376 protein-coding genes, 4 tRNA genes, 7 pseudogenes and 1 riboswitch (2 of these 388 only partly in view) are annotated in these 461,373 nt (G+C 41.5%); of the genes and pseudogenes, 164 read left to right on the top strand and 223 right to left on the bottom strand.

Going from position 1 to position 461,373, the window contains the following annotated elements:
• From ACN222_RS18520 to ACN222_RS18510, 3 genes are all read right to left on the bottom strand, one after another.
• A protein-coding gene (locus ACN222_RS18520) for an Eco57I restriction-modification methylase domain-containing protein (RefSeq protein ID WP_231865478.1) crosses the window boundary here: on the bottom strand, positions 1-65 show its 5' end (the start). Its footprint begins 526 nt before the window's first position; only the first 65 of its 591 coding nucleotides appear in the window; the start codon lies at positions 63-65; its stop codon lies beyond the left edge, outside the window.
• A 220-nt stretch (positions 66-285) separates the two neighbouring features.
• Positions 286-1,434, bottom strand: a complete 1,149-nt coding sequence (locus ACN222_RS18515) for a glycosyltransferase (protein WP_010997842.1) — start codon at positions 1,432-1,434, stop codon at positions 286-288.
• Positions 1,435-1,495: 61 nt separating this feature from the next.
• Positions 1,496-2,665 (bottom strand): glycosyltransferase family 4 protein, encoded by a 1,170-nt coding sequence (locus tag ACN222_RS18510; protein ID WP_010997841.1) that lies wholly within the window; start codon positions 2,663-2,665, stop codon positions 1,496-1,498.
• A 913-nt stretch (positions 2,666-3,578) separates the two neighbouring features.
• Here ACN222_RS18510 and ACN222_RS18505 point away from each other — a divergent pair.
• A pseudogene (locus ACN222_RS18505) lies at positions 3,579-5,559 on the top strand (SMP-30/gluconolactonase/LRE family protein).
• 126 nt (positions 5,560-5,685) lie between these two features.
• On the top strand, positions 5,686-6,852 hold the full coding sequence (locus ACN222_RS18500; protein WP_010997838.1) for an AGE family epimerase/isomerase: 1,167 nt from the start codon (positions 5,686-5,688) through the stop codon (positions 6,850-6,852).
• Positions 6,853-6,894: 42 nt separating this feature from the next.
• Here ACN222_RS18500 and ACN222_RS18495 read toward each other — a convergent pair.
• Positions 6,895-7,263, bottom strand: a pseudogene (locus tag ACN222_RS18495) (ATP-binding protein); the annotation flags it as partial.
• Between the two features lie 63 nt (positions 7,264-7,326).
• Here ACN222_RS18495 and ACN222_RS18490 point away from each other — a divergent pair.
• Positions 7,327-7,530: a cation-transporting P-type ATPase gene (locus ACN222_RS18490; protein ID WP_044521898.1), complete on the top strand. Its 204-nt coding sequence runs from the start codon at positions 7,327-7,329 to the stop codon at positions 7,528-7,530.
• 223 nt (positions 7,531-7,753) lie between these two features.
• On the opposite strand, the gene ACN222_RS18485 is transcribed toward ACN222_RS18490, so the two are convergent.
• Both ACN222_RS18485 and ACN222_RS18480 read right to left on the bottom strand, forming a co-directional pair.
• On the bottom strand, positions 7,754-8,614 hold the full coding sequence (locus ACN222_RS18485) for a mechanosensitive ion channel family protein (RefSeq protein ID WP_010997836.1): 861 nt from the start codon (positions 8,612-8,614) through the stop codon (positions 7,754-7,756).
• A gap of 420 nt (positions 8,615-9,034) precedes the next feature.
• The gene (locus ACN222_RS18480; protein ID WP_010997835.1) at positions 9,035-9,889 is read right to left on the bottom strand and encodes a mechanosensitive ion channel family protein; all 855 of its coding nucleotides are present in this window, start codon (positions 9,887-9,889) and stop codon (positions 9,035-9,037) included.
• 565 nt (positions 9,890-10,454) lie between these two features.
• Between ACN222_RS18480 and ACN222_RS18475 the strand changes: the two genes are divergently transcribed.
• Positions 10,455-16,505: an AAA family ATPase gene (locus ACN222_RS18475; protein WP_044521884.1), complete on the top strand. Its 6,051-nt coding sequence runs from the start codon at positions 10,455-10,457 to the stop codon at positions 16,503-16,505.
• Between the two features lie 362 nt (positions 16,506-16,867).
• On the opposite strand, the gene ACN222_RS18470 is transcribed toward ACN222_RS18475, so the two are convergent.
• Positions 16,868-18,088: an O-antigen ligase family protein gene (locus ACN222_RS18470; protein ID WP_010997833.1), complete on the bottom strand. Its 1,221-nt coding sequence runs from the start codon at positions 18,086-18,088 to the stop codon at positions 16,868-16,870.
• 230 nt (positions 18,089-18,318) lie between these two features.
• Positions 18,319-19,161, bottom strand: coding sequence for a YaaW family protein (locus tag ACN222_RS18465; protein WP_044521878.1), 843 nt, complete (start codon positions 19,159-19,161; stop codon positions 18,319-18,321).
• A 220-nt stretch (positions 19,162-19,381) separates the two neighbouring features.
• On the opposite strand from ACN222_RS18465, the gene ACN222_RS18460 reads away from it, so the two are divergent.
• Both ACN222_RS18460 and ACN222_RS18455 read left to right on the top strand, forming a co-directional pair.
• On the top strand, positions 19,382-20,422 hold the full coding sequence (locus tag ACN222_RS18460; RefSeq protein WP_010997831.1) for an NAD(P)/FAD-dependent oxidoreductase: 1,041 nt from the start codon (positions 19,382-19,384) through the stop codon (positions 20,420-20,422).
• A gap of 590 nt (positions 20,423-21,012) precedes the next feature.
• Complete coding sequence (locus ACN222_RS18455; RefSeq protein ID WP_190449806.1) at positions 21,013-21,390, top strand: hypothetical protein; 378 nt, start codon at positions 21,013-21,015, stop codon at positions 21,388-21,390.
• A 425-nt stretch (positions 21,391-21,815) separates the two neighbouring features.
• Here ACN222_RS18455 and ACN222_RS18450 read toward each other — a convergent pair whose 3' ends face one another.
• The 4 genes from ACN222_RS18450 to clpP all read right to left on the bottom strand — a co-directional run bounded on the left by ACN222_RS18450 (position 21,816) and on the right by clpP (position 25,218).
• Positions 21,816-22,049: a type II toxin-antitoxin system HicB family antitoxin gene (locus tag ACN222_RS18450; protein WP_010997829.1), complete on the bottom strand. Its 234-nt coding sequence runs from the start codon at positions 22,047-22,049 to the stop codon at positions 21,816-21,818.
• 104 nt (positions 22,050-22,153) lie between these two features.
• Positions 22,154-23,074, bottom strand: a complete 921-nt coding sequence (locus ACN222_RS18445; RefSeq protein WP_010997828.1) for an alpha/beta fold hydrolase — start codon at positions 23,072-23,074, stop codon at positions 22,154-22,156.
• 98 nt (positions 23,075-23,172) lie between these two features.
• Positions 23,173-24,510, bottom strand: coding sequence for an ATP-dependent protease ATP-binding subunit ClpX (gene clpX / locus ACN222_RS18440; protein WP_010997827.1), 1,338 nt, complete (start codon positions 24,508-24,510; stop codon positions 23,173-23,175).
• A 9-nt stretch (positions 24,511-24,519) separates the two neighbouring features.
• Positions 24,520-25,218 carry an ATP-dependent Clp endopeptidase proteolytic subunit ClpP gene (clpP, locus tag ACN222_RS18435; protein WP_010997826.1) on the bottom strand — a complete coding sequence of 233 codons (699 nt, stop codon included), beginning with the start codon at positions 25,216-25,218 and terminating at the stop codon, positions 24,520-24,522.
• 589 nt (positions 25,219-25,807) lie between these two features.
• On the opposite strand from clpP, the gene ACN222_RS18430 reads away from it, so the two are divergent.
• The gene (locus ACN222_RS18430; protein ID WP_010994426.1) at positions 25,808-26,770 is read left to right on the top strand and encodes an IS110 family transposase; all 963 of its coding nucleotides are present in this window, start codon (positions 25,808-25,810) and stop codon (positions 26,768-26,770) included.
• A 302-nt stretch (positions 26,771-27,072) separates the two neighbouring features.
• Here the strand turns inward: ACN222_RS18430 and tig are convergent, their stop codons facing one another.
• Complete coding sequence (gene tig, locus ACN222_RS18425) at positions 27,073-28,488, bottom strand: trigger factor (RefSeq protein WP_010997825.1); 1,416 nt, start codon at positions 28,486-28,488, stop codon at positions 27,073-27,075.
• Positions 28,489-29,476: 988 nt separating this feature from the next.
• On the opposite strand from tig, the gene ACN222_RS18420 reads away from it, so the two are divergent.
• From ACN222_RS18420 to ACN222_RS18410, 3 genes are all read left to right on the top strand, one after another.
• Entirely contained in the window at positions 29,477-30,520 is a 1,044-nt protein-coding gene (locus tag ACN222_RS18420) for an aspartate-semialdehyde dehydrogenase (protein ID WP_010997824.1), read from the top strand.
• Positions 30,521-30,937: 417 nt separating this feature from the next.
• Positions 30,938-31,822, top strand: a complete 885-nt coding sequence (gene dapA / locus ACN222_RS18415; protein WP_010997823.1) for a 4-hydroxy-tetrahydrodipicolinate synthase — start codon at positions 30,938-30,940, stop codon at positions 31,820-31,822.
• 315 nt (positions 31,823-32,137) lie between these two features.
• The gene (locus ACN222_RS18410) at positions 32,138-33,907 is read left to right on the top strand and encodes a ribonuclease J (RefSeq protein WP_010997822.1); all 1,770 of its coding nucleotides are present in this window, start codon (positions 32,138-32,140) and stop codon (positions 33,905-33,907) included.
• An 86-nt stretch (positions 33,908-33,993) separates the two neighbouring features.
• Here the strand turns inward: ACN222_RS18410 and ACN222_RS18405 are convergent.
• Positions 33,994-34,132, bottom strand: a pseudogene (locus ACN222_RS18405) (anion transporter); the annotation flags it as partial.
• 396 nt (positions 34,133-34,528) lie between these two features.
• On the opposite strand from ACN222_RS18405, the gene ACN222_RS18400 reads away from it, so the two are divergent.
• Positions 34,529-34,906, top strand: a complete 378-nt coding sequence (locus tag ACN222_RS18400) for a Mo-dependent nitrogenase C-terminal domain-containing protein (RefSeq protein ID WP_010997821.1) — start codon at positions 34,529-34,531, stop codon at positions 34,904-34,906.
• Between the two features lie 35 nt (positions 34,907-34,941).
• Here the strand turns inward: ACN222_RS18400 and ACN222_RS18395 are convergent, their stop codons facing one another.
• A complete protein-coding gene (locus ACN222_RS18395) occupies positions 34,942-36,891 on the bottom strand; it encodes a caspase family protein (protein ID WP_010997820.1) in 1,950 nt (649 codons plus the stop codon).
• Between the two features lie 197 nt (positions 36,892-37,088).
• On the opposite strand from ACN222_RS18395, the gene ACN222_RS18390 reads away from it, so the two are divergent.
• From ACN222_RS18390 to ACN222_RS18380, 3 genes are all read left to right on the top strand, one after another.
• Positions 37,089-37,661, top strand: a complete 573-nt coding sequence (locus tag ACN222_RS18390; RefSeq protein WP_010997819.1) for a hypothetical protein — start codon at positions 37,089-37,091, stop codon at positions 37,659-37,661.
• Positions 37,662-37,860: 199 nt separating this feature from the next.
• Positions 37,861-38,034 carry a 50S ribosomal protein L32 gene (gene rpmF / locus ACN222_RS18385; RefSeq protein ID WP_010997818.1) on the top strand — a complete coding sequence of 58 codons (174 nt, stop codon included), beginning with the start codon at positions 37,861-37,863 and terminating at the stop codon, positions 38,032-38,034.
• Positions 38,035-38,491: 457 nt separating this feature from the next.
• Complete coding sequence (locus tag ACN222_RS18380; protein ID WP_010997817.1) at positions 38,492-39,082, top strand: sulfite oxidase-like oxidoreductase; 591 nt, start codon at positions 38,492-38,494, stop codon at positions 39,080-39,082.
• 158 nt (positions 39,083-39,240) lie between these two features.
• Here ACN222_RS18380 and ACN222_RS18375 read toward each other — a convergent pair whose 3' ends face one another.
• The 3 genes from ACN222_RS18375 to ureC form a co-directional block, all read right to left on the bottom strand.
• The gene (locus ACN222_RS18375; RefSeq protein WP_010997816.1) at positions 39,241-40,623 is read right to left on the bottom strand and encodes an aldehyde dehydrogenase family protein; all 1,383 of its coding nucleotides are present in this window, start codon (positions 40,621-40,623) and stop codon (positions 39,241-39,243) included.
• 51 nt (positions 40,624-40,674) lie between these two features.
• On the bottom strand, positions 40,675-41,856 hold the full coding sequence (locus ACN222_RS18370) for a hybrid sensor histidine kinase/response regulator (RefSeq protein WP_044521872.1): 1,182 nt from the start codon (positions 41,854-41,856) through the stop codon (positions 40,675-40,677).
• Positions 41,857-41,991: 135 nt separating this feature from the next.
• On the bottom strand, positions 41,992-43,698 hold the full coding sequence (gene ureC, locus ACN222_RS18365; protein WP_010997814.1) for an urease subunit alpha: 1,707 nt from the start codon (positions 43,696-43,698) through the stop codon (positions 41,992-41,994).
• A gap of 68 nt (positions 43,699-43,766) precedes the next feature.
• On the opposite strand from ureC, the gene ACN222_RS18360 reads away from it, so the two are divergent.
• Positions 43,767-44,159: a GxxExxY protein gene (locus ACN222_RS18360; protein WP_010997813.1), complete on the top strand. Its 393-nt coding sequence runs from the start codon at positions 43,767-43,769 to the stop codon at positions 44,157-44,159.
• Positions 44,160-44,176: 17 nt separating this feature from the next.
• Here ACN222_RS18360 and ACN222_RS18355 read toward each other — a convergent pair whose 3' ends face one another.
• Genes ACN222_RS18355 through ACN222_RS18345 form a run of 3 tightly spaced genes read right to left on the bottom strand, consistent with a single transcriptional unit; the run spans position 44,177 to position 45,693 of the window.
• On the bottom strand, positions 44,177-44,503 hold the full coding sequence (locus ACN222_RS18355; protein WP_010997812.1) for an urease subunit beta: 327 nt from the start codon (positions 44,501-44,503) through the stop codon (positions 44,177-44,179).
• Positions 44,504-44,523: 20 nt separating this feature from the next.
• Positions 44,524-44,826, bottom strand: a complete 303-nt coding sequence (gene ureA / locus ACN222_RS18350; RefSeq protein ID WP_010997811.1) for an urease subunit gamma — start codon at positions 44,824-44,826, stop codon at positions 44,524-44,526.
• Positions 44,827-44,853: 27 nt separating this feature from the next.
• Positions 44,854-45,693 (bottom strand): urease accessory protein UreD, encoded by an 840-nt coding sequence (locus ACN222_RS18345; protein ID WP_010997810.1) that lies wholly within the window; start codon positions 45,691-45,693, stop codon positions 44,854-44,856.
• 63 nt (positions 45,694-45,756) lie between these two features.
• Here ACN222_RS18345 and ACN222_RS18340 point away from each other — a divergent pair, with 63 nt between their 5' ends.
• The gene (locus ACN222_RS18340) at positions 45,757-45,999 is read left to right on the top strand and encodes a hypothetical protein (RefSeq protein WP_010997809.1); all 243 of its coding nucleotides are present in this window, start codon (positions 45,757-45,759) and stop codon (positions 45,997-45,999) included.
• Positions 46,000-46,056: 57 nt separating this feature from the next.
• Positions 46,057-46,284 (top strand): hypothetical protein, encoded by a 228-nt coding sequence (locus ACN222_RS18335; protein WP_010997808.1) that lies wholly within the window; start codon positions 46,057-46,059, stop codon positions 46,282-46,284.
• A gap of 251 nt (positions 46,285-46,535) precedes the next feature.
• On the opposite strand, the gene ACN222_RS18330 is transcribed toward ACN222_RS18335, so the two are convergent.
• The 3 genes from ACN222_RS18330 to groES form a co-directional block, all read right to left on the bottom strand.
• Positions 46,536-47,585, bottom strand: coding sequence for an HNH endonuclease signature motif containing protein (locus tag ACN222_RS18330; RefSeq protein WP_010997807.1), 1,050 nt, complete (start codon positions 47,583-47,585; stop codon positions 46,536-46,538).
• Between the two features lie 104 nt (positions 47,586-47,689).
• The gene (gene groL / locus ACN222_RS18325; protein ID WP_010997806.1) at positions 47,690-49,324 is read right to left on the bottom strand and encodes a chaperonin GroEL; all 1,635 of its coding nucleotides are present in this window, start codon (positions 49,322-49,324) and stop codon (positions 47,690-47,692) included.
• 95 nt (positions 49,325-49,419) lie between these two features.
• On the bottom strand, positions 49,420-49,731 hold the full coding sequence (groES, locus tag ACN222_RS18320) for a co-chaperone GroES (protein ID WP_010997805.1): 312 nt from the start codon (positions 49,729-49,731) through the stop codon (positions 49,420-49,422).
• 939 nt (positions 49,732-50,670) lie between these two features.
• Between groES and ACN222_RS18315 the strand changes: the two genes are divergently transcribed.
• The gene (locus ACN222_RS18315; RefSeq protein WP_010997804.1) at positions 50,671-51,348 is read left to right on the top strand and encodes a response regulator transcription factor; all 678 of its coding nucleotides are present in this window, start codon (positions 50,671-50,673) and stop codon (positions 51,346-51,348) included.
• Between the two features lie 230 nt (positions 51,349-51,578).
• On the opposite strand, the gene ACN222_RS18310 is transcribed toward ACN222_RS18315, so the two are convergent.
• From ACN222_RS18310 to ACN222_RS18300, 3 genes are all read right to left on the bottom strand, one after another.
• Positions 51,579-53,348, bottom strand: a complete 1,770-nt coding sequence (locus ACN222_RS18310; protein ID WP_010997803.1) for a calcium-binding protein — start codon at positions 53,346-53,348, stop codon at positions 51,579-51,581.
• A gap of 957 nt (positions 53,349-54,305) precedes the next feature.
• Complete coding sequence (gene asnS, locus ACN222_RS18305; RefSeq protein WP_010997802.1) at positions 54,306-55,697, bottom strand: asparagine--tRNA ligase; 1,392 nt, start codon at positions 55,695-55,697, stop codon at positions 54,306-54,308.
• A gap of 2 nt (positions 55,698-55,699) precedes the next feature.
• On the bottom strand, positions 55,700-56,062 hold the full coding sequence (locus ACN222_RS18300; protein ID WP_044521867.1) for a hypothetical protein: 363 nt from the start codon (positions 56,060-56,062) through the stop codon (positions 55,700-55,702).
• 96 nt (positions 56,063-56,158) lie between these two features.
• On the opposite strand from ACN222_RS18300, the gene ACN222_RS18295 reads away from it, so the two are divergent.
• Entirely contained in the window at positions 56,159-56,455 is a 297-nt protein-coding gene (locus ACN222_RS18295) for a DUF6439 family protein (protein WP_010997800.1), read from the top strand.
• 50 nt (positions 56,456-56,505) lie between these two features.
• Here the strand turns inward: ACN222_RS18295 and ACN222_RS18290 are convergent, their stop codons facing one another.
• Together ACN222_RS18290 and rlmD are read right to left on the bottom strand one after the other, a co-directional pair.
• Positions 56,506-56,955, bottom strand: a complete 450-nt coding sequence (locus tag ACN222_RS18290) for an ATP-binding protein (RefSeq protein WP_010997799.1) — start codon at positions 56,953-56,955, stop codon at positions 56,506-56,508.
• Between the two features lie 407 nt (positions 56,956-57,362).
• On the bottom strand, positions 57,363-58,745 hold the full coding sequence (gene rlmD, locus ACN222_RS18285) for a 23S rRNA (uracil(1939)-C(5))-methyltransferase RlmD (protein ID WP_010997798.1): 1,383 nt from the start codon (positions 58,743-58,745) through the stop codon (positions 57,363-57,365).
• A 214-nt stretch (positions 58,746-58,959) separates the two neighbouring features.
• Between rlmD and ACN222_RS18280 the strand changes: the two genes are divergently transcribed.
• From ACN222_RS18280 to ACN222_RS18265, 4 genes are all read left to right on the top strand, one after another.
• On the top strand, positions 58,960-59,445 hold the full coding sequence (locus ACN222_RS18280) for an allophycocyanin subunit alpha-B (protein ID WP_010997797.1): 486 nt from the start codon (positions 58,960-58,962) through the stop codon (positions 59,443-59,445).
• Between the two features lie 677 nt (positions 59,446-60,122).
• Positions 60,123-62,471: a phosphoribosylformylglycinamidine synthase subunit PurL gene (gene purL, locus ACN222_RS18275; RefSeq protein ID WP_010997796.1), complete on the top strand. Its 2,349-nt coding sequence runs from the start codon at positions 60,123-60,125 to the stop codon at positions 62,469-62,471.
• A 239-nt stretch (positions 62,472-62,710) separates the two neighbouring features.
• Entirely contained in the window at positions 62,711-64,210 is a 1,500-nt protein-coding gene (gene purF, locus ACN222_RS18270) for an amidophosphoribosyltransferase (RefSeq protein ID WP_010997795.1), read from the top strand.
• A gap of 99 nt (positions 64,211-64,309) precedes the next feature.
• On the top strand, positions 64,310-64,876 hold the full coding sequence (locus ACN222_RS18265; protein WP_010997794.1) for a Uma2 family endonuclease: 567 nt from the start codon (positions 64,310-64,312) through the stop codon (positions 64,874-64,876).
• 106 nt (positions 64,877-64,982) lie between these two features.
• Here ACN222_RS18265 and ACN222_RS18260 read toward each other — a convergent pair whose 3' ends face one another.
• The 7 genes from ACN222_RS18260 to ACN222_RS18230 all read right to left on the bottom strand — a co-directional run bounded on the left by ACN222_RS18260 (position 64,983) and on the right by ACN222_RS18230 (position 71,904).
• Positions 64,983-65,732, bottom strand: coding sequence for a DevA family ABC transporter ATP-binding protein (locus tag ACN222_RS18260; protein WP_010997793.1), 750 nt, complete (start codon positions 65,730-65,732; stop codon positions 64,983-64,985).
• Positions 65,733-65,815: 83 nt separating this feature from the next.
• A complete protein-coding gene (gene devC, locus ACN222_RS18255) occupies positions 65,816-66,982 on the bottom strand; it encodes an ABC transporter permease DevC (RefSeq protein WP_010997792.1) in 1,167 nt (388 codons plus the stop codon).
• Between the two features lie 42 nt (positions 66,983-67,024).
• Positions 67,025-68,329, bottom strand: coding sequence for an ABC exporter membrane fusion protein (locus ACN222_RS18250; RefSeq protein ID WP_010997791.1), 1,305 nt, complete (start codon positions 68,327-68,329; stop codon positions 67,025-67,027).
• Between the two features lie 41 nt (positions 68,330-68,370).
• Complete coding sequence (locus ACN222_RS18245) at positions 68,371-68,973, bottom strand: TetR/AcrR family transcriptional regulator (protein ID WP_010997790.1); 603 nt, start codon at positions 68,971-68,973, stop codon at positions 68,371-68,373.
• Between the two features lie 432 nt (positions 68,974-69,405).
• Positions 69,406-69,750 carry a XisI protein gene (locus ACN222_RS18240; RefSeq protein WP_010997789.1) on the bottom strand — a complete coding sequence of 115 codons (345 nt, stop codon included), beginning with the start codon at positions 69,748-69,750 and terminating at the stop codon, positions 69,406-69,408.
• A complete protein-coding gene (locus ACN222_RS18235) occupies positions 69,738-69,944 on the bottom strand; it encodes an element excision factor XisH family protein (RefSeq protein ID WP_231865477.1) in 207 nt (68 codons plus the stop codon). The genes ACN222_RS18240 and ACN222_RS18235 overlap by 13 nt, the downstream gene beginning before the upstream one ends.
• A gap of 139 nt (positions 69,945-70,083) precedes the next feature.
• On the bottom strand, positions 70,084-71,904 hold the full coding sequence (locus ACN222_RS18230) for an aspartate kinase (RefSeq protein WP_010997788.1): 1,821 nt from the start codon (positions 71,902-71,904) through the stop codon (positions 70,084-70,086).
• 409 nt (positions 71,905-72,313) lie between these two features.
• On the opposite strand from ACN222_RS18230, the gene ACN222_RS18225 reads away from it, so the two are divergent.
• Both ACN222_RS18225 and ftsH2 read left to right on the top strand, forming a co-directional pair.
• Positions 72,314-72,808 carry a hypothetical protein gene (locus ACN222_RS18225; RefSeq protein ID WP_190449808.1) on the top strand — a complete coding sequence of 165 codons (495 nt, stop codon included), beginning with the start codon at positions 72,314-72,316 and terminating at the stop codon, positions 72,806-72,808.
• A gap of 334 nt (positions 72,809-73,142) precedes the next feature.
• Positions 73,143-75,029 carry an ATP-dependent zinc metalloprotease FtsH2 gene (gene ftsH2 / locus ACN222_RS18220; RefSeq protein ID WP_010997786.1) on the top strand — a complete coding sequence of 629 codons (1,887 nt, stop codon included), beginning with the start codon at positions 73,143-73,145 and terminating at the stop codon, positions 75,027-75,029.
• A 203-nt stretch (positions 75,030-75,232) separates the two neighbouring features.
• Here ftsH2 and ACN222_RS18215 read toward each other — a convergent pair whose 3' ends face one another.
• The 4 genes and pseudogenes from ACN222_RS18215 to mutS all read right to left on the bottom strand — a co-directional run.
• A complete protein-coding gene (locus tag ACN222_RS18215) occupies positions 75,233-75,712 on the bottom strand; it encodes a hypothetical protein (protein WP_199315928.1) in 480 nt (159 codons plus the stop codon).
• A gap of 45 nt (positions 75,713-75,757) precedes the next feature.
• Positions 75,758-76,297 (bottom strand): hypothetical protein, encoded by a 540-nt coding sequence (locus ACN222_RS18210; RefSeq protein WP_010997784.1) that lies wholly within the window; start codon positions 76,295-76,297, stop codon positions 75,758-75,760.
• Positions 76,294-77,067 carry a TIGR04255 family protein gene (locus ACN222_RS18205; RefSeq protein ID WP_010997783.1) on the bottom strand — a complete coding sequence of 258 codons (774 nt, stop codon included), beginning with the start codon at positions 77,065-77,067 and terminating at the stop codon, positions 76,294-76,296. The genes ACN222_RS18210 and ACN222_RS18205 overlap by 4 nt, the downstream gene beginning before the upstream one ends.
• 120 nt (positions 77,068-77,187) lie before the next feature.
• Positions 77,188-78,393: pseudogene (mutS, locus tag ACN222_RS18200) on the bottom strand (DNA mismatch repair protein MutS); the annotation flags it as partial.
• On the opposite strand from mutS, the gene ACN222_RS18195 reads away from it, so the two are divergent.
• On the top strand, positions 78,388-78,591 hold the full coding sequence (locus tag ACN222_RS18195; protein ID WP_010997781.1) for a hypothetical protein: 204 nt from the start codon (positions 78,388-78,390) through the stop codon (positions 78,589-78,591). The pseudogene mutS and the gene ACN222_RS18195 sit on opposite strands and share 6 nt — an antisense overlap.
• An 89-nt stretch (positions 78,592-78,680) precedes the next feature.
• Here the strand turns inward: ACN222_RS18195 and ACN222_RS18190 are convergent, their stop codons facing one another.
• Positions 78,681-79,643, bottom strand: a complete 963-nt coding sequence (locus ACN222_RS18190; protein WP_010994426.1) for an IS110 family transposase — start codon at positions 79,641-79,643, stop codon at positions 78,681-78,683.
• 420 nt (positions 79,644-80,063) lie between these two features.
• Between ACN222_RS18190 and ACN222_RS18185 the strand changes: the two genes are divergently transcribed.
• The 8 genes from ACN222_RS18185 to ACN222_RS18150 all read left to right on the top strand — a co-directional run bounded on the left by ACN222_RS18185 (position 80,064) and on the right by ACN222_RS18150 (position 90,079).
• A complete protein-coding gene (locus ACN222_RS18185; RefSeq protein ID WP_044521851.1) occupies positions 80,064-81,404 on the top strand; it encodes an S-layer homology domain-containing protein in 1,341 nt (446 codons plus the stop codon).
• Positions 81,405-81,770: 366 nt separating this feature from the next.
• The gene (locus tag ACN222_RS18180; RefSeq protein ID WP_010997779.1) at positions 81,771-82,829 is read left to right on the top strand and encodes an SGNH/GDSL hydrolase family protein; all 1,059 of its coding nucleotides are present in this window, start codon (positions 81,771-81,773) and stop codon (positions 82,827-82,829) included.
• Between the two features lie 169 nt (positions 82,830-82,998).
• A complete protein-coding gene (locus ACN222_RS18175; protein ID WP_010997778.1) occupies positions 82,999-84,039 on the top strand; it encodes a M42 family metallopeptidase in 1,041 nt (346 codons plus the stop codon).
• Positions 84,040-84,227: 188 nt separating this feature from the next.
• Positions 84,228-85,697, top strand: a complete 1,470-nt coding sequence (locus ACN222_RS18170; protein WP_231865476.1) for a site-specific DNA-methyltransferase — start codon at positions 84,228-84,230, stop codon at positions 85,695-85,697.
• Positions 85,697-86,644 carry a type II restriction endonuclease gene (locus ACN222_RS18165; protein WP_010997776.1) on the top strand — a complete coding sequence of 316 codons (948 nt, stop codon included), beginning with the start codon at positions 85,697-85,699 and terminating at the stop codon, positions 86,642-86,644. The genes ACN222_RS18170 and ACN222_RS18165 overlap by 1 nt, the downstream gene beginning before the upstream one ends.
• Positions 86,645-87,128: 484 nt before the next feature.
• Complete coding sequence (locus ACN222_RS18160; RefSeq protein ID WP_010997775.1) at positions 87,129-88,742, top strand: Mu transposase C-terminal domain-containing protein; 1,614 nt, start codon at positions 87,129-87,131, stop codon at positions 88,740-88,742.
• Between the two features lie 3 nt (positions 88,743-88,745).
• Positions 88,746-89,576 carry a TniB family NTP-binding protein gene (locus ACN222_RS18155; protein ID WP_010997774.1) on the top strand — a complete coding sequence of 277 codons (831 nt, stop codon included), beginning with the start codon at positions 88,746-88,748 and terminating at the stop codon, positions 89,574-89,576.
• Entirely contained in the window at positions 89,576-90,079 is a 504-nt protein-coding gene (locus ACN222_RS18150; RefSeq protein WP_044521839.1) for a TniQ family protein, read from the top strand. Before ACN222_RS18155 ends, ACN222_RS18150 begins: the two co-directional genes overlap by 1 nt.
• 3 nt (positions 90,080-90,082) lie before the next feature.
• Here ACN222_RS18150 and ACN222_RS18145 read toward each other — a convergent pair.
• A pseudogene (locus ACN222_RS18145) lies at positions 90,083-91,081 on the bottom strand (helix-turn-helix domain-containing protein); the annotation flags it as partial.
• A 217-nt stretch (positions 91,082-91,298) separates the two neighbouring features.
• On the opposite strand from ACN222_RS18145, the gene ACN222_RS18140 reads away from it, so the two are divergent.
• Positions 91,299-91,703: a hypothetical protein gene (locus tag ACN222_RS18140; RefSeq protein WP_126987735.1), complete on the top strand. Its 405-nt coding sequence runs from the start codon at positions 91,299-91,301 to the stop codon at positions 91,701-91,703.
• 40 nt (positions 91,704-91,743) lie between these two features.
• Here ACN222_RS18140 and ACN222_RS18135 read toward each other — a convergent pair whose 3' ends face one another.
• Positions 91,744-92,979 carry a restriction endonuclease subunit S gene (locus ACN222_RS18135; protein WP_269083606.1) on the bottom strand — a complete coding sequence of 412 codons (1,236 nt, stop codon included), beginning with the start codon at positions 92,977-92,979 and terminating at the stop codon, positions 91,744-91,746.
• A 130-nt stretch (positions 92,980-93,109) separates the two neighbouring features.
• On the opposite strand from ACN222_RS18135, the gene ACN222_RS18130 reads away from it, so the two are divergent.
• A complete protein-coding gene (locus ACN222_RS18130) occupies positions 93,110-94,003 on the top strand; it encodes an IS982-like element ISNsp1 family transposase (protein WP_010995738.1) in 894 nt (297 codons plus the stop codon).
• On the opposite strand, the gene ACN222_RS18125 is transcribed toward ACN222_RS18130, so the two are convergent.
• From ACN222_RS18125 to hsdR (ACN222_RS18100), 6 genes are all read right to left on the bottom strand, one after another.
• A complete protein-coding gene (locus ACN222_RS18125; protein WP_010997769.1) occupies positions 93,990-94,430 on the bottom strand; it encodes a restriction endonuclease subunit S in 441 nt (146 codons plus the stop codon). The genes ACN222_RS18130 and ACN222_RS18125 overlap by 14 nt on opposite strands.
• The gene (locus ACN222_RS18120; RefSeq protein WP_010997768.1) at positions 94,427-94,849 is read right to left on the bottom strand and encodes a PIN domain-containing protein; all 423 of its coding nucleotides are present in this window, start codon (positions 94,847-94,849) and stop codon (positions 94,427-94,429) included. The genes ACN222_RS18125 and ACN222_RS18120 overlap by 4 nt, the downstream gene beginning before the upstream one ends.
• Positions 94,833-95,057 (bottom strand): hypothetical protein, encoded by a 225-nt coding sequence (locus tag ACN222_RS18115; protein WP_010997767.1) that lies wholly within the window; start codon positions 95,055-95,057, stop codon positions 94,833-94,835. The genes ACN222_RS18120 and ACN222_RS18115 overlap by 17 nt, the downstream gene beginning before the upstream one ends.
• Before the next feature lie 42 nt (positions 95,058-95,099).
• Positions 95,100-96,554 (bottom strand): type I restriction-modification system subunit M, encoded by a 1,455-nt coding sequence (locus tag ACN222_RS18110; RefSeq protein WP_010997766.1) that lies wholly within the window; start codon positions 96,552-96,554, stop codon positions 95,100-95,102.
• Positions 96,555-96,561: 7 nt separating this feature from the next.
• A complete protein-coding gene (locus tag ACN222_RS18105) occupies positions 96,562-97,482 on the bottom strand; it encodes a hypothetical protein (RefSeq protein ID WP_231865474.1) in 921 nt (306 codons plus the stop codon).
• Positions 97,483-97,579: 97 nt separating this feature from the next.
• Positions 97,580-99,910 carry an EcoAI/FtnUII family type I restriction enzme subunit R gene (gene hsdR / locus ACN222_RS18100; protein WP_010997765.1) on the bottom strand — a complete coding sequence of 777 codons (2,331 nt, stop codon included), beginning with the start codon at positions 99,908-99,910 and terminating at the stop codon, positions 97,580-97,582.
• A 741-nt stretch (positions 99,911-100,651) separates the two neighbouring features.
• Here hsdR (ACN222_RS18100) and ACN222_RS18095 point away from each other — a divergent pair.
• Complete coding sequence (locus ACN222_RS18095) at positions 100,652-100,966, top strand: hypothetical protein (RefSeq protein WP_010997763.1); 315 nt, start codon at positions 100,652-100,654, stop codon at positions 100,964-100,966.
• A 127-nt stretch (positions 100,967-101,093) separates the two neighbouring features.
• Entirely contained in the window at positions 101,094-102,959 is a 1,866-nt protein-coding gene (locus ACN222_RS18090) for a GmrSD restriction endonuclease domain-containing protein (RefSeq protein WP_010997762.1), read from the top strand.
• 54 nt (positions 102,960-103,013) lie between these two features.
• Here ACN222_RS18090 and ACN222_RS18085 read toward each other — a convergent pair whose 3' ends face one another.
• A complete protein-coding gene (locus tag ACN222_RS18085; RefSeq protein ID WP_044523185.1) occupies positions 103,014-103,466 on the bottom strand; it encodes a MerR family transcriptional regulator in 453 nt (150 codons plus the stop codon).
• Between the two features lie 82 nt (positions 103,467-103,548).
• Between ACN222_RS18085 and cas12k the strand changes: the two genes are divergently transcribed.
• Positions 103,549-105,468: a type V CRISPR-associated protein Cas12k gene (gene cas12k, locus ACN222_RS18080; RefSeq protein ID WP_044521835.1), complete on the top strand. Its 1,920-nt coding sequence runs from the start codon at positions 103,549-103,551 to the stop codon at positions 105,466-105,468.
• 441 nt (positions 105,469-105,909) lie between these two features.
• Positions 105,910-106,056 (top strand): hypothetical protein, encoded by a 147-nt coding sequence (locus tag ACN222_RS18075; protein ID WP_416365152.1) that lies wholly within the window; start codon positions 105,910-105,912, stop codon positions 106,054-106,056.
• Positions 106,057-106,575: 519 nt separating this feature from the next.
• Here the strand turns inward: ACN222_RS18075 and ACN222_RS18070 are convergent.
• Both ACN222_RS18070 and ACN222_RS18065 read right to left on the bottom strand, forming a co-directional pair.
• A protein-coding gene (locus tag ACN222_RS18070; protein ID WP_096637171.1) for an IS5 family transposase occupies positions 106,576-107,369 on the bottom strand; the annotation gives its coding sequence in 2 pieces (ribosomal slippage) (positions 106,576-107,030 and positions 107,030-107,369; 795 coding nt in all).
• A gap of 150 nt (positions 107,370-107,519) precedes the next feature.
• Positions 107,520-107,591: transfer RNA gene (locus ACN222_RS18065), tRNA-Thr, on the bottom strand.
• A 33-nt stretch (positions 107,592-107,624) separates the two neighbouring features.
• Here ACN222_RS18065 and ACN222_RS18060 point away from each other — a divergent pair.
• Positions 107,625-107,891 (top strand): DUF3493 domain-containing protein, encoded by a 267-nt coding sequence (locus ACN222_RS18060; protein WP_010997758.1) that lies wholly within the window; start codon positions 107,625-107,627, stop codon positions 107,889-107,891.
• Positions 107,892-108,271: 380 nt separating this feature from the next.
• On the opposite strand, the gene ACN222_RS18055 is transcribed toward ACN222_RS18060, so the two are convergent.
• The 3 genes from ACN222_RS18055 to ACN222_RS18045 form a co-directional block, all read right to left on the bottom strand.
• Positions 108,272-109,930 (bottom strand): DUF1565 domain-containing protein, encoded by a 1,659-nt coding sequence (locus ACN222_RS18055; RefSeq protein ID WP_010997757.1) that lies wholly within the window; start codon positions 109,928-109,930, stop codon positions 108,272-108,274.
• Between the two features lie 248 nt (positions 109,931-110,178).
• The gene (locus ACN222_RS18050; RefSeq protein ID WP_010997756.1) at positions 110,179-110,877 is read right to left on the bottom strand and encodes a tetratricopeptide repeat protein; all 699 of its coding nucleotides are present in this window, start codon (positions 110,875-110,877) and stop codon (positions 110,179-110,181) included.
• A 113-nt stretch (positions 110,878-110,990) separates the two neighbouring features.
• Complete coding sequence (locus ACN222_RS18045) at positions 110,991-112,283, bottom strand: dihydrolipoamide acetyltransferase family protein (RefSeq protein ID WP_010997755.1); 1,293 nt, start codon at positions 112,281-112,283, stop codon at positions 110,991-110,993.
• 346 nt (positions 112,284-112,629) lie between these two features.
• Here ACN222_RS18045 and ACN222_RS18040 point away from each other — a divergent pair, with 346 nt between their 5' ends.
• Positions 112,630-113,154 (top strand): hypothetical protein, encoded by a 525-nt coding sequence (locus ACN222_RS18040; protein WP_044521832.1) that lies wholly within the window; start codon positions 112,630-112,632, stop codon positions 113,152-113,154.
• Between the two features lie 56 nt (positions 113,155-113,210).
• Here ACN222_RS18040 and ACN222_RS18035 read toward each other — a convergent pair whose 3' ends face one another.
• The 3 genes from ACN222_RS18035 to ACN222_RS18025 all read right to left on the bottom strand — a co-directional run bounded on the left by ACN222_RS18035 (position 113,211) and on the right by ACN222_RS18025 (position 117,849).
• Positions 113,211-113,663 (bottom strand): YlqD family protein, encoded by a 453-nt coding sequence (locus tag ACN222_RS18035; RefSeq protein WP_010997752.1) that lies wholly within the window; start codon positions 113,661-113,663, stop codon positions 113,211-113,213.
• A gap of 42 nt (positions 113,664-113,705) precedes the next feature.
• On the bottom strand, positions 113,706-115,682 hold the full coding sequence (locus ACN222_RS18030) for an AMP-dependent synthetase/ligase (protein WP_044523181.1): 1,977 nt from the start codon (positions 115,680-115,682) through the stop codon (positions 113,706-113,708).
• 670 nt (positions 115,683-116,352) lie between these two features.
• Positions 116,353-117,849 (bottom strand): hypothetical protein, encoded by a 1,497-nt coding sequence (locus ACN222_RS18025; protein ID WP_010997750.1) that lies wholly within the window; start codon positions 117,847-117,849, stop codon positions 116,353-116,355.
• Between the two features lie 124 nt (positions 117,850-117,973).
• Here ACN222_RS18025 and ACN222_RS18020 point away from each other — a divergent pair, with 124 nt between their 5' ends.
• Positions 117,974-119,179 carry a histidine kinase gene (locus ACN222_RS18020; RefSeq protein WP_010997749.1) on the top strand — a complete coding sequence of 402 codons (1,206 nt, stop codon included), beginning with the start codon at positions 117,974-117,976 and terminating at the stop codon, positions 119,177-119,179.
• Positions 119,180-119,230: 51 nt separating this feature from the next.
• Here ACN222_RS18020 and ACN222_RS18015 read toward each other — a convergent pair whose 3' ends face one another.
• Both ACN222_RS18015 and ACN222_RS18010 read right to left on the bottom strand, forming a co-directional pair.
• Complete coding sequence (locus tag ACN222_RS18015) at positions 119,231-120,265, bottom strand: response regulator (protein WP_010997748.1); 1,035 nt, start codon at positions 120,263-120,265, stop codon at positions 119,231-119,233.
• Positions 120,266-120,347: 82 nt separating this feature from the next.
• Positions 120,348-120,503 carry a hypothetical protein gene (locus ACN222_RS18010; protein WP_010997747.1) on the bottom strand — a complete coding sequence of 52 codons (156 nt, stop codon included), beginning with the start codon at positions 120,501-120,503 and terminating at the stop codon, positions 120,348-120,350.
• Positions 120,504-121,126: 623 nt separating this feature from the next.
• Between ACN222_RS18010 and ACN222_RS18005 the strand changes: the two genes are divergently transcribed.
• On the top strand, positions 121,127-121,387 hold the full coding sequence (locus ACN222_RS18005; RefSeq protein WP_010997746.1) for a chlororespiratory reduction protein 7: 261 nt from the start codon (positions 121,127-121,129) through the stop codon (positions 121,385-121,387).
• 12 nt (positions 121,388-121,399) lie between these two features.
• Here ACN222_RS18005 and ACN222_RS18000 read toward each other — a convergent pair whose 3' ends face one another.
• Positions 121,400-121,978, bottom strand: a complete 579-nt coding sequence (locus ACN222_RS18000) for a DUF2854 domain-containing protein (RefSeq protein ID WP_010997745.1) — start codon at positions 121,976-121,978, stop codon at positions 121,400-121,402.
• Between the two features lie 168 nt (positions 121,979-122,146).
• On the opposite strand from ACN222_RS18000, the gene ACN222_RS17995 reads away from it, so the two are divergent.
• Entirely contained in the window at positions 122,147-122,329 is a 183-nt protein-coding gene (locus ACN222_RS17995; RefSeq protein ID WP_010997744.1) for a hypothetical protein, read from the top strand.
• A 120-nt stretch (positions 122,330-122,449) separates the two neighbouring features.
• On the opposite strand, the gene ACN222_RS17990 is transcribed toward ACN222_RS17995, so the two are convergent.
• From ACN222_RS17990 to ACN222_RS17960, 7 genes are all read right to left on the bottom strand, one after another.
• Positions 122,450-122,866, bottom strand: a complete 417-nt coding sequence (locus ACN222_RS17990) for a response regulator (RefSeq protein WP_010997743.1) — start codon at positions 122,864-122,866, stop codon at positions 122,450-122,452.
• A 152-nt stretch (positions 122,867-123,018) separates the two neighbouring features.
• Positions 123,019-125,229 (bottom strand): polyphosphate kinase 1, encoded by a 2,211-nt coding sequence (gene ppk1, locus ACN222_RS17985; RefSeq protein WP_010997742.1) that lies wholly within the window; start codon positions 125,227-125,229, stop codon positions 123,019-123,021.
• 112 nt (positions 125,230-125,341) lie between these two features.
• Positions 125,342-128,443, bottom strand: a complete 3,102-nt coding sequence (locus ACN222_RS17980) for a carboxypeptidase regulatory-like domain-containing protein (RefSeq protein ID WP_010997741.1) — start codon at positions 128,441-128,443, stop codon at positions 125,342-125,344.
• Positions 128,444-128,542: 99 nt separating this feature from the next.
• Complete coding sequence (locus tag ACN222_RS17975; RefSeq protein ID WP_044521823.1) at positions 128,543-129,484, bottom strand: molecular chaperone; 942 nt, start codon at positions 129,482-129,484, stop codon at positions 128,543-128,545.
• A gap of 68 nt (positions 129,485-129,552) precedes the next feature.
• A complete protein-coding gene (locus ACN222_RS17970) occupies positions 129,553-130,116 on the bottom strand; it encodes a hypothetical protein (protein WP_010997739.1) in 564 nt (187 codons plus the stop codon).
• A 329-nt stretch (positions 130,117-130,445) separates the two neighbouring features.
• Positions 130,446-131,051, bottom strand: a complete 606-nt coding sequence (locus ACN222_RS17965) for a hypothetical protein (protein WP_010997738.1) — start codon at positions 131,049-131,051, stop codon at positions 130,446-130,448.
• Between the two features lie 174 nt (positions 131,052-131,225).
• On the bottom strand, positions 131,226-133,952 hold the full coding sequence (locus ACN222_RS17960) for a pre-peptidase C-terminal domain-containing protein (protein ID WP_010997737.1): 2,727 nt from the start codon (positions 133,950-133,952) through the stop codon (positions 131,226-131,228).
• Positions 133,953-134,928: 976 nt separating this feature from the next.
• Between ACN222_RS17960 and ACN222_RS17955 the strand changes: the two genes are divergently transcribed.
• The 3 genes from ACN222_RS17955 (at position 134,929) to ACN222_RS17945 (ending at position 138,181) form a co-directional block, all read left to right on the top strand.
• A complete protein-coding gene (locus tag ACN222_RS17955) occupies positions 134,929-136,356 on the top strand; it encodes a sensor histidine kinase (RefSeq protein WP_010997736.1) in 1,428 nt (475 codons plus the stop codon).
• A gap of 191 nt (positions 136,357-136,547) precedes the next feature.
• Complete coding sequence (locus ACN222_RS17950) at positions 136,548-137,027, top strand: DUF2267 domain-containing protein (protein WP_010997735.1); 480 nt, start codon at positions 136,548-136,550, stop codon at positions 137,025-137,027.
• Between the two features lie 317 nt (positions 137,028-137,344).
• Complete coding sequence (locus ACN222_RS17945; RefSeq protein WP_010997734.1) at positions 137,345-138,181, top strand: hypothetical protein; 837 nt, start codon at positions 137,345-137,347, stop codon at positions 138,179-138,181.
• A gap of 21 nt (positions 138,182-138,202) precedes the next feature.
• Here ACN222_RS17945 and ACN222_RS17940 read toward each other — a convergent pair whose 3' ends face one another.
• Entirely contained in the window at positions 138,203-139,276 is a 1,074-nt protein-coding gene (locus tag ACN222_RS17940) for a tetratricopeptide repeat protein (protein ID WP_096637170.1), read from the bottom strand.
• A 97-nt stretch (positions 139,277-139,373) separates the two neighbouring features.
• Positions 139,374-140,003, bottom strand: a complete 630-nt coding sequence (locus ACN222_RS17935) for a sigma-70 family RNA polymerase sigma factor (protein ID WP_190449811.1) — start codon at positions 140,001-140,003, stop codon at positions 139,374-139,376.
• A 197-nt stretch (positions 140,004-140,200) separates the two neighbouring features.
• Here ACN222_RS17935 and ACN222_RS17930 point away from each other — a divergent pair, with 197 nt between their 5' ends.
• The 5 genes from ACN222_RS17930 to ACN222_RS17910 all read left to right on the top strand — a co-directional run bounded on the left by ACN222_RS17930 (position 140,201) and on the right by ACN222_RS17910 (position 147,068).
• The gene (locus ACN222_RS17930; protein WP_010997731.1) at positions 140,201-140,794 is read left to right on the top strand and encodes a hypothetical protein; all 594 of its coding nucleotides are present in this window, start codon (positions 140,201-140,203) and stop codon (positions 140,792-140,794) included.
• 452 nt (positions 140,795-141,246) lie between these two features.
• Positions 141,247-142,422, top strand: coding sequence for a sigma-70 family RNA polymerase sigma factor (locus tag ACN222_RS17925; protein ID WP_044521815.1), 1,176 nt, complete (start codon positions 141,247-141,249; stop codon positions 142,420-142,422).
• 125 nt (positions 142,423-142,547) lie between these two features.
• Positions 142,548-143,711: a DUF1822 family protein gene (locus tag ACN222_RS17920; protein WP_010997729.1), complete on the top strand. Its 1,164-nt coding sequence runs from the start codon at positions 142,548-142,550 to the stop codon at positions 143,709-143,711.
• 71 nt (positions 143,712-143,782) lie between these two features.
• Complete coding sequence (locus tag ACN222_RS17915) at positions 143,783-144,250, top strand: DUF4870 domain-containing protein (protein WP_010997728.1); 468 nt, start codon at positions 143,783-143,785, stop codon at positions 144,248-144,250.
• Positions 144,251-144,434: 184 nt separating this feature from the next.
• Positions 144,435-147,068: a trans-splicing intein-formed DNA polymerase III subunit alpha N-terminal partner DnaE-N gene (locus ACN222_RS17910; RefSeq protein WP_010997727.1), complete on the top strand. Its 2,634-nt coding sequence runs from the start codon at positions 144,435-144,437 to the stop codon at positions 147,066-147,068.
• Between the two features lie 174 nt (positions 147,069-147,242).
• Here ACN222_RS17910 and ACN222_RS17905 read toward each other — a convergent pair whose 3' ends face one another.
• Together ACN222_RS17905 and ACN222_RS17900 are read right to left on the bottom strand one after the other, a co-directional pair.
• Positions 147,243-147,593, bottom strand: a complete 351-nt coding sequence (locus tag ACN222_RS17905; protein ID WP_010997726.1) for a hypothetical protein — start codon at positions 147,591-147,593, stop codon at positions 147,243-147,245.
• A gap of 359 nt (positions 147,594-147,952) precedes the next feature.
• Complete coding sequence (locus ACN222_RS17900; protein WP_010997725.1) at positions 147,953-148,930, bottom strand: metal ABC transporter substrate-binding protein; 978 nt, start codon at positions 148,928-148,930, stop codon at positions 147,953-147,955.
• A gap of 92 nt (positions 148,931-149,022) precedes the next feature.
• Between ACN222_RS17900 and ACN222_RS17895 the strand changes: the two genes are divergently transcribed.
• Together ACN222_RS17895 and ACN222_RS17890 are read left to right on the top strand one after the other, a co-directional pair.
• Positions 149,023-149,820: a metal ABC transporter ATP-binding protein gene (locus ACN222_RS17895; RefSeq protein ID WP_010997724.1), complete on the top strand. Its 798-nt coding sequence runs from the start codon at positions 149,023-149,025 to the stop codon at positions 149,818-149,820.
• Positions 149,821-149,891: 71 nt separating this feature from the next.
• Complete coding sequence (locus ACN222_RS17890) at positions 149,892-150,737, top strand: metal ABC transporter permease (protein ID WP_010997723.1); 846 nt, start codon at positions 149,892-149,894, stop codon at positions 150,735-150,737.
• Here ACN222_RS17890 and cofG read toward each other — a convergent pair.
• Positions 150,728-151,747: a 7,8-didemethyl-8-hydroxy-5-deazariboflavin synthase subunit CofG gene (gene cofG / locus ACN222_RS17885; RefSeq protein ID WP_010997722.1), complete on the bottom strand. Its 1,020-nt coding sequence runs from the start codon at positions 151,745-151,747 to the stop codon at positions 150,728-150,730. The genes ACN222_RS17890 and cofG overlap by 10 nt on opposite strands.
• Positions 151,748-151,973: 226 nt before the next feature.
• Between cofG and psbA the strand changes: the two genes are divergently transcribed.
• Positions 151,974-153,056, top strand: a complete 1,083-nt coding sequence (psbA, locus tag ACN222_RS17880; RefSeq protein WP_010997721.1) for a photosystem II q(b) protein — start codon at positions 151,974-151,976, stop codon at positions 153,054-153,056.
• A 374-nt stretch (positions 153,057-153,430) separates the two neighbouring features.
• Here psbA and ACN222_RS17875 read toward each other — a convergent pair whose 3' ends face one another.
• The gene (locus ACN222_RS17875) at positions 153,431-154,393 is read right to left on the bottom strand and encodes an IS110 family transposase (protein ID WP_010994426.1); all 963 of its coding nucleotides are present in this window, start codon (positions 154,391-154,393) and stop codon (positions 153,431-153,433) included.
• A gap of 973 nt (positions 154,394-155,366) precedes the next feature.
• Between ACN222_RS17875 and ACN222_RS17870 the strand changes: the two genes are divergently transcribed.
• The 6 genes from ACN222_RS17870 (at position 155,367) to mtnA (ending at position 161,153) form a co-directional block, all read left to right on the top strand.
• Positions 155,367-155,552 carry a hypothetical protein gene (locus tag ACN222_RS17870; protein WP_044521809.1) on the top strand — a complete coding sequence of 62 codons (186 nt, stop codon included), beginning with the start codon at positions 155,367-155,369 and terminating at the stop codon, positions 155,550-155,552.
• Positions 155,553-155,885: 333 nt separating this feature from the next.
• A complete protein-coding gene (locus tag ACN222_RS17865; protein ID WP_010997720.1) occupies positions 155,886-156,395 on the top strand; it encodes an inorganic diphosphatase in 510 nt (169 codons plus the stop codon).
• 162 nt (positions 156,396-156,557) lie between these two features.
• On the top strand, positions 156,558-156,941 hold the full coding sequence (gene panD, locus ACN222_RS17860; RefSeq protein ID WP_010997719.1) for an aspartate 1-decarboxylase: 384 nt from the start codon (positions 156,558-156,560) through the stop codon (positions 156,939-156,941).
• Positions 156,942-156,952: 11 nt separating this feature from the next.
• Entirely contained in the window at positions 156,953-157,852 is a 900-nt protein-coding gene (locus ACN222_RS17855; protein WP_010997718.1) for an MBL fold metallo-hydrolase, read from the top strand.
• A gap of 125 nt (positions 157,853-157,977) precedes the next feature.
• Positions 157,978-160,023 (top strand): cation:proton antiporter, encoded by a 2,046-nt coding sequence (locus tag ACN222_RS17850; RefSeq protein ID WP_010997717.1) that lies wholly within the window; start codon positions 157,978-157,980, stop codon positions 160,021-160,023.
• Positions 160,024-160,109: 86 nt separating this feature from the next.
• Complete coding sequence (mtnA, locus tag ACN222_RS17845) at positions 160,110-161,153, top strand: S-methyl-5-thioribose-1-phosphate isomerase (RefSeq protein WP_010997716.1); 1,044 nt, start codon at positions 160,110-160,112, stop codon at positions 161,151-161,153.
• A 179-nt stretch (positions 161,154-161,332) separates the two neighbouring features.
• On the opposite strand, the gene ACN222_RS17840 is transcribed toward mtnA, so the two are convergent.
• Positions 161,333-162,388, bottom strand: a complete 1,056-nt coding sequence (locus ACN222_RS17840) for an L-histidine N(alpha)-methyltransferase (protein WP_010997715.1) — start codon at positions 162,386-162,388, stop codon at positions 161,333-161,335.
• A 396-nt stretch (positions 162,389-162,784) separates the two neighbouring features.
• On the opposite strand from ACN222_RS17840, the gene ACN222_RS17835 reads away from it, so the two are divergent.
• Together ACN222_RS17835 and ACN222_RS17830 are read left to right on the top strand one after the other, a co-directional pair.
• Positions 162,785-164,158: a PAS domain-containing sensor histidine kinase gene (locus tag ACN222_RS17835; protein WP_044521807.1), complete on the top strand. Its 1,374-nt coding sequence runs from the start codon at positions 162,785-162,787 to the stop codon at positions 164,156-164,158.
• Between the two features lie 118 nt (positions 164,159-164,276).
• Positions 164,277-166,154 (top strand): PAS domain-containing sensor histidine kinase, encoded by a 1,878-nt coding sequence (locus ACN222_RS17830; RefSeq protein WP_010997713.1) that lies wholly within the window; start codon positions 164,277-164,279, stop codon positions 166,152-166,154.
• Here ACN222_RS17830 and ACN222_RS17825 read toward each other — a convergent pair.
• Together ACN222_RS17825 and mnmG are read right to left on the bottom strand one after the other, a co-directional pair.
• Positions 166,149-167,531 (bottom strand): hypothetical protein, encoded by a 1,383-nt coding sequence (locus ACN222_RS17825; protein WP_044521805.1) that lies wholly within the window; start codon positions 167,529-167,531, stop codon positions 166,149-166,151. The two genes, ACN222_RS17830 and ACN222_RS17825, sit on opposite strands and share 6 nt — an antisense overlap.
• Before the next feature lie 330 nt (positions 167,532-167,861).
• Entirely contained in the window at positions 167,862-169,784 is a 1,923-nt protein-coding gene (mnmG, locus tag ACN222_RS17820) for a tRNA uridine-5-carboxymethylaminomethyl(34) synthesis enzyme MnmG (RefSeq protein ID WP_010997711.1), read from the bottom strand.
• Between the two features lie 410 nt (positions 169,785-170,194).
• Here mnmG and ACN222_RS17815 point away from each other — a divergent pair, with 410 nt between their 5' ends.
• The 5 genes from ACN222_RS17815 (at position 170,195) to ACN222_RS17795 (ending at position 183,068) form a co-directional block, all read left to right on the top strand.
• Positions 170,195-171,037: a D-alanyl-D-alanine carboxypeptidase family protein gene (locus tag ACN222_RS17815; protein ID WP_010997709.1), complete on the top strand. Its 843-nt coding sequence runs from the start codon at positions 170,195-170,197 to the stop codon at positions 171,035-171,037.
• Between the two features lie 454 nt (positions 171,038-171,491).
• Positions 171,492-174,017, top strand: coding sequence for a cyclic nucleotide-binding domain-containing protein (locus ACN222_RS17810; protein ID WP_010997708.1), 2,526 nt, complete (start codon positions 171,492-171,494; stop codon positions 174,015-174,017).
• 413 nt (positions 174,018-174,430) lie between these two features.
• Positions 174,431-179,845 carry a trifunctional serine/threonine-protein kinase/ATP-binding protein/sensor histidine kinase gene (locus ACN222_RS17805; RefSeq protein ID WP_010997707.1) on the top strand — a complete coding sequence of 1,805 codons (5,415 nt, stop codon included), beginning with the start codon at positions 174,431-174,433 and terminating at the stop codon, positions 179,843-179,845.
• A 126-nt stretch (positions 179,846-179,971) separates the two neighbouring features.
• Complete coding sequence (locus ACN222_RS17800) at positions 179,972-181,339, top strand: NAD-dependent succinate-semialdehyde dehydrogenase (protein WP_010997706.1); 1,368 nt, start codon at positions 179,972-179,974, stop codon at positions 181,337-181,339.
• An 85-nt stretch (positions 181,340-181,424) separates the two neighbouring features.
• Complete coding sequence (locus ACN222_RS17795; protein WP_010997705.1) at positions 181,425-183,068, top strand: acetolactate synthase large subunit; 1,644 nt, start codon at positions 181,425-181,427, stop codon at positions 183,066-183,068.
• A 740-nt stretch (positions 183,069-183,808) separates the two neighbouring features.
• Here ACN222_RS17795 and ACN222_RS17790 read toward each other — a convergent pair.
• Entirely contained in the window at positions 183,809-184,411 is a 603-nt protein-coding gene (locus ACN222_RS17790; protein WP_010997704.1) for a hypothetical protein, read from the bottom strand.
• 426 nt (positions 184,412-184,837) lie between these two features.
• Positions 184,838-185,710, bottom strand: a complete 873-nt coding sequence (locus ACN222_RS17785) for a 4-hydroxybenzoate solanesyltransferase (protein ID WP_010997703.1) — start codon at positions 185,708-185,710, stop codon at positions 184,838-184,840.
• A 392-nt stretch (positions 185,711-186,102) separates the two neighbouring features.
• Between ACN222_RS17785 and ACN222_RS17780 the strand changes: the two genes are divergently transcribed.
• The 4 genes from ACN222_RS17780 (at position 186,103) to ACN222_RS17765 (ending at position 190,439) form a co-directional block, all read left to right on the top strand.
• Entirely contained in the window at positions 186,103-187,755 is a 1,653-nt protein-coding gene (locus tag ACN222_RS17780; RefSeq protein WP_010997702.1) for a Ppx/GppA phosphatase family protein, read from the top strand.
• Positions 187,756-187,959: 204 nt separating this feature from the next.
• Positions 187,960-189,030, top strand: a complete 1,071-nt coding sequence (locus tag ACN222_RS17775; protein ID WP_010997701.1) for a DMT family transporter — start codon at positions 187,960-187,962, stop codon at positions 189,028-189,030.
• A 286-nt stretch (positions 189,031-189,316) separates the two neighbouring features.
• Positions 189,317-189,895, top strand: a complete 579-nt coding sequence (locus tag ACN222_RS17770) for a peptidoglycan-binding domain-containing protein (RefSeq protein ID WP_044521802.1) — start codon at positions 189,317-189,319, stop codon at positions 189,893-189,895.
• Positions 189,783-190,439, top strand: coding sequence for a HEAT repeat domain-containing protein (locus ACN222_RS17765; RefSeq protein ID WP_231865475.1), 657 nt, complete (start codon positions 189,783-189,785; stop codon positions 190,437-190,439). The genes ACN222_RS17770 and ACN222_RS17765 overlap by 113 nt, the downstream gene beginning before the upstream one ends.
• Before the next feature lie 9 nt (positions 190,440-190,448).
• On the opposite strand, the gene ACN222_RS17760 is transcribed toward ACN222_RS17765, so the two are convergent.
• The 4 genes from ACN222_RS17760 to ACN222_RS17745 all read right to left on the bottom strand — a co-directional run bounded on the left by ACN222_RS17760 (position 190,449) and on the right by ACN222_RS17745 (position 195,297).
• Positions 190,449-190,904, bottom strand: coding sequence for a DUF2141 domain-containing protein (locus ACN222_RS17760; RefSeq protein WP_010997698.1), 456 nt, complete (start codon positions 190,902-190,904; stop codon positions 190,449-190,451).
• Between the two features lie 84 nt (positions 190,905-190,988).
• On the bottom strand, positions 190,989-192,365 hold the full coding sequence (locus tag ACN222_RS17755) for an ATP-binding protein (RefSeq protein ID WP_010997697.1): 1,377 nt from the start codon (positions 192,363-192,365) through the stop codon (positions 190,989-190,991).
• Positions 192,366-192,584: 219 nt separating this feature from the next.
• Positions 192,585-195,071, bottom strand: a complete 2,487-nt coding sequence (hetF, locus tag ACN222_RS17750; RefSeq protein WP_044521801.1) for a cell division protein HetF — start codon at positions 195,069-195,071, stop codon at positions 192,585-192,587.
• Between the two features lie 46 nt (positions 195,072-195,117).
• Positions 195,118-195,297: a hypothetical protein gene (locus tag ACN222_RS17745; protein WP_096637168.1), complete on the bottom strand. Its 180-nt coding sequence runs from the start codon at positions 195,295-195,297 to the stop codon at positions 195,118-195,120.
• 2,049 nt (positions 195,298-197,346) lie between these two features.
• Here ACN222_RS17745 and ACN222_RS17740 point away from each other — a divergent pair.
• Positions 197,347-197,664 (top strand): hypothetical protein, encoded by a 318-nt coding sequence (locus tag ACN222_RS17740; protein WP_010997695.1) that lies wholly within the window; start codon positions 197,347-197,349, stop codon positions 197,662-197,664.
• Positions 197,665-197,722: 58 nt separating this feature from the next.
• On the opposite strand, the gene ACN222_RS17735 is transcribed toward ACN222_RS17740, so the two are convergent.
• Complete coding sequence (locus ACN222_RS17735) at positions 197,723-197,956, bottom strand: hypothetical protein (protein ID WP_010997694.1); 234 nt, start codon at positions 197,954-197,956, stop codon at positions 197,723-197,725.
• 81 nt (positions 197,957-198,037) lie between these two features.
• Complete coding sequence (locus ACN222_RS17730) at positions 198,038-199,885, bottom strand: S8 family peptidase (RefSeq protein ID WP_010997693.1); 1,848 nt, start codon at positions 199,883-199,885, stop codon at positions 198,038-198,040.
• A 126-nt stretch (positions 199,886-200,011) separates the two neighbouring features.
• Here ACN222_RS17730 and ACN222_RS17725 point away from each other — a divergent pair, with 126 nt between their 5' ends.
• The 3 genes from ACN222_RS17725 (at position 200,012) to thiD (ending at position 203,093) form a co-directional block, all read left to right on the top strand.
• Positions 200,012-200,443, top strand: coding sequence for a hypothetical protein (locus ACN222_RS17725; protein WP_010997692.1), 432 nt, complete (start codon positions 200,012-200,014; stop codon positions 200,441-200,443).
• 160 nt (positions 200,444-200,603) lie between these two features.
• Positions 200,604-202,238 carry a hypothetical protein gene (locus ACN222_RS17720; RefSeq protein WP_010997691.1) on the top strand — a complete coding sequence of 545 codons (1,635 nt, stop codon included), beginning with the start codon at positions 200,604-200,606 and terminating at the stop codon, positions 202,236-202,238.
• A 9-nt stretch (positions 202,239-202,247) separates the two neighbouring features.
• The gene (thiD, locus tag ACN222_RS17715; protein WP_010997690.1) at positions 202,248-203,093 is read left to right on the top strand and encodes a bifunctional hydroxymethylpyrimidine kinase/phosphomethylpyrimidine kinase; all 846 of its coding nucleotides are present in this window, start codon (positions 202,248-202,250) and stop codon (positions 203,091-203,093) included.
• 61 nt (positions 203,094-203,154) lie between these two features.
• Here the strand turns inward: thiD and ACN222_RS17710 are convergent, their stop codons facing one another.
• On the bottom strand, positions 203,155-203,997 hold the full coding sequence (locus tag ACN222_RS17710) for a LolA family protein (protein ID WP_010997689.1): 843 nt from the start codon (positions 203,995-203,997) through the stop codon (positions 203,155-203,157).
• Between the two features lie 264 nt (positions 203,998-204,261).
• Here ACN222_RS17710 and eno point away from each other — a divergent pair, with 264 nt between their 5' ends.
• Positions 204,262-205,551, top strand: coding sequence for a phosphopyruvate hydratase (eno, locus tag ACN222_RS17705; RefSeq protein ID WP_010997688.1), 1,290 nt, complete (start codon positions 204,262-204,264; stop codon positions 205,549-205,551).
• Positions 205,552-205,658: 107 nt separating this feature from the next.
• On the opposite strand, the pseudogene argC reads toward eno, so the two are convergent.
• Positions 205,659-206,718 (bottom strand): annotated as a pseudogene (gene argC, locus ACN222_RS17700) (N-acetyl-gamma-glutamyl-phosphate reductase).
• Between the two features lie 376 nt (positions 206,719-207,094).
• Here argC and ribBA point away from each other — a divergent pair.
• On the top strand, positions 207,095-208,816 hold the full coding sequence (ribBA, locus tag ACN222_RS17695; RefSeq protein WP_269083605.1) for a bifunctional 3,4-dihydroxy-2-butanone-4-phosphate synthase/GTP cyclohydrolase II: 1,722 nt from the start codon (positions 207,095-207,097) through the stop codon (positions 208,814-208,816).
• A 182-nt stretch (positions 208,817-208,998) separates the two neighbouring features.
• On the opposite strand, the gene ACN222_RS17690 is transcribed toward ribBA, so the two are convergent.
• Entirely contained in the window at positions 208,999-209,469 is a 471-nt protein-coding gene (locus ACN222_RS17690; RefSeq protein ID WP_010997685.1) for a GNAT family N-acetyltransferase, read from the bottom strand.
• Positions 209,470-209,623: 154 nt separating this feature from the next.
• Here ACN222_RS17690 and ACN222_RS17685 point away from each other — a divergent pair, with 154 nt between their 5' ends.
• Positions 209,624-211,345 carry a cation:proton antiporter gene (locus tag ACN222_RS17685; RefSeq protein ID WP_010997684.1) on the top strand — a complete coding sequence of 574 codons (1,722 nt, stop codon included), beginning with the start codon at positions 209,624-209,626 and terminating at the stop codon, positions 211,343-211,345.
• Between the two features lie 63 nt (positions 211,346-211,408).
• Here ACN222_RS17685 and ACN222_RS17680 read toward each other — a convergent pair whose 3' ends face one another.
• Positions 211,409-211,963, bottom strand: coding sequence for an NUDIX hydrolase (locus ACN222_RS17680; protein WP_010997683.1), 555 nt, complete (start codon positions 211,961-211,963; stop codon positions 211,409-211,411).
• A 271-nt stretch (positions 211,964-212,234) separates the two neighbouring features.
• Here ACN222_RS17680 and ACN222_RS17675 point away from each other — a divergent pair, with 271 nt between their 5' ends.
• The 3 genes from ACN222_RS17675 to ACN222_RS17665 are packed head-to-tail and all read left to right on the top strand — an operon-like array spanning position 212,235 to position 215,612.
• Positions 212,235-213,287, top strand: a complete 1,053-nt coding sequence (locus tag ACN222_RS17675) for a dipeptide epimerase (protein ID WP_010997682.1) — start codon at positions 212,235-212,237, stop codon at positions 213,285-213,287.
• Positions 213,271-214,317 carry a DUF1611 domain-containing protein gene (locus tag ACN222_RS17670; RefSeq protein ID WP_010997681.1) on the top strand — a complete coding sequence of 349 codons (1,047 nt, stop codon included), beginning with the start codon at positions 213,271-213,273 and terminating at the stop codon, positions 214,315-214,317. Before ACN222_RS17675 ends, ACN222_RS17670 begins: the two co-directional genes overlap by 17 nt.
• 35 nt (positions 214,318-214,352) lie before the next feature.
• The gene (locus ACN222_RS17665) at positions 214,353-215,612 is read left to right on the top strand and encodes a GTPase family protein (protein WP_010997680.1); all 1,260 of its coding nucleotides are present in this window, start codon (positions 214,353-214,355) and stop codon (positions 215,610-215,612) included.
• 79 nt (positions 215,613-215,691) lie between these two features.
• Here ACN222_RS17665 and ACN222_RS17660 read toward each other — a convergent pair whose 3' ends face one another.
• The 4 genes from ACN222_RS17660 to ACN222_RS17645 form a co-directional block, all read right to left on the bottom strand.
• Entirely contained in the window at positions 215,692-216,267 is a 576-nt protein-coding gene (locus tag ACN222_RS17660; RefSeq protein WP_010997679.1) for a TIGR04376 family protein, read from the bottom strand.
• Positions 216,268-216,415: 148 nt separating this feature from the next.
• Positions 216,416-216,488, bottom strand: a tRNA-Ala gene (locus tag ACN222_RS17655).
• Positions 216,489-216,557: 69 nt separating this feature from the next.
• Positions 216,558-217,286 carry an HAD family hydrolase gene (locus tag ACN222_RS17650; RefSeq protein WP_010997678.1) on the bottom strand — a complete coding sequence of 243 codons (729 nt, stop codon included), beginning with the start codon at positions 217,284-217,286 and terminating at the stop codon, positions 216,558-216,560.
• Positions 217,283-218,182, bottom strand: a complete 900-nt coding sequence (locus ACN222_RS17645; RefSeq protein ID WP_010997677.1) for a class I SAM-dependent methyltransferase — start codon at positions 218,180-218,182, stop codon at positions 217,283-217,285. The genes ACN222_RS17650 and ACN222_RS17645 overlap by 4 nt, the downstream gene beginning before the upstream one ends.
• A gap of 280 nt (positions 218,183-218,462) precedes the next feature.
• On the opposite strand from ACN222_RS17645, the gene ACN222_RS17640 reads away from it, so the two are divergent.
• Complete coding sequence (locus ACN222_RS17640) at positions 218,463-219,644, top strand: RtcB family protein (protein WP_010997676.1); 1,182 nt, start codon at positions 218,463-218,465, stop codon at positions 219,642-219,644.
• A 197-nt stretch (positions 219,645-219,841) separates the two neighbouring features.
• On the opposite strand, the gene ACN222_RS17635 is transcribed toward ACN222_RS17640, so the two are convergent.
• Together ACN222_RS17635 and ACN222_RS17630 are read right to left on the bottom strand one after the other, a co-directional pair.
• Positions 219,842-220,978 carry an AIR synthase related protein gene (locus ACN222_RS17635; protein ID WP_044523173.1) on the bottom strand — a complete coding sequence of 379 codons (1,137 nt, stop codon included), beginning with the start codon at positions 220,976-220,978 and terminating at the stop codon, positions 219,842-219,844.
• A gap of 200 nt (positions 220,979-221,178) precedes the next feature.
• Positions 221,179-223,293, bottom strand: coding sequence for an NAD(P)/FAD-dependent oxidoreductase (locus ACN222_RS17630; protein WP_010997674.1), 2,115 nt, complete (start codon positions 223,291-223,293; stop codon positions 221,179-221,181).
• 161 nt (positions 223,294-223,454) lie between these two features.
• On the opposite strand from ACN222_RS17630, the gene ACN222_RS17625 reads away from it, so the two are divergent.
• Positions 223,455-223,688 (top strand): hypothetical protein, encoded by a 234-nt coding sequence (locus ACN222_RS17625; RefSeq protein WP_010997673.1) that lies wholly within the window; start codon positions 223,455-223,457, stop codon positions 223,686-223,688.
• Between the two features lie 57 nt (positions 223,689-223,745).
• Here the strand turns inward: ACN222_RS17625 and cimA are convergent, their stop codons facing one another.
• Positions 223,746-225,380 carry a citramalate synthase gene (gene cimA, locus ACN222_RS17620; protein ID WP_010997672.1) on the bottom strand — a complete coding sequence of 545 codons (1,635 nt, stop codon included), beginning with the start codon at positions 225,378-225,380 and terminating at the stop codon, positions 223,746-223,748.
• A 75-nt stretch (positions 225,381-225,455) separates the two neighbouring features.
• On the opposite strand from cimA, the gene ACN222_RS17615 reads away from it, so the two are divergent.
• The 8 genes from ACN222_RS17615 to ACN222_RS17580 all read left to right on the top strand — a co-directional run bounded on the left by ACN222_RS17615 (position 225,456) and on the right by ACN222_RS17580 (position 232,920).
• Positions 225,456-225,794: a 2Fe-2S iron-sulfur cluster-binding protein gene (locus ACN222_RS17615; protein ID WP_010997671.1), complete on the top strand. Its 339-nt coding sequence runs from the start codon at positions 225,456-225,458 to the stop codon at positions 225,792-225,794.
• A gap of 20 nt (positions 225,795-225,814) precedes the next feature.
• Positions 225,815-226,279, top strand: coding sequence for a hypothetical protein (locus ACN222_RS17610; RefSeq protein WP_010997670.1), 465 nt, complete (start codon positions 225,815-225,817; stop codon positions 226,277-226,279).
• 244 nt (positions 226,280-226,523) lie between these two features.
• Complete coding sequence (gene thiO / locus ACN222_RS17605) at positions 226,524-228,482, top strand: glycine oxidase ThiO (RefSeq protein ID WP_010997669.1); 1,959 nt, start codon at positions 226,524-226,526, stop codon at positions 228,480-228,482.
• 48 nt (positions 228,483-228,530) lie between these two features.
• Positions 228,531-228,686: a hypothetical protein gene (locus tag ACN222_RS17600; protein ID WP_010997668.1), complete on the top strand. Its 156-nt coding sequence runs from the start codon at positions 228,531-228,533 to the stop codon at positions 228,684-228,686.
• A gap of 81 nt (positions 228,687-228,767) precedes the next feature.
• Positions 228,768-228,947 (top strand): photosystem II assembly protein Psb34, encoded by a 180-nt coding sequence (gene psb34 / locus ACN222_RS17595; RefSeq protein ID WP_010997667.1) that lies wholly within the window; start codon positions 228,768-228,770, stop codon positions 228,945-228,947.
• 327 nt (positions 228,948-229,274) lie between these two features.
• On the top strand, positions 229,275-231,488 hold the full coding sequence (locus ACN222_RS17590) for a tetratricopeptide repeat protein (RefSeq protein ID WP_010997666.1): 2,214 nt from the start codon (positions 229,275-229,277) through the stop codon (positions 231,486-231,488).
• Positions 231,489-231,548: 60 nt separating this feature from the next.
• Positions 231,549-231,779, top strand: coding sequence for a GNAT family protein (locus ACN222_RS17585; protein WP_309295016.1), 231 nt, complete (start codon positions 231,549-231,551; stop codon positions 231,777-231,779).
• Between the two features lie 226 nt (positions 231,780-232,005).
• Positions 232,006-232,920, top strand: a complete 915-nt coding sequence (locus ACN222_RS17580; RefSeq protein WP_010997665.1) for an all3515 family Zur-repressed PEP-CTERM protein — start codon at positions 232,006-232,008, stop codon at positions 232,918-232,920.
• A 219-nt stretch (positions 232,921-233,139) separates the two neighbouring features.
• Here the strand turns inward: ACN222_RS17580 and ACN222_RS17575 are convergent, their stop codons facing one another.
• From ACN222_RS17575 to purD, 5 genes are all read right to left on the bottom strand, one after another.
• Entirely contained in the window at positions 233,140-234,042 is a 903-nt protein-coding gene (locus tag ACN222_RS17575) for an alpha/beta fold hydrolase (RefSeq protein ID WP_010997664.1), read from the bottom strand.
• A gap of 19 nt (positions 234,043-234,061) precedes the next feature.
• Entirely contained in the window at positions 234,062-234,496 is a 435-nt protein-coding gene (locus ACN222_RS17570) for a SufE family protein (RefSeq protein ID WP_010997663.1), read from the bottom strand.
• A 114-nt stretch (positions 234,497-234,610) separates the two neighbouring features.
• Positions 234,611-234,976 carry a dihydroneopterin aldolase gene (folB, locus tag ACN222_RS17565; protein ID WP_010997662.1) on the bottom strand — a complete coding sequence of 122 codons (366 nt, stop codon included), beginning with the start codon at positions 234,974-234,976 and terminating at the stop codon, positions 234,611-234,613.
• Positions 234,977-235,092: 116 nt separating this feature from the next.
• Positions 235,093-237,045 (bottom strand): two-component system sensor histidine kinase NblS, encoded by a 1,953-nt coding sequence (nblS, locus tag ACN222_RS17560; protein WP_044521794.1) that lies wholly within the window; start codon positions 237,043-237,045, stop codon positions 235,093-235,095.
• Between the two features lie 145 nt (positions 237,046-237,190).
• Complete coding sequence (gene purD, locus ACN222_RS17555) at positions 237,191-238,468, bottom strand: phosphoribosylamine--glycine ligase (RefSeq protein WP_010997660.1); 1,278 nt, start codon at positions 238,466-238,468, stop codon at positions 237,191-237,193.
• 458 nt (positions 238,469-238,926) lie between these two features.
• On the opposite strand from purD, the gene ACN222_RS17550 reads away from it, so the two are divergent.
• Complete coding sequence (locus ACN222_RS17550; RefSeq protein ID WP_010997659.1) at positions 238,927-239,877, top strand: NAD-dependent epimerase/dehydratase family protein; 951 nt, start codon at positions 238,927-238,929, stop codon at positions 239,875-239,877.
• 29 nt (positions 239,878-239,906) lie between these two features.
• On the opposite strand, the gene ACN222_RS17545 is transcribed toward ACN222_RS17550, so the two are convergent.
• From ACN222_RS17545 to ACN222_RS17525, 5 genes are all read right to left on the bottom strand, one after another.
• Positions 239,907-240,245, bottom strand: a complete 339-nt coding sequence (locus ACN222_RS17545; protein WP_010997658.1) for a DMT family transporter — start codon at positions 240,243-240,245, stop codon at positions 239,907-239,909.
• 78 nt (positions 240,246-240,323) lie between these two features.
• Positions 240,324-240,908, bottom strand: coding sequence for a YqeG family HAD IIIA-type phosphatase (locus ACN222_RS17540; RefSeq protein ID WP_010997657.1), 585 nt, complete (start codon positions 240,906-240,908; stop codon positions 240,324-240,326).
• Between the two features lie 43 nt (positions 240,909-240,951).
• Complete coding sequence (locus ACN222_RS17535; protein WP_044523171.1) at positions 240,952-241,890, bottom strand: decaprenyl-phosphate phosphoribosyltransferase; 939 nt, start codon at positions 241,888-241,890, stop codon at positions 240,952-240,954.
• Between the two features lie 579 nt (positions 241,891-242,469).
• A complete protein-coding gene (locus tag ACN222_RS17530; RefSeq protein ID WP_010997655.1) occupies positions 242,470-246,369 on the bottom strand; it encodes a DUF2157 domain-containing protein in 3,900 nt (1,299 codons plus the stop codon).
• 582 nt (positions 246,370-246,951) lie between these two features.
• Positions 246,952-247,875 (bottom strand): GGDEF domain-containing protein, encoded by a 924-nt coding sequence (locus ACN222_RS17525; protein ID WP_010997654.1) that lies wholly within the window; start codon positions 247,873-247,875, stop codon positions 246,952-246,954.
• 537 nt (positions 247,876-248,412) lie between these two features.
• Here ACN222_RS17525 and ACN222_RS17520 point away from each other — a divergent pair.
• The 6 genes from ACN222_RS17520 to ACN222_RS17495 all read left to right on the top strand — a co-directional run bounded on the left by ACN222_RS17520 (position 248,413) and on the right by ACN222_RS17495 (position 255,245).
• Positions 248,413-248,483: transfer RNA gene (locus ACN222_RS17520), tRNA-Gly, on the top strand.
• A gap of 178 nt (positions 248,484-248,661) precedes the next feature.
• Entirely contained in the window at positions 248,662-249,849 is a 1,188-nt protein-coding gene (locus tag ACN222_RS17515; RefSeq protein ID WP_010997653.1) for an Arm DNA-binding domain-containing protein, read from the top strand.
• Positions 249,850-250,051: 202 nt separating this feature from the next.
• Positions 250,052-250,786, top strand: coding sequence for a hypothetical protein (locus ACN222_RS17510; RefSeq protein ID WP_010997652.1), 735 nt, complete (start codon positions 250,052-250,054; stop codon positions 250,784-250,786).
• Between the two features lie 50 nt (positions 250,787-250,836).
• Positions 250,837-251,103 (top strand): excisionase family protein, encoded by a 267-nt coding sequence (locus ACN222_RS17505; protein WP_010997651.1) that lies wholly within the window; start codon positions 250,837-250,839, stop codon positions 251,101-251,103.
• Between the two features lie 328 nt (positions 251,104-251,431).
• Complete coding sequence (locus tag ACN222_RS17500) at positions 251,432-254,509, top strand: DUF3987 domain-containing protein (protein ID WP_010997650.1); 3,078 nt, start codon at positions 251,432-251,434, stop codon at positions 254,507-254,509.
• Positions 254,510-254,657: 148 nt separating this feature from the next.
• The gene (locus ACN222_RS17495) at positions 254,658-255,245 is read left to right on the top strand and encodes a hypothetical protein (RefSeq protein WP_010997649.1); all 588 of its coding nucleotides are present in this window, start codon (positions 254,658-254,660) and stop codon (positions 255,243-255,245) included.
• 249 nt (positions 255,246-255,494) lie between these two features.
• Here ACN222_RS17495 and ACN222_RS17490 read toward each other — a convergent pair whose 3' ends face one another.
• From ACN222_RS17490 to ACN222_RS17450, 9 genes are all read right to left on the bottom strand, one after another.
• Positions 255,495-255,698 carry a hypothetical protein gene (locus ACN222_RS17490; RefSeq protein ID WP_010997648.1) on the bottom strand — a complete coding sequence of 68 codons (204 nt, stop codon included), beginning with the start codon at positions 255,696-255,698 and terminating at the stop codon, positions 255,495-255,497.
• Positions 255,699-256,151: 453 nt separating this feature from the next.
• Positions 256,152-257,210, bottom strand: coding sequence for an RNA-directed DNA polymerase (locus tag ACN222_RS17485; protein ID WP_096637167.1), 1,059 nt, complete (start codon positions 257,208-257,210; stop codon positions 256,152-256,154).
• A 17-nt stretch (positions 257,211-257,227) separates the two neighbouring features.
• A complete protein-coding gene (gene avd, locus ACN222_RS17480) occupies positions 257,228-257,572 on the bottom strand; it encodes a diversity-generating retroelement protein Avd (RefSeq protein WP_010997646.1) in 345 nt (114 codons plus the stop codon).
• A gap of 209 nt (positions 257,573-257,781) precedes the next feature.
• Positions 257,782-258,621: a formylglycine-generating enzyme family protein gene (locus ACN222_RS17475; protein ID WP_010997645.1), complete on the bottom strand. Its 840-nt coding sequence runs from the start codon at positions 258,619-258,621 to the stop codon at positions 257,782-257,784.
• A 98-nt stretch (positions 258,622-258,719) separates the two neighbouring features.
• Positions 258,720-259,790, bottom strand: coding sequence for a formylglycine-generating enzyme family protein (locus ACN222_RS17470; RefSeq protein WP_126987293.1), 1,071 nt, complete (start codon positions 259,788-259,790; stop codon positions 258,720-258,722).
• Positions 259,724-260,311, bottom strand: coding sequence for a hypothetical protein (locus tag ACN222_RS17465; protein WP_126987290.1), 588 nt, complete (start codon positions 260,309-260,311; stop codon positions 259,724-259,726). Before ACN222_RS17465 ends, ACN222_RS17470 begins: the two co-directional genes overlap by 67 nt.
• A complete protein-coding gene (locus tag ACN222_RS17460) occupies positions 260,290-261,510 on the bottom strand; it encodes a hypothetical protein (RefSeq protein ID WP_044521788.1) in 1,221 nt (406 codons plus the stop codon). Before ACN222_RS17460 ends, ACN222_RS17465 begins: the two co-directional genes overlap by 22 nt.
• 38 nt (positions 261,511-261,548) lie before the next feature.
• Complete coding sequence (locus ACN222_RS17455; protein ID WP_010997641.1) at positions 261,549-262,589, bottom strand: AAA family ATPase; 1,041 nt, start codon at positions 262,587-262,589, stop codon at positions 261,549-261,551.
• On the bottom strand, positions 262,586-263,866 hold the full coding sequence (locus ACN222_RS17450; RefSeq protein ID WP_010997640.1) for a hypothetical protein: 1,281 nt from the start codon (positions 263,864-263,866) through the stop codon (positions 262,586-262,588). Before ACN222_RS17450 ends, ACN222_RS17455 begins: the two co-directional genes overlap by 4 nt.
• A 173-nt stretch (positions 263,867-264,039) precedes the next feature.
• Here ACN222_RS17450 and ACN222_RS17445 point away from each other — a divergent pair, with 173 nt between their 5' ends.
• The 3 genes from ACN222_RS17445 (at position 264,040) to ACN222_RS17435 (ending at position 266,543) form a co-directional block, all read left to right on the top strand.
• On the top strand, positions 264,040-264,339 hold the full coding sequence (locus ACN222_RS17445) for a carbohydrate-binding protein (protein WP_010997639.1): 300 nt from the start codon (positions 264,040-264,042) through the stop codon (positions 264,337-264,339).
• Between the two features lie 185 nt (positions 264,340-264,524).
• Positions 264,525-265,400, top strand: coding sequence for an esterase/lipase family protein (locus ACN222_RS17440; RefSeq protein ID WP_010997638.1), 876 nt, complete (start codon positions 264,525-264,527; stop codon positions 265,398-265,400).
• Positions 265,401-265,775: 375 nt separating this feature from the next.
• Positions 265,776-266,543, top strand: a complete 768-nt coding sequence (locus tag ACN222_RS17435; protein WP_010997637.1) for a LysM peptidoglycan-binding domain-containing protein — start codon at positions 265,776-265,778, stop codon at positions 266,541-266,543.
• A gap of 90 nt (positions 266,544-266,633) precedes the next feature.
• On the opposite strand, the gene ACN222_RS17430 is transcribed toward ACN222_RS17435, so the two are convergent.
• The 5 genes from ACN222_RS17430 to ACN222_RS17410 all read right to left on the bottom strand — a co-directional run bounded on the left by ACN222_RS17430 (position 266,634) and on the right by ACN222_RS17410 (position 269,404).
• Positions 266,634-267,017 carry an HNH endonuclease gene (locus ACN222_RS17430; protein WP_010997636.1) on the bottom strand — a complete coding sequence of 128 codons (384 nt, stop codon included), beginning with the start codon at positions 267,015-267,017 and terminating at the stop codon, positions 266,634-266,636.
• A gap of 94 nt (positions 267,018-267,111) precedes the next feature.
• Positions 267,112-267,732, bottom strand: a complete 621-nt coding sequence (locus ACN222_RS17425) for a hypothetical protein (RefSeq protein ID WP_010997635.1) — start codon at positions 267,730-267,732, stop codon at positions 267,112-267,114.
• A gap of 467 nt (positions 267,733-268,199) precedes the next feature.
• Positions 268,200-268,394, bottom strand: a complete 195-nt coding sequence (locus tag ACN222_RS17420) for a hypothetical protein (RefSeq protein WP_010997633.1) — start codon at positions 268,392-268,394, stop codon at positions 268,200-268,202.
• A gap of 123 nt (positions 268,395-268,517) precedes the next feature.
• Positions 268,518-268,850 (bottom strand): hypothetical protein, encoded by a 333-nt coding sequence (locus ACN222_RS17415; protein WP_010997632.1) that lies wholly within the window; start codon positions 268,848-268,850, stop codon positions 268,518-268,520.
• Positions 268,847-269,404 carry a hypothetical protein gene (locus tag ACN222_RS17410; protein ID WP_010997631.1) on the bottom strand — a complete coding sequence of 186 codons (558 nt, stop codon included), beginning with the start codon at positions 269,402-269,404 and terminating at the stop codon, positions 268,847-268,849. Before ACN222_RS17410 ends, ACN222_RS17415 begins: the two co-directional genes overlap by 4 nt.
• Before the next feature lie 171 nt (positions 269,405-269,575).
• On the opposite strand from ACN222_RS17410, the gene ACN222_RS17405 reads away from it, so the two are divergent.
• On the top strand, positions 269,576-269,737 hold the full coding sequence (locus tag ACN222_RS17405) for a ribbon-helix-helix domain-containing protein (RefSeq protein WP_126987287.1): 162 nt from the start codon (positions 269,576-269,578) through the stop codon (positions 269,735-269,737).
• A 211-nt stretch (positions 269,738-269,948) separates the two neighbouring features.
• Here ACN222_RS17405 and ACN222_RS17400 read toward each other — a convergent pair whose 3' ends face one another.
• The 10 genes and pseudogenes from ACN222_RS17400 to ACN222_RS17355 form a co-directional block, all read right to left on the bottom strand.
• On the bottom strand, positions 269,949-270,398 hold the full coding sequence (locus tag ACN222_RS17400; RefSeq protein WP_010997629.1) for a type II toxin-antitoxin system VapC family toxin: 450 nt from the start codon (positions 270,396-270,398) through the stop codon (positions 269,949-269,951).
• The gene (locus ACN222_RS17395; protein WP_010997628.1) at positions 270,398-270,667 is read right to left on the bottom strand and encodes a hypothetical protein; all 270 of its coding nucleotides are present in this window, start codon (positions 270,665-270,667) and stop codon (positions 270,398-270,400) included. Before ACN222_RS17395 ends, ACN222_RS17400 begins: the two co-directional genes overlap by 1 nt.
• Before the next feature lie 144 nt (positions 270,668-270,811).
• Positions 270,812-271,963, bottom strand: a complete 1,152-nt coding sequence (locus ACN222_RS17390) for a restriction endonuclease subunit S (protein ID WP_010997627.1) — start codon at positions 271,961-271,963, stop codon at positions 270,812-270,814.
• Between the two features lie 39 nt (positions 271,964-272,002).
• Positions 272,003-272,125, bottom strand: a pseudogene (locus ACN222_RS17385) (hypothetical protein); the annotation flags it as partial.
• 14 nt (positions 272,126-272,139) lie between these two features.
• The gene (locus ACN222_RS17380) at positions 272,140-272,439 is read right to left on the bottom strand and encodes a hypothetical protein (protein WP_010997626.1); all 300 of its coding nucleotides are present in this window, start codon (positions 272,437-272,439) and stop codon (positions 272,140-272,142) included.
• Positions 272,429-273,871, bottom strand: coding sequence for a type I restriction-modification system subunit M (locus tag ACN222_RS17375; RefSeq protein ID WP_010997625.1), 1,443 nt, complete (start codon positions 273,869-273,871; stop codon positions 272,429-272,431). Before ACN222_RS17375 ends, ACN222_RS17380 begins: the two co-directional genes overlap by 11 nt.
• A 7-nt stretch (positions 273,872-273,878) precedes the next feature.
• Complete coding sequence (locus tag ACN222_RS17370) at positions 273,879-274,799, bottom strand: hypothetical protein (protein WP_231865474.1); 921 nt, start codon at positions 274,797-274,799, stop codon at positions 273,879-273,881.
• A gap of 97 nt (positions 274,800-274,896) precedes the next feature.
• Positions 274,897-277,227, bottom strand: a complete 2,331-nt coding sequence (gene hsdR, locus ACN222_RS17365) for an EcoAI/FtnUII family type I restriction enzme subunit R (RefSeq protein ID WP_010997623.1) — start codon at positions 277,225-277,227, stop codon at positions 274,897-274,899.
• Between the two features lie 257 nt (positions 277,228-277,484).
• Positions 277,485-279,158, bottom strand: coding sequence for a GTPase (locus ACN222_RS17360; protein ID WP_010997622.1), 1,674 nt, complete (start codon positions 279,156-279,158; stop codon positions 277,485-277,487).
• A gap of 73 nt (positions 279,159-279,231) precedes the next feature.
• Complete coding sequence (locus ACN222_RS17355; RefSeq protein ID WP_010997621.1) at positions 279,232-281,397, bottom strand: GTPase; 2,166 nt, start codon at positions 281,395-281,397, stop codon at positions 279,232-279,234.
• A gap of 104 nt (positions 281,398-281,501) precedes the next feature.
• Between ACN222_RS17355 and ACN222_RS17350 the strand changes: the two genes are divergently transcribed.
• Complete coding sequence (locus ACN222_RS17350; protein ID WP_010997620.1) at positions 281,502-281,687, top strand: hypothetical protein; 186 nt, start codon at positions 281,502-281,504, stop codon at positions 281,685-281,687.
• Between the two features lie 68 nt (positions 281,688-281,755).
• On the opposite strand, the gene ACN222_RS17345 is transcribed toward ACN222_RS17350, so the two are convergent.
• The 4 genes from ACN222_RS17345 to ACN222_RS17330 form a co-directional block, all read right to left on the bottom strand.
• A complete protein-coding gene (locus tag ACN222_RS17345) occupies positions 281,756-282,142 on the bottom strand; it encodes a type II toxin-antitoxin system VapC family toxin (RefSeq protein WP_010997619.1) in 387 nt (128 codons plus the stop codon).
• A complete protein-coding gene (locus tag ACN222_RS17340) occupies positions 282,139-282,390 on the bottom strand; it encodes a type II toxin-antitoxin system Phd/YefM family antitoxin (protein WP_010997618.1) in 252 nt (83 codons plus the stop codon). Before ACN222_RS17340 ends, ACN222_RS17345 begins: the two co-directional genes overlap by 4 nt.
• A 196-nt stretch (positions 282,391-282,586) precedes the next feature.
• A complete protein-coding gene (locus tag ACN222_RS17335; RefSeq protein ID WP_010997617.1) occupies positions 282,587-282,850 on the bottom strand; it encodes an AbrB/MazE/SpoVT family DNA-binding domain-containing protein in 264 nt (87 codons plus the stop codon).
• 307 nt (positions 282,851-283,157) lie between these two features.
• Entirely contained in the window at positions 283,158-287,735 is a 4,578-nt protein-coding gene (locus ACN222_RS17330; protein ID WP_044521781.1) for an NACHT and WD40 repeat domain-containing protein, read from the bottom strand.
• Positions 287,736-288,651: 916 nt separating this feature from the next.
• On the opposite strand from ACN222_RS17330, the gene ACN222_RS17325 reads away from it, so the two are divergent.
• The gene (locus ACN222_RS17325; RefSeq protein WP_010997615.1) at positions 288,652-292,011 is read left to right on the top strand and encodes a HEAT repeat domain-containing protein; all 3,360 of its coding nucleotides are present in this window, start codon (positions 288,652-288,654) and stop codon (positions 292,009-292,011) included.
• Between the two features lie 157 nt (positions 292,012-292,168).
• Here the strand turns inward: ACN222_RS17325 and glmS are convergent, their stop codons facing one another.
• Both glmS and psaC read right to left on the bottom strand, forming a co-directional pair.
• Complete coding sequence (glmS, locus tag ACN222_RS17320) at positions 292,169-294,070, bottom strand: glutamine--fructose-6-phosphate transaminase (isomerizing) (RefSeq protein ID WP_044521778.1); 1,902 nt, start codon at positions 294,068-294,070, stop codon at positions 292,169-292,171.
• Between the two features lie 294 nt (positions 294,071-294,364).
• On the bottom strand, positions 294,365-294,610 hold the full coding sequence (gene psaC, locus ACN222_RS17315) for a photosystem I iron-sulfur center protein PsaC (protein WP_010997613.1): 246 nt from the start codon (positions 294,608-294,610) through the stop codon (positions 294,365-294,367).
• Between the two features lie 395 nt (positions 294,611-295,005).
• Here psaC and ACN222_RS17310 point away from each other — a divergent pair, with 395 nt between their 5' ends.
• Both ACN222_RS17310 and ACN222_RS17305 read left to right on the top strand, forming a co-directional pair.
• Entirely contained in the window at positions 295,006-295,752 is a 747-nt protein-coding gene (locus ACN222_RS17310) for a DUF6683 family protein (RefSeq protein ID WP_044521776.1), read from the top strand.
• Between the two features lie 344 nt (positions 295,753-296,096).
• Positions 296,097-296,465: a DUF6464 family protein gene (locus ACN222_RS17305; protein WP_010997611.1), complete on the top strand. Its 369-nt coding sequence runs from the start codon at positions 296,097-296,099 to the stop codon at positions 296,463-296,465.
• Here the strand turns inward: ACN222_RS17305 and fmt are convergent.
• Positions 296,448-297,476 (bottom strand): methionyl-tRNA formyltransferase, encoded by a 1,029-nt coding sequence (fmt, locus tag ACN222_RS17300; protein WP_010997610.1) that lies wholly within the window; start codon positions 297,474-297,476, stop codon positions 296,448-296,450. The two genes, ACN222_RS17305 and fmt, sit on opposite strands and share 18 nt — an antisense overlap.
• Positions 297,477-298,317: 841 nt before the next feature.
• On the opposite strand from fmt, the gene ACN222_RS17295 reads away from it, so the two are divergent.
• On the top strand, positions 298,318-299,592 hold the full coding sequence (locus tag ACN222_RS17295; protein WP_010997609.1) for a hypothetical protein: 1,275 nt from the start codon (positions 298,318-298,320) through the stop codon (positions 299,590-299,592).
• A gap of 128 nt (positions 299,593-299,720) precedes the next feature.
• The gene (locus tag ACN222_RS17290; protein WP_010997608.1) at positions 299,721-300,239 is read left to right on the top strand and encodes an MAPEG family protein; all 519 of its coding nucleotides are present in this window, start codon (positions 299,721-299,723) and stop codon (positions 300,237-300,239) included.
• Between the two features lie 91 nt (positions 300,240-300,330).
• Here the strand turns inward: ACN222_RS17290 and minE are convergent, their stop codons facing one another.
• The 10 genes from minE to ACN222_RS17240 form a co-directional block, all read right to left on the bottom strand.
• Positions 300,331-300,624 carry a cell division topological specificity factor MinE gene (gene minE / locus ACN222_RS17285; protein WP_010997607.1) on the bottom strand — a complete coding sequence of 98 codons (294 nt, stop codon included), beginning with the start codon at positions 300,622-300,624 and terminating at the stop codon, positions 300,331-300,333.
• Positions 300,625-300,656: 32 nt separating this feature from the next.
• A complete protein-coding gene (gene minD, locus ACN222_RS17280) occupies positions 300,657-301,463 on the bottom strand; it encodes a septum site-determining protein MinD (protein ID WP_010997606.1) in 807 nt (268 codons plus the stop codon).
• Between the two features lie 45 nt (positions 301,464-301,508).
• Positions 301,509-302,609 (bottom strand): septum site-determining protein MinC, encoded by a 1,101-nt coding sequence (gene minC / locus ACN222_RS17275; RefSeq protein WP_190449770.1) that lies wholly within the window; start codon positions 302,607-302,609, stop codon positions 301,509-301,511.
• An 80-nt stretch (positions 302,610-302,689) separates the two neighbouring features.
• Positions 302,690-304,015, bottom strand: coding sequence for a four-carbon acid sugar kinase family protein (locus ACN222_RS17270; protein ID WP_010997604.1), 1,326 nt, complete (start codon positions 304,013-304,015; stop codon positions 302,690-302,692).
• A gap of 109 nt (positions 304,016-304,124) precedes the next feature.
• On the bottom strand, positions 304,125-304,790 hold the full coding sequence (locus tag ACN222_RS17265; RefSeq protein ID WP_044523157.1) for a hypothetical protein: 666 nt from the start codon (positions 304,788-304,790) through the stop codon (positions 304,125-304,127).
• A 61-nt stretch (positions 304,791-304,851) separates the two neighbouring features.
• Entirely contained in the window at positions 304,852-306,099 is a 1,248-nt protein-coding gene (locus tag ACN222_RS17260) for a DNA-processing protein DprA (protein ID WP_010997602.1), read from the bottom strand.
• 6 nt (positions 306,100-306,105) lie between these two features.
• Entirely contained in the window at positions 306,106-308,202 is a 2,097-nt protein-coding gene (locus ACN222_RS17255) for a RecQ family ATP-dependent DNA helicase (RefSeq protein ID WP_010997601.1), read from the bottom strand.
• 199 nt (positions 308,203-308,401) lie between these two features.
• Positions 308,402-309,955, bottom strand: coding sequence for a uroporphyrinogen-III C-methyltransferase (gene cobA, locus ACN222_RS17250; RefSeq protein ID WP_010997600.1), 1,554 nt, complete (start codon positions 309,953-309,955; stop codon positions 308,402-308,404).
• Between the two features lie 53 nt (positions 309,956-310,008).
• Positions 310,009-310,476, bottom strand: a complete 468-nt coding sequence (locus tag ACN222_RS17245; protein ID WP_010997599.1) for a tetratricopeptide repeat protein — start codon at positions 310,474-310,476, stop codon at positions 310,009-310,011.
• Positions 310,477-310,480: 4 nt separating this feature from the next.
• Positions 310,481-311,437, bottom strand: coding sequence for a homogentisate phytyltransferase (locus ACN222_RS17240; protein ID WP_010997598.1), 957 nt, complete (start codon positions 311,435-311,437; stop codon positions 310,481-310,483).
• A 428-nt stretch (positions 311,438-311,865) separates the two neighbouring features.
• Here ACN222_RS17240 and ACN222_RS17235 point away from each other — a divergent pair, with 428 nt between their 5' ends.
• Both ACN222_RS17235 and ACN222_RS17230 read left to right on the top strand, forming a co-directional pair.
• Positions 311,866-312,453: a helix-turn-helix transcriptional regulator gene (locus ACN222_RS17235; protein WP_010997597.1), complete on the top strand. Its 588-nt coding sequence runs from the start codon at positions 311,866-311,868 to the stop codon at positions 312,451-312,453.
• Between the two features lie 141 nt (positions 312,454-312,594).
• Positions 312,595-312,978 (top strand): nuclear transport factor 2 family protein, encoded by a 384-nt coding sequence (locus tag ACN222_RS17230; RefSeq protein ID WP_010997596.1) that lies wholly within the window; start codon positions 312,595-312,597, stop codon positions 312,976-312,978.
• A gap of 141 nt (positions 312,979-313,119) precedes the next feature.
• Here the strand turns inward: ACN222_RS17230 and ACN222_RS17225 are convergent, their stop codons facing one another.
• From ACN222_RS17225 to bchB, 5 genes are all read right to left on the bottom strand, one after another.
• The gene (locus ACN222_RS17225) at positions 313,120-313,593 is read right to left on the bottom strand and encodes a DUF4168 domain-containing protein (RefSeq protein ID WP_044521771.1); all 474 of its coding nucleotides are present in this window, start codon (positions 313,591-313,593) and stop codon (positions 313,120-313,122) included.
• A gap of 100 nt (positions 313,594-313,693) precedes the next feature.
• A complete protein-coding gene (gene holA / locus ACN222_RS17220) occupies positions 313,694-314,683 on the bottom strand; it encodes a DNA polymerase III subunit delta (protein WP_010997594.1) in 990 nt (329 codons plus the stop codon).
• Between the two features lie 69 nt (positions 314,684-314,752).
• Positions 314,753-316,897, bottom strand: a complete 2,145-nt coding sequence (pabB, locus tag ACN222_RS17215; protein ID WP_010997593.1) for an aminodeoxychorismate synthase component I — start codon at positions 316,895-316,897, stop codon at positions 314,753-314,755.
• 36 nt (positions 316,898-316,933) lie between these two features.
• On the bottom strand, positions 316,934-319,531 hold the full coding sequence (locus ACN222_RS17210; RefSeq protein ID WP_010997592.1) for a PAS domain S-box protein: 2,598 nt from the start codon (positions 319,529-319,531) through the stop codon (positions 316,934-316,936).
• Between the two features lie 321 nt (positions 319,532-319,852).
• Positions 319,853-321,379, bottom strand: coding sequence for a ferredoxin:protochlorophyllide reductase (ATP-dependent) subunit B (gene bchB / locus ACN222_RS17205; RefSeq protein ID WP_010997591.1), 1,527 nt, complete (start codon positions 321,377-321,379; stop codon positions 319,853-319,855).
• Positions 321,380-321,715: 336 nt separating this feature from the next.
• Here bchB and ACN222_RS17200 point away from each other — a divergent pair, with 336 nt between their 5' ends.
• Together ACN222_RS17200 and ACN222_RS17195 are read left to right on the top strand one after the other, a co-directional pair.
• A complete protein-coding gene (locus ACN222_RS17200; RefSeq protein ID WP_010997589.1) occupies positions 321,716-322,093 on the top strand; it encodes a GIY-YIG nuclease family protein in 378 nt (125 codons plus the stop codon).
• 4 nt (positions 322,094-322,097) lie between these two features.
• Positions 322,098-322,304 carry a hypothetical protein gene (locus ACN222_RS17195; RefSeq protein ID WP_010997588.1) on the top strand — a complete coding sequence of 69 codons (207 nt, stop codon included), beginning with the start codon at positions 322,098-322,100 and terminating at the stop codon, positions 322,302-322,304.
• Between the two features lie 31 nt (positions 322,305-322,335).
• On the opposite strand, the gene ACN222_RS17190 is transcribed toward ACN222_RS17195, so the two are convergent.
• Entirely contained in the window at positions 322,336-324,711 is a 2,376-nt protein-coding gene (locus ACN222_RS17190; RefSeq protein ID WP_010997587.1) for a tetratricopeptide repeat protein, read from the bottom strand.
• Positions 324,712-324,836: 125 nt separating this feature from the next.
• Here ACN222_RS17190 and ACN222_RS17185 point away from each other — a divergent pair, with 125 nt between their 5' ends.
• The gene (locus tag ACN222_RS17185) at positions 324,837-325,166 is read left to right on the top strand and encodes a low molecular weight protein tyrosine phosphatase family protein (RefSeq protein ID WP_010997586.1); all 330 of its coding nucleotides are present in this window, start codon (positions 324,837-324,839) and stop codon (positions 325,164-325,166) included.
• 113 nt (positions 325,167-325,279) lie between these two features.
• On the top strand, positions 325,280-325,960 hold the full coding sequence (locus tag ACN222_RS17180) for a Uma2 family endonuclease (RefSeq protein ID WP_010997585.1): 681 nt from the start codon (positions 325,280-325,282) through the stop codon (positions 325,958-325,960).
• A 14-nt stretch (positions 325,961-325,974) separates the two neighbouring features.
• Here ACN222_RS17180 and ACN222_RS17175 read toward each other — a convergent pair whose 3' ends face one another.
• A complete protein-coding gene (locus tag ACN222_RS17175; protein WP_010997584.1) occupies positions 325,975-326,877 on the bottom strand; it encodes an STM4504/CBY_0614 family protein in 903 nt (300 codons plus the stop codon).
• 155 nt (positions 326,878-327,032) lie between these two features.
• Between ACN222_RS17175 and ACN222_RS17170 the strand changes: the two genes are divergently transcribed.
• Both ACN222_RS17170 and uppS read left to right on the top strand, forming a co-directional pair.
• Complete coding sequence (locus ACN222_RS17170; RefSeq protein ID WP_010997583.1) at positions 327,033-327,965, top strand: hypothetical protein; 933 nt, start codon at positions 327,033-327,035, stop codon at positions 327,963-327,965.
• Positions 327,966-328,080: 115 nt separating this feature from the next.
• A complete protein-coding gene (gene uppS, locus ACN222_RS17165; protein WP_419756867.1) occupies positions 328,081-328,767 on the top strand; it encodes a polyprenyl diphosphate synthase in 687 nt (228 codons plus the stop codon).
• Between the two features lie 71 nt (positions 328,768-328,838).
• Here uppS and ACN222_RS17160 read toward each other — a convergent pair whose 3' ends face one another.
• The 11 genes from ACN222_RS17160 to petB form a co-directional block, all read right to left on the bottom strand.
• The gene (locus ACN222_RS17160) at positions 328,839-330,821 is read right to left on the bottom strand and encodes a primary-amine oxidase (RefSeq protein WP_419756866.1); all 1,983 of its coding nucleotides are present in this window, start codon (positions 330,819-330,821) and stop codon (positions 328,839-328,841) included.
• A 119-nt stretch (positions 330,822-330,940) separates the two neighbouring features.
• The gene (locus tag ACN222_RS17155) at positions 330,941-331,465 is read right to left on the bottom strand and encodes a tetratricopeptide repeat protein (protein ID WP_010997580.1); all 525 of its coding nucleotides are present in this window, start codon (positions 331,463-331,465) and stop codon (positions 330,941-330,943) included.
• 114 nt (positions 331,466-331,579) lie between these two features.
• Positions 331,580-332,395, bottom strand: a complete 816-nt coding sequence (locus ACN222_RS17150; RefSeq protein ID WP_010997579.1) for a transporter substrate-binding domain-containing protein — start codon at positions 332,393-332,395, stop codon at positions 331,580-331,582.
• A 12-nt stretch (positions 332,396-332,407) separates the two neighbouring features.
• Positions 332,408-332,764: a 50S ribosomal protein L20 gene (gene rplT, locus ACN222_RS17145; protein WP_010997578.1), complete on the bottom strand. Its 357-nt coding sequence runs from the start codon at positions 332,762-332,764 to the stop codon at positions 332,408-332,410.
• A 26-nt stretch (positions 332,765-332,790) separates the two neighbouring features.
• The gene (gene rpmI, locus ACN222_RS17140) at positions 332,791-332,988 is read right to left on the bottom strand and encodes a 50S ribosomal protein L35 (RefSeq protein WP_010997577.1); all 198 of its coding nucleotides are present in this window, start codon (positions 332,986-332,988) and stop codon (positions 332,791-332,793) included.
• Between the two features lie 82 nt (positions 332,989-333,070).
• Entirely contained in the window at positions 333,071-333,442 is a 372-nt protein-coding gene (locus tag ACN222_RS17135) for a hypothetical protein (RefSeq protein ID WP_010997576.1), read from the bottom strand.
• Between the two features lie 76 nt (positions 333,443-333,518).
• The gene (locus tag ACN222_RS17130) at positions 333,519-334,685 is read right to left on the bottom strand and encodes a glycosyltransferase family 4 protein (RefSeq protein WP_010997575.1); all 1,167 of its coding nucleotides are present in this window, start codon (positions 334,683-334,685) and stop codon (positions 333,519-333,521) included.
• Positions 334,686-334,748: 63 nt separating this feature from the next.
• A complete protein-coding gene (locus tag ACN222_RS17125; RefSeq protein WP_010997574.1) occupies positions 334,749-335,753 on the bottom strand; it encodes a GDP-mannose 4,6-dehydratase in 1,005 nt (334 codons plus the stop codon).
• A 334-nt stretch (positions 335,754-336,087) separates the two neighbouring features.
• Positions 336,088-336,531, bottom strand: coding sequence for an ATP-binding protein (locus tag ACN222_RS17120; RefSeq protein ID WP_010997573.1), 444 nt, complete (start codon positions 336,529-336,531; stop codon positions 336,088-336,090).
• A 325-nt stretch (positions 336,532-336,856) separates the two neighbouring features.
• Positions 336,857-337,339, bottom strand: coding sequence for a cytochrome b6-f complex subunit IV (gene petD / locus ACN222_RS17115; protein ID WP_010997572.1), 483 nt, complete (start codon positions 337,337-337,339; stop codon positions 336,857-336,859).
• Positions 337,340-337,509: 170 nt separating this feature from the next.
• Positions 337,510-338,157 (bottom strand): cytochrome b6, encoded by a 648-nt coding sequence (gene petB / locus ACN222_RS17110; protein WP_010997571.1) that lies wholly within the window; start codon positions 338,155-338,157, stop codon positions 337,510-337,512.
• A gap of 368 nt (positions 338,158-338,525) precedes the next feature.
• On the opposite strand from petB, the gene ctpA reads away from it, so the two are divergent.
• Positions 338,526-339,779: a carboxyl-terminal processing protease CtpA gene (ctpA, locus tag ACN222_RS17105; RefSeq protein WP_010997570.1), complete on the top strand. Its 1,254-nt coding sequence runs from the start codon at positions 338,526-338,528 to the stop codon at positions 339,777-339,779.
• 39 nt (positions 339,780-339,818) lie between these two features.
• Here the strand turns inward: ctpA and ACN222_RS17100 are convergent, their stop codons facing one another.
• Positions 339,819-340,505 (bottom strand): MBL fold metallo-hydrolase, encoded by a 687-nt coding sequence (locus ACN222_RS17100; RefSeq protein WP_010997569.1) that lies wholly within the window; start codon positions 340,503-340,505, stop codon positions 339,819-339,821.
• 291 nt (positions 340,506-340,796) lie between these two features.
• Here ACN222_RS17100 and ACN222_RS17095 point away from each other — a divergent pair, with 291 nt between their 5' ends.
• The gene (locus tag ACN222_RS17095; RefSeq protein WP_010997568.1) at positions 340,797-342,272 is read left to right on the top strand and encodes a site-2 protease family protein; all 1,476 of its coding nucleotides are present in this window, start codon (positions 340,797-340,799) and stop codon (positions 342,270-342,272) included.
• A 123-nt stretch (positions 342,273-342,395) separates the two neighbouring features.
• Here ACN222_RS17095 and ACN222_RS17090 read toward each other — a convergent pair whose 3' ends face one another.
• The 7 genes from ACN222_RS17090 to ACN222_RS17060 form a co-directional block, all read right to left on the bottom strand.
• Positions 342,396-342,905: a YceD family protein gene (locus tag ACN222_RS17090; protein ID WP_010997567.1), complete on the bottom strand. Its 510-nt coding sequence runs from the start codon at positions 342,903-342,905 to the stop codon at positions 342,396-342,398.
• Between the two features lie 161 nt (positions 342,906-343,066).
• Positions 343,067-343,585, bottom strand: a complete 519-nt coding sequence (locus ACN222_RS17085; RefSeq protein WP_010997566.1) for a protein jag — start codon at positions 343,583-343,585, stop codon at positions 343,067-343,069.
• 3 nt (positions 343,586-343,588) lie between these two features.
• On the bottom strand, positions 343,589-344,731 hold the full coding sequence (gene yidC / locus ACN222_RS17080) for a membrane protein insertase YidC (RefSeq protein WP_010997565.1): 1,143 nt from the start codon (positions 344,729-344,731) through the stop codon (positions 343,589-343,591).
• A 214-nt stretch (positions 344,732-344,945) separates the two neighbouring features.
• Positions 344,946-345,329, bottom strand: a complete 384-nt coding sequence (locus tag ACN222_RS17075) for a PH domain-containing protein (RefSeq protein WP_010997564.1) — start codon at positions 345,327-345,329, stop codon at positions 344,946-344,948.
• Positions 345,316-345,738, bottom strand: coding sequence for a ribonuclease P protein component (gene rnpA, locus ACN222_RS17070; protein WP_010997563.1), 423 nt, complete (start codon positions 345,736-345,738; stop codon positions 345,316-345,318). Before rnpA ends, ACN222_RS17075 begins: the two co-directional genes overlap by 14 nt.
• Positions 345,739-345,763: 25 nt before the next feature.
• Positions 345,764-345,898 (bottom strand): 50S ribosomal protein L34, encoded by a 135-nt coding sequence (gene rpmH / locus ACN222_RS17065; RefSeq protein WP_010997562.1) that lies wholly within the window; start codon positions 345,896-345,898, stop codon positions 345,764-345,766.
• A gap of 146 nt (positions 345,899-346,044) precedes the next feature.
• Positions 346,045-346,557 (bottom strand): DUF2808 domain-containing protein, encoded by a 513-nt coding sequence (locus ACN222_RS17060; protein WP_044521759.1) that lies wholly within the window; start codon positions 346,555-346,557, stop codon positions 346,045-346,047.
• A gap of 732 nt (positions 346,558-347,289) precedes the next feature.
• On the opposite strand from ACN222_RS17060, the gene ACN222_RS17055 reads away from it, so the two are divergent.
• From ACN222_RS17055 to ACN222_RS17045, 3 genes are read left to right on the top strand one after another with little or no spacing between them, the layout of a single operon-like run.
• On the top strand, positions 347,290-348,459 hold the full coding sequence (locus tag ACN222_RS17055) for a Re/Si-specific NAD(P)(+) transhydrogenase subunit alpha (RefSeq protein ID WP_044521757.1): 1,170 nt from the start codon (positions 347,290-347,292) through the stop codon (positions 348,457-348,459).
• Positions 348,460-348,498: 39 nt separating this feature from the next.
• Positions 348,499-348,792: an NAD(P) transhydrogenase subunit alpha gene (locus tag ACN222_RS17050; RefSeq protein ID WP_010997559.1), complete on the top strand. Its 294-nt coding sequence runs from the start codon at positions 348,499-348,501 to the stop codon at positions 348,790-348,792.
• A complete protein-coding gene (locus ACN222_RS17045; protein WP_010997558.1) occupies positions 348,789-350,192 on the top strand; it encodes an NAD(P)(+) transhydrogenase (Re/Si-specific) subunit beta in 1,404 nt (467 codons plus the stop codon). The genes ACN222_RS17050 and ACN222_RS17045 overlap by 4 nt, the downstream gene beginning before the upstream one ends.
• Positions 350,193-350,273: 81 nt before the next feature.
• On the opposite strand, the gene ACN222_RS17040 is transcribed toward ACN222_RS17045, so the two are convergent.
• Complete coding sequence (locus tag ACN222_RS17040; protein WP_010997557.1) at positions 350,274-350,879, bottom strand: RloB family protein; 606 nt, start codon at positions 350,877-350,879, stop codon at positions 350,274-350,276.
• Positions 350,880-350,889: 10 nt separating this feature from the next.
• On the bottom strand, positions 350,890-352,281 hold the full coding sequence (locus ACN222_RS17035; RefSeq protein WP_010997556.1) for an AAA family ATPase: 1,392 nt from the start codon (positions 352,279-352,281) through the stop codon (positions 350,890-350,892).
• Between the two features lie 398 nt (positions 352,282-352,679).
• Here ACN222_RS17035 and ACN222_RS17030 point away from each other — a divergent pair, with 398 nt between their 5' ends.
• Complete coding sequence (locus ACN222_RS17030) at positions 352,680-353,114, top strand: DUF4351 domain-containing protein (RefSeq protein ID WP_231865473.1); 435 nt, start codon at positions 352,680-352,682, stop codon at positions 353,112-353,114.
• Between the two features lie 418 nt (positions 353,115-353,532).
• Positions 353,533-354,255 (top strand): TerC family protein, encoded by a 723-nt coding sequence (locus ACN222_RS17025; protein ID WP_010997553.1) that lies wholly within the window; start codon positions 353,533-353,535, stop codon positions 354,253-354,255.
• A gap of 93 nt (positions 354,256-354,348) precedes the next feature.
• On the opposite strand, the gene ndk is transcribed toward ACN222_RS17025, so the two are convergent.
• Entirely contained in the window at positions 354,349-354,798 is a 450-nt protein-coding gene (gene ndk / locus ACN222_RS17020; protein WP_011320146.1) for a nucleoside-diphosphate kinase, read from the bottom strand.
• A gap of 178 nt (positions 354,799-354,976) precedes the next feature.
• On the opposite strand from ndk, the gene speA reads away from it, so the two are divergent.
• Positions 354,977-356,992, top strand: a complete 2,016-nt coding sequence (gene speA, locus ACN222_RS17015) for a biosynthetic arginine decarboxylase (protein WP_044521749.1) — start codon at positions 354,977-354,979, stop codon at positions 356,990-356,992.
• A gap of 65 nt (positions 356,993-357,057) precedes the next feature.
• Here the strand turns inward: speA and ACN222_RS17010 are convergent, their stop codons facing one another.
• Both ACN222_RS17010 and ACN222_RS17005 read right to left on the bottom strand, forming a co-directional pair.
• Positions 357,058-358,227, bottom strand: a complete 1,170-nt coding sequence (locus tag ACN222_RS17010) for a sugar phosphate nucleotidyltransferase (RefSeq protein ID WP_010997550.1) — start codon at positions 358,225-358,227, stop codon at positions 357,058-357,060.
• A 379-nt stretch (positions 358,228-358,606) separates the two neighbouring features.
• The gene (locus ACN222_RS17005; RefSeq protein WP_010997549.1) at positions 358,607-359,431 is read right to left on the bottom strand and encodes a segregation/condensation protein A; all 825 of its coding nucleotides are present in this window, start codon (positions 359,429-359,431) and stop codon (positions 358,607-358,609) included.
• A 252-nt stretch (positions 359,432-359,683) separates the two neighbouring features.
• Between ACN222_RS17005 and ACN222_RS17000 the strand changes: the two genes are divergently transcribed.
• A complete protein-coding gene (locus ACN222_RS17000) occupies positions 359,684-360,859 on the top strand; it encodes a hypothetical protein (protein WP_010997548.1) in 1,176 nt (391 codons plus the stop codon).
• A gap of 212 nt (positions 360,860-361,071) precedes the next feature.
• Here ACN222_RS17000 and ACN222_RS16995 read toward each other — a convergent pair whose 3' ends face one another.
• The gene (locus ACN222_RS16995) at positions 361,072-363,399 is read right to left on the bottom strand and encodes a putative PEP-binding protein (protein WP_010997547.1); all 2,328 of its coding nucleotides are present in this window, start codon (positions 363,397-363,399) and stop codon (positions 361,072-361,074) included.
• 563 nt (positions 363,400-363,962) lie between these two features.
• Here ACN222_RS16995 and ACN222_RS16990 point away from each other — a divergent pair.
• On the top strand, positions 363,963-364,418 hold the full coding sequence (locus ACN222_RS16990) for an MgtC/SapB family protein (RefSeq protein ID WP_044521747.1): 456 nt from the start codon (positions 363,963-363,965) through the stop codon (positions 364,416-364,418).
• Between the two features lie 88 nt (positions 364,419-364,506).
• Here the strand turns inward: ACN222_RS16990 and purB are convergent, their stop codons facing one another.
• The 3 genes from purB to ACN222_RS16975 form a co-directional block, all read right to left on the bottom strand.
• A complete protein-coding gene (purB, locus tag ACN222_RS16985; protein WP_419756865.1) occupies positions 364,507-365,802 on the bottom strand; it encodes an adenylosuccinate lyase in 1,296 nt (431 codons plus the stop codon).
• A gap of 102 nt (positions 365,803-365,904) precedes the next feature.
• The gene (locus tag ACN222_RS16980; RefSeq protein WP_010997544.1) at positions 365,905-366,420 is read right to left on the bottom strand and encodes a DUF421 domain-containing protein; all 516 of its coding nucleotides are present in this window, start codon (positions 366,418-366,420) and stop codon (positions 365,905-365,907) included.
• A 47-nt stretch (positions 366,421-366,467) separates the two neighbouring features.
• Positions 366,468-367,376, bottom strand: a complete 909-nt coding sequence (locus ACN222_RS16975) for a YihY/virulence factor BrkB family protein (RefSeq protein WP_044521745.1) — start codon at positions 367,374-367,376, stop codon at positions 366,468-366,470.
• A gap of 235 nt (positions 367,377-367,611) precedes the next feature.
• Between ACN222_RS16975 and cobW the strand changes: the two genes are divergently transcribed.
• Together cobW and ACN222_RS16965 are read left to right on the top strand one after the other, a co-directional pair.
• On the top strand, positions 367,612-368,652 hold the full coding sequence (gene cobW, locus ACN222_RS16970) for a cobalamin biosynthesis protein CobW (protein WP_010997542.1): 1,041 nt from the start codon (positions 367,612-367,614) through the stop codon (positions 368,650-368,652).
• A 76-nt stretch (positions 368,653-368,728) separates the two neighbouring features.
• Entirely contained in the window at positions 368,729-369,199 is a 471-nt protein-coding gene (locus ACN222_RS16965) for an ABA4-like family protein (RefSeq protein WP_010997541.1), read from the top strand.
• Positions 369,200-369,277: 78 nt separating this feature from the next.
• Here ACN222_RS16965 and ACN222_RS16960 read toward each other — a convergent pair whose 3' ends face one another.
• The 7 genes from ACN222_RS16960 to ACN222_RS16930 all read right to left on the bottom strand — a co-directional run bounded on the left by ACN222_RS16960 (position 369,278) and on the right by ACN222_RS16930 (position 373,392).
• Positions 369,278-369,496: a hypothetical protein gene (locus ACN222_RS16960; protein ID WP_010997540.1), complete on the bottom strand. Its 219-nt coding sequence runs from the start codon at positions 369,494-369,496 to the stop codon at positions 369,278-369,280.
• Positions 369,497-369,535: 39 nt separating this feature from the next.
• Positions 369,536-369,754 carry a hypothetical protein gene (locus tag ACN222_RS16955; protein WP_044521742.1) on the bottom strand — a complete coding sequence of 73 codons (219 nt, stop codon included), beginning with the start codon at positions 369,752-369,754 and terminating at the stop codon, positions 369,536-369,538.
• 64 nt (positions 369,755-369,818) lie between these two features.
• Positions 369,819-370,127: a DUF3181 family protein gene (locus tag ACN222_RS16950; protein ID WP_010997538.1), complete on the bottom strand. Its 309-nt coding sequence runs from the start codon at positions 370,125-370,127 to the stop codon at positions 369,819-369,821.
• 119 nt (positions 370,128-370,246) lie between these two features.
• A complete protein-coding gene (locus ACN222_RS16945; protein WP_010997537.1) occupies positions 370,247-370,504 on the bottom strand; it encodes a hypothetical protein in 258 nt (85 codons plus the stop codon).
• 235 nt (positions 370,505-370,739) lie between these two features.
• Positions 370,740-371,123, bottom strand: a complete 384-nt coding sequence (locus ACN222_RS16940; protein ID WP_010997536.1) for a response regulator — start codon at positions 371,121-371,123, stop codon at positions 370,740-370,742.
• 6 nt (positions 371,124-371,129) lie between these two features.
• Positions 371,130-372,317 carry a sigma-54-dependent Fis family transcriptional regulator gene (locus ACN222_RS16935; protein ID WP_010997535.1) on the bottom strand — a complete coding sequence of 396 codons (1,188 nt, stop codon included), beginning with the start codon at positions 372,315-372,317 and terminating at the stop codon, positions 371,130-371,132.
• 181 nt (positions 372,318-372,498) lie between these two features.
• A complete protein-coding gene (locus ACN222_RS16930; RefSeq protein ID WP_010995738.1) occupies positions 372,499-373,392 on the bottom strand; it encodes an IS982-like element ISNsp1 family transposase in 894 nt (297 codons plus the stop codon).
• Positions 373,393-373,848: 456 nt separating this feature from the next.
• Between ACN222_RS16930 and ACN222_RS16925 the strand changes: the two genes are divergently transcribed.
• The gene (locus ACN222_RS16925) at positions 373,849-374,046 is read left to right on the top strand and encodes a DUF2795 domain-containing protein (protein ID WP_010997534.1); all 198 of its coding nucleotides are present in this window, start codon (positions 373,849-373,851) and stop codon (positions 374,044-374,046) included.
• A 1-nt stretch (position 374,047) separates the two neighbouring features.
• Here ACN222_RS16925 and moaC read toward each other — a convergent pair whose 3' ends face one another.
• Positions 374,048-374,554: a cyclic pyranopterin monophosphate synthase MoaC gene (gene moaC, locus ACN222_RS16920; RefSeq protein WP_010997533.1), complete on the bottom strand. Its 507-nt coding sequence runs from the start codon at positions 374,552-374,554 to the stop codon at positions 374,048-374,050.
• A gap of 37 nt (positions 374,555-374,591) precedes the next feature.
• Here moaC and ACN222_RS16915 point away from each other — a divergent pair.
• Positions 374,592-374,665: transfer RNA gene (locus tag ACN222_RS16915), tRNA-Arg, on the top strand.
• A gap of 52 nt (positions 374,666-374,717) precedes the next feature.
• Here ACN222_RS16915 and ACN222_RS16910 read toward each other — a convergent pair.
• The 3 genes from ACN222_RS16910 to ACN222_RS16900 form a co-directional block, all read right to left on the bottom strand.
• The gene (locus ACN222_RS16910; protein ID WP_044521740.1) at positions 374,718-375,953 is read right to left on the bottom strand and encodes an MFS transporter; all 1,236 of its coding nucleotides are present in this window, start codon (positions 375,951-375,953) and stop codon (positions 374,718-374,720) included.
• Between the two features lie 79 nt (positions 375,954-376,032).
• Complete coding sequence (locus ACN222_RS16905) at positions 376,033-377,046, bottom strand: glycosyltransferase family 2 protein (protein ID WP_010997531.1); 1,014 nt, start codon at positions 377,044-377,046, stop codon at positions 376,033-376,035.
• 14 nt (positions 377,047-377,060) lie between these two features.
• Positions 377,061-377,765: a C40 family peptidase gene (locus tag ACN222_RS16900; protein ID WP_010997530.1), complete on the bottom strand. Its 705-nt coding sequence runs from the start codon at positions 377,763-377,765 to the stop codon at positions 377,061-377,063.
• 6 nt (positions 377,766-377,771) lie between these two features.
• On the opposite strand from ACN222_RS16900, the gene ACN222_RS16895 reads away from it, so the two are divergent.
• Positions 377,772-378,710 carry a serine hydrolase gene (locus tag ACN222_RS16895; RefSeq protein ID WP_010997529.1) on the top strand — a complete coding sequence of 313 codons (939 nt, stop codon included), beginning with the start codon at positions 377,772-377,774 and terminating at the stop codon, positions 378,708-378,710.
• Positions 378,711-378,814: 104 nt separating this feature from the next.
• Here ACN222_RS16895 and ACN222_RS16890 read toward each other — a convergent pair whose 3' ends face one another.
• Both ACN222_RS16890 and ACN222_RS16885 read right to left on the bottom strand, forming a co-directional pair.
• Positions 378,815-379,462, bottom strand: coding sequence for a PEP-CTERM sorting domain-containing protein (locus tag ACN222_RS16890; protein ID WP_010997528.1), 648 nt, complete (start codon positions 379,460-379,462; stop codon positions 378,815-378,817).
• A 165-nt stretch (positions 379,463-379,627) separates the two neighbouring features.
• Positions 379,628-381,307 (bottom strand): transglutaminase domain-containing protein, encoded by a 1,680-nt coding sequence (locus ACN222_RS16885; RefSeq protein WP_010997527.1) that lies wholly within the window; start codon positions 381,305-381,307, stop codon positions 379,628-379,630.
• A gap of 357 nt (positions 381,308-381,664) precedes the next feature.
• Here ACN222_RS16885 and ACN222_RS16880 point away from each other — a divergent pair, with 357 nt between their 5' ends.
• From ACN222_RS16880 to ACN222_RS16870, 3 genes are all read left to right on the top strand, one after another.
• Entirely contained in the window at positions 381,665-384,526 is a 2,862-nt protein-coding gene (locus ACN222_RS16880) for a cation-translocating P-type ATPase (protein WP_044521735.1), read from the top strand.
• An 86-nt stretch (positions 384,527-384,612) separates the two neighbouring features.
• On the top strand, positions 384,613-385,743 hold the full coding sequence (gene recF / locus ACN222_RS16875) for a DNA replication/repair protein RecF (protein ID WP_010997525.1): 1,131 nt from the start codon (positions 384,613-384,615) through the stop codon (positions 385,741-385,743).
• Between the two features lie 93 nt (positions 385,744-385,836).
• Positions 385,837-386,250, top strand: coding sequence for a hypothetical protein (locus ACN222_RS16870; protein WP_010997524.1), 414 nt, complete (start codon positions 385,837-385,839; stop codon positions 386,248-386,250).
• A gap of 148 nt (positions 386,251-386,398) precedes the next feature.
• Here ACN222_RS16870 and ACN222_RS16865 read toward each other — a convergent pair whose 3' ends face one another.
• A complete protein-coding gene (locus tag ACN222_RS16865) occupies positions 386,399-387,523 on the bottom strand; it encodes an RNA-guided endonuclease InsQ/TnpB family protein (protein WP_010997523.1) in 1,125 nt (374 codons plus the stop codon).
• 46 nt (positions 387,524-387,569) lie between these two features.
• On the opposite strand from ACN222_RS16865, the gene tnpA reads away from it, so the two are divergent.
• Positions 387,570-387,971 carry an IS200/IS605-like element ISNsp2 family transposase gene (gene tnpA, locus ACN222_RS16860; protein WP_010997522.1) on the top strand — a complete coding sequence of 134 codons (402 nt, stop codon included), beginning with the start codon at positions 387,570-387,572 and terminating at the stop codon, positions 387,969-387,971.
• A gap of 317 nt (positions 387,972-388,288) precedes the next feature.
• On the opposite strand, the gene ACN222_RS16855 is transcribed toward tnpA, so the two are convergent.
• Together ACN222_RS16855 and ACN222_RS16850 are read right to left on the bottom strand one after the other, a co-directional pair.
• Positions 388,289-389,566, bottom strand: coding sequence for a glycosyltransferase family 4 protein (locus ACN222_RS16855; protein ID WP_044521731.1), 1,278 nt, complete (start codon positions 389,564-389,566; stop codon positions 388,289-388,291).
• A gap of 151 nt (positions 389,567-389,717) precedes the next feature.
• A riboswitch (cyclic di-AMP (ydaO/yuaA leader) is annotated at positions 389,718-389,868 on the bottom strand.
• 1,042 nt (positions 389,869-390,910) lie between these two features.
• A complete protein-coding gene (locus ACN222_RS16850) occupies positions 390,911-391,138 on the bottom strand; it encodes a hypothetical protein (RefSeq protein WP_010997519.1) in 228 nt (75 codons plus the stop codon).
• 391 nt (positions 391,139-391,529) lie between these two features.
• Between ACN222_RS16850 and ACN222_RS16845 the strand changes: the two genes are divergently transcribed.
• Positions 391,530-393,881, top strand: a complete 2,352-nt coding sequence (locus ACN222_RS16845; protein ID WP_010997518.1) for a tetratricopeptide repeat protein — start codon at positions 391,530-391,532, stop codon at positions 393,879-393,881.
• Positions 393,882-394,268: 387 nt separating this feature from the next.
• Here ACN222_RS16845 and ACN222_RS16840 read toward each other — a convergent pair whose 3' ends face one another.
• The 6 genes from ACN222_RS16840 to ACN222_RS16815 form a co-directional block, all read right to left on the bottom strand.
• Positions 394,269-394,661 carry a hypothetical protein gene (locus ACN222_RS16840; RefSeq protein WP_010997517.1) on the bottom strand — a complete coding sequence of 131 codons (393 nt, stop codon included), beginning with the start codon at positions 394,659-394,661 and terminating at the stop codon, positions 394,269-394,271.
• A gap of 66 nt (positions 394,662-394,727) precedes the next feature.
• Entirely contained in the window at positions 394,728-395,582 is an 855-nt protein-coding gene (locus ACN222_RS16835) for a hypothetical protein (protein ID WP_044521726.1), read from the bottom strand.
• Positions 395,583-395,973: 391 nt separating this feature from the next.
• Complete coding sequence (locus tag ACN222_RS16830) at positions 395,974-397,521, bottom strand: hypothetical protein (RefSeq protein WP_190449575.1); 1,548 nt, start codon at positions 397,519-397,521, stop codon at positions 395,974-395,976.
• 456 nt (positions 397,522-397,977) lie between these two features.
• Positions 397,978-399,468, bottom strand: a complete 1,491-nt coding sequence (locus ACN222_RS16825) for a hypothetical protein (RefSeq protein WP_010997514.1) — start codon at positions 399,466-399,468, stop codon at positions 397,978-397,980.
• Positions 399,469-399,517: 49 nt separating this feature from the next.
• The gene (locus ACN222_RS16820) at positions 399,518-400,276 is read right to left on the bottom strand and encodes a TIGR03943 family putative permease subunit (RefSeq protein WP_419756864.1); all 759 of its coding nucleotides are present in this window, start codon (positions 400,274-400,276) and stop codon (positions 399,518-399,520) included.
• 89 nt (positions 400,277-400,365) lie between these two features.
• A complete protein-coding gene (locus ACN222_RS16815; protein WP_010997512.1) occupies positions 400,366-401,418 on the bottom strand; it encodes a permease in 1,053 nt (350 codons plus the stop codon).
• A 745-nt stretch (positions 401,419-402,163) separates the two neighbouring features.
• On the opposite strand from ACN222_RS16815, the gene ACN222_RS16810 reads away from it, so the two are divergent.
• Positions 402,164-403,522 carry a sensor histidine kinase gene (locus ACN222_RS16810; protein WP_044521723.1) on the top strand — a complete coding sequence of 453 codons (1,359 nt, stop codon included), beginning with the start codon at positions 402,164-402,166 and terminating at the stop codon, positions 403,520-403,522.
• Positions 403,523-403,567: 45 nt separating this feature from the next.
• On the opposite strand, the gene ACN222_RS16805 is transcribed toward ACN222_RS16810, so the two are convergent.
• The 4 genes from ACN222_RS16805 to ACN222_RS16790 all read right to left on the bottom strand — a co-directional run bounded on the left by ACN222_RS16805 (position 403,568) and on the right by ACN222_RS16790 (position 408,275).
• Positions 403,568-404,446: an NAD(P)-dependent oxidoreductase gene (locus tag ACN222_RS16805; RefSeq protein ID WP_010997509.1), complete on the bottom strand. Its 879-nt coding sequence runs from the start codon at positions 404,444-404,446 to the stop codon at positions 403,568-403,570.
• Between the two features lie 351 nt (positions 404,447-404,797).
• Complete coding sequence (locus tag ACN222_RS16800; RefSeq protein ID WP_010997508.1) at positions 404,798-406,012, bottom strand: class I SAM-dependent methyltransferase; 1,215 nt, start codon at positions 406,010-406,012, stop codon at positions 404,798-404,800.
• A gap of 36 nt (positions 406,013-406,048) precedes the next feature.
• Complete coding sequence (locus ACN222_RS16795) at positions 406,049-406,588, bottom strand: GAF domain-containing protein (RefSeq protein ID WP_010997507.1); 540 nt, start codon at positions 406,586-406,588, stop codon at positions 406,049-406,051.
• A gap of 502 nt (positions 406,589-407,090) precedes the next feature.
• Positions 407,091-408,275, bottom strand: a complete 1,185-nt coding sequence (locus tag ACN222_RS16790; protein ID WP_010997506.1) for an NAD(P)H-quinone oxidoreductase subunit H — start codon at positions 408,273-408,275, stop codon at positions 407,091-407,093.
• A gap of 318 nt (positions 408,276-408,593) precedes the next feature.
• Between ACN222_RS16790 and rsmH the strand changes: the two genes are divergently transcribed.
• Positions 408,594-409,502, top strand: coding sequence for a 16S rRNA (cytosine(1402)-N(4))-methyltransferase RsmH (gene rsmH / locus ACN222_RS16785; RefSeq protein WP_010997505.1), 909 nt, complete (start codon positions 408,594-408,596; stop codon positions 409,500-409,502).
• 73 nt (positions 409,503-409,575) lie between these two features.
• Here rsmH and ACN222_RS16780 read toward each other — a convergent pair whose 3' ends face one another.
• From ACN222_RS16780 to ACN222_RS16765, 4 genes are all read right to left on the bottom strand, one after another.
• Entirely contained in the window at positions 409,576-411,882 is a 2,307-nt protein-coding gene (locus tag ACN222_RS16780; protein WP_044521720.1) for a peptidoglycan DD-metalloendopeptidase family protein, read from the bottom strand.
• A 795-nt stretch (positions 411,883-412,677) separates the two neighbouring features.
• Positions 412,678-413,139 carry a tRNA (cytidine(34)-2'-O)-methyltransferase gene (locus ACN222_RS16775; protein ID WP_010997503.1) on the bottom strand — a complete coding sequence of 154 codons (462 nt, stop codon included), beginning with the start codon at positions 413,137-413,139 and terminating at the stop codon, positions 412,678-412,680.
• Between the two features lie 187 nt (positions 413,140-413,326).
• A complete protein-coding gene (gene gshA, locus ACN222_RS16770) occupies positions 413,327-414,466 on the bottom strand; it encodes a glutamate--cysteine ligase (RefSeq protein ID WP_010997502.1) in 1,140 nt (379 codons plus the stop codon).
• 686 nt (positions 414,467-415,152) lie between these two features.
• Positions 415,153-416,070 carry a histone deacetylase gene (locus ACN222_RS16765; RefSeq protein ID WP_010997501.1) on the bottom strand — a complete coding sequence of 306 codons (918 nt, stop codon included), beginning with the start codon at positions 416,068-416,070 and terminating at the stop codon, positions 415,153-415,155.
• Between the two features lie 346 nt (positions 416,071-416,416).
• Here ACN222_RS16765 and ACN222_RS16760 point away from each other — a divergent pair, with 346 nt between their 5' ends.
• The 4 genes from ACN222_RS16760 (at position 416,417) to ACN222_RS16745 (ending at position 424,626) form a co-directional block, all read left to right on the top strand.
• Positions 416,417-417,121, top strand: coding sequence for a hypothetical protein (locus ACN222_RS16760; RefSeq protein ID WP_010997500.1), 705 nt, complete (start codon positions 416,417-416,419; stop codon positions 417,119-417,121).
• Between the two features lie 249 nt (positions 417,122-417,370).
• On the top strand, positions 417,371-418,042 hold the full coding sequence (locus ACN222_RS16755; protein ID WP_010997499.1) for a response regulator transcription factor: 672 nt from the start codon (positions 417,371-417,373) through the stop codon (positions 418,040-418,042).
• A 70-nt stretch (positions 418,043-418,112) separates the two neighbouring features.
• Positions 418,113-420,008 (top strand): CHASE2 domain-containing protein, encoded by a 1,896-nt coding sequence (locus ACN222_RS16750; RefSeq protein WP_010997498.1) that lies wholly within the window; start codon positions 418,113-418,115, stop codon positions 420,006-420,008.
• A 331-nt stretch (positions 420,009-420,339) separates the two neighbouring features.
• Positions 420,340-424,626 carry a beta strand repeat-containing protein gene (locus tag ACN222_RS16745; RefSeq protein WP_010997497.1) on the top strand — a complete coding sequence of 1,429 codons (4,287 nt, stop codon included), beginning with the start codon at positions 420,340-420,342 and terminating at the stop codon, positions 424,624-424,626.
• A 93-nt stretch (positions 424,627-424,719) separates the two neighbouring features.
• Here ACN222_RS16745 and ACN222_RS16740 read toward each other — a convergent pair whose 3' ends face one another.
• From ACN222_RS16740 to acpP, 4 genes are all read right to left on the bottom strand, one after another.
• Entirely contained in the window at positions 424,720-425,742 is a 1,023-nt protein-coding gene (locus tag ACN222_RS16740) for a CsgG/HfaB family protein (RefSeq protein ID WP_010997496.1), read from the bottom strand.
• A gap of 334 nt (positions 425,743-426,076) precedes the next feature.
• Complete coding sequence (gene tkt, locus ACN222_RS16735) at positions 426,077-428,089, bottom strand: transketolase (RefSeq protein WP_010997495.1); 2,013 nt, start codon at positions 428,087-428,089, stop codon at positions 426,077-426,079.
• 371 nt (positions 428,090-428,460) lie between these two features.
• Positions 428,461-429,711: a beta-ketoacyl-ACP synthase II gene (gene fabF, locus ACN222_RS16730; RefSeq protein WP_010997494.1), complete on the bottom strand. Its 1,251-nt coding sequence runs from the start codon at positions 429,709-429,711 to the stop codon at positions 428,461-428,463.
• Positions 429,712-429,931: 220 nt separating this feature from the next.
• Positions 429,932-430,186 carry an acyl carrier protein gene (gene acpP, locus ACN222_RS16725; protein ID WP_010997493.1) on the bottom strand — a complete coding sequence of 85 codons (255 nt, stop codon included), beginning with the start codon at positions 430,184-430,186 and terminating at the stop codon, positions 429,932-429,934.
• Positions 430,187-430,622: 436 nt separating this feature from the next.
• On the opposite strand from acpP, the gene ACN222_RS16720 reads away from it, so the two are divergent.
• Positions 430,623-431,528 (top strand): CoB--CoM heterodisulfide reductase iron-sulfur subunit B family protein, encoded by a 906-nt coding sequence (locus ACN222_RS16720; RefSeq protein WP_010997492.1) that lies wholly within the window; start codon positions 430,623-430,625, stop codon positions 431,526-431,528.
• 107 nt (positions 431,529-431,635) lie between these two features.
• Here ACN222_RS16720 and crcB read toward each other — a convergent pair whose 3' ends face one another.
• The 5 genes from crcB to ACN222_RS16695 form a co-directional block, all read right to left on the bottom strand.
• Entirely contained in the window at positions 431,636-432,109 is a 474-nt protein-coding gene (gene crcB, locus ACN222_RS16715; RefSeq protein WP_010997491.1) for a fluoride efflux transporter CrcB, read from the bottom strand.
• Between the two features lie 2 nt (positions 432,110-432,111).
• Entirely contained in the window at positions 432,112-433,419 is a 1,308-nt protein-coding gene (locus ACN222_RS16710; protein WP_010997490.1) for a dihydroorotase, read from the bottom strand.
• A gap of 49 nt (positions 433,420-433,468) precedes the next feature.
• Positions 433,469-434,818, bottom strand: coding sequence for a histidine phosphatase family protein (locus tag ACN222_RS16705; RefSeq protein WP_010997489.1), 1,350 nt, complete (start codon positions 434,816-434,818; stop codon positions 433,469-433,471).
• Between the two features lie 176 nt (positions 434,819-434,994).
• Entirely contained in the window at positions 434,995-435,342 is a 348-nt protein-coding gene (locus ACN222_RS16700) for a hypothetical protein (protein WP_010997488.1), read from the bottom strand.
• Positions 435,343-435,633: 291 nt separating this feature from the next.
• Positions 435,634-436,518 carry an SDR family oxidoreductase gene (locus ACN222_RS16695; RefSeq protein ID WP_010997487.1) on the bottom strand — a complete coding sequence of 295 codons (885 nt, stop codon included), beginning with the start codon at positions 436,516-436,518 and terminating at the stop codon, positions 435,634-435,636.
• A 113-nt stretch (positions 436,519-436,631) separates the two neighbouring features.
• On the opposite strand from ACN222_RS16695, the gene ntrB reads away from it, so the two are divergent.
• From ntrB to ACN222_RS16675, 4 genes are all read left to right on the top strand, one after another.
• On the top strand, positions 436,632-437,453 hold the full coding sequence (gene ntrB, locus ACN222_RS16690; protein ID WP_010997486.1) for a nitrate ABC transporter permease: 822 nt from the start codon (positions 436,632-436,634) through the stop codon (positions 437,451-437,453).
• Between the two features lie 67 nt (positions 437,454-437,520).
• Positions 437,521-438,312, top strand: a complete 792-nt coding sequence (locus ACN222_RS16685) for an ABC transporter ATP-binding protein (protein ID WP_010997485.1) — start codon at positions 437,521-437,523, stop codon at positions 438,310-438,312.
• An 87-nt stretch (positions 438,313-438,399) separates the two neighbouring features.
• Complete coding sequence (locus ACN222_RS16680; RefSeq protein WP_010997484.1) at positions 438,400-439,683, top strand: CmpA/NrtA family ABC transporter substrate-binding protein; 1,284 nt, start codon at positions 438,400-438,402, stop codon at positions 439,681-439,683.
• Between the two features lie 32 nt (positions 439,684-439,715).
• Entirely contained in the window at positions 439,716-440,300 is a 585-nt protein-coding gene (locus ACN222_RS16675; RefSeq protein ID WP_084789107.1) for a pentapeptide repeat-containing protein, read from the top strand.
• Between the two features lie 344 nt (positions 440,301-440,644).
• Here the strand turns inward: ACN222_RS16675 and ACN222_RS16670 are convergent, their stop codons facing one another.
• Together ACN222_RS16670 and ACN222_RS16665 are read right to left on the bottom strand one after the other, a co-directional pair.
• Complete coding sequence (locus ACN222_RS16670) at positions 440,645-442,813, bottom strand: DEAD/DEAH box helicase (protein WP_010997482.1); 2,169 nt, start codon at positions 442,811-442,813, stop codon at positions 440,645-440,647.
• A gap of 134 nt (positions 442,814-442,947) precedes the next feature.
• Positions 442,948-443,322 (bottom strand): hypothetical protein, encoded by a 375-nt coding sequence (locus ACN222_RS16665; RefSeq protein WP_010997481.1) that lies wholly within the window; start codon positions 443,320-443,322, stop codon positions 442,948-442,950.
• 704 nt (positions 443,323-444,026) lie between these two features.
• On the opposite strand from ACN222_RS16665, the gene ACN222_RS16660 reads away from it, so the two are divergent.
• The 15 genes from ACN222_RS16660 to ACN222_RS16590 all read left to right on the top strand — a co-directional run.
• Positions 444,027-445,325, top strand: a complete 1,299-nt coding sequence (locus tag ACN222_RS16660; RefSeq protein WP_010997480.1) for a type IV pilus twitching motility protein PilT — start codon at positions 444,027-444,029, stop codon at positions 445,323-445,325.
• A 160-nt stretch (positions 445,326-445,485) separates the two neighbouring features.
• Positions 445,486-446,250 (top strand): circadian clock KaiB family protein, encoded by a 765-nt coding sequence (locus tag ACN222_RS16655; RefSeq protein WP_010997479.1) that lies wholly within the window; start codon positions 445,486-445,488, stop codon positions 446,248-446,250.
• A gap of 476 nt (positions 446,251-446,726) precedes the next feature.
• A complete protein-coding gene (locus ACN222_RS16650) occupies positions 446,727-447,305 on the top strand; it encodes a DUF4255 domain-containing protein (RefSeq protein WP_010997478.1) in 579 nt (192 codons plus the stop codon).
• Between the two features lie 108 nt (positions 447,306-447,413).
• Complete coding sequence (locus ACN222_RS16645; RefSeq protein ID WP_010997477.1) at positions 447,414-448,613, top strand: hypothetical protein; 1,200 nt, start codon at positions 447,414-447,416, stop codon at positions 448,611-448,613.
• Between the two features lie 17 nt (positions 448,614-448,630).
• Positions 448,631-450,085 (top strand): phage tail sheath family protein, encoded by a 1,455-nt coding sequence (locus ACN222_RS16640; protein ID WP_010997476.1) that lies wholly within the window; start codon positions 448,631-448,633, stop codon positions 450,083-450,085.
• A 114-nt stretch (positions 450,086-450,199) separates the two neighbouring features.
• On the top strand, positions 450,200-450,631 hold the full coding sequence (locus ACN222_RS16635) for a phage tail protein (protein WP_010997475.1): 432 nt from the start codon (positions 450,200-450,202) through the stop codon (positions 450,629-450,631).
• An 11-nt stretch (positions 450,632-450,642) separates the two neighbouring features.
• Entirely contained in the window at positions 450,643-451,146 is a 504-nt protein-coding gene (locus ACN222_RS16630; protein ID WP_010997474.1) for a phage tail protein, read from the top strand.
• 48 nt (positions 451,147-451,194) lie between these two features.
• Positions 451,195-451,347, top strand: a complete 153-nt coding sequence (locus ACN222_RS16625) for a DUF5908 family protein (RefSeq protein WP_010997473.1) — start codon at positions 451,195-451,197, stop codon at positions 451,345-451,347.
• Positions 451,348-451,535: 188 nt separating this feature from the next.
• The gene (locus ACN222_RS16620) at positions 451,536-452,240 is read left to right on the top strand and encodes a CIS tube protein (protein ID WP_010997472.1); all 705 of its coding nucleotides are present in this window, start codon (positions 451,536-451,538) and stop codon (positions 452,238-452,240) included.
• The gene (gene vgrG / locus ACN222_RS16615; RefSeq protein WP_010997471.1) at positions 452,237-454,006 is read left to right on the top strand and encodes a type VI secretion system tip protein VgrG; all 1,770 of its coding nucleotides are present in this window, start codon (positions 452,237-452,239) and stop codon (positions 454,004-454,006) included. Before ACN222_RS16620 ends, vgrG begins: the two co-directional genes overlap by 4 nt.
• Positions 454,007-454,091: 85 nt before the next feature.
• Positions 454,092-454,394, top strand: a complete 303-nt coding sequence (locus ACN222_RS16610) for a PAAR domain-containing protein (RefSeq protein ID WP_010997470.1) — start codon at positions 454,092-454,094, stop codon at positions 454,392-454,394.
• A gap of 1 nt (position 454,395) precedes the next feature.
• Positions 454,396-454,845, top strand: a complete 450-nt coding sequence (locus ACN222_RS16605; RefSeq protein WP_010997469.1) for a GPW/gp25 family protein — start codon at positions 454,396-454,398, stop codon at positions 454,843-454,845.
• A 48-nt stretch (positions 454,846-454,893) separates the two neighbouring features.
• Positions 454,894-458,589: a baseplate J/gp47 family protein gene (locus tag ACN222_RS16600; RefSeq protein ID WP_010997468.1), complete on the top strand. Its 3,696-nt coding sequence runs from the start codon at positions 454,894-454,896 to the stop codon at positions 458,587-458,589.
• A 2-nt stretch (positions 458,590-458,591) separates the two neighbouring features.
• Positions 458,592-459,056, top strand: coding sequence for a hypothetical protein (locus tag ACN222_RS16595; protein ID WP_010997467.1), 465 nt, complete (start codon positions 458,592-458,594; stop codon positions 459,054-459,056).
• Between the two features lie 100 nt (positions 459,057-459,156).
• Positions 459,157-461,373 carry the 5' portion of a hypothetical protein gene (locus ACN222_RS16590; RefSeq protein WP_010997466.1) on the top strand. Its footprint extends 1,791 nt past the window's final position, so only the first 2,217 of its 4,008 coding nucleotides appear in the window; the start codon lies at positions 459,157-459,159; the stop codon falls past the right edge of the window.

Below are 461,373 nucleotides of genomic sequence, written 5' to 3'. Positions count from 1 at the left end.
CCAACCCCAGCACCAGGATCTATAAGACTAATATGACCCAATAGACTATTAAATTGTCCCACCATAAAACGGGCTAGTGGTGCAGGAGTTAAAAACTGTCCTAGTTCTCTGCGACGATGCAAATTCAGTCTTGAGGAGAAATTAATTCTATTGATGTCAGTGGAGTCTGTCAGGAAGGTTGTCATGCAATCAATTGAGTCTCAAAGATGCCATAGTTGTCCGGCTTGCGACCTAGTATATACACAGTAGTACAAAATATGCTCGCAATTAGGACTTATCATTCTATCAGCGCGTAAATCCTAAAGATGATAAAGTTTCGGCAATTTGTTGATTGATTGTTACCACATCAAAACGTTGACTAGCAATAGCCTGGGCATTACTCGCTATAGTTGCAGTCTTTTGGGTGTCTTCAATACAAGTATTAATAATATTGGCTAGTTCCTGGGATTCTCCTGGGGTAGTTAAGAACCCATTAACCCCATGTTCGACTAATTCCATTGCACCACCGGCTTTGGCGGCGACTACAGGTTTACCACAAAGCATGGCTTCAACAATCACTCTACCAAAGGGTTCTGGGGCGGTGGATGTGTGAGCAACTAAATCACAAGCCGCCATTAATTGGGGAATATCAGCCCGAAAACCTAAAAATTTAACGCGGTTTTCTAACCCTAATCTGGTAATTTGTTGATGTAGCTCTTTAACATAGTCTTGCTCACCAAATAGGGCATCACCTACCAAAATTGCTGTCACTTGTGGCGGACATTGAGCTAGTGCATCAATCAGAATATGTTGTCCCTTCCAAGGTGAAAGACGGCTGAAATGTCCAACTACAAAATTATTTGCTACGCCTAACTGTTGTCGTAATTTACTAATATCTGATGGAGAAGTTTTATATAGATTTATGTCAAAACCGTTGTAGATGACTTTTGTTAGCTCTGCGCGTCCTCCAGCTTGGATAAACGCTGTTTGACTGGCTTGGGAATTGGCGATTACCAATGAGGCGAAACGATTAGCTAAGTTAACTGCAACCCGCAGGTTGGTTTGGCTAAAGTGTTCCGGGGAAAGAATATCATGTAAATGATAAACCAAAGGACGACGAGCGATAAAGCTAGCGATCGCACCCACAACTAACGCTTTTTGCGTATTGGCGTATATTAAATCATATTCATGCGCTGTCTGCACGACTTTAGCCACCAGAGGCGCAAGCTGTCCCAAACTGCCAAATGCTTGCAATAAATTACTTTGCTTACGGACTTGAATTGGCTGATTGGTGAATACTTCAACAGGGATGTGATGTTGCTCTAGTAAAGTTTTAAATGCGCCATCTGCAAATAATCCCACCAAAGCGCGATCGCGGTAAGGTTTAGCAATATCAATTAAACACAATTCTGCACCACCTGGTTTCCCACTCTGGTCTAAAAATAATATTTTCATATAAGTAATCCAGTTTGATTCCTGTTTGCGTAGCCCTTTTATTTGCGTATACAATCAACAGTTAAGCCAAAATTACCTGTCGTACTTGTTGAGCAATTTTCTGCCAATCAAAATTAGTCACAGCATACTGGCGACATTCTTCTCTTGAAGGTTTTGGTATTTGTTCTAACAATATCTGTGCTATTTTCTCAGCAATAGCAGTAGCTTCAGGAGAGGCTGTAATTAACTGTGGTGAAAATGGTGTTAAAATTTCTGGCATTCCTCCAATGGGAGTGCATAGAACAGGAGTACCACAAGCTAAAGATTCAGTAATTGCTAACCCAAAACCTTCAAAAGATTGACTGGGCATAACAGTTAAATTAGCAGCTTGGTAAGCGATAGGTAACTGCTCATCTGGGAGAAAACCTAAAAATTTTACGTTGTTCTCTAAACCCAATTCTTGAGCTTGTTTTTCCAATGTCGTTTGGAGATGTCCCCGACCGGCGATCGCTAGCCAAATATCAGGTAGCTTTGGTTTAATTATTGCTAATGCCTGTAATAGTTTGTCTACTCCGACACGATGCACTAAACGTCTGGATGTAAATAAAATAGGACGGCTTTCAGGCCAATTTAACTGCTGGCGAGCTTGTTGGCGCGATAAATTTGGCTGAAACTTATCAATATTCACACCGCCAGGAATAATATGTATTTTGTGCCAGGGAATTTGATATTGCTGGTGTAATATATTACCAAATGCTTTACTGAGAACAATAAAGCGATCGCAATGATTATATGTGGTTTGTTCTATCAGCCGACGCTTTAAAAAAATACTGATTTTATTCTTTACTAATTCCTGTTTACTTTCTGATGCCCAAGGCCCATGAAAATTAAAAGTAATGGGTATACCTTGAGGCAAAATATCTAAAATAGGAAAGCTATATAAAGCAAAATGTAAATTTATTGCGTCTGGTTTGCCTATTCTTGTTTTCTGAAAATTATTCCGAATAGACCAAAACCTTTGCCAAATTTTACTATCTGGAGATGCTAAGTTAGTTAGTTTAATTGGCAAATGAAATTGATTATCTGGTAAACCAACTCCACATAGCTCTACTCTATCTTGATTAGCTGATAATTGATAAGTCAACTCATAAATATATCTTTCCAAACCTCCTGGATTTGTAGGAAACCAACCAGAACCTAAGGTCAGAATAGACGCGGATACTAAATTTAATTTTTCTTTTTTATATTCCACTCTTATCTCCTAGTACTGTATGGAGCTTGAGGATATTGGCTTCGATATGAAGTATCACTCCGTTTATATATTTAGCAAGATTGTCAAGACTATCAGGAAAATACAGGAGGATATAAACAAACAGGCGAGATTTTATTCATGTTTTTTACTCTATACAGTTAATGACATACTACTTATTGTTTATCTTCTCTGATTTTCGGAGTTATCAGTAAATATTGCATCTGACTCGATATAGATTTTATTTAAATTTACCTATGATTGAGCTTCTTTATTTACCAAATCTTTAAATAAATATGATGAGTATAATTTAAGATTTTATAAAGGCATTTCTCTCATGATATAGAGTGTTTCTGTAGCTAAGGTATTCTTTGTAACTCACGAAGTTGAGGACGAAATTATTTGGAGTTTGACAAATCTGTCTGTAATCACACAGGTTATAAATCTTGCTGGTGAGAAAATATATATAGAGATAGGTTGATTAGTTTTAAAAAAGAGTATGCCAATATACTAAATTCGTATTTTTATAAATGATTTAAAAAAATAGAAAGTTATATTTTTTTGATGAATATTCGATAAATACTAATTCTTTAAGTCTATTAATTTGTTATTTATGTAATATCACTTACGTAATTAAAGATAATACTAGGGCTTCCTACATCCTAAATGTGATTTTCTTCAATTTTCATCCTCTAGGGAAAACATCCTTTCCGATGAGAGAGATGTTTTTTTATGAGTATTTTTGCCCAAACAATTATATTTCAAACTATATAAAAATAGTAGGGTAATTAAAAATATATAAGGCTCACAGGTGGAATTTATCCTGTTAATTTAATATCGCTGAGTAAGATTAAAAATAACCGCTAAAAATTATTTTTCAATGACTGAATTAGCCATTAGATAACTTGTTAATGTAATGAAACACGAAATATTAGATGAATTCAAAAGGTTACAGTCTAGGGCAAAAAAACAATCTAATAAAATATTTAAATATTTAAGTTATAGACTTCTAAAATCATGGATATTTTTAATTATTGCTATAATTTCATTTCTGGCTATCACTATTATTACCGCAGATTTAACATTGAGTGAAGTTGCGGAAAATTCTGATAAAAAAGATTTGATGGGCGATATTTTTGCCGATAGTCAGAAATCTATACAAAACTATATTGAGGGAATATATGTTGCGCCTAATGGCACAGTTTATACAAATAGTCATGAGGATAAAGCAGGAGCCGAAGCATCAATATATAAAGATGGTAATGTGATTGGTGTTCTCAGTGATCTTGATGGTTGGAGTCGTCGCGGTGGTAAAGCTGTCACAGCAAATAGTAAATATATTTACATTGCTATGAGCCAAGGATTTGTCGGCAAAATAGACAAAGATTATCCACCAGAAGGGACAACTTGGTATTGTGTGAGACGTTATAACTTATCTGGTAAACCAGCGCCCTTTGCAAATGGACGTGGCTGGGATAAGAGTATGTTAATCGTCAACACCAAGAGTGAAGTGACTGGATTAGCAACGAAAGATAAGAATTTATATGTCAGTGATGCAGCGAATAATAAAATCCGCGTCTATAACACTGAGACAATGAAAGAATTACGCAACTTTAGTTTTCTTAGACCAGAGGATATAACTATTGATAAACAAGGGAATTTGTGGATTATTCAAAAGCAAGATGCAAATAACCCTGCTAAAATTTTGCGTTATTCTTCATCAGGGAAACAATTACCGCAAAAAAATAACTAATGTTGTGTTACCTGGAGCGATCGCACTCGATAATCAAGGCAGACTGTTAGTAGCAGAAAATGGGACACTCCAGCAAGTCTTGATTTATAAAATTCAGGATCAACCAGTCCAAGTTGGCACTTTTGGCCACACAGGGGGGATTTATGGAGGCGTTCCTGGTGAAGTCCAAGATTTAAAGTTTTATGGACTAACAGGAGTCGGCGCAGATGCTCAGGGGAATCTGTATATCAATAACAATGGGTTCAATAATTCCGGCACAGATTTAAGAAAATTTTCGCCATCAGGAAAACAACTATGGCGATTATTAGGATTATCCTTAGTCGAAAATGCTGACGCTGACCCTAAAACGGATGGAAGAGAAGTTTTTACCAAGTATGAACAATTTTTGATAGATAGTAGCAAGCCTAAGGGTCAGCAATTGATTTATAAAGCTTACACCTTAAACGGCTTCAAATATCCTCAAGATTCACGACTGCATATATCGCCCGATACTACCTTTGTACGTCGGATTAACGATGAAAGATTTTTGTTTCTTTTAGATCCGTACAGCAACGCCTTAGAGATTTATCGATTTAATCCTAGCAAAGATGGCAACATAGCTATTCCAGCAGGAATGTTTGTTGGTAAAAATATCAGAGGTAAATCAGCAATCTCAGGAACTTGGCCACCTGAGCAACCAGAAACAGGAAAATGGATTTGGCGCGATCGCAACGGTGACGGCGCTTTCGACAAAGAAGAATATGATCGTAGTGAAGATTCTTCCTCTGTTACAGGATGGTGGGTGGATAGTAAAGGCGATGTGTGGACAACTCTGGGCGATCGAAGAGGTATACGCCATTATCCTTTGCAAGGACTAGATACCAATGGTAATCCCATCTACACTTACAATTCCATACAACAGGAAAAAACTCCCCTCATCTTTACCGATTTACGGCGAATCAAATACTTTCCTGAAAGTGACACCATGTATTTGTCCGGCTTTACAGCAAAAAATCCACCCTTTGCTGAAGATCCTCAAGCTCCAGGTTCCGAGATCGCTTGTTTTGACAACTGGAGTAAAGATAATCGTATTCTCCGTTGGCGAATTGTGGTTCCCAAGGACACCATCCGTAAGCGTGAAATGATTACTGCATCTACGCATTAAGTTCTTCTTAAATAAGGATGATTTAGGGGGAGCTAAAACTTTTGGCTACCAACAAACAGAATACTTGTAGTCAATCCACAACAAGGCGATAATTGACCCTGATGTTTTTGAACAGGGGATTGCACTATGGGGAAAAACTTACAAGCACTGGCGCAACTTTACAAAAATGCCCTCCTCAACGACGTACTCCCGTTTTGGGAAAACCACTCCCTGGATACGGAAGGCGGTTATTTTACCTGTCTTGATCGCCAGGGTAAGGTGTATGACACAGATAAATTTATTTGGCTGCAAAACCGCCAAGTCTGGACTTTTTCCATGCTGTGTAACCAGCTAGAAAAACGGGAAAACTGGCTCAAAATTGCTAGTAACGGTGCTAAATTTCTTGCCCAACATGGCAGAGACGCAGAGGGAAACTGGTATTTTGCCCTCACCCGTGGAGGTGAACCATTAGTACAGCCTTACAATATTTTTTCTGATTGTTTTGCAGCGATGGCCTTTAGCCAATATGCTCTCGCCTCTGGTGAAGAGTGGGCAAAAGATGTGGCTATGCAAGCATATAACAATGTTTTGCGTCGCAAAGATAATCCCAAAGGCAAATATACCAAAACCTATCCCGGCACACGCCCCATGAAAGCCTTAGCTGTGCCAATGATTTTAGCTAACCTGACCTTAGAAATGGAATGGTTGCTTCCCCAGGAGACTCTAGAAAATGTCTTGAGTGCAACCGTTCAGGAAGTTATGAGTGACTTTCTCGACAAAGAACGAGGATTGATGTATGAAAATGTTGCCCCCGATGGTTCCCACATTGATTGTTTTGAAGGGCGGCTGATTAACCCTGGTCACGGTATTGAGGCGATGTGGTTTATTATGGACATCGCCCGACGGAAAAACGACAGCAAGACTATTAACCAAGCAGTTGATGTGGTGTTAAATATCCTCAATTTCGCCTGGGATAAAGAGTATGGCGGCTTGTATTACTTTATGGATGCAGCAGGTCATCCCCCACAACAATTGGAATGGGATCAAAAATTGTGGTGGGTGCATTTAGAATCTTTGGTGGCTTTGGCGATGGGTTATCGTTTGACAGGTCGTGAAGTCTGTTGGGAATGGTATCAAAAAATGCACGATTATTCTTGGCAGCATTTTGCTGACCCAGAATATGGTGAGTGGTTTGGCTACTTAAATCGCCGTGGGGAAGTGCTGTTAAATCTCAAAGGCGGTAAATGGAAGGGATGTTTTCATGTACCCCGTGCTTTGTATCTGTGTTGGCAACAATTCGAGGCCTTGAGTTAACAGTCTGCTTCATCCGGGAATCACTAACTCAATCTCTGGCGCAACCATACTTACATGAGTATGTTCTTTAATTCTTCGCCGGAATGATACTTCCCATAAACCGTTACGCTCCCAAGAGCGAAGGTGGGGGAAACTTTGCAAAATTAAGACTAAACGTTTGTCTAAATCTACCGCCATAAATTGGGGCAATTCTAACAATAGTTCAAACGCTTGCCAAATTTGTTTTTGGTTGAGGGAACGTAAAAGCTTAAGTTTAGTTTCTGGATGAAATGTAAAAAATTCCTTGGTATTTTTCTCTACCCAACTTTGGATTTTTTCTGCTTGCCAATTTTGGTTAATTGCTTCTGTGAGTAACTGCAAAAATCGCTCTCCATCTGTGGCGCGGATGCAGTCAATATCTAGCGCGATCGCTCTTCACTTCTGTCACACCCCACTGTTTGGCGTTCCTTAGAGATATCCGAAGCGATCGCCTGTTTGCAAACTGATGCAGAGATAGGTTTAAGTAGCACCCAAGCACAACACCTATTAACTAGTGGCGGTGCGAATGAACTGACTGGAAAGACAGGTAACCCTTGGTGGTTGAAGTTTCTGTTGCAATTTAACCAGCCGCTATTAATTATTTTGTTGTGTGCAGGTTTGGTCAGAAAATCAGTTATGTTCGTTGGTTTGAAGAGATGATGTTATTTTGAATATTTTGGGCTTAATAGAGTTAGTGTAACTAACCATGTAAAGTTTTGTATCATCCTTCAACATTTTTGGTCTTTATTATTTCTAGGACTTACACATGAAAACGAAAGATCAAGGTTTTGGAAAAGGTTGTAGGGGTATAAATGTTTGAAACCCTTACACCCGATCTCAACAGATAACCTGTGTGCGTAAGTCCTAATTGCATATCTAAGTTCTAGCCTCTTCCTAAAGATGTCCGTTGTACAACATTAGCTGATGTTCCATCGGGTGATTGTCCAGTAAAGGCATAACGTTGTTCGGGAATTGGATAACCGGCTTCACCAAAAGTTTCGCGTATGGCTTTATTCGTGTCAAAATACACTTGCCAGTAATGCTCATGATGACAATAAGGACGTACTGCTAATACTGTTCCTAATAAGTTAAATTCCAAAATTTCTACATCTGGTGCAGGATTATTTAACACATGAGGTATTTGGCTAATTCTCTGTTTTAATCTCCTAATTGCATCTTGATGATCAACTTCATGATGCAGTTGCGCTTCTAGGTCAACACGGCGGTAAGGGTTGGCAGAAAAATTCTGGATATTATCAGCAAATATTTTATTATTACCAATAATAGTCTTGACGTTATCAGATGTATTGATGGTGGTTGTGAACAGTCCGATTTCTTCTACTTTCCCGGTAACACCTGCTGCTTTGATGGTGTCGCCAACCGCAAATGGGCGAAAGATAACTAAAAATGCGCCAGCCGCGAAGTTTGCCAAAAGCCCACTCCAAGCCGCACCGATAGCTATACCAGCCGCCGCTAGTAATGCTGCAAAGGAAGTAGTTTCTATGCCAAAAAAGCCGAGAATTGCAACAATTAAAACAATTTTGAGGATTACATCTACTATATTTACAATATAGTTAATCAGCGTAGGTTCGACGTGTTTACTACGAAAAGCACGGCGCAGTAACTTTAAGCCAAAATTAATCAACAATTGAGCAATAATCCAAAGAGCGATCGCTCCTAAAACTCTCAGTCCAAACTGTGTTAAAAGAGCTAGAGCAACTTGACTAATCTCAGCTACATTCATAAGAATTTCTCTATTTTTTATGCTTTTTGAAAAGAACAGTAATCTACCGCTAGGTGCTGACGGAAATTGATTTAATTTTTGCAGCTTGCCATAATAGTGAGAATTAGTTCATGGCTTAACCTCTTTCCTAAGTTAGGTTTTATTTTTTACCCTAAAAAAATGTTAATAAGAAAGAAATATAAACACAAAAAAGGTAAGTCAGAGAATGACCTACCTTGTGGTTAATTCTTATTCTGCTTGAAGAAAAATACAGTAATAGGACTTACGTACCCAGGTTTTCTGTTGAGACTGGGTATAAGGGGGTAAGGGTATAGGGGTGTAAGGGTTTTAAACATCGACATCCCTACACCCTTCTCCAAACCCTTGATTTTTCGTTTTTATCCGTAAGTCCTAAGTAATTACAACTCAGTAATTACCATATTAAGAAGATAATGCCGATGAGGGAATGACGGAACTAGTACCATTTTCGGGTGGGACACTAAAACCATAGCGCTGTTCAGGGATGGGATAACCTGCTTCACCAAATGTTTCGCGTATGGCTTTATTTGTATCAAAATAAACTTGCCAGTAATGATCATTATTGCAATAGGGACGTACTGCTAATACAGGGCCTGCTAGATTAAAGGTAAGAATTTCTACATCTGGTGCAGGATTTTCTATCACATTGGGAATCTGGCTAATTCTGGCCTTTAAAAGAGCGATCGCTTGATTATGATCAACATCATGATGAAGTTGCGCTAGCAAGTCAACGCGACGGAAGGGATTAGCTGAGAAATTCTGGATATTATCAGCGAATATTTTGTTATTGGCGACTATTGTCAACACATTGTCAGGAGTAGTGATATCTGTAGTGAACAGGCCGATTTCTGAGACTGTACCGGTTATCCCTGCGGCTGTAATAAAGTCACCAACCTTAAACGGACGAAAAATAATTAAAAACGCACCTGCGGCGAAGTTCGCCAATAATCCACCCCAAGCTGCACCAATAGCCACACCTGCGGCTGCTAGCAATGCGGCAAAGGACGTAGTTTCAATGCCAAAGAAACCGAGAATTGCCACAATCAGCACAATTCTCAATGTGACAGAAACAATATTCAGTAGGTAGCTAATGAGCGTCGGCTCAATATTCTGGGTGCGTAAACCACGACGCACTAACTTGAGGGCAAACTCAATCAGCTTTTGAGCAACAATCCATAGTGCGATCGCCCCTAAAACTTTCAGCCCAAATTGAGTTAACAGTGCAAGAGCAACCTGTCCAATTTGTGGGAAATTCATAATTTCTTCTTATTTTAGTGTTTATCAAAAAACATACTAGAAATTCTGGAAAAACTGTCTATGGATACTTTTTTTTAATCTTTGGCATAAATAAGCGTCATTGAAATCAGCCATCACATCTCATAGAATAAAAAATTTATCATCTATCTTTAGCTATATAAATAAGCTCCGCCGAGAAAAAATGGTGATATGTGAAGCTGGATAACTGTACATAAATATGGGCATACTGACTCATAGACAAGGGCTTATGCCATAAAAGTCTTCGCTTGGGAGCATTGTGAAGGTGGTTACAAATTTGCCAAGCCGAGGGCTGACTGGAAGAGGCAGGGGGCAGGGGGAAATGTTGACTACTCTATAACTTTGTAATCCTACTAGGACTGACGCATCCAAGTTGCCTATTGAGACTGGGTGTAAGGGTTTTAAACATTGACACCCCTATACCCTTCCCTAAACCCTGGATTTTTCGTTTTCATGCGTAAGTCCTACCTCCTTTGTCCAAAGGCTAATTATTAGTTTTCACACGTAAGTCCGAAGAAAAATTGATATCCGCATGGAGTCAGTCAAGATGAATACGTATGTAGATTTGGCGATCGCAATTCCTGGTTATTTTATATTAGAAGAAATTTATCATGGCTCCAAAACAGTTGTTTATCGGGCAGTAAGAGAAGCAGATCAGCAACCTGTGGTGATTAAACTGCTCAAGCGCGAGTATCCTACCTTTAGTGAACTGTTACAGTTTCGCAACCAGTATGCGATCGCTAAAAACTTAAAGATTCCCGGCATTGTCAATTTATATAGCTTGGAACCATACCGCAATAGTTATGCAATGGTGATGGAAGATTTTGGCGGCATTTCTTTACGAGATTATGCCCAACAGCAATCGCTTTCCTTAACTGAAATTTTGACTATTACCATTCAACTAGCAGATATTCTGCATCATATTTACCAACAAAGGATAATTCATAAGGATATTAAACCTGCAAATATTCTCATTAATCCAGAAACTAAACAGGTTAAATTAATCGATTTTAGTATCGCCTCTCTACTACCTAGAGAAACCCAAAATATTATTAGTCCTAATATTTTAGAAGGAACTCTTGCCTATTTATCACCAGAACAGACTGGTAGAATGAACCGAGGAATTGACTATCGTAGTGATTTTTATTCTCTGGGTGTCTCGCTTTTTGAATTACTCACTGGAGAATTACCATTTACTACTGATGATCCAATGGAGTTGGTTCATTGTCATATTGCTAAACAACCTGATAAATTTACAATACCCTTCTCCTGTCAGAGACGCTACGCTAACAGGTTCTCCAATGGAGGAGAAAGCACGAAATTACCAAATGAAGAAACCATTCCCCAAGTTGTTGGTGAGATCGTGATGAAGTTAATGGCAAAAAATGCCGAAGACCGTTATCAAAATGCCTTGGGTTTGAAATATGATTTAGAAAAATGTCTGGCAGAATTACAAGAAACTGGTAAGGTTGAATACTTTACAATTGGCAGTCGGGATGTATGCGATCGCTTTATTATTCCTGACAAACTATATGGGCGAGAAGCAGAAATAGAAACCTTACTAGCAGCCTTTAATAGAGTGAGTCTTGGGGCTACAGAATTGATGCTGGTAGCTGGTTTTTCCGGAATTGGTAAAACGGCGGTAATCAACGAAGTTCATAAACCTATTGTTCGTCAACGTGGCTATTTTATTCAGGGTAAATTTGACCAATTTCAACGGAATATTCCCTTCTCAGCATTTGTGCAAGCTTTCCGTAATTTAATGGGGCAATTACTCACAGAAAGTGATACTCAGATTCAGCAATGGCGAAGCAAGATTCTAGAAGCTGTAGGTAAAAATGGACAAGTAATTATCGAAGTTATACCAGAATTAGAACTGATTATTGGTAAGCAACCAGCAGCACCAAAACTATCAGGTACGTCTTTACAAAACAGATTTAATTTATTATTTAAAAAATTCACTCAAGTCTTTACCAGTGCTGAACATCCATTAGTAATATTTCTTGACGATTTGCAATGGGCTGATTCTGGTTCGTTGAAATTAATTCAGTTGTTAATGAATGATACAGGTTATTTGCTTTTAATTGGTGCATATCGGGATAACGAAGTTAATCCAGCACATCCATTAATGTTAACGGTGAATGAAATTGGCAAAAATAATGGCACTATCAAGAAGATTGATTTAGCACCATTAAATCAATTAAAGGTGAATACATTAGTAGCGGAAACCCTTAAATGTTCAGAGGAAACAGCCCAGTCCTTGGCTTTATTAGTATTCCAAAAAACTCAGGGTAATCCTTTCTTTACTACACAATTTCTTAAGGCACTACACCAGGATAATCTAATTCAATTTAACTACGATTTAGGATGTTGGCAGTGTGATATTGCCCAAGTTAACCATCAAGCTTTGACAGATGATGTGCTTGCCTTTATGGCATCTCAACTAAAAAGACTGCCGCGAGCAACTCAAGAAGTATTACAGTTAGCTGCTTGTATTGGCAATCAATTTGATTTAGAAACTTTAGCAATTGTTTGGGAATCATCGCCGATGAAAACGGCGGCTTGTTTATGGAAGGCATTACAAGAAGGTTTGATCATCCCTCAAAGTGAAGTTTATAAGTTTTTTGTTGGGCAAGAACAAGAAATAGATCATGCACAAACTACGGAGATTGTTACATATAAGTTCCTTCATGACAGGGTGCAACAAGCTGCCTATTGTTTGATTCCAGAAGCTGAACGGGCGATCGCCCATCACCACATAGGACAATTACTACTACAAAAAATCTCACCCGCAGCTAGAGAGGAGCATATCTTTGAAATAGTCAATCAGTTAAACTACGGCATTACACTGATTACACAACAAAGCGAACGAGATGAACTCGCCCAACTCAACCTGAATGCGGCGCAAAAAGCCAGAGCTGCAACAGCTTATCAAGCCAGTCGTGAATACGCCGACACAAGCATGACACTTTTAGGTGAAACTGCTTGGCAGCGACAATATCAATTGACTCTCACCATCCATGAATTAGCGGCGGAGATTGCCTTATTGTGTGGGGATGTTGAGCAGATGAACCAGTTGATTGAGACGGTGGTTAACCATGCCAAATGCCCCTTGGATCGGGTGCAAGTTTACCAAGTCAAAATCCAAGCTCTTACCTCCCGCAATGAGTTGTTAGAGGCGATCGCCACAGGTAAATCCTTCTTGCAAGAACTAGGGGTCAGCTTGCCTGATCATCCCACTCCAGAGGATGTACAGCAGGCTAGAGAGGAAATTAACAGATTAATTGGCGATCGCCTCCTGGGGGAATTTATCAATCTGCCGAAGATGACAGACCCGGAAAAACTTGCCATCATGCAAATTTCCAGCAGTCTCATCCCTGCTTGTTACATGACAGGTTCACTGTTGTATCTGTTGATTGTTCCCTTACAGGTGAAACTTTCTCTGCAATTTGGTAACAGTCTGTTTTCTGCTCATGGTTACGTGAGTTATGCCTTTCATCTGAGTACAACATGGCAAAACATGGCATTGGCCCAGCAGTTGGGACAAATAGCTTACCAGCTAGCCTCGGAGCCAGAGGCCAAAAACATTCGCGCCGCCACTTTCATTGTTTTGGGAGGATATTTCTATCACTGCACATCTCATCTGCAAGACACACTGCCAATTATCCAAGAAGGATGTATTGCAGGATTAGAAACGGGTAATTTGGAATTTTTTGGCTACAACGTGCAGAATTTTGGGATGAACGCTTACTGGAGTGGTGAATCTTTGAGCGAATTTGCATCCCAAATGTGTACTTATCATCAGCAGTTACTCGACTTTAATTTGGTGACAAGTGCAAATCATTGTTTCGTTTATTGGGAATCAGCATTGATTTTACTAGGAAAATCAGCTGATGAGATTTCATTACGCCAAGATGCCTATGCCGAGAAAATTGTGACTGAAGCACTAGCTTCTAACGATTTGTGGCGACTATTCCAGTTTTACCTGTATCGCTTGGTGCTGAATTTTCTGCTAGCAGATCCTCGCGCCAAACAAGATGCAGAAAAAGCTAGACAGTATTTAACTGGTTGTATGGGGAGTGTAGCCGAACCAATTTTTTACTTCTACGATTCCTTAACAGCATTGGCTGAACTTCACCAATCACCAGCAGGCCGAGATAGTCAATGGCAACGAGTCCGAGAAAATCAAGCAATTCTGGACAAATGGGCAGACCATGCACCAATGAATTACCTACATAAATGGCAATTGGTGGCAGCAGAAACACATCGTCTGCTTGAACAGAAAACTGAGGCCATGGAATTTTATGAGATGGCAATTAAAGGTGCAAAAGAAAATAAATACCTCCGAGACGAAGCCCTAGCCAATGAACTTGCCGCAAAGTTTTATCTGGATTGGGGAAAAGAAAAAGTTGCCGCAGTTTATATGCAGGAGGCTTATTATTGCTATGCTCGTTGGGAAGCTAAAGCCAAAACTAACGACTTAGAAAAACGCTATCCCCAACTGCTCCAACCAATTCTGCAAGAACGACAGTTTAAATTTAACTTTCAAGAAACTATAGCTGTTCCTGGCACATCTTCATCTACCCTCAGTTCCACATTAGGTAGTACTAGTATCTCCGACACCCTAGATTTTGCCTCTATCTTAAAGGCTGCTCAAGTTATTTCCACTTCCTTAGAATTAGACGAACTCATCACCAATCTCACTGAGATTATTTTAGAAAACTCTGGGGCAAAAAAATCTGCACTGCTGCTTCCCCAGGAAGATATTTGGCAAATCAAAGCCATGACTTTGAGCAACTTCCAACCAAATTCTTCCGAATCTACCCAAACTATCCTGGAATCACAACCATTAGAAACTTGTGAAGATATCCCCAAAAACATTATTTACTATGTCAAAAATACCCAACAAACCGTTGTCATAGATAATCTACAAACAGATATTCCAGGACTGATTGGGGAATATATGTTGCAACATCAACCCCAGAGCGTATTTTGTACGCCAATGATGAATCAGGGGCATTTAGTGGGGATTCTCTATTTAGAAAATAGACTAACAAGGGGAGTCTTCACTAGCGATCGCCTGGAAGTGATCCGCCTCTTATCTGCCCAAGCCGCAGTCTCTCTAGAAAAAGCTCGTCTTTATCAAGAATCTCAAACAAAAGCTCAACAGCTAAAACAATCCCTCAAACAACAGAAAATCTTGTTTAATGTTGTTAATCAGATGCGCCAGTCTTTAGACTTGAATGCTATTTTCTGCGTAGTTACCCAAAATATTCGTCGTATTCTCGATGTTGATCGGGTGGGAATCTATCAGTTTCACCTAGATGTAAATTATGAATATGGCGAGTTTGTCGCCGAAGATGTATCACCTGCGTTTCCTTCTGCTCTAGCAGTCAAAGTTCAAGATCACTGCTTTGGTGAAAACTATGCCAACCTCTATAAACAGGGACGCATCTGTGCAATAACCGATGTACAATCATCGGAGATTTTAGATTGTCATCGGCAAATTTTGGCACAGTTCCATGTTAGAGCATCATTGGTAGTACCAATTATGCAGGAAGAAGAACTGTGGGGACTACTCTGTATTCACCAATGCGATCGCCCTCGTCAATGGGAACCATTGGAAATGCAATTTGCCCAGCAAGTCGGCGCGCAAATGGGTATTGCCCTTAAGCAAACAGACTTATTAATCCAAACGCAAAAACAAGCCACCCAACTAGAACACACACTGCAACATCTCCAGCAAACCCAACTTCAGTTAGTACAGAATGAAAAAATGTCTGCATTGGGTAATTTAGTTGCAGGGGTAGCTCATGAAATGAATAATCCATTGGGCTTTATTGCCGTCAGCTTGCAACATACTCAACCCACTTTTGCTGATATTATGGAGCATTTGAAACTATATCAAGAAAGTCTGCCCCATCCCGGAGATAAAATCCTCCATCATGCCGCACAAATTGACTTAGATTACATCTTAGAAGACTTACCCAAGTTAATTGAGGCGATGGTAATGGCGTGCGATCGCCTAAAAAATATCAGCACTAGTCTTCGCACTTTTTCACGAGCAGATAAAGATTACAAAATACCTTTTAACATTCATAAAGGTATCGATAGTACCATTTTAATTTTGAAACATCGATTGAAAGCTAACGACAAACGTCCAGCGATTGAGGTAATAACTGAGTACGGTAATTTACCCCACATTGAATGCTTTCCTGGACAATTAAATCAGGTATTTATGAATATCTTAGCAAATGCCATTGATGCTTTAGAAGACGCAAATAATGGTTTGAGTTATGCAGAAATTACAGCGAACAATAACCGCATTATAATTCGTACCACCCAAGTAAATAACCACGTCAGAATTTCTATTACTGATAATGGTATCGGTATGAGTGAAGAGTTAAAACAACATATATTTGAGCATTTATTTACGACCAAAGGTGTAGAGAAAGGTACAGGATTAGGACTAGCGATCGCTCGTCAAATTGTTGTAGAAAAGCATGGCGGAGCAATAGAGGTCAATTCTCAACTAGGTCAAGGCACTGAATTTGTGATTATCTTTCCTATAACAGCAGAAAGCGCCAATAAATATTGATAATATAAAAATACAAAAGGGCATCTAAAATAGATGCCCGTCATGCAGGGAAAACTTTTGATAGTTATCCCTACACCTTCCCAACAATCAGCAACAGTGGCTAGTTAGTGATTAGCCACACTCACAGTCACAAACGTGAATATAATTATCTTATGCACTACTAATTATAAAAGCCGCAGTGTAACCACTGAAAATTTATTTCTACTATTAATAAAGTTGTCATGACATTTACTACTAGTAAGGTAAGTTGCTAGTTATCAACTCCAAGGGAGGTAATGGGTAATAGAGAATACGTACAATTTCTTTTCCATCAGTAATTCCCAGTTTTCACAGATACCATCAGTATTCAAGGAAACTGAAGATCAATTGTCCTCTTTAACAAACTTTTTGTGTTGATTGTAATAATATATATTTCCAGCAATAGCAGCCATCACTACCCAAGAGAGAGTATTCAGCCTAAAGTCAAAGAGAGTTACATCCACTGTATTGAATAATAGCCACTCTCCAAAAACAACAAGATAGCTGAAAAATATCAATTTATCTTGCTGATTTATATTGTTGGATTTCCATAAAATTTGCGAACCTGCAAATAATATCCAACTAAGCAATCCAAAAAATAAAAAAGTACTAGGTAGTCCAGTTTCAGCCGAGAACATCAAAAACAAATTATGGGGATGTCCCAAATCAATGTTCATCTGAGCTTTGTAAAGGTCTGTAAAATTACGCAGCCCCCACCCTGTCCAAGGACGTTGCTGAGTCAAAGACCAAGCAAATTGCCATTGAGTTTTTCGCATCAAGGCCAGTGGTCTATCTGGATACATTTGGTCGTTTAATCTCGCCCAAAAGAAAGCAGGGACAATCTGGCGCAAAACTTGAGCAATAGGGGGAGGTGCAAAAGCTGACAGTAAGACTGTGGTGACTACAGCAGCAACGCCACCGACTAGTAAGCGCCAACCTTGATAAAGTGCAAAAGCTAAACAAGCAATAATAGCGATCGCCCACCCATTACGGGAATTAGTTAAAATCAACGCGGCAAAGTCAGCAATTACTGAGAGTGTTAGGAAAATGATGGGGGTTGGGAATTGGGTATTTTCCTCGCCGCTACCACTGCTTCTTGCTTGCCATTGTTCTAGGAGTAATCCTATACCTAACGTGAAGGCGATCGCTAAATAAGCTGCAAAAATATTGGCGTGCATAAAAAGAGCAGCCATGCGTCCTGGTGGACTTCCTCCAGGGGCGATCGTCCAATCTAATAAAATCCACAAAACTTGTATTTGCAGGTTCCAACCCAAAAACAACTGCCCAAAGCCCATAATCACGACTGGTACAGAACCAAGGACTAAAATCCAAGCTATGTGCCGTAATTGAGCAGTTGTCTGAATCAGGAAACCTAAACCAGTAAATAACAAAAAGAATGGCAGTAAATTAAACAACCCTACAAAAGCGGCTGTTTTGTCATTGGCAAAGCAGGCGGAAACAAACAGCAAAAAACTCAGCAGTCCAAATCCCCAGTTGATAGGACGGCGGATAATACTGCGGTATTGGCGTACCCAGGTTACTAACACCGCTAGCATTATGCTCACAAATCCGACGAAAGGAGTGAGTGGAAAGATTAATAGTCCTAATTGAAAGCAATTCCAAGAAAATTGGCAGTCAGGTTTGGGATGATAAAAAGCTATCTTCAAACTAGAAACCCAGGTTAATAATCACACAATCAGCACAAGAGAAAGGGAAGTAAACAAGGCAAGGGAGCTAGGGGAAGAAATTTTATCCTAGTCCCTAGTCCCCAATCCCCAATTCCCACTCCCTATCTTCAAGCCAATTCCCAACATTCAGCACGGGTCAGACGAATTTGGGCTAAAGCAAAAATAGTGGGGATGATCCGACCATAGTTGGTGGCAATGCTTCTCCAGCCTAAATCGGCGAAGAACCAAGCCCACATTACCGGGCCAACAAAGGCAAAGAGACTGCGAACTGTCCCATAACGGGCTGCACTCACAGTCATACCCTGACGCGCCATTTGCAATGTAACGTAGCTTTGAAACTGTGTTGTCGCTGCTTGAGAACCTTTAACTAAAGCATCTTTAGCCACTTGATAGGTAGCAAAATGAATAGCAAATTGACGGGCAATTTGTTGGAGTACAAACGGTTTAACCAGTGATGTGACAGCTAAAGCACTACCACCTTTTAACAGCAAGCCCAAGGGGTCGCTTTGCAATAACAGAGGTAAAGGTTCTTTTACCTCTGTTTTCACAAGCTGACGTTGTACCTGCATAGCCAATTTTTGTTTTTCTTTTTCTGGTAATTTTTTCCAAACTTGTCCCAGCAGATGTAAAAATACTTCCGCTTCTAAATCAATTGTTGTTAAATCTTGAGAGTAAGGAATTTTTAAATACTTACAGACTTGAATTAATGCTTGACGGTAAGTTACTTGGTTTGTCCGTCCCCGTAATACTGTCACTCCATCGGCGGCTAAAAACCGAAAGCGATTTTCTAGCGAATCTAGCCAAGCTTCTCTATTTTGGCTTTGAATTTCGATTGGTTCAGGTGTCTGAACATAATCTAGGGGATTGAACTTACGACTAAACAGAATTGCTGTTAAATCCTGTAATTCTTCATCCGTTGCCAACTCCAGCGCCGCCCTCAGTTCATCCAATTTCCCTTCCTCCCTTCCATGCAGCTTTCCTGTACCCTATTCTACTATTAGCTTTCAGCAGAAATTGGTAAGCTATTCTGCTTTTGAGTTGCACAATCTATCGTGAGGGCTGTTGACCGTTGACAGTCAACAGTTAACTGTTAACAAGTTATGCAATTTAGGCGCGCATCTCTCTCCCTAACGCCACAAGTGGCTCCTCCTACTCCCAATCCCTAAACATATGAATGACATTGTAATTATCGGTGCAGGTATCGCTGGTTTGGTTTGCGCCCAGCAGTTAAGTCAAGCTGGGTATTCGGTGTTGGTTGTGGAAAAGTCCCGTGGTTTGGGAGGACGATTGGCGACAAGGCGCTTGCACGGAACTTGGGCAGATCATGGAGCCTGTTATTTAAAGCCTAAGGGTGAATTATTCATCCGTTTTGTAGAGTTATTGTGCGATCGCCATATCTTAGAACTGTGGACAGATGAAGTTTACGAACTCCAACCCAACACCGTACCCCGTTATATTGCACCTGCGGGAATGAGTGCGATCGCTAAATTTCTCGCCCAAAATTTAAATATTTTGCTCAATCAGCGTGTTACAGAAATTAACTTAACACCCGAAAACACCTGGCGTTTAACTTTAGAATCCAGTAACGAAGAATTAACCGCTAAGGCTTTAGTTATTGCTATTCCTGCGCCCCAGGCTGCGATGTTGTTGACACCGTTGGGTGAGGATGTTTTGGGTCAAGAATTTTTGACAAATTTGAGTGCTGTAGAATTTGCTCCGTGTATTAGTGCGATCGCTGGATATCCTACTTCATCTCATCCACTGCCAAACTGGAAAGCCTTCAATTTTGTCGATGATGCTGTTTTGGGGTGGATTGGTTTAGATAGCAGTAAGCGTCACCAACCCCAACAACCAGTATTTGTTTTACAAAGTAGCGCCAGTTTCGCCCAACTTCATTTAGAGTCTTCAGATTTACAACCCATAGGACAGCAAATGTTACACCATGCAGCCCAAACTCTGGAACTCCCTTGGTTAGATGTTCCAGAGTGGTTACAAGTACATCGTTGGCGGTATGCCTTTCCTCATATTTTTTGGCACAATCAAGTTTTAGTAGCTCAATCTAAACTGCCTTTAGTTTGCTGTGGTGATTGGTGTGGTGGCAATCTGGCTGAAGGTGCTACACTCTCTGGGCTAGCCGCATCTGTGGAAATTAACAATTATTTAAACCAGCTAATTCTACCTGATGTGAACTTTCTCAAAGTTTTTACCTAATATTTCCATCTATCGTTAGACTGGTTTCGCAATGTAGTAAGCCTCATTTTTATGAATTAGTAAATTACTTTCCAAAAATGATGTTTCACGAAATACCTAGATGATGAGAAAAGCTATGCATCAGGAACACTATCTGGGAATCCGATTTGATTATTGTTGGTGTAGCCTGCGCTTGCACATAAATATCTAAGTATCTGTAAAGTGGGCATTGCCCACCGTGTCATAGTTGTGATGGGTATTACCCAGTCTACCTATGTTTTGTGTTGATCCCTGATCATATTTAATGCGTTTTGTGTAGATTTTCGTTAAAAACGCATAAATTTGAAAAAATTAAAATATAAATAGAAAAAATTAGGCTTACTAGTCTCTTGAGTCCTGTTTTTTAAAAGTTATACTGTCCATCAGACTCTATTTCAAAAAAGGTGTAAAGCCAAATTTCTGGAAACTCACCAAAATAAAAAGTTCGTTTATGGTCGGTACGTAGATACAAAGATAAATTCTAAATAGTTGCCCGGAAAAGATTGGTATTTAGAATGTTTATTCTTTGCAGAAATCGAACTAACAAATAGATAAAAAAGGAGTTAAAAATGATTAAAACAGTAGTCAATTTAACACAACAATCCGTCTTAGGGGAGATTGAAAATGTTTTAGATACATATCCATATCATCCTTATCAACAAGCATTTGCAATTCCCGATTTGCGCCAAGAGCTAATCGCTTTTGTTCTCAATCGTATTCCATGCCTTTATAGCGCCATATCTGACGAACAGTTACTCATACCAAGTTGTGAGCAAGAAAGCTGGTGGAACAACAAATTACCTCGTAGTCCTTTAGAGCAGCAACAACACCTACAACGGTTGATTCACCAAGGTATTTATTCTATATTCCAAGAAAAATCAGACTGGATCAGTCACCACCTTTGTGAATCGGTACAAGTAGGCTGCGAGCCATCTCACTGGTTTGGTTAAGTATTAGTCAGTAGTCAGTAGTCAGTAGCCATTAGTCATTGATGATTAAATAAAAATCTAAGACTGTGGACTATTAACTATTGACTACTCACAAGTGTTATACCAATTCTCCAAAATCAAGTAACACATCCAAACCTTAAAACCCAGACCAAATCTGAATTTCTTAATTTTGAATTTTGAATTTTGAATTTTGAATTGGTGTTAGATGATTGCTGATGTAGGCAGATGCGATAGACTACGCCTTAGTGGAAGCGCACATACTCCTGCAAAGAAGCAAGCTATGCGTAGCGTCTCGTAGCGTTTGTTGATTCCCCGATGTAAAAAACGCCAATTCTACATTTGAGATATCGGCAGTTGTGGAGTAGATGATATTCTACATAAAGCTACTCTACACACCCTGAGAAGTAAGATAAAGACCAAAGTCATCACCTGAGTTGGTGACGCTCTTCTTCTGATGTTAATTCAACACTTTCTTGTAGAGAACGTTCATTTTCCTCGTACTCTTGTTGAATCATCTCAAAAACATCAATAAGTTCACCACGAGCTTGATCCGGTGTTTTTCCCCAAGAGTTATAACCAGAGATTGTTGAGATGTGTGCAACAAATGAGCCATTATCGCCAGGGCGGTTCACAGTGGTGTAGCCTTGTTGAGACTGCATGAGGATAGCCTAATGGTTGAAATTACATCTTCAGTGTAAAAGCAAAATCTCAAAAGTAGGTAAATTTAGGGGTAATATTCAACTATAGTAATCTTTTGCAGCACTTAACTAGTTTGTAATTCTGGTGTCGCCACTTGTAAAAACTCCCGTACCCGCCGTAGATAAGTAGGCGCATCTTCCAACATAGGAAAATGTGCTGTATCGGGAATCAAGACAAACTCCACGTTTTCATTTAGGGAAGCGGCTTGTCGTCCCATCTTAGCTGGGATAATTTGGTCATATTCCCCAGCCACTAATAAAGTTGGTACTTGTAACTTAGCAAACTCCTGGGGCATGACTTCAGCCTGAGCTTTACTGACAGAAGTAAAGATTGTCCCTAAAGCCGTATCATAATCGGCTACTAGAAAATCTTCTAAGAAAGCCTTGCGCTCACTTTTAGGTATAGGACGATGTAAAAATCTCGCCATAAACATTCTGTCAACAAATGGTATTTTCCCTAACCACTTAGGACGGAACTTGACTACATAACCACCAAATTTATGAAAAGCAGCAAAAGCTTTTTCGTCATATTCAAAAATACCGCTACAGGTTAATATTCCCCGTTCTACTCGTTGGGGATAGCGGTTAAAAAACATTGTGGCGATAGAAGCACCCATTGAGTGAGCATTCACATAAACACGCTGAAGCTTTAATTCATCAAGCAGAACAACTAAATCCTCAGCGTATTCTTCTATCTCATAAGTTAACTCTTGAATGGCTTGAGATTTTTCCTGAGTTGAATCAGCCCCAGCTACAGACTCACTAGCCTGAGCAACAGTCGGTTTGCCGTAGGAACGTCCAAATCCCCGCAAATCATATAGTAAACAATCAAATTGGTCTGATAAAGCGTTAGCAGTGCTTCTCCAGTATCTAGCTGAACCAGCCCAACCATGAACGAAAACCATCACAGGCTTAACTAAATCGCCCGATGGTTGTTTCACCCACTCGTAATAATGATCAACGCCACGAACATTGATATAAGGCATTTGCTCAAAGTCAATAGTCAATAGTCCAAAGTCAACAGTCAACAGTCAACAGTCAACAGTCAACAGTCTATTAACTAATGACCATTGACTCATGACTACTAAGCTGATTCCGGTTTAGGCAATGAAGACGGATGAACTAGCAATTCTGCGGTTGATCGCTTCTCTACCATTTCCCTGGTGACTGTGCATCGCGTCACATCTTTACGGGATGGTAACTCGTACATCACATCTAGCATAAGTTCTTCCACAATGCCCCGTAATGCCCTCGCGCCAGTTTTCCGGCGGTAGGCTTCTTGAGCGATCGCCTTGAGTGCATCTGGTTTAAAGTCTAATTGGACATTGTCCATCTTCAGCAGTTTTTGGTACTGCTTAACTAGGGCGCTACGTGGTTGAGTCAGAATCGCCATCAAGGCTTCTTCATCTAGAGGATCTACTACGGCTACCATTGGTACCCGACCGATAAATTCGGGAATCATGCCGAATTTCACCAAGTCATCTGGTTCCAGATGGCGCAACACATCTGCTGCCCGTTTTTCTTTAGATTGCCCTTCTCCAGGTTGCACAAAGCCTATTGACTTTTTGCCCCCTCTCTGGTCTACAACCTTCTCTAAACCAACAAAGGCTCCGCCACAGATAAATAAAATATTGCTGGTATCAATTTGGATGCAATCTTGGTAAGGGTGTTTCCGTCCTCCTTGGGGTGGGACGTTGGCAACTGTGCCTTCCAGCATTTTTAACAAAGCTTGCTGTACACCTTCACCAGAAACGTCCCTAGTGATGGAGGGGTTTTCACTCTTGCGGGCAATTTTGTCAATTTCATCAATGTAGATGATGCCGCGCTGGGCTTCTTCTACATCCAAATCAGCTACTTGTAATAATCGCAGTAAGATATTTTCTACGTCTTCCCCTACATACCCTGCTTCTGTGAGTGTTGTCGCATCAGCCACAGCAAAGGGGACATCGAGAATTTTGGCTAGGGTTTGGGCTAGGAGAGTTTTGCCACAACCAGTAGGGCCAATTAAAAGAATATTAGATTTTTGCAGTTCTACTGCATCATCTCCATTTTTACCGCTACCTTTAGACTGCAAGATTGCCAACCGTTTGTAGTGGTTGTAAACGGCTACAGATAAAACTTTCTTTGCTTCATCTTGGCCGATAACGTGTTCGTCTAGGTACTTTTTAATCTCTCTAGGCTTGGGTATTTGGCTCAGGGAGAGATTAGAAGAACGGGCGCGGCGTTTTTGAGGGGGTTCTGATTTTGGTGCTGGTTGCGCCGCCGCACCGCTAGTATCTAGCAACTCCTCATCTAGTATTTCATTACACAAGTCTACACATTCATCGCAGATGTAGACTCCCGGCCCTGCGATCAATTTCCGCACCTGCTCTTGAGACTTGCCACAGAAAGAACATTTTAAATGGGAGTCGTACTTAGACATACCAGCCTCTTATTTCACGATGGTGACGTTTTCCCCTGCTGTGGGAAGATTTTGTCTGGAGATGACTTGATCGATCAAACCGTAATTTTTTGCTTCTTCTGCTGACATAAAGAAGTCGCGATCGGTATCTGCTTCAATTCTTTCTAGGGGTTGACCAGTATGATTAGCCAATAACTGGTTCAACTGAGCCTTAATGTAAAGAATTTCCCTTGCTTGGATTTCTATATCAATGGCTTGACCTTGAGCGCCACCCAGGGGTTGGTGAATCATAATGCGGGAATCAGGTAGGGACATACGTTTACCTTTAGTTCCTGCTGTTAACAAAAATGCCCCCATGCTTGCTGCTAACCCAAAACATATAGTAACAACATCGGGACGGATTTGCTGAATTGTATCATAGATTGCCATGCCTGCGTAGACAGATCCACCAGGGGAGTTGATATAGAGTTGGATATCTTTTTCCGAGTCTTCCGCGTCCAAAAACAACAACTGGGCAACAATTGTGTTGGCTACAGCATCGTCGATAGGAGTTCCTAAAAAGATAATCCGCTCTCGCAGTAGGCGGGAGTAGATGTCGAAGGCTCTTTCTCCCATACCAGATTGTTCTACGACCATTGGCACGATGTTGCCTATGCCGTTGAGGTGTGAGGACATTCCAAATCGACTTAAACTGTTGATGGAGTGATTTGCCGACTGCGATACAAGCATACAAGGACAATTGGAGATAGTTGGGACAGAGATTTTGGCAACATATAGCTGCCTTTGTGTTAATAAATGAGATTTTGATTCACCTATGTGTTAACCATTATGCCTCATCTATATTCTTCTCGTTTTACCCCAAATTAGGTGAGGGAGAGTGCAAACCATTCCATTGACTACATCTTCCACATTTACGGTGAGCCTTGAGTAATAATTTTTCATACTCATGACTCAGCATTTATAACTTAAAAATTTGAATTTGTGTGAGGGGTGATCTGGCGACAATGGCTGCTAAGAGCTAGTAGGGTGTGTTGTGGTTTGAGTCTGACGCACCAAAAATATGTGATTGGTGGCTGAATCTATGGCGGAACACACCCTTGTATATTAAAAGAAGTGGTAGACCGTCGCACCCTAGGTCATTAAAGACCGCTTTGTAGCATGGGTCACCACAACAATCTCTTTGACAGAACTCGAACAGTCGCCGGGGTCAAAGCTTTAAACTACTGACATTTAAAGTATACAGTCCGCATCGGGCAAGGATGAGTGAAATCAAGGGGATGAATTAAAAACTTCTTGACAAAATAGTTGAGATTCAAAAATGGAAAACATCTCTGTGTGGGTAGGCATTGACGTGAGCAAAGCGACCCTCGATGTTTATATCCGTCCCATCGGTAAAGCATTGAAGTTTGCTAATACAGAACTAGAAATATTTAATTTAGTTGAACAATTAAAATTTTATGATTTGAACCTCATCGTACTAGAAGCAACCGGAGGATTAGAAACAGAACTGGTCATTCAACTACAGGCAGCAATGCTACCAGTAGCATTAATCAATCCACGTCAAGGACGAAATTTTGCCAAAGCCACTGGTAAACTCGCCAAAACAGATGCTATCGATGCACAAATATTGGCACACTTTGGGGAAGCAATGAAACCTCAAGTGTTAAACATTGAGTCACAAGCATCTCGTCAATTAGGAGAATTAATTAGTCGTCGAAGACAATTAGTTGAGATGCAAACTGCTGAAAAAAATCGACGCTCACGCGCCCGTGGTAAAGCATTGGCAGATATTGAAGCACACATTGAATATCTTGACGAACGTCTCAAACAACTCAATCAAGAAATTGAGCAATTAACTCAAAACAATCAACAATGGATTGAAAAAGTTAATTTACTCAAAACTACTCCTGGTATTGGCCAAGTTATTTCGACAACTCTGGTTTCTGATTTGCCAGAACTCGGTCAACTCACTGCCAAACAAATTTCTCGCTTAGTTGGTGTTGCACCTATCAATCATGATAGTGGTCAACACAAAGGTAAGCGCATGATTAATGGCGGTCGCGCTCATGTTCGTGCCACTCTTTATATGGGTGCTGTTGTTGCTATGCGTCATAATCCGGTTATCAAGGCCTTTTATGAGCGTCTTGTCGAACGTGGTAAATCGAAAAAATTAGCTCTCACTGCTTGCGTTCATAAAATGTTAGTCATTTTAAATGCAATGGTTCGGGATAATTTACCTTGGCGTGTTACTGACAACTTACAACCCATTCCCAACGCTTAATCACAATTGACCGTTTTTATACTTGGAAATACTCTCCCTGATGATCCTATTGCCGCATTTGGGTCAATTTTTGATGCTCTTTTTTATCTTCACGGGAAATCCAGCAACTGGGGAAGATTCTGCGGCGAAGCGGAGTGGCTGGTGCGGGCTGCTACCATCTTAGCCAAGAGCCACAAGTCTTTTTGCCCGTACCAGCCACCGCAGAATCTAGCGCAGCGTTCCCCAGTTGCGTCAATGTTCAGAGTCCCGGTTTTTGTTAACGATCGCTTGACTTTCAAGACAGTCGCTACAAAATTGCCTTTTTATTCCCCTGTAGTCGATTCTGCTGCAACCTCTATGGTTTCTGCCTCAGTCTCAGGTGCAGTTATCTCTGGCTCTTGGCTAGCTAATGAGCCTTCTGGTACCAGTTCAACGGTAGAATTTGCTAATAGCCAATCAATGATTTTTTCGGATAATAGCTCGTTTTCTACGATGGTTTGCAATCTTTCTGCATCAATGTCTTCGTCTGGGTATTGTTGCACCAATTCTGTCACTCTGGCTTGAATTTCTTCTGGGGTGACGGTAATTGACTCGCGTTTAGCGACTTCTTGCAAACCCAAAGACCGTTTAAGGCGTTCTACAGCCTCAGGGCGCGATCGCTCCCGTAACTGCGGGATAATATCCTGGGTGAATAATTTTTTCACATCCAGTCCCTGTTGGGATAGGCGCATAGCTGTTTGTGTCAGCATCGCGTCTACTTCTTTCTCAATCAGGGTTTCTGGCAAATCTACTTCTATGTGCTTAACTAGTTCGCCTAACAAAGCCTCTTGCTGATTATTCTTGGTTTTGTCTTCCGCTTCTTTTTGATAACGCTCTGCCAAAGAAGCGCGCAACGCTTCTAGAGTATCGAAATCGCTGACTTCTTGGGCAAAGTCGTCATTTAATTCCGGTAGTTCTTTTTCTTTAATTTCTTTGAGAGTCACCGTAAAAATTGCCGGTTTCCCTGCCAATTCTTGGTTAACGTAAGGGTCTGGGAATTGAGCTGACACTTCTTTGGTGTCCCCTGGATTCATGCCCACGATGCCAGTCACAAAACCAGGAATAAATCTATCTTCCTGTAATTCTACCTGAAAATCGCTAGCGTCACCGCCAGGAATGGGTTCGGGTTCGGCATTTTCGTCATCACCTTCAGCTTTGGCGATTACACCTTTAAAGTCCACTACAGCCACGTCACCAATTTGGGCGGATCTTCCTTCTACGGGAATTAATGTCGCCAATTCTTGACGTTCTTTTTCTAAAACTTCATCAACCCGCGCTGGATCGTACTTGATTTCTTCGGCTTTGGCTTCTAAACCTGTGTACTGCACTAGGTTGATTTCTGGTTCTACATCCACAGCCGCAGTAAAAGTCAAGGGCTGTCCTGGTTCGTAACTATTAATTAAATCATCGAAGGATGAGCGCAGGCGTGGTTGACCAATTGCGGCAATGGATTCTTGCTTGATTGCTTGCTCTATCCCATCTTGCAGCAATTCTTCCAGGGCTGCGGCTTTGATGTGAGTTTTACCTAGACGCTGTAATAATACTTGTCTTGGTACTTTGCCTTTACGAAACCCAGGAATGTTAACGGTTCTGGATAAATTTTTAATTACCTGTTCGTAAGTTTTTTGCGTAATTTCTGGTGTAATCTCTATTTCCAGACCAATTTGGCTGGCGGGAAGTTTTTCCTGGGTAACTTTCATGCTTCGTCTCTAAATTTTGGGGGTTTGTGACTCCAAGTACATACAAGATGCGATTAACCAAAATGAGTGCCGGATTTTGAGTTCTCAATTCTGAGCAAGATTGCTTACTCAGTCATCGTTACTGGGAACTTTTCTATGAGAACTTGGCACTCGTAGCTTTGCATCGCTTCTGTGAGTTAATGTTTCTTGGTGATAATGGGAAGTGTCTACAAGGCAGATTTCTAGGCCTACAGTAGATATCCAGTTTACTGCTAATGGCAAAAAACTTGACATTTTAGTGCTATAACTTTACCGAAAGAGTCATAGTTAACCGGCCGCATCGGTTCTATGGGACTATGATCGTGATATCCTGGTTTTCACAAACAACAAACCAATAGCCTGTATCCTATAATAAAATGCCAAGTTTGTTTATTGTCCTAGCGTTAACGCCTTTACAGTAAACCAGTATTGGATTTTGAATAGACTATCTTAGATTAACTCTAGCCACGAGGATAAAGGGCTGGGAAACTTTAAATTTTTAATTTTAGATTTGTTTTGCCTACAAAAGACAGGGTATGTACCAAAAAGTCAGTGTACAATTCAAAATTGTTTGATTGTATTGACTTGGTTGACATTGAATCATAGTACATTACCGATCAATCTAACCCACATCACAGACAGGTGTGATTGTTTCCCAGAGTGAATTTTATAGATCACCTTGAAAACATACTCTTCTCTAGATTTTTCTCTGCAATAGGGATTTACTGTATAATGGGGTTAATTTTTTAATTAAGCGGTGAAATTAAGCAGAAATTCCTGTAAGAGCCTGCATTTATTAAAGTTATGTAAACTTTAAAATTAGATTACCTATTTAAGAAATATCGCTAAAAATCAGGAAAGTTTGCACTGAATATTTGATTATTCTTATTGTCAAAGACTGGATAAATTATAAATCTGTAAGAGACCACCAAAAACTTAACCATAACCTCTGAGGAAGGAGGATTTTAGTTTGTCTAAAACGTATCGTGTAGCTATTTTGGGAGCAACTGGTGCTGTCGGCACAGAGTTGCTGGAATTGTTGGAAAGCCGGAATTTTCCGGTGGCGGAACTAAAATTATTGGCATCAGAAAGGAGCGTAGGCCGATCGCTCCCCTTTCAAGGTGAAAATATAATAGTAGAGGCAGTGAGCGATCGCGCCTTTGAAAATGTTGATATAGTTTTAGCCAGCGCTGGTGGTTCCACATCCAAAGCTTGGGCATCTGTAGCGGTTGAAAAGGGTGCAGTAGTTATTGATAACTCCAGCGCCTTCCGTATGAACCCAGATGTTCCTCTGATTGTGCCAGAGGTAAACCCCCAAGCCGCCGCCGACCACAAAGGCATCATTGCCAACCCCAACTGCACCACTATTTTGATGACCTTGGCAGTATGGCCATTACATCAAGTTAGACCAGTGCAACGCATTGTAGCAGCAACTTACCAGTCTGCTAGTGGTGCAGGTGCTAAAGCAATGGCAGAAGTGAAAACCCAAAGCAGTGCCATCTTGAGAGGTGAGGAACCAGTCGCCGAAGTATTACCTTACCCCTTAGCATTTAATTTATTTCCCCATAACTCTCCCTTGACCGATTCAGGGTATTGTGAGGAAGAGTTGAAAATGGTCAACGAGACCCGCAAAATCTTTGGTACACAAGAAATTAGAATTACAGCTACTTGTGTACGGGTTCCCGTACTACGCGCCCACTCAGAAGCAATTAATCTAGAGTTCGCAGAACCATTTTCTCCAGATGAAGCTAGAGAAATTTTAAGTCAAGCACCTGGAGTAAAATTGCTAGAAGATTGGGGAAAAAATTACTTCCCCATGCCTATTGAAGCTAGTGGTCGTGATGAAGTTTTAGTCGGGAGAATCCGCCAAGATATTTCTCACCCCTGTGGTTTAGAACTCTGGCTTTGTGGCGACCAAATTCGTAAAGGCGCAGCGTTGAATGCGGTACAAATAGCCGAGTTGTTGGTAGAAAAGAATTTACTCCAACCTACAAAAGCTTATGTTGCTAGGTAGTCAGTTGTCATTGGTCGGTGGTCATTAGCCATCATGAACTGCATCAGGTATGGGGGATTAGCGCTCTTTTATGACTCTGATGAAAGAAAAAAATGTAGGTTGGGTTGAACTTGAGTGAAACCCAACAAAACCAAGGACTTTTCGTGTTGGGTTACTCTACGAGAAGGCTGCGCCTACGTTCCTCAAACCAACCTACTCGTAAATTTATCAAAGCCTTCACAATCAAGGATTATGAATTTTTATTTAACGAGAGTAATAGAAGAGCGTTAAGAACTAGGAACTCAGCACTTTTCCAAGTCAGTAGCTAGCAAGAAGCGACCGACTACTTTCGACTAATGACAGTGAACAGTTAACTGTCATCTGACACCTAAATAACTGATCAACATAATTAAAAGGAAATTGAGGAGTAACAAGAGGGTGGGAGATTTTGGCACAGTTTTAACCGCTATGATTACACCGTTCAAAGCGGACGGGAGCGTTAACTATGCTGTAGCGGCAGAACTAGCAGCGAATTTAGTTGACAATGGTACAGATACATTGGTTGTGTGTGGTACAACTGGAGAGTCACCCACCTTGAGTTGGGATGAAGAATACAATTTATTTGTAGAAGTTTTGCAGACAGTAGCAGGCAAAGCCAAGGTAATAGCTGGATGTGGTTCCAATTCCACCAAAGAAGCGATCGCAGCTACGCAAAAAGCAGCTAAAATAGGAGTACATGGTACTTTACAAGTTGTACCTTACTACAACAAACCGCCACAAGCCGGACTATACCAGCACTTTCAGGCGATAGCGCAAGCCTGTCCAGAGCTACCGCTATTGTTATATAACGTTCCTGGTCGTACTGGTCAAAATCTCAGTCCAGAGACAGTTGTGCGGTTAGCTGAAATCGACAATATTGTTGGTGTTAAAGAAGCTAGTGGCAATCTTGACCAAGCGGGTGAAATCCGTCGCTTGACACCAAAAGAATTCCAGATTTACGCTGGAGATGATTCGTTAACTTTACCCTTGTTAGCTATAGGGGCAAAAGGCGTAGTCAGTGTGGCTTCCCATCTGGTAGGGAACCAACTACAACAGATGATTCAAGCTTTTAATTCTGGGCAAGTGACAGTTGCCAGTGATATTCATCTTCGACTTTTGCCGTTGTTTAAGACTTTATTTATCACTACAAATCCGATTCCCATTAAACAAGCACTAAAACTTCAAGGTTGGGAAGTTGGCTCAACCCGTCCACCGCTAAGTGATGCTGATGCAGAAGTCAGTCAAAAACTAGAAGCAGTAATGAAACATCTCGATTTAATTTAATCACCATTATCTAAGGACTAGTTAAATTCTATTTCCCAAAACTGTATATCAATAACTAATGGGGTTTATTAGAAAAATCTGATGATTAAAGTTTTATTCCCGCCTAGCTTCTAATAGTCTGAAAATTTGTGCTAAAACCTAATAAATATACAATGAATTTTTCAACTTAAAATTCCTCTTTATTGAACCAGAAATTTGCACATTTAATCAAAATTTAGCTGCTTGTAAAAAGCAGGCTCATGTTGTCATTCCTAAAAGAAGCTGAATTTTCAAATTTACTAAGTCTAAAACAACAAACAACAATCTCAGGAGAAAATGGTTAAAAACGAAACTAATGCTGGCCTAAAAATTATTCCCTTAGGCGGTTTACATGAAATTGGTAAAAACACCTGCGTTTTTGAATACGATGATGAAATCATCCTCTTAGATGCAGGATTGGCTTTCCCCACAGAGGCGATGCACGGAGTAAATATCGTCCTGCCAGATATGACTTATCTACGGGAAAATCGCCACAAAATCAAAGGTATGGTTGTTACCCACGGCCATGAAGATCATATTGGTGGGATTGCTTTTCACCTCAAACAATTTGACATTCCAGTAATTTATGGGCCTAGACTAGCAATGGCAATGCTAGAGGGTAAATTAGAAGAAGCTGGAGTACGCGATCGCACAGAATTAAGAAAAGTTTTACCTCGTGATGTTGTACGCATTGGCAAATCCTTCTTCGTCGAGTACATCCGCAACACCCACTCCATTGCTGATAGCTTCACCCTTGCCATTCACACTCCTTTAGGTGTGGTCATTCACACCGGTGACTTCAAATTTGACCACACCCCAGTTGATGGTGAAAAATTTGACTTGCAGCGCCTTGCAGAACACGGTGAAAAAGGCGTACTTTGTCTGTTGAGCGATTCCACTAACTCCGAAGTTCCAGGATTCACCCCTTCAGAAGCATCAGTTTTTCCCAACCTAGATAGAGTTTTTAGTCAAGCGGAAGGACGGCTATTCGTCACCACCTTTGCTTCCAGCGTCCATCGCATCAACATGATTCTGCAACTGGCGAAAAAGCATAACCGCGTCGTCACAGTCGTTGGCCGTTCCATGCTGAACTTGATTGCCCACGCTCGTAATTTGGGTTACATCAAGTGTGAAGATAATCTGTTGCAGCCCTTGCATATGGTACGCAATCTACCAGATGATAATGTTTTGGTTCTCACCACGGGTTCTCAAGGTGAAACAATGGCAGCCATGACCAGGATTGCCAACAAAGAACACCCCCATATTAAAATTCGCCAAGGTGATACTGTTGTCTTCTCTGCTAACCCAATTCCAGGGAACACAATTGCTGTAGTCAACACCATCGACAAATTGATGCAGCAAGGGGCAAAAGTAGTTTATGGAAGAGACCAAGGAATTCACGTTTCGGGTCACGGCTGTCAGGAAGACCAAAAGCTGATGATTTCCTTAACTCGACCTAAGTTCTTTGTACCAGTCCACGGCGAGCATCGGATGTTGGTGAAACATTCCCAAACCGCCCAGAAGACAGGCATTCCCGCCGAGAATATGGTAATTATTCAGAATGGGGATATCATTGAACTCACTGAAGACTCAATTCGTGTCGCGGGGAAAGTTCAATCTGGTATCGAGTTGGTGGATACTACAAGCTCTGGAATGGTCAGCGCCAAAGTACTGCAAGAACGTCAACGCATGGCAGAGGAAGGCCTTGTAACTATTGCAGCTGCTATTGATTGGCAAGGTAAATTGTTGGCTAAACCAGAGATTCACCTGCGTGGTGTTGTTACTAGTGTAGAGCGATCGCTGCTACAAAAATGGGTACAACAGCGTATTGAAGAAATTTTGGGCGTGCGCTGGTCAGAGTTTACGACTTCTGAAGGTGAACAACCTGAGATTGATTGGGGTGGTTTGCAAGGAACTTTAGAGCGCGAGTTGCAACGTTCTATTCGTCGTGAGTTGCAATGTCAGCCATCAGTGACCTTGCTGATGCAAATTCCTGATGAGCCACCTGTGAAGGTGGCTGATGGTAGAAGGAGGCGGACTCGGACGGCTGCTCAAGTAGCTTCTTAGAGAGTATTCAGGGGTAAAACTCACATAGAGGCGCAAAGATGCTCAGAAAACCTGTGCGTCTTTGCGCTTTGGTGTGCGATATTATGACCCAAGACAATTAAAAAGGCAGAGCCAACTAAGGCAATGGTGGTGCAGTTCATCCGTAAGCCCGGAATGCAGCCAGCCTAAGGCTAAACCCAAATACGTCAGCCCTATTAGGCCATAAATTGCAAATTGGATGAGAATCGCTGTTTTTTATGGGTTCTTGTCAGTGCTAGCACTTAAAGATAGTTTCTACACTAGCTAGCCAACAATAAAACTATTTCCGTATAAATATTCTTTTAGTAGCAAAAATACTTGTGTTAATCTTTGTGAAGATTACTACAAATTCTACCCGAAGATAGATGTCTTCACTAAAATTTAAACTGTGTCAAGTTATGAATAAGATCGGGTGATCACACTACCACTTCCGAGAAAATTGCGATTAACTTGACGTAGTAATAAGTTGTGTTCTGGCTTCAGTACTTTTCCCAAATTAACGTTATATCGCTTTTAATGAGCGTTTTTTCCCGACAAGCTAGTTATCACACTGTATAAGTTCATCGGAAAGGTGAATACCCTCATAAAAGAAGAGGCATAACCATGAAGGTATTTGATAATACCACAAAAAAGCTTTTGGTTGCAAGCTGGGTTTGGATAAGTCACACAGAAGTTAACAATACTCGTTTAGCCCAGTTGCAGACTTCTCCGTCTCAGTCAGGTTGGGACATTCTCAGACCCTTAAGACGCTACTTAGACAGCATTGAAGTGAGCGATCGCTTATTGGCTCACCGCCTATGTCAACTAATTCCTGCTCAATGTCCTTTTGAACGCGACATCAATTTATTTGGCAAAACTCTGCTGCACATTCCGCCATTGTGTAAACTCAACCCTCTATATGAAGAAGTCGTTAGTTTGCGTTTCCGGGCGCTGTGCTATTTAGCTGATGAATGCGGCGAGGATGTATCACAGTATTGTTAGTCATTAGCGGAAAATGTGGGGTTTTGAACTAATAACTATTGACTCTTTTTTCTCGCTTCCCATTTCTGGATGGCTTCTTGAGCATCTTCGTAGACAGCTGTTCCTTCTGGGACTAAGGTAGCAGTTGCAATTGCAGCACTAAAATTTTCTTGATCGGCGCGATTTTTAGCGAGGTCAAGAATTTTTTCACTCCATTGATTAATAGATATTTGTGCCAAATCAAAGCCTGGTTGCCCTTGGGGTACTCTTTTGGCTACTTCGATGGCACGGTTATAAGTGGAAGCTTGCCCTTGTTTAATTAAGGCGTTAGCGGCATCTATCAGGGTTTGATTAGCTAGAAACTGTTTAGCTTCTGAGCGCCACTGGGAAATTGTTGTTTGAGCTTGGGGATAGAGTGCTTCGTCTTTGGGAATTAATTTAGCAGCTGCGATCGCATTGGCATATTGTCTTTGTTTGGCGCGACCTTCTGCTAAATCGAGAATCATCCGAGTCCAAATCTTAATATTTTCCTGGGCTTGTTCGTAGAGTGGTTCGCCGGGTTTAATTTTCTTAGCAGTGGCGATCGCCAAGCTGAGATCGCTAGCTTGAGTCTGTCTCAAAGACATTTTTGCTAGGTCTAATACGGCTTGATTACGTTTTTTAGATTCAGAAATAGGGGCGATTTGGGCAGTTGACTGATTCTTTGGTCGATTGAGTGGGGCTACCTTGGCTACTGGACGAGGAGTTGAGGGAGTCTGAATGATTTGTGAATCACTAGTAACAGTAGGTAGTTGCTGTCTGGCTCTTAAAACTCTGGCTTGATTACGCAGGAGAATAATAGAAATTAACGCTACAACGACCATAGTTCCACCTCCCCACAGCAAAAACTGTCTCCATAATGGAGGCTCTGGCTTATTGCTTGGTAGGCGAGAGATGTAGGGTTGGGGAGCATTGGGGATGAACCTCCCGCCTGTTTCTTCCTCGTCGGGTATAGGTGGTTGGTATAGTTGGGGGAAGTCAGTATTTATGGGAAATAGCTGTCTATCTAGGGTGACAGTGGGTGATTTGCCATTACCGTTAGTTTCAAACCTGGGAGAGTCTTCCCATTTCCCAAATTTTGGGGGCTTGGAGGTTGTTCTAGGGGATTCCCCCAAGGATGGTGCTGTTAAGGCTACAGCAAAACTTTCTTCTGAAAAAATAATAGGTTCGGCTTCCGAAGGTTCTAAGGTACTAGGTACGGCGGCGCTCAGTTCTACTTCAGGATTGCTTGTTGTTTCTACTGGGGGTAAAATTGCCTGTTCTTCAAAGGGGATAAAGGCTACAGGATTTTGTGTAGGTCGCCAGTAATGCTGAGATAGTTCGGGAGTCAAAACACCTAAGTATTTTTCTAATTCTCCTAAATTACTGCCGTAACCAGAACGCAAGGCTGATAATAATGCGCCTGTAAATATGCCGTGGCCTAGCTCTCTACTTTCCTGAGAAAACTGGTCTGGTTGACAGGAAAGAATGGTGGACAGTTGTAGTTCTTCAGCTAGTTCGATGATTTCTTTGCCCACGGGAATATCCCCAAAGCTTGCAGAAGCACGGTTGATATCAAACAGCAGCAAAACATTGAGGTTAGCTAGCTGCAAACTTTGCATCAGCGATCGCATTTCTATGCCAGTTTCTTCTACCAGCTTGGGGTCGCCTTCTGTGGGCATTAAATAGTCTCTGCCGTTGTAGTTGACTCCATAACCGCTAAAGAAGAACCATAAATGGTCTTCTGGCTGCCAACAAGCTGCGGCTAAATCTTCCAGCAACAGCAATATATTTTCTTTAGTTGGATAGGTGGATCTATCGTCAATTGGTGGCGATGTATCCGTCATGAGCAAGCAGCGTTGGTTGACAAAACCTGCTTGGTGAACCAAAAAGTCCTTTAGCGCCTCGGCATCGGCTTGGGCGCAAAGTAAAGGTTGAAATAATTGATATTGATTAACGCCTATGGCGATCGCCCAGTAGTTTGCCATCCCGCTCTTTGTAGGTTGTTGTGTGCTTGCCTAAAATTGCGGTTGGCTTTGCTGAAAAAACAAAGCTAACCTATGTCTAATAGTCTAGGAGATTCTCATTGAGTCATTAAAGATACGTATTTTTTATTACTTCCACTTTCGGGAAATTTTCTTGAGTTATTCAAATTACAGAACCTCAATTAAGGAGCTATCAGGTTATGACCAGGAGTAGTACTCACCCACTATCATCAATCATTCCCTTTAAAGTTATTAGCCAAATTGACAAAAAAATCCGGACATTTCCGTTAATCTTTTTGCTTTTATTTCCTGTTCCTGTATGGCTTGTAACAGAATTGGTTTTCCCGCAAATCGTCCGGGCTTACACAGCCAGAGTAGACTTGACTATCGACAGATTACCTGATGAAGCCTACGAAACGATATTACGCAGGGCAGAAATGAGTGCTAGGGCTGCCGCACAAAGGAGCTTTGATCAAGATATCTTGGTAACAGATATTTCCGTGATCATTTCCGTACAAAGTAATGGAGCGATCGCACCAGTGTTAGCCTTAGATGTCAGCCGTCAACAATGGCGCACCCGCCCTGATCCGCAACGTTGGGCAACTTACTTTAAAAGCGCGCGATCGCTCTTATTTTTTGAACAGCCACAAAGCGCTCCCAACCCAGCCGCCGCCGTCACTATTCCCTCACCAGATCCCAATCCAGTCCCTACAGAATCTCCAGCCGCATCCCCGCAACCAACAGTAGAACCCGCGAATCAGCCACCAAAGTGAATATTAGGGGTGGAGTCAAAGGCAAGGGAGCAGGAAGAGAAGTCGCAAGGAGGGTTTCCCTCCAGGCGAACTTCGGGAGCAGGGGAAAAGATCACTACTGACCACTGGCTATTGATGAATCTCTGAAACTTTTCCATTTGACTTAGCCAAGCGATCGCTTAGAATAGGAAGGTTGTCAAGAATTGCGATATCGGCTATCATGGCTGTTCCTAAGAAGAAAACATCTAAATCAAAACGAGATAAACGTCGAGCTACCTGGAGACACAAGGCTGCTGTGGAAGCGCAAAAAGCTCTCTCTTTGGGTAAATCAATTTTGACTGGACGTTCTACATTTGTCTATCCTACTCCGGAAGAAGAAGACGAAGAAGAATAAAAAAATAGGTAATGAGTAATTGGCAGAACCTATTACCCATTACCTTTCACCCATGACTGATGATCAAATAATGATCTAAAGCGTAAGTTATCTCTAGCTCCTAATTTTTTAGTGTTTAACAAAATTAATAATTGTAGGTATTTGTAGGGTAAATATTAATTTAGTATTGCTTTCAATAAGTGGCTCTTGCGTTGGTTTTATGGTGGAGCATTAAAATCACAGTTTTATAGAAAGGCTCAAAAACTTAAAACCCAGTCACAGCAATGAATACAGGCTATCCTTGGGTTTTATTTATTATTCTGTTCCATAAAATGAACTGAAGAGCCCAATAAGTTTGTAATATTTTTAAGCGCAGCGAAAAGTCTGAGGGGCGCAGAGCCTTAACCAATTTAATTGGCTAAGGATTAAGAAAATATAGTACTAAGCAATTTCTCTATTTTTGATTTTTACTAAGAGTATGCTAGGAAAATTTTTTCAGAAACCAGATCAGGAAAATAGCGATCGCGTTCCCCCTGGACAGCATTTAGCTAAGGGTTTTCCTGTATTAACTTATGGTGCAGCCCCTAAAGTTAGTTTGGATGGTTGGGAGTTTCGGGTTTGGGGTTTGGCAAAACCAGCCGTTTTTACTTGGTCTGATTTCATGAACTTACCTCATAATGAATTTACAGCTGACTTTCACTGTGTAACCCGTTGGTCTAAGCTGGATGTCAAGTGGACGGGGATTAAGGTAACAGATTTTATTAATCTGATTGAGGTAGACTCCAAGGCTGCTCATGTCATGGAACACTGCTATGGCGGTTACACCACGAATATCGCCATGGCAGATTTTGTCAGGGAAGAGAATTTTTTCGCTTTTAAGTTATTTGGTGAAGACCTACCCTCGGAACATGGAGGGCCGATGCGTCTAGTTGTCCCCCATCTCTACGCCTGGAAAAGTGCCAAGTGGATTAATGGATTGGAGTTTCTTGATCAGGAAGAATTGGGTTTTTGGGAACGCAACGGCTACCATCGTCGTGGTGAACCGTGGGAAGAGGAAAGATATAGTTGATGGAGGATTGGTAATAGGTAATGGGTAATGGGTAATAGTCCAATTACCCACTACCAGATTCCTCATCCACAAAGGGATGAGGAATTTTAATTCCTATTTCCTGATTTACTCATCCCCAATCCCCAATCCCCAATCCCCAATCCCTAATCCCTAATCCCCTACTTCATCATTCGTTTGAGTAAAGATAATTTATTTTTGTAGGGTGCGTAACGCCAATCTAGGTCTAGCCAGAAGGCGTTTTTCAAAACACTTTTGTAATGGGAAAAGGTGTCAAAGCTGGCTTTACCGTGATAGCTACCAATACCACTATCGCCTACACCACCAAAGGGTAGGGATGAAACACCAACGTGCATGATTGTGTCGTTAATACACACTCCACCAGATGAAGTTTCTTGCAGAACTTGTTGCTGTAGGGCTTTATTTTGGGAAAATATGTATAAAGCTAGGGGTTTTGGTTGAGAATTAATGAGGGCGATCGCATCTTTTATATCTGTGTATTCAATCATAGGTAAAATCGGCCCAAAAATTTCTTCCTGCATCACAGGATCTGCCAAAGAAACGTTATCTAGTAATGTGGGAGCAATATATTTATCTTCGTAGTTCGTTTCCCCACCAACAATAACTTGACCATTTTTGAGAAATTTAGCTAAACGCTCAAAATGTCTATGGCTAATAATCCTCCCGTAATCAGGGCTATCTATTGGGTTATCGCCATAAAATTCTTGGAGATTTTTTTGTATAGCAGCAATTAAATCTTTTTTAATTTTCTGATTAACTAAAAGATAGTCAGGCGCGATGCAAGTTTGTCCGGCGTTAATGAACTTACCCCAAGCAATGCGTTTAGCTGTATATTCTAGATGAATATTACTATCAACAATACAAGGACTTTTGCCACCCAACTCTAATGTAACTGGTGTGAGATGTTTGGCGGCGGCTTCCATAACAATTTTGCCTATGGCTGTACCACCAGTAAAAAATATATGATCGAACTTCTCGGCTAGTAACTCTTGGCTAGTTTCTGCACCACCTTCTACTACTGCCACATACTCACTGGGAAAACATTTACTAATCAGTTGTGCTGCTAAATTAGAGGTATGAGGTGCAAGTTCTGAAGGTTTGATAATGGCACAATTTCCGGCGGCGATCGCCCCTACTAGCGGTGAAATTGTTAATGCGAATGGGTAATTCCAAGGACAGATAATTAAAACGACTCCTAGCGGTTCTGGATAAATTCGGGCTGAATAAGAAAAGAAGTCTAGGGGAACATCTGCTTTTTTGGGCTTAGACCAATTTTTCAGATTTTTGATCGCATAATCAATTTCTTTAATTACACCAACCTCTGCAAAGTAAGCTTCATATTCTGATTTGTTTAAATCCGCTTTTAATGCCTTGGTTATTGCTGTTTCATTATCAGTAACTAATTTTCTCAGTTTCTTGAGTTGTTCCAGGCGAAAGTTGATATCTTTAGTTTGTCCAGCCTGAAAAAAATTACGTTGTTGTTGAATTATTTCCTTGATTTTTGAGGTTTCAATAGTAAGCATCTTTTCTAGCCCTTAATTTTCTACTTTCTCAAACTCTCAAAATATTTTCATCTAGTCTGCTTTCCCTACTATTTGAATAGGTAAACTAACGACAAAAACACTGCCTTTTCCTAACTCTGAATTAACTACTATTTTACCGTGATGAGCCTCAACAATGCGCCGAGAAAGATACAAGCCTAGACCACTACCAGAGATTTTATGACTACCTTGACGAAATCTTTCAAATAATGTGGCGTGTTCTTCTAATGGAATACCTGCGCCTGTATCTGCGATTTCAACTTGTATATAGTCGATGTTGCTAGAAGGTAAGGAAAGGTCAGAAAAATCTTGTTTAGCATTTAATATAAGGGCTTTGAGGCGGATAGTCACTGAGCCAGAGGCGGTAAATTTGATGGCGTTACCGATAAGGTTGGTAAATAAGCGATGCAATTCTAAGCGATCACCTACGGTGGGCGGAACGCCAACGCCTAGTATATTTGGTGTTGATGCGTCGCCCAAATAGCTATTAATTGCCAAGTTTTTTTCTTGAGCCAAGGGTGTCAGTTCTGCAATCACCTCATTTAATAATTGGCTAAGATCGACTGGTTGAAATGCCAAGGTTTTGCGACCAGCTTCAAAGCGATAAACCTCTAATAAAGTATTCACCATTGACAACAGGTTAATATTACTCCGCGCCATAATAGCGATTACTTCCTGCATTTGGGGTGATAAATTTCCCAAAGCACCTTGTTGAAATAGTGCCAGCATCCGATCAGCCGCTACCAAGGGAGTACGTAAATCGTGGGTGAGACGAGAGACAAAATCTTCGCGTTGGCGAGCTATTTCGTCACGTTCATCCATACTATGCTTCAAACGGAGAAGCGATCGCACTCTTGCCAGTAATTCGTCCACCGTGACAGGTTTACGAATAAAATCATCAGCACCCAAATCTAATCCATGCGCTACATTCGGGGCATCATGGGCGGTAATCAATAAAATGGGGATGTATTGCGGTAACTTCATTTCCCCCCGCACTCGCCTAGTGACTTCATAACCATCCATCCCTGGCATCATTAGATCCAATAACACCAAATCACAAGGGGATGCTTGCAATTCTGCTAATGCTGAGATGCCATTTTCGGCGGTACTAACTGTATAGCCTTCTTCCTCCAAAATGGTTTTAATCAAAAACACGTTATCTGGAGAATCATCAACAACTAGAATTTTGCCAGATTGAGAAGATTGTGAACTCATGTCATGCCGAAGGGTAATAGGGATGTTGTTATTAGCAAGCACTGAGCTAAATATCAGGCTTGACTCTTCCGTAGAGTAGGATAGCTCCCTATAAACAATCTGGCAATTGAAAATTTGATGGAATTAATCCGAATGTTAAAATAAAAAATACCTCTGCGCCATTGGTAACACTGTTGCAGGTTCACAAGTCAACAATTCCCCATCGGCTCTAACTTCATAGGATTCTGAATCTACTTCTATATGAGGTAAGGCATCATTCAGTTTCATATCCTGTTTAGTTAATTGGCGAGTTCCAGAAACTGCGACTGCTGATTTTCGTAAACCCAATTGCTGAGGAATTTCTCTTTCTAAAGCGGCTTGGGAAACAAAGGTTAAAGATGTGGCATTTCTCGCACCTGCAAAACTACCAAACATGGGACGCATATGCACAGGTTGCGGTGTGGGAATGCTGGCGTTAGCATCACCCATTTGTGACCAAGCAATCATCCCGCCTTTAATGACTATCTCTGGTTTGACACCAAAAAACGCTGGTCGCCACAAACATAAATCTGCAAGTTTACCTGCTTCTACAGAACCTACATACTGAGCGATTCCATGCGTAATTGCCGGATTGATTGTGTATTTAGCAACATATCTTTTAGCTCTTAAATTGTCTGCTTCAGCATCTCCGGTAAGGCTTCCCCGTTGCACCTTCATTTTGTGGGATGTCTGCCAAGTGCGAATTATTACTTCCCCTACTCTGCCCATAGCTTGGGAATCGGAAGCAATCATACTAAACGCGCCTAAATCATGGAGAATATCTTCGGCGGCGATGGTTTCGCGGCGGATGCGGGATTCAGCAAAAGCCACATCTTCAGCGATCGCTGGATCAAGGTGATGACATACCATCAACATATCGAGGTGTTCGTCTAAGGTGTTGACGGTGTAAGGGCGGGTAGGGTTGGTGGAAGATGGAAGAACGTTGGCTTGTCCACAGACTTTGATAATATCTGGTGCGTGTCCACCGCCTGCGCCTTCGGTGTGGTAAGTATGGATGGCGCGATTTTTAAAAGCGGCGATGGTATCTTCGACAAATCCGGCTTCGTTGAGGGTGTCGGTGTGAATGGCCACTTGTACGTCGTATTCGTCGGCTACAGTCAAGCAAGTATCAATGGTGGCGGGTGTGGTTCCCCAATCTTCGTGCAGCTTTAAACCAATTGCACCCGCAAAAATTTGTTCTACTAAGCCTTGAGGTTGACTGGCGTTACCTTTACCTAAAAATCCTAAGTTCATAGGAAACGCATCAGCCGCTTGCAGCATCCGGTACATATTCCAAGGGCCGGGGGTGCAGGTGGTGGCGTTGGTTCCTGTGGCTGGGCCTGTACCGCCGCCAATCATAGTAGTGATACCGGAGGCGATCGCTACTTCAATTTGTTGGGGACAAATAAAATGAATATGGGTATCAATACCGCCAGCCGTGAGAATCATTCCTTCCCCCGCTAAGGCTTCGGTTCCAGGGCCGATAATAATATCTACATGATCTTGAATATAGGGATTCCCGGCTTTCCCAATTTTAAATATTTTGCCATCTTTAATGCCGATATCTGCTTTGACAATCCCCCACCAATCGAGGATTAAAGCATTCGTAATGACTAAATCTACTGCACCATCGGCGTTAGCAATGGGAGATTGTCCCATCCCATCTCTAATGACTTTACCACCGCCGAATTTCACCTCATCGCCGTAGGTTGTGAAGTCTTGCTCTACTTGTATAAATAATTCTGTATCAGCAAGTCGGATGCGATCGCCTACTGTGGGGCCGTAGGTTTCAGCGTAGGCTTGGCGGGACATTCTGTAGGGCATGGTGTATTCCTTGAGGTTAAGATTGAAACGCGGAGGGGCGCGGAGGTTAGCGCGAAGGATAGAGGAGAATGGAGGAGAATGATTTGAGTGGGATGATAATTGGGTGTGGGATGAGGGTGCATACGGTGTTGGGGCCAGGGTTGTCGGAGTCGGCTTATGAGGAGTGTTTGTTTTATGAGTTGAGGCGGGAGGGACTTAGAGTGGGTAGACAAATTCCCGTACCTTTGGTGTATAAAGAAGTGGAATTAGATTGTGTTTATCGATTGGATTTAATAGTAGAAAATAAAGTAATTATTGAAATCAAATCTGTGGAATCTCTTAAACCCATTCACGCAGTACAACTTCTAACTTATTTAAAACTCACTAATTTAAAACTCACTAATTCTAAACTCGCACTCCTCCTCAACTTTAAAGTCCTCCACCTCAAAGAAGGCATCAAACGCGTAGCCAACAACCTCTAACTCCGCACCCCTCCGCGCTAACCTCCGCGCCCCTCTGCGTTAATTTCCCCATTCACCCTCCCATTAAACCCATAAACCCGACGACTCCCAACCAAAGGAACTAAACTCACTTCCTTCTCATCCCCAGGTTCAAACCTAACCGCCGTCCCCGCAGGAATATCCAGACGCATTCCTAACGCCAATTCCCTATCAAAAATTAACGCATAATTAACTTCATAAAAATGAAAATGGGAACCAACTTGAATTGGTCTATCTCCTGTATTAGCAACCAGCAATTTTACAGTATCACGACCAGCATTTAATTCAATTTCCCCGCTTGGTGTAATTATTTCCCCTGGAATCATAATTAATTAAATTTATTAAATTAACGAATAGGATTATGCACAGTTACTAACTTTGTCCCATCAGGAAAAGTTGCTTCTACCTGCACTTCATGTACCATTTCTGCTATCCCTTCCATAACATCATCTCGTGTTAAAAGAGTTGTGCCATAACTCATCAACTCTGATACTGTATTGCCATCCCTCGCACCTTCTAAAATAGCAGCAGAAATATACGCCACGGCTTCTGGATAGTTAAGTTTCAACCCCCTATTTTTGCGCCTCTCTGCTACTAAAGCGGCTGTAAAAATCAATAATTTATCTTTCTCTTGTGGCGTAAGCTGCATAATTAATTAGGAATTACAAATTACGAATTAAGTTTGCCACACTCTGGGTATACATTTACCACGACTGAAAAACTCACCTCGCAACAATTGCCAAACAGACGTAAACCAGTTTCTCACTTCAGACGTGGAAGCACCACGATATCTACATAAAAATCCATTTTCTAAGGAAGTAACGCCTGCTTCACCTTGAGTATTCCCTAAATTGCGCGCTTTTTCGATGATTTCTGTGGAAATGGGACTACCCAACCAAACTAGACTACCTACTATTGGTTGTCCAGCCAAACCATGAGGACTGTGGAAAACGGCGTCATTTCCCGGTAGCCATTGACGATCAATCCACAAAGGAACACCTTGTTGCCAAATTTCTGTATGCGATCGCCATTCTCCTTGGTAGAATTTCTCTCCTCTAGCACTACGACCAAATCGGGTAATTTCCCAGCCTAAGAAATTGGCTCCAGTGGCTAATTCTACCCGTAAATCTTGGCGATAAATTGCCCCATTAAATAAAATTGTTTCCTGCGGTAGCCATTCTAAACAAGCACCTGCATCAATTTTTATCTCGATGGTTTGTCTAGCTTGTAAGCCGTCGCTGCGATATACCTTCCCGGCGGCGGCTGTGGTAATTAAAGCTTGTGCGTTCGGTTGGAGATGGAGATTATAAGATAGGCGATCGCCTCCCACCACACCCCCGGCCGTATGTAAGATCACACTATGACAGACTTTTTCCCCTTCTGGATAAAACGGACGCTGTACCTTTAGCGGTGCTTGCTGGTGGTTGTAAATTAACTGGGTGGAATTTGAGCGATCGGCGTAGACTAAATTAAGTTTGCCATGCCAGCCTTTTACTATAGTGTCAGTTTCGCTCATTTAAGTTTCTGCAAAATTAGTAATCAATAATATTTAGAAATATAACAATAGGAGGCTACAGAAATGGCATGGATATTTAGCTTATCAGCAGAATGTGGATCTGAAGAAATCAGTGCCATAAAATTTGCTCAACATTTTATGGGTCAAATATTGATACTCTCAAATGGTAGCCCATGCCTATGTCGTGCAGATACTTTTCAAGATATCGAAAACAATTGGTGGTGTCGCGTTTATCCCAATAATATTAGTGAAATGGGAATAGATAGTCCTGAAAGTGCTTATTTAATGACAGAATTAGGTATTTGACTCTATAAACATCTACGTATTGCCCCACCATTTCGTTATGCTTTAGTAGGTGTAGAAGTGGATGAATTTAGAACCTATAGTGAACTGATTGAAGACTTACCTAATTTATCTATCCCAGGATTAGTGTTAGCCAAAAAAATTGAGCAGGAAGTTGAAACATTACAAGTTTTTAGACTTTTTAGTTCTGGTTATGTTTGGCAACCTTATGAGGGAGAAGTTTACAATCCATTAATGGTATCCCCAGACTTAAAAAATAAACTTGATGAACTTTTGGCTGCAAGTTGAACTTATGTCTTGATGAATTAAAGAATTGCACATAATATGACCCCATAAAAATTGGCGAATTAGACTATGTCCTTAATTGAGAATTTGAGATAGCAGAAATTAGCCATAGGGACTTCCCAAAATTCAATTATTCTATGGGAGTATGAAGACGATGAAGAGACTCTTTCTCGCCTAGCCTCACCAATCCTCCAGGTTGCCATAGCGAGGGAATAGTTATTTACTTGGAGGTCTCATAGCACAAAGATTGATTGCTAGTAATAAAGTATCTTAGGCAAATTAATATTTCCATTTTCAGCAAACACACTGTTAATATTTAACCCAAAGTAGTTCACAAACCTTTTGATTACTAAATCCTGCAAAAATTGTAGCTTTTCTGTTTTATTAATAACTCTACTGTATTTCAGTGTTGGTGAAGTTACTGGAGTTCCTAGTAAATAACCATTATATGTTTGTTGACCCGAATATAAGCTGATATAAGTAGTATTAGTCATCATTACTGTTAATAACATATCATTAAATGGTAAAGTTTTACTCCAGATATTTAGTATTCCTTCTATCTGGGAAATAAAACTGTTTCTCATATCGTCATATTTTAAAACATCATTAGATGAATTATCTCTACCAGTTCTCAGATATTCTAAACACATTAAGAATTCACAGTGACCGTTTCTAAAAACTTGAATTTTATGACCAAGTTTGTTTTGGACTTCGTTTGGGGATTCTTGATTAATAATTCCGTATTCATTAGGTACTGTATTATATTGATTCAAAGTATCTGAAAACATAAAATAGCCATTAAACTTAGGTAAACTCAAGCTCTTGATTAGGCTATATAACTCTGGTGTTAAAGGATCAATACTGTCTTCATAAATATGAAGAGGTGTAAGACTTGTTATAAACCAGAGTTTATTATCAGAGAAACTAATCCATGATTTTTCTCTAGATTCAATAAACTTTGAATTATCAATTGAATTAATATAAATATTGTTGTTACTCAGTTGCTTAGAAACCCAATTTTCATGTTCTGACTTGATAATTCTTAATTTTTCTACTGTCCATTCTTCTTCATTTTTATCGATTAAGGTATGATGTGTTGGACATAAAAGAATTAGATTATCGTATTCATTTCTTTGTTCAGAAGTAAGGTGACTATCTCCGCGAGGGCCTTGAGGTGAATCAGCAATAATATGAGCCATTTCGCCTAGTACGCTTTTTGAACCAACAGGTGTTAATTCAATTTTGCAAATAGCACATCGATTTCCAGAACGACCCCAAAGTATTTTTACGTCTTTCTCTTTCATATTTTATTCCTACATTGTCCCTTGTACCTTTATATTTGATTGAAAAAAATAGCTACTTCCTTTGTGGAAGCAGCTATTTTTTAAACTTATGTGACTACAGAATATTAGTAATCGAAGTCACCGCCGCCAGCGCCAGCGCCAGCAGGAGCGTTATCTTTGGGTTCTGGCTTGTCAACAACGATGCACTCGGTTGTCAACACCATTCCAGCGATGGAAGCAGCGTTTTGCAGTGCAGAACGTGTAACCTTCGCGGGGTCAACGATACCAGCCTCGAACATATCTACAAATTCGTTGGTAGCAGCGTTGAAACCAACGTTGAACGCTTTTTCTTTGACGCGTTCAGCAATTACAGCGCCGTTTTGACCAGCGTTTTCCGCAATTCTCTTCAGAGGTGCGGGTAATGCACGAGCGACAATCAAAGCACCAGTCAACTCTTCATCTTTGAGGTTGCTGTTAGCCCAAACTTCCAATTCAGGAGTGAGGTGAGCTAGGGTTGTACCGCCACCAGGAACGATACCTTCTTCCACAGCCGCCTTGGTAGCGTTGATAGCGTCTTCTAGGCGGAGTTTCTTGTCTTTCATTTCGGTTTCGGTAGCTGCACCAACTTTAACTACAGCTACACCACCAGAAAGTTTAGCCAAACGTTCTTGTAGTTTTTCTTTGTCGTAGGAAGATTCAGTTTCTTCCATTTGACGACGGATTTGTTCTACACGACCTTTGACGGCAACGTCGTTACCTTCAGCAACAATTGTGGTGCTGTCTTTGGTGATGGTGATGCGGCGCGCTTTACCCAAGCTTTCCAGCTTAGTGTTTTCCAGCTTCAGACCAGCATCTTCGGTGATTAGTTGACCGCCGGTGAGGATAGCGATATCTTCTAGCATAGCCTTACGGCGATCGCCAAAGCCAGGAGCCTTCACAGCAGCAACGTTGAGTACACCGCGTAAACGGTTAACTACTAGGGTTGCTAGAGCTTCTTTTTCAATATCTTCAGCGATAATCACCAGAGGACGACCAGCACGAGCTACTTGCTCTAGAACTGGTACTAAATCTTGGACGAGAGCAATTTTCTTATCGGTCAACAACAAGAAAGGCTCATCGAAAATCGCTTCCATCCGCTCTGGGTCGGTAGCGAAGTAGGGGGAGATATAGCCTTTGTCAAAGCGCATCCCTTCGGTGATTTCCAATTCGGTAGTTACAGACTTACCTTCTTCTAGAGAGATAACGCCTTCTTTACCTACTTTGTCCATTGCTTCGGCAATCATCTGACCGACTTCATCGTCGTTACCAGCAGAGATTGAGCCAACTTGAGCAATAGATTTAGAATCTTCTACAGGACGAGCGTGTTCTTTGATTCTGTCAACCAAGAAACCGGTAGCTTTATCAATACCGCGCTTCAACAGAATTGCGTTAGCGCCAGCCGCTACGTTCCGCAAACCTTCTTTGACAATGGCGTGAGCCAAAACGGTTGCAGTGGTTGTACCGTCACCTGCTGCATCGTTTGTTTTGGAAGCAGCTTGGCGAATCAGAGCAACACCAGTGTTTTCAATATGATCTTCTAATTCTATTTCTTTAGCGATGGTTACACCGTCATTAACGATTTGCGGCGCACCAAATTTTTTCTCTAATACTACGTTACGACCTTTGGGGCCAAGGGTAACAGCTACAGCCTCAGCCAGGATATCGATGCCTCGTTCTAGAGCGCGACGAGCGTTTTCGTTGTAGATAATGCGCTTTGCCATAGGTGTCTAAATCTCAGGAAGTTAAATCAAGTTTTGTGTCGTGAAATTTGATCATCAGTAAATAGGTATTGCGATTACCTATTACTTATTACCCATTAGCCAACGACTGCTAGAATGTCTTTTTCAGACAGTAGGACGTATTCTTCGGTTCCCAGCTTGACATCGGTGCCAGCGTACTTGGAGTACAGCACTTTATCGCCAACTTTTACTTCCAATTCTTGACGGCTACCGTCGTCATTCCGTTTGCCTGCTCCAAGAGCAACTACTTCACCTACTTGGGGTTTTTCCTTAGCGGTGTCGGGCAAATACAAACCACCTGCGGTCTTTTCTTCAGAGGCGCTCACTTTTACGAAAACGCGATCGCCTAAAGGTTTAACGGTGGATACGCTTAGAGATACTGCTGCCATACTTTAATTTCTCCAGAGTTAGCACTCTCAACTCCTGAGTGCTAATCTACCGAAGAATAGCCCCCAATGGCAATATTTACCTGTGTACGGGTTTCCGAACTAGAATGATTGGGGAGTAGGGAGTAATGGTTTAGCAAGCTTTCCATTAAAAATTACAAATTAAGTAGCTTACTTCTTGCTTTTGGTGAGTATTACGAATTACAACTGAGAAGTCATCATCTATACGTTTCTCGATAAGCCCGTAAGTACTAATACTCAATTATTCGTATTTTTCAGGTTCTTTTCTGTAAGTAATGAATATTTTTATATGGACAACTTTATTTGCAAACTGGGGAAATTGTTATAGAACAGTAATCAGGGAGACGCTCAATGAGTAACAATACAGTGATGTAGTGCAACAAAACTCAAGCTTATAGCTTGCTAGTTTGTTGTTCTAGATCGATAATAGTTGTCTAACCGGAAGTGTCTGGTATCGCCAAGCAAACCCGGAGGTTATTGAGCGGATAGTCCAAAAACACTTGATAGGCATAATGGTGGCGCAAGAATCAGCATTTTTAACCCATCCTTTGCCAACAACTCCCTTACTTGCTTGTGAACATCTAAACAAAGGCTGAACATCAGAAGGGTATGGTAGAGCAGTAAGCCGATGAAAACGCGGGTTGTGTTGCAGCTAGGGTCATCTTAAGCCAATACTTACTTGTGAACTAGAAAGATTATTATTTAATCAGTGTATTTTCACCCGCCACTTTCAAAGGGATATATAATAGCGCATTATAATACTATTGCTCTGCGTATCCTTACTAGAATATTGCCAATGCACTGGTGTGTCATCGAAAGTGAAAACCACTTTTAAGACTCCAAGGAAGAAAGGGCAACTTAAGTGGGAAAAATGACAACATCTCAACAATCCACCATAAAGGATAACCATTCAAGACCTTGATGGATCGAAGCGCGACAAGTGCCACTGCTATGAAAGAGCCCAGCATGAAAGATCACAAACGACTTCTATTGATTGATGATGACCCTAACCTCATCTTGCTGGTGAAGGACTACTTGGAATTCAGAGGATATGAAGTCATCACGGCGGAAAACGGACGAGAAGCTCTGGAAATTCTCGAACATGATGTTCCAGATATGATCATCTGTGACGTGATGATGCCAGAAATGGACGGATATACCTTTGTCGAACAAGTCCGGCAAAACGAACGCACCAGTTGGATTCCTGTTTTGTTCCTGTCAGCAAAAGGACAAAGTGCAGACCGAGTTAAAGGTCTAAACAAAGGTGCAGATGTTTATATGGTCAAGCCTTTTGAACCAGAAGAACTCGTAGCACAAGTAGAATCTTCACTGAAACAAACTATCCGTTGGAAGGAACACCAAGCCAAAGGTGGGGAAAACGGTTCTCGCATCCAAGTTCCCTTCGATGTGCAGTTAACCCCAACCGAACTGAAGGTAGTGCAGTTTGTAGCTAGGGGTCTAGCTAACCGGGAAATTGCTGAAGAATTAAATGTTAGTCAGCGCACAGTTGAAAGCCATGTGTCCAATATGTTGGGCAAAACCAATCTTCACAACCGCACCGAACTAGCACGGTGGGCGATTGAAAATCAAATGGCTTAAATAGCTATCAGCACTCAGCCGTCAGCTTTAAAAAATTAACTGACAGCTGACAGCTGATAGCTTAAATTATTTGGTTGGTAATGGGTAATAGCTCACAGGTAATTGTTGTTGACCATTACTGATTAATGCTGGGCTGAGGTTAACGGCGGAAGCCAATTCCAACTCTCGCTGATTTTATCAGTATTCACATGGATTTGATAGGAATCCCTGATTCCCCAGGTCAACGATGATTAAACCACCACAAAATTGCTGACACTGAGTGAAGGTATACCGTCTAGTTGGGCAAATTTTACCTGATTAAATCCGCTACCGTTACCATCTTGGTCAAAGTAAAGCGCTCCAGTACTTGTGTCGTAAATAAATCGTTGGTCATTTGTTGTAGCAACTGTGCCGAGGGTGAACTGACCAACTGAAAGTGAATCTGGTGATAAGTCACCACCGAAACCTACAGCACATATTTGAATGCGGTCTAGATGATCGAAGTTGTAGATACGATCAACCCCTTCATGATAATTTTTGAAAACAAAGGTATCCTCATTTAAACCACCAATCAGGATATCATCACCTGTACCGCCCATTAGCTTATTCTTGGCACGCGCAGAGCCAACATCCAAGATATCATTACCTGCACCGCCATCCAGAATATGAGTGTTGATGATAAAGCGGCTGCTGGAGCTTTTCGCAGATAGATAATCGTCTCCATCACCACCATCTAGTCTATGGAGGCCAACTGAATAGTCTGCGTAAAGGAAATCATTACCTGCACCTCCATAAAGGAAGTTGTTACCATAGGAACCGCTAACATCCAAGGTATCATCACCTGCCCCACCAATTAGAGTCTGACTGGCGTTGAAGAAGTAGGAATAATTATTCTTAGCAGACAGATAATCATTGCCATCGCCACCATCTAGTAGGTTCGTTCCAGCAGTACCGTTTGCATATAAAGAGTCGTTTCCTGCACCACCATAAACAGTATTGTGACTACGTGAATTGTCTCTAATAATTAAGATGTCATTACCTGCACCGCCGTTGAGGGTATCATTACCCCCACTACCGCCATCAATGATATCGTCGCTGTTGCCCCCTACAATAATGTCATCATGGGATGTGCCGATGATATTCAATCGTTCGATATTTTTGTAGCGGACTTGATTGGTGTCGGCGGTAATTAAACCTTGCTTAGTAGTGGTGTTGAAACTTGAGGTGATGCCAGCGATCGCAGTACTATAGTCAATGTACAAGTAATCATTACCTATTCCTCCATCAACTGTTTGAGTTACCAAGGGATGCACAACGGTGTCTGCACTTGGGCTACTGATGTAGAAAGAGTCGTCACCACTACCACCATTGAGAGTGTTAGCACCCTGAACTCCATAGGCATAAAAAATATCATTTCCATTTCCACCGGAAACTATATTCTTGCCTTTCCATTGATAACTAACATCAAGGATGTCATTTCCATCATCTCCATTAAGGACGTTATTCCCCGCAGACAAATCAACTCCGAGATAATCATCTCCACTTCCACCCCGGAGAGTATTGTTTCCTTGGGAATAGCGAGCATAAAGCTGATCATTTCCAGAACCACCATCTAAGATATTCTTTCCATAGGAAAAGCGAACATCTAAAATATCATTTCCCACTCCACCCTTGAGGGTGTTATTTCCACTGGAACTATAAACGTAAATTTCATCATTTCCCTCTCCACCATCTAAAAGGTTGTTCCCAGTGGAGTTACCTGCATCTAAAGTATCATCGCCTGCTTCACCGTATAGGCTATTATTACCTTGTTCTCCGTTTAAATTATCATTACCTTCACCACCATAGAGTTTGTCATTACCTAAGCCGCCGTAGAGTTTGTCATTATCTAAGCCGCCATATAGATAGTCATCACCTAAGCCGCCATATAGATAGTCATATCCCGCAAATCCTTTGATGGTATCGCTCTCATCACCACCATAGAGATAGTCATTGCTATTTGTTCCATGAATAATTGTCATGAATTTTGCTCCCTGTAAATCAAATTTTTATGCTATTTGGAAGTTTTAAATTGTCATTTAGTGCTGTTTTGATGCACTCATAATTGGTCAAAAATTGGCACGATCAGCACGCTTTGTGTCATCTTTAGATACAATAAGTTATGTATGAGATTCACCCTATTGATGGGCTTAATGGCGATACTTATCTAGTGGTTTGGACAAATGTTTATAGCAGATTGCAACTAGAGTAAGTATGGAATTTATAACTCTCAGCTAGAGAGTCAAAGTGTTTTAATTCTGTTAGGTTTAGCTTGGTATTATGGTGTTTTGACTGCTAATTGCTGAATTCTTTTGTATATCCTGCCAGGTGTATACTGGAGCATGAATGAATCAAGGATATTCAGTCATCTTAGGTTCTTAATTCATTACCGAATATAAAAACAAATGTGTCGCGATGCTTCAGTACAAGGCACAAAAAATTCTTGTTTAAAGCATCATTATTTATTTATGGGGATTGTAATTTTGAATTTTGAATTTTGAATTCCCCAAAGGGGTTGACCGTCTGATGAAAGGTAACCCAATATTTACATTGTTTTGTTAGGTGGTAATGCGCTGAACCAAACCCCTTTTCAATTTTGAGAACGCGCACTAGGGGTAAGAGGTTAGGATATACCTTATGTAATGGGAAACTGTTATAAAAAAGTGATTCAGACTAAGCTGATTCGCTCAGAATTTAGCAAAACGAATACACAGAACACCTGATTAACTTAATACCGTATATTTATTTATGAGTCTATAGTTGTATAAACATATTTACATATCATTCATAAAACTTATATTATGCGATGTGCAACTTTCTCTTAACCCTAATCCCCAACCCCTTCTCTAGTAAAGGATGGGAGCAAGATTCTACCAATTAAAAATTCAAAATTAAGAATCAAGATAGTCGCACATCGCGTTATTTGACGACTGCTTCTACTAAAACTCAGCGTTTTGTGGTGTCCGGGGGAAGGGAATTACATCCCGAATATTGCCCATTCCTGTGATAAATTGCACGAGTCGTTCAAAACCCAAGCCGAAACCAGCGTGAGGAACAGTACCATAACGACGTAAATCGAGATACCACCACAAATCTTCAGGCTGCATTCCTTGTGCTAATACTCGGCGTTCCAACACATCTAAACGTTCTTCTCTTTGGGAACCACCAATGATTTCCCCAATTTTTGGTGCAAGGACATCCATCGCGCGGACTGTTTTTTCATCGTCGCTCAACCGCATATAAAAGGCTTTAATCTGTGCGGGGTAATCTGTAACGATGACTGGCTTTTTGAAGAGTTGTTCTGCTAGGTAACGTTCGTGTTCTGATTGTAAATCTAAGCCCCAACTTACGGGATATTCAAATTTAACATCAGCTTTTTCTAAAAGTTTGATGGCATCGGTGTAAGTCAGACGTTCAAATTGATTATTAATAATATTTTCGGCTGTTGCTAAGACAGTATTATCAATGCGTTGATTGAAAAATTCCATGTCTTCTGGGCATTTTTCCAACACATGATTAAAAATGTGTTTGAGAAAAGCCTCTGCTAAATCCATATCGCCTTCTAAGTCGCAAAATGCCATTTCTGGCTCAACCATCCAAAATTCTGCCAAGTGGCGGGAGGTGTTGGAGTTTTCTGCACGGAAGGTGGGGCCGAAGGTGTAGACGTTACTAAAAGCCATCGCCATGACTTCGGCTTCTAGTTGTCCACTGACTGTTAAGTAGGTGGGTTTAGCAAAAAAGTCTTGGCTGTAATCAATTCCTTGATTTTCTGTGCGGGGAATCTGCTTTAAATCCAAGCTGGTGACGCTAAATAGTTCCCCTGCGCCTTCGCAGTCGCTAGCGGTGATGATGGGGGTGTGTACCCACAAAAAGCCCCTTTCCTGGAAGAATTGGTGAATGGCTGCGGAACAAGCATTACGGACACGGAACACTGCACCGAAGGAATTAGTACGCGATCGCAAATGTCCAATTGTGCGTAAAAATTCAAAAGAGTGGCGTTTCTTTTGCAGTGGATAAGTTTCGGGGTCAGCTTCACCATAAACTTTCACTGCTTCGGCTTTTAATTCAATACGCTGTCCTTTTCCTTGGGAAGCCACCAATACGCCGTTTACCTCAACTGATGCACCTGTGTTTAGTTGTTTGACAATTACTGCGTAGTCTGGCAAATCCTGATTGATGACAACTTGCAAATTACCTAATGATGAGCCGTCATTAACTTCAATAAAAGCAAATCCCTTAAGTTCACGCTTTGTTCTTACCCAGCCTTGAACTACCAGAGACTCATCAGGTTGACCACTCCGCAATATTTCTGCAATTCGTCGATTTACCATATTTACCCAGCACAGGACTTTAATATCCAGCCTATAATAACGCCCATTCCACCAAAGCGGACGGCTTGCCAGAAAGGTTTTTTCAGGCTACGCCAAGAAAACAACTGGCTTTCTAAGTTTAGTTCTAGCATTTCCAGTTGCTGTTTGATTTGTCGTAACTCTGTTTTAATTTCTTGGGTTTGGTATTTATTGTGCTGTAATTCTTGACGGCGTTGTTGCCATTGTGCCTGTTGTTCACGATCGCCCTTTACTTGATCATACCTTTGTTTTAAGCTCAAGAGCGATCGCTCTACTTCCTCTAGCTCCTGTTCAAAGTGCGGTTCTTGATTTTCCCCTGATGACTGTTGTTCTTTTGGCGGCTTCATGGACAAGTAGTAAACTAGGATTAACAGCGAGTCTGCCAATATTTAGGGAGTCATTAGACTCAGCACCCAGCACTCATTACTCAGCACTTGTCAATTATGTCTCAACCCAGCCAGCTTTCTAAAACCAGTCAAATCAATGAATTTAGCGATTTGGAACTAGCCCAAGCCCTTATGGAACGGCTGAGTATTTCACCCGACGATTGGCATCGCCTCAAGTCTAACCGCAATTCTCGCGCCAGTGAACAATTAGCCGCCGCTATGGTATTTTTACTCAAAAACCAACCCCAGGAAGCTCTTGCTAGACTAGAACAAGCTGTTGGTTGGTTAAATCGTTCAATATCTGCCCCTCCCTGTCCTTCTCATGGAAATAAGGGACTAGGGACTGGAGAGTAGGGACTGGGATAATTTACCCAGTACCCGGTCTCCAATACCCATTCCCTTAATTATCGCCGCAGAGATAGACGGGGGCGGCTTTCCATTTGTTTACATAATCTCAATTCTGTGCCTTTGCGATTCCACTCTACTTGGTCAAAAATCTGGTGCAGAAGACACATCCCTCGACCGTTTTCTGATTCATCGGGTGGTAAATAATCTGTGGGATCTTCTTCATGACTGGTTATAGGGCTAAAGCCTTGTCCTTGGTCTGATATCACCCACCAATACTGATTATCTATGAGGGAAAAACGGACTACAACTGTTTTGCTTGGGTCAAGGTTGTTGCCGTGTTTAGCTGCATTAACTAAAGCTTCTTGTAGCCCTAATCGCAGTTCTGCTTGTAATTTGGCGGGGATTTCCGCCAACAATAAATCTAATATAGGACAAAGATAGAGAGTTGAGGCGAAACTAATAGTACCCCAATAACGTCCAACCGGACGGAGCGAAATGGTTATCACGAGAGAAACCCCATAGCTTTCAGTTAGCTAGACATCAGTTTGCTTTTCCAGGCACTCTGATAAAAATGGAGGTGGTCATACTGCCTTCAAACTTGCGTCTTTATTACTAAGTTTTGAAAATGCTGGGGAGCATTGACTCTGTTTATGAGGTTTGATTGTTGATACATAAAGCGGCTGTGAGTGATTTGCTAAGGGTTTTAGCAGGTTAGGAATGTGGAAAATTACAACAGATTTGTAGTTTTCTTAATGTTGCCGATTTGTACTTTAAACAATCTTATTCATGGGTTATTGGAGCCATGCAACTTTAATTTTTTTAACAAAATCATTGCTATGTTTAAGTTAATTCGATCTTAGCATTTTTACTATGCAATAGACTACAAATTTGAGATTTGAGTTTTTCTCAAGGATTAATTATCCTTACCAGACTGTGATAGCACAAGAAAAGCGGCAACTTCCACATGAGATGTTTGAGGGAAAAAATCGGCGCTTTGGATACGTTGGATAGTATATGTTCCATCTGTACACAGTAACTTGAGGTCACGAGCAAGAGTGGCTACTTTACAGCTGACGTAAACAATGCGGGCAGGTTTCGATGCTAATAGAGATTCGATGACAATGCGATCGCACCCTTTACGCGGTGGGTCTAGTAATACCACATCTGGTATTATTCCCATCTTGGGCAGCAATTTCTCAACGGCCCCCACTTGAAATTCCACATTATTAATACCATTGTGTTGGGCATTGACAATTGCCTGTTGTACAGCTTCTGGTTGCAATTCCAATCCTATAGCTTGGCGTACTTGTTTACTTAAAGGCAAGGTTAAGGTGCCAATGCCACAGTAAGCATCAATTAACGTCTCATGCCCTTGCAGATTTAGTTGTGACTCAATTACTTGTAATAATGCTTCGGCTGTTTCTGTAAAAACCTGAAAAAATGTATCGGGGCGGACTTGAAACTCTAGTCCAGCAAATATTTCTCGCAAATAGGGAACCCCAGCAATACATCTGGTTTCTCGACCAAAAATCGCATTGGTGCGTTCGGGATTACGATTTAAGGACACACCCACCAACTGGGGATAGCGCTGCAACCATTCCTGGGCTTGCTGTTCAATTCCTGGTAAGTTGCCATCTTTGACAACTAAAGTTAATAAAATTTCACCTGTGCGCCTACCGATACGTAAACCAAGATGGCGAATTTGCCCTTGGTGGCGTTTTTCATCGTAGATAGGCCAGTCGCGCTGTTGGATATCTTGCTTAACTTGTGCCAGTAAAGGATTTAAGCGGGGATCTTGGACTGGGCATTGATTTAAGTTAACTACATGATGGCTACCTTTTTGATAGTAACCAGCTTGTACTTGACCTGTAGCAGAAACATCGAGGGGATAGGTAGCTTTATTGCGATAGCCTAAAGATGAGGCTGTCACCAATACGGGATCTACTGGTGGTTGAGCAAAACCACCAATCCGTTGTAAGGCTTGGATAACTTGGTGGCGTTTAGCAATTAACTGATATTCATAATCTATATGTTGCCACTGACAACCGCCGCACTTGTCAGCCACAATACAACCGGGACGAATGCGATGAGGAGATGGTTCTAGTAGCTGGTGAAGTTTGCCGTGGGCATAATTGGGCTTGACGTGTAATAAGCGTACCAAAACACGATCGCCTGGTACAGTATCTGGGACAAACACTACCCGTTCGGCAAATCGTCCCACACCATCACCAGTATCACTCAAGTCGGCGATCGCTACTTCAATTAATTCACCCTGATGCCAAGTAGATTTAGTCATTTGTCAGTTGTCAATTGTTCGTTGTGAAGCAGTGCGTTGGGCGGGTTCCCCGACTTGTAGCAACTGCTGTTCCCCGGAGGGGTTCTCGGAGAGTACCCGTAAGGGTCGGTTGTCAGTAGTTCTTCTCTTTGTCTCCCCATTCCTCCAGCCCCTTCACTTCTGTACCTCCAACTCGTTAAACTAGCAAATAATATTTCGCGTGATTTAAATAATCATGACTGTAATTAGCCAAGTTATTCTCCAAGCCGACGACGAACTGCGTTATCCCAGCAGTGGCGAACTCAAGAGCATCAGTGATTTTTTACAAACTGGTGTCCAAAGAACAAGAATCGTCGCTACCTTAGCGGAAAACGAGAAGAAAATTGTTCAGGAAGCCACCAAACAACTTTGGCAGAAACGTCCTGATTTTATCGCACCTGGTGGCAACGCTTATGGCGAACGTCAGCGTGCGTTGTGTATCCGTGACTTTGGCTGGTACTTACGCCTAATTACCTATGGCGTACTAGCCGGAGACATAGAACCAATAGAAAAAATCGGCATCATTGGTGTGCGGGAAATGTACAATTCTTTGGGCGTTCCTGTACCCGGAATGGTAGAAGCCATCAATTCTCTGAAAAAAGCCTCTCTTGATTTATTAAGTTCAGAAGACGCAGCAGCTGCTGCACCTTACTTTGACTACATCATTCAGGCAATGTCCTAGTACAAAGCCTGTGCTAGTTTTAGGGGCGCTTCTGGTTTACTAAATTGAGTCTTAGGTAATAACCTCATCAATCCATAAGATTCTCATTTGATCATAACCTCCCCACATTTGGTAGTGGCTCTGGCAAGCTCTCTCTGTCAAGTTACCAACCAGATGTGGGGAAATTTTATTTTAGTCATTGGTCATTGATCAATAGTTCCCAAACAAAAAACCGACAACCTCTTTGTAAAAGACTGTCGGCAATTAGTGTGTTCCCTATTAATGACTCGGCTAGAGTTCAGTAATACTTAAATATTGTCATCTAGTAGATTATACGTAAGCGATCTTAATCATAAACCTATGTGATTGTTATCACATTATTTTTCCGGATAACCTGTATCTACGTGAGCAGCTTTATTCTTTTAATAAAAAATATAGCGAAGCGGCGAGCTTGCTTAATGTATGGACTGAACTATAAGAGCTTCGCGCCCATCCTATATCCGGATAAATACTTTTGAAATCCTTCTATTGGTGGAGTTATGCCAAAACAAGAACATTTTTTCTCCTCCCATGAAAAAATCTGAGAGCTTGGTCAATTCTCAGCAGCAAAAACTTATCCAGTAAAACAACTAACAACTGACACGCATAGCGCACTAAATCGATACAATAATGCTCTGTCCTGTTGGTGCATTATTTCCATGACTGCCACATCTCCCTTTTCCCCTCAAGAAATTGCTGCTGAAGGCATCAAACCAGAAGAATACGCAGAAATTGTCCGAAGATTAGGCCGTCATCCCAATAAAGCTGAACTGGGAATGTTTGGGGTGATGTGGTCAGAACATTGTTGCTACAAAAATTCTCGCCCCCTACTCAAACAGTTTCCCACCACAGGCCCCCGCATTCTGGTAGGCCCAGGGGAAAATGCTGGGGTTGTGGATTTAGGTGAAGGATTGCAACTGGCATTTAAGATTGAATCTCACAACCACCCTTCAGCAGTTGAACCCTTTCAAGGCGCTGCCACTGGTGTGGGGGGTATTCTCAGAGATATTTTTACAATGGGTGCGCGTCCCATTGCTTTGTTAAATTCTTTACGTTTTGGTTCCTTAGAAGACCCCAAAACCCAAAGATTATTTTCTGGCGTAGTTGCTGGAATTTCCCACTATGGTAACTGTGTCGGTGTTCCTACTGTCGGTGGTGAAGTTTATTTTGATCCCGCCTATTCAGGAAATCCCCTAGTAAATGTCATGGCTTTGGGATTAATGGAAACACCAGAAATTGTCAAATCTGGAGCTGCTGGTATCGGTAATCCTGTATTGTACGTGGGTTCCACTACGGGACGGGATGGTATGGGAGGGGCGAGTTTTGCCAGTGCGGAATTAAGTGATGAGTCAATCGATGACCGTCCGGCTGTGCAGGTGGGTGATCCTTTTTTGGAAAAATCATTAATTGAAGCTTGTTTAGAAGCATTTAAAACAGGTGCAGTGGTCGCGGCTCAAGATATGGGTGCGGCGGGAATTACCTGTTCTACTTCCGAGATGGCGGCTAAAGGTGGGGTAGGGATTGAGTTAGATTTGGATAAAATTCCTGTGCGGGAAACACGGATGGTTCCTTATGAATATTTACTATCAGAATCTCAAGAACGAATGTTATTTGTTGCTCATCAAGGACGAGAGCAAGAATTAATCGATATATTCCACCGTTGGGGACTACAGGCGGTTGTTGCCGGTACAGTGATTGCCGAACCTATTGTCAGAATTTTCTTTCAAGGTGCAATTGCTGCGGAAATTCCGGCTGATGCTTTAGCAGAGAATACCCCACTTTACGAGCGTGAGTTATTGGCAGAACCCCCAGAATATGCTCGTCTAGCTTGGGAATGGTCATCTGAAGCCTTACCTACTGGTACAACTGCGGGTATTGAGATTCAAGGAAATCTGCACAGTTGGCAGGATATTTTGTTAACTTTGCTCAATACTCCCACGATCGCCTCGAAAAATTGGGTGTATCGTCAATATGACCACCAGGTGCAGAATAATACGGTTTTCCTCCCTGGTGGTGCAGATGCGGCAGTTGTGCGCTTACGTCCCCTAGAAGGGCAGGGGAGCAGAGGAGCAGGGGAGCAGGGGGGAGTTAATAGCCTCAGTGGTGTTGCGGCTACGGTGGATTGCAATCCTCGGTATGTTTACCTTGATCCCTATGAGGGAGCTAAGGCAGTGGTAGCAGAAGCAGCCCGGAATCTTAGCTGTGTGGGGGCAGAACCTTTGGCGGTGACAGATAACTTAAATTTTGGCAGTCCAGAAAAACCCATTGGTTATTGGCAATTGTCGGAGGCTTGTCGGGGTTTGGCGGAAGGTTGTCGAGAATTGGCAACCCCGGTCACTGGTGGGAATGTCTCTCTATATAACGAAACCTTTGACACTCAAGGCAACCCCCAACCAATTTACCCAACTCCAGTTGTGGGGATGGTGGGGTTGATTGCTGATTTAACCAAAATTTGCGGTCAAGGTTGGCAAGGTGTAGGTGATGTGATTTACCTTTTAGGCGCATCTATTACCACTTTAGGCGCATCTGAATATTTAGCGACTATTCACAACACTGTAGCAGGCAGACCCCCACGGGTAGATTTTGATTTAGAACGCCGTGTACAAAAAGTTTGTCGTGAAGGGATTCATGCAGGTTCGGTACGTTCAGCTCATGATTGTGCTGAGGGGGGTTTAGCCGTGGCGCTGGCAGAATCTTGTCTTGCTGGCAACCTGGGGGCAGAAATTCACCTAGAAGTTTCTCCTACTCAGTTACAACGCCTGGATGAGGTGCTGTTTGGTGAGGGTGGAGCCAGAATTTTAGTATCTGTAGTATCAACACAGCAAGCAACTTGGGAATCCTATTTACAGGAACATCTAGGACAAAATTGGCAAAAATTAGGCATAGTTGGAAATACCGATACAGATCTGGCGGTTTTAACTACTGATAATCAAACCTTAATCCGCGTTAGCATCGAAGAAATGAACGATCGCTATCAAAATGCGATCGCTAGAAGGTTAGCCCTGTGAAGAAGTAGATAGTAGGGGGCGTAATTAACAGCCCCTAACTAGTCACAACTAACCAATGACTACTGACAAATGACAAATTCCTCAAATCAATAGCATCTTTAATCACAATTAAGGTACTGTTTTAATATATGGTTAAAGATTTGTTAAGACGATTCCGCAACTATCCCTAGACATATTCCCAGTGACCAAATAGTTACGAATTATTTTGACTTGACACCCCAGCCAGGAGCAAAGCTAGCATGATTCCCATTGATTCCGTCACTCCGGATGAGTACCCTAATCAGACTAACAACCCAATTGATAGTCAAGAAAATCGTCCTGACAAGCCAGAAGAGGCTTGTGGAGTTTTCGGCATTTACGCCCCAGGAGAAAATGTTGCAAAACTGACCTACTTTGGATTGTATGCCCTGCAACATCGGGGTCAAGAATCAGCTGGCATTGCCACGTTTGAGGGTACAACAGTTCACCTGCATAAAGACATGGGTTTGGTTTCTCAAGTCTTTAATGAGTCGATTTTAGAAGAGTTGCCTGGTGATATCGGCGTTGGTCATACCCGTTACTCTACCACTGGTTCCAGCCGCAAAGTTAATGCCCAGCCTGCTGTCCTAGACACTCGTTTAGGCAAGCTAGCTCTAGCACATAATGGTAATTTAGTCAATACTGTGAAGTTGCGCCAAGAGTTAGTTAATAGCAACTGCAACCTAGTGACAACCACAGACTCAGAAATGATTGCTTTTGCGATCGCTCAAGCAGTCAACGCAGGTGCGGACTGGTTAGATGGGGCGATTCAAGCATTCCATCGTTGCGAGGGAGCTTTTAGCTTAGTGATTGGCACACCTGTTGGTGTGATGGGAGTGCGTGACACCAACGGCATTCGTCCTCTGGTAATTGGGATTTTGCCTGGTAATCCTGTGCGCTATGTTTTATCCTCGGAAACTTGTGGTTTAGACATTATTGGCGCTGAATTTCTACGAGATGTAGAACCAGGTGAAGTAGTTTGGATTACCGAAAAAGGTTTAGCTTCCTACCACTGGAGTCAAAAGCCAGAACGAAGATTGTGTATTTTCGAGATGATTTATTTTGCTCGTCCCGATAGCCAAATGCACAACGAGAGTTTGTACAGTTATCGGATGCGTTTAGGAAGGCAACTAGCAGCCGAATCCTACGTAGATGCTGATATTGTCTTTGGTGTACCTGATTCTGGTATTCCTGCTGCTATTGGATTTTCCCAGGCTTCTGGTGTTGCCTACGGTGAAGGGTTAATTAAGAATCGCTATGTTGGTCGCACCTTTATTCAGCCAACCCAAACCATGCGGGAGTCGGGGATTAAGATGAAACTCAACCCCCTCAAAGATGTGCTGGCGGGTAAAAGAGTGATTATCGTTGATGACTCCATTGTCAGAGGTACTACTAGCCGCAAACTAGTTAAAGCTTTACGTGATGCTGGTGCAGCCGAAGTACATATGCGGATTTCTTCCCCACCAGTAACTCATCCTTGTTTCTACGGAATTGATACTGATTCTCAAGACCAGCTAATTGCTGCTACTAAGTCAGTAGAAGAGATTGCCAAGCAATTAGAAGTAGAAAGCCTGGCCTATCTCAGTTGGGATGGGATGTTAGAAGCAACCAGAGAAGACAAAAATAGTTTCTGTTCTGCCTGTTTTACAGGTGATTACCCTGTTGGTATTCCTGAACAGGTGAAACGCGCTAAGTTGATTTTAGAAAAGGTAGTAGTTTAGGGATTAGGAACAAATCAGTGCTGGGTTTTGAGAATTCACTCAGCACTGTCTCAAGCCTACCCAAGCTAAAATAATTAAATATCCTCACAGTGATGGCTTATGAACCAGCCGACGACAGAAAAAGTTCGCTGGAATACCACCGACTTAGCTTTATTTCCAGAAGACGGGAAGCGGTATGAAATTATCGATGGGGAATTGTTTGTGACGAGAGCGCCTCACTGGAAACATCAGCGAGTTTGTGTCAGAATCAGTACCGCTTTAGATAATTGGTCACAGATTACTGGTCTGGGGGAAGTGGCGATCGCTCCAGGGATAATTTTCGGTGATAATGATAACGTAATTCCCGATGTTGTTTGGGCTAGCAATGAGAGACTATCTAATTTATTAGATGAGGCTGGTCATTTGACGGCTGCACCGGAACTGGTGGTAGAGGTATTATCACTGGGAAATGAGAATGAAAGGCGAGATAGAGAACTGAAACTTAAGCTCTACTCATCACAAGGTGTCAGAGAATATTGGATTATAGATTGGCGTAAGCAACAGGTGGAAGTATATCGGCGTGAACAGGGGATTTTAAAGTTAGTCGTCACGTTGTTTCATGGTGATGAACTTAACTCACCCCTTTTGCCTAATTTTACCTGTGCGATCGCTCCTTTGTTTGGTTAGTTTTTTTCAACGCAGAGGGACGCTAAGGAAAGCGCAGCGAAAAGTTCTGGAGGAGGGTTAGCCCGACCTAGGAAACTTTTCAAGAGAGAGGAACGCAGAGTATTATTTAGTGCATTTTGGCGGCAATATCCATATCATCGCTTTTTAGCTGACCATCTTCCATGTATATGATGCGATCGGCAATATCTAAGATACGGTTGTCGTGGGTAACTAGCAAAATTGTACAGCCTTGTTCTTTGGCTAGTTTCTGCATTAGTTCCACAACATCACGTCCCGATTTTTTATCTAGAGCTGCCGTAGGTTCGTCTGCTAAAACAATTTTAGGATGACTGACTAGGGCGCGGGCGATCGCTACCCGTTGTTTTTGACCTCCAGAAAGATTTTCGGCGTAGTAATTTACCCTATCACCTAAACCAACAGTTTCTAACATAGCGATCGCTTTGGAGTTAATGTCTTCATGAAAAAACTCATCATGCAATTCTAGAGACATTCGCACATTTTCTTTTGCAGTTAAAAAAGTCATCAGGTTATGAGCTTGGAAGATATAACCAATCTGACGACGCAGTTTAGTTAACTGATTTTTGCTAGCTCCACATATTTCCTGTCCTAAAATCTTCAAGCTCCCTTCTTGAGCCGAACGCAAGCCACCCATCAAAGTTAATAAAGTCGTTTTCCCAGAGCCTGAAGGCCCCGTCATAATCACAATTTCCCCAGCGTTAATAGTCAAATTAATATCAAATAATACTTGTTTGCGAAGCCCACCTGAACCAAAATAATGATTGAGATTGCTAACAGAAATGACTGGTTCTAAAGAGGATGGGGAGTTATTGGTTCCAGAGACAAATTCTTGTAACATTGTTTTTTTAAGGAAATAAGGAGTAGAAGACAGCGAGTATGGGAAAAACTAATGTCAACTGACAACTGACAACTGACCAATAACTAAAACACATCGGCAGGATCAGCAGAACGAAGTTTTCGCATAGCGATCGCACCGGAAGCGGTACACATGATAATGGTGAGAATAAATACAGTGATTGCCCGTTCTAGTTTCATAGCTATGGGCAACATAGTTGCTGCGTAAGTAACTTGATATAGCCCAAAAGACAAGATATAAGCTGGGAGATAGCCAAGGAAAGCTAATAACAATGCTTCTTGCAGAAGGACTAATAAGAGATAGCGGTCTGTATAACCCATTGCCTTGAGAGTGGCATATTCTGGCAAGTGATCAGAAACATCAGAGTAAAGAATCTGATAAACAATTACAATGCCGACAATAAACCCTACTCCCACACCTAACCCAAAAATGAAACCAATACCAGTCCCATTTGCCCAGTAATCTTTTTCAGTTTGAGCAAACCCTTCTGGAGTCAAGACTATAACGTCATTGGGTAACCCTGCGGCTAGTTGCGATCGCACTTTTTCTTTATCTACCCCTGGTTTGAGGGTGATTAGTCCTACTTCGATGCGGTCTGGTTTGCGTTCGGGAAATAGTCTTAAAAATGTGGAATCGCTAGCAATGACATTACCATCAGCCGCAAAAGAGGCTCCGTTGCTAAACACTCCGCTAACATTAACGCCAATATTATTTAGTTCTGTTTGAAAGCTGTTTGTTTTTTTGAAGATATCACCCACGGCTCCATATTCTGGGCGGCCAGCTTGATCGAATAAAACTTGATTTAGCTGTTTAATTTGATCTTGATTTTTGCGGATTTCGGGAAATGTAAAAGCAGATGCAGCCGGATCTATACCCCATACTAAGATGGCTCTATCCTGACGAGTTTCCGGATTACGCCACTGTCCAGTACCTATATAAAGGGGTGTTACTGACTGCACACCCTCATAACCTAAAGCTTGATATAGCCTTTCTCTAGAAAAGCTTTTGACTGAAAACAAAGTTTGGAATTGAGGATTAATTAACACCAAATCTGCTTGTAAATTGCGGTGAGGTTTCACAGCCGCATCAAACAGCGCACTTTCAAAACCTAACTGAATAAACATCAGCATATCGGCAAAGGTAATACCGGCAACTGCAACCGCTAACCGAGTCTTTTCCTTCATTAACTGCCGCCAAGCTAGCGGAGTTTTGCGAAAAATTTGAGAAAACATAATATTATTTAGTCGTTAGTCAATAGTTTTCTGAAAATTCTTTCATTTGGAATTTTGAATTGTTTCAATTGCTGCTTGCACTTGCAAGTTTGTGAAACTTGCAACTTTTTTGCTGTCTTCAGGGTTGAGGCGAATTTTGACTTCAACGACTCGGCTATCTAGGTTCTCTCCTGGCTGGTTGCTAAATACGTTTTGTCGTCCTACCTGCAAGCCAATTTGGGACACTTTTCCTCGCAATTCGCCACCAAAGGCTTGGCTGGTAATGACTGCTTGCTGTCCCAGTTTCACTTTACCGATATCAGTTTGATAGACTTCGGCAATAGCTAACATTTGGTCGGTTTGTGCTAAGTCAGCAATGCCATCATCACTGATTTTTTCGCCGACACGGGTATGAATTTTGAGAATCTGTCCCGCCTGTGGCGCTCTGATATAAGCTGCTTCTAGGTCGGTTGTGGCGCGTTTGAGAGAAGCGATCGCCTCTTCAACTTCTGTTTGTGCTGCTTGCACATCTACTGGTCTAACTTCGGCAATACTGGTGAGTGTGGCTTTGGCTTCGCTAATTTGCTTGTTACTGGTGGCGTTAATCCGGTTCAGTGCAACTTTGGCTTCTGCTAGTTCTTTGCTAGCAGTGGAATTAATCCGGTTCAGCACTGCTTTGGCTTCGTCTAGTTGCTCTTTGGCAGTTTCCACACTCAAGCGTCTGGTATCAATTGCTGAACTAGAAATTGCCCCTTCTGAGTAAAGCTGCTGATAGCGTTGATATTCGGCTTCGGCATTTTTCAGTTCTGCCTCTAGCTTCCTAATTGTGGCTTCTTGGGCGATTCTGTCACCTTGCCATTGCGCTTCTATCCGCGCAATGGTTTGTTGTTGTCCTGTTCTATCGCCTTGGGATTGGGCTTGTAAGCGTTCCACGCTAGCTTGCTGGGCGCGGATATCGCCAGTTTTGGCTCCAGCCTTGACTTGATTGAGTTTGGCTTGGGCAACGCGTATTTGTTTTTCGGCTTGGAGTACGGCGGTTTGCAAGCGGGCGCGGGAGTCTAAAATTGCTACTACCTGTCCAGCTTGCACTTCATCACCTTCTTCCACCAGGATTTGAGCAATGCGATCGCCATCTAAGGCTAATGGTGCAGATAAACTGATCACTTCTGTTTCTGGTTCTAGTCTACCCAAAGCAGTTATCTTGGGAGCGATCGCCTCAGTTGGTACAGCATCCGATGCACTAGTTTTACTAACTTGCCCAAACTGACTAACTGCGTACAAAACAATTCCCGATGTCATGGCAGTAGCTGCAATCACTAATGCAATTACCCCTTGATTAGCAGGCTTAAATAACAGTTTTTGATTCATCTTCTCCTCACAAAATAAGTTAATTTAACCGATCAATGAAATCAATTAAGATAAGAGTTAGCCATTTTATTTGTTTGATTATTTTTTAAATAAAGTGTCAGCATTTTCCCTAACAAAGCACATTGTTCTTGAAAATCAATTGTCTGGTTACACCAGAGTTTTTCTAAAATCAAGCCATTAATCAAGCTCAAAACAAAGGTCGCTATCACTGTATCTTGAATGCCTAAAAAATCACAAACGGCTTGCTGATAACGTTGATTAACTCGTTTAAATACAATATTTTTCTGTACTTCTTCTACATCTTGACTTTGGCAAAAATCTACCCAAACATACGTCCATTTAATACAGTAATCTTCATGCTTAATCAAATATCTACCTAAGGCTGTCATCGCCTCTTCTATCGTTTTGGCTCCATCCATCTCAGCTAATGCTGCACTCACATCTTGTTGACTTATTTCTTCTACTAATTGCTCAAACAACGTTTGTTTACTAGGAAAGTAATGGTACAGCGTACCTGTAGAAACATTCAAACCTTGAGCAATTTGCCGCATGGTGATGGAACCGTAACCTTTTTCAGCAAATAAATCAAAGCATTTACTGAGCAGTTCTTTCCGATATTGGTCATGATCAACAATCTTAGGCATAATTACGGATTATTTATATCGAACGCTCGTTATTTAATAATATACGTTTTTACCTGCTCGTCAAGTGCTAGGTTTCAAGTGCTTTATTTTTGGTTGCAGGATATTATTGTGACTGATTAGAAAGTGATATTAGACAGACCAGAAAAAATTTTGGGTTTGCCAAAAAGCCTTTTCTTGCAGGAAAAATATTAAGTCAATATTAAATTGCTATATATTTCTTAATGTATTCTAGGTCTCCAGTACTGTCAAGTCTACTGAAAATACCAACCGAATAGAAGTAAACTTGACACCGTATAGAAAGTGCGATCGCTATATATAGTGATCTTGTTCAGAGATTGCTAGAAAATTTCGCAATAGACCAAGGGATTGAATTGAATCTCATCAACAAAGTTGTCGGGCTACCCTTCAAAACCAACCCCTGCGTTTCATACATCATGAAACTACAGCAAAATCTGTATACTTTCTGATACTAGGCTCATGGAATGCTAGCACAATGTCTTCTTTAGGAACACCTAAACGAACTAGATCAGTTGCGATCCCATCTTCAGTCCAATCTTCTTCGATCCAAAACTTACCATCACGAATCCGCACATAGACCGTCATACCAGTAACACGCTCGCCATTTTGCCAACCGAGATTCATCCAAATATATTGAGCTTTAGATTCATCCACAATCAAAAATGTTTCAATATCTGGGTTTGAACGGCGGTTACTCAGTTCTATATATTCAGACAAAATGCGCTGAATTAATTTAGGATAATCGGTTAATTTATCCATCGTGTAATCTCCTCTGTCTCTAAATTTACAACAATAATTGGAAGTTGATGTTTATTGAGAATAAGTTGAGTTACATCCTGAATAAAGAAGAAGTTGTATGCAACTGTGCTGATAGCGATATACAACTTACGGTCTGGTGCTGTTTCCTCTAGAAGATAGCGGTAGATATCGTACTGACCAAGTGCCTCTTTCAAATCCTGTATCTTTGATAGCCATCATTAATTAGTGCATTTTTTACCGAGTTGTGGATGATGTCTAACTTGGGCATAGTTTAACTATAAATCAACCTTTCTATCGTTAAAATCATGAGTTAAATTAGCCCAAACTCAGCAACTACGCAGGTACAACAAATTTCTCGGTACCTGCTAACTCAAAAGCAGTGTGAATAACTTGTAAAGCTTGTACACCTTGTTCTTGAGAGACAACACAGCTAATTTTAATTTCGGAGGTGGCAATCATTTGAATGTTGATTTGGTGTTTAGCTAATGCTTCAAACATTTTGGCGGCTACACCTGGTTGACCTACCATCCCCGCACCGACAATACTAACTTTAGCGATCGCACTATCCAAAACCACATCACCCCAACCCAACTCTGGGGCTACTTGACAGAGCAATTTTTGGGCAGTTTCCCCATCCATGCGGGGGACTGTAAAAGCAATATCCCGACGGGGAACACCATCAACAATGCGACAACGTTGAGACTGAATGATCATGTCTACGCTGATATTGTGCTGGGAGAGAATACCAAACAACTGCGCCGCCATCCCTGGACGGTCTGGGACTTGACGAATAGCCAGCCGGGCTTGGTTTAAGTCTAAGGCGACACCGCGAACGGGAGGGGAGTTGTGAGTGGAGAGGGAAGAGGGCGTGGGGAGTTGTGAGTGGAGAGGGGTTTCGATTTCAAAGGCTTTGCGGAGGGCAATGATAGCGCGATCGCCGTCTTGGGCATCAATAACACAACTAACTTTGACTTCGCTGGTGGAAATCATTTGAATGTTTACCCCGGCTTCGGCTAAGGTGGCGAACATTTGGGCAGCTACCCCAGGACGGCCGATCATCCCTGCACCAGCAATACTGACTTTGGCAATGTTTTGTTCTACCATCACCTCAGCCTCGTCTGATTTGGGATGAGATGGACTGCGGAGGGATGGGGCAATCGCGGCGGCTACGGCTTCTGCTCGTTTTAATATAGGTGTGGTGACAGTAAAGGCGATGTCGTTACTGTTACCTTCATGGATTGATTGAATAATTAAATCTACGTCTACTTTTTGACGGGAAATTTCCCCAAATAATTTTGCTGCTACTCCTGGTTTATCGGGTACGCGTAACAGAGCGACTTTAGCTTGGTCTGTATCAAGTTCTACATCATCCACTGGCCGGGCTAGTTCTAAATTGATGAGCGATCGCCCTTGGGGTTTTGGTGTAGTTACCCACGTACCAGGATCATCTGTCCAGCTAGATTTGACTACCAAAGGCATCCCATAGTTACGGGCAATTTCCACCGCACGGGGATGTAACACTTTTGCCCCTAAACTTGCCAACTCCAGCATTTCATTACAGGTGATTTCACCCATTAACTGGGCTTCAGGCACTATGCGGGGGTCTGTAGTTAAAATTCCTGGCACATCTGTATAAATTTCACAGAAATCCGCCTGTAATGCTGCTGCTAAAGCCACGGCTGATGTATCGGAACCACCGCGCCCTAGAGTGGTGATTTCTAGTGAGCCGTTGCTGGATATCCCTTGAAAACCAGCTACTACCACTACCTTACCTTCCTTAATATGGCCTTCTACTCGTTCAGTTTCGATGTGTAAAATTCTGGCGCGGGTGTGTTCAGCTTCTGTCACAATTCCTACTTGAGCGCCAGTCATGGAAATCGCTGGTTGTCCAAGTTCTTGCAATGCCATACTGAGTAGAGCAATGGTGACTTGTTCCCCTGTGGACAGTAACATATCCATTTCCCGACGATTAGGATTGCGAGAAATTTCATTAGCTAGTTTGACGAGTCCATCGGTGGTTTTGCCCATTGCAGAAACCACTACAACCAGTGAATTTCCTGCTTTCACTGTTTTGTAGACACGCTGTGCCACTGCTTGAATACGTTCTACTGAACCGACAGATGAACCACCAAACTTCTGAACTATAAGCGCCATAACTTTTATCTAACCAAGTTGCCTACTTGTTTCAATACTTCCGCCGTGCTAGGAAGGCTTGAAGGCTTGTTAGTAATCTAGTGTACTAAACATCGTGCAGTATACAGGCAACAAGTTACAACATGAGTAAGACAAATGTTTCAGCAATATCATGACCAAAAGATACACATTTTTAACGATTTGTAGGGTGGGCAATGCCCACTGTATCGGGTTTTTGCTGGGAATTGCCCACCCTACGGGAATTATGAGTAAAAACTTGAGGCTTGACTGAAGACCTTCAATTAAAAAATCGGTTGCGACCAAAATGAATTTCCACACTCATAATTTAAATAGTCAATTTCGCCCAGATTGGGAACTTAGGGTGTAAAATTCATGTCTTGCTAAACACTGAGATGCTTATGTGATCAAAATGTCGAAAACATCGCTAAATAAAGGTATACAGATATATTCCATCATCTTTACACTCGGTGTTATCTCGTTACTTCATGCCGGCAGCAACGCGCAGGAAACGCCACCGATATTTGGAGATGTCACCATTAGTCAGAAGTTTTCTCCAGATCCCTTGGTAGTGCGGGGTATGAGTGGCGGCTCAGTTGAGGGGAACCGCATTACTGGCAGAATAGAAACGCCTACTGGCCCCTGTAACGGATTTGTAGATGAAACACCAGACCACACTATCAGGCTCACAAGTAAATTTGATTACTTAAAACTGCAAGTACAATCTCCTCAAGACACCACTATCGTGGTCAAAGGCCCAGGCGGTACTTGGTGTAACGATGACCTAGACGGAAAAAATCCAGGCATAATTGGGGAATGGTTGCCAGGAAATTACCAAGTTTGGGTGGGTTCTTACCAAAAAGGCAAGTATTTTCCCTACACGTTACAAATCACCGAAGTTAAGTAGAGTGGTTAGTGGCAAGAGGCAGGGGAAGCAGGGGAAGAACTGACCGCAAGATTTTCGCCCAGTCCGCATTACCCCTTATCCCCAGAGGGGCCCCCACCTTCCCCAGTACCCAATCCCCAGTCTCTTGCAATCTTGTATTAGAATTAAGTTAAATTTAATTAAGATTCTTATCGGCATCTTAGATTTCACATAACGGCCTTATAGCTTTATGGCGGTGCATGATTAGATATCAGATTAAAGAAAATGGATTTATAAACATCCGTTGTACAACCGTCTAGTAACTCCAGTTGCTAGAAATGAATAATCGTAATTGGCATCTAGAGGCAAATTAAAAATGAAATTCTCTTGGAGAGTCCTAGTACTCTGGACATTGCCAGCTTTGGTAATTGGTTTTTTCTTTTGGCAAGGGACGTTTGCTGGCGCTCCTGCGGACATGAGCAAGAATGCAGCTAACACTCGCATGACTTACGGTCGCTTTTTGGAATATGTAGATGCTGGACGTGTTACCAGCGTTGACTTATACGAAGGCGGCAGAACAGCTATTGTGGAAGCCCAGGATCAAGATATCGAAAACCGTGTCCAACGTTGGCGGGTGGATTTGCCAGTTAGCGCTCCTGAGTTAATCAGCAAACTTAAAGACAAGAAAGTAAGTTTTGATGCTCATCCAGCACGTAATGATGGCGCTATCTGGGGATTGTTGGGCAATCTAGTGTTCCCCATCTTATTGATTACTGGATTGTTCTTTTTGTTCCGTCGCTCTAATAATCTTCCGGGTGGCCCTGGTCAAGCCATGAACTTTGGCAAATCCAAAGCGCGTTTCCAAATGGAAGCCAAAACTGGGGTGAAGTTTGACGATGTAGCTGGTATCGAAGAAGCGAAGGAAGAATTGCAAGAAGTTGTGACATTCCTCAAACAGCCAGAAAGATTTACGGCTGTGGGTGCGCGGATTCCCAAAGGTGTTCTGTTAGTAGGGCCTCCAGGGACTGGTAAAACTTTACTAGCAAAAGCGATCGCTGGGGAAGCTGGTGTACCATTCTTTAGCATTTCCGGTTCGGAATTTGTGGAAATGTTCGTGGGTGTGGGTGCTTCCCGCGTGCGTGACTTATTTAAGAAAGCTAAAGATAACGCTCCCTGTATCATCTTCATCGATGAAATTGACGCAGTTGGGAGACAACGGGGTGCAGGTATTGGCGGCGGTAACGACGAGAGAGAACAAACTCTCAACCAGTTACTCACCGAGATGGATGGTTTTGAAGGCAATACAGGCATCATTATTATTGCTGCTACCAACCGTCCCGACGTATTAGATGCAGCGTTGTTACGTCCTGGTCGTTTTGACAGACAAGTAACCGTTGATGCTCCAGATATTAAAGGACGCTTGGAAGTTCTGCAAGTCCACGCCCGGAATAAGAAATTAGATCCGAGTGTATCATTAGAAGCGATCGCCCGTCGTACTCCCGGATTCACTGGTGCAGATTTAGCAAACTTGCTTAACGAAGCCGCTATTCTTACCGCCAGAAGACGCAAAGAAGGTATTACCCTCAGCGAAATTGATGACGCTGTTGATAGAGTTGTCGCCGGGATGGAAGGCACACCCCTAGTAGATAGCAAGAGCAAGCGCTTAATTGCTTACCATGAAGTCGGACACGCCTTGGTCGGTACTTTATTAAAAGACCATGACCCAGTGCAGAAAGTTACCCTGATTCCTAGAGGACAAGCCCAAGGTTTGACTTGGTTTACTCCTAACGAAGAACAAGGGTTAATTTCTCGTTCCCAACTCAAAGCCAGAATTACTGGCGCTTTGGGTGGTCGTGCGGCGGAAGAAATCATTTTTGGTTCTGCGGAAGTGACCACTGGTGCAGGCGGAGACTTGCAACAGGTGTCAGGAATGGCACGGCAAATGGTGACAAGATTTGGTATGTCTGATTTAGGCCCCTTGTCCTTGGAAAGTCAGCAAGGAGAAGTATTCTTAGGTCGTGACTGGATGACCAGATCCGATTATTCAGAATCAATTGCGGCAAGAATTGACTCTCAAGTCCGATTGATTGTTGATGAATGCTATCAAAACGCTAAGAAGATTATGCGTGAACATCGCACCGTGACAGATCGCATAGTTGATCTGCTGATTGAAAAAGAAACCATCGACGGCGAAGAGTTCCGGCAAATTGTCGCTGAGTACACTGATGTGCCTGATAAGCAGCAGTTTGTACCACAACTGTAAACTTTAAGTTTGATAACTCAATAGCAGGGGATGATTGGTATCATCCCCTTTTTTCTGTAGTCATTCAATATGACTTGTTTACAAACCAGCCATTAGCATTCTTGCTTTTTGTGAAGATAATGGAGTACTAAAAATTTGTATAAAGCAAGTATAAAAATTCAGTAATATCAATACTTTATTAGAACTAAGAGTAATACTAACTTTCACTCCAAGTATTGTTTACCCCACTCTATAGCCTTTGCTTGATACTGCTGATTTACCTCATTAATGTATCTTGCTGCTATTTTTCGCATATTGTTCTTATCGGGTTGAGATTTCACAAATTCTTCAAAAAAACCATTCCCTTTTAAGAATAATTCGATTGCAGGTATTAATTGAGTATCATCTGATGTACAAAGTTCATAGTGTAAATTACCAACTCCTGAGATAGGAAAACTAGTATCTTTGACATGATTTACTATTAACCCTACATTACTAAAGCAAGATTCTTTAAATCCTATAAAGTTTACAGTATCAAGATGACCTTTGAGTAGTAGCATTCCCAACGCAATTTTTTCTAAATCTTCAGAACATGATGCTAGCCATAAGGAGGGAAATCCTTTTCCCTCTTTGATGTCTCTTAAATATCTATTAGCATGGTCTGGAGATGGTATTGCCTGCTGTTGCGTTCCCGCTTTCCACATGGCAAGGCTTTTTACACTCCTGTAATAGCATATTTCACTCACACCTTATAATGACTCCAGGTATTCACGTACAAATGTACTCTCTTCATTTTTAAGTAAATTCTTGGCTTCTGCAAGTAATTCTTCTGCTATTGGCACTTCACCCAAAGCAAAACTTATGGACTCTAATGCTGCATATCTTACTTCTGCTTCTGCGTGTTTTAGTAAAATTCTAATCATTAAAGCCGCATCTTGTGAATAAAACTTACTTTCTAAAAGAGGAGCAAGAAGTCTTACGATGGCTTGTAGACGAAACAAATCTAATTTTATTATGACTTGACTGAGATTTTTCAGGTCTTCTTTTGATAAAGCTGCATGACCTTTAATGACTGCATCTCGAATTTCTTCAACTCTATCTTCAAATTCAGAAATATCTGTACTGGAAAACAGATAGATAAACATACTGTATTTCCATATGATTGACTCTAGTCTATGTAGACTAGCCGTTTTTGCTGTCTCTACTATTTTATAGTGTTCAGCACTGTTACCACTACTAGATATAGAATTTAAAGAATGACCATTCTTGGGAGCAGATAATATACTCATCGAAAAAGCTCCTCCGTTTTTTCTGTGATACTCTTGAAAAATATATCTTCTCTAAAACATTTTAAATTCGCTTCAAAAATGTTTTTTATTTCTTCATCATCAGGAGATAGATTTACTTCTTGAAAAACATCAATATCCAATATTAAAGGATACGCTTTTTTACTTTCATCATTTTCAACCATCTGACCGATTGTTTGATTAATGATTGCTCTTGATGGCTGATATTCTGTATGACTCAAAACCAATTGCATAAAGTAGCCTTCCAGCGCCACCGATAAATCACTGGGTATTTCAGGTAATATTTTTATATAGTGTTTTAATTCTATTCCCCCTTCTTCTGGTATGGGTATAATTATTTGATTTACATAACGTAAAGCAAGACGAACTACTTTTAAAGGGGATGTAACTTCAACATATTTTTGCCATAGTTTGTATGCTTCTCCATAAAAATCTTTCCAGCTTTGATAAGGTTTCAATTTACTAAACGTGAAGCCTTGTAACTTAGCTTGAATAATTCTTTCTTGGTCACTAGAAACGAAAATATATCCTTCAGGCTGATTGGATATTGAAAAAAACTGAGGATTTACTTCTTCCGGCTTTTCTAAATTAAATTCAAAACCTCCTTGAAGTGCCATTCTTTTCTGAATATTGGGAAAAGATTCTTTGATATCTTCTTGAAAATTTAAAAGTTCTTCCTGATGAAAATTGTCAGGAAGATTTACCGTTATATCAAAAATGGCTTCGGTTATAGGTGGATTAGGAAATCTCATTTTTCATTAATTTAGAAACCGTTAAAAACTTATGGCTCAGTTCTGAGTATGTATACATAAGATAGTCTACAAGAACTAAACGTTATTTTCTGTATCAGAATTGGATGTTCCATGAAAATCCTAAAGACCTTCACGTAAACCCATCGCAATCTTACTATGTTTCTCAATCTGACCCATGACTTGTTTCGCCCTTTGAATGACGACGGTTGGTAAACCCGCTAACCTTCCCGCTTCAATACCATAAGATTTATCAGCGCCTCCTGGTTGGACTTGGTGGAGAAAGATGATTTGGTCTGGTAATTCCTTGACTGTCACCTGATAATTAGCCACATTGGGTAACATTCCCGCCAGTTCATTTAATTCGTGGTAATGAGTGGCAAAAATTGTCCGGGAACGAATCTCCATTGCCAGATATTCTGCAACAGCCCAAGCAATAGAAAGACCGTCAAATGTTGCGGTTCCTCTGCCAATTTCATCTAACAAGACTAGGGATCTAGATGTGGCATGATTGAGAATATTTGCTGTCTCATTCATTTCTACCATAAATGTAGATTGACCCGTTGCTAAATCATCCACAGCACCGACACGGGTAAAAATGCGATCGCATACTCCCAACCTAGCAGACTTAGCCGGGACAAAACTCCCTATCTGCGCCATTAATTGAATTAATCCCACTTGACGCAGGTAACAACTTTTACCACTAGCATTAGGCCCAGTGAGAATAATTAAATCGGGGAGTGGGGAAGTTTCTTCAATATTCCCTAACTCTGTAGAATTTGGCACAAAGAAGCCCGCAGGTAAGGACTGTTCCACCACGGGATGGCGACCGTCAACTATTTTTAACTCTCGTCCATTCACCATTTCGGGACGACAATAACCTTGATAAACCGCCAACTCAGCTAAACCACACAACACATCGGCGGCGGCTACGGCGCGGGAAAGATGGCGAATGGCTTCGGCTTGTTCTCCTACTTCTTCCCGTAAGGTGACAAAAACCTCATATTCCAACTTATGTAAATCATCCCGCGCTGTGAGAATCCTGGCTTCCCTTTCCTTCAATTCTGGGGTGATGTAACGTTCCTCATTTTTTAGGGTTTGCTTGCGGATGTAATTGGCGGGTACTTGGTCAGCTTTGGCGCGGGAAATACTAATGTAATAGCCAAAAGTTTCGTTAAATCCTACCTTAAGCAAGGGGATTCCTGTTCTCGCCCTTTCATCCACTTCTAAATTAGCAATCCATTGGTGGTCTGCTTCGACAGTCGCCTTTCTCTCATCCAATAAAGGATTCACGCCAGGACGAATCAAGCCGCCTTCTTTGAGATGCAAGCGACTGTCTTGAAAGTCAAGCGATCGTTAACAAAAACCGGGACTCTGAACATTGACGCAACTGGGGAACGCTGCGCTAGATTCTGCGGTGGCTGGTACGGGCAAAAAGACTTGTGGCTCTTGGCTAAGATGGTAGCAGCCCGCACCAGCCACTCCGCTTCGCCGCAGAATCTTCCCCAGTTGCTGGATTTCCCGTGAAGATAAAAAAGAGCATCAAAAATTGACCCAAATGCGGCAATAGGATCATCAGGGAGAGTATTTCCAAGTATAAAAACGGTCAATTGTGATTAAGCGTTGGGAATGGGTTGTAAGTTGTCAGTAACACGCCAAGGTAAATTATCCCGAACCATTGCATTTAAAATGACTAACATTTTATGAACGCAAGCAGTGAGAGCTAATTTTTTCGATTTACCACGTTCGACAAGACGCTCATAAAAGGCCTTGATAACCGGATTATGACGCATAGCAACAACAGCACCCATATAAAGAGTGGCACGAACATGAGCGCGACCGCCATTAATCATGCGCTTACCTTTGTGTTGACCACTATCATGATTGATAGGTGCAACACCAACTAAGCGAGAAATTTGTTTGGCAGTGAGTTGACCGAGTTCTGGCAAATCAGAAACCAGAGTTGTCGAAATAACTTGGCCAATACCAGGAGTAGTTTTGAGTAAATTAACTTTTTCAATCCATTGTTGATTGTTTTGAGTTAATTGCTCAATTTCTTGATTGAGTTGTTTGAGACGTTCGTCAAGATATTCAATGTGTGCTTCAATATCTGCCAATGCTTTACCACGGGCGCGTGAGCGTCGATTTTTTTCAGCAGTTTGCATCTCAACTAATTGTCTTCGACGACTAATTAATTCTCCTAATTGACGAGATGCTTGTGACTCAATGTTTAACACTTGAGGTTTCATTGCTTCCCCAAAGTGTGCCAATATTTGTGCATCGATAGCATCTGTTTTGGCGAGTTTACCAGTGGCTTTGGCAAAATTTCGTCCTTGACGTGGATTGATTAATGCTACTGGTAGCATTGCTGCCTGTAGTTGAATGACCAGTTCTGTTTCTAATCCTCCGGTTGCTTCTAGTACGATGAGGTTCAAATCATAAAATTTTAATTGTTCAACTAAATTAAATATTTCTAGTTCTGTATTAGCAAACTTCAATGCTTTACCGATGGGACGGATATAAACATCGAGGGTCGCTTTGCTCACGTCAATGCCTACCCACACAGAGATGTTTTCCATTTTTGAATCTCAACTATTTTGTCAAGAAGTTTTTAATTCATCCCCTTGATTTCACTCATCCTTGCCCGATGCGGACTGTATACTTTAAATGTCAGTAGTTTAAAGCTTTGACCCCGGCGACTGTTCGAGTTCTGTCAAAGAGATTGTTGTGGTGACCCATGCTACAAAGCGGTCTTTAATGACCTAGGGTGCGACGGTCTACCACTTCTTTTAATATACAAGGGTGCGTCAGTATGAATAATTTCTGAGTATGGTTAGGTTCTATGGCACTGACGCACCCTACTACCAAACCATTAATTTCGGATAAATTTTTTGGTTTTCCCTAATGACTAATGACCACTGACATATTTTTCCCCAAACTTAGTTCAGAGGTGATACTCTGCGCTAGGGTAGGAATTGACGCGCGATTTGTGATTTCCTGTGCTTCCTTGTAAACGACCAACTTTAGTCTTGAGCTTGGCTGTTTTCTTGACTTCATTAACAGCCTGTGCAAACACTCCAACTGCCAAAAACCTAGAACAGTCTTTGGCAGCAGATCCGAGATTGCAAACAAATCAAGTGATCTTTGGGGAAACTAAGGAGGGTGAACCCCAGCCAGGGCAAAATCAGCCCTCAGTCCAATTACCTGCGGATTTCCCCCAAGATATACCTGTATATCAAAATGCTCAATTACAGGAAATTATCCCCGCCAGTGGTTCAGATAAGCGAGTCTCCACTACTTGGCTGAGTCCAGACCCCAGCAATTTTATTAGTAGCTTTTATCGTAACCAGTTCCAGACCAACAATTGGCAGATTTTACAACAGCCAACTGATGATGTAGAGGGTACTTTTGCGGCACGTCGGAACGATTTGCTGGTAAATGTATCGATTCAACCCAAATCGGTAACGAACGCCGCAGCCAATCAACCCCAAACAGCAACATCAATCAAGATTGAGTACGTCCCCAATAGCACCGCCACAGCAGCATCCAATATTCCCACGGCAGGTAATACCCAGTTTATCGGCCCAGTACCACCGACGAATTGGGCGAAAGATAATTCCACTACTCCAACAGTCGCATCAGAATTTAACGATATAAATAAAGTACCTCAACAACTGCGCCAATATATTCAAGATTTAGCTGCGTTGGGCGTTTTTAGTTCTGCATCTTCAACGAATAAGAATAATAATAATCCCGCCAACCAATTTGAACCCGGTAAAATCATTACCCGGCGAGAATATGCTCGTTGGTTAGTCAATGCCAATAACGCTATGTATGCCAATAATTCAGCGAAGCAGATTCGCTTGGCTGGGGAAAGTACACAAGCAGCATTTACTGATGTGTCGTCTCAAGATGCTGACTTTCCAGCCATTCAAGGATTAGCCGAAGCCGGTTTAATTCCCAGCCCTTTATCTGGTGATGCGACAGCCGTTTTGTTCCGTCCTGATGCACCCCTGACACGGGAACAGTTGATTCTATGGAAAGTTCCCCTAGACACCCGTCAAGCTTTACCCAACGCCAATTTAGAAGCGGTGAAGGAAACTTGGGGTTTCCAAGATGCAGGGAAAATTGACCCTAAGGCTTTAAGGGCAGTTTTAGCTGATTTTCAAAATAGTGAACAGGCGAATATTCGCCGCATATTTGGTTACACAACTCTGTTTCAACCCAAAAAACCAGTAACTCGCGCTGAGGCAGCTGGTGCTTTGTGGTATTTCGGCAGTCAGGGTGAAGGTATATCGGCTGTTGATGCACTCAAGTTAAAACAAACAACTACGCAGTAAGCTATGACGCTTTTAAATTACATAGTTACTTGTATGGTTTGTTGACAGTTGACGGTTAACTGCCAACCGCCAACACGAAAAGATTTACAAGTTCAAGCAAGGGCAGCTTAGGAAACGCGATGGTCTGCGACCGACCGTCGGTCATTGCTTACATTGCAAATTAATCTTATTACGGAAATTCACTTAAAATCTTGATATTTTTAGCTAATTTTTCTTGATATCTTATGGTTAGCTATGTAAAGTTACTTAGCTAAGATTAGCAATGCTGTACAGGGTGTGGAAAAAATTAATCACTTAGTTAACAGCATTGTTGGTTGTAACTTTATGAAACAAGCTCAACTATAAAATTTCATTATTTCACTAAAAATGAAAACTAAATTCATCGCGGCAAGTTTTATTACACTCTCCTTGATGTCGCCGCTAAAAGCTTCGGCTGCAAATTTTACTGGGCTTTACGTATTTGGCGATAGCATATCTGATACAGGTAATACATTTCAACTTTCTGGTGGGTTAGTTGATCCATCAAGTGCTATTCCTCCCAGTCCACCGTATGAGCCGGGGCGTTTTTCTAATGGTTCAATATGGGTAGATTATGTAGGAGACACGTTAGGTTTAACAACCACGCCTATCACTAATCTAGTTCCTGATTTAAACTTTAGTCGTCCTCTGAATACACCCTTTCCCACACAAGGTATTAACTTTGCTATCGGTGGTGCTAATTCCGGTGAAGGTAACTCTTTTGGTTTCCCTTTACCTGGAGTTTTACAGCAAGTATCTGCTTTTCAAGCGTTACTACAGGTTAATCAACAAAGCCTTGATCCTAATGCACTCTATGCTGTGTCTGGTGGTGCAAATGACTATCTCTTTCCCCCTCGGTCTAATGATCCCAATAGACCCCAACCCTACACGAATATTTCCCAGGCTGTAAGTAACCTAGCGGCAATAGGTGCAAAAAATATTTTAGTGTTCAACTTGCCCGATTTGGGCAGGATTCCAGCATCGGGAACAAATGGTCGCAATCCCGCAGCACTGACTCAAGCGACTCTAGATTTCAACTCAAACTTAGCCAAAAATCTAGACGAAATTCGGAACACCCAACAAGTAAATATCATTGAAATTGATATTTATTCTTTAGTTAATCGTGTGCTTGCGACTCCAAGTGAATTTGGTTTTGAAAATGTAACTGATGCTTGTCTATCTCAGTTTCCTAACTGTATTAACGACCCCAGTAAATATTTTTTCTGGGATGATGTTCACCCAACAACTGATGGTCATAAATTAGTAGCAGAATCAGTCTTAGCGGCAACAACTCCTGAGTCTTCAACCACAATTGGTGTACTATTTCTAGGTGTATTGGGTGCAATGAGCAACATCAAACGCTTACAGAGAAAATCAATTAAATTTTCTGTTCAGAAAAAAGGTTAATACTAGATAATTAGCTGTCTCTTGCTCATTCATTTATTTGAATGAGCGCTATTTTTTAAGTATATAAACACCATAAAATACCCATGCAGTTCTAGTTGAAATAGCTTGTCCAGACAATATATTGAATATAATGGGATATAGCTGATATAGAGATTAAATAAAAGCATTGATGTGGAATTACAACGAATTATTTGAAAATATCGAAGAATTAGTGATGCACCATTCCCCTAGTGGTGCAGAAACCGAAATTAATCAACTTTTGTTACAAAAATTTGCAGCGCTGGGTGTGGAAGTTTGGAGCGATCGCGCCGATAATATCATAGCCAAGATTCCGGGGAAGAACTCTGATATAGCAGTAGCGATTACAGCCCACAAAGACGAAATAGGGGCGATCGTCAAAAATATCGGTGATGCAGGAAAAGTGGAAGTCCGCAAGCTTGGCGGTGCTTACCCTTGGGTTTATGGTGAGGGTGTCGTTGATTTATTAGGAGACAACGAAACCATTAGCGGTATTCTCAGTTTTGGTTCCCGCCACGTTTCCCACGAATCACCGCAGAAAGTCCAACAAGAAGACACAGCCGTTAAATGGGAAAACGCCTGGATTGAAACCAAACGCACTACCGAGGAATTAGAGGCTGCTGGGATTCGTCCAGGGACAAGAATGGTAATTGGCAAACATCGCAAACGTCCCGTGAGACTACAGGATCACATTGCTAGTTATACATTAGATAACAAAGCATCAGTAGCGATTTTGTTGGCTTTAGTTCAACAATTAAAACAGCCAGCAATTGATGTTTATTTAGTAGCATCGGCTAAAGAAGAAGTAGGCGCAATTGGGGCATTATTTTTCACCCAAAATCAGCAATTAGATGCCTTAATCGCTTTAGAAATTTGTCCCCTATCTGAAGAATATCCTGTTAAAGATAGTGAAAATCCCGTACTTTTAGTTCAGGATGCCTATGGGATATATGATGAGGGATTAAATGGAGAACTGCGGCAATGTGCGAAGCAATTGAATATGTCTGTGCAGCTAACTACCTTAAGTGGCTTTGGTAGTGATGCTTCAATTGCGATGAAATTTGGTCATGTGGGACGTGCTGCGTGTTTGGCATTTCCTACCCAAAACACCCACGGTTATGAAATTGCTCATTTGGGTGCAATCTCCAACTGTATCAATTTATTGAAAGCTTTTTGCGAAACTGAGTTTTAGGGAAAATAATATTATTATTTACAATAAATCATAGAAAGAATGTATTCAATATTTAACTTGATTACTGTAGAAGTATAACAAAGTATAATCAGGTTCTAACTGTTGTCAATTAGTCTATAAAAAATAGGGTTCAAATCTTAAGTGATAGACGATAGTGCTTTGTCCTGATAGAATCTTAAGTTACCTCTTTGTTACAAGAAAAATATAAAATGACTTCATTTGAGCTTGAGAGTCCAATAGAAATAAAGACTGACCCGACTGATCTTGATCAAGAGAGTGATTCCTTTGTACAAGAAATTTCTCGATTCAATAAAGCACTTGAGCAACGTTTTAGAGATAAGATGCGATTGCATGAAAGTTTAAGTCGAAAAATAGTTAGTTTTCAAGCTAATAAGTCAAAACCTCAGTATCGCTGGTTTAAATATAAAGAAGCTTTTTCAGTTGATTTGGTAAATCAGTTAATATTCGAGTACGAGAAAAAATCATTTGAGAGGATTCTTGACCCCTTCGCAGGAGCAGGAACAATGCTATTTGCCTGTAGTGATGCCGGTATTCAAGCAGATGGTATAGAAGTGTTACCTATTGGTCAAGAGATTATTGAAGTAAGGAAAATAATCCAGCGACAATTCCGTCGAGAAGATTTTTTGAGATTGATTGAATGGTACAAACAAAAACCTTGGAATCAGCATAATAATAGAAAATATCTTAATCGTTTAAGAATTACTGACGGAGCTTATCCTCCTGAAACAGAAGCATCAATAGAGAGATTTTTATTTTCTATAGAAAAAGAGAATATTCTTGTGAAACAAGTTCTCCGTTTTGCTCTATTGTGTATTCTTGAATCTATCAGCTATACCCGTAAAGATGGACAGTATCTACGTTGGGATAAAAGAGCATTTAGGAAAAGTGGATCAGATAAATTTGATAAAGGTAAAATTCTGGATTTCGATGAAGCAATTACTGAGCAAATAAAATTAATTTTGAATGATTCCTTTGACTTAATAAGTAATACATTATTTTGTTATGGGACTCAAAGAAGTGGAATTAATTTATTTAATGCTTCATGTCTTAAAATTCTGCCTGAATTTGAGCAAGATTTTTACGACTGTATCATTACCTCTCCACCCTATTGTAATCGTTATGACTATACACGTACATACGCTCTAGAATTAGCTCTATTAGGTGTGGGAGAAAGAGATATAGTACAACTTAGGCAAGATATGCTGAGTTGTACTGTTGAAAACAAAGAAAAGTCTCTTATTCACAATTGGCAGGAAGCATTACGCATACTTGATAAACAAGAATTGTTACAAAGTATCTTGCGCTTTCTTGAGCGAGAGCTTGAAAGAAAAAAACTTAATAATAACGGTATTCCTCGTATGATAAAAGGATATTTCTATGAAATGGCTTGCGTTATTATAGAATGCTTTAGAGTTTTAAAAAATGGCTCACCTTTATTTATGGTAAATGATAATGTTCGCTATGCAGGTATTGATATTTCGGTTGATTTAATTCTTTCTAATATTGCAGAAGAAATTGGTTTTAATGTGGAGAAAATTCTTGTCTTACCTACTGGCAAAGGTAACAGTAGCCAACAAATGGGGACACATGGAAGAAAGACACTTCGCAAATGTGTGTATGTTTGGAGAAAACCCTAGTGCCATATCAATATCATATTCAAAGCAATGATGATCTTGTGACTCCATATCAAGAAGTCCGAGCAGGATTTGTTGCTTTAGCTTTAGAAAGAAATCGAAAAGCAACACCATTTGTTGAGCAGGCAAGAGCATTAAAGATCCGAGTAAGCCAAATTGAAAGGCCTCAAGACCTTTTACAAATGAGGGATATTAGACCTACTCTACTAGCTGCCTCTGGGGTATCAGATAAAGCTGCTGGACACCTTCAAGAACAAGATAAAGTCGATGCAATAGAAGGTTTAATTCAAAACTTCCTAGAGCCTGCTGGAGAAAACTTTGTAGAAGAACTAGTTTACCGTTTCCTGCTTACGCGTGGAGATACACTTGGTGGATCAATGCGAAATGTTGGTGGTATCCTTGCTGAACGTAAATTTGCAAGATATATTATTTCTGCACTAACTTTATCGAATACCTCTTATAAATGGCTAGATAAAAACAGCAAAACTTGGCTTAATCAACCTGATGATGATACAGACATTGAATTACGTCTTAGGGGATTAAGTTGGAACTTGGAGGGTAGGAATAGGACTTTCATTTATAATGTAAATGTTCCGATTGTGCGAAAAAACATTGATATTTGTTTGTTTGATTGCAGACAAAATGAAATTGAAAAGAATATAATTTCAAACCCAAATATCTACATAGCTCTAGGTGAATTAAAGGGCGGTATTGACCCAGCAGGAGCAGACGAACATTGGAAAACAGCGAACAGTGCTTTAGCCAGAATCAGAACAGCATTTGATCGGCACAGTCTTAAGCCATATACTTTTTTTGTGGGATCTGCTATAGAAAAAAGCATGGCAGAAGAAATTTGGCATCAACTAAATTCTGGCATTCTTACTAATGCAGCAAACCTCACTCAGCCTGACCAAGTTGCCTCTTTGTGCGCTTGGTTTATTCAACTTTGATGTACAGTGACTAATTATTTGTCACTGTACACAAGATGTACAGTGACTAATTATTTGTCACTGTACACAAGATGTACAGTGACTAATTGTTTGTCGTCGTGACAAATTAATGTCGTCGAATGAATCCTTGCAATACAAAGGTTTTAGCTATTTAAGAGTTATTACATTATTTCTCATACGTGACTAAATAAATGTCGTTTTCCGCAAAAATGACAAATTAACTGTCGCTTCAGTAATTACAAAAAAGGTTTTGTATATTTTCATAATGACAAATTGACTGTCGTTTTCTCCACGTTTAGAATAACATTATGTATTTATAAATTACCTTTGTTTCATGAACAAAAAATCTTATGTCTGATTTTACTGTTCATACCGCAGTGGATACTGCGGAAGCTTTATTACAAGACAACAACACACCTCCTCACCTCCTGAGACGAATCTGATTGTTACAGAACTCTCAGAGGAAGCCCAACTCAAGCTAGAGGTGATCCAAACTTTACTTGAGCCTTGCGATCGCACAACTTATGGGCAGAAGTTGAAGGAGGCTGCGGACACACTGGGTGTGACAGTGCGAACGGTGCAGCGTTTGGTGAAAAAATGGGAAGAGGATGGCTTAGTTGGATTCATTCAGACAGGTAGGGCGGATAAAGGAAAACATCGAATTGGTGAGTTTTGGGAAAACTTCATCATCAAAACTTACAAGGAAGGTAATAAGGGTAGTAAACGCATGACACCCAAACAAGTTGCCTTGAGGGTTCAAGCTAAAGCGCGTGAACTAGGCGATTCCAAGCCTCCTAATTACAGGACAGTTTTAAGGGTATTAGCTCCAATCTTGGAACAAAAAGAAAAAACTAAGAGTATCCGCAGCCCTGGTTGGAGGGGGACAACACTTTCCGTTAAAACTCGTGAGGGACAAGATTTATCAGTCGATTACAGCAACCATGTTTGGCAATGTGACCATACTCGTGTAGATGTACTGCTGGTAGATCAGCATGGTGAACTTTTAAGTCGTCCCTGGCTGACAACTGTAATTGATACTTATTCTCGTTGCATCATGGGTATTAATTTGGGCTTTGATGCGCCTAGTTCAGTTGTAGTAGCTTTAGCATTACGCCATGCGATTTTGCCGAAAAAATATGGTGCAGAGTACAAACTGCACTGCGAATGGGGAACTTACGGTAAGCCAGAACATTTTTATACTGATGGGGGTAAAGATTTTCGTTCAAACCATTTAAGTCAAATCGGGGCGCAATTGGGGTTTGTTTGTCATTTACGCGATCGCCCCAGTGAAGGTGGTATTGTTGAGCGTCCTTTTAAGACACTGAATGACCAACTATTTTCAACACTTCCAGGTTATACCGGATCTAATGTACAGGAACGCCTTGAAGATGCAGAGAAGGATGCAAAACTAACCTTGCGGGAACTAGAACAATTACTCGTTCGCTACATTGTTGACCGCTATAACCAAAGTATTGATGCGCGAATGGGCGATCAAACCCGCTTTGGGCGTTGGGAAGCGGGATTGCCTTCAGTACCAGTGCCAATCGAAGAACGTGATTTAGATATCTGCTTGATGAAACAGTCACGGCGCACAGTACAAAGAGGCGGATGCTTACAGTTTCAAAATGTGATGTATCGAGGGGAGTATCTAGCAGGATATGCAGGGGAGACAGTTAATTTAAGATATGACCCCAGAGATATTACAACGGTGCTGGTTTATCGCCAAGAGAAAAGCCAAGAAGTTTTTCTGACTCGCACTCATGCTCAAGGTTTGGAGACTGAGCAACTTTCATTAGATGAAGCTGAAGCAGCTAGTCGTAGACTGCGTAATGCAGGAAAGACTGTCAGTAACCAAGCCTTATTGCAAGAAGTCCTTGAGCGTGACGCGATGGTAGCAAACAAGAAAAGTCGCAAGGAACGTCAAAAATTAGAGCAGGCAATTTTGCGTTCTGCTGCGGTGAATGAAAGTAAAACTGAGTCCCTAGCATCTTCTGTTATGGAAGCAGAAGAAGTGGAATCTACTACTGAGGTTCAATCTTCATCCTCAGAACTAGAGGTTTGGGACTATGAACAACTGCGTGAAGAATACGGATTTTAAACAATGACAGATGCCAAAGCGATCGCTCAACAGTTAGGTGGGGTGAAACCGGATGAAGAATGGTTGCAAGCTGAAATTGCTCGTCTCAAGGGTAAGAGTATTGTTCCATTACAGCAAGTGAGGTCTTTGCATGATTGGTTGGATGGAAAACGTAAAGCACGACAATTTTGCCGAGTAGTTGGAGAATCACGCACGGGGAAAACAGTTGCTTGTGATGCGTACAGATACAGACAAAAAGTACAGGCGGAGGTGGGACGACCACCAATTGTCCCTGTGGTTTATATTCAGCCACCCCAAAAATGCGGTGCTAAGGATTTGTTTCAAGAAATTATTGAGTATCTAAAATTTAAAGCAACTAAGGGAACAGTATCAGATTTTCGTGGCAGAACAATGGAGGTTTTAAAAGGCTGTGGCGTAGAAATGATTATTGTTGATGAAGCTGACCGCCTCAAGCCTGAGACTTTTGCAGAGGTGCGTGATATTTATGACAAGTTGGGCATTGCTGTTGTTTTAGTAGGAACTGATCGATTAGAAGCAGTAATTAAGCGAGATGAACAAGTTTATAACCGCTTTCGGGCTTGTCATCGTTTTGGAAAGTTGTCAGGGAAAGATTTCCAGGATACTGTACAAGCCTGGGAGGATAAGATTTTAAAGTTACCATTGCCTTCTAATCTCATTAGCAAGGATATGCTGCGGATTTTAACTTCGGCAACAGAAGGTTACATTGGTCGGTTAGATGAAATTCTCAGGGAAGCAGCAATTCGTTCTCTATCAAGGGGATTAAAGAAAATTGACAAGCCTGTTTTACAGGAAGTGGCGCAGGAGTATAAGTGATGGCAGCACCAGATGTTAAGCCTTGGCTTTTTATTATCCAACCTTATGAAGGGGAAAGCTTGAGCCATTTTCTAGGTCGATTTAGACGTGCTAACCATTTATCTGCTAGTGGGTTGGGTAAATTGGCAGGAATTGGTGCAGTAGTTGCAAGGTGGGAGCGATTTCACTTTAATCCTCGTCCTAGCCAAAAAGAATTAGAAGCGATCGCATCTCTAGTAGAAGTAGATGCAGACAGGTTAGCTCAAATGCTGCCACCTTTGGGAGTTGGTATGCAGCATGAGCCAATACGCCTGTGTGGAGCTTGTTATGCTGAAGCACCTTGTCACCGAATTGAGTGGCAGTATAAATCAGTATGGAAATGCGATCGCCACGAACTCAAGATTTTAGCGAAGTGTCCAAATTGTGAAGCACCTTTCAAAATACCTGCGCTGTGGGAGGATAAGTGTTGTCATAGGTGTCGAACACCTTTTGCAGAAATGACTAAGTATCAAAAAATTACCTGAGTCTTAAAAATCACTACTGCTTGAATTTTTGGTACGATATCCCTGATTGGGGTGAGTAAGTTTGTCAGGATATCGCAACTCCAGTTGACCTTTCTTGTGCATCTTGCTCAGGTAGCCGAGCCTTAAGGTATTGTAAGAACGATCTAACAATTCTTGAAGTTGTTTATGGTTCAAAAACCTTCCCTGGCAAAGTCTGAGAATTGTTGCTTCCATAATATCCGTTGATACCTTGCCCTTATTTCTGATAGTTACAGCGATCGCCATTAGCGATTGCCAATCATCGGAGCTTGGCTCTAAATCATCGGAGCTTGGCTCTAAATCATCAGAGCTTGGCTTTAAATCATCGGAGCTTGGCTTCAAATCATCAAAAATTTCTTTTGGTATAATTCCTAACAATAAATCTTCAGGACTGCTTTTTTCTACAAACTTATAGTTTTGAGCTACCAAGTCAGCTTCTGCATTAGGAGGCTCTCCTGGAAAAAAATAGAAAGTTCCGCGTGCAATACCTCCAGATTCAAGGAAGCCATCTCTAACAAGAGCGGACAAAGCTTTTGTTAAATCATATTGATTTCGATATGCTTTTAGTGTATTTGGCTCGATATCATCAAAACCGTAATTTTCGAGTAACCGAGCATCTCGTACTTCCTCTACTTGCTCTGCAAGCATACGCTTAATAGTTTCTTCGTCGCATAGGTAGTCACCTTCATAATTTCTACGATAAGTGCCTGTTAACGGATTCTGTCCTACATAAACAGGTCGTTGCGCTCGCCGCGCTCGCGGTACTTGGATGCGGATTACTTGCTTGCCTTGTATCTCAATAACTTCCACCATTTTATCGGTAAGCAAATTTATACTTATCCGTTGGCGATTATTAAGCCCATCCCAAAGAGCTTTGAGGACACGTTCTGGAACAGCAATACCTGTAACACTGAATCTTCCTTTGGGCTTTTCTTCAATTCCCAAAAAAATTACACCCCCGTAGGTGTTAGCCATCGCAGAATATGAATCGAAGAAACTTTTAGGTAATTCACCTTGTCCGTCTCAACCAGATGATTGTTTAGCTTCAACATCACAACCTTCTGATAGTTCTTCGATGTCTAGTATCGATAGGCTTGCCATCCTGAATCCTCAAACTACCAAAATATACCCAGACTCATTTGGGTAGAATCTGTTAATCAATATTAACAGTGGTAATCGCTACTAAGAGGAATTTCAGCCATTGGCAAAGGTATTCATTTTGCCACCATATTTCATGCTGTCTTGTGTTGTTGCTTTACAAAATTTGGAGAAAAGGTCAAGTAGCAAAAACTCACCCCTAACAAATTTTCTTATAGCTTATAATTCAAAAAATACAAAATATACAGATTTTGGGACAACCCTTGCGGTTCAATTCCGCGACATGATTGGAGGTGCGACTTTTATTATCAGTTTAGTATGCAGCCTTCTGTACCTATTGTTCAGTTCAAAAATGAAAAAAGAGAAGGTGATGCCTATGCTGATTACAGAGACGATTAACCAAATTAAAACAATTGTTCCTATAGTTACTTTTGTAGGATGGGTTGCTTATATTGGTATCGTTATCCAGTCATGGTTGGTTACAGGGGTTTTGTCAATTCACAACTGAATAAGAGGTAGTAGGAAATTTCGCTACAACTAATCTATTCCTATACCGCCAACACTTGCCTTGCTGCGACTTCCATCAGTTTCTCGCTGCTGTCTCGCCCTTGTTTCAATTTGGCTTCTAGGGTATCGCAGAGGAACATCAGGCGATCGCACTTCTCTACAATCCGTTTTTGTTCTGCAAGTGGTGGAACAGACACAACAAATCCTCGGATTAATCCTAAATTCAAATTACCCTGTGAAACACCTTTTCCATAGGTATTTTTCTGAGAATGTTTAGTGCCTATCGGAGAGTTAAGCCAGATTACTAAATAATAAGGATCTATGAATTCTTTGAATGGACGTAGCAATCCTAAACTTACATAAATTGCAAATTCTAATTTTTGATCTATAACAGCAGCTTCTCCAATTCCAGCACCAACTCGTGTCAAAAGTATATCTTCAAATTCTGGTTTTCGATTTTTGATATAGCCTTGATATGCTTCTTCAGAAACAAACTTATGATTGTTTGGCATGAAAGAAAAAGGTTTAACGTTTTGAGATGATAAGAATATTCGCCCATGCTCGGTATACTTGGGTGTATAGTGAGTTCCATCTGTTATAAACTCACAAATATTAGCTAACCTTGCCCAACACCATGTATTTGGTATCGTGTACTCTATTTCATTTTGAGTAATTGCAGGTAATAATGGAGTCTCTTTAAGCTTCTTGTCTTGAATCAGCTTTTCCTTTTTAACCTTTATTTTTTCAAGCAACAAACTGGCAGGTTCATCATTTGGATCTTGACGCACAAGTTTACCCTGCACAGCCAATTGCAAAATCGCCTGACGCAGTTTAGGAATTGTTTCAGGGATGCTGTAGAGTAGGTCAAAATTATTGCAAATGCGCCGCCAGTGTTGGCGGAATTCGTCGGAATTTTGGGAGGAGAGGAGTTGAGCGATCGCACTCTCATTCATCCTCAAAATGCTCTGTTGCCTTTGCTGCTGGCGTTTTTCGATTTCGTCGCAGGTTGAGAGCAGGCGATCGCACTTCTCTACAATACGTTTTTGTTCTGTAAGTGGTGGTAAGCAAACAACGATGGGATATACTTTACCTCCAGAAATCACAGGTTGTGCAGTAGCATTATTATTTTCTTGAAGATTTGTTGCCTTCAAAAGCCAATATAAAAAGCGAATGTATATATTTGATTCTGAGAAATAGGTTACGAACGCGTTATCTGTAATCCAAGCAGAATTCGGAGTTATGTGAATGCTGCCACAATAATAGCCAACTCTACCAATTACTAAAGTAACGCGATGTGCGACTTATTGTTTCGTTACACAAGTTCGGTGTATGAACGATTGAAAAGAAAATTCCCACAATCCGCACTGGAGCGAGAAAATCGTTACCAGTGAATGGAATGCGGGAAAAATGTTTTCTATTGAAGAGTTTATCATTGCCGTATTTTGCTGTGTTGACGACGTGCTGATGGAAATCACCCAGATATACCCAATCAAGAGACGAGGTTTTGCTCCGAGTTTAAGGGAGAGTGAAGTTTTAACAATGGAAGTAGTGGCAGAGTTTTTGGGAATAGATGCTGACAAAGACATTTGGAAATACTTTCACCGTCACTGGTTAGGGCTATTTCCTCAGTTAAAGAGTCGCTATGCTTTTATTCGTCAAGCAGCTAATTGTTGGCAGTACAAGGAACTCATACAACAAAAATTAGCACAGTATTTAGGAGCATACTCTGATCAACTTCATTTGATTGATGGATTACCAATACCTTTGTGTGGCTTGAGTCGCGCTCCCAACTGCCGAAGTTTTAAATCCCTTGCAGATTATGGTTTTTGTGCTGCTAAAAAACAGACGTACTATGGGTTTCATGGGCATTTAATCGTTAGTGGCACAGGAGTTATTAGTGGGTTTACCCTGACTCCGGCAAATGGCAGTGAACGGGACGCACTTTGGGATTTAATCACGCGAATTAAAGGTTTATTAATCGGAGATAAGGGCTATTTAAGTCAGTTCTTGTCAGGAGAACTTAAAGAAGTGGGTATTACTTTACAAACCCCTTTGCGTTCTAATATGTCTGACTCTCGTAGCCGATCTTCAGTGCGATTAATGCAACGCTTTCGTCGCCTAATTGAAACAGTAATTGGTCAATTAGTTGAGAGATTTCATATAGAGAAGATTCGAGCGAGAGATATGTGGCATCTTACCAGTCGGCTCAATCGCAAGATTTTAGCTCATACCGTCTGTTTCTGGCTTAATCGCCACAATTGTGACCCTCTTCAGTTCGACGATCTTGTTACAGAATATTAAGTCGCACATGGCGTAAAGTAGGCTTATTAATATTATTTTGATCATGATACCCTGTAATACCATTTCCACCGTAGACAGGTATTTGTCCATCATCTGCCATTTTGTGTGATGGAAGATAGTTACCAGAAGAAATATGAATAATATCTCCTAAACGACACCATTCCCAATTTTGAGGCTTTTTAAAATGAGTTTCATGTTCACAAATCGGGGGTAAAGATTTAATAGTTTTCACCCTTTTTTGGGAATATGTTTCCTGCTTTTCGGCTTTAATTCTATTTAGCAATATTTTAGCTGGTTCATCGTTATTATTTTGGAAAACAAGTTTACCTCTCACAGCTAATTGTAGAATCAAATCACGCAGCTTTACTACTGCATTTGGCGCATCAGTTAACAATTCAAAATTTTGAAAAAATGTATCTACTTTCATTTAAACGGATTCACAATTTGTAATTGACTATCTACCACTAACCCATCCTGCATATCTTCAGAATAGAGAATACTTGCTCCCGCAGCTAAAGCACAAGCAACAATTAAACTATCCCAAAAAGACAACTTATATCTACTGCGAAGATTAGAAGAGTTCACCAAAATATCACGATTAAATGAAATGATGTGAGAACCTTTATAAAATGCCTCGATTAACTGTGTTATTTGTTGCTCAGTGAAAGAAGATTTTTTAATTAGATTTAGACAGACTTCATTAATAACTTGTGTACTAATGATTACTCCTTCAGCATCAATTAGACGACAAGCTATATTGCGTTTGTTAATATCTTGATTGTTCGCTAGAGCATAAATCCAGATATTAGAATCTAGAAAATAGCCATTTTCATGAATTGCGGTCATAAATCTCTTCTCGGTTCAAAGGAGGCCATTCAAACTCCACCGGATGCTCGATGAGTTCAGCAATAATATCTACTGCTGCTGTTTTTCTAACTTTTTTCATAACAATTACTTTGACAGATTCTCCATCTAGCTCTCCTTTATAAATTTCAGGAATTTGAATTACACCATCTTTGACAATACCTTGAAATTCTACTACTTCCATCTGCATAATCTAATCTCCATATATTTTAAGATATTTTGTTTCTATCTACTATTCTATAGTTTTATCAACTTGATCATTCAACGCTTCTATCAACTCAAATTTCAATTTACTCCGCACCTCACCCAATTCAGCCATAAGTTTTTGATGATCTGCTAACATTTCATCTAAATCAGCGTGTTCTACATCAACTTTGTGAGGATTTTTAATATCTAGGTTGTAATTATTCGCCTTCAAATCTGCAATTGAAACTTTCCAAGCAAATTCATTTTCCTCGCGGTTATCCCACCATTCTTGCTCCGGTGCAAACTCCTCAAAGCGAATCGGCTTAGTTTTCGAGTATGACTTATAACCTGCTGGGTAAGGGTGTTCATAATACCAAATCGTTTCTGTGGGTTCCCCTTTAGTGAAAAATAGCAGATTAGTTTTAATACCTGTGTAGGGATTAAATACGCCATTTGGTAAGCGCACAATTGTATGCAGATTGCAATCTTGCAGGAGTTTTTCTTTAATCCGCGTTTTTACACCTTCGCCAAACAGCGTACCATCTGGTAAAACTATTGCACCTCTACCGCCTTCCTTGAGTAAATGAGCAATCAGCACCAGAAATAAATCTGCCGTTTCTCTGGTGCGGAAGGTAGCTGGGAAATTGTCCTCAATTCCATCTTCTTCCATCCCACCAAAAGGCGGATTAGTGATAATTACATCCACCCGTTCGTGAGGACTGTAATCGCGCAATGGTCGTGCCAAAGTATTATCATGTTCTGCTTCTGGCACATCAATACCATGTAAAATCAAATTCGTTATGCACAGGTTATAAGGTAACGGCTTTTTCTCAGTTCCGCGAATCGTCCGTTGCAGAATTTCTGGCACATCAGCACTTTGAAAATGTTGGCGAATGTAATCAATTGCTGCGGTTAAAAAGCCACCTGTACCGCAAGCAGGGTCAAATACAATTTCCCCTAATTGCGGCTTAATTCTATCGACAATAAACTTTGTCACCGCACGGGGAGTATAATATTCTCCGGCATTCCCCGCACTCTGCAAATCTTTGAGAATCTTCTCGTAAATTTCGCTAAACTGTTTTTTCTGGTCTTTTTTATTAAAATCAACTTCATTGAGCTTATTAATTACTTGGCGGATGAGAGTGCCATTTTTCATATAGTTGTAGGCATCCTCAAACACTTTACCAATCATCTGCCCACGGGCATCAGTTGCCGTAGTTCTTAGTTCTTTAAGGGTTTTAAATAAAGCATTATCTACAAAATCTAGTAAACCATCTCCTGTGATACCTTCGGAATCTGCTGCCCAGTTCCGCCAACGCAAACCTTCAGGAATGGGAGATTTATAATTATCTTCTAACAGTTCATATTCTTCTTCACGGGCATCAAAAACCTTGAGGAATATCATCCAAACTAACTGGTTAATGCGTTGCGCGTCACCATCAACGCCCGCATCTTTCCGCATGATATCTTGAATAGTCTTAATTGTAGTGCTAATTGACATTGCTTACTTAACTTTTATCGTTTTCTTTATCTTCTTCTGTAGGTGCAGATAATTGTGATGCAGAAGTTTCGCTTTTTTCCTGTGAAGCACCTCTCCCTGGTACAATTCTTTCTGCTTGACTAACAACATCATTTGCTAGTCTTTCACTAAAGCCCACAACAAAAGTAATTGCTAAAAACGCCAACCATCTATTAATTGGCTTTTCCTCATCTTTAGAAATTGTAATAGGCAGAAGTGTAGAATTGATGAGAGCAAAAACAAAAATCCCTAAAAATGCCCCAATTGCTGGCTTGAATGCTCCCACAAATATAGGAAGTAAGGTTTCTTTATACCGTGGATTGCCATATTGATCCAGCCTCAACATAATACTTACAACACTACCAGTCGCTCCTGACATTGCTGATAATACCAGCAGCACGGATGCCTCATAAAACTCATATTCTGTCAACTTTATTTGAGTTTTTACTTCTGGCTTTTGTGCTTCTACTAAATTTTCTGAAGATATGGGCTTTGTTAATTGTTCTTTAAATAAAGGTTTTAAATAAAGATTGGATGTACTAAGTATATATGCTAAAACAATCGGTGCTAATAGATGAATAGGTAAAGCTAAAAACAGACCGATAACTACTTTTGTATGAGTTTCTGTAGAATAAAGAAATTTAAAGAAATTATTCACGAAAAATGCAGTGACAGGATTTTCAATTCTCCGTATGAAGTATTCTGCATCTCGCCTAATGTTCCTTGCCAAAACCTTGTTAGAATTTACTTGTAATGCAGAAATTGCCAAATTAAGATTAGGCGCTATTGCTTCAATATGTTCTAGCTTATTTTTGTTATCTTGAACCTTGGCAATTAAAAAAGCAGTTTTTAATCGTCGGTAGATAGATAAAATATGAGAAAGTTCTGCCTGTACTTCAATATCTAACACCGAATTAGATGTAGATAGTTTATCCTGTAAACCTTTAATAGATGAGTCAATGTATTTTATTGGATCGTCCATACAAAACAAATTTAAAGATGATTAACTAGGCTATCTCATAAAGTTGCGTTTTTAGCTGCTGAAGTACATTAAGATATTCTTTTCTACTGCCAAAAAGCTGAATAATTTCTATTGGTGTACCCACTTTATCAAAAGGATGAACCTTCAGCACATCCAATTTTTCAATATCTTCAATCCCTTCATCCGCATATTTATCCAAAAGCGCATCTATTACCTTACGAGCCTGTTCACTATACTTGCTAAAATAATTACGCTTGCGGACATTGTTCGCCCTTTCTTTCCGTGTTAGTGGCGGTTGGTCAAAGACAACATGACAAATCAAGTCTAATGGGTCAAAACCCTTGCCAATCTCTTTTTCTAACGCTTCCAAAGGTACACCCAATTCCTGTAGCTCTTGGATAATAGCCTGCTTTTGTTCGGTAGAGTGCCATTTCTTCAAGAAAGCATCTAATGAGGCGTACTCCTGACTAACTGTTTTGCGAGTATAGTCTTTAATCGATTCCGTAATCAGCTTACCGTCCTTACCGTGGTACTGCTCACGAATAAAAGCAACAGACACCTCTTCGTCTGCAATTACATACTTCTCCCGCTTTTGCTTGCGGGTAATCTCACCATCAATGATTACCTCATCGTCTCCATTATCGGGTGGAACAATTGGATCAACTGGTTTGGGCTGATAAATTTGTACAGGTTCACCATCAAACTCAGGGTCAGCAAATAACTGTGTTGCTTTCTTAAAATCGATAATGGTGAAGAACATTTTGCCATAGTCTTCATCAATGCGCGTACCGCGACCAACAATTTGCTTAAATTTAGTCATAGACAGGATGCGCTGGTCTAAAACAATCAACTTGCAAGTTTTAGCATCAACGCCAGTCGTCAGTAACTCAGAGGTAGTAACAATCGTAGGATATTTACTTTCAGGGTCAATGAAATTATCTAATTCTGCTTTACCCTGAGCATCATCCCCAGTAATTCGCATAATGTAGCGGCTATTCTCCGCCATCAAATCAGCATTCTCATTCACCAACGCCACCCGCATCCGTTCTGCGTGGTCAGTCGTCTCACAAAAAACGATAGTTTTGGCAAAGCGATCGCTTGATTTGAGATAATCAGAAATAATCCGCGCGACTAACTCGGTACGCTTCTCTAAAACCAGAGTTCTATCAAAATCTCGCTGATTAAATACTTGGTCAGGAATTTCTTTACCATATTTATCTCTTTGTCCTGGCTTCGGTTTCCAGCCACTCAAATCTGTATCAAAGTCAATGCGAATAACTTTATAGGGAGCTAAAAAGCCATCTTCAATCCCTTGTTTGAGCGAATAGGTAAAAATTGAATCGCCAAAATAAAGACTATTAGAAACTTCTTCTGTTTCCCTTGGGGTAGCAGTCAAGCCAATCTGCGTTGCACTGCTAAAATATGCCAAAATATCTCGCCATGCCGAATCTTCAGACGCGCTTCCCCGATGGCACTCATCTATAATAATTAAGTCAAAAAAACCTGGTGAAAACTGCCGATAAATGTTTTTCGCCTCTTCATTTCCCGTTACCGCCTGATACAGACATAGATAAATCTCGTAAGATGTATCTATCTGTCGCTGCTTAATTTTGGTCATTTTTGAGCCAAAGGGTTTAAAGTCATTAACTCTAGTTTGATCAACCAAAATGTTGCGGTCTGCCAAGAACAGAATACGCTTTTTCGCCCCTGACTTCCACAACCGCCAGATAATCTGAAAAGCTGTAAAAGTCTTACCCGTACCCGTCGCCATCACTAACAGAATGCGGTTTTCTCCTTTAGCGATCGCCTCAATTGTCCGGTTAATGGCAATCTGTTGATAATAGCGTGGCTGTTTTTTATCAGGACTAGGATAATAATCTTGAGCCACAATCGGCTGAATATGTAAGTCAATTCCCTTCCAATCGCAGTATTTTTGCCAAAGTTCTTCCGGTGTCGGGAACTGATTGAGGGGAATTTCCCGTTCTCGCTGTCCTTCGGTGACTGTACAGTCACACATCATAAAAGCGTCGCCATTCGAGCTAAAGATGAATGGTACATCAATTAGTTCACCAGTTGCGATCGCTTGCTGCATTCCCGCACTGACACTGTGATTATTATCTTTAGCTTCAATCACAGCCAGTGGTACACCCGGTTTGTGATACAGCACATAATCAGCGCGTTTCTGCTCACCTCGACTAGTAAGCTTACCCCTAACAATCACCCTACCTTTTGTCAGCGTCACTTCCTCACGAATCTGAGTGCTGATATTCCATCCCCGATTAGTTAAAGCAGGTGTAATAAACTTTGTACAGATATCACGTTCACTCAAAGATTTCTTGTCAATTACTTCTGACATAAAAGGGTCGGCTTTCGGTTAAGAGGATGCTTGGTATAATTCTACGCTTTCTCATTTGCTGTTGTTAAGTATAAAACTATAATTTTCCCAGATGGCAGCCACAGAACTTAACATATTTAACGTCAAATTAGCTACTAAAGCTTTGAAGATTGCCCCTGAATTGTTGATGAATGCGTTGGCGTAGCCCGCCGCAGGCATTGCAGTGTTTTTTACACAAATCGTGACTCATAATATTTTTGAACTAGTCACGATTCATGAGTTATTGTGCAATTAAGAATAAACCGAGTAATAGACAGTAATCCCCAGACAACTCAATATAGAATCGATGCGCTCAGTGAGGAGCCTTTGGAGCCTTTGGAATATTGCCAACGATGGGTTGAGTTGTCCTCTGAAGAAAGGGGATACAGAAAAGCCTGTATTGCTGCTTTAGCTGAAGCAACCGGGCTAAGTGAGAGAACTATAGGAAATTGGGGACAAAACTTTGACAGGAGACCAAACTATGTGACACATATACTACGCATGGCAGATATGCTTAACCAAATTAGAAAAATAGTCTTACCTCCTGATTATCCTCAAAAATAATTTGGTCGTGATTCGTGACTAAAATACTTGTACTTTGAGCAGATATTTTCTAATTTGGGTTTAGCAAGCACAGGATTCATAGGAGTAAAAGGTTAGCTGAGTGGCATTTCCTCATACTCCCTGCCTCTGCTGGGTTAATCTGACTCATCAAAACCAAAGATGCAGACTGGGAGAGACTCCCATGAGAATAATTATTCAATTGATCTGCTCCGTCTATTGCCCCTTGAACCGACGGAGTATTGTCGCCGTTGGGTTAGACAAGAAGCAGGACGTAATTATCGCAAAGCCTGCATTAACGCGATCGCCCAAGTTACAGGTACTAGCCCAAAAACTGTTAAAGACTGGGGAACTAATTTTCGCCGACGACCTAAATACGTTACCCGCATATTACGGCAAGCAGACTTGCTCAACCAATTTAGACAACTTGTTGCAAAAGGAATTGTGGCTTTACCTCCAGACTTCCCTCAAGAATAAGTAAAAGCGATCGCTACTCACGACCAATTGCTCCAAAAACCCCTTGCTGTTAACACAAGGAGAATCTTAGGCTGAGGTACATAGGTACTAACTATGACGAACAGTCGCATCTTTCTTGAGGACAAAAATGGCAGAACACCAAATGAACTCAATCTCTACCTTTGACATCACTAAGTATTTTCTCCTTGATGTCCTGAAAGATATCAAAAATGGACGCATTCAACTTCCAGATTTTCAAAGAGATTGGGTTTGGGATGATACCCGTGTACGTCGTTTGCTTACCAGCATATCTCTTGCTTATCCAATTGGCGTAGTCATGATGCTCCAACAAAGCATTCAAAGCCGACAATTCAAACCCCGCCTAGTTGATGGGGTATTAAAACCAGAAAATCATGAGCCAAACTTATTAATTCTTGATGGACAGCAACGCCTGACAACCATGTTTATGGTGTTGTTATCTGAGCTACCTGTAATCATTAAAGACCAGAAAAGCCAAAAAATTATTAAAAAGTGGTACTACCTAGATATTAAAAAATGCCTTAATTCAGAATGCGATCGTCGTAGTGCAATCATTGCCTTACCTGAATCGAAAATTGCGCGAATATTCACGGGTGGTCTGATTGATTGTTCTACTCCTGAAAAAGAATATGAGGCGCTATTGTTCCCCTTATCCAAAGTTTTCTTTTTTTCTGAATGGCGGAGTAAATTTTCTAAATATTGGCAGTACGATCCTCAAAAACTGGAGCTAATTGACATCTTAGAACTAGAAATTCTCAAAAAATTTGAGCATTATCAAATACCTGTGATCCAACTGCGTGACTCTTTACCAAAAGAAGCCGTTTGTCAAGTCTTTGAAGATACAAACACTTCTGGATGTGACCTCAATTATTTTGACTTAATGAGTTCCAGCTATTGCACTTCCGACTTTAGTTTAAGAGATGATTGGAAACAGCGCGAAAATCGCTTCCAATCTTTAAAAGTCTTACGTAAGCTACGCAGCACCGATTTTGTCCAAGCAGTTACTTTGGTTGCTGGTTACGCCAAGAGGATAGAAGCTACTAAACAAGGTTGGAACATCGATAAATTACCAGGCGTTGCAGGCGATCGCGCTGAAGTTTTGAAACTCACCAAAGAGGAGTATCAGAAATGGGCTGACCCAATTACTAAAGGTTTTGAAGAGTCTGCTCGTTTTCTTCATAACCAAAAAATCTTCGATGCAGATGATTTAGCTTACCCCATTCAATTAGTCATCCTCAGCGCCATTTTCACTGTTCTAGGAGAGCGTTCCCGTTCTTTTCAAGTACGCTCTATGCTGGAACGCTGGTTATGGTGTGGGATGTTTGGTGAAATATATACACGCTGGTACGAGGCACGAGCCGGAAGAGACGTTATAGAAGTGCCAGATTGGTTGGCAGGTGGTTCACTACCACTCACCATTGTGCAAGCGGATTTTTCTTTTGATCGATTGATTGGCGTTAGAAAACGTTACGGGGCAGTGTACCAAGGTTTAGCTGCTTTACTACGACGTGAGGGGGCAATTGATTGGTGTACTGGGGAAGAAATCAATGATGTGATTTATTTTGAAGAAAAGATAGATTCGCACCATATCTTTCCTGTGGCATGGTGTCGCAAAAAAGGAATTGATCCCAAAAAGTATAACTGCTTGATTAATCGCACACCTTTAAGCGCCAAAACAAACAAAAAGATTGGTAGTAAAGCCCCTTCTGTTTATTTAGAGGAGTTTGAACTGTGTGGGACATCAGCTACAAGGCTTGATGAAATATTGCGATCGCACGCTATATCTCCAAAAACTTTGCGGCGAGATGACTTTGAAGGTTTCTTCCAGATGCGGGCAAATAATTTGCTAACACTAATTGGAAAAGCAATGGGTAAAAGCTTAAGTTTTGAATCTTCGGAGGATTTTGTTCGAGAGCATAATCACGAGAATGGCAGACAATATAAGCTGCATCCCGAAATTATCAAGAAATATTAAACCACTAGCATTGTGCTATGTGGCAACCACATAAGCTCTATATTCAAAGTCCAATTAGCTACTAAAGCTTTTAAGATTCTCTCTTAATTGTTGATGAATGCGATCGCTCCAAAAAGGAATCACAGTTTGTCCATGACAAAGTGCTTCTAGTGCCGCTTGCTTGTCAAACTCTGCTAGTTGCAAAGGTTGTTCAGGCGATCGCGTGGGTAATAACATGAGCCGCTTCATCTTTTCTTCTGGGACAGACTCATCAAATAACCAAGGTTCCTGTTTGCGCAGTGTTTGCAATGCTGCATAGCAAAGGTCAAAATTTAACCCAGTAGACAGCAACTGCTCCATTACTGTTAATGCAAGTAAATCAGCTTTAGAGTAGTAAACATTACGACCTTTGCCACTACTGTTAACCGTAGGTACTATAACTCCTTTCTCTCGCCAATACTGCAACTGGCGGCGAGAGCAATGAGTAATTTCTGATGCTTCTGTGCTTGTGTAGAACTTTCCTTCCATAAGAAACATCCTATAGAAGCATCTTCTAAAACACATTAGTGCTTTGTATAACATTATGTGTTTTGTATGGTATTTTATTTTTATGAGCCAAAAAACTATTCAATGTCGCTTAATTGCCAGTGAATCTACCCGCCAAAAACTCTGGAAGTTAATGGCAGAATCGAACACACCTCTAATTAACGAACTGCTTCAGCAGCTTAGTAAACATCCAGATTTTGAGAAATGGCGAAGAAATGGCAAACTGCCATCAACTGTTGTTTCCCAGCTTTGCCAACCCCTGAAAACTGACCCTAGTTTTACAGGTCAGCCTAGTCGTTTCTATATATCAGCAATTCATATTGTTGATTACATCTACAAATCTTGGCTGACTATACAGAAACGGCTACAACAACAGCTAGATGGCAAATTACGCTGGATAGAAATGTTCAACAGCGATGTTGAATTAGTAGAAATTAGTGGTTTTAGCTTAGAGGCAATTCGTACCAAAGCATCTGAGATTTTGGCAATAACTACACCAGAATCTGATCCTAAAACTCTTTTAACTAAAAGAGGAAAAACTAAACAATCTAAAAAATCATCTGCTTCCAATCCTGACCGAAGCTTATCTCGTAAATTATTTGACGCTTACCAAGAAACTGACGACATACTCAGTCGTAGTGCCATCAGTTATCTGCTGAAAAATGGCTGCAAACTCAATGACAAAGAAGAAAACCCCGAAAAATTTGCTAAACGCCGCCGTAAAGTTGAAATCCAAATTCAACGGTTAACAGACAAACTAACAAGTCGGATTCCCAAGGGACGAGATTTAACGTACTCTAAATGGTTGGAAACACTCTTCACCGCTACAACCACCGTTCCAGAAAATAATGCTGAAGCCAAACGCTGGCAGGATATTCTCTTAACCCGATCTAGTTCTATCCCTTTTCCTGTGGTTTTTGAGACTAATGAAGATTTAGTTTGGTCAACAAACGAAAAAGGTAGATTATGTGTTCACTTCAATGGTTTAAGCGATTTAATTTTTGAAGTTTACTGCGATAGTCGTCAACTGTACTGGTTTAAACGCTTCTTGGAAGACCAACAAACTAAACGCAAAAGTAAAAATCAGCATTCTAGTGGTTTATTTACACTCAGAAATGGTCGTTTAGCTTGGCAACAAGGTGAAGGTAAAGGCGAACCTTGGAATATTGGACACTTAGCTCTTTACTGCTGTGTTGACAATCGCCTTTGGACTGCTGAAGGAACAGAACAAGTTCGTCAAGAGAAAGCAGAGGAGATTACCAAATTCATCACCAAGATGAAGGATAAAAGTGACCTTAGCGAAACACAACTCGCTTTTATCAAACGTAAAGAATCAACACTGACTCGCATCAACAATTCCTTTGATCGTCCTAGTAAACCCCTGTACCAGGGTCAATCACATATTTTGGTTGGAGTAAGCTTGGGGCTAGAAAAACCTGCAACTATCGCTGTAGTTGATGCGATTGCAGGTAAAGTTTTAACTTATCGGAGTCTCCGCCAGTTACTAGGCGACAATTACGAACTTCTAAATCGTCAACGACGACAACAGCGATCGCTATCCCACGAACGCCATAAAGCACAAAAAAGTTTCTCTCCTAATCAATTTGGGGCATCTGAGTTAGGGCAATATGTAGACCGATTACTAGCTAAAGAAATTGTAGCGATCGCACAGACCTATAAAGCAGGCAGTATAGTCCTACCTAAGTTAGGAGATATACGAGAAATTGTTCAAAGCGAAATTCAAGCTATAGCCGAAGCAAAATGTCCTAGCTCCTCAGAAATACAGCAAAAATATGCCAAACAGTATCGAGTTAACGTCCATCAATGGAGCTATGGCAGATTAATTCAAAGTATTCAAAGTAAAGCTGCTCAGATAGGAATTGTGATTGAGGAAGGTAAACAACCTATTCGTGGCAGTCCGCAGGATAAAGCAAAAGAATTAGCCCTCTATGCTTATAGTCTCCGCCTAGCTAGGCGAAGTTGACAAACATCTGAACCTTGAAAATATAATATGTAATAGCGCCGCAGTTCATGCTGCTTGCAGCCTCTGAATTGTGTTAAATGAGGGTTAGTTTGACTGTAGCAATACAGTCTTGCTTTCTGACCCTGGTAGCTGCTCACCCTGATGCTGCTGCCAATAGACAGGATAGGTGCGCTCCCAGCAATAAGGGCGCGGATGTACTGCTGTAGTGGCTACCCAATCACCCCCGATCAAGGGGGAACCCTCCCCAATTCTTGATTTGACGCACCAAAGAGAGGTCAAAATTCCGATCTAGGTTCGCGCACATCCTGAAAACCTTATCCTACAAGGAATTTATGAGTAAATTTCTTTTGTAGACAATTCAAAAATTACATCCTGGGAGGCTATTTGATGAGGTTCGCGCAAATCTGCTTCAAAAACCTTGCTAGACAAGCGTTTCATAGAGTGGCAGTTGCAACCCTCCTTCCAGTAATGGGAGGGTTGAAAGCTGATGAAGAAAAAGTTAGTATCTTTATCCATCGCGTTGCAACCCTCCTTCCAGTAATGGGAGGGTTGAAAGGAAGCGGTGGGGCGATCGCATCCAAAATTTAACGTTGCAACCCTCCTTCCAGTAATGGGAGGGTTGAAAGTTTGAATATTCAGAACTTTATATTGTGCGCGATCGTTGCAACCCTCCTTCCAGTAATGGGAGGGTTGAAAGATTAACAGCTTCTACCAAATCAGCTTGCTCCGTCAGGTTGCAACCCTCCTTCCGGTAATACATGGTGAAAACAAATTGGATATGAAACTGCCTTACGTTGTCTGATGGTGTAATTAATTTCCAAGAAGTAGAGGGTTGAAAGCAAATCCCGTCATCGGCTTGTAACTAAAGTTATTCAGGATAAGCTACTCATAGAAGTGATTAAAAGAGCTTTTTGAATGCAAACGCTTATAATAGGGGCTAAATATATAGAGAAACTCCATATATAAATTGTTGCTTTTCCGAAAAATGACAATAATTTGTCACAAATATATATGGAAGCGAGTTACTAAGTTGGATGACAATAATTTGTCACAACGACATCAATTTGTCACCGACGACAAATAAGAGACCATTTATAAAGTAAATCTTTAGACGACTAGACGACGTAGCATAATACGAGTCATAACGGCATATATGGCAGCCTCACTCATTTCTGGGAGACGCTCATAATCCTTACTGAGACGACGGTACTGGTTTAACCAGCCAAATGTTCTTTCTACTACCCACCGTTTGGGCAAAACCTGAAATTCTTGATTAGTACGCCGGATTACCTCAACATGAGCTTGAATCATCAGCCAAACAGAGAGCGCAAATTTATCACCGTCATAGCCGGAATCAACCCAGATGACTTCAACTTTTTCCAGTAATTCTGGACGCTCTTCTAACAGTTCCATCAAAGTATAGGCGGCAAGTAATCTTTCTCCAGCATTTGCTTCACTTACAACCACTTTTAACAAAAGTCCCAGACTATCAACCAAAGTTTGCCGCTTTCGTCCTTTTACCTTCTTGCCACCATCAAAACCGTACACATCCCCCTTTTTTCAGTCGTTTTTACCGACTGGCTGTCTGCCGCGATCGCCGTGGGTTGAGTTGACTTCCCCATTTTTTGACGAACTTGATCGCGCAAAGTATGATTCATTTGCTCCCAGATACCTCGTTTTTGCCATTTACGATAGTAGCTGTAAACAGTTGAACTAGGAGGAAAATCCCCTGGAAGCATATCCCACTGACAACCTGTTTTCAGATGGTAGTAGATAGCGTTGCATACTTCTCGCATATCAGTTGTTCGGGGATGCCCACCGCATTTAGCGGGTGGAATCAAAGGAGCTAAAATTGCCCATTCTGAGTCATTAAGGTCTGTAGAATAAGACTTTCGTCTCATTGTTTCCTATGTAAATACACTCTACAAACAGTATCTTATCGCTGCCTTTTTATCTGATAGCTCTCCTTTAGATTTACTTTATAAATAGCCTCTAATTTGTCACTGTACACAAGAATTAGTCAAGACAAAAATATGATTTTATGAAAACCAAGCCGATGATGGGATTTGAACCCACGGCCTGCTGATTACGAATCAGCTGCTCTACCACTGAGCCACATCGGCATATACGATAAGAGATTATAGCATTATTTACTTATGGTAGAACCTAATCCCAAAAAGCGTTTGAATCCTGAACAATATGCCCGCCTGAAAGCAGAGATGGCGACCCCATATCGTGGCTTACGGCAACTTTTCTATATTGGTTTTGGTGCTTCTGGCTTTATAGGGGCATTTATCTTCTTTTTTCAACTACTAGCCGGGCGAGATGTGGAAACTGCTTTACCTAACTTCGCTCTGCAAGTAGGAGTTGTGGGGCTGATGATTTTTCTCTGGCGTTGGGAACAAAGCCGCCAAAAGCCATAAGCAATACAATAGTTTTGCTCTAGATACTCTAGTCTTAGATTAATAAGTATAAATACTGTTCTTGCTTTGAATGTAGTCAATTTCAGGCTTTATTTATCTTAATATTCGTTAAGATAATTTATGTTTTTATACATCATGAAATATAAAGCGATAAAAAATAAAAAAAATATTATGAAATGAGGAATTAATAGATTTTTTGAGAGACTTGTAATTGTTCAAACGGGGTCAGCCAATATAAAGACCCTGAAGATAGACAGATCACATTGAATGGGGTCGAACTAATTTAAAGACCCCCAAGTTAAAAAAACACGATATTCCAAGCGCCAGACGAGTATATACTTGTCTGGCGCTTGGAATATTTAATAACTGCCCCTTGCTTTTTATTGGGGAACTTGAACTAGGTAAGATGATGGCAGTGGTTGTGCGCGTCCAGCATTGACTAATGCTTGGTAAACAAAGGCAGCAATTTCTGCTCTGGTAGCTGGACGATTAGGATTGAGTTGACTAACTGTAGGATAGTTAATCACTAATTGCCTTGTGGTAGCAGCTGCAACTGGCCCAACTGCATAACCAGGAATTTGACCAGCATCAGAATAGATAGAGATGACATTTTGATTGTTAGCAGTTAAGCCTAGTCCATTAGCTAAAGACACCAATGCTTGGACTCTGGGAATTTCCTGCTGTGGTTTGAATGTACCATCGGGATAACCGGAGACAAATTGACTCCGATATGCAGCTTGAATTGCTGCAAAAGCCCAGAAATTGCTGCTGACATCTCGGAAATTAATGGCGTTGCGTTTAGCTTGTGGTGTTAAGGCTTTGGTGATAATAGTGGCAAATTGGGCGCGGGTGACAGGCTCATTGGGTCTAAAAGTGCCGTCAGGAAAACCCGCAATAATATTTTGGGAAGCTAAGGCTTCAATGTAACCTTTTGCCCAGTAATTTGTGGCTACGTCCGTAAAGGCTGTACCTTGACCAGAAGGTGGTGGTTCAACAGTAGCAGCGACGAAATCGACCTGACCAAAAATCTTTTTCTGGTCAATATCATTACCCACAGCCAAAATGCGGACTGTTCTGGTGGCGTTGTTTACATCATAACGACCGTTACTGCGGATTAAATTACCACCAGGATTTTCACTAGTACCAAGGTCTGGTTGAGCATTAACGGTTGCTACTATGCCATCCCGTTTATTGTTTTGAATAACATTCTTACGCAAAACAGGCTTGGCTGTCTCTGAGATGTATAGACCGTCTTGGTTCTGTACAATTTGGTTTTCTGCTACTAAAGGCGTGGAAGTACCACCGATCGCAATCCCAAAACCAGTATCTTGGAATAAGTTATTACTAATCTCTCCTTGAGCTGATCTGGCTACAGAAATTCCATTACCCTTGTTTTGGATAAAAATATTACCTTGAATTTTGGGGTTTCCTGTACCAGTGACAAAAACGCCTTCCCTAACACTATTGGTAAAAGTATTGTTTCTAATGGTGGGATTGCTGGATTCTACCCACACAGCAGTACCACGTTGATTGGGGTTGGTGGCGGTGATGCCGGCGATCGTGGTATCGTTATTAGCCAAAATGGTAATATCTTGTCTGGCGAAGGTACGGCTGGTATAGAAACCACCACCTGTAATTAAGACACCTTGACCTCTAGTAGATTCATCACCTTGTAGCGTCACCCCTGGTTTGAGAATTAAGGGGAATTGTTCCCCAGTTTCACTGCTATAGTTTCCGGGTGCTAATTGAATAATCGCCCCTGGTTGGGCTTGATTGAGCGCAAAGGTAATTGTTTTGTAGGGTGTTGCTGCTGTCGTACCACCGCTAGCCGTATCTGCACCAGTTGTTGGATTGACATAAATTACTGGCGCTGTCGTGGGAACCTGCGCTGTCAACGTTGGCGCAGCACTAGCATTAACTCCACTAGGTACTAGCATGAACCCGCTAGAAGCAACTAATAAAGCTGTGATTCCAGTTGGTAAGGATAAAACCGAGAATAAATTTCTTAAGGAAGAAAAGTTAAACCCCTGATGTTTCATTTTTTGCTTCTGTGATTTGCTGATTGTCAATTGCTTAAATTGGGTTGTTTAGCAGATATATAGCTAGAAACCCCTGCCAAACTATACCGGATGACTAGCAAATCAGCAGCTATGTTTCGCAAGAAATTACATAAATTTTCCTTATTAAGGTGAAAAATTTCACCTGTGGCGGGTGTAAGGGTGTAGGGGTGTGAGGGTATAAGAATTGAATTGTTCTTTATTCTTATCCCTATATCCGTTGTCCAAAGTTATGAAAGATTATCATCAGAGTTTTTGATTCTCTGCAATAATTGTTCGACTTGGTTAGCTTTTTCGTTTCTGTTCTGTTTTTTGAAAATATTTAAAGCTTTTTCTAAAGAAGCTAGTGCTTCATCTTTTTTATTTGTTTGCCACAATGCCAAAGCGACGTTAGTTAAAGCATCGCCATAATCGGGATTAATTTCCAAAGCTTTTTGATATTGTACGATCGCCTCACTCCAGCGACTTTGACTAGCATAAACTATGCCTAGTGCATTGTAAGCCACGGCGTACCGCGATCTGAGGCGAATGGCTTCTTGATAGGCACTGATTGCAGCTTCTACTTTTTTCCCACGGAAAAATACATTGCCTAATTGAAAGTGTCCGAAGGCATCATCTGAGTATTTTTTCAGGAATTTACACAGGTTTTCTTCTGCACCTGGTAAATCACCTTGACTAAATAGCGCATTAGCTTGTTGAATCATTTGCGATCGCTCTTGTTGGGGATCTGCAAACTGTGCCAGTTTTTGTACTTGTTTGGTGAGCGGTTTTTGTTCTGCGTTGCTTAAAACTTGCTCACAGGCTGATTTCGCTGGGGAAGTTTCCTGTGCTGTTGCGGGAGGCAATATACCAATGGTTGTAATGATACTCAGCGTTAGACAGCTAAGAGGTTTAACAAATCTTGTTTCCATCTGGCTTTTTTGCTTCATCGCCCCAATCTCTCTATCATGCTCTGATCTATGATAAACCGAGGCTGGGGGTATAGGGGTATGGGGTATAGGGGTGAGAATACAGAAAAGTTCACCCTTACACCCTTACACCTTTACAGTGTCAAAGATTGAGCATCAGTTTCAATCAACTTGGCTAAATCTTGTAAAAATGCGGCAGCATCAGCACCGTAAATAATCCGGTGATCAGATGTAATATTTACCTGCATTTGTTGTTTGACACCAAATAAACCATCGCCTGTAGCTACCAATTGGGGACGAGATGCACCGATCGCTAAAATTGAACCTTGTCCTGGGGGTAAAATGGCATCAAATGTATCGACACCAAACATCCCCAAGTTTGACAGGGTAAAATTACCACCAGTGTATTCGTCTGGTTGTAGTTGTTTGCTCCTGGCTTTGTCTACTAGAGATTTCCAAGTACGTGATAGGGAGTAGATATCTATCTTGTCGGCATTTTTTAACACTGGTGTAATTAAACCGCCACCATCCATCGCTACAGCTACCGCAACATTGATGTCAGGATGATAAACAAGACCTTGATCTGAATAGCTGGCATTTAATAAAGGATGTTTTTGTAATGTCACCGCCACAGCTTTCGCCAGTAGCGCTGTCATGGTTACGCCTTTGGATTTAATTTGTTTGTAAAGTTTGTCTAAGCCATCGGTGGTGATTGTGTAACCCACACGGAACACGGGTACATCAAGGCTCGCCACCATGTTGCGAATGACAGCGTTTTGTAGGGTATTAAATGGTACTACTTGCCCAGGTGCAGCCGCTATTGGTGCAGGCGCTGGTGCTGGAGTGCGGGGTGCTGGGGGTGCGGCTGGGGTAAAGGTGGGTGTGGGTGCAGATGGTGTCGTGGCTGGTTGCTTGACTTTACCAACAGCAGATTCTATGTCATCGGCAACAATGCGACCGTAGGGGCCACTACCTTTGAGACTTGTCAAATCAACTTTCAGTTCTTTTGCCAATTTGCGGGCGCGGGGTGAAGCTATAAGCCTACCCTCACGGTGGTTAGAGCCATTTTGTGATGTGGCTGGTACACCTACGGCGGCGGTAGTTGCGACTGGTTGAGGGGCGGCCGGAGGGGTAGCCGCAGCAGCACCAGAACTGCCTAAAGACTTAGCGGCTTCGATTTCGGCTTCGGTTTCCGCTACGTAAGCGATCGCAGCTCCTACAGGTGCGCTATCACCAGCTTCTACAATGATGTGGGCGAGAAAACCTTCATAAAAGGTTTCTACATCCATATCTGCTTTGTCTGACTCGACAACCACCACTGTTTCGCCTTTTTCCACTTTATCGCCTGGCGATTTCACCCAGGAGACAATTTTGCCTTCGGTCATGGTGGAACTCAGCGCCGGCATGAAGATTTCGTGAATGCTCATAGGGTGGTTTCAGAATCAATGGGTTTAAGGAATTTAACAGCTTTTGCCAGATCGAATTGTATCTTGGTACGAGGGTTTTTGAGTAATTGGGAATTGGGAATTGGGAATTGGTAATTGAGGATTGGAATAATTACTTGGTAGTCCCGATTACTCATTACTTATTACCTATAACCTGGAACTTCAAAACCAACTTCAGGTCTATCCAAGATATGTATATTTGTGTTGCTGATGACTAATCAACATGACACAGGTGCTATCCCAAGGTAGATGATAGGGTGTGGAAGTTTAACTCCAATTTAGAACCCTAAATTCAGAATTAGTGTTGTTGAAATACTTGTTTAATTCTATGTCGGGAAAATTGAAATTGTTTTTGATTTTGCTGCTTAGTTTTTTTGCTACTGCTGGTGCTGGTGTTTATCTTCATCAGTACCAAAATCCTACATTGATTGTAGATAATAGCAGCAGCACACCACAGCAATTATCAGTTGTGAAAAATTCTCAGGAAGTTGTACATGATACAGAAAGGATTCAATATAAAAATATACCATTGTCAGGGATCAATTCTCCACTGCAAGGTAGTGACCCTAAAACTTTAGCTCTCAATTTTCTGGATGACTTGACTGTAGCGGGTGGTAAGCGCAAGGTAGAGATAACTTATCCTCAACATAATCAAGCTTTAGTCACGGTTACACAAGTCTCAAAAAGCAAAGATACATCTGGGGAAGTCAAATATCGGTTAGAGATGAACAGTTTTGGGCGATCGCTTTTTGCCAGTTCACCCCCTGTATGGCAAATAGTTTGGGTTGGTTCCCAAATATCATGTGGAAATGGTAACCAACCCTTGGGTAACTTAACTCAACGTTGTGATTGAACGAGTTAATAGTGTGGTGTGAGGAATCAAAAGTTACAATTCAAAATCCGCAACGTTTAAATGTCGCCACGAATATCTTCTACAACACCATCGCGGATGACGATTTCTACCTGCATTTTGCTAATCAAGTTATCTCCCCGTTCGACACGGAAGAAACCTTCCATCTGGAATTGATTGACTTCTTGATCTAACTCAAGCAATTGTACTTGCTGGAGGTTTTGCAGCATTTGATTTTTTTGTTCTAGAAGTTCGCTTTTCTTTTGATTGACTTGGAGTTGAATATTGTCAATTTGTTGCAGGGTTTGGGGCCCTGGTGGCTGGAGACTTTGCTTTTGAATAGCGGCGATCGCTCTTTGTCCTTCTTGATCTAATTGTTGTAATTGTTGATCAAGTTGGTTAATTTGTGCTTGCAATTGCTGTTGTACTTCCTCTTTCCAGAGGGGAGTGACGATAACTTTGACGTTAACGACACGCTTTAGCAACAATTGAGGGTTGGAGACATCTGTCATAAAATTTCGCGTTCACTCTAAATAGTTTGCAGTGTGGAATTATCAGGCAAACATGGCGTTGATAATATCGCGGTAGCGTTCTGTGACAACGTGTCGCCGGAGTTTCAGCGTTTGTGTCATTAAGCCGTTTTCAATGGAAAATGGCTCCAGAATCAGTTTAAACGGCCCAACACGGTCATCTGGGCGATAACCTGGACGGTTCTGCACTTCCCGATTCAATTCTTGCCGAAATAAACCCTGGATCATTTTACTCTCCAGGTTAATTTTTTGACTGGATGAGGAGGTTAAATTATCATCCTCTACACTCAAGACGAGATTCTGGCTTTCTGCCCACTTTGCCAAAGCTTCCACGTTGGGGACAATTAAAGCACCGATGCTACGTTGGTCTTGTCCCACTAGCATAATCTGATCAATGTAGGGCGATCGCAAACAAGCATCCTCAATTGGCTGCGGTTCGATATTTTCCCCATTGGACAAAACAATCGTATCTTTTGCTCTGCCAGTTAGCACAAGTTCATTATCTGGTGTTACCCAACCCAAGTCACCGCTATCAAACCAACCTTGAGGATCAATGGCTTTTGCAGTTGCTTCTGGGTTTTGGTAATAGCCTTGCATGACTTGTGGCCCTTTCAATAACACCAAGCCTCGTTTTCCAACAGGTAAAGGCTGGCGAGTCTCAGGGTCTACGATTTTAACTTCTGTGCCGGGAATTGGTTGTCCGGATGTCCCGATAAAATTACGCCAGGGACGGCGCACGTTGGTGACTGGGGATGTTTCGGTTAAACCATAACCTTGCAAAATCTGCACGCCAATAATTTCAAAAAATGTGTCGATGTGTTTTGGTAATGCACCGCCACCGCTAATTACTTGTTTAAATCTTCCTCCTGTTGCTTCCTTGACTTTGCCATACACTAACTTTTGTCCTAAAACATGGAAGGGTAAAAAAGCAAATTCTAGTACCTTAGCGATTAATCGTTCCAACGATGAAGCATGGAGATGATCTAAACTTGTACCTTGAGCAATTCTTTGGGCTTTGATATATTTTTCACTCATGCCCAATAAAAACTTAATCAGCCGTTGTTTGTTTGCTGGCTGTTCGCGGAACTGCTTCTGCACTCCTTCATAAATCGATTCCCACAGACGCGGTACAGCAACCATGTAGTTGGGTTTATATTGTTTCAGGTCAGCTTTAACTGAGCGCAAATTTGTATAAATTTGTGTGCAACCTTGAGACAATAAATAATATTCCACAGTCCGTTCGTAGCTGTGCCAACTAGGTAAAATGCTGAGAGCCGTATCACCTACTTTGGGTTGTACTACTACTCGGAAGGTTGTGACCTGATGTAAGAGATTGCTATAACTGAGCATTACACCTTTGGGTTTTCCCGTGGTTCCAGAGGTATAAATTAATGTCGCCAGTTCGTTGCGTTTGCGTTTGACTGGGACAAAAGTATGATTTTTACCAACTTCGATTAACTGAAGAAAGTTCAATACTTTGAGGCTTTGTTCTGTCGGTGGTGTTTCGTCGGTAAGTATGACTACCACTTGAATTGGTAGGTCGTGGAGTCTATCTTGCAGCTTATTGAATGTCTTTAAATCTTCGACAACTAAAGCTGTGCTGCCACTATGAGCGACAATATAAAGTAATTCTTCCTTTTCGGCTTGGGAACTACGCACCGCATCCACTGCACCGGCTGTCATAATCCCTTGATCGGCAATGAACCACCGAGGACTATTATCAGCTATTAGGGAGATGCGATCGCCTGCTTGAACTCCCAATGCTTGTAATCCAGAAGCAAATAGCTGGATTTTGTCTGCTAGTTGTTGATAAGTAATCTTTACCTCTGGTTTAGCATGGGGATTGTAAAGAGCTAAAGTCTCACCAAATTTCTTCCCAGCTATCGGCCAAATTTCTGGTAAAGACTCTACATTTGTATAATCTACTAAGCGTTGTATTTCTTTACTTTGTTCCTTTGTAATATCGGATAGTAATGAATATCCTGGTTGACTGTTAGTCATAAAGCACACCTCAAATGGAATAAATTGTTTTTTCTTAATTAATTCTGCTACTACGTTAGAATATCTCTTTTCCATTTCTACACCACCTTGGGTGTATGCAGTTTCGTGACCTTCACGGTTGTATTGGTAAAAGTTTATGTTAAAGTTAATTTATATAACTTAGAACTGATGGTTCTGAGAGTACGAGCTGGTGCATGAAATTGACAGCCAATAACAGAAGCCACCTGATTATCCAATGGGGGTGATTACCTATAGAGTTACTAGATGCTTTCTTACTAACGCTGATCAATATCTTCGCTTGTTTGGGCTTACCTAAACTTCTTTCCTTGATTCTCTCGGCTCCTACAAACAAACGCACTCCAAGATTATCCAACTGTGCAAAACCCCTTCCTAGCAGTATGGGAATCACAAGTTTTCCTTACTGTACGGCTTATGCCAAAACGGGGAGCCAATTCTGTAAGTTTAGCCCTCATTTCTGTGCCAAATGTTCTCCAAATTGACTAATTTTTCCAGCTTGTAATCTCTGCACAAGTCAAGCTAAATTATTTTTCACCTGGGTTATGAATTTAACGTGCGCCTCTGTTGGAGACTCACATTAAATTCATAACTGGTAATGGGTAAGAATTTCTGCTCAATTACCCATTACCAAATAAGTAGCAAATTGCGTTACCTAGTTTTGAATCTGTGGTGAGGGTAACTCATTTAGCACCCGCCAAAGTATAGTATAACTACCATCGGAACGCCTACGGACTGGTCGAAAGGCAATAATCATATCACTGCTGCGAATTTGTTTTAATTGGTCTATGTAGCTGCTTTTGTCTAAGTTGGCAAATTGACCATTGAGAATAATCTCTGGCAGTTGGAATTGTAGCGATCGCACTAAATAAGTATGATTCAATTTAGCGGTGGCATGGGTGAGAATTACCTGATTTTGCTGCCAATTTTGGTCTTTACCAGTCACAAACCTTCTTCTGTCTGCTTGTAAGGCTTCTAACTGTTTGGGGGGTTGGTAGTTTAAGAAAAAATCTTTTTTTGATGAGGGTAAGACTTTCAGGCTATTGTCCAATTTCTCTAATGGCACATCACCCACATCTACCATAAAACTATAGTCTATGCCCTGATGCTGAAATTGAAAGTTCTCTTCTACAACCTGGAGTGTTAAACTAGGATTAAGTCCTCCCTGAGTATTACCCAAAGTCGGAAAAGAATAGCGCTCACTCACATTGGGCTGTAATCTATTCCACAAAGTATTTAGCGGACGCTGGTAAGCTGAAGCAGGTAAAACCCGAAAAATCCCAGTACGTGGCAATCTTAAAAACTTAGCGTAAGTTTCCGGTTCTTGTGGGTCAAGTCCGTAAGCAAAACGGTCAAGTACTCTCGCGGTCTCCTGTGCATCTCTAAATTTTGTTTCTGGGGGAAATGCTATCTGTGCTGCTGTCAACCACCGCTTGGCATTTGCTAGTATATGCAGTGCCGTATCAGGTGGTGCGATCGCAGGTTGTATCGGCGGCTGATAATTAACTATAGCTGTTTTCGTAACTCTGCCAATAATTGGTAGTCCAGATGGCGAAGTCACTGTGGTAGTCTGTTGATTGGTCGGTGCTAAATTTGGTTCTCTGGTTGATAAAGGCGCTGCTGGCTTCCCCAGGTTTGGCTGTTGTATTGGTGCAATAGTCAGTATAGGATCGAGCTTACGTTCACCACTCACCAAGGGTAAGCGTCTAACTAAACCTAATTCACCTCGACGAGACAAAAGATTATCTAGCAAAGGCGCAAGCTTTAATAATTCCTGGCTAGAAGCAGACAGCGCGCAATAAATTTTTGTTTGTGATTCGCTTATGTCAGGGGAATCGTTTGCAAGATTACAAAAATGGTTGCCCTTGTCGCGCTGGAGAAAACTGTCTACCGTTTTAGCTTGAAAAATTAATTGTCCCCGGACAGCACGCATCCGATTAGCATCTGGAGAAACTAAAGCTTGTTCAATGCGTACAATCAAATCCAACTGCTGCTGAAGCAGGTAACTAGCCTTAGTATAAAAATTCCCATCAGTTGACTCAACCGCCAGAGTATGATTATGAGACGGAGACTGATATTCTAGGGCAAGAGCATTTCTCTCCAAGCTAGCAACACAAAAAGGTAATAAAAGGCCAAGAAATATGTATCTCATCTCAAAAACCCTGTGTGGATAGGTGTAGTAAAAACCTAAAATAGATATTAAATTGAAAAAAGAACGACCATCGACACCTGTCAGTCTATTCTAATTTCCGCAAAGCGTCGCCGGGTTGTTACCAGTGCTGAAACACGATTCCATGCAAGTTTCCCAGGATCAGCCTATTTATTCTGAGGCTCCACTCCAGCTGTTATTGTTCGTCGATGGACGACCCAAGTCCAAACAGCAGGTGCAGCGTATCCGTGCTTACTTAAAAGACTTGCAGGCTGAGTATAACTTTGAACTTCAAATCATTGATGTCGGGCAACAACCATACTTGGCAGAACATTTTAAGTTAGTAGCAACACCAGCTCTAATTAAAATTCATCCAGAACCCAGGCAGATTTTAGCCGGTAGTAACATCATCACCCAACTGAAAAATTTGTGGCCGCGCTGGCAAGCAGCAGCAGATACCTATGCAAAGTTGCAAGAGGACTTGCAAGAACGTGTAGATGATAATGGCCGGGTGGCACAACCTCAATCAACTATCAATTCTGTCGCTGTTTCGGCAGAGCTGTTACGGCTTTCAGACGAAATATTCAATCTCAAACAAGAGAAAGAAAAACTACTAGAGCAGTTACAGTTTAAAGACCGCGTAATTGCCATGTTAGTTCATGACCTCCGCAATCCCCTCACAGCAGCAGCGATCGCTATCGAAACCCTACAATCTAACTACAACCCAGATATCGGCCAATTTCAACGCTTAAAACCCGCCTTAGTAGTCAACCTATTAAGACAAGCCCGCACTCAAGCTAAAACAATTGATAAAATGATTGCGGATCTTTTACAAGTGGGTCGCGGTACTGATACCGAGCTAATTATTATACCACAAAAAACGGAAATAGGGTTACTCTGTTTAGAAGTACTAGGAGAATTGCGCGATCGCTATACCACCAAAGCGCAAAAAGTAGAAACAGACATTCCCCAAGATTTGCCCTGTGTCTATGCCGACCCCGAACGCATCCGCCAAGTACTGATAAATCTGCTAGATAATGCTATAAAATATACTCCAGAAGGCGGCACAATTAGTATTGCTGGACTACACCGTACTACCCAAAAAGTCCAATTTAGCATTGGCGATACCGGCCCCGGTATTCCCAGCGACAATCGAGAGCGTATATTTGAAAACCACTATCGCTTAGAACGAGATGAAGCCAAAGAAGGCTACGGTATCGGTCTTTCTTTATGCCAACGCATAATACGCGCCCACTATGGTCAAATTTGGGTAGACTCCAACCCCCACGGTGGAGCGTGGTTCCACTTCACGTTACCCGTTTATCCATCTTAGAGATTGGGGATTGGCGACTGGGGACTGGTAGGGCGCAAGGGGAAAAGAAAACTATTGACTATCTTCCCATTGACAAATACGGTTCCGTCCTGATTCCTTAGCTTTATAAAGTGCTTTATCTGCCGCCGCAATCAAATCAGAAGGTGAAGATTCCCAGGTAGGAGTTATAGTCGCAACACCCATGCTGAGAGTAATATGTTGACTCACAGCAGATTTATCGTGGGCAATTTGCAAATCTCTGACACTGGTTTGTATGGCATGGGCAACATAAATCGCTCCTTTTGCATGAGTGTATGGCATAACCACGGCAAATTCTTCCCCACCATAACGGGCAACTAAATCCTGGTGTTTCTGAGCCTTGTAGCTTAAAACCGCACCTACTTTTTGTAAACAAATATCCCCAGTCGGATGTCCGTACTGGTCATTATAAAATTTAAAATAATCAATATCACACAAAATCAAAGACAAGGGAGCGCCTTCCTGTACCAAGTTAATCCACTGCGTATTTAAATAATTATCAAAGCGGCGGCGATTAGCTAATCCAGTTAAACCATCCACATTGGCTAAGTGCTGTAAGGCCATGTTCGCAGCTTCTAACTGTTTATACACTTGTGCTTGCTGTAGTAATCTTCGTAAGCGTTGGCGCAACACAGCCCAATGAATTGGCTTAGTAATATAATCAGTTGCGCCAGCTTCAAAAGCACGATCAACAGATTCTGCATCATTTAAACTAGTGATCATCAGGATAGGTGTACGTTCCCACAATCTAGATATCACCGTATTTCCTAAGCCAGAATCAGTATCTAAATTTGCCAACGCGGTAATTAGATTATTTCTAGCAATTTGTAGTAATTGTTTACAGCACGTAAAACCATCCATTACAGGCATCATAGCATCTAGCAACACTATATCTGGTTTAACAGCCTCATAAGCGTCTAGACACTGTTTACCATCTGTAACCTCTACCACTCGATAGCCTTCTTTTTCCATAGCTTCACGCAACAGCATTCGGATGGTCTTGTCATCATCAGCCACCAAAATTACGGGAGGTTTTTTAGAAAGAGAATATGGGCTTATGCCTGACATGAGATGCGTTCCGTAGAAAATCAGAGTTCTGGGGACTGAAAAACAGAGAAAAGCTTCACCTCCATAGTTAAATTACCTATAGTCATAATTTCAGCAAAATCTTGGTGAGTGTGTAGAAAAAAGTTTGTACAGCATTCATCAATACTGAAACGGATAGCAAGCCTGTATCTGTTGTAGCTATAGACTTCTCGATAATTTGTAACCCAGAATCTGGAGTAATACTAGGTTGGATATACATTTAATGGCAGAACAAAGGTAGTTGTTTATTACACTGGATTCTTTATAGGCATGATAAGAAATATTACTGTTATAGTTCCCTCCTAATAAAGCGTAATTGCTCTATTAAGCAAAACTTTAAATGTGAACCCCAATTTTTCACTACAGGGGTTATTTTGTATATAAACTTAAAAAAATAAAACAATATATGAATCGCCAAATTACAAGGGAAATATTTCCCAAACCCAGGACTGCTCTCACTTAAGTTGCAGCGATTGAAAACATCCTGAAAGCTTGACAATAGTGGGTATTCAAGAAAATTACTTAGATTATATAAGTTTATTATCAAGCTATTAACACAATAAGTTATTACTGTTATTAATCAGCTACTTAATTAAGTAAGATTCCTGTTGACAAACGGATATAAAAATATATTTTTATATTTAAAATATAAGTAAATATACTATAAAGTCGAGAGATCGGCATACCTAGTTGCTGAAGATATCTGGATTTTAAAAACTGATCACACACTACAAAAGTTACTTTTTACATACATCTAGATGAACGACAACATTGTGATAGATTTTTATAAAAATCTCATTTATCTTAGTAGAATCCCTTGAAGTAACTTAGAGCATCCTTGCAATGCCAGATCCGTTAATGTATCAACAGGATAACTTTGTTGTCTTAGAAACCAACCAACCGGAACAGTTTCTCACCACAATAGAATTACTAGAAAAGCTCAAGGGGGAATTAGAAAAAATTAGTTTTTCGGATTTACCCCTTGAGCTACAAAAATTAGATTCTTTGCCAGCCCAAGCCCAACACTTGATCGATACCAGTTGTGAGTTAGATGTAGGCGCGGGAAAATATTTACAATGGTACGCAGTGCGGCTAGAAAAGTAAGTTTTTAATTATTTAGTTATTGGCGATACTTTGAGCTATTGGCTCTTGACTAAGAGTAATCAGGGCTAATTCGATTTTATCTTCATCCACTTGAGTAATTTTTATCTCAACTCCTGGCCCAAAGTACTTAGTCATTTTTTCTTGCTTTTGTTGCCAATCACTGAATGGTATTTCAGGCGAGTCAAATTCCAAAATTAGGGTATAAGCACCATTAGTTTCTGTTTCCCGTAGACCTGTAACTATGGGTCTGTCTTCATCTGAAGGACTTAAACCTAAGTAAGACAGCGCTCCATCTAAGTGAGCATTCTGTCCGTAACAATATCGAGTGATATCTTTACGGATTTTATTTTGGGTCACAGTCGCTTGCTGTTGGCGCAAGAGTAACACTGACTCTTTTGTCGTCTGGCTAAAAGATATGGGCTTGAGTTCGTTAGCCTTGAGAGCTAGTCCTCCTAAAAGTAAAGGAAACCCATAAAAGAATCCGACCAGGTTTAGTGTGGCATTATTTGCAGCATAGGCAACAAACCCCATGATGGTTAATATGCTGCCGATGCTTAAACCAATTGTTCCCAAAGAGATTTGGCGTAACATGAGATAGTATAAATTCTTAACACATTAGTTTTATTATCATCTGTTATGAGTGACAACTTAGGGAAGAGTCGCTGCTCAAACCCTTGATTTTCTCTCTTATGCCAGCTACATAACGAGCCTTTTTTGAGTTAACTTTAAATTTGAAGCCGATTTTAGGATACAAAAATAATGGATTTGCCAACTCTCAAAGAAAGAATTACAGCAGTTCAAAGTAAACGTGAGTACTTACTCAGCCTTCTAGAACAACCGAATCTAGGCATTTTAAGAGTTGATGTTAATCAAGCGTTGGAAGAATTGGACGAATTGATTGAAGAATATAGACGCACTATTCCCGAAACAGGTAACAATTAAATAAAATTGCGTCGGTCTGACCGTCAAATAACGATTTTACCGACGCTTCTGAATGATAAAATTTCTTCAAGTCCCCATCTTCAAATATACCGATTTAGTTAAGCGACGTAGCTAAGGCATTTATTTGGAAATGGAACTATCCCCCCCACGTCTTCCCAATTCTCTTACCAAAGCAATAAGTTCCTTGGTAGGCACATCTTTTTTACAAACATCATCAAAGTTAGAAGTTATCTTTGTGTCAGGAAGATTTGTATCCTCTACTGACGAATAAGCTAGTATTTGCGTGTTAGGGGAAATGGCTTTAATATGACCAGAAGCGCTCCAACCGTCCATGACTGGCATTTGTAAGTCTAGAACAATGACATCAGGATGACTGTCTCTCACCATTTCTATCGCTTCTTGACCATTACTGGCTAGACCGACTACTTGGATATTTTCCTGACTAGAAAAGGCTAATTGCAAGGTTAAACGAGTCAGTTCATGATCGTCAACCACTAGAACCTTTAAGGTAGAGGACTCACAAGAGAACATTAACATTCCCAGGAATAACTAAATACGATATTTTCCATAGTTTATGGGAACAGGTACCAATGATTACTCTATCCTATGGTTGAATAATTTGTGTTTAACCATAAAGATTAATTAGAGTAATTGTAAAAAATTAATGTTTGTAGGGAAATTTGGTTGATTTAATTGTCTTTATATGCAGAACTTTTTGGTGAATCGATCAGGTTTGTAGCGATTCCCGTTGAACGTAAAGCCATATTCATGAGAGTTTTCTGTGAGTTAGTTTCTGGACAATTTTCTCCTGGAAGGCGTTGAATGTAACTACCATCAGCTTGTAAATCCCAAGCTTGACGATTATCAGCCAGCAAAATTCCCAAGATTTCTTGCAAATCCTTGGCAATATCTGGGTCTTTTATGGGGGTAATTACTTCTACTCGCCGATCTAAGTTACGGCTCATCCAATCGGCACTACCAATAAAAATTTCTTCTTGTCCATTGTTATGGAAATAATAGATACGGGAGTGTTCTAAAAAGCGGCCGATAATGCTGATAATGCGAATATTGTCACTGATATCTTTAATCCCTGGACGCAAACAGCAAATGCCCCGAATAATTAAATCGATTTGTACTCCCGCGCTGGAAGCTTCATATAAGGTGGTAATAATTTGGGGATCAACAAGGGAATTCATTTTTGCTACTATGCGACCAGAGAATCCATTCTGGACGTTGGTGATTTCCCTGCGGATTAATTCCAAAAAGCGATCGCGCATATTTACAGGCGCAACCAACAATTCTCGATAAGACTTTTGTCGTGAATACCCTGTCAAAAAATTAAATAAATCGGTGATGTCAGCACCTAATTCTTCACGACAAGTAAATAAGCCTATATCTGTATAGAGTCGTGCCGTTTTTGGGTTGTAGTTGCCGGTTCCAATATGCACATAGCGGCGCATCCGGTCTTTTTCTCGCCTTACTACCATCACAGTTTTGCAGTGAGTTTTTAGACCCACTAAACCATAGACGACGTGAACTCCAACTCTTTCTAATCGTCTAGCCCAATAAATATTATTTTCTTCATCAAATCGGGCTTTAAGTTCTACCAAGACTGACACTTGTTTACCATTTTCTGCCGCCGCAATCAAGGCATTGACGATGGGCGAATCTCCCGAAGTCCGGTACAGTGTCATCTTAATTGCTAAAACATTCGGGTCATGGGCTGCATGGGTAATGAAGCGTACAACCGTAGCAGAAAAAGATTGGTAAGGATGGTGTACGAATAAATCTTTTTCTCGAATTACAGAAAAGAAATCTTTACCATCTTCCAACTCTAAAGCATTTGGGTCTACGCTTGGTTCTCCCAACCGTTGTAGACGGGGAACTACTACAGATTGGCGTGGTGGATCTTTGAGTTCTGGTAATGGTAAAGCCATAAATGACATTAAGTCACGCAATCCTAACAGTCCCTCTACCTCGTAGACATCTTGTTCTGTTAAGTCTAGGTCTTGTAATAACCTGATGCGTATTGCTTGTGGGGTTTGGGATTGAATTTCGATTCTGACTGGAGAACCACCCATGCGGCGTTTTCGCAGTTCTTGTTCTATCGCTAATAATAAATCATCAGCTTCATCTTCTTCGAGGGCGAGGTCAGCATCGCGGGTAATGCGGAAGGGGTGATATTCTTGGATATTCATCCCTGGAAATAGGGAATCTAGATTATGAGCGATCGCCTGTTCTAATGGTACACCTACCCAGTTAGCTGCTTGTCCGTTCTCCTGAAATGCTAACTCTGGCGGTAATGGCAAAAATCTAGGAAGAACGCTAGGAACTTTGACTCTGGCAAAAAATTCTTCTTCTGTGTCGGGGTTTTTCACCACAACAGCTAAATTCAAGCTGAGATTAGAAATATAGGGAAATGGATGGCTAGGGTCAACAGCTAGGGGTGTCAGAACTGGGAAAATTTGGTCTTCAAAGTAATTATCTAGATAACTGCGTTGTTTTTGAGTCAAGTTAATATAATCCAAAATATGGATACCATGACTAGCTAACAACGGGCGAATTATTTGTTCACAATGTTGATGTTGTTTGGTAACTTGGGGTATGAGATTCAGCCGAATATCATTTAGCTGTTGTTGAGGTGTCCGCCCATCGGGGGTTAACTGGCTAACCTTTGCTTCTACCTGTTGTTTCAATGCTGCAACCCGCACCATGAAAAACTCATCCAAGTTAGAACTAAAAATTGCTAAAAATTTAAGTCTTTCTAATAGTGGTGTGCGCGAGTCACAAGCTTCATGTAAAACTCGGTTATTGAATTCTAACCAGCTTAACTCTCGGTTAAGATAGTATTGAGGATCGTTTAAGTTGATAGAATTAGAGCTTTTTTTTGATTTAGGCATGGCGATCACAGGCTAACCTGATGCAGCCCATTGAAGGGGAGAACAATTCATATCGTAGATGAAATGGGGCATTAGTCAATAGCCCTAATCCCCGGTTCTCAATGCCTAATCTCTAAGGTTTGGGAATATTTAAATCATTGGGTATTTGCTTAACTGCTGCGGAAATTGGTAAGCGTAGATTTTGGTCGTAGATGAAATCTTTACTAATTGCTACTTCTAGTTGCGGGAGATCTTCACTATTAGTTACGTTTACTTGTTTGGGAACGCGCAGGGTGTATTTACCCACAGGTAGACCATCTATCCGGTAAAGACCAAATTGGTCAGTCATGGCTGTAGTAACTTGTTTACCTTCAACGTCAATTAGTTCTACTTCGACTTCTGACATTGGTTGACCTGATATATCAGTAATTCTACCTGCCACACCATACTCTAATCTGACGGGGAAATCTAACTGAGTTACAGCTGCACCTGCGACTTCAGCCACAATGGAAGTTTTTCGCAGGGAAACTTCTATTGGTAACTCATCTGGGTCAAGCTGCACTATGTAATTACCTTCTCGCAAATTACCCACAAAGAAGTTACCTTGAGAGTCAATTCTTGCACCGCCAACACTGCGACCTCGGTTATTGAAGACTTGGACTAGGCCACCACTAAGGTCTGTACCATCTCTGCCACCTTCTACCACTATTCTGCCAGCGATCGCACCTCTATCTTTATTGATGGAGCTATATTGAGATGGTGTAACTCTGCCACCCGCGAAAGATAAGTCTGATATGAGTGATATAGTCAGGCGATCGTCACCAATACTACCAAAAATGTTTCTATTTCTAGAGGGAATACCTTGATAATCAATAGATGCGAGTAACCCTGGCAATATCCGCATACTAGCACCGACAACTGGGCCTACTTCCCCATCTCTATATCCCAAGCCCAAGCGCCAACTCAACCCAGAAAGACTAGAAGCACTACGATTCAATATCAAAGTGTAGCGAGTCGGTAAATCAGCACCAGATTCAGTACCAAAAGATAACAAATACTGTTGGCTAAAGTTATAGCCAAAATTTGTTGTATAGATATCACCTAAAGAATTAAAAGATAGTCTAGTGTTATTTGTTGGTCTATAAAAAGCATTCAATGAATAGCGACCAAAATAATCTGGGGAACCTCTTAAAGATAAGTTAGGCAATGGGCGGAAGGCAAAAGTTGGCAAAATATAGTTATTGGAATTACTTTGATTGCTGAAACTTCTGGCGATTACTCCTAATTCAAAGTTGTTACTAAAGCTATGCTTAACATCTATACTGTGATTTTGACGATCAAGAAATTGATTTCTATAGAAATAACCTTGTGGATAAAATTCAGAAGTTCCCAAAATCTGCCAGCGCTCTAACTTCACATCTAAATTCGCTGCATAACCTAACTCACCGCGAGAAGTTCCCACGTTTGCAGAAAGAATTACCGGCGGTGCTAAACGCCAAGCAAAACCTGCTTGTGCTTGCGTTGTCTCAGGTAATAATTGTACAGAGCCTTCCACACTAAAGTTGTCAGAAAGACCTTGACGCACCTGATAAAAACCAGTAAACCTACCAACCTCCGGAGCGCTAAAATCATCAAATAAATTATTTTGTATCCAGTTACCAGTTAAACCTAAACCTGCTATCTGCACATTCCCACCGGCTGGTAGTAATAAATCAGAAGCATTCAGCCTTAAAGAACGAATTTCAATAGGTACACCTAGATTATTCCGGTCAAATACCAAAAGTTCAATATCGCTGCTTTGGCTACTAGGTAAATTAATATCTAAAAATTCGTATTCACCACTTAATCCTACCTGTTGTTGAGCAACAATAATTCCACTCACTCTTAACTGAACAAAACTAGCAGGAGAAACTACCCCACGAAATGTTTGTACAGGTTGAGAACGCCTGGGTAAAAGTTCACTAGCACTGAAATTTGTATTAAATCTATCTGCCGGAAGATTTGTGTAACCAACTTGCGCTCCAGTAAAATTTACCCCACTGAATAAAGGACCTAGTGAAATTTGTTGGCGACCTAATTGATAAAGCATTCGCCCTGAGCGTTTAAAGAAAAAATATTCAGTTAAATCAGGTCTGTCAACAAAATTATTATCTAACCGTAAACGCCACGCCCCACCTGCTAAACGTCCACCTAAAAGTGTAGAACTTCGCCAATTAGTTCTGCCAGAATTGTTGTAATAACCTAATTCTTGCCTTAAGCTAGATAAACCACTGCTAGGAGCTTTCACTTCTGGTTGTAGATCAATAGCTTGGTTATTAGACTGACTACGTCTCAACCAAGGTAAATCAACATTTAAAGCTAAGTCTGTTGTTTTTAGTTCTAGATTTGTTAGTAATCTTTCTTTTAAAAACAGTTCACTAATATAAGTAACACCATCAATTTTTCTTACATCAGTCTCTGTAATATTTATCACACCTAATGGTGTCTTGAGTTGAATTATCTCATTATTTTTTTCTAGTTCTAAACCAGTAATTTGAGCAAAATCCTCAAGGGGAATAAGTAAGCTATTGTTTTCTGGTATGACTTCTAAAGTACCGATTTCACGCTCATTGACAAATACTGCCACCAACAAAGTTTTAGCATTTGCTAAAATATTATCTATTGGTGCTGGCGCATTTGTTTGTGGATTATTTTTTTCACTTGAAGCTTTAGGGTCTTGAGCAATTAAATTAACATCACTTAAAGCCTGCTTTTCTTCAGCAGGAATTACCCTTCCCGTATTATTTTTGCTATTTTTATATTCTTGAGGAATTACAACATTATTTTGAGCTATGTTCGTATCCTCTAGACCTACGTTTTCCAAGGTAGGTAAATCCCTATTATCCTGTTTTTTAATAAAGATTTTTTGTGGTTTTTCTAAATAATTGGACTGACTTATTTTCTTGTTGGATACTTCTAGGAGATTCTTATCTACAGGATTTTCAGTTATTGCAATACTGGCATTAATATGCTGCCATTTTATATTTTTGTTCAGTCCCCCTTCATAACAAATATTCTGTAACCCACCATCAGAAAATTCAGGTGCTAATGTTTCTGGTGGACTGGGTGTTGGTATGTTTCCGAAAACTACTTTATTTTCATTATTGACACTAACATCTGATAACGCCTTACAAGAGCTACTTTCAGGCTGTAAAATTGGAACTATCTGGGGAGGTGTTGCAGGTTGGTAGAACATAAAACTAAAGCACAAAAATTCGTATAGGTAGCCTAAAAAGCTTCCCGATTACAAAATGATTTTGGGAAGAATCAAAACTAGCTTTTAAGTAAGCAAAAGCTATCTGCGTTGTTGAGAATTTCTCAGTGAATTTCTGAGTTGCTCAGATGTAGGTTGAATCCGAGGACGATTAGTAGCAACTGGATTATTTTCTGGCACTGTAAATGGTATGCCTTTTTTAATCGCTACGCCATTCAAATCTCCCTTGATATCCAACACATATTTACCGGGTGGTAAATCCTTTTTAATGGGTAATAAAACTTGGCGACGACTATCAGGTAATACAGGTGTTGAAGGTAATAATCCTGCATGTACCACAGGCTCAGGTATTTTTGTTTCTGGTTTACCTATATTAGCTATGGGTTGGGTAGCTTCTGCACCAGGATATTGAGCCGCCGGCCAAATAGTGTATTGACCTTGCATATTCACATATCCGTTACCCTGGCTAGAAATATCAAATACGGCATTAAGCGCCTTTGGCTTAGTTTCTACTTTGACAGCATTCAACACACCAACTCGCTTAATATCTCCGGTATATCCGTAAATCGCTATCCCTAATTTACCAATTAAATTTACACCTTTATTGGCGGCAGTACTATCACGTCTTGGCACTTCTTCCACAAAAAGAATCGCTCTATGTTCACCAGATCTAGGTTTAACTCTAGGACGAACCGCAAAGCGAACAGTTTGAGAACCACGAGGGGGAATTGTAAATCGAGAGGGAGTAAAAACAATCCATTGTTCTAATGACTGTTCCTCAGCAGGAATGATTTGTAATTTATTTTGTTCAGTCATCGTCCACGACTGCACATAAACTTTCAGTTCGACTGGCTTGGTATCAAAGTTTAAAATGCGAATTGCCTGAGAGCTTGTTTTTTTACTAGTAATATCTACATGAAATTTGGATGGTGTGACACCAAGATTCACTGCATTTGCAGGTTGTAAACCTAGAGCTAATGCTCCCATTAAACCCAGGGTAATATTTTTTAATTTTGGTAACATTTGATTTAATCTCTTCACTTGCAAACAGACTATAACATCACTTTTTTGGGAAATTTAATTGCTAGAAATTAACGACGCTCTACTAATACTGTTAATTCCCCAGCGTAATTGCCAGCAAACTGAGCATTAGAAATGTCCATTCTTAAGCGCAATCCGCCTTGTACCAGTGCAGTATTACTATTGAGATCACGGGAAATCTCCATAATAGGTAGAGGTTCTAAGATGACTTGCACAGCAGAATCAGAACGCTGTTCATTACTAACAGCATTAGTTCTACCATTCTCACCTTTCATCTCATAAGTGGCGTAAAGAGAATCAACTTGATCTATGGGAACACGCATCTGCCACACCGCAGGAAATTCTCGAATTACAAAAGCATTAAAATTAGGAGGCGCTAATAAATCTCCTTGATTGCTGACGGAATCACTTTTAGTTGTCAGAGAAATTTCTGAATATCCTATGGGAGGAATGGTCAGTGTTTGAGGAGTAGATAATTCGTAAATTTCTATGGGTTCGAGATTCGAGGTAAATTGTGCTTGTGTGGGAGTCTGAGACCAGAGTAGGATCGCTGCACTCAAGCCAAAACAACTGAACAGATAATTTTTGTAATGCTTGATTTCATGCCATGACATAATTGTAAATTATCCACCTCATAGCCATGTAGAGTAATATTTATTTCCCGACTTTACTAATTGGACAATGTGTTATGTCAAAACTTTATACATTGTCGAGATATGCGGCGGTAGAATAAAAGAAACTCAATCTTAATAAAGATAGGAAACTACTGCCTCAAAAATGTAGTAGGGAAGATAGCCCCCATGTTTCAGGGGGTTAAAGCATTGATTCAGAAAGCTAATCAGTAAACTGAATCGTATAGGCAATAGGAGATAAATCTGCTTTTTACTTGCGAGGTTTGAGGCAGTTTATTTCTCCTAATGTCATTAAGGAAAAAATCAATAGACTACGGTCTAAAAGCTTCAACTGTGATGTTGCCTGTGTAAGTCCCAGCAGAGATGGTGCCACTTGCAGCCGCTAGGTCTAATAAAATATTTTGAGCAGTGGCATTAATTAAACCTTGAGCAGTCTGTGTAGATGGATTAGCGCCGTTAACTGCAACGTTAACTACTCCACCACCAGGTCCAACAAGTCCACCACCAGGTGTTGTTACTTGTACTTGGTAGTTCCCTGTAGGAGAATTAGACCAAACAACGTAGGCACTGGGAATGGTTTTTACGACAGGGACACCATCTGCAAATCCTCCAGCAAATGGAGAATTAGTATCAACTAGACCAGCACCATCTTCAAGATTCTGAGTTCCAGTAAAAGCAGGAGGGTTGCTTCCTGCTACTGCGTTTAATGTAGCACCGGTCAAATCAGCAGCATCGATTGTTAAATCAATATCTGTAATTGTTCTCAGATACAGAATTTCGGGAACGGATACGTTAACGGTAATATTGCTCTGTGGACCACTACCTTGAGGAATTTGTGCGTGAGCAGGAGCAGAAACAATTGCAGTACCTAAAGCAGCAGCACCAAAAGCGGCTAGAGCTAAAAATTTGTTCTTCATGATGAAATAAGTCTCCCTATAGTTTGTGTTTGTGTCAATTTGTATTGACTGTTAGTAAATCTGATTCAATCAATGCGATGTTTGGCTACAATTGGCTGAAATCTTCGTGAAACTGCAACCATTTATGGATGTTTATCGTTCAGATAGATTTTGTCTTTTAAGCATCACCTCCTTTTAAATTACGTATAATTCCGTGCCGTTAGCCCCGTTAGCGGTGAAGAACAGTTTCGTACCAACGACAGTGAGCGAAGCAGGGTTAGCATTTCCTGTAGGGTTAATGTTGCTAACCTTGCGTGTATTTAGCTCTGTGCCGTTACTGAACCACACCTCTCGATTGATACCATCTGAAGCGGCAAAAGCGAGAGTACCATTGAAGTTGACGAGGCCAGTGGGAAGACTGTCAGCAGCACCACTTGAGATATTTCTCACTACTGCTGTGTTGGCAAATGTACCATCTGTTTTCCAGAGTTCTAAACCAGAAATCGGATCATTTGCTACAAAATAGAGCGTGTTGTCCACAGCAGTTAAAGAAAAGGAACCTAGACCCAAGTTGGGTGCCTGTCCATCGGTTCCAATAATATCGGTTCCAGCCGCAGTACCATCACTCTTCCACAGTTCCAAATTAAAGTCATTGTCGCTATCTGTGACAAAATATAAGGTATTACCAACGGCCGTCAGAGAACTAGGGGCAAAAGAATTATTACCTGGGGTAATATCCTCCAAGAGGCTGGCTGTAGTGCCGTTTTGATACTGCCATATTTCATGTCCACTCGTGCCATTGTTGGCGGTGAAATATAGAGTATTACCAACAACTGTCAAGTTACGAGGAGTTGATTTTGTTATTCCCCCTGCACTTATAACCTGTGTACCACCGATAGTTCCATCGGTTGACCAAAGTTGACTATTGTTTTGGGCTGTGAAGAAGAGTTGATTATTAAAAGTAGTAGTAAAAGTGGGTGTACTACTATTAGAAAAACTTGCGTTAACATCTACTAAATTAACGTTTGTGCCATTATAAACCCATAGTTTCCTGATGCTATCATTATCAACGGCTGTAAAGAAAAGTTTGTTTCCAGCGACAGTTAAATTACCAGGATTAGAATTGCCAGCACCAACATTAATGTCACTAATTCTGTTGACTGTAGTACCGTTATATTCCCACAGTTCTCTACCGAAAGTGTCATTACTAGCAGCGAAATACAACCTATTGTTGAAAACTATCAGATTAGTAGGGTTAAAGCTACTGATATTACTCAAACGAGTAGTTATATCACCGTTACTGCTCCATAGCTGCACACCATTTATACCATCATTAGCTGTGAAATACAGTGTGTTGCCTAATGTGGTAAGGTTTGCAGGATCGGAATTACCAGTAGGATTAATATCTTGAACTAAGAGAGCTTGGGACTGGGCTGTGATATTCAAATCATAGAATGTATTAGCTAAACCAGAAGTATAGACACGAATAAAGTAAGTACCAGCACCTAATATGGTGTTGATGCTTTCGTTGCTATTTCCAGTTTGGTTAGATATAGCTACTTGTGTACCACCAGAGTTAAGTATTTGCACATCTGCATTAACTAGTTGTGGATCTAATAAATAGCTATTCAAAATACTTAGATCAAGATTGATTTCTGTAGTCCCATTTACTGTGAATTTATAGTAATCGTTAGTATCTATATTGCCTACAAATTCATTGAGAGAAATAGGACTATTTAAGTTCAGATTCAGCGCTAATGTTGTACTGTTGGGTGCTTGATCATTTCCTATTGCTTGAGCAAAACCACTCAAGGTATATTGTGCAGTTTCTGTAGAACCCCGATTAACTAAAATATTGTAAGTACCAGCATTCAAACTCAACCGAACGGCATCTAAGGCTGTTCCTGGCTGAGTTGAACTGAGAATGTTACCACCATTTTGGGTTTGAAGATATAAATTTGCATCTGCTGTCAGGGATGTGAATTGGATCTCTACCAGGGATGCTGAAGCTAGAGTGAACTGATAATAGTCGCTAGAATCTCCGAGACTAACTTGATCCGAAATTATCTCTGAAAAGGTTGCGGGTAGGTTAATTGGGGTAGAAGTATCAGATGTGTTTCCCCCAGCATCTGGTGGATCGGCGCTAAAGTTAAACTCTAAATTATAGTTACCGGGATCTGACTGAGAATAGGCCCGGATATAGTATGTACCAGCTGCAAGACTACGACTTATTGATTCTAATGATGTTCCAACAGTGGCGCTAGTTTGAATAACTGAGTTGGAACTACTTATAAGTTGAAGATCAGCATAGAGAGTATCTGTACCATTCAGACTGTTTAAGTTGATGTCAACTGTTCCACTGTTGGTTAATGTGAAACTATAGTAGTCGTTTTGATCTATAACTTGACCTGAACCACTAACATAATCAGTTACGGGAGTAATGCTAGTAGTGGTGTTAAATGTACCAATATTTCTAGCATTAGCTATTGTATTGTCGTTTATATTGTTTTGCTGAATAACTTCTGCGGAAAGCCGAAGATCATAAGGGGTGGAAATTGAACCAGAGGGGATAAAAGCGTGTGCGTAAAATGGGTTATCTGGTGGGTCAGAAATGCTAAAACGAATTCTCTCTGCCGTAGTTCCAGCATTACTGGAAGCCGCAAGGGAACTACCAGCACTGTTTCGCAAAAATAAATTTACGTTATCTGTTAATCCATCCAGTTCCAGGGTGACTATGCTGGAACTGCTAAGAGTGAATCTGTAGTAATCAGATAGATCAGATGGAATGAGACGGCTGAGGTTATCTTGAAATAAGCTTGGTGTGCTGAGGAGCGAGCCTCCAATCAAGAGTCCAGTGTCTAGGGCGGTTGATGTGCTACTGCCCGGATCGGGGAATGGTGTGGTACCGTTGTAGGTTCCCATAGCTATCTACCTTTTATTATTAGCAACTCAACAACTGCAAAGGCTGTAAAGTATTTTGGTGGCGGTTTAACACTATTTGTTCTTCTTTTTGCCAAATTTCTGCCTGGTTGCATGAAGAACCTGAAAGCCGTTGGGAAGCGAAATTTTAAAATTGGTAGTTTAATCTACTGATAACTGCTGAAAATTTTAATTTTCCCAGTAGAATGTTAGCAACAAAACAAGGATATTTCGGTTGCTTTTGTGTTTGGAATTAATGGTAAAAATATATCGATTAGTTCAGCACGATAAGCTGTTTTATCTTTACATTAATTAGATTTAAGTTTTATTTTTGCTATTGAAGACGAGATTAGAAAAAGAAAATACTTACTACTAGATAATTTTCTTGTTTTGGTAACTATAACTTGGTCACACATTTTAAAATCATCTACAAAAACGGTGCTTGATTTCCTTTAATGCTTGTTTTTCAGAGAAAATTTCCTCCTATGTCAACTGCATCTAGAATTTAACTTTTATACCAGAGAGGTTGCTTCCGAGAAAATACTTAAAAATGTAAAATTTAGCTATTAAGAGTTTAAGCATTATTGAGCCGGGCTGTTATGTATCACAAGTACTAGTATATTCCCCTGTTTTACCAAAGACTATTGCCTTAGAGGAACAATACAACCTGTGGTAAATACTGAAAAAAGAGCAATTTAGTAGGTCATATAATTTGAATTGAGGGATCAGCAAGTTTTTAGTAAGGATTTTAGTCTTAAAAAAATCATGACTAAAATTCTGACTACGAACCGTCAAAACTAATTTGATAGACCAGTAGCTGAGATTTAAAAATGTTCCTGAGCAAAGTTTAATACCTTCCTTGTGGGTGGTTCTTAGTTTTTTGCCATTTTATTTTTTTTACGCTGAGGGATGTAGAGTATTTGCAAGGTTCATTCAAAAAGAATTATTTTGATAGAATCAGGTTTTTTTGTATAGATCAATGTTTCAAGCTACTCGTCGCCGTCTGGCTATTTGGTACACTGCGGTAACTGCGGTATTGTTGCTGCTGTTTGCTAGTGGTGTGTATTTATATGTCCGTAGTACTTTGGTGGAACGGATCGACGATACGCTCAATCATGTAGTGGAAATAGTCGAGCGATCGCTTGTCATTGAACCAGTGAACGGTGAGCCTGAGAAGCTACGTATTAATGTAGAGGCAAGTTTTCGCAACAATGCCAATACTGTAGAAGATGATCACATTGATCTGGAGTGGTTTAGCTCCACTGGTGAATTAATCTGGTCAACTTTTTCTGAACCTTTAAATATTCCTATTCACAGTAACCGCACAGGTGAAACTGTTCATGTTTTTAAACAAGACAGATGGATAAATCCAGGAACGCAAAAGCTTCTAATCCCCACTCAAGATTCAGGACTACTATTGCGACAAGTCACACAACGAGTGGAAATTGGACGGCAAGTTTTGGGATATCTGCGTGTGAGTCATCCTTGGTTTGAAGTAACTAAACCGAGTCGCCAGTTAATTTTTGACTTGGCGCTGGGTACTGGGTTAATGGTGATTTCTGTCGCGGCTAGTGGATGGTTTCTTTCGGGTAAAGCAATGGAACCAGTTGGTGAATCTTACCAACGTCTCAAGCAATTTACTGCGGATGCTTCCCATGAACTCAGAAGTCCCATCACTTTGATTCAAACTAATGTCCAAGTTGCTTTGGCTGACTTGGATTTGACTGAATCTGAGGTTACTACCTCTTCCAATTATCGCCAACAGTTAAAGGTGGTGGAACGGCTAACGCAGCGTTTGGGTAAGTTAGTCAATGACTTATTATTTCTAGCACGTCAGGATGGTGGTGTAAGCAGAGATGGTTTTTCATCTTGTCCGCTTGATGCTTTACTGATGGATGTGGTGGAAGAACAACAGCTTGTAGCTACAGAAAAAGCAATTACTCTGAATCTGCACTTAATTGATCCTGCTGATTTTGAAACTAGCCCTGAAATATTAGAACATTGGTTCACACTGATAGGGAATTGGGATCAACTGATGCGATTATTTACTAATTTGATTGGTAACGCTTTACACTATACCCCCGCAGGTGGTGCGGTAAATGTGGAACTAATGCGTATAGACAAGGTTCGCTATAATACATCACAGTTACAAATTAAGGTGAGTGATACGGGAATTGGTATTCCGACTGAAGCATTACCGCGATTATTTGATCGTTTTTATCGAGTTGATCCTGCACGCACTCATAAGAGTGGGAATGCAGGTAAAGATAATGCTACAGGTTCAGGATTAGGACTAGCGATCGCGCAAGCTATTGTGGAACATCACCACGGTAACATTCTAGTCGAAAGCACTTTAGGTAACGGTACTACTTTTATTGTCACTTTACCCATAACTCTAGAGTCTTAATTTGATAATTGATATTTGTTTCCTGTGATAGATGAATTCTACTAAATTTACATACTAATTTGTTTAGTAAGGCTTGCATTCTTTAGCCATAAATATTGCAGCAAGCAGTTGAATGACCAATAATTTGTCATTTAATATGCTAGTTTTTTGCTGGCAAAAATGCAGGTATAAGAAAACTTTTGGAGGGCTTGATGACAACTTCCATCCCAGAAAAAAATATACCTTTTTTAGAAAAAGTAAAAGCAGAAAGTGGTCTAGGCGATATTTATGATGCCAGAGATATAACTGAAGTGGTTTTTCGGGTCATGCGTGATTTGATGACTACGGAAGCTGCGGACAGAGTTGAAGCAGAATTACATGAACCTGCGGAAGAAAGTGATGATAAATCTCTGCAAATGGAAATTGCAGATTTGTGGCATGATACCAATCCTCTGGTTGGCTTCTTGAGTCGAGTACGTCCACCTTGGCAAGGCCCTGGCATTTTTAAAATTGATAGCGATCGCTTCTTATTTCGGGTAGCTAATGAGGGGGGAATGCAGCCAAATGTAGATAGAGAACAAGTAGTAAAAGCTGTGTTTTCTGCCACAAAAGATGAATTATCACCAGAACGAATTGAAGAAATTTCTAGTTGGTTGCCTGATAAAGTTCGTCAAATTTGGGAAGAAGCTTAACTGAAGTCTGGCATCTTCTTAATAACTGTGGGGTGGGCAATACCCACCTTACGGATACTTAAATTTTTCCGAGAAAATTAATCTGATTCATCTATAAATATTTTCATCATTAGCAACGTAATCAATTGGGATTCATCATCCTAAAGATATAGGTTGACATATACAATTTTTATCCATATTTTCAATCCCAAAGTTAGAGCAAGAAGAAAAGAATAGCTGGTAGATTGAGAATGCTGCTTTTGTAGTAGAGATTTATTTAATTTATTTAAATAAAAAATCTTCCAATTTGCTAAAACTCAAATTTTTAGGAGTAAATTATGAATGTAAACTCTTCCAACCTTCGCAAGTCTGCTGAATTATTGAGTGCAATTTGTGGAGGGTTACTGATGGGTATATCAGCAATTCCTCAGGCAGTACTAGCACAACAGCCAATTAATCAGCAGCCTACTATTCAGCCCAGTTCTAAAGTTAATCCTTGTCCGAGAATTTTTTACGAGCAACCACACAATGAACGGGTTGCAGTACCTCAGGGTTGCCCTCCCAATGCTTTTACTCAAAGACTCATAAATCAAGGATTGCTTCCTCAAAGTAGCATTCCTGTTACGCCAAACGCTGACCAAATCAGAATGGGTGTTGGTGGTGAAACAAGTTCAGTACTAAATCCTAACCCCAGGATTTTTAGTGAAGCTCCCTATGGTCGTTCTCAACGCAGTTTACAAACTGAAGGTGGAAATACACAGCCAAGTGTTCAACCATCACCGCAGACCCCAGCGCCTGGTACAGGACAATCTACTGTGCCAGTTAGTCCCCTACCCTCACCAGGTCAACAACAAAGCCCTAGCACTCGTATTTCTCTGGCGAGCGGTAGAGTAAACGTGAGATTAGTTAATGATAGCGGTGCTAATGTTACTTATCAGGTAATTGGAGACACAGCACCGCGATCGCTGCAAGGTAAATCCGATGTCACACTCCAAGGTTTAGCAGCACCAGTCACCGTCACATTCCAACGGGAAGATGGCGGATTGCTAGAAGCAACTCCTCAGCCTTCCCCACAATCAGGTGTTTTAGAAGTGAGATTGAGAGAAACTACTAACGTTGGTCAAGACAGAAACACGTTGAGAATTGAAAATAACGGTTCCGTGTTTTTGAACTAGTCGGTTGTCAATTGTTAGTTGTTACTTGAGTATAGACTTTTGACTCCTCAACATTTGCGTCAGGCGATCGCGTAAAAACACTTCTTGTTTGTTATCCTCTAGGGTTTGTGAAATTATGATTGCTCTTTCGTAAAAATTACGGGCGGTTGGGTAGTTACCTAGCTGCTCGTATAATTTTGCGTAGGATTCAAAGGACTTTAATTCTTCTCGCAGATTTTGTAATTCTTGAGCGATGGTTAAACGCTGTTGTAGCAAGTCAAAGGCGCGTTCATAACGTCCGACAGCGCTGTGAGCTGTGACTAAACCATCAATGGCGCGTAATTGGTTAGAGCGATCGCCTAGAGTTTTGGCAATCCTCATAGCTGCGCCATAAGTACCAATTGTATCTGGGTAATTGCCAGCCGCTAGGTAAGCATCGCCTAAGTTATTTAAAGTATTCATTTCTCCTGGTGCGTCCCCAGTCCGACGGCGGAAAATTAAAGCTGTTTCATAAAGTTTGATCGCCTTGTTGTAATCTCCCAGCCTAGACGATACAAGACCCAAGTTACTCAAGGATAGTCCTTCACCATCAATATTTTTCACATTGTCAGCGATCGTGTAGGCTTCTTGAATTGTTTCTCCGGCGGCTTTGGGTTCACCTGCTTGTAGTAGCAACGTGCCAAGATTATTCAAGGCGAAAATTTGTGATTGAAAGTCTTTAGTATCACGAGCGATCGCTAACCTTCGTCGTAATGCGTCTTCACCTTCTTTAAAACGTCCTAACTCAATATAAGCTTTTGCTAACAAATTATAAGTTAAACCTTTTGCCCTCAGATCACCAATCAGGTGATAAATATCCAACGCTTGCAAACCAGAGTCAATGGCTTTGTCTGCATATCCAGCAGCATATTGTTGTTCAGCCACCCGTAATAATGAGTCTGCTTCATCTCTAGATTGCCGTCCCATAGAACTATTAACAGGACGATGGAGTTGTTGAGTAATATCAGCCGCACCTGCGGTCGCGGGGTGCAGCAACGAAGTCAAAATTAATAGGTAAAAACAAAACAACTTGTAGCTCTTGGCTTTAGTGCTAGGGAATAAATGCTGTTGTGTCATAAAACTTACCCATGAAATTGCGGTTTTAAGTAAAAGCTGGCAGAAAAGTTTTATTATGTCAGCATGAAGACTAGCAGTATACGCGTATATACTTAACCTATGACTTAACCAAATCTTCGCCCAAGTAGATAGTGCGGATGTCTGCGGGTAATTTGTCCTCTAGCATACGATAGCCTTCTTGGAGAAAATTGGCTACTTCAGCAGGTGTTACCTTTTCCCCTTCTGCTTGTAGATAAGCAGCAATGCGAGTTTCGCTCCAATGAAAGGTTTGCGCCATCAAAACCATCAACCGTAACATGGGGGGCAGTTGGTCTAATGCTTGTTCGACATAGCACCAGAGTGGTGGTGAAGTTGCTTGCAGAGAATAGTGAATGGCTTCTGTTGGGGGTAATTGAATTTCGTTGATACAGTAAGCTGTGATATTAATCAGCCAATTTTGTAAGGTCAACCCCTCTTGACCTGGGAGAGGATTTTTTAAATCCAGTCCACCAAGTTCGTAATAGATATGTCGCCAAGTCAGAGCAAAAAGATAATCGGCCTGTACAGGCGATCGCGCAGAATGTTGAATCAACGTGTAGACTATTGGGCTATAACGGCAGAAAATCACTGTAAAGTACTTACCAGCATCGGGATGATACTGAAACAGATCCAGCAATTCTTGGTCACTGTGGTGAAAAAGAGACTTTACCAGTGGGTGATTAGCTTCAGAAAAATGAGGAATTTGCATAACTTTGGCCATTGATACTGATTAAAATAAAGTTGGCAATAAGATTTTTGAGTCAGCCGTATAATATCTTGATGTAGGTCTGTTGAGAACGAAGACTCAGACTAGTTTAGTCTTGTACACTAGAACAAAGACCTCTTAACTGAAGTCTTTATAGACAAAAATAAAAGCGGCTCCCTTATATAATTTTTAATTTGTTCATGGTTATAGCAGCTAGTGTGATATCGTTCCGGCTTCCCCCTGTTTTAGGCTCTTTTTTGCCCTCCTTGCCTCTAGATAGCCTTTTTTCGACCCAAGGCATCATGGTGATGCTGCTAGCAGCTTATGCTGGTGCTATGTGGCTATTCCTCACCAGTGCGCCTAAAGTGCATACTGTGATGGTGTCCGATCTAGAGATTGCCCGACAATTATACGAAGGGCTACTAGATTTGCCAGCCGCAGAAGTACCACTGCACTACTACTACAACTACGAACAAACTATAGGCGCAACGGGCATAGATCCGCTATATATGTCTACTAGTCCTAGCTGGACTGGCAAGTCAATGAATAATGCCAGTGATGGGCTGTGGTATCAATTGAAGAAGAATACTCAACTGCACGTAATTACAGGTGCAAGTTTGGGTGTAAAAAATCAGCAACGTCACGTTTGCTTCGACCGTGACTGTTTAGAAATGGTTTTGATGCGGGTAGAAACACGCGGTTTAAAATTTAAGATTCGTAACCAGAAGCCTCTAAATTTTCTAGTCAAGGATTATGAAGGGCGGGTGATAGAAATAGCTGAAGTGGCCAATTAGTCATTGGTTATTAGTCATTTGTTAGAAATAAGGTGCGTTATGGTTTTGCCAAACGCACCTTAATTTGTTTTTTATGGGTAGTTATTTATCTGATTTTAGATGAGTGATTGCAAAAAAATAGGATGGCGATCGCCTGACCAAATTAATAAAAATAGGATAATTGATAATTGAGGATTTTACATGACATACTTCACACACTGAACTGAGTATAGTTACAGTGTGGGCTTCTTAACTAATCCGGCTATTGCTTAGGAGGCTTTGACTTTGCTTTGTGCTTCTTTGGGTGCGATCGCTTTTGACATTTTTGAATATTTCAAAATTTTCCTCGAAATGCAAGGACAGTTAAGAAAATTACTTGACTGGCGCAAACATAATCTTTGTTGCTTATAGTAAAGTTTGTGCAGGTGTCGTTTAACGCCTTCATTTTTCCTCTAGGTCGGCTTCTAGTTCTTATGCAACCTCGGCAAAGCGTTACTGAAATTTTTTCGACTTTTGTGCAATTCGATGCCGATCGCTTCAGTGGTTGGGCGACGGAATCACGATTGCGTCGTAGCATCCTCGGTTGTCTGAAGCACACGCCAAAGGAAACTTCGGAATATTTTTGGGCTTTATATTGGTATAAGTTTTGGCAGATTCCGGAAACTCAACCTCTGGCGAAGCAACATCTGGCTGCTTATTTGCAAGAACCTTGTTATTGGATATCCCAAAAAACAGCCGCTAGTTTTGTCAGTACGCAATATAGGTTATCTGATTGTTTCCAAGTAGCGATCGCCCAAGTTGATCGAGTCCTGAAAGGTTTCGATCCCAGTCAAAGCAGTACCCTGAAAAACTACGCCAGTATTATTTTTGGTAGTGCAATCCGCGAAACTTTACGCCAACGTCAAGAAGTCGATATCTGTACTGATTGGGGTCTGTTACGCAAAATCAGCCAGAAGCGCTTGTATGAGTCTTTACAAAACAGTGGTTTATCCTCAACGGAGATCCCTGCCTATATCCTTGCTTGGAATTGCTTCAAAACTTTGTATGTCCCCACCAAGGCGGCTAACTCTCGCCAACTGTCTCGACCAGATGATACTACTTGGGAGGCGATCGCCAAAGCTTACAATTCCCAAAGCCACCAACCCGCTAATCCCCAAGATATGGAAAAGTGGTTATTAAATGCAGCGAAAGCAGCCCGTAAGTATCTTTATCCCACCCCAGATTCTCTCAATGTATCTAAGGGTGCTGATGATTCATTTGAGTTACTAGATAATCTCCCAGGGACAGAACAGCCATCCCTAATTCAGGAAATTATTGCCCAAGAAGAAGAACAAGCCAGAAGTTCTCAACAAACGGAAATTTATCAAGTCTTAGTTGAGGCGATCGCTCAACTCGACACGCAACTACAACAAATACTGCAACTATACTACGAGCAAAAACTCAATCAAGATGGCATTGCTCAACAATTAGAGATCAAACAGTACACTGTTTCCCGGCGATTAACCAAAGCCAAGGAAACTTTACTGCGGTCTGTAGCTAGCTGGAGTCAAGACATACTGCATATTTCCCTGACTTCAGACATACTCAAAGCTATGAGTACATTAATAGAAGACTGGTTACAGAATTACTACAATGTCTCTAATACATAAAAAATGCTAAAACAGTCGAAAATTAACTATTAATAAAGAATTGGAGATTTTCACGTCTGTTCGGGAAACAGCAATTTTCCCAGCTTGCCCCAAACCCAGCCAAAGAAATCCCCGGAGTAAACCCTATGACTGCTAACCCCACAGTATTCACCTTTGCTGACTCGACAGACCTGATTTTAGAAATCCCTGACTCTACAACAGCAAGTATTGACAGCCAGTTATTTTCTCATCCTTACTCAGGTTATCAAGCTTATATCAACGAACTTTGCCTGAGAGCAGTCTTGCCGTGGTTACAGGAAGACTTTTCCACACAGGCAAAGGTGTGGCCATCCACCATGACTCTAGCCAGTCTTTGGGAACTAGTGAATGGAACCGCAGTCACAATTGACGGAAAGAGATTTATTTTGGTTCCCAGTGAAAATATTGATCACAGCGAATTGCGTGTGCAGCAAGAATGGGTAGATTTACCAACCTGGGCAGGGGATTATTATTTAGCGGTGCAAGTAGATGGGGAATATGTAGAAGTTTGGGGCTACTGTACCCATACGCAACTGAAGAATCAAGGCCAATATGATCCAGGCGATCGCACCTATTCGTTAGATATAACTGATATTGTTAAAGATCTCGGTGTGTTAGCTGTAGCGCAGGATTTATGCCCTGATGAAGTCACACGTAATGCCCTAGCTGCATTACCAAACCTACCCCAGGAACAAGCCCAAAATCTCATCACCCGTTTAAGCAATCCAGAAATCATTAACCCCCGGTTAGCCATCCCTTTTCAACTATGGGGCGCATTAATTGAACATGGCGGCTGGCGGCAAAGTTTATATGAACGCCGTTTGGGACTGCCTGAGCAGAGATTGGTACTACAATGGTTGCAAAGTGGTGTGTCTCAAGTAGCACAGAATATGGGTTGGGGACGCTTGAATTTACAATTAAGTGCGGCTGGGGCTAGGAGTGTAGAAGATAGACAAGCGGGTGTCACCTTGTCTCGCCGATTAACCATTGCTGGTCAACTATACGAACTGTTGATTACACCACAAGGTGAACCAGACGCATCTTATTGGCGCTTTGAATTACGGAATGCAACCGTAGGTGCAGTTATTCCCGGTGGCTTTAAACTCCGACTCCTCACAGAAGACCTACAGTCATTTCCCAATAATGAAGATATTGCCACAAATGCTGTAGAACAACTCTACGTTGAAGTTGCTTTAGAGGCTGGAGAAGGCATAGTATGGGAAATTGAACCGCTACCGGAAAATTATGACCGAGAAATTCTCAAATTTTAAGCTGTTTTGGGGCTTTTTTTATTGATAATGTGGATAAGCATTCTTTCTCAATCCACATGAGATAAAAAACCATGAGATTACAACACAACAAACAAATGCGGGTCTGGGCGATGTTGTGTCATTTCTCAGCTTTATTCGCGTGGTTACTTTTATTCTTTGTAGTATTTTTAGGCGTTCCTCTATTTTTACCATTAAATATTTTGATCCCCTTCTTAGTCTGGAAATCTAGAAAAGTCAAATATCCCTGGGTTGATTTCCAAGGTAAAGAATCGTTAAATTTTCAGATTTCTTTGACTTTCTATATCGTCTTTGTCATAGCTATCTCATTACTATTAGTTTTAGCTAGTTGTAGCATTGCAGTCACTACTAATGGTGAAATAAATCAAGTTAGTACAGTTTTAGACAGCTTATTATTTATTTGGATGTATTTCACTGTAGCCTTACTACTATTGCAACTATTTTTAGTAACTTTTGCTGCCACAAAAGCTTACAATGGTGAACATTATCGCTATCCTTTGACAATGCGAGTTTTAAGGTAAGTTGCAGGGACTGGGGACTGGGGACATAAGATATTTTTTCTCCGTATCCACTTATCATTATTTATACATATATTGCGGAAGTGAAAATTCCCTAAAAGCGTTAATCTAAGATTCCGTTGCTAGATAAAATCTGGCTCACAAGAAATCCCAGGGGAAGATTGTGGGCTAGCGCTGGGAGAGAGTTATGTCCTTTGTACCTTTACATATTCATAGTGATTACAGCCTGCTGGATGGGGCTAGTCAGCTACCTGAGTTGATTGATCAAGCGATCGCCTTGGGTATGAAAGCGATCGCTGTTACCGATCACGGTGTCATGTATGGTGCTATTGAACTACTGAAAATTTGCCGCAGTAAAAATATTAAGCCCATCATTGGCAACGAAATGTATATCCTGAACGGCGACCTGGAAAAACAAGAACGTGGTCGCCCTAAATATCATCAAGTTGTTTTAGCTAAAAATACTAAAGGTTACAAAAATTTAGTCAAATTAACGACAATCTCTCACCTCCAAGGTGTGCAAGGTAAAGGTATTTTTTCTCGCCCTTGTATTAATAAAGATTTGCTCAAAGAGTATCATGAAGGCTTAATTGTTACCAGTGCTTGTTTAGGTGGAGAAATTCCCCAAGCAATTCTTAGCAACAGACCAGATGCAGCGCGGAAAGTTGCCAAGTGGTATAAAGATGTTTTTGGTGATGATTTTTATTTAGAAATTCAAGACCACGGTTCACAAGAAGACCGTATTGTCAACGTAGAAATTATTAAAATTGCCCGTGAGTTAGAGATTAAATTTGTTGCTACCAATGATTCCCATTACATTTCTTGCTTTGATGTAGAAGCACACGACGCATTGCTATGTATTCAAACTGGCAAGCTAATTAGTGAAGATAAGCGAATGCGGTATAGCGGTACAGAATATCTCAAATCTGGTGAAGAGATGAAGTTGCTATTCCGCGACCACTTAACCGATGATGTAATTGCAGAGGCGATCGCCACCACTGAAGAAGTTGCGGATAAAGTCGAGCCTTACCATATTATGGGTGAGCCTCGCATTCCCAACTACCCAATTCCTTCAGGTCATACTCCTGATACTTATGTTGAAGAAGTTGCATGGCAAGGACTATTGGAGAAACTCAATCGTAAATCCCGCAACGAAGTCGAGCCAGTCTACAGAGAAAGGCTAGAATATGAACTCAAAATGTTGCAACAAATGGGATTCTCCAGCTACTTTTTAGTAGTTTGGGACTACATCAAATTTGCTAGAGATAATAATATCCCTGTGGGGCCTGGTCGGGGTTCGGCGGCTGGTTCCTTAGTAGCATACACAATGGGAATTACTAACATTGATCCGGTACATCATGGGTTACTCTTCGAGCGATTTTTGAACCCAGAACGTAAATCCATGCCTGATATCGATACAGATTTCTGTATTGAACAACGGGATAAAGTAATTGAATATGTAACAGATAAATATGGAAAAGAAAGAGTCGCCCAAATCATTACTTTTAACCGTCTAACTTCCAAAGCAGTGTTAAAAGATGTCGCCAGAGTGTTAAACATTCCCTATGGGGAATCCGACAAAATGGCAAAATTAATTCCTGTAGTCCGGGGTAAACCCACCAAACTGAAGGTGATGATTTCCGATGCTACCCCGGAACCAGAGTTTAAAGAAAAATATGATAACGACCCCAGAGTTCGCCATTGGTTGGATATGGCGATGCGAATCGAAGGGACTAACAAAACCTTTGGTGTTCACGCTGCCGGTGTAGTTATTTCTGCTGATCCATTGGATGAAATCGTCCCACTGCAAAAAAATAATGATGGGTCTGTCATTACTCAATATTTCATGGAAGATCTGGAATCAATGGGTTTGTTAAAAATGGACTTCTTAGGCTTAAAAAACCTGACGATGATCCAAAAAACCATTGACTTGATTGAAGAAAAACATGGTTTTAGAATTGACCCTTACGAAATCACCAGTCAAGAACGTAAAGCACAAAAAATCTTAGCTAAAGGTGAATATAAAACTCTGCCAAAAGATGTCCAAAAGACCTATGAATTGTTGGAATCTGGTGAATTAGAAGGCATATTTCAATTAGAATCTTCAGGGATGAAACAGATAGTAAGAGATTTGAAGCCTTCTAATATTGAAGATATTTCTTCTATCTTGGCACTTTACAGACCAGGCCCTCTAGATGCTGGATTAATTCCTAAGTTTATTAACCGTAAACATGGGCGGGAAAATATCGATTATGAAAGCCAGCTTTTAGAACCAATATTAAATGAAACCTATGGAATCATGGTCTATCAGGAGCAAATCATGAAAATTGCTCAAGATATGGCTGGTTATACCTTAGGACAAGCCGACTTGCTGCGCCGTGCGATGGGTAAAAAGAAAGTTTCGGAGATGCAGAAGCAGCAAGAAAAATTTATTGATGGTTCAACTAAAAATGGTGTGAAAAAGCAAGTAGCTGAGAAGCTATTTGATGATATGTTGAAATTTGCCGAATATTGTTTAAGTTATGATACAGAAGTTTTAACAGTTGAATATGGATTTGTCCCCATTGGCGAGATTGTAGAGAAAGGTATTGAGTGTAGTGTATTTAGCATTAATAATAATGGTATTGTTTACACTCAACCCATTGCTCAATGGCATCATCGCGGTAAACAAGAAGTATTTGAATATTGCTTAGAAGATGGGTCAATAATTAAGGCAACAAAAGACCACAAATTTATGACTCAAGATGGCAAGATGTTGCCAATTGATGAAATATTTGAACAAGAGTTGGACTTGTTGCAAGTGAAGGGTTTACCAGAGTAATTCATCTATGCGTCAGCCTGTGAATTTTGACAGACTGTGGGTGTTGAGATCCCCGACTTTTTAAAAAGTCGGGGATCTACGACCTATCATAATGCGCTGCGCTCCACCCAACCTACGTCTAATGTACGACTTTAGTCCAGTCACACCACTACAAATAGGAAAAAGAATTAAGAACTACCACCAAATACGATTTCCGTTCTCATCTACTCTAGCTTGACGAATTACATCAGAAATTTCTTCAGCATCTTTGACGTGATGTAATGCTTTTTGTTCACCATTAGGTTCGTCAACAACAAAGTAGGTAGGTACTTTAATATGATCACCTGTGATGTCTGGTGCATCTACAGCCACCTTCTTGGCTTTCTCTTCAATAGATTGGGGTTCGTCGGCAATTCTATCTCCTGGGTTTGCTGTTAAGTTTCTTTCTTTGGCAGTTGGTTCCTCGCGGGAATGCCAATCTTTACTTACTGGTTGTTTAATTTCTTTTGCTTGATTATTTTGATTTTCTAGATTTTCGTTAGTCATGGCTATTTCGATGATTAAAATATTTTTTGTTTACTAACACACTCTAAAAAATCAAATGTTAATTGAGTTCCTTCCCTAGTGATACTTTTCTATTTTGGTGACAATTACATATCTAAGGATATATCTCAGCTTATACATTTAGATGTAACCTCAGACTTGAGAAAGACAAGCCAAGAAATATTCATTTCTTTAGTAGGGTGGGCAATGCCCACCTGCTCATGGTTTTGGTGGGCATTGCCCACCCTACAGATACTGGGAATTTTATGCGCTAGCGCAGGCTACGCCAACAGGAATCAAATCGGATCTCTATATACATTTAGATGTGACCTTAGACTTGAAAAAAACAAGCCGAAAAATATTTATTGCTTGAGTTCAAAGGGTGTATATTTTCCACCCAAGGCTTCTACGATAGTGCGTGTATTCGCTTCCATCATTTTGATATAGGAATCACCATTACTTCCTTTAGCACCGATGGAATCAGAGTAGAGTTGATTTGGTGCTAGTTTTATCCCTGCTTCTTCGGCAACAGTTTTAATTAAAGTGGGATTAATTGTAGTTTCGGCAAAAATTGCAGGTACACCGATATTCTTAATCGAGTCTACCAATCTTTTAACTGTTTGGGCGCTTGGCTGTTCTTCGGTGCTAATGCCAATTAAAGTCCCAGCGATCGCCAACCCATAAGCTCGTCCATAATATTGAAAAGCATCGTGGGTTGTTATTAGTTTGCGTTTATCAGGCGGAATTGTCTGTATCTGCTGATTAATCCAGCTATGCAACTGTTTTAATTCATCTGTAAGCTGTGATGCCCTCTGAGTATATTTTTCTCTATCTTTAGGGGATAACTCAATTAAAGCATCTCGAATAGCATTAACCATAGCCACAGCATTTTCTGCACTCCCCCAAACGTGAGGATCTGGCACTACTTCACCTTTACCTTTATCTAACTGCAATGGTTTGACAACTTCTCCCACTGCTAACTTTCTGGCTTTACTACCAGCAGCATTCATTAACTTAATCAACCCTGGTTCTAAATTGTAACCGTTATACAGAATCAAGTCAGCCTTTTCTAAAACTCTGCTGTCGGCTGGTACTGGTTCGTAAACATGAGGATCTGTCCCTGGCTTTAGTATTCCAGTTAATTGAATTTCTTCTCCCCCAACTTCCTGTGCTAAATCAGCAATGATGGTACTAGTTGCTACTACTTGCGGCTTACCATCTGCGTTCGCAGGAGTACGGCTAGAGTCGACTGAGGCACATCCACCTATCAAAAGTCCCACAAATACGACTAATACAGATTGCCAGCAAAATCTGGCTTTTGAGTGAGTGATTGCATTCATCAGACTGTTATAGTTATTTTCATATTTTTCTCATTTTTTAAGTTACATTATTTTCATAATCTTTTCATTTTTTACGTCTCGGAAATGACACCATGCAAATTGCGAACTTTTCCTTAGCAACTAATTCCATGCGGGAACCAGTGGATACCTCAACAGCAACAGCAGCAATTAATATCTCCCATCTAGGGGTACACTACCGTACACAAGAAGCCTTGCGGGATGTTAACTGTATTGTCAAACCGGGACGAATCACGGGAATATTTGGCCCTAACGGCGCTGGTAAAAGCACTCTTATGAAAGCAATGTTAGGCTTGGTTCCCGTTAGCAGTGGTAGGGTACTATACCAGAACAAACCCCTCATGCAGCAATTAGGGAAAGTTGCTTACGTTCCCCAACGTAGCCAAATTGACTGGACTTATCCCGCCACAGTTTGGGATGTGGTGATGATGGGAAGGGTAAAAAAGACAGGCTGGTTACGTAGTTTCTCGGCTGTGAGTCGCCAAGTTGCCAAGAATGCCTTAGAACGAGTGGGAATGTTGGATTATTGCGATCGCCCCATAGGACAATTATCCGGGGGACAACAACAACGGGTATTTTTAGCGAGGGCTTTAGCACAACAAGCAGACATATTCTGTTTTGATGAACCCTTGGTAGGTATCGATCAAAAAACCCAAGCAGTTATTTTTGAGGTTTTCCATGAACTAGCTGCGGCTAACAAAATTGTATTGGTAGTTAACCACGACTTAGGCGAATCTATCAGCCATTTCGATGATTTAGTCTTGCTTAACCGTGAATTAATCGCCACAGGTTCCCGTCAACAAGTACTCACAGAAGACAACCTGCACCAAGCTTACGGCGGTAAAGTCATCTACTTCTCTGATGCAGCTTAAAGAGGGACTGGGGATTAGAGACTAGGAAATATGAGGAGAGACAATAACAACTGACTAATGACTAAATATCTATGTTAGAAGCTTTAATTGAACCGTTGCAATATGGCTTTATGCAGCGATCGCTTGTGATTGCTATTTTAGTGGGTTTGTTGTGTGCGGTTGTTGGTAGTTACTTGATGGTGCAAAGATTAGCGCTGTTGGGTGATGCTATCAGTCACTCAGTTTTGCCAGGACTAGCGATCGCTTTCATGGTAGGCGCTAACATATTTGTGGGAGCATTTATTGCTGGGGTTTTGAGTACGATAGCGATCGCTTGGATTAGGACGCGATCGCCCATCAAAGAAGATGCTGCAATGGGTATAGTATTTTCAGCATTCTTTGCCTTGGGTATTACATTGATTACCGTTGTTCAAAAAGATAATAAAATCGACCTCAATCACTTTCTCTTTGGTAATATCCTTGGCGTGACTGTTGATGAGGTGCGTGATACCGCCATCATCGCCGCTATTGTTTTAACGGTCGTAATTTTGTTATATAAAGAACTACTATTTTACACCTTCGATCCTTTAGGCGCTCAAGCCGCAGGCTTACCAGTAAATCGCTTAAACTTTGGTTTAATGCTACTGATTGCCTTAACAATTGTCGCCAGCATGAAAGCAGTAGGCGTAATCTTAGTACTATCACTGTTAATTACACCAGGTGCAACCGCTTACCTATTAGTGAAACGCCTACACCAAGTCATGATTTTAGGCGCAGGGATAGGCGTTTTTTCCAGCATTAGCGGTATGTATCTGAGTTACTTTTATAATTTACCTTCCGGCCCAGCGATCGTTTTAGTAGTTTCAGGACTATTCCTATTGGCATTGTTATTCAGCCCCAAACATGGGATTTTAATCCCCACCGTATATCAAAAATAAATTACCAGTTCCCTCCACCTTCTCACACTTGCCTGCAACTCCTTCGACAACCAACCATCAAACTGTGGATATACTGGCAAACGTGGTACTAACTCCCAACCCACAGGCTGTAAAATTTCTCTCAATTCCTCCGCCTGAAGATGAGGATAATCAGGATTCACTTCATCTTTCGGCCCAATTCCCCCTAAATCTCTTGCACCAGCTTCTACACAAGCCACTAACCATTGCTCATCTTGAACTAAATTCGGTGGAATTTGAATTGTAATATCTGGCGGTAAAATCTGCCGTGCTTTGGCAATAACTTCTGGTAGCTGATGCGGATTAAAAGCAGGTGCATCAAATGTCTGCTGATTTCCTGGGCTGTGGGGTTGTAAAATAACTTCTTGAATATGATGGTAACGCTGATGTAACTTCGATATAGTTTCCAATGTCTCCCAGCAATCATCTATACCTTCCCCAATTCCCAACAGCAAACCTGTTGTAAAGGGAATTTGCAAATCTCCCGCCCACTCTAATTGTTGCAACCTGAGTTCTGGTAACTTACTTGGTGCGTGACGATGGACTGTTTCTAATAATTTTGGTGTTAACTGTTCCAACATCAAACCCATTGAAACATTGACGCTTTTCAATTCCTGCATCTCTGCGAAACTCAAAGGCCCGGCATTGGTATGTGGGAGAAAACCCGATGTTAAGGCTAGTTTACATAAATCATAGATTCTCTGGAACCATGCCTGACGCTTTGGTGAATGGGGGTGTACCTCTCCACTAAGGATCAGAATTTCACAGACTTGCTCATTTTGCAGCCGTTGGAAAATATCTTCTGCTGCTGATAGGGTCATCCACGAACTTTCGCCTGGGTCGGTGCGAAAATTGCAGTAGGTACAACGATTGAAACACTCATAGGTAGGAACAATCGTATATGCAGGACTATAAGTGGCGATACCGTTGGTCGGCTTTCCTACGGCAGGCTTTGTGGATACTGAGGCACAAGTAGATTTGGCAACTGTCATAAAACAGATTTTCCTCAAGAAATGTAACCATTTTTCGAGCCGTATTCAGCGAAACTCATTTTTATTTACACCCAAAACTATTGTAAACAGTGCTTTTCAGCGTTAGTGACCATATTTTGTAAAGTTTTTTTCTCAAAACACTTTACAAAACGAAATAATTACTGTTAATGTATGTAACAGGTGGAAACGCCTACAACATACATACAACCAACGTAATCATAAAAACATGACCGCAACCTTACAACAGCGCAAAAGCGCCAACGTATGGGAACAGTTCTGCGAGTGGATTACCAGCACCAACAACCGTCTATACATCGGTTGGTTCGGCGTACTAATGATCCCCACCTTGCTAGCTGCAACCACCTGCTTCATCATCGCCTTCATCGCTGCACCCCCAGTAGACATCGACGGCATCCGTGAACCAGTAGCAGGTTCCCTAATCTACGGAAACAACATCATCTCCGGTGCAGTTGTTCCATCCTCCAACGCCATCGGCTTGCACTTCTACCCAATTTGGGAAGCAGCATCCCTAGACGAGTGGTTGTACAACGGTGGCCCTTACCAATTGGTAATTTTCCACTTCCTAACTGGCGTATTCTGCTACTTAGGACGTGAATGGGAACTATCCTACCGCTTAGGAATGCGTCCTTGGATCTGCCTAGCATTCTCTGCACCAGTAGCAGCAGCAACCGCAGTATTCTTGATCTACCCAATCGGACAAGGTTCCTTCTCAGATGGTATGCCCTTGGGTATCTCCGGCACATTCAACTTCATGATCGTGTTCCAAGCAGAACACAACATCTTGATGCACCCCTTCCATATGTTGGGTGTAGCTGGTGTATTCGGTGGTTCCTTGTTCTCTGCAATGCACGGTTCCTTGGTAACCTCTTCCTTAGTTCGTGAAACAACCGAAAACGAATCACAAAACTACGGTTACAAATTCGGACAAGAAGAAGAAACCTACAACATCGTTGCTGCACACGGTTACTTCGGTCGCTTAATTTTCCAATACGCATCCTTCAACAACAGCCGTCAACTGCACTTCTTCCTAGCTGCATGGCCTGTAATCGGTATCTGGTTTACCGCGTTGGGTGTAAGCACAATGGCGTTCAACTTGAACGGTTTCAACTTCAACCAATCCATCATCGACTCACAAGGTCGTGTAATCAATACCTGGGCTGACATCATCAACCGCGCTAACTTGGGTATGGAAGTAATGCACGAGCGTAACGCTCACAACTTCCCTCTAGATTTGGCTGCTGGTGAAGTTGCTCCTGTTGCAATAAGCGCTCCTGCTATCAACGGTTAATTCTGAATTCTTAATTCAATAAAAAAGCGTCTCCTGCAAAGGTGGCGCTTTTTTGCTTTAAATATTCTCTTTAAATATTTTTTAGTAGCGACTGTCTTGAAAGTCAAGCGATCGTTAACAAAAACCGGGACTCTGAACATTGACGCAACTGGGGAACGCTGCGCTAGATTCTGCGGTGGCTGGTACGGGCAAAAAGACTTGTGGCTCTTGGCTAAGATGGTAGCAGCCCGCACCAGCCACTCCGCTTCGCCGCAGAATCTTCCCCAGTTGCTGGATTTCCCGTGAAGATAAAAAAGAGCATCAAAAATTGACCCAAATGCGGCAATAGGATCATCAGGGAGAGTATTTCCAAGTATAAAAACGGTCAATTGTGATTAAGCGTTGGGAATGGGTTGTAAGTTGTCAGTAACACGCCAAGGTAAATTATCCCGAACCATTGCATTTAAAATGACTAACATTTTATGAACGCAAGCAGTGAGAGCTAATTTTTTCGATTTACCACGTTCGACAAGACGCTCATAAAAGGCCTTGATAACCGGATTATGACGCATAGCAACAACAGCACCCATATAAAGAGTGGCACGAACATGAGCGCGACCGCCATTAATCATGCGCTTACCTTTGTGTTGACCACTATCATGATTGATAGGTGCAACACCAACTAAGCGAGAAATTTGTTTGGCAGTGAGTTGACCGAGTTCTGGCAAATCAGAAACCAGAGTTGTCGAAATAACTTGGCCAATACCAGGAGTAGTTTTGAGTAAATTAACTTTTTCAATCCATTGTTGATTGTTTTGAGTTAATTGCTCAATTTCTTGATTGAGTTGTTTGAGACGTTCGTCAAGATATTCAATGTGTGCTTCAATATCTGCCAATGCTTTACCACGGGCGCGTGAGCGTCGATTTTTTTCAGCAGTTTGCATCTCAACTAATTGTCTTCGACGACTAATTAATTCTCCTAATTGACGAGATGCTTGTGACTCAATGTTTAACACTTGAGGTTTCATTGCTTCCCCAAAGTGTGCCAATATTTGTGCATCGATAGCATCTGTTTTGGCGAGTTTACCAGTGGCTTTGGCAAAATTTCGTCCTTGACGTGGATTGATTAATGCTACTGGTAGCATTGCTGCCTGTAGTTGAATGACCAGTTCTGTTTCTAATCCTCCGGTTGCTTCTAGTACGATGAGGTTCAAATCATAAAATTTTAATTGTTCAACTAAATTAAATATTTCTAGTTCTGTATTAGCAAACTTCAATGCTTTACCGATGGGACGGATATAAACATCGAGGGTCGCTTTGCTCACGTCAATGCCTACCCACACAGAGATGTTTTCCATTTTTGAATCTCAACTATTTTGTCAAGAAGTTTTTAATTCATCCCCTTGATTTCACTCATCCTTGCCCGATGCGGACTGTATACTTTAAATGTCAGTAGTTTAAAGCTTTGACCCCGGCGACTGTTCGAGTTCTGTCAAAGAGATTGTTGTGGTGACCCATGCTACAAAGCGGTCTTTAATGACCTAGGGTGCGACGGTCTACCACTTCTTTTAATATACAAGGGTGCGTCAGTATGAATATTTTCTTGGTGCAGCTAGGTTTTCTCGCAAGTAGCGCACCCTACGTTTTAGATATTTTTTTATCTGGAAGTTCCTTATATCTACCTATATATAGATTGACGAACCCGGTGTCATATTTATTAGAATAAGTGCCTACGGTAAAGGTAATGAAAATAAAAAATAACTGACACACTCAGCACATTCACATTAGCCAATTTATGTGTATTTCTTCGGGATGTAATTTTGGTAATCAAAATTATGCTCTATCTAATTGCTGAGATTTTCTTATATCTTTAGCTTCGTATTTATTCAGTGGGTAAAAATGTATTTATATCTTCAGTAATATTTCGTATTTTCAAGGACTATTGCCAACAGAATAAATCGTCAGAAAAACCTTAAATAGACTATTTCAAGATGTTACAGTATTGACGAATTTAGATTGTTGGGGTTAATAATTAATATGTATAAATGTCGAACAAAAAATTTTAAATACTTGCCTCTTAACCCGAAGTTAACCAATGACAACCAATTATATCTAGGAACCATAACAAATCAATGACTAGAATAAATGGAAAATGTTTACCATCAACTTTGTAACAAAATTAGCAAGTTAAAAATGACAATTATGATACTTGCCAAATTGGCTCATGTTTTCAAAAGCTACACAATTGACAGTAGAAAATAGCTAAAATAGTATAGAAACTCTCACCAAGAGAGCAAACTTACCAGAATTTTGATTGACTTTAAACTTTGTATGAATTCAGATAGCCAGTCTGCCAGTCCTTCCGACACGTACTCCCATCGTTTGGCAGATATTGTGGGAACAATAATCGCTTTAGTAACTCTTACCCTACCTGTGTTCGTGATCGGACACTATTCAGGTGATGTCTCGAATAATCAGCAACCGATGATTTATCAATCCCAACAAGGGGAGGATTAGAGACTGCTGCGTGATGAGAGTTCATCAGCCCAAAGCTGTAAATTTGCGTATAATTTACCCAACCAATTTTAGCAAATCTGCGCTCTCAGCCTGAGTTTGAGTGATATATACTCAAATGTAAGGAAAAGTTTCTTTTCCCTGGGTAGAAATATCTTTAATAACTCTAGCAGCGTTGTGATATTTTTCCACAGCGCTTTTTTCATAGGAGGCAGGGGGAAGAATATCTGACTCAGCATTTAGATAAATACTTTGGGAAGAAGTCCATCTTGGCCATAAAATTCTACACGGGGAGTATGTCCCCAATGCACTTAATAGTTAAGACAGGAGTTTTTTGTGGACTTATCCCGTATTCCAGCACAACCCAAACCAGGTGTCATCAATATTCTGATTGAAATTGCTGGTGGTAGTCAAAATAAATACGAATTTGATAAAGACCTGGAAGCCTTTGCTCTAGACCGAGTGTTGTATTCTTCGGTTAAGTATCCTTATGATTATGGTTTTGTCCCGAATACCTTAGCTGATGATGGCGATCCCCTGGATGGTATGGTAATTATTGATGAGCCAACCTTTCCTGGTTGTGTCATCGCGGCCAGACCAATTGGCTTTTTGGAAATGATTGATGGTGGCGATCGCGATGAGAAAATTTTAGCAGTACCTGACAAAGACCCCCGCTACGCTCACGTAAAATCTTTGAATGACGTAGCCCCACATCGCTTGGATGAAATAGCTGAGTTTTTCCGTAGTTACAAAAATTTAGAAAAAAAAGTAACTCAAATCCTCGGTTGGCAAGATGTTGATCAAGTGAAAGCTCTAGTTGACCAATCCATTAAAGCTTACAAGTAATAATGGGGAGTAGGGATTGGGGACTGGGGATTGGGGATTGGGGATTGGGCGGAAAATATTGCAGTCAGTTCTTCCCCTACCTCCCCTGCTCCCTGCTTCTTCTCCTACCCCTTACTACTAAATTAACTAAGTGCAACAACTGCTGGAGAAATTTTAACCAAAATGCAACGTACCCTCCTTTTGGCAAAAATTCATAATTGCACCCTCACTGGGGCAAACATCAATTATGTGGGTAGTATCAGCATCGATCAAATCTTATTAGATAAATCTGGCATCTTGCCTTATGAACAAGTGCAAGTAGTGAATAATGCCAATGGACAACGTTTCATTACTTATGCGATCCCGGCTCCAGCGCATTCGGGAATTATTGAACTAAATGGGGCTGCCGCCCGTCTAGGCATTATAGGCGATCGCGTGATTATAATGACTTACGGGCAGTTTACATCTGAGGAGTTAAAAAGTTACACTCCAACGGTAGTCATTGTAGATGAAAAAAACCGACCTTTAGAAGTGCGGCGCTACGATGACCTGCTCAGTCAGGTCTAAATTCAAAGAAAATGACAAATCTTGAGCTGTCAGGTTCCCAAAGCTACCTAAATGATGAGTCTACTGCTAACCTAAGTAGTCTCGCTGGTAAATTTCTCGTGCAGTTCTGGGGGGTTAGGGGATTAATTCCTACCCCAAGCAGTAATACTAGCCGTTATGGGGGTAATACTGCTTGTGTAGAAATGCAGGTGGCTGGTAAACGCCTAATTTTTGATGGTGGTACGGGTTTACGGATATTGGGTAAAGCTTGGCAGCACTTACAACAGCCGCTAGAAGCCCATTTATTTTTTACCAATTCTCAATCAAACCGCATCCAAGGGTTTCCTTTTTTTGCTCCTGCATTTATTGCCGGAAATTGCTTTCACATTTACGGTGGGGCTGCGTCTAACGGTGCTTCGATTAAACAATGTTTGTGTGATCAAATGCTCCAACCACACTTTCCTTATCCGTTACAGGTGATGCAGTCGGAGTTGCAGTTTTACCCTTTAACTCCTGATAGTGAAGTTAAGTTAGATGATGTCACCATTAGAACAGCATTAATCAATCAAACCCAGCGTTCAATTGGCTATCGTGTTACATGGCAAGAATATAGCGTCGCCTATGTCACGGATTTAAATATGAGTGCTGAACAAGGTGAAAGAGAACAAGTTTTGCAAATTATTCAAGATGTTGATTTGCTGATTGCTAACGCTACCTATACACCGCCAACATCTCACGACCATGAGTCAGTCGATTTACTCTGGCAAGCTGCCGTAGAAATGGCTCAGAAGGCAGGGGTACGAAAGTTAATTATCTCCCACCATCACCCAGATGATCATGATGATTTTCTTGATCAGGTGGAAAAGGAAGTTCAGTCTACCTTTTCTGACGCTTTACTAGCTTGTGAGGGTTTGGCGTTACCTGTTTTTTAAAGAAATTTCAGGGCAATTTCACCAAGGTAGGAAAATCTATATCTAACAATAGTACCAATTCGATGGGAGTTTTGAGAAGGTACTAATATTTGAGTCAATGCAAATATAGTGCTGTACAAACATCCATGATATTAGATGCGATCGCTATTTCTTGGCAAAGTGTAACTAATTATTCATTAGCTTCCATATTTTCCACACCGCTTAAAGACCCTGTACCCGTTTTCTTGATGATTTTGGGGATTATGTTAGTTGCTCCCCTGTTATTTGAGAAGATTCGACTACCTGGGATTGTGGGATTAATTCTCGCAGGGGTAGTAGTCGGCCCTAATGGATTGGGATTATTAGCACGAGATAATACTATTGTGCTTTTAGGCACCGTGGGTTTACTATTCTTGATGTTTATGGCTGGGCTGGAAACTAGCCTGGATGATCTGAAATATAACGCAGATAAGGCAGTCATTTTTGGACTAGCTACCTTTGCAATCCCAATGGCGTTGGGAACTGGAGCCATGATGGCAATTGGCTATACTTTCTTGCCTGCAATTTTGGTAGCTTCTTGTTTCGCTTCTCATACTTTACTAGCCTTACCCATTGCCAGCAAATTGGGCATCATGCGTTCTCAAGTTTTGACGGCGACTCTCGGCGGTACGCTCATTACCAATATTTTGGCACTTCTGGTGTTAGCCGTGGTAGTCAGGGCGCATCAAGGGAATTTAACCCTCAGTTTTTGGTTATTCCTGATTCCGGCGTTAATTATTTACACCTTTCTCACTTTGTGGGGTGTGCCACGTATCGGACGCTGGTTTTTTCAAAGGTTTGGACATGATGAAGGGGCAGAGTTTACATTTGTTTTGGCTACCTTGTTTGTAGTTTCTTATGGGGCAGAATTAGTCCAAATTGAGCCAATTATTGGGGCTTTTTTGGCAGGAGTGGCAATTACTCAGTTGATCCCCCAACTTAGCCCGTTGATGAACCGGATTCAATTTATCGGTAATACGCTGTTTGTCCCTTTCTTCTTAATTTCTGTGGGGATGCTGGTTAATCCTTTGATTTTGGTGCAAGAACCGCGATCGCTGGTAGTATCTGGTGTAATGGTGTCTGTGGCTATTGTTGCCAAATTTCTTCCCGCTTGGGGTTCTGGCAAGTTATTTGGCATGAATTTTAACAACATCATGGTGATGTTTGGGTTATCAGTAGCGCAAGCCGCCTCGACTTTGGCAGCCATCACAGTGGCTTACAATATCAAGCTGGTAGACCAATTAACAGTCAATGGCACGATCGCCATGATTTTAGTTACCTGTATTGCTTCTCCTTGGGTAACAGCAAAATGGGGCAGAAATCTCAAACCAGAAGCCGATAGTATCCAAACGCGTCAAGATGGTAGGATAGGTGATCGCGTGTTAGTCCCAGTAGCTAACCCCAACACTGAAGATAATCTACTCCAGTTAGCAATTATCCTGACTAAATCTGCCTCTGGTACTTTGCTACCACTCCATATTTTACTAGAGGAAAATAACCCCATTTCTCCAGATGCTAAAGCCAAACAAAGCCAACTCCTATCCACAGCAGAAATGATTGCCCATGCGGCGGTTGTGAATGTTACCCCCATCGGCCGAATTGACGAATCTATTGACAAAGGTATTGCCCGTGTAGCTGAAGAAAAGCAAGCTAGTGCGATTATTTGCGGTTGGAAAGGCTACTCTACCTATGAGGAAAATTTATTTGGTGGTGTTATTGATAAGATTGTTCAGCGTAGTTTTATCCCCGTTTTAGTATCTCGCTTCCCCTTACCAATTGAACACACAAATCGAGTATTTTTAGCCTTTACCACCCAACAAGCCCAAGTCAGCACCTTTGGGCAAAGCATCGAATTAGCTAAAGCTTTAGCCACAGAATTGAAAGCCTCTCTCCAACTTTTACAAGTGGTAGCACTGCGAGGGGAAGCCATTGAAATAGCTGATACTGGATTACCAGCTGATACACCAATCCAGAAAGTAAGAGGTAACTTTGTCCGCCAAGTTTCTCGGTTACTCAAAACCAACGATTTACTACTGCTGAATGGGACTGTGGAAAACAAAACTCAACTATTTGCCCTATTTGGTAACGCACCAGAAGCGATCGCCCGCACTCATCCTAAAGTAGCCATGATTATCGCCTACTTTCCACAGTAGAAACTAGGGATTGGGGAGATAGGACAGATAAGGTATATTATATTCCCAATCCCCAATCCCCAATCCCCAGTCCTCAATCCCCATCTATGATTTACCCCGTTATTTGGCAAAATAATTGTGTCTTACTAATTGACCAAACTCGTTTACCCAATGAGTATGCAGTTGTAGAAATTCACCGTAGTGAAGATATGGCGCGGGCGATTCAAACTATGATTGTCCGGGGTGCGCCTGCGATTGGCGTGGCGGCGGCTTATGGGATGTATTTGGGGGCGAGGGAAATTGAGACAGGCGAACGCCAGGAGTTTTTGCAAGAATTAGAAAAAGTAGCACAGTTATTACGGGCTACCCGTCCCACAGCCGTCAATTTATTTTGGGCAATTAGTAGGATGCAGAAAACTGCCTATAAGACTTTAGGAACAGTCGCCCAAATTAAAGAAAATCTCTTACAAACTGCCCAAGCCATCAACGCAGAAGACTTGCAAACTTGTCAGGCGATCGGTGACAATGGCTTGGCTATCTTACCCAAAACACCAGAAAAGCTGACATTGCTGACCCATTGTAATGCAGGGGCTTTAGCTACTGCTGGTTATGGTACAGCCTTGGGGGTTGTCCGTTCAGCTTGGCGAGAAGGGCGTTTAGAAAGGTTGTTTGCTGATGAAACCCGTCCACGTCTGCAAGGTGCAAAACTTACCACTTGGGAATGTGTGCAAGAAGGTATTCCCGTAACGCTAATTACTGATAATATGGCAGCCCATTGCATGAAACAGGGTTTAATTCATGCTGTTGTTGTGGGTGCGGATCGAATTGCGGCTAATGGTGATGCTGCAAATAAAATCGGCACTTATAGTTTAGCTATAGTCGCCAAAGCACATAATGTTCCTTTCTTCGTCGCTGCGCCTGTCTCTACAATTGATTTTGAATTAGCTGATGGTAGTCAAATCCCCATTGAAGAACGCAACCCAGTAGAAATTTATCAAGTCGGTGATACTACTTTGACACCTCCAGGCGTGAAATTCTACAATCCCGCTTTTGATGTCACCCCAGCAGAGTTAATTACAGCCATCATTACCGAGAATGGTGCTTTTGCTCCTCATGTTTTAACTAAATCCTCACAACAAGCGGTGGTTTAGTCATGCGGATATGTGACATGGACTAAGCGATCGCACTCTCTGTGATAACATTCCTACCAAAAGCAAACCATAGGCTAAGTTTTGATTTATCATCAAGTACAAAGGTGAGCGATCTTACAATTTTTTCTAATGCACGATCTGGCCGCACCTACGCACTACCTTTACAGGAATACAGAATTTTAGGCATTGTTACTGCTTGCCTCACAAATCACCATGAGATGTGATGAATATTTATTAGTACTATAATTTACGAGTTTTAGCCCGGCTTGTTCGATTTCTTGTATGAGGGTGGGTATTTCAAACTTATGATGTCGCCAAATAGTGATTTCCTCACCCGCAGATATTTCTAAACTCTTATCTATTCCTAAATAACTAAAATTGATTGTGTAATTCTGCTGTAATTTTAGGTTAGCAACTATACTATCTTTTGCTGGATCATATTTTCTCACCAGTTCACAATCTTCTGCTTTCATCCCCAGATTATTTGTAATCCATCTATACACTTGGTCTGCATGATATTTACAACCACCCCTAGCTATGCCATCCCATTGAGAATTAGAACCAATCTCATTTGTAAAGACTAGTAAATCATTTTTCGCCATGCTGTCTCGAAAATGTTGGAATACTTGATGTCTATCGTGATGATTGGCGATTGTAACACCTAGATGTAAAAATATATTAGCTGTATTTTCGCGTTGGTTTTTGACTAGACTTTCGGGAATTATATTATTTTCTATATCAATTGCATAATTTATATAGTCAATTAAAGGAAACCATTTTTTAAAATTCTTGCTAGAGACATTAAGTAGTTCATCACTAATATCTAAGGCGATGTATTTATCAATTCTACCTAATTTTTTCAGTTTACCAATAAATGCTTTTACAGGATATGCGTTACCCGCACCCACATCTATGATATTAACTTTGTCGCACTGCTGATAATCACCATTTAAATATGCAAAATTACTTTTTAGTAAATCAATCTCCACGTTTGATGTTCGATACCATGTAGGGACGATATATTTTAGATAAAAACTATCCCAGATTTTTGCGCCTTGCCCTTTGTATGAATACTTCAGAGGTATTTCCCGCCTGGATTCTAGAGCATGAATTATGCCTAAAATTTCTGCTTCTGAAAAAACTTTGTAGAACTCATTACTAGGCTTGGCTGTGCGAAATATAGGAACCTGATGAGAAGAGTTGATATTTGAATTAATAGGCAATTTTTGAGCCATTACTTTATCTTGACTTATCTATAAATTATAAATTTACATAAAGTCAATTATCTCATACTTGTGTCCAAATTTAAATTTTAAACTCACTTATCGGCGTTAATAGTAGGTTTTATTTTATTTTGAATTTTGAATTGATTCATATTCTTGAATTGACTGGAAATTCCGAATTTGTTGAAGCAGTCTGGCATCTAACTTCATCAATACTGCTAGGTTATAAGACATTGTTTTATAAGTACTACATTACCTAACAAGAGATTGACCGAAGAATCGATGGTTCACCCGATTGGGTGAATGCGATCGCTCCAGCAGGAATTAACCTGAAGTAAGAAGCAGTCAAAGTGCGATTAAAAATCAGACCCAGGGCATCAAAACTCTGCAAAAACCGTGAAAGTAGCTATGATCATTGTTAACTGTAATTCATTTGCTGGTACATCAAAGGCACAGAGAGTGGATGAAACTGTAAAAGCACGACATCAACAAGATCAACAACAGCTAATTAATCGCTTGCAGGCTACTGAAGCACAATATCAAGCTATATTAAATGCTATTCCTGATTTTATCTTTCGCCTCAGCCGTGATGGTAATTTTTTATCTTTGAATGGAGAAGTTGCAAATCTCCCTTGCCCTGGGGAAGAGTTCACTGGTAAAAATATCCAAAATATCTTACCAACTGATGTTGCCACAATTATTCAAGGAATCATTACTAAAACCTTGGACACAGGAACTTTGCAAACTTGTGAATATCAGTTGCCAACACCTTTAGAAATGCGAGATTATGAGGCACGTTTGGTAGTGAGTGGGACGGATGAAGTCTTAGCTATTGTTCGAGATATCACAGAACGGAAACAAACAGAAGCCAAATTACTGCTGACATATCAAGAACTAGCAGACCTCAACACCAATTTAGAACATCAGGTAGAAGAACGCACCGCCGAATTACAACAAAAAATGCGGGAACTAGAAGAAATTCAACGGATAAAAAATGTTGTCTTGCATACCGTAGCCCATGATTTACGTACTTCGGTGATTGGTAATCTGATGGTGTTAGAGAATTTGGAAATAGGGAGTGGCGAGTGGAAAGTAGGAAGTCGGGAAAATAAAGGAAACAGTGAACATGGACTAGAAGAAAGTACGATTCCCAATCCCCAATCCCCTTTACCCAACCCCCAGTCCCCAGTCCCCAACCCCCAATCCCTCATTTCCGTGCCACGTTCTACTATCGATCGCATGATTCAAGGTAATAATCGGCAATTGGGAATGCTAGATTCTTTGTTAGAAATCCACTCCTGTGAGGAAAAAGAATTAACCCTGCATCCGGAACTCGTCCTATTTGGCGGACTGCTGGAAAAGATCATCACAGACTTACAACCACTCTTGAGAGAAAATCAGGCAACTTGCAAGAACTTAATTCCTGAGGGCTTACCTTTGGTGATGGTTGATCAAGCTCGGTTTGAGAAAGTTGTGATGAGTTTGTTTAGTTATAGTTTGCAACACAACCCCCCAGGGTTGAAATTTACGGTCAAAACCACAGTAGAAGATGGCATGATTCGGACTCTGATTCAAGATAATGGTGTCGCAATAAGTAAGTCAGAGTGCGATCGCCTCTTCGATCTACAAATCCGTGATCCGCAAGCCCCCTGTTCCACAGCAATTTGCTTAAAAATGTACCTGTGTCAGCAATTTATTCAAGCACATGGCGGAAAAATTGGTGCCACCAGTAATCCTCGGCAAGGGCTAACCTTCTGGTTTACACTGCCTTCAAGTAGTTAACTGTCAACCGTCAACAGCCCTCACGATGAATTGTTCAACGTAAAAGCAGAATTGGTATTATGAAAGTCTGCAAATAGGAAACACCTACAATCGTATAGGTGAAGTTGGTAAGGCTCTCATGACTACCTTTTTGATCAAATTGCAGAGGTTGTGGAGAAAGACTCTGTCTGCACTCACGTTAGATGAAATCACCACTGTTTACCAAAATCGCTCTCAACAACAGGAATGGCTGGTAAATAGACAACGTTTTTTATGGCAGAGGCTACATCTGTGGTTATGGCTAGTACTAGGTTGTCTATTGACATTTACCCTCAGAAATGTGTACGACCTATTTTTTCCCCTCCGGGAGTTGAAGGCACTACCCCAGGTTTTGAGAACTCAAGGGCTAATGATCAATGCAGCTATGTTATTGAGCCTGCTGGTTTGTTTTACCCTGCATAAAACACGGTTTGGTCATCGCCATCCAGGTATTCTATTTTTAGGCTCATCTTGGTCGTTGAGTTTAGCATCACAGTTATTTGCCACCCTTAAAGGTTTTGCCTTACCCGATACCCTTGGCTGGTCATTACTATTTTTAAGTCAAGCTACACTTATGCCTGTGCGCTGGACTCTGCATTTAGTTTGTCAGCTAGGGATTTTAGTTTACTACTTTGGTGTGAACACAGCTTTGAGGCTCAGTACACCTGCACCGAACCATCCAGAAATATATAATGTTACGTTTATTCTCTACATCTTTTGGTTTTGTATTATATGTGATTTAGGGGTTTACTTATACGATCGCCTGCAACGCTCTGAATTTTACGCCCGCAAAGAACTAGAGTCAGCCAACAATAAATTACGGCTAGCAGAAGCGAAATATCGCAGCATCTTTGAAAATGCCATTGAAGGTATTTTTCAAAGTAGCCCTGATGGACGTTACATTACAGCAAATCCTGCTTTAGCACGTATTTATGGTTACACTTCTCCCGAAGAAGTAACAGAAAATTTTACGGATATTGAGCATCAATTATACGTTGACCCTAAACGCCGAGCCGAATTTGTCCGGTTGATGGAAGAATCTGGATTAGCTCCAGAATTTGAGTCACAGATTTATCGTCAAGATGGCAGCGTTGTCTGGATTTCCGAAAAAGCCTACGCCGTTCGTGACGAACAAGGAAATCTCCTTTACTACGAAGGGTTGGTTGAAGATATTACCCAACGCAAACAAGCCCAAGAAGCACTGAGGGTCTTTTTCCATGCGGTGTCCCATGACTTACGTAACCCAGTTTTAGGGACTTTGATGGTGTTGAGGAATTTACTTAATGACGAGGCAGGGGAAGCAGGGAAAGCAGAGGAGGCAGGGGGAGAACTGACTGCAAGATTTTCGCCCAGTCCCCAGTCCCCAATCCCCAGTCCCCAATCCCCAATCCCTGTCCCTCGCTCAATTTTAAAGCGGATGGTGCAAAGTAGCGATCGCCAACTCAATCTGATTAACTCTTTATTAGAAGCCCATATTGGTGAGGTGCAGGGTTTGAGCTTGCAATGTCAGCCTGTACAATTACAGATGGTGGTAGAAGCGGCGATCGCAGATTTAGAACCCATGTTGGTAGATAATCAAGCCACTTTGATAAATTTAGTCACCGCAGATTTACCATTAGTAAATGCCGATCCTACGCAAGTATGGCGAGTGTTTTCTAACTTCATCGTCAATGCCATCAAGCATAATCCCCCTGGATTACACCTAACAATCAATGCTATTCCCCAAGATGACGAAATTTACTGCACTGTCAATGATAACGGTGTAGGCATCAGTCAACAACAGAGCGATCGGTTATTTGACCTTTATTTTCGGGGTGGTAGTATTCGTAATTCCTTGGGTTTAGGCTTGGGTTTATACCTATGTAAGCAAATCATCACTGCTCACGGCGGTGAAATTGGGGTAAAAAGTGGTTTAGAGAAAGGGGCTACATTCTGGTTTACGTTGCCCATGACATCAAATCAGGTTAACCAATTATAGTTTCTGCCCAGCATAGATTGATCGCACTTCACCATTACGCCGAACTATAGCTTCACCATTATTGACATCAACTAAAGTCCAACCGCTAGCACCAATAGTTTCACCAATGTTGACACGGCGGCTAGTACCATTAACTTGAAATAAGGCAACAGATTTATTTCCCAACTCTAATAAGCCTTCTAGGGTGTGGATAGGGGCTGGTGCAGGTGCATTCACGGTGAGCGATGCCACAGGTACAGCTTCTCCACCAGTGTTAGGCTGTTTCGGTAGACTTGTACCAAATGGAACGACAGGTAAGTTTGGAAGTAATTTAGGCGCTGGTTGGATATTAATTGGTGCGTTGCGTACAGCTACAGGTTTGAGTTCTGAACGCACAGCCGACGCTAACATATTAACGCTTGCAGGTTTGCCTGCTGGTTGCACTTGACTTAAAGTATTTTTCATGATGTTGGGTTGACCCGTGGCCGAATTATTCGCAACTGGTGGTAAAGGAGAGCCAGGAATTGCTGGCGGTGCGTAGCGCATCGGTAAGGGCGCTTGATAAACAGGGATGTAAATGCGCTCAACAACGTTAGAACGACTAGGTGCTGGCGATGTATTGTTAGCTGTGAGAGGGGATGGTAGATTACCTAGCGGCGGCTGACTGTTGTCTAAGCCTAAGGCTGTGGGATTATAAGTGACTCTGCTGCCAACTGCCGAACGAGCCGGTTGCTGATTTTGGATATCTGATTTATCTATAATTGCCAGCGCTCCCAGCATATAGTTAGCTAACTCCCCCTTTACATCTGGTTGAGGAAGCAGTTGCGCTTGTGGTACATAAATATTTGGCTGGGTGAGTTTGGAAGTGAGCAGCACTAACACACCCGATTGCAATATATATAGTACACCTGCGATCGCCACACCAAGGGTTGTCCCCACAATCAACATTTTGCCCAAGGTCAGTTGAGTTTGCTGACGGATTTTCGTCATCTGTTTGACAGACTGAGACTCAACTACAACCTTACCTCCCTGTCTACTAATGACAGGGGATACACTCTGTACACCTCGATTGAGTGAGTTGGGTAAAACAATCTGCGGCACATCTAGGGTTTGCAAATGCTCATATTCTAAAGTTTGGTGATGAGACGGGTTGCTGGAACTAAGGAACCAATCACTGGCGGCAGTTTCATTCATCCTACTGACTGGAGATGCTTGGCGTATTTGTCTACCTCTTCTGTTAGTCAGGTGGGGCAGATTCACATCAAGAATCTCGTCGATATCAGCAAAAAGTTCATCCATCAAGCCATCAGCATAAAATTCTATCGACCAAGGCTCGTTAACAATCAGGTCTTCTGACGGTTCTGGAATAATGAGATGGGTGCTAACTTCTTGTAACATAAGCATTTTAGGGTAGTAGCTGCCAGGATGGGGCAACACCGCCCCTACTGCCTGGGAATCAGGATTTTTAAAATATGTGAGGACTTAAGCAATGAGACTCTTGGTTCTGGTGGGGTGTAAGGGTATGAAGGCATAAAAACTTTGAATCACTACACCCCTATACCCCTGCGCCCCTTTTCCAAATCGTTGATTTTTGTTCTCATGCGAAAACCCTAGTTGTATTAAATCCAACGCGAAAGCGGGGATCAGTTGATGATGTCAGTTCTGGATTCTTGTCATCTATCATACCCATCCCTCCCTCTACTATACTCACCCTTGATGAAGATGAAGTTAAGGTAAAACGGCTAATCCTTTCTGGTGCTTGCTTTGACGCAATTCTAAATAAATTAATAAGGCGTTGATATCGGCTGGATTGACTCCACCAATTCGGGCTGCTTGACCAATAGTCAAGGGTTTGACTTTATTAAGTTTTTCCCGCGCTTCTTTGGAGAGGGTGTCAACAGTTGTGTAATCTAAATCTCCTGGTAATTGGCGCTGTGCTTGACGGGCAATTTGTTCGATTTGGCTTTGTTGCCTGGCGAGATAACCAGAGTATTTGATGTCAATTTCCGCCCCTTCTTTTTCGGCTGGGGTAAGTTCGGGGTTTCCTAACCCATATCTATCGAGGTCTACGTAATGGAACCCAGGGCGACGCAGCAAGTCAGCCAAGGTGATTGAACCTTTGATGGCTTGTTGGGTATTAGAGGCGATCGCCTTGCCTACGTCATCATTTTCTTTTACCCTGGTAGCATACAGGCGTTCTTTCTCACCTGTAATCTGCTCTTGTTTGCGGGTAAACATTTGCCAACGACGGTCATCTATTAAGCCAATTTCCCTTCCTAAAGGAGTTAGGCGCTGGTCAGCGTTATCAGAACGCAGCAGCAAGCGATATTCGGAACGACTGGTCAGCATCCGGTAAGGTTCGCGGAGGTCTTTTGTACACAGGTCATCAACTAAAGTTCCTAAGTAACTGTGTTCACGGGGGAAAACTATCATTTCCTCATCTCGAACAAACCGCGCCGCATTAATTCCGGCCACAATGCCTTGGGCTGCGGCTTCTTCATAACCGGTTGTACCATTCACCTGTCCCGCACAAAACAAGCCAGCAATCTTCTTTGTCATCAGTGTGGGGTAACACTGAGTTGCGGGTAAGTAGTCATATTCCACAGCATAAGCTGGACGTAACATTACGCAATTTTCCAACCCAGGGAGACTACGTAGCATCTGTAGTTGCAAATTTTCTGGTAACCCTGTAGAAAACCCTTGGATATATAATTCAGGAATATCCCGTCCCTCTGGTTCAATAAAGATTTGATGGCTTTCTTTATCAACAAAGCGGACAATTTTGTCTTCTATACTGGGGCAATAACGGGGGCCTTTGGCTTCTACCCAACCACCATACACAGGCGATAGGTGCAAGTTTTCTCGAATCAGGCGATGGGTTTCGGGGGTGGTGCGGGTCATGTGACAAGGTAGCTGTTCCCGTTCCACCCACACATCTGGGTCAAAACTAAACCAACGCACTTCCGCATCCCCTGGCTGGAGTTGCATCTTACTGTAATCTACTGACCGCTTATCTACCCGCGCGGGTGTACCAGTTTTCAACCTACCAGTTTCAAATCCCAAACGATTTAGGGTTTCGGTTAATCCCTCAGCCGCAAACTCCCCAGCACGTCCGGCTGGCATTGATTTGTTCCCTACCCAAATTTTCCCACCCAGAAATGTACCTGTGGTTAAAATTACAGCTTTACACTGGAAAGCCACGCCAAAGTAAGTTTCCACACCTATCACTTCATCGTTAGCACCCAGTACCAAGTCCGTCACCATACTCTCGCGGATGCTCAAGTTCTCTTGATTCTCAACAATATTTTTCATAATAGCCGCATATTCCCGCTTGTCAGTTTGGGCGCGTAATGCCCACACCGCAGGCCCTCGTGAAGAGTTGAGGATGCGCTTTTGCAGATATGTGCGATCCGCCATCTTGCCAATTTCCCCACCCAAGGCATCTACCTCATGGGTCAACTGGGATTTGGCAGGCCCACCCACAGCAGGGTTACAAGGTTGCCAAGCAATTTTATCCAAATTGAGCGTCAGTAACAAGGTACGACAGCCGAGGCGGGCAGTAGCAAGTGCTGCTTCGCAACCGGAGTGACCTGCACCGACGACAATGACATCAAAAGCGTCTTGAAATTCCACTGAATTGTGCATGGTCATACGTACAGGATTAACAAGCTGAGATTTATTCCTGATTCTAACCTAATCTAGCCAGTGATTTCATGTAGGCTAACCTTTGACAAAAAACTAAATCGAGTTAATTAACAGTTGGTATTCAAGTTCATTTTAATTACTATAAATAAATACTATGGAATTTAACATTTATTTTGTAAATATATGTATGATGGCTATTTCGCTTGGAAGCTAGTTTTGTTGAGCATTATCCGCAGTGTTATGTTTTTGGTGGGCAATGCCCACCCTACATTTACTAAGATTTATTACCTTATTAAATCAAAGTTTTATCTCACTGTAGAAATCAATTATGTGTGATAATTTCAGCATAGTGTAAAGTATTTTTGTTATAAATAAAATCATGTGAACTTTGATATTTATCTAGTATTGATAACTTTATGAAGCGGCTTATTAAAGGATTAAAGTTTATTTTTGTTAGCGGTTTAATGATTTTTACCTTGGTCGCTAGTAATGGAATTAATGATTCCGAAATTTTCCGGAATAATCAAACATTAAATGCCTGTGTAATCAATAATTCTATTTCTTGTTTGGAAATATATAAAAAACCGATATTACCAACACCTCTTCCTCGTAATCCGCAAACTGAACAAGAACGTTTCTTATCGGCGATCGCTACTAATTTACCAGAAATTCCCCAGCCCAATAGCTATGAATATATATTGCTTCGTGCCTATGGTGCAGCTTTTGTAGATCCAGACCCAACAGTTAAATTTCCTTCTAGAGTAGTTTTTAACAACGAGCAGGAGACGCAAATATTTCAAACTAATTTAACGATGGAGAAAATTACAGGCACTAGCAATTGTTACTTACAACAGTCAGCCGCATTAGCTTTAAATAAAGCACGCTCTCAACAAAATATTCCTCTCAAATCTGGCTATGGTGCTAGTGATTGTACTCGCAACTACGCCACCAATTTAAGATTCTGGAAAAAATATGCCAACAAATATACTTTAGATAAAGTTCGAGAAGGCAAAGAAACAGCAATTCTTGGTGTAGTTGCACCCCCAGGTGCATCACAGCATCTTTGGGGTTTAGCAATTGATTTACGAGTTTCTAATGCTAAACAAAGACAAGCTCTTTATGATAATGGTTGGTTTCAAACCGTAGAAAATGACATACCACACTGGACTTATCTCGGTGTTAATGCAGATAATCTGCCAAACTTGGGTTTAAAAAATAAAGTTGTTAGAGGCATTAGCTATTGGTTGACACCAATTTAATTGGACTTACGCACCCAGATTTTCTGTTGAGACCGGGTGTAAGGGGTTAAGGATATAGGGGTGTAAGGGTTCCCAAGATTTATGCGTGATACCAATTTTATACGAGGTTGCACATAATATAAAATCCGTTGATTTATCCGCGTTTCTCTGTCTTGAAAAGTTTCCTACGGAGGGAAACCCTCCTACAGAACTTTTCGCTGCGTGCATCTGTGTTCAGTTATTCTATGCAGCTTCATATTAATCTGGTATAAGTCCTATTTAATTATTCTTAGGAATTACAAATGTAATGGTTTGTAAATTAACGAATACGACTAAAAAACACCGCCGCTAGCACAATTAAACCCAAAAGCGCCAAAGGAACACCAAGATTAGGTAAATCAGATAAACTCATCAGACAGCTATTTTCAGGGATAATTCCTTTTATACAGCAAGCAGCCTGCACGGAGAACCCAGGATGACATCTCCAAACACAGTTATATGGCTACGAGAACGGACAACTTTAGGTATTCTCTCATCGATGGTGTTGGATGCGATCGCCCAAACTCTGGAAGAGCAAGTTGTACCAGCCCACAGTACTCTAGTTTCAGAAGCTACTCACCCAGAAGCACTGTACATTGTCCAAGATGGTCAACTAGAAAGCGAGACTACTAATCAAAACAGTTCGGCTTTAGCTCGTGGATTTCTACCGGGGGCAGTCATTAATCTGCAAGAATTACTTTTGGATGAATTAACACCATGTAAAATTGTCACCCTGACAGAATCTCATGTGTGGGTCATACCTGCGGCTAAATTTCGGGACTTAATTAGCCAATACCCGGAGATTAATCAGGCTTTTTCTCGACAATTAGCCCAAGAATTAGCCCAGGTGACATCTGCGTTAACCTATGAGCAAGAACGTTCTGTAGCGTTGCGTCCCTATTTAGTCACCAAAGCGCAACGGGGAATTGTCGGTACGAGTCGCTACGCTGTGCGTCTGCGAGAGCAAATTCGCGTCGCGGCCACTGACCGCAAATCTGTAGAAATCTTTGGCGAACCTGGCTTAGAAAAAGATAATATCGCCACTCTGATTCACTTCAGTTCCCCCAAACGACGGGAACCGATTATTAAAATCAATTGTGGGATTTTACAGACAAGCGGTGCAGATTTATTTGGTCGTGCTGGCGGTAAACCTGGACTTTTGGAGTGGTTGGGGGAAGGTAGTTTAATTCTCAATAATATCCAAGAATTACCCCCAGAGTTATTACAGCCTGTAGCACAGTTACTGCAAACAAATATATATACTCCCGTTTCTCGACCAGGAGAACCAGCTGCTGCACCCCTTACCAGTAAAGCCCGGATTCTACTTGTGTCGGAAAAAACCGAGTCTAAGATTGAGCGTTGTGTGGGACATATTATTAAAGTACCACCGCTACGGGTAAGGAAAGCTGATATTAAAGCCCAGGTAGAATATTACACTAGTTTGTATGTGCGATCGCGTGGACTGAAGAAACCCCACATAACCCCAGAAGCTTTACGCCGCCTACAATCTTATGATTTCCCCGGTAATCTCAAGGAGTTAAAAAACCTTGTAGAAAGGGCAATTATCCAAGCAGGGGAACGCAGGGAATTAACAGAAGAAATATTCTGGGCGGCTGAACCTAAGAAAAAACAATTTCGTGTCAATCTTTTAAATCTTTATCCAGGGTTGCGGCGGTTTTTACGCAGTTCTTGGTGGCCTGACAAGATTAACTATGGTTTTACTGTGGCGGCGTTTGCATTTATTGTAGGCGTTTTGTTTGTCGGGCCGCAAACACGCGATCGCAATTTTGCTTTAAATTTATTTTGGGCTTGGTGGTGGCCTCTCATCCTCTTGAGTTTCCCCTTCTTCGGGCGTGTGTGGTGTGCTGTCTGTCCCTTCATGATTTACGGGGAAATCACCCAAAAACTATCTCTGTGGCTATTCCCCCGCCAACTCAAGCGCTGGCCGCGAGAACAAGCAGAAAAATGGGGCGGATGGTTTCTATTTGGTTTATTTACCTTAATTTTCCTGTGGGAAGAACTTTGGCATTTAGAAAATACAGCCTATCTTTCCGCTTGTTTACTATTATTAATTACCTCTGGGGCAATGATTTTTTCTGCCCTGTTTGAGCGACGTTTTTGGTGTCGCTATCTTTGTCCCATTGGGGGAATGAATGGTTTGTTTGCTAAACTTTCCATGACTGAACTAAGAGCGCAGCAAGGTATCTGTTCTGCTACCTGTAATACCTATCAATGTTATAAAGGCGGCCCCGAAAAAGGCGAAGGGATGGAAACAGATGGTTGTCCCCTATATTCTCACCCAGCCCAGTTAGAAGATAACCGAGATTGTGTACTGTGCATGACTTGTCTCAAAGCTTGTCCCCATCGTTCTGTAGAATTTAACTTGCGTCCCCCTGGAATTGAACTATGGACAACTCATGTACCCCGCAATTATGAAGTAGCTTTGTTGTTTTTGTTGTTAGGGGGAATATATATCCATCGTTTACAAGAGTTGTTAGATTGGCTGGGATTACAAATTGATTTAACTCAATTTTGGCTACATTTAGGGATATCAATTATAGCATTATTAATGCCATTTGCTATTATTTTATCCAGCTACTGGTTAATTAAAATCTTCAATACTCGCCGTAAACCTCGACGCTTGATTGAACTTGCTTATGGTTATTTGCCATTAGTTTTAGGGGGAAATTTTGCTCACTATCTACGTTTAGGTTTAGGTGAAAGTGGCAAGATTCTCCCCGTTACTTTTGCCACATTTGGTCTGAGTGGTGAGCAATTACCAATATTAGTAGCACACCCAGCCGTGATTGCCTTTTTACAAGGTGCAACCCTCATTTTTTCCGTGCTGTTGACGATAGTATTGACGCAAAAAATCGCCCGACAACCATTGAGAACCTTAATTTGGCAACACCTCGCAGCTATTATTTTGGGTATAAGTATGTGGACAATTATTGTTCTTTAGGTGTCGTTATTAGGACTTACGCAAACAGGTTATCTGTTGAGACCGGGTGTAAGGGTTTAAGGGTACAGGGGTGTAAGGGTTTCAAGCATTTATACTCCTACATCCCTACATCCTTGTCCAAACCCTTGATCTTTCGTTTTCATGCCTAAGTCCTAGCTATGATTTGATAAGGGAGGGAGCAGAGGGAAAATATCTGACTCAGTACCGACTACACGCCCTACCAGAGCTAATATCACTGATCACTCAGTAATCAGTACTAATTGCTCATCAATGATCACTGATCATTGTTAGTCAACATCTAGTTGATGGGAATAATAACAAAGTGTATATGCAATTTGTGAGGCTTTTCGTCAGCGAATTGCGACTTAAGGCTAGAGAAGTAAACACAAGTTTGCATTATGAGGTATGTATAAATGGCAACTCAAGAATATTCCAACCCCATCATCACCGGATATCACATTAGTTCTCAATTATATGCCGGTTCCAAAACAAGAGTATATCGAGCTATCCGTGAGCAGGATCAACGCCCAGTAGTGATTAAACTTCTAGCCTCAGATTATCCTAATTTCCACGAGTTACTACAGTTTCGCAATCAATATACTATTAGCAAAAATCTCAACGTTACCGGGATCATTCGCCCCTTATCATTAGAAACCTATGGTAACGGTTATATTTTGGTGATGGAAGACACAGGAGGTATTGCTTTACGAGAATACATCAAAACCACTCCCTTTCCCCTAGTCGAATTTTTGGCGATCGCTATCCAAATAACCAATATTCTGCAAGAACTACACCTTAATCGTGTAATTCACAAAGATATCAAACCCGCCAACATCCTGATTCATCCCCAAACAAAACAAGTTCAACTGATCGACTTTAGCATCGCTTCATTACTGCCTAAAGAAACCCAGGAAATCAGAAGTCCCAATGTTTTAGAAGGAACTCTCGCTTATATTTCCCCCGAACAAACCGGCAGGATGAACAGAGGAATCGACTACCGGAGCGATTTTTATTCTTTGGGTGTAACACTTTATGAACTATTGATGGGAGAATTACCATTTAGTTCTGATGATCCGATGGAGTTGGTACATTGTCACATAGCGAAAACACCGATCGCCTTGGGACACCAACAACATATTCCCCTAGTGTTATCTGATATCATCATGAAGCTGATGGCGAAAAACGCCGAAGATAGGTATCAGAGTGCTTTGGGATTAAAGCATGATTTAGAAACTTGCTTGTACCAATTCAAAAATAACGGCAAAATTACAGCTTTTGAAATTGGTAACCGGGATATGTGCGATCGCTTCCTCATTCCCGAAAAACTCTATGGGCGAGAAACGGAAGTTAACGCCTTACTGCAAGCTTTTGAGCGCGTCACCAAAGGCAAATCAGAAATGATGTTAGTGGCGGGATTTTCGGGTATTGGTAAAACCGCCGTCGTTAACGAAGTTCACAAGCCGATTACCCGCCAACAAGGGTATTTCATCAAAGGTAAATTTGATCAGTTCAATCGCAATCTTCCCTTATCAGCTTTTGTGCAAGCCCTACGGGATTTAATGGGGCAATTGTTATCAGAATCAGATTCCCAATTGTCTAGGTGGCGTACCAAGATCCTAGATACTGTAGGCAATAACGGACAAGTGCTAATTGAGGTAATTCCCGAACTAGAAATCATCATCGGGAAACAACATCCTGCGCCGGAACTATCGGGAACAGCCGCACAGAATCGCTTTAACTTATTGTTCCAAAAGTTTATTGCAATTTTTAGCACCCCAAAACATCCCTTGGTGATGTTTTTAGATGACTTACAATGGTCAGATACGGCTTCCCTACAGTTGATCAAACTACTGATGGAAGACCAGAGTTATCTCCTCTTGTTGGGGGCTTATCGAGATAATGAAGTCCACACCACCCACCCGTTTATTTTGACAGTAGAAGAACTGAAAAAAGCGGGAAAGACTGTGAATACAATTACTCTCGCCTCCCTGACCTTCTGCGATACGAATCATTTAGTTGCTGATACCCTCCATTGTCCAACAGAGCGATCGCATCCCCTGACAAAATTAATTGAGCGTAAAACCAAAGGTAATCCCTTTTTTATCACCCAGTTTCTCAAGGCGTTACACGAAGATCAGCTAATTACTTTTAATCGCCATCAAGGTTATTGGGAATGTGATATTACCCAAATCAATGAACTATCCCTCACTGATAATGTGGTGGAGTTTATGGCGCAACAGTTGCAGAAATTTCCTAGTAAAACACAAGATGTACTCAAGCTAGCCGCTTGTATTGGTAACTCTTTTGATTTAAATACTTTAGCAATTGTTTTAGAAAAATCAGCAGTAGATACGGCAGATGCTTTGTGGAAAGCTTTGCAGGAAGGATTAATTTTGCCTCAAAGCCAGGTCTACAAATTTTATGTGGATCACGATTGCCAAGATGCCAATGTTAGCAATAGCCAAAATGTGGAATATCGATTCCTACACGATCGCGTCCAACAAGCTGCTTATTCTTTGATTCCCCAAGACCAAAAACAAGCGACTCATTACCAAATCGGACAACTGCTGTTAAAACAGATTTCCCCAGTCGCTAGAGAAGAGCGAATTTTTGCACTGGTCAATCAACTCAATTACGGAATTGCTTTAATTACCCAACAAACAGAACGAGATGAATTAGCACAACTCAATCTTACTGCTTGTCGTAAAGCTAGGAGTGCCACAGCTTATCAAGCGGCTCATGAATATATCGCCGTGGGGTTGTCATTGTTGGGCAAGAATGCTTGGCAGCGCCAGTATAAAATCGCCTTGACTCTACATGAATTTGCGGCGGAAGTCGCTTCTCTGCGCGGTGAATTTGCACAGATGGAACAGTTCATTAATGTTGTTACCACCCAGGCGCACACTTTAATTGAACAGGTTAACGTTTACCGCATTAGGATTCAAGCTTATATCTCCCAGAATAAATTTGCCGAAGCAATTGCGATCGCCCAAAAAATCTTACAACAGTTGGGGGTAACCTTTGCTGAAGCACCCACACCAGCAGTTATTCAACAGGAAATCCAAGAGATTAGGGAACTGATTGGTGACAGAGCAATTGCAGATTTGGTTCACCTACCCATCATCACAGATGAGGAGAAAGTTGCCATTGTCCAGATTGCCAGTAGCATCATGACAGTGGCTTACCTCTCCGGCTCTCCCCTGTTCCCATTAATCACTTTGCTGTTAGTCAAAATATCCATCCAATACGGAAATACACCAGCTACAGGGTATATCTATAGTACTTATGGTGTGCTGCTGTGTAATGTTTTGCAAGATGTGGATACAGCAACAGAGTTTGGTCAACTAGCACTGCAAATAGTGTCGAAAGTGGATGCTAAGGCGATTCAACCCCAAGTTTTGCTCATTTTGGCATTGTATATTTTACAACGCAAATCTCATGTCCAAGAAATTTTACCACTCTTGCAAAAAGGCTATGCGATCGCTCTAGAAGTGGGCAACCTAGAGTTTGCCGGTCATCATGCCCACAATTTTTGTAGCCATTCTTTTTGGTGTGGTCAGCACCTTGCCACTTTACAAGAAGATGCTCGCGCCTACTGCCATGAGTTGGGGCAACTCAATCAAGTGACAACAGCCAATTATGTCCGCATTTATTGGCAATCTACACTAAATTTACTTGGTTTTGCAGCCCATCCCAGCATCTTGTCTGGGGAAGCCTTGCAAGAGCCAGAATTTATACCTCTGTTAATGGCTGCTAATGATGGGTATGGGTTGTATATTTTCTCTTTGTACAAGCTGATGCTGTGCTACTTGTTTGGCGAAATTGAGATAGCGAAAAGCATTACCATTGAGATTAGAGATCATTTAATGGCTGCGGCTGGACTATTCTGTGAACCCGTATTTTATCTCTATGATTCTCTGATTGCTCTAACACAGTTGAGACAAAATTCAGATGAGGTATCAGCCACATTACAGTACGTTGCAGAAAACCAAGCCAAGTTACACCAATGGGCGCAATATGCACCCATGAATCACCAGCATAAGCTTGATTTAGTGGCAGCAGAAAGATATCGAGTTTTGGGTGAAAAAACCTCAGCAATTGAATATTACGATCGCGCTATCTCCGGAGCCAAAAAATACCACTATATTCAAGAAGAAGCACTCAGCAATGAGCTAGCAGCTACATTTTACCTGGACTGGGGCAAAGACAAAGTTGCCCAGATATATATGCAGGAAGCCTATTATTGTTACGCACGTTGGGGCGCAAAAGCTAAAATTGATGACTTAGAAAAACTCTACCCCCAACTGCTTAAACCCATCTTGCAACGGCGACAACTCAACTTTAATCCCTTAGAAACTATTGCACCGATTAACCGCAGCACCATCGCCATCTCAACTGACACTGCCGGCACAAGTAGCACTAGTATTTCTGATATCCTAGATTTTACTTCTGTCCTCAAAGCTGCTCAAGCCATATCCAGCACCATCGACTTAGAAGAATTAATTGTCAATTTGACGAAAATTATCCTCGAAATTTCTGGAGCTAAAAAGATTGTTTTAATCCTCCCCCAAGATAATGCTTGGTATGTTCGGGCAATTACTTTTATTAGTTATGAGAACAAACCAGAAGGAAAAATTCAAAACATTCTACTTTCAGAACCAATTGATACTTGTCAACATATCCCTGGAACAATTATTAATTACGCTAAAAATACCCTAGAAACTCTAGTAATCGATAATTATCAAATAGATATTCCTGGGCTAATAGATCAATATCTCCTCAAACATCAACCGAAAAGTGTATTATGTCAGCCAATTATTAAACAAAGCAATTTAGTAGGCATTTTATATTTGGAGAATCAAATTACCTCCGGAGTATTTACCCTAGAACGCTTGCAAGTAATTAACTTACTTTCCTCTCAAGCAGCTATATCTCTAGAAAATGCTTGCCTTTATCAAAAAGCTCAACAAGCATTACAAGATTTACAAACAGCTCAGTTACAAATTATCCAAAGCGAGAAAATGTCTGCTTTGGGTAATTTAGTGGCTGGAGTAGCCCATGAAATGAATAATCCTTTAGGTTTTATTGCCGCTACTTTAGAACAAGCTAAACCCACAATTGCCGATATTGCCGAACATCTCAGATTATACCAAGCCAATTTCCCCCACAAAAGTGCAGAAATTATTAATCACGCTGAAGAAATTGACTTAGATTATAGCTTAGAAGATTTGCCGAAGATGATAGATGCAATGGTGATGGCTGGCGACAGACTAAAAAATATCAGCACCAGCTTAAGAACTTTCTCCCGCGCCGATACAGACTATAAAGTACGCTTTAATGTCCACGAAGGTATAGACAGTAGCATTCTCATTCTTAAGCATCGACTCAAAGCTAATGAACAACGTCCCGCCATTGAGGTGATCACTGATTACGGGAATTTACCTCAAATTGAATGTTTTCCTGGGCAATTAAACCAGGTGTTTATGAATCTTCTCGCCAATGCTATTGACGCATTAGAAGCAGCAAACAAAGGACAAACTTTTGAGGAGATAAAAACTCATCCTAAGCAAATTACAATTACCACCTCAGTCCACAATGACCAAGTTAAAATCATCATCGCCGATAATGGGATTGGCATGAGTGAACAAGTGAAACAGAAAATATTTGACCACTTATTTACTACGAAAGCCGTTGGTAAAGGTACAGGTCTAGGACTAGCGATCGCCAGTCAAATTGTCATAGAAAAACACAATGGTTCACTATTTGTAAATTCTCAACTCGGTGCAGGGACTGAGTTTGTTATCACTTTACCAATTCTCACTCGTTGAGCAAGCTTTTAAATATAGCAACTAAATTTTGTCCAAAAGATTAAAATTTGGGTGGTAGCCTCCTTGGGAAAATATGTGTAACACTAAGAAGCTACCTCAAGCTATTTTTAAACGGGAGGTTAGGCAATGGCGATCGCCACCATCAATCCCGCCACTGGGGAAACGCTCAAAACCTTTGAGCCGCTTAACGATGTAGAAATTGCCGCTAAATTAGATTTGGCAGACCAGGCTTTTGAAAAGTACCGTCATACGAGTTTTGCAGAGCGATCGCAAGCTCTGCAAGCAGCCGCAAATATACTGGAGCAAGAAAAAGCTGACTTTGCGAAGTTAATGACTTTGGAAATGGGCAAGCCTTACAAAGCAGCCATTGCCGAAGTCGAAAAATGTGCTGCTGTTTGCCGCTACTATGCGGAAAATGCCGCCGATTTTCTGGCTGATGTCAGTGTAAAAACTGATGCTAGTCATAGCTTTGTCCGCTATCAGCCCTTGGGGATAATTTTGGCAGTCATGCCGTGGAATTTTCCCTTCTGGCAAGTGTTCCGCTTTGCTGCACCCGCACTCATGGCGGGTAATGTGGGCTTACTCAAACACGCATCGAATGTACCACAGTGCGCTTTAGCCATCGAAGATATTATCCACCGGGCAGGTTTTCCTAAAGGTGTATTTCAAACTCTATTAATCGGTGCAGCGAAAGTTGCCGATTTAATCGCTGATGAGCGAGTAAAAGCTGCTACCTTAACCGGAAGCGAACCAGCCGGCGCATCTCTAGCGGCGGCGGCGGGAAAACAAATTAAAAAAACAGTCTTGGAATTGGGGGGAAGTGACCCATTTATTGTGTTAGAAAGTGCTGATGTAGAAGCAGCCGCCGCTACAGCTACATCAGCAAGGATGTTAAATAACGGACAATCTTGTATTGCCGCGAAACGCTTCATTGTGGCAGAAGCGATCGCCGATCAATTTGAAAAGTTGCTGTTAGAAAAATTCACAGCGCTAAAAATTGGCGACCCCTTACATCCAGACACAGACTTAGGGCCACTAGCAACCCCCGATATCCTCCAAGATTTAGACCAACAAGTACAAACTGCCGTTAAAAGTGGCGGCAAAGTCTTGACCGGTGGCTATCCTTTAGCAGATCGTCCTGGCAACTTTTACCCAGCCACAATTATCATAGATATCCCAGTTGATCAGCCCATTGCCCAAGAAGAATTTTTTGGCCCAGTGGCGTTGTTATTCCGTGTCCCAGATATCGATACAGCAATTCAACTGGCTAATGCTACACCCTTTGGTTTAGGTGCAAGTGCTTGGACAAATAACGACCAAGAACGCGATCGCCTGATTTCCGAAATTGAAGCAGGCGCAGTATTTATTAATGGTTTAGTAAAATCCGACCCCAGACTACCATTTGGAGGCATAAAACGTTCTGGGTATGGCCGAGAATTAAGCATTCAAGGCATACACGAGTTCGTTAATGTTAAAACCGTTTGGGTTAAGTAAGTTGTTTTTGTCAGTTGTTAGTTGTTTATTCTTTGCTACTGACAACTGACTATTGACTCTTTCGCAAATAAGGAATTAATTCAAAATGAATACAGCAGAACTGTTAGTACAGTGTTTAGAAAATGAAGGGGTACAATATGTTTTTGGACTTCCAGGCGAAGAAAACTTACACGTTTTAGAAGCGCTTAAACATTCCTCTATTCAATTTATTACAACCCGTCATGAACAAGGTGCAGCTTTCATGGCAGATGTTTACGGACGGTTGACAGGAAAAGCCGGCGTATGTCTTTCCACCTTGGGGCCGGGGGCGACAAATCTCATGACTGGGGTGGCTGATGCCAACCTGGATGGTGCGCCTTTGGTGGCGATTACTGGACAAGTGGGAACCGATAGAATGCACATCGAATCCCATCAATATCTAGATTTAGTGGCGATGTTTGCTCCTGTAACTAAGTGGAATAAACAGATTGTCCGACCGAGTATTACACCCGAAGTAGTGCGTAAAGCCTTCAAGCGATCGCAAAGCGAAAAACCAGGGGCAGTTCACATAGATTTACCAGAAAATATTGCCGCTATGCCCGTAGAGGGCAAACCTTTGCAGAAAGACAATATCGAGAAAACATACGCATCTTTCGCCAGTATTCGTGCCGCCGCCGCCGCTATTTCTCAAGCTGTTAATCCCTTAATCTTAGTGGGAAATGGTGCAATTAGGGCTAAAGCTAGTGATGCCGTCACCCAATTTGCTACCCAAATGAATATCCCTGTTGCTAATACTTTCATGGGTAAAGGTGTGATTCCTTACACTCATCCCTTAGCCTTATGGTCAGTAGGATTGCAACAAAGAGATTTCATTACCTGCGGTTTTGATAATACAGATTTAGTAATTGCTATTGGTTATGATTTGATCGAATTTTCACCCAAAAAATGGAACCCAGAAGGCAAAATTCCTATTGTCCATATTGGTGCAGATTCGGCGGAAATTGACAGTAGCTATATCCCTAATGTATCCGTTATTGGTGATATTTCTGATTCTCTAGTAGAAATATTAAAAGTAGCAGATAGACAAGGCAAACCTAATCCTTATGCTATCAGCTTAAGAGGCAATATTCGGGAAGATTACGAACAATATGCCAATGATGATGGTTATCCGATTAAGCCACAAAAGTTGATCTATGACTTACGGCAAGTAATGGGGCCCGATGATATCGTAATTTCCGATGTCGGCGCTCATAAAATGTGGATAGCCCGTCATTATCATTGCCACAGCCCTAATACCTGTATTATTTCTAATGGCTTTGCCGCAATGGGTATTGCTATTCCTGGTGCTTTGGCTGCAAAACTCGTTTATCCTAACCGTAAAGTTGTCGCCGCTACTGGTGACGGTGGCTTTATGATGAATTGCCAAGAATTAGAAACAGCCCTACGAGTTGGTACACCATTCGTCACCTTAATTTTCAATGATGGCGGCTACGGTTTAATTGAATGGAAACAAGAAAATCAATTTGGTAAAGGACAATCATCTTTTGTACATTTCGGCAATCCAGATTTTGTCAAATTAGCCGAAAGTATGGGCTTAAAAGGTTACAGAGTTGAATCAGCTTTAGATTTAATTCCCGTACTCAAAGAAGCCTTAGCGCAAGATGTACCAGCTGTGATTGATTGTCCTGTAGATTACCGAGAAAATCGCCGCTTTACACAAAAAGCTGGTGAGTTAAGTTGTTCTGTTTAGTAATATTCTAGAAGTATTTTAGTTTGTGGTCGGCACTTTATTTCTAATTTATCTCAGCACTCAAGTGCTGACTACAAACACTATTTTCTTGGCTTTTGCTATTGTCGCTGATTGTTGTCAAGACTCAGCGAACCATAGAAAGTAATTCTAGTGAAATTTGTGCCAATAAAATATATAACTGCACTTCCATCAAGTTTTTGAATCGTCACAGTGTTTTTTCTGGAGTTATTCCATCAACTTGTTTACTGAAGACTTTACACCAAACTTTTATCATTATTTTTTATCGTCGTAGTCGTAGGGTGGGCAATGCCCACCACAAAATTAGTCTTTTATCATGATTTGCAGATTATAGATAACCACTAAATATTTAACCTAATCAAATAAACTTCTAACTTTTGTCATATTAAGTAACCTAACTACAGATAGTCTAAAACATTAGCTTTATGCCAATAGTATGAGGAAGAATAAAACAAATCATGTGTTATATCATCCTTAAGAATTAGATGTTGAATTCAAACTGGCAAATTCCACTTCCGTTGGATCAATACCTAAATCATCGGGTTGTCATATATTTTCTCAGCGACGGAATCTGGGTACCGATTAAGTATTGCAATTTATCAAAGGCAATTGACCTTCATCACAAAACACTAATTGAAGCAAACAAAGAATTTTTTGTTTTTCCTGTTGATTTAAACCCAAATAATTTCCATGATTAGCCAATGGAGAAATTAAATTACCAATTACCATTTTTCAGCCCAATAAATAATTTCTGAAGCAGAACTATCAATAGCCACGCCATAGCTATCACCGTGATTCCACTTAAAACCAGGCCTACCTTTATCCTTTGCATTTAAAACAAGTATTTCATAGGAAGGTGGGAAAGACTCGGCAGCAGATTCACTGGTATAGAAAAACGTAGTTGGTACACCATTGGGTAAATTGGCGTGAATGTTTGTGTCACCACCTCTATATTGATGTTTAGCCAGTTTGCGGTACTGGTCGAGTAACTGTTGAATCTGTTCTGGTGACTTTTTCAGCCTTACTTGGAAGTAGCTACCAGTTTGTGAACTTCCTGGAGCATAGGCTAGGCGCTCATTTTTGACTCCAGCCGGTATTTCTGAGGGAAAGTGTTTAATGTCGTCCTGACTAGACCAAAGTTGATGACGTATTTCTTTGTAGCGTGATGTATCTGTGACTATTTCCGACTGGCTAGTAGTGATAAAAGCTTTTCTTATAAAGAAACTTCCCCCAACAACACCAACGCTGCCAAGAGACAATAAAACTATCATCGTGATTTTGACTAGGTGCGATGGGTTCTGACCCAATGTAAGTGATCGCTTCATAGAGTTGGGTGAGTCTAACTTCTATAGCTATATACCCAACTACTAAACTATATTCGTAATATTTCGGAGGCGATCGCAGATATTTTGATAAAAACTTTTTAAAAGTACGGAAAATACTGCTTTTTTATAAAATTCAGGTAAAGATTATTCAGTAGGAATACGTAAAAAAATAAGGACACAGCATTGCTTTGTCCTTCTGAGTGTGAAGTTATTAGGACTTACGTATGAAAATGAAAAATCAAGGGTTTGGACAAGGGTATAGGCTAACATCTTGCAGCTTCTCAATCAGCCAGTGGTGGGTAATGCCCATCCTACGAAATAATCAGCCTTTTACCCTGTTATTTTCGCAATAAGAGATTGGTATAAGGTGTAAGTGAGGATGTCAATTTTTAAACCCCTTACACCCTTACACCCCTATACCCTTCCTTACAAAGAACCGAATATCATCCCAGCCAGTACAATAAAACCAATCCAGACATTTTGCCGGAACATCTCACCATAAGCAGGATTGGGCAATTGTGGCTGTCTTAAACGTAAAACCTGCCAAATCCAACCAACTGAAGCGATTCCTAAGGTAATCCAGAATGCTAGATGTAGGTGGATGGCAACACCCAACCAAGTTAGGCAAATAATTGTGCCTAAAAAGAAAATGCCAATAGCTAAAGGAGCATAATCACCAAAAAATAAGGCACTGGAATTAACCCCAATTCGTTGATCATCTTCGCGATCGCTCATGGCGTAAACTGTATCAAATCCCAATGTCCAGAGTAAGGTTGCCCCCCACAGTAACCAAGTTGCTTGAGAAATGTTTTGTGTTACTGCACTCCAGCTAATTAACACCGCAAAACCCCAAGCAATGGACAAAACCAACTGCGGGACAGGAAACACTCGCTTTGCACCCGGATAAAGCAAAATTACAGGCACAGCAGCCACAGATAACCAAAAGCTCAAGGAGTTCAGGTAATAGGCGAGAATTGCCGCACAAAATAACGCTATAATACCAACTGCAATACCAACTTTTATAGAAAGAGTCCGAGCTGCTAAAGGGCGATCGCGCGTTCTCTCCACTTCTGGATCAATATCCCGATCCCACAAATCATTAACCACGCATCCAGCCGCACTGGTAGCTAGAGTACCCAAAACAATTACCCCCACCAAAGGCAAAGGGGGTTTACCAGCCGCCGCCAAAAACACAGCCCAAAGTGCCGGAATCATCAAAATTAATCGTCCTTCTGGTTTGTGCCACCGCAAAAGACGGAAAATTGTCAGCCAAATGGGTTCTTGGTGAGTTTCTAGCATGGGGATTGGGGATCGGGTACTGGGGATCGGGGATTGGGTATTGGGTATTGGGTATTGGGTATTGGGGATCGATGTAGATTACCTATGACTATCCTGTTTCTTTCTACTCTTCCCAGTTCCTAATCCCCAGTCCCCAGTCCCTACTTCACACATCTTTACATCTATAGAATAGCGTTATTTGATATTTGTAAAGACATAATCTTCAGTGACTATTTAACTAAATTTAGTTAAATAGTCACTGAACTTGTCAGCAGCAGGGTGAATATACTTAAGTTCAGGTAGTTCCAACTACGCTCAACCTGAGAATTAAGTGTGTTGCAACATAATATCAGTGCCAACTACCCCGACACATCATTCATTACCATCCATCCTGAATACAGAGAGAAGACTAGATGGTGAATTTAGTTTCATCTAGCTGGGAGAGTGTCAGCACTCAACCAGTTCAGCAACACCGGATTATTGCTGCCATTGACATGGGAACCAATTCTCTGCACATGGTAGTGGTAAAGATTGACCCGACACTACCAGCTTTTAGCATTGTTTCCAGAGAAAAAGAAACCGTGCGACTGGGCGATCGCAATATTGCCACTGGGGAGTTAAAACCAGAGGTCATGGCAAAAGCGATCGCTACGTTGAAGCGCTTTCAAGAAGTTGCCAAAACTGCCAACGCGGAAACATTAATTGCTGTGGCGACTAGTGCGGTGCGGGAAGCGCCCAATGGTAAAGATTTTTTACACCAGATAGAAACGGAATTGGGTTTAAGCGTTGACTTGATTTCTGGTCAAGAAGAAGCACGACGCATTTACCTTGGTGTTTTGTCGGGGATGGAATTTCATAACCAACCGCACCTGATTATTGATATTGGTGGTGGTTCTACGGAGTTGATTTTAGGTGATACTCAAGAACCTCGCACCCTCACCAGCACCAAAGTTGGTGCGGTACGACTCACGAGCGAGTTAATCACCACAGATCCCATCAGCAATATTGAGTTTCAATACCTGCAAGCCTATGCCAGGGGAATGTTAGAACGTTCTGTAGAGGAAGTGCTAGCTAACCTGAATTTTGGCGAATCTCCCCGTTTAATTGGCACTTCTGGCACTATTGAAACCATCGCTATGATTCATGCGCGGGAAAAATCTGGTACAGTCCCTTCTACCCTCAACGGCTATCAATTCACTCTCAAAGACTTGCGAGAGTGGGTAAATCGCCTGCGGAGAATGACAAATGCCGAAAGAGCCGCTATCCCCGGAATGCCCGAAAAACGCTCTGAAGTCATACTCGCCGGCGCTGTCATCTTACAAGAAGCCATGACCCTGTTGGGTGTGGAGTCATTAACCGCTTGTGGTCGCGCACTACGGGAAGGGGTAATTGTTGACTGGATGTTAAGCCACGGCTTAATTGAAGACAGATTGCGGTTTCAAAGTTCGATTCGCCAGCGTAGTGTCCTTAAACAAGCAAGTAAGTATCAAGTTAACTTAGAGTATAGCGATCGCGTAGCTACATTTGCCCTGAGTTTATTTGACCAAACCCAAGGACTACTACACCACTGGGGCAGCAACGAACGGCGATTACTTTGGGCGGCGGCAATTTTACACAACTGCGGTCATCATGTCAGCCATTCATCCCACCACAAACATTCCTACTATCTCATTCGCAATAGTGAACTACTCGGTTACAACGAAACCGAGATCGAAATCATTGCCAATTTAGCCCGGTATCACCGCAAATCACCACCCAAGAAAAAGCATGAAAATTTCCGGAACCTGTTGAGTAAAGAGCATCGGCAAGCCGTGAGCCAATTAAGTGCGCTGTTAAGATTGGCAGTAGCATTAGATCGGCGACAAATTGGAGCGATCGCTCAAATCAAATGTGATTATTATCACCACTTCCAGCAGTTTAATTTGCTCATCTATCCATCTCGACCCGATGATAATTGCGCCTTAGAACTCTGGAGTTTAGACTACAAAAAAGCAGTCTTTGAAGCAGAATTTGGTGTGAAATTACTCACCCATTTGGAAAAAAACTTACTTCCTAATTTCTCCTAAACAAGCTACGTTGCTGGTGATCAATTCAGGAAATGGTAATAGGTAATGGGTCATAGGTAATAGCTAAAAATCTTCTCCCAATTACTTGTTACCTGTTACCCATGACCAAATCCCTAAGTATTATTTCCTTCACAAAAAGACACAATTGGGTAGAATTGGTTAAAGTAATCTCTGCATCTGTAAACCAAAGGCATCACCAACACCATGCAACTGAAACTCAGTGCATCCAAATTTCCCATAGCCCCTCTACTGCTAATTGCTCCATTTTTTTTATGGGGGACGGCAATGGTAGCCATGAAAGGAGTTATGCCCCACACCACACCGTTTTTCTTGGCGGGAGTGCGGTTGCTACCGGCGGGAGTGTTAATTTTAATTGCCGCCGCACTGTCAGGTAGACCCCAGCCCAATAGTTGGCAAGCGTGGTTATGGATTTCCTTATTTGGGCTAGTGGATGGAACCTTATTTCAAGGGTTCTTAGCTGAAGGGTTAGTCCGTACCAGTGCAGGGTTAGGTTCAGTCATGATTGACTCCCAACCTTTAGCGGTGGCGTTGCTGTCGCTGTGGCTATTTCAAGAACGGATTGGTTTATGGGGATGGCTGGGATTAGGTCTGGGAGTCACAGGAATTAGTTTAATTGGCTTACCTGATGAGTGGATTTTCAGTTTACTAGGTACAGGTGCAGAGGTGACAATTGGCAACTGGCAAAACCTGTTTGCTAGTGGTGAATGGTTAATGCTGTTAGCGGCTTTGTCGATGGCAGTGGGAACGGTATTAATTAGATTCGTAACCCGCTATGTTGACCCTGTGACGGCTACAGGCTGGCACATGATTATTGGTGGGTTACCATTGTGGGGGATTTCCTCAGTCGTAGAATCTCAACAATGGGAAAACCTGGTAGGTTCGGAATGGCTGGCTTTAGCTTATGCTACCGTCTTTGGCAGTGCGATCGCCTACGGATTATTTTTCTACTTCGCTTCTAGTGGTAGTCTTACCAGCCTCAGTTCCCTCACCTTCCTTACTCCCATATTTGCCCTGTTATTCGGTCATCTCTTACTCTCCGAAGTTCTCAGTACTTTGCAATGGGTAGGAGTATTCCTCACTTTAATCAGCATCTACCTCATAAATCAGCGTGATAACCTGGCAGGACAGAACAAACAATCTGTCATGGAGGAAATATCTGCAAAATCCCAGCCAATACTCGCAGAAGCAACTGCGAAAAAGCTCAATCCCTTAACTGTAAAAGTTAGAGAGTCTGAGCCAGAAACTCTACCCTGAGACACTTGCCCATAAAAAATCATCAATCGCTGAGTTTGCAGAGCAAGTGAAGACAGAAGAATCTGAATTTTTGGATCACCTGAATCAGAAGAAAAAATAAAATAATTAGACAAAATAAGGTATATTACTAGCAACTATGGTTAGATTTTTGCGTCAAAATAAAAATTAGTACTTACACACATTTAGGTTATCAATTCCCCGATAACTTTAAAAACACATTCAGGCTCTAACTTTTAATATGAGGCTAAACTACCCCTCAATTTTCATACTTACCTGTTTTTCTTGTGTGGGTTTTTACTCAACTCAAGCCAGTACAGCTACAACCAACTTCGCACCTGAAAAATTAGAAGTGGCACAAGTCAGTTCCACTTCGACGATTGGGCAAGTTGTTCTGAAGCCAGGTAGTCAAGGGCCGGATGTGCAAACACTACAAACGCAATTAAAGCAGTTAGGATATTACAGTGGCATTGCTGATGGAAAATACGGAGACAGTACAAAAAAGGCTGTAGCAAAATTTCAGCAAGCTAAGGTGTTTAGTAGAGTTGATGGGGTGGCGGATCTAGCCACTAAGAGAATTTTACAAACAGCCTTGATAGATAATCAGAATAAACTAGCTGTCGCCTCATCTTCTGAAGCTCCCGTCACAACCACCAATAACTCTAATTCAGCCTTTAGAGATTTTCTTTGGTGGTCAATATTGGGCTTAGGAACTTTAGGAACTATTGGCGCAATCTTATATTTATTACGGCGGTTTGACCCCAAAAAAACCACAGAAGCAACTCAAAACAGCGCCACAAAAAGCTTTAAGTGCCAATCAGCAAGATCCCATTGCACCAGTTTTACAAGAGTTAGCACACACATCTAATTATCAGGAAACTACTGCTCAAGCCAGCGTTTCCCAAACAGCGCCAGCATCATTCCCCGCGACGGTGATGCCCATAGAAACAACTTCACGTCTTGCTAAACTCAACATTGTGGATGAGTTAGTTCAAGATTTACGTAGTACTGACCCCACAAAACGACACAAAGCTATCTGGGATTTAGGACAACAGGGCGATTCGCGTGCAATTCAACCACTCGTCAATATGTTGATTGATGCCGATTCACAACAACGGAACTTAATTTTGGCTGCTTTATCAGAAATTAACGTCCGTTCACTCAAACCAATCAACAAGGCTTTTGCCGTCTCCATGCAGGACGAAAGCCCACAAGTTAGACAAAACGCAATTCGTGATTTAACTCGCGTCTATGACATGATGGCTCAGATGAGCCAGATGTTAGCTCATGCCCTAGATGACCCTGATGCTGAAGTCCAGGCAACAGCAAGGTATGCCCTAACTCAGATGAATAGAATGCGGAATGTAGATAAAAAAAGCCTAGCAGACAGTACTCTAGAAGATTCTCGTTAAAATCCTCATTTACAACTTTTTCATCTGGACTTGAATAGTAGTGTTGCGGCCTGCCAAAATAAAAGCGGCATCTCCAAATTTGGGGGCGCTGGTGCGAACTTCTGGGTTACGTGAAAATCCAAAGGGTTCAACAGGCATACCTAAGTCATTGCGATTAAGAGTGCCATCACCATTCAAGTCTTGAATGGCTGCTACAGCGTAAGTTCCTGCTTTTAAGTTGTTAAAAGTAAGTTTTAATGGTGTTTCGTTAATCTGAGTACACTGCCTATCGAATACCCGTTTGCGGTCACCGGGGAATCCTTGGCTACTAGTAAATATGCTGACGCAAACTTGTCCTTGTTTGTTTTTTAACCCATCAATTTCCACAGTCAGCTTGCCATTAAAATTAGCCCTAGCACTCCATGACCAAGCTAAATTTCCCAAAGTTGTCAGCAGTATTAGGCTAACTGCCCATTTTTTTCTCATAAGATATTACTTTATTGGTTCATGCAGATTGATCCTGACACGGTCTAGTCAATATACGCAAGTATTCTGTGTAAAAATCTTGATTCATTTGCCGACTACTTTAAATTTGAGTGGAATTTTAATAATGAACTCGGCTCCTTTTCCTAAACTAGATATACAATCCATCTGTCCACCATGTTTCTCAACGATAATCTGATGGCAGATAGATAAACCTAAACCAGTACCTTTACCTACAGGCTTAGTCGTAAAAAATGGGTCAAACAATCGCTGTTTTGCCTCTTCTGGGATTCCTATCCCGTTGTCAGCAATGCGAATTACTACTTGCTGATCATCTATAATTTCTGTCCGAATGATAATTTGTGGCTTGGTTACCATTCCTGAATATTTGACTATAGCTTCTTCCAAAGCATCAATAGCATTGCTGAGAAGATTCATAAATACTTGATTGAGTAAACCAGCATAGCAATCAACTAAAGGCAGGTTCTCATATTCTTTGATAACGTTAATAGGGTGAGTAATGTTTGGGTTTTTGAGCCGACTTTGTAAAATCAGCAAAGTGCTATCAATACCTTCATGAATATCCACCAGTTTTCTATCAGATTCATCCAGACGAGAGAAATTGCGTAAAGAGCGAATAATTTGTACGATCCGATCGCACCCACTCCGCATAGAAGTTAGTAGATTAGGTAAATCATGGCTAATAAAGCCCAGTTCACTTTCAGCGATCGCAGTTGTAATTTCCTCTACAGGATGGGGATAATTATGTTGGTATAAATTGATGAGGTTGAGTAATTGCTGAGTGTAGTCAATAGTATGGACAAGATTACCAGCAATAAAGTTGATGGGATTATTAACTTCATGAGCAATACCTGCGACCAACTGACCTAAAGCCGCCATTTTCTCATTTTGCAATAGTTGAGTATAGTTATTTTGCAGGTCACGAAATCCTGCCTTAGCTATTCGGGATTGTTTTTTGACGTGTTGTAGTTTTTCTAGGGTGAGAGCATGAATTTGGGAGTTAGCTAAAAGCAGCTGATGGAAATCGAGTACCTCATGCTTTCCCGATGCACTTTTCACTAAAATTGGTTCATAGACAAATTGAGGTGATCGCTGCAATGCTTCTTGAGTAGTTTCTGTTACTAACTTATGGGCAGGAAAGATAAAAATTTGTGCTTGGAGAAAATTGTAGAGACTTTCAATCGGGCGCATCGAAAACAAGCCAAAACTATAAGGACGACTCATACACTCAAAAAATCGCTGTCGTGAAATCATCCCTACAAATTTCTGATTATCAGTTAAAATGACTCCTGGCAATAAAGGCTCATGCTCAAAAAAGCTAATCAATTTGTTACCTGGAAGATGAATTTCCACCTCAACATCCCACACAGGTAATTCTTGTAACGTAGAATCTAATTTCAGGCTCAAATCATGACCGTTTTTCACGCTTTGATTAGCGAGCATAATTTTGTTCCTTTAGCCCTCAGGTATTTTTGCTACTTTCCATTCCGAACAATTACAGTTCAGCCAATTACTCAAAAAGCAGTATTCCCATATTTAGTTTTCCCAAAGTACTTTTACAAATTTTCACAATAGCGACTATCCAGCCTGCACTTCATGAAATCTTTATATGCTTCAGTTGTCAGTTACTCTCCACTCCCCAATCTCTCATCTTCCCGTACTCTACTTGGGGCTTTTTTGTTGCAGAAGCGATCGCCAGTCTCGTAGACTATTTTCTGTCCATAGCCAATTTTTGCTCAATTCGTCTAGCTGAAAATTGATGGGATCTTTTTCTAAAACTGTTTGCCGCAATTTGAGGGCTTCATTCATATATTGCGCCTGCTTATCGGGAGGTAAATCACGGGCATTTTTATACATCCCCAATGCTAAACCAGCATATGCCGGTAAAGCCTCAATCGGCACATCTGCGGTAGGGGAAATTTCGACAGTATCAGCAGCGCTCTCTTGCTCTAGTGCTAGATTTAATGCTTGAAACCAAGAGTCATTGGCTCGATTGATATTACCCTCAGCATAATAAGCAAACCCTAAAGCATTGGTATATAAAAGTGAGTTTGGGTTAGCTTTCACCGCTATTTCCCAATAACGACGGGCATCATCAATACTGTATTTTTTATCTCCCGTTTGGATAGACTGCCAAGCTAATCTTCCTTTGAGGAAGTTAACTGATGCCTGTTTTTCTTGATTGGAAGGAATTAATTGTAATGCTGTTTGGGCAGGTTGTAGTGCGTTGCGATTGAGTAATTCTTCTACAGCTGCTAGTCCAGAATCTAAATCACCTTGATTCAATTTTTCTGTAGCTGTAGCTGTCACCATTCCCGTAGACATTTCCCGTAAATCTGTTGGGGGCTGAGTCTCCACGGGTAATGATGGGTTGGGAATGGGGGGTATGTCGCGTACTACTGTTGTCTGGCGACTTTGCCACCAACTAAAAATCAGTATAGTGGCGATCGCACCCAGCCCAATCATCCCGAAAATCTGCCAACGCTTGCGACGGACACGATTTCTCGATGCAAGAAGGCGGAAATTTTCTAAGTCTTGGTTCAGGTTTTGAGCAGTATGATTAGTTGCGGGAGGTGGAATCCTGGAGAAATCTTCCCGTGGTGCAGTCGCAATTGGCCGTTCTAGATGACTACCTTGCAAAGATTTTCCAACTTCTGGAGGTACTTCAGGTTCTTCATCACCTATACTTTGCTGATCTAGTTGGCGAAATATATCAGAAACAAAAGCCGAATCTTCTGCATAACTTGGGTCATCATACTCAATCTCATCCACGAGATCGCCCCAAGTTTCTTCCCCTAACCAGTCCACTCCTGAAGAGTCATGCACCAAAGCAGAGGGGATCATATCCTCAATCGGTAAAGACATTTCCCCATCATCCAGCACACCAGAGTAAGTAGATGCGGTATTTGCTGCTAAAGATGAACTATATTCATCCAGCGAACCAACACTTGTAGCCGCAGAAACTCTAGGGTTAAGGAAACCGTCAAATTCCGGTTGGAGATATAAAATTGGTAATGCCCAGTAAAGCTGGTGTGAACCATAGGCAGAAATTAATCCCTGACGTACCCGACTCACACATAAATCTACAGGATATCCTTGACTCAAATTTCGATAAAACAATTGTGTGAGAGTCAGCGCCACTTCATCAGGAATACGTTCCGACATTGCCAAAACGCTTTGAATACCCCGCTTAACTAAGCTATCTGTAAGGTTGCGTTCTCCTGTGTCACCACTATTATCAAAGCTCGCGGTGTAGGTACCCCAACAGGAGTTAAACACCGCCATTTGGATATTATTGTTAACCAACAAACCCGCTAAATCGTCGCCACAGAGGGTTTCTGTTAAGCCAGTCCGGCTACTGACCAAATAAATTTCACCCCCGTTCGCGCCTAAATTGCTATGACCGGAGTAGTGTAAAACATGATATCTTCCTTGTTCTAAAGCCTGGGTTACTTCTTCTCTCCCTGGCTGGTTGAGTAGGGTGAGATCAATTTCTGGGAGATAATTACCACCTTCGATTGATCTGGGTAGCTGACGATGCAGTTCTGCTTGCAGTCGAATAGATTCTTGTTTCAGTAGCTCCAAACTTGCTTGATCTGTGGGTGATGCGAGGATCATTAAAACTCTCACAACGCCATCTTCTGACAGCTTGAGTCTGTTGGACGAAGACAAACGAGACACGGGTGAAATCCCGCTTTGGTAACGAGAGAAAGCAATATAAGGGCCTGTTGCTAGGGGGCGATCGCCTGCGTGCATCACTTCCCACGGCAGACGTGCTAACCTAGTATCCTTGAGACCTAACCGTAAACGTAGTACTTGTTGGTGGTTTTGAGCAATACCTTGGGCTGTAATCAAGCTATCTCTGAGAGTACCTTGAAACAGTGCATTATAAAGTTGTTGACCTAATGCTACTAAATTAACAGAGTTGCGGGCGATCGCACTTTCCCGCCCCATAGAAAGAAACGCATCTCCCTGTAAAACTGATTTCAATGGGTCATTCATCAAATGCCCAGCCGCCGCCAACCAATCAGCTACAGGCCATGTCACCAGTTCTTCTGCCAAAGGTACCCCAGGCGCGACTTCTTCCGTCCGCACCAAGTAGTCATTCTGCCCTACTGGGGTTACAGAAATGTGAAATTCCTGGGACACAACTTCTCCTATCTGCCTCCTAAATCTAGCTTGAAACGCCAAAGTTTCAATTCGATTTCCATTTTTTCTGTAAATCTAGATGCAGCAAGCCATTGAATGTTTCTCCACTCAAAGGTTTTGCTGGTTCTACATCTACAACTTTATCCGGATTGGTTAGCATCTGCCCAGAACAGTTTAACGGTAGATGCACCTTGATCTTTAACTCCCCTAGTTGGTTGATAGCCACTGGGGGTTTTTTCTATAACTAGCATATACTTAGATTATTCTACTGTCTTGGGCAGGGAAAATTTACCAATTCCCTAAGACAGACCTTAATGAATAAGTATTTTGTCTAACTTGTAAAAAAGTCTCATCATTAATTTCCTAGTTTGCAAATATGGACTAGGGATTTTTTATGATTACCGAGTAACCAGCATCATTGTGCAGATTCATCCGGAATTGAGTGAATATGGATAGAACAATTAATTGGTAGATGCACCCTGATAACTAACTCCCCTAGCTGGCTAACACCGACTGGGGGCTTTTTTTATGTTCATAAATAGCCAGCATAATCGTGCAGATTCATCCGGAATTGAGTGAATATGGATAGAACAATTAATTGGTAGATGCACCCTGATAACTAACTCCCCTAGCTGGCTAACACCGACTGGGGGCTTTTTTTATGTTCATAAATAGCCAGCATAATCGTGCAGATTCATCCGGAATTGAGTGAATATGGGTAGAACAATTAATTGGTAGATGCACCCTGATAACTAACTCCCCTAGCTGGCTAACACCGACTGGGGGCTTTTTTTATGTTCATAAATAACCAGCATAATCGTGCAGATTCATCCGGAATTGAGTGAATATGGATAGAACAATTAATTGGTAGATGCACCCTGATAACTAACTCCCCTAGCTGGCTAACACCGACTGGGGGCTTTTTTATGTTCATAAATAACCAGCATCATTGTGCAGATTCATCCGGAATTGAGTGAATATGGATAGAACAATTAATTGGTAGATGCACCCTGATAACTAACTCCCCTAGCTGGCTAACACCGACTGGGGGCTTTTTTATGTTCATAAATAACCAGCATCATTGTGCAGATTCATCCGGAATTGAGTGAATATGGATAGAACAATTAATTGGTAGATGCACCCTGATAACTAACTCCCCTAGCTGGCTAACACCGACTGGGGGCTTTTTTTATGTTCATAAATAGCCAGCATAATCGTGCAGATTCATCCGGAATTGAGTGAATATGGGTAGAACAATTAATTGGTAGATGCACCCTGATAACTAACTCCCCTAGCTGGCTAACACCGACTGGGGGCTTTTTTTATGTTTAGCAATCAGTAACTTCTTTGATCATAAGATTGTTGAAAATATCTGATTGCTGATGGAAAACCGATTATTTTGATGAACGTACCCTAATAAATAACTCTCCCCAGTGGCTGCCACTTGTAAGGGCTTTTTTTGTAAAAAAAAGCAACTTCATTTGTGACAATTTCATCCGGAACATCCTGTTGAATCAGAGAACAATTAATTGGTAGATGCACCCTGATAACTAACTCCCCTAGTTGGCTGCCACCACTAGGGGTTTTTTATTGGAAATGAACCACAGCATACCTTTGATGCAATTTATCCGGAAGACTGTAATTCAAAATAGAACAATTAATTGGTAGATGCACCTCAATAACTAACTCCCTAGTTTGGTTAAGACTAACTGGTGATTGGTAGATGCACCTTGATAACTAACTTCCCTGTTTGGTTAAAGTAAGTAGGAGCTTTTTTTCATCAACCTTTAGGTTGCTTGCCCTATGGATTGGTAGTTGCTTAGGGCTACAGTTTAGCTCAAGATTGGAGTTATATTCTAGCGCGGATGGAGTACTATTGGGATGAATGTCACCATCTTTTGACCAGAATTTCTTGAGTCTTAGGAATTATAACTTACTTTTGTTATTTTTCAATTAAATAAGTAATCTAAAAAATGCTACCCTTTCGATTACTTATTTTGCGACTGCGATCGCTCTAGAATTTGATAGAAAATACCCTATTTGAGTGATGCGTTGGTATACTCTACCATCAATCTAGTTGATTTCTATATGTTAGTTCACAAGTAGTTATGATTTTTGTGCAGAGAGAGCATATCTAGGCGCTCATGTCTAGATTCTCTCAAAATTTTAATTTTTCTCTAGAAATTTTACTTTTACACCTATAACAGTTTAATGTCTGTAGCCTAAGCGCTATGCTGAAGAATATTGGCTACATCAACAAGAGACACAGAGCTACATGAGTTTAGCTGTCATTAAGTTTTCCTCCGAAGAGTGCGGCATCTGCCACAAAATGGCTTTCTATGACCAAAAAGTGGCTGAAGAACTGGGCTTACAATTTATTGATGTCAAAATGCAGGATACGGCGACTTATCGCAAGTATCGCAAGATTTTGCTGACTCAGTATCCCGATAAATCCGAAATGGGATGGCCTACTTATATTATCTGCGAGTCTCCCGAAGGAGAATTCAACATCAAAGGTGAAGTTAAAGGAGGTCATCCCAAAGGTGAATTTAGAACTCGTCTACAGCAGGTTCTTGATTCCAGTAGTAGTTAGGGGTTTAGGGGTGTAGGGGAAATGAGAGGAATGAGGGAGATAGTTCACTCAACACTCATTACTCATCACTTAGAACTTCAAAAGATTTCACCTCTAGGACAGGGCCAATCATGGCGATAGTCATGACATCTTCGCGTACCTGTCCTTTTACCTTGGCTTTTTGTCCAGCCTTGAGTAATTCTTTGTCCGCGCCTCTGAGAATTTCGTAAGTAACGCCGTCATCTGAGACTAGCGCCCATGCGCCAGTACCAAGATTACGGCGTTCGATTTTGCCTGTGACTGTAATACTCATAAAAGTTGGGGATTTGGGAATAGGGGAAATGAGGAGGGTAAGAGGGCGTAATACTTATCTACTTTCTTACCCCACTCCTTTCTATGCTGTTTTCTCTTCGTTTTTCAATGCTAAACGAGCGAGTGCATAACAAAGTAAGGCGTTGATAATTAGGAATATACGCGCTAAGTTCACATCATTTAGTCCCCAAACTACTGGGTCTAAAACCGCACTGACTGTTAAACAAGCCGCTACGCCTAAAGTTGAACCGATGGCAAACCATTTCCAACTGGGATGACCTAATAGCAATGCTATTAACAAAATCGGAATCAATACACTGGCAAACACGGGGTTTAAAGCACTGCTTCCCTGTAAGGTGTTACCTAATTCGGGAATGGAACTACCCAAAACTCGGAATGGCCATTGGGGTAGGTCGAATATATAGATTCCTTTGAGGAAGAATAGACCAGAACTACCAAAAATCAAGCCACTGGATAAAGACCAACTCCAAGGGAAGGGTAAGTAGACCCGTAAAAACCAAGCTAATAGATAGGAACCAACCACCATTAATATTTTTGGCAATAGTGCTACAGCACCGCCATCAAACCAGAAACGGGGGTTGAGATAGCCGTTATCTCGCAACCAACGGAAGAAATCTTGGAAGCTGATTTGTCCTTGGGCGGCTAATTTAACTGCGGCTTCGGCGTTGAGTTGTCCAGCACCGTAGTAGTTTAAGCCATCGTCTTGAATCACCCGCGCCGATTGTTTGAGTACTTCTAAAATTGCGTCTGGTTCTTTGACGCCACTAGCTTTAATTAAAGCAGCGACACCAGCAACGTGGGGTGCAGCCATGCTTGTTCCTTGGAGTCCCAGGAACACGCCTTCGCCTTGTTCGTTGATGGTTTCTTGCAGAATTGCACCTGCGTCACTCCCACCAGGGGCAGAAATATCAACGCCAGCACCAAAGTTAGAATAGGGGGCTTTTTCGCCATCGGGGCCAAAGGCGGAAACACCAATCACATGGGGATAACGGGCGGGGTAGGAGGCGGAACTATCATTTTCATTACCAGCAGCCGCAATAATGACTACGCCTTTGTTATGGGCATAGTTGATAGCATCTTTGAGTAATTGGCTTTCACCACCGCCACCCAAGCTCATATTAATGACATCTGCGCCTTTGTCAGCAGCAAATTTAATGGCTTCGGCAATATCAGCAACGGTTCCGCCACCGTAAGCACTCAGGACTTTTAAGGGCATGAGGCTGGCTTCGTAAGCTACTCCAGCTACCCCATATTTATTGTTGGTAGCTTGGGCGACTGTACCGGCGACGTGAGTACCGTGTCCGTTGTCATCTGTGGCTTCTACTCTATCGTTGACGAAATCGTAACCTTGAACAAATTTGGTTTCTTTTAAGTCACGTACTTGGGTAACACCAGTGTCGATGACGGCTACAGTTATGCCGCTACCTTTGGTTTGAGTCCATGCACCTTCTACACCAATTTTGTGGAGGTTCCACTGTTTGCTGTAATATTCATCGTTGGGGCCAATTAAGGAGGGGTTAAACTCTTGGCCTTGTTCGCTTCCTAAGATTTCTCCCAACCAAACCGGTTTGGCTGGTGGAGTTAGCCTATAGATATAATTCGGCTCAATAATTTCTGTGGCTTTAGCAAAGGAAGATTTTTGCAACGCTTTGAGTCGCTGGCGATCGCCTTTGATAATATAAACATGATCTTGTTCTGAGAATTTATTATCTAATTGGGGTGTAACGTTGTATTGTTGAGCGATCGCTTGTAAATCCTGTTTGATCACCTCGGCTGGAATATCTTCTCGAAAATCTAACAAAATTGTCTCGAATTCGCCTTTAGCTGCTAGTCCCTGAAAACTCAGGAAACCAAATACAGCAGATACCAGCCCGATGACAAACAAGCACAATAATATAAGTCTTCTCATATCAACTCATCACGCTTTTTGCCAGTTATTGCTCACTACGATAACCTATCTGCGTCCCTGATTGGTGTACTTTGTAATCTACTTAAATGTTTGTAGTTAAATCTTGCACATAGGAATATTTAAACAATGGAACGTGGTCTTTTCTGGTTGCCACTGTTAATTATCTTTTTCTGGTTAGCTTGGCAAGGGTCAAAGGAATATCAAAAAGTCGAAGCCTATCGTATTTGGGCAGAACAATTTGATCGTGCCAAGTATGATATCTACGCCGTATTGGGTCAAAAAGGTAACGATATTACTTGGGGTAAACCTACAGCCAAGGGTTTAATTCAACTCCAAACTTTTTCTCTACTTGATGTGCAAGAGATTCAACTGGTGGTAAATAATGAAGTCGTAGACATAGAAGCACCACCAGAAAAAGGTCGTTCTATTGAACTCAAGTTTAATTTTGCTGAGTCTGCTAGTTCGGTGTTAGTTCCGTTTACCGAAATTCCTTTAGCCACAGAATGGGGTAAGTTTTTGCAAAGGGTCTTACACAAATTGCCTGGGGAACAAAATTAATCATTAATGGGATGTAAAAATATAAGTTTTTATATTTCTGCTTCAAATACAAAGGCATAAATAAATTTGTAAGCATAATTCAGAAAATTTATCAGGCGATCGCGTAGTTAATATTTAGGCTAATTAACAGCAAGAGTATGCAATTGCAGGGGGACAATTTATGCGAGCCAATATTCTAGGTTTTGGTATTATTTTCTTGCTAAATGCTTGTGCTGCAAGCATTGAGAGCAATTCTCAAGCGGCAAATAGTATTAATCCCAAACCAGAAAAATGTCCCCAGGCGCAAGTTGTTTCCTTACCTGCATCCAATACAAATGAAGGCTTCTACGATAGGTTTGATTTTCACATCCGCAATATTGTAGCTGATGGTGATACAGTTAAGTTCCAGGCTTTAGAACAGGATTTTGTTTTCTGTCGCAGTAATAATAATTGGACAGTGCAATCTGGGACTTTGTCTAAGGAACTACAACCAGAAAATAACTACGCGGACTTTGCACAAGAATTGGTAAATCCAAAATTTAAAAATATTGATTTCCAAGGTAAAACATATCAGTATCGAGTTGTTAGACAACCACAGTTCACCTTGGGAGAAAACAATAATATTTCTAGACCGGATGTAACAGACCCTGCAAAAGATGCGGTTGTATTTGAGTTAATTAACCCCAACGACAAAAATCCCCAAAGACAAACCTTATATACACTAAAAGACTTACAAGAAATTGCAGTCAAAGCGGGGTATTCTGCCACAGGAAATCAATTGGGTTTCCCCCGAATTACATCTGCTAGTGTTCACAACGCGCGCATCTGGTGGTCAGTTGCTTTTGAACAAGGCGAAGGCAATAACGGTATTGCGACTATTGTCAGTTATGACCCTAAAACCGATAAATTTAACATCATTCAACCAGAATCACTCTGGTCTACTCAAATTACTGACTTAACAATTACTGGCGACGCTAATAATCCTACATTCTGGATGGGTACTAATATTAGTGGTGAAGGAAATCTCTACATTCCTGCTCAAGGGTTGGTAGCTTATCGCCCAGATTCACAAAATCCCAATACAGGTTCTTTAACGGGTTACACTGTCAATAATAGCCCAATTGTCGGGGCAATTCCTGACAAACTCAGATTAGAAAATGACAAACTTTGGGTTAGTACCGCCAACGGTGTTTGTCAAGTTAAGTGGGAAACTGCGGATAATCCTGAAAGTTGGAATTGTTGGCGATTTGCCGCAATGGCTAAACTACCCCAGCAAATACCAATTTACAGCGCCTTGACCAATAAAACACCAGTCGCTTCTCTATCTGGCGGGGATGATATAGAGGTTTTATGGTGGAGTCCCGTCAACTATCAGACTCAAAAGGGACGTTATGAAGTGAGATATACCCCAGGCTTCACTGTGGAGTTAAAAGAAGGCGCAAGTACTTATCAGTTTCCGCGTTCTCTACCACCAGGAAAAATATCCGTTGATTGGCCTGGTTTTGAGTGGAATTGGAACGGAGAACGTTTTGTACGCGGCTTTGATGAAGTTTCTCTGAATTTATCTGGTGGTGGCCCAAGGGGTATTGGTTCTGGTCAACTGCAACCGGAGGTTCCTATCAATTGGAATACCATGCGCGGTGATTTAGAATTACTCGACTTGTCTGCAAAATCTACCAAGGTAAAATATTACTCTGGTTGGGTAGATGATACTGCACTTAAGCCTTATCTTACGGTTATACCCCAAACTAGACCCCAAAACCCTCAACCAAACCCTTTGGCAGCAGTAGCCAAGCAACTACCATCACGTCAGTAATCCGCGCTTATGAATGCTGAAACAATATCCAGGGTTCCTGTTGCATTAACCATTGCCGGTTCCGATAGCGGCGGTGGTGCGGGAATTCAAGCTGATTTACGCACCTTTGCCTTTCATTGTGTCCACGGTACTAGCGCTATAACCTGCGTCACGGCACAAAATACCTTGGGAGTAGCCAGATTTGATGCTATGGCACCGGAGGCAGTTGCAGCCCAAATACAAGCCGTTGTAGAGGATATTGGTGTACAGGCGGCGAAAACGGGAATGTTACTCAATCAAGCAATTATCGCTACTGTTGCCCAGCAAGTGCAAGCTTTAGGAATAAACAACTTAGTAGTTGACCCGGTAATGGTTTCACGGACTGGGGCGCAATTAATTGATGATGATGCTATCAAGACCCTACGCCAGCAACTAATCCCTCTGGCGGCGATAATTACACCCAACAGGTATGAAGCCCAGATTTTAAGTGGTCTATCGATAAATACCCTAGATGATATGAGGGCAGCAACTCAAGTAATTCACCGCAATTTAAAAGCAAAAGCTGTGTTAGTCAAGGGTGGAGGGATGCAGGGAAATGCCCGTGGTGTGGATATTTGGTTTGATGGACAACATCTAGAAACTCTGACAACCAAGCAGGTAGATACCAAAAATACTCACGGTACTGGTTGTACTTTATCAGCTGCGATCGCCTCCAATCTAGCCAAAGGTCAAAATTTACACCAAGCTGTAACCCAAGCAAAGGAATATGTCACTACTGCACTTACTTACTCCCTCAATATTGGGCAAGGGCAAGGGCCAGTAGGACATTTCTTTCCGTTGTTACAAAATGATGGGTGTAGGGGTTTAGGGGTTTAGGGGTATAGGGAGTAAATTTCATCCCCAGTCCCCAATCCCCAATCCCCAATCCCCACTCATTTCACACAGGACTAATAGACAGTGTTTTCACTCTTTGAGTACCTCTAGGTGGTAAAAAACGGAAAGTATTGGCATTAATAACAGGATTGACTGTTTTACTTAAGATTTTTTCGGTTAAGAGAATATCTAAATCGTCTGATTTGCCAGCTAATTGCACCTGGCTGAGACTAGCTGTTTCAGGATTGACGAAGGCGCTTAGTGTAAATCCGTCTTTTGGGTCTTTGTAGTCGTACACATAAGCTGTTTGTCCATCAAATGTACGTGTTTCTCCCTTGAGTTCGCCATTACTAGCCAAGCCAAGGTATGTCAAAACGTTTTTATCTGATAAGTTACCATCAACAACAACTTTTCTATCTTCCTCTGGAAAATCTAGAAAAACAAAGGAAGAGATACCAATTAAAATCCAGTCGCTGGAATCTTTAAAATCTTGATAGGAAGTAACGGAGTATTGTTGCAAATCGGAGCGATAAATCCACACCTGTTTACCGTCAGAAATAACTAAATTACCAGTTTTGGCAGCTTCTCCTGGCTTTGTATAAGCAACTTCAGCCCGAAACTTTTTCCCTGACTGGGTAATCATTTTGCTTTTGAGGTAAATTGTCGTCTCAGTACCTTTACTGCCGACTTTAAATTCTATCTGAGAATCAGTTTGATAGCGATCGCTTTGTAAGAGATTGGTAACACTTTTCGCCAGCAAAGATAAATCTAACGGTTCTGTAGCTTGACTAATGCTGGTAGCATGATTGAGGGACTGCTGGGGTAGACGTAGTTGGACAGCATTTGCCGCTTCCCCGAACATAGCCAGACCAGTAAAAAAAGCGATCGCCTTTAAAGTAAATTTCATGAGTATTCCTCATTTCACTGTAATCGATTTTACTCGGTTCAATAATTATCTCCAGTTAAAAAATTGACTACTAACTGTTGGCTATTGACTATTGACCAAAAAATAATTCAAAATCCAAAGTCCGTGCATTTGGCATAGATTTACCCAATCTTTGGAAATCTTCATTTAATCTCAGCCGATAAGTCGCCTCAGCGCCTATGCTAGCGATTGGGTTGAACCATTAGATTGTGTGCGACCAACGGTAAGAAGGAGACGAATAGATCAATGAATAATATTGTCGATACAGCCATTGAGGCGATTGTCGCCCGCGAAATTCTCGACTCACGCGGTAGACCAACAATAGAAGCGGAAGTACATTTATTAAGCGGTGCGGTAGGCTTGGCACAAGTTCCTAGCGGCGCTTCTACAGGCACATTTGAAGCCCATGAACTGAGAGACAAGGATAAAAGCCGTTACGGCGGTAAAGGGGTACTCAAGGCTGTACACAACGTTAATGAGATACTAGCCCCAAAGTTAATAGATTTGGATGCTCTCAACCAAGAACTCATCGACCGGACGATGATTGCCCTTGATGGTTCTGGTAACAAATCAAATTTGGGTGCAAATGCGATTTTAGCTGTTTCTTTGGCAGCCGCTAGAGCCGGGGCTGAGTCTTTGGGGATTCCCCTATATCGTTACTTAGGCGGCCCTTTGGCGAATTTGTTGCCTGTGCCTTTAATGAACGTAATTAATGGTGGGGCGCACGCTTCTAATAACGTGGATTTCCAAGAGTTTATGATCGTTCCTGTGGGTGCAACTTCCTTCCGTGAAGCCCTGCGCTGGGGTGCGGAGGTATTTGCTACCCTCAGTGAAGTGCTGCATGACAAAGGCTTGCTGACTGGTGTAGGCGATGAAGGTGGTTTTGCACCTAACTTGGAATCTAATCAGGTAGCCTTGGAATTGCTAGTTGCAGCCATTGAAAAAGCAGGATACAAACCAGGGGAACAAGTAGCACTGGCGCTAGATGTGGCGGCTAGTGAATTTTACAAGGAAGGGCAGTATGTCTATGATGGTAGACCTCATGCACCGACGGAGTTTATCGATTACTTAGGGCAGTTAGTTGATCAATACCCAATTGTGTCCATTGAAGATGGTTTACACGAAGAAGATTGGCAACATTGGCAATTACTCACCCAAAAAGTTGGTTCACGGGTGCAGTTGGTTGGTGATGACTTGTTTGTAACAAACGCTACTCGCTTACAAAAAGGCATCCAAGAAAAAGCAGGTAACGCCATTCTGATTAAACTCAATCAAATTGGTTCCCTGACTGAAACCCTAGAAACCATCGACTTAGGAACTCGTAATGGTTTCCGTTCAGTCATTAGCCATCGTTCTGGTGAAACAGAAGACACCACCATTGCTGATTTAGCCGTTGCTACCCGTGCAGGTCAAATCAAAACTGGTTCCCTCTGTCGTAGTGAACGGGTAGCCAAATACAACCGCTTGCTACGTATTGAAGATGAATTAGGCGATCGCGCCGTTTATGCTGGGGCTGTGGGTTTAGGGCCGAAATAGGGACTGGGGATTAGGGACTGGGGACTGGGGACTGGGGACTGGGGACAAATTAAATCCTCTTTCATTACTCAATACTAAATACCCAATACCCAATACCCGATCCCCAATCACGGATAAAACCCCATTTTTGGTAAACCCAATGTCTCATCCCAACCCATCATGATGTTGAGACACTGAATTGCTTGACCCGCTTGGCCTTTGATCAGGTTGTCAATTACTGACATGACAATTACCCGGCCAGTACGCGGGTCAACTTCTACACCGATATAACAAAGATTGCTGCCCGCAGCCCATTTTGTTTGCGGATAAATGCCGCTTTCACAAACTTTTACCCAGGGAGAATTACGGTAGAAGGCTGTATAAATAGTAGTTAAATCATCTCCAACTAAACCAGGATCGCGCAGGGTAGCGTATACAGTTGCCAAAATTCCCCGTACTATAGGGACAAGATGTGGCGTAAATTGGACTGTAACTTCGTGACCCGCCAAATCGCTACAAATTTGCTCGATTTCTGGGGGTGTGACGGTGACGGACGACACTATAAGGGGCGAGAGAATTATCTGCTTCTGCTAGTAATAGATAAGTTTTAGCTTCCCTCCCGCCGCCAGATGTACCAGATTTAGCGTCAACAATAGCAGTTTCGGGGACGATTAAACCTTGTTTTAACAGTGGCGATAATGCTAAGAGGCTAGCGGTGGGGTAGGAACCAGGACAGCCGACTAATTGGGCTTCGGAGATGCGATCGCGGTAAAGTTCAGGTAAACCATATATGGCGGTGTCGGCTGTAGTGCGATCGCTCCTTTCCACACCATACCAAGTGGTGTAAGTTGTCAAGTTACGGAATCGATAGTCTGCACTCAAATCCAGTACTTTACAGCCTTTTTCCAACAATGTTGGCACAATTTGACAAGCCAGACCATTTGGCATCGAGAGAAACACCACTTCACAGCGACGCGCAATCACTTCTGGGTCTACTTCTTCAATTGATAATTTAACTGCATGAGCTAAATGGGGGTAGAGAGATGCAAAAGATTTACCTACACTACTCTCACCACCTAAATAAACTAGTTCGATTTCTGGATGATCCATCAGTAATCGGACTAACTGTACCCCACCATAGCCTGACGCGCCAACAATCCCAACGGGTACGCGTCCAAAATTGCCCATTTTTCAAATCCTTATCCGTTTTTGGTTAATCTGTGATCAGCTATTAACTATAGAACTTATGGTGAGTGATGAGTTATGTATACTGAGTTCCGTTAGTGGTAGCTGGGGTTGAGCAGTGTGCAGAGTTTTGAGCCAAAGATCATAATCTCTAGTCCTTAGTGTTGTACTCAGAACTCAGCACTCAGGGACTCTAGTATTAAACCCCAATTTTAGCGACATAAATTTCTCCTCGTTATCAAAACATTGCTAGTCTATATCTCCGCCGTATAAACGAGCTACAATTTAGAATAAGAAATTGTTAAGAAAATTTACTATCCCTGGCTCAAAATCCTCTGTGTCACAACCTAAAAATACACAGCAGTCCTCAACTAATCCCCTGAACGGGGAGAACCCTGGCACGGGTGTTGTTCCTCAGATATTTGCCTCTTCAACCGAAAAGTTTATGTTTGATTCTATTGATGCTGCCTTATCAGATTTAAAAGCCGGTCGTGCCATTGTAGTGGTAGATGATGAAAATCGAGAAAATGAAGGCGATTTGATTTGTGCTGCCCAATTTGCCACACCTGACATGATTAATTTTATGGCGGTGGAAGCAAGAGGGTTGATTTGTTTAGCAATGACAGGCGATCGCCTCGATGAACTCGATCTACCATTGATGGTGACAAATATCACCGACCCCAACCAGACAGCTTTTACTGTCAGTATTGATGCTAGCCCCCATTTGGGAGTATCTACTGGTATATCAGCCGAAGACCGGGCGCGAACAATTCAGATTACACTCAACCCAGCCACCAAACCTTCAGATTTGCGTCGTCCTGGTCATATTTTTCCTTTACGGGCTAAAGCTGGCGGAGTACTGAAACGCGCAGGGCATACAGAGGCGGCGGTTGATTTATCTCGCTTGGCTGGATTGTACCCGGCTGGGGTGATTTGTGAAATTCAAAACCCCGATGGTTCAATGGCGAGATTACAACAGTTAATTGAATATGCCAAACACCACAACCTGAAAATTATTAGTATTGCTGATTTAATTAGTTATCGCCTGCAACACGATCGCCTGGTATATCGTGAAGTAGTCACTAAACTACCCAGTCAATTCGGTCAGTTTGACATCTACGCCTATCGCCACACCCTCGACAATACAGAACACGTCGCCATTGTCAAGGGCAATCCTGAGAACTTTCGAGATGAACCTGTGATGGTGCGGATGCACTCAGAATGTTTAACAGGTGATGCGTTGGGTTCTTTACGCTGCGATTGTCGGATGCAGTTACAAGCTGCCTTGAAAATGATTGAAACTGCTGGTCAAGGTGTGGTTGTCTACCTAAGGCAAGAAGGACGAGGAATTGGCTTAATTAACAAACTTAAAGCCTATTCTTTACAGGATATGGGACTGGATACAGTGGAAGCTAACGAGCGCTTGGGTTTCCCCGCAGACTTGCGTGATTATGGCATGGGAGCGCAAATGCTTATGGATTTGGGCGTGAAAAAGATTCGCCTGATTACTAATAATCCCCGGAAAATTGCCGGGGTAAAAGGGTATGGGTTGGAAGTAGTTGACCGCCTGCCATTACTCATTGAAGCCAACGATTATAATTCCTATTACTTGGCGACCAAGGCGAAAAAACTCGGTCATATGCTTTTGCAGACTTACCTCGTAACTGTAGCTATTCACTGGCAAGATGACCCGCAATTGGTGACAAAACGCTATGAACGTTTAGAGAAACTGCGGCATTTAGTTAGAGGCTATGATTTATTGTTACAGGAAGAAGCCCGACCATTGGCGATCGCTCTTTTCGACAAGCCATCTTTGACAGTACACTTAGGGTTTGACCAAGAAAAAGTCGCTAGTTGTGATTGGTATAGCCAAAGCGGTCATCCCTACGTACAAGCAATTTTGCCAATTCTCGATAACCTAGCAACTCTACCTTACGTCCAGAAACTTGAATTTTTGATTTCTCCTGGTAGTGATCCCCTCAGTAATTTGCAAGTCCAACTAGACAGGCAAACGATTTCACCTGATAAATTACCTTCTTCTGTAAGTAATGAGTTGGAGACACAGAAAATTTACAGTTTGAGTAAAGAATTGGAAGATTGAATCAATTCAAAATTCAAAATTCAAAATAGCCTACGGCTACTCCTGCGGATAACTCGCAGAGTAGGCTACGCCAACAAAATACCCTTCTCCTTTGGAGATGCTACGCGTAGCTTGCTTCCCCGTAGGGGTACGGGAAGCGCAAGCGCTACAAAATTAAAGACAGCCACCCAGAAGGAGAGAATTCAGTAACCAATTAAAAACTTCTCCATTGCGAAATTTACAAAATATTCTCCTCTACGTTCCACCTGCTGTTCTCTGATAATGGAGAACCCCATATGCAGAAAAAACGACTTGGCAGTAATGCTTGCTTCGGTGTACAAGCGATTAATTCCTAATTCATCAGCTTTAGTCTCAATTGCCGAATAAATTTTCCTACCCACGCCCATCCCTAGATAATTTTTATGGCAGTAGAAGCAGTCTATATGTCCGTTTAACTCTAACTCACCAAAACCTGCAATCACTCCTTGATCATCAGCAACGTAAGTAAATCGTTCTGAACAAATTTTTGCCCAGTCCCTAAAGTGAATATTATCTGGGGCCCATGCTCTGACTTGATTATTCGAGTAGTCCCTGATATTAACTTCACGTACTGTTTGGTGGAATAGGTGTGCTATCTGTTCCGCATCTTGTAGATGAAATAATCGTATTTTCATAGTAGACTCCTGGTATGTGGGAAACTCAGTCAGGGAGAGTACTGAGAGGGAAATAATCTAAGCAACTTTAGTTGCAGTCAAAAATTGATACATAACGAAAGAACCAACGCAAAGATATTTTCAGAACTGAATAGTTGATCAACAACAAAGAAATATGGCAGCAGAGCATGGCTTGATTCTGGACTTTACAACTGTTCTCGGTGCTTCAGCTTTAGGCGGATACTTAGCTAACCGATTGCGGCAACCTGTTTTGCTGGGTTATTTAGTGACTGGATTGGCTCTAGGGCCTTATGGGTTGAAGTTGTTAAGTGATGTACCACGTATTCAATCTCTAGCGTCAATTGGTGTAGCTTTTTTGTTGTTTGCTCTAGGTGTGGAATTTTCCTTAACAGAGTTGAGGCGGGTCAAGAATATTGCTATTAACGGTAGCCTGTTGCAAATTGGTCTAACTACAGCTTTGGTGGCATTTTTAACAATTACGTTGGGCTGGGTTGATAACTTGACGCAAGGCATTTTTTTAGGGGTGGTTCTTTCTCTTTCTTCCACAGCAGTAGTCTTGAAAACTTTGGGAGAACGAGGTGAAACAAATACGCTCCACGGTCAAGTCATGCTAGCAATTTTAATTGCTCAGGATTTAGCACTGGGATTAATATTAGCTTTTTTACCTGTCCTCAACCAACCAGAAAGACTTGTCTGGGCATTAGGCATAGCTTTGCTGAAAGTTTTGCTATTTTTAGCATTGGCGATCGCCTTGGGTCGTTGGATAGTGCCGAAGTTAATCAGTAATGTAGCAGCTACAGAAAGTACAGAGTTATTTGTTTTAACCGTAATTTCTTTATGTTTGAGTGTGGCCTTGGTGACAGCAAAACTTGGACTTTCTATCGAAATGGGTGCATTTGTGGCCGGGTTAATGGTTTCGGAAATCGACCATGCGGATCATGCTCTTGCCAAAGTTTTACCGTTAAGAGATACCTTTGCTTGTCTATTCTTTGCTTCTATTGGGATGCTGATCGATCCAATTGCACTCATGCAAAATTTGGGTCTAGTTTTGGGACTGGTCACTTTAGTCATGTTGGGTAAGGCAATTGTTGTAATGCCAATCATTTTAAAATTTGGCTACTCCCTCAAAACTACTATCCTTACCAGTTTGGGAATTAATCAGATTGGAGAGTTTTCCTTTGTTCTGGCTTTGGCAGGTTTACAACTCCAACTGATTCCTGAAAAAACCTATATTTTACTCTTAGAGACAACCGCAATCACACTAGTTCTCACTCCCATATCGCTGAATATTGCACCCCAGTTGATAGAACGTCTCACCCAGATTCCGTTTTTTGCCCAATCACTGCGACAATTTACAGAACCCAACATCCTCTCTATTCCAGAAACCATTAGTGGTCATGTTGTGGTTGCAGGTTACGGAAGAGTCGGGCAAGTGATTGTCAATATTTTGCTCAATCAGGGATATGTAGTCTTAGTAATTGAAAACAGTGAAGCTGCCATTCAAAGATTGAGAATGCAGCGCATCCCCTACATTTTTGGAGATGCTGATTCCGAGCTAGTGTTAGAAAAAATCCATTTAGAAACTGCCAAAGCCCTAGCAATTGCCTTACCTGATCCTGCCAGTTCACGATTACTTCTAAAACGAGCATTAGCGATCGCCCCTAAATTAGATGTAATTGCGCGATCGCACCATGACAATGAAATTGATCTGCTCACACAAATGGGTGCAAAGGAAGTCGTTCAACCAGAATTTGAAGCCGCCCTAGAATTAAGCGCACATCTCCTATCCACTTTAGGAGAAGCAAAAAGTCAGATTGACACAGTTATCTCTGATATTCGCACCGACAGATATCGTAGTATCCGACCGAGGAGATGATATGGCTGTTGACTGTTGACAGACTTGAAAGCCTTGTTTTGTCAGGGTTTTATCTTACATTAATTACTTATCAGTAACAAAATTTAACCCTAAAAATAAAGCTGCTATACTTCCAGCCACTGAAATTTCACCTTGAGTAATTTTCTCTAAGACTGAATCAACAGGAATTAAAATAATTTCTATTTCCTCTGTAATATCTAAATTTTGCTTTCCAACTTTAACTACATCTTCTGCTAAAAATAAATGAATTTGATTAGTGTCTTTACTAGGATTATCGTATAGTGTGGCAATTTTGATTAGTTGTTGAGCAATATAACCAGTTTCTTCTTCCAATTCTCTCAAGCCTGCATTTTCAGCACTTTCTTGTGTGGGATTAAATCTGCCGGCTGGCAGTTCTAAAAAGAAATCTCCCGTCCCATGTCTGTATTGACGTACAAATATAACTTCTCTATTAGCAGTAATCGGCAATACTAGGACAATATCTGGCCTAATATTGACGAAATAATCATCTATTACTGTACCATTTGGTAATTTAACTTCATCCTGCCTAACTTGACACCAAGGATGATCCAAGACCATTTTAGAGTTTAATATTTGCCATTTTTGTAATTTACTCATAGATTCATTTATTTACGACTTAATATTTAAATTTTCATCCACTCATCAAGGGATTTTTAGATGAAAAATATCTAAAATGTAGGGTGCTTCAGTGCAATAAAACCTAGCTGTACCAAGAAATTATTCATACTGACGCACTCTACTAACCGTCAATGTGGAATAATTTATTTTTGTGTTCCCTAATGAATGTAAAAAAGTATAACAGATACCTCAAATAAGCTAAACTTTGTATTTACACTGTTTTTGCTCTCAGCAAAGATTGAGCGTTGTTATGCAGGTAGAAGTCATTTTGTTCACGGTCAATAAAAGATTTCCCTTGACTATTAGTCGTGGCACTACAGCAAAGACTACAAATGTCTGGGTGAAAATTCTACATGATGACATCGAAGGCTGGGGTGAGGCTTCACCGTTTGGTGTGGGTAATTATGGACAATCAACTAATGTCATCAATGACTACTTGCAGCAAATTGTGCCATTCTTAGAACCATTTAGCCCGTTGCAGCGACAGGAAATAGAGGAAGTATTTATTAAATATCAGGTTCCTTCCGCAGTGAGGGCGGCGCTGGATATGGCGATGCACGACTGGCTGGGTAAGTTTGTGGGTTTACCTTTATGGCAAATCTGGGGACTAGATCGCCAGGCTATAGTACCAACTTCTGTTACCATTGGTATTGATACACCAGAAGCCGCCAGAATACGGACAAGAGACTGGTTAGAATTTACGGATGTTCGCCTGTTGAAAGTGAAGTTAGGCAGTCCTGATGGTATTGAAGCAGACAAGAAGATGCTCTTAGCTGTGCAGCAAGAAGCACCAGCACAAGAATTTTTTGTGGATGCCAACGGGGGTTGGTATTTGGACGATGCGGTAGAAATGTGCAGTTGGCTGGCTGATTTAGGTATTAAGTATATTGAACAGCCGCTAGTTAGGGGGCGAGAACAAGATTTAATCAAACTGAAAGAAAAATCCCCCCTACCGATATTTGTGGATGAAAGTTGCTTTAACAGTAAAGATATTCCCCGTTTGGCTACTTATGTGGATGGCATCAATATCAAATTGATGAAATCTGGGGGTTTAACTGAGGCGCTGCGGATGGTACACACAGCTAAAGCTTGTGGGTTACAAGTGATGTTCGGCTGTTATTCTGACAGTACATTATCCAATACGGCTGCGGCGCAATTAGCGCCATTAGCTGATTATTTAGACTTAGACAGTCACCTTAACTTAAGTGATGACCCTTTCACTGGTGCATTATTAAAAGAAGGGCGAGTGATACCAAACGATTTACCAGGCTTGGGGGTAAGATATAGTGCGTCTGCCACTTAATCAACGAGTAGCAATTCTGCTACATGAAGGAACTACTGGAACTGTGGGCAAAACCGGGCTAGCACTTTTACGCTACAGTGAAGCCTCTATTGTCGCCGTAATTGACCGCAACTGTGCAGGCAAATCCTTAAGAGAAATTACAGGGATTAAGCGTGATGTCCCGATTGTCAACTCAGTAGCAGCAGCATTGGAATATAAACCTCAAGTTTTAGTTATTGGTATTGCCCCCAAAGGTGGTGGTATACCAGATGATTACTGGATAGAACTGAAAACTGCGCTGCAAGCGGGGATGTCATTGGTAAATGGCTTACATACACCCTTGGCAAATATCCCTGATTTAAATGCCCTCCTCCAACCAGGACAATTAATTTGGGATGTCCGCAAAGAACCAGCGAATTTAGAAGTTGCTAGCGGTGCAGCTCGGACTTTACCCTGTCGGCGGGTGTTGACGGTGGGAACTGATATGGCGATTGGCAAAATGTCCACCAGTTTAGAGTTACATTGGGCGGCAAAATTGCGGGGTTGGCGTTCTAAGTTTTTGGCTACAGGGCAAACTGGTGTGATGTTGGAAGGTGATGGTATCGCCTTGGATGCGGTGCGGGTAGATTTTGCGGCTGGTGCTGTGGAACAGATGGTGATGCGTTATGGCAAAAACTATGACATCTTGCACATTGAAGGGCAAGGTTCCTTACTACATCCTGGTTCTACAGCTACCTTACCTCTGATTCGTGGTTCCCAACCCACCCAATTGGTACTAGTACACCGCGCCGGACAGACTCACAACGGCAATAATCCCCATGTACCGATTCCGCCGTTACCAGAAGTAATTGGGCTGTATGAAACTGTAGCTAGTGCAGGGGGGGCTTTTGGGACTGTGCCTGTGGTAGGTATAGCTTTGAATACAGCCCATTTAGATGAGTATGCAGCCAAAGAGGCGATCGCTCACACAATAGCAGAAACCGGTTTACCTTGCACTGATGTCGTCCGCTTTGGTGCTGATGTTTTATTAGATGCCGTCATGCAGAATTAAAATATATAAAGGGTGTAACTTAACCAGCAAGTGCAATGACTAGGCGAGGCGATGATTCTTGGGCAAACCGTGTAACTGGTGTCTGGAAAAAGGCAGCAGATGAGTTGGTGCAGAGATTACCAGTGGAACAGGTTTCTCAGAAGTTTGTCCAGTGGTTCAGTGTAAGTGAGGCGGAAGTTGCCGAGATTTTGGAGAAGGTACGCCAAGAACTGCCAACTACAGAGGCTTTGTTAATTGGCAAGCCACAAGCTGGTAAAAGTTCTATTGTCCGGGGACTCACGGGGGTTTCTGCGGAGATTGTCGGGCAAGGCTTTCGTCCCCATACCCAACACACCCAACGCTATGCTTATCCATCTAATGACCTGCCTTTACTGGTTTTTACTGATACTGTAGGGCTAGGCGATATCAACCAGGAAACTCAGGCAGTTATTCAAGAATTGGTGGGAGACTTGCAGAAAAAAAGTAGCCGCGCCAGAGTCTTGATTTTGACAGTGAAAATTAATGATTTCGCTACTGATACCCTGCGGCAAATTGCTCAAGAATTGCGGCGAAAGTATCCAGAAATCCCCTGTTTACTTGTGGTTACTTGTTTACATGAAGTTTACCCCCCTGATATTGAAGATCATCCAGATTATCCCCCAAACTATGAGGAACTAAATCGGGCTTTTGTGGCAATTCAGGCAGCCTTTACGGGACTTTATGACCGTTCACTCCTCATTGACTTTACCCTAGAAGAAGATGGTTACAATCCTGTATTTTACGGCTTAGATGCCCTTAGAGATAATCTGGCAGAACTCCTCCCAGAAGCGGAAGCCCAAGCTATTTACCAATTATTAGATAAGCAAACAAGTGAGAAACTAGGCAATATCTACCGGGATGCAGGCAGACGCTACACCTTATCATTTGCGGTGATGGCTGCTGCACTGGCAGCCGTACCCTTGCCCTTTGCAACGATGCCCGTACTTACAGCTTTGCAAGTATCGATGGTAACGCTTTTAGGTAAATTATATGGTCAAACTGTCACACCATCCCAGGCAGGTGGTATTGTGAGTGCGATCGCCGGTGGTTTTTTAGCCCAAGCCATAGGAAGGGAACTAGTAAAATTTATACCAGGATTTGGGAGTGCGATCGCCGCATCTTGGGCAGCAGCTTATACATGGTCTTTGGGTGAAACAGCCTGTGTCTACTTTGGTGATTTAATGGGTGGTAATAAACCAGATCCCCAAAAAATCCAATCTGTCATGGAGGAAGCTTTTGCTAAGGCCAAAGAACGGTTTAAAGGAATTAAATCCTGAAAATATTGTCTTTCTCCATTGAATAATGGGAGCTTCCATGACCTCTCCCCAAGCCATCTCCCATGTAGAGATTTTTTACTTATTTCCCCAAATTACGCTTCATCTGCTCTAGTTCATCTTGGGTTTCCCAACGGCGGAACTTTTCTTCTAAATCATCAAATCCATCACTAGAACTGGTAGTGGAAGTCCACCAACCATTAGTTTCTATACGCTGCTGGGTTTGGGCTTTAGCCCGTGCGGTTTGTGCTTGTGCCGCTTTAGTTTGTACTTCTTGCCGCCTAGTTTGTATCTTACTGAGTAGTTCTTTGGATTGCTCTAAGCGTTCTTTTAGCCCTTGCATATGTCCCCAAAGCTGATTACCCTCACGCAATAAGGCTGCTTCTCTCTCTTCTGCTGGCCCGACCAAATCTTGTCTACCAGCATTTTTGGCTTTTTGAACCCTGATGTGCCAACGCTGAATTTCTTGCGCTGTGGCCAGAATATCTTCTTGCGATCGCTTCTCTTGTAACTGTAAATCTGCTATCAATTTTAAAGTATCTTCCTCTTGCTGACGCAGCTGTTCTAACAGCGCCTCCAACTCCAAATGTGGATTATTCCGCAAGAATTCCTCTAAACGGTTTTCTAGAAACCGACTCAAATCATCAAATAAGCCCACTGTTAGAACTCCAGAGGTTAGATGCGTTACTACTTTATTGTAGTATTCTCATCGTAGAAGAAAATCAAACTATTAAAGTAAACGGTGCTTTGATAAACTAATTCTTAGAGGTTGTTTTCAAAGCCTTTGGCTATATTGACAAAGCCAATGGAGAATAGGGAACTCGAATCCCTGACCTCTGCGGTGCGATCGCAGCGCTCTACCAACTGAGCTAATTCCCCTTAGATAGCTGAATGGTAAGTTGATCAAACTATGCTTACCTAATCAACGCCATACTATCAGACAATATCTTAACACTCACTCACGATCGCCGGAAATTCTCCGCCAGAAAATATTTTTTGGACTCGTTCTAGTTCCAAGTCACTCAGATAATCGACAGTCCAGTTACAGCAGCGTTGTAACATATGGAAGGGGTATGTATTGGCTACGCCTACTACCTGCATTTGCGCTCGTTTAGCGGCTGCGATACCTGCTGGGGTATCTTCAATTGCCAAGCATTCTTGGGGCAAGAGATTTAATTGGGGATATTCTTGATTTAGGCGTTCCACTGCTAGTAAATAACCATCTGGTTTGGGTTTGCTGGTGGTGATGTCGTCGCCTGCAACAATAACTGTGAAGTACTCGGCTAGTTTGGCATGATTAAGCACTAGTTCGATTTCTTGACGAACCGCACCGCTAACAATGCCTAAATGGAGATGACGGGAACGCGCTTGATATATCAAGTCTTCTACACCTGGATATATAGGCAGTTTTTCTAATTTCTCCACTTCCAGCACGTAGGCTTGAGCTTTACTGTTGAGTAACTGAGTTAAAGAATCATCGCTGACGACTCTACCACGATTTGCTAGCAATTCTTGAAAACAAGCGCGATCGCTCCTTCCTAAGGAAGCTTGACGCTCTTGCACTTTTTGGGGTTGGAGATTTTCTTGAATAAGAATTTCATCGATCAATTGTAGGTGGATGCGCTCATCGTTAATGATTACGCCATTGAAATCAAACAGAATTGCCTTTAAACTCATGCCACTATGCCAAAAGCTGGAGATTCTAGACCCTCCAAATTATTATTATCTATTGCTGGCATATATTGTCTGTCTTTTATTTGGTTAGTATCTGTTGCTAAGATGGGTTTGATACCGCTAGTTACCTGATGTATCAGCCATAAATCTTCTGTCTGTACTCCGACAAACCCAGCCGCACCCATCCGCGCATCTAGATTGTCAGCAGCATACTCACGGATGTAAGGCTCCTCAAAAATATCATTGAGCCAATTTAACTGACGTAGGCTTTTTTGATTTCCGTCAAGAATTATAACTTGTCCACCAGCTACCAACAGCCGGAAACATTCTTGTAATATTGTCTGGGATACTTCAACTGGTGTCTCGTGGAACAACAAAGAAGTCGTCACCAAATCAAAGGAAGCATTGGGAAAGCTAGTTTTCTCGGCGTTCCCATGTCGCCAACTAATATCTAAGTCAGCAGTTCTGGCTTTATCTTCCGCCCTAACTAGCATATAAGGTGATAAATCCAAGCCAATAACATCTGCTTGGGGAAAAGCCTGCTTTAACATTAATGTAGTGGAACCCGTACCACAACCTAAGTCAAGTATGCGTCGTGGTTGGACTTTTACCCCATCAATTAAGGCTTGACGTACCAGTGTTTCATTTGGTGGTAGGACGTATTCCGTAATTGGGTCGTAGGTGACGGCTGCACTAGAATTGAGATATCCCCCCTCAATGCCGTGAAAATTCTGGCTAGTGTAGTACGAGGGAATTATCACATCTGTTCTGCGGAAGCGATCGCTTTCTTTTTCCCAATCGATACTTTGAGCATAACGCCGCCACTTATCTTCATCCATCAAAAATCGGACTACAGGCGATAAGAAGCTTTCCCAAATTGTTTTTGGACGTGTTGCCATAAAGTTGAGTTAGGCTCGGTCATTGTTTTTCCAAATTCTACTGTAGCTGTTTTTCCCTATTGGATGTACCTCTTTAGGGAAGCAAACTTTTGATAGCAAAAGAATCCTGGTTTTTGTCCGCCATCCCTTGACACTCAAGCCTATTTGTAATACAAATGTAATATACGTATTTTACAAATAAAAAAAACCAGTAAATCCTAATTTTTAATTTCTCACAAAACAATATGTAAAACTTTCCTTCCGATTACCAATTAACTATTACCTATTACCCATTAAAAATATGCCCTACGAAAAGTTAGAAATTGAAACACAAGCACCTGTATTATCTTGGGCAAATCATGAACTAGGTTCCGAAGAAACCAAGATGGCAAAAAACGTGGCATCGCTACCATTTGTATTTAAACACGTAGCACTAATGCCTGATGTTCATTTAGGAAAAGGTGCTTTAGTTGGTTCTGTAATTGCGACTAAAGAAGCAATCATTCCTGCTGCTGTGGGCGTGGATATTGGTTGCGGTATGAGTGCGATTAAAACACCATTTACTAGTGAACAATTAGAAGGAAAACTCAAAAAAATTCGCCTAGATATCGAAGCCGCAATTCCCACTGGTTTCAATGAAAATAAAGAAGTAGAAAAATCTGTGGCTAACTGGCAACGTTGGCGCGATTTTTCAGACTTACATTCTGGTGTCCAAGACTTACAAACTAAAGCCATGAGACAAATGGGTTCTCTAGGCGGCGGGAATCACTTTTTAGAAGTTTGTCTAGATACAGAAAACCAAGTTTGGTTAATGCTGCACTCTGGTTCACGCAATATTGGCAATCAACTTGCTCAATGTCATATTAGTACAGCAAAAGAATTAGCAAAACTAGCAGGTAATAAATTACCTGATCCTGATTTGGCTTATTTTATCGCTGGTACACCAGAATTTAAAGCATACTGGAACGATTTACAATGGGCGCAAGATTATGCCCGTGTTAACCGTGATGTGATGATGGCGCGTTTTAAACGCATTGTTGAAAAACATATCGCTGGTGGCAAATTAACTAAACCTTTATTACAGGTAAATTGTCATCATAACTACGCCGAAAAGGAAGTACATTTTGACGAGAATGTGTATGTAACTCGTAAAGGTGCAGTCCGCGCTCAAACAGAAGATTATGGCATTATTCCTGGTTCAATGGGAGCAAAGTCTTTCATTGTTAAAGGTAAAGGTAACGCTCATAGTTTTTGTTCTTGCTCTCATGGTGCTGGTCGTTTATTATCAAGAAGTAAGGCAAAAAATGTCTATACTCTTGATGATTTAATTGAGCAAACCAAGGGCGTAGAGTGTCGTAAAGATACTGGTGTGTTAGATGAAATTCCTGGTGCTTATAAACCCATTGATCAAGTGATGGAAAATCAAGCAGACTTGGTTGAAGTTGTAGCTACACTCAAGCAAGTTGTTTGCGTGAAAGGGTAGAAGGCAGTACTGGTAGTGGTATGACGTTAGGAAACCCAACATTGGTTATAGCGTTGGGTTTCCCTGCGGGAAGGCTTCGCCTACGCAAAGCCTCAACCCAACCTTGTATCTTAGAAACAGTAGTAGTGATCCTTGCTAGGAAGTGGTCTATTTTGACCAAGGTTGGGACGGTCTAATACTTTCCTCAATATAATAGGCTATGCGCCTCTGGCGATGCCGAAAGACTCTCCCTTTAGTGTGATATTAAATGGTGTGATGACGACTTCACGGGTGGGGGATGCTTCGACTCTACCAGCGATCGCAGCTGTTAATCCTTGCTCTTTTGCTAGCTGAACAATTCTCTCCCCATCCTGTTCTGTTTCTGTATAAAATGCAAAACCTGCGCCGTAATTGAACACGGACAACATCATTTCTTTCCCTCCTTCTAGTTGACTTTCGACAAACTGAAAGATTTCGGGAACTGGTAACAATTTTTCAATGACATACCGTAGTGGTTTGGCTGACCGCATAAGTTTCTGCCATCCATGACCGGTGATATTCTCCATCGCGGTGGGACGAATACCCTCACTCAACACCGCTTGCACCAGTGGCGTGTAGAGATGAGAAGCAGCATTCATCGCTGCCCATAACTCCTGCCCACTGGGTAGTTTTGTTCTGTAGCCATCGGGGAGTGATTCGGCTAGTTTTCGCACGGGGGTAAAGCCGTTTTCATGGAGTCCGGTACTTTCCACCAAAACGATCGCATTACCTTCAGCTAGCCGTGTACCATCAATAGGAGTCACACCAGGGGGCATTACGCCAAATACAGAACCGGCAATATCCAGTCGCCCTGGAATCATCTTAGTTTTGAGTTGTGGCGTTTCCCCAGAAATGTAAACACAGCCGATGCGTTTGCATCCTTCAACTACACCATCCAGAAATCCATCCAAAAAGGCGGGAGTAAATACGCTTTCCGGGGTGCTTGAGGGTAAATACAATCCCAGAAGTACGGTTTGCATTCCCGACGATGCAGCATCATTGGTCAGACACGAGAGAATTTTGATACCAATGTTCCACCAAAACCGTCGCAATTCTTCCTCCGAGAGGTCATCAGGACGGGCATCATCAGCAGTACCCAGTCCTTCAGGAACAAGGCTCACAAAAAGTTCTGGTGTTCCCGTCTGCAAGTAGGGCGCTAGGTTGAAACTAAAGGCGTTAGCACTTCCCCCCAGCCCGGAAGCAGGTACTTTTCCATAAGTGGGTGCAAACTGCAATGTGCGTTTTGCGGCCTCAATAAAGCGAAGCTTGGCCGCATCTAAAGTATTGTAATCGACTTGATCGAGTGCTTGAGTCATCAGAGTTACTTTGTTGGGATTGGGGACTGGGGATTGGGGATTGGGGATTGGGGATTGGGGATTGGGGATTGGGGATTGGGGATTGGGGATTGGGGATTGGGGATTGGGGATTGGGGATTGGGGATTGGGGATTGGGGATTGGGGATTGGGGATTGGGAAAATTCTCCCCCTATACCCTTACACCCGTACACCCCTAATTCTTACCCCCTCGCCCCTTCTGGATTATGAATAACGGCTTCCGAGTTCAGTTGTGCGAATTGCTGGGGCGATCGCGGTCTGCCTGTGGTGATAGCGTAGTTAATAGCTAATAGTCGCAGCCATAATGCTGGGTTGTTAGTTTCTAGCCAAGGTTTAATTTTTAGAAGGAAGCGGGGGAACCATGCACTCAGTAAGGCGTTAACTAAGGCGTGGCGACCAAAGTTAAAATAATTCCCCAGCCATCTGACCAAATCTTTGGGGCCTGCTAGTTGCCAAATCCACAACAATAAGGCGGGATTTTTCCGGGCTGCTTTTAGGGCTAGGCGGTTAAATGTCAACCAATCACACCTATCTTTTATGAAATTATCTGCTACCTCTGGGGGTTCATCTGCCAGCAATCCAAAGAAGGTATTGAGCATGGAGTTGATGCGTTGAGGGGCTAAAAATCTCCCGGTGGGAACCATCATGCCTTTAGAAAAGAGCCAAGTTACAGAGACATTACTTTGATAGGCGCGAATCAGATTCAAGTTACTGAACTTTAATAAATCATGCTTTAGGGCTACATCTAACAGGGTTGTCAGACGGTCTAAGTTACGCACCAAGGAACCAAAACCAGTAAATACCAAGGGTGATTGCAGGGAAGCGGCATCACCGATCGCAATTAATCTATCAAAGGCAATGGTGCGATCGCTACTCCCCACACTGAAATGTCCTGGTATGTAGCCAAATGTCGGCTTTTTCCACACCAGTTTGTCCATATCGCAACGGCGATACTCTGGCAGAATTGTGAAGAAGTCTTCGTACATCTCCAACAAAGAACCAGGATTTTCGGCGTTAACTTCGTGATAGTGAAACAAATAAATTGTCAGTTCTTCACCCGCACCTGGAAATAATTCCCAAATCAATTGCCTACCACGAGAGATATCACCGTGGCTATAAAGCACATCTCCATACTGGGAATCCCACACTCCTGGCTCAAATCCCCCATCAATGACTGCGCCCACAGTTGGACATACGCTATCAAATGCACGACCACCATTTAATTGCCAAGCAATGGGGGAGGCGGTTCCCATCGCATCTACTAACAGTCGTCCACTTACTTGCTTCTCCGTTTGGGTGGGCAAATGTTTGACTTTTACAACAATTTGTGTATCATTAACATCTGCACGGATAAATTCTGTCTCATCCCAAATATCGCCACCAGCAGCCTTTAACTTCTGCCCGCACATTTGCAACCATTTTTCCGAGTCTAAGGCTATATTTAACACCGTCGGCGTGTGCAAGATAGGCGATCGCAATTTTGCTGGGTTATTGCCATCAAAAAACTTATTGAATCCGTCTTTATAATCCCGGACAATCACAGTTTCTAACTCAGCATTTGTCACCAAACCCAAGTTAATCAAACTTTGCAATTCATCACGAGAAATATTCCATTCCCGGTTCATTCGTCCAAAGGGCAAGCGCTCTACCAGCAACACCTTATACCCCAACCTTGCCATCACCGCCGCATGGATGACCCCCAATGCGCCACCAATATAAATCAGGTCATATTGGAGATTGGGCTTTTCCTGTTCCCTGTCCCCAGTCCCCCTATCGCTTTTCTGAGAAAACACTACCTGACGCGGTTGCTGGGGATTCCGCACTCCTTCACGCCATCGCTGTTCCCACCAGTAAGCACGTTTGAGGTCATATTCCCCATTGGGCATCTTTTGGAAATATTTAACCGTTAGAGGGTAATGGGGTGCTAGAGCCTCAAAAATTGATTGTTGGGATAAATCAATCGCTGGTGGTTCTGGGTAGTGATGAGGAAAACGCTGGCGAATGTCTGTTGTTAAGCGTTGTAAGAGTTCCTTTTCTTCGGGTAATTGCTGATCTGCCCAACGGAAAACCTTGAGGTAAGTAGTTCTCTGGACTGACCACAAAAATATAGAAAATTCTTTAGGTAAATTTTCGGTAATTTTCGTGCTACTTGCTGTATATTTACTAGATATTTTCAGCCTACAACCATCTGGAGTCAGTATTTTCTCCCAACTGCCTGGGTCAAATTCTGTTTGCAGCCAACAGCGCACAACCGCCGTATCCGTGATTGGCACTTCTAAATAAAGGATTTCTTTCATGTTTTCCTGACATCTCCGTCAATCTACTCACCAAGACAGATATGCGAAAGGCAGTAAGTACGATAAACTCCGCCCTATCGGTTTCTATAAAGATTCGGTAAAGAATTTTTAATAATTTGTCAATTTTTTTTGTCCATTTTGAAATTTTATAAACCTACGCCATGAATTATCCCATTCCAGACAGCCCACAAGAAATTTTTGCTTTAAAACAACAGCGTGTAGATGAAGAGTTAGTTGCCTCTGCGATCGCCGGAGTGATAAAAATAGTGCGATCGCAAGGTCAATCATTAGAAGACTTAACAGCCCAATTGCTAGCAGATGACCAATTACTAGACCAACAACAACGCCGTTGGTTAAGTAAACTCGTTACCCAGGCATGGGAGAGTTTTACATAAGGTTGGGCAATGGGTAATGGGTAATGGGTAAGATTTTAACCAATGACCAATGACCAATTAACCAGACGCTTTTACTGCGGCTTCTGCTTGGGCGTGTAATAACAGACCATATTCCAAACCTTCGACAACCGCTTGATAGGAAGCTGCCAAAATGTTCGGTGAAACGCCAACCGTTGTCCAGCGTTGATAACCATTGCCTGATTCGACTAAGGCACGGGTTTTGGCAGAAGTGCCTGTGTGACCGTCGAGAATCCGCACTTTGTAATCTGTTAACTCAAAGGTGGCAAGTTGGGGATAGAAGTTGACTAAAGCTTTGCGTAACGCTGCATCTAAGGCTGCTACTGGCCCATTACCTTCGGCAGCTTCTAAAATGTTCTTACCATTCACCGCGACTTTCACCGTCGCTAAAGCATTGGTCATTTCTTTGCCTTCCACTAAATCACAGTGGACTTGAAAGCCTTTAACTTCAAAAAACTGCTGTCTTCCGCCCAAAGCTTCATACATCAATAAAGCAAAACTCGCTTCGGCTGCTTCAAATTGATATCCTTCACTTTCTAATTCCTTGAGGCGCTGAAGAATTTGCTTGGCTTCTGGTGTTTGCTTGTCGAGTTCAATGCCAAAAGTCCGGGCTTTAGCTAACACATTACTAATCCCCGCTTGTTCAGAAATGACAATCCGGCGGCGGTTCCCCACTTGTTCCGGCTGAATGTGTTCATAAGTTAGGGGATTACGTTCCACGGCGGAGACATGAATACCACCTTTGTGAGCAAAAGCCGAACGTCCCACAAAAGGAGCGTGTTCATCAGGGGCAAGATTTACCACTTCACTCACAAATCGGCTGGCTTCTGCTAGTTGTCCTAGCTGGTGTTCTGTGATACAGCTATACCCTAATTTCAGTTGTAGATTAGGAATTAATGAACATAAATTAGCATTCCCACAACGTTCGCCATAACCGTTGATAGTACCTTGTACCATTGTCGCCCCTGCCATTACTGCTGCTAAAGCATTGGCAACAGCCATATCTGAATCATTATGAGTATGAATACCGATTTGGGGTATTGGTAATTGGGTCAAATCTTCCCTAGTCACCTCGACAACATCTTGAACAATCTGGCTAACTTCGTGAGGTAAAGTACCGCCATTCGTATCACAGAGGACTAACCATTCTGCACCGGCTGTCATTGCTGCCTTGAGGGTCTGTAAAGCATAATCTCGGTTGTGCTTATAGCCATCAAACCAGTGTTCAGCATCATAGATCACGCATCGCCCTTGAGAGCGAAAAAACTCGATAGTATCGCGGATCATTGCCAAGTTTTCTTCTAAAGTAGTTTTTAGACCTGTTGTGACGTGTAAATCCCAGGATTTGCCAAAAATTGTCACCCAGCTAGAACCCGCAGCCAGGATATCTTGGAGCATTGGTTCATCTGCGGCATGAGTATGAGGGCGGCGAGTTGAACAAAATGCAACAATTTGTGAATGTTTGAGCGGATCTTCGTGAAGTTGCCAGAAAAATTGAACATCCTTAGGGTTGGCTCCTGGCCATCCACCTTCAATGAAGGGAATCCCTAGTTGATCGAGTCTGTGGGCAATGCGTAGCTTGTCTTCTGTAGAAATTGATAGCCCTTCGCGCTGAGTGCCATCCCGTAGTGTGGTGTCATAAAGCCAAATGTGGGGTGAGGGATTTTTGGTCATAAGACTAAGACTTTGGAGACAACTGTAAAGGCAATGTGCCAAGATACAACAAAACGCCAGTTTGCTGATTAAAATATGCCTAAGGTATTAGCTCAGGGTAAAACAATTGAGTGCGATCGCGGAGAGAATTTACGCAAAGTTCTGCTAAAAAGTGGTATTGACCTCTACAATAGCGGTGCTAAGGTAATAAACTGTCGGGGTATTGGTAGTTGTGGTACCTGTGCTGTCCAAGTAGAAGGTGAAGTGTCTGTGGCGAATTGGCGAGATCAAGCACGGCGTTCGCTTCCTCCTCATTCTCCTACAAAAGACCTGCGTTTAGCTTGTCAGACTCAGGTATTAGGTGATGTGAAGATAACAAAATTTGACGGATTTTGGGGTCAAGGTTCTCAGCTAGTGTGGCAACCAGAAGGTTAGGTTAACAAGGAGAAATCAAGATGGGTAGATGGACACCGCTAATTCTTATGGCCGGAGGCTTGGCAATTCTCATGGGAACATTGCTAGGCATTAACTTCCCAATGGGCGGCCAGCAACAAACAGCTAGTAACAATACTTCAACTAGTAATAATGCTCCAGGAGGCAAAGCATCGAAAGTACTCCCAGCTAACATTAATGTTAATAGCTCCTCTGCCAATCGCAATCGCACCAATGCTACTACCAATGAAAACAGAAGTGGTGTAGCGCAAGATAATTTCAACACTAATACTGAAGAAAGAGGCAACAGCAATCAGGAAGAGCGCAGATCCACTGGTAACAGAACTAGTGTGGCTCAAAATAACAATTCCACTGATTCATCATCTCCTGACAATACATCAGATACTAGTACTACAGAAGTTCAATCAAGAGACACCGTATCTAGTGACACCAACCAAGCAAAAGAACCAATTCGTGCTTTGTGGTAATGGAGTGCTGAGTGCTGTGAGTGGTAGCGGGGCGTTCATATTTTTGAATTTTGTAGCTTTAGCTTTCCTTTGCTACGCAACGCTCGCGCGAACGGAACGCTACCGCGTTCGCCAAAGGGGTTCTCGCAGAGTACCCGCAGGGTATTTTGAATTCACCCCTACTTGTACTAGTCGTTGGTTACAAGTTATGAGTTATTAGTTATGTACTAATGGTAAATAGCTAATATATAAATACTAATGACTAATGACTAGGGACATTGTAATTATTGGTGGCGGCGTTATTGGTCTGGCGATCGCCGTTGAACTTAAATTGCGCGGGGCAGAAGTCACCGTGATTTGTCGTGATTTCCAGGCTGCTGCTGCTCACGCCGCCGCCGGGATGTTAGCCCCCGATGCCGAACAAATCACAGATGGAGCGATGAAGTCGCTATGCTGGCGATCGCGTTCTTTATATTCCGAATGGACAAGCAAGTTAGAAGATTTAACGGGTTTAAACACTGGTTACTGGCCTTGTGGCATCCTAGCGCCAATTTATGAAGGGCAGGAGAGCAAGGGTGTTAGGGTGCAGGAGGGTGAAGGAGAATCACCTGCTTATTGGTTAGAAAAAGCCGCTATTCATCAATACCAACCAGGGTTAGGTGAGGATGTGGTTGGTGGTTGGTGGTATCCAGAGGATGCCCAAGTGAATAACCAAGCACTAGCGCGTGTGCTATGGGCTGCGGCGGAAAGCCTTGGTGTGGAACTTAAAGACGGAATTACAGTAGAAGGATTATTACAACAGCAGGGACAGGTAGTAGGTGTCCAAACCAACACCGGCATCATTCGGGCTGAACACTATGTTTTAGCTACAGGTGCTTGGGCCAATGAATTATTACCCTTACCCGTAACCCCTCGCAAAGGGCAAATGTTACGCCTGCGTGTGCCGGAGTCTGTACCGGAATTGCCTTTAAAGCGGGTTTTATTTGGCAAAAATATTTACATTGTACCGAGACGTGAGCGCTCTATTATTGTTGGGGCAACAAGTGAAGATGTCGGCTTTACTCCTCACAACACCCCCGCCGGCATTCAAACTTTACTCCAAGGCGCAATTCGTCTCTATCCTCAGTTACAGGACTATCCCATTCAAGAGTTTTGGTGGGGCTTCCGTCCAGCCACTCCAGATGAATTACCTATACTAGGCACTAGTCACTGTCCCAATTTAACTTTAGCTACTGGTCATTATCGTAACGGCATCTTGCTAGCACCAATAACCGCCGCACTTATAGCCGATTTAATCGTAGAACAAAAATCTGACCCCCTACTGTCCCATTTCCACTATTCACGCAGCCAAAAACAGGCATCTACCATCCCCATGTTGACCCACTCCGCCAACTTTTCTAACGGACACACCAAAAACCCCCCACTCCCCACTCTAGACTCACCCCTCATCATCGCAGGCAAATCCTTTCATTCCCGTTTGATGACAGGGACAGGCAAATATCGCAGCATAGAAGAAATGCAGCAAAGTGTTGTTGCTAGCGGTTGCGAAATTGTCACGGTGGCGGTGCGGCGAGTCCAAACCAAAACCCCAGGCCATGAAGGTTTAGCCGAAGCCCTGGACTGGTCAAAAATTTGGATGTTGCCGAATACAGCTGGCTGTCAAACCGCAGAAGAAGCCATTCGTGTGGCTCGTTTGGGAAGAGAAATGGCTAAGTTATTAGGTCAAGAAGATAATAATTTTGTCAAGTTAGAAGTTATACCAGACCCTAAGTATTTACTTCCCGACCCCATTGGTACATTACAAGCCGCCGAACAGTTAGTGAAAGAAGGTTTCGCTGTCTTACCTTATATCAATGCCGACCCCATGCTAGCCAAGCATTTGGAAGATGTCGGCTGTGCTACAGTCATGCCATTAGCGTCACCCATTGGCTCAGGACAGGGTTTAAAAACCACCGCCAACATTCAAATTATCATCGAAAATGCCAAGATCCCTGTAGTGGTAGATGCTGGCATTGGTGCGCCCTCAGAAGCCTCCCAGGCGATGGAATTAGGGGCAGATGCCCTATTGATTAATAGTGCGATCGCCCTTGCTCAAAACCCAGCCGCAATGGCTCAAGCCATGAACCTCGCAACAGTTGCCGGTCGTCTAGCCTACCTCGCAGGTAGAATGCCCATGAAAACCTATGCCAGTGCTAGCTCACCAGTCACAGGTACGATTAGTTAGTCAATAGTCAATAGTCAATAGTCCATATGGACTATTGACCAATAAGTAATGACAATTCACCCTTCGGGTGATGCTCGTTCCTCTCTACGAGACGCTGCGCGAACGCTAACGCCAGTTGCACCCTTAGGGAAAGGCTTACGCCAACATGGGGAAACCCCCTACGTACCCGTCACTGGCTCACAACTGAAAACTGACCAAATGTAACGATTTATCTCTGATTGTGTGAGTAAAAGATATAGGTCTTTATAAGATTAAATAAAATAATCAGAGCTAAGGAAATAATTCATGCCCTATACAAACGAAGAAGGCGGACTTCTAAATAATTTTGCCAGGGAGCCAAAAGTTTATCAAGCAGAACCTCCCACAGCAGGGCAAAAGCGTAATTACGTTATTTTAGGAGTTGCCGCCACAATTTTGGTTGGCGGTTTAATTTTCGTCGCCTTCTCTGTTTCTAGCGTCAGTTGAGCATAAAACATTTAACAAATTTATTTATCATTACTTCAGGTTCTAATTTTTTGAGAACCTGTTTTTATTTTTTAGCGTAAAAATAATTCTATGTAATTGTACGCAAGTTTTAATAAGTATAACAATCCTCAATTTATCCTGAGCAGGGTATCAACCTTCTGATTATAGTTAGGACTTACGCAGTCAGATTATTGACTGTTAATAGAAAGAGAGAAAGATGAATCAATAAGATAAAGATTTTCCCAATCCCCATTACCCCTTATCCCCAGAGGGGGCCCCACCTTCCCCAATCCCCAATCCTCCATAGTACTTGGCTCTTAAGCCGCCATGAGCGTGAATGATACTGGACACTCAGATAATTATACTTGGAATAGGCAAGTCTATCACCGTCTAAAACTTGCTCTCAGCCTTGGTTTGCGACGACAACTTTTTTTGGCTGTCTGTGACGATTTACACCTAAGAAATCAAGTAGCTGCTCGCCTGCACTCTACTTTGGCTTATCCTGTTGGCCAGGTGCTATATCAGTCATTGGACGGAAAGGAAGCTAGTACATCGGCTTATCCGAGACTAGTTACTTTGCGGTTGAATTTAAATGAACCGAATCCTATTGCTCAAATTAATCAGTGGTTGGCTAATTATCCACCACCAATCGTAGGCGCATCTAAAGATAACCCTGGAAAACCTTTACCTATACCCACATTTCAGCTTGTAGGTGTGGAACAACTCACCAAACAAACGGTAGCTAGTCAGCGTTTATTTCTGCACTATCTACGCTTGAGTGAACAGTTTTTTGCTGCTCAAGAATCCAGCCGATTTCTTGAATCTAGTGTATTGTTATGGGTGTCGCGTCCCTGGTTATCAGCTATTCAGCAATCAGCACCGCAGTTTTGGCGTTGGCGAACTGGTGTGTTTGTATTCGCTGGTGAACCTACCCCAACAACTCAAAATTCAGGTCATCCAGAACGTTTTTCTAATTCTAGAAGTGTGAAATTAGGCAATCTTGAACAGTCTGCCCTAGACGAATTAAGTATGGAAGGTGAGGTCAGAAGCCCATCCACCACAGAGTTTAACTTTGGGGATGAAGTAAGCTTACCCACGGAAATACTAGGGAATCATCCACAACCAAAAGAAGAAACCCCCCCCTTAATTTCGGAATTACCTCCAACTCAACAAAAGCCACAGGAACTTACAGTTAGGTCTAGTGCGGCTAACAGTTCATCGCTTTTGTCTTTGTCTCATGTCAGCCAGGAATTAACGGACTTGGTGCTGGCAACAATTAATACAAAAATATCATCAGAAGCAGAGGATGATTGGCAACCACAGGAACTGCTTTTGGAGATTGAGGAATTACACTCACAATCCGCTAGTGGAGAGATACTGGCGGCGGCGTATCATCAGTTAGGAAATTTGTATCGTCTGCGGATTGAGCAGGGACAGTCAACTTTAGAAGACTTGATGGTAGCAATTATTGCTTATCAAGAGTCTATTAGCTATGACGAAAATTCTCCACAACTGCCCGATATTTTAAATGACCTGGGTACTCTCTATTGGATGCTTTATCGCACACCACCCAATTTAGAGGAGGGGCAAACTTATATTGAGCAGGGAATCGAATTTTATGAGTTAGCGTTAAAAATAATTTCTCCAGAAACACATCCTGATACTTATGCACGAGTGCATAATAATTTAGGGACAGCCTATGGTGATTTGGCGCGGTTTGCCAGTCCGGCGGAGAATTGGCAACAGGCGGTTGTATCTTACAGCAAAGCTTTACTCCACCGGACTGTGGAATCAGATCCTTTAAAGTATGCAGCTTGTCAGAATAATTTAGGTACTGCTTATTGGCATTTAGCTCAGTATAATCAGCCGGTGGTGCATTTGAAAAAGGCGATCGCCTCCTACAAACAATCACTAGCTCACTACAACCCCCAAGATGAACCCCTCAAATATGGGATGATTCAAAATAACGTCGGTACTGCCTACTGGAATTTGGCGCAGTACGAACAACCAGGAGAAAATCTCCAGTTAGCCATTGATGTCTACAGCGAAGCCTTAAAATATCGCACGGCGGCGATGGTTCCTAATGCTTGTGCCGCAACTCAAAATAATTTAGGTACGGCTTATTGGCATTTGGCTAATTTACCGCAAACTACTAAAGATGTTAGGCAGAAGTTACTGATTTTATGTATTAATGCTTATGAAGAGGCGATCGCTCTCGCCCATTCCTTGAGTAATGTATCTTTAAGCTTTGATTTATTTGCTACCCATAATAACTTGGGACTCGCCCATTATCAGTTAGTTACTGATAATTATTTTAGTGGAGATAAAGGCAGGCGATCGCATCACTTAGAAGCAGCTTTAGATAATCATTTACAAGCCTTAAATGGTTTAAGTAAGCAACCAGAGGCTTATCAAGCAACTTTTGCTTATGTAGTCAAAACCGTTCGGGCTTTTCACAATGAATTAGGTATTCAAGGGCAAAATCTGGCTTTATCTAAAGTTCCTGGTCATTTGTTGCCGGAGATTTTACCCAAGTTATAGTTTTGTGAAAATAGGATAAAAACCTGATAATGAAAGGCTTTCAAGTCTGTCAACAGCTATATATGCAAAATTCATACCACCGAAGCCATAACTTGTTTACTGGAATATTTATTTAAAAATCAAAATCTGCACCGAGTCCGTGCCAACTGCGACCCAGAAAACATAGCATCTATCAAATTATTGGAACGGGTTGGTATGCGTCTGGAAGGTCACTTTATTAAGAGTTTATGGTTCAAAAATAATTGGGTAGACGAGTTATGGTTTGCGATTCTCGATGATGAATGGAACTAAATGATACCAGTATTTACACTCCCTTTCGTGGTGGAAACTCTTAACAGAAGGGAAGATGAGCATCACAAGCAAGGTTTAAAGCCGAGTGGAATTGTAGGCAGCTTAGTTTCCCTGTTCCCTTTCATACTGGATGGATATTTGCTTCTTAATAAATTCTTCATTGACAGCCCCTTGCTGATTATGATAATCATTATCGGAAGTAAGTATACTGTCAGAAATAAGTGATATGGCTTCATACAGCATTCAACTGGGGCAAGCATCTACTTCAGTCTTAGCGAGCTTGTTGGTGGCAGCACCACTAGCTCTATCCAGCAATATTGCACCAGCGCAAGCTCATGGTAATCACACCCATGCTGATGAAACTGAGTTTTATATTGGGTTAGATGGTTTAAGAGTTCTGGCTAGTGGTACGTATGCGGGATTAGACAACCCTAATTACAATCGCCTAACATTTTTATACGCACATCGGGAAGAAGATTTTACTACTAATCACTTTCACGGTATTGGAGCTTACAGCTATTCAGGGCCTTTAGGTAGTCCAAGTATTAACCCGACAAATATAAATAATAGAATCCCTGAAACCTATACAGGACAAATACCTCTGCAATTATTGCCAGGTAAAGGAGCGTTTGCTGGTCGCTTGGTGAGTACTGCGACAGGGGCAGAATATAGCAATATCAAAATTGAAACTGTAGAAACTTTAGCCTCAGCTACAGATGCAGACGACCAGTATTTATTTAATAGTTCTGGCGGTCGTTGGCAATCATCTTTAGGAGGTGCAACAATTGGTCTACAGTTGATTTCAATTAGTAGTGGATTAAATGTTGCTGACGAAGCAGGTGTAAATCTTTTCAATTCCGTCGGTGATATTTATACCATCGGTACTGGTGATAATTTCACTTTCAGACCCAAGTTTTGGACTGATGCAGCCGCAGCACTAGGGAAATACTCGGCAACATTCAAACTTGTGGATGTCAGTACAGATAGTAGTACTCCCTTGCTGGAGTCTGGTACATTTAGTTTCGATTTCAGCGTTGAGCAAGTGCCTGAACCTTCAACAACTATTAGCTTAGGTCTATTAGGATTATTGGCGCTTTCTTTCTCTCGATTGAAGAAGCGGACGGTAAAAAGTTTGAATTAATGTTCTGGGACTGGGGACTGGGGACTGGGGACTGAGGACTGGGGACTGAGGACTGGGGACTGAGGACTGGGGACTGGGGACTGGGGACTGGGTTAAAAGTCTTTTTGTGTCCAGGTTGTATCATCTATTGATGTCCTAACACTACTGGCGACAACTATAATTGCTCAATTGAATGTAATTATTTCCTGTTCACCCCTAAATCCCTAAACCCCCACACCCTTAAAATAAAAAATCCTCAATAGCGGCGAAAATAGCTGCTGGGTATTCCTCATGCAGTCCTAAGGAACCTGGAACTACTACGCTTTGTACTCCAGGGATTGCGGCTACAGCGTCCATTTCTTCTCGTGATTTGGGTGGACTTGATGCACCAATAACTACCATGAGGGGTATAGATAATGACTGTACTAATGCGAGGAAATCACTTTGATTGTGTACAGCGTCAATATTGCCTGTGACAAAAGCCGCAGAAGCAAATCTGGCTCCTGGTTTTTGAGTTGTTTGCCACTTTTTCTCGATGAAAGCAGGTGTGAGTCTATCCGCGTCTGTGAAAACATGACGGCGGTACATGAAATTTAAGAATGAGGGTGTAGTGTTAAGTTTGTAGAGGATTTGTCCAACAATAGGCGATCGCACTAATCCCCTCACTATACCAGCTACCTGTGAACTTGCCCCCATCGTTGGCAAGGGGCCGCGCCATGTGGGTGCGACTAAAACAATCTTTGAGAAAGCATCTGGCTGTTTTTGTGCTAGTAGCAACACATAACTAGCCGCATGACCAGCCGCTAACACAGTAATTGGGGTAGAAAAAACAGCCTGAACAAAATCTTCTAAAAATCGCTGATAAATTTCTGGTCGGTAATCTAAGCTGGGGCGAGAAGATTCGCCAAATCCTGGCCAGTCCACTGCGACTACTTGGAAATGGGGAGCTAGTAGCCTAGCCATTTCACCCATTTCCAAGCGGGTAGATACACTGCTAAAAGCTGGTAATAGTAAAAGTGGTGAACCTTGACCAAGGGTTTCATACACCACTCGTAATGGTTGACCTTCCCACTGCCAGAGAAATTCATGAACTACTCCACCAAACCCAGTAGGATCAGAGGTGGACAACAAATTGGTAGACATAATTTTTCCATTATCAGCCCTATGGTTCTAACTTACATTCCAGCGCCTTTTTTTGCATGGTTTTAAATATGTTGTAAAATCCGTTGGCGCGGGAAGGTGTCAAGCTGACATTTAAACCAGTGGCTTGGATGAAATCTGGAGTTAGTTGGACAATTTCTGTGGGAGTCAGGCCATTTAGCCCTTCAATGAGAAACGCAAGTAAGCCCTTAGTTAATTGAGAATCAGAGTCTCCCTCATAGGCAACCTGACCATTATTTAAGTGTGCGGTCACGTAAACTTGTGAGACGCAACCAGGAACTTTATTTTCCGGGAGTTTATCAGTTTCTGGGAACTCCGGCAGCTTTTGAGCATACCAAATCAATTGTTCATAACGGCGCTTCGGGTCGGTAGCACGTTGAAAGCGCTGGACAATTTTAGCAAGTGCAGGTGGTAAAGAATCTAAACTAGAGGACATAAAAGCATCTGCAAATAATCGGTCTCACCTTGAGTTTAGATTATCTTATTAGTCAATGGTCAGTTGTCAGTTGTCATTAGTGGTTCCCCTGTTCCCCTGTTCCCCTGTCTCCTTTCACATAGTCCTACTTTTCGTTACATCAATGCTGATTTTGCCGCCAAAATCGGGAATGGGTGCGGCGGGTTTAGTGAGTTTAACTTGGACTTGTGTAACTTGATGGCATTGCTGAATAATAGAATCAGCGATCGCACCAGCTAATCTTTCTATCAAAGCAAACTTAGAATTTTTCACTAAGTCTTTGACTAAGCTAATGACGCTACGATAATCTAACGTGTCTGTGATCTCGTCACTCTTAGCAGCTGCGGATAAATCTAACCATAACTTGACATCCACCTCAAACCACTGTCCTAACACCTGTTCCTCTGGCAAATAGCCGGTGTAGCCATAGCAGCGAATCTCCGTTAAGTGAATGCAGTCCATCTAAATCCCCACCTTTGCATACAATTTCCCCAAAAGGATTTTATAGCAAAGTGCTGAGTTTTCTTCTATCCCATGTCCGAGTCTAAAAATTTTTGAATGTTGAATTGATTAGCCTCCTAACTAGTCGGCATTGCTGCCTTCTCCTCACCAGATTCAACCATCTTTTTTGGTGCTTCGTCCTCAAACAAAATTAAGTCAAACCAAAAAGTAGTACCCACTCCCACTTCACTAACTAGATTTACTCTACTGCGGTGTCGTTCCACAATATTTCTCACAATCGACAACCCTAAACCTGTGCCTTCTAAAGTGTGGACTCTGTTTTCTACCCGGAAGAATCGGTCAAAAATCGCCTGTTGGTCTTCCTGGGCAATACCGATGCCGGTGTCAGAAACTTCGATACGCACTTGGGCAGGCTGATTGGGGGAATTGGATTTAGTGTTTAATACATAGGTACGAATGGCTATTTTGCCACCGGAGGAAGTGAATTTGAGGGCATTTCCGACCAAATTAGCTAAGACTTGTAATAGTAAATCGTAATTCCCTAAGACTAGTGGCAAGCCAGGAGCAACATCTTGGATGAGTTCGATACCTTTGTCTCTAGCATTGAGTTGATAGGTACGTAGTGTTTGTTCAATGGCCTGGGCTAAATCTACACCATCGAAACTGTAGCTACGACCAGATTCCAACTTAGATAAATCTAAAACATCATTAACAAGACGAGTTAGGCGATCGGTTTCATGATTAACTGTTTGCAGAAACTCTTGGCGTTCTTCTAAACTCAAGTCTTCGCCGTAGTCATGGAGGGTTTCAATAAAAGATTTGATATTAAATAAAGGCGTTCGCAGTTCGTGGGAAACGTTGCTGATAAATTGGCTTTTGGCTTCATTTAGTTCCACCTCACGGGTAATATCCTGCACCGTGATGGCAATACCTTTGATGCTTTCCCGTTGCAGATTGAGGACTGTAGTCAAAAGAATGCGAATTGTGCGGTTGCTGGGTTGGTTGAGGGTGAGGCGAAATTCAGCGCTATCACATTCACCGGCTGCCATTTCGTATAGTGGTCTGGTGATTTCCATTTGTACCGCCGGGGGTAGGTGATGCAACACATTACTACCCACCACATCATCAGCACCTTCCCAGCCAAAAATGTGTCTGGCTGTGGGGTTGACTAAAATCACCTGCATATTGTTGTCAATCAACACAGCACCGTCGGCAATAGTGGAAACTAAGGTTTCTAGCTTGGCTTTCTCGGCTGTTAGTTCCTCAATATTCTGCTCTTCATAGCGCTCTAGGCGCTCTGCCATTTCATTAAAATTGAGAATTAACTCTCCTAGTTCGCCTCCCAAGGGCAAATCAATACGCTGCTTAAAATTACCAGCCGCGATTTGTTTTACCCCCACCAATAATTCTTTAATGGGCTTAGTGATAGTCAAAGCATTAACCACCCCTGCCAAAATCACCATGACCCAAATCGTAATAAAAACCGCAATGGTAACATCACGGGTGAAATTGGTGGAGATAACGGCTGTTTGGTTGGGGTTGATGCCAATAGCCAACACACCCAAGTATTTTTTATCGACAATTAGGGGAATGAACACATCAGTCACAATTCCATCTGGACTCATGTGTTGCCGTACCATTGGCTTTTCGCCGTCACCAGGGTACTCTTCTGGTAGTTGTATCCGGCGCTCAATGGAGAGGGAGTTTTCTACCTCTGGTTCCCAAAAGGGAATGCCAAAAAAGATTTTCCCAGTTTCATCAGCGTAGAGCATATAGCGCACACTAGAAGTGCTGCTGTAGAAGCGTTGGGAAAATTGGGCAACTTCAGTCAGATTATGGTCAGCAACCAGGGGTGCAACGTTAGCAGCCAGAAGTAGACCCAAATCCCGCCCAAAACGGGTGTCATTCACTTGGGCATCTTGCTGAATTGTGTTTACCGCCCAAAAGGTGAGACCACTCATCACCAAGGAAACCACCAAAGTGGCTGCGGCTAACAGTTTAGTCTGGAGTGTGAACTCTGACCACCAATTGGCGATCGCTTCTCGAATTGTTTTTAACAGCGCCAGCATCTCTAATAAAGTTGTTAGTAGCTTTGGTTATGAACCCCAACAACTTAAAAATTAACAGTTATTTTGGACATTAGCTCAGTTGTCAGTTGTCAGTTGTTATTAGTCAACGGTCAACGGTCAACAGTTAACAATGGACTTCGGACTATCAACTATTGACTCTATAACCAATATCTCTCCGGTAATATATGCCCGAAAAGTCTATGGCTTTAATTCCAGTGTACGCTTGCGCGAGGGCTTGTTGGAAATTTTCTCCGATTCCTGTAACATTTAGGACTCTGCCGCCATCTGTAACTATCTGTTGTTGCGCGTTCAACTTTGTGCCTGCATGAAATACTGTTGCACCTGTGGCTTCTGCTTGAGGAATGCCGGTAATGACTTGGCCTTTTTCATAATCCCCAGGATAGCCGCCGGAAGCTGCCACTACGGTGGCGGATGCTCCCCCTTGCCAAGCAATGGGTGGTAGCTCACCTAAACGCTGCTGTACACAAGCTAGAATCAATTCTTCTAGGGGGGTGGCTAATAAGGGGAGGATGACTTGCGTTTCTGGGTCGCCAAAGCGGCAGTTAAATTCTAAGACCTTAAAATCGCCATTGGGTGTAATCATCAACCCGGCGTAGAGTACACCACGATAATCGATGCCTTTAGATTGTAAGGTGGCGATCGCTCTTTCTAAAACTTCGGTTTGCACCAGTGCCATTAACTCTGGTGTGGCGATTGGTGCTGGTGCATAAGCTCCCATCCCGCCTGTATTTTCCCCTGTATCCCCTTCCCCAATTCGCTTATGGTCTTGGGCGGGTAACAAGGGACGAATTGTCAATCCATCCGTCAAAGCCAATACAGAAACTTCTTGCCCAGTCAAACATTCTTCAATGACAACAAACTCACCCGCACTACCAAACTGCCCTTGAAATATGGCATCAATGGCACTCTGTGCCTGTTCAATTGTCGTTGCCACGGTGACACCCTTGCCAGCCGCTAAACCATCCGCCTTGACGACTATAGGCGCTCCCTGTGCCTGAATATATGACTTGGCTGCTGCTGCCTCTGTAAATACCGCAGCCTTGGCGGTAGGAATCCCAGCTTCCTGCATCAGAGCTTTTGCCCAAGCCTTACTCGCTTCAATTTGCGCTCCGGCTCGGCTTGGCCCAAACACCATCAACCCTTTTTCTTGTAGATAGTCAGTAATTCCTTTTGCCAAGGGTACTTCCGGCCCGACTACCACCAAAGAAAAACCCTGATTCAAGGCATATTGACTAATTCCCTCAAAATCATCCACGGCTAAAGATACATTTTGGCAACGTGCCAAAGTTGCCGTCCCCCCATTTCCTGGCACACAGGCGACTTGCTCAATTTGTGGCGATTGCAATAGTTTCCACGCTAGAGCGTGTTCACGTCCCCCGTTACCGACAACTAAAACTTTCACTGATTCCCTCTTGCGTCTCTGGCGAAGCGAGAGTACTTTATGACTCTCGCGGATCAATTCTTCACCAATTCTGACCTTGATGCAAGTCCTATGATGGGGAGTGCTGATTTGTAGGGTGATGTAGTGCGTGTTAAGTAAAGAATCATTCATTCTTTACCCAATCCCCATTACCCCTTATCCCCAGAGGGGGCCCCACCTTCCCCAGTCCCATAATAAATTTGCCAAATTTAGAATAATTGTTCTAAAAATAACTAGGAAATAATGACGGAACATCATTGTCACTATTAACCTGTGGATATGTAAGATTCGTACTTGATTTTTGAAACATGGGTGGGGTGGGCAATACCCACCAAAATCATGATACGGTGGGCATTGCCCACCCTACAGATACTTAGATTTGTTCAAGAATCAAATCGGATTCCTATAGAAACTAAGAAAATAAGAATAAAGTAGGTAAAATGGCGAAAATTATAGTTACTGGAGCAGCAGGATTTATTGCTTCTCACCTGGTAGAAACCCTACTCAAACAAGGTGAAGAGGTAATCGGGATTGATGAAGTGAATGATTACTACGATCCCTTATTAAAACGTAAAAATATTGCCCATTTACAATCGTTTCCTAACTTCACCTTCATTGAGGGAGATATTCAGTTTCTAGATTGGCCGTCCCTACTCCAAGATGTGACTGTGGTCTACCATCAGGCGGCGCAGGCGGGAGTTAGGGCAAGTTGGGGTAATGGTTTCCGTGCTTATACTGAGCGCAATATTAATGCTACACAAGTTTTGTTGGAAGCAGCTAAGGATGCTCAACAATTAACTAGGTTAGTCTTTGCATCTACTTCTAGTGTGTATGGGGATGCGGAAACCTTACCTACTCACGAAGGGATTCCGCCTCAACCGGTTTCTCCTTATGGCATTACTAAGTTAGCTGCCGAGCGTTTGTGTGGGCTATATCACAAAAATTTCGGTGTACCGTTTGTGGCTCTACGTTACTTTACTGTATATGGCCCTAGACAGCGCCCTGATATGGCTTTCCATAAGTTTTTTAAATCTGTTTTACAGGATGAGGCGATTCCTGTTTACGGAGATGGACAGCAAACTCGTGACTTTACTTTTGTGAGTGATGCTGTAGCGGCAAATTTAGCGGCTGCTAGTGTACCGGCTGCTGTAGGAGAAATTTTTAATATTGGTGGTGGTAGTAGGGTGGTTTTGGCTGAGGTCTTAGACACGATGGAACAAATCGTTGGTCAGCCAATTAAGAGAAATCACATAGAAAAGGCAATGGGTGATGCACGTCACACGGCTGCTGATGTGTCGAAGGCACGGAAAATTTTAGGATATGAGCCAAAGGTTTCTTTGAGGGAGGGTTTGAGCTTAGAATGGCAGTGGGTGAAGGCTTTGTACACCTAGAGCCAGTGAAAGCGATCGCCTGGATTAAACTAAGAGGGTTTAGATAAAGCGATCGCACTAATTCCACTCAACAGCAAACCTATGCCTATCCATTGGGAAACTAAAACTTTTTCTCGCAAAACTACAGCCCCAGCTATTGTAGTTAGAACAATAGTTAATCCGATTACTAATGGGTAGGCTATGGATAAGTTTAGTTTCCCTAAAACTAAGACATAAAAAATTGTGCTTAAGCCGTAGCAACAAATTCCGCCTACTAAATAAAAGTTTAAAGGGTTCTGTCCCGCGCCTAGTTTCAATAGAGTTTGCGCTAGTGTATTTAAGCCTACTGTAGTTAAAATTAATAAAGCAAAGATAATTGGATTATTCATCAATATTAATTTAGGGAATTTATTATATATTTTGATTGATGTAAATAGAGTACATTACTTTAATCTCTATTCAGCTATTTACAAAAAGATTTTATAACCAAACGCTCCTTCAAAGTCCCATAATTCTTTACCCTTTGGATAAGGTATCTGTACCCATTTGCCAGCTAGCTTTTCCCACCAGCGCAATGGATGGGGTAAACTGGCAACTTGAATGCAACGGCATCCAGAAAACTTTGCTCCCATAACATCTGTATGTAAACTATCACCAATAACTAAGACATTTTTTGATGACAAGCGCATCTGAGTCATAGCTTTGCGAAATGCTGAGGGAAAAGGTTTTTTGGCTGGACTGATGGCGTTAATATCGAGGCGATGTGACCAATATTTAACGCGGTAGCGACGTTTCCCATTTGAGAGGATAAAAAGTTTTAAGCCTGCTAACTTGGCTTCGGCTATCCAATCTTCTGCCCAAGGAGCAAGGTAGCGATCGTCTTCTGAAATAATGGTGTTGTCTAGGTCAAGGATAACGCCCCGAATCCCCGCATTTTTGAGCCAGTCAATTTTAACTTCAGCTAAAGTAAGGATTTGTTTTGGTAATTTATCAGGCTGCTCTATAAAGGTTGAGTAATGCAGTTTACTCAACCAAGTTTTGATATGCGTCACGTTGCTTTGCTCCGAATTCAAATAACACCCATCGCATTGTCAACTACTGAATCACTCCCTGATTCTTTAACCATAGAATTAAAAAACAAGTGCAGATCCAACCAATCACAGTAAAGAGAATTCCTTTGTCTTTTAACAAGACTTCTTCTGGTCTTTCACTGCGTCCACCTTTTTCTAGATGATCTTCGCCTTCATGGGCAATTTCTTGGGGGTCGCTGAGAAGTTGATAGCGGAAAATACCATACAGTACGAATGGTAAGGTTATTAGCATCCAAGGAGTTGATGCGCCACGTAAAGCTGGGCCTGAACTCCAAAGAGCATAAGCGAGGACTGTACCTGTGGTGACTACGCTTTCCATGCGTCCTAAGAGGGGTAAGGAGTAGCGTTTGAGTACAGCACGGAGTTTTGTACCTTGAATTTCTGCCAAACGCAATTCGGCTTTACGTTTTTCAATGCCCAAAAATAACGCCAGCATGGCTGTACAAAGTAAAAACCAAGCTGATAAAACAATGTCTGTTGCAGCCGCGCCGCCAAAAGCACGTAAGACAAATCCGGTGGCGATCGCAATTACATCTAAAATCACTAGGCGTTTGAGTTTTAGGTTATAAGCAACTTGTAAAACTGCATACCCTGTAATAGCTGCACCTAACTGTGGCGATCGCCACCAGCTGATACTCAAAGCGCCTCCTAGTAAAATCAATGCCATCCCAATTGCTATTGGAATACTCACCAACCCAGCCGCAATCGGCCGCTTACACTTGACAGGATGCTGGCGGTCAGAGGCGACATCTGCAATATCGTTAATGAGATAAAAACCACTGGAGGCAGAACAAAATAGTATAAATGCAAACAACCCACCCAGGAAGGACTGTAAATTGATACTGAAGGCGAACAACGGCGCAGCAAATACCACTAGATTTTTTGTCCATTGTTTTGGACGCATAGCAGCCAAATGAGATGCCAGATTGTGAAAAATACTCATCCATAAGGAGCCTGCGGGCAAAGAATTGCGTCCGGTGTCCATAAGTTTATGATGTTTTTACTAAATATTTGGCTAAATTAAGTACGTAAGTTTTTTTACCACCCAGATAGTACTATTTTTGAATAATTTTTACTTAAAAAATAATTTAATTTACTCAATCTTTAATGGATTTTACTGAAGATTAAATAAAACCAATATATTCTACTAAGTAAATACGTATAACAATATACTTATTTTTGGGTTTATTTTGAAGCTTGTATCGCACCATTAAGTATATATAGCTGGGGACTAGGGACTGGGTGAAAAGTCGTGTCTAGGTTGTATTATCTATTGATGTCCTAACACTACTGGCAACAGCTATACTTGCCCCTGGAATAGTCCATAGTTATACCAATTTAAAAAAAGAATGGGATAGATACATACATACGGACATACCCTTATTCTGTTTGGCATTCCTAATATGCTAATTTTGCGGAAAGTTCTGTAGGTTGGTTTCCCGACTTAGGAACGCCACTTGCTACAAGCCGGGGAAGCTATCCAACCCAGTGACTCAATTTTTCAAGACGAATTTTGAATTGATTACTCCCATTCGTCAAATTGATTGGTGGTGTTGCGGAGGATGGAATTTAGTTGAGCGCGGCGGGTTTCAAAGTTGGCGGCGATGGAAATTAGGGCAATACCAACAAATAAACCTACAACCCATTTTAAGAAGGGGTAACGCAAGCTAAAAATTACTAGCTGGTAAATACTGGTGATGAGAAAAGTGGCTGTACCAACATAGAGAAATGCTCTGATTCTTAAAGCTAATCCGGCGAAAATGGCAACTAAGGCCAAACTTCCAGGCAGAAGAGGAGCATTTTGGTGAAATAAGATTGCCCATCCACATATTACGCCGCTACCTAAGACTCGGAGGGTGTGACGAGTTAGTTTAGATTCTGGCTGTACCAGTTCTGGATCGACTTGGGCAATATATAGCAGTGATAAACCAATCACTGTGACATACCACAAGTTATCGGTGAGGCGTAACTGATGAAACCAGGAAAATAGCGCCCAATCTATCAACGCCACACTAATATAAGTAAAACGGATGTTTTCCCCTACTTTGGCTAAAAAGATGTAAAATCCTGCGGCTATGAGTAATGTAATGGGGTGAACGAAGAGTCTGGTTTCTCCTAAAATTACTAGTGGCACAATATAGGCGGCTTGTCGCCAAGGTTTTTGTGACCATCCCCAACTTTGCCACGGTAAGATATATAAGAAATAAGCAAATACGCAGGCGATCGCACCATTCCAAGGAACTAAAACCCCTGTGATTAGTTGTCCTACGGCAGTTTCCCGCCAATATACTCTCATGCCAGCTATTAATACAAAGCCGAGATAAACCCATAAGTCTGCGGTGGTGATGCGATCAAAAACACGGGAAACGGATTCATCTGGTTTTGTTCTACCTTGTAGGATGGCGTAGGTAATTAAAAATACTCCCGTCCCCAACCCCACAAGGCGATTAACTTGGATGGGTAAGGTAATTGCTGTCATGAGTAAGGCGCTACTCCAAGCCCAGTGTAGATGAGCAATGAGTTTCAGTTCTTGGGTGCTAAGACGTAGGTAATTTGTCACCCAAGGAGTAAGGATGCGGTAGGCAGACATAATAGTTGTACCCAAAGCAGCCATCGCAATTAAGCCGTCACCTAAACCACCGCCAGAGGCTTGTGACATTTGATAGAACAACATCTCATAAGCTGAGACGGATACACCAATAATCCCTAAGTAAAGCAGGGGTTTGAAGTCTTGGCTACGTCTTCCTACACCAATGAAAATTAAGGCTACACCTAAGGAACACAACCCCGACCAATCGGTAAAGGTGTTAAACCGCAGTAGTACACTAAATAAACCATAAAATACAGGCAGGATGTGGAAACTATTGGGTAGTTTAGTTAATTGGTAACGTCGTCGCCACCACTCTCCTAACAATTGGGTGAATAAACCCAAGGCGATATTGGCAATGGCTACGTGAATAATTGAACGTCCACCAAATCCCAAAACCTCAGCAATCAATAACTCTACACACCAAGCAATTCCATAAAATGCCCAGTCTGTGGGTTGTCGCCAATGACGATAAGTAATTGCCCCTAAGGTGATAGTTGTAGCAATTAAGTATAAAACCCCAGGAGCTTCAAACCCCTGATAAACAACTAGGGAATGACGGGTGAGATTTAATAGTTCTAAGCCACATAAAGCGATCGCCCATTTATCTGCCGCATCTGCATATATACTGGCTAATTCTTGGTGACGGCGTAGTAATACTGTGCGTCCTAACCATAAACCTAAGGTAGCGATCGCACCCACAACACACCATCCTGCAACTGTGAGGCGTGGTAAACCTTCCCACAGCAACGCCCCAACGAAGCTTAAACCAAAACCAATGGTAACCCCTGCAACTTGTAAACTGGGTAAGTAACGGCTATTGGCATACATCACACCTGTACTCACCGCCAAACTAATCAATCTGGTTCCGGGTAAGGGTAAGGTTAAGAGCTGTGCCATACCCACTGTGAGGATGCTTAAAAGACTGTTGGTGGTACGGTAATGGTCTGTTGTGCGACTGGCTAAAGCTGTCAGGGCTATGGGTGTGACTAACCAAATCACATTCCAATGGGCTTGGCTTTCAACGCCACCCGCCCAGATAGGCTGTGCATTATTCCACAATAACCAAAAACTAACAACAGCTAATCCTAGACCGATATACCAGCCACTACGTTGCCATAATCCAGTACCCAGACTATACACCCACTCTGCCAACATCAACACGAGGAAAATGCTTGCCCAAGTATGTAAATCTAGGTTCGGTAAAAGTCTATCAATAATTGAACAAAGTGTTAATAATCCACCAACGTGAGTTAGATATACCAAAGGAACAGGTACAGAAGAACGACGTTTGCTGATGACTACTAAGGTGATGGTGGAAAACAACAAATTGAGCGATCGCAAGGTAGGATTAACGGTGGCGATCGTTGTTAAACAAGTACCCAGTAGCAGTGTTAAAAATTCGCCAAACTGGGCAACTTCACGCTTGCGGTAATGATGCAGGGTTTCTGTCAGCACCACCATGAAAACTATATAAGGAAATAAAGCAATACTGATTAACGCCCAAGGTTCATTTTGGGCTTGGGTGAGTTGGGTGCCAAAGGCGATCGCTAATTGCTTAAATCCAGAGGGAACTAACCGCCAACCTAACCAAATCGTCTGTAAGCCGACGACAAATATCAAGGCTAAATCACCTTGCCAGCTGTATCTGTATAGGCGCACTCCTCCCACCCACAAAATCAAGCCACTAACGGCGATCGCTTGGGCTGGCTGTTCTATTACTGCTACTAGCCAACCGATGAACAGGAGAATACCTCCGAGTTTTTCCCAGGGGAGGGGGGATGTAGGAGATGTAGGAGATGTGGGGGATGTTTGTTTTTGTCTTTCTTGCTGTGCTATCCAAGTTGTTAACCAACCACAAATACCAATGGCTAAACCTAATTGGGTAATCTCAACCCCAGCAACGAAAATTGCCCGCGATAGCAGGAGTAATAAAGCGTAGACAATGACAGCCGCATATATGTTGATGATTGGTTTATGGGGTTGTTCACCTTCATCAACCAAGGGAATGGGTTGGCGGCGACTGTGATAAATTGTGATGATGGTTGTGCTAATCATCGCCACATAAACAGCAATTAAGGGAGATCCTGGTAATTTCCACCCCCAATGCAGATAACTCAACCCTAGAAGATTTATTAGCGGTAGTTTTCCTCTGGGGAAATTGCTGATAACTGTGCGATTTCTCCACAGCAATACTGTTACTACCGTTAATATTGGGGTGGCGATCGCTACTGTTACCCAATCTAAAGGATTGTGCCACAACCCGAAACTGTCCATTGCCCAAAAGTTAACTGGTACTAATAACAGCGTGACAATCAATAATGTCTGCGCTGTTAATCTTAGGTTATTTTGTCTACCAGCCCAAAAGCTAAACCCCCAAAAACTCAAAGTATAAGCCAATAAAACCCCGTACTGTCCAGATGCTGGGAATCTCTCCCATTGGCTAGCCGCCAATACCCCTGAGGAAATTACAACTAAGAATACACCCAGAAACAATAACCAACGAACACTTAATTCCTCTCCTAGCGACTGCAACATCCTGCTGGCGATGTTGGGTTGTGTCGGTTCTTTTGGTTGTTTTCTGGGTTTTTCTTGTAACTGAGCAACTAATGGCCTTTCTGGTGTTCTAATAGTTGCAACTACCCTTTGTGGTTCCGGGACAGATTGGGATTGTAACTCTATTCGACAAACAAGGTAATCTCGACATATTTGCTTAACTTGAGTGTCTGATATCAAACCCAAACGCAACCATATATCTAACCCTTCCAGTAGTTCAGGGTGAGAAGACGGGAGCCTAAGTTCAATTCTCAACGGGTGATCAGAGGGCGATGACATAAATCGCAGACGTATCAGTATATACGTAACATCATCATTGGCTTAGTCTATATTTATGCGATCGCTGTGCCACTTGTCTGGCTGACTAATTAATTTTTTACAATGGGAATGATGCCGAGGCGTGGCGCATTGACAAATATCTTCTAATTTTTTGTCCCCTACTATCAATTTGTAACTTTTTTAAACGCCGAGTAAGCTGTCCTTGCTTTAACTTGCACATCTTTTAGTGTTACCTGTTGACGGTTAACAGCAGTCAACAAACCTACAAGGGACTATGTAATTTCAAAGCGTAATAGCTTATTGCTCAAGTTAATTCAGAACCATTAAAGAAATTTTCTGCTTAGTCATCTAAACTATAACAATAAATTATAATTCTTATAAAATTTTTAATGTCAATTGTTGTTGACCAATGCGTAACAAACCCGTTACAATATTTTACATACAACAACAAAAGTTTTTTTCTATATTGCAAGTTAACCAAATTTAGACTCAGTATTTATATTTTTAATTGACATTTGGACTTCTCCTAATCACCTCGGTTACATAGCCGGGGTATTTTCGTAATTTATAGTAATTCAAAACTTACTTACTATTCACAACCTTCCATTCTTCACTCCCCACTTTCCAGTCACACAATTCATGCTGCAATAAATTTTTACCTTTCTTTTTAGCCAAATACATTAAATTATCAGCAATTTCGATAATTTCAGCCACTGATTTTGGCGGATTATTAAAAGTAATAGCACCAATACTAAAAGTTACCGATAAATTTTCCTTCTTCATAGAAGCTAGAAGAACTGTATGCAATCGGTGAAGTACTACTTCTGCTGATTCATAACTTGTACGCGGTAATAAAATAGCAAATTCATCACCACCAAGTCTAGCAATTACATCTATTTTACGTAGAGTGTTAGTAGTACTTTTTGCTATTATTTGCAGCAGGCGATCGCCAAAACTATGTCCAAACTGATCGTTAATTTGTTTGAAATTATCAACATCAAAATAAGCCAGTGTGAGAGGTTCTCTGTGCCTCAAAGATTTTTCAATCTCGCTATTGACTATATCTAAAAAAAAGCCTCGATTGGTCAACCCAGTGAGATTATCTGTACGTGCTAATTTCTCTAAATTGATTAATGTAGTTTTAAGTTGTGAAAGCAGATGACTAACAAATAGAAAAAAACTTAAAATTACCAGTGCATTCCAAAAATGAATTAACGGATGTAAATGGTATTGATCTTGAATTTGATTAACTAAAAGATTAGTAATATCACTGCTTACTGCTATGAAAAATCCTGTATGTTGGTTGACGAACCATGCAGCAATGCCAATGGGAAGTAAATATAAGATTGATACAGAAATTTCAGGAGAAATACAGTAGTCAATTAACCCTATGAGACCAACCGTAAATATACTTAATAAAATTGAAAATGATTTAGGTTTAGCCTCTAATATTTGAATTAAACGCATATTCCCTCTTTTAACAGCCTTTTTAGTTATTTTTGACACAACACGACGGCTGTTGTTATCGACGCACTATCTAGATTTTGTCAAATCTTAACATAAAAATACCGAAATATTACTCTTGACAGACATTGATATTTTCAATGTGGGTACATTGGATCTGAAACCATAGAGACTTGAGTCTTGATTCAGAACTTGTTCCCCTTTCATGGGCTTCAGCCTTTAGTCCTAGAAGTTTAAATTTAATCCAAAATGCTAAGTGAGATATCAGTTAAAAGGGAATTGCTGAATCATGAGATGAAAGTGGAGGTATTTAAACCTCAAACTCCTTATGCTCCCTGCTTCTCTGCGTTACATAAATCATCCCACATTTATGTAACGCCGTTATTAAAGATATGTTTTTGGTATGAGCTTCAGTGCAAATCTGTATTCATTATTGTGGTTTGCACTCTTAGTAGATTTTCTGCTATACTTGTCGAAGTTCATACATAAAGACCTACAAAGCAATAGAAAATCATGTCTATTGCTTAAACCGGAGCTTATGTATCGGGTTACGGCTTCAATAACTGAAGCGTTGTTAGCGCGGGCGTAGTTTAGTGGTAAAACTATAGCCTTCCAAGCTATTAATGCGGGTTCGATTCCCGCCGCCCGCTCTTATCTTAAAACCCTTGTGAGTTAAGCCTTACAAGGGTTTTTTGTGTTTATAAGATACTTAATTTAATAGTACTTAAGTACCATACTTGAACAAAAAATTGGGTCTGTTTAGGGTAAATTGGGTGTAAATTGGGTGTAGCGAACTGATGTACTATAATCAGCGAAAAACAGTGTAATATGTACACCAAAACACCTACAGGGAAAGTACCCAAGGGAAATGTCTCTATTATTGATTCCAATGGACGGTTACAACTACGATTTCGTTATGGAGGGAAAAGATACTATTTATCTCTTGGTTTACCCGATACAAAAATAAGCCGTAAAGCAGCAGAAGCAAAAAAGAATCAGATTGAGTTGGATATTGCTTCAGGAAATTTTGATCCAACACTGGACAAGTACAAGCCTCAATCAGTGCTGAGTACCGTTGAACCTGACATTACACCCAAATTTACACCCAAAATAACAGAACTTTGGGAAAGTTATATCAATTACAAATCATCAAGCCTCAAGGAAACAACTAAGGGATACCACAATAGCTTCACCAAACTGTTCCAACGTTTAGGCAATATACCACTGCCGGATGCTCTTAAAGTGAAAGCAGAATTGGAGAGGATAACTACAGTAGGGCAAACCAAGCGGGCATTGATTCAACTTAATGCAGCTTGCAACTGGGCTGTAAAACATAAGTTGATTGACTCTAACCCTTATGTGGGAATGGCTAACGAGATGCCAAAGTACCGTTATCAATTGGAACCTAAACCCAATGCTTTTTCAGAACAAGAAAGAGAAAAAATTATTAAAGCATTTAAAGATCATCGGGGAAATTGGAACGGTAGAGGCTATACAGGCATCAGTTATAGTCATTATGCTTCACTTGTAGAATTTTTATTCCTGACAGGTTGTCGTCCATCAGAAGCAATTGGGCTTCAATGGAAGCACATAGCAGAGGACTGTGGTTATATTCGCTTTGAAGAGTCAGTGACAACATCGGGAAATGGTATCCCTACAAGAGTACAGGGATCTAAAAACAACAAAAAACGGCAATTCCCTTGTTCAGAAAGATTACGAAATTTACTCATATCTATCAAACCTGAAAATCCTTATTTAGATGATTTGGTTTTTCCTAGTCCAAAGGGAAAAGTAATCAACTACAACAATTTTTGTAATAATGCCTGGAATAGAATTGTTGACCAGATTAAACCAAACACTACACCTTATAGTTGTAGAGATACCTTCATCACTATTCAAATTCTTAAAGGCGTTTCCGAATCAGTCATAGGCAAATGGTGCGATACCAGCGTTGAGATGATTGAAAAGCATTATGCAGATTATCTAAAAATGCTGAATTTACGTCCCATTGATTAATCTGTATAACTGGTTTTAATGGCTCTTGCGTTGGTTTTATGGTGGAGCATTAAAATCACAGTTTTATAGAAAGGCTCAAAAACTTAAAACCCAGTCACAGCAATGAATACAGGCTATCTTTGGGTTTTATTTATTATTCTGTTCCATAAAATGAACTGAAGAGCCGTTTTAATTAACAAACATTAGTAAAACGGAGAAAGTTATGTACACAAAAAAGTTACTCTTACCCATGCCTTATGGTATTTCTCCTGTATCAGTTTATTTTCATTCTAAAATTTTTATTCGTGGTGTTTTAAATGAACTTACATCTGAGGAAAAAAACCAAGATTTGATGCAAACAGATACAGGACGATTAATCATAAAGTATCGTCAGCTTGTAGTTGGAGAATTTTATCGACAAATTATTGATAATAAATTTGCTAAATGGAATGTAGATAAAATATTAAAGCCGATAATTATGCCAGAGGTAGATTTATGGAAATCTGTTTATCAAATGCTTGAAAAAATGTCCAATCTCAACTCTTTCGCTACTCATCCTGCTCATTTGCTGCGTGAATTGGTAGAAGAGGGAGACCTTATGGTTTTTATTGCTACTTACTCAGGCGGGAAACTGAGAGTTAAAAAGTATTTAGCTCTTAGACAACATCAAAATAGGGAACTCCAAGGATGCGAAAATCCTTTTGATCGAGAAGAAAGCCCTCATACATGGAAAATTATGGATTTGGCAATCAAGTTAGCAAATGTTGATGATGAGTTTAGGAAAAGATTTTATATGCCTGTTGTGGTAGCTAGGCAGAAAATTACCGCTTTTATGAAAAAAGATAGAATCAGAATCTATTTTAAGGGAAAATTGCAAAGACAAGGTAGAAAAAAAGAATCAATCAGTCAAAAAGGCTATCTGGTAAGGGTTACAAAAGAAAAGTCGCTTTCGCGCTAGATTGGTAAAAATGGTTCATATTGGATTAGTTCGTTAACAATAACTCCGATATGAACTATTTTGTTAGCAAAAGACAGCTATCAGAACAAATAGGTTTATCATCTGAAACATTTAAGCGATATCGGCTCAAAGGGATTTGGGAAGAAGGAATCCATTGGCAAAAAATAAATTCCAGAACTACGCTTTACAACATTACTTTAATACTCGATTGGATTGCTAATAGAGATAATCCACAGGCGCATCAAAGAGCGATAGATATTTATCTTCAGTCCCTTCCATCTAATCAACCACAGAAAAGAGGAAGGAAGGTCAATTGATACACGAGAATTATCAAAAACAAGATTCAACCGCTCCTCAGAGCAAATATATAAGATTATTCGTGCATAAAGGGGTGAACTAAACTCATGATTTTTACCCCAGAAAAGACAAACTCTTAAGAGAGCGCAATTAAAGAATTAAGTGACTGTGCAAAAATGAATTTCCCGCTATTAGTTGCTCTGAAACAAGACAACATAAGTTTTTAGAACGGGATAAAAACAAAGATATTGAGTATGAAGCCGATGACAAAACTTCTAAGTCATTGTACTCAAACAGTTCATCAAAGCATTTCTAAATATTTATTAGCATAAAGGATAACAAATCGCCATGTATGCACAAACAGGCAAAGGAGCAAATGCTCCTACAATTGACGTAGCTCAAATCTGTCAACAACTTAAAGCTCTTGGATTTAATCAAAATGATGCAGTCTGTCTCCGCGCTTTTTATCCTAGCAACGATCCACGAAAAACCAATGATAAGGGGAGAAAGGCAGAAACTAATAATTTAGATGAACTAGTCGAAATTGTTAGGCAATTTCAATCAGAGGGTAGAGGGGTTTACTTGGTTGTGAATGGCCCTGGACATAGAGATCAAGATATCACTAACTGTCGCGCACTTTTTATTGAACATGACGATTTAGATAAAGAAGTACAGAGAGAATTATGGCGATCGCTCCAATTGCCAGAACCAAGTTTGCAGATAGACACTGGCGGTAGGTCTATACATAGTTATTGGACTTTTGAGCAGTTCATCGATCCTCAGCAGTGGAAAAGTCTGCAAGCTGACTTACTAGAGTACGCAGATGCAGATCGCTCGCTCAAAAATCCATCAAGGGTGATGAGACTGGCCGGGTGTTGGCATTTCGCGTCAGAGAACGTCGTTAATGGACAAACTCAAATCATCCTTAATACTGGAAAACGATACACCTACAAAAGTTTGAGAGAACTAATCCCATACCATGAGGCAAAATTACAAGGCAATCCACTTGTTGCTGATGATTGGGCTGATATGCGGAAGCTGTCTCAATATCTAGAAGGTTATAAACCTGGAGGGCGTAAGAACTGGATAACTTGTAAGTGTCCTGTTCATGGGGGAAATAGTAGCGATAGCCTACACATCAATGAGCATACAGGACAGTTTCATTGCCATAAAAACTGTGACACCAAAGAAATTTTTAGAGTCACTTTAGACATCGCTAGATCAAAAGGTCATATCATCCCAGAGAAACACCAACAGGCGATCGCCCAACCATCAAAAGTTCTTATTCACACTACAGCCACCATTCCATACGACGATATTAAAGCTGAGTACATCAATTTGCTAGATTCTCAGGTTTCAAAATCAGAAATAAGTCGTTTTAAAACTGAGGCAAACAAAAAGTATTATCCTGTAAAATTAGACAATTTTCTAGGCAATGTAGAAGCAGAACATCGTAAGTCTGAAGATAATGAACTGATAAGAGAAGACATTCAAACAGTATTAAGATGTTCCAAGATTAATTTAGATGTTAGGCAGTTCTTACCAAGAACAATAGCGACAGCCTTAATGTTATTTGGGCGCAACCAATCGCTATCAGAGGCCTCATTAATGATGTGTTTAATCAGCGTAGTTAGCTCATCACATATGCTTGGTACACAGGTTCTGATCGGAAATAGGCACAATGGATTTTATCAAAATCCAGCTATTAACCATGCTTTAGTTGGTGAGTCTGGAACTGGTAAGTCAATCATCTTTAGAGCTTTGGTTAAAAAGCCCCTAAATGCTCTAAGAGAGGAAGAAGTTAAACGATTTAAAGAAGAATCAGAAGAATACAACAGAGATTTAGCTGCATGGGAAAAATCTGATAAATCCACTCCACAACCAGAAGCACCAAAGCCAGTAAACAAAATGTATTTAACTGGCTCCACATTGGAAGGATTGAAAGATTACATTGCAAAAGCACCAGAATACTCAATACTGAATGTTGTTGATGAATTATCAGGTTTGTTTGGTGGATTCAATCAATACAAGCGTGGTCAAGGTAATGACCGTCAAGAATTTCTCAGTTTGTATGATGGTGATGGATTCAGTGAAGCTAAAGTGTCAAAGAACATTTGTGTTGGGGCAACTAACACAGCTTGGCTTGGTGGATTACAACCCTCCATACTTCATCAATATTTTCAGATTGGCGCAAGTGATGGATTACTACCCAGATTTACTTTTTCAATACTGAATGAAGATATACGTCTACTACCAGATGAGAGCGCACCGGTTATTGACTTAACTGGACTGCTTCAAGGACTGTACAGGGCAACACTTAACTGTGCGCCTCAGACGTACCATATTACAGATGAGGTTTACGAATATTTCCGTAGTGTGGACAATAAATGGCAACTTGAAGCCGGACGGCTTCCAAACGGTGCGTTGAAAGAGTTCTTGAAAAAGTGTACAGGGTTGTTGGGACGAGTATCCTTAAATCTCCATCTCATCCATGAACTATCAGATTCTTTTTGTGAAACTCCACCAGCAATCATTCCCTTAATTCGAGTACAACAGGCTGCGGGCATCGTTGAGCATCTATTAACACAGATTCAGACAGTGCATCTACAAATAGCTGGGGAATCAACACAGTCTGCAATTTTAGCCATGATTAAGCTTTCTATAAAACGCCAATTACTGGGTGAGGAAGGATGGCTCACTGCAAGAGATGTCAGCCTCAGGCAAAACGCTAAAGGCCGGATGAAATCAGCCGAGGTTAGAGAACTGATGACTAAGGCAGTAGATATGGGTTACGGAGAATTAAGAGGAACTGGTAAACGATTAGAGTTTAGAACCAATAAAGTTGTAGACGATTTGTTGGCTACTGATAAAAAAGCCGCAACCACTGTAAAAACAAGAAGTTCAGAAGAAAATAGTCAAAACTCTGTAGATGATTGTAGACGATTTGTAGATAATTGTTTCTCTCCTGAAACTATCGTGAAAACTGAATTACAGAAAAAACAGTCTGATTTTGTAGACGATGTAGACGATTTTTCTCATGATGTGAAGGTCAAAACATTGGTTGAGCCACAAACAGATACTCCAGTTGTGAACTTGGATGAGAATTTACATGGAGAATCGTCTACAACGTCTACAAATCAAGATTGTTATTCCGAAAGTATTGCCAGAAATAGCTTTGAGCTTGTTTCTCAAGAGTCTACAAATTACGTACACTTATCTACAATTTCTAAGCCACAATTAGATGAAATCCCTATCAGCGATAGCTTTGAGGTAATTTCTCAAAAGGTCTACAAATTTAAACAAGGGGATAAAGTTAGCTACCAAGGTTCAGAAGCTGAAGTGCTTACAATGATGGGTGAAAAATTATTTATTGACTTGGGCGATCGCTCATGTTCAGTGAGTATTAGTGATGTTAATCCAGCATGACCGCGATCACTCACAAAGTCTTAGTACAGGGAATTACTAATACAAGCCACTTGACTTGCGACTTTATACATACACAAATTGTATTAGTTCTTCCACTTGTGAAGAAATAAAAGCGATGAATATACTATTAATTTTGTAAGAGAAGCTTATGGTTGCCAATCCTGAAATTTGTCGAGCCAATGGAAAAAAATCTCGTGGCCCAGTTACACAAAAGGGCAAATCTATTGCTTCTGGAAACTCTACACGACATGGGTTACTGTCGGTTAATCCACCGTTAGTAATGGGTGAAGATTTAGAGGTATTTCCAGGCTTTGTACAGTCCTTAATTGACGAATATCAACCAACAACTGCTACGGAAAAACTGCTGGTGCAGCAAGTGGCAATGGGTTGGCTAAAGTTAAGTCGGCTTTGGCAGGCGGAGGCGGCGATCGCCAATCTCTCTATTTTAAGGGCTGAAATGAATTTTAAATTTCCCGATGCCTTGCAATCACTCATTGATTTGGGGAGCGATAGAAGTGGGGGTGCAGAACTGAAAAGTTTGCAGGCACAGATTAGGGAAGAGGAGAAAAAATCCCTGGCTTTGCCGCAAGATACAGATAAATTAGCTCGATATGAGCGGCACATTTCAAGAGGTCTGAACCAAGCATTAGAGCATTTGGCAACCCTCCACCAGCAACGGCAGAATAAGGATTCTATGGGTTCGTATGGTTATAAAACAGTCCAGCTAGTTAAATAGCAGATTCAGGATTTCAGTTTCGGGTGTTTGATCTGCGTGCCTTCAATGGTTGTGCTGTGATTGAGAAAATTCTCTACTGTAAATCACAAAGATTTATGTGCAGACAAAACGGTAAGCTGAAATCAAGTAGGCGATGGTCTAAGCTCCACCGCAGGCGATAAGCGTTCGCGCAGCGTCTCGTAAAGAAGCTTAAGCTTTTGGCGATCGCAATAGCACTAAAGTCCTGAAAATCTCATTTCACTAGCCCACTCAATCCCTTGATCGCGTTAAAGGCTCTATTGGTATATCTGGATCAATCTCAATCACGGTGATATTGGCATTCTCCACCACCGTATTTCCCATAATGGTATTGTGCATTGCCTCAAACTTTGATTCTTCCTCTGCAATGCGCTCATAGTGCAGAATTACATGGTAATGCTTGGTAATTGGCTCTCCAGTGTTTGATTGCTCCACTGTGTCCCAAGCTATATTTTGTTGTTCTTCTGCTATTTTGCGATACTCATCGGCTATATTTCGTCATAACCCCTATCCGATGCAGAGCTAGGTTCTGGCTGGATCTGCCCAAAATCCTGAAATGGTCAAGACAGAGAATTTTGAATTTTGTTTGTAGGGTTGAGCAACTGTTCGGCTTTCGCCTACCAAGCTACGCAACCCGGTTTTATATTTGGATATCGTCACCGACATCACAGGTGTAGGCTGGACTCTTCAGTTGCACTCTCGACAGATTCCCACCTGCCGACTCTCGCGGTGAAGAGTACTCCCGAACGCGCAGACAACACGAAAACCAATATTGTTGTTGATGTTGTCGCGCTCCGCCCTATTGTTGTTGTTGCGGGACGCGGAACGGCAGTTTTCAGGATTGTTGTTCCAGGAGCCGCCCCGCAGTCGGGTTCGCCTACCCCTTCTCTACTTTCTCCTAAAATGGAGGGAAGTAAATATCTGTTTGCGTAATCGCCAAGTATCACCATGTTCTAGGTGAGCAATCCAACTTCTCATAGATTGAGTTACTTGATTAAGTTCAAGTTTACCTTGAGCATAGTCTGTTTTCAATCGCTTAAGTCTGCGCCTTGCTTGATGTAAATTACTATTTCTGACCCGAATTTTGTGAGAAAATATCCTGAAGCCCAGAAAAGTTGCACCAATTTTCGTTTCAAATAATTGGCTTTTAATTGGGTGGATTTTCAGCCTTAATTCAGCTAAATATGCTTCTATTGCTAGTCTAGCATCGGCTAATAATTCTCGGTCATCACTAAATAAGGCAAAGTCATCAACATAACGGACATATTTGGATATTTTTAGCTCTTCTTTGATAATTTTATCAAAGCCATTTAAATAAATATTCGCAAAAAATTGGCTGGTCAAATTTCCAATAGGTAAACCTTTCCTGCGAGTTATAGGAGAGAGTAAATCATCTCCAGCAAAATAATCAATCACTGTTTCTTGTTCGTTGCTATTATCGATGATAGTGTCAATTAACCACAATGTATCGGGGCATTTGATTTTACGACGGATTAATTCTTTTAAAATTATGTGGTCAATACTCGGAAAATATTTTCTGATATCACATTGAAGTACATAGGGGCTGTTACGAGCAGAATGAGTAAATTTTTTCAACGCTCGATGGGTTCCAAAACCAATTCTGTTAGCATAAGAATCAGCTACAAAAGTTCTCTCGAAAATTGGCACAATGATGTTGCATAGTGCATGGTGAACAACTCTATCTCGATAGGGTGCGGCAGAAATTAAGCGACTCTTGGGGTTGGTTAAACGAAATGTTCGGTAAGCTCCTGGCTGATAGGTTTTATCTGTTAAGTGTTTCTGTAATTTAATTAATTCAGTTTCTAGATGATAATTAAAATCTAAAACATTGTCCCGAAACCGCTTGCTTTTTTGTGCTTGACGCGATGCTATAAGTATATTTTCAAAATTAATGATTTCCTGGTAAAGATTACCGTAACGTTTCATTATCTTTTATTTAAATATCATTTTTCTCTGTTTCTTTGATTTTTAATCCAACCCCCTAATTCCGTACCAATTTCATCTATTAGCTTGATAACATATTCGTATCGCTCAATTGACATCTTATCAAAATCAAATAGCATTCTTGTTTGATAGCGTAAAATATCTAGTTGGCTATTGAGAGATTCTAGTTGAGGTAGTTTATTTTTAGCATATTTGGCTTTAATTAATCCCTCTAATAAATCATACAGTTGATTGATAATTCTATCTCCCAAAGTAAATTTATGAATTTTGGGTAATCTCTCAATAATTGGCACATACCATTTAATACAATCATAGGTCTTTTGGATGACCGATAATTCTTTCATTTTTTAATCAATCTTAATATTTTTATCAACAGTTCGGCTGCGCTCAGGGTCAATAGTCTTAATCTATTTATACTCGCGGCTTCATTTTTTATGTATTTAGTTTCTATCCTGGATTGATTTGAAAAAAATTTTCAACGCTCCACTCCGTTACGCTAAGAAAAAGTAAAAAAGAACAAGTACAAAGTGGAAAAGAGCTAAAGTATAAAGGGCTACTGAAAAGTCCTCCCGAACGCGCAGACAACACGAAAACCAACAGCGTAGTAGCGGTAGACGCGCCCCGCCCTATCGTTGTTGCCGCGGGACGCGGAACGGCAGACTACAGGAGAGGAGCTCCAGGAGCCGCCCCGCAGCACGGCTTGTCCTTGCTTTTGAGAAAGGTTATCATTATTATCAAACCACGCACTACCATCTGTCGGCGCACCTTCATAGCTACTATGCCAATCGTCTAGACACCATTCCCATACGTTTCCGTGCATATCGTATAGCCCAAAATGATTCGCTACGCCAAAGCTCCCTACGTCTGTCGTTTCTTGTCGATACGTTCCTTTTACCCCAGCACCATAAGTTTTAGTAGCATCATAGTTAGCTAACTCTGATGTAATTGTTTCGCCAAAATGAAACGGGGTTGTTGTTCCGGCTCTACACGCATACTCCCATTCTGCTTCAGTTGGTAGGCGGTAGGGTCTTTTTGTATGGGCAGTCAGGCGATCGCAAAACTCCACCGCATCATACCAAGATACTTGCTCAACAGGTCGATTTGCACCTTTAAAGTTAGATGGGTCTGGGTTGAGTTTTCTGTTGACCTGCGGTAGTACTGCTACTGCTTTCCACTGCTCTTGAGTGACTTGATACTTACCCATAAAAAAAGTTTGAATAGTCACTTCATGTTGAGGTCGTTCACTATCTCTGCTGGCTTCCTCTGTTTTTGGTGCGCCCATCGTAAAAATATCACCTTTAATCAGCATCATCTCTAGTTGAACTCCATTCCCCAAGTCTTCAACAAAATGCAGCCCTGTCCGTCGATGATGTTCAATTATAGTTTGTGCCATTAATCTTCATATTTTGGTGAAAAATTCGAGTCGCCATAAGGCGACAGAAAAGTAAAAAAGAACAAGTACAAAGGGTAAAAGGACAAAAGTATAAAGGGCTACTGAAGAATCCTCCCGAACGCGCAGACAACACGAAAACCAAAACTGTAGAGGATGAGGTCGCGCACCGCCCTATTGAGGCTGAGGCGGGACGCGGAACGGCAGCCTTCAGGAAGGTCGTCCCAGGAGCCGCCCCGCAGCACAGCACTTCCTTGTTTTTGATAAAGGTTATCATTATTGTCAAGCCATGCGCTGCCATCTGTTGGCGCACCTTTATAGTTATTGTGCCAATCGTCTAGACACCATTCCCATACATTTCCGTGCATATCGTATAAACCAAAGGCGTTAGGCGGAAATTGTCCTACTGGGTTTGTTCGCTCCTTGTATTGTCCTTTAGGTTCATTTAAATAGTTGCTTGTAGCATCATAATTGGCTAAGTCACCAGTAATGGTTTTTCCAAAATAGAATGGGGTTGTTGTTCCAGCACGACACGCATATTCCCATTCGGCTTCGGTTGGTAGAGTGTAGGGTCTACCTGTATATTTAGAAAGGCGATGGCAAAATTCAACAGCATTGTACCAAGAGACTTGTTCTACTGGTAAAGTATCTCCTTTAAAACGAGATGGTTCTGAGCTTATTTCCCGATTTATTTGGGGCAACTGTGCTACAAATCGCCACTGTGCCTGAGTTATAGGATACTTACTCATAAAGAAAGGCTGCACAGTTACGGTATGCTGGGGACTTTCATGGTGGCTGCGGTTTGGCTCATTTTTTGGCGAACCCATGTTAAAAGTTCCCCCCGGAATCGCTACCATCTCGATTCCTAGTTCTGCGGGTTCTCCCGGTGTTTTCCCTAAGAACTCTACATAGTAAATTGCTTGTTTTTGCTCTGTGTTAATTACTTTTCCGAGAGCATTTACTGTTACGGTTTCAAACTTAAAACTGGGACTAATAACTGCGACATCATACTGACAAGGTTTTAACTCAACTCCGATTGCTTGTGCAATTGCCTTTTCCTCATCATCTAAGATAGTTTTTTCGTCAGGCTCATCTTGTGACGGTTTTAATAACAACGGCTCAAAGCCTTTCTCTTTGAAGATATCCTCGTATTTTTTTCTAACTCTTTCCATTTGATACGTTCTTCATCATCTTCTGGTAAGGCTTCTAGCAAGTTTCGCAATTGTTCCTTGATAGCATTTACCCCTTCCCCATCTGCTATCAAGTATGATAATGGTATCCACTCGCGTCGATATTCATTAGTCTCTTGCTTGAAGCGATTTAAAATGTAATGGGACATAAAATTAGACAAGTCATGGAGTCGCTGTTCCCCAAACCTTTGATCCTCTCGCAATCTCTCTATTAAGGCATATCTTGTGTTATCTTCCATTTCATACAAGTCATAGCCTATCGTTTCACATAACCCTGATAGCAACACATCGGCTATTGCATACCAAGGACAATCGGGAACAAAAGTTTCTCGCAGACAATAAAGCAAACTTGAAGTGAGTGTCAGGGGTAAGGCTGCATGATAAGCTAATTCCAGTGCCTTTTTTCCATAACGTTGTTCAACAACCCGAAGGCGGCGAGTTGTCAAATCATCCATTTTCTCCCTTTCCTGGGAATTTATTCCTAATGGGGATTGATTTGCCATATTTTAATCGTATCCCCTTGTGGATTTTCTTTGGCTGCTATTTGTAAGCTAGCAAGGCCATAGGTTAACATTTTTCCATTAAGTGTCGCATTAATTCCCCAAGCTGAGGTATATTCCCATCGTTGATGCGGTAAGGGATTCAGCCAAATAAACTGACGAACACAGGGAGATAAGGCAATTAAAAACTTTGATATTCCGTCAATTCGGTCTTGGTTGTAGGTAATTGTTGCGGCTCCAGCATCGCTGAAAATTAGGGCGATTGTGCGGTGGCGATGCAGTTTTGGCAAGATATTAATCAGAGGATGAGCAAGAGTTGGACGTTCCCACTCATAAAGATATTCGTCGGGATAGCTGGTAAACCGATATATCCGAGCGGGAGTGATTCGAGCTTCTTTAATTGCTTGCATCCAAGGTTCAAATGCTAGAAAAAATGGGATCATTGCCGAATTATCATCAATTAACAACAACAATTCGGCTTGTCGAGTCATTCTGGGACGCATCTCCACATCTGTTAAAAAACCTTCCCGTTCAATTCGCTCAACGGTGGCTTCAATGTCCAATTCATCTTCCCAGCCAAGCCGCACTGGTTTTTTTAGTAAACGCCAAATTCTTTGAACATCTTGTAAATTGATGGGAAAATCCTGGGGATTGAGGACAAAATTTGACTGCTCAAATTTAAGTTTTGGGGGGGTTGATGAACCCTTGATCGCGCTTGGAGTTTCTACTTTATCCGGTTGCAGAGATAGTGGTTTTTCAAAATTCCTGGGGGGGATTTGGGGAAGATTTGATAATGGTTCTACAACAGAAGGTGTGCTGTCAGGAGAATTAGAAGTTTTTTCTGGTGATTCTGCTAGCGTTTCTGGTTCAGGGTTTATAAGTGTTTTGGCACGATGCTGCTGGAGATAACTATTAAAGACGCGATTAAAAATATTAATATCATAATTAGCGCAGGGTTTAACCCACAGTAACCGACACAACCGTTTTAAATCTTCCCATCCGGCTAAACCATACCCTTTTTCAACTGCAATTTGTAATAACTCATATTGTTCCGGGGTTAAAGCCATTCCAGCTTGTCGCAATTCTTGAAATAAGTCTAATAATAAAGATTCATACTCTTCTAGAGTTTGAGTAATTCCTGTTGCTAATAACTGCGGTGAAGAATCATTGAACAAAATTGAAGCATCTACAGAATTATTCATAAAGCAATTAATAATAAGCTTCACAAGGGGGATTTATTTTACTTGTACTGATTTTCCTCTTTTAAGTAATTTGATACTAAAAATTGGTCTGGCTTTGTTTTAATAAGTATGCCCAGTAATGACGTTCTATTAAATAAGTTATCTAAGTCATCCAAGGGATTCTTTCTTTGTAAAATAGCGTTAAAAAAATCTATAAATTCGCTAGTTCCTGGTGGCTTACTTCCTGGATGCTTTTCCAACAAATCGCGAATGTTATAAAAAATCTCTATGGCTTTATCTTTTATTTTTTGTTTGTTCCTGCCTGTGAGCGTACCAAATCGCTTATCTATTATATTTCTGAGTAACTTATCATCAGGAAATTCAACATAAAAGTAAATACAGCGACGCAAAAAAGGTTCTGGTAAAGGTTTTTCTCGATTACTCGTAATAAAAATAATCGGTTTGTTTTCAGGTGTAGGGAATGACTCTCCAGTTTCAGGAATTTCAAAGCGTAATTCTTCTAACTCCAGTAGTAAATCATTTGCAAAATCACTATCTGCTTTATCGATTTCATCAATTAATAAAATCGGCCGATAATCATGTTTTTGTAAAGCTTTACCTAATGCTCCAAATTCTCTATAATTTTTTTTATCCTTTAACCTTTGCTTTAATTCTTCAGTTTCTTCGCCGCCTAAAAAATCTTGCAATTTGTCTGGATCTGTTCCCATCAACTGAGCATCCCGCAATCGAGCAACAGCATCGTATCTATAAAGCCCATCACGAGCGCGGATTGTAGATTTAATATTCCAGATATAATAAGCCCAGAATTTTTCCTGGGTTGACAGATATTCTGCGTTTTTTTTGGTAAATTCATAGGCAACCGCTCCAGCTAACCGAGTTTTACCACAACCTGGTTCTCCTTCCAATAGTAATGGTCGTTCGAGTGCGATCGCTAAATTAACAGCTTCTTTTAATTCATCGCTAGGTAGGTAAGGGTAAGGACAATAAATTTGCTTCCAAGGGTCTTCAGTACCATCTTCAGTTTGGTACTTTTCTTCTGCTGTATATTCATAATCTGGTTTTTTATTGTCACTCATCATGCGAATTTCCTCCAATAGTCTTCAACATCTGCAATACCATTATTTAACTTAAATACATTCTTACAAATTTCATCTAGTAATATGTCAGATTCCTGTTTCAATAAATAATTTATCATTTCGGGTTTTATGTCTGCATCAAAATTTTCTTCTTTAAGATTACTTTGATTCTCATCTAACCAATTTTCTATGTCTTGTTGTAAAAATTTTATGAATTCTATCTCAATCATTTCTTGTTGAAGAAAGTCATTATCAATATCAATTTGAGTAGAGTATTCTTGACTCGTATCTTGATCAGTATTTTTTCGTTCTATTAGGAAGATAACCAAATATGATCTATGCTTATCAATATTTCCTTTAAACGATTTTAGTAATATCTCACAGAACTCAAACATCTCTTTTTGCCTATTACGAGATAATTGTTTAGCATTTTTAATAACAATCATTACAGGCTGTTTTTCACAAAGCTGAATTAATTCATTAATTAATTCATTAATTGCCGCATCACTGTCAAAATCGCCTTTTTTGTCTACATATTCACCAATTTTTTGCCAAAAAAACTTAAAATTTTTTACTATACTATAGTCAATATCAATCTGAATTTTTTTGATTTTATCAAAATCTCCCATACATTTTGTTAAGCGCCATCTAAACCACAATTCAACGCTTTTATCTACCTGAGTAGGGAAAAATCCGCATTTATCTTTAACAATCTTTGGTTTTAAATAGCTCTCCTGTATTGCACAATCAAATGAGCGTAGGAATTTTCGTGCTTTCTCTTTTTTTTCTAATTCAGTGGAGTTGTTTATATGTGAACTTGGATCTGGGTTCGATACTGGTTTAAAATCTTCTGGTTTTTTTGATTTTTCCGGTCTTTTGCTTTCCCACTCTTGTTCAAACTTCTCCAAATTTATTTTTTTATCTTTTGACCATAGCTTCAACGTAAAGTGCCAATTAGCAGAACCTCTTTTTGTGGTACGGTGGTCTTCCAGAATTTTTAATAGAGAATCATTTCTCTTTTTATCAAGAAGGTGAAGGGCTTCTCGGATTTGTGGATTTGTTAGCTTACCTGGGTATTTGTCTTTATCTGTCAAGTACTCTAAATGTCTCAGGGTGGTTTCGACAATTAGCTTGGGGTTAGTGCTGCTTTCCTCCTTCCAATCATTGTGCTTAATACCAGAAATACCGTCCTCAAATTCCCCATCGACAACACAAAGTAACGCCTCTAACAGACGCTTGACCCGCTCTTTAACTTGATCACCGTGAGTTCTTCTAGGCATTACATCGCAAAAATTAAGCAGAAAGTTTGGGGCTGTCCCAATTTAGAATACCACCCCAAACTTGTTAAATCTTGATTATAAGCTGTTTTTCCCGCTTATTTTGGCACATTTGCTTTTGGGTATACCCCAAATTTTATAGTCGTTTTGTCAACAATAAACACAGGACTCAACAAATGGGCTTGCCAATATTTTTAAAAGTGGGTGCTAAGGCTTTAGCTAAGACTTTAGCTAAGGTTGCAGTTAAATCCGCAGCTAAATCTCCATTCACTCAGCGTCCCAATGAGACAACCAATAGTGATACTCTTCCGTCATCTTCAACGCCTCACCCTCACTGGGCGATGAACGTAGAATACATGAGCGGAGATGTAGTAATTTTCCAAGGTAGCCGATTTCAGTGCATAACTTCACATACGAGCTTTGCCCCTGACTGGAATCCAACGGCAGCTCCATCATTGTGGAGAGCTATCGGCTAATTTTAGCTTTATCAACCCGTGCAGGAGGTACTTATCTCCTGCATTTAATAAATTGCCCCAAAATTTTGTAAGTCTCAGCAAAACCAAAGGTTTCGTTTTGCACACACAAATATGTTTATTTTTGTTCTCTCCTTAATTGGGAAAGTTCTATTTTTCATCGCTCATACTGCAAAGGTCGCAAACTTATGACTCAAGGAAAATGGCTAAGAAAGCCAAGTAAAGAAAAAGGCGTAGTTATAATATTTATTCATGGACTAAATTCTAGTGATGATTGTTGGAGAAATGAAAATGGACTGTACTGGTTCATATTACTTCTAATTGAAGATGAATTGGCAGAGATTGGGATTTATATATTTTCCTATCGTACTGGTTTGAATACGGGTTCTTATAGCTTAAGTGATGTTGTTGATTCTCTCAGAGAATACTTCCTACTGGATGGTTTAATTAATAGTGCAGCAGTTATATTTGTTTGTCATAGCATGGGAGGGATTGTAACAAGGCGGTTTCTCGTCAACCAATATTCACTGCTAGTTGAAAGAGGTCTGAACAAGATTGGTTTGTTTTTAGTAGCATCACCATCTTTGGGTTCTAAATATGCAAATATGCTAGGACTTTTATCAAGTATTATGGGTCATACTCAAGCTAGCGCACTGAGATTTTCTCAAAGTAATGTGTGGCTCAATGATTTAGATAAGGATTTTCTCAATCTCATAAACAACAAGAACTTAAGAATTAAAGGGAAAGAGCTAATTGAAGATTTGCCGCTATATGGAAAAGGAATTCTCAAGAAGCAGATTGTTGAACCTTTCTCTGGTGCAAGATATTTTGGTCGAGCGTTCAAAGTTCCAGGTTCAGATCACATTACAATCAGTAAACCGAAGGATAAATACGCTGTACAACACCGTTTACTAGTTCAATTTATCAAGGAATTTTTGCTAGAGGAATTTGGTTTTCTAAAATTCGATGATTCTTTTGTGGGGTATTTGAAATCGATTGCTTATCGGATTCTTGATGAACGTAAGATTGATTTAAATGAACTTCTCAAAAGAATAATCAGATGATGTCTAAAAAAAATATAATAAAAGAAAGCCACCAAGATTTTAATTTGGTGGCTTTTTTATAGAAGGTGTTTATCAAGGACGTTCTGTTATTAACTTTTTTGCTCAAGCTATTAAAGCAACGGTTAAGCCTGCTGTGCAGACCCCTTCTTTAATACCTCAACTTTAGACCTGAATCCTTACTATAAAATATCCTCCTCTTTGCATTTAGGGGAGGATATTCTATTTTGTTAAACTTCTTAATTGGTTTCACAAAAATATTTGCTGATCAGAAATTTGCGTAAAATCTTTCATGGAAAACCTAATGATAATGAAAACTAGGAAATAGGTTGTTCATACAACAAATTTATCACAATGACTAAAGGATTCTAGGAGAGAATGATGAGAGAATATCTTGTACAAAAAGACGATACATTATTCAAGATTGCTCAGAAACATTATGGAGATGGTAATTTATACCCCATAATTCACGAAGCTAATCGCGATCGCATTGGTAATAACCCCGACCAGTTAACAATCGGGATGACACTTCTTATTCCTGAGATTGACCCAATTCCACTCCATCTTGGTTCTACTAAAAAGGGTAATGTTCATTCTATGTTAGAAGCACTAGGTGCATTTGAATCGGGAGTACCATCTGGAAACCCACAACAATATCAAGTGGAAAACTCACTCGGTTTCATAGGTAAATATCAGTTCGGCGAAGCCTTACTAATGGATCTTGGTTATTACAATACCTCTAACCCTTATATTGGTGGAGCGAATGGAGTGAACAGAAATTATTGGAATGGTACATGGACAGGGAAGATGGGTATTAGAAGTAAATCAGATTTTCTCAAATCCACAACTGTCCAAGAAACAGCTATTCGTGAAGCCTTTAAGCTTAATTTAGAGCGAATTAACCAGCACTTTGCTACTCATGGGCAATCTTTGGAAAATTACCTTGGTAAGCAAGCCCTATTTAACTCCAGAACAATCACTATCACGCTTTCCGGAATTTTAGCAGCCGCACACTTGCGCGGGCCTTATGGACTGGCTGACCTTTTATTAAAAAACCAAGTGTCCTATGACGAGTATGGAACATCGATTCTTAAATATTTAGAAGAATACGGCGGATACGATGTTTCATTAGCAGATTTCTCCTAAACCCTTTTCCTAAAACCCAAGCCCCTAGCCCTTACAGGGCTAGGGGCTTTATCATTTGTTTCAGTCGCTTGTCGGGCGATTGCCGACAATTTAATCCCAAACAAACTGTTTCCAGTTGACAGGGATTAAACCTTTCTTGACCAGTTTATGTCTCATGCCATCATGCTTGCGGTCAAGCCTAAGCGCATGGCAGACGGGGCAAAGAGTTCTCAAGTTGGACGCATGGTTACTACCACCAGATGACAACGGGCGAATGTAGTCGATGTGAGCAGTCTTTAAACTGACTGTTCTTTGACATAATCCATTGACTTTTGGTGGCTGGTTATTTGGACTTTGGCACAATCCCTCATCTCTGGTGTAGATAGAATGCCGAGTGATTTTCCATTGTTCAAGGGGTTGACGCTTCCATTGGTAAACAGGCAGGTTTGGATGTTGGCGTTTTTGTTTGACTTGTTTGTAAAGTTCAACAGACATGACTTAACCAAACTCGACTTGACACAACATGACGTGACGAAACGGAAGGTGACGGGACTCGCCTTAAGGAGACCTGACGAAACGAGACGGATATTTAAAGAATGCTAAATTCTTTTAGCTCAAATCTTCCGTAGCCAATGCTTTGCCTACCATCACCAACACCTACTAAAGTTCCAGCGTTGATAATTGCTGTTTCCAATGACTTTCGATCAACGACAACCGAATCCCAAAGAATAGTAAATGAACATTGCCATCCAGGTTTCACAGCCACGCGGTAACGAATATTCCTCGCTTTAGTTGATGGGTTACGCACACCAATCACTTCAACATAGCTATCAGGTAGTTTCTCATTTTTGATAGTCCCCGCCTCAATTACTTGAGGTGGATCTGGTAACTGAATCGCCCCATCGCTATTACAGATATAAATCTGGTCATCCATGACTTGTAAAGTGCTGGCAATATCTGCAAGTAAGTTACCTTTGCCCCGTTTGACAGTTTTACCGCCATACTTAATGCAGCCGAAAAAATACGTTGGCAACAGAAATAACTGGCGTTCCTCATCCATGAGAACAGTCTTTTTCCACTCATTGGGACTATTACCAGCTACACCATCTTTCTCAGTTGCTTGTAGCGGTAAAGCATCAATGCCAAAATGGTGTATGGCAAGGGTTCTAGTTCCCACAATTGAGACTTTTGCTTGCAAAATGTGAGACATATTGAGACATTAATTGTACATTTTTGAACATTCGCTGTACATTTTTGAGCATTCGCTGTACATTTTTGAGCATTCGCTGTGCATTTTTGAACATTCGTTGTGCATTTTCGAGCATTCGTTGTGCATTTTCGAGCATTAATTCGCAGGATTGCTTAGGTTAAAAGCTTTTTACTGCACATTTTTTTGAATAGCTGTGAAAAATTAATCTTGAGTGGTAATGGTATTAAGTGCCGACTGTCGGTAATTAGCAAAGCAGAGTACAGAGGCGATCGCCTAACCTCACAGCAAATTGAGTAATACTGATCTACAATTGCCAAACCTTTTGTCTTAGCAATACCGGACATCGGCCAGATTTTCGCTGCTGAGTTGTGCGATCGGCTACGCTAGGCGGAACGCGATCAGCGATCGCACCCTAACTAACGATATATTTGGATCATTGCGATCGTTAGATATTGATACCGTTAACTTCAGGCAGTTAGATTTTGCTGTTCTAAATGCACATCGAAAATCAGTCTAAAACTGACACTGGGAATGAGTCGGCGCAAAACTTGTAGATGAGCTTCGGCATCGCTGCGGCGGCGAAAACGAGCAACAATCCGGTTCTGCATATTTGGTAACAACCGTACTATACACCAAGGATTGAGCTTTTCTAGGTAAGTCATAAAGTCCTCCTGGTAATATCTGCAATTTCCAAGACAAAAGCCAGCCTACTGTGAAGGTGGCTGGCAAGAAATATCATTTTGATATTGCAATTAAATGCAGTAGGGGCAGGTTGACAAATACCCTCATTTATCCTTAAACATATCTATGAACCCGTCCCTACTCTCGTCTGGGAAACACAGGTTCTGCAACAGTTCTTGGGGAATCTCCTCAAAGTGTTCCAGTAGAAAGTTCATCAGTGCCAAGTGGCGTAAATCGGCTGGCATGGGGCGGCGGTAGTTTTTACCTCTAGCAAACCAGCGTCGCACGGTGGAAAGGGAGCGAGAGCAAATCTGCGCCATTTCTTCGTGGTTCACCTGCCACTTGGTATAAAACTGCTTGGGAGTCATACCCAACTGACAATAAATGTACAGTTGCATCAAATCTTGCTCTCGCTGCTTGAGTGGATGAGGATTCATTCGTATGCCTCCTCACTGATTGGTTCTAAATCTTCTTCCCAAGCAATATCCGCAGATGTCCAAGCTGCACTGGGGCAATTTTTGCTTAACCAAATCAGGTAGCACCAACTCCAGGCGCAGCGATGGGAAGCAAAGCTATAAAATCGACCGATGACAATACCCCAGTCAGTATCGCTTTCATTACTAAGCCAACGCAGGCGATCGCCATATAAAAATCTGGGTGTCTTGGCGACATCAGGAAAGTTAGCGGGAAACTCAATAGATGTGTCTGGGTATTTCAGGTTAATCAAACCTGGGACTATATCTTGGTGATTGTGCCGCATGAGATGGAGATAAGCAGCAAGCAATTTACCATTGATGCTGTGAGTTAACGCAGAAATCAGAATTGCCGCTAGAGTTTCTATTTCTGGCGGCTGGAGTTGCATCCAGGTGCTATCAAAGTCTGCATCAGAGTAGTTTTTGAGTTTGGCTAGTAATTCGGTGATGCCGAAATCATCTAAAGCTTGTTGATCAGCTCGGTGTTCTTCTGTTTTATAGCGAACAGGGTTTAACATTGTATATGACTCCTGAATAGAGGGGCCAAAAGCCAGCGTCTGCCGTCGGAAAGTGGATAGCTGGCTTTTGACTTATCAGTAATTATACATAAATTTAGTGTATTTCTATGTTAATTTATGCGTCTTAGTGTATTTAATATAAAAAGACACAAGATAGCTTATGATGGTGATATGGGAAAAGTGACAGTAACTATTTACATGGAAGAAACAGACAAAGAAGCCCTGCAACAATTGGCTGATGTAGAGGAGCGTTCTTTGTCTCAAATGGCGGTGTTAATTTTGAAACGAGCGATTAGACAAGCTCAGAATGATGGGACTATTACACCAAAGTAATTTGTAGTTGGTTGAAGTGGCGATCGCTTTTCTACAAAACCTATCCCGCATTTTTCACAAGCAGTAGGGGCGGGTTAACCAAGATAGTGGTGAATGATTGAATCATATCTGTAAACCCGCCCATACAACCTCTGGAATCCATCATGGGCGATCGCTTTTCAGTTATGAGAGTGCGATTATCTAATACAAATTAGTAATTTTTCTAAGTAAATTAACTGGCAAGCCAAGATTCCAAAAGCAAAGTTTCTACTTGCTGAATCCGTCGAAAATCATTGTCTGTGGAAACTACAGTGAGATTATAGTGAATTGCTGTGGCTGCGATCCAGAGGTCATTATCTCCAAAACCAAGGGCTTGCAGGTTGAAATTTCGTCGCTGGGCTTTTTCTTTAGGCCCGAAAGCATTCACCAACTTGCCTTTGAGATTGCCATAAACCTCAGAAATTGAGAAATTGACGGGATAAATATCGATTGTGTCTAAAAATACTCTGACCTGCTGAAGATTGGCAACACTGCGATCAGATTTTGCTGCCATGTATAGGAGTTCTCCACATACTACAACGCTGGTAGCAATTCCTGCTTCGCTATTAAGCTGTAGTTGTTGGATCAGGTTAGAATCACCAAAGATGATGCGGCTACAATGATTGGTATCAAGCAAATACATTAGAACTCTGCTTGGGAACGGGTGTCATAAACAAGCTGAAGGCATTCCTCGAAGTCGTCTCCCTGCCATGTTTTTGCAAACTTGAGTAAATCTTTGGCTTTAGAACCACGCAAAATCGGCTCTCCCTCTTTTTGAGGAATTTCTTGAGATAAAGTCTGAGGTTTCTGTTCTTTGGTTTTGAGATATTCGAGATAATCAAGGGTTTGCTCTAAAATCGAATCTGGTACTGTTTCGATCGCTTCGATGAGTTTTGCTTTGATTGAGGTCATGGTTGGCTTGACTGTTAAATGTCAGGGCTAATATCTTAATTTTGCCTTATCGTAAGCCTAAACGCCGTTTGTAGGGGCGGGTTCACCAAGATCATCATTAATAATCGAGCAGATTTTTAAACCCGTCCCTACGGAAAATGGCTATTAGACTGTTAAAACCTGTTTTGCTGCAACTTCCATCAGTTTCTCGCTGCTGTCTCGCCCTTGTTTTAGTTTGGCTTCTAGGGTATCACAGAGAGACATCAGGCGATCGCACTTCTCTACAATCCGTTTTTGTTCTTCTCTGGAAGGAGGATTGAAGAGAATCGCTTCTATACTTTTGGATGAAATATGTGGTACTCCATTACTTCTGCCTGGATCTATCGCATTTATGAAAATTGGAGACTGTAGCCACAGGAAGAAAAAATCAGGGATAACTTTATCGGTTTTAAACTCGAATTTTCCAACACGCTGTAAAAGAAGGCATGGAAGGTCATTCTTAGTAATTCTTGCAACTTTTAATCCGGTTGAAATGATAGGACGATCAAGGGATATAACTATATCATCTATATCTAGCTTGAATCTTTGAAATTCTTGCGCTCTTTCTTCAGATATTGTGGCTACATCGTCCCATCTTAAATCACCATGACCAACGTTTGCATTCCGCAAAAGACGAATCCCATCATTGATAAACCAAGTGCTTTTGAACGCATAACCATTTAAGATGCTGACATAATCAGATACTTTGTGAGTATCTGATATTTTTTTGATTTCTTTACTACTTTGATTAGTTAGTTTACCCTGCACAGCCAATTGCAAAATCGCCTGACGCAGTTTAGGAATAGTTTCAGGAATGCTGTAGAGTAAGTCAAAATTATTGCAAATGCGCTGCCAGTGTTGGCGGAAATCGTCGGGATTTTGGGATGAGAGGAGTTGAGCGATCGCACTCTCATTCATCCTCACAATGCTCTCTTGCCTTTGCTGGTGCCGTTTTTCGATTTCGTCGCAGATGGAAAGCAGGCGATCGCACTTCTCTACAATGCGTTTTTGTTCTGCAAGGGGTGGAAGAGGGAATGGGAGTTCCCGTAGAGTATTGGCTCCTATATTGGCTTGATTTGCAGTTCCAGTTGCAGATGATAGTAGATAATCTACAATTATGGGAGATTTCAAAAAAATGTTAACTAATTGGTTATAAACTGGTTTAATTATTCTTATACAGCCAACTCTTTGATTTAAGTAAAGCTTCTTTTCAGCAATGTGAGTTGCATCTACTATGGCAGTAAAACAAAAATCTCTTTTATTCTTTGTCCCAGTCATAGTTATGAGAATATCATTCTCATGAATTAAAAATTTATCGCTCTCACTAGCAACCTCATCTGTTATAAAAACTGGATTCTGATTCAAAAGTATTTCGTCATTTTTTACATTTCCTAGTCTTATTATTTGGTTATTTGAGTATTGTACGTAGGAATTACTTTTAAAAGCATATCCTCCTAAAAAAAGCTAATATTTTCTAATCTTGTATATATCCATTTTGGAGGTATATTATAAAAATATTCTTTCTCTTCAATTTCTAACAAAAAATTTTCTTTTTCAATTTTTCGCCCACCAGTTATTTTTTCTTTTTGAGCTTGGACATTCTCCAAAAGAATTGAGGCTGATTCATCATTTAAATCTTGATTAACTAGCTTACCTTTAACAGCCAATTGCAAAATCAAATCCCGCAGCTTTGCGCTCGCATTTGGCGCATCAGTTAACAATTCAAAATTATCAAAAAAACTTTCAAGCTTCATCTCTTTCCAACGCTTCCATTAATTCAAATTTCAACTTACTCCGCACCTCACCCAATTCAGCCATAAGTTTTTGATGATCTGCTAACATTTCATCTAAATCAGCGTGTTCTACATCAACTTTGTGAGGATTTTTAATATCTAGGTTGTAATTATTCGCCTTCAAATCTGCAATTGAAACTTTCCAAGCAAATTCATTTTCCTCGCGGTTATCCCACCATTCTTGCTCCGGTGCAAACTCCTCAAAGCGAATCGGCTTAGTTTTCGAGTATGACTTATAACCTGCTGGGTAAGGGTGTTCATAATACCAAATCGTTTCTGTGGGTTCCCCTTTAGTGAAAAATAGCAGATTAGTTTTAATACCTGTGTAGGGATTAAATACGCCATTTGGTAAGCGCACAATTGTATGCAGATTGCAATCTTGCAGGAGTTTTTCTTTAATCCGCGTTTTTACACCTTCGCCAAACAGCGTACCATCTGGTAAAACTATTGCACCTCTACCGCCTTCCTTGAGTAAATGAGCAATCAGCACCAGAAATAAATCTGCCGTTTCTCTGGTGCGGAAGGTAGCTGGGAAATTGTCCTCAATTCCATCTTCTTCCATCCCACCAAAAGGCGGATTAGTGATAATTACATCCACCCGTTCGTGAGGACTGTAATCGCGCAATGGTCGTGCCAAAGTATTATCATGTTCTGCTGACGGCACATCAATACCATTTAAAATCAGATTCGTGACACAAAGGTTAAAAGGTAACGGCTTTTTCTCAGTTCCGCGAATCGTCCGTTGCAGAATTTCTGGTACATCAGCACTTTGAAAATGTTGGCGAATGTAATCAATTGCTGCTGTTAAAAAGCCACCTGTACCGCAAGCTGGATCAAATACAATTTCCCCTAATTGCGGCTTGATTCTATCTACAATAAACTTTGTCACCGCACGGGGAGTATAATATTCTCCGGCATTTCCCGCACTCTGCAAATCTTTGAGAATTTTCTCGTAAATTTCGCTAAACTGTTTTTTCTGGTCTTTTTTATTAAAATCAACTTCATTGAGCTTATTAATTACTTGGCGGATGAGAGTGCCATTTTTCATATAGTTGTAGGCATCCTCAAACACTTTACCAATCATCTGCCCACGGGCATCAGTTGCCGTAGTTCTTAGTTCTTTAAGGGTTTTAAATAAAGCATTATCTACAAAATCTAGTAAACCATCTCCTGTGATACCTTCGGAATCTGCTGCCCAGTTCCGCCAACGCAAACCTTCAGGAATGGGAGATTTATAATTATCTTCTAACAGTTCATATTCTTCTTCACGGGCATCAAAAACCTTGAGGAATATCATCCAAACTAACTGGTTAATGCGTTGCGCGTCACCATCAACGCCCGCATCTTTCCGCATGATATCTTGAATAGTCTTAATTGTAGTGCTAATTGACATTGCTTACTTAACTTTTATCGTTTTCTTTATCTTCTTCTGTAGGTGCAGATAATTGTGATGCAGAAGTTTCGCTTTTTTCCTGTGAAGCACCTCTCCCTGGTACAATTCTTTCTGCTTGACTAACAACATCATTTGCTAGTCTTTCACTAAAGCCCACAACAAAAGTAATTGCTAAAAACGCCAACCATCTATTAATTGGCTTTTCCTCATCTTTAGAAATTGTAATAGGCAGAAGTGTAGAATTGATGAGAGCAAAAACAAAAATCCCTAAAAATGCCCCAATTGCTGGCTTGAATGCTCCCACAAATATAGGAAGTAAGGTTTCTTTATACCGTGGATTGCCATATTGATCCAGCCTCAACATAATACTTACAACACTACCAGTCGCTCCTGACATTGCTGATAATACCAGCAGCACGGATGCCTCATAAAACTCATATTCTGTCAACTTTATTTGAGTTTTTACTTCTGGCTTTTGTGCTTCTACTAAATTTTCTGAAGATATGGGCTTTGTTAATTGTTCTTTAAATAAAGGTTTTAAATAAAGATTGGATGTACTAAGTATATATGCTAAAACAATCGGTGCTAATAGATGAATAGGTAAAGCTAAAAACAGACCGATAACTACTTTTGTATGAGTTTCTGTAGAATAAAGAAATTTAAAGAAATTATTCACGAAAAATGCAGTGACAGGATTTTCAATTCTCCGTATGAAGTATTCTGCATCTCGCCTAATGTTCCTTGCCAAAACCTTGTTAGAATTTACTTGTAATGCAGAAATTGCCAAATTAAGATTAGGCGCTATTGCTTCAATATGTTCTAGCTTATTTTTGTTATCTTGAACCTTGGCAATTAAAAAAGCAGTTTTTAATCGTCGGTAGATAGATAAAATATGAGAAAGTTCTGCCTGTACTTCAATATCTAACACCGAATTAGATGTAGATAGTTTATCCTGTAAACCTTTAATAGATGAGTCAATGTATTTTATTGGATCGTCCATACAAAACAAATTTAAAGATGATTAACTAGGCTATCTCATAAAGTTGCGTTTTTAGCTGCTGAAGTACATTAAGATATTCTTTTCTACTGCCAAAAAGCTGAATAATTTCTATTGGTGTACCCACTTTATCAAAAGGATGAACCTTCAGCACATCCAATTTTTCAATATCTTCAATCCCTTCATCCGCATATTTATCCAAAAGCGCATCTATTACCTTACGAGCCTGTTCACTATACTTGCTAAAATAATTACGCTTGCGGACATTGTTCGCCCTTTCTTTCCGTGTTAGTGGCGGTTGGTCAAAGACAACATGACAAATCAAGTCTAATGGGTCAAAACCCTTGCCAATCTCTTTTTCTAACGCTTCCAAAGGTACACCCAATTCCTGTAGCTCTTGGATAATAGCCTGCTTTTGTTCGGTAGAGTGCCATTTCTTCAAGAAAGCATCTAATGAGGCGTACTCCTGACTAACTGTTTTGCGAGTATAGTCTTTAATCGATTCCGTAATCAGCTTACCGTCCTTACCGTGGTACTGCTCACGAATAAAAGCAACAGACACCTCTTCGTCTGCAATTACATACTTCTCCCGCTTTTGCTTGCGGGTAATCTCACCATCAATGATTACCTCATCGTCTCCATTATCGGGTGGAACAATTGGATCAACTGGTTTGGGCTGATAAATTTGTACAGGTTCACCATCAAACTCAGGGTCAGCAAATAACTGTGTTGCTTTCTTAAAATCGATAATGGTGAAGAACATTTTGCCATAGTCTTCATCAATGCGCGTACCGCGACCAACAATTTGCTTAAATTTAGTCATAGACAGGATGCGCTGGTCTAAAACAATCAACTTGCAAGTTTTAGCATCAACGCCAGTCGTCAGTAACTCAGAGGTAGTAACAATCGTAGGATATTTACTTTCAGGGTCAATGAAATTATCTAATTCTGCTTTACCCTGAGCATCATCCCCAGTAATTCGCATAATGTAGCGGCTATTCTCCGCCATCAAATCAGCATTCTCATTCACCAACGCCACCCGCATCCGTTCTGCGTGGTCAGTCGTCTCACAAAAAACGATAGTTTTGGCAAAGCGATCGCTTGATTTGAGATAATCAGAAATAATCCGCGCGACTAACTCGGTACGCTTCTCTAAAACCAGAGTTCTATCAAAATCTCGCTGATTAAATACTTGGTCAGGAATTTCTTTACCATATTTATCTCTTTGTCCTGGCTTCGGTTTCCAGCCACTCAAATCTGTATCAAAGTCAATGCGAATAACTTTATAGGGAGCTAAAAAGCCATCTTCAATCCCTTGTTTGAGCGAATAGGTAAAAATTGAATCGCCAAAATAAAGACTATTAGAAACTTCTTCTGTTTCCCTTGGGGTAGCAGTCAAGCCAATCTGCGTTGCACTGCTAAAATATGCCAAAATATCTCGCCATGCCGAATCTTCAGACGCGCTTCCCCGATGGCACTCATCTATAATAATTAAGTCAAAAAAACCTGGTGAAAACTGCCGATAAATGTTTTTCGCCTCTTCATTTCCCGTTACCGCCTGATACAGACATAGATAAATCTCGTAAGATGTATCTATCTGTCGCTGCTTAATTTTGGTCATTTTTGAGCCAAAGGGTTTAAAGTCATTGACTCTAGTTTGATCAACCAAAATGTTGCGGTCTGCCAAGAACAGGATACGCTTTTTCGCCCCTGACTTCCACAACCGCCAGATAATCTGAAAAGCTGTAAAAGTCTTACCCGTACCCGTCGCCATCACTAACAGAATGCGGTTTTCTCCTTTCGCGATCGCCTCAATTGTCCGGTTAATGGCAATCTGTTGATAATAGCGTGGCTGTTTTTTATCAGGACTGGGATAGTAATCTTGAGAAACAATTGGCTGAATGTCGGTGTCAATTCCCTTCCAATCACAGTATTTTTGCCAAAGTTTCTCCGGTGTTGGGAACTGGTCAAGGGGGATTTCCCGTTCTCGCTGTCCGTCGGTGACTGTACAGTCACACATCATAAAAGCGTCGCCATTCGAGCTAAAGATGAATGGTACATCAATTAGTTCACCAGTTGCGATCGCCTGTTGCATTCCCGCACTGACCGAGTGATTATTATCTTTAGCTTCAATTACAGCCAGTGGTACACCGGGTTTGTGATACAGCACATAATCAGCGCGTTTCTGCTCACCTCGACTAGTAAGCTTACCCCTAACAATCACCCTACCTTTTGTCAGCGTCACTTCCTCACGAATCTGAGTGTTGATATTCCAGCCGCGATTAACTAGAGCAGGCGTAATGTACTTTGTACAGATATCACGTTCGCTCAAAGATTTCTTGTCAATTGCTTCTGACATAAAAGGGTCGATTGAGAGTTGAGGAGTATAAGCAGTGAAATTACATAGCCTACCGTAGAGAATGTTAGGTATTTAACTTGTATTATGCTATATATCAACCTCTCGATGTCAAATTAGCTACTAATATTGTTGATAGATGCGTTGGTTTAGCTAGCTGCTGCCACTGTATACTAATGGGCGATCGCCTCCCCATTGAACTGACAAACTATGCCAGTATAGAGTCTTATCGCATTCAGCAAACCACTATATAACTTTAATTAAGCATTATTTTCTATTGTGACTATTTGCTTCTTAATTTTTTGGATTATATGTTTGATTCGATTAACTATTTCAATTTTTGAACCTTCATCATTTCGCAATTCATCTCGCTGACGTTCAACATCTTGAAGTTCAGATTCATAAAAGCCAGAAATAATCTCACTTTTAATATTCTCTTCATATTCACTTCTAATTTCTGAAGCTAATTGTCGAAAACTCTGGCGTAAATCTGATCTTGCTTCCCGGAGTTTCTGCTCATATTCTGCTTCATCCTGTTCCTGTTTAGCATTAAGAAAAATTTCTAGAATTAGACCAACACCTCCAATAATAGGCCCTAAACCTCTGATGAATTTAGCCCCGTTCACTGCTCCCCAAGGACGAAATTTTACACCAAAAAATTTACCGACGTTATAAACTAGGTCTCTAGAAACTGCCGACGCAAAATTTCCTATAGCCCGTACAGTTTCAGGACTTTTTCTTAAAAAGGATGGTATTTCTGGAGTTTTCTCAACTTCTTCATAATCAACTTGTTTTTTACCTGTTGATGAAACTTGCACTTCTTCGACTAAAGAGCGACCCAACCTTGATTGTAATAATTGTTCGAGTTGAATTTGAAGTTTACTTAATTCCTCTTCCAAGCCCAACTGTATTTTCTCTATTGTTTGCTTTGTAGTTGATTCTATTTCTTTCTCGGCTTTTTTAATTGTCAAGTTAATATCTTTTTCGCTATGTCTCCCGTCAACTTTACTAGCAACACCTTCGCCAATCATTAATATTCCGTGTTCAAGATTGTTAAATTCAGCTATATAACAATTTCTAAATCTTATTTGAGATGTCTTAATAAGTAACATTTTCCGATGGAGTAGTTCTAAGAAATCTCTAGCGGATTTATTATCTGTACTCAAAATATTGTAAGACCGTTCTAATATATCTAAGGCACGGTTGAGAGGTGTTAACAGTCTTGCATAGAATTTATTCTTATCGATTAATTTATGTAACGATGTCAGGAAAGCATCAAAATTAGCTTCTTCGAGTAAAAATTCTTTTTCATCTTCATCTTTTTCACACTGAGTATTAAAATAAGAATCAGCATCAATAAAACAAGTATGAAAATCATTAGGGTGATGAGGCTCTACAACTTCCAAAAGGCTTTTAAGCAAATCTTCTGGCTTACCGCGTTCACGACTCATTTTATTAACTACTAAGAGCATTTGACCAACTCGCTGCATTTCATTGGCAACTCTTTTAAAAAAATCTCCGCCTTGAGGGTTAAATAATTCGTTGGGAACAACAAAGATGAGTAAATCACTTTTTGAAATTTGTTCTAGAGTGATTTGATCGTGATCTGTTCTACCTGCATAAATTCCTGGGGTATCAATTAGAATAACTTCTTTCCAGAGATATTCAGTAATCCTATCTGTACAAATTTCAGCACTGATTCGGACAGATGTATCGCCCGTAAGAGCTTTAATCAAAGTAGACTTACCCGCATTATATTGACCAACAAAGGCAATAGTTAATTGTGCTTTTTGTTGATATTCATGAATGAAAATTTCAAAATCTCTTGCAAATACATCTATCTCACTATCGGTAGATGAAGATAATATTCTCAAACTTTCAGAACATACATCTTCTACTTGTTTAGCAACTTGCTTAAATTTCATTTCAGACATTTCTCACTACCTCTACTGCTTTCTAAAAAAAATATGCAAACACTTAAGTGTGATTTAAAGACAAGACAAATAACTACAATAATTCATCAGCTATAACTGACGAATTACCCTTGAAATTTCTTGGATTTGGCAATCTATCCCTTACTCCTGTATAATCTGACTCTCGCTTCATTTCTTTTTTGATTTTCTCAAGTTGTGAAATTGCTTTTTTTATATCATCCACAATGATTAGAATTCCTTTAATATAAATATCCACCTGTTCCAGCACTTCAGTTTTAGCCCTAACAGCAATATTTGTATCTAGTAATTTTTGGTAATTTTTGCAAGTTTCTTGCTCTGATTGATCCAAGCTCTTCCAAAGATTTTCTTTAGCTTCTTGTTTAGCTTTTTGCCATAATTTTTTATCTTGCTCACCAAAGAACCAACTGACAATTCCAACGACGATAGATGTCACACCAGCTATCCATCCTACAGGATTCCAAAAATTAGCTGCTGCAAAAGCACCGATACCAAAAGCAACAGCAGAGGTTGTACTTAACCCAACACCTACCCACTTCATAATTTTTCCAGTTTGCCATTGTTGATAGTTTCCAAAATCAGTAGATTCTAATTTAATAGTTCCCATATCATATTGATATTGCCTTTGAAACTCCTTTAAAGCAGCCACTAATTCCTGGACTATCTCTTCAAATAAGTTCTCCATAGCAGTTTCAATTTTTTGTTTTTCTTTATTCATACGCTTTTGATACTCAGACTGAGCAATGTCTTTCCCTAGATATTCATCAACAAAGTTAGGAATCCATTGTTTGATTCTGCTAAATGAATTTTTACATGATCTTTGAATTTTAATTTTTCCGTTTTTAACACTCTCTTGAAAAACACCTTCAATCTCTGATCGCTTATCTTGCATAAAATCTGCCTGAGACACTAGAGATTCTTTATGCCTTTCTAACATCTTTATGATTACATCGAGGAAATATATGATTGCATCAAAAAAGGTATTCCAGCGTCTTTGTTTTCCTCTTGCGTAGATTTCTGATACGATTAAACTATAAATTTCTTCTATCCGGCTTAATTCCCAAAGTTTATTAGCAACATTACTATATTGAGGCTGATTGCTTAGAAATGCTGCATAAGCATGAATACAAATAATTGCTACTTCTTCCATGCCTAAACTGTGATGAATATAATTACGAATATGACGTTTGTGTTCATCTAACCTTTGTGAATCAAAGATTTTTTCGGGATTTTTAATAAACCTTTCCAGGCGTTTTGGATTATCAATATCATACTTAATATTAAGAATTACAAAAAAGTATTTTTTGATTTCTTGCAGCCAAGCCATAGCATTAAATTCACCGGGCTGAACAGAGTCATCACTAGTAAGAAAGATAACTATGTCAGATTCATGTACGATTTCTACAGCTTTTTGTTTATCTTCGTCTCCTTGATAAGCTTCAATGCCTGGTGTATCTATTAAGCGTAATCCTTTCCATTTATATTCTCTGACATCTCTAGTTGTTCGTTGTGAACCTGTGCCAATTGTACTGCCATCGCCACGGGTTAAAGCTTCACGAATAGTACTTTTTCCAGCTTTAGTTCTACCAAATAAAACAACCGTAAAATCTGCTAAATGTTGCCTTTTTGCTTCTAAGGATTTCTTTAGTTCTTGAAGCCCTTCACTAGCATGGCTTTCAATCTCACCTGCTATTTTTTTCAAAACCTGTGCAAAGTCGAAGTTATTAGCATCTTTTTGTTTTAATAAATGAAATACGCTTTTATCTAAATCAAGGTTAAGATTGTTTAAAATTGCCTCGATTTCTTTATAGTAATTGAAAGTTTTTTGATAAGCATTCTTAGCAGTCTTCGTAGATTCTTCCAGAGCCTGCTGAAATTCATCATTAGATATCCGATTTGAGCTATGGTTTTCTGTTTCTAATTCTGGCTCAGTTATTATAGGTTCAGCCTGAGATTTGATATCAAATGCTCGACACCAAGCAACATCAAAAGTATTTTTCTGCTTTGCAAGTATCTTAATTTTTTTACATGATGTTGTTTTTAACCTAGAAACTTCGTCTAAAATGAGTGCTGTTGTACTTTCTGGCTCTGGAATTTCAGCAGACTCTAAAATAATTTTAAGTAACGTGTTCCTAGAAGTAGCAGTAGCACCTATACCTTTGTTCTGAAAAAATTGATTGAGAATATCTGAGACGACTTCTTCAAGAGTTTGTGGAATCATACTGAGCCATGAGAATATATTAAATAGCCTTATGAATAAGTATTCCCACTTCCTGCTAGTAGCTCACATTTAAAAACCAACAACACAATTAGATTTTCATTGAGATGATTAAACGACTATTCCTGAGAAATCATCTGCAATTTACCTTTGATTTACTGGATGAGTGGGAGTTTGATTTGCAGCTAGAAAAGATTGAGCCTGCCAATGTCAAAATGAAAAAGCCCAAGATTCTTGAATATCATGGCGAACCACCAGCACAGTATGGTGAAGAGGGAGACGATGAAGAATAGCTTGACTGCGGCGATGGGCTATCCTTTCCTTTCTGCCACTGATTGAGTTTTATTCATCTTTAATTTGGCTACCAAATTACATCAACAGGATACTGTGTGATTTTATTATCTACAGTAATTATGGGCATTTTTTCCACTTGACTTTGAGCGATAATTATTCGGTCAAAAGGGTCTTGATGTAAAGCAGGTAGATTAACGACTTGTAAAGCGTGATTCATTTGAATAGGCAAACTTTCAAATCGATTTATAGTCAACCGATTGGGAATGTAAGTTTCTGGTGGTTCTGGTAAATTTAATTTACCCAAACGAACTTTAATTACAATTTCCCATGCGCTTGCAGCACTAAAAAATAAGTTATTCCCTGGGTCAGCAATTATATTTCTAGCTGTAGATGAGAGTCGGTTATCGTCAATAACCCACCAAATAAACGTATGGGTATCAAGTAATGCTCTCATGCTTCTGCGTCTGTTGGGTTGATAAAAGCATTTAGCACCTCGTCGGGGAGGGGAGCATCAAAGTCTGGGGAAATTGTTACCTGACCACGGTCTAAACCTGGAATTCGAGGTAATTTCTGTTCCGCAATTGGGACTATACGCGCGATAGGAGTGCCTGCTTGAGAAATAATCACTTCTTCTCCGTCTCGCACTCGACGGAGTAGTTCAGCAAATTCAGCTTGACCTTCTGGGATTTCTAGGCTGTACATATATAGTTGTTAATAACAAGGATATTCATATCCTGGCATAGAGTTGTTATGGCGATCGCACATTAGAAATGTGTCAGAATTGGTCATGCGATCGCTCTTACCAAATTAATGTAAGGGAAAAAGTGGGCGATCGCCTAATCAAATATTTTGAAGCTAGGTTTTTTTCTGAGTCAATAGACGCACAATTATATTAGTATCAACTGCAACCATGCCATGATTCCTCAATACCTTGACGGATGGCATCATTCATATCTTCTAAAGATTTGGGTGCACCTTGATATTTTAAGCAGCCTGCAACATCATTTAATGTAGTTTCTGCAAAGGGCTTCTTGGGTTTGATAAGAATCCCATCACCCATATTAATTGCTATTAATTCCTGTCCGATTTCCCAGCCAGAGGCTTTTAGTAATTCTTCAGGAAGAATCACTTGTCCTTCATTTGATATTTTGGTTATTTCCATATATTGCGGAAATTTGATGATTATAAATTGGCAATTTGTTTACTCTTATTTTTACATTTTTTATTCCTCAACTGCGCCAAGTGCTTTGATGGTAGCGATTTCAGATGAGGTTAAACCCTTAACCCTTTAATATTCATACGTTCATATGGGCGATCTCTTTTACTATTCCAGTGTCAGGAAGGTGTGGGCGATTACCAAAATATCGCTGTCAGACTAGATTGTGAGGGTGGAACGAACATTCTACACTAGTGGTGTTTTTTTGGTCACGGATTAATTGATTTAGTTTATTTTTACATCATAAATTAATTTATATTTCCCTGTTTTCCACTGCGCCTAGTGTTTTGAGAGTAGCTTTCTCCACTTCTGTTAAACCTCTAACGGAAGTAATATTCATACCCTCATAAATTTTTTCACTTTTCAAAGTTTTTATACACTCACCCGTCTTAACATCCCAAAGCTTAATTGTCTCATCATCGCTACCGCTAGCAAGGATTAACCCATCTGAACTAAAAGCTACAGAACGTACCGAATTGATGTGTCCATGCAAAGTGTAGAGGCATTCTCCACTGCTAATATTCCATAGCCGCACTGTTTGGTCGTCACTACCACTGGCAAGTAATGTTCCATCTGGACTAAAGACAATGGAGCCTACCCAATTATTGTGACCCTGCAAGGTGTAGAGGCATTTCCCACTGCTGATACTCCATAGGCGCACTGTTTGGTCACCACTACCACTGGCAAGTATTGCTCCATCTGGACTAAAGATGACGGAACCTACCCAATTAGTATGTCCCAAGAAAGTATAAAGACATTCACCACTACTGATACTCCATAGCCGTACTGTCTGGTCGTCACTACCACTGGCAAGCATTGTTCCATCTGGACTGAAGGTAACAGAACTCACCCAACTGGTATGTCCCTGGAAGGTGTGAAGGCATTTGCTACTGCTAATCTCCCATAACCGCACTGTTTGGTCACCACTACCACTAGCAAGCATTGACCCATCTGGATTAAAGGCGACGGAATTTACCCAATTGGTGTGTCCCTGGAAGGTGTGAAGGCATTTGCTACTGCTGATATCCCATAGCCGCACTGTTTTATCAGAACTCCCACTAGCAAGCATTGACCCATCTGGATTAAAGACGACGGAATTTACCCAACTTGTGTGACCCTGGAAGGTGCAAAGGCATTTGCTACTGTTGATCTCCCATAGCCGCACTGTTTGGTCAGAACTGCCACTTGCAAGCGTTGATCCATCTGGATTGAAGACGACAGAATTTACCCAACTTGTGTGACCCTGCAAGATGTAAAGGCACTTGCTACTGCTGATATCCCATAGCCGCACTGTTTGGTCACCACTACCACTCGCAAGAGTCGCCCCATCTGGGCTGAAGGCGACGGCATTTACCCAATTAGTGTGACCTTGTAAGGTATAAAGGCATTTCTTACTGCTAATATCCCATAATCGCACTATTTGGTCAGAACTACCATTGGCAAGCGTCACCCCATTTGGACTGAAGACTAAAAAACGTACCCAACTGGTGTATCCCTGTAAAGTGTAAAGGCAGTTGCCACTGCTGATATCCCATAAGCGCACGATCTGGTCGTCACCACCACTGGCAAGCATCGCTCCATCTGGGCTAAATACTACTGAACGTACGCAACTAGTGTGTCCCTGCAAAGTGTAAAGGCAGTTGCCACTACTGATATCCCATAGCCGTACTGTCTGGTCGTCACTACCACTGGCAAGCATTGCTCCATCTGAACTAAATACTACGGAACGTACGCAACTGGTATGTCCCTGAAAAATGTAAAAGCATTGGCTACTGCTGATATCCCATAAACGTACTGTTTGGTCACCACTACCAGTAGCAAGCATTGACCCATCTAAATTGAAGGCCACAGAATATACCCAGCCAGTGTGACCTTGAAAGATATAAAGGCATTCACCACTGCTGATATCCCATAGTCGCACTGTCTGGTCAGAACTACCACTGGCCAGCATTAAACTATTTGGACTGAACACTACAGAACGTACTCTACTGGTGTGACCCTTAAATGTCTTAAGGCATTGACCACTGCTGATATCCCATAGCCGTACTGTCTGGTCGTCACTACCACTGGCAAGCATCTTTCCATCTTGACTAAAGCCAACAGAATTTACCCAACTGTTGTGTCCTTTACAAGTCAAAAGTTCTTTCCCAGTAGCCGCTTCCCAAAAGCGAACTATGCCCCCACTATCGCCCGTAGCAAAAAGTTTACCATCTGGACTAAATGCTACAGTCAAAACACTACCTAAGATTTTCGTAAAAACAGAATAAGCTAGATTCGCCTCTGTAAAATTAACACACCGCAAACTGGTATTAGTAAAATCCGCACCTATAATTACAGTATGAGAAAGGTCTCTCCCCTCTAATACCATCTTGTTCAACTTTACTAGCAACGTAGCTGCATTTCCGCCAACATAATTTACTTCATCCTCAGTTCTCCCTCGCGTTGCCTCAATAATTTTAATAAGAGGCTCGTTATCATCTAACATTGGCAACAACAGATCTATCACTGCTTTGGTAAGTTTTGCTTTACCAAAAGTTTCTCTCAACTTATCCAGAAATTCACTTTTAAATTGCCTTAGTGGTGCAATTACTTCTCTACAACCAGTAGAGTCTAACTGACGTGAAAAATAACCAGACCAAGTATAGTCAATAGATGCTGTACTACTATCCAAACCTGACTGTGCCTGACCTACTTCTGTAAAATCCCTAGCTAACGCTCCTAATTCTGCGGCAAATTTATACGCCACAAAAAACTCTAACAGCGACCTATGGGCAGGAGTGTAATCCCCGTCAGCATTACGGACAAGCATTGTCTGCGCCATCATGTCATAATGCCAGTGATCTAAATCTTTCTCTTCTTGCACAACAGAACCAAATAAGCGACGAATACGTTCTGGGAACAAGCGATAATTCAGACTCATTTGGTCAGTAGACAGCATCTCCCAAGATAGTTCGCATAAAAAGTACAATTTATCTGCCAAGGAATTAAAAGTACGTTCTGCTTTGATATCTCGTTCCATCTTGTGCCGCACTGCATACAGATAAACCCGTGACATATCAATAGGTTTACCGGCCTCAATATCTGGCAATGCTTCTAAGATTAAATCAGTCATCACAGGACGACGGGCTAAGTCTAATAACTGCGAATTACCCATGATTTGTTCAACTGTAGCTTCTTCAGCTTGGTATAACAAAACCTGCCGTATTTGTTCATCGTTGAATTTCTCCAGTTCCAAAACTTCAAATTGTGGTGTTTCCCCGGTTAGTTTGTTTGTAGAGGCTTGCAATTCTGCATTGAGTAAAGCACGTCCCTCTTTCGCTTCTGGGAAATGTTCAGTACGGCAGGTGAGGATAACTTTAGAACCAGGAACTACTACCTTTGCCAGTTCCCAAAAATTGTTAATCATCTGTTGGCGGTCAACTTTTGCTGCCATTTCGTCAAAACCATCGAAAATGAGCAGCAATTTACCCATCCGGTTGAGTTGGTCAAAAACTTCGCTATTTAAGCGGATATTGTGTTGAGTAAAGAAGAAACCCGCCAAAACATTTTCTACATTTAAAGCCTTGGCAAAGTCACGCAGGGTAATTACTAAAGGTAAACGGGGACGTTCAACACCACGTCTTTGAGCATCTTTGTAACGTTGGAGTGCTGTCCAAGCATAGTGAAAGACAAACCAAGTTTTACCTGTACCGAATTCTCCCAAAATAGAAATATGTTCTTTAGCAGGGTCATCCAGCCAAAGGTCGATGTAACCATCAATCCAACCGTCTTCTGCTTCATAACGGCTGATACCAATTCGCCTTTTAGTTACTGGATCAATTTCTTCTTTAGTACAAGCAAGGGGTACATATTTTTGATCAATCTTGCGGCGTTTGATTTCCGCTTCTAACCAATCAAGATAACCACTAAAGTCAGCATCTAAATCAATCAGTTCGTCAAATGTAAAGCAGTCAAGGTGACGATTTTCTTCTTTCTTGACTTCATCCCTGGCTGCGCGGGAAATGCGACGGGTACTTACTAACCAGCCTTCATCAGTTTTTTGTTGATTAACTGATTGACACAACGCCATAACATCACTCAGTCTCACTTCTCCCGCAACGCCACGTACAAGAATGCGGTCATAACTGCGGCGGACGGGAACGTTGATAATCCATTCAAAATATTCTTCTGCCCAGATTTCATATTTTTCTAGGCGGTAGCCCAAGGTTTCAAACCAACCTCGCATTTGTTGGGCTAAGGCGATCGCTCTACATTGATTTTCAGTGGCAGTTGGGGTTAATGCTGGATAATTCTGGGCTGCTAATCGTGCTATTTCTGTCCGAATTCCTTCCAGTGTAGGCAATCTCTCCAGTTGTTCTTGAATACCAGCAATCCTTTTATGCAAAGAACCAATCTGTTGATTCATCAAGACATCAGCAGGTGTGCGACTGCGTTTGGCGACTTCAATAAACACAGTCGCAAATGCAGCTACCTCTCTTCTCACGTCCAGTTCTAAGCTTCTGATTTCATCACCCAAAGTACAAGCATCAAGAAAAGTATCAACCTCAGACAGCAGAATTGAGGGGTTATTATGATCTAATGCTTTGCGAAAAGCCTGTTTAATTGCCTCTTGTCGAAATAATTCCAGAAATGCTTTTGGTTTGCCAACACCGTACTCGACTAAGGTGTAGGCGTAAACACCGCTAAAATCCGCAGGTGGATGCTCTGGATCAAGGTTAAATTGCTGGAGTAACTTAATTACTGTCTCACTACGCAGAATTTTTTCTTTAATCACAGGATTGGCAATGCTAGTAACTGCGCTGATAACTAGATCCAGGTTAATTAAGCTCATCACGACACCCCGAAAATACAGAGCTATCTTGCTAAATAATGCTTCAATACTATTACAAGGGATATCTGAGATATAAAAGTTTTCTTTTATACTTTCTCAAGCATTACCTGATTGTCGGTTTGAAGGTTTATGGGTAGCAATGGCGCAGAGCGCCCACTGTAGGTGGTGGCAGTCACAAAAATCTCCAATTTGTTGTATTAACGCCATTTGTAATAGGGTAGTAGAACCACGCGATCGCTAAAAATGAGAAAGTTGGCGATCACTTAAATTCAATTCTATTTTCTTCAATATTTCAAACACACATTGATTTACTTTTGTCAATCAATAGTCTTGATTAAAAATCTGAAAGTCAGGAAATTTTAATATTGTTCTGTTGGGTGTAAATTGGGTGTAGAAATTGTAAAAATAAGCTGAAACTGTTGTAAATAAAGGATTTTATATAGCCTTCCAAGCTATTAATGCGGGTTCGATTCCCGCCGCCCGCTTTCATCTTAAAACCCTTGTGAGTTGACCCTTGCAAGGGTTTTTTGTGTTTATAAGATACTTAATACAATGGTACCCATGTACCATATTTGAACAAAAAATTGGGTCTGTTTAGGGTAAATTTACCTAAAAATGTGGTTCAATTTTTCCCAAGTTATTGTGTTGTTACAATACTTTTTCGTTCCATATTTTACCTGCTAAGAATTTTGCTGATAATGATAATCAAAAATAGGGGAATGAGGCGAGTGTCTTGCCTCCTTCCCCTCCCCCACCGCATGATTATCATTTTTATTTAGATAAATTTGAGTATTTTAGCTCATTGACAAAATACACTTTAATCTAACCCCTCACGAGTGATTTAACTAATATGGTAGATATACTAGTATCATTAGTATCAATGTAGAATCTATACTTATTCATTTAAATCAATTATGTGGAGACCATCATAATGATTGGTGCAATGGTTGGTGCATGGGTAGGAGAATTAGTCACAGTAGAAGTTTCTAAAGCTTTGCTGAGTGGTGTTACGAGCAAACTTAACCCTAGTGATTTAGATAAGGCGATTAAAACTGCAACTATAGAAGCTTGTAAACAAGAAACCCGATTATTTTATTCTTGTCCACCAGACTTTATACCAAAATTTTTATGTAATTTTTTTAAAGAACAAGGATTGTCAGAGCTACAGAGGCCTTTAAAAAATGAAGGAAAGCCTGATTTAGATTATTTAGTTGAAGTTTTCAAAAAAGCGGCTTTAGCTGACTCAAAAATGAAAGAAATTAAAATTGAGTATGTTTATTCATGGATGGAGGTTTTTGTTACAACTTATTTTCAGAATACAGATAATTGTATAAGGTTTCAGATTGCCAAGGAAAACTATCTTCAGCAATTAGTCAATTGGTTTGATGATGTTAAGTTTGCTGGTATTGCTGTACCAGGACAAGAAGTAGAAAAATCGGAGAAGCTAGTAAATATTTTTGTATTACCAGAAGTGCAGGAGGATAACCACAAGGATATAAATAATCTCAACTCCAGCATCGAAACAGAGTTATTGTCATCCAATTTGAGCCAAAATCAGCAACAATTACTCTGGGAACAGAGACAGCGTGCTTTAAGAAACTCTTCTGGGAGAAAATTTTTAGCTTCCCAAATTTTAAGTCAAACCAACTGCCAAAAGTTTGTTCTTTTAGGTGCGCCCGGCTCTGGAAAAACTACTTTACTGAGTTATTTTGTGGTGATGTTAGCTCAGAAGCAGATTGAACAACTGAATATAACAGCATCAGACTATTTACCTATTATAATTCCTATACGAGATTTTGCTAGGCAAGCAAATATTAGCGTTATTGAATATGTTAAGCAATTTGTTGAAAAAAATCTATGTGTTAAAACCTTACCTGTAGGTTTTTTTGAATATTGGTTAGAAGATGGACACACTTTTATCTTTTTTGATGGATTGGATGAAATTGCTCAGGAAAATAAACGATATGATGTAGTGCGGAAAATTGAGAATTTTTTAGGACAATTTCCGAAAAATTGTGCAGTTATTACTTCTCGTCCTGCTGGCTATAAACGCGATTTTTTCAATACTCAAGAGTTTGCCCATTACGAGCTTTTATCTTTTGATGATGAGAAAATAGAAAAGTTTATTAACTGTTGGTATGACAGTCGTATTCAGGATAAGTCAGAGGCGGAGCGACGTAAAACAACTTTACGAGAAGCATTAAATAAAAATGAGCGTCTCAAATTACTAGCGCGTAACCCTTTGCTGTTGACTATTATTGCTCTGATTCATCGCTACCAGGCAGTTTTGCCTAAAGGTCGCCACAAACTTTATGAGAAAGCTGTAGAAACTCTCTTAACTTCTTGGGACGCTAATAAAGAAATTAGCGTTAACCATTTCTTGCAAGATATTGATATTGAAGATTTACTATTTTTGATGCGAAAATTAGCCTTTTGGATTCATGGAAAAGGTAGTACAGCAGATAAAGAAGGGGGAACACTAATTGCTTGTGAAGATTTGCTTGATCAATTAAAAAGAGAAATCAAATCTTTGAAGGAAATTGAACTTTATAAAGCAGAGGAAAAAGCAAAACGGTTTTTAAGTTTGATTCAGGAACGTACTGGACTACTTAATGAACAAGGTCAAGATTGCTATGCTTTTGTGCATAAAACCTTTCAGGAATATCTGTGTGCTGGAGAAATTAATTATCAAGCAGATGATCAAGACGATTTTGAGATTGTTTTAAATTATATTGATCAGCATCTCCATGACCCTCATTGGCGAGAGGTATTACTGCTATTAATTACTCAGCAAGCACCAAACAAAGCGGCTACAGCTATTAGAAGAGTTCTCAACAGGAATAGCGAATATGAAAAATGGCTTCATCGTGACTTATTATTTGCTGGGAATTGCCTTGCTGAAGATATCAAAAATTTAAAAACTGCCAAAGATTCTCCAGCTATAGAAATTTTACAAGATTTAGTAAATCTTGAAGTAAGCGATTCGTTGCAAGTTAGTTCTCAAATTAAATCACAAGTATTTCAAATTTTATGTAGCCTGAATGAAACGGCTTTTCAAACCCAAGCTTTGCAACTGTTAAAAGAGAGAGAGCCACAAATAGCTCAAGTAAGATTTCAAGAATATTGTGCTGCATTAGGAGAAAAAAAGGCGGCAGTTGATAGATTACTAGAACTCCTCAAACACTCAGAATCTAATGTGCGGTCTAGTGCCGCAGATGCGTTAGGTAACATAGGTACAGAAGCCGGAATTCCTGGCTTACTAGAATTCCTCAAAGACCCAGAATTTAATGTGTGGTTTAGTGCTACAAATGCGTTAGGTAACATAGGTACAGAAGCAGCAATTCCTGGCTTACTAGAACTCCTCAAACACTCAGAATCTAATGTGCGGTCTAGTGCCGCAGAAGCGTTAGGTAAAATAGGTGCAGAATCCGCAATCCCTGGCTTACTAGAACTCCTCAAACACTCAGAATCTAATGTGCGGTCTAGTGCCGCAGAAGCGTTAGGTAAAATAGGTGCAGAATCCGCAATCCCTGACTTACTAGAACTCTTTAAAGACTCAGAATCTATTGTGCGTTCTAGTGCTATAAATGCGTTAAGTAAAATAGGTGCAGAAATAGCAATTCCCGACTTACTAAAACTTCTCAAAGACTCAGAATCTGTTGTGCGTTCTAGTGCCGCAGAAGCGTTAGGTCAAATAGGTGCAGAAATAGCAATTCCTGACTTACTAAAACTTCTCAAAGACTCAGAATTTTATGTGCGTTTTAAAGCCGCAGTTGCGTTAGGTCAAATAGGTGCAGAAATAGCAATTCCTGACTTACTAAAACTTCTCAAAAACTCAAATTTTATTGTGCGTTTTGGAGCTGCAATTGCGTTAGGTGACATAGGTACAGCAGCCGCAATTCCTGACTTACTAAAACTTCTCAAAGACTCAGAATTTATTGTGCGTTCTAGTGCCGCAGTTGCGTTAGGTCAAATAGGTGCAGAAATAGCAATTCCCGACTTACTAAAACTTCTCAAAGACTCAGAATCTATTGTGCGTTCCAGTGCCGCAGTTGCGTTAGGTCAAATAGGTGCAGAAGCCACAATTCCTGACTTACTAAAACTTCTCAAAGACTCAGAATCTGAAGTGCGTTTTAGTGCCGCAGGTATGCTGAAGAAAATCGATGAAAAAACTCATAGTGTAGTCATTAATCTTCCTCGATGGATTAATGAAAACCAAGATTCTGAATATATTGGAAATGGGATAGATTTGCTATGGGAATTGATATGTGGTTAGACAACCTGACATTACCATCTGACAAATCAGTTCTGGCGAGATAGACACAGCATTACTTTAAGCGATGCCCAAAAAAAATTCTAGATGTGATATGGTAGTCACACCTAGAAATTATCTTATCTACTCTAGAAATATTTACTTAAATATTCGTATCAACCTATTCCACAGTCACTGATTTTGCTAAGTTCCGAGGCTGATCCACATCCAAACCGCGACGGGCGGCAATGTGATAAGCCAATAGTTGCAATGGTACTACTGTGAGGATCGGCGATAGTAATTCATCCACAGATGAAACAGGTAGTAAATCATTAAAGATTTCCGCCGCTTCGCCATCGTTGACTGGTGTCACCCCAATTAAGCGGGAATCTCTGGCTTTGGCTTCTTGGGAATTGGAAATCACTTTTTCATACACACTACCAGGATAGGCGATCGCCACTACCGGCACTTTGGCATCTAATAATGCAATGGGGCCGTGTTTCATTTCCCCGGCTGGATAACCTTCTGCGTGAATGTAGCTGATTTCTTTTAATTTCAATGCTCCTTCTAAAGCAATAGGGAAGTTAATTCCTCTGCCCAAAAAGATGAAGTCTTTGGTTTCTGCAAATTCATGGGCTAGATGTTCTGTTAGTTTTTCCTGACGTTCTAAGGTAGCTTCGATTTCCTTAGGTATCTGACGTAAACCTTGAATAATATCTGCGAGTTTATCTGGTGCTACTGTTTGGCGATGATAGGCTAAATCCAAAGCTAGAGCATAAAACGCCATCAGTTGGGCAACAAAGGTTTTGGTCGCTGCCACACCAATTTCAATTCCTGCCAGGGTATTAATAATATGGGGTACAAGATGACCAAGGCTGCTTTCTGGGCGATTGGTAATCCCCAAGAGTCGCGCTTGATATTTGGCTTCTTTGCCTTGGCGGCGTTCTTTCTCCATCGCTAAGGCGGCTAGGGTATCAGCAGTTTCCCCTGACTGAGTAACACCAATAATTAATGTATTCGCTGTTAATGGTGATGGGGCATAGCGATACTCAGAAGCATAATGTACCTGAGTGGAGATTCCTGCTAATTGTTCAAGTAAATACTTTCCTACCAATGCAGCGTGCCAACTCGTACCACAGGCGACAATATGAATTTGTTCTAAATCTGCATAGATTTCTTCAGATAAACCCAAATTAACTGGTGATGTAAAGGATTCATCAGTATTAGTATCGGGATTAAAGTATGCTTCTAAACTCGCTCTGACTACTCCTGGTTGCTCATAAATTTCCTTGAGCATGAAGTGTTTGAATCCCTGCTTCTCTACCATTGTGGGATTCAAGTTAAGCAGGCGGGGTTGTTTTTTCAGTCTGTCCCCAGCAAAGTTATAAATCTCCACTCCCAGGGGTGTCAGACGGGCAATTTCGCCATTCTCCAGGGGTAAGACTGCACGAGTATGGGAAACGATCGCTGGCGTGTCGGAGGCGCAAAAGAACTCCCCTTGCCCGAATCCTATCACCAGGGGCGCTTGCTGGCGGACAACAATCAATTCGTCAGGATAGTCAGCAGAGATAACAGCGATCGCAAATGCCCCTTGTAGGTGCTTAACAGCTTGGCGTATTGCTTCTAGGAAGGGGGAGGAAGAAGTAGGAAGCGGGGGGGAAGGGAGGTTTTTTAAAAATTCGGCTATAAGGTGAGGAATAACTTCTGTATCAGTTTCCGAACGAAACTCATGTCCTTTCTGTTTCAGTTCGTCGCGTAACTCGCGGTAATTTTCAATAATCCCATTCTGCACAACAGCGATTCGCATAGCTGTATCTAAATGGGGATGGGCGTTATACTCCTCTGGTTTGCCATGAGTTGCCCAACGTGTATGACCAATACCAATTTGAGATGGAGTAGCCAGTTGTTCTAGTTTAGAACGCAGGTTATGGAGTTTGCCCTTGGCTCGGACACAATTTACATCTCCTTCCCAAACCGTAGCTATACCTGCGGAATCGTAACCGCGATACTCTAGTTTTTCTAGCCCAGCCAACAAAATCTCGGTTGCTGCTTGAGTTCCGATATACCCAACGATGCCACACATTGCTCACACCACCCTTTTTTCAGGATAATTAAATCCAGTATAGTCATTTGTCAGTTGTTCGTTGTGAGTGGTCAGTGGTCAACAGTTATTACTATGGACTATTGACTACGAAAGAAAAAAAGGAGCAACCTGCTCCTTTAACCACTAGGTATTTTTATAAATTTCTCATGATGTTGTAGGATGGGCGATGGCTTACGGCGAGCGGAACGCCATTACTACCCACCCTACAAAGCTAAAGAGGCTTGCTATCGAGACACTTAATTGTGAGCAAAAAAGGAATCGGTAGTGAATTCCTTAGTAAGCTAGACCCATGCTGCGAGTGGTTTCTGCACCCAGGTAAACCCGAATGCTCAAGAAGTCAGTCGGGCAAGCTGTTTCACAACGCTTGCAGCCTACGCAGTCTTCTGTACGGGGTGAAGACGCAACTTGAGCAGCCTTACAGCCATCCCAAGGAACCATCTCCAAAACGTCAGTAGGGCAGGCGCGGACACATTGAGTGCAGCCAATGCAGGTATCGTAGATTTTTACGGTATGAGACATTGAAAAAACGGCTCCTTTCCAGTGTTCTTTTCTGTGAAAGAATCATAATCAAGGCATAGTTTACCGCAGTCGCTTATCCACCGTAAGTAAAAGGCTACATAACTTTAAACAATGTAATAGACACTTTTAAAAACTACGATTTGCGGAATTTCTCTCTTTCCTTATAAATCAGCTACATGACAGGAGCGTGTTTACCTCATTCACTAAACTATGCTCAATACTTGTTGTAAAGATATATGAAGCATAAGTCAGACTCAAAAAAGCGATTTGAGTTAGTTGTCTATGGTAGTTATTTGATGATTGCTATGGCTTGCCCAAGAAAACAACTTCATAACAAAATTTTAAATATTTATTGATGAGTGTTCACTGCTCACTGTTCACCGTTAGAAAAACCGATGAACCAATCAATCAAAGTCATCCTCATTACCGCCCTCGTCACTGCTGTCTCTGGTAGACCTGCTGTAGCGCAGTTTGGCGCACCCAGTAGCCTCAGCTTCAGCAACATGAACGCCTACCTCAGCGTTCAGAAAAATGCTGCACTGGTGCGTCAAGCTCAGTCAAATCTTAACAGCATCAACCGACGCAACAACAGCAGTCAGCGCGCCCAAGCCACCGCCCGCACCCAAGCCCAAACTGCCCCAAGAACCACCTTTCGACCAAGCTCGCAGCGCTTGCTGGTGACGCAATTCGCCCGCAGCTTGAGCAGTGACCCCACTATAGTAAGCCAGTCAACCAAAGCCTTCACAGAGGGCTTTAAAGCCTTCGAGGCAGAAGCCCGGCGTTTAGGCCGCCCCAACAACGTGGCGATGGCCTTCGCCTACTTGGTGGGGGTTTGCTACATGGTACACTACGGCGAAGAACCCACCGAAACCGCGCTGATGAACCTCCAAGCAAACAGCGACGCGGCCTTCGGTTCCTCGACGGCCTTCAAAGCACTGAACAACCAAGAGCGCCAAAAACTCTATGAGACCTTTGTACTGATGGCGACCCTGCCTTTGGCAGGTTACACGGTAGCAACCGAGCAGAACGACCAAGAGTTGCTCAATACCTACCGCAATATTGCCGGGGTAGCTCTTGAGACTGCCTTGGGGGTGCGACCAGATCGGTTACGGTTCACGGCAACGGGGTTGGAACTGCGCTGACATACTCCCACACTGATGCAAGCATACAAAGATGGTATTAATTTTGCGGCGATTGTCAGCGTGAGGCGACGATGCTCCGCCCCACCGTAGGCGATCGCTATAGTTAGTAGAGTGCGTCAGTATGAATAATTTCTTGTACAGTTAGGTTTTCTCCCACTGACGTACCCTATATTCTCTTTCGATATTTTGGATATTGTTTATCTGGAAGTCCCTAAGCGGGAGGCGATCGCTACGGACAGATTTTTCAATAATAGAGTGAGTTATTAATTATAGTCGAAGTCGGATCAGCAAAGGTAGGCTGCTGCGATACTATTTTTATAATGTAAACCACATCACATAAACTTATGGAGCCAGATTCTTTACCAACCGAGGTGATTCTGACGCATCCACGTCGCTCCCTCGGTAAAGTCCAACTTGACTGGACACCCCAACCCGGAAACTATCTCGATTTTGAAGGCAACACCTACGCAGTTCTAGAACGCCGCCATAGATATCAACTTAAATCGGGGCGTTATCGTTTGCATAATATAGCTCTTTACGTCCAGTCTGCCCAAAGACCATCAGAAAAAACTTTAGTAGCAGGGCGTTGGGTAGTAGGTGATGCCACCTGTAGATTTAATGCCCACTCAGAAATCATTCGCTGTGCAGTCAATCCCCACGGCCCTTGCGAGTCCTGCCGTTATTATGAAACCTCACTAGCTGCCATTTCCTAACACTTCCCCCACCGTCAGCCGCGTACCATTAACAAAATCCCAGCCCGACTGGGGGCGTTTGCCAGGTAGCTGAACCTCTCGTAAAAGTAAAAGTCCTTCGCCAGTTTGAGCGATCGCACCAACTCCCTTGGTTATGCTGACTACTTCTCCTGGGCTACCCGATATCTGTGATAAATCAGGCAATTTTTGCAACATTTTCTGTAATTCTGGTGGTAGTTCCTCACGGTAAGCAGCACCAAGGGGAAAGGAGGCTGTAATCTTCAGAGGTTGGTTACGGAAGGTAGTTATACAATTTGGGTAAAATCCTCTAATTTGATTGTGCAGTTGCAGCGCACTCCTTGACCAATCTAAACCATAATCTTGCTTTTGAATTAAAGAAGCATAAGTCGCAGCAGCATTATCTTGCGGGATTGGTTGAATCTCCTTTTGCTGTAGCTTGTGTAAGGTTTCTATTAATAAATCTCCACCAATCACAGATAGTTTCTGGGCTACATCATCAGCATTATCGAGCAAGCCTATGGGTGTGGTTGCTTTCAGTAGCATTGCCCCAGTATCCATACCGACATCCATTAACATTGTCGTGATCCCCGTTTCTGTTTCCCCGTTATACAAACACCATTGAATAGGTGCAGCACCTCGGTACTGGGGCAAAATCGACCCATGTACGTTCACGGAACCCAATTTCGGTATATTAAGGATTTTTTGTGGCAAAATTTGCCCATAGGCCACCACAACAAAGGCATCTACGTCTAATTCCTTAAGTCTATTCAAAGTTTCAGTATCTTTTTTTATCCTTTCCGGTTGCCATACTGGTAAATCATGAGCGATGTTCTCCCACTGACTGTAGGACATCGCCACATTTTTTACAGGCGAAGGTGTTAATTTATTCCCACGTTCCCGACGTTTATCCGGTTGAGTAATAACGGCTAAAACATCAAATTCAGGGTTAATTAGCAATTTTTCTAAAGTAGGAACAGCAAATTCAGGTGTACCAAAAAATACAATTTTCATTAGTTATTAATCAGTGGTCAGTTGCCAGTGGTCAGTTGCCAGTATATCTTTTCCCTTCGCTCCCCTACTTCTTGTCCTCACCACTTCTCATTACCCAATATGCACTTTTTATTGGCAACGAATAATTGAATATACGGTGGCAAAACTAAGATTTTCTTGGTAAACTTGTGACTAAGTTAACCAGCATCTAGATGGCTAATAACTGTCTGTGGAGCTAGTGACTTTAATTATTTAGCTACGTCTACCAAGCAAATTTCTGTGGCTATTTTCTCAGCTATTTAGCTAAGATTGTAGCGAAGTTACTCAAAAACCCAATATTAATTTCTACCTAAGGGTAGATGATAATGTGGTTTTTCGGGTAATATATCTTGTGCGTCAGCTTTCCCAATTTTCAAAGTAACGCCTCACTTAAACCATTATCAGGGTCTGTACTGTTGTAGCTGAATATCAACAGAGTAATTTTTTATGCTTCGCTGTTAATCACGCTAACCGGACAGTCCAGCTATCGTTTATGTTTTGGGCTATCAGAAATCTGTGGCTCAGATTATCCCTTCAATGCTCTTTGTTTGAAGAGTAGAAAATCCCTATTTTAAGTAATAAATCGGCAGTAAATCTGCTGATGTTTTTTGTTGGCATTTTTCAGTAATAACCGATACTTTGAATTACAAGGTGTAAAGAATGAAACTGTACTTTTGTAAAAATCTGCAAATTTAAAAAAATAATCTCATTTAATCTAGTTAAATCCTTGAGTTTGTTGTTATACCTGTAATCAACAGCCTGCTTCCTTAGTCGAATAAACTTGCGCCTCATACAGCAACCGCCCCTCTGGAGAGTCCCACCCATGCTTAAACCCCTCTTGCTGTCAGGATGGTTCCGCGTGCAACCATTTCTTAATTATGTTGTTGTTATCATGTTAATTGCTCCCTTAGTGGCAGCATCAGGTCATTCTAGTTCAGCAAAGCCATCGAAAGCGATCGCTAAAATCAGTACGGAAACAGAGACACCTGACGCTGTACCAAAGGAAGCGGCTGTTATTAGTGAACAAAATTTGGCGGAAGTCTTAACAGCAAGTCAAGTCAACTCCAGAATGGGAGAACTTGCAGGTTTTCCACAGGAACTAGTGGTTGACGAGAAACCACAAATATTACCAGCCGACAACCTAGAGTCTCTAGTAGCGAAAAAATACTCGCATACAAACAAACTCCTAGCAGCAGTTGAACTCGCACCAACGACAGAGTTACCTGTGAGTGAAAAATCAGATGTTCAACTTCTCAAACAAAAAGACCAAGCGATTTTGAATGCAGTGTCTGAAGCTCATTCATTAGTTGCGAGTCAAGCTGCATCCAGCCTGAAACCATCAACACCAACCTCCACCCCAGATATATCTTTTGAGGAACCCCAAGAGGGAGCAGAGGCACAAGCAGATCCCATTGGTAGCCCTCATCCAATTCCTTGGCAATGGATTTTGTCAACTCAAGAAGCTATGGGTTCTAGAGGTGGTTCGGGAGTGCGTTACTACCGCAGTGTGCCTGTAGTTTCTCCTGATGGCAAGTATGCTGTTTATAGTCGAGTACAAATTGAAGTTAAACCCGAAATGCACAACACTAAAGTGAATAGTGTTTTGTTTGTAGAAGATAGACAAACAAAGAAATTACGGGTGATGGCTGCCACTACTATTACCAATGATCCTTTATTAGCTACACAGCAAGTATCAGCAGAACCAGCTGACAACGATGGCAAAATAGGGGTTTTAGTGCCTGTGAGTTGGTCAGAAAAAAGCGATCGCTTTTTAGCACGCAAGTTTGAAGGTATATTCAACACCGGGGATTCGACAGATCAAGCTGTAATTTGGGATCTGCAAAAGAATCAAACTAATACAGTTGCTCCCGCTCAAGAGGTAAATGAGCATGAAAAAATTGCTGTGTTATTAGGCTGGAGTAAAAACGACCCAGATCATGTAATCTTCCGTGCTGGCGAAATGGGTGAGGAAGAATGGCCTTTAGTCAAAGTTGCTATTGACGGTAAAACAGCAGCCACAACGGATGCAGACCAGCCAATTACTTATGGTGATAAGCTGACACAAGTCTGGGCAGGGCCACAGGTTGCTTCCCGCTAGTGGGCAGTAAATATGACGAATTCCCGTTGTCACTACTGTTGATGACGGGAATTTTTTTGCCCAGGGGCAGGTTAATAATCGTATGATTCCAAATAAAGTTGTGAATATAGGTAGTGTAAGAAATCACAATGATGAAAAACCTAATACCCGTATCTACCCTTTTCATCGGGATCAATGGTCTTACTGCTTTAACTCTCTCTTATATTGCGGTAATGGAACGGACAAAAACTAGGATCTGGCATGGCGAATCACCAGACGATGTAGCCAAACAGCCAGACCCACTGGCAAGCCCTAATGCTTGGGCTACTATGGTTGAGACTACAACTCAAAAACTAATCGCCAATACCAAAAGTGATGAAAGTGATGATGGCTTACTGCAACGTAAGGTTAGAGCCTACGGCAATTTCACTGAGTATGTACCTCATGGATTACTGTTTGTATTAGCACTGGAACTTATGCAGGGTGAGACTTGGCTGGTATGGTTACTTGGGGCTATACTGACTTTTGCTCGTGTTGCCCATGCTTGGGGAGTAATTCAAACTTACGGCCCTTCACCTGGAAGAGCGATTGGTTTTTTTCTGACCTGGTTTGTTTATATAGTTGGTAGTTTAGCTTGTATTTATTATGGTTTTCGAGGAATTACCTAAAACCATAGTTGTGTATAAATTATTGAGCAGCATAATCTAACGATGTGTTGTCAATTGACAAACTCGTTAATAAATCATAAAAACAGTACATCTACTGAGATGTTTCGTCGAAGATGGGTAGCTCTGGTTTCACCCGACGAATAGGTAAATTAGCAATCAAGGCGGTTGTTCTTTGATTGCTTTCTAAGGCAAACTCTAGACCATCTGGTTCTACTTCTACATAGCGGCAGACGATATCTAAAATCTCTTTTCGCATTTTTTCTAGAGTTTCGGGATCTAAGCCAGCACGGTCATGAGCGATCACCAATTGTAGACGACGTTTGACGTGAGAACGACTGGTGTCAGGAGTACGTAAAAAGAGTTTGTCTAATAATTCGAGGATCATTGCCAATAAGTATGCAGAGATTGGAAAGTAGGTTACACAATCTTAGTCCATAACAACCTTCGCAAACGAGCGAAGATGCTATCGTGGGGTGCGTCAAGGTCGAGAAATTCGACTGTGTCTCCTTCCAATCTGCGAGCAATATTTTCAACGGCTACGGCGGCTAGGGAAGGAGTATCTCCTAATACCAGAGGTTCGCCGCGATTGGTGGAGACAATAACACGCTCATCATCAGGAAGTACCCCAATTAAGGGTATCGCCAGAAGTTCCTGAACATCTTGAACAGACATCATATCATTTGCCCGAACCATCGCCGGTCTGATCCGGTTAATGATTAAGTGAACGCGCTTAACACCTTGGGCTTCAAGTAAGCCGACGACTCTATCAGCATCACGCACGGCGGAAATTTCTGGGGTGGTGACAATGAGAGCTTCTTTCGCTGGGGCGATCGCATTTTTAAAACCGTTTTCAATCCCGGCTGGGCTATCGATGATCACGTACTGGTACTTTTGCGCCAGGGCGTTCACCAATAATTTCATCTGTTCGGGTGTTACCGCATCTTTCGTCCGGTTTTGGGCTGCTGGTAAGAGGACGAGGTTAGGCTGGCGCTTATCTTTGACTAATGCTTGTTCTAAGCGACATTCTCTGGAAAGAACTTCTACTGCCGTATAGACAATACGATTTTCTAGCCCTAGTAGCAAATCCAAATTCCTCAGACCAAAATCCGCATCCACTAGGGCGACTTGACGACCCATTTTGGCTAAGGCCATCCCCAAGTTTGCCGAAACTGTAGTTTTACCCACCCCTCCTTTACCGGAGGTAATTACAATAATGCGAGTCATGATAACTATGTGCTGGATTTATGGTTAGACAAATATCTTAAATATTTATGGTGTCTGATTGATCTTACTTATTTGGTTTCTAGAAAAATCAGTAGATCTGACGATACGTATTCCTTGTGAAGTAATATGTGCTACTTCGGGGAAAAAGTGCGTCGGTGATTTTTCTGGCGCTCTAGCTACAGCATCAGCGATACGCAATTGGGTTGGTTCCATTTGCAGGGACATGATGAGACAATCACGATTACCCCCAGCCCCTGCATGAGCGATTCCCCGCAGACGACCCCACACCAGAATGTCGCCATCTGCCACTACGATACCACCTGGATTGATATCTCCCAATAAAATTACTGTGCCTGGGTGACGAATTTCCACTCCAGAACGGATGGTCATTTCCAGATACAGAGCGTCGGCTTGGGGTGTGGAAGTTGCTTTCGGTTCCGAACTGAGGATGGTTTCTGGTTGTAATTGTTCTACAGAATAACCGGATGTGACGGCCGCGATCGCCGTTTGTCGGCGACTGGTAGCAACAGATTTGAGTTGCAGTTGCACTTCACTAAAGGTTTCCGCGAGTTGTTGCAGTTGCCTACCATCTAACAGGCGATCGTATGCTACTAGGTGTACGGTTGTGTTCCGGGTACGGAGGCGATCGCCCGCATTTAAACGGAACTTCAATTGTTGCCAGATATCAGACCAAGTAAATTCGGTTGCAGGTACTTGTAATTCGGTAGGTAAAACTACTAATAGTCGTCCAGCTTCTGTTTTTAATTGTACTTGGATATTATTTTTGACTTTATTATCCACCACTGACTCAGGAGAATTCAGACTCAACCAACCAGAGTTAGAGTTTACATCTGTCGCCGGAGAAATTGGTTCTAAATCTAAGTCGAGGTCGGGTAAGTTGATATGAGCAGGTGCAGAATTGACCTGCTCATCCACCATTGGCGCATCGGACTCGACATTAGTAACTTCAGCATTTAACTTTAAGTACTGAAGAACAGAATTTAGTTCCGCATCAGGAATCACCGAGTTAGATTCTGCATCAGGCGACGTAGAATTTGACTTGGGATTGACAACGGTAGAATTAGACTCTGCATCCGAAAATGCAGAATTTGACCCTAAATTGGGGATGGCAGAATCAGAAGTCATGCAGTACCAGCCAAAAGACGAGGGACAGACCCGGTAATTACCAATATTAAACTAGTTGCTAATTACAACAACATCCTCACTTAAGTATTTTTAGTTAATCTTTGATAAACTTTTCCCAAGGCGTTAGTATCACCAACGTTCCCTGGAAACAATACTACTGGTAAATCGGGAAATTGAGGGTGGTTAGACGATGTTAGCACCATCGAACATCCAGGTAAAATTTGACCAAGCAATCGGGCAGAAGTTAAAGCTAATCCAGTGCTTAATACATCATTGGAAGTAATTCCCCCCTTACTGATGAGAAATCCAATGTCAGGGGGGAAATTACGGACAATATCCATTAATAAACTTGATACTTTGATGCCAAAATCCAACCGCGTTTTAACATCCTTAAATGTGAGTTCTTGACGACTCGTATAAACTACTGGTGTTTTACCAGATTCGTGTACTTCCTCAACACTCGTTTTAATTTCAGATAACAGTATATTAGCTGCATCTATCTGATTATCAAGCAATCGTGACACATTAACTTCGATTCCCACTGTTCCCGCAACTTCCAACAGTGCCTCTAGTTGCTGTGTGGTCTTTTTGACATGAGAACCGACTATTACGGCTCCTGGCTTACTTTTTCGCACATACTCAGCCATATTTTCGGCGGCGATTGGCTGGGGAGGGAGGGCAGCCAATGCTGTTAAAATACTGGCAGCACTGCGGAATAGAAAGCGTTTACCTTGACTGGCGGCGGCTAATACATCCACAGCAAAACGGTTGAGATCCGCTTGAGTTTCCCCATCCACGACACCGCATCGATTACCTGTCAGTTTGAGTAAGCGTTCTAAACTTCCAGCACGAATATCGTTTAGTAAGAACCGTTCCACAGACTCAGCATTAATACTACCTTTGGTTTTTTCCTCCACATACTTAGGTAAGTAGCTGTAATGGTAGGCAAAAACTGAATCACGCGCAAATTCAGTTTCGTGAACTGGGGTAGGTACACCATCAATAATTAAGTAATGTATGCTGTCGCGGGTGATGCGTCCCCCCTCAAAGAAAGCAGGGACAAGAAAATGGGCATCAAAAGGGCCTAATTCTTGAGCGATCGCATCGGTTTCAATAGGATAATGTCCGCGCAAGGTAGAATCAGAACGGCTGACAACGAGAAAGTCATTCACGCCTTCAGCAGCCAGCGCTACCTTCAAGTTTTGGCAGACCTCTCTAGTCACTGATGCGGCTGATTCTGCTGGTAATGCTCTAGTATTAGTAAGTATAAAGACAATCGGTGCCTCATCCCTCAAGCCTGTGCGTAAAGTCTCCACATCCCAACGCATCAGCAGCAAACAGCTATGGACTGTTTGAGAACCGGTAGGGTCATCATCCAAGACAATTATTTTTGGTTTGTTGCTCATAATGAAGAGTGGGTGAGTGCGGAGTTAGAAAGTGCTAAGTGAAAAGCAAGTTTATAAGGTGCTTGTAGCAAGTACATCGTTAATGAATGATTTACTCATTACTCATTACTCAGCACTGAGATTGTAATTTTCTCAATTCTGCTTGTACATCAAGGTCAATCTGCAATAATTGATTGATAATCTGACCATATTCGCTAGCCTGAGTACTGTCTTTAATGGCTTGAATATTGGTGACATTATTGACAAATAGCTCTTGTTGATTAGCAAGCAGTTTTTTATTATCCCGCAAAAGCCGCGCTGTTTTCAAAGCTTGGACTAAATCTTCTCGTAACAGTTGCAAGGTGGTGATAACTTGCTCTCTATCATCAAGACTATTATCTAAATCTCCAGACACTGCCAACTGGTCGTTTACATCCACCGCTACGATTAAGGCGTGATAATGGTCAACTGCATCTAAAAGCTTTATGAGTACCTTTGGGGTTTGGAGACGTTGCCAGAGCGATCGCCCTAGTAACAGCACTACTGCAACTATAATGAATAAAATTATACCTAACGAAATTGCCGAACCGATTGCTGGCAGAATAATCAAGCCGTAAATTAAGCCAACAATGACTATAGATAGTACAAATACTAACGAGATTTCATTCTGCCAAAATTTTAAGCGCTGTTGACGGTTAGCGATCGCACCAGGACGAAGGACTCTCTCTGGTGACACCCCAGTTAAGCGTCTCAGTTCTCCTTTACTGATTTCTAAACCCATTAAGTCCGGCTGCACAACTGGATACTCCTGTGGGGTGAGCATTGTGCAATTATTTTAATGTGGTTTGGAGACTGTTTTATGACAATAAAGAAAGTTGAGTGACAAGTTGATTAGCTATATAAGCCACTGGCCTATTAGTTTTTCTCACTTTCCCTTCTTGTACTGCTTTTTTCAACCATTCTTGCATTTGAGATGGTTGGACTTCTAAACATTGTGCCAAAGTTTTTGCATCCTTTGGTTGCTGTAAATGACCAAGAATGAAAGGTAAAACAGCTTCATAGATGTTTTGCGGGGTTGATGATAACTCGTGGCTTTGTGTATCCTGGGATTTTTCTGGAGGAAGCTGGATGATATTGGTATCAATCGATTCAACCAGAGAACTAGCTTTTGCTAATAGTTTATTTAAAGAACCATTCCAAGGTTCAGGTGGAAAAGGTTTTGCTCCCTGATTATGTAATTGCCGATTACCTTCTGATGCGGTTGGAGCCATTCGCACAAAGACTGGTATTTCTTTGAGTCGAGAAAGAGCCTCTACCGCACCAGCCCAAGTACCTCCTTGACCGAAAGAAGAATTAACTACAAGGGCGTAATCAGCTAGAGCATAAATGTACTTGTTGCGCCCCATTGCATTACCAGTATTGAAACCAGCGTCAGGATCATAACTAGAAATTAGCGCTAGTCTACCTTCTTTAAGACTGGAGCGATACTTGCTATTGACTGCGGCTTTGGTCAAACTATCCGCCAGTACACCAACAGATGTGCCTCCAGCATTCAAAATACTTAACATAGCCTCTTGGTCTACACCACGGGCTGCACCGGAAATTACCTGCATTCCGTCTAAAGCGCTAGTTTCTGCAACTTTTCGCGTATAAGCAAGTAACTCTTCATCTACGTCACGGGAACCGACAATTGCTAGTCCTCCCTGTGACAAAAGTTCAATCTTGCCAACGCCATAAAGAATTGCTGGTGCTGAATGTTTTAGACGCTGTTTCAGTAGTTTAGGATACTGTGCGTCACTACGTCCAAGTATCCATAATCCGCGACTTGTCCATTTTTCTACGGCTAAACTTAGCATTGCGCCCCGTGCTAATAAAGCTAACAGCCTCTCAGGGTCAAGTTTACTGATATGAAGTTGTTTTAATTGTTCTTTTACTGTTGATTCGAGTAAATGTGCTGGACGCATTTCCTGTTGCAGCAACCATTCAGCTAAAGAATTATACTCACTTAAGGTTAAGGGTTGTGGTTCAACTTGGCGACTTTGCCCAAAGCTAGCACACAAGAGCAAAATTGCTTGAGTATCCGGTGGCAAAACATGATTTAACATCGTCTTCTAATCCCCTTGACCTAATGTATTGAGGGCTAATGCCACAGGAAAAACCTGTCCACTACCAGCACCGCGTAAAAGCGCCGCAATTACAGTAAAAGTCCAACGGGAATCTACCATATCATCCACTAAGAATACAGAACCACCAATTCCTGGCCAAGCATCAATTTTAAATGCGCCATCCAAATTATGAGCTTGTTGGTAACTGTTGCTCATATCTTTCTGTAGCTGTGTTTGCTTAACCTTACGCACAATTGGCACAAAAGTTATACCTAGCTTCTCAGCTAACCTTTGAGCAAAGTTTGGTACAAGTTCTGGACGATTTAATGAAGGCACACAAGTCACCCAACTAGGAAACGGTTGTGGTTGCCAACGTTTAATCATCTCTACAGTACCTTGCACCAATACATCATTAAAATAATTATCTCTATATTTACCTTGTTTTACTAATTCACCCCAACCAGCATCACCCCACAATGATAATGCCCTTCCTTCCTGCGCCCTTAAATTATTGCTAATATTTCCAGAAAATTTATAACTGAGTAATGCTTGTGAGGGCCATTGTTTACGCGGTTCAATGATTTGTTGACTGCGACGTAAATATAAAACAGCTTGATTTAGCATTTCTATTGAACAATTTACTGGTAGCAAAGGTCTACCTACGCAAACAGCACATTTACCACAATTTTGCGGATTTGCGTCATCTAATTCGGTTGCCAGAAAAGCCATTAAGCATTGTTGACTCTGCATATATGCTGACATTGTGGCTTGTTCTTGGCGGCGAATTGCTGTTAAGTTGGCAATTTTTTGTTCATCATATTGATAGTTAATAGCAGTCACATACCATTTAGAATCTATTTTAGTGACTGGGCTAGGAGATTCCAATGATAACAGTTTTAAAACTTTGTCGATTTGTCCTCTAGAAAGATTTAATTTTTGTTCTAATTGTGGTACTGAAAGACCTTCTTCTTGGTTGAGTATGTTCAGAACCTGTTGAGTATGAATTTGTGGGGGAAAAGCTGTATTAATAAAGTAGTTAGTAATTTCCTCATCTTCATCACCACTCAGAAGAATGCCATAAGCAATGTCTACTGCTCTACCTGCTCTGCCTACTTGTTGATAATAGTGGACAACCGAACCAGGGCGTTGATAATGAATCACAAAACCTAAATCTGGTTTATCAAAACCCATACCTAAAGCCGTAGTCGCTACTAAAGCTTTAATTTGATTATTTAATAGTTCGTCTTCTAATGTTATACGAATATCACTTTCTAAATCGCTATGGTATGACTTAGCATTAATGCCTTGAGTTTGTAACCAGTTAGCAACCCGATTAGCATCTCTCACTGTTAATGTATAGATGATTCCGCTTCCAGGTAGTTGAGGTAATTGTTCGACTAACCAAGCCATTCTTGCTGCTGGACTGGGAAGGGAAATATTTTGCAACCGCAGACTTTCTCTAGTTAAATTACCTCTCACAACCTGCAAATTAGCACCTAATTGAGCGATAATATCATCAATAACTCGGTTATTAGCAGTAGCCGTTGTAGCGAGGATAGGAATATTTTTTGGTAGTCCTTGTAAAATTCTCACAATTCGCCGATAATCAGGGCGAAAGTCATGCCCCCAATCAGAAATACAATGGGCTTCATCAACTACAAATAAGCCTATACTTTGAGATATTGGTAAGAGAATATTCTCCCTAAAATCATTATTAGCTAGTCTTTCAGGGGAAATCAGTAAAATATCTACTTGTCCTGCTAATAATTGTGTTTTGACGGCTCGCCATTCATCTTGATTACTAGAGTTAATTGTTGCAGCTTTGATTCCAATGCGTTGTGCGGCTGCAATTTGATTTCGCATCAAGGCTAGTAGGGGTGAAATTAAAAGGGTACAGCCAGCACCTTTATCTCTCAATAGTTTTGTTGCTAAAAAATAAACTAAGCTTTTACCCCAGCCAGTACGTTGGACGACGAGTAAACGTGATCGCCTTTCAATTAATTCTTCTATTGCTTCCCACTGTCCTGGACGAAAATTAGATGTTGGGTTATCTAATGCCTGACGTAACAGTAATAATGCTTTTTCTTTATTTGGAGTTACCATATATACACTGTGATTAGTTATTCTTGTTTTAGCATCAAAAATGACTAGTATTAGTAATAATGAATGATAATTTGTATAAATTAGGCAATTTTTTTAACGCAGAGGGATGGGAGGTAAGAGCAGAGTGACGCGGAGGTTTTTTGAAGCTGATTGGCTGGGATTTAGGGAAGTTATTTTGATTGGTTCATTGATGAGGGTTTTAGGGTTTTAATGACCATTGGATGATTGCTTGGGTTAATCCATCTAAGGTGTATTCTTCAGCTTCTATATCGACTCTACCTAATAGGGTATGACAAGTTTTTGAAGTTTGGGGTCCGATGGAAGCAATACATATTCCTTCTAAAGCATTGGGAATATTGTGAGGAAATATTTTGTCTGCAAGTTGACAGAAAAACTGCACGGTTTTAGAACTGGCAAAGGTAATGATATGTATTGTGCGATTTTTTAAGGCTAGTTCTGCTGCTAGGGGAATACTAGTGGGACAACAAGATTGATAAGCAGCTACTTCAATGACATCTGCACCTTTTGCGGATAATTCTTTGACTAAAATTTCCCTACCGCCGCTTTCCACTCTGGGGAATAAAATCTTTTTATTTAGTAGTGATTCGGGAAAATGCTCTACTAAAGAATCAGCCACAAAGTTAGGGGGAATAAAATCTGCTTGGATTCCTCTTTGTTTGAGGCTTTGGGAGGTTTTTTCCCCAACGACAGCGATTTTTAACCCAGCTAAAGCACGAGTATCTTTACCTTGGATATATAGCCTTTCAAAGAAATAATCTACGCCGTTGGTGGAAGTGAGAATTAACCAGTCAAAGTGAGATAAATTAGCGATCGCCTGATCTAACTCTTTCCAACTAGAAGGGGGGCCTATTTCTAACGCTGGCATTTCAATTACTGTAGCGCCAAGTGTAGTTAGGCGATCGCTAAATTGACTCGATTGACCAGATGAACGGGTGACGAGGATGGTTTTTCCAGTGAGAGGTTGGTTGCTGGACATAGGTGTAGTTGAGTTCTCTGGAAATATTTTCTCAGGTTGTAGGTACTTGCGTAGCCTGACGACTTCACCAATGACGATAACGACTGGGGAGAGAGATAAACCTGCTGTTTGTTGGAGAATATCCCCCAGTTGACCAGTCCAAATTTCTTGACTGGGGGTTCCTGCCCAGCGAATAATAGCTATAGGTGTGAGATGCGATCGCTCTCTCCGTAGAAGTTCATGTACAATATCTGCGAGGTTTTTCCCACCCATTAATATGACTAGGGTGTCTAACCTTGATAGCGCCTCCCAGTCTAAAACTTCTGGTTCATGGGCTGTCAGCACTGCAAAGCAACGACTCATCACCGGGTCTGTAAGCGGGATTCCTGCTAATAAAGGTGCTGCTATAGCTGAGGAAATTCCTGGTACTACTTCAAATTCACAGCCTGCTGCTTTCAAAGCCTCAATTTCTGAGGTACTCCGACCAAAAATAAACGGGTCACCTGATTTCAACCTAACGACTAATGCACCTTCTTGGCAGAACTTAACTAATAAATTATTGATTTCCGTTTGCGGTGTGCTGGGTTTACCGCCACGCTTCCCTACATCTAGTTTCAGACAATCAGATGATACACACTGCAACAATTGCTCATCCACTAGGGCATCATAAACCAACACTTGAGCCGTAGCCAGTAGATTATAAGCTTTCACTGTGAGGTATGCCACATCTCCCGGCCCCGCACCTACAAGGTAAACTTTGCCATTTTGTTGAGTCATGATTTTAGATTAGTGCGTAGGGGTAGCATCGTCGTAAACATCACTCATATTACTCAGATTGTCTTAGTATTCATTTGCTCTAATAATTTAGCAACCCTTTTGGCTGTTTCTGGTTGACGTTGTTTTTGCAACAATTCTTGAGCCTTTTGCAAATTAGTTTTAGCTTCTGCTTGTTTCTCTTGCTGCATGAGAATAGTTGCTAGACGTAAGTAACCTTGAGGATTTTTTGGGCTGCGGTTAATCACTTCTTGGAACAATTCTGTTGCTTCTGCAACTTTACCTTGTTCTCTTAAAACATCTCCTAAAAACAAGCGGACTACATCATTGGTTGAGTTGATAGCTATAACTTTGCGAAAAGCTGCTTCTGCACCTGGATAATCTTTTTGTTGATAAAGACTAACTCCTTTTTGAAATGAATTAGCAGTAATTAAGGTTTTTCCAGCGAAATAAATTAGGAATGTAATACTAACAAGGACGGCAACAGTTGCCAAAATATCAGTTAATTGCAGATTGTCGAGCATAGTTTTAAGCTAAAAGACAGGCAATGGGAAACATTAAATATTCTAGGAAAAAGAGCTTCCAAATAAATTGATAGAATTGAGCGATCGCCGTTTTGTCATGTATGTCTACGGCTAAACTCTGCATCCACATCCAACAGAGAATTACTAAATGAGTCACGACCAGAAACACTGAGTTAATTGTACCTAGCCGCAGCACACCAATTATCACCATACCCAAGTAGCAAACCGTTAATACCCACATTGCCAAATTAAAGACAGCTTGTGGCCCTAGTTGGATGGTGAGAGTGGTAATATTGTAGAGGCGATCGCCTTCCATATCAGGGATATCTTTAAAGATGGCGATCGCAAAGGTAAATATTAAAATAAATACCGTTAATATCCATACAGGTAGAGGAATTGACTGTTTATTCTGTAGTAGCCAACTGAAGTGCAGATATAATCCTAAATTAACAATCGTTCCCCTTACTGAAAAAATACACAAGGCCGCCCAAAAGGGAAACTGTTTTAAACGAATTGGTGGTAAAGAATAGGCAGTACCAATGGCTAAACTCACCGCCACCATACCAAATAAATAAGGGCCATTTAACCAAGCTAATACTATGGCGGTAATTCCCGTGAGAATTACAATTATCCGTCCTTGTTTGCGGCTAAATTCTCCCGAAGCTAGAGGTAAATGAGGTTTATTAACTTTATCAATTTCAATATCTTCTAATTGATTTAACCCCACAATATAAACATTGCCACAGAGACAGGCCAGCCATGCTCCTAAAACGGAGTTTATCTGCGTCAGGGCAAAACCGGTGGAACTGACGGCGATAGAAATTAAATATAAGCCCAAAACACTGAGACTTGTGCCAATAATTGTGTGTGGGCGGGAAAATTTCCAAAAAGCATAAAGCCACTGAAAAGATGATTGCAATGGTTTAGGTCGCAACGGTCTGTCTTGGGAACTTTGGTTCATAAGTAGCTTGGATAGGTAGATATTCCGGCTTACTGTTCATCTATTGTCACAGAATTTTGCCATTATCCAAACATTTAGCAGCTATTTACAGACATAAATCGCCGATTCCCTATGACAATGGAGAATATAAGGAAGAATTTTACTTGGCTCCCACTGCCCGATTTTAGCCGATATATCCGAAATAGAGAATTGGACAGTTGTATTTTATTGATACTGTTAACAACATTGTCAGATTTAGCTAGGACGGCATAGATAAATAAAGGTTTATAGCAAGGTTAATCTATGGAAAAACTGAGTTGACAGCCTTTATTTGAGATGCAGGTTCTTAGTATCAACCTAATTACAATAATTTTACATTAGTTCACACTTTTCAATTTATTCTTGCCAACTCTATCAACTCTTTTCCTTTACAAAAATTGAAAAAATCTATGATGACTTTCACAAAGACATCGGAGCAAATAGAAGTTTCATCAAAAGAAACGAAAGCCAACTTTTTACAAGAAGTCATGGAAAGACTAGAAGATGGCATTCTTATTTTGACTAATGCCGGAGAAATAGTTCATGCCAATGCGTCAGCTTATCATTTATGTTGCCAGCTAAGTCAAGGTAGTTTTGATTCTCAACTTATTCCGCCGATAATTTGGAAATTGTGCCAACTCTTGCTAAATACTCATAATTTATATCCTGAAAAGAATCTGATTTTATCTGATGAGATTATGCTCGATAAATCAAATACACTAAGGGTTCGTGTCAGATTAGTTAAGCTAGAACGGTTCATCACATCTTGTTTATTAGTAACTATTGAGAATCAGTATGAATCTTTAAAAAATGCAGCGATCGCCGAAATCAGGAAATACGATCTCACTCCTAGAGAAGCTGAAATCTGGCGACTTTATCGCTCTCATAATAGCTATAAAGAAATTGCCGCCCAGCTTTACATTACTATCAATACTGTCAAGAAGCACATGAAGAATATTCATGCTAAACGCCAGGCATTCGTAGCTGTTCACCAATGAATCGATGAAAATCTTAATTCATTAGTAAAATTATTTTATCCAGTTTTTTACTCATGAATTAAGATTTTTGGAATCACTGTGGCTCTAGCCCAGTGAGAATGTTAAAGTTTTATTTTCTGTTCAAATCAAACAACAAACAGCATGGATACCACCCATAAAGCCCAGGTCATTGCTAACGAGAAAAATCTTCTCTCAGCGATGAAAACCAATAATGTGAAACTTTTGGATAAACTGCTTCACGATGAGCTTCTGTTTAACGGGCCAAGTGGCGAAACGGCAACGAAAGCGATGGATCTGGAAAATTACCGTTCGGGAAACATCAACCTGCATACAGTTGAATCAAGTGAGCTAATACTAAGTGTGGTCGGAGACGACGTTGTTGTTGCCGTCACAGTAGAGATACAAGGAAACTATTTAGGGCAAGAAATTAATGGCAAATTCCGCTATCTCAGGGTTTGGAAGCTATTTGAAAACAACTGGAAAGTGATTGCCGGAAGCGTGGTTACGCTAAGTACCGACAACTGAACAATGCTATTGATCTGTTTCGCCTTTATTTGGGAAAAGTCTTCATCAAAAACAAATAGAATAAAATTTTTACTGTCGTCCTTATGCTAATTTAGAATATTCACGCCAAGATAATAGGGTGAACTAAAAGCATGGTTTTAACTATTGAGAGTTAGTATTTTTCTGTAGGCGAATTAATGTATTGTAAACCTGCCTTTTTAAGTTGTTATTACTTTGGATTTCCCGCGTTATTCTATTAAATTGATCTATAGTCAGACCATAATCACTAACAATTTTTTGAGAATGATTACAGTAATTGACAGCAATATCTCTAGCCTTACCTGGTAGAGCATTCATGCTATTAGGCTCATTACAAACAATCTTGGGAACCTCTCTATCACCGACAATTCTTTTAATTTCTCCAAAGGCTTGTTGACGTGCTGGCTCCATTGCCAATACAGCTTGAGCATAGCCAGTGATTTCCGTATTGTTAAACGATTGATTTTGAGCATTAGCTTTTAAGCTCACAGTACTGATAAACAAACTAGTACTGGTGAAAATGCCAAAAAACAAAGTTTTGACAAGTAGATTTTGCATACTAGTTCGTCGGTAAAAAGCTTGATTAATCATCTTCATCAGGTATGACACAGAAAGACAGCAAGGATATATTAGTAACTTTGATTTATTTTGTGAGTGATAAGTTCCGGCAACTCGTAGCATCTATGAAAATATTTTTTTAGATGCGTTGACATAGTTGACAAAGTTCTATGATTTTAATTTGAAGTATTGATATTTCAGCCCGGCCTTGTTTAACAGTAACCTCCAACTCTAGTAATAATGGTAGACAAGAAATTAACTGCCTGAGGGAAAGTGGTTGGACTTCTTGCTGAAGAAAGTAGATACGTTTAGGGTTGCCGATTTCAGCAGCTTGGGCGATCGCCTGGGGATTGCGTTCTCCACTTTCTACCATCAGTTTCACCCATAACCAAGTGCGAAATTGACCGATTAAGGTGGCTATTATCCGCAATTCTGGTTCAGCAGCATTGATGAGATCAGCCAAAATAGTTAAAGCTTTAGCTGTGTCGCCAACTCTAATCGCTGCTGCTAGTTGTAAGCTATTGTGGGTTGTATTTCTGACTAACCGAGTAACAGTATTTTCTTCAATAGGCCGATTGCTATCCTCAGCGTATAGGCGTAATTTCTCCATCTCATTGTAAAGCAGGCGTGTATCATTACCTACAGCTTCTGCTAAAAGTTCGGCTGATTTTGGTGTAAGTTTTACTCCCACCGTTTGAGCAGCTTGATTCACAGATTGGATCAATAATTCTGTCTTCCAAGGGGGAATGAGGGGAAATTCTCGAAATTCAGTGGCGGATTGCTTCAGTAATTTTGTGGATTTCAAGCGTTCATCTGGTTTATTATGGCAGGTAAGCAATAAAAAGGAATTTTCGGGAATTACTGATAAAGTGCGCGTTAGTTCTGCCAATACATTCTCAGGACAATTTTGTAAGAGGTTAGTATTCATCAGCCAAACTAACCTTCCCCCAGCGCCAAAAGCTGGTGTCATGACTTGGTTTAACGCCTGGATAGCTGCGTCGCCGTCTTCTGGGGGAAAACTGGTGTAGTTAAAACTAGTCCACAGGGGATCAAGGACGCGATCGCGTAATGTTGTCACTGCTTTGGCGATCGCAAAGTCATCTTCGCCCCAGTAAACGTAAATTGGCATAGGGAAACCTCAAAGAAATTTAGCAGCAAGTCTGGAAATTTAAATCAGTGAAAACCCTTATATCTAGTCTCAACAGAAAACCTCTGTGGGCATTCCTAAAATACGGTAAAGACTAGGATGATATTCTCCGTGAACAGTCAAGAGCATCGCCTGAATTAGCGCATTAGCTTTGAGGATAGTTTCTTGAAATTCCATTTCCACATCAGAGAGTGCGACAATCCCACCCCCTATACCAATAGAAGTTTGATTTGGTGTCAGTACGGCGGTACGGATGACAATATTCAAGTCGGCTGTACCGTTTACACCCAAAAAACCGATCGCCCCTGAATAAACTCCCCGCGCCTCTTGCTCAAGTTGATCAATAATCTCCATCGTTCTCAGTTTAGGCGCACCTGTCATCGAGCCGCCCGGAAATGCCAGACGAATGCAGTCGGTTGCGTCCATGTCGGGGGATAATAAACCACGGATAGTGCTGACAAGTTGATGCACCGTTGCATAACTTTCTACATCCATTAATTTGGGAACATGGATACTCCCGACTTGGCAAACTCGCCCTAAATCGTTGCGTAATAAATCAACAATCATTAAGTTTTCGGATCGCTCTTTTTCGCTGCTACGCAAACTTTCCCGGAGTAAAAAATCTTCTTCGGGAGTCTCTCCCCGGCGTACAGTTCCCTTGATCGGCTTGGTTTCTACCCAGCCTTGACGGTCAATTTGCAGAAATCGCTCCGGGGAAGAACAGGCGATCGCCATCTCACCAAACCGTAGAAAAGCAGAGTAGGGAGCCGGATTAACTTGGCGTAATCGGCGATAAAATTCCAATGGATCAGCAATTGTGTCTGTGCATAATCGATTAGTCAGGCAAACTTGGTAAGTTTCCCCCTCACGAATTTCTTTGAGACATCTAGAAATATCATCTTTATATGTCTGGTATGACCGACTTAAACGGAAAGTAACGGGGTGAGATGTAGTACTAGGAACGAGGGGAGGAAGAGGCGGGAGTGTCCGCAGACGTTTTTCAGTTAGTTCAAACCAGGCTTGGGCTGGTGCTGTTTCACCCACAGGGGCGAGGTAAACTAAGTAAGTGGTTTGCTCTTGGTGGTCAAAAGCAATCAGGCGATCGCTTAAAATCAAGATAGCATCGGGAAATAATGAGGGATGCTCTAACCCAGACCCGGATTTTGCCTTCAGTTCATAACCAAAGTAGCCCACAAAACCACAGTTAAAATCAAAAGGTAGCTCATCAGATGGGCAACGGCGACGATTAATTTCGCGTTTGAGATAGTCAAAAATACTCTCTTGAGTGCGTGTCACCTTACCCGATTGTGTAATCGTCAATTCTTGAGATTGGGTGCAGTAAGAAACGAGTAAACTGTTTATCCCCCCGCTTCCTCCCATAAAAGAGAAACGGGATAATCCTGGTTCTACAAGGCTACTATCAAGCCAAAAAGCATGAGGATCTTCACCAAAAAGATGAACAAATGTCTGTTCTGTATCAAGGTAATAATCTAGTTTTTGGCTACAAACAGTAAATTCTTGGGATGGCGCTGGAATAGGTGAGTTAGGAGAAATAGAGAAACTTTTGCTTTCTAATTTGGGGCGATGTCTACCATTTTGGCGGATGAATCCTTCCGTAATGGCTTGGAAGTTTTCCAGCAATTTATATCCATACTCACTACAGATAGATTCTGGGTGAAACTGCACCCCCCACAATGGCAAATGACGATGACGCAACCCCATTACCAACCCGTCTTCAGTCCAGGCTACTTTTTCTAAACAACTGGGCAATTCTTCCGCAACCAGCAAAGAATGATAGCGGACAACTTGAAAAGGTGTAGGAATTTCTTGGAATAAATCACCACCATTATGATAAACATGACTCAATCGACCATGTTTAGGTTCTGGTGCGTGGATGACCTTACCACCATAATAATGACCAATTCCTTGGTGACCAAGACAAACACCAAGCAAGGGAACATCTAAATAGTTTTGTAGTATCTGTTGACAAATACCGAAATCTTTAGGGTTTTCAGGACGACCAGGCCCAGGAGAAATGACTATATTATCAAAAACAAGTTGTTTTAATTCATACCAATCTAATTTGTCATTATGAATAACAAGGGGCAACTCTCCGTTGACTTCAGCAATCATCTGGTAGAGATTAAAAGTATAAGAGTCGTAGTTGTCAATAATTAATGTTTTGATATCGGCCATTGGAATAATAGATAACCAGAAGTTGCACTCATGCACTTATTGATTATTGACCAAATTACCGATCGCCTCAATTAAAGCATCTGGATCTACGGGCTTGGATATGTGCAGTTGGAATCCGGCGGCTAGGGCTTGTTTTTGATTAATTTCTCCAGCGTAGGCTGTGAGGGCGATCGCCGGCAGATTCCCTCCTTCTTGGGGCGATCGTTGTCTGAGTTGACGCATCAGCATATAACCGTCTACATCTGGCATTCCAATATCACTAACTATAATATCTGGTAGAGATTGGGATAGGGCTTCTAGGGCTTCTTGTGCCGATGAGACGGCTATGACTTTTACATCATAATCTTCCAGAATAAAGGTAACTAAGTCGCGGATGTCTGGTTCATCATCTACAATCAAAACTCTCACGCCTGAAAGAGTGGCAGGTTGAAAGTTAGCTGATACAGGATTTTTATCCTCATGGTTCATTGCTTCATTTTTGGGTGAGAGTGGTAAATTAACGGTAAAAGTAGCCCCTAATCCGTCCCCTGGACTTTTGGCCTGAACTGTACCTCCATGCAGTTCTACGACTTGACGCACAATTGCTAGTCCTAAACCTAAGCCACCAAAGTTACGTGTCGTCGTGCCATCAGCCTGACGGAAGTAATCGAACACATAAGGTAAAAACTCTGGTGTAATTCCTTTACCTGTATCAATTACTTGAATCTGTGCTTGATCATTAACGGCTTTGAGATGGATTTCTACTGTACCACCGGGGGATGTAAATTTAACTGCGTTAGAAAGCAGATTCCAGACTACTTGTTGTAGACGATTGGCATCACCCATAACTTGACCCAAGTTAGGGTCGAACACATTTTGAATTTTAATTTCTTTGGCTTCTGCTGCTAGCCGTACAGTATCAATTGCTGCTCCAATGACAATTGGCAAACTGACAGGACAAATATTGAGGCTTAATTTTCCTTGGAGGATGCGTGAGACATCTAATAAATCTTCAATTAACTGGGTTTGTAGTGTAGCGTTGCGTTCAATAGTTTCTAAAGCGCGGTCTGTAGTTGCAGCATCAAACTGACGAGAACGCAGTAATTTTGACCAGCCTAAAATAGGGTTGAGGGGGGTACGTAGTTCGTGAGAGAGAACCGCCAAAAATTCATCTTTGATACGGTTAGCGATTTCTGCATCTTTACGGGCTATTCTCTCAGCACATAATAGGCGATCGCGTTGTTGTTCTGCCAATTTGCGTTCGCTAATATCTAGGACAAAAGCCACACCTTGCTCATCAGAGTCATCAAGTAAAGCGATTCCCAGCACAATCGACACCCGTCTACCATTGCGTTGAATGTATTGCTTTTCGTAAATTCGAGAAATGCCGTTGGTTTTGACTTCCGCGATCGCGCGATCGTCCAAATGTTTATAATCTGGAGGGGTAAGTTCTCGCCAATTAATTTTGCCTAAGGTGTTAAATTGTTCGCGGGTGTAGCCAACTAGTTGTAAATAAGCATCATTGGCATCTGTAATAAAACCATCCACATTCCAAAAAGCTACCCCAATCAAGTTAGACTCAAACAAACGGCGGAATCTGGCTTCACTATTGCGGATAGATTGTTCAGCGCGTTTGTGTTCGGTCATATCGCGCGAGACTGTAATCACACCCTCAATGTTGTGGTCAATGTTGCGTAGCGGTGTCAAAATATATTCATAATAATGTTTACCATCTGCCGCTACATATTCACATTCGTCTTTGACTGGTTTCCCAGCTTTCATAACCGCCAGAAATTGACCATTTACCTTGTCTATTAATTCTTGAGGTAAATTAAGTTCTTGCACAGTTTTACCAATCATCTGCTGTGGATAAAGACCCAAAACAGCAGCACCACCATGACTGACATACTGATAGTGACCAGTACGATTAAAGATATAAATATGATCAACGGATGTAGCGAGGATGGCATTTAAGACATTTGCTTGTTCTTGAACTTGGGTTGCTAGTTGTCGATTATTTTCTTCTGTGCGTTTGCTTTTGGTAATATCCATGCAAACCCCAATCATCCGCACTGGCTGTCCTTGGTCGTTATAGAAAAATCTACCTTTAGCTGCAATCCAATGTATACTTTTGTCTGGCCAAACAATGCGAAATTCATCATAGTAATCAGTTTTGTTTTCTAAACAAACACCAATAACCTGTATGACTGATTCCCTATCTTCGGGGTGAACACAGGATAAAAACGTCTCATAAGTGCCATCAAAACTACCTGAAACTAAACCAAACAGCCGCTCATGATTTTCTGACCAGACCACTTTTGCAGTCAGGACATTCCAATCCCAAAAACCCAAATTGGCAGCATCTAAAGCCAGCCTCCACCTTTCTTCACTTTCCGTTAAAGCTGCATCTACCTGTTGTCTTTGAGAAATTTCTTGCTGGAGTCGCTGCAAAGTAACAGGTTCTAGATGGCTTTCGATGTCAACATTGGTTATATGTAATGTTCTTAGTTTTGCCTGCAAATCTTCTATGTGCCGTTCAAGTTCTACTTGCTTATGCTGATATTGCTTTTCTAGTTGTTCTAATTCAGCTATACGTTGTCGTAAAGCTGTTAATTCATCAGCAAGTTCATAGTTAACTTGATCAACGTTTGACATTTGGCAAACAACTCGCAATTAATATATATATCTTGTAGTATGCACTCCATAAGTCTTATTGAGTATGGATTTTCTTAAATAACAATGCAATATCTCTCAAGATATAGAGAATATTAACCTACAAAATATAACTAACGATAAATATTGATTGTTTGCATCTAGCTATGGATAGGGACAAGGAGGTGATCAATTCAAAATTCTTCTTGGAAAGTTGGGCGGGACGGAAACCGACACCGCCCACTTTCCGCAAAATTCAAAATTAAGAAATAATGGCTCCCTGCGCCCTATCCGCGCTCAATTCACTCAGTACTCAGCACTTGTTTATGCTCCTACCGCTTCCTTGGCTGCATATAACACCTCTGCTGAGATATCTTTGAAACCGCGATCGCGTGCGAATTTTTCTGTATTCCGCTTGACTTTTCCGCGCACAAAACCAGGAATTTTATTCAATTCTGCCAAGCCATCTTTTGTCCAACTCAGGTCAGAACCAGCAGAAATACCTTTAGTAATTACTTCCTTCGTATCGTGTCCACCAAATATTTCTAATAGGTGGTCTTCCATACCTAAAGTGAAGGAATTGTAGATTAAATCGGTAATTTGATTGGTTCCTTCATAACCCAAGAATGGTTTGTAACCGATGGGGAAGTTTTGTACGTGAATGGGTGCAGCAATCACACCACAAGGAATATCTAAACGCTTACCAACGTGGCGTTCCATTTGTGTACCGAAGATGGCAGAGGGTTCAACACGGGCGATCGCATCCCCAATTTCCCCATGATCTTCGGTAATCAGAACTTCATCGCAATACTCGCTTACCTGTTCGCGGAACCAATCAGCATCATACTTGCAGTAGGTTCCCGCCCAAACAACGTGAATCCCCATTTCTCGTGACAAAATCTTTGTCAAGGCGGCGGCGTGGGTGTTGTCGCCAAAAACAACGGCTTTTTTACCAGTCAGGTTTTGACAGTCGATGGAACGGGAGAACCAAGCAGCTTGGGATACATACAAGGTTTGCTCGTTGATGTAGTCTTCGTAATTAACATCAGCACCTTGAGCGTTAATCACTTCCTGAATCTTACGGATACAACGGGCAGTTTCTACTACACCCATTGGCACAATATCTATGCAAGGTGTGCCAAATTCCTTTTCTAGGTAATTAGCTGTCATTAAACCCAATTCCCGGTAAGGAACGAGGTTAAACCAAGCTCTGGGTAAATTCTTCAACTCGTGAACAGAAGCGCCTTCAGGAATGACCGCGTTGACCTCAATTCCCAAATCAGCCATCAGCCTTTTGAGTTCGGTGCAGTCGTGGTTATTGTGGAACCCCAGGGTAGAAATGCCGATGATGTTAACTGAGGGCTTGGCGGTTTTACCTTCTGGGAGTTCGCCTTTTTTGCGGGCTTTTTCAATATAGTATTGAACAATTTGGTGGAGAGTGCGATCGCCTGCTTGCAGTTCGTTTACCCGATAGTGGTTCACATCCGCCAGCAACACGTCCCCTTTTGCCTCCAACTGGGCGCGTTCGACGAAGTTTTCTAGGTCTTCTTGCAGAATACTGGAGGTACAGGTGGGAGTTAAGACAATTAAATCTGGGCGTTCTTCTGCATCTTTGCGGGTAATATTATCTACCACCTTTTCTTGAGAACCACGGGCTAAAACATGGCGGTCAACCACACTGGTTGTTACTGGTGTGAAGTCCCTCTCCCGCGATAGCATTGAGCGCATGACATTAAAGTAGTCATCACCCAGAGGCGCGTGCATAATAGCATGGACGTTTTTAAATGAAGTTGCGACTCGCAAAGTGCCAATGTGGGCGGGGCCTGCATACATCCAGTAAGCCAATTTCATTATGTTTTACTCCCTTGTAAACTTGAATAATCATCAAAACGGGACTATAAGTGCTTGATTAGTTTGTTGATGCTGATTGTCCCAAAACTTGTAGCCGCCATGAAGTGGGGTGTTTCGGGGTCTTTTCGTGTGGCGATTCGCTCAAAACTACTTCCTGATTATGATTCAGGTTGTACTGGAAACAACTCCAGGCTTGGCAAATTACATGAATCTTAAAGTTCAGCAAATTTTGTTATCAATATTTGTTCATGTTCAATTGAATGATGGCGCTCAATATTTAGGCTGGGACAAAATTTGTGGGAACATAAATCCTGTGTAATTAGCCTTTTTATTTTCATGGCAACGAAAGACTCTGAACTGCAAGCTCAAGCTCGGAGAATCTTAGATATAATCGCCTTTACTCCGTTTGAACAATGCCAGCCATTGAACCGTGAATTTAACGATATTCCTCCTCATCCTGGTATCTATGCAATCAGGCACAAAAATGATGGGTTACTCTACATCGGTAAAACTAAGAGTTTGCGGGGACGTTTCAGTGGTGGACACAAGGCTTTTCTGTGGGCGTGGCTTGATCAGTATCAAGATAAAGATGTGCGGATTGCCTGGCAAGAAATTTCTTACTGGGAAAACCCTGGGTTACTATTGGAGTTAGAAGCAATCATCCTGAGAGCTACTGAACCGCCTTATAATGTCCAAATTCCAACCGAAAGGTGAAGCTATGGCGACCAAAATCTACGAGCAACTTTCTGCCGTTGATGCCGAAATCATTTTAGAGCGTCTACCTGAGCGAATTCGAGATGCTCTCATCGCTCGTGCCACGGAAATTGAGTATCCTATTGAAGCAGTCATTGAGATGGCGATCGCCAGTTTTCTGGACACAGAAGCATTAGGTTTCGTAGATTGTAAGCCAGGACGTGGAATTTAGCTTGAAAGGTGGGTTTAGGGGAAGTGGTGGTCTAAAAACTGGCAGTTATGGAAATTTTGTCAACTTGATTAGGGGCTTTAATTTCTGTAAATAAATTTATTGCTTGAGTAAAATACTTTTGACTGGCATCAGACTTTGCCATTTTTTTATAAGTTAAACCTAATTGAAAATAGGTTTCAGCTAGGTCACATTTAGCGCCGATTTTATCTAAAAGTTCGATTGCTTCTGTATGATAAGCCAGGGCTAATGGATAATCTGCTTGTTGGCGATGAATTTCTGCTAATCCATTCAGGGTTTTTGCTTTAACCTGCATATAATGGCTTTCTTCCGCAAAGGTCAAAGCTTGGTGAAACATTTCCTTTGCTTTGGTAAAGTCTCCTAAATTAACATAGGTTTGACCTAATATTTGAATGAAATAAGCGAATCTTCCTGTCTCTATAATTGCTTCTTTTTTAATATTTCGGTAAGCTACATCTGCTAATAAATAAGCAGCATCACATAAACCTAAGTATGAATTGACTAAGGCTAAACATACAGAAGCTTTTTCTGCCCAGCGATGATGGTCTGTATTTTGGGCTAGGTAAATTACTTGTTGAAATAATTTGGCAGCGTCTTCCAGTTCCCACAAATCTATCTTATAAAGACCAATACTTAAGAGAGAATCTACTTCTAACATTCTCAAATAGTAGACTTTATGTTTATTCTCTGGTTGCGGTACGAGTGATTTCAGGGCTTGTGTTGTCAGATTGATGGTTTTTTCCTGACAGGCGATCGCTTGACTAATATTCCCTGTTATCCAATGTAAATCACCCAATATATTGTACAATTCACTTAAGTTTTGGTCATGCTGAATATTTTTTAAAACTTGATTAATTGCTGTTAATATCGGCTGAATCAAACCCATCCGATACAAGGTACTTCCCAAGGGTAAAAACTGCTGCCATTGATTATTGCGACTCTTGAGAATTACCTTACCTGCTAACTCAAATTCGTTGATGTCTATGTAGTGATAATATGCTTCTAGCGCTTGTAAAGCATCTTGAAATGTGGCAATTTTGGGAATACTAGCTGTCCAAAAATCGGCAGCCTTGTGATTGGTTATTTCCCACTCATCACTGGTACGTAAACGAGCGATCGCCTCGGCGCGAATTACCGGATGTAGCCAATATTCCCCTTGATGACACTCCACTAAAGAGCGATTTCTCAGGGAAGCAATAAGTTGACGATGTTCAGACGCGGGAACATCCCAAAGTAAAGAAAACAGTCCTGATGAGGGAATGGTGGGTATATCTTGGTAACGATAACATCCCAAACGGCACAGTAGGCGATAGGCTTGGGGATCAAGGGCTTGCAAACGATTAATTTGACTCACCGCTAAATTCTTTAAATCTGTTGCGGCTAAAGGATCACCATGATTTTCTTGCCAATAAAGCGCCATATCCCCGCCGAAATCTTCCTGCATCGCCCCGCAGAGAATCCCCATTGCTTTGGCATTACCGCCGTAAGTATGATGTATTTGTTGCAAGATAGGCAAGTTGATAGTTAACCCACGGTTACTAAAAAACTTTTGCCATGCGCTTTGATCCAAACCTGGAAGCCGATAGTGATGCACATTTAAACCAGGTTCACACAGGCGATCGCGGCTAGTAATCAACGTTACCGACTGCACCCTAACATCAGCCAAAACCCGCAACAGTTCTACATAATTGCGGTGAAGCGGAATCAAACGACCTTGTTGATCTAATGCAGGTTCCAGATTATCAATTAACACCCCAATCCGCCGATTGTGGAGTTGGCGCTTGAGTCGTCCCAACGTCACACCAAACTCTACCCCTGGTTCTTCCCCAAAGTCTTGTTTGAGCCATTCTTCCACCACCCGTTCCGCCGGGGTAATGTTTTGGGTTTCCTTCGCCATTAACAGTTCTAAAACCAAGTCAAAACCCTGAGTTTGGAGATATTGCTGGGCGAGAGTAGTTTTGCCTAAACCCCCCTCACCTTGGACGACAATCACTTTCGAGCCTGGATTTACTAGAGTATTTAGGTGAGCGATCGCTTCCTCCCTACCTAAAAAATTGCTATCCTCTAATTTAGGTGTAGGTTGTTGGGTCAATTTTTGGTAATCAATTAGACCAGATATAGCCGTAGTTTTTCTCAGCACTCGTTCCAACGTAGCGCGACAATTACTCTTGGTAATCCTCTCCCGCAGTACTTGAGAAAGCAGTTTCCATAAATGTGAGCCAGCATCCTTAGCGTGTCCTTCCGTACAACCATAAGCACGGGCAATATCCAAATATTTCCTACCCAACCAAACCTGCACAACAATAACTTTTTGCAAATCGCTCAACCGTTCCCCGGTCTGAGCAGGAATTATGGTGTCTAACCATGCTAATGCTGCTTCAGCGTCCATTATTATGCAATGACGAGGGTAGTTAAATTTGAGAACTATAGGTTAATCTACAATTCTTCTGCCCCATCTTTCGGATAAGATTCGATGAATCCGACTTTTTACCAGACTTTTCTGACTTTATAATCATGAAGAAAATTTTATTTATTTGTAGTCAAAATAGATTGCGTAGTCCCACTGCTGAGGTTGTATTTGCTGAATATGAAGGATTGGAAACGGATTCGGCGGGTTTAGACCATTATGCAGAGGTTCCAGTTTCCTCAGAAGCTATCGAATGGGCTGATATTATTTTTGTTATGGAGCAGCTACATAAACAGAAATTAGCCAAAAATTTCCAGCCTTTTCTCAAAAATAAAAGAGTTATATGTTTAGATATACCAGATGAATTTGAGTATATGGAACCAGCTTTAATTGAGATATTAAAGAAAAAAGTGCTGCCGTTGTTAGGTACATATTAAGACATCCGATTTTCTCCTAGACTTTTCTAAACCTGACTGACAAGCGCAAACAATAAAGCCCTATTGTCGAATACAATAAAAATCATTAGGTCATCTCAACACCATCATTATCTATGGTGAAATCCGACCCTCGCCTCTCTTTACCTAGCAGTGCTGAACTTCCTTGTTCAGACGATACCCCTGTGGATAACGAAGACCAAAATTTTATTCCCAACTTGCTCCTATTCTTACTGGAATATATTTGGGCAAACCGTAAAGACTGGTTTTTCGGTGTTGATATGGGCGTTTATCATACAACAGGGGTCAGTCCACTTGTGCCAATTGTGCCGGACGGATTTTTGAGCTTAGGTGTAGAACGCCGCAAAGCAGATAAATCTCGTAAAAGCTATGTTGTTTGGGAAGAAGACAATATTGCACCTATACTGGCTTTAGAAATTGTCTCTTTAACTCCTGGTGGAGAATACGACAAGAAATTAGATACTTACGCCAAGCTAGGGGTACTATACTACATTATTTATAATCCAGAGTATTGGCAGCGCGATCGCCACCAACCTTTTGAAGTTTATCGTCTAGTAAATGGTGGCTACCAATTACAAATCGGTGAACCCTTTTGGATGTCAGAAATTGGGTTGGGAATTGGTAGAGGACAGTATATTTCTGGTGATTTACAGCGTCAGGTTTTATATTGGTATGACCAACAAGGAAAGCGATATCAAACCCCAGAAGAACAGCTAGAAGCAGTACAAAAACAACTTGAGCGTTATCGCCAGCAATTTGGAGAACTGCCAGAATAAAGTAAAAATTAACTTTAAGGCAGCGTCTTCTCTGCTTCTAACAAAAATAGGATTGTGCTTGCCGTCATATGAAGTTGATAGCCAGCAAAGTATTGTGGGACATTAAGTGGTTGAGAACCTTGACCATGACCACCATTTTTATTTCTCATGGTAGGCACTCCACTTTCAAGATTTTGTCTAAGTGAAGAAAATTGGTCTTGTAAATAAGTAGGAATTAGATTGTTCTGAAAGCAAACATTAATAAGTTTTTTAGCTGTGTCTCCAGGCTGGTAACTCCATCCTTGAGTATCACATATAGTTTTCATAGTACTCTCAAAAGCCTTGAGACATTCAACAAGACATTCCTTGTAGTGTCCATGTCTGTAGTGTTCGTGTGCTTTTAGAAATTCCTCATTCACTCCCTGAAATCTGCTATCACTTAGCAAGTGTAAAACTGGCTTGACTGCTTCAGCATGAATTATCTGAGAATCAATTTTGATAATTTTACCTGACTCATATTGATAACCTAATCCGTGTTCTCTAAACCTGAAGTTTAATTCTTTAATTGCTTCATCGGCTGTAATTTTTGAATTTTTAATAAATGCCATTCTGTTTCTATATGTATAGTCAATCAATTTAAAACTTAACTCTATAAAATCAAGAGTATGTTCTGTTTTCTCAGTATTGAACATAAAAAGATTAATTATATCCTTGCCTACAATTGATTGTTTTAACTTACCGTATTCACGGTATAGTCTGCTATAAATTTCGCTAAAACTCTTTATTAATTCTATATCTACAGGTTCAGCTATAACATCATAAATAATGTAAGCAATCTGCACGCGAAGCGGTTGAGGGATATCAACATACTGATAAACATCAGGAAATTCTTCTCTTAGCCTTGTTTGACGCTTTGAGTATATATCGTAGACTTTCATACTTAATAAACTCTATACAATAGATATATACTAAACCAAAGACTTTTTCCCTGACTTTTCCAACTGAATCACATAAAACTGCCGACTTTAGCCGACTGACAAACGCTGGTGCGATCGCTTAGGCTATTGGGCATAGAAGTCATAGTATAAAAATTATGCTTGATACCACCAGCCCACAACTAGAAGCATCGGCGGCACAAAGCTATGCTCATCCTCACTACTGGCAAACACAGAGCCGTATTCGCTCCCTCATAGATAAATATATTGCAGTCGAAATACTACGCGCTCGCTTGCAAGATTTACCGATACAATTTGCCAATCCCCAAGCGCGTCCCTGGAAACTAATTGACTGGCAAGCCATTAACCGCAACCAAATTATCGGTATAGAACCAGAAGTATTTTTATCTATATTGATCGGTGCAATGGACACAGAAGCCCCCATTCGAGGCTACACCCAAACCAGTCGGCAATATTTAGAAAAGTTACATCCCCAGATGGCGCGGTTTGTCGGTGGAACAGTCGATGGAGATGGCGAACTCCAAGAACTTGGTTTGTGGGAAAAAGAAGAACGTCAACACACACCCGCATTAATCAAAATCTACACCCAATTAACAGGGGAGAAAATCACCCCTAAACATCGTACAATCAGAGGCTACCTCCCCACAAATGACCCCCAAGAAGACCTCTATCGCCACGGCTTACACCGCGTAGCCACAGAATACGGTGCAACCTGCCTTTACCTGTGGCTAATGGCGCACACAACAGGCGCACTCCAAGAAGTTCTCGAAGAACTCACGAAAGACGAAATCAACCACATGACCAAATTCTGGGGCTTTGGAGTTTGGGCTTTTCCTGACACAGGACTAATCCGAGTAGGGCGCACCCTCATCAAAACCCGTTCCCAAACCTATCAACGTAACAACCTCATGCGAACCCTACGCCGCATGATGAATACACTTAACTGGAACGCCTGGACACTCACCAACAAAGCCACCCTCATCTACACATCAACCCAAACCATGCGCCGCCTGTGGACATGGCACAACACCCTTAACCCAAAATATCTCAACAATCTACTAAGTAGTTAATAACCCCTCTATACTCTCCTCTGCGTGAACTTTCCCCCAATCCACCCATCAACACCAAAAATGACCCCCCCCAGACTTAGATCCCCAAAAAATCCCCCAACACATAGCCGTCATCATGGATGGTAACGGCAGATGGGCAACTAGCCGAGGATTACCACGCATAGCCGGACATCGCCAAGGCGCAAGAACACTCAAAGAACTCTTGCGCTGCTGTAAAGATTGGGGAATCAAAGCCCTCACCGCCTACGCCTTCTCTACGGAAAATTGGCAGCGTCCCATCGAAGAAGTAGATTTTCTGATGCTTTTATTTGAGCGATTACTGCGCCGGGAATTATCGCAAATGCACCGAGAAGGAGTGAGAATTTCCTTTATTGGCGATTTGACAGCATTACCCAAGTCACTACAAACGGAAATGGAACGCTCCATGACAGAGACATTAAATAATCAAGCAATTCACTTTACTGTTGCAGTCAACTATGGCAGTCGCAACGAAATTACTAGAGCCTGTCGTCAAGTAGCGGAACTGGTGCAACAAGGCAAACTCAGTGCTGATGCAGTAAACGAAGGTATTGTAGAACAACATCTTTACACAACAGATACTCAACCACCAGATTTATTGATTCGGACTAGCGGAGAGATGCGATTGAGTAACTTTCTGTTGTGGCAGATGGCATATACAGAGATGTATTTCACAGATATTCTGTGGCCTGATTTTGACAGAGAAGCATTTCATCAGGCTTTGTTGAGTTACCAAAAACGCGATCGCCGTTTTGGTCAAGTTAAAGCTTTAATCTCAGCCTAATATATCACCCACGGCAGGGCATAGACCCACTGTAGGCGATCGCGATTGATGAATACAATTGCTGCAACAACTTACTCAGGCAGATTAATCGCCGGATTGCGGCTAAAAAAGCCTCTAGGTGAAAGTTTAAAGCCAAGCTTGTGAACCGGCATCACAGGCCAATCTTCTGGCTTAGGTACATGAGTAATACCCATCGTGTACCACAAAACAATATCTTGACCCATCAACGATTCATCATCAGCAATATACTCAGGTAAACCTTTTCCTGGTGGTGCTTGATTAGGATAATCACCGCCGGCATATAATTCATGTGGTTTATATCGAGTCACCCAAACATGATGAGTGGCAAACTCAGCTTTCTGCCGAATTTTTGCCCCCTCCACAGGGAAAAATACCGTATTACCTCCCGGCATCAGCATATATGCAGGGGCAACCCCTAAAGCATTTTTCTTATCTGCATTCGCAATCATCCATTCCCGACTGTGTTTGATATCCAAATCACGGACAGCAGCCTTTTCTGTTTTGAGTGGGGTGTCTTTGACAACAATGGCATTGCCGATAGGATTGTTCTTACCTATCGGCAAGCTTGCCACGTTCATTTCCATGACATTATTAGCTTGACCGTCCACATCCATATCTAAGCGATAGTTAAAAAAGTGTTGGTGATTGACACCAAAAATATTTTTAGCCAGCAATCTCCCATAGAAATTATCTTCAGGTTGGGTTTCCGCTTCTGTTCCCTGCACCAAAACAATACCGGTTAAATCATTCTCTACTTCTAACGTGCCGTCTTGGTGGAAAATCCAGTTAATACCGTAATCATAGTTATCAACCGCCGCCGTGATGGTAATGACTAATTGGCGATCGCGCCGCACATCGTTGCGTTGGGTATTATATTCATAATGCTTCCAAAGTATGCCGTTATCCCGTTCGTAGATACCCACAACCCCAGGCATAACATAGGGTTCCCCTTCTTCATTAGCAAACACAGCATCAAATAAAACGCCATTTTGGGGAATTTCCTTTCCTAACTCCATTGTGCTGGCGAGTAAACCCAGATTATATTCACCAACATCGAAAGCGTTTCTAAATGACCAAGTAGGATCAGGGTCGCCATAAGGTACAACCATCTCCGATAAGCTGGCGCGATACAATACTGGTCGGACATTTCCCCCATCTTTGCAATTTACTTGATACAGTACCAACCCATCACGGGGGTGCATAACATACCGAAACTTCCAACCTTGCCAGGTGACTTCATTACCCTGAATTTGGAAACTCTTTCCTTTTGGTTGCAGTATTTGTAAGAGTTTCGGCGGTGAGAGTAATTTACCTAAAGACTGTAAATCATAATTCCAATTTTCTTTGGAGATGGGAACTATCCCCTGGTCGATAAAATTGGTGACTGTACCTTTATTTAAATCAACCGTTGCTATCACACCCTCAATAGGACTACCGTAATAATTCCAGCGTTCCCCGCGATAAAATAATAAAGTCCGACACAAACGCCCCCCTGTTGCTGCTTCTTCTTGACTTAGAATGCCCGCCGCCCAGCAACTCACCTGCACTTGGTCAAAATCTGTAATTCCCCGCTTTTTCATCGCTTCTTGCCATCGGGAATCAGATTTGACTACATTGCGTGCTAGTTCATATTCTGAGTTAAAAATTGCCGGTTGCACATGGGGTTTCTCTTGCCAGGACGCTATTTTTTGCGTTTTCAGGTCAACAATACCCTCATAGGTTTTATTTTGCGCGCGCTCATATACTACCAAAAAAGCCTTGCGCTCAAATGATTGACCTTGTGTAAAATTTCTAACTTCTTGTTTATCTGGTTCAGCCAAGGTAATTAACGGAAAAGCAGCCATGTCAGTTAAAGACTTTTCCTTTCTAATCAAGGCAACCGCCGTTTTAATTTCTGCCTCGGTTAAAGCTGTCAAAGGATGGGAAATTACTGGCTGTTTTGCTGTCACTGTTTCTATTAATATAAGTGATATACCACAGCAGATAATAATAGTAATAGCTAACAAGAAGAATAGCTTTAGCCGCTTTATCATTCTAGGAATCTGGCAATAAATTTATAGTTATTTATTTCCCAGAATTCAGATATAAAACCGAATAGTTAAGACAGATACCCGACTTTTTTGAGAAATCGGGGATCTAGGATATAGAACCATCAAGCAGTAACTAAACGCCGTAAAGACTCCGCACGACGTTTGGCTGTCGCATTATTGGGAGCAAATTTGAGTGCTTCTTCGTACATTTGCAAAGCCTGAGCAGTGAGTTTTTTACGCTCATAAGCATGACCCAAGTTATTTAAAGCTACTACATAATCGGGTTTAAATTTTAGTGCTTCCTTATACTGACGAATTGCTAAATCATACTGCTCTTGAGCAAAATAGGCGTAACCCAAACCATTGTAGATAGGTGCAGTATTTTCTTCTCCTTCTTCTTCGGCTGCTTTAAGAGCCTTTTGGAACAAAGGTATAGCTTGTGTGTACACTTTCTTCTCTGAATAAATACACGCTAACTCATAATATTCTTGAGCTGTACCCTTGTCTTTACTCAACTTGTTACGTAACCGTGATAAAGCACTTTCACGCTTACGAGTTTTGAACAGCTGGCGGAAAACACTCACAACTGCAAATCCCAGTATCCCCACCAACACGGAGAGATAAACAACCGCTAGACTGTTATCCATTATCTTCAAATCAAATTATTAAAGTGTCTTCTATCTCTATTATGGGTCTTTTGGGGACTCTTAAGAGGAGGGGCAAGGGAGCAGGGGAAGCAGGGGGAGCAGGGGAAGTAATGACTATTGACTATTGACCAATCCCCAATACTCAATCCGTTCTTTTAACCAACCTTGAGCGATGTAACGGGCGATCGCTTCGTTAATTTCTCTTCTCAATTCATCATACTGCAATCCTTTGGGCATGACTACAGACAAGGGTGCTGTGGATAATTTTGTTGGTAATAGGCGATATTGAGGATGTTCTCTCACCCAACCACTCAAGAGGCTACCATCGGCGGCGAAAGCGGCGACGCTATTATTTTCTATTGCTGCTTGTGCTTCTTGGTAAGAATTAACTCCCACTAACTCGGCCTTGGGGATGTAGTAACGGACTTCGGCGATGGTGCTGGAATTATTCAGGACAGCAATTTTGCGTTTGGCTAAATCATTTATTTGCTGTACAGTCGCGTCTTTGGTAATTAGGTAAGTGCCATCCATGTAGTAGGGGACACTGAAACTTACCAGGCGTGAGCGTGATTCGGTGGCGGTGACTCTGGCGATCGCTATATCAACTTTATGATTAAATACTACAGATAGGCGATCGCGATTACTCACAGGTTGCAATTTTACAGCGTCGGCTTTACCTAACAAATCAGCCGCTAAACGCTTTGCTAAATCAATTTCTAAACCTTGTAATTTGCCGTCAGCATCTTTAAACCCCAACAAAGGCAAATTATCCTTCACTGCTACAGTTATGTAGCCCCTACGTTGAATTTCTGGCATTTCGGCGGCAGATGCAACGAGTCCTGTTGCCGAAATCATGAAGCAAATAATGATGGCGGATAATATCAGATGTAACCGACTAATTATTTGCCATCTGTTACATCCGTTATTCATCCGTTACCATCCTTAACCTTTAGCTTGACTTGCTAATTCAGCCACTTTGCCGAAGCTAGCAGGATCGAGGACTGCCAATTGTGCCAACATTTTCCGGTTGAGTTGGATGTCAGCTTTTTTCAAGTTACCGATTAGCTGACTGTAGCTTAATCCATGTTGTCTGGAGGCAGCGTTAATGCGGGTAATCCACAGGCGGCGGAAATCGCGCTTTTTCTTTTTGCGATCGCGGTAAGCACTGCGGAGTGCCTTCATTACCTGTTGGTTGGCGGTTCTAAACAGGGTTGAGTGAGAACCACGGAAACCTTTAGCTAGTTTGAGAATTTTATTGCGGCGTTTACGAGCAACGTTACCGCGTTTTACGCGAGTCATATTTTATTCCTGAAAAACTTACAAATTTACAAATAAGGCAGCATTAAACGCACGTTTTCTTCGTCGCGCTCGTTGACAATCGCCATCTTAGAGAATTGACGCTTTTTATTGGTGGTTTTGTGTTCTAAAAGGTGGTTTTTGAAAGCTTTGCGGCGCACGATTTTACCAGTACCAGTGGCACGGAATCTTTTGGCTGCGGCTTTGCGTGTTTTTAGTTTAGGCATGGATTGGCTCTAATTCGACACAATCCCTCATTATATACTATTAAGTTCCTCTGGCTAGAGAACCAAGAAATATATCAACTGTTTATTCTTCCAAGCGTTGGGATGGAACTTCAATTGCTGTGACATCAATTGTCCCTTCTGGGGCAAAGCGTTGAAAATGACCTTTTTGTACAGTTAAGTTTTCTCCGCAATTAGGACATTGCAACTGACTATTATTTAAACCCGTAAATTCGTAACCACAGACGGGACATTGATCAGAGACTAAATTGCGTTCCAGCCACCAGCGAAACCCAAAAAACGCCACAACAGGCGCTAGAAACAACAATCCCACTATAATCAACAAGGAATTTACTAACCAGCCTAAACCCAAGGAAGCTAGTAACCAAGCAATTGCTAACAGCGTTAGCCAAGGGCGGAAGTTTAAAAGATTTAATTGAGAATTGTTAAGGCTCATTTTAAATACTATCTTGCTCTCCTTCTAGGATAGCGAGTTTGGTCATTAGTCATTAGTTCTGAGTGTGGACTATGGACTATTGACTCTGGACTAAAGACAAAAGCTGCTTTTGTAAAGCATCCATTCCGAACAGTGCGATCGCCTGTTCGCGCAGCCACTCTCCATCACAACGCTGATCGTCTCCTTGAAGAATTTCTAAACAAGCTGCGGCTACGGCTTCCGGGTTGCGATGGGGAACTCGCCAACCCAGTTTACCATCCTGCAAGGGGTCAGCCGAACCGTCATCATCACCAGACAGCACTGGTACACCACAAGCCATTGCTTCTAGATAAACAATTCCAAAACCTTCTTGTGAGGGCATAATATAGGCATCAGCTAGGCGGTAGTGTGCCATTAATTGTTCAGTGGGGACAAAACCTGCAAAAATCACGCGATCGCTTACACCTAAATCTTGGGCTAACTGAGCCAATCGCGGTTGGTCATCACCACGACCAATCACTAAATATTTTACTTCTGGGAACGCCTGGATAATTTTCGGCAATGCCCTAATTGTGACATCCACGCCTTTGTATATATCTCCTGACCACAATCGCGCTACAGTCATTAATACCTTGGCATCGCTTAAGCCATACTTCTCGATTAATTCTGGCTGTTTTGGGCCGGGAGTAAATTTCTTCCCATCTATGGCACAAGGCAACATTTTCACCTTATGAGGATCTATACCATTAACAGCACAGGCGCGATCGCGGCTATAGCGACTAATTGTCCAAATCTCCTTGGCTGATGCTAAAGCGCGGCGTTCTTGATTTTTTAACGGTTCCCAAAATTCTTTGCCATAAGTAAGGATAGTGTAGGGAATACCCAAGGGTTGGCAAAGTGTCTGTACTAAAACTGCTAGCTTGATATGTCCACAAAAGACCATCTGTGGTCTTCTCTGCAATAAAAATTTTAGTAGCACCCCGGCCATTTTGATTCTGCCTATTTGGGGTGATGGATTTTGGAAGTAATGAAATTTTAAATTATTAGATGTAAAAGGGTTTGAGCATTCAGGGCTATCCCGTAATAGTAATACTTCTGCTTGATAACCTTGACTCAATCCTGAATATGCCCGAAAAATATCCTTGACATAAGATTGAATTCCCCCTTCCTGTTTAAAAACCTCTAAAAACAAGAAGATATGGTTAACTTGTTCTCTAGAAGTTGTGCCTAAACTTATTTGTTCTCTCACTGTATCAATTGGCATTGAGATTCTTTCTATTGATTTTTAGAGATAGTACGGTGATGGGTGCAAGTGCGCTACGGTATCCTAATCTACCAGTAATTTTCCTTCTGATGCTTGGGCGATCGCACCGCTTTGTAATCTTTCTACATCTGTTTGCACCATTTTCTCTAAAAGTCTCTCAAAGCTAACTTCCGTTTCCCAACCAAGGTTCTTTTTAGCTTTAATAGGGTTAGCTACGAGCTGAAAATGTTCGTCTTGTCTGAGCAAATCTGTATTAATCACTACATGATTTTGCCAGTTTAAGCCCACCGACTCAAAAGCGATAGACACTAATTCTTTAACACTGTGCAGTTTTCCTGTACCTATTACGTACTCTTCTGGTTCCTCTGCTTGCAACATCAGCCACATAGCTTTGACGTAATCGCCAGCAAATCCCCAATCACGTTTAGCATCTAAGTTACCCATTTCCAGTGTCTGAGCTAAACCCAACTTAATCGATGCAGCAGCCAAAGAAACTTTACGCGTAACAAATTGAGGCGGGCGTAAAGGTGACTCATGGTTATATAAAATGCCACTACAGGCAAATAGACCATAGCGCTGTCGGTGATGCACCATTGTCCAATGGGCGTGTAACTTTGCTGCTGCGTAGGGATTTTTGGGACGAAAGCTGGTTTCTTCATCTTGAGGAGAAGATAAAACATCCCCAAACATCTCGGAACTACTAGCTTGATAGAATCTTGTAGATAAACCAACCTGTCGGACTGCATCTAACAGTCGGGTAGCAGTCCCAGTAATCAGATCCAAAGTTCCTAGTGGGTCTTTCCACGAATCAGGCACAAAACTAGGTGCAGCTAAATTATAAATTTCTTGGGGACGCAGTTGTTCCACTGCATTTAACAATGCTACAGGATCTCTCAAATCAACATTATATATTTCTACCTTGTTTGCCAAATCCCCTAACTTTGCCAAATTCGGTTGGCGGTGTGGTGAAACTAATCCCACTACTCGATAACCTTGATTGAGGAGCAAATGGCTGAGATAGTAGCCATCTTGACCAGTAATACCTGTAACTAAGGCTGTTTTAGTCATATCCTCTTCCCCATCCCCTCTTTGACCAATAAAGAGCTACAGCAGGCTAGGGAAGAATTACTGAGGGTTTATTCTACTTATAAACATCTCAATTCGACTTCCCACCTACAATAATTTTGCCTAATTTTAACAAAGTATTAACAGCAACTCGTATGCTAACTCTACTGCTACAAGTATAATTTTTTATACAAAAATGCTTTAAGTTAAAAGCACCCTACTCGGTTAATTGAAGTTTGCTAGGGTGGTTCTGTCACACTGACGCACCCTACATCTTGCATATTTTTTTATCTGGAAGTCTCTAAGCAAAAATTTCTACTCATCTTCCCTCACTCCCCTAATATTGTCCTTCCTTGGCATACTTAACTATGACTAAACAATTTCTACCATCCTCGCTACGTTCGTAGACCACACGGTCAGCCAAGCGCCGGAGGAGAAACCAGCCATAGCCTCCCACTTGTAGAGTACCTGGTACTGGTTCAGCGATCGCATCAGGATCAAACGGATTGCCATGATCCCAAATTCTAATTTCTATTTTGTTAATCCATAGGCTGACCTCAATTTCTATGGTCGTTTCTGGCGGTAAAGCACGATGTGCATGACGAACTGCATTGGTAAAGCCCTCTGCTAGTGCTAAGTTGAGGCGATAAAGTTGACCTTCTGTCCAGCCGAGTTGAGACAGGTATTTTAGGGAAAAGTCCTCAAACCATTGTTGTACTTGGTTAAGGAGCTTTAGTTCGCTCTTAATTGTTAGATGGTCGTGCTGCATTATGCCAAGCATTGACCGTAGCTTTCATGTAATTATGAGTAAGAATTTTATGTAATCTATCGTCTTCAGTCTATTTTAGTTTTTGGATGATTTTTTGTATCCAAAGCTAAAAATTTAATTTGGTCATTAGTCATTGGTCAACACTAGGAACTACATCTCAGCAACCCCCCTATCACTAAAATTGACACCTGTGTGGTGTTTTCAAGAGCGCATATCCTTGATATGAATGGCATTTTCGACTACGTACACCTTAAGGGTGACTTGTCATTAGACATCATAACTTCCAGATATACGCTCCTGAAACCTACAGGTGTCAAGAAGCTTCTAGGTGACTAGCTTAGAACAATCCTAAGGTCAAAGATTTGTCTAATGGTAACGCAGCACCAATACCCAACCACAGAGTTACCAAGGTTCCAAACAAGAACACTGTGGTTGCAACTGGACGACGGAAGGGGTTTTGGAACTTGTTGACGTTCTCAATGAAGGGAACGAGGATTAGTCCCAAGGGTACGGAAGCCATTGCTAATACTCCCAACAATTTGTTAGGAAGCGATCGCAAAATTTGGAATACTGGGTACAAATACCACTCTGGTAAAATTTCCAGTGGTGTAGCGAAAGGATTTGCTGGTTCGCCTGTCATGGCGGGGTCTAGTACGGCTAGAGCCACGATACAAGCGAATGAACCCATAATTACAATTGGGAATACATACAGCAAGTCGTTGGGCCAAGCTGGTTCGCCGTAGTAGTTGTGACCCATGCCTTTGGCGAGTTTAGCTCTTAACGTAGGATCGCTCAGATCGGGTTTTTTGTGTGTAGCCATTTTTGAATGCGCTCTCCTGCTTAAAATTCAGTTAAAGCCTTGATCAAACCTTTATTGAGGTTTTTTGACAGCGTTGAGTTTCAGATACTAGTTTTTTGAGTTATGAGTCTTAATTGCTGATTTTTCATCAGTTTAAAACAAACTACTGGCTCTGAAAACTAGTTGCTGGATTACAAAGGCCCGGAAATACCTTGCTTGCGGATCATCAAGAAGTGGAACAGCATAAATACTGCAATCAACCAAGGTAGTACAAATGTGTGGGCGCTGTAGTAGCGGGTCAGGGTTGCTTGACCAACACTGGAACCACCACGCAGTAGGTCGGAGATGAGTACACCGACTACAGGAATCGCTTCTGGTACACCACTAACGATTTTCACAGCCCAGTAACCTACTTGATCCCAAGGTAGAGAATACCCTGTAACACCGAAAGAAACGGTAATTACAGCGAGGATCACACCACTTACCCAGGTTAATTCACGGGGCTTTTTGAAACCACCAGTTAGGTAGACGCGGAAGACGTGGAGAATCATCATCAACACCATCATGCTGGCAGACCAGCGATGGATGGAGCGAATTAGCCAACCGAAGTTTACCTCGTTCATAATGTATTGAACGGAGGAGTAAGCTTCAGCAACTGTTGGCTTGTAATAGAACGTCATAGCGAATCCAGTGGCAAACTGGATTAGAAAGCAAACTAGGGTAATACCACCCAAGCAGTAGAAGATGTTGACGTGGGGAGGGACGTATTTGCTTGTGACATCTTCAGCAATTGCTTGGATTTCCAAGCGTTCCTCAAACCAGTCGTAAACGTTGGCCATACAATCTCAAGTTCCTAAAAATCGGTTGCGTTTGATTCAATCTCCCAATTGGCAATTTTGGGATTTTCTTTTAAGAGGAGTTTTTCGTCTGTTTTTAACTCTTGCAGAATGTCAAGAGTTTTCACAAACTTAACACTCTGTAAATATGGAATATATTGCGTTCTCTTTGCAAGCCAACTCTATTGGTGGGTACAAAGTAGATCATAATCCTTTTGGTAAAGGGGATGCACTAATATCAGATGCCTTAACAACTTGATGAGAATAATGCACCACTTCTATAAAAAAAGTAACATAGTCGAGAGATAGATTTCATTAATGATCATGCGACTGGGCAATTCTAGGCAATTTCGGTTGAGGTAAAACTGCAAATGGGGTTCATGCAAAAACAGTTTTTTCGGCTAGGATTTTCGCTATTGGTGGCTTTGAGTTTGGCTGTAGGAATAGTAGTTCAACCAGCCACAGCATTGACGGAGGAACAGAAACTAGTTTCAGAAGTGTGGCGAATTGTCAATCGCTCTTATCTAGATGAGACGTTTAACCATCAAAATTGGGCAAATGTGAGACAGAAGGCATTGGAAAAGCCCCTGACAGACCATAAAGCTGCTTATGGGGCGATTCAGAATATGCTCAAGACTTTAGGTGATCCTTTTACGAGGTTTTTAGACCCTGAGCAATACCGCAGTTTACAGGTTAATACTTCTGGAGAACTGACCGGAGTGGGTTTACAAATCGCCTTAAATCCCCAGAGTGGAAAATTGGAAGTGGTTTCTCCTATTGCGGGTTCGCCGGCAGATCAAGCGGGTATTAAACCACGCGATCGCATTGTGAAAATTGAAGGAATTTCCACAACGGATTTGACTCTCGATGAAGCAGCCACGAGGATGCGCGGCCCCATAGGTAGTTTAGTCACGCTTGTAATTGAACGTGACGGAGAAGGGGAAAAAGAAATCAGAATAGTGCGCGATCGCATCGCTCTTAACCCTGTTGTGGCAGAATTACGCTCATCCCCCGAAGGTAAGTCTTTCGGCTATCTTCGCCTCACTCAATTCAATGCCAATGCCTCAATGGAATTAGCACACGCTATTTCTAGTCTAGAGAAAAAGGGTGCTGCTGCCTACATTTTAGATTTGCGTAATAATCCAGGCGGTTTACTGCAAGCCGGCATTGAGATTGCCCGTCAGTGGTTAGATTCCGGCACAATTGTCTACACTGTCAATCGCCAAGGTATTCAGGGTAGCTTTGAAGCCTTTGGCCCAGCCTTGACAGACGATCCATTAATAATTCTAGTTAACCAAGGAACCGCCAGTGCCAGCGAAATTCTCGCCGGCGCACTCCAAGATAACGGCCGCGCTCAGTTGGTAGGTGAAACTACATTTGGTAAGGGTTTAATCCAGTCTTTATTTGAGTTGTCCGATGGTTCTGGCTTGGCGGTGACAATTGCCAAGTATGAAACTCCTAATCACAGAGATATTAACAAGTTAGGCATTAAACCAAATACAGTTGTTACTCAGCAAATACTCACCCGCGATGAAATTGCCACAGAAACAGATTTGCAATATCAAGCGGCTTTGGATCTGTTGAGTAAAGATTCGGTAGTAGCAGGGATTGGGAATAAAGGCTAGGAGGCTGGGGGAGTGATCAATTCTCAACTCCCCACTCTCCTAAATTAGCGGTTGTGTTTGTAGTAAAGCTTTTAAATCCAAGGAGGCTAGGCGCTGGTATGCTGTATCTATGGAGCGTTTACCTCTGAGGAAACCAGTGTTAGCACCGGGACAGATGTATTGCAGGGTTTCTGGAGTTAAGGTTTCTAAGATTGTTTGTAAGCTCTTAATTTGTCGGGGCCAGTGAAAAGTTTTAGCGGTACGTAAAGGAACAGGTTCGCCTTTTTGGTTAGGAAGTAAATGGCGACCGGAAAATAGTACCCCGCCCTGGTGGTTATAGTATAAGCAAGAGGAGCCGGGAGAGTGTCCGGGTGTCCAGATAGCTTTGGCTGTGGGGGTGACGGCGAATTCTTGAGTGAATGTAGTGACGGTTAAGCCTGGTAGTAAATAGGCTTCTTGTTCTTGAATGAGAATGTCACAGCCATAATTTTGTTGAATTTCTGCTGTTCTCCCAATAGCGCCACGATGGGTGAGAAATAACCATCTTACGCCACCATGCGATCGCAAAAAATTTAAATTTGTTTGGTCTAAGGCGGGACAATCTATGAGGATATTCCCTTCATTTCCTACAATGAGATAAGAGGTTCCCCCTAATGTGTCCCGATTTGGTGGAAAAGCAAAAATACTGTCCAAGACATCCCGTGGTGACTTAGTTATATGACTAGGCTGTTGAGGTGAGGGACACATAAGAAAAAACCAAACCTGAGGAGTTGTGAAAATATAGTTACAGAACAAAGTTGAATTTGTTTTTGGCAGTGGTTATTGGTCAGTGGTTTTCGATATGTGAAAACTACCCCATCAGGGGACAAGGTATGAAATCAGATCCATAAACAACTGACAACAAATAACTGAGGCGCAAAGAGTTAATCAACCTTGTTGAACTTTATCTAAAAATCTGGGGTCGCGGGTCTGCTTTGTAGCGGTGGCTGTGGTGCTAACACTACTTGCACGACATTTTTCAAAATTACTGTAGAAAACATGACATTCTGGTTTCTCCTCCTATTGGGAATAGCTACTTATCTGATGGTGCAGCGCAGTGTTGCTAACATCACCAAGACACCCATCTGGCTGTTATGGCTGGTGTTGATGACACCTGCGTTGGTTTTAACTGGATGGACACTGGTTTATGGGGTGAAACAACCGCCGCCGCCAGCCCTGATATTTTGGCCGTCAATTATCTGCCTTTTGTTATACTGGCTTTTGTTTCAGTGGGGACGGCAATTGCCGAGGGATACGCAAACTGCACCCCAAACCACAGAATCACAATCGGCTAATCATCCTACCGCAGAACCAGTGCCTGTACGTCCCATTGAACCAACGGAAGAAACCCAACTGCGAAACTGTTTTCCCTGGTCTATTTACTACGTCCAAAACATTGAGTATAGACCCCAAGCGGTGATTTGCCGAGGGCAGTTGCGAACTACACCAACTCAAGCTTACCAGCAGATTAGAGCTAACATCGAAGCTCAATTTGGCGATCGCTTCTTGCTCATCTTTCAAGAAGGTTTTAATGGTAAGCCATTCTTCGTCTTGGTTCCCAACAGCCAAGCGGCTAAAGCCAATTCTAGAAAATCTGAACAACTAACACGCCCAGGATTGGCTTTATTACTGTTAGTAGCTACTTTAGTAACAACCACCTTAGTAGGTGCAAAAATCGCCGGTATTGACCCTACAAGGCTACAATCTGACCCGAAATTACTTTTTCAGGGATTACCCTATGCTTTAGCTTTAATGACTATCTTGGGTATCCATGAGATGGGTCATTACCTGACAGCTAGATTTTATAAAATTCGCTCGACCCTGCCCTACTTTATCCCTATACCTTTTTTCTTGGGAACTTTTGGTGCATTTATTCAAATGCGGAGTCCAATTCCCAACCGTAAGGCTTTATTTGATGTTGGTATTGCTGGACCCTTAGCTGGTTTTATCGCTACATTACCGCTAGTTATTTGGGGTTTGGCTCATTCAGATTTGGTTCCCTTGACTGAAAACACTAGTTTGTTAAACCCTGACGCACTGAATCCTAAATATTCAATTCTTGTGGCGTTACTGGCTAAATTAGCCTTAGGAAGTGCCTTAACAGCAAAATTAGCGATTGATTTACATCCAGTCGCAGTTGCTGGTTTTTTGGGATTAATTGTCACAGCATTAAATCTTATGCCCGTGGGGCAATTAGATGGTGGTCACATTATCCATGCGATGTTTGGGCAAAGAACTGCTATGTTTATTGGTCAAATTGCCCGCCTGTTGCTGTTGTTGCTGTCTTTAGTTCAATCTGAATTTTTCGTATGGGCAATTATCTTATTGTTCATTCCCTTAGTCGATGAACCAGCTTTAAATGATGTGACGGAATTGGATACCAAGCGCGATATTTTAGGGTTGTTGGCAATGGCTTTATTGGTAATAATTGTGTTGCCAATGCCGGAGGCGATCGCTAATTTATTACAAATCTAAATATCACAAAGAATAATTTATTTTGCATATTTAAGAAGGTTAGTAGTAAAAACTTTAGTTGTAATTTTCCTAAGTACTAAACTTCTTACTACCAACACTTAAAATTACATGGGCAAAATATTACTATCCTGGTAACTGTTTTTTCAGTGCCTTCAACCCAGACCAACGATTATCAATCCCTTGCTCTGAACTTTCACCACTATTATCAGTTAGAATGCCCGGACAATTAATGTCACATAATTGACGTTGCGGCAACGCTAAACACATTTGTTCATACAACCATTCACTGGGATAAAAATAACCATTAGGCGATACGGTTTCTAGCAAATCTTCCATAGCTACTTCCCGTTCTAAAGGCAGGTTTTGCTCTTGCTCGACAGCCTCATCCAACCAAATAACTTCTTGAGTATTTACAGCTAAACGCTGATTGTACTGCTGTAAGCAGCGATTGCAGGTACAAGTAATAATTGCTTCCGCCTGTGCTGACACTTGCAGGTAATTACCCTGATGCTGTATGCGGACAAGGCCACGTACAGGTGTCAAAGTCTCTAGCCCAGGCAGAAACTCCTTAACTTGAACTTCCTCTGTCCGCTCCGGGGCTTTAGTTAGCTGCGGAATAAAGATTGCGTCCATAGGATCTGGGAAACATCATTACAAGAATTTATGTCAATCATCAGCAATTTTGCTGATAATCCATTTTTAGTTTAGCTTTTAGGAAGAATAAATATGCAGACTATAGATGGGCAACTGGGTAAAATATATTTTCTAACCTCTAGCCTCTAACTTCTAGCCTCTCATAATTCATTCACAGCCGGACGCACAACTAAATGACGATGGGGTTCTTTACCACGGCTAAAGGTTTCTAAATCGCCAAAGTCTTTTAAGAAAGTGTGTACTAAACGCCGTTCCGCAGAACTAAGAGATTTTATCTCTATTTCTTGGCCTGTAGAACGTACCTGCTCGGCTGCTGTTTCTGCTATTTTTTGAATTTCGGCTTGTCGTTTAACCCTATAACCGTTCAATTCTACGGTGTAGGAAGCTTGTCCTTCCTGGGGTTGATTGATATTGAGAGTGGAATTAACTAAATACTGAATCGCGTCTAATACAGAGCCATCAGCACCAATTAAAGTTTGAATTTGCTGTGGGTTTAAATTGGTTTCGTCAATCGTCAACCAGTAGCCATCTATTTCTTGGGAATCTTCATTGTGAGATTGAGCAGTTTCTAAACTACCGTGAATCTCAGCTGATACCCCAGTGAGTTCCAGCAGTGATTGTAACCACTGCTGACCTCGCTGCATGGGATTGTTGCTCATTTATCAACCTGTGGTCTTTTTCTTAGAACTTTTTGGCTCAAAAGGTAATGTCTTTTGTTCCGCCACCGCTTGTTTTTCCTGAGTTTCTACAATTTTTTGTATTTCCTCTGGTAAAGGTTCGCGGGAGAGGATATAGGTTTGTAGGGTTTGGAAAACGTTACCAATCACCATGTACATGAGTACACCAGCCGGCAGAGGGAAGAACAAAAACATCCCGGAAAATATCACAGGAGTAATTTTGTTGACCGTATCCTGTTGGGGATTACCACCACTAGAATTTTGCCCAGAAAGCATTTGGCTAACGTAAAGGCTGATACCAAAGAAGACGATCATTCCCACGATATCCCAGTGGATGGTGTTATCGGGATCGATTGCGCCTACTCTACCTAAAGCATCAATGAATAAAAATCCTTTATCGGCAGCTAATCCGGGAATTGTACCTTGAATGGTGACATCTCCTGGCTGTAGGGCTTCTATATTGCCCTCGGCATCGATTTTAATTCGATCTTCACCCTTGGTAATTTTCCATTCAGGCGACAGTTTACTCTCTGGGTGTTCGGCTAATAGAACTGGGAATGGTTTACCCTCAAGGGTCTGATATTGAATTTTAGTTTTTTCGCCTACCGCTAACTTATTACCGCCAGGGAGGATGGCTGTAACTTTAGTATGCTCCCCATCGGCAATGTAAATATTTTGCGGGGGAGTGGCGAACGCTTGGGGTTGGATGCGTTCGATTTGCTCAGAGGGGAAGATTTGCAGGTTCACAGAGTAATTAACTCCAGCAAATGGTGAACCCCGCAAGGTGGCAAACAGAGCCAACAGGACTGGCATTTGCAGCAGTAACGGCAAACATCCAGCTAAGGGGTTGCCAAACTCCTTCTGGACGTTCATCATTTCTTCTTGCTGCTTCTGCGGATCGTCCTTATAGCGCTCTTTGATTTCTGCCATCCGCTTTTGCATGAGGGGTTGCACAATTCGCATTTTCCGCATATTGCGAATTTGACCAGCACTCAGGGGATAGAGCGCGAAGCGGATTATCAATGTTAAGGCAACGATCGCCAATCCATAGCTCGGCACAACGCTATAGAAAAAGTCTATGATCGGCAACATGACGTTGTTCGAGAGAAACCCGATACCAAAATCCATTATTCTGAATTCAACCTGAGGTACTGTAAACTGAACTGAATCTAATTTATCTAAATCGGGATGACTGTGCGACTATATTATGCTACGGATAGCCGCACAAGATGATAAATAGGGAGTAATGAACGGTAACTAGTGGTTGGTAATTGGGAATTATCTGAATTTTTTATTTTATATAAGCGAATCTTCTATTCCCTATTCCCTAATCCCTATTTCCCTACTTCGCAGTATATTGAGGATTTTTGGCAGCAATTTTGTCATTGATGTAGTCATAAACTTCGCGGAAATTGGGAACAGCCCGCAATTCTAAACGACTACCATTTCTTAAAGTAACTACCATATCTCCCCAAATACCAAGACCACGGGGAACTTTGACGATCTTAGTAATTTCTGAATAAATTACGTCTGAGCGATCGCGTCCCATCCAACCACCCATTACAGATATTCTGCGATCGGTGATGCGGTAGCGTAACCATAATGCTCTGACAATTGCTCCAACTGCTAAGGGAATACCTACAACAGTTAGCCCAACTAGTATATTCAAAATTAGATCCCCAATGTGGGGGCCGCCTTCATAATAAACTTCTTCACGAATGCCCATGTAATACCTCAGTTTGTGCCAACAACTGCTCTAATTCTTGCAGAAATTGCTGGCTTCCGCACTTACTTTCTGCGGCTGTTGGCTTCACAATTACTACTAATTTCCACCCTGGTGCTAATCTCGGCAATAATTGCTGCATAGCAGCCGTAATTTGCCGTTTTATGCGGTTACGCACCACCGCCCTCTTACTAACTTTGGTACTAATCGAGACACCAATGAGCGTACTAGGTATATTTTGTACTTCATCTACTGGTTGGGTTTGAGCGGCAGTATCCAAAGAAGACTTTCTGGCAGATGACGGTTTTAATGCTCGCAATGTGAAATGTGAGCTGTTTCGTCTCAGCCCTTCTCGGAAAACTGCCTGAAAATCATGCCGGGATTTTAATCGATTTGCTTTGGGCAATGCCACAGCTATTCTTTGCGCCTAAAATACCCTACACGCTCAAACGATGACGACCTCTCTTTCTTCTGGCTCTGATGACGTTTCTGCCATCTGGAGTCCGCATTCTGGCACGGAACCCAGAAGTTCTTTTTCTCTTACGGTTTGTCCCACCGAGCGTTCTCTGCATACTTTTGTCCTCTTAGACGATTTTTTATAAAAAATCACAATCTATTATCTTATCACTGTGGATAGCTAATAGTCTATAAAGACGTAATTAGGGAGCAGTGGTTGCTGAGTAAGCATTTCTCCCTTAACTGCCTCTATACCTCTCAATTAATTGATGCTTAAAATCCAGGTTCCCAAGTATCGTAGTAAGGGGACATCTCCAGGTGAGAGAATTTGACAGTTGAAGTAAAAAGTTCCACCAAATGCTGGGTTACGTACATTGGAAAGAACTAACTCTACTCTGCTACCTGCTGGTACTGGCTCTTCGGGGAAAATCTCCAACAGGCGACCTTCTCTATCCCATTTCACTTCGGATACAGGAACTTTTTTGTCTCCCACTCTGATTTCAATATCTTTGGTGTCAAAACTTCCTTTATAGTGATCCGGATAGGTAATGGCAAATTGAGCAGCTGCCAATTTCATTTTCTGGGCAGGAATCCTTAATATATATCTATCCCAGCTATTGCTCTGCCCACCAAAATCTAAGCGAAAGGGTAGCTGATTTTCGCTTTTAACACCACTAAATAATGTAAATCCAGGTAGACTTTGTGCCGAGGTAATAGTTGGTAAGCCGGCTATTACACAACTAGTAACGGCTAAACCTGAAAGTAAACGTCTCATAGTTAGTCTCCTCCACCAAGGTAATTTTATAGATATCACGAGATTTACGTATAAAAGCACTCAATCAAGGTCTTACGTAAGTCCTCTGTTATTTTTGCTTCATGTGATACACTTTAGACGTTCGGTGGAGGCAAAAAGTGCCATTTTTGCTGAAATCACAACTGTTAGTAATAACACTAGTACTGGAAGTAAATAGAAACACACTTAGTAAGTGATTTTGTTTCTAAATATGTACAAGTGTATCTTAATTTAGGTTGTTTGTTATAAAAATTGAGCTATCTAATGAGCGATCGCCTGTTAAGTTGAGATAGATTGGTAAAAATCAGCTTGCATCATATCAATAACCATTCAAAAAAATAACTAAACATTTGTTAGAAAATAATCAAGCTAAAAAAAATATAAGTTTGCTGAATATTACGGTATGTAATAGAAAAGAAACATAAAGATTTTGCAATCCCGAAAATAAGCTAAAGAGAAGGATAAAACTTGGGGTATCAAAATAGAATTTGCAATATGTAAGCGATTGGCAACTATCAGCAAATTGGAAATTTGCCAGATGCTCAGAAAAGCTTTGTCTGTTGCATCACCAGAGTTAAGGGGAACGCTCAAGTTTCAATCAAAAAGGAAAATCAATTTTTCATAGCTCGGCGTAAGAGCCATGAGTGAATGACATTCCTCATAAGCAAAGTTGCAGATTTTGCAGAGATTAGGTATTTATCTTCAGGAGATTTCATGAGAATAGCAGTTGCTAAAGAAATTGAAGTTTGTGAACGACGTGTAGCCTTAAATCCTGACACTGTTGCCCGATTGGTAAAACAAGGTTTAGAGGTTTGGGTAGAAGCCGGTGCAGGAGAGCGATCATTTTTTGATGATGCTGCCTATGTAGCAGCAGGCGCGACAATTGTTGGCGATTCCGGTAAATTATGGGGCGAAACAGATGTTTTGTTGAAAGTTAGCCCACCGCAAGAACGGGAAGATGGACGCTTAGAGATTGATTTATTACGGGAAGGTGCTGTCTTAATTAGCTTCCTGAATCCCTTGGGTAATCCGGTAGTGGCGCAACAACTGGTGAATCGTAAAGTCACAGCCTTGAGTATGGAATTGATCCCCAGAACTACCAGGGCGCAATCGATGGATGCTTTATCTTCACAAGCGTCACTGGCGGGTTATAAAGCGGTATTAATTGCGGCGGCGGCGTTACCAAAATATTTCCCCATGCTGACAACAGCCGCAGGAACAATTGCCCCAGCTAAAGTATTTATTATGGGTGCTGGTGTAGCAGGATTGCAAGCGATCGCCACAGCTAGACGTTTGGGCGCAGTTGTAGAGGCCTTTGATATTCGTCCGGCTGTCAAAGAAGAAGTGCAGAGTTTAGGGGCAAAATTCGTCGAAGTCAAACTCGAAGAAGAAACAACCGCCGCCGGTGGTTATGCGAAGGAAATTTCTGAAGCTAGTAAACAGCGCACTCAAGAAGTCGTCGCGGAACACGTTAAAAATTCTGATGTAGTCATTACAACTGCTCAAGTACCAGGTAGAAAAGCGCCAGTGCTAGTCACAGCAGAAATGGTTGCACAAATGAAACCCGGTTCAGTGATTGTCGATTTAGCGGCTGAACAAGGTGGTAACTGTGCTTGTACTGATCCTGGTAAAGATATTGTCTGGAACGGGGTGACAATTATCGGCCCCATCAATCTCCCTTCATCAATGCCAGTCCACGCCAGCCAATTGTATTCCAAGAACCTCACATCTTTGCTGCAATTGCTAATTAAAGATAAAGCCTTACAAGTAGATTTTACAGACGACATCATTGATGCTGCTTGCATTACCCACGCTGGAGAAATTCGCAATCAACGCGTCAAGGATGCGTTACAAGCTTCGACTACTCAACTAGTTAGGGACTAGAGACTAGTCTCTAGCCTCTCAATAATTAAGGAGTTTTAAATGACAGAGGCATTACTTGCAGCTTTGTTTGTATTTGTGTTGGCATCATTCATTGGCTTTGAAGTCATTAACAAAATACCGCCCACTCTCCATACACCATTAATGTCAGGCTCAAATGCCATTTCTGGTATTGCTGTGATTGGCGCAATATTAGCATCGGGTGAAAGAAACACTAATTTATCCGTAATTCTAGGTTTGATTGCTGTGACTCTGGCAACAGTCAACGTTGTTGCTGGGTTTCTCGTTACCGACAGAATGTTGCAAATGTTCAAGAAGAAGGAAGTTAAAGCGTGAGCGACTTTTTACCAACTGGAATACAGCTGACGTACTTAGTCGCTGCATCCTTATTTATTCTGGGTTTGAAAAAATTAGGTTCCCCAGCTACAGCGCGTAACGGGAATGTGATTGGCGCTGTGGGGATGTTGTTGGCAATTGTCGCCACAATGTTAGATCAGCACGTCCTCAATTATGAAATGATTTTGTTAGGTTTAGCGATTGGTTCAGGTATTGGTGCGATCGCTGCCTACAAAGTCCAGATGACAGAAATGCCCCAAATGGTAGGTTTACTTAACGGTTTGGGTGGTGCGGCTTCGGCGTTAGTTGCTGTGGCTGAGTTCTGGCGGTTATTGGATGCAGGCGCACCTGTACCCTTAGATGTGAACATCTCCATGTTGTTGGATGTGTTGATTGGTGGTGTCACCTTCACAGGTAGTTTCCTCGCCTTCGCCAAATTGCAAGGATTAATTAGCGGTTCACCAATTACCTTTCCTTTACAACAACCATTTAACCTCTTACTTTTGGGTGGTTATCTAGCTGGGAGCGCTTATTTAATCGTTACACCAGATAGCTTACCTGTATTCTTGGCAGTCGTTGCCGTTTCCCTAGTTTTGGGCGTGATGTTCGTCATCCCCATTGGTGGGGGAGATATGCCGGTGGTAATTTCCCTGTTGAACTCTTTGTCAGGGATAGCGGCTGCTGCTGCTGGTTTCGTGGTGATGAACAATATGTTAATCATCGCCGGCGCATTGGTGGGGGCTTCCGGTTTAATCTTGACGGAAATCATGTGTAAAGCCATGAACCGTTCCCTCTTCAGCGTCCTGTTTAGCGCTTTTGGTTCTGTGAGTGCAGGTGGCGCTGGTGCGGCTACTGGTACAACAGATCAAACAGTCCACAGCATCGATCCTGAAGAAGGCGCAATGATGTTGGGTTATGCTCGTTCTGTGGTGATTGTTCCTGGTTATGGGATGGCTGTAGCTCAAGCACAACATAGTGTGAGAGAGTTGGCTGATCAATTAGAACGGATGGGTGTTGATGTTAAGTATGCCATTCACCCCGTTGCTGGGAGAATGCCCGGACACATGAACGTGTTGTTAGCTGAGGCGAATGTACCATATACCCAGTTGTATGACATGGAAGATATTAACCCCCAATTTGAGCAAGCAGATGTAGCTTTAGTGATTGGGGCGAATGATGTAGTCAATCCGGCGGCGCGGAGTGATACCGCTAGTCCAATTTATGGGATGCCAATTTTGGAAGTAGATAGGGCGAAGCACACTATTGTAATTAAGCGCGGGATGAGCGCAGGTTTTGCCGGTGTAGATAATGAGTTGTTTTACAAAGATAAAACCACAATGCTTTTTGGTAGTGCGAAAGATATGGTGGCGAAGTTAGTTTCTGAAGTGAAGCAACTTTAGGGAATTAAGAATAATTTCTAGGTTTACTTGCCTTGGGGGTGTGATGCTTCCGAGGCATTTTTTTTGTGTTTTATTCTGAAATCAATTATTCAAGCTCTGGAGAATAATTTCAACTAGCCTATATACGTGTGTTCCTAATTCTGGAGGCCAGTTTTGTTGAGAGTTGGGGTGCAATAATTTTGCACGATTTGTTGCATTTGTAATATTAGGTTTGTATACAGATAAATCTAGATTGCTACTGTTATAACTTCCTAAAATCTTTCGTAGCTTTGTCTTAAAATCATTACAAGTTCTATCTTGGGAGTTTAAATCATCAAAATGTAAATATAACCAAATTTCAAAACATGGATTGCTGATAGCTAAATAATAATTTTTTTGCTTGGCTTCACGACACACTAAACTTAAATTATTTTCACCCCATCTGTCTACATCAAGAACAAGCCAAAGCATATCTTCCTCATTTAAATCATAGTTATCTTTAAAGGTATTCAGTCGTTCTAGCACATATTGGGGAGCAGATTTACCATCATCCCCAGTAGCCAGAACTTCTATCTTGATTCGGGTACTATGGAACATTCCAAAATATTGCTTTTCTGTCTCTTTACCCTCAGTAGCAACTATGAAAAGCTTTGCATCTCTTCGATCATGCTGACGATCTAATAGTTTAGTTCGATTGATTCTTCTCATGACTTGCGACTCATCCTACAGATAAACCAGTATCACAATCGAACCACCCTAAACTTTGTGGATCTCCAAAGAAAGGAATAGCTCCAAAACGACCATTTAAGTAACCCTTCTCAACTTTTAAGTCGGGTCTAATCTTGAATTCTGCTAAAGAATAAAGATTTGACACACCCTGCTGGTTCTTCTCAACAAACCAAATCTCATCACGCCGTAGCAAATCTAAATCGAGTAAGTTAGTATCATGAGTTGTAAAGATTAATTGATTATTTCTTCCTCTACAATTTATTGCTGTTTGTACAAAACAACGAGATAGTAAAGGATGCAAGCGTCTATCAAGTTCATCTAAAAAAACGACTTTCTCAGATTCTTCTTGTAAAAGAAATAAAGATGGTATGAGATTAATCAAACGTTGAGTTCCTTCTGACTCTTCTTCAATTGTAAAATCAATCAGATGTCCATCTTCATGGCGATGTTGAGTTTTTAATTGAATCAATCTTAATCTATCGCCTTCATTCTTGAAAAGGAGATATCGTTTACCTCGTGTATTTACTATCATTGCTACCGAATTATCGTCTGCTTCTTCAAATTTTTCTAGCAAACGCTCTGTGATAGATTTAGGCATTGTTGGAAAGTGTTGCTCAAAATCTAGATCAACTTCTTCAGTGCTTATTGAATCAATTCCTGTCCCCGCAAATTTCAAAAATTCACTGAGGAAATTTGTAAAAGATTCATTACTGAGTATTCCAACTTCTAATCCTTGGTATTCTGCCTCTGCTGGAATGATAGTTAGTGCTTCTTTAAACCAGTTAAAAACTGGAAGTAAAGTTTTAACATTTCGGTCAACTGCTTCTGTTAAAAAAAGTTGATTATGACGAGTTCCTTCTGCGATAAATTCTAAAACTTGTTGACGTTTCTCTGTTTTACCTTTAAGCGCTGAACCATATTCTAAAATCGTTTCTTTTTCTGAGGAAGTGATGCGTTCAAAGTACATAATTTCCTTTTTTTTACTACGAGGCACAGCATAAAGCCATTCCTCGAAAATTTGTTCTCTATTTAATGTAAATCCATAAGAATATTGAGATTCTTGATATGTAAATATAAATTCAAACTTACTTTTCTGTTTACTATAATCACCTAGTTTAAATGGAGAAACAAGAATAGGTTTATTGCTTCTAGTACCTTCTACAACTAAATCTTTGACAAAATTGAGAGCCTTGATGAGATTTGATTTACCTGCTGCATTTGCACCATAAATGGCAGCAATAGGTAATACAGAACGACCTTTTCCTGCCGCGTTTTCAGCAAGATGATCTATGTGTTGTTGGTCACTGCTAACCCCTAGCATACTGAATGTAACTTCATCTCTGAAAGACAAAAAGTTTTGTATGGTTAGTTGAATTAGCATTATCTTTCACCCAAATAAGTCCTATTTCACACTGCACTTTATTCTATAATAGGCTCAGATAGGCTTATCAAGAGAAAAAATCTCGGAAACCCCTGATTATTAAGTAGATTTTCATCTCTTTTATTAGAATTTATTCTAAAGTTACTAGCCAGACTTCACCTCTATACATAAGGCTCTCAATTGTGGAGGTCTTCATCTGGATATTCGTAAAATCTTCTCTTTCTAAATCAGAGAAGAGATTTAATCCGCTATTAGGTGCGTAGTCTGCAATAGCTGTGATTGCGGCTGGCACTAATTGGTATTTTAGTAAGTGAGTCTTTATCTTGAAGCACAAGTTCTAAAGCTGATTCGCCTATTTTGAGGAGCAAAATCCCGTAGCTAGTGCGCTGATGGCTAAAATGAGCATAGCACTACAAGACCGCCCCAGAGTAAAATCTGAGTGTCTGCGTCTTTTAGCTACTTTGCAGTTAGATCCAGCACGAATGCAGTTAATTTCTGGGTTTATTGACACCTACCTACGCCTAAACGCCCAAGAAACAGAAATTTTCCAGGCTGAAATTGCACAATTTGAACCAACTCAACAAGAGGTAGTTATGCAGATCGTCACTAGTTGGATGGAGGAAGGAATACAACAAGGGCTGCAACAAGGTCTACAGCAAGGAGAATTGAAAGTAATCCAGCGTCAATTAACAAGACGAATTGGTGATATTACCCCTGAATTACAAGAGCGAGTGCAGGGATTATCTTTAACTCAGTTAGAAGATTTAGCTGAAGCATTACTAGATTTTTCTACTGAAGCTGATTTGGTAACTTGGTTGCAACAGCAGCAATAAGATCGTAGTTTACTATGCGATCGCTCTCTTTATCCATTTGCGCCCTTTGCAGGTTGTTAAAAAAGCGATCGCTAATTTGACGAGTGAGCGAGATTTAAAACAATCGCTAATACTTGAGAAACAAGTTGCATCTCTGAGTCAGATAGTTTTCCTAACTTTCTGAATAATCTTTTTTCTGAAAAGGTCTTCATCTAGATATTCGTAAAAATATTCTCCCTCTAAATTAGAGAAGATGTCTTCTCTGTGTGAACTAAAAAAGTGGCACCTGCGGTAAACCACACTAACGCATAGATTCTGGACTTACCAGAATCCACCCCCTACAGGTTAAGCTGGATGAAAGTAGCAATTTGTTGCACTTTATTATATGAGATTGGCTATCACTGCTAATTTTTAATTTCCACTGCTTGAGAAATCTGGAATGCTAGACCGAATTTTTGACTACCTGCACTTTCATTTCAGCGTTGAAGCCTCTATAGTCCTGCTGATATTAGTATTACTAGAGGCGGTACTATCAGCAGATAACGCGATCGCCCTCGCTGCGATCGCCCAAGGGCTAGAAGACAAAAACCTAGAACGCCAAGCCCTCAACATTGGTTTAGTTGTCGCCTATGTGTTGCGAATAACCTTATTGTTAACCGCCACTGAGGTACAAAAATTCTGGCAATTTGAACTCCTGGGTGCGGCTTACCTGCTATGGCTGGTATTCCAACACTTTACCTCAGAAGAAACTGAAGACGAGCATCATCACGGCCCGCGTTTTGCTAACCTATGGCAAGCGATACCCGTGATTGCATTTACCGACTTAGCCTTTTCATTGGATAGCGTGACAACTGCGATCGCTGTATCTCAAGAAACTTGGCTAGTCATCACCGGGACAACAATTGGCATTTTTACCCTGCGATTCATGGCGGGATTATTTATTCGGTGGTTAGATGAATTTGAAAATCTAGAAGACGCAGGATATATCACCGTATCTTTGGTAGGTTTGCGTCTGTTATTAAAAGTCGTCAACGATGATTTTGTCCCACCAGAGTGGTTAATGATTGCGGCGATCGCCCTAATATTTACCTGGGGCTTTTCCAAGCGAACTCTTATTGAATCACCACAAGTAGAAGTGGAAAAAAGTGAAGTATCGAAGTAAGGGAATTAGGGACTGGGGACTGGGGACTGGGAAATGAAAACTAGTAACTAGAATATTTCACTCAGTACTCCCTACTCCCCACACCCTAACTAATTACTCGTGCAACCAAGGTGTTAAATGGGGTTGCCAATTGACTAATTCTGCATCTGTAAACCATAGGCTTACTTCCTTTTGTGCGGTTTCTGGTGCATCAGAACCGTGGATGAGGTTGCGACCGATGTTAATACCAAAATCGCCCCGAATTGTTCCGGGTTCTGCTGTTAGGGGATTGGTCGCACCAATAATTTTTCTGGCAGAAGCAATCACGCCATCACCTTCCCAAACCATCGCTACCACCGGGCCAGAGGTGATAAATTCCACTAAGCTAGGAAAGAATGGTCTTTCGCGGTGTACGCCATAATGTTGTTCAGCCAATTCTTTACTGACTTGGAGGAACTTCAAACCCACAAGGGTAAAACCTTTTGTTTCAAAGCGACGGATAATTTCCCCAACCAGTCCACGCTGTACGCCATCAGGCTTAATTGCTAAGAATGTGCGTTCCAAAACTATCTCCCAAAACTTAATAAAATTTTTATTTGGTCAGCAGTCAACAGTCAACAGTCAACAATTAACTACTGACCAATCAGAGTTTATCTCAGAAATTATCTCTGAGTTCATATCAGTTCTTATACGAATGCGTTAAATTGTTTATTCGTGGGTGAAACACAGAGGTCAGGAAGAAATGGGTGTTGAGTCAACTGCTACATCTGACGAGGTGGTGAAAGTACCAGCCAACGGAAACAAGTTGGAGGGGAAAAATCACAAGCAGAAAAAGCTGCTACCAACGAATACGCCAGGAGATGTATCTCGCGTTTGGAAGATTGAGGACAGCGAAGCTTTATACCGGATTGAAGGTTGGGGACAGCCTTATTTCTCGATTAATGCGGCTGGTCACGTCACTGTTTCTCCCAAAGGCGATCGCGGCGGTTCTTTGGATTTGTTTGAATTGGTCAATGCTTTGAAACAACGCAGTTTGGGTTTGCCCTTACTGATTCGTTTTTCGGATATTTTAGAAGACCGCATTGAACGCTTAAATGCTTGTTTTGCCAAGGCGATCGCTCGCTACAATTACCCTGGTGTATATCGGGGTGTGTTTCCTGTGAAGTGCAACCAGCAACGGCATTTGATTGAGGATTTAGTGAGATTTGGCAGGCCACATCAGTTTGGTTTAGAAGCTGGTTCCAAGCCAGAATTAATGATTGCTTTGGCGTTGTTGGATACCCCTGGATCTTTGCTAATTTGCAACGGCTACAAAGACCGGGAGTATGTGGAAACAGCCATGTTATCCCAAAGACTAGGGCAAACGCCAATTATCGTCCTAGAACAGGTGGAAGAGGTCGATTTAGTGATTGCGGCTAGTCACCAATTAGGAATTAAACCGATTTTGGGAGTAAGAGCGAAATTAAGCACCCAAGGCATGGGACGCTGGGGTACATCCACAGGCGATCGCGCTAAATTTGGTTTGACGATTCCTGAAATCATCCAAGCAGTTGACAAGCTCCGCGATGCTGACTTGCTGGATTCTTTACAGCTAATGCACTTCCATATTGGTTCGCAAATCTCCGCCATCAATGTGATTAAAGATGCCATCCAAGAAGCTAGCCGGATTTACGTAGAGCTAGCATCCTTGGGAGCAAATATGAAATACCTGGATGTTGGCGGCGGCTTAGGTGTAGACTATGACGGTTCCCAGACCAACTTCTACGCCTCCAAAAACTACAATATGCAGAACTATGCCAACGACATTGTGGCAGAGTTAAAAGATACCTGTGCAGAGAAACAAATACCAGTACCAACACTGATTAGTGAAAGTGGACGGGCGATCGCCTCCCATCAATCGGTACTCATTTTTGATGTTCTCAGTACTAGTGATGTTCCCCGCGATAACCCGGAACCGCCAAAAGAAGGCGAATCCCCAGTTATTAATTACCTGTGGGAAACTTATCAATCCATCAACAAAGAGAACTATCAAGAGTTCTACCACGACGCTACCCAATTCAAGGAAGAAGCTATTAGCCGCTTCAATCTGGGGATTTTGCGCCTGAGAGAACGAGCCAAAGCTGAACGTCTTTATTGGGCTTGTTGTCAGAAAATTTTAGACATCATCCGCCAGCACGATTACGTACCTGATGAGTTGGAAGACCTAGAAAAAATCATGGCTTCCATCTACTACATCAATCTTTCCGTGTTCCAATCAGCACCAGATTGTTGGGCGATCGATCAACTATTCCCAATTATGCCCATCCATCGCCTAGATGAAGAACCAACGCAGCGAGGAATTTTAGCAGACCTCACCTGTGACAGCGATGGCAAAATTGATCGCTTTATCGACCTACGGGATGTCAAATCTGTGCTAGAACTGCACCCCTTCCAACCAGGGGAACCCTATTATATGGGAATGTTCCTCAATGGTGCTTATCAGGAAATTATGGGGAACTTACACAACTTATTCGGCGATACCAACGCCGTTCATATCCAGTTAACCCCCAAAGGCTACCAAATTGAACACGTGGTCAAAGGCGATACCATGAGTGAAGTGGTGAGCTACGTCCAATATGACTCCGAGGACATGGTAGAAAACATCCGCCAACGTTGCGAGCGGGCGTTAGAAGAAAAGCGCATTACCTTAGCTGAATCCCAGCGCTTACTCCAGACTTACGAACAAAGTCTCAGAAGATACACATACTTAAATAGTTAGTGGTTAGTGGTTAGTTGTCAGTTGTCAGTAGAAATTGCAACTGACAACTGACTCATGACTAATGACTAAGTTGCGTTTGTTCCCAACAATTCGGCGATCGCTTGCCGTTCCACTGGGGTATGTTCTGGTGGTGTTTGCCGGGCATCGGTAATCAGCCAATCTAAAGCAGCAGCTTGTACGTCAATAGCAGCTCCTGTTTTATCGACGCAGTAACGCCCGAACACCAGTTTATCAACTAGCCTGGCTCCATGCCCTAATCGTGACCATTCAAAGATGACACTGTTATCAACAGTGGCTTCACCGCATATCCAGCAATTGGGGCCAATCATTGCCGGGCCGACAATTTTCGCGCCATCTTCGATGCGAGTCATGCCACCAATGTAAACTGGGCCAGTGATATCTACTTTGTCCCAATTCACTGCCACATTTAAGCCAGTATAGATACCAGGGGCAACCTCATGACCGGGAATCTGCACATTCTTAATATCCCCTTGTAAAACGCCGCGAATTGCCCGCCAGTAGTCTGGTACTTTACCAATATCCACCCATTCAAAATCCATTGCGATCGCATAGAAGGGCGCACCAATTTCTACCAGTTTGGGGAATAGTTGACCACCGATGTCATATTCCACACCAGAAGGTATGTAATTAAACACCTCTGGCTCAAAAATGTAGATACCTGTGTTGATATTAGTACTAAGTGCTTCCTCTATCGATGGTTTTTCTTGGAAGGCTTTAACCCGACTATTCTCATCAGTGACGACCACACCATAACTAGAAACTTCTTCTTCGGGGACAGTTTTGGTGATGATAGTAGCGATGGAGCCTTTGGATTTATGCCACTTCACTGCTGCCGTCAAATCTAAGTCAATCAAAGCGTCGCCGCACAACACCACAAAGGTATCATCAAAAAATGGTGAAAAATCTTGGATGCGTCGCATCCCTCCAGCAGAACCTATTGCTTCCCCTACCAGCTTACCTTCATCATCAATTTTGCCTTCAAAAGAATAGGCAATCTGTACACCAAACCGTTGACCATCACGAAAATAGTTTTCAATTTCTTCAGCCAGATGGCTGACGTTGACCATAATCTGGTCAAAACCATGTTGACGTAAAAGTTCCAGTAAAAATTCCATCACTGGCTTTTGCAGGATGGGAATCATCGGTTTGGGAATCGTATAGGTAATCGGACGAACGCGAGTACCCTTACCTGCTGCGAGAATCATCGCTTTCATAAAGTTTATTCCTCAACCACAAGCCAGTTTACTTTCATTGTGTGATACTTAATCATCAGTTTTTGATTTCTGCTCTAAGTAACCCCTGACAACAGGGATAACAGGAATTTGTTGGTGATCGCAACCAGAGATATTAGGACTTAGGCAATTAGACTTTTCACCTTGGAAGGGTGTGAGGGTTTAGGGGTGTGAGGGTTTAAAACCCCTAAACCCCTGCACCTCTTGCCCAAAGCTTTGATTTTTCTTCTCCATACGTAAGTCCTAGTACGGTTAGATGACAAGCAATCAGTTATCTTTTTAATTTAATCGGATTTTTGGGTTTACTGATGCAACAGTCTGTAAATTCACAGAAGCTTCTATATGAATGTTCTCAATGGGTTCAGTTTATTGGTTGCTCCAATGATTGGTAGGTGTTTGCTGAATCTGAGAGCAAGCGGATTCTTACCTCTTGATAAAATTCCTCCTGAACTAGCTCTACCTTAGATTGTGCCGATAATAGCAATAAAGCCCAGAACACGCTAACTAGGTGACTGTTTACAGATTCATGGGCTGATAATTGGTGTGATTGCTTTGTCTGAGTCCACAACTGTACGAGTTGTTCTAAATTTAAGTAATTTTGTTCTAACAACAGTTCTTTGGCCGAAAAATGCAGTACTTGTTCCAATTCACCAGCTACCTCCGTCAAATTTTCTTGGTGCGCTAACTCTAGCGCTTCCCGCATAGCTTTGACGGTAGGCTGACGTTTGGGACGTTCCGGCTTACTAACTTTTTGTACTAGTTTGAGTTGGTTCGCCATGATTTGCAATTGGGCGATCAACTCTTGCAACGTGACACGGCGTTTTGGTGGTGGCATCGCGGCGGGTCGCCGTCGTAAAACTCGCTCTAAGGGTAAACGATGGGTTTGATGGAATAAGCCATCTCCATTCTCTGCTAATAGACCATCCTCAATATCTTCTAAATCTTCTGCTGTTGATAATTGCATCAAGGTATTAGCCTTGAATAATACCAGCATGGAGGCTGATAAAAAAGCCTGTCCAGATTGAGACAAGTCAGATTCATAACCTCTGGCAGTGGTCTTTGGTGTCATTAGTTCTAAATAACGGTCAATCACCTCAATAACTTTGACATCCCAAGGATCTATTTCTCCTTGTTCTGCTTGCTCAATTAAGAGAGTGATCGTTTCTAATAGCTCGGAAGCATCCATTCTGATTGCCGATGGTGTAATTTTTGCTCTCAGGTGTGCAGAGAAGAAAATTTCCCTGTTTGTGCCTCTGGGTGTCTGTAGTTAAAAGTACATTGTAAATATAAGTACAGAGAAGAACTTTTTTCTCCGCCTACAGAATGGTGTATATAATAACTAATTTTTCATCAAAAGAAAGATGAATTTTCGGGTTTAAAGCTTTGAAATAAATATACATTGTTGAGCTTTAATTACCGACGATAGGAATTTCACCACATGACTCTACTATCTATTGATGAGTTAAAAACTTTAATTGAAAACTCTCAAACACCATGTGTATCTCTTTATATGCCTATGCAGAAAGCTGGGCCGGAGATTCGCCAAAATCCCATCCGGTTTAAAAATTTAGTCCGTGAGGCTGAAGAACGTCTGCAAGAATTGGAGATTTTCCCTACTGAAGTTGAAAATTTACTGCAACAAGTTCAGGAACTAGATCAGGCAGAATTTTGGGAAAATCAAGACCACGGATTAGCAATTTTTATTTCGCCGCAGATGTTTCGCTATTACAGTCTGCCGATAGAGTGTCAAGAATTGGTAGTAGTGAGCAATCAATTTCATTTCAAGCCATTACTGCATTTAATTAACAGTGATGGGAAATTCTACATCCTCGCTCTTAGTCAAAAGGATATCAAATTTTTTGAGGGAACACGCTCTGGCCTCAATGAGGTGGAGGTGGAAAATATGCCTAAGAGCGTTGATGAGGCTCTGATGTACGACGAAACCGCCAAGGAAGGGCAATTTCGTATTGCTACATCTAAAGGTAGCAACAACAATCCTTTTACGCGATCGCAACCTGGGGCATTTCACGGACAAGGTAGTCCAGACAAAGACCAGCCCCAAGAAGGCATCCTGCAATACTTCCACGCTGTTGATGCCGCATTACATGACAAACTACACGATGAAACAGCACCTTTAATTTTGGCAGGTGTTGAATATCTCCATCCCATTTATCGAGAGGCAAATACTTATCTCCATCTCCAGGAACAGGCAATCACTAAAAGGCAAGAAATTTTTCAAGCAGACGAATTACACGCCCAAGCTTGGGAAATTGTCGAACCTCTGTTTCATCAGTCAGAACAAGAAGCGATAGAACTTTACCAACAACTGGCTGGAGAGGAGACTGGTACAGCCTCTAGTGATATCAAAGAAATCGTTTCCGCCGCTTATTACCAGAGGGTTGATTCATTAATTGTCCCATTAGGGCAACAAATTTGGGGTAAATTTGACCCAGAGACACTGGCTGTAGAGTTACATCCAGAACCACAGCCTGAAGATGGAGACATTTTGGATTTGGCAGCAATTCATACAATATTAAACGGTGGTACGGTTTATGCGGTTGAACCGGAACAAATGCCAAACGGTAAACCAGTAGCGGCTATCCTGCGATATTAATCGGTTTTGTGGTGTTGCATGAATGAAGACAGGGAGGAAAGAAGCAGGGGAAGAATAGAATAACCCCTCTCCAAACCTCTCCCCGACGCGGGGAGAGGTTTAAAAACCTTATTTTCTTGGTCTTGGGCGATTTAGTGGTGACAGAATTTTGAAATTATCGAAACTTACACCCTAAAACCAGGGTTTGAGAAAACATTAAAAGTCTACACATTTTAACCACGCTCTCCCACCTGTCGGCGTGCTGCTTGTAATAGTAAGCGGTGTTCAGCACGAGCGATCGCCTGATATGTCCTTTCTACTGCTTCTGGTTCCACGGAAATCGATGTGATACCCCATTGCACCAATTGATCGATGATTTCTGGATATATTGCTGGTGCTTGACCGCAGATAGAACAAGGTATGCCGGCAGTTTGGGACATTTGGATTAGTTGGGCAATAGCAGCCATGACAGCCGGGTGGCGTTCATTTAAAACTTTGGTGATGTCGCTTTGTTCCCTGTCTGCGCCTAATAGCAATTGTGTCAAGTCGTTTGTGCCGATGGATATACCCGCTACCCCGGCTTTGACGTATTCAGGTAGTAAAAATAAGACGCTGGGGACTTCCGCCATCATCCATAATTGAAACTGGGGAATTTGGGTAAGTCCGAACTGTTCTGCTTTTTGGCGACAGAAGGTAAATTCGCCTACACTGCGAACGAAGGGCAATAATAAGTGAATGTTATCATAACCAGCTTTTTGGGCATTAGCGATCGCTGTAAGTTCTAATTCAAAAACATCAGAATTGCGGACATAACTAAATGTACCGCGATCGCCCAAAATTGACTGAGGCGCAGATTGGGAATTATTTGCTGATAACTCGTGCGATCGCCAATCTAAAGAGCGATAAAAAACCGGTCGGGGGGCAAAGGCGCGGGCAAACTGGATAATATGCTCAGACCACTGCTCTAATAATTCTGATTTCCGCCCATCCAAAAGCCAAAAATTCGGATGCTGACCTTTGAGTAAAGGTACTAACATCAACTCTGAACGCAATAATCCCACCCCATCTACAGGCAAGTTCTGCACTTGTTCAATTAGACTAGGTTGACTGAGGTTAACCAGCAGTTGGGTAGCAATCATTGGCATTTGCCTGCTAACAACAGGGTGAAATGGTGGAGTCAGAGGTTGCTGGTGTGGATTTTCTACCGTAGTGGCTTCATCTGCTTTTAGTAAATATACCTCTCCGCGATCGCCATCTATTAGCAATCGTTCACCATTGGGAATTAGTAAGGTGGCATCTGCTACATTCACAACGGCTGGAATACCCAATTCCCTGGCCAAAATCGCTGCATGACTAGTTACACCTCCTTGGACTGTGACAATACCAACGGCTTGTTCTACTAACGACAACCAATCAGGTGTAATTGCTGGTACCACTAAAATTACGCCTTTGGGCAGTTGTTCTGGTTTCCGTTGGGAGTCATTGACAACATAAGCATTAGCGGTGACGCGTCCTCTAGCCGCCCCAGCACCCTTGATGAAACGTAAATTGGGAATTGCAGATTGGGGAGTACTCACTTGCGTAATGTAGAGACAGGGGGTGGAGTTTTCCTCTGCAATTGTCCATTCAATAGTAAAACTGTTACCTAGTTCGCTTTCCAGTTGATGTCCTAAGGTAATTACTTGTTGTAGATATTCTTCGGCTAAAGCATATTGTTGCTGGTGTGACTCTTGTACTGAATACGCGCCTATACAAGGGTGATTTAATGTGAATACCTCTTTTCTAGATAGTCTGGCATCATTCAATTCTGAACTATCTAGACGATAAGCAAACATTTTATTTCCCAGATGTCTTTCTAAGACAATACCTGTTTCCTGCTGAACTTGGTATGTATCTGGTATAATCTCGCCCTGAGACAAGGCTAATCCTAATCCCCATGTAGCTTGAATTTTACAGCCTGAAGAGTTAGCGATTAATAAACCACTGGCGATCGCATTTTGTACTGGTTGTACTAAGATTGCTAGATTAACTTCTTGGAGGTTAACTCCTATGCGCTGCCAATATAGCAAGCTTCTGGCGCGAAAAAGTTGACTCCAGGTATGCTTGAGTGTGTGAGCGATCGCGTCTTCATTGCAGTAACAGAAAGCAGCATCCAATAATCCAGAGGTGTTTCCTAGCCTGTGGGTTTTTGTTGCTAGTGTTAAACTAGGGCGAAAAATTAAAAAGTTTGTTTGCCATTCCCTAGCGGCCGTAAGAATTGTATTCACCCACTGTGATGGTACAGTTGCATGAATAATTTCCTGACGTAAACGCCCAGCCACCTGCTGGAGTTGTCGCCAGTTGGCTACATCCAAGTGTAAGGAAGAATTAGGTAAGTTAGCGACCAATGATTCTGAACTGTTGAGAGTTTCTAGAAATAATCGCAAAACTTCTTCAGACACTACAAAACCAGGAACAACCGGGTAGCCACGCTGCCTGATTCTACTTAAATAGAACGCTTTGTCACCTACTTTAGCGCGGTCTTGTAATTTAATTTGGTCAAGCCAGTAGAGTTTATCCACTCAATTTTTTTGATTGTCAGTTTGCCAGGAGAAGTTTTTATATTTGTGGTTAGTAGTTGCACTATCCCCTTTGTTAATTGCCTCCTTCATAAGTATTTTTTGATGATTAAGGGACTTCCAGATAAAAAAAATACCCAAAATGTATGGTGCGTCAGCACGACAGAATCTAAATATACTCAGAAATTATTTATACTGATGCACCATAGCAAACCATCAATTTCAGATAATTTATTTTTTGGTGTTCCCTAACTTCAAATTATCTATAAAAAATCACTGAATAATCAAGCTTCACCATACGTTAGCTGAGATTATCAATATTGCCATAAATTATTACTAAAATTCTATCTATCCCTGCAAAAATTAGATTATCTAGAGATTAATAATAGTAAAATCGCTATTTTTTCCTATTGAAAAAATTACTTTAGAGTATAGTTAATGTTGAATTAATGTAGAAATATAAATTTTTAAATAAAAAATATACAATATAAATAGAATCTTTTTCAAGATTTATAGATATAAGTTATACAAGACATAGAGTATGTTTTCTTATATCAGAGATAAAATTGCTAGATAACTACTACCTGGAACCAGACGATTTTTTCAAGCTGATCTTTCGGCTTTTCTTAGCTTTACTTATTGGAGCTATTATCGGCATAGAAAGAGAACTACGGCGTAAACCAGCAGGCTTGAGAACTCATATGTTAGTTAGCTTTGGGTCTGCCATATTTGTTGTTATACCTTTACAAATTATCTCTATACAATCACATCCAGAAGTGGTTAGCCGAGTAATTCAAGGTATTGCGGCTGGTGTGGGATTTCTCGGTGCTGGTGAAATTGTCCGTGAATCTTCACAACAATCACAACGTCTAGAAATTCATGGACTTACCTCGGCTGCGGCTATCTGGGTTTCCTCTGGGTTGGGAATTGCTGCTGGTTGTGGTTTATGGCAATTAAGTTTAGTAGGAGCCATCATAACTTTTGCGGTTTTAAATATTTTTAAGAGATTAGAAAATAGTTAATGATTTGAGTGATAAATATATCTTCAGAAGTTGGTCGCAGGGGGAGGAACTTAGAGAAAAATTTTCCTCCAGTCCCCAATCCCCAATTCTAAATATCCAACCTATGATAAACCTCATCCAAATGCTTGAGATGTTGCTGTGGGTCAAAACACACGGCAATTTCTACGGGCGACAAATGTTGAGTGACACGAGGATCGTTAATGATCAAGTCGTGGAAATTGCCTTCCGGCTTATTCCATGCCGTATGAGCATTTTGCTGCACGATCGCATAGGCTTCTTCCCGGCTGAGTCCCTTATCTACCAATGCCAGTAAAACTTTTTGGCTGAATACAACGCCACCATAGCAGTTGAGATTCCGCGTCATGTTTTCTGGGTAAACTAACAGATTTTCCACCAAATTAGTGATTTCTATCAGCATGAAATGGGTCAAAATGCAGGCATCTGGCAGAACCACTCGTTCCACAGAACTATGGGAAATGTCCCGTTCGTGCCACAAAGCGACATCTTCTAAAGCTGCGCCGGCATGACTCCTCACTAACCGCGCCATCCCCGTCAGCCGTTCCGAACGGATGGGATTGCGTTTGTGTGGCATTGCACTAGAGCCTTTCTGTCCCTTCGAGAAAAATTCCTCTACTTCCAGAACGTCTGTTTTTTGTAGATTGCGAATTTCTACAGCAAAGCGTTCAATAGAAGCAGCGATGAGGGCTAATTGCTGCACAAAATCAGCATGAATATCGCGGGAAATGACTTGTGTAGAAGCTGTATCGGGTTTGAGTCCGAGTTTTTGACAAGCGATCACCTCCACCCGTGGTTCAATATTGGCATAGGTACCCACCGCGCCAGAAATCTTACCCACGGCGATCGTTTCCCGCAAAATTGTCAGCCGTTGTTGGTGGCGTAACACTTCCGCCAACCAACCAGCCAGTTTAAACCCAAAAGTGATTGGTTCAGCGTGAATACCATGCGATCGGCCAGCCATTACCGTATACCGGTGTTCCCGTGCCTTTTGGCGAATCACCTGAATCAAATCTTCCAGACGTTGCGCCAACACATCCAAACTAGCAACCAGTTGTAAAGCTAAAGCTGTATCTAGTACATCAGAGCTAGTTAAGCCCAAGTGAATGTAACGTCCAGCATCACCCACATACTCATTGACATTAGTCAAAAAGGCGATGACATCGTGACGGACTTCCGCCTCTATTTCCAACACCCGTTGCGGATCAAAATTTGCCTTAGCCTTGATTTCCTCAACAGCAGCAGATGGAATATAACCCAATTCCGCTTGGGCTTCACAGACTGCAATTTCCACCTGAAGCCAGGTTTTTAGTTTATAAAAGTCAGTCCACAGGTTGCCCATTTCGGGCAGAGTATAACGCTCTATCAACGTTCGCGGCAGAATACGACTGTCATATTTTACCCCGCTTTGGTTGATAGTTGTTAGTTGTTAGTTGACCGTTAACTGTTAACAGTCAACAATTACTACTCCCTATTCCCTAGCCACCAGTTTTGACTCCGATGTAATAATACTGATGCTACCGTCAGCTTCCATATACGCCAACTTGACATCGGCTAAGAATTCTACACCTTGCTGACGTAACTTGCTTTTCAACTCATCTTCTGTGATTAATTCTCGTTGTAAATGCCGTTCAATCGTCTTACCATTTTTTACTAACAGTAATGGTGGTGGATTTAAGAAGCGTTGAACGATAGGAAGCTTATAGCCTAACCAGTTAAGAAAATAGCTCCAAAAAATTACGGTTCCGACGAGAATTGCCCCTTCAGTAATTGATGTATAGTTACTTGCCATAGCATTTTGAGCAGCTTCAGCAAATAGCACAACTACGAGCAAATCCGTAATTCCTAAAGTTCCCATCTGTCTACTAGGCAGCAAGCGTAGCACAGAAAAAAGAGCTAAATAAACTAATGATCCCCGGATTACAAGCTCTAAAATACTGATACTAGGTACAAAAATTGCGTGCCAATTTATAGAAAACCAATTCATAATAATTCGTAATTTTTAATTATTGACTCCCCTATCTTTCCCATGCCCTACCGTCTATAATGCCGATTTCCAGAATTCGTATCATTTAAAGGCATAGCGTGACGAGTTGGAACAATGCGTCTACCATATTTTCTTGCATAAACCTGGGTAAACTCAGCGCCGAAAAAGAGAATCTGGGCAGTATAGTAAACCCAAGCCAAGATTAATACCACAGAACCAGCCGCGCCATAGGCTGAACCAAAACCAGCATTACCTAAATATTGTCCTAATAGAAATCTACCAATGGAAAATAAAATTGAGGTAAGAATTGCGCCAACTAAAACATCATTCCAAGTAATTCTGACATCTGGCAAAACCTTGAAAATTAATGCAAACAGTAACGTAGTAATGGCAAAAGAAATAATAAAGTTAACCAATTGCCAAAGGAAATCTACACCCGGTAGTAAACCACCAAAATAATTAACCAGCGTTGATAATACCGTACTAATTACTAGAGAAACTAACAGTAAAAAGCCAATACCTAAAACCATGCCAAAAGATAAAAAACGTTGACGAAAAATGTTTTTGACACCGCGTCCTGGTTTTGGTTGTACTTCCCAAATGGTGTTGAGGGAGTCCTGTAACTCGATAAAAACACCAGTTGCACCCAATAGTAAAAGGGCAATACTAATAAGAGAAGCTATCGTACCTGTCTTTGGCCTATCTACATTTTGAATAGCAGTTTCAATAAATTCTGCCCCATCTCTACCTACTAAACCTTGAATTTGCTGCACAATTTCGCCCCTAGCAGCTTCTTCCCCAAATACTGCACCAGCGATCGCAATCACAATAATCAACAAAGGTGCGATAGAAAACACCGTATAGTAAGCTAATGCAGCCGCTAAACGTGAGGCTTTATCATCATTCCACTCTTGAAACGCCTCTTGGAAAAGTTGCCAAATCGCTTTTAAGTTCATTTCTCCATTCTCCCTTCTAGGAAGATGCCGATTCATCCCCTGATATATTTGATACTGATTTTCCTAGTAATGACATCTTTCCCTGGGTACTTATGAGGTTATCTTCAGGAAGAATTTGGCACGTTTAGCTCAGAAGCCTTGCCCGAATAGCAGATAATACAAATACAATCTAGATTTATTAATTACGAATTACTGTCATTTCTTACTCTCTTGATTTTGTTGATTTACTGAAATAATGGCTCAAAAAATTCCCGTCACCGTAATTACAGGCTTTTTAGGTAGTGGTAAAACCAGCCTCATTCGCCACCTACTGCAAAATAACGCCGGCCGCCGCATAGCAGTTTTAGTCAACGAGTTTGGCGAACTAGGTATAGATGGCGACTTGTTAAAATCCTGTCAAGTTTGTCCCGAAGATGAGGACGGCGGGAGCAATATTTTTGAATTAACTAATGGCTGTCTATGCTGTACTGTCCAAGAAGAGTTTTTGCCGACGATGCAGGAATTACTCAAACGAAGAGATAGCATTGATTGTATTGTCATTGAAACCTCTGGTTTAGCCTTACCCAAACCATTGGTAAAAGCTTTTCGCTGGCAAGAAATCCGCAATGCTGCAACCGTGGATGCAGTTGTCACAGTGGTAGATTGTGCGGCTGTTGCATCAGGAACATTTGCCAGTGATTTAGAAGCGATCGCCATCCAACGCCAAGCTGATGATAGTCTAGAACACGAAACACCATTGCAAGAATTGTTTGAAGACCAGCTAGCTTGTGCAGATTTGGTAGTTTTAAGCAAAACTGATTTAGTTGATGCTGCAACAAAATCACAAGTCGAGGAATTAGTCAAGCAAGAACTCCCCAGAGTAGTGAAAATGGTGGAGAGCGATCGCGGTCAACTCGACCCATCTATACTATTAGGATTCCAAGCTGCCGTGGAAGACAACCTAGATAGTCGCCCCAGCCATCACGACACCGAAGAAGACCACGACCACGACGACGATATCACCTCAACTCACCTCATTTTAGACCGGGACTTTGACCCAGAAAAACTGCAACAACAACTGCAAACACTCACAAATCAACAAGAAATCTACCGCATTAAAGGCTTTGTCGCCGTTCCCAACAAACCCATGCGCCTAGTCATGCAAGGGGTAGGTAACAGATTTGATAAATTTTATGACCGCCCCTGGCAACCACAAGAAGCCAGACAAACTCGTTTAGTTTTCATCGGTCGTGATTTAAACTCAACAGAAATAGAATCACAATTGGTAGCTTTGTAATTTATCAACAAATTGGTAATTGGTGATCGAGTATTACCCATTACCCATTACCTAATCCCCATTCCCCATTCCCATAATGAACATCACTCAACTATTTAACATCGCTAATGTTTTCGTCTTACCATTTTGGGCGTTAATGATTCTTCTCCCCAACTGGAAAGTCACACGGCGAGTAATGGAATCATATCTAATCTTTTTGCCCTTAGCTGGAGCCTATCTATATCTATTTATCACCAGCATTACTCCAGAAAATGCCCAAGCTTTATCTAATCCCCAATTAGCAGATATCGCTCGTTTCTTTGCTGACGAAACAGCAGCCGCAACTGGTTGGATTCATTTTTTAGTGATGGATTTATTTGTCGGTCGCTGGATATATTGGGAAGGGCAGAAAACGGGAATTTGGACAATTCATTCCCTCACACTTTGTTTATTTGCTGGGCCTTTGGGAGTTTTATCCCATATTTTTACTTATTGGATTACTAAAGCAATTTCTCCCAAATTATCAAGTAGCGATACCGCTAAATCACCAGAACAAGCTGCTTCCTAAATAGAGAGTTAATTACCCCCTTAATAGCCAAATATCCCCGACTCTTCTAAAAAGCCGGGGATATTTTTATCAAAAAAATTAAGAAGCCTTAGCTGTCCGGTAATTGGCATCTAACCAACAACGAGGAAGACTTTCGCCGGAAGGAAACACGAGATTTTCTTTTTTGAAAGAATCCGTATCTTGTTCTTCTTGACCTTCCTGATCCTGCCCATGAACAATGTCAATATTTGGGTCAATCAACTCTTGAATATCAACAACTTTCACTAAATCGCTAGTGTCTTTTGTTTGTAAAAGCATACCAGTATCCTCACTATTAACTATTTAATCGGGAAAAGCTTAATTACCAGAATCTTCTAATAATTTCCTAAAGCGCATATATGCTTCTTCTGGTGTTAGAGATTCAGATTTTATTTCATCAGGAATATAATATTGTCTGCTATCGGCAAAATAACGCACAACAAAGCTGGGTATTAAATTTAGCTGCAAAGCTTTTTTACCCAATTTGTCTGCTGTTTCAGCCAGAGTATATTCATCGTGAAATTCATAAGCAGCCATAGATTTCACCTCCTCAATTAAGGGGTGTAAAAAGTGAAATGCTGCGATAATCTGAATTAAAGAATTATATTTCGCGTTGATATTTTTCTAAAATATCCACCAGACTTACCTGACATTGCAGTGGTAATAAGTCAATCAAAGGCAGTTCTCGCCTACCACCGCCAATTTTTACAGGAATGGATTCTAGTACTTTGATCACTCTGTCTTCATGAACTGAGTTGGAAGTAATTAAGGGATATAACTGTTCAGCGACAACAGTATGTAGTTTGGCATCAGCTAAATATAGATGCCATTTAGCAATATCTATATAAACGCTTTCGCCAATTTCCGCCGCTAGGGCCTCTAGCAATTCTGTAGTATTAGTCTTAGCCATAAAAATCACCCCATATAAAAAAAGAGCGCGAACTCTCAGGCTAATAATCATTATCGCGCAATTCAACGGGTGAATGTACAGCCACAGGTTACAATTGCCCTAGCTTTAGCAGTCCGTCTTCAGGTGGATTTAGGTGGTGTAGGTGAATAGTTAGCGATCGCCACAATATAAATTAGATGCGCTAACAATACAATCACCCAACCAGCCGTTAGCAATGGTAGCCATTCCCATTTAGCTAAGGTGATGTTTTGGAAAAACCATAAACCAGAGTTAATCGTCGCTGCAACAGCTACATGGACAGCAAAATTCATCCTGTCATCTAACTTGCGAAATTCTGGGTCTTTGCGATCGGGTTTGCGAGGCCAACGAGGAGGCATAAATATTTGTTACAAATTTCAACACACCCTGATTATACTCAGGTGTTTGTAAGTTACGCATAATTTACCGACCAGATGGGCAAAGATTCTTAAGCTCGGTTGAATTAAATCAACGGGCAGAACAAGCTGAATTACTGTTAGAACAAAAACGCCAACGTGTAGAACAGTTAGCAGCTTATTTGCGTAGTCTCGGTGTTGACCCCGACAATCTCCCACCAGCCTGAAAGTAACTAAGTTAGTTACGAGAATGAGCGTAAGCAGACTCTACCATTTTCAGTAACTTGGGAATCTCATAGGGTTTATGAATAAAATACTCCACCCCCAAGGATGAAGCTAATTCGTCCAAATAACCGTATGCTGTGGCTAAGACAACCGCTATGTTAATACCTTCTGCTTGTAGATATTGATAAACTTCAACGCCGCTTAACTCTGGCATTCTATTATCTAAAATCAATAAATCCGGTTTCTCTTCAATGACTTTTTCTAGAGCTTCTTTGCCGTTACAAGCCTCATAGACTTCCCACCCCTCTTCCTGTAATACAAAAGAGAGCATCATTCGGCTATCTTCATCATCATCAGCTATTAAAACCTTTCCTCTTCCTAAATTCAGAGTGTTCATAAATTATTAATTTTTTATTGGTATGGAAAAAACTAATGGGGTTGGCTCTAATGGATATGTATTTAAGGCTGCAATAGCCAGAAAACTCACTAGGACAAGTTCGGAATTTGCCATCCTTTGAGCAGCCACCTCTAGTGTTCCCCCTTTGCCTGCCATATCAAAAGATTGCAAAAAATAACGTAACAAACGCCGTAAAAGAGTTGCTGGTTCGGTAGTGACTATAATTGGCTCTTGCCAGTTAGTGACGACTTCTATCTTACGGATGCTAGCTTCCGTGGATAGTAACTCCACAAAATCTTGGATAGTGTCAGTTAGAGAGATAGTTTTCACTGAAGCAACGTCACTAGAAGCTAAATTACGCCAAATTGAGGCATGGCGTTGAAATATCCGAATTGATTTTTCAGCTTGTTGCAGTAACTGTTTGGCATAATCTAGGCGATTCACCGCTACCATCCGAGAGCTGACTTCCAATTTTAAGCGCGCAGCATGATGCGCTTGGATGATATCTTGACGCAGTTCTTCTAATGGTTGATGGTCGTCAGGATTAGAGGCTAGTACATTATGAATATCTTTTTCTAGGTTTGCTATTAAGAATTCTGCCTCGACAGCACGAGACGCACACAATAAAATTTCTTTTAGTCGTTGTCCTGCATCCTGACGTTGTGAGGAGATACTCAATACTCCCACAATTTCTTGTTTTTCATTACGTAAAGGGATACCCTGACAGGTAAAAGGATGGAAGCCTTCAATAAAATGCTCGCTGGCGATAATTTCTACGTAATCTTCTTCTACTAGGGGTGTACCAACGCCATTAGCACCAGCTACACTTTCAGATAATAAAGAACCAGCTTGAGGAAAAGATTGCGAGTTGATAGTTTGTGCATCACCTGTTAAGCCTAGTAAAATAGCTTGGCGATCGCCTAACATAACTGCATGAGGTTCTTTACCAGCTGCCTGGGATAAAATTTGAAAATAAGGACGCACAACATTAAGCAAATAACTCTGCTGCTCTACTAAGCGTTCTGTCTCCAAACGTGAGAGCTTTTCTGCTTGTAACGCGTGGGGATTAGCTCCTTGCAGATGGGATCTTTCCCACGCTCGATAAACTGTTGAGCGTAATATATTCTTGGGTAGTGCGCCCGTGCTTTTATATACACGTCCTGCCTCTAATGGATCATTCTCTAAAATGAACATGATTTTGAAAGTTTTAGAGCATTCCTATGTTAAGTTCGTTTAATTTTCAAGTCAGCTAATAAGATATTACTGTTATACAAACTTTGCCAAATATAACAATCAGGAAGTACTGACTTTCCTAAAAACCCATCAAATATTATTGTTTTAGAGAGAAAAGTATTTATCTAACGCCATGTGCGACTTAATATTCTGTAACAAGATCGTCGAACTGAAGAGGGTCACAATTGTGGCGATTAAGCCAGAAACAGACGGTATGAGCTAAAATCTTGCGATTGAGCCGACTGGTAAGATGCCACATATCTCTCGCTCGAATCTTCTCTATATGAAATCTCTCAACTAATTGACCAATTACTGTTTCAATTAGGCGACGAAAGCGTTGCATTAATCGCACTGAAGATCGGCTACGAGAGTCAGACATATTAGAACGCAAAGGGGTTTGTAAAGTAATACCCACTTCTTTAAGTTCTCCTGACAAGAACTGACTTAAATAGCCCTTATCTCCGATTAATAAACCTTTAATTCGCGTGATTAAATCCCAAAGTGCGTCCCGTTCACTGCCATTTGCCGGAGTCAGGGTAAACCCACTAATAACTCCTGTGCCACTAACGATTAAATGCCCATGAAACCCATAGTACGTCTGTTTTTTAGCAGCACAAAAACCATAATCTGCAAGGGATTTAAAACTTCGGCAGTTGGGAGCGCGACTCAAGCCACACAAAGGTATTGGTAATCCATCAATCAAATGAAGTTGATCAGAGTATGCTCCTAAATACTGTGCTAATTTTTGTTGTATGAGTTCCTTGTACTGCCAACAATTAGCTGCTTGACGAATAAAAGCATAGCGACTCTTTAACTGAGGAAATAGCCCTAACCAGTGACGGTGAAAGTATTTCCAAATGTCTTTGTCAGCATCTATTCCCAAAAACTCTGCCACTACTTCCATTGTTAAAACTTCACTCTCCCTTAAACTCGGAGCAAAACCTCGTCTCTTGATTGGGTATATCTGGGTGATTTCCATCAGCACGTCGTCAACACAGCAAAATACGGCAATGATAAACTCTTCAATAGAAAACATTTTTCCCGCATTCCATTCACTGGTAACGATTTTCTCGCTCCAGTGCGGATTGTGGGAATTTTCTTTTCAATCGTTCATACACCGAACTTGTGTAACGAAACAATAAGTCGCACATCGCGTTATCTACTGCTAAATCACAATAGCTTGATTTGTCAATATTAATCAGATTAAACTTTGAAAAGCATACTTTATCAGTAGGGTAGGCTTTGACCTACTGGTTTACACATTTATTTTGATATAGTTATTTATTCAACATATCAAGGTCACATTTAAAACTGGTTGTAATTTTGGAGCAATAATTTTTGGTTAATTTTATTGCCCAAATATAATTAATGTTACATCAACCAATTGAGCGACATTTACAATATTGTTGACGAAAAATGATTCAGCTTTTTGATAGAGGGAGCCAACAAAATTACTTGTGAAGATAGCAATAATCTTTAGAGGTAGAAAAAGATGGCTAAAGCTAACCCAGTGCAAATCCAAAAACACTTAAAAGGTGTTGACTATCCTGCTAGTAAGCAAGAGCTAATTCAGCACGCTCAACAGCAGGGAGCCGATCAAAAAATAATTTCCCTATTAGAGCAATTGCCAGAAGATGAGGAATATGAAAACCCCACAGATGTGAACAAAGCTATAGGTGAAATAGATTAAATTATGGTGCTGGTGGAAAATAATCTCCTGATTTTCCGCCAGTTTTACTAACTAATCTAATTGATTCAATTTGCATCGATTTTTCTAGAGCTTTTGCCATATCATACAAAGTTAAAGCAGCAATAGAAACGGCAGTTAAAGCTTCCATTTCCACACCAGTTTCGGCTTTAGTTTTGACTGTGGCTTGGATTTGATAACCAGGAAGTTGGGGGTCTGGCGTAATCTCGACCGCAACTTTTTGTAATGGCAAAGGATGACACAGGGGAATCAAATTGGCTGTTTGTTTAGCAGCCATAATCCCAGCTAGCCTAGCGGTGGCTAATACATCACCTTTAGGTGTGTTACCAGCTTGGATGGCTTCTAAAGTTGCAGGTAGCATCCGTACCTGAGCCGCCGCCACCGCCTGGCGAATTGTTTGTGCTTTATCAGACACATCCACCATCTGTGCCTGTCCCTGGCCATCTAGATGAGTAAGGTTTGCAGAATTTTTGGGAAAAGGGGCTTGCATAATTAGGAAAAATGGTGATAGTATATATTTCTTGTAAGGGCGTGTAGCTCAGTGGACTAGAGCACGTGGCTACGGACCACGGTGTCGGGGGTTCGAATCCCTCCTCGCCCGTCTCAGAAATAAAGGCAGAGAAATATCTTCTCTGCCTTTATTTTTTGTCTGACTAGTTACTATTATGCAGAGAATAGACATCTTGACCACGACCCAAAGCAAAGCGGAGGGAATTAGTCAGGTTTTTACTCGAACTGGTCAGAAAAATTAGTAAGGCTAGGAACGTTAAAGCAGTCGTATAGGCAAACATACTGCGATAGCCAGTTGCTTCAGCAATAAAACCTAAAATAGGGGCAGCGATCGCAATCCCTAAATCCAATCCAGCGATACAAATAGAGAAAATCCGTCCTCGTTCTTGTGGTAGTGAACGGTCTGCCATCATCGTCGTCATCATCGAAATCATTGTTCCGCCGCCACAACCTTCAGCAACCGCCGCAATAGCGAAGCTAATGGCACTGTTGGCTTGCCATAACAAGAAGGATGACAACATATAAGCCATGATACCGAAAGTAATAAACAAACCCCGACCGAAGCGATCGCTAGCTTTACCCGCAAACACCCGCAAACTGAAACTACCAATGGCCGCGATAGTAAAAAATAGTCCGGCGTTAAATTCCACCCCTGTTGATTTAATAAACAGGGGTAAAAAAATATGTACAGCACCGATAGCTATACCGATGAGTAACATCACCAAAGTCGGCACTCTCACCCGTGGGCTACTTAAAAGTTGCCAGAAATTACTATCCTTTTCCGTTGCTTGGCGATGTTGTGGCATAGGTGGATTAGAAACTTGAATCGCCCCCAATAACCCCAAAAAAGCCAATTCGGATGCTATTAAAAATAAAATTGGATAACCAATTGAAGCTTGTAGATAACCCCCTAAAGCCGGGCCAATTGCCAAGCCGAGGGGAGCTGTGAGACTCATATAACTGATGATTTCACCACGAATGGCCATAGGGGCTAAATCTGCTATTAAAGCACTGTAACCAGTGGTAAAAGCAGCAATGCTAACGCCATGAAAGACACGCACCAGCATCAATAAAGGAATGGATTTAAATGCCAAATAACCAAAGGGGGCAGTTGTCGCCACTATTGTCCCAATTAATAACAGCAACTTCCGACCGTTTTGATCCGCCAGTCGTCCCAGCATTGGGCGAAATACTAACAACCCAATAGCAAAACCACCCATCACAATGCCAATTTCTTGCTTGCTTCCTCCCACATCCTCAATATATAAGGGCAGAGTAGGCAAGAAAGTAGCAGTACTCGACCAGAACAATAAACCTGCTGTAAATAGAATCAGCAGGTTAAGCCGCAAACTTGCGTCAAATGTATTAAAGGCTTTCAAGGCAGATGCAATTTAATGCTAAATGTTTTGTTAACAAAAAAATCAGAATTCTGATTTCTTCTTGATTAATATTTTTACCTTAGTTGCCATTTTTTGCTACAACTTCTCTCACGCGATAAATTGGCCGGCCTTGGGATTCATGGTATGTACGCATCAGTAACTCTGCCAAAAGACCAAAGCAGAATAACTGTACCCCCGTTACAAGTAACAGCACCGCCAAAATCAACAAAGGGCGATTGCCAATCATTTCACCTAAAGCCAACTTGACAAAAGTTAAGTAGATGCCTATACCTGTACCCGAAATCATGGAGATTAATCCTAACAAGCCGAAAACGTGCATTGGACGCGTGAGGAACTTCTTCATGAAAGAGATAGTTAACAAATCCATGAGGACGCGAAACGTCCGCCAAATGCCGTATTTACTCCGGCCAAAGCGTCGGGCATGATGTCGTACAGGAATTTCTGTAATTCTTGCCCCTTCGATATAAGCCAAAGCTGGTAAAAAGCGGTGCAGTTCCCCATACAGATTCATATCTGCCACGACTTCGGAGCGATAAGCTTTGAGAGAACAGCCATAATCGTGCAGTTTTACGCCCGTGATTTTGCCAATCAACCAGTTAGCAATTTTGGAAGGAAGTAAGCGGGAGATAGCTGCATCCTGGCGTTTATGTCGCCAACCACTCACTAAGTCATAACCTTCCCCTAACTTTGCCAATAAAATCGGAATATCTTCTGGATCGTTTTGCAAATCAGCATCTAAGGTGACGATCGCATTACCTAAAGCATAGTTAAATCCAGCTGCCATTGCCGCAGTTTGACCGTAATTCCGCCGCAAAATCACTGCTTTCAAATCGGGACGGATGCACGCTTGTTCTTTGAGAAATTTGTCTGAACCATCGGTTGAGCCATCATCCACACAAATAATTTCATAACTCAACCCACTAGTAGATAAAGTAGATGCGATCGCCTCTAATAACAAAGGCAGACTTTCTACTTCATCATGCACTGGAACCACCAGGGAAACATCGGGAATCATGGCGGAAATACTTTCATTTCCTTCGTTCACCCTGGCTGAAATTACTCCATTCCTCATATTCCTCAGTGTCCTTAGTGTCTTTGTGGTTCGTAACTTTTAACAACTCTGCCAGCGCCTCGTAGTTGCTGATAGTATGACCGACTTACCACGTCTCCCTGTTCCGAAAGGATATCAATTCCAATCCCATCGCGTCCTTGTGCTTTACCAGAACTATGGATGTAATGACTATCTCCTAAATACAGTCCTACATGGGTGGCTTTTACAGGAGTGCCAAAAAATACCAAGTCACCCGGTGTTAATTCGTCAATAGTAATTGCTTGGGTAAAAGCCTCTTGTTGATAAGCGTCTCTGGGTAGCCAAATTCCCGCAGATACAAACGCCGCCTGCATTAAACCAGAACAATCAAAATTTGGCCCGACCGTGCCACCCCAGAGGTAATAGTTTGATTGTTGCATGGCTTTTTGAGTAAAAGCGATCGCCTCTGGTAGCAGTTTTTTAATTTCCGATTCCGAAAATGATTTAGCCTGATAAAGTACAGTAGCAGGTTTTAATAAACCCCAGTCTCCAAGGGATAGCCACCCTGGGTAGTCATCCTCACATAAACACACCTCAACTGCCGCACCTTGCTGATTTGATGTTACCCGCAAATGTCGCCCGACTGCGGCCTGAGTAGCCAAGCTGGTACATTCAGGAGAATCATATAAATTCAACGCAGCAAGACATTGGTATTCTCCCAATTTGGGGCTTTGGATGGACGATTCTAAATTAGAGAGCATTCTGCAATGGTTTTTTTTCAAAAAGACGAACAACTAGAAAATCTGGGTAATGGTATTTTAGAAGCTACTTGGACGGCATTTCCGACTTTAGCCCGTAACCAAATTGCTTTAACTTGGATTGTGTATGATCCACCAGTACCAGTAAATACTGGTGGTGCGTTAACTCCCGATGCTTTTTGGAATCATCCAGTCCGGGGTTTTAGCTATCGTGGCGTGGAACGGATTTATCCGGCGAGTGTAGTTAAATTGTTCTACTTGGTAACAGCCAACGAATGGCTAGAGAAAGCCATGACCCAACCTTCTAAGGAGTTGGAGCGAGCTTTGCGCGATATGATTGTTGATTCTAGCAATGATGCTACCAGCTTAGTAGTAGATATTTTGACCGGCACAACTTCAGGGCCAGAATTACCACCAGGCCCCTATGACACTTGGAAATATCAACGTCATATTATTAATCGCTATTACCAGTCTTTGGGTTGGGAAGATATGCAGACAATTAACGTCTGTCAAAAAACTTGGGGTGATGGCCCTTATGGACGGGAGAGGGCATTTTATGGGGAAATGTTTGAAAATCGCAATATGCTAACCACAAATGCGATCGCACGTTTGCTACATAGTATCGTGGGTGGTGTGGCTGTTTCTAGTGGGCGATCGCAAGCCATGATGGCTTTACTCAAACGCAGTCTCAACCCTCATGATTTACCCCAAGATGTGGAAGAAGACCAAATCACAGGTTTTTTAGGCGGCGGTTTACCCCAAGACGCACAAATTTGGTCAAAAGCCGGTTGGACAAGTCAAGTCCGTCATGACGCAGCCTATATCGAGTTACCAGAACAGCGTCCCTATTTATTAGTAGTTTTCACAGAAGGTAAAGCCCAAGCCAACAGTCGGGAGATTTTGCCTTTTCTATCCCAACTAATTGCTCAAGCCGTGAGTAGTTTATAATACCAGTGCGCCAAAAAAACTAGAACACAATCTGAATTTCTTAATGCGCGAATTTTTTTGGCGTTCGCATCTCTATAGGGTATTTAAGGATGGCACTGGCTGGATTATCTGGAGTGGAGTAATTGCTTCCGGTTCAACAGCATACCAATACCCATAACCATACCTAGACCTAACATAGCGGAAGGTTCGGGAGTTTGGGAAAGTACAAAATCTAATTGATATTCTTCTATACCGTTCTTAGTTTCCTGAATCCAAAAGATGTAATTTCCCTGTGTAAGTACACCACTAGGGAAACCGACAAATGAAAAGCCCCGGATGGAATCAGCTTTAGCCAAATCGTCTAGGATATTATCGCCAACTTGTTTTCCTGGTTCTGCACCAATCGTGGCTGCACCAAGTAATTGAGGATTATTGCCAGTAATAGTGCCATCTTCAATCAGGGAACCTGCTTGTACTGCTAAAAATCCTTGATTTATCACATCGTCATCTAGTCCCTTGTATCCAGCCAAAATGATTTTTTTGAGTGTATAACCAGAGGGAATAGTAATGGAAAAGAAATCTTGGTCAAGATTGGGGTTACCGGTTGTGGAGCCAACAATGATATTGGAACCCTGGGAGAGGTTGAGTTTTGTCGGGTTCAAGTTATTGCCAGAGAAGTCCCCCTGGGAGCTTTCACTATATACGATGTTTGCTGCGTATGCGTTGGGAGCAAATGCCAATACAGCTATTAACCCTAACAATAAGCTTTTCATAAATTTGACTCTGTTTTAAGGGAAATCAGATTATCGATGCAGACTTCGACAATCGATTACCCTTAATTATCTAATAGTGTATGCCCAATTTACTTACCAAATTTTAGGGCAGAGGGCAGATATCATCATTCCCTCTGTCCATTTTTCATTCTTGTAGGAGCAGCTTCAAAAATCTGGTAATTCCTTGACAATTGTAAACCGAATGTGATTAATCGCCAAATCACCTATGGGGATATCATCCTTGGTTAATCTCTTACCTTGACTACTGATAGTTTCAAAGGAAACACCTTTACCGATTTCAATGTGATACCAGCATAAGCCCATAAAAAAGCGAGTAGGGTACTGGCTACCACGACCCAAATCATCAGGGTTAGATTCCATCGGCAACCAGCCAAAGCCAGGAATGTAAAATTCTAACCACACATGATTAAAATCTGGTTGCAGGGGAACTCCTTGCTGTTCGGCTTGTGGGGGGCATTTGTATCTGCCCACGGTACGGCAAGGAATACCATTCAAACGGCAAAGAGCAAGTAACACACCCACATATTCGCCACAGGAACCAATGCCTCGCTCTAAAACGATATCAGGTGTATCTATGTATGGCTTAATACCATAAGATAGCTCATCGTAAACATAATTACGGATGCTGTACATTTTCCGCAACAAATTTGTTTCTGAGCCAACAGCTTCTTCAGCAGCGCGGCGGACTATACTAGTGTCCATTGCTAAATCGTCATCATCCACCAAGTAGCGCTCTTGAAATTCCGGTGATAGTTCAGGAATATTCTCTACTTCTTTGGGTGTGATGCGATACTTAATGCCTCGGACTTCTAATAATGCTTTCCAGCCAAAGATATGGCGTTCACCAGGAACTAGGGCATCAAATTTAAATAATGCAACACGTTGTCCGTCAATGACTTCTTCTGTGAAAGGTATACCGATGGGTTCAATGTGTCGAATTTTTTGGCGTTCAGTTTCTGAGGGGAGAGCAATCCGCCATTCTACCTCTGGGATGTACACCTCTTCTAAAGGCGAAATTTCCTCAGCGTAGGACATTTCGATTAAATAACCGTTAGAAAGGGCGTAGTGTTTATCTGGCTGGTGATGATAGTAGAGGGGGTGAATAAAAGTGCGATCGCGGTACGTTAATTCATGATTAGGATCAGCATTGGGATTATCCCGGATATAGGGTTCTTCTGAGGCGTAGGCAACATAAAGATTTTCTTTACCTGTTTCGGCATCTAAATGTACCGCTATGCCTGTAGGTGATTCAAAGGGAGTTAAAACACTAAATATTACCTCCCCAGTTGCCCTATCCATAGAGTAGACTGTTTGTTCGGTGCGATCGCACACCCACAATGTATTACCATTGACAACCAAATTCTCTACCCCAACTCCAGGGGCATAAAATCTGGTAATCTCTTTACGAGTATCGCGGTCAAAAATCAGAATGTAACCTAACCTATGGCAACTAACGTAAACTGTTGATTCCCAAACAGCAACACCGTCGGCGCTATAAGGTAACGTGACAAAATGTTCCAAGCCTAAAGATGAGAGCTTAGATACATACACACTGTTACCGCGAGTTACCCAAAGGTTATCCTCCCAAACAGCTAAACCGGTTACATCTGTAAACTCTTTGGCTTGGTGAGGGTTGAGAATCTTGCTGTTATCAGTTTTCGGGTCAATTTCTAGTAAATGCCCCTTGATACTGTCAATGGCGATCAGTCTATCCTGGATAAAAGCAATGCCACATAAAGTAGCAGCTGTCAATGGTCTAATTGTCCTTGTCCCTGACATTTGGCTAACTGTCAAACTGGTGGGTGCAAAACTCATATTAAGCATATTTATTTAACGGTTAGCACGCCTAAAATTAATTGTGGCATGGCATTTGTAATCCAAAATCAGACTGGGTGTTATTCTCAATTATCAGTAAAATGTCTTCCAGAAAACTCTGGCTGAAGAAATAATACATATGCACCACAAGGTAATAAATTAACTTTTGGATCTAATGTCATAGGTAATGGGAAAAACTATGATCAATTACCCATAACCAAATTACCATCGCTCCTCTCGATGAGTAGCGACTTAAGTTAGTACTCATACATCTAGACAATAGATGTAATGTAACTTTGGTGGATGGTTTTCCGTCCATCACTAAATTATGATCGAATTTTGTAACCATTTTCTGTGACTTACACAATGTCTGCTAATTCTCTGCCTGAAAGTTCCACTACTTGGCACAGCTTGGAAGTTGATAAAGCACTAGGACTGCTCAATAGTAATGCAGACAGTGGCTTGACAACCGAAGAAGTTGAACAACGGTTGCAAAAATATGGCCCCAACGAGCTAGAAGAACATGGAGGCCGTAGCGCTTGGGAGATTCTGTTTGATCAGTTCAAGAACATTATGTTGTTGATGCTGATTGCAGTAGCTTTTATTTCTGGGTCTTTAGATTTTATCTCTTGGCAAGCAGGTGAACTCAAGCCTGGGGAAATACCTTTCAAAGATACGATCGCCATCTTAGCGATTGTCATCCTCAATGGTATTCTCGGTTATGTTCAGGAAAGTCGTGCTGAACAAGCCCTCGCGGCATTGAAAAAACTCGCCTCTCCCTCTGTGCGGGTCATCCGTAGTGGTAAGTTGGTAGATGTAGCAGCCAAAGATATAGTCCCAGGGGATGTGATGTTGTTAGAGGCTGGGGTGCAAATCTCCGCCGATGGCCGCTTGATTGAACAAGCTAATTTACAGGTGCGAGAGTCGGCTTTAACTGGTGAAGCGGAAGCCGTAAATAAACAAGCATCTTTACAACTACCAGAAGATACATCTTTAGGCGATCGCATTAATGTAGTTTACCAAGGTACTGAAGTAGTCCAAGGTCGTGGCAAGGTGCTAGTAACTAATACTGGCATGACCACGGAACTAGGCAAAATTGCCACCATGTTGCAGTCGGTGGAAAATGAACCTACCCCCTTGCAACAACGGATGACTCAGCTAGGGAATGTTCTAGTAAGCGGTTCCTTGGTGTTGGTGGCGATTGTCGTTGTGGGTGGTGTCATTCAAGCAGGGAATTTTAGCCCCCTGAGAGACTTATTAGAAGTTTCCTTGAGTATGGCAGTAGCCGTAGTTCCCGAAGGTTTACCCGCCGTAATTACAGTTACCTTGGCACTGGGAACCCAGCGCATGGTGCGGCGTAATGCCTTAATTCGTAAACTACCAGCCGTAGAAACCTTGGGTTCTGTAACTACTATTTGTTCTGATAAAACCGGGACACTCACCCAGAACAAAATGGTAGTGCAGTCAATTTACACAAACCATAAAACTTTTCGCGTCACAGGTGAAGGTTATGCACCAGTGGGCGAGTTTCAGCTAGATGGTCAAAACGTGCCGGCGGAAGATTATCCGGAAATTCCCGCTTTGTTAGTTGCTTGTGCTGTCTGTAACGACTCAGTACTACAAAAAGAAGCAGGGGAATGGATGATTTTAGGCGACCCTACAGAAGGGGCATTAGTGACACTGGCAGGTAAAGCAGGCATTGAAAAAGACCAGTGGAACTATAAGTTACCCCGTGTGAGAGAGTTTCCGTTTTCTTCGGAACGTAAACGCATGAGCGTCATTTCCCAGGTAGAGAAGGTAGCCACAGGTGAACCGACAATGGCAACCGTTGATCCCACCTTGGCAGGTCTGGTCAACAGTGAACCTTACATCATGTTTACCAAGGGTTCCCCAGAGTTGATTTTGGCACGTTGCACAGCCATTCACTTGGGTGCAAACTCAGACCACCTCAATGACGAACAACGTCAACAAATTTTGGCAGCAAATGACCAGTTGGCTAGTAAAGGTCTGCGGGTATTAGGTTTTGCTTACAAACCCTTGGCAGAAGTGCCGCCGGAAGGGTCGGATGAGACATCAGAACAAGGAATGGTTTGGCTGGGCTTGGTGGGGATGCTAGATGCCCCACGTCCTGAAGTCCGGGCAGCAGTCCAAGAGTGCCGAGAAGCTGGTATTCGCCCCATTATGATTACAGGCGACCATCAACTAACAGCAAGAGCGATCGCCACAGACCTGGGTATTGCCCAAGAAGGTGACAGAGTTCTCACTGGTCAAGAATTACAACGGATGGATGACCAGGAATTAGAACAACAAGTAGACCTAGTAAGCATTTATGCGCGGGTATCTCCAGAACACAAATTGCGGATTGTCCAAGCGCTGCAACGTCGTGGTAGATTCGTCGCCATGACGGGCGATGGTGTGAACGATGCCCCAGCCCTCAAACAAGCTGATATTGGGATCGCTATGGGTATTACTGGCACAGATGTCAGTAAAGAAGCCAGCGATATGGTGCTACTTGATGACAACTTCGCTACTATTGTCACCGCAACTAAAGAAGGTAGGGTAGTTTACACCAACATCCGCCGCTTTATCAAATACATCCTGGGCAGCAACATCGGCGAAGTCCTCACCATTGCGGCTGCACCACTCATGGGACTAGGAGGAGTACCCCTAACACCCCTACAAATTCTCTGGATGAACTTGGTAACAGATGGTTTACCAGCCTTAGCCTTGGCTGTGGAACCGCCCGAACCTGATGTGATGAAGCGCCCACCCTTCAGCCCCCGTGAAAGCATTTTTGCTAGAGGCTTGGGTTCTTACATGATTCGTATCGGGATTGTCTTTGCCATCATCAGTATTATCTTGATGAAATGGGCTTATGATCATTCCCACGCAGTGACAGGGCCAGGACTCGATCCTGAGCGTTGGAAAACAATGGTCTTTACATCTCTGTGTATTGCTCAAATGGGTCATGCGATCGCCATTCGCTCCAACAACCAACTCACCATAGAGACGAATCCTGTCTCAAATCCTTATGTATTAGGGGCAGTTGTTGTCACAACAATTTTGCAACTCATGCTGGTCTACGTTCCACCCCTGCGGGATTTCTTTGGCACTCACTGGCTACCACTTGACGAGTTAGCAATTTGCGTCGGCTTCAGCGCCTTGATGTTTGTTTGGGTGGAGATGGAGAAGTTATTCTTCCGCTTTATGGGTAAGAGGACTGTTTAGCAATTCAAAATTCAAAATTCAAAATCTCCCGTTTTGAGTTTTAAATTTTGCGTTTTTAATTCTGTCTGATATCCCTATTGTTTTTTATGTACCTCAAGACTCTACACCTCCGACATTTTCGCAACTACTACGACCAAAAGGTTGAGTTTACGGCTGCCAAAACTATTTTGGTGGGTAATAACGCTCAGGGAAAGTCGAATTTGTTGGAGGCTGTGGAGTTATTGGCGACATTGCGATCGCACCGGATGGCACGCGATCGCGATTTCGTCCAAGAAGAGGAACCAGTAGCCCAAATAAACGCCACTTTGGAGCGAGACACAGGGGTTAGTGACCTCAGTCTGATTCTGCGGCGTAATGGTCGCCGCACGGTCGCCCTGAATGGGGAACCTCTGCGGCGACAAATGGATTTTTTAGGTGTGTTAAATGCGGTGCAGTTCTCCAGTTTGGATTTAGAACTGGTGCGTGGTAGTCCTGAAGTCCGGCGCAACTGGCTGGATACTCTCCTGATTCAGCTTGAGCCAGTTTATGCCCATATTTTGCAGCAATATAATCAGGTGTTACGTCAACGCAATGCCTATTTAAAGAAGTTGCAAGACTCAGCACTCACTACTCAAGACTCAGCCCTGGCTATTTGGGACGCGCAATTGGTTACTACAGGAACAAAGGTAATTAGGAGACGCGATCGCGCTTTAGCTCGACTTGCCCCCCTAGCTACTGCTTGGCACACCAGTATTAGTGGTAGTACAGAAGTTCTGCAAATCAACTATACGCCTAATGTGCAATTGGTGAAAAATCAACCCGAAGAGGTGCAGCAAGCTTTTTTAAGCCAGTTACAGCAACGAGCCGTTCCCGAAATTTACCGAGGTACTACCCTTGTCGGCCCCCATCGGGACGAAGTAGAATTAACTATCAATCAAACTCCAGCCCGTCAATACGGTTCTCAGGGTCAGCAACGCACGCTGGTATTAGCTCTCAAACTCGCAGAACTGCAATTAATTGAGGAAGTTGTTAAAGAACCTCCTTTACTCTTACTTGATGATGTTTTGGCAGAATTAGATCCATCTCGCCAGAATCAATTACTGGATACAATTCAAGACAGATTTCAAACCTTAATTACTACAACTCACCTCAGTTCTTTTGATGCCCAGTGGTTAAACTCATCGCAAATCCTTTTTGTTGAGCAAGGTAAAATATCTACATCTAATGCTGTTAGATAATATTAAATAATCAGCTTATTTAACCACCATTAATTTTTCCATAAATATAGCATCTACTATCTTGAATGATTAAAATACTCCCAACTTTTAAGTATGAAAAATACCGATAATCTATTAAGTGCAAATGAAATTATCTCACTGGGTAAATCATTAAGAAAAATCGAACATAAACTACTCAAGAAAAGTCAAAATGAGGGGAAAACTAGAATTTGGTTTCAAGGCGAAGAACCCTATTTTGATGTTTTTTTTGAGTTTGAAGATGGCGAAATTTCCTGGTTTCAATTTACTTTGCGCGGTCAGTCACTATCTTGGGATAAAAAACTCTCAGGATTTCAAACTGGCACTACAAATGAATTAAGTATTGATGATACGAGCTTTTATGCGGCTAGCAAGACAATTGAAAACGATAATCAACTAGATGGTAATTTTATTTATTTAGTCAAATCAATTATGCAAACTAAAACAGAAGAACCTGCATTTGCTCAGGCATTAAATTTATTTGATTAAGTAACCATCATAAACGGTGTACACCAGAACCGATGAAAAAGCCATCTTTCCTTCTCTATGTTCCCTACGGGACGCTTACGCGTAGCGTTTCGTGGACAGAGGTAAGCCTTGAGCCACTCCCCCGTTTTGAAAACGGGGGATTCAGGCATCAGACAGAGATTGCAGTCTGGGACTGTCTAACATCTCCTACGCCTAGAGTCGAACTCCCGACTCTTTTAATATTCAAACTAGCGTTTCCATCCCGATCATTTTCAGATTGACATGAAGGACAACGCCAGCGTCTAATTGACAAATCTAGGTTTTCTAAAATATGTCCACAGCTAGAGCAGGTTTTGCTACTGGGATACCACGGGTCAATGAAAACAACCAGTTTATTCTTGTTTTTGGCAACCCATTCTAGAATTTGCAGTAATTCACCAAAAGCCAAGTCTGATATTTTCCTTCCCCAAAGTCGTTGCATTCCTTTAAGGTTTAAGGTTTCAAAACAGAGAACATCAAATTTATCCGTTAACTCATGGGCTAACTTCCAGAACCAATCACGACGACGGTTAAAGATATCTTCATACCTGCGTACTAAGTTCTTTCTAGCTTGCTCACGATTGGCTGAACCTTTTAATTTCTTAGAATGCTGTCGGCTGGCTTTTTTAATTGCATTTAGGGATTGCTTAAAAAACTGGGGAGACTCAATTGTTGTACCGTCTGAGCAAGTGAGAAAGGTTTTTAAACCGAAATCAAATCCCGCTATCTTACCAGTCATGAATTTGGTTTCTGGCTTGTTACCTTCGTCAACCACCACAACCATAAACAACTCACCTAATGGTGTGCGTTTAATAGTTAATGTTTTGACTGTCCCCTCAATTTCTCTAGACTTCCAAAACTGATAAATTTTACTCCCAATTTTTACTCTATTTCCATCCAAAAACTTATAACCTGCTTGTTTTAGAGTAAATGATTTGTATTTTTTTACCTTCTTAAATCCTGGTGGTCTAACCCCCTTCTTGTTGTGTTTAAAAAATAATTGGTAGGCTTTCTCAATGCGTTGACAAATATCTTGTACCGCCTGAGAACCTACTGTTTGCCAAAATGGGTTACGCTTTCTCAGTTTGGCAATATGAGCTTGAAGTTTTGCACAGTTTAAGTGTTTGCCCCACATACGATAGTAGCGTTTATGTAGAGCAATACAATGGTTGTAGATTGCCCCACCTGCATTAATCATGCGTTTGAGAAATCTATTTCTTTTGTGCTGGTACAGTTTGAACTTCAAGGTTTTCATGTGGTTATGATATCATTAGTAGTGTAGATAATCAATACTCATCTACATGAAATCTGTATATAATCACTACAACCACGCAATCGGATTGGCTACTGTTCATTTAGTTTGGATACCATGTAGACGTAGGAGGGTTTTTGCTAATAATGAAAAATTAAAATTACGATGTATTGAGATATTTCAGTCAGTTGCTAATGATAAAAGATGGATTATCAAAGCACTAGAAATTGCCCCTGACCATATTCATTTATTGGTTGAATATGACCCGCATCATTCAATATCTCAAATAGTTAAAGCATTTAAGGGTAGGTCATCAAGATATTTGCGACAAGAGTTTCCAGAGTTAATGAGATTACCTAGTTTGTGGACACATTCGTATATGTTTGACACTACAGGGAAAGTTAGCACCCAGAAAGTCTTAGAGTACATAAATGACCCGCATCACGGATGAATAAATTCATCCTCCAAAGCTTATATCCCCCACTTAAAAGACGTATGAGGGACAAAACTTATTGGTTTTGTCCCTCATAATTGGGGGCTTTACGCATCACGACTCGTAAGACTTAGAAACAGGATTTTATCCTAATTTCCCTTTGTTAACGTGAGTCTCCAAGGGAGGCGCACCTACAGGAAGGGTGAAAGACTGATTAGAAGGTTTGGTAAGGTGCGTCAGTATGAGTAATTTCTGAGTATATTTAGGTTATATCGCACTGACGCACCCTAAATTTGGAACCGGATTGGGGTTAGGTTCCACCAAACTCACTTTAACTACGCTGCAACAGCCTCTTTTTCCTTCTTTTCTGGCGCATTTTGAGTTAACAGATGAGTGTATAGCTGACTCAATTGGGATGCTACACCGGCCCAGCTGAAGGTGGTTTCCACTCGCTGGCGGGCGGCTGTGCCTAGCTGATCTCGCCAAGTTGGGTTGGCTAATATGCGGTCTATGGCTGTAGCAAAAGCTGACTCATCTTGTGGAGGTGCAAGTAAACCTGTGACTTCTGGAACTACTGTAAATTGCAATCCACCTACATTACTGGCGATTACGGGAGTTTTGCTAGCCATCGCTTCAATAGCAACTAAACCAAAGGGTTCGTAGTGACTGGGGACAACGCAAACATCAGCCGCAGCGTAGTAGTAAGGGAGGATTTCATGATCTAGGCGACCAGCGAAGGTGGTGCAATCGTTCAGTTCTAGTTCAGCCACAATATTCGCAATGCGATCGCGCTCTCTGCCATCACTTTGACCAGGACGGCTACCACCACCAATTACTAACTGGAGGTTTGCTTCACCTCTCAACCTAGACTGAGCAACCGCTCTGACTAAGGTTTCTATGCCTTTACGGGGATCAAAACGACCTACATAAAATACCATCTTGGCATCAGGCTCAATTCCCAGTTTTTCCCGTGCAGCCGACTTTTCAATGTTTCCGAAGTTATTAATGTCAGTCCCGCAAGGAATCATCTCTATGCGTCCCTTCTTAGAAACCAGGGCGCGCATATGTTGCTGTTCTTGGGGGCTGGTGGCAACTACTGTGTCTACACTCTCTAAACAAGCTTTTTCTATAGCTAATCGCTGATTCGCAATGGCGGGTATATCTGCGATCGTTTGATATTTGATTGCTCCTAATGAGTGGTATGTATGCACCAACACCAAGGGTTGTTGCTTTTTCAGTTGCATTCCCACCCAAGATGACAACCAGTAATTTGTGTGAATGAGTTGATAGTTATAACCTTGGCGCTTTTGGAAGCGTTGGAATTCGGCAACAAATTCCGGTAAATAATCAAATACGTGATCACGTCCGATAAATTCAACCGGCCCCGCTTGTAAGCGGATAGTGCGGCAATTAGGACTATGTTGGACAATCTCGGCCTGGTCGGGACTGATACGGCGAGTGAACATATCAACTTGCCAACCTTGTTCGGCTAGTGCATAGCCTACTTCTCGAACATATACGTTCTGACCACCGGCTTCTTCTTGACCTATTTCAACGGCTGGATCTCCAGAAACAGAAATAAGTGCGATCCGATGTTTTTTATTTTGGAACATAGTGAGCTTCACCTCAAGGTAACTACTTCTTCCTCAGACACCAGAATTTAGGACATAAGTATCCATCCCTCTAGTCGAGGGCAGGTAAAACGAAGCGTAAAGCTACCAGCCAAGGACACTGACGACAGACATTATATAAAAATCTGTACGTTCAATCTCCTCTCAATGCCGACGAAGTTAGCTGACGGGCTAGGACTGAGAGATATCCTTTTTGGATAATCCAAAATACGCCCCATTTTTGGTTCCTCCGCTCTTTAATTGCCTCAATGTTTGGGGCAATTAAGATTAGGCTGACTGATTTACATTTGCTTAACACTTTACTGGCGATCGCCATTATAGTCAATAGTTTCTACGAAAAAGATGTCTTGAATTGCTTCCAGTTTGTTTACTCACACCTCTAGAAAAGCGTCGTAAGCTAGCTGGGATGGGGCAATATTTTGTAAGAACAAGTATTTTCTATATTGAGAATATTAACTGCGATATCTTTGATTATTCAACTTTCTAAAGAGATATTTCCTCGACTATATTTTTGAAAATTTTGGCTTATGTCTGCTGAAAACAGCATCAATCTTACGGTGATTAATGTCCGTTAAATGTTTGCAGCGCTCTGTTATGCCACAATACCTATGGGCGCAAGAATTAACTAGTAAGCCCATATTTTGCCTTGCATTGATCGGAAATCCGTGGATATTGGATAACAATAATTTGGGCAATATTGAGATAAGATTTCTAGTTTGTGTTATAAAAAGTATAAATAATAAATAATCTGCCAGTATAAATACTTCCTGTGGGTATTGACAAAAATCAGGAAATATTTATTCCATGATATAAGCTATGCAGAAAGTATATATCAAAAGACATAATTACAGGATTTATGTCTAAAGTATTGCATTACAATGCTTGATTTTCCAGACTAAATTGCTAACAATAAAGAAGGGATTTAAAAATCTCATAGTCAATTTCGATCATTTGACCCTTCTACGCTAGTCCGCTAAGGCGGACTTTTTTGTTGTCTATAGGATTCTTACTTAATTTTTGAAATATATGTACGATGGGTAAGATAATTGAAATATGCGGTTTTTTCTAAAATAAAGCTGGAAAATATAGCAATTTATTTTATGAATCACGAATTATTAGCCTTTTTTGCTGGTGTAGGCTTTCTTATCATCTATCTTGTTTTTTCTGCATGGACGGAAATGGGTACTAAATTACCTTGGAAGAAGTAAAACCCGTGGTTAGAGGGAAGCATTGAGAAATACGCCCGTTCATGAGTGTTGAATCGGGTAAATAGTTGACAAGGAAGAATTTGAGAGTGCAAAAATTTTTGCACTCTTTTGATTTGGACTAACGAACAGACTCGAAAATGACCATGATTGTGATTAAGCACAAGAGGATAACTCCCAAGGGCATAAACACGGTTTGCAATACTGCAACCAGTATCTCGATGATGTGTAACGCACCTAACGCTGTGGAAAGCACGTAAGCGATCGCCACTCCAAAAAGCATCAACAAAAAGTATTTCAAGAACTTAGCAACTAAACGAACTAGTAGGGTATCTTCATTCTTCAACATGATGGAACTCCTGTAGGGTGGAGAGGAACATAAGTATTTACACGCTCTACAGAATCTAGTTAGTTAATGCTTACCGCTTATCTATAGGAACCTACTGAGATAAATCTTCTCTGGGAATGAAGACTTACTTAGTTATATGTGTTAATGAGTACGCCAGAAGTATCAGCTTGATCACTAACATCTCTCCTCAACCGTGTATCTCCTGACAATTAACTTAACTTTGCCTGTATTGATTACAAGAGTAATACAGTCTCAAAGAATTTGCAGTTGGATAAAGTAAGACATCTCATTTCCTACTGGGTAGGAAAAAGTAGTTTGTAGTATTGTGGCCAAAAGTGAAATCGTGAAAATATGGTTATAATTAAGCACAAATGATACAGTCAGGCGATAGATGGGTGCAGAAGAAGCTCTAGAGCTTTTGGATAGTTTGGTTTATAGAAAAACAGGGGAACGTTTAGGCACAACTCAAAGAATAATTCTACGTAATTTATGGGAGGATAGAAAACAAACTTATCAGAATATTGCTGATATTTGTGGTTATACGGAAGCGCATTTAAAAGCAGTTGGCGCACAATTGTGGCAAACACTGACGAACGTTTTGGGGGAAAAAGTCTCGAAGTCAAACTTTTCTTCAGTGGTGCAGAGATTTTGGCAATCTCATAGACTACAAAAGATGTCGCCTATTGTAAATCCAGTCCTCAATAATGGCAAGCCACAAGAACTGGATTATAACTTTGTGGGGCGCGATCGCGAAATAGCCGAACTTGATAGCTATGTTGTCCGAGGCGCGAAAATTATCCTCATCCAAGGTGAAGGTGGTGTTGGCAAAACTACCTTAGCTCGGCGGTATTTTAAGGCTCAAGGTTTTGATTTCCTAGAGTTGTGGATGGCTAAGGAAAGCCAACATATCGTTTCTGTGGAGAGTGTGGTTGAGGAATGGCTGAGGGTTGATTTTAATGAGGAACCGGGTAAAGAGTTTGGTATTAATCTAGATAGGCTACGGCGCAAGCTGCGGGATGAAACGCGCAAAATAGGGGTTTTAATTGATAATCTTGAGTCTGCTTTGGATAGAAATGGTCAGATTATTGCTTCTCGTCGTTCCTATGTAGAACTGTTGCGGGTATTAGCAGACCCTAGTATTAAATCTATCACTTTGATTACTAGTCGTGAGCGTCTGTATGAATCAGATGTAGATGTGACTTTCTATCCCCTGGGGGGTTTAGATGAGTGTACTTGGCAAAAGTTTTTTACTAGTTGTCAAATTAAATCTAATTCACCTGCACTAAGTGAAATGTGTAAAGCTTTTGGTGGAAATGCCAAATCTATGCAAATTATTAGTGGTGCAATTACTACAGATTTTGAAGGCAATGCAGATATTTATTGGCGAGAAAATAAGCATGATTTATTAATTGAACCAGAATTAAAAAATTTAGTTGCTAGTCAATTTGACCGTTTGGCACAAATGGATAGTGAAGCATATCGGCTGCTTTGTCGTTTGGGATGTTATCGCTATCAAGATGTTACTCATGTGAGTGTTCAGGGATTACAATGTTTACTTTGGGATGTGCCAGAACAACAAGCTAGGCGAGTAATTAGATATCTGACAGACCGTTTATTGATAGAGTTTCGTAAAGGAAAATATTGGTTACATCCGGTGATTTGTACAGAGGCGATCGCCAGATTAAAACAAAGTGGTGAATGGCAAATTGCTAACCACAAAGCAGCAGAATTTTGGAATCAGAGTGTTACTCAAGTGGAAAACCCTCAAGATGCTTTGATGGCGTTGGAAGCTTATCATCACTATATGGAAATTGGGGATTATGAAAAAGCTGCTGATGTGATTATTCGTAGTAGACCCAAAAAGTGGGATCACAGTATATCTTTGGGGGTTTTATTTAATCGATTGGGTTTGTTGGAAACCTTAATTTCTGTGATTAATCCCCTCATTCATAATTTACATTCCGACTATCATTTGAATATTCTGTATAATCTATTGGGGCGAGCTTATCACCAAATAGGCAATATCAAATTAGCTCTGGAATGCCACTATAAATCTAATGAGATTGCTGAAAAAAATAACTTTCTGCAAGAGAGAATTTCCAGTAGTTTCAATTTAGGTCTTTGTTACACAGATTTATGGGAAATTGAGCGAGCAAGTGAGATTTTTTACTACGTCAAGAATCTAGGGGCAACAGACAGAAATTATTATCAATATGTTGTTTATTCTCTGTGTTGTTTAGCTTATTTAGATTCCTCTGTGGGCAATAATGAAAACGTAGAGTTGATGTTACGAGAAGCGGAAGAGGGATTATCTCACGACAGATTAACTTCCTGGGGTATAGGCACTAGCTTACTATTTCTCAGCTTGACTTATAAAAATTTAGGTTTAATAGACAAGGCTTTCTCGATGTGCCATCAAGCTATTAACCATTGTCGTCAAAATCAGTTCAGTTTTTTGGAAGCGAGGGCTACATCTTGTTTAGCATCATTATATCGAGAACAGGGACAGTTTACAGTGGCGATAGATAAACATTTAGAAGCGATCGCCAACATGAACAAGGTATCTGATAAATGCAATCTCGCCAAAGCCTACTACCAGTTAGGTTTAACATATCAAAGAATGGGTGAGGTTAACCAGAGTAGAGAAACATTTCATCAGGCGATCGTTATTTTCAATGATATGCCTGCACCAAAGCAAGTGGAAAAAGTGCAAATAACAATGACGCGTTTAGAAAATGGTTAGTAGCAAAACAAGGTTGGGTGGAGGCTTTGCGTTAAGCGCTCAATTTATTTTTTTTCGTGATAAATCATATCAAAATATAGCGATTTGCAATTGAGTTAAATACAGACCTAACCCCCATAGTACTCAAAGCCCCTCTCCGCGTCGGAGAAGGGTATAGGGGTGTAGGGGAGCCAGTTGCGTGGGCGATGAGTGCAGCCACACGTGCGGCTATGCCGCCGGGTGGACTGCCGTAGCTTGCTTCTCCGTAGGAGTATCCGAAGGAGTTTCCCGACTTGTACCGCTAAAGCGGAACCCGCAGGGTACAAACTGGCGTGTATAACTGTTTGAAACCCTTACACCCCTACACCCTTACACCCGGTCTCAACAGACAACCTATGTGCGTAAGTCCTATCTAAATAACTTTTGCACCAAGCGCAGTGAAGAAACAATCAACTTTAGCTTTTTTTGAGTTTTCGAGGTAGTTTGAACTTCATCTAATATCCTCCGCATCTCAGTTAAATTTTCTTGATTAATCCCAATTATAGTAGACTTAATAATTGCCGCCCTGACGCGTTCAAGTGCGTTTTTACATTCTTCATATGCTTCCCTTAACTCATTAGCTTCTGCCCAATTACCATCCATTCTCGCATCTGTCATTTCAAATTGGAGTTGCGGTAAGATACTCTCTAAATCTGTTTCTATTTGATTTAGTTCAAGTACATCTATTTGATTGCTAGAGACAACTTGTAGTTGGTAAACTATGGTTTGTAGTTTATTAAGAATTTCGTCATTGTTAGACATATAAATTATTAAGTTATGATTGATTATGCTTTCTCATACTAAGTAGATGAGAGATGAGAGTTGTAATTAAAGCTGTTGACATAGAGGAGATTTTGAAGTTTGTGACTGTGGTCTTTTGAAAGATACCTCTGTCATAAATTCTCTTAAGGTTTTGTCTTCTGTAATTAATCTCTCTATATTTTTTAGCTTAGTTTGTGTAGAGCTATAATTTCGCCTGGTAATACTGGTTGTTAAACCCATAATTTGGGTAACTCTACTAGCAATTACTTCAAAATTTACACTTGAATAGTCATCAATTAATTTTGATAGTTGTCGTCCAGTATCCGCAGCGATTAAAAGTTTAGTTGTAGTATCTTCAATGGCTGCTTGTTCAAACGCATTTACTTTCAGCCATTCATCTATTTGTTCCGCAACTTGGCGCTTAATTTCTTCTGCGGATAAGGATGAATTGGGACTATTATATAGTTTCCGCAGTTGTTGTAGTTTAACGCTAATCAGTACCCGTTGGGGATTGTTGGGTTTTGGCGGTCTTTCTTGAATTTGTTTAGCTAAGAGTAACATTTTTACTGTTAAACATCTTGCAGGTTGAGCCGATTGAGAAACTATTCTCGAACTGCCATAATCTATGTTTTCCAGATTTTGAAATATCTCTAAGGCTGTGTCATATTCAACAGTTAAATTATCTAACTCTATGTCAAAATTTGATGGTTGTCTGTTTGTCTCTTCATCTTGCGTGATAATTTTGTCTACTTCTGGAATATCCCTAAAGTTAATACTAGGGTCTGTAAGCAATTGTTGAGTGATTAATTCACGAGATAATTTAGGGTCTAGTGGCACATTTTTCAGTGTATAGATTTCCTTAATTGAGGTAATGGCTTCAACTACCTGGTCGTGAAATCTCTCGGTAGTTATCCGCAACATTGTTCTTCTCTCAGGTGTGCAACTACTGAGAGTTAAGCTCATAGTTAAGGTTAATAGGCAGAGTTTGAACCTAGTCAATTTTGGCTTGGTGGAGTATGGGTATTTAGTTGTTTTATTTATACATTTATACCTAAGTTTTCCCATCAAAATTACTTAATTCTTAACTTTTGATCGGGTTAATTTTGGTTTTAGGTTTAACAGGTTTGCGTTCCTATCCGTTTTTGTCCGCTTGTGGGCAAGTGGTGTTAAGTAACGCAGTGGAGGGCATCTCTTTCCAGATGATCTGGATGAACAATAAATGTAGGTTGATTAGAACGTAGTGAAACCCAACATTTCCCTAATATTGATGGTTAACGCTTAACACTCAACACAAGAAATTGGCAATACATGACTATTGACCATTAGGCTTGTGAAAATTCGGCAATTCCACCGACGCTAAAGATTTACGCCCCTTCCGTGGTCGTTGGGGATAAACCACAGGTGAAGGTGATTGAGTATCGTTCGCAAATTCATCAAATGAATCTGGTGCTAAGTCAGTCATGGGAAACTCCACCTCATTCACGGGTGAAGCGGCTGAATGATCCTGCTCTGGTACTTCGGCAGGTTTTTCAGTAGGAGATACAGTAAAGGAAAATGAAGAATTAGTGGGAGAGGGGCTTACTTCTACCATTGGTTCCCATAACTGCTCTGGGGTCTCCTCTTCCTCGACACTAGTAGCGGAAGTTTCCCAGATAGTTGTATCCACTGGGGTATTTTCTCCGACTGCTTCGGATGCTGGTGGTGTTGGTGGCATACCTCCTGGTTGGGAGGCAAAAAACATTTGAATGAGACTATCTATTTGCTGATCTAATTCTGCTGAACCCACAGATGGGGCTTCTTCAGGAGGAATAGGCGACTCATCTTCTTTTGGTGCGGGTTCTGGTGGCTGGGAGATTATGCGTATATCTTCCTTCTCCTTATCCTTCACTGGCCAATTCCAGAGAGAAGGCGGATTAGGCATTGAGTAATCGCTGGTGAAAGGGCGGGGTGTTTTAGGCTCTTCCCAAGATTGATTGGTATCCTCTTCTTGAGAATCTGCTTCTGCTGTCCAAGGTTTTATCGGTTCGGCGTTGGGAAACAAAGAGCGTGCTTTTCTAGCAAATCGGGTTTTGTGGGGAACTGTATTTTGAGTATTGCTAGTATCCTCGTCGGGAGATTCATAATTGGGGATCGATGTCTCTAGACATTTTTCTAGCGCCGCTTTAAATTGCAAAGTTTGGCGTTGCTGTCGCATCAGTCGAGTACGCAATTCTCGACAAGCGTTTTCTGACTGGACGACTTGTTGGGACTGTTCGCTATAGTTAGTTTGTAATAAAGAACATTCCCGTTCTAATTGAGCAATGCGCTGTTGACTAATTTGCAATTGGGCTTTATAACTATCAATCAGAATTTCTTGACGTTGAGTCGTTTGGACGGCAGTTTCTAACTGTTGGAACAGTGATTGAATTTGTTCTTGGGCTGCGGCTAGTTCTTGAGCTTGTTGATTGAGCATCGACTCAGTGACACTGGAGCGTCTTTTCTGCCACTGTAAAGCCTTTTCTGACTCAGCTAAGTCATCTTGTAAATGTTCTACTCGCTGGTATAACTGATTATTTGCCGCCCGCAATTCCTCATTCAATGCCAATAACTTCTGAAATTCAGTTTCTACCTGTGCTTGCTTTTCGCCATCAGGCTCCCCCACCCAATCCTGCTGTTTTTCATCTTGAGGAGAATCGGCTGTTGGGATCTCGTCCTGCTCATCTTCTGCTGGATTCAGGAGGGGCAATTTGGCATTAGTTGTGTTTTCAGAAGGCACAACTGTATAGAAAGGACAGATTGTCTGTTCCGGTTGTAGTGAATTAGCAGAAGAATTAGGAGATTCCATCACAGCCCTATTATTTGAGGTGTTAGCTTCATTCATCACTCTTGAACCACCCACTTAAAAACGCCTAGCATTGCTACCGCTAGGATACTTTTCAAGTGCTTGGGGGTTGGATCAGCCAAGTTAGACTGCCCCTAACACAGGTAATTATTCATTGATTCAGTGTTCCCTATTTTGCATACATAACTGATGTCGTTATAACATTATGAGCTTGCCCCCCGTCAACCTTAGACCTGACGAGGGTTTCAAGTTCAAATGCTACAAATATATGCACCGCAGTACAGATACCTAATAAAGATTCAAGGCTGCTTGGCTTTTATAAACAGTTATATGGTAGGTGGCTTGCTGGTACAAGGTCAGAGGCGGGATAAATACTGTCTCTGTATATAATTTATCAAATGCCTAGCTCAGAAAAGTTAAAAATTGAAAAGGGTAAGAGTCAGGTGTCAATAGTCAGTAGTCATTAGTCATTGGTTTTTATTGTTGCTCCTTGCCTCACGGTAGCCAACGGGGATGAAATCCGATGAAGGGTAGCTTTTCTGGTCTGATAGAACTGATGGCTGTGTCAGAAATGGGTAGTAGGGGCATTAGCCAAAGATTACTGGTAGCGATCGCTTCACCGTCATCTGTTTTCAAGGCTCCAGTGGCAGGTGCATTAGGATTGGTTTGGGGAACTACTTGGTCAAATAACAAGCCTAAACCATCCGGTGATAAGCTCATCTGCACGTTTCTTTGTTCTATGGGTAGCACCAGCAATGGTTTTTGCTGTCCTGTTTTTAAGTCAATTGCTACTAGATAAGGCTGTTCTATGTACTGTTCTTGAGATACAAGCTGTGTCAGCAAGCAATAAAGGGTGGGTAAGCCTGGATCAAATTGGCAACTGAGGATTGAACCTGTAGTTTTTAACAAGGGTTTTTGGACACTTTGGTTTGTGACTAAAAATAATTCTTTTGTGAAATCTGTATTAAATTTCACCATTGCTGCTTGAGAGCCATCTTTGGAGAATGCCTGTACCAGTCCAAACTGGGGAAGAAAATCTAGGGGTTTGCTGGCATCTTTTTGTAGTGGTAGAATGGCGGCTCCTTGCCCTTGGGCTACGGCTACGGCCTTACTATCAGGGGTAATCATGAAATCTCCCCCAGGCTGGCTTTGCAGACGTTGTGGAACGGGTCTTTGTCCTGAGTTGCTGGTAGCTGAGATAAACCACAGACCAAAATCACTAGGATTGTTTCTATTTCCCCGTTGAATCACGATAGTTTCGCCATCGGGAGATAAGTCGAATTTCAGGTTTTGATAGTCTTTATTATCTAAAACTAAGTCGATTTTCCCTGCTGGTTCTGCTGGTGTATCAGATTTGGCGGGGATACCGGTTGTGACCGTGTACAATTGTGCTGAAAGTAAGTCTTGATTGTTGGCAGCGCGAGCCGAGAATAAGATTTTTTCTCCATTGGGGTATGGTTTAAAATCCATCACCACTAAGTCTTTGGGACTAAGTACCTTTTTCTGTTCTAAAGATAAGTTGTAAAGTACTAGTTGTCCTTGGTCTTGTTGACCGGCTCCAATGTAGAGAATGACGCGATCGCGTGTGCGAAATTGACTAGTAAAGGGCTGAATTACCCGATTTGTTTGTTCTTTTTCGGCAAATCTATCTTTAGCGTCCTGCAACTGTAATTTATAATTCGTTCCATAGGGGGCTGGTGTCAGCAGAGTATAAACCATCCGTCGCCCGGCCCAACTGAATTTCCCTGCTAAAGGCGGTTCGATTTTCAAGTTATCTTCTACGCTTTTGATGTTCATTGGACGGCTAAAGGTGACGGCAAAAGAGGTATCTTCGGCACCGATTTTTTGATTTTCCCAGGTAAAATCGCGTACACGAGAAGCAACAACATCACCTTGTAAGATCAGCAGTCCAATCAACAAACTCAAAATTAACATGAGAGCGATCGCCACGCGATCTAGTGGTTGGAGAAAGGGTTTGGTAGTCATTGGTCAGTTGTTGGTTGTCAGTTGTTCGTTGTGGACTATTAACTATTGACTAATAACTATATGGATTTGCTGGTTGGGGAATCTTTTTGATAGAGGTAGCGGCGATCGTTAATTGACGTTTACCACTTAAGGTTTCGGTGGTCATTTTTCCTTCTACTTCTAACCAAGTGTCGGGAGAGTACCGTTCTTGATTAGCTGCTAATTTGACTGGTAAACCTACAGGATAAGCATCTGCGGCGCAGCAGGTGAGGACAAATCTAGCGAGGAATATATATTCTTTGCCAATATCTGGGGGATGGATGACAAATCCTTGCACCTTGGCTTTTTGACCTGTATATGAGTCTGGTTCGGGATAGACATTGACTGTGCGTACCCAATCTACAAGCGATCGCTCTTCTGGACGCGTAGAGGCGCGGAAGGATTGGGGTTGCAGGCGTGAGGTGCTTAATAAGTCTGTCACACCCCTCTGGAGTGCTTTATCACTGGCAAATACTTGTGGTGTAATAATAAAGCCTAAAATCGCCGTAAATAGCAGTAAGCCACTACCCCAGCCAGGAGCAAAAAAAGTGATGTGCTGGGGGTTGGGGGTGACATCACGAGGACGTAAGCGCCACAGTTCATGAGCTTTAGCAAAGCCAATAATTAATAAGACAATACCCGCTACAACCACCAATGCAAAATAATTGGGGTGAATTAATAAATTGAGCTTGCCAGTTAGCCAATATCTCAGCATTAATACGCCCCAGGCGGTAATTGCCAAGACATCTAGCCAAGAGAGCAGTTTATTTGGTATTTGAGATTTAGTCATTGGTTATTAGTCAATAGTCAGTGGTCAGTAGCCAGTGGTCAATAGTCAGAAAAACAACTGACCAAGGACACCTGACAACTGATGAAATATCAAATAACGTGCAAGTTGATAAAAAGGGTGAACAGGAATGTCAGTAGACCAGCTAACGCGAATAGGTAAAAAATCGCTTTGGGTTTGAATATGGATAACATCAAGCCAACACTTTTGATGTCGATCATGGGCCCAAAGACGAGAAAGGCTAATAACGATCCACTGCTGAATGTTGCGGCGAATGATAGGGCAAAAAACGCATCGACAGTAGAACAGATGGATACTACTGCGGCTAACACTAGCATGACGAGAATTGAGGTAATCGGGCCGGAACCTAGACTGAGGATTAATTCACGAGGCGCTAGAACTTGAATAGCTGCGGCGATCGCGCTGCCAATTACCATGACTGCGCCCAACTCCCGCAACTCTTGGATGCTGTTATCTAGTAACAGGCGTAGTTTATCTCTCAACGGTTTACTGTTGCTGCTAGCCTCATTTACCGGGGCTAGGTTAGCATCTAGTCGCGTTGGAATACCACCTGCTCGACCACCTAAAATATAAGTCCCAGAACGTAACATACTGGGTGTATTGGTGTCTTTTGTTGTAGAGTATCTACCCCGGCGTTTCGTATCTGGTTTGGCTGGGGGATTAAATTTTAAATAACGGGCGATCGCTGGTTGGACTATGGGTTCTAAGTCTGCTTGAAAACTGAAAACAAAACCGATGATTGTGGCGATTAACAACGAAAATATCACACGGAAAACTACTATTTCTGGTTGTTCCCTAAATGCTGTCCATGTTGCCCAAATCACAATTGGGTTAATTGTGGGTGCTGCTAGTAAAAAACCAACCGCTACGGGTGTAGGTACTCCTTGCATCAGCAAGCGCCGCGCCACTGGTACATTTCCGCATTCACATACTGGAAACAAAAAGCCGACCATACTGCCAACTAAAGCACCTAATAAGGGATTTCTGGGCATTTTTTCTACTAATTTGCGCTCATCTACAAAAAACAGCAGCAAACTGGAGAATAAAACCCCAAGTAGCAAAAAGGGCATCGCCTCGACTAGCAAACTCAGAAATATTGTGAAACCATTGTTCAGTTGATTCATGGGTGTCGCAGTCAAAAGCGCTGTGGATTTTTAAAGTTAAGCCTAGTCATTCTATCGAAACGGGGATCAAACACATTTAGTGAGAACGCAAGATAAAATTTGCAAAATAAGTTACTTCCGGGTTTCTAGTTGAGTGTAAGCAATGATTGATGCTGATGAGTCAGCCCATAGTCATGTTTATATGAGTGAATTTACTGGCAATGAACATTCTTATGATTGTTCTCTTGTGTAAATAGTTCCGATATTAGCAGACTGGGTATAGAGTTACATAAATTTTCATTACCTAAGATTTATACTTACTGTCAATTAGCTCTTTAAAGTATTAACTTCCGGGCATTTTCATCAAGTATTCATACTTTTTAAATAACAGGGGATCACTGTGATAATCGGTTATGAGACCTATCCCATAGCACCTGTAAAGGTTTTAGGCTGTTATTGGCTATGAGTATTCCCATAAATTGTTGTCATCGCTAACTTAAAAAGTGAATCTTTTTGATCTTCGGGGCAATTGTTTTTCGCTTTGGTTGATTTTTTACTATAAAAACTTTCAACTTGCAAGCCCAATCTGCCAAAAATCGATGATCCGACTTAAGTAAAATCACAGTGGTAACATTATTTTATATTTAAGCATTTACGCTGAAAAGATTTTTGTGTTAGTTTTACTAAATTTAGTTTCAGTAGTAAGCTCAGAAGCTAGAATGTTGGCTTATTTACTAGTCAGTCCTTGTATACATCAGAATATCAAGTGTCACAAGAATTTTGTCCCCTTATATCACCACCTACTTTATCTAGAGGTAGCGATCGCGATTTATGTTTAGATTCCACCATTCAAGAACTACCAATGTACACTTTTCAGGTGGAAGTTAGCCTGAATGGTGTAGAAGTAGCGAAGTATTTTGATAAATATCCCTTGTTACCAGGGGTAATTTTGCTAGAACAAGGAAAGTTTACGGGGATGATGTCCCGGCGGCGATTGATAGAGTTTTTGATGCGTCCCTATGGGCAAGATTTGTTTGCTAAAGAACCATTAGATGTTCTCTATCGTTATGCTCGTTTAGCAGTTTTAGTGCTGGCTGATACCACACCCATCTTGGCAGCCATGCAACATATATTAAGGCGATCGCCTGAATTTTTAGCAGAACCTCTAGTAGTACAAACAGCAGACAATTCCTACAGATTGCTAGATCCCCATGAATTGAATATTGCAGCTTGGCAAATTCGTGGTATAGAAACTCAAGTACGCTACGAACGCAGCCAAGCCCAAATGATTCAAAACGATAAAATGGCCAGACTGGGTAGGCTAGTAGATGGAGTAGCACACGAAATTTTAGACCCTGTAGGTTTTATTTGGGGTAACTTAACTTATATCTCTAACTACAGCCAAGATTTACTGAAGTTAATAGCTGCTTATGATGAATGTCTATCTCCTGGTTGTGAGGAAATCAATGATATTAAAGAAGAAATTGAATTTGATTATCTAGAAAAAGATTTATCTAAAGCATTAAATAGCGCTCGTTCCGGTGCGGAAAGACTAAAAAAACTCGTCACTAGCTTACAAAACTTTTGTCATATCGATGCAGTTTATCCTAAACCTGTAGATTTACACGCATCGATAGACAGTATTGTAATTTTAATTAAAAGCCGTTTGAAAGGCGAAATCACTATTATTAAAAATTATGGAAAAATTCCCCCGGTCTCTTGTTTTATAGGACAGTTAAACCAAGTATTGATGAATATTTTGAGTCACGCTGTTGATAGTTTGCTAGATGAAACTGTGCGACGGCAATTGCAACCAGATTCCGGACAAAGTGTTAAGCAATCAAATATAGAAATTACAACGGAAGTTATTTCTCAAGCAGCTACCAGACCCAACGAACCTGATTCGCGCTGGGTTTCGATTTGTGTGGCTGATAATGGGACAGGAATGTCGGAGGAATTACAACAACAAATCCGCGAAAATTTCTCTATAGAAAAAAGAACGGAAAAAGAAACAAGTTTAGCCGTTAGTTATCGCATTATCACAGCAAGACATGGCGGTAAACTCAATTTCTCTTCCAAACTAGGCATCGGTACAAAGTTTGAAATCCTACTACCTTTACTCTAGTCAATAGTCAATAGTTATTTGTTTTTTTTCTCGTCACCCATTCACTTAACCGCCACTTGCTTCTCCCCAATCTCTGATGACAGAAAATAGGGCAGAATAATCATCATTGGCAAATGACATTTTCATGGTTGTTTGCAAAAGTTTCTGCACAGTTTCAATACTGCTGAGATCCAAACCAAGGTATTGAGCTTCGGAAATAAACAAGTCGGTGTCTTTGAGCAAGTGTTTTGTCGGAAAGTTGGGATTGCTATAATTGCCATCTAACATCCTTTGCAGCTTTTTATCAAAAGTTGGCGCATACAGCGCACTTTCGCGTAGTACCTGCATAAATTTGTCTACATCAATACCTTGACGCTGCACAAAAGCTAAACTGAGGGCAAAGCTTGTAGTTAAGGAAGCAATGAGCTGATTTAGGGCTAGTTTTAAGCCTGATGCAGTTCCCACTGGCCCTATAAGTAAAGGATCTGGGCCAAAATTCTTGAGTAAATTTAGGCAGCGTTCATATTGTTGAGGTTCAGCGCCTACCATTACTGTCAGAGTACCAGCTTGGGCTTCAGGAATACTTCCTAACACTGGTGCTTCTATATATTCGCCGCCACCACCCACTATGGAATCTCGAATTTCTTGGCTTTGGGTGGAGGTAATGGTTCCCATCTGAATGATGGTGCGTCCTTGGAGAGTCCGCCAAGAAGTATCCGAAAGCAACACATGATATATTGCTGCGGCGTTGGTCAGCATGAGGATGACACACTCAGCTTCTCGAATTGCGTAGCGGGGATGTGTCACCACTTCCGCGCCAGCTGCTTGTAATGGTGCTAGTTTTTCTGGGGTGCGGTTATAGGCAACTACCTCTATATTTGCTGCTAACAATCTTTGGGCCATTGGTAGTCCCATAAGTCCAGTTCCCAGAAATGCCACCTTCATGTTTTACGTTCCTTTGATTCAGCCGCTTTTCCATCGTTTGATTGTAGGTTGTCAGGGAGTAGTTAATGAACAGATTTACGTTTTTTCTACTCCCTACGTCCGGATCTAGCGATCAGCCTCCTGCGGCAAAAGTTGCCATAATGACAACTGAAAGCAAGATGCCAGGACTAAGTAATGTTACCAACATTAATAGGTCATGAGCAGTCATAATTGTAACTCCCCTCTGATGCTCGACTTCATAGTAATCACTGTTATGCTAGTCTATATCCAGCCAATCCAGCATTCTTAAATAGAGTTTTAATTATTAGTCAGAGACGCGATTAATCGCGTCTGTACAGTTGTCTTCTCCCCCTACTTCCCCAGTTCTGGCACAGATAATCCTTTGAGTGCTTGAGAAGCTTCCTCTTTTGTCAGTCCCTTACTTTGAATCAGAACTCCAAAGCCCCCAAGTCCTGTGGGATCGATTAACTGGTGTAGTGTTTGTCGCCTGTGGAGTAACTCAGAAACTGGTATTTCTTGATAGGAGAGGGCTGCAATGCGACTTCCTAAACCCAGAGCCATCAAAAATAAAGCTTGCTGGGTAAAACCAAGTTTCTCTAAGCCGCAGCGATCGCCCCATCGTTCCAAGGCTGTAAAGTCAACATGGGCGGTAATATCTTGTTGACCAATATTGATATAGGGGTTGTTGTGATGACGATGTTGATAGTAGCACTGTAGGGTTCCTTGCGATCGCCTGGGATTATAATAACGACTGGCAGGATAGCCATAATCAATTGTTATCACATACCCTCGTTGCAAGCGGTCTGCTACTATACTCAACCAATCAAGAGCCGCCAAATTAATTTCACTACGATAGCCATCTTCATAACCACCTTGCGCCAAATTAATCCCTATTAAGTCAAAATATTCTGCAAGTTTAGGTGTAGACGGCGCTGCTGCGACTTCAGTTAATTCGTAATTAGGGGATGGGGAAAGATTTTTTGCTTCTTGTGCTTCCTGATCTTCTTGCATAGTTAGATAAATTTCCCTCAGTTCCCCTCCCTCTAAGATGAACTGATGCACTGGTAGTGCGTCTACTAATTCATTGGAAAAAAAGCAGCCTGTAATCGAGTTAGGCGATATTTCCTCCCAACTGCACCAGCGCACAGGAAACCCTTGTAAGCGTTCCTGTTGTTCTTGCTTTAAGCCTGGGGATTTTTCGACAATCAGATATTTTAAGGCTTTATATAAATTGGGATACTGCACCTGTATATATTTCAGGATATGCAAGGCTAACAATCCTTGCCCTGCGCCCATTTCCACTAAATAAAAGGGTGTGGGTTGCCCAAAAATACCCCACATTTGTACAAATTGTTCTGCTAATAAATCACCAAGGTCAGCACCTAAATTGACTGAGGTGAAAAAATCTCCGCCTTTAAACCCAATATTGACTGCATTGCTGGAATAGTAACCATGTTCAGGATGGTAAAGCGCCATGTCCATATATTCTGCAAAAGTGATTCGCGCTTTGGGACTGGTAGCAATGCGATGAGCTATAGCTTTTTGTAGCGCTGAATGAGAATTCATAGACAAGTTAAATTAAGACAGGGAGTAGAAAGTAGTTCAACTTTCCAAAATATAAGGCGATGTTGCGAGGGTTTTAGCTCCTGCCTGCATCAATTCTATGTCTGATTCTTTCCAATCATGGGTTCCTTGGCAGTGATGCGCGACTAGTAAGCCCCATAATCCTTTGGGAACTAAAACTGGTACAACTAGGTTGGCGCGGACTTGTAGAGTGCGGAGAAAGTCCCGATGACAAGTGGTGATGGGTTCTGATTCAATGTCGGCGATCGCTTTTGTCCGTCCAGCTAAATACAGTGCTGCATACTCATCATTAAAACATTCATCTGCCCCAGTTGACCCTAATATCGAAAATTCTTCGGAACTCAAGGCTTCAAAGGTAACTTGTCCGTGCCACTGCCAGTAAAAATAATACAAAACCACACGATCAACTTGCAGCGATTCTCTGAGTTGATTTGTCGTTTGTCTAACTAATGCGTCTCTCTGCATTGTCTGGACAAGACGCTGGAGAACTTTTTGTAAACCCTGTTCAGTCGGTTTATTTGAACTAGGATCAAATTCTGCGTGAGAATGAATTTGCACAGTTTTACAATGATGAATCAGTCAACTTTGTCAGCATCTATATAGTAATTTATCAGACTTTATTTGAACAATCCTGTTAGGAATAATCAGTAAAAAATATTAGGGTGAAAACCTTTTTACACAAGCTTTTTAGGATTCTTATATTCAATAACTATTTTGATTAAGATCTAAATAAATCCTGGGCTTTAACGTTAGTAAAATAAAATGAGAAATTTATAATAATTAAATATTTTTCTCCTCTTAGTATATTAATAAGTAACAGTATGTAATGTTAGATTAACAATTTCTTTAGTTTTACTTACTTTTTTGAAAGATATAGTACTAGTGTTTGATTTCTGAAATATACGTAAGGTGGGCAATGCCTACAGATACTTAGATATTTTCAATAATCAAGTCGGATTACTATAGTTACTGTTAATTTTCTCGAAAAAAAATCCCGACTTCTTTGAGTGTCGGGAATCTTTAGCTTTCATGACTTGCAAATGGAACAGTATTGCTATGGCTATCTATCTACAGAACCCATAATTACGTCAATACTGCCGAGAATTACCACAACATCCGCAACTTTCATACCTCGTAGTAAGTGGGGAAGAATTTGCAGGTTGTTGAAATCGGCTGGGCGAATTTTCCACCGCCAAGGAAATACGTTATCATCGCCAATCAGATAAATGCCTAGTTCACCTTTACCGCTTTCCACACGGGCGTAAATTTCACCTTTGGGCATTTTGAAGGTAGGAGAAACTTTTTTGCCAATGTATTGGTAATCAAAAGCATCCCATTCCGATTTCTTCCCAGCTGCTAAACGCTTGGCTTCCAGGTTTTCGTAGGGGCCTCCGGGTAATCCTTTGATTGCTTGCTTGATAATCTTCACAGATTCGCGCATTTCCCGCATTCTTACGGTGTAACGGGCTAAACAATCGCCGGCTGTCTCCCACTGTACATCCCAGTCGAAATCGTCGTAACATTCGTAATGGTCAACTTTCCGCAAGTCCCATTTTACGCCTGAAGCTCGTAACATCGGGCCGGAAAGTCCCCAGTTAATTGCTTCTTCGCGGCTAATTGTGCCAATACCTTCGATCCGACGGCGGAAAATGGGATTATTGGTAACTAACTTTTCGTATTCATCAATTACGGGTAAGAAGTAGTCACAAAATTCTAGACACTTATCTACCCAGCCATAGGGTAAATCCGCAGCTACACCACCAACACGGAAGTAGTTGTTATTTACCATGCGGTAGCCTGTAGCGGCTTCCCACAAATCGTAAATCATCTCCCGTTCTCGGAACTGGTAAAAGAAGGGAGTTTGTGCGCCTACGTCAGCCAGGAAGGGGCCGAACCACAGGAGGTGGTTAGCAATGCGATTCAGTTCCAGCATGATGACGCGGATGTAGCTAGCGCGTTTAGGAACAGCAACACCAGCCAGCTTTTCCGGTGCATTGACGGTGACAGCTTCATTGAACATTCCTGCGGCGTAGTCCCATCGGCTGACGTAGGGGACGTACATGACTGTAGTACGGTTTTCGGCGATTTTCTCCATTCCTCGGTGCAGATAGCCGATTACAGGTTCACAATCAACGACATCTTCACCATCCAAAGTGACAATTAGCCGCAGAACCCCGTGCATTGAGGGATGGTGTGGCCCCATATTCAGCACCATTGGTTCAGTGCGGGTTTCTATTCTTGCCATAAATTTCCGTGTTCTCCCATTATGAAAATTTTGAGTTGAACCGCGTTGATGCCATCCAGACGCGATGGCGTAACCGCCCACCGTGGGTGATCGCTCACGTCTGCCAAAATCAAATTCCTATGAGCAACATCTTGGGGACAAACCTTAATATATATGGCTCATACGGGAGTATGTTGGAGAGATGGGGGCAGCAGAGGGGTTTTGCTTGATGTTTCATTTTGTTTCACTTCTTCAATTATTATAGGAAAGCTCGATATTTAAGAAATTGAGGCGATGGAATTTTTTAACTGTTGACCATTGACTATTGACTAACGACTAATGACTAAAACACCGCTCACTATAGAAGAACCGATATTTTCTCATCTACCTGTTTTACCGCAAGAAGTGATTACAGGTCTGGTGGTGCGTCCTGGTGGGCGTTATTTGGATGTAACGGTAGGGGGTGGTGGTCACAGCCGGTTGATTTTAGAGGCTGCGCCAGATGTCAAGCTAACAGCAGTTGACCAAGATGGGGATGCTTTAACAGCCGCGAAGCAAGAGCTGGCAGAATTTGGGGAACAAGTAAAGTTTGTGCGGAGTAATTTTGCTGCTTATGATTTCCCGTCCACTAGTTTCGATGGTGTACTGGCAGATTTAGGCGTGAGTTCTTATCACCTAGATACCCCAGAGCGTGGTTTTAGCTTCCGTCATCAAGCGAGTCTCGATATGCGGATGGATCAAAGACAATCTCTTAGCGCCGCCGATGTCATTAATGATTGGGACGAAGTTGAGTTGGCAAATATTTTCTTCAAATATGGTGAAGAAAGGCTCTCACGACGTATTGCTAGACGGATTGTGGAAAAACGTCCTTTTCATACAACTACAGAATTAGCTGAGGCGATCGCCTCTTCTGTTCCCCCCAAATACCGCTATGGTAGGATTCATCCTGCTACCCGTGTATTTCAAGCTTTGCGAATTGTCGTCAATGATGAGTTGAAGTCCTTAGAAACTTTTATAGAAAAGGCTCCCAAAGCTCTTGTCCCTGGTGGCAGAATTGCCATTATCAGTTTTCACAGTTTGGAAGACCGTTTAGTAAAACACGGTTTAAGAAATTCACCTTTATTAAAAGTTTTAACGAAAAAACCCATTATTGCTACCGACGACGAGATTGCAAATAATCCGCGATCGCGTTCCGCCAAACTCAGGATAGCAGAGAAGCAGGCTGAGACGGGAGACGAAGATAATTAAAAAATAAAAGAGGGGAGTTACGTTAACCCCCCTCTACAAACAAAGAAATTATTCAGTCGAAGATAGCCAGGAACTATATGCGGTTGCTGGTGGTGGCTGGTAGCATCGCTATAGGATTTATTGCTCCTTTGCCAGTTTTATGGATTTCAAAGTGAGTGTGGGGCCCTGTGCTAAAGCCTGTGCTACCCATAGCGGCGATTTGCTGCCCTTGACGCACTTGTTGACCTGCTTGTACTAAAAGCCTGCTGTTGTGTGCGTAACGGGTCAAGCTGCCATCGGGGTGACGAATATCCACTAGATTACCGTAACCGCCTCTATTCCAACCAGATTTCTCTACAACGCCATCGGCTGCGGCGAACACTGGCGTACCAACCGGAGCAGCGATGTCAATACCTCTGTGCATTCTTCCCCAGCGCCAGCCGTAACCAGACGTTAATACGCCTTTTGCTGGCCAAATGAATGCTGTGGTGGAGTCTGATGGGGGAGGCACGCTTTCATCGATTGCTTGTGGTAAGTACTGGTCTACTGCTGCCAAAGGTGGCAATTTTGGAGACACAGTAGTTCCTCGCATTCTTCCTAGCGACTCAGAAGCATTGAGACGGACAGGAGGTGTAGCTACCCTTCTAACGGAAGGATTCTGAGGGGCGTTGTTAGGCAGGAATTCTGGATTTAATGCTTCATTAACAGGGAGCGTAGCCCGGAATTGAGGCTTAACAGGATGGTTACTGTCGTTTGGTGCTAATGGTGTGGGTACAGCAATTGGTACGGCGATTTCTTGCTGTCTGGAAATTGGTCTAGTTACTGCAAAGTTGTTGGGGCTAGTAACGGGAATTGGTATGGCAGTGTTGTTGTTTTGATTGGCAACTACTGGTACAGGTGTATTGCCAGTCTGTTGATCCCGATATTTTGCCTGTAATCTTTGGATTTCTGCTTGTAAGCTACGTAAGCGATCGCCTTTCGCTCTGGCTGCTCTCTTTCCAGGTTGTTGAGGGCGCTGTATTTCAATAAAGGCTTTGGGTATTGGTACATTACCACCCACCCCTTGGGTTTCAGCAGGAGCTGAAGCTGATTCCAGTGGAACAATTGTATCAACTGGTGTTTCACTATCAGCGCCTGGTGTTGGCACAGTGATAGGTACACTGTCGTTGTTAGCTATAGATGGGGGCTGTGCAACTGGCAAGCTGGGATTGACTCTAGCAGTATCTACAGGGAAGTTAGGTACTGTAGGAGTGCCAGGGTACTGCACTCTGTTAGAGCTAATTATTGCTGGTGCTTGAGCTATGGTGCTGCTGCTGTCTATAGCACTGGGAATAATCAGTTGTTGGCTGATTTTTAGTTGGTTAGGATTGCTGAGATTGTTAACTTTTACTAATTCTGCAACGGAAGTGTTGTATCTGCTGGCGATCGCCGCTAGGGTATCTCCGGGCTTAACTTCGTAAGTATTTGCAGTTGATGCTGATGTTTCAGTTAATGGCTGTACTTGTATGTTAATCGGCTGTGGCTGCTTGATTGTCGTTGCCAGGCTATCTTGGCTACCATTAGCCACTGTTAACTGCTGCTCAATTACTGTACCATTTGTGGTCAATGGTGGTAGTTGATTAGCTAAACTTGTGGGCTGTGTTAACCCAATAGTAGCTTTTGATAAATCTTTTGACTCCTCAGACCGCAACTCCGCCAGACTTTTTCTTAAACGGCTCGATTTCTCTTGTAAACGACTGAGCGCAAATTCTTGCTGCGCTTTTAGTTGGGCATTAATACCATCGCTAGCGGTTGTGTCATCAGCTAGTGCTTGTGGTTGAGTCGTTGGTAATGTATTTTGCCCAGCAGTCACGCCGTTAACGTTGTTCAGTTGTGCTGCTATCTCTTTTACTGGCTTGGTTGTTTGTTCCCCTTGTGCCAGTTGAGATTGGTGGTTGATAGTAGTTTTATGAAAGGCGATGTTTTTAGTAATATTCTCTGATGCAGGAAGCTGCACAGACATTCCACTGGACAAAATTTGCCACTTAGCTTCTAGTCCAGGCAACTGTGAAACTGCTGTTGGTTCCATGATGACTGGGTTCTCCGGCACGCTGGTCGCTAGAACTCTGGAAGTTCCCAGTTGCGTGGCAGCTAATTTCAGTTCGGAATCAGTAGCAGTAGGGATACTTGAGGCTGCCTTTTGGCTACCCACAGGCGCAGCCGCTTGGGCTTGATCGCTTTGTCGAGTCACCAAAAGGCTGGTTGCTCCCATTGATATGGCTAGGCCAATCATTGCCGCTTGTCTCCGCGCCCGGCGATTAGCTTGATTGTTTACTACGTTGAACTGATCTGCCGGGGCATCATCGCGGGTAGGGGTATTTTTCAACACAGCCTTCACTCTTTTTTTCAATGCTCGTTTCAAAGACGACCTCCTATGATCACTAGCGCTTAACTGACCTCGATTTTTCGGTCGGATACTAGTCAATGATTTAGATCACATCATGAGATAGATCAAGATCACTTTCACCAGAGATACTTACGCAAGATTAACCTGCTTCTCTGATTTAGACAAGTTCACACCTGTTAGCAAAATTTAAAGTTGCTGTGCTTACTTGTCTTTGCCACTCCACACACCCTCACACAGTTTGCTGTTCACAGTTGCCTTTGTTGATTTTGCTTTAGGTGCTGTGACCGGAGATTATATACTCACCCAGTCATCTGTCGCCATCAGCAATTTCTCTACTTCGACTCCTGGAAACAGGATGCCCCCTGCTGTAGATATCTTCAAGGTTTTTTCACTTGATCCGTCTTACCAACACGAGACTTTACGTTGATTATTCCCTAAAATACAACCGTGTAAACTTTTCTCACCTTTTTTGCCGCCTAGACAGTTGATAAGTAACAAAAAAGGTGTAAATGCTTTATAAGAACGGGTTTCACCGCTTTTGTTTCCCAAAATTGACTGATTTTAATTCATCAAAATCTATCATTCCAGTTGCGGTTTTACTGGATTTTCCTATACAAATTTCTTATATCCACATACCTAACTTTCAGGGTGTTTTTCAATATTTATACTGTTTTTTATATAAATAAAAGTATTAATAAATACATTAAAATAAATCGATAACATAGTTATGGTTTTCGTTAAACCCTTACGGATTAACTCTGCTGTAGTTTGTCTATAAGTATTATTGCTTAAATAAAATTTGGTAACTAATTATAGTAGATATCCTAACTGACGACGGACTTCAAATAAGCCTACTGCCACACTTACAGAAAGATTTAAGCTGCGAACACCTGGTTCAGCCATAGGGATGTATAAGGTAGCATCACAAGCTGAGAGAACGGTGGGAGGTAAGCCTGTGGTTTCACTGCCGAATAGTAACCAATCATCAGCTTGATATGGAAACTGAATATAACTAGAACTACCGCCAACGGAAAAGCCTAGTAATCTACCGCCACGTTCTTGATGTGCATTTTCAAAGGCTTCTAAGGTTTTATGGTAGTGCAGTTTAACATAAGGCCAGTAGTCTAAACCTGCTCTTTTGAGGTAGCGATCGCTAATTTCAAATCCCAATGGGCCTACTAGATGTAATTCTGTACCTGTAGCTGCACAGGTACGAGCGATGTTGCCCGTGTTAGGGGGTATTTGCGGATTAACTAAAACTACCTGAGGCATTGTCCGTATAATTTCTGTTTGTATAAAAATATATATTATTTATGCAATATCTACCAGTAGACAGAGGGCAACCATAGGTTTTGTTAATAATTCTCCATTAAGTTATGTTGATTAGAATTTTAAAAGGAAAAAATTTGGTCAATAGTCGGTTGTTTTTACTCTGAACTTTTGACTATTGACTATCGACTTACCCCTTTAGCTGGGTACACAACTTATTTTGTAGTTCAAGTTCTCGTTCCTGGGTGGTACTTATGGCTTGGGTGATGACGCATTGGGTGTCAAAGCCGACTTTATGTAGCTGTAACCAGTGTTGGGCTTCGTTACCTTCACGTAAAATTTTCTGGAGGGGAGAGAGGAAACAGCTAAAGCCATGTTTTTTAGCGATCGCCCAAACTTCTTGATATATTTCATTCACCCAATCTCTAGCTATGATGCTTCTACCGTCTTGCCAATGTGTCAGTTGGGCATCGAGACTAGCGCTAGCGGCTGCTGCTTCGTTTTTGGCGGTGAGGGTTACAAGTTCTTCGGGAGAAAACTTACTTTGGGTTAAGGGATCTAGGTCGGGATTTTCTATTAGTTGTAATAGCCGCGCTTCTAGTAAGGCTGTAATTGCCAGTAAGGAGATGGGATCTGTAACTAAATCACAGATTCTTAATTCTAGACGGTTCAAATCATAGGGACGGCGATCGCCATTTGGTCTGACTGATACCCACAGGTGGCGGACGTTTTGCATTGTCCCGATAGCCAATTGCTGTTCTACCCACTCTATATGATGGGCGTGGCTGGTAAATAGTGGGACGTTGGTTGGGGTTTGGGGGAAGACACCCCAACGGGTGGAGTGATAACCTGTGGCTTTACCATCGATGAAGGGAGATGAGGCGCTTAAGGCTAAAAATAGGGGTGCTTCGACGCGAATTAATCGACAAGCCCGCATTAATACTTCTGGATCGTCAATGCCTACGTTTATATGAACACTAGCGGTAACTACTTTTGTGCCGTAAGTTTGCTCAATATAGTCATGATATGGGTTGGCTGGGTCGGAACGAAAAAAGCGATCGCTTCTACCCAAAGATAACGTACTGCCAGGAATGAGGGTATAGTCACCTAATTGCTTGAGGTAGTCTCTTAATGCGCGTCTAGGTCGCAACAAAGCACACAGCAAATTCTCATAACTGTGTAGTGGATCTGTTGTGTATTCTACGTTCCGGCTATCTGGTTCTCGTACAAACCCGTCTAATTGAGTCACAATTTTATCCGAGAGGCCGACGATTTCACCTTGAGGCGTACCGGTGTACATTTCGATTTCAAAGCCTTTCAATAAGACCACTTTATTCTCCTCGGCTCTCCCAGCCTTTAAATTGTATCGAGTTAGACAATCCTTTACATCGACATTCGGGCAAATTTAAAGTTAAGAATTATGGAACCGTAGACTGAGGCTCTTGACTTTGCTGCCTCACTCAAGGTTGAGTTATGAATGTTTGGAGTGGATTATTGCCTAGTCCGTAACCCTTGATTCATAACACATAACTCTAAGTGCTTACTAACCGAATTTCGATTAATGTGAGTTCGATAAATTCGGAAGAACCCCTCTCCGTAGCGCGGAGCGCTTCTCGTAGGGTACCTCTCCCCGCGTCGGGGAGAGGCTTAAAACCCTGATTCTTTGGTACTCAGTGATAGATTTTGAGCAGCCTTCCCTACAAGGGAAGGGGTTGGGGTTAGGTTCCGTGGAACTCATTTAACCTTTTTGATATTGACAATAAAAACCACTGGTGTTTTTTAGGTCAAGAATTTACCAGCGAGGATAATTACGATCAACCGCATCAGCCAAGCCACAGCGCTTAGATAAGGGTAGTTTCGCTATACATCACATTTTGCATAGGAAAATATCGATATCAATCAAGCTCAAGTTTTCCCACAATTAATTATTGATGACTCAATACTAATGTTTGATCTAGATGAGAAATTCTGATGTCATCTATATTCTCATGAAATGTCTAATTATTTAATGATCTATTAAAGCTTGTATTGGCGATAGACTTGACTAGCGGCACGATGTACTAGGGAATGTCGCCAAACTAGGGATGTCATATCATCAGCGTAACCGCCACCAATTACGCAGGCGACTGGATAGCCAGCACTGACACAGGTAGTTAAAACCTGCATTTCTCGGCGGAATAAGCCAGTGTCAGTTAAAGCTAGTTTACCTAAGCGATCGCCTATATGTGGATCAACACCAGCATCGTATAATACTAAGTCAGGCTTGATCTCAGATAACAAATCTGGTAAATAACTTGCCAAGGTTTGTAGGTAAGCATCATCCTCCATTCCTACTGGTAAGGGAACATCTAAATCACTGTGTTGCTTGGTTCCTGGGAAGTTAATTTCGCAGTGCATCGAGAAGGTGAAAACACTGTCATCATCTTGGAAAATAAAAGCTGTACCATCTCCTTGATGAACATCCAAATCGACAATGAGGATTTTTTGGACTATTTGCTGTTGTTGGAGGACACGAGAGGCGATCGCTAAATCGTTGAAAATACAAAAACCAGAACCATAACTAGGAAAAGCGTGATGAGTACCGCCAGCCGTATTGCAAGCTAAACCTTGACTGAGTGCTAACTGCGCCGTAAGTATTGTTCCACCCACCGCTATACAGGTACGATTTGCTAGTGCTGGACTCCAAGGTAAACCGATTCGACGTTGTGCTTTGGTATCTAGTGTACCTTCGCAGTAAGACCGCACGTAGTCTGGGGTGTGAACTAACTCGATTAACTCTAGGGGTGGAAGGGTTGGGGTATAAAATTGCTCTGTTTGTGCTACATCATCACTTAACAGCAATTCATAGAGTTTTTTGAATTTTGCCATCGGAAAGCGATGTCCTTCAGGCAATGGTGCAACATAATCTGGGTGATAAATAATTGGCAGTTCCATGTTATTTATTTTCCCAGACTGGTGCTGAATATGCCTAAACATTCTATGTTGAGCAGAGAAATTCTAGGCGATCGCCCATATATGAGAGATTGCTTGGTAGATGCTTGGCATAGCTAGGAAAATCATTGTTGCACCTTTATGCCAATCTTTTGGCTGTTTCCTTACTATCTACCGCAGATTAATAGAATATAAACTTGTTAACCTATATTGTAGATATTAAATAATGATTTAATTTCGGTAAACAAAAATTCGTATATTTCGTATATTTCGTATATATATATTCTCTTATTGACTGTTTTTCTTGTTCTATTACCTTTTTTCCCGATGAGTTATGTAAAAAACAGAAATGATTATTACAAATTTTTTATTCATCATTACTGCCGTTATAGTTGTATTCTATTGGTTCTTATCCCATCAGAAAACACAGAGAGCCTTAATTTGGTGGAATAGTAAGCAATGGCTGAGAATGTATCACGAAGGAGAAGCCATTCAAAATGGTTTGCTACAAGAATCATTTGTGATACGACGATATTTAGAAGTATCATCCATAAATCCCGCTTTTTATCAACAGCCAGAAGCAAAATATTACTTGGCAACTATCGAAAAGTTTCATCATTCTTTAAAAGAACTCAGCGATTATTTATATCCTGCACATATTGACAATAGTTTACCGCTAGCAATTTGGCATTTACTAAATAAATGGAAAGCGCGCCTTCCCGGCTTAAATTTAAAAATTGAATTACCTACAGTATGGCATCAAGAATTGCCTTCTACTAGCTGTTTTCTTTTGATGATATTAGAGGAGTTCATGCAAATCGCCGCAGGAAATCTATCCTCCCGATTATCGATATATATCAGATTGAAAGATAGTGAAAATTGTGCAGAGCTTACAGTCCAAATAACTGATACAAAAATCCCACAGCAAACTTACATATCTAATTTTACAGAGCTAGATTATATCCGGCTTATTTTTAAGTTTTTTATGATTGGTAAATGTTTCTATCATTGCAACAATAACACAGAGATATGGTGTTTTATTTGGCGACGGTAAACGTACATTATCACCTGCCAAAAGTCAACTAATTCATGATTTAGGATTGATAAATCTTGATATTATTAGGACTTACCTGCCCATATTGTCTATGAAGACTAGGGGTAAAGGAAAAAACTAATAATTAAATCAAGATACCTCATAACCCCCACAGCCTTGATTTTTCATTTTTATGCGTAAAACCCAATTATATTACTGATAATATAATTTACTTCATGCTGCCTTCTCATCAATAAGAAAAAGTTATATATGCAGAGAATATTACAGAATATTAACAAATATAAAATTTTAGTAATTGATGATCACGAATCTGTTTTATATGCAACCTTTCATGTCTTAAAACAACTTTATCCAGAAGCAGATATTGTCCAGGCACAAACTATAAAATCGGCCCTCAATCATACGATAAGCGGGAAATTTGACCTCATGATAATTGATTTAGCTATGCCAGAGAAAGTTGGCAGCACTGCCCAAACTAATAATGGTCTTCAACTTATTAAAACTTTAATGAGGCAATATCCGACTCTCAATATTGTGATTCAGACTGCTAATCCTCGTGCTTTAGTAAGATTAAAAGCAGCAATTAGCAATCACGAAGGTGGTTTTACAGTTGCAGATAAAAGCTTACCCATGAGTGAAATGTTAAGCAAAGTTGATTGGTCTCTCAAAGGTTTGCATAACACACCTAAAGAGATACGTTCTGGCTTGGAAGTAAAACCAGAATGGCTAGAGGTTTTACAACTAGCTTTTAAAGAAGGTTTACAAGATATCTTTATTGGACAAAGAATGAACGTTGCTGAAAGAACTGTCAGGCACTATTGGAGTAAAATTTATGATGCTTTAGGAGTTTATCCAGATGAAGGCAAAAATTTAAGAATTCAATCAGAAATTCGTGCCAGAGAAGAAGGTTTAATTGATTAATCAATCATTGATATTCAATATTTATTTGTCGCCAAAACAATAAATAAAAACCTATACTAAAAAAATATATATGATCCGCCAAATTTGGACAAAAGTAAATTCAGATAATCATATTTGGCGTGTAGGAATAACTGCCATTATTTTTGTTACCTCACTGCGATTAGTGGGTTCATTACAATTTCTGGAATGGGCTGCATTTGATACCTTGATGCAACTACGTCCCCAGGAGAAAATTGATCAAAGAATTCTGATCATAGGTATGAATGAAAATGACATTAATCAGCGTGGAATAGATCCAATCTCTGATAGAGATATCGCATTATTATTGCAGAATTTACACAAACATCAGCCTGCTGTTATTGGACTAGACATTATTAGATATTTCCCTGAAGAATCTGGATATGAAGAACTTGTTCAAACCTTCATAAAAATTAAAAATTTAATTGCGGTTGAAAAAATTCTGCCCGATATTAGTGGTTTGACTTTTAATCTACCACCAAGTTTACCAGAATCACAAATAGGCTTTAGTAAAACCATTATTGACTCCGATGGCAAACAAAGACGTAGTTTGTTAGCAATATCTAATCGAGAAAGAGAATGGAAATTCTCTTTTCCTATTAAATTAGCAGAAACTTATTTAAAAACTCAAGGTATCCCTCCAGGGAATGTTGATAATGACACCTATAATATAAAATTTGGAGCCACTGAATTGCCACGTTTTCAGCCTAATTCAGGCGGATATGTGCAAGCTGATGCTGGAGGTAGTCAAATACTCATTAATTTTCGTAATCAAGGCAAAACTTTTCCTATAGTTTCCCTGTCAGAAATGCAAAGCGGCAAGGTTAATCCTGAGCAGATTCGTGGCAAGATTATTCTGATTGGTATGGCTAGTTATAGTCATAAAGATTATGCAGTTTCATCTACTATAAATAGTAAACATCCAGATCTAATTTATGGGGTTGAAGTCCACGCATATATTGTTAGCCAGTTGGTTAGTGCTGCATTGGATAACCGTCCGATGGTCAATGTCTTAGCAGATATATGGGAATATTTGTGGATTATTTTTTGGGGGATTTTAGGTTTAATTATAGGGCGTGTGATTCGTGATCCTTTCAGGGTGCTTATTTTTATTACTATAGCTAGTATTTGTTTAGTCTTTATATGTTATGGACTCATTATTATTGGTTGGTGGATACCAATTATCCCCGCATTTTTAACTTTATTTTTCAACGGTGTAGGTTTAGCAGCCTTTCATAGATATGATGAATCCTTACGTTATTGCTTACAATATCGACAGCTAATTATTGACCAAACTTTTGATGCCATCCATAGTCATCCCTTGCAAACCTTGAACATTATATTAAGAGAAGTTCAAGATGATCAAAGATTATCTCCTCAAGATTTTATATTGAAGCTTCAGCAACTAAATCAAGAACTGCGCGATGTTTATGATTTAGTTAAAGGAGAAACTCTCAGTGGATTAAATGATGCTGATTACTTACCATACTCAAGATTAGATTTATCTCAACCACTGGATGAAATTCTCTTTGAAGTTTATAGCGAAAGTCTAGAGCAAAATTATAGTTACTTCGATAATATAAAACACAAGATACTCAAATTTGAGTCGATGGATGAACGCAATTTAACCATCGCACAGAAACAAAGCCTGTGTAACTTCTTAAAAGAAGCCTTATATAATGTCAAAAAATATGCTTATGGTGCTACTCGTTTAGAAGTTATTTGCACTCAAGAACATGGTAAAAATATCATTCGAGTAGCAGATAATGGTTTAAAGATTGAAAAAATTGCTGATTTATCCTCACACTCAGGCTTGGGAACAAAACTAGCGCAAAATTTGGCAAACCAGTTGGGTGGTGAATTTAAGCGTTATCTTAATTCTCCGAATGGTGTGGTTTGTCAGCTGACTTGGTATGCTAAGAAAATGGGGTTTTGTCGATTATTTTAATAACTGACAGCTTGCCAAAAGATGTAGGGTTAAGCGATCGCATAAAGACCAGCGTTACATCCTGCCAATGATGAATTAATATTATCCCACTCTCAATACAATGCAGATATCTATGTAGAGATATCTGCTTGTGAGATTTTACGGTATTTAGCAACAGTGTGCAGCCAAATTGGCATGAAAGTGCAATGCAATTGGCAGAAATTGCTAACAAATTCCTATGCTAACTATTTATCGTGTTAAAGGAATGTAGGTGTGATGAAATTTACATTCCCTTGCACAGTCCATCAACTCTTATCAAAAACATCTTTATACCCAAAGGGACAATACAAATATGGTTATTCGAGGAACCAACAACGACGACAACTTAATCGGGACTACTGGAAACGATATTATTGAGGGATTGGGTGGTAATGACCGCTTTGAAGGTGGTCGAGGTAACGATACTTTAACCGGAGGTACAGGTAATGATGTCTTTAACTTGGAACAGCAGCAAGACAATGATGTAGTTACAGATTTTGTGCGTGGACAAGACAAAATTGACCTCAGAAACCTGAATATTAATGATTGGGCTACCCTACAATTACTCATTAGTAATGATGGTCAAGACAATGCCTTAATTACTACCTTCTTCAATGGTTCTCAGTCACAAATCAAACTACTGAATATCAATCCAAACCTACTGCAAGCTAGTGATTTCATCTTCAACACTGTTAACCTCAATCAAACTATCGATGGGACTAACTTCGCAGATCAGTTATTCGGTGGTTTAGGTAATGATACCCTCAGAGGATTTAATGGTAATGATGTCTTATTTGGTGAACAAGGCGATGACCGTTTTGAAGGTGGTCGGGGTAACGATACTTTCTATGGTGGTGCTGGTAATGATGTCTTTAACTTGGAACAGCAGCAAGACAATGATGTAGTTACAGATTTTGTCCGTGGACAAGACAAAATTGACCTCAGAAACCTGAATATTAATGATTGGGCTACCCTGCAATTACTCATTAGTAATGATGGTCAAGACAATGCCTTAATTACTACCTTCTTCAATGGTTCTCAGTCACAAATCAAACTACTGAATATCAATCCAAACCTACTGCAAGCTAGTGATTTCATCTTCAACACTGTTAACCTCAATCAAACTATCGATGGGACTAACTTCGCAGATCAGTTATTCGGTGGTTTAGGTAATGATACCCTCAGAGGATTTTTTGGTAATGATGTCTTGTTTGGTGAACAAGGTGATGACCGTTTTGAGGGTGGTCGGGGTAACGATACTTTCTACGGTGGTGCTGGTAATGATGTCTTTAACTTGGAACAACTACAAGACAATGATGTAGTCACAGATTTTGTACGTGGACAAGACAAGATTGACCTCAGAAACCTGAATATTAATGATTGGGCTACCCTGCAATTACTCATTAGTAATGATGGTCAGAATAATGCTTTAATTACTACCTTCTTCAATGGTGATCAGTCGCAAATCAAACTACTGAATATCAATCCAAACCTACTCCAAGCTAGTGATTTCATCTTCAACACCGTTAACCTTAATCAAACTATCGATGGTACTAACTCCCCAGATCAGTTATTCGGTGGTTTAGGTAATGATACCCTCAGAGGATTTTTTGGTAATGATGTCTTGTTTGGTGAACAAGGTGATGACCGTTTTGAGGGTGGTCGGGGTAACGATACTTTCTATGGTGGTGCTGGTAATGATGTCTTTAACTTGGAACAACTACAAGACAATGATGTAGTCACAGATTTTGTTCAAGGACAAGACAAAATAGATATCAGAAACCTGAATATTAATGATTGGGCTACCCTACAATTACTCATTAGTAACGACGGTCAAGACAATGCCTTAATTACTACCTTCTTCAATGGTGATCAGTCGCAAATCAAACTACTGAATATCAATCCAAACCTACTCCAAGCTAGTGATTTCATCTTCAACACCGTTAACCTTAATCAAACTATCGATGGTACTAACTCCCCAGATCAGTTATTCGGTGGTTTAGGTAATGATACCCTCAGAGGATTTTTTGGTAATGATGTCTTGTTTGGTGAACAAGGTGATGACCGTTTTGAGGGTGGTCGGGGTAACGATACTTTCTATGGTGGTGCTGGTAATGATGTCTTTAACTTGGAACAACTACAAGACAATGATGTAGTCATAGATTTTGTTCAAGGACAAGACAAAATAGATATCAGAAGCCTAAATATTAGTGATTGGGCTACCCTACAATTACTCATTAGTAATGATGGTCAGAATAATGCTTTAATTACTACCTTCTTCAATGGTGATCAGTCTCAAATAAAACTCAATAACATTAATCCCAATCTACTACAAGCCAGTGATTTCATCTTCAACACTAACACCGTTAACCTCAATCAAACTATCGATGGTACTAACTCCCCAGATCAGTTATTTGGTGGTTTAGGTAATGATACCCTCAGAGGATTTTTTGGTAATGATGTCTTATTTGGTGAACAGGGTGACGACCGTTTTGAGGGTGGTGCAGGTAACGATACATTCTACGGTGGGACTGGTAATGATATCGCTGTTTATTTAGGTACTCGTTCTCAATATCAAGTAACTAGTAATGGGGGTGTTTTTACAGTTACCGATACGGTGGCTAATCGTGATGGCGTAGATACATTACGTGAAGTTGAACAAATACAATTTTCAGATCAAACTATAACCATTGGTAATACCTCACCAACTATCACCTTAGCCGTATCTCCAGCTAGCGTTACCGAAGACGGAACCCCAAATCTAATTTACACTTTCACCCGCACTGGTAGTACTACCAACGCCCTAACCGTAAATTATAGCGTTGCTGGGACAGCTACCCTGAACACTGACTACGCTCAAACAGGCGCAGCGAGTTTCACTGCTACCACGGGTACAATTACCTTTGCGGTGGGTGCAAGTACAGCCATCTTAACGATTAACCCCACCGCAGATACCACCGTCGAAAGTAACGAAACCGTTGCTTTAACTTTAGCAAGCGGTACAGGTTATACAGTCGGTACAACAACAGCCGTCACTGGAACCATTACTAACGATGATTTCCCCAGTATTACCCTAGCAGTATCTCCAGCTAGCGTTACCGAAGACGGAACCCCAAATTTAATTTACACCTTTACCCGCACTGGCAGCACAACCAACGCCTTAACCATTAACTTTGGCGTTGCTGGGACAGCTACCCTGAACACTGACTACGCTCAAAGTGGTGCTGCTAGTTTCACTGCTACCACAGGTACAATTACCTTTGCTGCGGGTGCGAGTACAGCCATCTTAACGATTAATCCTACCGCAGATACCACCGTTGAAAGTAATGAAACCGTTGCTTTAACTTTAGCAAGCGGCACAGGTTATACAGTCGGTACAACAACAGCCGTCACTGGAACCATTACTAATGATGACACCTTACCTACCGGCATTACTATAAATCTCAGTGGTAGCCAAACCATAGTCGAAGGTAATAGCAGTCCTCAAAACGTTACCTATACCGTTACTCTTTCCCAAGCCAGCAGTCAAATTATCACCGTCCAATATGCCACCGCTAATGGTACAGCTACAGCAGGTTCGGACTATACAAGCACAACAGGAACTCTGACTTTCAATCCAGGGGAAACCAGTAAAGTCATCAATATCCCTATTCTCAATGATTCAGTTAATGAGGCAAATGAAACCTTTACACTCAGGCTGACTTCTCCCACCAATGCTACTCTTGGGACAACCAATACTGTTACCACAACTATTACCGATACCCTCAGTGCTTCTGTGACTACCACTTTGCCAACTAATGTGGAAAACCTCACCCTCACAGGAACAGCAGCAATTAACGGTACAGGTAATGCGGGAAATAATATCCTCACAGGTAATAGTGGCAATAATATTCTTTCTGGTGGCGCGGGAAATGATACTTATGCCTTTGTAGCTAATGCTGCTTTGGGAACGGACACGATTACAGAAACCGCTACAGGTGGTATTGATACTATTGACTTCAATGGTAGTACGGCTACTGTCAGGGTAAATCTGGGTGTGACTACATCACAAACAGTGAATAACAACCTCAAACTGATTCTCTCTGCTAATAACGTCATCGAAAATGCTACAGGTGGTACAGGTAATGACAGGCTCACTGGTAATGCTTTAAATAATATTCTGGCTGGTGGTAACGGAAACGACCAACTGCAAGGATTAGCTGGAAATGATACCCTCTGGGGTGGATTGGGGGATGATATTCTGACTGGTGGTATTGGTCAGGATAAATATCTATTCCAAAGTAGTGGTGTTTTTAGTTCCAGTTTAGGGGTTGATTACATTAGCCAGTTTGATGTGGGACAAGACCAAATTGTGTTGAGTAAAGCTACATTTAATGCAGTTACTAATAGCGCAGGACAGGCTTTAACTGATTTTGCCGTTGTCAGTGATGATGAATTTGTTAATGCTAGTAGTGCGCGAATTGTCTATAGCCAAGGTAGTGGTAGCTTATTTTACAATCGAGACGGTAATGTTCTGGGTACAAGTACAGTGTTTGAGTTTGCTCGTTTAGGTAATCCTGATATTACTTTAAGTAGTAGCGATTTTAGTTTAATTGCCTAGCCACAAATACCCGACTTTTAAAAAAAGTCGGGTATCTTGTTTTTCACAAGGTAATTAAGAAAAGGCGATCGCGCCAATCATGCAAGTAAGATTCTATTGTGCAGGTTTAGCAATATCTCCAACTTTGAATTTACCGCCAGTGGTGATTTTCCCAACGCTAGATGTAGCATCCACGTCAACTAGTTGAATCATGCCTAATGGTTGAGTAACACTGCGGATAACTTTACCTGTGGTCGGGTCTTTCACTTGTTTTGTCACTCGCTCAATGGAAAGTTTCATCCCGACTCGATAACCGTCTGATTTACCTTTGTTTAAAATCACAGTATTTCCTGTGACATCAGCTACAGTGGCGTTAACGCTGGGTAAAGCTTTTGGTAAAGCGGCTAAATTGGTGGATTTTGTATTCAATTCAGTGATGACTTGATCGATCGCTTTTTCAGTGGCTTTGGTGAGTAATTTGCCTTCGTTGCTAGTAGAGGAACCTCCACCAATACCCAATACACTGACTTGAGTATCGGACTGGCTCTCATTCCCATTACCTTCAGCTACAAACAAGATTTCGGCTGTAGTTGTATTGACTACACGAATATTCAATTTGACCAAAGCATCGGTATCGGTACTCGCTGCACCAAATCCTAAAAAGCCACCCCCAGAGCGCCGTTGTTGAACGTCAAATTGAGTCACTGAGCCGATGACAACCGCCTCAACGCCTAAAATACGGCCAATTTTTGCGGCTGTACTAGCATCAACTCTTCCAGAATCACCTAAATCTTGTTCTCTTAAAATAGCTTCTAATTGGCTACGTTCCACGACAACAAAATTACCGCTTTTCACTAACCGATTGACGAGGATGTCACTGACACCCTTACTACCTGCGGGAAAAAGTGATAAGTAACTGGGGTTACTGACGCTACTAAAATCAAAATCAAGAACGGCAATTCTGACTTTTTCGGATGGGGAACTGCTTTGTTGTGCTAGTTGGAAAGATTGTGTTTCTTTGGCGTTAGCTGGTTGTAGAGAAAAGGTTCCTGTATTTACGGTGAAATATGCAGCGATCGCAGGTAAACATAAGCCCAAAATTATAGGCTTATTTTGAGATAATTTGCTTTGATTCATCAGTTGAGCCTAATTAAGTAAATGTTATGATATTCCGCTTTTCTTTGGGAAATTACTTGCATAAATAGGGAACAAAAAACAAGTCTCGTCTATTTGGAATTTTTCAGCGTCAACACAGACTACGCCAGTGAAAATCAAATAGGAGTTATATATATGCGGAAAAATGAAAAATTCTAATATGTGAATTTTTCATGAAGTTGATTATCTTGATCACTACAGCACCCAAACACATATTATAAATTATCAGGAATTATGATTTTGCACTTTTATGCCACAAAAAAGGGCAGGCATTATGCCCACCCAATAATTAATGTAAGAGAATATTCTGTTGCTATTAACCCAACAATTGTTTAGCTTTAGCTAATACATTATCAACGCTAAAACCAAATTTCTCCAAACAAACGCCGCCAGGAGCAGAAGCACCGAAGCGGTCTATAGTTACAGCATCGCCTTCACTACCAATATATTTGTGCCAGCCGAAGCTGCTAGCCGCTTCTACAGCTAAACGCTTGGTGACAGCTTTAGGTAGAACTGATTCTTTGTAAGCTGCATCTTGTGCATCAAACAAATCCCAAGCAGCCAAGGAGACTACACGAACTTTCTTGCCTTCAGCTTTGAGTTTCTCGGCTGCGGTGACACAGAGGCTCAATTCTGAACCAGTACCAATCAGGATTAAATCTGGTGTGCCATCGGTATCTACAACAATGTATCCGCCCTTAGCTACGTCATCAATCGATGTACCTGCCAAGTTGGGAACATTTTGACGAGTAAACGCCAACAAAGTAGGAGCGTTGTTCTTAGCTCTCTCAATTGCTACTTTGTAAGCGCCGGAGGTTTCGTTACCGTCGGCGGGACGAATTACTGTCAGGTTAGGAATAGCACGGAGTGAGGCCAGCGTTTCGATTGGTTGGTGGGTCGGGCCGTCTTCACCTTGACCGATGGAATCGTGGGTCATCACCCAAATCGAGCCGGCTTGAGACAGGGCAGATAAACGGATGGGAGCGCGCATATAATCACTGAAGATTAAGAAGGTAGCGCCATAGGGAATTAATCCCGAACCATGCAGCGCAATACCGTTACAGATTGCGCCCATACCATGTTCCCGGACACCAAAGTGGATGTTGGGATTTTGGTATTGTCCTTTTTGGAAGTCGCCTTTGCCCTTGATTTCGGTGAGGTTGGAATGGGTCAAGTCAGCCGAACCACCAATGAGTTCAGGTAGAACCGCCGCCAATTTGTTGAGGCAGGTTTCTGAATGCTTACGGGTGGGAAGTCCTTTATCTTCGGGGGTGTAGGATGGTAGTACCTTATCCCAACCATCAGCCAGTTTGCCGCTTAAGTAACGCTCAAATTCAGCCGCTTCTTGGGGATATTTAGCTTTGTAATCTGCGTAGGTTTTGTTCCAGTCAGATTCGTAGCCTGCACCGCGCTCTACTGCTTTACGGGTATAGTTGAGGACATCTTCGGGAACAACAAATGGGTCGTGTGACCAACCTAGATTTTGACGAGTTAAGGCTACTTCATCTCCACCCAATGCTGCACCGTGAACCCCGGCAGTATTAGATTTGTTAGGGGAACCGTAACCGATAATGGTTGTCACCTTAATCATGGTGGGCTTATCGGTGACAGCTTTTGCCTCTTCAATAGCTTTGTGAATTGCTTCTAAATCGGTGTTGCCATCTTTAACATGGATGACGTGCCAGCCATAAGATTCAAAACGCTTGGAAACATCTTCGGTAAAGGCTACATCTGTAGAACCATCGATGGAAATGTGGTTGTCGTCGTACAGAGCGATCAGTTTACCTAATCCCAAGTGTCCAGCAAAAGAGGCTGCTTCACCAGAAACGCCTTCCATGTTGCAACCATCACCTAAAATTACATAGGTATAATGGTCAACAATCTTGGCATCGGGTTTGTTGAACTTAGCTGCGAGGTGAGCTTCTGCGATCGCTAAACCAACACCATTGGCAATACCTTGACCTAGTGGCCCAGTGGTGACTTCTACACCTGCGGTCATGAAGTTTTCTGGGTGTCCGGGGGTTTTGGATTCCCACTGGCGGAATTGCTTGATGTCCTCAATGCTGACGCTATCGTAGCCTGTCAGGTAGAGCAGGGCATACTGCAACATGGAACCATGACCAGCAGACAAAACAAAGCGATCGCGGTTAAACCATTTGGGATTTTTCGGGTTATACCGCATAAAGCGGTTCCACAGCACAAAAGCCATTGGAGCCGCGCCCATCGGTAGTCCGGGGTGTCCCGATTTTGCCTTTTCTATGGCATCAACAGCCAAGAAACGAATCGCATTAATAGAAAGTTCTTCGAGGGATTGGGTTGCAACAGCCATAATCTCTTGTTCTTAACGACGGGTTAGCACTCTTCAAGCTACTTTTACTGGGGTTGTTTTTCTCAGCTAGCAGTTAACAGTTAACAGTTATCAAGATAGGATTTACTACTGATAACTGATACTGAATAAATGACAACTGATTTTCATTCCCCTACGTTATCCTCATCATCCCATTCCCGATTGTCGATGGACAAGCGGGATCTCCTGAGTTTGTGGTAATTTATCCAGCCAAGAATCCGGTCACGCTGAACCCTTGGCTGGGTCGGGAATGATATCTATGATACTTTTAGCTGGTTGATTTCAGGAGAGCCGACAAGTGGAGAGTGGGGAGATATAAATTTAAAAGTTTCTCTCCCTACCTCTTGGCTTTTTCACACGTACTTTTTGAAAGCTAGTGTGACATTATGACCACCAAATCCAAAAGAATTAGACAATGCTACCTGGACTTTGTGAGCGCGACTAGAGTCAGGCACGTAATCTAGGTCACAATCTGGGTCAAGGTTTTCAATATTAATTGTAGGTGGAATTTGGTCATGAGCAGTTGCCAACACTGTGGCTACAGCTTCAATACCGCCAGAACCACCCAAAAGATGACCTGTCATCGATTTGGTGGAGCTGACTGCTATTTTATAAGCATGGTCTCCTAGCGCTCGTTTAATCGCTGCGGTTTCGGTGGTATCGTTTGCTGAGGTGCTGGTACCGTGAGCATTAATGTAGCTAACTTGTTCTGGGGTGATGTTTGCGTCTTTGAGTGCCAGTTGGATGGCTCTGGAGGCTCCTTCGCCGCCAGGGACTGGGGATGTCATGTGGTAGGCATCGCAAGTCATACCATAACCAACGATTTCGGCATAAATGCGAGCGCCGCGACTTATGGCGTGTTGCAGCTCTTCCAGAATGAGAATTCCCGCACCTTCACCCATGACAAATCCATCGCGATCGCGGTCAAAGGGACGACAAGCATGAGCTGGGTCATCATTGCGAGTTGATAACGCCCTTGCAGCCGCAAACCCAGCCACACCTAATGGTGTAATTGCTGCCTCAGCCCCACCACAAATCATGGCTTGGGCATAACCACCTTGGACTAGGCGGAAAGCGTCGCCGATCGCATTAGAGCCTGCGGCGCAAGCGGTGACAGTACAGTTATTTGGCCCTTTGGCACCAGTGTGAATTGCTGTCAGTCCAGCCGCCATGTTGGCGATCATCATGGGAATCATGAAGGGACTACAGCGATCAGGCCCCCGGTTGAGATAGATGGTTTGCTGGTCTTCCATGACCTTGAGTCCGCCTACCCCAGAACCAATAATAACCCCCACTTGTTCGGCGTTCAGTTCATTAATGACTAACTGGGAATCCACAAGTGCTTGTTTGGCTGCTGCAACTGCAAATTGGGAAAACCGATCCATGCGCTTGGCTTCTTTGCGCTCCAAGTACTCATGGGGGTCGAAGTTTTTCACTTCACCAGCAATCCGACAATCATGGCTAGACGCATCAAAGTGGGTGATGTAGTCAATGCCATTGCGTCCGCTTAACAATCCTTCCCAATATTCAGAGGCTGTGTTACCAATAGGTGTAATCGCGCCAACACCCGTGACAACAACGCGTTTACGATTATAATCTGTCATGACTCAGTTAAAGGTGGCGAGAAAGCTGCAAAAATTAGGGACTAAAGACTAGGGATGAGGAAGAGGCAAGGGGCAGAAGGCGAAGGGCAGGCTTGCCCTGAGCGCAGTCGCAGGGAGGCAGGAGGCAGGAGAAAGAGAAAAAATCTTGACTTCCCAACACCCAATACCCAGTCCCCAGTCCCCAATACCCAGTCCCCAGTCCCCAATCCCCAATGGCTGCTTAAGCTGATGCGGCAACTTGGTTATTGATGTAATCCACCGCTTCTTGAACAGTGGTAATTTTCTCTGCGGCTTCATCGGGAATTTCGATATCAAATTCTTCTTCCAAAGCCATTACTAGTTCTACTGTATCGAGGGAATCAGCCTGTAAATCGTTGGCAAAACTAGCTTCTGGAGTTACTGTGTCAGGGTTCTCCACACTTAGTTGTTCGATAACAATTTTTTTGACTTTTTCAAAAGTTTCTGATTGGCTCATAGATAAACGTCCTTAACCAGTTGCTATTGTCCGCGCTTTGTGGGCAACATTTTGAGCATATACATCTTATCGGAAAGCGCGATCGTCCGCATAGCGTCCCAGTTCCAAATATAGAATAGGGTGGGCAGTGCTGAGTTTTTAGTCCTGAGTGCTGAGTATGTGTTTTGACCCAGCCCTTGTTTCTTGCTACTTAGCTCTATTGATATAAGCTCGTGCTATGAGCGATTTTTTTGCTAGTCCAGATAAGACTTTGTGCTTCGGGCTTTGACCGACTGTCGGTCATTACGCCTACATTTTGTAAATACTGTTGCTTACCAATTCTTACTAAATTTTTGGCAAATGTCCAAAAAAAATTACCATTCCTCTTAAGTATGGCCTGTGAGGGGTGATAGAAAAGTTATCATCGGGGCAGTTGCCCTAAAATAAACCTACTTTTATGCTATCTCAGACACTAAAATATGCTTATTTTCCTGGTTGTGTTGCCCAAGGTGCTTGTCGGGAACTGTATCAGTCTACCCAAGCTCTTACCCAAGCTTTAGGTATTCAACTAATTGAATTGAAAAAAGCTGCCTGCTGTGGTTCTGGCACATTTAAGGAAGACTCTCAACTGCTGGAAGATACAGTCAATGCTCGCAATATTGCCCTAGCCGAAGAATTAAATTTACCTTTACTAACTCATTGCAGCACTTGTCAGGGTGTGATTGGTCATGTTAATGAGCGTTTGCAAGAATCTCAGACCAGTAACCCTGCTTATATAGAACAGGTGAATGGTCTGTTACACAAAGAAGGTTGTTCACCTTATCAGGGTAGTACAGAGGTGAAACACCTGCTTTATGCTTTAGTCACAGACTATGGTTTAGAGGAAATTACCAAACGTGTCACCCGTAAGTTATCTGGTTTGAAGTGTGCGGCTTTTTATGGCTGTTATCTACTCCGGGCCCAAAAGTTGATGCCTTACGATGATCCTTACAATCCACAGGCGATGGAAAATGTTTTCCAGGCAGTGGGGGCAGAGCCAATTTATTATCGTGGACGGACACAATGTTGTGGTTGGCCTTTGTCTAGTTATGCCACTAATGAATCTTTTAAGATGGCGGGGATGCACCTCCAAGATGCCTTAGCCGCAGGTGCAGATTGTTTAGTTACCCCTTGTCCTTTATGCCATCTCAATTTAGATTCTCGTCAACCAGAGGTGGAAAAAGTTATCGGTCATAAACTAGGTTTGCCAGTGTTGCACCTACCACAGTTAATTGCTTTGGCTTTAGGCGTTAGTCCTGAAGAATTAGGATTAGACCGCCACATTGTTTCGACGAAATCAGTGTTAGAAAAATTAGGATTTTAATCAGGGCTTATGGGTTAGGAGGGTGTGAGGGTGTAAGGGTATAAGGGTGTGAGGGAAAGAAAGATTTATCCCTATACCCCTATACCCCTATACCCTTGCCAATACGACTACTGACATAATCTACCCAGAATTATCCCTATCTGGATGCTGATCACTCCTAATATGCTACTGCCAGCCCAGTAAAACCCTGCTGCTAGTAAATTACGATCGCCTAAAAGGGTAAAGGTGTCTAAGGCATAAGTTGAAAATGTGGTGTATGCACCGAGAAAACCAACTGCTACAAGTAATCTGATTTCGGGGGAAATTAGGGATAATCGCTCTAGCGCTAGGGCATAAAAGAAACCCATAGCTAAACAGCCAGTAATATTAATGAACAATGTGCCGTAGGGAAAAGTTATGCCGAAGCGTTGGGCAAACCACAAACTGAGATAATAGCGACTGAGTGCGCCGGCGATCGCACCCAAACTCACAGCAATAGGATGACGAATTGTCGGTTGTTGCAAAACTTCTGGGACGAGTCTTGGTGCAACAGTCAACAATTGGATACTCTGCTCAACCAAAATCTTGAATCCAAATCCCATTCTTACACCCAAGTTTGTATGACTCGCCCTTGTAATTCTTGCCCTAACCAAGATGTGTTACTAGAAAGTGTATACAGATTTTTCTTCTCGACTTTCCAGATTTTTTGGGGGTCAAATAAAGTTAGTTCTGCTTGGTGATGAGGAGCAAACGCACTCACTTTTTGTTGAATACATTGGGCTGGGCGAGTACTCAAAGCTTGCCATAATTCTAAGGCCGTAAATTCTCCAGTTTCCACCAGATTTTGCCAAAGTAGGGGTAATGCTAACTCAAAACCGATCGCCCCTGGTGGCGCTTCGGCGAAGGCTTGGACTTTTTCTTCGTAGGTGTATGGCGCATGATCAATGGCGATCGCATCTATTACCCCTGTGCGGACTCCTTCACGCAAGGCTTTGACATCGCTGGCGTTACCCAATGGTGGGTCTAAATGCAGGCTGGTATTGTAACTTTTAACCGCTTTGGTGTCTAGTAACAAATGTAGCCAAGTGGTGCTAGCGGTGATGGGTAAACCTTGGGCTTTGGCGGCGGCGATCAGTTCCACGCTGCGGGCGGTGGAAACCCGCATAATGTGTACTTGAGTATTACCTGAAGCGGCAACCAACTCTAATAAAGCCGCGATCGCGCTTGTTTCTGCACTAGGGGGTATGGGAGGTAAACCAAAGCGGAGGGCATCTGCGCCTTCCCGCATCACACCATTAGCGGAGAGTTGGCGATCGCATGGACAAAATGCTACAGGTTTCCCCAAGGGTTGGACATATTCCAGCAAGCGCCGTACCAAGCTTAAATTGTCTAAAGGCAACCCATCAGTAAAACCAACCACCCCAGCCGCCGCTAAATCAGCCAATTCTGTCATCTGCTTCCCAGCCACATCCAGAGTCATAGCACCCCAGATATAGAGCAGGGGTGCTAGGTATTGGGGATTGGGGATTGGGGATTTCTCCCCCTGCCCCCTGCCCCCTGCCCCCTGCCCCCTCTTCTGCAACTGTGCCACCAGTGCGGGGTTATCAATAGCCGGAGATGTATCGGGTAAAATACTGACTTTGGTAAAACCACCAGCCGCCGCCGCTTGTAAGAAAGATGCCAGCGTTTCCCGTTCTTCAAATCCTGGTTCTCCAGAGTGGCTGTATAAATCCACTAAACCAGGGCCAAGAACTAATCCTCGACAATCTCTAATTTGAGTATCAGGACGAGTATTAGGAATATTGGGGGCAATGGCTTGAATTACGCCATCAGCAATTAACACATCTGTGATATTGTCAATACCCGAAACCGGGTCGATTACCCTTACTTGTTGCAGAAGTTCAGTTGTCATGTAACCTATCAGTGCTGGGACTGCTTGTCTATTGTGATATATATTTTGCCTATAATGCTCCAGCTGCGGTTTTATCTAATACACCACCCAAATGAGTAGTAATATTCATGGCTTGCAGTACTGGTACACCATTTAATCCAGAGGGGTAATCAATGACACTAACAGCACCATTACCTTGGCGAAAATTCCAGAAATTGTCTGTGGGTAAACCGAGAATATGACACAGTAAGGTTTTATTTGTGGCATCGTGAGCCACGATTAACCCTGTTTGGCGTTGATTATCTAAGGCTGTTTGCACAATATTTTGCCAGGCTTCCGTGCTACGTTCCCACACTTGCTGTAAATTCTCACCTTCCGGCATTTGTACCTGGCCTGGTATAGTCCGCCAACGCTCTAATTCACCAGGAAATTCCTCTTCTATTTCGGCTTCTAGTTTTCCTTCCCAAAGTCCGTGACTGATTTCTCTTAAACCGTCTTGCAACTCCAAATTGATACTTGGATGGTGGCGCAAGATAATCTCGGCTGTTTCTTTGGGACGCAGCATAGAACTACTTACAGCAAAGTCAATTGCTACATTTTGCAGAAACACCCCGGCTTTTTGTGCTTGTTGTCTACCGTTATCGTTGAGGGGAACGTCAATTTGTCCCTGAAACCTAGTTTGGCGATTCCATTCAGTTTCACCGTGACGCACCAATAACAATCTCACTCCCTGATGACCAGGACGCAAGGAAGGTAGAGTCTCGCCTGTGTGTTGGGTTTGATTCATCGACTCTAGTTGCACTGGTTCACCCAGTCCTCCAGCAAAATTTAATACACTGATTCCACAGTTAGATTGCTGTATGGCATGGTAACGACTGGGGTGAACACCCAAGGCTGTGCTGATGAGGGCGCGATTAATGCCGTTGTGTCCAACGATGAGAATGCTTTCACCGCGATGATTGGGCAAAATGTTTTGCCAAAACTGCCGCGCCTGTTCGTATAAAGATAGAACTGGAAAATGTTCTCTTGTCACCCCATTGTCGTTCACTAACATTTGTAGTTCCTGGGGTTTTTCGTGCCAAATGCGGTAATCTTCGGGAAACTTTTCCTTGACCTCGGATGTCAGCAGTTTTTCCCACAAAGGCAAGTCTATTTCTCTTAACAATTCAGAAATCTGCACATCAGCAGACTGAACTGCCTCATTTGCCAGCTCACTATGAATAATCTCTGCTGTTTGTTTTGCTCGCTGGAGTGGGCTAGTGTAAATTGCCTTAAAGGAAATGTTAGTGAGGGCCTTGCCTACCTTACTAGCGTCACTACGACCTCGCTCCGTTAATGTTGATACGTCAGCACGTCCTTGGATGCGCCGTTCGATGTTATAAGTACTTTGGCCGTGACGCACAATAATGACACGAGTCATCCGTCTTGCCCTCCTCTATCTAAAGGACTAATTTTACTGCAAACTGCTTGCAGAATTATCCTTCAGATTGGTTTTTGGCAATTTAATCAGGGTGTAAGGGTGTAACGGTTGTGGATACTTACACCCTTGCCCAAATAAATGCTACTGGCAACTAACAAATAACAACTGACATTTTTTCACTGGTTTCCTAAATCTAACTGTACCTGCACTCCATCATTACCATTAACTGACTCTTGTGCTGGCTGTAATAAAACTGGAGTATCTGGTAATGAAGTTGATCGGTTTGACCGCCATCCACTAACATTCTGATTGTCTCTTATATTATTAGTGGGAATACTGGTGTTAAAAAATTGTGAGAAGTCATCCTCTGCTGACCGATTACCAATCCCTTCTAGAGAGTCACCAGTTAACTTATAGTCTTGGGTATTTGGGTTTGGCGTTGCTGGTGTCTGGGCGCGAACCGGGCTTTCTAAGCTGGCAATAGATAGGGCGATCGCCAAAACAGCAATAATTCTAGCTTTCATTAGTTTGTTCCCAATTCTTAGTTATTGCTCGTAGCTATTTTTTCAAAAAACTATCTTTCTAACTTCTACTATCAGTTAGATTTGACAAATAAAGATTTGCATCAAAACTAACCTTGGGGAAATTAGGCATTCATAAAAGTAATATTGTTTTAAAATAAATCGAATGATATGTTATTTTAAGTGATTCCCTAATAATTTTAAGGATTGCTTAATATTTTTGAGAAAAATGAATGGGTGTAAAAGCGATCGCCCATCCTCACATTCTGAATCAAAGAGCAGTTGCATCTCTCACTAATCGCCCCCTGCCTTGTTAAGCAATGCCTCTAATTCTGACTTGATAGATAAAGGTTGATAACCTAAAGCAAAAGCCTGTGAACTATCTAAGGAAACATCTGCTGGCCTGGGTGCTGCCATGTTTACATCTCGTTGAAGACAGGCTTTAATTCCTGTGGTTGGTAATTGAAAGACTGCGGCTAATATATGCCCGAAATCATAACGGGAAATCCGTTCTTTGCCACCTAAATGAATTAGTCCTGTAACTTTTCCTAATGTTAATAAAATTCCTTTAGCTGCCGTTGTGCCACTAACAGGGGTACGAAATTCATCTATAAATAAAGTCAATTCTTGACCAGATTGTAAAGTTTGAATAAATGGCTGAATAAAGCTTTTAGCTGTAGGTGTAGCATTACCAAACATCAAAGGCATTCGACATATTGTTGCTATGGGATAACGTTCTAATATACCCACTTCAGCCAAGACTTTCTGCTCACCATAAATATTCACCGGACATACTGTGTCAGTTTCTTTATAAGGAGAATTTACGCCATCAAAAACTAGTTCGCTGGATGTAAAAGCATAAGGGATAGAAGATGTTGCACAAAGTTCGGCAAGATTGCAGGAGGCAGTGACGTTAATTTTATATGATTCATCAGGATGGATTTGACAAAAATTTGGTTGTGATTGTGCGGCTGTATGTATGACTGCATCTGGTTTAATTTCATTAAATATCTGTTTGATTTCTGAAAAATCTGTTAAATTGACCTTGAGTAATTTTATACCTTGAATAGATAAAGCATGAGAGCAATAAGTTCCATAAACTTCCCATTCTTGTTGGGCTACTTGGCAAAGGTGCCATCCTAAAAAACCGCTAGCACCAGTAATTAAAAGCTTCTGCATATCGAAACTAGTACGTATATTGAGATGATGGACGCAAAAATTATACTCTTAATAGTTTCAAAAACTTGAATATTTTTAATTACTGCATCATTATTTCCTGAGGCTATAAATAAATGTACTCACAAGCTAGGTATAAAACTTTTATCCAGCGAATAGCAATAGTATCCTACCAAAGGCTAACACAGGTATTTCCTTCTATATTTGGCATTTGTATCTTTTTGATATCCTGGCACTTTTTAAGCTTGCGTCCTGATACATCTTTGCCGTCGCCGGTTGCAGTTATCAGCAATACTTGGGATTTGATTAAAGACCCGTTTTTTTATAAAGGAGGCAATAATAAAGGTTTTTTCTGGCTAATTCTCGCTAGTCTCAAGCGAGTAGTTGTTGGTTATTTGCTGGCTACATTCATAGGTATTCCCATCGGTTTCATTATTAGCTTAAATAGCTTCTGTAGAAAAGCCATCGACCCACTCATACAATTACTGCGTCCCGTTGCTCCTTTGGCTTGGCTACCGTTAGCACAAGCGGTATTTCTCAAACCTAATCCCTCAGCTATTTTTGTGATTTGTATCACTGCTATTTGGCCGATTATTTTGAATACCGCATTAGGTGTCAAGCTTGTCCCCAAAGATTATAGAAATGTTTCTAAGTTGTTGGGTTTATCACCATTAGAAAACTTTTACAAAATCCTCTTACCCGCAACTTTACCCTATATATTTACTGGGTTGAGAATTGCCATTGGTTTATCGTGGTTAGCAGTTGTCGCCGCCGAAATGTTGCTGTCTGATGATGGAATTGGCTTTTTCATTGTGGATGCTTATAACAATGCGAATATTCATGAAATGATTTTGGCAATTGTTTATTTGGGTGCTGTGGGTTTGGTGCTAGACAAAATCATGGCCTATATTTCCGAAAAAGTGACTCCTCAAGAGTAAGTTATAAGCGTGAGACAAGGGGGACTCGATTAGTCAGCGCTTTTTCCAGTCATTAAAAGTAAATACTATGCCTAGTTTTGTAGAAATCAGGGATATAAAAAAGGAATTTGTTCAAGATGGTAGTAACAATATTGTTCTCAAAGATATCAACTTAGAGATTCAGCAGGGCAATTTTGTATCTCTGATTGGGCATTCTGGTTGTGGTAAATCGACGCTTTTAAATATTGTGGCTGGTTTAGAAAAACCGACTCAGGGGCAGGTACAAGTCGATGGTCAAATAGTAAAAAGACCATTCCGCGATCGCATGGTAGTATTCCAGAATTATTCCCTGTTACCTTGGCTCACCGCTTGGGAAAATGTGGCTTTGTTCGTCGATAAAGCCATGCCTCGGAAATCCAAAAATGAACGCCGTGAGATTATCGCCTCTCACCTAGAGATGGTTGGTTTAAAAGACGCAGCCCAGAAAAAACCAGCGCAACTATCGGGAGGGATGAAACAACGTGTGGCCTTAGCCCGTGCTTTGGCTGTACAACCCAAGTTACTCTTACTCGACGAACCATTTGGCGCATTGGATGCCCTCACCCGTGGTTCCTTGCAAGTAGAGTTAATGCGTATTTGTAATATTTACCACATCACAACCATCATGGTGACGCATGATGTAGATGAAGCATTATTACTCTCAGATCAAGTAGTGATGTTAAAAAATGGCCCAGCCGCCACTATCGGTCAAATTTTAGATATCCCCTTTGAACATCCCCGTTCTCTAGAAATTAGAGATAGTCCCCAATATCACCACTTACGCCAACAATTAATGCAATTTTTACAAGGTCAAGAACAAGCTAAACGCTTACACGTATAGATACTTCATTCTTAGCGAACTAACTTTAGCAAAACTCTGCGTACCTTTGAGTTGAAAAATTATCATTTAAATTCCCCCAGAGTTAATATGCCAAAGTTAAACAGGCGACAATTTATCACAACTGCCGGTGCAGCCGCACTGACTCATGCCACTATTGCCAAAACTCAGTTAAATTCTGGTGTTTATGCTGGCTATAGTGACACCCCAGAAGTAACCACAGCCACCCTGGGCTTTTTACCTGTTACTAGCTGCTGTCCTTTAATTATTGCCAAAGCCAAAGGATTTTTTGCTCAACATGGAATGCCCGATATTAATGTTGTCAAACAACCTTCCTGGGCAGTCATGCGCGACAAACTCATCTTAGGTGCTGCCGATGAAGGATTAGATGGTGGGCATTTGCTGTTTCCCATGGTTTACCTCATGGCTACCGGGGAAATTAGCTATGGGCGAAAAATACCCATGTATATTTTGGCCAGAATGAATGTGAACGGACAGGGGATATCAGTTGCTAATAGCTACAAAAATTTAAACCTAAGTATAGATAGTTCTCCCTTAAAATCAGCTTTTGCCCAAAAAACGAAAACTGGGGAAACTGTGCGTTGTGCAGTGCCTTATCGCCGGGTAACAGGTGATTTTTTTATGCGTTGGTGGTTGGCTTATGGTGGAATAGATCCAGACCGTGATTTATCGGTAATTGTCATTGCACCCCCACAGATGGTTGCAAGTATGCGTAGTGGTAGCATGGAAGCCTTCTGTGTAGTTGACCCTTGGCATCACCGATTAATTAAACAAGGGCTTGGTTATTCAACTGTAACAACTGGGGAGTTGTGGCCTAATCACCCAGAGAAAGCTTTAGGAGTAAGGGCTGAGTGGGTGGATAAATATCCCAAGGCGGCAAAAGCGATGCTGGCGGCATTTTTAGAGGCGCAAATCTGGTGTGACAAGCCAGAAAATAAAGCAGAGCTTTTGCAAATTGTTTCAGAACGGCAATGGATTGGCGTGAAAAGTGAATTGACACGCGATCGCCTTTTAGGTAAATTTGATTATGGTAATGGGCGGATAGTGGAAAATAGCCCCCATGCTATCAAGTACTGGCGGAAAAATGCTTCCTATCCTTTCAAAAGCCACGATTTATGGTTTCTCATTGAAGATATGCGCTGGGGTTATCGTTCCCCCGATTTTGACACCAAACCCCTAATTGATGCTGTCAATCGTGAAGATTTATGGCGAGAAGCCGCTAAATTAATTGGTCAAGAGTCAGCCATTCCCGCCAGTACATCACGGGGAGTAGAGAAATTCTTTAATGGCTTAGAATTTAACCCAGAAAATCCCCAAGCTTATCTCAATACTCCCAAGATCAGGATAATGTGATGAAGGAGGGTTCGCCATTGGGTAAAAGTATCATGAAATTGAAATTAAGTAAATTAAGCGATCGTATACTACATTATCTAGCCGACTTAACCAAAACTCTACTCGGTCTAGACCATAAAAAATTTCAGCAACTCAGCCTCAGCATACTTAGCTTATTACTTTGGGTAGTATTTGGCATGATCACAATTGCCAATTTCACTCCCCCAGCTTTTGCATTGGAGTACAACAAAGAAATTTTAGTGGAAGCAGATTTTTCAGGACGAGATTTAACAGACTCCAGTTTTACCAAAGCTAACTTGCGTCAGAGTAACTTTAGTAAATCTAATTTAACTGGTGTTAGCTTCTTCGCTGCCAATTTAGAGTCAGCTAATTTAGAAGGAAGCAACCTCACAAACGCCACCTTAGACTCAGCTCGTCTCATCAAAGCCAACTTAAAAAATGCAGTATTAGAAGGAGCCTTCGCCGCCAGCACCAAATTTGATGGAGCAATCATTGACGGTGCAGACTTTACCGATGTACTCTTACGCCCAGACGAGCAGAAAAAATTATGTAAAGTTGCCAAAGGCACTAATCCCACCACAGGAAGAGAAACCCGCGACACATTATTCTGTCCCTAATTTATAAAGGATATGTTGAAAACCCTGTGACTTTAGTCCATGAGCAAAAAATGTAGGTTGAGTGGAGGCTTTGCGTAACCCAACACCCTAATATATGTTGTGTTGCTCTGCACTCTACCAAACCTACGTCTAATGTACTATTTTAGTCCTGGCAAATTTAAAATATAAAATAGTGCAATAACAGAAATTCTATCCGCGTCTATCCGCGTGCATCTGCGTTTAATTTCATCCCAGTCTATTGCAACATTTACATATAGCCGTAGCCAGATAGATTAGGACATCAAGCTAAGATAAAATCCTGATAATAAAAGGCTTTCAAGTCTGTCAACCGTCAACAGCTATAATTACCAATTACCAATCACCCTTCTAATTTCATCCATATCCAAATAATCATCAGCAAAAGCTTTCCGCAACAGAGGATGAGGAATAAACTCGTCATACTTTTGCATCTCTGGCGCTTCCGCCGAACTTATCAAATCTTCGCTCCTAATTCTTTGTTCACACAAAGAGACAATCTCTTGCTGAATATATTTAAATTTCCCCTTCCCTAACTTAATCGTCAAATAATAGGGATTTACCCCACCAATACTACTAATTTCTAAAGATTCTCGACAAAAATTATTCAGTAACCTTTCCAAAGTGCGGTAAGCCACAGTACCCATCCACGGAAAGATACAACATCTACCTTTTTCTAACTGCAAAATATACTGCTTATCTAATCCAACTTCTTTTACCAATTCCCGAACTTTTCGTAAACGTTGGAGGGCTTTTTTTTGCAAATAGCTATATTCGGCATCTTCTAATAAAACACGGCGCATCCTTTGCAAAACCTTAGTGTGAATCGTACCACTACCACCGCGCCAATAACTTGTAGCTTTGCCTTCCACTTGCTTAACTATAACTACTCTTTTTTTAAAGTCAATTTCTGTAACTTCCCATGTCACCCCTGCTAAAGCAAATTGTTTACCAACAACTGGCGGTGTGGCAATACTACCAATTTCTTTTGTCCCTTGCTTAACAGTATATTCTTTGTTATCTGCGAACACGGCATAAAACTGAAACTTACTAACTATTCTTTCACCAGCTAAACCCAGAATTAATTTATTCTGTTCAGTATGTTGAATATGACCAATATCAATTAAATAACGCAACAGTAACTTAAAATCTTCCTGAGAAATAGCAGCAAAGGGGGGCAAACTCAAAACCTGTTTAGCTAAAGCAGCAGGGGAAATTTCTCCCACTGCAACTAAAATACTCATTGTTTGGTGATATAACAAACTCAAAGGATATTTAATTGGTTCAATTGGTTCAATCCAACGTTCTTCTAAATAAAGTTGAATAATCGCTATACACTGTAAAAGTTGCCAAGGAATTTGCTCTGGTAAAGGTGCTTCTGCTGAAATTTCATCCTCAGCACAGATAAAGCGCATATCAGCAGCTTCACCCCTTCTACCCGCACGCCCCAAACGTTGTAAAAAACTGGCTACAGAAAGCGGCGCTTCTAATTGAATTACTCGTTCCAAATGACCGATATCTATACCTAACTCTAAAGTCAGAGTAGCCGCAGTCACCGCCGGGTTATGGGGTTCGCGCATAGCATTTTCTGCCACTTGTCGTAAGCTAGCAGATATACTCCCATGATGTACATGATATATATCTGGATGTGCTTGTTGGCTGGCAATTTGTCGCAAAGAAGCAATTATTGATTCAGTTTGTGTACGATTGTTTGCGAAAATTAAACATTTACGAGATTGACTCAGATTAAAAATATATTGTTCGTATGCTGTGGCTTCTGATTCATCTACATCCTTCGCAATATAAAAGTGTTCTAAAGCTAATTTAATCTGGCGTTTTCCAGCTTCCACTTTTGGTGTAATCACTTGTCTATTAGTTCCCAAACGCAGCCACTCTTCCGCCATTGAATAATCACCTAAAGTTGCTGATAAACCAATGCGGCGGGGTTGGGTTTTGGTTAAGTTGGTCAAACGCTGCAATTGACAAATAATCTGACAACCGCGTTCCGAACCCATAAAGGCATGAATTTCATCAATAACTACAAATCTTAAATCGCCAAATAAACGTAATATTTCTTTATGTTTATTGACTAATAAACTTTCTAGAGATTCTGGTGTAATTTGGAGAATCCCTTGGGGATTTTTTAGGAGTTTATTTTTGCGACTTTGCGCCACATCACCATGCCAATGGTAAACGGGGATGTCCGCTAATCTTAATAAATCGTTGAGCCGTGCAAATTGGTCATTAATTAAAGCTTTGATAGGGCCTATATATAGTGCGCCTATGGTGCTGGCGGGGTTGTCGTGTAACAGAGTTAAAACTGGTAAAAAAGCTGCTTCTGTTTTCCCCGCAGCTGTAGCGGCGGCAATTAATAGATGAGCATCGCTGTCAAATACCACCTCACAAGCTGCCGTTTGAACAGGTCTTAATTCAGTCCACTGATGATGATAAATATATTCTTGAATAAAAGGTGCAAGTCTGTTGAAGGCATTAGTCATTAGTTGGAGACGCGATTAATCGCGTCTGTACAATTGTCAGAGACGCGATTAATCGCGTCTGTCCCAAATATAGACATGAAAAAACCCGGCTTGACCGGGCAGATGTACTGTTTGTCGAATTTGTGGTAAGAAATTTAAATTTTGATGTCACAAGTAAGAGGGCAGGAAGCATAGACTGTGCTTTCCATTTGTTCTTCTTCTCCGTGCAACCAGCTTAACCATTTAATGTCTGTGGGATGTACACCTTTAAATGTCAACACACCAGCAGCAATCAAAACTGCCATTACATTAAACATAATTAAGCTACCTGCTACGAATAAAACCGCACTGACAGGCATTACAGATTGCAACACAATTGACAACAGACATCCGACCGTAGCCATCAAAACCACTAATGGAAAACCCACAACCAACAAGCACACTGCCAGCGTAAAAGTCCATATCAAAAAGCTTTTGATAACCAACAAGGAGTAGGTCTTACCGAGATTAGAGCTCTGAGCCGAAACCATGACTTTTCCTCCTAAATACACAGTGAGTTTAGTATTCAGTAATATTTCGATTTGATGAAACAAACTGATTACTTTAATGAAGTTTCAGTATATAAAACCCATCTCGGAAAATGAGCATTTATTTATTAAACTTTACAATTATTTTTTTTCAATGATGAATGTAAAGCCGGATTTACATTTCAGGATTAATCTAGCTTTCATTATCTGTCTTGAGGAGTAGAACACAAAAGCCATGACTGAAAAAGTCCACTACAAACTCTTGACTTAGATTTTGCTTAACATTTCTTATGCAAAATCGATTTGTCTCTCATAATTCTCTTGTGGCGCTAGACAAATCATCTACAAATGATTTTGCTATGAATGGCAAGTAAGTTATGGCTAACTCAGCCTTAGCTTTCTCATTTACGTTGATTAAACTATTTATCAAATCTTGTTCGTGTTAAAAAACACTAATAACTGTAAGCGTATTCGCTGATGTTGTTATGGAAATGCTTAGGTTAAACCAGTTTATATAGATGTAGTGTAGAATTTCTGTTTTTATTTTATGGTTATAAAAAATACAAAGTACAAAGGGCTTTGTAACGAAGTGTTATTTACGGGTTTTTAGCAATCAGGTATCTGCAATGCCGCGTTCCAAAGCTATGAGAACCTTGACCAGAGTTTTTTGCTGTTTCTAGTTAATAACTACAAAATCATAAAGATATATGACGGAATCCCAGTCCCCATCAACTTCCCATCCTGTTGCTTCACGTAATATACCGCCTGTACCACCGCCACCATTACCACCACCACCACCATCGTTAACTACCCAACGCCAACATACACAAACGTTGGATATGTCATCAGTTAATAGGAGTGCAAATCAACCTTCACCGCCTCCACCACCTAGTGCGGCTCATCGTCCTGGGACACCGCCACCAATTTCAACCCCAGCTAGTGATTCGCCTTTAACTTTGGCGCAGATTATTAAAGAAGCTTTTGATAATGGCTATTCTGATATTCATTTGGGTGTCGGTGAAATTCCCCGCTACCGCAACCGAGGTGAGATTAACCCAACTGAATATCCCGAAACCGATAAGGCGACTTTTATGAGTTGGTTGCGGGAAATCATGACTGAGCCAGAAATTCAACGTTTTCAAGAGCATTTGGAATTTGATGGTGCAACTCAGTACGAATTTGCCCGTGTACGGATTAATGTCTTTGATTCTCTCAAAGGCTATTCGATGGTTTTGCGGTTGATTCCGTTGAAAATCTTATCTATTGACCAGTTGAGACTACCACCAGTATTTCGAGATGTTTGTCACACACACAAAGGTTTAATTTTGGTGACAGGCCCGACTGGTTCTGGTAAATCTACAACAATGGCGGCAATGATTGATTACATCAATCGAGAAATGCCTAAGCACATTATTACGATTGAAGACCCTGTGGAATTCGTTCACCAAAGCCGCAAGTCTTTGATTAAGCAACGGGAAGTGGGAATGCACACCCGTAAGTTTGATAATGCTTTAAAAGCGGCTTTGCGGGAAGATCCAGATTTGATTCTGGTGGGGGAAATGCGGGATAAAGAAACCGTCAATACAGCACTGAAAGCGGCTCAAACTGGTCACTTGGTAATGGGAACCCTACACACCAATAGTGCAGTGAAAACTATTGAACGGATTCTCAATTTATATTCAGGTGAAGAACAGGATGCTATGCGAATAGCCATAGCAGAGTCTTTGGTAGCGGTGATTGCTCAAGGATTGTGTCGCACAACTGATGGTAAGCGGGCAGCTTTCCACGATATTTTGATCAACACTGAAGCGATTAAGGAATGGATTAAGGATGGTAAATATGATGAAATTAGCGAACTGATGAAGCAAGCTAGTTTTGATGGCATGGTTACGATGAATCAATCTTTGCTCAATCTCTATCAAGAAGGCCGCATCACTGAAGAAACTGCGCTGGAAATGTCACCAACTCCTAACGAAATGGCTCAGTTCCTCCGAGGACGAGTTTAGATACGGTAAAAGGTAGAGGGTTAGGACTTACGCAACTGGTAAACTCAATGTCATTAGTCATTAGTTAAGGTTTTGACTTTGGACTATTGACAGCCTTAATGAGAAATCTATGACCTTTGTGTAAGTCCTAACTTAAATTACCGTTCAGTTTTGGGAGCTTGTGACTAAATCGACTCCAGATAACTTACCTATACCTCGGTTATACAAGGGTATCGCCTTGTTTACACCGGGAGGCGATTTAATTTATTGCATCGACCCTCATAAGCAAGGTCGATGGCATTCCCATTTGTGTGCTGCATTGCAGGAAATTTTAGACTTACCGGAACCGCCTCATTTTTTAGTCCCTTGCTATACAGCGACGGTTGACCATTGGTTAGACCCTCAAACCCAGCAGGTGAAAACATTTGCAGAAGCTTCCCCTGGAATACTGAAACATCAAGCTGTGTTGAATGCTATTTTTAGCACGGGAGATTTGGTTTGGCAACCATCTCCTTGGCAAGAGGGCTTGTGCGATCGCCTGGTATTATCAACTTATCGCTCCTCATTCCCCCAACTATGGGAAGACCATGATTTAATTGTCAACTTAGACTTGTCTGAACAGGCTCCCAAATATTATCCACCGGCTATCACAGTCCAAAAAGCGCCACTTAAAACCTATGTTTTACGGTTGTTTGTGGCTGGACATAGTGCGAATACAGAACGGATTTTGAAAAATCTGCATGAACTATTGGAGCGATCGCTAGGATATCCTTACACTATGAAGGTGATTGATGTCTTAACTAATCCTGAACAGGCAGAAATTGATCAGGTTTCCGCCACTCCCACCTTAGTGAAAGTTTGGCCTTTGCCAATTCGCCGCATGGTTGGTGACTTGGACAACGCCGGCAAAATCTTACAAATGTTAGGTGCTATGGATAATGGCTAGTACAGAACGGCGTAAATAAGCCGACCATCCTAAACTAACGAAACGCTTACGCTGTATTCATTTTGAATTTTGAATTTTGAATTTTGAATTCCGCCTTGCGGTACTAGTATTTTTTACTCAGTAATAGCTAAATTGTTGCTACATTCAAAAACTCAGTACTCATGACTTTTTTCAGCCACAAGGCATTTATAGGGTGATTTTCACCTCAATGGAAAAGCCTAATATGTATCATTGTCTATACATAATTCAACATTTTGATATGTATAAATGGTCTAATCCATATATAGTGAAAATAATTGTTGCATTTGACACAATCTGGATAAAAAAAGGCTAATCTGCTCAGTTAATTGAGGACAAATTTTACTGAAACAGGAGAAAACTTTCTAATTTATTAATATTTACTCTTGTTGCCATAACTTATAATCCCAAATTCCCAAAAAAACTCAGGTATCCAGTTGATTCATTGGGGGTTTCCTATGATATCCGATGCAATGAGGCTGATACAGGTTGCTTTGCAACGCTACATTCTTGAATTTGAGCCAGAACTTGGTCTTAGCCAAGTTGTGATCATCGAAAATATTGCAATGGCTGAAGAACTCGGTGGTCAAAACAACCAGATCAATGGTCATGTAGTCATGAGCCTTGTGAATCTACAGGAGGAGACAACCTTAAAAAATTCGCCTCATTATCGTTTGGATAACGGACGCACTATTTACCAAAATCCTCCAGTTAATCTCAACTTATTTATCCTTTTTTCGGCGTTACACAATCAATACGAAACATCTCTGAGATTGCTTTCACGGGTGGTGGAATTTTTTCAGTGGCAAAAAGAGCTTTCTTTTACCACTACACCTGGTATCGGTGGTATATCGCGGGACTTAAGGATATTACCAGACCTTTATAGCCTTACTTTTGAGCAGCTTAACCATCTTTGGGGAGCGTTAGGAGGTAAACAAGTTCCTTTTGTTCTGTATCGCGCTCGGATTCTCTCCTTAGAGGCTCCAAAACGACAAGCTGAAGGTAGCACCATTACTGAAATCTACATTAATGAGTGATTTCAAATAGAAGGGATTAGGGATTGGGAGGAATTTCTGACTCAGGACTTAGCACTCGTCGCTCCCTACCCAGCAATTTTTCAAGTCTCTGAGTACTTATGACGAAGTATGAAGATTCTATATAAGAAAATCCTCAACTTAGAACTGTGGCATGATTTTTATTTGGGACAGCCGAATACGCCTGGATCATTGCCCAACAATTATGATATTTCTCGTACCTTGGCGTTAGTGCCTACCCAGGAATGTTTGCGGGTGCTGGCTAATCTCCGTTGGGTGTTCCGTCCTCAACTTTATGGGGCGAGTCTTTTTGCTAATGTCAACGCAGCGCCATCGGGACAGTTTCCGACGATTTTCCCGATAGACCGAGTTTATAGACTGACATTTTGGTTAGTAGTGAGCGATCGCTATTTTGCCAATTTTACCAATCTGTCCCTCATTAACAGCCGCAATCAAATTTATTATTTCTCTAACCTCTCTGGGAACGAAGGACACGCTCTATTTCTCACCCAACCTTTATCAGCTTACACAACTAACAACGAATATCAGCTTGGGCAGCTAGTCACCCATGCAGACAAAACCCTAGAATCCCTCACCTATCAAGGGAATGCTACTAACATACCAAATCCTAGTGATTGGGATAGTCTCCCAGCTAGTCAGTATGTTTCCGAATTAGACCATCTACCAAGACAGGGAACCTACCGCACCCAAGTTATCACCAACGCCAATCCAGATAATACATATAACTTTACTTTAGTCAATACTAATGAGCAGGAATCTTGGGCTATTGATGTCATCGTTCCCGATACCCATAAATCAGGTGAACCATTCAGCACCAGCCTCAACTTCGTTGGACAAACACCTGGTCATTATCGCTTGTTGGAGAATGACACCCAAGTAGCTGAGTTTGTACTCGTAGATAATAGTCTGCCAGAAGCATTTGCCCTAGTAGAAGTTATCCTCAATCCCGAACTAGTACCATCGGCTTTCTCCCTACTGCAAGCCAGCGCCGGACAAACTTTCATCCAACCAAAAACCTATGTCATTCGTTTTAAGAACCGCGCAACTCGCTGGCGCTATCGCTATGAACAACCGCATGGTTGTAGCGCCGCGAACCTGCCCAGTTACTTCAACCTAATTGATACACACACCTACGCCACCGCCCGTCCTATTGGTTTACGTCAACGTCCCGATAGTCTACTCAACGACTGCCAGGATAGACCTTTGCCTGCCCCCAGTATTACCTTGATTCAACCGGAAACTGATGGCAGCCAAAGAATTGCTCGTATTTTTTCTGATATTTATCTGTAATTCAATTAACAAGAAATATGCCAAGTACTTACAAAACTCCAGGGGTCTATATTGAGGAAATATCCAAATTTCCTCCCTCCATTGCTCAAGTAGAAACTGCCATTCCCGCCTTTATTGGCTATACCCAGATAGCCAAGGTTGGTGTGGAAAACTTTCATACTGATGCTGACAATCTGATTTTGCGACCAGTCAGAATCACTTCGCTGCTGGAATATGAGCAATTTTTTGGTAAAGCCATCAATGAGACGACCATTCAGGTAGTCATCCAAGATACGACCGATAGCAGAGGTAATCTAACAGAACGTAAAGCCAGCGCCAGGATTACTAGTCCTAGTCCTCATAACCTGTATTACTCCATGCAGGCTTACTTTGCCAATGGTGGTGGTCCCTGCTACATAGTGTCAGTCGGCCCTATGAGTAACACTGGCACGATTCAACTAGAAGCCCTACAAAATGGATTAGCTGAGGTGGCAAAAGAAGATGAAGTCACCCTATTAGTATTTCCTGAAAGTCAGAGTCTCAGTGATGAAAACTACGCTGCTTTGATGAGTGCAGCACTAGAGCAGTGCGCTAATTTACAAGACCGCTTCACAGTCATGGATTTAAAATTACCCGCGACAAGACCAATCCCAGCTAATGCAATTGTGGGCGCTTCCAATGCTTTTCGAGATTTAAGTCTGCCCCAGGACAACCTCAAATATGGTGCTTGTTACGCTCCTGATATTGAAACTATATTTAACTACTTTTATCAAGAAGATGCTGTAACAATTTTCCGCAGCGTCAACGGAGGTGCAGAAGAACAGGACACTCTCACAATGGCTGGTTACAATCCTGCCAATGGTGGTGATGGTATTCAATATGCACTCATTGAGTCTGCTATTGATCAATTGCCTCTGATACTTCCCCCTTCTCCTTTGGTGGTGGGACAATATGCCAGAACCGACAACACCCGTGGTGTGTGGAAAGCGCCAGCCAATGTGGCCTTAAGTTCGGTCATCAAACCTGTCCTCAAAATCACTAACGAGCAGCAGAATAATCTCAACGTCCATCCCACAGGTAAATCTATCAATGCCATTCGCGCCTTCACCGGCAAAGGAACCTTAATCTGGGGCGCTCGTACCTTGGCAGGTAATGATAATGAGTGGCGCTATGTTTCTGTGCGCCGCTTCTTCAACATGGCAGAAGAATCCATCAAAAAAGGTAGTGAGCCATTTGTCTTTGAGCCGAACGATGCCAACACCTGGACTAAGGTAAAAGCCATGATTGAAAACTTCCTCACCCTCCAATGGCGTGCAGGAGCCTTAGCCGGAGCCAAACCTGAACAAGCTTTTTACGTCAAAATTGGACTCAACGAAACCATGACGGCTCTAGATATTCTCGAAGGTCGCATGATTGTAGAGATTGGCATGGCAGTAGTCCGTCCTGCGGAGTTTATTATTCTCAAGTTCTCTCACAAGATGCAGGAAAGTTGATTTGGGAGAGGGGTGTTAATGTTTAAAATCCTTATACCCCTATACCCTTACCAGACAACCTGAATAGGTAAGTCCTAAACTATATAAATTTCAAAATTAACGGATGTAATAATCATGGCTGAATATCCTTTACCAAAGTTTCATTTCCAGGTCGATTGGGGTGGTTCTCGTCTAGGGTTCACGGAAGTTTCTGGACTAGATGTGGAAACTGAGGTTATAGAGTACCGTGAAGGTAACTTACCGCAGTACCACAAACTCAAGATGCCTGGTATGCAGAAATTTAGCAACATCACGATGAAGCGGGGGACATTCCAAGGGGATAACGATTTTTACAAATGGTGGAATACTGTTGCGCTCAACACGATTGAGCGTCGTGATTTGACGATTAGTCTGTTGAATGAAAAGCATGAACCAGTCGTTGTTTGGAAAGTTAATCGTGCTTGGCCTACGAAAGTACAATCAACAGACCTCAAAGGTGACGGTAACGAAGTGGCGATAGAAAGTATTGAAGTTGCCCATGAAGGGTTAACTATTCAAAATGGCTAAACTAATTTCCTATGATTCGCACCTATCCACCAGTTAGTTTCTTTTTCGAGGTCGTTTTTCAGGGTGAAAACCTAGATAAGGATGTGGTTGAAACCCGGTTTCAGAGTGTGACTGGACTTAGTGTTGATATGCAGACTGAAACCCTCAAAGAAGGGGGTGAAAATCGTTTTGAACATATTTTACCGGTGCGAACTAAATATGATCCACTGGTGTTAAAGCGCGGTTTAGTGAATGATTCCCAGATGGTGAAGTGGTGTATGGATGCCATTCTCAACTTTGATATTCGCCCGATGAACTTGTTGGTACGGCTGCTGCATATCGAGAGGAGTGATCCTAATCAACCACCAGAAGCGATCGCCACAGGCGGGTCTTCGACCATCGCACCTCTGATGACTTGGAAGGTAATTAATGCTTGGCCTAAAAAATGGTCGGTTTCTGAGTTCAACGCTGAACAAAACTCTATTGCTGTGGAATCGCTGGAGTTGAATTACAGCTATTTTGAAACTTTGAAATAGTGGGGAGTGATGAGAATAACTAACGACAACTGACAAGAGGATAAATTTATGCCGTTGGAAATTAGAGAACTAGTGATTAAGGCTTCGGTGAATGAGGGGGGACAAAATCAAGGTACTGGGGGTGCTGGCGACCAATCAGCAATTATTGCTGCTTGTGTGGAACAGGTGTTAGCTATTCTTCAAGAAAAGTCAGAAAGATAGTAAGTCGGTAGACATAATTAAACGTAAAATGCAAAACTTTAAAACCCCGATAGTAACTGGCTTTTCTCTCCTACCTCCTGAGTTGAAAGGGGTGTAGGGGTGTAAGGGTGTAAGGGTGTAGGAAAAAGACATCTTTCCTGTTTGGCTGTGAAACCTGTTTCATCGGGACTGCCTTCTATTTATAAACTATGGCACTCACAAAAGTTAAACTCCTGGCATATCAAGACAAGCGCTTTGAAAATAAGTTGGGGGAATTTGAGTTACCGATTAATCCTGAGCAATTTTCCCAGTCTTTTAAGGTGGAATATAACCGTGAACAAGCTCAGGGTTCCCAGCGCAATGACCCGGAATTTAAATTCACTAAACCAGAAGAACTGAAGCTGGATTTTACTTTTGACGGTACTGGTGTAGTACCTGTCAATAATGGTAAGCCTGGGGAATTTCATCAGGATGTTGCTGACCAGGTGCGGGTGTTTCTGGATTTGGTCTACAGCATGAATAGTGAGACTCACAAACCAAATTTTCTGCGCCTGATTTGGGGGGACTTTTCCTTTGGTGAGAAGAATGGTTTTGATTGTTTATTAACTGATCTCCAGATTAATTACACTCTGTTTGATCAGACTGGTAAACCACTACGAGCCAAGCTGAGTACAACTTTTACTAGTTACGTTGAACAGAATCGCCGTGTCCGAGAAGAAGGTAAACAATCCCCTGATGTTACCCATCAACGTAAGGTGAAAGCTGGTGATACTTTGCCTTTGATGACGCATCGAATTTACGGTGATCCTGCCTATTATTTACAGATTGCCAAGGTCAACGGTTTAATTAACTTCCGCAAACTAGCTACTAATACAGACTTGCGGTTTCCACCACTGGAAAAAACACAATCATGAACGATCGCATCATCCCCAGAAATTCTCTCTATGATGTCGCTACCTTCAAACTTTTATCTGATGGTAAGGACATCACCAATGATTACACGGTGCTATCTATAACGGTGAATCAGATTGTCAACCGTGTACCAACGGCGCGAATTATACTGCGTGATGGTGCGGCGGCGGATGAGACTTTTGCAGCTAGTGAGGGGGCTGACTTAGTTCCTGGTCAAGAGGTGGAAATTGCGGCTGGGTATGACGGCTCAGATCAGAAGATTTTTCAAGGATTGATTGTCAAACACGCCTTGAAAGTGACTGCTAATGGTGACTCGATGCTGATGCTTGATTGTCGGGGTCTGGCTACTAAACTGACTGTTGGTCGTCATAATCGCTATTTTGTGGATACAAAAGATAGTGATGCGATCGCCGAAATTATCGCTCAACACAGTTTATCGGCAGATGTGGCAGCTACCCAGGTGCAGCATCCGGAAATTGTCCAGTATTACGCCACTGATTGGGATTTTATTCTGTCACGGGCGGAAATGAACGGACAGATTGTGGTGGCACAAGACGAAAAAATTAAGGTGAAGGCTCCTAACACAAGCGGCGCTCCCCAGATTACATTAACTTACGGTGTCAATCTCCTAGAGTTGGAAGCGGCGATGGATGCCCGTCACCAATATCAAGCAGTAAAGGCAACCTCTTGGAATTATGCTGATCAGGCCTTAGTTGAAGCTGAAGCCAGCGAACCTACGGTTAATAATCAAGGCAATTTATCAGGACGGCAATTAGCGCAAGTAATCGACTTGAGTGCATTGGAACTGCGTCACAGTGGTTTGGTGGCTGAACCAGAACTCAAGGCTTGGGCGGATGCTCAACTACTCAAGAGTAGATTAGCCAAAATTCAGGGACGGGTGAAAACCAAAGGCTACCCTGATGCTAAGGTCGATGTGTTGATTCAGTTGGCGGGAGTAGGCGATCGCTTTAATGGACTCGCCTATGTTTCCGGTATTCGCCATGAAATAGTCGGGGGAGCTTGGGACACTCATATACAGATGGGACTTCCTCCCCAATGGTTTTATCAAGAAGTCGACATTATTGATAAACCTGCTGCGGGGTTACTCCCTGGGGTAAATGGCTTACAGATTGGGGTGGTGGTGCAGTTGCAAGACGACCCCAACGGCGAAGACCGCATCCTCGTTAAAGTGCCGATTATCGATGCTCAAGCCGAGGGGATTTGGGCGCGAATTGCCACCCTAGACGCGGGGAATAATCGCGGTTCCTTCTTTCGTCCCGAAGTCGGCGATGAGGTAATACTCGGTTTTCTCAACGATGACCCCCGTGATCCTGTAGTTTTAGGGATGTTGAATAGTAGTGCTAAACCAGCCCCTTTACGCGCTACCGCCGAAAACCATCGCAAAGGGTTTTTTACGCGCTCTCAAATGCAGCTAACTTTTGATGACGACAAGAAAATAATTACCCTACAAACCCCAGGAGGTAATAAAGTCACCATCTCCGACGAAGACAAAGGTATCACCCTCACCGACCAAAACGGCAACACCTTCGCTATGAGCGATCGCGGTATTGCCATGAATAGCCCCAAAGACATCACCCTAGAAGCCACAGGTAAACTGACCCTCAAAGCCACTCAAGATGTCAGCATTGAGGGCTTGAATGTGAATATCGCAGCCAACGCCCAATTCAAAGCCCAAGGTAACGCCGGCGCAGAAGTTTCCAGTAGTGCGATCGCTGTTCTAAAAGGTTCATTAGTAATGATTAATTAAGGTGTTGACTGCTGCTGAGGTCTGAAGTTTATCCTCCCCACCTCCCCTGCCCTGCTCCCCCTGCCCCTACTCCAAAAGGAATCTTATGGGAAAACCCGCCGCTCGTCTTACTGATATGCACATTTGTCCAATGCAAACTCCTGGTCTTCCTCCTATCCCTCATGTTGGGGGGGCGATTGTGGGGCCGGGTGTACCTACAGTTTTGATTCGGGGTTTACCTGCGGCTGTCCTTGGTGATAGTTGTGTCTGCGTCGGGCCTCCTGATGCGATCGTTCTTGGTTCTTCAACTGTGATGATTGGGGGCAAACCTGCTGCCCGTTTGGGTGATACAACAGCACACGGAGGCTCGATAGTTTTGGGAGAATTTACCGTACTCATTGGAGGCTGATATGGACGACGAGAGCAACGCTTATTTAGGTACTGGTTGGGGTTTTCCCCCTACCTTTGAGAAAAAAGCCAGGAGTGTCCGACTTGTCAGTGCAGAAGACGATATTCGAGAGAGCCTGCAAATTCTCTTGTCTACCAATTTGGGTGAGCGAGTAATGCAGCCCAACTATGGTTGTAATTTGCAAGACTTACTCTTTGAAAGCCTTAGCCCTACAGTAGCTAGCAATATTAAAGAACTGGTACGGACGGCAATTTTATATTACGAGCCTCGTATCCGCCTAAACAAGCTAGATATTCAACAAGGAATAAGCGATCGCCAAAATCCATCAGCAGTTAACGAAGCCGATGCCCAAGGCTTAATTCAAATCATTGTAGATTGCACCATCATCAGCACAAATTCCCGCTTTAACTTTGTCTACCCCTTCTACCTACAAGAAGGAAGTGGTAATTAGTCATTGGTAATTGGTCAACACTTCTCTTTTTCCCCCACTCCCGATTCAATGAGCAACAACCGCGATCTACCGAAAAACCCGTTAATCCGCGATGGGGTGAGCCAGCGCCAGCGCCAGGTTTCAGCTTTGTCTCCCGCTTCTATTGGTGTGGATGAGCGTGATTTGGCTGACTTTTTGGTTTTGGTATATCGTCTGAGTGCAAAGGTGATGTATTACAGGGCGGAGAATCAGCCTTGGAGTCCCAGCGATGCGGATGGTAATTGGCAAAACTTTTTTGAGGGTAATACTCCGATTCAAATTGCTTTGATTAGTAAGGTTTCTCCGCAAGTAGTTAAGGATATATATAGTCAAAAGTTGGCAGCGTTTTTGGCGGAACGCACTGTTACTAGTCTCAGTGAAGTATTAAGTATTTGGAAAACTGAGATATTGACAAAGATACAACAATGGTATCTAGGGATAGAAGCTTATACGCCTTTGAAATCCGTAATTAAAGGATTAGTCAAAACAAACTTGACGGAACCTTTAATGAGGATGCAGTCTTTTGAGTTGGGCTGCGGGAATGTGGATGAGGAATTTTATCGGGGGTTTAGTGGGGTATTTGGGTTAACTATCGATGCACCTTTAAGAAGTGACCGGACTCCGTTGATGGGTACAGTTAAGGACGCACGGACAGAACTGGATACGGTGTTTCAGGTGTTGTTGCAAACTTATCGGCAGATTATTCAACAAGCGCCGAATTACTTAAAGGCTAGTTTAAGCGATCGCCAAGACCATCAGCCTTTTTTATCGCTTTATTTTGCTTTTTTGGAGGTGCTGCAACCTGCACGGGATGACCTCAATCGCTTGACGCAGCGACACTTGGACTTTTTCTACCGTCAAGTACTGTTACTACCAGATCGCCCAGCCCAAGCTGATCAGGTTCACTTGCTGTTTGAGTTAGCTAAATCTCAACGGGAATATAAACTGACGGCTGGTACCAGTTTCAAGGCGGGGAAAGATGCGACAGGGGTAGACCTGTTTTATCAGCTTGATGCAGAAACGGTTATTCATAAAGCCCAAATTGCTAGCCTCAAAGGATTGTTTCTCGACTCCCAAGAGAGGAAAACAGCAGCAGTTCCGCAAAATCTTACGGGTTTGTATGCTTCACCAGTCGCCAATTCTGTGGATGGGAAGGGGGGAGCATTTCCCCAAGAACAAATTGTTAAGACATGGTTGCCTTTTGGTAATGAACAGCGTGATCATGCACGTTTAGGAGTGGCGATCGCTTCTGATGTGCTTTTATTACAAGAGGGTCGGCGTGTTGTTGAATTTAAGTTATCCCTGGGGGGCTTTTTCCCACGGCTACCCGATAATCAACTACATCAGGCGTTTGTAGTTTATCTCAGTGGTGAGAAAGCATGGATACCTGCCCCTATTTTACCTGTTGGTCAACTTGCTACCAATGGTCAAGAGCAGACTAGATGGGATGGTTCTAATTTGTATTTGGTAGTAGAACTGGCGGCGGATGTGGCTCCCATCTTACCCTATCGCCCAGATGCACCGATTCCCTACGACCCCAAAGAACTGAATTTACCTCTACAACTAGAACGACCGATACCTGTAGCTAGGCTGGAATTGAATCATCAGCTGTTGGTGAATGAGCGATCGCCTTATCATTATTTTCGAGATGCCCAAATCCTCGATATTACGGTGCAAACCCGTGTGGATGAGGTGCGTAATCTGGTAGTACAAAATGATGTTTCTGTCCTAAATCCTGCCAGACCCTTTGAGCCTTTTGGTTTCCAGCCTCAAGACAAAGCTAATCTCTATATCGGTAGTCAAGAAGTATTACAAAAACGCCTGATTGCCTTGACAATTTCCCTAGAATTGGCAACACCAAAACCTAATAATTGGATAGAGTTCTACGCTGGCTATGATATTCCTGCTAACTTTCAACCAGGAAAAGTCAAAATTCAAGGTTTGCGTCAAAAAACTTGGTATCCGACTACTGCTAATGTAACTGCTAATCTGTTGGATACTCCCGAAATTTCTCTTACTAGTAAATTAGCAAATTTAAAACTAGATTCTTTTGATCAATCCGCACCAGTGGAAATGTTCACTCCTCAGACTAAAACTGGTTTTCTGCGGTTGCAATTGTCGGGTAACTTTCTCCATGAACAATATCCCAGAGTGTTGGCGAAGCAGGTACTAGCAGCAGCCACCAATCAGACGGTAGTTGTTAGTAGTAACCAGAAGCGACAAGCGGTCATCGGCGCTTATTACCGCCGACCAGACAAATCAATATTTGCGGCTACTACCTATTATGTAAACCTTGATGATGAACCGATTATTCCTAACGAACCATATCTGCCGGTTGTGCGATCGCTCTCTCTCAAGTACACTGCTCAAGCAGGTATGAGCGATTGCATCCTTTTTCATCTACATCCTTTCGGTGGGTTTGCAAAGGTAAATTTGGCAGTAAATCCTCCTTTGCTCCCCTATTTCAACCAGGAAGGTGAATTATTCATTGGGTTACAAAACCTAGACCCGCCTACAGCCTTACCCCTATTGTTTCAGGTAGCAGAAGAAACGGCGGATATAAGCTTGCGTCGGCAGGAAGAATATAAACTCCAGTGGTATTATCTCAAGGATAATGCTTGGGAATCTTTAGGCGATCGCATCGTCAATGATGCCAGCAATGGATTAGTTACCTCTGGCATTATTAATTTAGGCATTCCCGCAGATATTAGCAGGAATCAAACCACAATTCTCGACCCCAATTTTCACTGGCTCAAAGTCACTATCCCCGCGCGTAGCCGGACTGTTTGTGAAATCATCGGTGTACACACCCAAGCGGCTCGCGTCACCTTCAAGGATGCAGGTAACGACCCCAACCATTTAGGTAGTCCCCTAGCAGGTGGGACAATTAGTAAGCTAGCTGTTCCCCAACCGGAAGTTAAAAAAATTGCCCAACCTTACACTTCCTTTGGCGGACGAGTTAAAGAACAGCCAGAGAATTTCTACATCCGCATCAGTGAACGCCTACGCCATAAAGGACGAGCCGTCGCCATTTTTGACTACGAGAGATTGGTACTAGAAAAGTTTCCTCAAATTTATAAGGTACGCTGTATCAATCATGGGCAATTTGATGACGCTCAGGAGCAGTTATATGAACTAGCACCGGGTTCTGTGACTTTAGCTGTCATCCCTGACTTGTCACAACGCAGCACCACCAACGATTTAGAACCCAAGGTCAACATTAACTTATTGCAAGAAATTGAAAAGTATCTCGCTAGTGTAAGCTCCCCTTGGGCAATGATTAAAGTGGTGAATCCCCAGTATGAACGCATCCAAGTTGACTTTCAAGTCAAGTTAAAAGCTCCATACAGCAGCAACTTTGGTTATTACCGCCGGGAATTGCAGCAAGCCATTGTTGGTTTTCTCACCCCTTGGACAGTGGATAGCGGTGCAGATATTAACTTTGGGGGTAAAGTTTATCGGTCTTCGATTCTCAAATTTGTTGAGGAGCAGTACTACGTTGATTATGTCGTGAATTTCAAAATGAACCTGAATAATCAACAAGATATCAGAGAAGCGATCGCCATCACTCCCCGTTCTGTAATCACTTCAGTTTCCCCAAAGACTAGCAATCAAGACCACATGATTGAAGAATTTATCGAGCAGGCGATCGTTTTTAATAACCAGAAACTTGAATCTGGCGTTCTTGGCTATGAATCATTAAATGATTTGGAGTTAGGTGAATAAATATGAATTTGCGAAAACGTAACGAATTAAAAAGTCTATTTAAAAACAAAAGTCGTTTATCCGAAACTTATTTTGTAGAGTTAATCGACTCGACACTAAATAAGCGAGATGATCGCTTTCATGGAATTTGGAAACCAGGGCAAACCTACCAAAAAGGCGATGTAGTCTACTACAATCACAGCCTATGGGAAATGCAGTCTGAGAACGAAATCTGCGCCAAGGAGGAGCAAACACCAGGTATCAGCACTGACTGGAAATCTTTACTCAAGGAGTTAGAACAAAAAGTAGATAAGCTTCAACATGAATTAGAAACTCTCCACCAAGAGTTTACTGAATATCAAAAGCAAATGGAAATCCGTTTGCAATTACTCGCTAGATTTATTCCTATATTATTTATCGGATTAGGAATTATGTTTTTTTGGTTGTTGGGACAATCAACAGTTCATATATTAGCTGGAACAACATAGATTTAAAATTTTTAAACACAAACTAGCCCGGAGGAACGCAAAAATTTAGTAGTTATTAGTTTTTCCCCTATACCCTTGCACCCCTACACCCTATTTCTCCATGCCGGAATATCTTAGTATATCGAAGCAAAAACCTGATTTCCCGCCTTATCTGAATTTTCAAACTCTGCGGGATATTGGCATTACACACCTACAAGCTTTATCGGGTAAAATCTGGACTGATTACAACCTGCATGATCCTGGTGTCACGATTCTGGAGGTGCTTTGCTATGCGATTACAGATTTAGGCTATCGCAACAATCTAGATATTGCTGACCTGTTAGCGTTGAATCCCCAGGATGGGAATAGTCGGGAGAATAATTTTTTTACCCCTGATGCAGTCCTGACTTGTAATCCTGTCACTGAATTAGATGTACGCAAACGATTAATCGATATTCCTGGGGTGCGGAATGCTTGGCTGCAAAAGGTGACGAGTTATGAGCCAAATATTTATGTAAATTTTTCAGACAAACGTTTACAGTACAACCCTCCGACAGCAGAATCTAAAACTTTAAATCCCCGTGGTTTATATACAGTCAGGTTGGATCTTGACCAAGATTACCGCAAAAATGCCTGCGGACAAATTGACCGTTCTTGGGGTGATACGCTGGATGAAGTCAAACAAGTATTGTGTGATAGTCGCAATCTCTGTGAAGATTTTGCAGATATCGTGATTTTGGGTGAAGAAGAAATTGGAATTTGCGCTGATATTCAACTAGAAACTAATGCTGATGCGGAAGATGTGTTGGTAAATATCTACGTGCGAATACAACAATTCTTATCACCACGTCTCAAATTTTATACCCTACAGGAATTACTAGACAAAGGTAAAAGTCCAGCAGAAATCTTTGCTGGTAGACCTTCGGTTTTTGATGGCGAGAATAGACTATATAAAAGTCATGGCTTTATTGATACCGATGAATTAGAAGCTTTGACTTTACCGACTATTCTGCATACATCAGATTTATATCAGGAAATTCTGCAAGTTCCTGGTGTCTCGGCTATCAAGAAACTGAGTATCGCTAACTATATCAACGGCTTACGTCAGACTCAAGGACACCCTTGGTATCTCCAACTAACTGATCAATATCGTCCGGTATTGGGGGTGAAAACATCAAAAATCAACTTCTTTAAAAGTGAATTACCCATCGGTGTAGATGAGGAAGAAGTGGAACGCCGCTATTATGAACAACAAGCAGCTTATATCAAAACCATCCGCGACAGAGATGAGTTGGATATTCCTGTTCCGAAGGGGAGTTATTACGACTTAGCCGACCATTATTCTATTCATCATGATTTTCCCACGACCTACGGCATCAGTGAAGACGGACTACCACCAACTGTCCCAGCTTTACGCAAAGCTCAGGCTTTACAACTAAAAGCTTATCTCGTCTTTTTTGATCAGTTATTAGCAAGCTACCTTGCTCAACTCTCTCATATTCGTGACTTGTTTTCTTGGGAAGTCGATGTGACTCAACCCCAACAAAACGATTATGCTACCCGTCTTCAGGAGAAGCAGCGTACTTACTTTACCCAAAAGCTGGATTTTCCTGAAATAGAAAAAATTATCCCTGATAACTATCTTGATGTGTTGGATGAAGCACCGGAAACTTATCGCGATCGCCGTAATCGTTTTTTAGATCATTTACTAGCTCGTTTTTCTGAGTCTTTTAGTGATTATGTCTTGTTGAATTATCAGATGTTTGCCACCCGTAACAACAAGGCGACCCAAGAAACCGAAATTATTCACGACAAAGCCCAATTTTTACAAGACTATCCCACCTTAAGCCGCGATCGCTTCCGGGCTTACAATTACTATGATTGTCATGCTGTCTGGGATACCGATAATGTAGCGGGTTTCAAAAAGCGGGTGTTGCGGTTGCTGGGGATTGATGATGTGCGTCGTCGTCACCTCAGCCACTATCGTGTAGATAAAGATAGTCGTAATTTATTTTTAAGTATAGATTTTAGTTCTGATGACTTAACCTTAACTAGTAAACAGAGATACGCCACCACAGAACAAGCCCAGGCTGACCAAGATAAATTATTGCTATTTGCCCTACACCCTAACTTTTACAAACGACTTTCATATAAGTATTATTATCATTACAGTTGGGAAATATTAGATACCCAAAATCAGAGTATAGTTAGGAGCGATCGCTTTTTTCCCTCCACTAAAGAACGAGCCGCAGCTTTAGAACCACTGCTACAAAGTTTATTAACGCAGTTATCCCAGCTAGATGATACCGCCCTGCAAAATTTAGTTATCACCCAGCCG

This window comes from Anabaena sp. FACHB-595 (genome assembly GCF_048568275.1).
Lineage (GTDB): Bacteria > Cyanobacteriota > Cyanobacteriia > Cyanobacteriales > Nostocaceae > Trichormus.
The sequence above is the reverse complement of the archived record's forward strand: the minus strand, read 5'-3'. Positions and strand labels throughout refer to the sequence as shown.

Coding starts and splice junctions, on each gene's coding strand:
- ACN222_RS16665 (WP_010997481.1), bottom strand. CDS start 443,322: ATGGTTTCGGCTCAGAGCTCTAATCTCGGTAAGACCTACTCCTTGTTG.
- ACN222_RS16745 (WP_010997497.1), top strand. CDS start 420,340: ATGGTTATTCGAGGAACCAACAACGACGACAACTTAATCGGGACTACT.
- ACN222_RS17025 (WP_010997553.1), top strand. CDS start 353,533: ATGCTAGACCGAATTTTTGACTACCTGCACTTTCATTTCAGCGTTGAA.
- ACN222_RS18230 (WP_010997788.1), bottom strand. CDS start 71,904: ATGGCGCTTATAGTTCAGAAGTTTGGTGGTTCATCTGTCGGTTCAGTA.
- ACN222_RS16680 (WP_010997484.1), top strand. CDS start 438,400: ATGCCAAAGTTAAACAGGCGACAATTTATCACAACTGCCGGTGCAGCC.
- ACN222_RS18030 (WP_044523181.1), bottom strand. CDS start 115,682: ATGACTAACAGTCAACCAGGATATTCATTACTATCCGATATTACAAAG.
- ACN222_RS17580 (WP_010997665.1), top strand. CDS start 232,006: ATGGCTTCATACAGCATTCAACTGGGGCAAGCATCTACTTCAGTCTTA.
- ACN222_RS17195 (WP_010997588.1), top strand. CDS start 322,098: ATGGCGACCAAAATCTACGAGCAACTTTCTGCCGTTGATGCCGAAATC.
- ACN222_RS17085 (WP_010997566.1), bottom strand. CDS start 343,585: ATGAGCAACAATCCCATGCAGCGAGGTCAGCAGTGGTTACAATCACTG.
- panD (WP_010997719.1), top strand. CDS start 156,558: ATGCAACGTACCCTCCTTTTGGCAAAAATTCATAATTGCACCCTCACT.
- ACN222_RS17055 (WP_044521757.1), top strand. CDS start 347,290: ATGAGAATAGCAGTTGCTAAAGAAATTGAAGTTTGTGAACGACGTGTA.
- ACN222_RS16845 (WP_010997518.1), top strand. CDS start 391,530: ATGGGTGCAGAAGAAGCTCTAGAGCTTTTGGATAGTTTGGTTTATAGA.
- ACN222_RS18055 (WP_010997757.1), bottom strand. CDS start 109,930: ATGAAACATCAGGGGTTTAACTTTTCTTCCTTAAGAAATTTATTCTCG.
- ACN222_RS16720 (WP_010997492.1), top strand. CDS start 430,623: ATGCTATCTCAGACACTAAAATATGCTTATTTTCCTGGTTGTGTTGCC.
- ACN222_RS17575 (WP_010997664.1), bottom strand. CDS start 234,042: ATGTCTACCAATTTGTTGTCCACCTCTGATCCTACTGGGTTTGGTGGA.
- ACN222_RS16610 (WP_010997470.1), top strand. CDS start 454,092: ATGGGAAAACCCGCCGCTCGTCTTACTGATATGCACATTTGTCCAATG.
- avd (WP_010997646.1), bottom strand. CDS start 257,572: ATGAAAGAATTATCGGTCATCCAAAAGACCTATGATTGTATTAAATGG.
- ureC (WP_010997814.1), bottom strand. CDS start 43,698: ATGCCCTACAGAATGTCCCGCCAAGCCTACGCTGAAACCTACGGCCCC.
- ACN222_RS17630 (WP_010997674.1), bottom strand. CDS start 223,293: ATGAAAGAAATCCTTTATTTAGAAGTGCCAATCACGGATACGGCGGTT.
- ACN222_RS17410 (WP_010997631.1), bottom strand. CDS start 269,404: ATGTTAAACCCTGTTCGCTATAAAACAGAAGAACACCGAGCTGATCAA.
- ACN222_RS17190 (WP_010997587.1), bottom strand. CDS start 324,711: ATGGACGCTGAAGCAGCATTAGCATGGTTAGACACCATAATTCCTGCT.
- clpP (WP_010997826.1), bottom strand. CDS start 25,218: ATGCTTGTATCGCAGTCGGCAAATCACTCCATCAACAGTTTAAGTCGA.
- ACN222_RS17305 (WP_010997611.1), top strand. CDS start 296,097: ATGGAGCCAGATTCTTTACCAACCGAGGTGATTCTGACGCATCCACGT.
- ACN222_RS18380 (WP_010997817.1), top strand. CDS start 38,492: ATGCTAGGAAAATTTTTTCAGAAACCAGATCAGGAAAATAGCGATCGC.
- ACN222_RS16840 (WP_010997517.1), bottom strand. CDS start 394,661: ATGTCTAACAATGACGAAATTCTTAATAAACTACAAACCATAGTTTAC.
- ACN222_RS18225 (WP_190449808.1), top strand. CDS start 72,314: ATGTCGAAAACATCGCTAAATAAAGGTATACAGATATATTCCATCATC.
- mtnA (WP_010997716.1), top strand. CDS start 160,110: ATGATTTACCCCGTTATTTGGCAAAATAATTGTGTCTTACTAATTGAC.
- ACN222_RS18460 (WP_010997831.1), top strand. CDS start 19,382: ATGAATGACATTGTAATTATCGGTGCAGGTATCGCTGGTTTGGTTTGC.
- ACN222_RS18485 (WP_010997836.1), bottom strand. CDS start 8,614: ATGAATGTAGCTGAGATTAGTCAAGTTGCTCTAGCTCTTTTAACACAG.
- ACN222_RS17935 (WP_190449811.1), bottom strand. CDS start 140,003: ATGCAAATTCCTCATTTTTCTGAAGCTAATCACCCACTGGTAAAGTCT.
- ACN222_RS18205 (WP_010997783.1), bottom strand. CDS start 77,067: ATGAGATTTCCTAATCCACCTATAACCGAAGCCATTTTTGATATAACG.
- ACN222_RS17435 (WP_010997637.1), top strand. CDS start 265,776: ATGATGAGAGAATATCTTGTACAAAAAGACGATACATTATTCAAGATT.
- ACN222_RS16670 (WP_010997482.1), bottom strand. CDS start 442,813: ATGACTAATGCCTTCAACAGACTTGCACCTTTTATTCAAGAATATATT.
- rpmH (WP_010997562.1), bottom strand. CDS start 345,898: ATGCAGAGAACGCTCGGTGGGACAAACCGTAAGAGAAAAAGAACTTCT.
- ACN222_RS18390 (WP_010997819.1), top strand. CDS start 37,089: ATGACCAGGAGTAGTACTCACCCACTATCATCAATCATTCCCTTTAAA.
- ACN222_RS16930 (WP_010995738.1), bottom strand. CDS start 373,392: ATGTTTTCTATTGAAGAGTTTATCATTGCCGTATTTTGCTGTGTTGAC.
- ACN222_RS16825 (WP_010997514.1), bottom strand. CDS start 399,468: ATGACTACCAAACCCTTTCTCCAACCACTAGATCGCGTGGCGATCGCT.
- ACN222_RS17590 (WP_010997666.1), top strand. CDS start 229,275: ATGAGCGTGAATGATACTGGACACTCAGATAATTATACTTGGAATAGG.
- ACN222_RS17975 (WP_044521823.1), bottom strand. CDS start 129,484: ATGTTACCAAAATTAAAAAATATTACCCTGGGTTTAATGGGAGCATTA.
- ACN222_RS17050 (WP_010997559.1), top strand. CDS start 348,499: ATGACAGAGGCATTACTTGCAGCTTTGTTTGTATTTGTGTTGGCATCA.
- tkt (WP_010997495.1), bottom strand. CDS start 428,089: ATGGCTGTTGCAACCCAATCCCTCGAAGAACTTTCTATTAATGCGATT.
- ACN222_RS17760 (WP_010997698.1), bottom strand. CDS start 190,904: ATGAGAAAAAAATGGGCAGTTAGCCTAATACTGCTGACAACTTTGGGA.
- glmS (WP_044521778.1), bottom strand. CDS start 294,070: ATGTGTGGCATCGTTGGGTATATCGGAACTCAAGCAGCAACCGAGATT.
- ACN222_RS17405 (WP_126987287.1), top strand. CDS start 269,576: ATGGGAAAAGTGACAGTAACTATTTACATGGAAGAAACAGACAAAGAA.
- ACN222_RS17915 (WP_010997728.1), top strand. CDS start 143,783: ATGAGATTACAACACAACAAACAAATGCGGGTCTGGGCGATGTTGTGT.
- ACN222_RS18445 (WP_010997828.1), bottom strand. CDS start 23,074: ATGCCTTATATCAATGTTCGTGGCGTTGATCATTATTACGAGTGGGTG.
- ACN222_RS16895 (WP_010997529.1), top strand. CDS start 377,772: ATGGTTTTTTTTCAAAAAGACGAACAACTAGAAAATCTGGGTAATGGT.
- ACN222_RS17420 (WP_010997633.1), bottom strand. CDS start 268,394: ATGACTTACCTAGAAAAGCTCAATCCTTGGTGTATAGTACGGTTGTTA.
- ACN222_RS18060 (WP_010997758.1), top strand. CDS start 107,625: ATGGTAGAACCTAATCCCAAAAAGCGTTTGAATCCTGAACAATATGCC.
- ACN222_RS17505 (WP_010997651.1), top strand. CDS start 250,837: ATGAACTATTTTGTTAGCAAAAGACAGCTATCAGAACAAATAGGTTTA.
- ACN222_RS16755 (WP_010997499.1), top strand. CDS start 417,371: ATGCAGAGAATATTACAGAATATTAACAAATATAAAATTTTAGTAATT.
- ACN222_RS17535 (WP_044523171.1), bottom strand. CDS start 241,890: ATGAGTATTTTTCACAATCTGGCATCTCATTTGGCTGCTATGCGTCCA.
- ACN222_RS17830 (WP_010997713.1), top strand. CDS start 164,277: ATGACTACCTTTTTGATCAAATTGCAGAGGTTGTGGAGAAAGACTCTG.
- ACN222_RS16820 (WP_419756864.1), bottom strand. CDS start 400,276: ATGACTAAATCTCAAATACCAAATAAACTGCTCTCTTGGCTAGATGTC.
- ACN222_RS18210 (WP_010997784.1), bottom strand. CDS start 76,297: ATGAGTATATTATCTGCTCCCAAGAATGGTCATTCTTTAAATTCTATA.
- ACN222_RS18120 (WP_010997768.1), bottom strand. CDS start 94,849: ATGACCGCAATTCATGAAAATGGCTATTTTCTAGATTCTAATATCTGG.
- devC (WP_010997792.1), bottom strand. CDS start 66,982: ATGTTTTCTCAAATTTTTCGCAAAACTCCGCTAGCTTGGCGGCAGTTA.
- ACN222_RS17850 (WP_010997717.1), top strand. CDS start 157,978: ATGATATTAGATGCGATCGCTATTTCTTGGCAAAGTGTAACTAATTAT.
- ACN222_RS18360 (WP_010997813.1), top strand. CDS start 43,767: ATGGAGGAGAATGATTTGAGTGGGATGATAATTGGGTGTGGGATGAGG.
- minE (WP_010997607.1), bottom strand. CDS start 300,624: ATGATCCTCGAATTATTAGACAAACTCTTTTTACGTACTCCTGACACC.
- ppk1 (WP_010997742.1), bottom strand. CDS start 125,229: ATGCCTAAATCAAAAAAAAGCTCTAATTCTATCAACTTAAACGATCCT.
- ACN222_RS18280 (WP_010997797.1), top strand. CDS start 58,960: ATGACTGTAATTAGCCAAGTTATTCTCCAAGCCGACGACGAACTGCGT.
- ACN222_RS16880 (WP_044521735.1), top strand. CDS start 381,665: ATGTCTGCTAATTCTCTGCCTGAAAGTTCCACTACTTGGCACAGCTTG.
- ACN222_RS18340 (WP_010997809.1), top strand. CDS start 45,757: ATGGCATGGATATTTAGCTTATCAGCAGAATGTGGATCTGAAGAAATC.
- ACN222_RS17460 (WP_044521788.1), bottom strand. CDS start 261,510: ATGAATAATTCTGTAGATGCTTCAATTTTGTTCAATGATTCTTCACCG.
- ACN222_RS17495 (WP_010997649.1), top strand. CDS start 254,658: ATGGTTGCCAATCCTGAAATTTGTCGAGCCAATGGAAAAAAATCTCGT.
- ACN222_RS16760 (WP_010997500.1), top strand. CDS start 416,417: ATGATTATTACAAATTTTTTATTCATCATTACTGCCGTTATAGTTGTA.
- ACN222_RS17360 (WP_010997622.1), bottom strand. CDS start 279,158: ATGTCTGAAATGAAATTTAAGCAAGTTGCTAAACAAGTAGAAGATGTA.
- ACN222_RS18310 (WP_010997803.1), bottom strand. CDS start 53,348: ATGACAATTATTCATGGAACAAATAGCAATGACTATCTCTATGGTGGT.
- ACN222_RS17545 (WP_010997658.1), bottom strand. CDS start 240,245: ATGAATAATCCAATTATCTTTGCTTTATTAATTTTAACTACAGTAGGC.
- ACN222_RS17350 (WP_010997620.1), top strand. CDS start 281,502: ATGATTAAACGACTATTCCTGAGAAATCATCTGCAATTTACCTTTGAT.
- ACN222_RS17290 (WP_010997608.1), top strand. CDS start 299,721: ATGATGAAAAACCTAATACCCGTATCTACCCTTTTCATCGGGATCAAT.
- recF (WP_010997525.1), top strand. CDS start 384,613: ATGTACCTCAAGACTCTACACCTCCGACATTTTCGCAACTACTACGAC.
- ACN222_RS16900 (WP_010997530.1), bottom strand. CDS start 377,765: ATGCTCTCTAATTTAGAATCGTCCATCCAAAGCCCCAAATTGGGAGAA.
- ACN222_RS17855 (WP_010997718.1), top strand. CDS start 156,953: ATGACAAATCTTGAGCTGTCAGGTTCCCAAAGCTACCTAAATGATGAG.
- ACN222_RS18475 (WP_044521884.1), top strand. CDS start 10,455: ATGAATACGTATGTAGATTTGGCGATCGCAATTCCTGGTTATTTTATA.
- ACN222_RS17150 (WP_010997579.1), bottom strand. CDS start 332,395: ATGAATAACGGATGTAACAGATGGCAAATAATTAGTCGGTTACATCTG.
- ACN222_RS18400 (WP_010997821.1), top strand. CDS start 34,529: ATGAAGGTATTTGATAATACCACAAAAAAGCTTTTGGTTGCAAGCTGG.
- ACN222_RS17960 (WP_010997737.1), bottom strand. CDS start 133,952: ATGGGAACCTACAACGGTACCACACCATTCCCCGATCCGGGCAGTAGC.
- ACN222_RS17445 (WP_010997639.1), top strand. CDS start 264,040: ATGGGCTTGCCAATATTTTTAAAAGTGGGTGCTAAGGCTTTAGCTAAG.
- minD (WP_010997606.1), bottom strand. CDS start 301,463: ATGACTCGCATTATTGTAATTACCTCCGGTAAAGGAGGGGTGGGTAAA.
- ACN222_RS17060 (WP_044521759.1), bottom strand. CDS start 346,557: ATGAGACGTTTACTTTCAGGTTTAGCCGTTACTAGTTGTGTAATAGCC.
- rsmH (WP_010997505.1), top strand. CDS start 408,594: ATGACTAAAACACCGCTCACTATAGAAGAACCGATATTTTCTCATCTA.
- ACN222_RS17030 (WP_231865473.1), top strand. CDS start 352,680: ATGAGCATAGCACTACAAGACCGCCCCAGAGTAAAATCTGAGTGTCTG.
- petD (WP_010997572.1), bottom strand. CDS start 337,339: ATGGCTACACACAAAAAACCCGATCTGAGCGATCCTACGTTAAGAGCT.
- ACN222_RS17515 (WP_010997653.1), top strand. CDS start 248,662: ATGTACACCAAAACACCTACAGGGAAAGTACCCAAGGGAAATGTCTCT.
- rplT (WP_010997578.1), bottom strand. CDS start 332,764: ATGACTCGCGTAAAACGCGGTAACGTTGCTCGTAAACGCCGCAATAAA.
- ACN222_RS16830 (WP_190449575.1), bottom strand. CDS start 397,521: ATGAATGAAGCTAACACCTCAAATAATAGGGCTGTGATGGAATCTCCT.
- ACN222_RS16765 (WP_010997501.1), bottom strand. CDS start 416,070: ATGGAACTGCCAATTATTTATCACCCAGATTATGTTGCACCATTGCCT.
- yidC (WP_010997565.1), bottom strand. CDS start 344,731: ATGGATTTTGGTATCGGGTTTCTCTCGAACAACGTCATGTTGCCGATC.
- ACN222_RS18430 (WP_010994426.1), top strand. CDS start 25,808: ATGGAAAACATCTCTGTGTGGGTAGGCATTGACGTGAGCAAAGCGACC.
- ACN222_RS17980 (WP_010997741.1), bottom strand. CDS start 128,443: ATGTTCTACCAACCTGCAACACCTCCCCAGATAGTTCCAATTTTACAG.
- groES (WP_010997805.1), bottom strand. CDS start 49,731: ATGGCAGCAGTATCTCTAAGCGTATCCACCGTTAAACCTTTAGGCGAT.
- bchB (WP_010997591.1), bottom strand. CDS start 321,379: ATGAAATTGGCTTACTGGATGTATGCAGGCCCCGCCCACATTGGCACT.
- ACN222_RS17345 (WP_010997619.1), bottom strand. CDS start 282,142: ATGAGAGCATTACTTGATACCCATACGTTTATTTGGTGGGTTATTGAC.
- ACN222_RS17675 (WP_010997682.1), top strand. CDS start 212,235: ATGCAGGTAGAAGTCATTTTGTTCACGGTCAATAAAAGATTTCCCTTG.
- ACN222_RS17550 (WP_010997659.1), top strand. CDS start 238,927: ATGGCGAAAATTATAGTTACTGGAGCAGCAGGATTTATTGCTTCTCAC.
- ACN222_RS17010 (WP_010997550.1), bottom strand. CDS start 358,227: ATGAAAGCGATGATTCTCGCAGCAGGTAAGGGTACTCGCGTTCGTCCG.
- ACN222_RS16925 (WP_010997534.1), top strand. CDS start 373,849: ATGGCTAAAGCTAACCCAGTGCAAATCCAAAAACACTTAAAAGGTGTT.
- ACN222_RS17355 (WP_010997621.1), bottom strand. CDS start 281,397: ATGATTCCACAAACTCTTGAAGAAGTCGTCTCAGATATTCTCAATCAA.
- ACN222_RS17465 (WP_126987290.1), bottom strand. CDS start 260,311: ATGGCAAATCAATCCCCATTAGGAATAAATTCCCAGGAAAGGGAGAAA.
- ACN222_RS16815 (WP_010997512.1), bottom strand. CDS start 401,418: ATGAATCAACTGAACAATGGTTTCACAATATTTCTGAGTTTGCTAGTC.
- ACN222_RS18005 (WP_010997746.1), top strand. CDS start 121,127: ATGCCAGATCCGTTAATGTATCAACAGGATAACTTTGTTGTCTTAGAA.
- uppS (WP_419756867.1), top strand. CDS start 328,081: ATGGATGGTAACGGCAGATGGGCAACTAGCCGAGGATTACCACGCATA.
- rlmD (WP_010997798.1), bottom strand. CDS start 58,745: ATGACTAAATCTACTTGGCATCAGGGTGAATTAATTGAAGTAGCGATC.
- ACN222_RS17930 (WP_010997731.1), top strand. CDS start 140,201: ATGGTTATAGCAGCTAGTGTGATATCGTTCCGGCTTCCCCCTGTTTTA.
- ACN222_RS16950 (WP_010997538.1), bottom strand. CDS start 370,127: ATGGCTAAGACTAATACTACAGAATTGCTAGAGGCCCTAGCGGCGGAA.
- ACN222_RS17075 (WP_010997564.1), bottom strand. CDS start 345,329: ATGGGCATTCGTGAAGAAGTTTATTATGAAGGCGGCCCCCACATTGGG.
- ACN222_RS17875 (WP_010994426.1), bottom strand. CDS start 154,393: ATGGAAAACATCTCTGTGTGGGTAGGCATTGACGTGAGCAAAGCGACC.
- ACN222_RS18245 (WP_010997790.1), bottom strand. CDS start 68,973: ATGCCTAAGATTGTTGATCATGACCAATATCGGAAAGAACTGCTCAGT.
- ACN222_RS17230 (WP_010997596.1), top strand. CDS start 312,595: ATGGATACCACCCATAAAGCCCAGGTCATTGCTAACGAGAAAAATCTT.
- eno (WP_010997688.1), top strand. CDS start 204,262: ATGAATAATATTGTCGATACAGCCATTGAGGCGATTGTCGCCCGCGAA.
- ACN222_RS17120 (WP_010997573.1), bottom strand. CDS start 336,531: ATGCTTGGCATAATGCAGCACGACCATCTAACAATTAAGAGCGAACTA.
- ACN222_RS17430 (WP_010997636.1), bottom strand. CDS start 267,017: ATGTCTGTTGAACTTTACAAACAAGTCAAACAAAAACGCCAACATCCA.
- ACN222_RS16835 (WP_044521726.1), bottom strand. CDS start 395,582: ATGTTGCGGATAACTACCGAGAGATTTCACGACCAGGTAGTTGAAGCC.
- ACN222_RS16650 (WP_010997478.1), top strand. CDS start 446,727: ATGATATCCGATGCAATGAGGCTGATACAGGTTGCTTTGCAACGCTAC.
- rpmI (WP_010997577.1), bottom strand. CDS start 332,988: ATGCCTAAACTAAAAACACGCAAAGCCGCAGCCAAAAGATTCCGTGCC.
- ACN222_RS17125 (WP_010997574.1), bottom strand. CDS start 335,753: ATGACTAAAACAGCCTTAGTTACAGGTATTACTGGTCAAGATGGCTAC.
- ACN222_RS18240 (WP_010997789.1), bottom strand. CDS start 69,750: ATGGATAAATTAACCGATTATCCTAAATTAATTCAGCGCATTTTGTCT.
- ACN222_RS17995 (WP_010997744.1), top strand. CDS start 122,147: ATGGATTTGCCAACTCTCAAAGAAAGAATTACAGCAGTTCAAAGTAAA.
- ACN222_RS17270 (WP_010997604.1), bottom strand. CDS start 304,015: ATGAGCAACAAACCAAAAATAATTGTCTTGGATGATGACCCTACCGGT.
- ACN222_RS17710 (WP_010997689.1), bottom strand. CDS start 203,997: ATGAAATTTACTTTAAAGGCGATCGCTTTTTTTACTGGTCTGGCTATG.
- ACN222_RS17625 (WP_010997673.1), top strand. CDS start 223,455: ATGAATTATCCCATTCCAGACAGCCCACAAGAAATTTTTGCTTTAAAA.
- ACN222_RS16625 (WP_010997473.1), top strand. CDS start 451,195: ATGCCGTTGGAAATTAGAGAACTAGTGATTAAGGCTTCGGTGAATGAG.
- ACN222_RS17800 (WP_010997706.1), top strand. CDS start 179,972: ATGGCGATCGCCACCATCAATCCCGCCACTGGGGAAACGCTCAAAACC.
- ACN222_RS16595 (WP_010997467.1), top strand. CDS start 458,592: ATGAATTTGCGAAAACGTAACGAATTAAAAAGTCTATTTAAAAACAAA.
- ACN222_RS16630 (WP_010997474.1), top strand. CDS start 450,643: ATGATTCGCACCTATCCACCAGTTAGTTTCTTTTTCGAGGTCGTTTTT.
- ACN222_RS16790 (WP_010997506.1), bottom strand. CDS start 408,275: ATGGCAAGAATAGAAACCCGCACTGAACCAATGGTGCTGAATATGGGG.
- ACN222_RS17645 (WP_010997677.1), bottom strand. CDS start 218,182: ATGGCAACACGTCCAAAAACAATTTGGGAAAGCTTCTTATCGCCTGTA.
- ACN222_RS16640 (WP_010997476.1), top strand. CDS start 448,631: ATGCCAAGTACTTACAAAACTCCAGGGGTCTATATTGAGGAAATATCC.
- purF (WP_010997795.1), top strand. CDS start 62,711: ATGATTCCCATTGATTCCGTCACTCCGGATGAGTACCCTAATCAGACT.
- ACN222_RS17380 (WP_010997626.1), bottom strand. CDS start 272,439: ATGAAGCTTGAAAGTTTTTTTGATAATTTTGAATTGTTAACTGATGCG.
- ACN222_RS17395 (WP_010997628.1), bottom strand. CDS start 270,667: ATGACCTCAATCAAAGCAAAACTCATCGAAGCGATCGAAACAGTACCA.
- ACN222_RS18040 (WP_044521832.1), top strand. CDS start 112,630: ATGTCGGGAAAATTGAAATTGTTTTTGATTTTGCTGCTTAGTTTTTTT.
- thiO (WP_010997669.1), top strand. CDS start 226,524: ATGACTAGGGACATTGTAATTATTGGTGGCGGCGTTATTGGTCTGGCG.
- ACN222_RS17005 (WP_010997549.1), bottom strand. CDS start 359,431: ATGGATGCTTCCGAGCTATTAGAAACGATCACTCTCTTAATTGAGCAA.
- ACN222_RS16870 (WP_010997524.1), top strand. CDS start 385,837: ATGAAAAATACCGATAATCTATTAAGTGCAAATGAAATTATCTCACTG.
- ACN222_RS17940 (WP_096637170.1), bottom strand. CDS start 139,276: ATGACACAACAGCATTTATTCCCTAGCACTAAAGCCAAGAGCTACAAG.
- pabB (WP_010997593.1), bottom strand. CDS start 316,897: ATGGCCGATATCAAAACATTAATTATTGACAACTACGACTCTTATACT.
- ACN222_RS18050 (WP_010997756.1), bottom strand. CDS start 110,877: ATGAAGCAAAAAAGCCAGATGGAAACAAGATTTGTTAAACCTCTTAGC.
- ACN222_RS16705 (WP_010997489.1), bottom strand. CDS start 434,818: ATGACTCGTGTCATTATTGTGCGTCACGGCCAAAGTACTTATAACATC.
- ACN222_RS16960 (WP_010997540.1), bottom strand. CDS start 369,496: ATGCTTTTACAAACAAAAGACACTAGCGATTTAGTGAAAGTTGTTGAT.
- ACN222_RS17895 (WP_010997724.1), top strand. CDS start 149,023: ATGCAAATTGCGAACTTTTCCTTAGCAACTAATTCCATGCGGGAACCA.
- fmt (WP_010997610.1), bottom strand. CDS start 297,476: ATGAAAATTGTATTTTTTGGTACACCTGAATTTGCTGTTCCTACTTTA.
- folB (WP_010997662.1), bottom strand. CDS start 234,976: ATGGACTGCATTCACTTAACGGAGATTCGCTGCTATGGCTACACCGGC.
- ACN222_RS17185 (WP_010997586.1), top strand. CDS start 324,837: ATGAAGAAAATTTTATTTATTTGTAGTCAAAATAGATTGCGTAGTCCC.
- ACN222_RS18130 (WP_010995738.1), top strand. CDS start 93,110: ATGTTTTCTATTGAAGAGTTTATCATTGCCGTATTTTGCTGTGTTGAC.
- moaC (WP_010997533.1), bottom strand. CDS start 374,554: ATGCAAGCCCCTTTTCCCAAAAATTCTGCAAACCTTACTCATCTAGAT.
- ACN222_RS17955 (WP_010997736.1), top strand. CDS start 134,929: ATGTTTCAAGCTACTCGTCGCCGTCTGGCTATTTGGTACACTGCGGTA.
- ACN222_RS16850 (WP_010997519.1), bottom strand. CDS start 391,138: ATGTTGAAGAATGAAGATACCCTACTAGTTCGTTTAGTTGCTAAGTTC.
- ACN222_RS17610 (WP_010997670.1), top strand. CDS start 225,815: ATGGGTAGATGGACACCGCTAATTCTTATGGCCGGAGGCTTGGCAATT.
- ACN222_RS18375 (WP_010997816.1), bottom strand. CDS start 40,623: ATGCTTACTATTGAAACCTCAAAAATCAAGGAAATAATTCAACAACAA.
- ACN222_RS16775 (WP_010997503.1), bottom strand. CDS start 413,139: ATGCCTCAGGTAGTTTTAGTTAATCCGCAAATACCCCCTAACACGGGC.
- crcB (WP_010997491.1), bottom strand. CDS start 432,109: ATGGGATTTGGATTCAAGATTTTGGTTGAGCAGAGTATCCAATTGTTG.
- ACN222_RS18395 (WP_010997820.1), bottom strand. CDS start 36,891: ATGGCAAACTACTGGGCGATCGCCATAGGCGTTAATCAATATCAATTA.
- ACN222_RS17810 (WP_010997708.1), top strand. CDS start 171,492: ATGACATCTCCAAACACAGTTATATGGCTACGAGAACGGACAACTTTA.
- ACN222_RS17775 (WP_010997701.1), top strand. CDS start 187,960: ATGCAACTGAAACTCAGTGCATCCAAATTTCCCATAGCCCCTCTACTG.
- ACN222_RS16750 (WP_010997498.1), top strand. CDS start 418,113: ATGATCCGCCAAATTTGGACAAAAGTAAATTCAGATAATCATATTTGG.
- ACN222_RS18300 (WP_044521867.1), bottom strand. CDS start 56,062: ATGAAGCCGCCAAAAGAACAACAGTCATCAGGGGAAAATCAAGAACCG.
- ACN222_RS17945 (WP_010997734.1), top strand. CDS start 137,345: ATGAATGTAAACTCTTCCAACCTTCGCAAGTCTGCTGAATTATTGAGT.
- ACN222_RS17780 (WP_010997702.1), top strand. CDS start 186,103: ATGGTGAATTTAGTTTCATCTAGCTGGGAGAGTGTCAGCACTCAACCA.
- ACN222_RS17640 (WP_010997676.1), top strand. CDS start 218,463: ATGCCCTACGAAAAGTTAGAAATTGAAACACAAGCACCTGTATTATCT.
- ACN222_RS18115 (WP_010997767.1), bottom strand. CDS start 95,057: ATGCAGATGGAAGTAGTAGAATTTCAAGGTATTGTCAAAGATGGTGTA.
- ACN222_RS17340 (WP_010997618.1), bottom strand. CDS start 282,390: ATGTACAGCCTAGAAATCCCAGAAGGTCAAGCTGAATTTGCTGAACTA.
- ACN222_RS16600 (WP_010997468.1), top strand. CDS start 454,894: ATGAGCAACAACCGCGATCTACCGAAAAACCCGTTAATCCGCGATGGG.
- cobW (WP_010997542.1), top strand. CDS start 367,612: ATGGCTCAAAAAATTCCCGTCACCGTAATTACAGGCTTTTTAGGTAGT.
- ACN222_RS17635 (WP_044523173.1), bottom strand. CDS start 220,978: ATGACTCAAGCACTCGATCAAGTCGATTACAATACTTTAGATGCGGCC.
- ACN222_RS16975 (WP_044521745.1), bottom strand. CDS start 367,376: ATGAACTTAAAAGCGATTTGGCAACTTTTCCAAGAGGCGTTTCAAGAG.
- ACN222_RS17825 (WP_044521805.1), bottom strand. CDS start 167,531: ATGTTACAAGAAGTTAGCACCCATCTCATTATTCCAGAACCGTCAGAA.
- ACN222_RS17470 (WP_126987293.1), bottom strand. CDS start 259,790: ATGGAAAGAGTTAGAAAAAAATACGAGGATATCTTCAAAGAGAAAGGC.
- ACN222_RS18265 (WP_010997794.1), top strand. CDS start 64,310: ATGAACCAGCCGACGACAGAAAAAGTTCGCTGGAATACCACCGACTTA.
- ACN222_RS17240 (WP_010997598.1), bottom strand. CDS start 311,437: ATGAACCAAAGTTCCCAAGACAGACCGTTGCGACCTAAACCATTGCAA.
- ACN222_RS17450 (WP_010997640.1), bottom strand. CDS start 263,866: ATGCCTAGAAGAACTCACGGTGATCAAGTTAAAGAGCGGGTCAAGCGT.
- ACN222_RS16740 (WP_010997496.1), bottom strand. CDS start 425,742: ATGAATCAAAGCAAATTATCTCAAAATAAGCCTATAATTTTGGGCTTA.
- tnpA (WP_010997522.1), top strand. CDS start 387,570: ATGAAATCTGTATATAATCACTACAACCACGCAATCGGATTGGCTACT.
- acpP (WP_010997493.1), bottom strand. CDS start 430,186: ATGAGCCAATCAGAAACTTTTGAAAAAGTCAAAAAAATTGTTATCGAA.
- ACN222_RS17210 (WP_010997592.1), bottom strand. CDS start 319,531: ATGTCAAACGTTGATCAAGTTAACTATGAACTTGCTGATGAATTAACA.
- ACN222_RS18450 (WP_010997829.1), bottom strand. CDS start 22,049: ATGCAGTCTCAACAAGGCTACACCACTGTGAACCGCCCTGGCGATAAT.
- ACN222_RS16885 (WP_010997527.1), bottom strand. CDS start 381,307: ATGCTTAATATGAGTTTTGCACCCACCAGTTTGACAGTTAGCCAAATG.
- nblS (WP_044521794.1), bottom strand. CDS start 237,045: ATGCTGGCGCTGTTAAAAACAATTCGAGAAGCGATCGCCAATTGGTGG.
- ACN222_RS17735 (WP_010997694.1), bottom strand. CDS start 197,956: ATGAGTATTACAGTCACAGGCAAAATCGAACGCCGTAATCTTGGTACT.
- ACN222_RS16645 (WP_010997477.1), top strand. CDS start 447,414: ATGAAGATTCTATATAAGAAAATCCTCAACTTAGAACTGTGGCATGAT.
- ACN222_RS17950 (WP_010997735.1), top strand. CDS start 136,548: ATGACAACTTCCATCCCAGAAAAAAATATACCTTTTTTAGAAAAAGTA.
- psbA (WP_010997721.1), top strand. CDS start 151,974: ATGACCGCAACCTTACAACAGCGCAAAAGCGCCAACGTATGGGAACAG.
- ACN222_RS16675 (WP_084789107.1), top strand. CDS start 439,716: ATGAAATTGAAATTAAGTAAATTAAGCGATCGTATACTACATTATCTA.
- ACN222_RS18295 (WP_010997800.1), top strand. CDS start 56,159: ATGTCTCAACCCAGCCAGCTTTCTAAAACCAGTCAAATCAATGAATTT.
- ACN222_RS17485 (WP_096637167.1), bottom strand. CDS start 257,210: ATGAAACGTTACGGTAATCTTTACCAGGAAATCATTAATTTTGAAAAT.
- ACN222_RS17330 (WP_044521781.1), bottom strand. CDS start 287,735: ATGAGCTTAATTAACCTGGATCTAGTTATCAGCGCAGTTACTAGCATT.
- ACN222_RS16635 (WP_010997475.1), top strand. CDS start 450,200: ATGGCTGAATATCCTTTACCAAAGTTTCATTTCCAGGTCGATTGGGGT.
- ACN222_RS18370 (WP_044521872.1), bottom strand. CDS start 41,856: ATGAGTTCACAATCTTCTCAATCTGGCAAAATTCTAGTTGTTGATGAT.
- ACN222_RS17680 (WP_010997683.1), bottom strand. CDS start 211,963: ATGAGTAAATTACAAAAATGGCAAATATTAAACTCTAAAATGGTCTTG.
- ACN222_RS18110 (WP_010997766.1), bottom strand. CDS start 96,554: ATGTCAATTAGCACTACAATTAAGACTATTCAAGATATCATGCGGAAA.
- ACN222_RS17740 (WP_010997695.1), top strand. CDS start 197,347: ATGAGTTTAGCTGTCATTAAGTTTTCCTCCGAAGAGTGCGGCATCTGC.
- ACN222_RS17990 (WP_010997743.1), bottom strand. CDS start 122,866: ATGTTAATGTTCTCTTGTGAGTCCTCTACCTTAAAGGTTCTAGTGGTT.
- ACN222_RS16905 (WP_010997531.1), bottom strand. CDS start 377,046: ATGAGGAATGGAGTAATTTCAGCCAGGGTGAACGAAGGAAATGAAAGT.
- ACN222_RS18095 (WP_010997763.1), top strand. CDS start 100,652: ATGCAGACTGGGAGAGACTCCCATGAGAATAATTATTCAATTGATCTG.
- ACN222_RS18085 (WP_044523185.1), bottom strand. CDS start 103,466: ATGGAAGGAAAGTTCTACACAAGCACAGAAGCATCAGAAATTACTCAT.
- ACN222_RS17500 (WP_010997650.1), top strand. CDS start 251,432: ATGTATGCACAAACAGGCAAAGGAGCAAATGCTCCTACAATTGACGTA.
- ACN222_RS17965 (WP_010997738.1), bottom strand. CDS start 131,051: ATGAAGAACAAATTTTTAGCTCTAGCCGCTTTTGGTGCTGCTGCTTTA.
- ACN222_RS18500 (WP_010997838.1), top strand. CDS start 5,686: ATGGGGAAAAACTTACAAGCACTGGCGCAACTTTACAAAAATGCCCTC.
- ACN222_RS18195 (WP_010997781.1), top strand. CDS start 78,388: ATGCAAGCGACTGTCTTGAAAGTCAAGCGATCGTTAACAAAAACCGGG.
- ACN222_RS16855 (WP_044521731.1), bottom strand. CDS start 389,566: ATGTTCCAAAATAAAAAACATCGGATCGCACTTATTTCTGTTTCTGGA.
- ftsH2 (WP_010997786.1), top strand. CDS start 73,143: ATGAAATTCTCTTGGAGAGTCCTAGTACTCTGGACATTGCCAGCTTTG.
- ACN222_RS16805 (WP_010997509.1), bottom strand. CDS start 404,446: ATGAAGGTGGCATTTCTGGGAACTGGACTTATGGGACTACCAATGGCC.
- ACN222_RS17130 (WP_010997575.1), bottom strand. CDS start 334,685: ATGCCAATTGATACAGTGAGAGAACAAATAAGTTTAGGCACAACTTCT.
- ACN222_RS17455 (WP_010997641.1), bottom strand. CDS start 262,589: ATGATGAGTGACAATAAAAAACCAGATTATGAATATACAGCAGAAGAA.
- ACN222_RS17155 (WP_010997580.1), bottom strand. CDS start 331,465: ATGGATAACAGTCTAGCGGTTGTTTATCTCTCCGTGTTGGTGGGGATA.
- ACN222_RS17910 (WP_010997727.1), top strand. CDS start 144,435: ATGTCCTTTGTACCTTTACATATTCATAGTGATTACAGCCTGCTGGAT.
- thiD (WP_010997690.1), top strand. CDS start 202,248: ATGAATGCTGAAACAATATCCAGGGTTCCTGTTGCATTAACCATTGCC.
- cofG (WP_010997722.1), bottom strand. CDS start 151,747: ATGACAGTTGCCAAATCTACTTGTGCCTCAGTATCCACAAAGCCTGCC.
- ACN222_RS18150 (WP_044521839.1), top strand. CDS start 89,576: ATGGCAGCACCAGATGTTAAGCCTTGGCTTTTTATTATCCAACCTTAT.
- ACN222_RS17795 (WP_010997705.1), top strand. CDS start 181,425: ATGAATACAGCAGAACTGTTAGTACAGTGTTTAGAAAATGAAGGGGTA.
- ACN222_RS17180 (WP_010997585.1), top strand. CDS start 325,280: ATGGTGAAATCCGACCCTCGCCTCTCTTTACCTAGCAGTGCTGAACTT.
- ACN222_RS18190 (WP_010994426.1), bottom strand. CDS start 79,643: ATGGAAAACATCTCTGTGTGGGTAGGCATTGACGTGAGCAAAGCGACC.
- ACN222_RS17090 (WP_010997567.1), bottom strand. CDS start 342,905: ATGGACGCAATCTTTATTCCGCAGCTAACTAAAGCCCCGGAGCGGACA.
- ACN222_RS17725 (WP_010997692.1), top strand. CDS start 200,012: ATGGAACGTGGTCTTTTCTGGTTGCCACTGTTAATTATCTTTTTCTGG.
- ACN222_RS17160 (WP_419756866.1), bottom strand. CDS start 330,821: ATGATAAAGCGGCTAAAGCTATTCTTCTTGTTAGCTATTACTATTATT.
- ACN222_RS17755 (WP_010997697.1), bottom strand. CDS start 192,365: ATGCTCGCTAATCAAAGCGTGAAAAACGGTCATGATTTGAGCCTGAAA.
- ACN222_RS17615 (WP_010997671.1), top strand. CDS start 225,456: ATGCCTAAGGTATTAGCTCAGGGTAAAACAATTGAGTGCGATCGCGGA.
- ACN222_RS17925 (WP_044521815.1), top strand. CDS start 141,247: ATGCAACCTCGGCAAAGCGTTACTGAAATTTTTTCGACTTTTGTGCAA.
- ACN222_RS16710 (WP_010997490.1), bottom strand. CDS start 433,419: ATGACAACTGAACTTCTGCAACAAGTAAGGGTAATCGACCCGGTTTCG.
- ACN222_RS18025 (WP_010997750.1), bottom strand. CDS start 117,849: ATGAGATACATATTTCTTGGCCTTTTATTACCTTTTTGTGTTGCTAGC.
- ACN222_RS17235 (WP_010997597.1), top strand. CDS start 311,866: ATGATGACTTTCACAAAGACATCGGAGCAAATAGAAGTTTCATCAAAA.
- ACN222_RS17570 (WP_010997663.1), bottom strand. CDS start 234,496: ATGTCCTCTAGTTTAGATTCTTTACCACCTGCACTTGCTAAAATTGTC.
- ACN222_RS16685 (WP_010997485.1), top strand. CDS start 437,521: ATGCCTAGTTTTGTAGAAATCAGGGATATAAAAAAGGAATTTGTTCAA.
- holA (WP_010997594.1), bottom strand. CDS start 314,683: ATGCCAATTTACGTTTACTGGGGCGAAGATGACTTTGCGATCGCCAAA.
- ACN222_RS17665 (WP_010997680.1), top strand. CDS start 214,353: ATGACTAGGCGAGGCGATGATTCTTGGGCAAACCGTGTAACTGGTGTC.
- ACN222_RS16935 (WP_010997535.1), bottom strand. CDS start 372,317: ATGTTCATTTTAGAGAATGATCCATTAGAGGCAGGACGTGTATATAAA.
- ACN222_RS18515 (WP_010997842.1), bottom strand. CDS start 1,434: ATGAAAATATTATTTTTAGACCAGAGTGGGAAACCAGGTGGTGCAGAA.
- ACN222_RS16865 (WP_010997523.1), bottom strand. CDS start 387,523: ATGAAAACCTTGAAGTTCAAACTGTACCAGCACAAAAGAAATAGATTT.
- ACN222_RS17295 (WP_010997609.1), top strand. CDS start 298,318: ATGCTTAAACCCCTCTTGCTGTCAGGATGGTTCCGCGTGCAACCATTT.
- ACN222_RS17970 (WP_010997739.1), bottom strand. CDS start 130,116: ATGTCATGGCATGAAATCAAGCATTACAAAAATTATCTGTTCAGTTGT.
- ACN222_RS17000 (WP_010997548.1), top strand. CDS start 359,684: ATGACTCTACTATCTATTGATGAGTTAAAAACTTTAATTGAAAACTCT.
- ctpA (WP_010997570.1), top strand. CDS start 338,526: ATGGGGTTCATGCAAAAACAGTTTTTTCGGCTAGGATTTTCGCTATTG.
- ACN222_RS17100 (WP_010997569.1), bottom strand. CDS start 340,505: ATGTGTCCCTCACCTCAACAGCCTAGTCATATAACTAAGTCACCACGG.
- ACN222_RS17245 (WP_010997599.1), bottom strand. CDS start 310,476: ATGCTCGACAATCTGCAATTAACTGATATTTTGGCAACTGTTGCCGTC.
- ACN222_RS17095 (WP_010997568.1), top strand. CDS start 340,797: ATGACATTCTGGTTTCTCCTCCTATTGGGAATAGCTACTTATCTGATG.
- clpX (WP_010997827.1), bottom strand. CDS start 24,510: ATGTCTAAGTACGACTCCCATTTAAAATGTTCTTTCTGTGGCAAGTCT.
- ACN222_RS17785 (WP_010997703.1), bottom strand. CDS start 185,710: ATGCTAGAAACTCACCAAGAACCCATTTGGCTGACAATTTTCCGTCTT.
- ACN222_RS17440 (WP_010997638.1), top strand. CDS start 264,525: ATGACTCAAGGAAAATGGCTAAGAAAGCCAAGTAAAGAAAAAGGCGTA.
- psaC (WP_010997613.1), bottom strand. CDS start 294,610: ATGTCTCATACCGTAAAAATCTACGATACCTGCATTGGCTGCACTCAA.
- ACN222_RS17920 (WP_010997729.1), top strand. CDS start 142,548: ATGACTGCTAACCCCACAGTATTCACCTTTGCTGACTCGACAGACCTG.
- ACN222_RS17390 (WP_010997627.1), bottom strand. CDS start 271,963: ATGACTGGGACAAAGAATAAAAGAGATTTTTGTTTTACTGCCATAGTA.
- ACN222_RS16605 (WP_010997469.1), top strand. CDS start 454,396: ATGGACGACGAGAGCAACGCTTATTTAGGTACTGGTTGGGGTTTTCCC.
- ACN222_RS17375 (WP_010997625.1), bottom strand. CDS start 273,871: ATGTCAATTAGCACTACAATTAAGACTATTCAAGATATCATGCGGAAA.
- ACN222_RS17870 (WP_044521809.1), top strand. CDS start 155,367: ATGAATTCAGATAGCCAGTCTGCCAGTCCTTCCGACACGTACTCCCAT.
- ntrB (WP_010997486.1), top strand. CDS start 436,632: ATGTACTCACAAGCTAGGTATAAAACTTTTATCCAGCGAATAGCAATA.
- ACN222_RS16955 (WP_044521742.1), bottom strand. CDS start 369,754: ATGGCTGCTTATGAATTTCACGATGAATATACTCTGGCTGAAACAGCA.
- ACN222_RS16695 (WP_010997487.1), bottom strand. CDS start 436,518: ATGCAGAAGCTTTTAATTACTGGTGCTAGCGGTTTTTTAGGATGGCAC.
- ACN222_RS17650 (WP_010997678.1), bottom strand. CDS start 217,286: ATGAGTTTAAAGGCAATTCTGTTTGATTTCAATGGCGTAATCATTAAC.
- rpmF (WP_010997818.1), top strand. CDS start 37,861: ATGGCTGTTCCTAAGAAGAAAACATCTAAATCAAAACGAGATAAACGT.
- ACN222_RS17510 (WP_010997652.1), top strand. CDS start 250,052: ATGTACACAAAAAAGTTACTCTTACCCATGCCTTATGGTATTTCTCCT.
- psb34 (WP_010997667.1), top strand. CDS start 228,768: ATGCCCTATACAAACGAAGAAGGCGGACTTCTAAATAATTTTGCCAGG.
- ACN222_RS18000 (WP_010997745.1), bottom strand. CDS start 121,978: ATGTTACGCCAAATCTCTTTGGGAACAATTGGTTTAAGCATCGGCAGC.
- ACN222_RS17040 (WP_010997557.1), bottom strand. CDS start 350,879: ATGAGAAGAATCAATCGAACTAAACTATTAGATCGTCAGCATGATCGA.
- ACN222_RS18180 (WP_010997779.1), top strand. CDS start 81,771: ATGAAAACTAAATTCATCGCGGCAAGTTTTATTACACTCTCCTTGATG.
- ACN222_RS17310 (WP_044521776.1), top strand. CDS start 295,006: ATGAACCAATCAATCAAAGTCATCCTCATTACCGCCCTCGTCACTGCT.
- mnmG (WP_010997711.1), bottom strand. CDS start 169,784: ATGACCATGCACAATTCAGTGGAATTTCAAGACGCTTTTGATGTCATT.
- asnS (WP_010997802.1), bottom strand. CDS start 55,697: ATGGTAAATCGACGAATTGCAGAAATATTGCGGAGTGGTCAACCTGAT.
- ACN222_RS18250 (WP_010997791.1), bottom strand. CDS start 68,329: ATGAATCAAAAACTGTTATTTAAGCCTGCTAATCAAGGGGTAATTGCA.
- ACN222_RS16800 (WP_010997508.1), bottom strand. CDS start 406,012: ATGAATTCTCATTCAGCGCTACAAAAAGCTATAGCTCATCGCATTGCT.
- ACN222_RS17815 (WP_010997709.1), top strand. CDS start 170,195: ATGAAGCGGCTTATTAAAGGATTAAAGTTTATTTTTGTTAGCGGTTTA.
- ACN222_RS16660 (WP_010997480.1), top strand. CDS start 444,027: ATGACGGAATCCCAGTCCCCATCAACTTCCCATCCTGTTGCTTCACGT.
- hsdR (WP_010997765.1), bottom strand. CDS start 99,910: ATGTCAGAAGTAATTGACAAGAAATCTTTGAGTGAACGTGATATCTGT.
- ACN222_RS16945 (WP_010997537.1), bottom strand. CDS start 370,504: ATGCCTCCTCGTTGGCCTCGCAAACCCGATCGCAAAGACCCAGAATTT.
- ACN222_RS18330 (WP_010997807.1), bottom strand. CDS start 47,585: ATGAAAGAGAAAGACGTAAAAATACTTTGGGGTCGTTCTGGAAATCGA.
- ureA (WP_010997811.1), bottom strand. CDS start 44,826: ATGCAGCTTACGCCACAAGAGAAAGATAAATTATTGATTTTTACAGCC.
- ACN222_RS16980 (WP_010997544.1), bottom strand. CDS start 366,420: ATGAATTGGTTTTCTATAAATTGGCACGCAATTTTTGTACCTAGTATC.
- ACN222_RS18315 (WP_010997804.1), top strand. CDS start 50,671: ATGGATCGAAGCGCGACAAGTGCCACTGCTATGAAAGAGCCCAGCATG.
- ACN222_RS18010 (WP_010997747.1), bottom strand. CDS start 120,503: ATGTATATCCAACCTAGTATTACTCCAGATTCTGGGTTACAAATTATC.
- ACN222_RS17805 (WP_010997707.1), top strand. CDS start 174,431: ATGGCAACTCAAGAATATTCCAACCCCATCATCACCGGATATCACATT.
- ACN222_RS17530 (WP_010997655.1), bottom strand. CDS start 246,369: ATGTCATCGCCCTCTGATCACCCGTTGAGAATTGAACTTAGGCTCCCG.
- minC (WP_190449770.1), bottom strand. CDS start 302,609: ATGACTTCTGATTCTGCCATCCCCAATTTAGGGTCAAATTCTGCATTT.
- ACN222_RS17200 (WP_010997589.1), top strand. CDS start 321,716: ATGGCAACGAAAGACTCTGAACTGCAAGCTCAAGCTCGGAGAATCTTA.
- ACN222_RS17175 (WP_010997584.1), bottom strand. CDS start 326,877: ATGAAAGTCTACGATATATACTCAAAGCGTCAAACAAGGCTAAGAGAA.
- ACN222_RS16965 (WP_010997541.1), top strand. CDS start 368,729: ATGAACATCACTCAACTATTTAACATCGCTAATGTTTTCGTCTTACCA.
- ACN222_RS18155 (WP_010997774.1), top strand. CDS start 88,746: ATGACAGATGCCAAAGCGATCGCTCAACAGTTAGGTGGGGTGAAACCG.
- ACN222_RS18355 (WP_010997812.1), bottom strand. CDS start 44,503: ATGATTCCAGGGGAAATAATTACACCAAGCGGGGAAATTGAATTAAAT.
- ACN222_RS17730 (WP_010997693.1), bottom strand. CDS start 199,885: ATGAGAAGACTTATATTATTGTGCTTGTTTGTCATCGGGCTGGTATCT.
- ACN222_RS18260 (WP_010997793.1), bottom strand. CDS start 65,732: ATGTTACAAGAATTTGTCTCTGGAACCAATAACTCCCCATCCTCTTTA.
- ACN222_RS17835 (WP_044521807.1), top strand. CDS start 162,785: ATGATCATTGTTAACTGTAATTCATTTGCTGGTACATCAAAGGCACAG.
- ACN222_RS17890 (WP_010997723.1), top strand. CDS start 149,892: ATGTTAGAAGCTTTAATTGAACCGTTGCAATATGGCTTTATGCAGCGA.
- fabF (WP_010997494.1), bottom strand. CDS start 429,711: ATGACAGATTATAATCGTAAACGCGTTGTTGTCACGGGTGTTGGCGCG.
- vgrG (WP_010997471.1), top strand. CDS start 452,237: ATGAACGATCGCATCATCCCCAGAAATTCTCTCTATGATGTCGCTACC.
- purL (WP_010997796.1), top strand. CDS start 60,123: ATGACTGCCACATCTCCCTTTTCCCCTCAAGAAATTGCTGCTGAAGGC.
- ACN222_RS17400 (WP_010997629.1), bottom strand. CDS start 270,398: ATGTATTTGCTTGATACCAATCATTGTAGCCGCATCATCTTTGGTGAT.
- petB (WP_010997571.1), bottom strand. CDS start 338,157: ATGGCCAACGTTTACGACTGGTTTGAGGAACGCTTGGAAATCCAAGCA.
- ACN222_RS18215 (WP_199315928.1), bottom strand. CDS start 75,712: ATGTGGAAAGCGGGAACGCAACAGCAGGCAATACCATCTCCAGACCAT.
- ACN222_RS16700 (WP_010997488.1), bottom strand. CDS start 435,342: ATGAAAGCTAGAATTATTGCTGTTTTGGCGATCGCCCTATCTATTGCC.
- ACN222_RS17335 (WP_010997617.1), bottom strand. CDS start 282,850: ATGGAAATAACCAAAATATCAAATGAAGGACAAGTGATTCTTCCTGAA.
- ACN222_RS18045 (WP_010997755.1), bottom strand. CDS start 112,283: ATGAGCATTCACGAAATCTTCATGCCGGCGCTGAGTTCCACCATGACC.
- ACN222_RS17170 (WP_010997583.1), top strand. CDS start 327,033: ATGCTTGATACCACCAGCCCACAACTAGAAGCATCGGCGGCACAAAGC.
- ACN222_RS17255 (WP_010997601.1), bottom strand. CDS start 308,202: ATGGTAACTCCAAATAAAGAAAAAGCATTATTACTGTTACGTCAGGCA.
- ACN222_RS18015 (WP_010997748.1), bottom strand. CDS start 120,265: ATGTCAGGCATAAGCCCATATTCTCTTTCTAAAAAACCTCCCGTAATT.
- hsdR (WP_010997623.1), bottom strand. CDS start 277,227: ATGTCAGAAGCAATTGACAAGAAATCTTTGAGCGAACGTGATATCTGT.
- ACN222_RS16890 (WP_010997528.1), bottom strand. CDS start 379,462: ATGAAAAGCTTATTGTTAGGGTTAATAGCTGTATTGGCATTTGCTCCC.
- ACN222_RS16940 (WP_010997536.1), bottom strand. CDS start 371,123: ATGAACACTCTGAATTTAGGAAGAGGAAAGGTTTTAATAGCTGATGAT.
- ACN222_RS17475 (WP_010997645.1), bottom strand. CDS start 258,621: ATGGCACAAACTATAATTGAACATCATCGACGGACAGGGCTGCATTTT.
- ACN222_RS17425 (WP_010997635.1), bottom strand. CDS start 267,732: ATGTCTCACATTTTGCAAGCAAAAGTCTCAATTGTGGGAACTAGAACC.
- ACN222_RS18035 (WP_010997752.1), bottom strand. CDS start 113,663: ATGACAGATGTCTCCAACCCTCAATTGTTGCTAAAGCGTGTCGTTAAC.
- ACN222_RS17720 (WP_010997691.1), top strand. CDS start 200,604: ATGCGAGCCAATATTCTAGGTTTTGGTATTATTTTCTTGCTAAATGCT.
- ACN222_RS17600 (WP_010997668.1), top strand. CDS start 228,531: ATGACAATTCACCCTTCGGGTGATGCTCGTTCCTCTCTACGAGACGCT.
- ACN222_RS18090 (WP_010997762.1), top strand. CDS start 101,094: ATGGCAGAACACCAAATGAACTCAATCTCTACCTTTGACATCACTAAG.
- ACN222_RS17225 (WP_044521771.1), bottom strand. CDS start 313,593: ATGAAGATGATTAATCAAGCTTTTTACCGACGAACTAGTATGCAAAAT.
- ACN222_RS17690 (WP_010997685.1), bottom strand. CDS start 209,469: ATGAAAATACGATTATTTCATCTACAAGATGCGGAACAGATAGCACAC.
- ACN222_RS16620 (WP_010997472.1), top strand. CDS start 451,536: ATGGCACTCACAAAAGTTAAACTCCTGGCATATCAAGACAAGCGCTTT.
- ACN222_RS18345 (WP_010997810.1), bottom strand. CDS start 45,693: ATGAGCGAAACTGACACTATAGTAAAAGGCTGGCATGGCAAACTTAAT.
- ACN222_RS18175 (WP_010997778.1), top strand. CDS start 82,999: ATGTGGAATTACAACGAATTATTTGAAAATATCGAAGAATTAGTGATG.
- cobA (WP_010997600.1), bottom strand. CDS start 309,955: ATGACTCAACAAAATGGCAAAGTTTACCTTGTAGGTGCGGGGCCGGGA.
- ACN222_RS17685 (WP_010997684.1), top strand. CDS start 209,624: ATGGCAGCAGAGCATGGCTTGATTCTGGACTTTACAACTGTTCTCGGT.
- ACN222_RS17035 (WP_010997556.1), bottom strand. CDS start 352,281: ATGCTAATTCAACTAACCATACAAAACTTTTTGTCTTTCAGAGATGAA.
- ACN222_RS17415 (WP_010997632.1), bottom strand. CDS start 268,850: ATGAATCCTCATCCACTCAAGCAGCGAGAGCAAGATTTGATGCAACTG.
- cas12k (WP_044521835.1), top strand. CDS start 103,549: ATGAGCCAAAAAACTATTCAATGTCGCTTAATTGCCAGTGAATCTACC.
- ACN222_RS17790 (WP_010997704.1), bottom strand. CDS start 184,411: ATGAAGCGATCACTTACATTGGGTCAGAACCCATCGCACCTAGTCAAA.
- ACN222_RS17260 (WP_010997602.1), bottom strand. CDS start 306,099: ATGTTAAATCATGTTTTGCCACCGGATACTCAAGCAATTTTGCTCTTG.
- ACN222_RS17840 (WP_010997715.1), bottom strand. CDS start 162,388: ATGGCTCAAAAATTGCCTATTAATTCAAATATCAACTCTTCTCATCAG.
- ACN222_RS17900 (WP_010997725.1), bottom strand. CDS start 148,930: ATGAATGCAATCACTCACTCAAAAGCCAGATTTTGCTGGCAATCTGTA.
- ACN222_RS17135 (WP_010997576.1), bottom strand. CDS start 333,442: ATGAGCCTTAACAATTCTCAATTAAATCTTTTAAACTTCCGCCCTTGG.
- ACN222_RS18480 (WP_010997835.1), bottom strand. CDS start 9,889: ATGAATTTCCCACAAATTGGACAGGTTGCTCTTGCACTGTTAACTCAA.
- cimA (WP_010997672.1), bottom strand. CDS start 225,380: ATGACCAAAAATCCCTCACCCCACATTTGGCTTTATGACACCACACTA.
- ACN222_RS18410 (WP_010997822.1), top strand. CDS start 32,138: ATGGTTAAAAACGAAACTAATGCTGGCCTAAAAATTATTCCCTTAGGC.
- speA (WP_044521749.1), top strand. CDS start 354,977: ATGGGTGTTGAGTCAACTGCTACATCTGACGAGGTGGTGAAAGTACCA.
- ACN222_RS17905 (WP_010997726.1), bottom strand. CDS start 147,593: ATGACTAACGAAAATCTAGAAAATCAAAATAATCAAGCAAAAGAAATT.
- tig (WP_010997825.1), bottom strand. CDS start 28,488: ATGAAAGTTACCCAGGAAAAACTTCCCGCCAGCCAAATTGGTCTGGAA.
- groL (WP_010997806.1), bottom strand. CDS start 49,324: ATGGCAAAGCGCATTATCTACAACGAAAACGCTCGTCGCGCTCTAGAA.
- ACN222_RS18125 (WP_010997769.1), bottom strand. CDS start 94,430: ATGAAAGTAGATACATTTTTTCAAAATTTTGAATTGTTAACTGATGCG.